This window comes from Kribbella sp. NPDC059898 (assembly GCF_042730855.1).
Taxonomy (GTDB): Bacteria; Actinomycetota; Actinomycetes; order Propionibacteriales; family Kribbellaceae; genus Kribbella.
The window spans coordinates 9,679-421,977 of the sequence record NZ_JBHWKR010000007.1 but is presented as its reverse complement, the minus strand read 5'-3'; the positions used below and the strand labels follow the sequence as shown (position 1 = coordinate 421,977).

Annotated in this window: 407 protein-coding genes, 2 tRNA genes and 1 pseudogene; 264 read left to right on the top strand and 146 right to left on the bottom strand. The window is 69.2% G+C overall.

Features of this window, described 5'->3' with window-relative positions:
* Window positions 1-148: 148 nt before the first annotated feature.
* Both prfA and prmC read left to right on the top strand, forming a co-directional pair.
* Window positions 149-1,225, top strand: coding sequence for a peptide chain release factor 1 (gene prfA, locus ACFV9C_RS24280; protein WP_380196951.1), 1,077 nt, complete (start codon window positions 149-151; stop codon window positions 1,223-1,225).
* 65 nt (window positions 1,226-1,290) lie between these two features.
* Window positions 1,291-2,112, top strand: coding sequence for a peptide chain release factor N(5)-glutamine methyltransferase (gene prmC / locus ACFV9C_RS24275; RefSeq protein ID WP_380196949.1), 822 nt, complete (start codon window positions 1,291-1,293; stop codon window positions 2,110-2,112).
* Here prmC and ACFV9C_RS24270 read toward each other — a convergent pair.
* From ACFV9C_RS24270 to ACFV9C_RS24255, 4 genes are all read right to left on the bottom strand, one after another.
* Window positions 2,109-2,972, bottom strand: coding sequence for an endonuclease/exonuclease/phosphatase family protein (locus ACFV9C_RS24270; protein ID WP_380196947.1), 864 nt, complete (start codon window positions 2,970-2,972; stop codon window positions 2,109-2,111). The genes prmC and ACFV9C_RS24270 overlap by 4 nt on opposite strands.
* On the bottom strand, window positions 2,969-3,736 hold the full coding sequence (locus ACFV9C_RS24265) for a hypothetical protein (RefSeq protein WP_380196945.1): 768 nt from the start codon (window positions 3,734-3,736) through the stop codon (window positions 2,969-2,971). Before ACFV9C_RS24265 ends, ACFV9C_RS24270 begins: the two co-directional genes overlap by 4 nt.
* A 172-nt stretch (window positions 3,737-3,908) precedes the next feature.
* Entirely contained in the window at window positions 3,909-6,695 is a 2,787-nt protein-coding gene (locus ACFV9C_RS24260; RefSeq protein ID WP_380196943.1) for a BTAD domain-containing putative transcriptional regulator, read from the bottom strand.
* A 17-nt stretch (window positions 6,696-6,712) separates the two neighbouring features.
* Window positions 6,713-7,738: an adenosine deaminase gene (locus ACFV9C_RS24255; protein WP_380196941.1), complete on the bottom strand. Its 1,026-nt coding sequence runs from the start codon at window positions 7,736-7,738 to the stop codon at window positions 6,713-6,715.
* Between the two features lie 109 nt (window positions 7,739-7,847).
* Here ACFV9C_RS24255 and ACFV9C_RS24250 point away from each other — a divergent pair, with 109 nt between their 5' ends.
* From ACFV9C_RS24250 to ACFV9C_RS24180, 15 genes are all read left to right on the top strand, one after another.
* On the top strand, window positions 7,848-8,702 hold the full coding sequence (locus ACFV9C_RS24250; RefSeq protein ID WP_380196939.1) for an L-threonylcarbamoyladenylate synthase: 855 nt from the start codon (window positions 7,848-7,850) through the stop codon (window positions 8,700-8,702).
* Complete coding sequence (locus ACFV9C_RS24245; protein WP_380196938.1) at window positions 8,702-9,820, top strand: glycosyltransferase family 4 protein; 1,119 nt, start codon at window positions 8,702-8,704, stop codon at window positions 9,818-9,820. Before ACFV9C_RS24250 ends, ACFV9C_RS24245 begins: the two co-directional genes overlap by 1 nt.
* Window positions 9,821-10,024: 204 nt before the next feature.
* The gene (locus ACFV9C_RS24240) at window positions 10,025-10,489 is read left to right on the top strand and encodes a hypothetical protein (protein ID WP_380196936.1); all 465 of its coding nucleotides are present in this window, start codon (window positions 10,025-10,027) and stop codon (window positions 10,487-10,489) included.
* A 90-nt stretch (window positions 10,490-10,579) separates the two neighbouring features.
* Window positions 10,580-10,795, top strand: coding sequence for a hypothetical protein (locus ACFV9C_RS24235; protein ID WP_380196934.1), 216 nt, complete (start codon window positions 10,580-10,582; stop codon window positions 10,793-10,795).
* A gap of 130 nt (window positions 10,796-10,925) precedes the next feature.
* The gene (atpB, locus tag ACFV9C_RS24230; protein WP_380196932.1) at window positions 10,926-11,708 is read left to right on the top strand and encodes a F0F1 ATP synthase subunit A; all 783 of its coding nucleotides are present in this window, start codon (window positions 10,926-10,928) and stop codon (window positions 11,706-11,708) included.
* A gap of 72 nt (window positions 11,709-11,780) precedes the next feature.
* The gene (gene atpE, locus ACFV9C_RS24225) at window positions 11,781-12,014 is read left to right on the top strand and encodes an ATP synthase F0 subunit C (RefSeq protein WP_380196930.1); all 234 of its coding nucleotides are present in this window, start codon (window positions 11,781-11,783) and stop codon (window positions 12,012-12,014) included.
* A gap of 33 nt (window positions 12,015-12,047) precedes the next feature.
* Entirely contained in the window at window positions 12,048-12,608 is a 561-nt protein-coding gene (locus tag ACFV9C_RS24220) for a F0F1 ATP synthase subunit B (protein WP_380196929.1), read from the top strand.
* The gene (locus ACFV9C_RS24215) at window positions 12,608-13,405 is read left to right on the top strand and encodes a F0F1 ATP synthase subunit delta (RefSeq protein WP_380196927.1); all 798 of its coding nucleotides are present in this window, start codon (window positions 12,608-12,610) and stop codon (window positions 13,403-13,405) included. Before ACFV9C_RS24220 ends, ACFV9C_RS24215 begins: the two co-directional genes overlap by 1 nt.
* A 91-nt stretch (window positions 13,406-13,496) precedes the next feature.
* Entirely contained in the window at window positions 13,497-15,134 is a 1,638-nt protein-coding gene (gene atpA, locus ACFV9C_RS24210; RefSeq protein WP_380196926.1) for a F0F1 ATP synthase subunit alpha, read from the top strand.
* 6 nt (window positions 15,135-15,140) lie between these two features.
* On the top strand, window positions 15,141-16,052 hold the full coding sequence (locus ACFV9C_RS24205) for a F0F1 ATP synthase subunit gamma (protein ID WP_380196924.1): 912 nt from the start codon (window positions 15,141-15,143) through the stop codon (window positions 16,050-16,052).
* A 5-nt stretch (window positions 16,053-16,057) separates the two neighbouring features.
* A complete protein-coding gene (atpD, locus tag ACFV9C_RS24200) occupies window positions 16,058-17,512 on the top strand; it encodes a F0F1 ATP synthase subunit beta (RefSeq protein WP_380196923.1) in 1,455 nt (484 codons plus the stop codon).
* 1 nt (window position 17,513) lies between these two features.
* The gene (locus ACFV9C_RS24195) at window positions 17,514-17,918 is read left to right on the top strand and encodes a F0F1 ATP synthase subunit epsilon (protein ID WP_380196922.1); all 405 of its coding nucleotides are present in this window, start codon (window positions 17,514-17,516) and stop codon (window positions 17,916-17,918) included.
* Between the two features lie 109 nt (window positions 17,919-18,027).
* Entirely contained in the window at window positions 18,028-18,459 is a 432-nt protein-coding gene (locus ACFV9C_RS24190; protein ID WP_380196920.1) for a DUF2550 domain-containing protein, read from the top strand.
* Window positions 18,460-18,521: 62 nt separating this feature from the next.
* Window positions 18,522-19,421, top strand: a complete 900-nt coding sequence (locus ACFV9C_RS24185; RefSeq protein ID WP_380196918.1) for a helix-turn-helix transcriptional regulator — start codon at window positions 18,522-18,524, stop codon at window positions 19,419-19,421.
* Window positions 19,422-19,442: 21 nt separating this feature from the next.
* Window positions 19,443-20,390: an SDR family NAD(P)-dependent oxidoreductase gene (locus ACFV9C_RS24180; protein WP_380196917.1), complete on the top strand. Its 948-nt coding sequence runs from the start codon at window positions 19,443-19,445 to the stop codon at window positions 20,388-20,390.
* Here ACFV9C_RS24180 and ACFV9C_RS24175 read toward each other — a convergent pair.
* Window positions 20,352-21,338 carry an alpha/beta hydrolase gene (locus tag ACFV9C_RS24175; RefSeq protein ID WP_380196915.1) on the bottom strand — a complete coding sequence of 329 codons (987 nt, stop codon included), beginning with the start codon at window positions 21,336-21,338 and terminating at the stop codon, window positions 20,352-20,354. The two genes, ACFV9C_RS24180 and ACFV9C_RS24175, sit on opposite strands and share 39 nt — an antisense overlap.
* Before the next feature lie 214 nt (window positions 21,339-21,552).
* Here ACFV9C_RS24175 and ACFV9C_RS24170 point away from each other — a divergent pair, with 214 nt between their 5' ends.
* From ACFV9C_RS24170 to ACFV9C_RS24105, 14 genes are all read left to right on the top strand, one after another.
* The gene (locus tag ACFV9C_RS24170) at window positions 21,553-22,527 is read left to right on the top strand and encodes a TRM11 family SAM-dependent methyltransferase (RefSeq protein ID WP_380196913.1); all 975 of its coding nucleotides are present in this window, start codon (window positions 21,553-21,555) and stop codon (window positions 22,525-22,527) included.
* Between the two features lie 117 nt (window positions 22,528-22,644).
* Entirely contained in the window at window positions 22,645-24,291 is a 1,647-nt protein-coding gene (locus ACFV9C_RS24165) for an ABC transporter substrate-binding protein (protein ID WP_380196912.1), read from the top strand.
* A gap of 2 nt (window positions 24,292-24,293) precedes the next feature.
* Window positions 24,294-25,292 (top strand): ABC transporter permease, encoded by a 999-nt coding sequence (locus ACFV9C_RS24160; RefSeq protein ID WP_380196911.1) that lies wholly within the window; start codon window positions 24,294-24,296, stop codon window positions 25,290-25,292.
* Between the two features lie 2 nt (window positions 25,293-25,294).
* On the top strand, window positions 25,295-26,155 hold the full coding sequence (locus ACFV9C_RS24155) for an ABC transporter permease (protein WP_380196909.1): 861 nt from the start codon (window positions 25,295-25,297) through the stop codon (window positions 26,153-26,155).
* Complete coding sequence (locus ACFV9C_RS24150) at window positions 26,152-27,123, top strand: ABC transporter ATP-binding protein (RefSeq protein ID WP_380196908.1); 972 nt, start codon at window positions 26,152-26,154, stop codon at window positions 27,121-27,123. The genes ACFV9C_RS24155 and ACFV9C_RS24150 overlap by 4 nt, the downstream gene beginning before the upstream one ends.
* Window positions 27,120-28,082: an ABC transporter ATP-binding protein gene (locus ACFV9C_RS24145; protein ID WP_380196907.1), complete on the top strand. Its 963-nt coding sequence runs from the start codon at window positions 27,120-27,122 to the stop codon at window positions 28,080-28,082. The genes ACFV9C_RS24150 and ACFV9C_RS24145 overlap by 4 nt, the downstream gene beginning before the upstream one ends.
* Complete coding sequence (locus ACFV9C_RS24140; RefSeq protein WP_380196905.1) at window positions 28,079-29,101, top strand: LacI family DNA-binding transcriptional regulator; 1,023 nt, start codon at window positions 28,079-28,081, stop codon at window positions 29,099-29,101. Before ACFV9C_RS24145 ends, ACFV9C_RS24140 begins: the two co-directional genes overlap by 4 nt.
* A gap of 4 nt (window positions 29,102-29,105) precedes the next feature.
* A complete protein-coding gene (locus tag ACFV9C_RS24135) occupies window positions 29,106-30,647 on the top strand; it encodes an FAD-dependent oxidoreductase (protein WP_380196904.1) in 1,542 nt (513 codons plus the stop codon).
* 16 nt (window positions 30,648-30,663) lie between these two features.
* Window positions 30,664-32,091 (top strand): cellulase family glycosylhydrolase, encoded by a 1,428-nt coding sequence (locus ACFV9C_RS24130; protein ID WP_380196902.1) that lies wholly within the window; start codon window positions 30,664-30,666, stop codon window positions 32,089-32,091.
* 105 nt (window positions 32,092-32,196) lie between these two features.
* Window positions 32,197-34,212: a DUF6351 family protein gene (locus ACFV9C_RS24125; RefSeq protein ID WP_380196901.1), complete on the top strand. Its 2,016-nt coding sequence runs from the start codon at window positions 32,197-32,199 to the stop codon at window positions 34,210-34,212.
* Window positions 34,213-34,222: 10 nt separating this feature from the next.
* Window positions 34,223-35,230 carry a LacI family DNA-binding transcriptional regulator gene (locus tag ACFV9C_RS24120; RefSeq protein WP_380196899.1) on the top strand — a complete coding sequence of 336 codons (1,008 nt, stop codon included), beginning with the start codon at window positions 34,223-34,225 and terminating at the stop codon, window positions 35,228-35,230.
* A gap of 139 nt (window positions 35,231-35,369) precedes the next feature.
* Window positions 35,370-36,386, top strand: coding sequence for an ABC transporter permease (locus tag ACFV9C_RS24115; protein WP_380196897.1), 1,017 nt, complete (start codon window positions 35,370-35,372; stop codon window positions 36,384-36,386).
* Window positions 36,383-37,279 carry a carbohydrate ABC transporter permease gene (locus tag ACFV9C_RS24110; RefSeq protein WP_380196895.1) on the top strand — a complete coding sequence of 299 codons (897 nt, stop codon included), beginning with the start codon at window positions 36,383-36,385 and terminating at the stop codon, window positions 37,277-37,279. Before ACFV9C_RS24115 ends, ACFV9C_RS24110 begins: the two co-directional genes overlap by 4 nt.
* The gene (locus ACFV9C_RS24105; protein WP_380196893.1) at window positions 37,276-38,895 is read left to right on the top strand and encodes an ABC transporter substrate-binding protein; all 1,620 of its coding nucleotides are present in this window, start codon (window positions 37,276-37,278) and stop codon (window positions 38,893-38,895) included. Before ACFV9C_RS24110 ends, ACFV9C_RS24105 begins: the two co-directional genes overlap by 4 nt.
* A gap of 906 nt (window positions 38,896-39,801) precedes the next feature.
* On the opposite strand, the gene ACFV9C_RS24100 is transcribed toward ACFV9C_RS24105, so the two are convergent.
* Window positions 39,802-41,031: an IS30 family transposase gene (locus ACFV9C_RS24100; RefSeq protein ID WP_380196892.1), complete on the bottom strand. Its 1,230-nt coding sequence runs from the start codon at window positions 41,029-41,031 to the stop codon at window positions 39,802-39,804.
* A gap of 239 nt (window positions 41,032-41,270) precedes the next feature.
* Window positions 41,271-42,488 carry an SGNH/GDSL hydrolase family protein gene (locus tag ACFV9C_RS24095; protein WP_380196891.1) on the bottom strand — a complete coding sequence of 406 codons (1,218 nt, stop codon included), beginning with the start codon at window positions 42,486-42,488 and terminating at the stop codon, window positions 41,271-41,273.
* A 108-nt stretch (window positions 42,489-42,596) separates the two neighbouring features.
* Between ACFV9C_RS24095 and ACFV9C_RS24090 the strand changes: the two genes are divergently transcribed.
* Window positions 42,597-43,436, top strand: a complete 840-nt coding sequence (locus tag ACFV9C_RS24090) for an ATP-grasp domain-containing protein (protein ID WP_380196889.1) — start codon at window positions 42,597-42,599, stop codon at window positions 43,434-43,436.
* Window positions 43,436-45,937: a DEAD/DEAH box helicase gene (locus ACFV9C_RS24085; RefSeq protein ID WP_380196887.1), complete on the top strand. Its 2,502-nt coding sequence runs from the start codon at window positions 43,436-43,438 to the stop codon at window positions 45,935-45,937. The genes ACFV9C_RS24090 and ACFV9C_RS24085 overlap by 1 nt, the downstream gene beginning before the upstream one ends.
* Here ACFV9C_RS24085 and fabV read toward each other — a convergent pair.
* Together fabV and murA are read right to left on the bottom strand one after the other, a co-directional pair.
* On the bottom strand, window positions 45,924-47,096 hold the full coding sequence (gene fabV / locus ACFV9C_RS24080) for an enoyl-[acyl-carrier-protein] reductase FabV (protein WP_380196886.1): 1,173 nt from the start codon (window positions 47,094-47,096) through the stop codon (window positions 45,924-45,926). The genes ACFV9C_RS24085 and fabV overlap by 14 nt on opposite strands.
* Window positions 47,097-47,166: 70 nt before the next feature.
* Entirely contained in the window at window positions 47,167-48,453 is a 1,287-nt protein-coding gene (gene murA / locus ACFV9C_RS24075; RefSeq protein ID WP_380196884.1) for a UDP-N-acetylglucosamine 1-carboxyvinyltransferase, read from the bottom strand.
* Window positions 48,454-48,502: 49 nt separating this feature from the next.
* Here murA and ACFV9C_RS24070 point away from each other — a divergent pair, with 49 nt between their 5' ends.
* The gene (locus ACFV9C_RS24070) at window positions 48,503-49,084 is read left to right on the top strand and encodes a cob(I)yrinic acid a,c-diamide adenosyltransferase (RefSeq protein WP_380196882.1); all 582 of its coding nucleotides are present in this window, start codon (window positions 48,503-48,505) and stop codon (window positions 49,082-49,084) included.
* Here ACFV9C_RS24070 and ACFV9C_RS24065 read toward each other — a convergent pair.
* The gene (locus tag ACFV9C_RS24065; protein WP_380196880.1) at window positions 49,081-50,325 is read right to left on the bottom strand and encodes an MFS transporter; all 1,245 of its coding nucleotides are present in this window, start codon (window positions 50,323-50,325) and stop codon (window positions 49,081-49,083) included. The two genes, ACFV9C_RS24070 and ACFV9C_RS24065, sit on opposite strands and share 4 nt — an antisense overlap.
* 56 nt (window positions 50,326-50,381) lie before the next feature.
* Between ACFV9C_RS24065 and ACFV9C_RS24060 the strand changes: the two genes are divergently transcribed.
* The gene (locus ACFV9C_RS24060; protein ID WP_380196878.1) at window positions 50,382-51,356 is read left to right on the top strand and encodes a DUF5937 family protein; all 975 of its coding nucleotides are present in this window, start codon (window positions 50,382-50,384) and stop codon (window positions 51,354-51,356) included.
* On the opposite strand, the gene sppA is transcribed toward ACFV9C_RS24060, so the two are convergent.
* From sppA to ACFV9C_RS24045, 3 genes are all read right to left on the bottom strand, one after another.
* Entirely contained in the window at window positions 51,337-52,989 is a 1,653-nt protein-coding gene (gene sppA / locus ACFV9C_RS24055; protein WP_380196876.1) for a signal peptide peptidase SppA, read from the bottom strand. The two genes, ACFV9C_RS24060 and sppA, sit on opposite strands and share 20 nt — an antisense overlap.
* Window positions 52,990-53,068: 79 nt before the next feature.
* The gene (locus ACFV9C_RS24050; protein ID WP_380196874.1) at window positions 53,069-54,019 is read right to left on the bottom strand and encodes a hypothetical protein; all 951 of its coding nucleotides are present in this window, start codon (window positions 54,017-54,019) and stop codon (window positions 53,069-53,071) included.
* Window positions 54,020-54,094: 75 nt separating this feature from the next.
* Window positions 54,095-54,418, bottom strand: coding sequence for a hypothetical protein (locus ACFV9C_RS24045; RefSeq protein WP_380196873.1), 324 nt, complete (start codon window positions 54,416-54,418; stop codon window positions 54,095-54,097).
* Between the two features lie 166 nt (window positions 54,419-54,584).
* Between ACFV9C_RS24045 and ACFV9C_RS24040 the strand changes: the two genes are divergently transcribed.
* From ACFV9C_RS24040 to ACFV9C_RS24015, 6 genes are read left to right on the top strand one after another with little or no spacing between them, the layout of a single operon-like run.
* Window positions 54,585-54,875, top strand: a complete 291-nt coding sequence (locus ACFV9C_RS24040) for an STAS domain-containing protein (RefSeq protein ID WP_380196871.1) — start codon at window positions 54,585-54,587, stop codon at window positions 54,873-54,875.
* A gap of 18 nt (window positions 54,876-54,893) precedes the next feature.
* Window positions 54,894-56,918, top strand: a complete 2,025-nt coding sequence (locus ACFV9C_RS24035) for a methylmalonyl-CoA mutase family protein (protein ID WP_380196869.1) — start codon at window positions 54,894-54,896, stop codon at window positions 56,916-56,918.
* Window positions 56,919-56,929: 11 nt separating this feature from the next.
* Window positions 56,930-58,225, top strand: coding sequence for a GH32 C-terminal domain-containing protein (locus tag ACFV9C_RS24030; RefSeq protein ID WP_380196867.1), 1,296 nt, complete (start codon window positions 56,930-56,932; stop codon window positions 58,223-58,225).
* Between the two features lie 21 nt (window positions 58,226-58,246).
* Window positions 58,247-59,068, top strand: coding sequence for an aldo/keto reductase (locus tag ACFV9C_RS24025; protein WP_380196866.1), 822 nt, complete (start codon window positions 58,247-58,249; stop codon window positions 59,066-59,068).
* Between the two features lie 4 nt (window positions 59,069-59,072).
* Window positions 59,073-60,035 carry a Dyp-type peroxidase gene (locus ACFV9C_RS24020; protein ID WP_380196865.1) on the top strand — a complete coding sequence of 321 codons (963 nt, stop codon included), beginning with the start codon at window positions 59,073-59,075 and terminating at the stop codon, window positions 60,033-60,035.
* Window positions 60,032-60,835, top strand: coding sequence for a family 1 encapsulin nanocompartment shell protein (locus tag ACFV9C_RS24015; protein WP_380196864.1), 804 nt, complete (start codon window positions 60,032-60,034; stop codon window positions 60,833-60,835). Before ACFV9C_RS24020 ends, ACFV9C_RS24015 begins: the two co-directional genes overlap by 4 nt.
* Here the strand turns inward: ACFV9C_RS24015 and ACFV9C_RS24010 are convergent.
* The 7 genes from ACFV9C_RS24010 to ACFV9C_RS23980 all read right to left on the bottom strand — a co-directional run bounded on the left by ACFV9C_RS24010 (window position 60,832) and on the right by ACFV9C_RS23980 (window position 68,537).
* Window positions 60,832-62,400 carry a Na+/H+ antiporter gene (locus ACFV9C_RS24010; protein ID WP_380196862.1) on the bottom strand — a complete coding sequence of 523 codons (1,569 nt, stop codon included), beginning with the start codon at window positions 62,398-62,400 and terminating at the stop codon, window positions 60,832-60,834. The genes ACFV9C_RS24015 and ACFV9C_RS24010 overlap by 4 nt on opposite strands.
* A gap of 89 nt (window positions 62,401-62,489) precedes the next feature.
* On the bottom strand, window positions 62,490-62,837 hold the full coding sequence (locus ACFV9C_RS24005; RefSeq protein WP_380196860.1) for a DUF488 domain-containing protein: 348 nt from the start codon (window positions 62,835-62,837) through the stop codon (window positions 62,490-62,492).
* Window positions 62,800-64,077 carry an MFS transporter gene (locus ACFV9C_RS24000; protein ID WP_380196858.1) on the bottom strand — a complete coding sequence of 426 codons (1,278 nt, stop codon included), beginning with the start codon at window positions 64,075-64,077 and terminating at the stop codon, window positions 62,800-62,802. Before ACFV9C_RS24000 ends, ACFV9C_RS24005 begins: the two co-directional genes overlap by 38 nt.
* Complete coding sequence (locus tag ACFV9C_RS23995) at window positions 64,074-65,288, bottom strand: amidohydrolase (protein WP_380196856.1); 1,215 nt, start codon at window positions 65,286-65,288, stop codon at window positions 64,074-64,076. The genes ACFV9C_RS24000 and ACFV9C_RS23995 overlap by 4 nt, the downstream gene beginning before the upstream one ends.
* Window positions 65,289-66,263: 975 nt before the next feature.
* Entirely contained in the window at window positions 66,264-66,899 is a 636-nt protein-coding gene (locus ACFV9C_RS23990; protein WP_380196854.1) for a GntR family transcriptional regulator, read from the bottom strand.
* Window positions 66,900-66,948: 49 nt separating this feature from the next.
* Window positions 66,949-67,596, bottom strand: a complete 648-nt coding sequence (locus ACFV9C_RS23985) for a response regulator (RefSeq protein WP_380196852.1) — start codon at window positions 67,594-67,596, stop codon at window positions 66,949-66,951.
* Window positions 67,593-68,537, bottom strand: a complete 945-nt coding sequence (locus ACFV9C_RS23980; protein ID WP_380196850.1) for a HAMP domain-containing sensor histidine kinase — start codon at window positions 68,535-68,537, stop codon at window positions 67,593-67,595. The genes ACFV9C_RS23985 and ACFV9C_RS23980 overlap by 4 nt, the downstream gene beginning before the upstream one ends.
* 123 nt (window positions 68,538-68,660) lie before the next feature.
* On the opposite strand from ACFV9C_RS23980, the gene ACFV9C_RS23975 reads away from it, so the two are divergent.
* The 3 genes from ACFV9C_RS23975 (at window position 68,661) to ACFV9C_RS23965 (ending at window position 70,023) form a co-directional block, all read left to right on the top strand.
* On the top strand, window positions 68,661-68,972 hold the full coding sequence (locus ACFV9C_RS23975) for a TraR/DksA family transcriptional regulator (RefSeq protein WP_380196848.1): 312 nt from the start codon (window positions 68,661-68,663) through the stop codon (window positions 68,970-68,972).
* 8 nt (window positions 68,973-68,980) lie between these two features.
* Window positions 68,981-69,316 (top strand): TraR/DksA family transcriptional regulator, encoded by a 336-nt coding sequence (locus tag ACFV9C_RS23970; RefSeq protein ID WP_380196846.1) that lies wholly within the window; start codon window positions 68,981-68,983, stop codon window positions 69,314-69,316.
* A 143-nt stretch (window positions 69,317-69,459) separates the two neighbouring features.
* Window positions 69,460-70,023, top strand: coding sequence for a rod shape-determining protein (locus ACFV9C_RS23965; protein ID WP_380196844.1), 564 nt, complete (start codon window positions 69,460-69,462; stop codon window positions 70,021-70,023).
* On the opposite strand, the gene ACFV9C_RS23960 is transcribed toward ACFV9C_RS23965, so the two are convergent.
* Window positions 70,020-70,508, bottom strand: a complete 489-nt coding sequence (locus ACFV9C_RS23960; RefSeq protein WP_380196842.1) for a pyridoxamine 5'-phosphate oxidase family protein — start codon at window positions 70,506-70,508, stop codon at window positions 70,020-70,022. The genes ACFV9C_RS23965 and ACFV9C_RS23960 overlap by 4 nt on opposite strands.
* An 87-nt stretch (window positions 70,509-70,595) precedes the next feature.
* Here ACFV9C_RS23960 and ACFV9C_RS23955 point away from each other — a divergent pair, with 87 nt between their 5' ends.
* Window positions 70,596-72,461: a hypothetical protein gene (locus ACFV9C_RS23955; RefSeq protein ID WP_380196840.1), complete on the top strand. Its 1,866-nt coding sequence runs from the start codon at window positions 70,596-70,598 to the stop codon at window positions 72,459-72,461.
* Here the strand turns inward: ACFV9C_RS23955 and ACFV9C_RS23950 are convergent.
* The gene (locus tag ACFV9C_RS23950; RefSeq protein WP_380196838.1) at window positions 72,434-73,132 is read right to left on the bottom strand and encodes an SDR family NAD(P)-dependent oxidoreductase; all 699 of its coding nucleotides are present in this window, start codon (window positions 73,130-73,132) and stop codon (window positions 72,434-72,436) included. The genes ACFV9C_RS23955 and ACFV9C_RS23950 overlap by 28 nt on opposite strands.
* A gap of 144 nt (window positions 73,133-73,276) precedes the next feature.
* Between ACFV9C_RS23950 and ACFV9C_RS23945 the strand changes: the two genes are divergently transcribed.
* A complete protein-coding gene (locus tag ACFV9C_RS23945) occupies window positions 73,277-74,284 on the top strand; it encodes a sigma-70 family RNA polymerase sigma factor (RefSeq protein WP_380196836.1) in 1,008 nt (335 codons plus the stop codon).
* Here ACFV9C_RS23945 and ACFV9C_RS23940 read toward each other — a convergent pair.
* Genes ACFV9C_RS23940 through ACFV9C_RS23930 form a run of 3 tightly spaced genes read right to left on the bottom strand, consistent with a single transcriptional unit; the run spans window position 74,267 to window position 75,913 of the window.
* Window positions 74,267-74,971, bottom strand: a complete 705-nt coding sequence (locus tag ACFV9C_RS23940; protein WP_380196834.1) for an isocitrate lyase/phosphoenolpyruvate mutase family protein — start codon at window positions 74,969-74,971, stop codon at window positions 74,267-74,269. The genes ACFV9C_RS23945 and ACFV9C_RS23940 overlap by 18 nt on opposite strands.
* The gene (locus ACFV9C_RS23935) at window positions 74,968-75,432 is read right to left on the bottom strand and encodes a carboxymuconolactone decarboxylase family protein (RefSeq protein WP_380196832.1); all 465 of its coding nucleotides are present in this window, start codon (window positions 75,430-75,432) and stop codon (window positions 74,968-74,970) included. Before ACFV9C_RS23935 ends, ACFV9C_RS23940 begins: the two co-directional genes overlap by 4 nt.
* A gap of 43 nt (window positions 75,433-75,475) precedes the next feature.
* Window positions 75,476-75,913, bottom strand: coding sequence for a MarR family winged helix-turn-helix transcriptional regulator (locus ACFV9C_RS23930; protein WP_380196830.1), 438 nt, complete (start codon window positions 75,911-75,913; stop codon window positions 75,476-75,478).
* A 114-nt stretch (window positions 75,914-76,027) separates the two neighbouring features.
* On the opposite strand from ACFV9C_RS23930, the gene ACFV9C_RS23925 reads away from it, so the two are divergent.
* The 3 genes from ACFV9C_RS23925 to ACFV9C_RS23915 are packed head-to-tail and all read left to right on the top strand — an operon-like array spanning window position 76,028 to window position 79,803.
* A complete protein-coding gene (locus ACFV9C_RS23925) occupies window positions 76,028-77,095 on the top strand; it encodes an alkene reductase (RefSeq protein WP_380196828.1) in 1,068 nt (355 codons plus the stop codon).
* Window positions 77,096-77,097: 2 nt separating this feature from the next.
* Entirely contained in the window at window positions 77,098-78,414 is a 1,317-nt protein-coding gene (locus ACFV9C_RS23920; protein WP_380196826.1) for an MFS transporter, read from the top strand.
* Window positions 78,415-78,435: 21 nt separating this feature from the next.
* Window positions 78,436-79,803, top strand: a complete 1,368-nt coding sequence (locus ACFV9C_RS23915) for a PLP-dependent aminotransferase family protein (protein WP_380196824.1) — start codon at window positions 78,436-78,438, stop codon at window positions 79,801-79,803.
* A 274-nt stretch (window positions 79,804-80,077) separates the two neighbouring features.
* Here ACFV9C_RS23915 and mmuM read toward each other — a convergent pair whose 3' ends face one another.
* From mmuM to ACFV9C_RS23875, 8 genes are all read right to left on the bottom strand, one after another.
* A complete protein-coding gene (gene mmuM / locus ACFV9C_RS23910) occupies window positions 80,078-80,980 on the bottom strand; it encodes a homocysteine S-methyltransferase (RefSeq protein ID WP_380196822.1) in 903 nt (300 codons plus the stop codon).
* Entirely contained in the window at window positions 80,964-81,890 is a 927-nt protein-coding gene (locus ACFV9C_RS23905) for an FAD-dependent oxidoreductase (RefSeq protein ID WP_380196820.1), read from the bottom strand. The genes mmuM and ACFV9C_RS23905 overlap by 17 nt, the downstream gene beginning before the upstream one ends.
* A 491-nt stretch (window positions 81,891-82,381) precedes the next feature.
* Window positions 82,382-83,206, bottom strand: a complete 825-nt coding sequence (locus ACFV9C_RS23900) for a M55 family metallopeptidase (RefSeq protein WP_380196819.1) — start codon at window positions 83,204-83,206, stop codon at window positions 82,382-82,384.
* The gene (locus tag ACFV9C_RS23895; protein ID WP_380196817.1) at window positions 83,206-84,519 is read right to left on the bottom strand and encodes an enolase C-terminal domain-like protein; all 1,314 of its coding nucleotides are present in this window, start codon (window positions 84,517-84,519) and stop codon (window positions 83,206-83,208) included. Before ACFV9C_RS23895 ends, ACFV9C_RS23900 begins: the two co-directional genes overlap by 1 nt.
* Complete coding sequence (gene kdgD, locus ACFV9C_RS23890) at window positions 84,516-85,430, bottom strand: 5-dehydro-4-deoxyglucarate dehydratase (RefSeq protein ID WP_380196815.1); 915 nt, start codon at window positions 85,428-85,430, stop codon at window positions 84,516-84,518. The genes ACFV9C_RS23895 and kdgD overlap by 4 nt, the downstream gene beginning before the upstream one ends.
* A gap of 52 nt (window positions 85,431-85,482) precedes the next feature.
* A complete protein-coding gene (locus ACFV9C_RS23885; RefSeq protein ID WP_380196813.1) occupies window positions 85,483-86,361 on the bottom strand; it encodes a LysR substrate-binding domain-containing protein in 879 nt (292 codons plus the stop codon).
* Window positions 86,361-87,029, bottom strand: coding sequence for a FadR/GntR family transcriptional regulator (locus ACFV9C_RS23880; RefSeq protein ID WP_380196811.1), 669 nt, complete (start codon window positions 87,027-87,029; stop codon window positions 86,361-86,363). The genes ACFV9C_RS23885 and ACFV9C_RS23880 overlap by 1 nt, the downstream gene beginning before the upstream one ends.
* Complete coding sequence (locus tag ACFV9C_RS23875) at window positions 87,026-87,799, bottom strand: enolase C-terminal domain-like protein (protein ID WP_380196809.1); 774 nt, start codon at window positions 87,797-87,799, stop codon at window positions 87,026-87,028. Before ACFV9C_RS23875 ends, ACFV9C_RS23880 begins: the two co-directional genes overlap by 4 nt.
* A gap of 105 nt (window positions 87,800-87,904) precedes the next feature.
* On the opposite strand from ACFV9C_RS23875, the gene glsA reads away from it, so the two are divergent.
* Window positions 87,905-89,299, top strand: coding sequence for a glutaminase A (gene glsA / locus ACFV9C_RS23870; protein ID WP_380196807.1), 1,395 nt, complete (start codon window positions 87,905-87,907; stop codon window positions 89,297-89,299).
* Between the two features lie 299 nt (window positions 89,300-89,598).
* On the opposite strand, the gene glmS is transcribed toward glsA, so the two are convergent.
* The 3 genes from glmS to nucS form a co-directional block, all read right to left on the bottom strand.
* Window positions 89,599-91,419, bottom strand: coding sequence for a glutamine--fructose-6-phosphate transaminase (isomerizing) (gene glmS, locus ACFV9C_RS23865; protein ID WP_380196806.1), 1,821 nt, complete (start codon window positions 91,417-91,419; stop codon window positions 89,599-89,601).
* 33 nt (window positions 91,420-91,452) lie between these two features.
* Window positions 91,453-91,734, bottom strand: coding sequence for a hypothetical protein (locus ACFV9C_RS23860; protein WP_380196963.1), 282 nt, complete (start codon window positions 91,732-91,734; stop codon window positions 91,453-91,455).
* A gap of 81 nt (window positions 91,735-91,815) precedes the next feature.
* Window positions 91,816-92,475: an endonuclease NucS gene (gene nucS, locus ACFV9C_RS23855; RefSeq protein ID WP_380196804.1), complete on the bottom strand. Its 660-nt coding sequence runs from the start codon at window positions 92,473-92,475 to the stop codon at window positions 91,816-91,818.
* Window positions 92,476-92,524: 49 nt separating this feature from the next.
* Between nucS and ACFV9C_RS23850 the strand changes: the two genes are divergently transcribed.
* From ACFV9C_RS23850 to ACFV9C_RS23825, 6 genes are all read left to right on the top strand, one after another.
* Window positions 92,525-92,848 (top strand): hypothetical protein, encoded by a 324-nt coding sequence (locus tag ACFV9C_RS23850; protein ID WP_380196802.1) that lies wholly within the window; start codon window positions 92,525-92,527, stop codon window positions 92,846-92,848.
* Window positions 92,845-93,726: a class I SAM-dependent methyltransferase gene (locus ACFV9C_RS23845; RefSeq protein WP_380196800.1), complete on the top strand. Its 882-nt coding sequence runs from the start codon at window positions 92,845-92,847 to the stop codon at window positions 93,724-93,726. Before ACFV9C_RS23850 ends, ACFV9C_RS23845 begins: the two co-directional genes overlap by 4 nt.
* Window positions 93,726-94,166: an NUDIX domain-containing protein gene (locus ACFV9C_RS23840; RefSeq protein ID WP_380196961.1), complete on the top strand. Its 441-nt coding sequence runs from the start codon at window positions 93,726-93,728 to the stop codon at window positions 94,164-94,166. Before ACFV9C_RS23845 ends, ACFV9C_RS23840 begins: the two co-directional genes overlap by 1 nt.
* Before the next feature lie 75 nt (window positions 94,167-94,241).
* Window positions 94,242-96,020: a 3-hydroxyacyl-CoA dehydrogenase family protein gene (locus ACFV9C_RS23835; RefSeq protein ID WP_380196798.1), complete on the top strand. Its 1,779-nt coding sequence runs from the start codon at window positions 94,242-94,244 to the stop codon at window positions 96,018-96,020.
* 26 nt (window positions 96,021-96,046) lie between these two features.
* Entirely contained in the window at window positions 96,047-96,352 is a 306-nt protein-coding gene (locus tag ACFV9C_RS23830) for a hypothetical protein (protein ID WP_380196797.1), read from the top strand.
* Window positions 96,349-97,389, top strand: coding sequence for a zeta toxin family protein (locus ACFV9C_RS23825; protein ID WP_380196795.1), 1,041 nt, complete (start codon window positions 96,349-96,351; stop codon window positions 97,387-97,389). The genes ACFV9C_RS23830 and ACFV9C_RS23825 overlap by 4 nt, the downstream gene beginning before the upstream one ends.
* A gap of 20 nt (window positions 97,390-97,409) precedes the next feature.
* Here ACFV9C_RS23825 and ACFV9C_RS23820 read toward each other — a convergent pair whose 3' ends face one another.
* Window positions 97,410-98,192 carry a phytanoyl-CoA dioxygenase family protein gene (locus tag ACFV9C_RS23820; RefSeq protein ID WP_380196794.1) on the bottom strand — a complete coding sequence of 261 codons (783 nt, stop codon included), beginning with the start codon at window positions 98,190-98,192 and terminating at the stop codon, window positions 97,410-97,412.
* A 50-nt stretch (window positions 98,193-98,242) separates the two neighbouring features.
* Here ACFV9C_RS23820 and ACFV9C_RS23815 point away from each other — a divergent pair, with 50 nt between their 5' ends.
* Genes ACFV9C_RS23815 through ACFV9C_RS23800 form a run of 4 tightly spaced genes read left to right on the top strand, consistent with a single transcriptional unit; the run spans window position 98,243 to window position 101,487 of the window.
* On the top strand, window positions 98,243-99,040 hold the full coding sequence (locus ACFV9C_RS23815; RefSeq protein WP_380196792.1) for a helix-turn-helix domain-containing protein: 798 nt from the start codon (window positions 98,243-98,245) through the stop codon (window positions 99,038-99,040).
* Between the two features lie 10 nt (window positions 99,041-99,050).
* Window positions 99,051-99,899: an ABC transporter substrate-binding protein gene (locus ACFV9C_RS23810; RefSeq protein WP_380196790.1), complete on the top strand. Its 849-nt coding sequence runs from the start codon at window positions 99,051-99,053 to the stop codon at window positions 99,897-99,899.
* Entirely contained in the window at window positions 99,896-100,747 is an 852-nt protein-coding gene (locus ACFV9C_RS23805; protein WP_380196788.1) for an amino acid ABC transporter permease, read from the top strand. Before ACFV9C_RS23810 ends, ACFV9C_RS23805 begins: the two co-directional genes overlap by 4 nt.
* Entirely contained in the window at window positions 100,744-101,487 is a 744-nt protein-coding gene (locus tag ACFV9C_RS23800) for an amino acid ABC transporter ATP-binding protein (RefSeq protein WP_380196786.1), read from the top strand. Before ACFV9C_RS23805 ends, ACFV9C_RS23800 begins: the two co-directional genes overlap by 4 nt.
* Here the strand turns inward: ACFV9C_RS23800 and ACFV9C_RS23795 are convergent.
* Entirely contained in the window at window positions 101,465-102,112 is a 648-nt protein-coding gene (locus tag ACFV9C_RS23795; protein WP_344188373.1) for a response regulator transcription factor, read from the bottom strand. The two genes, ACFV9C_RS23800 and ACFV9C_RS23795, sit on opposite strands and share 23 nt — an antisense overlap.
* Window positions 102,064-103,365, bottom strand: a complete 1,302-nt coding sequence (locus ACFV9C_RS23790) for a sensor histidine kinase (RefSeq protein WP_380196784.1) — start codon at window positions 103,363-103,365, stop codon at window positions 102,064-102,066. The genes ACFV9C_RS23795 and ACFV9C_RS23790 overlap by 49 nt, the downstream gene beginning before the upstream one ends.
* A gap of 189 nt (window positions 103,366-103,554) precedes the next feature.
* On the opposite strand from ACFV9C_RS23790, the gene ACFV9C_RS23785 reads away from it, so the two are divergent.
* From ACFV9C_RS23785 to ACFV9C_RS23775, 3 genes are read left to right on the top strand one after another with little or no spacing between them, the layout of a single operon-like run.
* Window positions 103,555-104,577 carry a fatty acid desaturase family protein gene (locus tag ACFV9C_RS23785; protein WP_380196782.1) on the top strand — a complete coding sequence of 341 codons (1,023 nt, stop codon included), beginning with the start codon at window positions 103,555-103,557 and terminating at the stop codon, window positions 104,575-104,577.
* Window positions 104,578-104,607: 30 nt separating this feature from the next.
* Complete coding sequence (locus ACFV9C_RS23780; RefSeq protein ID WP_350274463.1) at window positions 104,608-104,901, top strand: hypothetical protein; 294 nt, start codon at window positions 104,608-104,610, stop codon at window positions 104,899-104,901.
* 14 nt (window positions 104,902-104,915) lie between these two features.
* Window positions 104,916-105,680: an alpha/beta fold hydrolase gene (locus ACFV9C_RS23775; RefSeq protein WP_380196779.1), complete on the top strand. Its 765-nt coding sequence runs from the start codon at window positions 104,916-104,918 to the stop codon at window positions 105,678-105,680.
* Between the two features lie 662 nt (window positions 105,681-106,342).
* Here the strand turns inward: ACFV9C_RS23775 and ACFV9C_RS23770 are convergent.
* The 3 genes from ACFV9C_RS23770 to ACFV9C_RS23760 all read right to left on the bottom strand — a co-directional run bounded on the left by ACFV9C_RS23770 (window position 106,343) and on the right by ACFV9C_RS23760 (window position 107,210).
* Window positions 106,343-106,633, bottom strand: a complete 291-nt coding sequence (locus ACFV9C_RS23770) for a hypothetical protein (protein ID WP_380196778.1) — start codon at window positions 106,631-106,633, stop codon at window positions 106,343-106,345.
* A gap of 65 nt (window positions 106,634-106,698) precedes the next feature.
* Window positions 106,699-107,034, bottom strand: a complete 336-nt coding sequence (locus ACFV9C_RS23765; RefSeq protein WP_380196777.1) for a hypothetical protein — start codon at window positions 107,032-107,034, stop codon at window positions 106,699-106,701.
* Window positions 107,031-107,210 (bottom strand): hypothetical protein, encoded by a 180-nt coding sequence (locus tag ACFV9C_RS23760; RefSeq protein ID WP_380196775.1) that lies wholly within the window; start codon window positions 107,208-107,210, stop codon window positions 107,031-107,033. Before ACFV9C_RS23760 ends, ACFV9C_RS23765 begins: the two co-directional genes overlap by 4 nt.
* Window positions 107,211-107,500: 290 nt before the next feature.
* On the opposite strand from ACFV9C_RS23760, the gene ACFV9C_RS23755 reads away from it, so the two are divergent.
* The 11 genes from ACFV9C_RS23755 to ACFV9C_RS23705 all read left to right on the top strand — a co-directional run bounded on the left by ACFV9C_RS23755 (window position 107,501) and on the right by ACFV9C_RS23705 (window position 118,921).
* Window positions 107,501-108,886: a helix-turn-helix domain-containing protein gene (locus ACFV9C_RS23755; RefSeq protein ID WP_380196773.1), complete on the top strand. Its 1,386-nt coding sequence runs from the start codon at window positions 107,501-107,503 to the stop codon at window positions 108,884-108,886.
* A complete protein-coding gene (locus ACFV9C_RS23750) occupies window positions 108,883-109,773 on the top strand; it encodes a phosphotransferase (protein WP_380196771.1) in 891 nt (296 codons plus the stop codon). The genes ACFV9C_RS23755 and ACFV9C_RS23750 overlap by 4 nt, the downstream gene beginning before the upstream one ends.
* A gap of 8 nt (window positions 109,774-109,781) precedes the next feature.
* The gene (locus ACFV9C_RS23745) at window positions 109,782-111,677 is read left to right on the top strand and encodes a restriction endonuclease fold toxin-2 domain-containing protein (protein WP_380196769.1); all 1,896 of its coding nucleotides are present in this window, start codon (window positions 109,782-109,784) and stop codon (window positions 111,675-111,677) included.
* Window positions 111,677-112,081 carry a hypothetical protein gene (locus tag ACFV9C_RS23740; RefSeq protein ID WP_380196768.1) on the top strand — a complete coding sequence of 135 codons (405 nt, stop codon included), beginning with the start codon at window positions 111,677-111,679 and terminating at the stop codon, window positions 112,079-112,081. Before ACFV9C_RS23745 ends, ACFV9C_RS23740 begins: the two co-directional genes overlap by 1 nt.
* Window positions 112,082-112,220: 139 nt before the next feature.
* On the top strand, window positions 112,221-113,324 hold the full coding sequence (locus ACFV9C_RS23735; RefSeq protein WP_380196766.1) for an exo-beta-N-acetylmuramidase NamZ domain-containing protein: 1,104 nt from the start codon (window positions 112,221-112,223) through the stop codon (window positions 113,322-113,324).
* Window positions 113,321-114,325, top strand: coding sequence for a GNAT family N-acetyltransferase (locus ACFV9C_RS23730; protein ID WP_380196764.1), 1,005 nt, complete (start codon window positions 113,321-113,323; stop codon window positions 114,323-114,325). The genes ACFV9C_RS23735 and ACFV9C_RS23730 overlap by 4 nt, the downstream gene beginning before the upstream one ends.
* A 2-nt stretch (window positions 114,326-114,327) precedes the next feature.
* A complete protein-coding gene (locus tag ACFV9C_RS23725; RefSeq protein WP_380196763.1) occupies window positions 114,328-115,617 on the top strand; it encodes an extracellular solute-binding protein in 1,290 nt (429 codons plus the stop codon).
* Window positions 115,618-115,643: 26 nt separating this feature from the next.
* Window positions 115,644-116,552 (top strand): carbohydrate ABC transporter permease, encoded by a 909-nt coding sequence (locus tag ACFV9C_RS23720; RefSeq protein ID WP_380196762.1) that lies wholly within the window; start codon window positions 115,644-115,646, stop codon window positions 116,550-116,552.
* Complete coding sequence (locus tag ACFV9C_RS23715) at window positions 116,549-117,418, top strand: carbohydrate ABC transporter permease (protein WP_380196760.1); 870 nt, start codon at window positions 116,549-116,551, stop codon at window positions 117,416-117,418. The genes ACFV9C_RS23720 and ACFV9C_RS23715 overlap by 4 nt, the downstream gene beginning before the upstream one ends.
* Before the next feature lie 10 nt (window positions 117,419-117,428).
* Entirely contained in the window at window positions 117,429-118,175 is a 747-nt protein-coding gene (locus tag ACFV9C_RS23710; protein WP_380196758.1) for a PIG-L deacetylase family protein, read from the top strand.
* Entirely contained in the window at window positions 118,172-118,921 is a 750-nt protein-coding gene (locus ACFV9C_RS23705) for a ChbG/HpnK family deacetylase (protein ID WP_380196756.1), read from the top strand. Before ACFV9C_RS23710 ends, ACFV9C_RS23705 begins: the two co-directional genes overlap by 4 nt.
* A gap of 3 nt (window positions 118,922-118,924) precedes the next feature.
* Here ACFV9C_RS23705 and ACFV9C_RS23700 read toward each other — a convergent pair whose 3' ends face one another.
* Window positions 118,925-119,692 (bottom strand): thioesterase family protein, encoded by a 768-nt coding sequence (locus tag ACFV9C_RS23700; protein WP_380196754.1) that lies wholly within the window; start codon window positions 119,690-119,692, stop codon window positions 118,925-118,927.
* Window positions 119,693-119,725: 33 nt separating this feature from the next.
* Here ACFV9C_RS23700 and ACFV9C_RS23695 point away from each other — a divergent pair, with 33 nt between their 5' ends.
* Both ACFV9C_RS23695 and ACFV9C_RS23690 read left to right on the top strand, forming a co-directional pair.
* The gene (locus ACFV9C_RS23695; protein ID WP_380196752.1) at window positions 119,726-119,851 is read left to right on the top strand and encodes a hypothetical protein; all 126 of its coding nucleotides are present in this window, start codon (window positions 119,726-119,728) and stop codon (window positions 119,849-119,851) included.
* The gene (locus ACFV9C_RS23690; RefSeq protein ID WP_380196750.1) at window positions 119,851-120,255 is read left to right on the top strand and encodes a GNAT family N-acetyltransferase; all 405 of its coding nucleotides are present in this window, start codon (window positions 119,851-119,853) and stop codon (window positions 120,253-120,255) included. The genes ACFV9C_RS23695 and ACFV9C_RS23690 overlap by 1 nt, the downstream gene beginning before the upstream one ends.
* Here ACFV9C_RS23690 and ACFV9C_RS23685 read toward each other — a convergent pair.
* Window positions 120,236-120,970: a helix-turn-helix domain-containing protein gene (locus ACFV9C_RS23685; RefSeq protein ID WP_380196748.1), complete on the bottom strand. Its 735-nt coding sequence runs from the start codon at window positions 120,968-120,970 to the stop codon at window positions 120,236-120,238. The genes ACFV9C_RS23690 and ACFV9C_RS23685 overlap by 20 nt on opposite strands.
* Before the next feature lie 85 nt (window positions 120,971-121,055).
* Here ACFV9C_RS23685 and ACFV9C_RS23680 point away from each other — a divergent pair, with 85 nt between their 5' ends.
* Window positions 121,056-121,817, top strand: coding sequence for a phytanoyl-CoA dioxygenase family protein (locus ACFV9C_RS23680; RefSeq protein ID WP_380196747.1), 762 nt, complete (start codon window positions 121,056-121,058; stop codon window positions 121,815-121,817).
* 38 nt (window positions 121,818-121,855) lie between these two features.
* Complete coding sequence (locus ACFV9C_RS23675; RefSeq protein WP_380196745.1) at window positions 121,856-122,026, top strand: hypothetical protein; 171 nt, start codon at window positions 121,856-121,858, stop codon at window positions 122,024-122,026.
* A gap of 211 nt (window positions 122,027-122,237) precedes the next feature.
* On the opposite strand, the gene ACFV9C_RS23670 is transcribed toward ACFV9C_RS23675, so the two are convergent.
* The 5 genes from ACFV9C_RS23670 to mce all read right to left on the bottom strand — a co-directional run bounded on the left by ACFV9C_RS23670 (window position 122,238) and on the right by mce (window position 128,607).
* Window positions 122,238-123,608, bottom strand: a complete 1,371-nt coding sequence (locus tag ACFV9C_RS23670) for an AI-2E family transporter (protein ID WP_380196743.1) — start codon at window positions 123,606-123,608, stop codon at window positions 122,238-122,240.
* Window positions 123,605-125,674, bottom strand: coding sequence for a transposase (locus ACFV9C_RS23665; RefSeq protein WP_380196741.1), 2,070 nt, complete (start codon window positions 125,672-125,674; stop codon window positions 123,605-123,607). The genes ACFV9C_RS23670 and ACFV9C_RS23665 overlap by 4 nt, the downstream gene beginning before the upstream one ends.
* Window positions 125,675-125,754: 80 nt before the next feature.
* Window positions 125,755-127,086 (bottom strand): crotonyl-CoA carboxylase/reductase, encoded by a 1,332-nt coding sequence (ccrA, locus tag ACFV9C_RS23660; RefSeq protein ID WP_380196740.1) that lies wholly within the window; start codon window positions 127,084-127,086, stop codon window positions 125,755-125,757.
* 138 nt (window positions 127,087-127,224) lie between these two features.
* Window positions 127,225-128,124 carry an anti-sigma factor RsbA family regulatory protein gene (locus ACFV9C_RS23655; RefSeq protein WP_380196738.1) on the bottom strand — a complete coding sequence of 300 codons (900 nt, stop codon included), beginning with the start codon at window positions 128,122-128,124 and terminating at the stop codon, window positions 127,225-127,227.
* 51 nt (window positions 128,125-128,175) lie between these two features.
* Complete coding sequence (gene mce, locus ACFV9C_RS23650; protein ID WP_380196736.1) at window positions 128,176-128,607, bottom strand: methylmalonyl-CoA epimerase; 432 nt, start codon at window positions 128,605-128,607, stop codon at window positions 128,176-128,178.
* Between the two features lie 135 nt (window positions 128,608-128,742).
* Here mce and ACFV9C_RS23645 point away from each other — a divergent pair, with 135 nt between their 5' ends.
* The 4 genes from ACFV9C_RS23645 (at window position 128,743) to ACFV9C_RS23630 (ending at window position 132,216) form a co-directional block, all read left to right on the top strand.
* Window positions 128,743-129,945 carry an acetyl-CoA C-acetyltransferase gene (locus tag ACFV9C_RS23645; protein ID WP_380196735.1) on the top strand — a complete coding sequence of 401 codons (1,203 nt, stop codon included), beginning with the start codon at window positions 128,743-128,745 and terminating at the stop codon, window positions 129,943-129,945.
* A gap of 37 nt (window positions 129,946-129,982) precedes the next feature.
* Window positions 129,983-130,939, top strand: a complete 957-nt coding sequence (gene meaB, locus ACFV9C_RS23640; protein WP_380196733.1) for a methylmalonyl Co-A mutase-associated GTPase MeaB — start codon at window positions 129,983-129,985, stop codon at window positions 130,937-130,939.
* Window positions 130,940-131,237: 298 nt separating this feature from the next.
* Window positions 131,238-131,396 carry a hypothetical protein gene (locus ACFV9C_RS23635; protein ID WP_380196731.1) on the top strand — a complete coding sequence of 53 codons (159 nt, stop codon included), beginning with the start codon at window positions 131,238-131,240 and terminating at the stop codon, window positions 131,394-131,396.
* Between the two features lie 88 nt (window positions 131,397-131,484).
* Window positions 131,485-132,216, top strand: coding sequence for a PH domain-containing protein (locus ACFV9C_RS23630; protein WP_380196729.1), 732 nt, complete (start codon window positions 131,485-131,487; stop codon window positions 132,214-132,216).
* On the opposite strand, the gene ACFV9C_RS23625 is transcribed toward ACFV9C_RS23630, so the two are convergent.
* The 3 genes from ACFV9C_RS23625 to ACFV9C_RS23615 form a co-directional block, all read right to left on the bottom strand.
* On the bottom strand, window positions 132,213-133,433 hold the full coding sequence (locus tag ACFV9C_RS23625) for an RNA polymerase sigma factor (RefSeq protein WP_380196727.1): 1,221 nt from the start codon (window positions 133,431-133,433) through the stop codon (window positions 132,213-132,215). The genes ACFV9C_RS23630 and ACFV9C_RS23625 overlap by 4 nt on opposite strands.
* A gap of 13 nt (window positions 133,434-133,446) precedes the next feature.
* On the bottom strand, window positions 133,447-133,794 hold the full coding sequence (locus ACFV9C_RS23620; protein WP_380196725.1) for a YciI family protein: 348 nt from the start codon (window positions 133,792-133,794) through the stop codon (window positions 133,447-133,449).
* Between the two features lie 61 nt (window positions 133,795-133,855).
* Entirely contained in the window at window positions 133,856-134,578 is a 723-nt protein-coding gene (locus ACFV9C_RS23615; RefSeq protein ID WP_380196722.1) for a maleylpyruvate isomerase family mycothiol-dependent enzyme, read from the bottom strand.
* Between the two features lie 54 nt (window positions 134,579-134,632).
* Between ACFV9C_RS23615 and ACFV9C_RS23610 the strand changes: the two genes are divergently transcribed.
* From ACFV9C_RS23610 to ACFV9C_RS23595, 4 genes are all read left to right on the top strand, one after another.
* Entirely contained in the window at window positions 134,633-135,133 is a 501-nt protein-coding gene (locus ACFV9C_RS23610) for a MarR family winged helix-turn-helix transcriptional regulator (RefSeq protein ID WP_380196720.1), read from the top strand.
* A gap of 172 nt (window positions 135,134-135,305) precedes the next feature.
* Window positions 135,306-136,979: a methylmalonyl-CoA mutase gene (locus tag ACFV9C_RS23605; protein WP_380196718.1), complete on the top strand. Its 1,674-nt coding sequence runs from the start codon at window positions 135,306-135,308 to the stop codon at window positions 136,977-136,979.
* Window positions 136,900-138,729: an NAD-binding protein gene (locus ACFV9C_RS23600; RefSeq protein ID WP_380196716.1), complete on the top strand. Its 1,830-nt coding sequence runs from the start codon at window positions 136,900-136,902 to the stop codon at window positions 138,727-138,729. Before ACFV9C_RS23605 ends, ACFV9C_RS23600 begins: the two co-directional genes overlap by 80 nt.
* Window positions 138,730-138,778: 49 nt before the next feature.
* On the top strand, window positions 138,779-139,696 hold the full coding sequence (locus ACFV9C_RS23595) for a tetratricopeptide repeat protein (RefSeq protein WP_380196713.1): 918 nt from the start codon (window positions 138,779-138,781) through the stop codon (window positions 139,694-139,696).
* Here ACFV9C_RS23595 and ACFV9C_RS23590 read toward each other — a convergent pair.
* Window positions 139,693-140,142, bottom strand: coding sequence for a MarR family winged helix-turn-helix transcriptional regulator (locus tag ACFV9C_RS23590; RefSeq protein WP_380196711.1), 450 nt, complete (start codon window positions 140,140-140,142; stop codon window positions 139,693-139,695). The two genes, ACFV9C_RS23595 and ACFV9C_RS23590, sit on opposite strands and share 4 nt — an antisense overlap.
* A gap of 100 nt (window positions 140,143-140,242) precedes the next feature.
* Between ACFV9C_RS23590 and ACFV9C_RS23585 the strand changes: the two genes are divergently transcribed.
* The 3 genes from ACFV9C_RS23585 to ACFV9C_RS23575 all read left to right on the top strand — a co-directional run bounded on the left by ACFV9C_RS23585 (window position 140,243) and on the right by ACFV9C_RS23575 (window position 143,623).
* Entirely contained in the window at window positions 140,243-141,229 is a 987-nt protein-coding gene (locus tag ACFV9C_RS23585) for a hypothetical protein (RefSeq protein WP_380196709.1), read from the top strand.
* 75 nt (window positions 141,230-141,304) lie between these two features.
* A complete protein-coding gene (locus ACFV9C_RS23580) occupies window positions 141,305-142,186 on the top strand; it encodes a MurR/RpiR family transcriptional regulator (protein WP_380196707.1) in 882 nt (293 codons plus the stop codon).
* A 45-nt stretch (window positions 142,187-142,231) separates the two neighbouring features.
* The gene (locus ACFV9C_RS23575; RefSeq protein WP_380196705.1) at window positions 142,232-143,623 is read left to right on the top strand and encodes a hypothetical protein; all 1,392 of its coding nucleotides are present in this window, start codon (window positions 142,232-142,234) and stop codon (window positions 143,621-143,623) included.
* 104 nt (window positions 143,624-143,727) lie between these two features.
* On the opposite strand, the gene ACFV9C_RS23570 is transcribed toward ACFV9C_RS23575, so the two are convergent.
* Window positions 143,728-144,990, bottom strand: coding sequence for a citrate synthase (locus ACFV9C_RS23570; protein WP_380196703.1), 1,263 nt, complete (start codon window positions 144,988-144,990; stop codon window positions 143,728-143,730).
* Between the two features lie 73 nt (window positions 144,991-145,063).
* Between ACFV9C_RS23570 and ACFV9C_RS23565 the strand changes: the two genes are divergently transcribed.
* A complete protein-coding gene (locus ACFV9C_RS23565; RefSeq protein ID WP_380196701.1) occupies window positions 145,064-146,206 on the top strand; it encodes a citrate/2-methylcitrate synthase in 1,143 nt (380 codons plus the stop codon).
* A 454-nt stretch (window positions 146,207-146,660) separates the two neighbouring features.
* Here ACFV9C_RS23565 and ACFV9C_RS23560 read toward each other — a convergent pair whose 3' ends face one another.
* Window positions 146,661-148,094, bottom strand: a complete 1,434-nt coding sequence (locus ACFV9C_RS23560; RefSeq protein WP_380196699.1) for a flavin-containing monooxygenase — start codon at window positions 148,092-148,094, stop codon at window positions 146,661-146,663.
* Window positions 148,095-148,197: 103 nt separating this feature from the next.
* Here ACFV9C_RS23560 and ACFV9C_RS23555 point away from each other — a divergent pair, with 103 nt between their 5' ends.
* The 3 genes from ACFV9C_RS23555 to ACFV9C_RS23545 all read left to right on the top strand — a co-directional run bounded on the left by ACFV9C_RS23555 (window position 148,198) and on the right by ACFV9C_RS23545 (window position 150,053).
* Window positions 148,198-148,569, top strand: a complete 372-nt coding sequence (locus tag ACFV9C_RS23555; protein ID WP_380196697.1) for a YciI family protein — start codon at window positions 148,198-148,200, stop codon at window positions 148,567-148,569.
* 2 nt (window positions 148,570-148,571) lie between these two features.
* Window positions 148,572-148,721 (top strand): hypothetical protein, encoded by a 150-nt coding sequence (locus ACFV9C_RS23550; RefSeq protein WP_380196695.1) that lies wholly within the window; start codon window positions 148,572-148,574, stop codon window positions 148,719-148,721.
* Window positions 148,722-148,841: 120 nt separating this feature from the next.
* Window positions 148,842-150,053 carry an RNA polymerase sigma factor gene (locus tag ACFV9C_RS23545; RefSeq protein ID WP_380196692.1) on the top strand — a complete coding sequence of 404 codons (1,212 nt, stop codon included), beginning with the start codon at window positions 148,842-148,844 and terminating at the stop codon, window positions 150,051-150,053.
* On the opposite strand, the gene ACFV9C_RS23540 is transcribed toward ACFV9C_RS23545, so the two are convergent.
* Complete coding sequence (locus ACFV9C_RS23540; protein ID WP_380196690.1) at window positions 150,050-150,466, bottom strand: MerR family transcriptional regulator; 417 nt, start codon at window positions 150,464-150,466, stop codon at window positions 150,050-150,052. The genes ACFV9C_RS23545 and ACFV9C_RS23540 overlap by 4 nt on opposite strands.
* 24 nt (window positions 150,467-150,490) lie before the next feature.
* Here ACFV9C_RS23540 and ACFV9C_RS23535 point away from each other — a divergent pair, with 24 nt between their 5' ends.
* Window positions 150,491-151,894, top strand: a complete 1,404-nt coding sequence (locus ACFV9C_RS23535; RefSeq protein WP_380196687.1) for an MFS transporter — start codon at window positions 150,491-150,493, stop codon at window positions 151,892-151,894.
* Here ACFV9C_RS23535 and ACFV9C_RS23530 read toward each other — a convergent pair.
* Entirely contained in the window at window positions 151,875-152,834 is a 960-nt protein-coding gene (locus ACFV9C_RS23530; RefSeq protein ID WP_380196685.1) for an RNA polymerase subunit sigma-70, read from the bottom strand. The genes ACFV9C_RS23535 and ACFV9C_RS23530 overlap by 20 nt on opposite strands.
* The gene (locus ACFV9C_RS23525) at window positions 152,831-153,715 is read right to left on the bottom strand and encodes an alpha/beta hydrolase (RefSeq protein ID WP_380196683.1); all 885 of its coding nucleotides are present in this window, start codon (window positions 153,713-153,715) and stop codon (window positions 152,831-152,833) included. The genes ACFV9C_RS23530 and ACFV9C_RS23525 overlap by 4 nt, the downstream gene beginning before the upstream one ends.
* Window positions 153,716-153,772: 57 nt before the next feature.
* On the opposite strand from ACFV9C_RS23525, the gene ACFV9C_RS23520 reads away from it, so the two are divergent.
* Together ACFV9C_RS23520 and ACFV9C_RS23515 are read left to right on the top strand one after the other, a co-directional pair.
* Window positions 153,773-154,156 (top strand): DUF4870 domain-containing protein, encoded by a 384-nt coding sequence (locus ACFV9C_RS23520; protein WP_380196682.1) that lies wholly within the window; start codon window positions 153,773-153,775, stop codon window positions 154,154-154,156.
* Between the two features lie 9 nt (window positions 154,157-154,165).
* Complete coding sequence (locus ACFV9C_RS23515) at window positions 154,166-155,074, top strand: phosphotransferase (protein ID WP_380196680.1); 909 nt, start codon at window positions 154,166-154,168, stop codon at window positions 155,072-155,074.
* On the opposite strand, the gene ACFV9C_RS23510 is transcribed toward ACFV9C_RS23515, so the two are convergent.
* The 7 genes from ACFV9C_RS23510 to ACFV9C_RS23480 form a co-directional block, all read right to left on the bottom strand.
* A complete protein-coding gene (locus ACFV9C_RS23510; protein ID WP_380196678.1) occupies window positions 155,064-155,954 on the bottom strand; it encodes a GNAT family N-acetyltransferase in 891 nt (296 codons plus the stop codon). The genes ACFV9C_RS23515 and ACFV9C_RS23510 overlap by 11 nt on opposite strands.
* Before the next feature lie 9 nt (window positions 155,955-155,963).
* Window positions 155,964-158,159 carry a 1,4-alpha-glucan branching protein GlgB gene (gene glgB, locus ACFV9C_RS23505; RefSeq protein ID WP_380196676.1) on the bottom strand — a complete coding sequence of 732 codons (2,196 nt, stop codon included), beginning with the start codon at window positions 158,157-158,159 and terminating at the stop codon, window positions 155,964-155,966.
* Between the two features lie 49 nt (window positions 158,160-158,208).
* Window positions 158,209-159,621, bottom strand: coding sequence for an aminoglycoside phosphotransferase (locus ACFV9C_RS23500; protein WP_380196674.1), 1,413 nt, complete (start codon window positions 159,619-159,621; stop codon window positions 158,209-158,211).
* Window positions 159,621-161,336, bottom strand: coding sequence for a maltose alpha-D-glucosyltransferase (gene treS, locus ACFV9C_RS23495; RefSeq protein ID WP_380196672.1), 1,716 nt, complete (start codon window positions 161,334-161,336; stop codon window positions 159,621-159,623). The genes ACFV9C_RS23500 and treS overlap by 1 nt, the downstream gene beginning before the upstream one ends.
* Window positions 161,337-161,555: 219 nt before the next feature.
* Window positions 161,556-161,798, bottom strand: coding sequence for a hypothetical protein (locus ACFV9C_RS23490; RefSeq protein WP_380196670.1), 243 nt, complete (start codon window positions 161,796-161,798; stop codon window positions 161,556-161,558).
* A 156-nt stretch (window positions 161,799-161,954) separates the two neighbouring features.
* The gene (locus ACFV9C_RS23485) at window positions 161,955-162,740 is read right to left on the bottom strand and encodes a hypothetical protein (RefSeq protein ID WP_380196668.1); all 786 of its coding nucleotides are present in this window, start codon (window positions 162,738-162,740) and stop codon (window positions 161,955-161,957) included.
* A 182-nt stretch (window positions 162,741-162,922) separates the two neighbouring features.
* Window positions 162,923-164,014, bottom strand: a complete 1,092-nt coding sequence (locus tag ACFV9C_RS23480; RefSeq protein WP_380196666.1) for an OmpA family protein — start codon at window positions 164,012-164,014, stop codon at window positions 162,923-162,925.
* Window positions 164,015-164,226: 212 nt separating this feature from the next.
* Between ACFV9C_RS23480 and ACFV9C_RS23475 the strand changes: the two genes are divergently transcribed.
* Window positions 164,227-164,748, top strand: coding sequence for a winged helix-turn-helix domain-containing protein (locus tag ACFV9C_RS23475; RefSeq protein WP_380196664.1), 522 nt, complete (start codon window positions 164,227-164,229; stop codon window positions 164,746-164,748).
* A 9-nt stretch (window positions 164,749-164,757) separates the two neighbouring features.
* Here ACFV9C_RS23475 and ACFV9C_RS23470 read toward each other — a convergent pair whose 3' ends face one another.
* Together ACFV9C_RS23470 and ACFV9C_RS23465 are read right to left on the bottom strand one after the other, a co-directional pair.
* Entirely contained in the window at window positions 164,758-165,168 is a 411-nt protein-coding gene (locus ACFV9C_RS23470) for a DUF3592 domain-containing protein (RefSeq protein ID WP_380196662.1), read from the bottom strand.
* Between the two features lie 76 nt (window positions 165,169-165,244).
* Window positions 165,245-169,615, bottom strand: a complete 4,371-nt coding sequence (locus tag ACFV9C_RS23465; RefSeq protein WP_380196660.1) for a S8 family serine peptidase — start codon at window positions 169,613-169,615, stop codon at window positions 165,245-165,247.
* 277 nt (window positions 169,616-169,892) lie between these two features.
* On the opposite strand from ACFV9C_RS23465, the gene ACFV9C_RS23460 reads away from it, so the two are divergent.
* Together ACFV9C_RS23460 and ACFV9C_RS23455 are read left to right on the top strand one after the other, a co-directional pair.
* Entirely contained in the window at window positions 169,893-170,450 is a 558-nt protein-coding gene (locus ACFV9C_RS23460; protein WP_380196658.1) for a winged helix-turn-helix domain-containing protein, read from the top strand.
* Window positions 170,451-170,461: 11 nt separating this feature from the next.
* On the top strand, window positions 170,462-171,613 hold the full coding sequence (locus tag ACFV9C_RS23455; protein WP_380196656.1) for a threonine synthase: 1,152 nt from the start codon (window positions 170,462-170,464) through the stop codon (window positions 171,611-171,613).
* A 22-nt stretch (window positions 171,614-171,635) separates the two neighbouring features.
* Here the strand turns inward: ACFV9C_RS23455 and ACFV9C_RS23450 are convergent, their stop codons facing one another.
* Both ACFV9C_RS23450 and ACFV9C_RS23445 read right to left on the bottom strand, forming a co-directional pair.
* Window positions 171,636-174,986, bottom strand: a complete 3,351-nt coding sequence (locus ACFV9C_RS23450; RefSeq protein ID WP_380196654.1) for a type ISP restriction/modification enzyme — start codon at window positions 174,984-174,986, stop codon at window positions 171,636-171,638.
* 372 nt (window positions 174,987-175,358) lie between these two features.
* Window positions 175,359-177,347, bottom strand: a complete 1,989-nt coding sequence (locus ACFV9C_RS23445) for an alpha-1,4-glucan--maltose-1-phosphate maltosyltransferase (protein WP_380196652.1) — start codon at window positions 177,345-177,347, stop codon at window positions 175,359-175,361.
* A 161-nt stretch (window positions 177,348-177,508) separates the two neighbouring features.
* Between ACFV9C_RS23445 and glgP the strand changes: the two genes are divergently transcribed.
* Both glgP and ACFV9C_RS23435 read left to right on the top strand, forming a co-directional pair.
* Window positions 177,509-180,103, top strand: coding sequence for an alpha-glucan family phosphorylase (gene glgP, locus ACFV9C_RS23440; protein ID WP_380196650.1), 2,595 nt, complete (start codon window positions 177,509-177,511; stop codon window positions 180,101-180,103).
* A gap of 75 nt (window positions 180,104-180,178) precedes the next feature.
* The gene (locus ACFV9C_RS23435) at window positions 180,179-180,790 is read left to right on the top strand and encodes a hypothetical protein (protein WP_380196648.1); all 612 of its coding nucleotides are present in this window, start codon (window positions 180,179-180,181) and stop codon (window positions 180,788-180,790) included.
* Here the strand turns inward: ACFV9C_RS23435 and ACFV9C_RS23430 are convergent.
* Together ACFV9C_RS23430 and ACFV9C_RS23425 are read right to left on the bottom strand one after the other, a co-directional pair.
* The gene (locus ACFV9C_RS23430) at window positions 180,756-181,064 is read right to left on the bottom strand and encodes a hypothetical protein (protein ID WP_380196646.1); all 309 of its coding nucleotides are present in this window, start codon (window positions 181,062-181,064) and stop codon (window positions 180,756-180,758) included. The genes ACFV9C_RS23435 and ACFV9C_RS23430 overlap by 35 nt on opposite strands.
* A 33-nt stretch (window positions 181,065-181,097) precedes the next feature.
* Window positions 181,098-182,204, bottom strand: a complete 1,107-nt coding sequence (locus ACFV9C_RS23425) for an MFS transporter (RefSeq protein ID WP_380196644.1) — start codon at window positions 182,202-182,204, stop codon at window positions 181,098-181,100.
* A 51-nt stretch (window positions 182,205-182,255) separates the two neighbouring features.
* Between ACFV9C_RS23425 and ACFV9C_RS23420 the strand changes: the two genes are divergently transcribed.
* Window positions 182,256-182,843, top strand: coding sequence for a TetR/AcrR family transcriptional regulator (locus ACFV9C_RS23420; protein ID WP_380196642.1), 588 nt, complete (start codon window positions 182,256-182,258; stop codon window positions 182,841-182,843).
* On the opposite strand, the gene ACFV9C_RS23415 is transcribed toward ACFV9C_RS23420, so the two are convergent.
* The 4 genes from ACFV9C_RS23415 to ACFV9C_RS23400 form a co-directional block, all read right to left on the bottom strand.
* Window positions 182,833-183,696, bottom strand: coding sequence for a transglutaminase domain-containing protein (locus tag ACFV9C_RS23415; RefSeq protein ID WP_380196641.1), 864 nt, complete (start codon window positions 183,694-183,696; stop codon window positions 182,833-182,835). The genes ACFV9C_RS23420 and ACFV9C_RS23415 overlap by 11 nt on opposite strands.
* On the bottom strand, window positions 183,696-184,535 hold the full coding sequence (locus tag ACFV9C_RS23410) for a MerR family transcriptional regulator (protein WP_380196639.1): 840 nt from the start codon (window positions 184,533-184,535) through the stop codon (window positions 183,696-183,698). The genes ACFV9C_RS23415 and ACFV9C_RS23410 overlap by 1 nt, the downstream gene beginning before the upstream one ends.
* A gap of 76 nt (window positions 184,536-184,611) precedes the next feature.
* Entirely contained in the window at window positions 184,612-185,193 is a 582-nt protein-coding gene (locus ACFV9C_RS23405) for a hypothetical protein (protein WP_380196637.1), read from the bottom strand.
* Between the two features lie 102 nt (window positions 185,194-185,295).
* A complete protein-coding gene (locus ACFV9C_RS23400; RefSeq protein WP_380196635.1) occupies window positions 185,296-185,694 on the bottom strand; it encodes a hypothetical protein in 399 nt (132 codons plus the stop codon).
* Between the two features lie 90 nt (window positions 185,695-185,784).
* Between ACFV9C_RS23400 and ACFV9C_RS23395 the strand changes: the two genes are divergently transcribed.
* From ACFV9C_RS23395 to ACFV9C_RS23380, 4 genes are all read left to right on the top strand, one after another.
* Window positions 185,785-186,399: a PadR family transcriptional regulator gene (locus ACFV9C_RS23395; protein WP_380196632.1), complete on the top strand. Its 615-nt coding sequence runs from the start codon at window positions 185,785-185,787 to the stop codon at window positions 186,397-186,399.
* 80 nt (window positions 186,400-186,479) lie between these two features.
* The gene (locus tag ACFV9C_RS23390; protein ID WP_380196630.1) at window positions 186,480-187,775 is read left to right on the top strand and encodes an alpha/beta fold hydrolase; all 1,296 of its coding nucleotides are present in this window, start codon (window positions 186,480-186,482) and stop codon (window positions 187,773-187,775) included.
* A complete protein-coding gene (locus ACFV9C_RS23385) occupies window positions 187,772-188,263 on the top strand; it encodes an RNA polymerase sigma factor (RefSeq protein WP_380196628.1) in 492 nt (163 codons plus the stop codon). The genes ACFV9C_RS23390 and ACFV9C_RS23385 overlap by 4 nt, the downstream gene beginning before the upstream one ends.
* Window positions 188,260-188,712, top strand: coding sequence for a hypothetical protein (locus ACFV9C_RS23380; protein ID WP_380196626.1), 453 nt, complete (start codon window positions 188,260-188,262; stop codon window positions 188,710-188,712). The genes ACFV9C_RS23385 and ACFV9C_RS23380 overlap by 4 nt, the downstream gene beginning before the upstream one ends.
* Here the strand turns inward: ACFV9C_RS23380 and ACFV9C_RS23375 are convergent.
* Together ACFV9C_RS23375 and glgX are read right to left on the bottom strand one after the other, a co-directional pair.
* The gene (locus tag ACFV9C_RS23375; RefSeq protein ID WP_380196624.1) at window positions 188,702-189,442 is read right to left on the bottom strand and encodes an SGNH/GDSL hydrolase family protein; all 741 of its coding nucleotides are present in this window, start codon (window positions 189,440-189,442) and stop codon (window positions 188,702-188,704) included. The genes ACFV9C_RS23380 and ACFV9C_RS23375 overlap by 11 nt on opposite strands.
* 64 nt (window positions 189,443-189,506) lie before the next feature.
* On the bottom strand, window positions 189,507-191,567 hold the full coding sequence (gene glgX / locus ACFV9C_RS23370) for a glycogen debranching protein GlgX (protein WP_380196960.1): 2,061 nt from the start codon (window positions 191,565-191,567) through the stop codon (window positions 189,507-189,509).
* Window positions 191,568-191,741: 174 nt separating this feature from the next.
* Between glgX and ACFV9C_RS23365 the strand changes: the two genes are divergently transcribed.
* The 6 genes from ACFV9C_RS23365 (at window position 191,742) to ACFV9C_RS23340 (ending at window position 197,629) form a co-directional block, all read left to right on the top strand.
* Complete coding sequence (locus tag ACFV9C_RS23365; protein WP_380196622.1) at window positions 191,742-192,758, top strand: Gfo/Idh/MocA family protein; 1,017 nt, start codon at window positions 191,742-191,744, stop codon at window positions 192,756-192,758.
* The gene (locus ACFV9C_RS23360; RefSeq protein WP_380196621.1) at window positions 192,755-193,798 is read left to right on the top strand and encodes a Gfo/Idh/MocA family protein; all 1,044 of its coding nucleotides are present in this window, start codon (window positions 192,755-192,757) and stop codon (window positions 193,796-193,798) included. The genes ACFV9C_RS23365 and ACFV9C_RS23360 overlap by 4 nt, the downstream gene beginning before the upstream one ends.
* 153 nt (window positions 193,799-193,951) lie before the next feature.
* On the top strand, window positions 193,952-194,731 hold the full coding sequence (locus ACFV9C_RS23355) for an enoyl-CoA hydratase/isomerase family protein (protein ID WP_380196619.1): 780 nt from the start codon (window positions 193,952-193,954) through the stop codon (window positions 194,729-194,731).
* Window positions 194,731-195,681 carry a class I SAM-dependent methyltransferase gene (locus ACFV9C_RS23350; protein ID WP_380196617.1) on the top strand — a complete coding sequence of 317 codons (951 nt, stop codon included), beginning with the start codon at window positions 194,731-194,733 and terminating at the stop codon, window positions 195,679-195,681. The genes ACFV9C_RS23355 and ACFV9C_RS23350 overlap by 1 nt, the downstream gene beginning before the upstream one ends.
* Window positions 195,682-195,690: 9 nt before the next feature.
* Window positions 195,691-196,554: an acyltransferase gene (locus ACFV9C_RS23345; RefSeq protein ID WP_380196615.1), complete on the top strand. Its 864-nt coding sequence runs from the start codon at window positions 195,691-195,693 to the stop codon at window positions 196,552-196,554.
* A gap of 1 nt (window position 196,555) precedes the next feature.
* Window positions 196,556-197,629 (top strand): hypothetical protein, encoded by a 1,074-nt coding sequence (locus tag ACFV9C_RS23340; RefSeq protein WP_380196614.1) that lies wholly within the window; start codon window positions 196,556-196,558, stop codon window positions 197,627-197,629.
* On the opposite strand, the gene ACFV9C_RS23335 is transcribed toward ACFV9C_RS23340, so the two are convergent.
* On the bottom strand, window positions 197,616-198,365 hold the full coding sequence (locus ACFV9C_RS23335) for a class I SAM-dependent methyltransferase (protein WP_380196612.1): 750 nt from the start codon (window positions 198,363-198,365) through the stop codon (window positions 197,616-197,618). The two genes, ACFV9C_RS23340 and ACFV9C_RS23335, sit on opposite strands and share 14 nt — an antisense overlap.
* A gap of 41 nt (window positions 198,366-198,406) precedes the next feature.
* Between ACFV9C_RS23335 and ACFV9C_RS23330 the strand changes: the two genes are divergently transcribed.
* From ACFV9C_RS23330 to ACFV9C_RS23290, 9 genes are all read left to right on the top strand, one after another.
* Window positions 198,407-198,730 carry a hypothetical protein gene (locus ACFV9C_RS23330; protein WP_380196610.1) on the top strand — a complete coding sequence of 108 codons (324 nt, stop codon included), beginning with the start codon at window positions 198,407-198,409 and terminating at the stop codon, window positions 198,728-198,730.
* The gene (locus ACFV9C_RS23325) at window positions 198,723-199,625 is read left to right on the top strand and encodes a tyrosine-type recombinase/integrase (RefSeq protein ID WP_380196609.1); all 903 of its coding nucleotides are present in this window, start codon (window positions 198,723-198,725) and stop codon (window positions 199,623-199,625) included. Before ACFV9C_RS23330 ends, ACFV9C_RS23325 begins: the two co-directional genes overlap by 8 nt.
* On the top strand, window positions 199,622-199,975 hold the full coding sequence (locus ACFV9C_RS23320) for a hypothetical protein (RefSeq protein ID WP_380196607.1): 354 nt from the start codon (window positions 199,622-199,624) through the stop codon (window positions 199,973-199,975). The genes ACFV9C_RS23325 and ACFV9C_RS23320 overlap by 4 nt, the downstream gene beginning before the upstream one ends.
* Window positions 199,976-200,024: 49 nt before the next feature.
* Window positions 200,025-200,345 (top strand): hypothetical protein, encoded by a 321-nt coding sequence (locus ACFV9C_RS23315; RefSeq protein ID WP_380196606.1) that lies wholly within the window; start codon window positions 200,025-200,027, stop codon window positions 200,343-200,345.
* Window positions 200,335-200,712, top strand: a complete 378-nt coding sequence (locus ACFV9C_RS23310) for a hypothetical protein (RefSeq protein ID WP_380196604.1) — start codon at window positions 200,335-200,337, stop codon at window positions 200,710-200,712. The genes ACFV9C_RS23315 and ACFV9C_RS23310 overlap by 11 nt, the downstream gene beginning before the upstream one ends.
* On the top strand, window positions 200,709-200,915 hold the full coding sequence (locus ACFV9C_RS23305) for a hypothetical protein (protein WP_380196602.1): 207 nt from the start codon (window positions 200,709-200,711) through the stop codon (window positions 200,913-200,915). The genes ACFV9C_RS23310 and ACFV9C_RS23305 overlap by 4 nt, the downstream gene beginning before the upstream one ends.
* Before the next feature lie 1,456 nt (window positions 200,916-202,371).
* Entirely contained in the window at window positions 202,372-202,674 is a 303-nt protein-coding gene (locus ACFV9C_RS23300) for a hypothetical protein (RefSeq protein WP_380196600.1), read from the top strand.
* Window positions 202,675-202,890: 216 nt separating this feature from the next.
* Window positions 202,891-204,129, top strand: coding sequence for a phage major capsid protein (locus ACFV9C_RS23295; protein WP_380196598.1), 1,239 nt, complete (start codon window positions 202,891-202,893; stop codon window positions 204,127-204,129).
* A gap of 240 nt (window positions 204,130-204,369) precedes the next feature.
* Window positions 204,370-207,468, top strand: a complete 3,099-nt coding sequence (locus tag ACFV9C_RS23290; protein WP_380196596.1) for a hypothetical protein — start codon at window positions 204,370-204,372, stop codon at window positions 207,466-207,468.
* A gap of 56 nt (window positions 207,469-207,524) precedes the next feature.
* On the opposite strand, the gene ACFV9C_RS23285 is transcribed toward ACFV9C_RS23290, so the two are convergent.
* Window positions 207,525-207,704: a hypothetical protein gene (locus ACFV9C_RS23285; RefSeq protein WP_380196594.1), complete on the bottom strand. Its 180-nt coding sequence runs from the start codon at window positions 207,702-207,704 to the stop codon at window positions 207,525-207,527.
* The gene (locus ACFV9C_RS23280; RefSeq protein WP_380196593.1) at window positions 207,701-207,922 is read right to left on the bottom strand and encodes a hypothetical protein; all 222 of its coding nucleotides are present in this window, start codon (window positions 207,920-207,922) and stop codon (window positions 207,701-207,703) included. Before ACFV9C_RS23280 ends, ACFV9C_RS23285 begins: the two co-directional genes overlap by 4 nt.
* Before the next feature lie 330 nt (window positions 207,923-208,252).
* On the opposite strand from ACFV9C_RS23280, the gene ACFV9C_RS23275 reads away from it, so the two are divergent.
* Both ACFV9C_RS23275 and ACFV9C_RS23270 read left to right on the top strand, forming a co-directional pair.
* Window positions 208,253-209,044, top strand: a complete 792-nt coding sequence (locus tag ACFV9C_RS23275) for an electron transfer flavoprotein subunit beta/FixA family protein (RefSeq protein ID WP_380196591.1) — start codon at window positions 208,253-208,255, stop codon at window positions 209,042-209,044.
* Between the two features lie 10 nt (window positions 209,045-209,054).
* Window positions 209,055-210,002, top strand: a complete 948-nt coding sequence (locus ACFV9C_RS23270) for an electron transfer flavoprotein subunit alpha/FixB family protein (protein ID WP_380196589.1) — start codon at window positions 209,055-209,057, stop codon at window positions 210,000-210,002.
* Window positions 210,003-211,413: 1,411 nt separating this feature from the next.
* Here the strand turns inward: ACFV9C_RS23270 and ACFV9C_RS23265 are convergent.
* Window positions 211,414-212,952, bottom strand: coding sequence for a hypothetical protein (locus ACFV9C_RS23265; protein ID WP_380196587.1), 1,539 nt, complete (start codon window positions 212,950-212,952; stop codon window positions 211,414-211,416).
* 110 nt (window positions 212,953-213,062) lie between these two features.
* On the opposite strand from ACFV9C_RS23265, the gene ACFV9C_RS23260 reads away from it, so the two are divergent.
* From ACFV9C_RS23260 to ACFV9C_RS23235, 6 genes are all read left to right on the top strand, one after another.
* Window positions 213,063-214,265: a cysteine desulfurase family protein gene (locus tag ACFV9C_RS23260; RefSeq protein WP_380196586.1), complete on the top strand. Its 1,203-nt coding sequence runs from the start codon at window positions 213,063-213,065 to the stop codon at window positions 214,263-214,265.
* On the top strand, window positions 214,265-215,356 hold the full coding sequence (gene mnmA / locus ACFV9C_RS23255) for a tRNA 2-thiouridine(34) synthase MnmA (protein ID WP_380196584.1): 1,092 nt from the start codon (window positions 214,265-214,267) through the stop codon (window positions 215,354-215,356). The genes ACFV9C_RS23260 and mnmA overlap by 1 nt, the downstream gene beginning before the upstream one ends.
* Window positions 215,353-216,321 (top strand): methionine synthase vitamin-B12 independent, encoded by a 969-nt coding sequence (locus ACFV9C_RS23250; RefSeq protein WP_380196582.1) that lies wholly within the window; start codon window positions 215,353-215,355, stop codon window positions 216,319-216,321. The genes mnmA and ACFV9C_RS23250 overlap by 4 nt, the downstream gene beginning before the upstream one ends.
* 36 nt (window positions 216,322-216,357) lie before the next feature.
* Window positions 216,358-218,460, top strand: coding sequence for an NAD-dependent DNA ligase LigA (gene ligA / locus ACFV9C_RS23245; RefSeq protein WP_380196581.1), 2,103 nt, complete (start codon window positions 216,358-216,360; stop codon window positions 218,458-218,460).
* A gap of 100 nt (window positions 218,461-218,560) precedes the next feature.
* Window positions 218,561-220,057, top strand: a complete 1,497-nt coding sequence (locus ACFV9C_RS23240; RefSeq protein ID WP_380196580.1) for a hypothetical protein — start codon at window positions 218,561-218,563, stop codon at window positions 220,055-220,057.
* Between the two features lie 16 nt (window positions 220,058-220,073).
* The gene (locus ACFV9C_RS23235) at window positions 220,074-220,298 is read left to right on the top strand and encodes a hypothetical protein (protein ID WP_344188287.1); all 225 of its coding nucleotides are present in this window, start codon (window positions 220,074-220,076) and stop codon (window positions 220,296-220,298) included.
* Between the two features lie 56 nt (window positions 220,299-220,354).
* Here ACFV9C_RS23235 and ACFV9C_RS23230 read toward each other — a convergent pair whose 3' ends face one another.
* On the bottom strand, window positions 220,355-220,999 hold the full coding sequence (locus ACFV9C_RS23230) for an amino acid-binding protein (protein ID WP_380196578.1): 645 nt from the start codon (window positions 220,997-220,999) through the stop codon (window positions 220,355-220,357).
* Window positions 221,000-221,201: 202 nt separating this feature from the next.
* On the opposite strand from ACFV9C_RS23230, the gene gatC reads away from it, so the two are divergent.
* From gatC to gatB, 3 genes are read left to right on the top strand one after another with little or no spacing between them, the layout of a single operon-like run.
* Window positions 221,202-221,498 (top strand): Asp-tRNA(Asn)/Glu-tRNA(Gln) amidotransferase subunit GatC, encoded by a 297-nt coding sequence (gene gatC, locus ACFV9C_RS23225; protein WP_380196577.1) that lies wholly within the window; start codon window positions 221,202-221,204, stop codon window positions 221,496-221,498.
* Window positions 221,499-221,500: 2 nt separating this feature from the next.
* A complete protein-coding gene (gene gatA / locus ACFV9C_RS23220) occupies window positions 221,501-223,006 on the top strand; it encodes an Asp-tRNA(Asn)/Glu-tRNA(Gln) amidotransferase subunit GatA (RefSeq protein ID WP_380196575.1) in 1,506 nt (501 codons plus the stop codon).
* Window positions 223,003-224,499 (top strand): Asp-tRNA(Asn)/Glu-tRNA(Gln) amidotransferase subunit GatB, encoded by a 1,497-nt coding sequence (gene gatB / locus ACFV9C_RS23215; RefSeq protein ID WP_380196573.1) that lies wholly within the window; start codon window positions 223,003-223,005, stop codon window positions 224,497-224,499. Before gatA ends, gatB begins: the two co-directional genes overlap by 4 nt.
* A gap of 53 nt (window positions 224,500-224,552) precedes the next feature.
* On the opposite strand, the gene ACFV9C_RS23210 is transcribed toward gatB, so the two are convergent.
* The 4 genes from ACFV9C_RS23210 to ACFV9C_RS23195 all read right to left on the bottom strand — a co-directional run bounded on the left by ACFV9C_RS23210 (window position 224,553) and on the right by ACFV9C_RS23195 (window position 228,896).
* The gene (locus ACFV9C_RS23210; RefSeq protein ID WP_380196572.1) at window positions 224,553-224,966 is read right to left on the bottom strand and encodes a hypothetical protein; all 414 of its coding nucleotides are present in this window, start codon (window positions 224,964-224,966) and stop codon (window positions 224,553-224,555) included.
* Between the two features lie 190 nt (window positions 224,967-225,156).
* On the bottom strand, window positions 225,157-226,230 hold the full coding sequence (locus ACFV9C_RS23205; protein ID WP_380196570.1) for a PQQ-dependent sugar dehydrogenase: 1,074 nt from the start codon (window positions 226,228-226,230) through the stop codon (window positions 225,157-225,159).
* 3 nt (window positions 226,231-226,233) lie between these two features.
* The gene (locus ACFV9C_RS23200) at window positions 226,234-227,520 is read right to left on the bottom strand and encodes a class I SAM-dependent methyltransferase (protein WP_380196568.1); all 1,287 of its coding nucleotides are present in this window, start codon (window positions 227,518-227,520) and stop codon (window positions 226,234-226,236) included.
* Window positions 227,517-228,896, bottom strand: a complete 1,380-nt coding sequence (locus tag ACFV9C_RS23195; RefSeq protein ID WP_380196567.1) for an FAD-binding oxidoreductase — start codon at window positions 228,894-228,896, stop codon at window positions 227,517-227,519. The genes ACFV9C_RS23200 and ACFV9C_RS23195 overlap by 4 nt, the downstream gene beginning before the upstream one ends.
* Before the next feature lie 76 nt (window positions 228,897-228,972).
* Between ACFV9C_RS23195 and ACFV9C_RS23190 the strand changes: the two genes are divergently transcribed.
* The 4 genes from ACFV9C_RS23190 to ACFV9C_RS23175 are packed head-to-tail and all read left to right on the top strand — an operon-like array spanning window position 228,973 to window position 231,849.
* Window positions 228,973-229,914, top strand: coding sequence for a 2-hydroxyacid dehydrogenase (locus tag ACFV9C_RS23190; RefSeq protein WP_380196565.1), 942 nt, complete (start codon window positions 228,973-228,975; stop codon window positions 229,912-229,914).
* 13 nt (window positions 229,915-229,927) lie between these two features.
* Window positions 229,928-231,031 carry a WD40/YVTN/BNR-like repeat-containing protein gene (locus ACFV9C_RS23185; protein WP_380196563.1) on the top strand — a complete coding sequence of 368 codons (1,104 nt, stop codon included), beginning with the start codon at window positions 229,928-229,930 and terminating at the stop codon, window positions 231,029-231,031.
* The gene (locus ACFV9C_RS23180) at window positions 231,028-231,291 is read left to right on the top strand and encodes a MoaD/ThiS family protein (RefSeq protein ID WP_380196562.1); all 264 of its coding nucleotides are present in this window, start codon (window positions 231,028-231,030) and stop codon (window positions 231,289-231,291) included. The genes ACFV9C_RS23185 and ACFV9C_RS23180 overlap by 4 nt, the downstream gene beginning before the upstream one ends.
* A gap of 18 nt (window positions 231,292-231,309) precedes the next feature.
* Window positions 231,310-231,849, top strand: a complete 540-nt coding sequence (locus tag ACFV9C_RS23175; RefSeq protein WP_380196561.1) for an AAA family ATPase — start codon at window positions 231,310-231,312, stop codon at window positions 231,847-231,849.
* Here ACFV9C_RS23175 and ACFV9C_RS23170 read toward each other — a convergent pair.
* The gene (locus ACFV9C_RS23170; protein WP_380196559.1) at window positions 231,839-232,705 is read right to left on the bottom strand and encodes a 5-aminoimidazole-4-carboxamide ribonucleotide transformylase; all 867 of its coding nucleotides are present in this window, start codon (window positions 232,703-232,705) and stop codon (window positions 231,839-231,841) included. The genes ACFV9C_RS23175 and ACFV9C_RS23170 overlap by 11 nt on opposite strands.
* A gap of 99 nt (window positions 232,706-232,804) precedes the next feature.
* A complete protein-coding gene (locus ACFV9C_RS23165; RefSeq protein ID WP_380196557.1) occupies window positions 232,805-233,524 on the bottom strand; it encodes a class I SAM-dependent methyltransferase in 720 nt (239 codons plus the stop codon).
* A 313-nt stretch (window positions 233,525-233,837) separates the two neighbouring features.
* Between ACFV9C_RS23165 and ACFV9C_RS23160 the strand changes: the two genes are divergently transcribed.
* The 5 genes and pseudogenes from ACFV9C_RS23160 to serA all read left to right on the top strand — a co-directional run bounded on the left by ACFV9C_RS23160 (window position 233,838) and on the right by serA (window position 240,269).
* Window positions 233,838-235,589, top strand: a complete 1,752-nt coding sequence (locus ACFV9C_RS23160) for an acetolactate synthase large subunit (RefSeq protein ID WP_380196556.1) — start codon at window positions 233,838-233,840, stop codon at window positions 235,587-235,589.
* Window positions 235,589-236,092 (top strand): annotated as a pseudogene (gene ilvN, locus ACFV9C_RS23155) (acetolactate synthase small subunit); the annotation flags it as partial. The gene ACFV9C_RS23160 and the pseudogene ilvN, both read left to right, overlap by 1 nt.
* A gap of 159 nt (window positions 236,093-236,251) precedes the next feature.
* Entirely contained in the window at window positions 236,252-237,271 is a 1,020-nt protein-coding gene (gene ilvC, locus ACFV9C_RS23150) for a ketol-acid reductoisomerase (RefSeq protein WP_380196958.1), read from the top strand.
* 101 nt (window positions 237,272-237,372) lie between these two features.
* Window positions 237,373-238,554, top strand: a complete 1,182-nt coding sequence (locus tag ACFV9C_RS23145) for a trypsin-like peptidase domain-containing protein (RefSeq protein WP_380196555.1) — start codon at window positions 237,373-237,375, stop codon at window positions 238,552-238,554.
* A gap of 116 nt (window positions 238,555-238,670) precedes the next feature.
* Window positions 238,671-240,269 (top strand): phosphoglycerate dehydrogenase, encoded by a 1,599-nt coding sequence (gene serA / locus ACFV9C_RS23140; protein ID WP_380196553.1) that lies wholly within the window; start codon window positions 238,671-238,673, stop codon window positions 240,267-240,269.
* 99 nt (window positions 240,270-240,368) lie between these two features.
* On the opposite strand, the gene ACFV9C_RS23135 is transcribed toward serA, so the two are convergent.
* Complete coding sequence (locus ACFV9C_RS23135; RefSeq protein ID WP_380196552.1) at window positions 240,369-240,935, bottom strand: O-methyltransferase; 567 nt, start codon at window positions 240,933-240,935, stop codon at window positions 240,369-240,371.
* A 146-nt stretch (window positions 240,936-241,081) separates the two neighbouring features.
* Between ACFV9C_RS23135 and ACFV9C_RS23130 the strand changes: the two genes are divergently transcribed.
* The 11 genes from ACFV9C_RS23130 to ACFV9C_RS23080 all read left to right on the top strand — a co-directional run bounded on the left by ACFV9C_RS23130 (window position 241,082) and on the right by ACFV9C_RS23080 (window position 250,550).
* Window positions 241,082-241,240 (top strand): hypothetical protein, encoded by a 159-nt coding sequence (locus ACFV9C_RS23130; protein WP_344188266.1) that lies wholly within the window; start codon window positions 241,082-241,084, stop codon window positions 241,238-241,240.
* Window positions 241,237-242,286 (top strand): 3-isopropylmalate dehydrogenase, encoded by a 1,050-nt coding sequence (locus ACFV9C_RS23125; protein ID WP_380196550.1) that lies wholly within the window; start codon window positions 241,237-241,239, stop codon window positions 242,284-242,286. The genes ACFV9C_RS23130 and ACFV9C_RS23125 overlap by 4 nt, the downstream gene beginning before the upstream one ends.
* 80 nt (window positions 242,287-242,366) lie before the next feature.
* The gene (locus ACFV9C_RS23120; RefSeq protein ID WP_380196548.1) at window positions 242,367-243,449 is read left to right on the top strand and encodes a branched-chain amino acid aminotransferase; all 1,083 of its coding nucleotides are present in this window, start codon (window positions 242,367-242,369) and stop codon (window positions 243,447-243,449) included.
* 119 nt (window positions 243,450-243,568) lie between these two features.
* Window positions 243,569-243,967, top strand: coding sequence for a hypothetical protein (locus ACFV9C_RS23115; RefSeq protein WP_380196546.1), 399 nt, complete (start codon window positions 243,569-243,571; stop codon window positions 243,965-243,967).
* A 215-nt stretch (window positions 243,968-244,182) separates the two neighbouring features.
* Complete coding sequence (cimA, locus tag ACFV9C_RS23110) at window positions 244,183-245,772, top strand: citramalate synthase (protein ID WP_380196545.1); 1,590 nt, start codon at window positions 244,183-244,185, stop codon at window positions 245,770-245,772.
* Window positions 245,769-246,011: a hypothetical protein gene (locus ACFV9C_RS23105; RefSeq protein WP_380196543.1), complete on the top strand. Its 243-nt coding sequence runs from the start codon at window positions 245,769-245,771 to the stop codon at window positions 246,009-246,011. The genes cimA and ACFV9C_RS23105 overlap by 4 nt, the downstream gene beginning before the upstream one ends.
* Window positions 246,012-246,058: 47 nt before the next feature.
* Complete coding sequence (locus ACFV9C_RS23100) at window positions 246,059-246,502, top strand: MarR family winged helix-turn-helix transcriptional regulator (RefSeq protein ID WP_380196541.1); 444 nt, start codon at window positions 246,059-246,061, stop codon at window positions 246,500-246,502.
* The gene (locus ACFV9C_RS23095; RefSeq protein ID WP_380196539.1) at window positions 246,499-247,824 is read left to right on the top strand and encodes an MFS transporter; all 1,326 of its coding nucleotides are present in this window, start codon (window positions 246,499-246,501) and stop codon (window positions 247,822-247,824) included. Before ACFV9C_RS23100 ends, ACFV9C_RS23095 begins: the two co-directional genes overlap by 4 nt.
* A 12-nt stretch (window positions 247,825-247,836) precedes the next feature.
* Entirely contained in the window at window positions 247,837-248,415 is a 579-nt protein-coding gene (locus tag ACFV9C_RS23090) for an isochorismatase family protein (protein ID WP_380196538.1), read from the top strand.
* A 67-nt stretch (window positions 248,416-248,482) separates the two neighbouring features.
* Window positions 248,483-249,646: an alginate lyase family protein gene (locus tag ACFV9C_RS23085; protein ID WP_380196536.1), complete on the top strand. Its 1,164-nt coding sequence runs from the start codon at window positions 248,483-248,485 to the stop codon at window positions 249,644-249,646.
* Window positions 249,647-249,713: 67 nt separating this feature from the next.
* Window positions 249,714-250,550 (top strand): alpha/beta hydrolase, encoded by an 837-nt coding sequence (locus ACFV9C_RS23080; protein WP_380196535.1) that lies wholly within the window; start codon window positions 249,714-249,716, stop codon window positions 250,548-250,550.
* Window positions 250,551-250,553: 3 nt separating this feature from the next.
* Here ACFV9C_RS23080 and ACFV9C_RS23075 read toward each other — a convergent pair whose 3' ends face one another.
* From ACFV9C_RS23075 to ACFV9C_RS23060, 4 genes are read right to left on the bottom strand one after another with little or no spacing between them, the layout of a single operon-like run.
* On the bottom strand, window positions 250,554-253,298 hold the full coding sequence (locus ACFV9C_RS23075) for a fibronectin type III domain-containing protein (protein WP_380196533.1): 2,745 nt from the start codon (window positions 253,296-253,298) through the stop codon (window positions 250,554-250,556).
* 25 nt (window positions 253,299-253,323) lie between these two features.
* Entirely contained in the window at window positions 253,324-254,163 is an 840-nt protein-coding gene (locus ACFV9C_RS23070; protein WP_380196531.1) for a carbohydrate ABC transporter permease, read from the bottom strand.
* Window positions 254,160-255,029 (bottom strand): carbohydrate ABC transporter permease, encoded by an 870-nt coding sequence (locus ACFV9C_RS23065; protein ID WP_380196529.1) that lies wholly within the window; start codon window positions 255,027-255,029, stop codon window positions 254,160-254,162. The genes ACFV9C_RS23070 and ACFV9C_RS23065 overlap by 4 nt, the downstream gene beginning before the upstream one ends.
* The gene (locus ACFV9C_RS23060) at window positions 255,026-256,315 is read right to left on the bottom strand and encodes an extracellular solute-binding protein (RefSeq protein WP_380196527.1); all 1,290 of its coding nucleotides are present in this window, start codon (window positions 256,313-256,315) and stop codon (window positions 255,026-255,028) included. Before ACFV9C_RS23060 ends, ACFV9C_RS23065 begins: the two co-directional genes overlap by 4 nt.
* Window positions 256,316-256,396: 81 nt before the next feature.
* Here ACFV9C_RS23060 and ACFV9C_RS23055 point away from each other — a divergent pair, with 81 nt between their 5' ends.
* Genes ACFV9C_RS23055 through ACFV9C_RS23045 form a run of 3 tightly spaced genes read left to right on the top strand, consistent with a single transcriptional unit; the run spans window position 256,397 to window position 258,907 of the window.
* Window positions 256,397-257,125 (top strand): GntR family transcriptional regulator, encoded by a 729-nt coding sequence (locus ACFV9C_RS23055; protein ID WP_380196526.1) that lies wholly within the window; start codon window positions 256,397-256,399, stop codon window positions 257,123-257,125.
* On the top strand, window positions 257,122-258,156 hold the full coding sequence (locus tag ACFV9C_RS23050; RefSeq protein WP_380196525.1) for a mannonate dehydratase: 1,035 nt from the start codon (window positions 257,122-257,124) through the stop codon (window positions 258,154-258,156). Before ACFV9C_RS23055 ends, ACFV9C_RS23050 begins: the two co-directional genes overlap by 4 nt.
* The gene (locus ACFV9C_RS23045) at window positions 258,149-258,907 is read left to right on the top strand and encodes an SDR family NAD(P)-dependent oxidoreductase (RefSeq protein WP_380196523.1); all 759 of its coding nucleotides are present in this window, start codon (window positions 258,149-258,151) and stop codon (window positions 258,905-258,907) included. The genes ACFV9C_RS23050 and ACFV9C_RS23045 overlap by 8 nt, the downstream gene beginning before the upstream one ends.
* Window positions 258,908-258,990: 83 nt before the next feature.
* Here ACFV9C_RS23045 and ACFV9C_RS23040 read toward each other — a convergent pair whose 3' ends face one another.
* From ACFV9C_RS23040 to ACFV9C_RS23025, 4 genes are all read right to left on the bottom strand, one after another.
* Entirely contained in the window at window positions 258,991-260,031 is a 1,041-nt protein-coding gene (locus ACFV9C_RS23040; protein WP_380196521.1) for a ribonucleotide-diphosphate reductase subunit beta, read from the bottom strand.
* Window positions 260,028-262,814, bottom strand: coding sequence for a ribonucleoside-diphosphate reductase subunit alpha (locus ACFV9C_RS23035; RefSeq protein WP_380196519.1), 2,787 nt, complete (start codon window positions 262,812-262,814; stop codon window positions 260,028-260,030). Before ACFV9C_RS23035 ends, ACFV9C_RS23040 begins: the two co-directional genes overlap by 4 nt.
* A 222-nt stretch (window positions 262,815-263,036) precedes the next feature.
* On the bottom strand, window positions 263,037-263,615 hold the full coding sequence (locus tag ACFV9C_RS23030; protein ID WP_380196517.1) for a DinB family protein: 579 nt from the start codon (window positions 263,613-263,615) through the stop codon (window positions 263,037-263,039).
* A 70-nt stretch (window positions 263,616-263,685) separates the two neighbouring features.
* On the bottom strand, window positions 263,686-264,951 hold the full coding sequence (locus ACFV9C_RS23025) for a Fic family protein (RefSeq protein ID WP_380196516.1): 1,266 nt from the start codon (window positions 264,949-264,951) through the stop codon (window positions 263,686-263,688).
* Window positions 264,952-265,030: 79 nt separating this feature from the next.
* Between ACFV9C_RS23025 and ACFV9C_RS23020 the strand changes: the two genes are divergently transcribed.
* Both ACFV9C_RS23020 and ACFV9C_RS23015 read left to right on the top strand, forming a co-directional pair.
* Window positions 265,031-265,852, top strand: a complete 822-nt coding sequence (locus ACFV9C_RS23020; RefSeq protein WP_380196514.1) for a class I SAM-dependent methyltransferase — start codon at window positions 265,031-265,033, stop codon at window positions 265,850-265,852.
* The gene (locus tag ACFV9C_RS23015; protein WP_380196512.1) at window positions 265,849-266,475 is read left to right on the top strand and encodes a class I SAM-dependent methyltransferase; all 627 of its coding nucleotides are present in this window, start codon (window positions 265,849-265,851) and stop codon (window positions 266,473-266,475) included. Before ACFV9C_RS23020 ends, ACFV9C_RS23015 begins: the two co-directional genes overlap by 4 nt.
* Here the strand turns inward: ACFV9C_RS23015 and ACFV9C_RS23010 are convergent.
* Window positions 266,462-266,656 (bottom strand): hypothetical protein, encoded by a 195-nt coding sequence (locus ACFV9C_RS23010; RefSeq protein WP_380196510.1) that lies wholly within the window; start codon window positions 266,654-266,656, stop codon window positions 266,462-266,464. The two genes, ACFV9C_RS23015 and ACFV9C_RS23010, sit on opposite strands and share 14 nt — an antisense overlap.
* A gap of 80 nt (window positions 266,657-266,736) precedes the next feature.
* Here ACFV9C_RS23010 and ACFV9C_RS23005 point away from each other — a divergent pair, with 80 nt between their 5' ends.
* Window positions 266,737-267,108, top strand: a complete 372-nt coding sequence (locus ACFV9C_RS23005) for a hypothetical protein (RefSeq protein WP_380196508.1) — start codon at window positions 266,737-266,739, stop codon at window positions 267,106-267,108.
* Here ACFV9C_RS23005 and ACFV9C_RS23000 read toward each other — a convergent pair.
* Complete coding sequence (locus tag ACFV9C_RS23000) at window positions 267,087-267,959, bottom strand: 3-methyladenine DNA glycosylase (RefSeq protein WP_380196507.1); 873 nt, start codon at window positions 267,957-267,959, stop codon at window positions 267,087-267,089. The genes ACFV9C_RS23005 and ACFV9C_RS23000 overlap by 22 nt on opposite strands.
* Entirely contained in the window at window positions 267,956-268,438 is a 483-nt protein-coding gene (locus tag ACFV9C_RS22995) for a GNAT family N-acetyltransferase (RefSeq protein WP_380196506.1), read from the bottom strand. The genes ACFV9C_RS23000 and ACFV9C_RS22995 overlap by 4 nt, the downstream gene beginning before the upstream one ends.
* Before the next feature lie 41 nt (window positions 268,439-268,479).
* Between ACFV9C_RS22995 and ACFV9C_RS22990 the strand changes: the two genes are divergently transcribed.
* From ACFV9C_RS22990 to ACFV9C_RS22945, 10 genes are all read left to right on the top strand, one after another.
* The gene (locus ACFV9C_RS22990) at window positions 268,480-269,268 is read left to right on the top strand and encodes a fumarylacetoacetate hydrolase family protein (protein WP_380196504.1); all 789 of its coding nucleotides are present in this window, start codon (window positions 268,480-268,482) and stop codon (window positions 269,266-269,268) included.
* Window positions 269,261-270,769: a glutamate--tRNA ligase gene (gene gltX / locus ACFV9C_RS22985; RefSeq protein WP_380196503.1), complete on the top strand. Its 1,509-nt coding sequence runs from the start codon at window positions 269,261-269,263 to the stop codon at window positions 270,767-270,769. The genes ACFV9C_RS22990 and gltX overlap by 8 nt, the downstream gene beginning before the upstream one ends.
* Window positions 270,766-271,671: a CPBP family intramembrane glutamic endopeptidase gene (locus tag ACFV9C_RS22980; protein WP_380196502.1), complete on the top strand. Its 906-nt coding sequence runs from the start codon at window positions 270,766-270,768 to the stop codon at window positions 271,669-271,671. Before gltX ends, ACFV9C_RS22980 begins: the two co-directional genes overlap by 4 nt.
* Before the next feature lie 120 nt (window positions 271,672-271,791).
* Window positions 271,792-271,863, top strand: a tRNA-Gln gene (locus tag ACFV9C_RS22975).
* A gap of 78 nt (window positions 271,864-271,941) precedes the next feature.
* A tRNA-Glu gene (locus ACFV9C_RS22970) sits at window positions 271,942-272,017 on the top strand.
* 132 nt (window positions 272,018-272,149) lie between these two features.
* Window positions 272,150-273,460, top strand: coding sequence for an ABC transporter substrate-binding protein (locus tag ACFV9C_RS22965; protein ID WP_380196500.1), 1,311 nt, complete (start codon window positions 272,150-272,152; stop codon window positions 273,458-273,460).
* Window positions 273,457-274,317: a carbohydrate ABC transporter permease gene (locus ACFV9C_RS22960; RefSeq protein ID WP_380196498.1), complete on the top strand. Its 861-nt coding sequence runs from the start codon at window positions 273,457-273,459 to the stop codon at window positions 274,315-274,317. The genes ACFV9C_RS22965 and ACFV9C_RS22960 overlap by 4 nt, the downstream gene beginning before the upstream one ends.
* Window positions 274,314-275,129, top strand: a complete 816-nt coding sequence (locus ACFV9C_RS22955) for a carbohydrate ABC transporter permease (RefSeq protein WP_380196496.1) — start codon at window positions 274,314-274,316, stop codon at window positions 275,127-275,129. Before ACFV9C_RS22960 ends, ACFV9C_RS22955 begins: the two co-directional genes overlap by 4 nt.
* A gap of 8 nt (window positions 275,130-275,137) precedes the next feature.
* Window positions 275,138-276,043, top strand: coding sequence for a nucleoside hydrolase (locus ACFV9C_RS22950; protein WP_380196494.1), 906 nt, complete (start codon window positions 275,138-275,140; stop codon window positions 276,041-276,043).
* A complete protein-coding gene (locus ACFV9C_RS22945; RefSeq protein ID WP_380196492.1) occupies window positions 276,015-277,007 on the top strand; it encodes a LacI family DNA-binding transcriptional regulator in 993 nt (330 codons plus the stop codon). The genes ACFV9C_RS22950 and ACFV9C_RS22945 overlap by 29 nt, the downstream gene beginning before the upstream one ends.
* On the opposite strand, the gene ACFV9C_RS22940 is transcribed toward ACFV9C_RS22945, so the two are convergent.
* Window positions 277,004-277,570, bottom strand: a complete 567-nt coding sequence (locus ACFV9C_RS22940) for an HdeD family acid-resistance protein (protein ID WP_380196490.1) — start codon at window positions 277,568-277,570, stop codon at window positions 277,004-277,006. The two genes, ACFV9C_RS22945 and ACFV9C_RS22940, sit on opposite strands and share 4 nt — an antisense overlap.
* 85 nt (window positions 277,571-277,655) lie before the next feature.
* On the opposite strand from ACFV9C_RS22940, the gene ACFV9C_RS22935 reads away from it, so the two are divergent.
* Window positions 277,656-278,042 (top strand): VOC family protein, encoded by a 387-nt coding sequence (locus ACFV9C_RS22935; protein ID WP_380196488.1) that lies wholly within the window; start codon window positions 277,656-277,658, stop codon window positions 278,040-278,042.
* A 1-nt stretch (window position 278,043) separates the two neighbouring features.
* Here the strand turns inward: ACFV9C_RS22935 and ACFV9C_RS22930 are convergent, their stop codons facing one another.
* Window positions 278,044-278,763, bottom strand: a complete 720-nt coding sequence (locus tag ACFV9C_RS22930) for an IclR family transcriptional regulator (RefSeq protein ID WP_130387568.1) — start codon at window positions 278,761-278,763, stop codon at window positions 278,044-278,046.
* 107 nt (window positions 278,764-278,870) lie between these two features.
* On the opposite strand from ACFV9C_RS22930, the gene leuC reads away from it, so the two are divergent.
* From leuC to ACFV9C_RS22910, 4 genes are all read left to right on the top strand, one after another.
* Window positions 278,871-280,295: a 3-isopropylmalate dehydratase large subunit gene (leuC, locus tag ACFV9C_RS22925; protein ID WP_380196486.1), complete on the top strand. Its 1,425-nt coding sequence runs from the start codon at window positions 278,871-278,873 to the stop codon at window positions 280,293-280,295.
* A gap of 14 nt (window positions 280,296-280,309) precedes the next feature.
* Entirely contained in the window at window positions 280,310-280,909 is a 600-nt protein-coding gene (gene leuD / locus ACFV9C_RS22920) for a 3-isopropylmalate dehydratase small subunit (protein ID WP_344188236.1), read from the top strand.
* Between the two features lie 248 nt (window positions 280,910-281,157).
* Window positions 281,158-282,324 carry a magnesium/cobalt transporter CorA gene (gene corA, locus ACFV9C_RS22915; RefSeq protein ID WP_380196484.1) on the top strand — a complete coding sequence of 389 codons (1,167 nt, stop codon included), beginning with the start codon at window positions 281,158-281,160 and terminating at the stop codon, window positions 282,322-282,324.
* Between the two features lie 181 nt (window positions 282,325-282,505).
* Window positions 282,506-283,075, top strand: coding sequence for an HU family DNA-binding protein (locus ACFV9C_RS22910; RefSeq protein WP_380196483.1), 570 nt, complete (start codon window positions 282,506-282,508; stop codon window positions 283,073-283,075).
* A 91-nt stretch (window positions 283,076-283,166) separates the two neighbouring features.
* Here ACFV9C_RS22910 and ACFV9C_RS22905 read toward each other — a convergent pair whose 3' ends face one another.
* Together ACFV9C_RS22905 and cofC are read right to left on the bottom strand one after the other, a co-directional pair.
* Window positions 283,167-283,373, bottom strand: coding sequence for a hypothetical protein (locus ACFV9C_RS22905; RefSeq protein WP_380196481.1), 207 nt, complete (start codon window positions 283,371-283,373; stop codon window positions 283,167-283,169).
* 1 nt (window position 283,374) lies between these two features.
* On the bottom strand, window positions 283,375-284,046 hold the full coding sequence (cofC, locus tag ACFV9C_RS22900; RefSeq protein WP_380196480.1) for a 2-phospho-L-lactate guanylyltransferase: 672 nt from the start codon (window positions 284,044-284,046) through the stop codon (window positions 283,375-283,377).
* A gap of 16 nt (window positions 284,047-284,062) precedes the next feature.
* On the opposite strand from cofC, the gene ACFV9C_RS22895 reads away from it, so the two are divergent.
* Genes ACFV9C_RS22895 through ACFV9C_RS22885 form a run of 3 tightly spaced genes read left to right on the top strand, consistent with a single transcriptional unit; the run spans window position 284,063 to window position 286,757 of the window.
* On the top strand, window positions 284,063-284,845 hold the full coding sequence (locus ACFV9C_RS22895; RefSeq protein WP_380196478.1) for a lysophospholipid acyltransferase family protein: 783 nt from the start codon (window positions 284,063-284,065) through the stop codon (window positions 284,843-284,845).
* Window positions 284,842-285,846 carry an NAD(P)H-dependent glycerol-3-phosphate dehydrogenase gene (locus tag ACFV9C_RS22890; RefSeq protein WP_380196477.1) on the top strand — a complete coding sequence of 335 codons (1,005 nt, stop codon included), beginning with the start codon at window positions 284,842-284,844 and terminating at the stop codon, window positions 285,844-285,846. The genes ACFV9C_RS22895 and ACFV9C_RS22890 overlap by 4 nt, the downstream gene beginning before the upstream one ends.
* Window positions 285,843-286,757, top strand: coding sequence for an aminoglycoside phosphotransferase family protein (locus ACFV9C_RS22885; RefSeq protein ID WP_380196475.1), 915 nt, complete (start codon window positions 285,843-285,845; stop codon window positions 286,755-286,757). Before ACFV9C_RS22890 ends, ACFV9C_RS22885 begins: the two co-directional genes overlap by 4 nt.
* A gap of 236 nt (window positions 286,758-286,993) precedes the next feature.
* Here the strand turns inward: ACFV9C_RS22885 and ACFV9C_RS22880 are convergent, their stop codons facing one another.
* Window positions 286,994-288,109 carry an ROK family protein gene (locus ACFV9C_RS22880; protein WP_380196473.1) on the bottom strand — a complete coding sequence of 372 codons (1,116 nt, stop codon included), beginning with the start codon at window positions 288,107-288,109 and terminating at the stop codon, window positions 286,994-286,996.
* Between the two features lie 75 nt (window positions 288,110-288,184).
* On the opposite strand from ACFV9C_RS22880, the gene ACFV9C_RS22875 reads away from it, so the two are divergent.
* Both ACFV9C_RS22875 and ACFV9C_RS22870 read left to right on the top strand, forming a co-directional pair.
* On the top strand, window positions 288,185-289,279 hold the full coding sequence (locus ACFV9C_RS22875; RefSeq protein ID WP_380196471.1) for a Gfo/Idh/MocA family protein: 1,095 nt from the start codon (window positions 288,185-288,187) through the stop codon (window positions 289,277-289,279).
* 8 nt (window positions 289,280-289,287) lie between these two features.
* Window positions 289,288-290,295: a sugar phosphate isomerase/epimerase family protein gene (locus ACFV9C_RS22870; RefSeq protein ID WP_380196469.1), complete on the top strand. Its 1,008-nt coding sequence runs from the start codon at window positions 289,288-289,290 to the stop codon at window positions 290,293-290,295.
* Window positions 290,296-290,298: 3 nt separating this feature from the next.
* Here ACFV9C_RS22870 and ACFV9C_RS22865 read toward each other — a convergent pair whose 3' ends face one another.
* Window positions 290,299-291,480 carry a CynX/NimT family MFS transporter gene (locus ACFV9C_RS22865; protein ID WP_380196467.1) on the bottom strand — a complete coding sequence of 394 codons (1,182 nt, stop codon included), beginning with the start codon at window positions 291,478-291,480 and terminating at the stop codon, window positions 290,299-290,301.
* Window positions 291,481-291,535: 55 nt separating this feature from the next.
* Between ACFV9C_RS22865 and ACFV9C_RS22860 the strand changes: the two genes are divergently transcribed.
* Window positions 291,536-292,213 (top strand): FadR/GntR family transcriptional regulator, encoded by a 678-nt coding sequence (locus ACFV9C_RS22860; RefSeq protein ID WP_380196465.1) that lies wholly within the window; start codon window positions 291,536-291,538, stop codon window positions 292,211-292,213.
* Here ACFV9C_RS22860 and ACFV9C_RS22855 read toward each other — a convergent pair.
* Both ACFV9C_RS22855 and ACFV9C_RS22850 read right to left on the bottom strand, forming a co-directional pair.
* The gene (locus tag ACFV9C_RS22855) at window positions 292,159-292,704 is read right to left on the bottom strand and encodes a GNAT family N-acetyltransferase (RefSeq protein WP_380196463.1); all 546 of its coding nucleotides are present in this window, start codon (window positions 292,702-292,704) and stop codon (window positions 292,159-292,161) included. The two genes, ACFV9C_RS22860 and ACFV9C_RS22855, sit on opposite strands and share 55 nt — an antisense overlap.
* Window positions 292,701-293,870, bottom strand: coding sequence for an MFS transporter (locus ACFV9C_RS22850; RefSeq protein ID WP_380196461.1), 1,170 nt, complete (start codon window positions 293,868-293,870; stop codon window positions 292,701-292,703). Before ACFV9C_RS22850 ends, ACFV9C_RS22855 begins: the two co-directional genes overlap by 4 nt.
* A gap of 52 nt (window positions 293,871-293,922) precedes the next feature.
* Here ACFV9C_RS22850 and ACFV9C_RS22845 point away from each other — a divergent pair, with 52 nt between their 5' ends.
* Both ACFV9C_RS22845 and ACFV9C_RS22840 read left to right on the top strand, forming a co-directional pair.
* Window positions 293,923-294,684, top strand: a complete 762-nt coding sequence (locus ACFV9C_RS22845; RefSeq protein ID WP_380196459.1) for a DeoR/GlpR family DNA-binding transcription regulator — start codon at window positions 293,923-293,925, stop codon at window positions 294,682-294,684.
* Entirely contained in the window at window positions 294,681-295,859 is a 1,179-nt protein-coding gene (locus ACFV9C_RS22840; RefSeq protein ID WP_380196457.1) for an MFS transporter, read from the top strand. The genes ACFV9C_RS22845 and ACFV9C_RS22840 overlap by 4 nt, the downstream gene beginning before the upstream one ends.
* Before the next feature lie 88 nt (window positions 295,860-295,947).
* Here the strand turns inward: ACFV9C_RS22840 and ACFV9C_RS22835 are convergent, their stop codons facing one another.
* Both ACFV9C_RS22835 and ACFV9C_RS22830 read right to left on the bottom strand, forming a co-directional pair.
* Complete coding sequence (locus ACFV9C_RS22835; protein ID WP_380196456.1) at window positions 295,948-297,099, bottom strand: trans-sulfuration enzyme family protein; 1,152 nt, start codon at window positions 297,097-297,099, stop codon at window positions 295,948-295,950.
* Between the two features lie 187 nt (window positions 297,100-297,286).
* Window positions 297,287-297,886, bottom strand: coding sequence for a TetR/AcrR family transcriptional regulator (locus tag ACFV9C_RS22830; protein WP_380196454.1), 600 nt, complete (start codon window positions 297,884-297,886; stop codon window positions 297,287-297,289).
* Window positions 297,887-297,979: 93 nt separating this feature from the next.
* Here ACFV9C_RS22830 and ACFV9C_RS22825 point away from each other — a divergent pair, with 93 nt between their 5' ends.
* The 3 genes from ACFV9C_RS22825 to ACFV9C_RS22815 are packed head-to-tail and all read left to right on the top strand — an operon-like array spanning window position 297,980 to window position 301,841.
* On the top strand, window positions 297,980-299,185 hold the full coding sequence (locus tag ACFV9C_RS22825; protein WP_380196452.1) for a cytochrome P450: 1,206 nt from the start codon (window positions 297,980-297,982) through the stop codon (window positions 299,183-299,185).
* 58 nt (window positions 299,186-299,243) lie between these two features.
* Entirely contained in the window at window positions 299,244-300,374 is a 1,131-nt protein-coding gene (locus tag ACFV9C_RS22820) for a D-alanine--D-alanine ligase family protein (protein WP_380196450.1), read from the top strand.
* A gap of 9 nt (window positions 300,375-300,383) precedes the next feature.
* On the top strand, window positions 300,384-301,841 hold the full coding sequence (locus tag ACFV9C_RS22815; RefSeq protein WP_380196448.1) for a carboxylesterase/lipase family protein: 1,458 nt from the start codon (window positions 300,384-300,386) through the stop codon (window positions 301,839-301,841).
* A 514-nt stretch (window positions 301,842-302,355) separates the two neighbouring features.
* On the opposite strand, the gene ACFV9C_RS22810 is transcribed toward ACFV9C_RS22815, so the two are convergent.
* Together ACFV9C_RS22810 and ACFV9C_RS22805 are read right to left on the bottom strand one after the other, a co-directional pair.
* Entirely contained in the window at window positions 302,356-303,549 is a 1,194-nt protein-coding gene (locus ACFV9C_RS22810) for an RNA polymerase sigma factor (protein WP_380196446.1), read from the bottom strand.
* A 6-nt stretch (window positions 303,550-303,555) separates the two neighbouring features.
* On the bottom strand, window positions 303,556-303,972 hold the full coding sequence (locus ACFV9C_RS22805; RefSeq protein WP_380196444.1) for a YciI family protein: 417 nt from the start codon (window positions 303,970-303,972) through the stop codon (window positions 303,556-303,558).
* Between the two features lie 155 nt (window positions 303,973-304,127).
* On the opposite strand from ACFV9C_RS22805, the gene ACFV9C_RS22800 reads away from it, so the two are divergent.
* Together ACFV9C_RS22800 and ACFV9C_RS22795 are read left to right on the top strand one after the other, a co-directional pair.
* Window positions 304,128-304,703 (top strand): helix-turn-helix domain-containing protein, encoded by a 576-nt coding sequence (locus tag ACFV9C_RS22800; RefSeq protein ID WP_380196443.1) that lies wholly within the window; start codon window positions 304,128-304,130, stop codon window positions 304,701-304,703.
* On the top strand, window positions 304,696-305,910 hold the full coding sequence (locus ACFV9C_RS22795) for an MFS transporter (RefSeq protein ID WP_380196441.1): 1,215 nt from the start codon (window positions 304,696-304,698) through the stop codon (window positions 305,908-305,910). Before ACFV9C_RS22800 ends, ACFV9C_RS22795 begins: the two co-directional genes overlap by 8 nt.
* Here the strand turns inward: ACFV9C_RS22795 and ACFV9C_RS22790 are convergent.
* Together ACFV9C_RS22790 and ACFV9C_RS22785 are read right to left on the bottom strand one after the other, a co-directional pair.
* Window positions 305,894-306,364: a DUF3515 domain-containing protein gene (locus ACFV9C_RS22790; protein ID WP_380196439.1), complete on the bottom strand. Its 471-nt coding sequence runs from the start codon at window positions 306,362-306,364 to the stop codon at window positions 305,894-305,896. The two genes, ACFV9C_RS22795 and ACFV9C_RS22790, sit on opposite strands and share 17 nt — an antisense overlap.
* Before the next feature lie 31 nt (window positions 306,365-306,395).
* Window positions 306,396-306,629 (bottom strand): Lrp/AsnC family transcriptional regulator, encoded by a 234-nt coding sequence (locus ACFV9C_RS22785; RefSeq protein WP_198682133.1) that lies wholly within the window; start codon window positions 306,627-306,629, stop codon window positions 306,396-306,398.
* 128 nt (window positions 306,630-306,757) lie between these two features.
* On the opposite strand from ACFV9C_RS22785, the gene ACFV9C_RS22780 reads away from it, so the two are divergent.
* The 3 genes from ACFV9C_RS22780 to ACFV9C_RS22770 are packed head-to-tail and all read left to right on the top strand — an operon-like array spanning window position 306,758 to window position 309,133.
* Window positions 306,758-307,720: a thiamine-phosphate kinase gene (locus ACFV9C_RS22780; protein ID WP_380196438.1), complete on the top strand. Its 963-nt coding sequence runs from the start codon at window positions 306,758-306,760 to the stop codon at window positions 307,718-307,720.
* 1 nt (window position 307,721) lies between these two features.
* On the top strand, window positions 307,722-308,528 hold the full coding sequence (thiD, locus tag ACFV9C_RS22775; RefSeq protein WP_380196436.1) for a bifunctional hydroxymethylpyrimidine kinase/phosphomethylpyrimidine kinase: 807 nt from the start codon (window positions 307,722-307,724) through the stop codon (window positions 308,526-308,528).
* Window positions 308,525-309,133: a DinB family protein gene (locus ACFV9C_RS22770; protein WP_380196434.1), complete on the top strand. Its 609-nt coding sequence runs from the start codon at window positions 308,525-308,527 to the stop codon at window positions 309,131-309,133. Before thiD ends, ACFV9C_RS22770 begins: the two co-directional genes overlap by 4 nt.
* On the opposite strand, the gene ACFV9C_RS22765 is transcribed toward ACFV9C_RS22770, so the two are convergent.
* Window positions 309,130-310,287 carry an ROK family protein gene (locus tag ACFV9C_RS22765; protein ID WP_380196432.1) on the bottom strand — a complete coding sequence of 386 codons (1,158 nt, stop codon included), beginning with the start codon at window positions 310,285-310,287 and terminating at the stop codon, window positions 309,130-309,132. The genes ACFV9C_RS22770 and ACFV9C_RS22765 overlap by 4 nt on opposite strands.
* 48 nt (window positions 310,288-310,335) lie before the next feature.
* Between ACFV9C_RS22765 and ACFV9C_RS22760 the strand changes: the two genes are divergently transcribed.
* From ACFV9C_RS22760 to ACFV9C_RS22750, 3 genes are read left to right on the top strand one after another with little or no spacing between them, the layout of a single operon-like run.
* Window positions 310,336-310,956, top strand: a complete 621-nt coding sequence (locus ACFV9C_RS22760) for an HAD-IA family hydrolase (RefSeq protein WP_380196430.1) — start codon at window positions 310,336-310,338, stop codon at window positions 310,954-310,956.
* Window positions 310,953-312,368: an MFS transporter gene (locus ACFV9C_RS22755; protein WP_380196428.1), complete on the top strand. Its 1,416-nt coding sequence runs from the start codon at window positions 310,953-310,955 to the stop codon at window positions 312,366-312,368. The genes ACFV9C_RS22760 and ACFV9C_RS22755 overlap by 4 nt, the downstream gene beginning before the upstream one ends.
* 3 nt (window positions 312,369-312,371) lie before the next feature.
* Window positions 312,372-313,238, top strand: a complete 867-nt coding sequence (locus tag ACFV9C_RS22750) for an SMP-30/gluconolactonase/LRE family protein (protein WP_380196427.1) — start codon at window positions 312,372-312,374, stop codon at window positions 313,236-313,238.
* A gap of 1 nt (window position 313,239) precedes the next feature.
* Here ACFV9C_RS22750 and ACFV9C_RS22745 read toward each other — a convergent pair whose 3' ends face one another.
* Window positions 313,240-313,845, bottom strand: a complete 606-nt coding sequence (locus ACFV9C_RS22745; RefSeq protein ID WP_380196425.1) for an HAD family hydrolase — start codon at window positions 313,843-313,845, stop codon at window positions 313,240-313,242.
* 118 nt (window positions 313,846-313,963) lie between these two features.
* Here ACFV9C_RS22745 and ACFV9C_RS22740 point away from each other — a divergent pair, with 118 nt between their 5' ends.
* The 5 genes from ACFV9C_RS22740 (at window position 313,964) to rpmB (ending at window position 319,395) form a co-directional block, all read left to right on the top strand.
* Window positions 313,964-315,238 carry an ABC transporter substrate-binding protein gene (locus ACFV9C_RS22740; protein WP_380196423.1) on the top strand — a complete coding sequence of 425 codons (1,275 nt, stop codon included), beginning with the start codon at window positions 313,964-313,966 and terminating at the stop codon, window positions 315,236-315,238.
* On the top strand, window positions 315,239-316,267 hold the full coding sequence (locus ACFV9C_RS22735; RefSeq protein ID WP_380196421.1) for a carbohydrate ABC transporter permease: 1,029 nt from the start codon (window positions 315,239-315,241) through the stop codon (window positions 316,265-316,267).
* Window positions 316,257-317,084 (top strand): carbohydrate ABC transporter permease, encoded by an 828-nt coding sequence (locus ACFV9C_RS22730; protein WP_380196419.1) that lies wholly within the window; start codon window positions 316,257-316,259, stop codon window positions 317,082-317,084. The genes ACFV9C_RS22735 and ACFV9C_RS22730 overlap by 11 nt, the downstream gene beginning before the upstream one ends.
* 27 nt (window positions 317,085-317,111) lie before the next feature.
* Window positions 317,112-319,100 (top strand): aldo/keto reductase, encoded by a 1,989-nt coding sequence (locus ACFV9C_RS22725; protein ID WP_380196418.1) that lies wholly within the window; start codon window positions 317,112-317,114, stop codon window positions 319,098-319,100.
* Between the two features lie 73 nt (window positions 319,101-319,173).
* Complete coding sequence (gene rpmB, locus ACFV9C_RS22720; RefSeq protein ID WP_130387610.1) at window positions 319,174-319,395, top strand: 50S ribosomal protein L28; 222 nt, start codon at window positions 319,174-319,176, stop codon at window positions 319,393-319,395.
* Window positions 319,396-319,506: 111 nt separating this feature from the next.
* Here rpmB and ACFV9C_RS22715 read toward each other — a convergent pair whose 3' ends face one another.
* Window positions 319,507-320,511, bottom strand: a complete 1,005-nt coding sequence (locus ACFV9C_RS22715; protein WP_380196416.1) for an SAM-dependent methyltransferase — start codon at window positions 320,509-320,511, stop codon at window positions 319,507-319,509.
* Window positions 320,512-320,677: 166 nt separating this feature from the next.
* Here ACFV9C_RS22715 and ACFV9C_RS22710 point away from each other — a divergent pair, with 166 nt between their 5' ends.
* The 14 genes from ACFV9C_RS22710 (at window position 320,678) to ACFV9C_RS22645 (ending at window position 335,148) form a co-directional block, all read left to right on the top strand.
* Window positions 320,678-322,291 (top strand): DAK2 domain-containing protein, encoded by a 1,614-nt coding sequence (locus ACFV9C_RS22710; protein WP_380196414.1) that lies wholly within the window; start codon window positions 320,678-320,680, stop codon window positions 322,289-322,291.
* Window positions 322,288-324,525 carry an ATP-dependent DNA helicase RecG gene (gene recG / locus ACFV9C_RS22705; protein WP_380196411.1) on the top strand — a complete coding sequence of 746 codons (2,238 nt, stop codon included), beginning with the start codon at window positions 322,288-322,290 and terminating at the stop codon, window positions 324,523-324,525. The genes ACFV9C_RS22710 and recG overlap by 4 nt, the downstream gene beginning before the upstream one ends.
* Window positions 324,522-325,082: a 16S rRNA (guanine(966)-N(2))-methyltransferase RsmD gene (gene rsmD / locus ACFV9C_RS22700; protein ID WP_380196410.1), complete on the top strand. Its 561-nt coding sequence runs from the start codon at window positions 324,522-324,524 to the stop codon at window positions 325,080-325,082. The genes recG and rsmD overlap by 4 nt, the downstream gene beginning before the upstream one ends.
* Window positions 325,075-325,545 carry a pantetheine-phosphate adenylyltransferase gene (gene coaD, locus ACFV9C_RS22695; RefSeq protein WP_380196408.1) on the top strand — a complete coding sequence of 157 codons (471 nt, stop codon included), beginning with the start codon at window positions 325,075-325,077 and terminating at the stop codon, window positions 325,543-325,545. The genes rsmD and coaD overlap by 8 nt, the downstream gene beginning before the upstream one ends.
* Before the next feature lie 128 nt (window positions 325,546-325,673).
* Window positions 325,674-326,192: a YceD family protein gene (locus tag ACFV9C_RS22690; RefSeq protein WP_380196406.1), complete on the top strand. Its 519-nt coding sequence runs from the start codon at window positions 325,674-325,676 to the stop codon at window positions 326,190-326,192.
* 55 nt (window positions 326,193-326,247) lie between these two features.
* Window positions 326,248-326,439 (top strand): 50S ribosomal protein L32, encoded by a 192-nt coding sequence (gene rpmF / locus ACFV9C_RS22685; RefSeq protein ID WP_130387616.1) that lies wholly within the window; start codon window positions 326,248-326,250, stop codon window positions 326,437-326,439.
* Window positions 326,440-326,454: 15 nt separating this feature from the next.
* Entirely contained in the window at window positions 326,455-327,189 is a 735-nt protein-coding gene (gene rnc / locus ACFV9C_RS22680; protein WP_380196404.1) for a ribonuclease III, read from the top strand.
* A gap of 9 nt (window positions 327,190-327,198) precedes the next feature.
* Window positions 327,199-328,053 (top strand): bifunctional DNA-formamidopyrimidine glycosylase/DNA-(apurinic or apyrimidinic site) lyase, encoded by an 855-nt coding sequence (mutM, locus tag ACFV9C_RS22675; protein WP_380196402.1) that lies wholly within the window; start codon window positions 327,199-327,201, stop codon window positions 328,051-328,053.
* Window positions 328,054-328,243: 190 nt separating this feature from the next.
* Window positions 328,244-328,399: a hypothetical protein gene (locus ACFV9C_RS22670; RefSeq protein ID WP_233715190.1), complete on the top strand. Its 156-nt coding sequence runs from the start codon at window positions 328,244-328,246 to the stop codon at window positions 328,397-328,399.
* Between the two features lie 243 nt (window positions 328,400-328,642).
* On the top strand, window positions 328,643-332,197 hold the full coding sequence (gene smc / locus ACFV9C_RS22665; protein WP_380196956.1) for a chromosome segregation protein SMC: 3,555 nt from the start codon (window positions 328,643-328,645) through the stop codon (window positions 332,195-332,197).
* 61 nt (window positions 332,198-332,258) lie between these two features.
* Window positions 332,259-332,780: a hypothetical protein gene (locus ACFV9C_RS22660; RefSeq protein WP_380196400.1), complete on the top strand. Its 522-nt coding sequence runs from the start codon at window positions 332,259-332,261 to the stop codon at window positions 332,778-332,780.
* Between the two features lie 55 nt (window positions 332,781-332,835).
* Window positions 332,836-333,369, top strand: coding sequence for a sigma-70 family RNA polymerase sigma factor (locus ACFV9C_RS22655; protein ID WP_380196399.1), 534 nt, complete (start codon window positions 332,836-332,838; stop codon window positions 333,367-333,369).
* Window positions 333,362-334,042, top strand: coding sequence for a zf-HC2 domain-containing protein (locus ACFV9C_RS22650; protein ID WP_380196397.1), 681 nt, complete (start codon window positions 333,362-333,364; stop codon window positions 334,040-334,042). The genes ACFV9C_RS22655 and ACFV9C_RS22650 overlap by 8 nt, the downstream gene beginning before the upstream one ends.
* Before the next feature lie 14 nt (window positions 334,043-334,056).
* A complete protein-coding gene (locus tag ACFV9C_RS22645) occupies window positions 334,057-335,148 on the top strand; it encodes a threonine aldolase family protein (RefSeq protein ID WP_380196395.1) in 1,092 nt (363 codons plus the stop codon).
* A 135-nt stretch (window positions 335,149-335,283) separates the two neighbouring features.
* Here the strand turns inward: ACFV9C_RS22645 and ACFV9C_RS22640 are convergent, their stop codons facing one another.
* Window positions 335,284-336,189 (bottom strand): M56 family metallopeptidase, encoded by a 906-nt coding sequence (locus tag ACFV9C_RS22640; RefSeq protein WP_380196393.1) that lies wholly within the window; start codon window positions 336,187-336,189, stop codon window positions 335,284-335,286.
* Window positions 336,186-336,569, bottom strand: a complete 384-nt coding sequence (locus tag ACFV9C_RS22635; RefSeq protein WP_380196391.1) for a BlaI/MecI/CopY family transcriptional regulator — start codon at window positions 336,567-336,569, stop codon at window positions 336,186-336,188. The genes ACFV9C_RS22640 and ACFV9C_RS22635 overlap by 4 nt, the downstream gene beginning before the upstream one ends.
* An 83-nt stretch (window positions 336,570-336,652) precedes the next feature.
* Here ACFV9C_RS22635 and ACFV9C_RS22630 point away from each other — a divergent pair, with 83 nt between their 5' ends.
* The 7 genes from ACFV9C_RS22630 to ACFV9C_RS22600 are packed head-to-tail and all read left to right on the top strand — an operon-like array spanning window position 336,653 to window position 345,112.
* Entirely contained in the window at window positions 336,653-338,056 is a 1,404-nt protein-coding gene (locus ACFV9C_RS22630; RefSeq protein WP_380196390.1) for a cytochrome ubiquinol oxidase subunit I, read from the top strand.
* Window positions 338,057-338,069: 13 nt separating this feature from the next.
* The gene (gene cydB, locus ACFV9C_RS22625) at window positions 338,070-339,050 is read left to right on the top strand and encodes a cytochrome d ubiquinol oxidase subunit II (RefSeq protein ID WP_380196389.1); all 981 of its coding nucleotides are present in this window, start codon (window positions 338,070-338,072) and stop codon (window positions 339,048-339,050) included.
* Window positions 339,047-340,672 carry a thiol reductant ABC exporter subunit CydD gene (gene cydD / locus ACFV9C_RS22620; RefSeq protein ID WP_380196388.1) on the top strand — a complete coding sequence of 542 codons (1,626 nt, stop codon included), beginning with the start codon at window positions 339,047-339,049 and terminating at the stop codon, window positions 340,670-340,672. The genes cydB and cydD overlap by 4 nt, the downstream gene beginning before the upstream one ends.
* Complete coding sequence (cydC, locus tag ACFV9C_RS22615; protein WP_380196386.1) at window positions 340,669-342,246, top strand: thiol reductant ABC exporter subunit CydC; 1,578 nt, start codon at window positions 340,669-340,671, stop codon at window positions 342,244-342,246. Before cydD ends, cydC begins: the two co-directional genes overlap by 4 nt.
* 43 nt (window positions 342,247-342,289) lie before the next feature.
* Window positions 342,290-343,498, top strand: coding sequence for a signal recognition particle-docking protein FtsY (ftsY, locus tag ACFV9C_RS22610; RefSeq protein WP_380196385.1), 1,209 nt, complete (start codon window positions 342,290-342,292; stop codon window positions 343,496-343,498).
* Between the two features lie 17 nt (window positions 343,499-343,515).
* Window positions 343,516-343,923, top strand: coding sequence for a YciI family protein (locus ACFV9C_RS22605; protein ID WP_380196383.1), 408 nt, complete (start codon window positions 343,516-343,518; stop codon window positions 343,921-343,923).
* On the top strand, window positions 343,901-345,112 hold the full coding sequence (locus ACFV9C_RS22600; RefSeq protein ID WP_380196382.1) for an RNA polymerase sigma factor: 1,212 nt from the start codon (window positions 343,901-343,903) through the stop codon (window positions 345,110-345,112). Before ACFV9C_RS22605 ends, ACFV9C_RS22600 begins: the two co-directional genes overlap by 23 nt.
* On the opposite strand, the gene ACFV9C_RS22595 is transcribed toward ACFV9C_RS22600, so the two are convergent.
* Together ACFV9C_RS22595 and ACFV9C_RS22590 are read right to left on the bottom strand one after the other, a co-directional pair.
* A complete protein-coding gene (locus ACFV9C_RS22595) occupies window positions 345,103-346,047 on the bottom strand; it encodes an asparaginase (RefSeq protein ID WP_380196381.1) in 945 nt (314 codons plus the stop codon). The two genes, ACFV9C_RS22600 and ACFV9C_RS22595, sit on opposite strands and share 10 nt — an antisense overlap.
* 25 nt (window positions 346,048-346,072) lie before the next feature.
* Entirely contained in the window at window positions 346,073-346,648 is a 576-nt protein-coding gene (locus ACFV9C_RS22590; RefSeq protein ID WP_380196380.1) for a helix-turn-helix domain-containing protein, read from the bottom strand.
* A 50-nt stretch (window positions 346,649-346,698) separates the two neighbouring features.
* Between ACFV9C_RS22590 and ACFV9C_RS22585 the strand changes: the two genes are divergently transcribed.
* From ACFV9C_RS22585 to ACFV9C_RS22575, 3 genes are read left to right on the top strand one after another with little or no spacing between them, the layout of a single operon-like run.
* Complete coding sequence (locus ACFV9C_RS22585; protein WP_380196379.1) at window positions 346,699-347,646, top strand: NAD(P)/FAD-dependent oxidoreductase; 948 nt, start codon at window positions 346,699-346,701, stop codon at window positions 347,644-347,646.
* Window positions 347,647-347,672: 26 nt separating this feature from the next.
* Window positions 347,673-348,116, top strand: a complete 444-nt coding sequence (locus ACFV9C_RS22580) for a sigma factor-like helix-turn-helix DNA-binding protein (protein WP_380196378.1) — start codon at window positions 347,673-347,675, stop codon at window positions 348,114-348,116.
* Window positions 348,113-348,301 carry a hypothetical protein gene (locus ACFV9C_RS22575; protein ID WP_380196377.1) on the top strand — a complete coding sequence of 63 codons (189 nt, stop codon included), beginning with the start codon at window positions 348,113-348,115 and terminating at the stop codon, window positions 348,299-348,301. The genes ACFV9C_RS22580 and ACFV9C_RS22575 overlap by 4 nt, the downstream gene beginning before the upstream one ends.
* On the opposite strand, the gene ACFV9C_RS22570 is transcribed toward ACFV9C_RS22575, so the two are convergent.
* Window positions 348,298-348,816 (bottom strand): TetR/AcrR family transcriptional regulator, encoded by a 519-nt coding sequence (locus ACFV9C_RS22570; protein ID WP_380196375.1) that lies wholly within the window; start codon window positions 348,814-348,816, stop codon window positions 348,298-348,300. The genes ACFV9C_RS22575 and ACFV9C_RS22570 overlap by 4 nt on opposite strands.
* Before the next feature lie 343 nt (window positions 348,817-349,159).
* Between ACFV9C_RS22570 and ACFV9C_RS22565 the strand changes: the two genes are divergently transcribed.
* Genes ACFV9C_RS22565 through ACFV9C_RS22550 form a run of 4 tightly spaced genes read left to right on the top strand, consistent with a single transcriptional unit; the run spans window position 349,160 to window position 354,162 of the window.
* Window positions 349,160-350,512, top strand: a complete 1,353-nt coding sequence (locus ACFV9C_RS22565; protein ID WP_380196373.1) for an ammonium transporter — start codon at window positions 349,160-349,162, stop codon at window positions 350,510-350,512.
* Window positions 350,509-350,847: a P-II family nitrogen regulator gene (locus ACFV9C_RS22560; protein WP_344188166.1), complete on the top strand. Its 339-nt coding sequence runs from the start codon at window positions 350,509-350,511 to the stop codon at window positions 350,845-350,847. The genes ACFV9C_RS22565 and ACFV9C_RS22560 overlap by 4 nt, the downstream gene beginning before the upstream one ends.
* Window positions 350,848-353,103, top strand: coding sequence for a [protein-PII] uridylyltransferase (locus ACFV9C_RS22555; RefSeq protein WP_380196371.1), 2,256 nt, complete (start codon window positions 350,848-350,850; stop codon window positions 353,101-353,103). It abuts the gene before it with no gap.
* Window positions 353,104-353,112: 9 nt separating this feature from the next.
* Entirely contained in the window at window positions 353,113-354,162 is a 1,050-nt protein-coding gene (locus ACFV9C_RS22550; RefSeq protein WP_380196369.1) for a DUF2332 domain-containing protein, read from the top strand.
* A gap of 343 nt (window positions 354,163-354,505) precedes the next feature.
* Here the strand turns inward: ACFV9C_RS22550 and ACFV9C_RS22545 are convergent, their stop codons facing one another.
* From ACFV9C_RS22545 to ACFV9C_RS22525, 5 genes are read right to left on the bottom strand one after another with little or no spacing between them, the layout of a single operon-like run.
* Window positions 354,506-355,699, bottom strand: coding sequence for a hypothetical protein (locus ACFV9C_RS22545; RefSeq protein WP_380196368.1), 1,194 nt, complete (start codon window positions 355,697-355,699; stop codon window positions 354,506-354,508).
* 3 nt (window positions 355,700-355,702) lie between these two features.
* The gene (locus ACFV9C_RS22540) at window positions 355,703-356,134 is read right to left on the bottom strand and encodes a hypothetical protein (protein WP_380196367.1); all 432 of its coding nucleotides are present in this window, start codon (window positions 356,132-356,134) and stop codon (window positions 355,703-355,705) included.
* Window positions 356,134-356,514 carry a hypothetical protein gene (locus ACFV9C_RS22535; RefSeq protein WP_380196365.1) on the bottom strand — a complete coding sequence of 127 codons (381 nt, stop codon included), beginning with the start codon at window positions 356,512-356,514 and terminating at the stop codon, window positions 356,134-356,136. Before ACFV9C_RS22535 ends, ACFV9C_RS22540 begins: the two co-directional genes overlap by 1 nt.
* Window positions 356,515-356,534: 20 nt before the next feature.
* Complete coding sequence (locus ACFV9C_RS22530) at window positions 356,535-357,515, bottom strand: hypothetical protein (RefSeq protein WP_380196363.1); 981 nt, start codon at window positions 357,513-357,515, stop codon at window positions 356,535-356,537.
* Window positions 357,508-357,957, bottom strand: coding sequence for a hypothetical protein (locus ACFV9C_RS22525; RefSeq protein ID WP_380196362.1), 450 nt, complete (start codon window positions 357,955-357,957; stop codon window positions 357,508-357,510). Before ACFV9C_RS22525 ends, ACFV9C_RS22530 begins: the two co-directional genes overlap by 8 nt.
* A gap of 135 nt (window positions 357,958-358,092) precedes the next feature.
* On the opposite strand from ACFV9C_RS22525, the gene ffh reads away from it, so the two are divergent.
* From ffh to ACFV9C_RS22485, 8 genes are all read left to right on the top strand, one after another.
* Complete coding sequence (ffh, locus tag ACFV9C_RS22520) at window positions 358,093-359,661, top strand: signal recognition particle protein (protein WP_380196361.1); 1,569 nt, start codon at window positions 358,093-358,095, stop codon at window positions 359,659-359,661.
* 233 nt (window positions 359,662-359,894) lie between these two features.
* The gene (locus tag ACFV9C_RS22515) at window positions 359,895-361,262 is read left to right on the top strand and encodes a lytic transglycosylase domain-containing protein (protein ID WP_380196359.1); all 1,368 of its coding nucleotides are present in this window, start codon (window positions 359,895-359,897) and stop codon (window positions 361,260-361,262) included.
* A 330-nt stretch (window positions 361,263-361,592) separates the two neighbouring features.
* Window positions 361,593-362,678 (top strand): lytic transglycosylase domain-containing protein, encoded by a 1,086-nt coding sequence (locus tag ACFV9C_RS22510; RefSeq protein ID WP_380196358.1) that lies wholly within the window; start codon window positions 361,593-361,595, stop codon window positions 362,676-362,678.
* Window positions 362,679-362,694: 16 nt separating this feature from the next.
* The gene (locus ACFV9C_RS22505; protein ID WP_380196355.1) at window positions 362,695-363,783 is read left to right on the top strand and encodes an amidohydrolase family protein; all 1,089 of its coding nucleotides are present in this window, start codon (window positions 362,695-362,697) and stop codon (window positions 363,781-363,783) included.
* 108 nt (window positions 363,784-363,891) lie between these two features.
* A complete protein-coding gene (locus ACFV9C_RS22500) occupies window positions 363,892-365,214 on the top strand; it encodes an N-acetylmuramoyl-L-alanine amidase (RefSeq protein WP_380196353.1) in 1,323 nt (440 codons plus the stop codon).
* Window positions 365,215-365,275: 61 nt separating this feature from the next.
* The gene (locus ACFV9C_RS22495) at window positions 365,276-366,508 is read left to right on the top strand and encodes a sensor histidine kinase (RefSeq protein ID WP_380196352.1); all 1,233 of its coding nucleotides are present in this window, start codon (window positions 365,276-365,278) and stop codon (window positions 366,506-366,508) included.
* Entirely contained in the window at window positions 366,499-367,137 is a 639-nt protein-coding gene (locus ACFV9C_RS22490; protein WP_380196350.1) for a response regulator, read from the top strand. The genes ACFV9C_RS22495 and ACFV9C_RS22490 overlap by 10 nt, the downstream gene beginning before the upstream one ends.
* 86 nt (window positions 367,138-367,223) lie before the next feature.
* Window positions 367,224-368,327 carry a S1 family peptidase gene (locus tag ACFV9C_RS22485; RefSeq protein ID WP_380196349.1) on the top strand — a complete coding sequence of 368 codons (1,104 nt, stop codon included), beginning with the start codon at window positions 367,224-367,226 and terminating at the stop codon, window positions 368,325-368,327.
* Between the two features lie 54 nt (window positions 368,328-368,381).
* On the opposite strand, the gene ACFV9C_RS22480 is transcribed toward ACFV9C_RS22485, so the two are convergent.
* Window positions 368,382-369,731 (bottom strand): flotillin family protein, encoded by a 1,350-nt coding sequence (locus ACFV9C_RS22480; protein ID WP_380196347.1) that lies wholly within the window; start codon window positions 369,729-369,731, stop codon window positions 368,382-368,384.
* Window positions 369,732-369,752: 21 nt separating this feature from the next.
* Window positions 369,753-369,947, bottom strand: coding sequence for a hypothetical protein (locus ACFV9C_RS22475; protein ID WP_325037628.1), 195 nt, complete (start codon window positions 369,945-369,947; stop codon window positions 369,753-369,755).
* 113 nt (window positions 369,948-370,060) lie between these two features.
* Between ACFV9C_RS22475 and ACFV9C_RS22470 the strand changes: the two genes are divergently transcribed.
* The gene (locus tag ACFV9C_RS22470) at window positions 370,061-370,444 is read left to right on the top strand and encodes a hypothetical protein (protein WP_380196345.1); all 384 of its coding nucleotides are present in this window, start codon (window positions 370,061-370,063) and stop codon (window positions 370,442-370,444) included.
* 1 nt (window position 370,445) lies between these two features.
* The gene (locus ACFV9C_RS22465) at window positions 370,446-372,542 is read left to right on the top strand and encodes a caspase domain-containing protein (protein WP_380196343.1); all 2,097 of its coding nucleotides are present in this window, start codon (window positions 370,446-370,448) and stop codon (window positions 372,540-372,542) included.
* On the opposite strand, the gene ACFV9C_RS22460 is transcribed toward ACFV9C_RS22465, so the two are convergent.
* Genes ACFV9C_RS22460 through ACFV9C_RS22445 form a run of 4 tightly spaced genes read right to left on the bottom strand, consistent with a single transcriptional unit; the run spans window position 372,508 to window position 376,497 of the window.
* Window positions 372,508-373,335 (bottom strand): carbohydrate ABC transporter permease, encoded by an 828-nt coding sequence (locus ACFV9C_RS22460; protein ID WP_380196341.1) that lies wholly within the window; start codon window positions 373,333-373,335, stop codon window positions 372,508-372,510. The two genes, ACFV9C_RS22465 and ACFV9C_RS22460, sit on opposite strands and share 35 nt — an antisense overlap.
* The gene (locus ACFV9C_RS22455) at window positions 373,332-374,261 is read right to left on the bottom strand and encodes a carbohydrate ABC transporter permease (RefSeq protein ID WP_380196339.1); all 930 of its coding nucleotides are present in this window, start codon (window positions 374,259-374,261) and stop codon (window positions 373,332-373,334) included. Before ACFV9C_RS22455 ends, ACFV9C_RS22460 begins: the two co-directional genes overlap by 4 nt.
* Window positions 374,258-375,547, bottom strand: coding sequence for an ABC transporter substrate-binding protein (locus ACFV9C_RS22450; RefSeq protein WP_380196337.1), 1,290 nt, complete (start codon window positions 375,545-375,547; stop codon window positions 374,258-374,260). The genes ACFV9C_RS22455 and ACFV9C_RS22450 overlap by 4 nt, the downstream gene beginning before the upstream one ends.
* Before the next feature lie 5 nt (window positions 375,548-375,552).
* A complete protein-coding gene (locus tag ACFV9C_RS22445; protein WP_380196335.1) occupies window positions 375,553-376,497 on the bottom strand; it encodes a carbohydrate kinase family protein in 945 nt (314 codons plus the stop codon).
* Between the two features lie 126 nt (window positions 376,498-376,623).
* Between ACFV9C_RS22445 and ACFV9C_RS22440 the strand changes: the two genes are divergently transcribed.
* The 11 genes from ACFV9C_RS22440 to ACFV9C_RS22390 all read left to right on the top strand — a co-directional run bounded on the left by ACFV9C_RS22440 (window position 376,624) and on the right by ACFV9C_RS22390 (window position 384,736).
* Window positions 376,624-377,376, top strand: a complete 753-nt coding sequence (locus ACFV9C_RS22440; RefSeq protein ID WP_380196333.1) for a DeoR/GlpR family DNA-binding transcription regulator — start codon at window positions 376,624-376,626, stop codon at window positions 377,374-377,376.
* 25 nt (window positions 377,377-377,401) lie between these two features.
* A complete protein-coding gene (locus ACFV9C_RS22435; RefSeq protein WP_380196331.1) occupies window positions 377,402-378,745 on the top strand; it encodes a 6-phospho-beta-glucosidase in 1,344 nt (447 codons plus the stop codon).
* Window positions 378,746-378,934: 189 nt separating this feature from the next.
* Window positions 378,935-379,453 (top strand): 30S ribosomal protein S16, encoded by a 519-nt coding sequence (gene rpsP, locus ACFV9C_RS22430; protein WP_380196329.1) that lies wholly within the window; start codon window positions 378,935-378,937, stop codon window positions 379,451-379,453.
* Window positions 379,454-379,458: 5 nt separating this feature from the next.
* Complete coding sequence (locus tag ACFV9C_RS22425; RefSeq protein WP_131292053.1) at window positions 379,459-379,710, top strand: RNA-binding protein; 252 nt, start codon at window positions 379,459-379,461, stop codon at window positions 379,708-379,710.
* Between the two features lie 66 nt (window positions 379,711-379,776).
* Window positions 379,777-380,325 carry a ribosome maturation factor RimM gene (rimM, locus tag ACFV9C_RS22420; protein ID WP_380196327.1) on the top strand — a complete coding sequence of 183 codons (549 nt, stop codon included), beginning with the start codon at window positions 379,777-379,779 and terminating at the stop codon, window positions 380,323-380,325.
* Window positions 380,315-381,511, top strand: a complete 1,197-nt coding sequence (gene trmD, locus ACFV9C_RS22415; RefSeq protein ID WP_380196326.1) for a tRNA (guanosine(37)-N1)-methyltransferase TrmD — start codon at window positions 380,315-380,317, stop codon at window positions 381,509-381,511. Before rimM ends, trmD begins: the two co-directional genes overlap by 11 nt.
* 172 nt (window positions 381,512-381,683) lie before the next feature.
* Window positions 381,684-382,043, top strand: coding sequence for a 50S ribosomal protein L19 (rplS, locus tag ACFV9C_RS22410; protein WP_380196324.1), 360 nt, complete (start codon window positions 381,684-381,686; stop codon window positions 382,041-382,043).
* Between the two features lie 139 nt (window positions 382,044-382,182).
* Window positions 382,183-382,812 (top strand): signal peptidase I, encoded by a 630-nt coding sequence (lepB, locus tag ACFV9C_RS22405; RefSeq protein WP_380196323.1) that lies wholly within the window; start codon window positions 382,183-382,185, stop codon window positions 382,810-382,812.
* Window positions 382,809-383,582 (top strand): signal peptidase I, encoded by a 774-nt coding sequence (lepB, locus tag ACFV9C_RS22400; RefSeq protein ID WP_380196321.1) that lies wholly within the window; start codon window positions 382,809-382,811, stop codon window positions 383,580-383,582. The genes lepB (ACFV9C_RS22405) and lepB (ACFV9C_RS22400) overlap by 4 nt, the downstream gene beginning before the upstream one ends.
* A 51-nt stretch (window positions 383,583-383,633) precedes the next feature.
* Window positions 383,634-384,416: a ribonuclease HII gene (locus tag ACFV9C_RS22395; RefSeq protein WP_380196319.1), complete on the top strand. Its 783-nt coding sequence runs from the start codon at window positions 383,634-383,636 to the stop codon at window positions 384,414-384,416.
* Window positions 384,413-384,736 carry a DUF2469 domain-containing protein gene (locus tag ACFV9C_RS22390; protein WP_012922325.1) on the top strand — a complete coding sequence of 108 codons (324 nt, stop codon included), beginning with the start codon at window positions 384,413-384,415 and terminating at the stop codon, window positions 384,734-384,736. The genes ACFV9C_RS22395 and ACFV9C_RS22390 overlap by 4 nt, the downstream gene beginning before the upstream one ends.
* Window positions 384,737-384,774: 38 nt before the next feature.
* On the opposite strand, the gene dprA is transcribed toward ACFV9C_RS22390, so the two are convergent.
* From dprA to ACFV9C_RS22370, 4 genes are all read right to left on the bottom strand, one after another.
* Window positions 384,775-385,878 (bottom strand): DNA-processing protein DprA, encoded by a 1,104-nt coding sequence (dprA, locus tag ACFV9C_RS22385; RefSeq protein ID WP_380196317.1) that lies wholly within the window; start codon window positions 385,876-385,878, stop codon window positions 384,775-384,777.
* A 386-nt stretch (window positions 385,879-386,264) separates the two neighbouring features.
* The gene (locus ACFV9C_RS22380) at window positions 386,265-387,845 is read right to left on the bottom strand and encodes a YifB family Mg chelatase-like AAA ATPase (RefSeq protein ID WP_380196315.1); all 1,581 of its coding nucleotides are present in this window, start codon (window positions 387,843-387,845) and stop codon (window positions 386,265-386,267) included.
* The gene (locus tag ACFV9C_RS22375) at window positions 387,845-388,201 is read right to left on the bottom strand and encodes a YraN family protein (RefSeq protein ID WP_380196313.1); all 357 of its coding nucleotides are present in this window, start codon (window positions 388,199-388,201) and stop codon (window positions 387,845-387,847) included. Before ACFV9C_RS22375 ends, ACFV9C_RS22380 begins: the two co-directional genes overlap by 1 nt.
* 75 nt (window positions 388,202-388,276) lie before the next feature.
* A complete protein-coding gene (locus tag ACFV9C_RS22370) occupies window positions 388,277-389,911 on the bottom strand; it encodes an APC family permease (RefSeq protein WP_380196311.1) in 1,635 nt (544 codons plus the stop codon).
* 136 nt (window positions 389,912-390,047) lie between these two features.
* Here ACFV9C_RS22370 and ACFV9C_RS22365 point away from each other — a divergent pair, with 136 nt between their 5' ends.
* The 3 genes from ACFV9C_RS22365 to ACFV9C_RS22355 all read left to right on the top strand — a co-directional run bounded on the left by ACFV9C_RS22365 (window position 390,048) and on the right by ACFV9C_RS22355 (window position 391,985).
* Window positions 390,048-390,986 (top strand): tyrosine recombinase XerC, encoded by a 939-nt coding sequence (locus tag ACFV9C_RS22365; protein WP_380196310.1) that lies wholly within the window; start codon window positions 390,048-390,050, stop codon window positions 390,984-390,986.
* A 63-nt stretch (window positions 390,987-391,049) separates the two neighbouring features.
* Window positions 391,050-391,529 (top strand): Rrf2 family transcriptional regulator, encoded by a 480-nt coding sequence (locus ACFV9C_RS22360; RefSeq protein WP_209694222.1) that lies wholly within the window; start codon window positions 391,050-391,052, stop codon window positions 391,527-391,529.
* 51 nt (window positions 391,530-391,580) lie between these two features.
* On the top strand, window positions 391,581-391,985 hold the full coding sequence (locus tag ACFV9C_RS22355; protein ID WP_380196309.1) for a VOC family protein: 405 nt from the start codon (window positions 391,581-391,583) through the stop codon (window positions 391,983-391,985).
* 3 nt (window positions 391,986-391,988) lie between these two features.
* On the opposite strand, the gene ACFV9C_RS22350 is transcribed toward ACFV9C_RS22355, so the two are convergent.
* Complete coding sequence (locus ACFV9C_RS22350) at window positions 391,989-392,603, bottom strand: M23 family metallopeptidase (protein ID WP_380196307.1); 615 nt, start codon at window positions 392,601-392,603, stop codon at window positions 391,989-391,991.
* A gap of 286 nt (window positions 392,604-392,889) precedes the next feature.
* Between ACFV9C_RS22350 and rpsB the strand changes: the two genes are divergently transcribed.
* The 6 genes from rpsB (at window position 392,890) to ACFV9C_RS22320 (ending at window position 397,710) form a co-directional block, all read left to right on the top strand.
* Window positions 392,890-393,906, top strand: a complete 1,017-nt coding sequence (gene rpsB, locus ACFV9C_RS22345) for a 30S ribosomal protein S2 (RefSeq protein WP_380196306.1) — start codon at window positions 392,890-392,892, stop codon at window positions 393,904-393,906.
* 84 nt (window positions 393,907-393,990) lie between these two features.
* The gene (gene tsf / locus ACFV9C_RS22340; protein ID WP_380196305.1) at window positions 393,991-394,809 is read left to right on the top strand and encodes a translation elongation factor Ts; all 819 of its coding nucleotides are present in this window, start codon (window positions 393,991-393,993) and stop codon (window positions 394,807-394,809) included.
* 57 nt (window positions 394,810-394,866) lie between these two features.
* A complete protein-coding gene (pyrH, locus tag ACFV9C_RS22335; RefSeq protein ID WP_380196304.1) occupies window positions 394,867-395,628 on the top strand; it encodes a UMP kinase in 762 nt (253 codons plus the stop codon).
* 92 nt (window positions 395,629-395,720) lie between these two features.
* Window positions 395,721-396,275, top strand: a complete 555-nt coding sequence (frr, locus tag ACFV9C_RS22330) for a ribosome recycling factor (RefSeq protein WP_380196954.1) — start codon at window positions 395,721-395,723, stop codon at window positions 396,273-396,275.
* Window positions 396,275-397,123 (top strand): phosphatidate cytidylyltransferase, encoded by an 849-nt coding sequence (locus ACFV9C_RS22325; protein WP_380196302.1) that lies wholly within the window; start codon window positions 396,275-396,277, stop codon window positions 397,121-397,123. The genes frr and ACFV9C_RS22325 overlap by 1 nt, the downstream gene beginning before the upstream one ends.
* Window positions 397,120-397,710 (top strand): GNAT family N-acetyltransferase, encoded by a 591-nt coding sequence (locus ACFV9C_RS22320; protein ID WP_380196300.1) that lies wholly within the window; start codon window positions 397,120-397,122, stop codon window positions 397,708-397,710. The genes ACFV9C_RS22325 and ACFV9C_RS22320 overlap by 4 nt, the downstream gene beginning before the upstream one ends.
* Here the strand turns inward: ACFV9C_RS22320 and ACFV9C_RS22315 are convergent.
* Both ACFV9C_RS22315 and ACFV9C_RS22310 read right to left on the bottom strand, forming a co-directional pair.
* Window positions 397,700-398,659, bottom strand: coding sequence for an MsnO8 family LLM class oxidoreductase (locus ACFV9C_RS22315; protein ID WP_380196299.1), 960 nt, complete (start codon window positions 398,657-398,659; stop codon window positions 397,700-397,702). The genes ACFV9C_RS22320 and ACFV9C_RS22315 overlap by 11 nt on opposite strands.
* 28 nt (window positions 398,660-398,687) lie before the next feature.
* The gene (locus ACFV9C_RS22310; RefSeq protein ID WP_380196298.1) at window positions 398,688-399,089 is read right to left on the bottom strand and encodes a MarR family winged helix-turn-helix transcriptional regulator; all 402 of its coding nucleotides are present in this window, start codon (window positions 399,087-399,089) and stop codon (window positions 398,688-398,690) included.
* Between the two features lie 62 nt (window positions 399,090-399,151).
* Between ACFV9C_RS22310 and ACFV9C_RS22305 the strand changes: the two genes are divergently transcribed.
* The 4 genes from ACFV9C_RS22305 (at window position 399,152) to ACFV9C_RS22290 (ending at window position 402,534) form a co-directional block, all read left to right on the top strand.
* Window positions 399,152-400,048, top strand: coding sequence for an LLM class flavin-dependent oxidoreductase (locus tag ACFV9C_RS22305; RefSeq protein ID WP_380196296.1), 897 nt, complete (start codon window positions 399,152-399,154; stop codon window positions 400,046-400,048).
* Between the two features lie 96 nt (window positions 400,049-400,144).
* Window positions 400,145-400,804: a C39 family peptidase gene (locus tag ACFV9C_RS22300; RefSeq protein ID WP_380196295.1), complete on the top strand. Its 660-nt coding sequence runs from the start codon at window positions 400,145-400,147 to the stop codon at window positions 400,802-400,804.
* A gap of 105 nt (window positions 400,805-400,909) precedes the next feature.
* Window positions 400,910-402,031, top strand: coding sequence for a 23S rRNA (adenine(2503)-C(2))-methyltransferase RlmN (rlmN, locus tag ACFV9C_RS22295; protein WP_380196293.1), 1,122 nt, complete (start codon window positions 400,910-400,912; stop codon window positions 402,029-402,031).
* Window positions 402,031-402,534 carry a DivIVA domain-containing protein gene (locus ACFV9C_RS22290; protein ID WP_380196292.1) on the top strand — a complete coding sequence of 168 codons (504 nt, stop codon included), beginning with the start codon at window positions 402,031-402,033 and terminating at the stop codon, window positions 402,532-402,534. Before rlmN ends, ACFV9C_RS22290 begins: the two co-directional genes overlap by 1 nt.
* Here ACFV9C_RS22290 and ACFV9C_RS22285 read toward each other — a convergent pair.
* A complete protein-coding gene (locus ACFV9C_RS22285) occupies window positions 402,531-402,872 on the bottom strand; it encodes a YybH family protein (protein WP_380196291.1) in 342 nt (113 codons plus the stop codon). The two genes, ACFV9C_RS22290 and ACFV9C_RS22285, sit on opposite strands and share 4 nt — an antisense overlap.
* Before the next feature lie 62 nt (window positions 402,873-402,934).
* Here ACFV9C_RS22285 and pdxY point away from each other — a divergent pair, with 62 nt between their 5' ends.
* Complete coding sequence (gene pdxY, locus ACFV9C_RS22280) at window positions 402,935-403,786, top strand: pyridoxal kinase PdxY (RefSeq protein WP_380196289.1); 852 nt, start codon at window positions 402,935-402,937, stop codon at window positions 403,784-403,786.
* On the opposite strand, the gene ACFV9C_RS22275 is transcribed toward pdxY, so the two are convergent.
* Complete coding sequence (locus tag ACFV9C_RS22275; RefSeq protein WP_380196287.1) at window positions 403,783-404,475, bottom strand: alpha/beta fold hydrolase; 693 nt, start codon at window positions 404,473-404,475, stop codon at window positions 403,783-403,785. The genes pdxY and ACFV9C_RS22275 overlap by 4 nt on opposite strands.
* 39 nt (window positions 404,476-404,514) lie before the next feature.
* Here ACFV9C_RS22275 and ACFV9C_RS22270 point away from each other — a divergent pair, with 39 nt between their 5' ends.
* Window positions 404,515-404,967: a GNAT family N-acetyltransferase gene (locus ACFV9C_RS22270; protein WP_380196286.1), complete on the top strand. Its 453-nt coding sequence runs from the start codon at window positions 404,515-404,517 to the stop codon at window positions 404,965-404,967.
* On the opposite strand, the gene ACFV9C_RS22265 is transcribed toward ACFV9C_RS22270, so the two are convergent.
* Entirely contained in the window at window positions 404,960-406,099 is a 1,140-nt protein-coding gene (locus ACFV9C_RS22265; protein WP_380196284.1) for an LOG family protein, read from the bottom strand. The genes ACFV9C_RS22270 and ACFV9C_RS22265 overlap by 8 nt on opposite strands.
* Between ACFV9C_RS22265 and ACFV9C_RS22260 the strand changes: the two genes are divergently transcribed.
* Window positions 406,098-407,387: an aspartate aminotransferase family protein gene (locus ACFV9C_RS22260; protein WP_380196282.1), complete on the top strand. Its 1,290-nt coding sequence runs from the start codon at window positions 406,098-406,100 to the stop codon at window positions 407,385-407,387. The genes ACFV9C_RS22265 and ACFV9C_RS22260 overlap by 2 nt on opposite strands.
* Here ACFV9C_RS22260 and ACFV9C_RS22255 read toward each other — a convergent pair whose 3' ends face one another.
* Window positions 407,388-407,819 carry an META domain-containing protein gene (locus tag ACFV9C_RS22255; RefSeq protein WP_380196281.1) on the bottom strand — a complete coding sequence of 144 codons (432 nt, stop codon included), beginning with the start codon at window positions 407,817-407,819 and terminating at the stop codon, window positions 407,388-407,390. It lies immediately after the preceding gene.
* Between the two features lie 137 nt (window positions 407,820-407,956).
* Between ACFV9C_RS22255 and ACFV9C_RS22250 the strand changes: the two genes are divergently transcribed.
* The gene (locus ACFV9C_RS22250; protein ID WP_380196280.1) at window positions 407,957-409,393 is read left to right on the top strand and encodes a basic amino acid/polyamine antiporter; all 1,437 of its coding nucleotides are present in this window, start codon (window positions 407,957-407,959) and stop codon (window positions 409,391-409,393) included.
* An 18-nt stretch (window positions 409,394-409,411) separates the two neighbouring features.
* Window positions 409,412-410,653 carry an arginine deiminase gene (locus ACFV9C_RS22245; protein WP_380196278.1) on the top strand — a complete coding sequence of 414 codons (1,242 nt, stop codon included), beginning with the start codon at window positions 409,412-409,414 and terminating at the stop codon, window positions 410,651-410,653.
* Here ACFV9C_RS22245 and ACFV9C_RS22240 read toward each other — a convergent pair whose 3' ends face one another.
* On the bottom strand, window positions 410,654-411,535 hold the full coding sequence (locus ACFV9C_RS22240) for an amino acid ABC transporter permease (protein WP_380196277.1): 882 nt from the start codon (window positions 411,533-411,535) through the stop codon (window positions 410,654-410,656). It abuts the gene before it with no gap.
* Entirely contained in the window at window positions 411,535-412,182 is a 648-nt protein-coding gene (locus ACFV9C_RS22235) for an amino acid ABC transporter permease (protein WP_380196275.1), read from the bottom strand. The genes ACFV9C_RS22240 and ACFV9C_RS22235 overlap by 1 nt, the downstream gene beginning before the upstream one ends.
* Window positions 412,183-412,299 lie beyond the last annotated feature (117 nt).

Sequence of the window (412,299 nt, the reverse complement as noted above, 5' to 3'; positions counted from 1 at the left end):
ATTTTTGGGGCCCCGGGGGGGGGGGCCCCCCGATTCTTGCCGGGGTCCGCTAATATGTTGTTGCCTGCCCGCGCGCGGTTTCCGCTTACACTTGGGTACCCGCCGCGCGGTTTGTCATGTCAGGGAAGCTTGAAGGGAGGAGTGCGGCATGTTCGAAGCGGTACAGACGCTGAAGGCGGAGTACGCCGAGCTGGAGCGGCAGCTGGCGGAGCCGGAGCTGCACTCCGACCAGGCCAACGCCCGCCGGGTCGGCAAGCGGTACGCCGCGCTGGCGCCGGTGGTGCGGACGTACGACGAGTGGCTGCAGACCGGCGACGACATCGAGGCGGCGCGCGAGCTGGCGTCCGAGGATCCGGCGTTCGCGGAGGAGGCCACCCGGCTGACCGCGCGGCGGGAGGAACTGGCGGAGCGGCTGCAGACGCTGCTCGTACCGCGGGACCCCAACGACGACAAGGACGCGATCCTCGAGATCAAGGCGGGCGAGGGCGGCGACGAGTCGGCGCTGTTCGCCGGCGACCTGCTGAAGATGTACCTGAAGTACGCCGAGTCGCAGAACTGGAAGACCGAGGTGCTCGACTCGGCCGAGTCCGACCTCGGCGGGTACAAGTCGATCACGGTCGCGGTGAAGGCGAAAGGTACGCCGGAGCCGGGCGACGCGCCGTACGCGAAGCTGAAGTTCGAGGGCGGCGTGCACCGGGTGCAGCGCGTGCCCGTGACCGAGTCGCAGGGGCGGATCCACACGTCCGCGGCCGGCGTGCTGGTGCTGCCGGAGGCCGAGGACGTCGACGTCGAGATCGACCAGAACGACCTGCGGATCGACGTGTTCCGGTCGTCCGGGCCAGGTGGGCAGAGCGTGAACACGACCGACTCCGCCGTACGCATCACGCACCTGCCGACCGGGATCGTGGTGTCGATGCAGAATGAGAAGTCCCAGCTGCAGAACCGCGAGCAGGCGATGCGGGTGCTGCGTTCCCGGTTGCTGGCGGCGGCGCAGGAGGCGGCGGACCAGGAGGCGTCGGACGCGCGGCGTTCGCAGATCCGTACGGTGGACCGCTCGGAGCGGGTCCGCACGTACAACTTCCCGGAGAACCGCTTCTCCGACCACCGGGTCGGCTACAAGGCCCACAACCTGGACCAGATCCTCGGCGGTGAGCTCGAGCCGGTCATCAAGGCCCTCACCGAAGCGGATCTCGCGGCCCGCCTCGAGTCCGTCGACTCCCCGTGACCCCAGAAGAAACCCGCCCCCTCGCTCCGCTCGGGGGCGGCGTCGTCCCGGGGGCAGGTGCTCGGGTGCGGGGGCTTGTTGCCGCGGCGGCGGAGCGTCTGCGGGAGGCGGGGGTTGCTTCGCCGGAGTACGACGCCGCGGAATTGCTTGCCTTTGTCACCGGTTCCAGTCGGTTGATGTTGCGTGAGCCCAGTGCTGATCAGCTCACCACGTTTGAGGAGTTGGTTGCACGGCGGGTGGGGCGGGAGCCGTTGCAGCATCTGACTGGTACGGCGGCGTTCCGGTACCGGGAGTTGGCGGTCGGGCCCGGGGTGTTCGTGCCGCGGCCGGAGACCGAGGTGATGGTGGGGTGGGTGCTGGAGCGGATCGCCGGCGTACCCGATCCTCTGGTTGTGGATCTGTGCAGTGGGTCGGGGGCGATCGCGGGGGCGGTGGCTACCGAGCGGCCGGACAGCACGGTGCATGCGGTGGAGTTGTCCGCCGATGCGGTCGCGTGGGCTCGGCGGAACCTGGAAGGTACCGGCGCGATCCTGCACGAGGGGGACATCGACGGGTGCCTGCCGGAGCTCGACGGGCGGGTGGACGCGGTGATCTCGAACCCGCCGTACATTCCGTTGACTGCCTGGGAGTCCGTCACCGCCGAGGTCCGCGATCATGACCCGGCGCTCGCGCTGTGGTCCGGTGACGACGGCCTCGACGAGATCAAGGTGGTCGCCGCCACGGCCGGGCGGTTGCTGAAGCCCGGCGGCTGGTTCGCCTGCGAACACGCCGACGTACAAGGCGAATCAGCCCCCGCGGTCTTCGCCGCCACCGGCCTCTTCACCGAGGTCCGCGACCAACTGGACCTCTCGGGCCGCCACCGCTTCACCACCGGCCGCCGGATCTAGCGGCTGAGACCCCCGCGGGCAGATGCGGGACGAGCAGGTGGTCTTGCCAGATCCTGGGCCCGGCCGGTGGTGGGGGCGTCCGGGGGTTGGTGGGTCAGGCGGCAGACGATCAGGTGGTGGTCGGCGCCGGGGAGCTGGACGACCTGCGTCTCGCGGGTGACCAGGTCGCGGGTGGAGAACAGCCGGTCGATCGAGCGCCCGTCCGGTGTCGTCGCCGGCGGTGGATCCCCGAACGCGTCCACCAACCCGAGCCGTTCCCCAAAGAACTCCCGCGGGTCAGGCATGTTCAGATCACCGGCGACGACACCCCGCCGAACACCCCGCGCCGCCAGCTCCGCCTTCAAATACTCAGCCATCTCCACCCCGTACGCATGCCCCACGCCGTCCCGATACGAGTACTCGACCCCCTCCGCACTCCGGAACATGTGAATCGGGCACACCTGCCCACCCACGATGTCCACCCCGGCCTCGGTCCGTGCGACCACGAAACCCTTCGGATGCGGATCCATCGGCTCCCCGGTCCGCCAGTGCCGGAAGTCGATCGGCGGATCCGGCAGCTCGATCCGCTCCAGTTCGGTCAGCCGGTACGTCGACACGATCCCCACGCCCAACCGCTCGACCCCCGGGATGTGCGAGTCCGAGAACTCCTGCCGCGCGAACGACAACTCCCGCCCCGGCATCGCCGCCGCCCCTAGCCGTTCCAGCTGGTCGCTCCGGGTGTCCAGTTCGGTCACGATCAGTACGTCGGCCCGCAGCCCGGCGAGGGCCCGCCCGAAGTCCGCCGTACGGTCCGCGCCGAGGTAGCCGTCCGGTCCTACCAGCCGTCCGCCGGCGACGTTCGCGAACGCGATCGAGATCATTCGTAGACCACCAGTTCCGGTCGCGGTGTCAGCGCCAGCACCTGCGCCGGCGTCATCAGCGGCCCGTGCCGCGTGTCCTCGGTGTAGAACAATTTGAACCCGGCATGCACCGACGCCGGCAGGTGTGCCGTCAGCTTCGCCCAGGTCTTCAGCTTGTCCTTGCGCGCACCGATCCCGTCGACCGACTTGATCGTCACCACCCCCGGATGCGCCTTCAACGCTGCTTCACCGCTGACGATCTTCGTCGACAGCTGATGGAACACGAACACCTTCTCCGGCAGGTGCTGCGCCGTCACCAGCCCCGACAGGTACGCCGCGATGCTGTCCAGCTCGGCCCCCGTCGTATGCCCGAACACCTTGCCCGGCACCTGCGCCGGCCCGACCGCCCACTCCGGATCGAACGCGAGACCGACGTCCGGCTCCTTCAGCCACCGCTCCAGCCGCCGTACCTCCGGCAGGATCTTCGCCCGCCCCGGCTGGATGTCCAGCAACAGCAGCATCTTGTGCTTCCGCGCAACCGACAGGTACTGCGCGATCTTGGCGTCAGGCAACCGCCCGCGGTACATCCCGTCCTTCCCACGCGACCCCCGCGCCACCACGGTGATCAGCTCCAGCACAGGCTGCGGCGTACGCCCGGCTGCGTAAGCACGGGCCAGGGTCTCCAGCTTGGCGGCCCTCGCGTCCAGGTCCTTGTCCAGCGGCCCAAGCGCAGGAGAGCCCGGCAAACCGACGTACGCGACCAACTGGTACTTCGGGAACAGCACGCGCCCTCCCCGCGGCAGACCGTCAGGTGCCGCCGGAAGAGTCGGCGTGGGGGAGCTAGACGGCGGAGGGGCCGCAGCCGGTGCCGCCGGCTTGTCGCTGCAGCCCGCCAGGGCCAGCAGTACGACGGCTACCACCGCACAGGCTCTCCGCATCAGCCCAGCCAACCACACGTCACGGCGATGAACGCTCCAGCCCGTCAGCTGCCCGCTGGACCATCGACTCGGGCCCCTCGCTCAGTGCCAGCTCCAGGGCACGCGCGAAATGCGGCCGTGCCTGCGTGAGATCGCCCTTGTCCAGAAGGCTTTCCGCCAGCCGCAAGTACGCGTTCAGCTGCGACTGCCGCGATTCACTCTCCAAGGCCAGCTCCAACGACCGACGCCCGACCTCGACCGCCTCGTCCCACCGCTGCTGCCGCGCGTGCGCCGTACCAAGGAACGCGTAGGTGTAAATGAGGCTGTAGTCGGCCCCGCGCTCCACCCCGAGGGCACGGGCCGTGGTCAGCGCCTCCACAGCCTCGTCCACCCGCCCCAGCGCCAGCAGGCACTCACCGATCCCGTTCAGCACCTCTGCCTGCACGGCGGGTTCCCCGAGCGCCAGCGACTCCTGGTACGCCGCCAGCGCCTCGTCGAACTCCCGCCGGTCGCCGTACGCCACCCCGAGGTACGCCAGCACCCGCGAGACGATCCCAACGTCGCCGGACTGCCGCGCAACCGCCAGCGCCTCGTCCAGTACGGCGATCGCGTCGCCATCCGGATCCAGCTTCGCCTGGCTGTATCCGATCGACGCCAGCAGCCGCGCCCGCAACGTCAGGTCCGCGTCCGCCGGCAACGTCTCGCGGGCTTCCTGCAGCGTCCGCAGACTGGCCTCCGCGCCCCGCCGGTACCGCCCGAGGCTGCCGATCGACAGCAGTACGCGCGCCCGCGCCGAAGCGTCCGGCGCCGCCCGCAGCGCCAGCTCCAGCGCCTCGTCCAGCTCGTACACCCGCCCGCGCTGAAAGAAGCAGGGCGCGATCGCCAGACCCAGTTGCCACGCGTGATCAGCCGCGCCGCTCGACGCGGCGTACCCGATCGTCGCCAGCACGTTCGCGCCCTCGGCGTCGACCCACTCCAACCCCTCCGCGGTCGACGCGAACTCAGGCACCCGCACCGGCGGCGGTGCCGGCGGCTGGCTGCTGAAGATCGCAGTACTCGCGGCTGTCGTCGCGTGGAGGTAGTAGTCGAGCAAACGCCGTACAGCGTCCGGCTCCGGCTCCAGCGTCCGCGCGTACTGACGCAGCAAGTCGTGGAACTGGAACCGTCCAGGGCGCAGCTGCAGCAGCAGGTTCGCGTCGACGAGCAATTCCAGCAGATCCTCCGCCTCGAACGCATCCACCTCGGCCAGCGCGGCCGCGGCGTACACCTCGATGTCCTGGCCGGTCATCGCGCCCAGCAGCCGGAACAGCCGCTGTTGGTCCGGTGGCAGGTGCTCGTACGACAAGGCGAACGCGGGGGAGACCCCACCGCTGTCGGTGCTGAGCTCAGCCAGCCGCCTGTCCTCGGCGTCGAGCCGTTTGCTCAGGTGCTCGATCGTCCAGCTCGGCCGGTGCCGCAACCGCGACCCGGCAACCCGAATCGCCAACGGCAGGTAGCCGCACTGACTGACGACCTGTGCCGCAGCAGCAGGGTCCTTGGCGCGGTCAGGTCCGACGATCTCGGCCAGCAGCTCCTGCGCGTCCTCTGCCCGCAGTACGTCGACCGCGAACCGGGCTGTCGCGTCCAGCCCGGACAATTGCCGTCGGCTGGTCACCAGGACGCCACACCGCGGACTACCGGCCAGCAACGGCAGCACTGCCGCACTGTCGGGCGCGTTGTCGAGTACTACGAGCATGCGCCGTCCCGACAGCTCAGAACGCCACAGGGCCGCGCGTTCCTCAAGGTCAGCGGGTATCCGGTCCGCCGGGACGGACAGGGTGCGCAGTAGACGATCCAGCGCATGCAAGGCGGACACAGGCTCGTAGCCAGGCGTGTAGCCGTGCAGGTCGATGAAGAGCCGACCGTCCGGGTACACGTCCGCCAGCTGACGCGCTGCGCGCACTGCTAGCGCCGTCTTGCCCACGCCGGCCATACCGTCGATCGCTACGACCACGGGCCCCGCAGTACGGAGTGCAGCGACCACCTGGTCCAGTACGTCGTCCCGTCCGACGAACGCGGCACCGTCGTACGGCAGCTCGTCACGGACCGCCGGCCGGGCCAGGGGCTCGTCGTTGCGCAGGACGCGTTCGTGGATCGCCCGCAACGCCGGACCGGGCTCCACACCGAGCTGGTCGATCAGCGTCTGCCGTGTCCGCCTGTAGGTGGCGAGCGCTTCCGAGCTGCGCCCGCTCCGCCAGTACGCGAGCATCAGCTGCCCGGCGAACTGCTCGCGCAGCCGGTCCGCCTCGACCAGCGCGACCAGCTCCGGCACCAGGTCGGCGTACCGCTCGCGCTCCAGGTCCGCGTCGATCCGCTCCGCGAGTACCTTCAGCCGCCGCTCCGACAACCGGTGCCGCTCGACACCGAGGTAGTGCCCGGGCAGACCGCTCAACGGCTCGCCCCTGAACAACGCCAGGGCTTCCGCCAACCGGTCCGCCCGTACGTCGACGTCGTCGGTCGCGTGCGCCGCGCCGACCAGCTCCTCGAACCGGGTCAGGTCCGTGCCGGTTAGCCGCAGGCTGTACCCGTCCCGCGAACGCACCAGCACGTCCTTCGGCAGCAACTGCCGCAACCGGTAGACGTACGGCGCGACGATGCGCGCGCCACTGCCGGGCGGTGCGTCGTTCCACACCAGCTCGACCAACTCGTCCGACGACAGCACCTGGTTCGAACGCAGCGCAAGAACGGCCAGAAGTGCCTGCTGACGGAGCGGTCCGAGCTCGACCCCGCGCCCACCTGCCCAGCCGCGCAACGGACCGAGCAGGTCGAGCCGCAGGTCGTCCGTCACGGACGACAGTTTGTCAGCTACACGGCGTTCTTGCTCACGTACGTGTCGATCTCGGACACCAGGGCCGTCTTCAGCGAGTCCTCCGCGAACGACTCGCGGACCGCGGTCTTCGCCAGTTCGCCGACGCCGGCCTCGTCCAGGTCGAGCAGCCGTGCGGCGACGGCGTACTCGTTGGTGAGGTCGGTGCCGAACATCGGCGGGTCATCGGAGTTGATCGTCACCACCAGGCCGGCGTCGACCATCGCGCGCAGCGGGTGCACGTCGTAGGAGTCGACCGCCTTGGTGGCGATGTTGGACGTCGGGCTGACCTCGAGCGGGATCCGGTGCTCGCCCAGGTAGTCGACCAGCGCCGGGTCCTGCATGGTCGACGTACCGTGGCCGATCCGCTCGGCCTTCAGCACGCGGAGCGCGTCCCAGATCGTCTGCGGACCGGTCGTCTCGCCCGCGTGCGGCAGGCTGTGCAGCCCGGCCGCGACCGCCGCCTCGAAGTGCGGCTGGAACTGCGGCCGCGGTACGCCGATCTCCGGGCCGCCGAGCCCGAACCCGATCAGCCCCTCCGGCCGGATCTCGGTCGCGATCCGCAGCGTCTCGTCGGCGGCCGGGATCCCCGCCTCGCCGGAGATGTCGAAGATCCACCGCAGCACCAGGCCGAACTCCTTCTCGGCCGCCACCCGGGCGTCCTCGATCGCCTCGCAGAACGCCTCCGCCTGGATGCCGCGGACCACCGAGGTGTACGGCGTGACGGTCAGCTCGGCGTACCGCAGGCTCTGCTGCTCGGACATCTCGCGGGCGATCTCGTAGGTCAGCAGCCGGACGTCCTCGGGCGTCCTGACCAGCTCGACGACGGACAGGTAGATGTCGATGAAGTGGGCGAAGTCGCTGAACTCGAAGTACTCCGCCAGCGCCGCCGGGTCGGCCGGCACCGGCGAGTTCGGGTGCCGGGCGGCGAGCTCGGCGACGATCCGCGGCGAGGCGGACCCGACGTGGTGGACATGCAACTCGGCCTTCGGCAATCCGGCGAGGAACTCACGGCTCACGGTCATGGCAGGGATCCTAGGGATTCGGCGGCCCGGCCCGCGCGGAAGCTGACAATCGTTTGTCAGCAACGACCCCGGTGGAGCTGGGGCCCGCGTGAGTGGCACGATTCACTCCGTGAGTGAGCGCTTCGACTTCACCGGGGACGAACTGGCACCGGCGTACCGCGCAGCGGTGGACGCCATCGAGGCCGGCGACCTGGTCGTGCTGCCGACCGACACCGTCTACGGCATCGCTGCCGACGCCTTCAAGGCGGACGCCGTACAGCGGCTGATGGACGCCAAGGGTCGCGGCCGGGACATGCCGCCGCCGGTGCTGATCTCGGTGGTGGAGTCGCTGGACGCGCTCGCCACCGACGTACCGGACGCCGGCCGGAAACTCTGCGAGGAGTTCTGGCCCGGCCCGCTGACGGTGATCTGCCACGCGCAGAGCTCGCTGATGTGGGACCTGGGGGAGACCCAGGGCACGGTCGCGCTCCGGGTGCCGGACCACGAGAACACCCGCGAGCTGCTGTCCCGCACCGGGCCGCTCGCGGTCAGCTCGGCGAACACCTCCGGCAGGCCCGCCGCGCTGGACGTGTACGACGCCGAGGAGCAGCTGGGCGAGTCGGTCGCGGTGTACCTGGACGGCGACCGGGTGAGCGGCGGGCAGCCGTCCACCATCGTCGACATCACCGGCGAGACCCCCCGGGTGCTGCGCGTCGGCGCCCTCTCCCTCGACCAGCTCCGCGCCGTCGCCCCCGACCTCATCTCGGACGACGACCCCGAGCCGGTCCAGGACACGACACCGGAGGACAAGCCGGCCGAAGACAAGCCGGCGGACGAGAAGCCGGCGGACGAGAAGCTGGCCGAGGACAAGCCGACCGGCGAGGGCGAGCCGGTCGGCGAAGTGAAGCCAACTGATGAGCCTGCTGAAGCGTCCAACAAGGGCGAGGGGAAGCCGACCGATTCAGATGTGAGGCCTGCGGACTAGTGCGCGAGTACCTGCTGGTCCTGTTCGTGGCGATGGCCACGACCTTCCTGCTGACCGGCGTCGCCCGGCAGATCGCGCTGCGGTACGGCGCGGTCGCCAAGGTCCGGGCCCGGGACGTGCACAAGGTACCGATCCCGTACTTCGGCGGTCTGTCCATCCTCGGCGGCCTGATCGCGGCGTACGCGGTGGCCAGCAACCTGCCGTTCCTCGGCAACAGCCTGCAGGTCGCGCACGACGCCCGCGCCATCCTGGTGGGCGGCGTGGTGATCTGCGCGGTCGGTGTGGTCGACGACCTGTACGAACTGGACGCGATCACCAAGCTGGCCGGCGAGGTTCTCGCGGTCGGCGTACTCGTTGTCCAAGGCATCCAGTTGTACTGGCTCCCGCTGCCCGGCGGCGTGATCTCCCCGTCGCCCGCGCAGCTCGCCGTACTGACCGCGGGCATCCTGCTGGTGTCCTGCAACGCGGTGAACTTCGTCGACGGCCTGGACGGTCTCGCGGCCGGTGTCACCGCCATCGGGGCGACCGCCTTCTTCGCGTATTCCTACCTGCTGAACTTCCACGAGAACCTCGACCGGGCGACCACCTCGACACTGATCACGGTCTCCCTGGCCGGCGCCTGCCTCGGCTTCCTGCCGCACAACTTCTTCCCCGCAAGGGTTTTCATGGGCGACTCCGGCGCCCTGCTGATCGGCCTGATGCTGGCCGCGTCGACGATCAGCCTGACCGGCCAGATGGACCCGAACGCGGTCCCGTACGAGGTCGGCGGCTCCAGCCTGCTGCCCGCGCTCCTGCCGTTGGTCCTCCCCATCGCCATCCTGGCGATCCCCGCACTGGACCTGACGCTCGCCTACATCCGCCGTACCAAGGCCGGCCGTTCCCCCTTCGCCGCCGACAAGCAGCACCTCCACCACCGCCTGATGCAACGCGGCCACTCGCACCGCCGGGCCGTGCTGCTGATGTACCTCTGGACCGCCTTGATCGCGTACGGCGTGGTCGTCCTCGGCCTGGTCCTGTACTGGTGGACGGCCCTGATCGTGCTGGCCGTCGCGGTCACCGCGGTGCTGCTCACGACGGGTCTCCCGTGGCATCGCCGGAAACCGCTCGCCAAAGTCTGAGCGCCGGCTGAGAGGGACCAGACCACCGGCCGGTGTGGCCTACCGATAAGGTGTGGCTGTACAGCGGCAGGGGGCTCGTTTTGCTGACCGTGCAGACTTTGTGCTAGTTTTCACAAGCACCAGCAAAGAACAGCAACACCCCTGACCCCGCCCACCCGACGAGCTGGCCGCGAGACCAGCACGCCAGCAGGACGGAACCACCAGATGGCTCCTACGGCCCACAGCCAGAAGATCGCCGGACAAGCGACCAAGCACCCGGCGCTGGCAATGCTGCGCGGCGCTTCGGTCGCCGCCCTTGTCGTCGGCCTGAACGCGACCGCTGTTTCCACCGTCGCGGCCGGTCTGCCGGGTCTCTGGGGAGCCCTTCTCGGACTGCTGATGGTGATGGTCTTCTCCGGCGCCGGCCTGTTCGCGCTGCACCTGTCCCGGCGGTCCACGCCGACGATGCAGCTCGCGATCGCGATGGCGTCGTACACCGGCCGGATCGCGATCTTCGGTGGCCTGCTGGCGATCGCGCTGAGCTCGGACTCGCTGGCCAGGCACGTGAATCTGACCGTGCTCGGCCTGGTCGCGATGGTGGTTGTGATGGGCTGGATGGCCGGCGAGATCTGGGCCTGGTCCCGGCTCCGGGTGCCGATCTACGACCTCGACAACGAGGTGACCGCATGAGCACCCTGGGTAACGTTTTCCCTGCTGTGGTGGACATTACTGGTGCCGGTGTGACCGGTACTGTCGCCAACTGGTACGTTTCGGGTGCCAATGAGCGAGAACCAGGATCCGAAGCCATCACCCCCCAATTCGGGCGACGGCTGGCGGGTCCTGTCCTACTTGATCGGCGGTGTCCTGGTGTACGGGGGCATCGGGTTCGGGTTGGACCTGCTCTTCGGCACCCAGTTCCTGGTTGTGGTCGGCATCGTTCTCGGCGCCGGCCTCAGCATTCTGATGTTGCACTTCCGGTACGGGCAGCGGTCCTGATCAAGGACCCGGCCCCTACGATCTCGACCGGGTCTGACGTTGTTGACCGCCCCCGGAGCTGTACTGCCCTGAGCCGCCCTGCCCTTCGCTACAAGGCGTCCGACTTGAGCACGACGCGAGAGGAGACCCGGTGATTGCCGGCGTTTCGACCGAGTTCACCCCGCCCGGTCCAGAAAGCTTCCAACTCCCGCCGATCATCCCTGGCGTGGACTGGTTCACCAAGCCCGTCCTGGTGGCCGCGTTGTCCGTCGTGGTGATCGTCTGGTTCTTCTGGGGTGCGTCCCGCAAGGCCGCGATCGTGCCGAGTCGGCTGCAGTTCACCGGCGAGCTCGCGTACAACTTCGTCCGCAACTCGATCGCCCGCGACGCCATCGGCAGCCAGGAGCACATGAAGTACGTGCCGTACCTGTGCGGCCTGTTCTTCTTCATTCTGCTGAACAACGTGGCCGGCTCGATCCCGTTGATCCAGTTCCCGACCTTCAGCCACATCGGCTGGGCGTACGTCGCCGCGGTGATGAGCTGGGTGATCTACAACGCGGTCGGTATCAAGAAGAAGGGCCTGTGGGGCTACTTCAAGCACCAGACCATGCCGGCCGGGGTGCCGCTGTGGCTGATGCCGCTGATGATCCCGATCGAGTTCATCTCGAACATCCTGGTCCGGCCGATCTCGCTGAGCCTGCGGTTGTTCGCGAACATGTTCGCCGGCCACATCCTGCTCGGGGTGTTCGTGCTCGGCGGCGAGTACATGGTGTTCGAGTCCGGGAAGATCTTCCTCGGCGGCGTCGGCATCATCACGTTCATCATGGGCATCGCGATCGCCGGGCTGGAGCTGTTCGTGCAGTCCATCCAGGCCTACATCTTCGTGGTGCTGACCGCGCAGTACATCGGCAGCGCCATCGCCGACGAACACTGATCCGCACCACCCCCTTTGACCCGTAGTAACAAAACCGGATAGCCCCTATCCGTACGGAAAGGAAACACCGCAATGGTGAGCAACATCGCTCTCGCAATCACCGGCAACATCGCCGTCCTCGGTTACGGCCTCGCCGCGATCGGCCCGGGCGTTGGCGTCGGCCTGATCTTCGCGGCGGTCATCAACGGCACCGCGCGTCAGCCGGAGGCCCAGAGCAAGCTGCAGTCGATCGCCTGGATCGGCTTCGGCGTCACCGAGGTTCTGGCCATCATCGGTATCGCGCTTGCGTTCGTATTCAAGGTCTGACCGTTTTTTCTCACTGACTGACAGGACTCAGATATGACGACGTTGGTGGTACCACTCGAGGCGGCTCCGAATCCGCTGCTGCCGCACACCGCCGAGATCATCTTCGGTTTCGTCTTCCTGGTCCTGCTGGCCATCGCCTTCGCCAAGGTGGTCGTCCCGAAGTTCGAGCAGGCGTATGCCGATCGGACCGCGGCGATCGAAGGCGGGATGAACGAGGCCAAGCAGGCCCAGGCCGAGGCGAAGGCGGCTTTGGAGAAGTACAACGCGCAGCTGGCCGAGGCCCGGCAGGAAGCTGCGAAGATCCGCGAGGACGCCCGTGAGCAGGGTGCGGTCATCATCGCGGAGATGCGTGAGCAGGCGAGCGCCGAGGCCGAGCGGATCGTCACGCACGCGCGGGCCCAGATCGACGCCGAGCGGGCGCAGGCGGTGACCTCGCTGCGGGCGGAGGTCGGCACCATGGCGACCACGCTGGCCGGCCGGATCGTCGGTGAGTCGCTCGAGGACGAGGCCCGGCAGCGCCGGACCGTCGAGCGCTTCCTGGCCGAGCTGGAATCCTCGGAGTCCGCTCGTCAGGCTGTCGGAACGGACAGCTGATGCGCGGCGCGTCGAACGAGTCACTCGCCCGGGCCGAAGCGGCCCTGGCGGGTGTGACCCCGTTGGAGGGGCTGGGCGGCGAGCTGTTCTCGATCGCCAAGCTGCTGGACGGCAGCGGCGCGCTCCGGCGTGCGCTGACCGACCCGGCGCGGCCGGCCGAGGCCAAGGTCGCACTGGCCGGGCAGCTGTTCGGTGGCAAGATCTCCGGCCAGGCGCAGGAGATCCTGTCCGCCGCGGTGGCCGGCCGCTGGGTCAGCGGCCGGGACCTCGGTGACGCCCTCGACCAGCTCAGTGTCGAGGCCGAGGTGGGGTTCGCCGACACCCGGCGGAAGCTGGACGAGGTCGAGGACGAGCTGTTCCGGCTGGACCGGGTGGTCGTCGCCGAGCGCGCGCTGGCCGAGAAGCTGGGCGACCGGGGGATCCCGGTCGAGCACCGCCAGGAACTGATCCGCGGACTGCTGCAGGGCAAGGCCGACGCCACCACGGTGCGGCTCGCCGAGCGGGCGGTGGACGGCCGGGGCCGCAACTTCGCGGGATCGATGCGGTCCTACCAGGTCGCCGCGGCGACCCGGCGGAACGCCAGCATCGCGACCGTGCGGGTGGCCACCGACCTGACCGAGGCGGAGCGCACCAGGCTCGCGGCGGCGCTGGGACGGCAGTACGGCCGGGACATCCAGCTGAACGTCGTCGTCGACCCAGGAGTGGTCGGCGGCGTCCGGGTGGACATCGGCGACGAAGTGATCGACGGAACCATCGCGGCCAGGCTCGACGACGCGCAACGGCGCATCGCGGGCTGAACGCCCCTTAACGACATACAGCGGCGCTAAGGGTCGGGAAAGCCTTTAGAGCCACAACAGGCCAGCAAGGGTCAAGGAAGCAGGAAACACAATGGCTGAGCTCACGATCAGGCCGGAGGAGATCCGGGACGCCCTGGATCGGTTCGTCACCGAGTACCAACCGGCCGAAACCGCCGCCGAGGAGGTCGGCACGGTCGTCGACGCGGGTGACGGTATCGCCCACGTCGAGGGCCTGCCCTCGGCGATGACCAACGAGCTGCTCGTTTTCGAGAACGGCACCGAGGGCATCGCGCTGAACCTCGACGTCCGCCAGATCGGTGTCGTCATCCTCGGTGAGTACGACGGCATCGAAGAGGGCCAGCAGGTCCGCCGGACCGGCCGGATCCTGTCCGTCCCGGTCGGCGAGGGGTACCTCGGCCGCGTGGTCGACCCGCTCGGCAAGCCGATCGACGGCCTCGGCGAGATCACCGGCATCGAGGGCCAGCGCGCGCTCGAGATCCAGGCCGCCGGCGTGATGGACCGCCAGGAGGTCCGCGAGCCGCTGCAGACCGGGATCAAGGCGATCGACGGCATGATCCCGATCGGCCGCGGCCAGCGCGAGCTGATCATCGGCGACCGCAAGACCGGCAAGACCGCGATCGCGATCGACACGATCATCAACCAGAAGGCCAACTGGGCGTCCGGCGACCCGAAGAAGCAGGTCCGCTGCATCTACGTGGCGATCGGCCAGAAGGGCTCGACGATCGCCGCCGTCCGCGGCGCGCTCGAAGAGGCCGGCGCGATGGAGTACACCACCATCGTCGCCTCCCCGGCGTCCGACCCGGCCGGCTTCAAGTACGTCGCGCCGTACACCGGCTCCTCGATCGGTCAGCACTGGATGTACCAGGGCAAGCACGTGCTGATCGTGTTCGACGACCTGACCAAGCAGGCCGAGGCGTACCGCGCGATGTCGCTGCTGCTGCGCCGCCCCCCGGGCCGTGAGGCGTACCCGGGTGACGTCTTCTACCTGCACAGCCGGCTGCTCGAGCGTTGCGCGAAGCTGTCCGACGAGCTCGGCGCCGGCTCGATGACCGGTCTGCCGGTGATCGAGACCAAGGCGAACGACGTCTCGGCGTTCATCCCGACCAACGTCATCTCGATCACCGACGGGCAGATCTTCCTGCAGTCGGACCTGTTCAACGCGAACATCCGGCCGGCCATCGACGTCGGTATCTCGGTGTCCCGGGTCGGTGGTGCCGCCCAGGTCAAGGGCATGAAGAACGTGTCCGGCACGCTGAAGATCGACCTGGCGCAGTTCCGCGCGATGGAGGCGTTCGCGATGTTCGCGTCCGACCTGGACGCCACCTCGCGGCGGCAACTGGACCGCGGTCAGCGGCTCGTGCAGCTGCTCCGGCAGCCGCAGTACTCGCCGTACCCGGTGGAGGACCAGATCGTCTCGATCTGGGCCGGTACCAACGGGCACTTCGACGACGTGCCGGTGCTCGACGTACTGCGCTTCGAGCGGGACTTCCTGGACTACCTGCGCCGGGACAGCAAGGTGCTCGACGCGATCCGCGAGTCCGGGCTGTTCGGCGACGACGAGGCGCAGGCCGTGACCGACGGGCTGAAGTCGTTCAAGCCGACGTTCCAGACCTCCGAGGGCACGCTGCTCGGCACCGAGGCCCCGGCCGAGGCGATGGACGAGGCGGACGTCGACCAGGAGCAGATCGTCAAGCAGAAGCGGGGCTGATCCACAGTGCCAGCCAACCTGCGGGAGCTTCGCGATCGGAAGGCCTCGGTCACGACGATCAAGAAGCTCACCCGCGCGATGGAGCTCATCGCGGCGTCCCGGATCGTCAAGGCGCAGCAACGCGCCGGGGCGGCCGGTCCGTACGCGCGTGAGCTCACCCGTGCCGTGTCGGCGGTGGCGACGTTCTCGAACGTCGATCACCCGCTGACCACCGAGAAGGAGAACCCGCGCCGTGCCGCGGTGCTGCTGATCACCTCGGACCGCGGTCAGGCCGGGGCGTACTCGTCCAACGTGATCCGTGAGGGTGAGCGGCTGAACCAGCTGCTCCGCGAGGACGAGAAGGACATCGTCCCGTACATCAGCGGCCGCAAGGGCATCGCCTACTACACGTTCCGCCAGCGCGAGGTCGCGCGGTCGTGGTCCGGTGAGTCCGACAACCCGAGCTTCGCCCGGGCCCGGGAGGTCGCCGACGCGCTGATCGAGGCGTTCCTGACCCCGACCGAGGAGGGCGGCGTGGACGAGATCCACATCGTCTTCACCCGGTTCGTGTCGATGCTCACCCAGCGCACCGACGTCATCCGGCTGCTGCCGCTGGAGGTCGTCGAGGGCGAGGAGCCCCCGGCCGCCGACGACGTGCTGCCGCTGTACGAGTTCGAGCCGTCCGCCGCCGAGGTGCTCGACGGGCTGCTGCCGAAGTACGTCGCCAGCCGGATCCACTGGTGCATGCTGCAGGCCGCGGCCGCGGAGCTGGCCAACCGGCAGCGGGCGATGAAGTCCGCGACGGACAACGCGCAGGACCTGATCGAGAAGCTGACGCGGGACCTGAACCAGGCCCGCCAGGCACAAATTACCCAGGAAATCAGCGAGATCGTCGGTGGCGCGAGCGCGCTCGCCGACGCCACCGCCGGGAGCGAGTGAGAGAGATGACTGCCACGGTTACCGAGAAGAACAACGAGGCGGGCGCCACCGGCGTCGGTCGCGTCGCCCGGGTGATCGGCCCGGTCGTCGACGTCGAGTTCGCGGCCGACGCGATGCCCGACATCTACAACGCGCTCGAGGTCGACATCACCCTCGGCGACAACACCCAGACGATCACCCTCGAGGTTGCGCTGCACGTCGGCGACAACATCGTCCGGGCGATCTCGATGAAGCCGACCGACGGCCTGGTCCGCGGCGCCGAGGTGCGCGACACCGGCGCCGCGATCTCCGTCCCGGTGGGCGACGTCACCAAGGGCCGGGTGTGGTCCGTGACCGGCAAGTGCCTGAACCAGGACGAGTCCGAGTTCCAGATCACCGAGCGCTGGCCGATCCACCGCAAGGCGCCGGCCTTCGACCAGCTCGAGTCGAAGACCGAGATGCTGGAGACCGGCATCAAGGTGCTCGACCTGCTGACGCCGTACGTGCAGGGTGGAAAGATCGGCCTGTTCGGCGGTGCGGGTGTCGGCAAGACCGTTCTGATCCAGGAGATGATCTACCGGATCGCCCACAACTTCGGTGGTACGTCGGTGTTCGCCGGCGTGGGCGAGCGCACCCGTGAGGGCAACGACCTCATCAACGAGATGGAAGAGGCCGGCGTCTTCAAGGACACCGCGCTGGTGTTCGGCCAGATGGACGAGCCGCCGGGCACCCGGCTGCGGGTCGCGCTGTCCGCGCTGACGATGGCGGAGTACTTCCGCGACGTCAAGGAGCAGGACGTGCTGCTGTTCATCGACAACATCTTCCGGTTCACGCAGGCCGGTTCCGAGGTCTCCACGCTGCTCGGCCGGATGCCGAGCGCCGTCGGTTACCAGCCGAACCTGGCCGACGAGATGGGCGTGCTGCAGGAGCGGATCACGTCGACCCGGGGTCACTCGATCACCTCGATGCAGGCGATCTACGTGCCCGCCGACGACTACACCGACCCGGCGCCGGCCACCACGTTCGCGCACCTGGACGCGACCACCGAGCTCTCGCGTGACATCGCCGCTCGTGGTCTGTACCCGGCCGTCGACCCGCTGTCCTCGACGTCGCGGATCCTCGACCCGCAGTACATCGGCCAGGAGCACTACGACGTGGCCGTCCGGGTGAAGCAGATCCTGCAGAAGAACAAGGAACTGCAGGACATCATCGCGATCCTGGGTGTCGACGAGCTCTCCGAAGAGGACAAGATCACCGTCGCGCGGGCGCGCCGGATCGAGCAGTTCCTCAGCCAGAACACCTACATGGCGGAGAAGTTCACCAACGTCCCGGGTTCGACGGTTCCGCTGAAGGACACCATCGAGTCCTTCAAGAAGATCGTCGAGGGCGAGTACGACCACGTCGCCGAGCAGGCCTTCTTCAACGTCGGCTCGCTGGACGACGTCGACCGCAAGTGGGCCGAGCTGCAGAAGGAAAACTGAGATGGCCGACGATTCTGCCAAGCACCTCGAGGTCGCGCTGGTCGCGGCCGAGCGGACCGTGTGGCAGGGCCAGGCCAAGATCGTCATCGCCCGGACCACGGACGGCGACGTCGGTATCCTGCCCGGCCACGCGCCGCTGCTGGGCCTGCTGCAGGGCGGCACCGTCCAGGTGCGGACCGTCGACGACGAGTACTTCGTCGCGGCCGCGCCGGACGGCTTCATCTCGGTGGCCAACGACCGGGTCTCGATCCTGGCCGAGAACGCCGAGATGGGCCACGACATCGACCTCGAAGAGGCCCGGCGGGACCTCGAGCAGGCGCTGGCCGCCGGGCTCGACACCGACTCGGACACCGACGAGGTACGACTCGCCGAGGCCAGGGTCCGGGCCGCCGAGCAGACGTCCTGATCCGACCTGCCATAATCGGCACAATCGAATATCGTCACTGACAGTACGGTTCTCCGGGGTGCCCGGGACAAGTACCCACACAAGGCACCGGAAATGGGGTCGGCAAGGTATGAGGACAGTCCTCGATGTCGTCGGGGTCTGTCTGCTTGCCGCCGTGCTGTTCATCGTGCTGGTCGCGTTCCGCCGTCGCTGGTTGTCCAGGGACGGCGGAACTTTTGATTGCAGCCTGCAACTCGCGGAGAAGGACCACGGTCGCGGCTGGGCGCTCGGCCTGGCCCGCTACGTCGGCGACGACCTGCAGTGGTTCCGGGTCTTCAGCCTGGCCTGGTGGCCGAAGCTGGTCGTGAACCGCCGCCAGCTCGACGGCGTGACCACCCGCCGTCCGATGGGCAACGAGCCCCTGGTCACGTACGCCGGGCACGTCATCGTGGACGCGAAACTCAACGACAAGACCGTCCACTTCGCGATGACCGAAGAGGCGCTGACCGGCGTCCTCGCCTGGATGGAATCAGCTCCTCCGAGCACCCAGACGTACCTGTGACCGGCTGGTCGTAGGAGTGTCAGGGCCACGATAAACACGTCGTGGACGGGCACACTGGAGCGGTGGAGTCGTGGGAGTTCGGCCGGGCGGTCCGTCGATGGCGGGACCGGGTCCCGCCCGGCGCGGTCGGTCTGCCGCCGGGGACCCGTCGACGTGCGACCGGTCTGCGGCGGGAGGAGCTCGCCGCGCTGGCGGGTATCTCGGCCGACTACCTGACCAGGCTGGAGCAGGGCCGGGCGACGTCTCCGTCGGCGCAGGTCGTCGAGGCGCTGGCTCGCGCACTCCGGGTCTCCGATTCCGAGCGTGACCTGCTCTTCGAGCTGGCCGGGCTGTCGGCGCCAGGCCCGGACGTCGTACCGTCGCGGATCAGCGCGAGCGTGCAACGGCTGCTCGACCGGGTCGCGGACACGCCGGTGGCCGTGTACGACGCGACGTGGACGCTGCTCGACGCGAACACGCCGTACGACGCCTTGATGGGCGAGACGACCGCGTGGCGGGGGCTCGAGCGGAACGCGCTCTGGCGCAACTTCGTGGGTCCTGGTACGCGCGTCGTCCATTCGCCCGAGGAGAAGGCGGAGCTGCTGGCCGGGCAGGTCGCCGACCTGCGCCGGACCGCGGCACGCTATCCGGCGGACCGGCAGCTGCGGACGCTGATCCGCGAACTCACCGCCCACAGCCCGCACTTCGCGGACCTCTGGGCGCACGACGACCCGGAGCCGCGCACGGAGCCGTCGAAGCGGAAGGTGGTCGATCATCCGGCCGTCGGACCGATCAGGCTCGACTGCGACGTCCTGTTCGTGGCCACCGACGACGTACGGCTGATGATCTACACCGCCGAACCCGGCACCGACGACGCGGAGCGGCTCGCCCTGGCTGTCGTCCTCGGCACGCAGCAGCTCGGCGAGCGAGCCGATCCTGGCCCTGCCGGTCCTACGAAAACCGGACGGCTGTTTGAGCGCTGACGGCGGTCCGAGACTCGTCGTATGAACTCGCAGAACACCTGGATCATCACCGGGCCGACCTCAGGTATCGGCCGTCGTACAGCCCTCGAGCTTGCCGCGCACGGAACGGTCGTGCTGGTCGGACGCGATCCGGCGAAGCTGGCCGTGGTCGAGCAGCAGATCGAGGCGAGCGGCGGACGCGCGGTGCCGGTCGTCGCCGACTTCTCCGACCTCGGCAGCGTACGGCGGGCCGCCGCGGAGATCATGGCCCTCGGCCTACCGATCGCGGGCGTGCTGAACAACGCCGGCGTCTTCCCGCTGGAGCGCCGTACGACGCCGCAGGGGTGGGATCTCACCTACGCGACCAACCACCTCGGTCCGTTCGCCTTCACCGAGGCTCTGATGCCGCAACTGCCGGACGGCGCGAACGTGGTGTTCGTCTGCTCCGGAGTGGAGGATCCCGAGCGCAGGCCCGCGGTCGTGGCCGGCTTTCGCGGCGCCCGGTTCCTCTCGGTCGAGGCGAGCGTGCGCGGCGAGTGGAAGCCGGGCGGCTCCACGCGACCCGGCTTCGACGCGTACGCGACCTCGAAACAGGGCAATCTCGCGACGGTGCTGGCGTTCGCGAGACAGACGCCGCGGCTCCGGTTCAACGCCGTCGAACCGGGATTCAGCCCCGGCAGCGGGCTCGGCCGCGACGCCGGTCCGGTGGTGGCGTTCGTGTCGAAGTACGTGCTGTCACCGTTGGCTCCGATGATCAAGTACTGGAGCACGCCCAAGCGCGCCGCCCGGGTGATCACGGAGGTCCTGACCGCCGACTCCGACGTGTCGGGCGTCTACTACGACGAACGAGGCAAGCCGATGCAGGGCTCGGTCCAGGTCGGCGATCCCGAATTCTGCGCCCGCGTGGTCGCCGAGACCCGCGCCCTGCTCGCTGCCGCGGATCGCGACGGGTCAGTGGACGTTGAGGGCCTGGAGCAGCATCGGGAGTGAGGCGTGCAGTTCTCGCTGCCAGTAGGCCCAGCCGTGAGTGCCCGGGCCGTAGAAGTTGGTGGTCAGGTGCTTCGCGCCGACCTGCTCGAGCTGCGTGGCGAGGGCGTGGTTCTGGCGGTTGAAGTCGGCCTCCAGCGCGTCCGTCTTGCCGGGTGGGTCGAACGGCCCTGCGGTGCCGTCGCCGCAGGAGAGGTAGACCGGTAGCGACTTGAGCCGGTGAGCCAGGTAGTACGGGTCGTGCGCTTCCCAGATGCTTCGCTGGGCGACCGGGTCTCCCCAGACGCGGCGCGGGTCGTTGCCTTGGCCGGCGAAGAACCCCATGATCCGGTTCACCGACTCGTCGTTGAGCAGCGGATGCGCGGAGCCGGAGTACGCCGCGACGGCGCGGAACATGCCGGGGTGCCGGGCGGCGTACAGCAGGGCTCCCTGGCCGCCCATGGAGAGGCCGGCGACGACGCGGTCCGAGCTCGCGCCCCAGCCGTGTTCGAGGAGGTGCGACAGTTCGACGGTGTGGAAGGTCTCCCAGGCGGGGTCGCCGCCGGCGCCGTAGTTCCACCAGTCGCTGTACCACCCGTTCCAGCCGGCCTCGGGCATCACGACGAGGACCTTGCGCAGGCTCGGGATCTTCGCGATGTCGGTACCGGACCAGGACGTGTAGTCGCCGCAGCAGCCGTGCAGCAGCCAGAACGTCGGCCAGTGCCGGCTGCGGTCGGCGGGATTCCAGCCGTCCGGGGTGAGCAGGCGGACGTTGACGGTGCGGCCGCCGAGCGCCTGGGAGCGGACGGTCAGGTCGGTCAGCCGGTCCGCTACCTGCTTGACCGCGACGACCTCGGCGCCGCGGGGCGCGGCTTGGACGGTGGCCGTCGGGCTGGGGGCGGCTTGGGCGACGGGTGCGAGCGGGACGAGTCCGATCAGCAGCGCTGCGGCGAGGCGGGCGAACTTGGGCATGGGCAGACCTCCTGGGCGGGGAAGGTGGCTGAAGGAGTTGTACCCCCGAAAATCGGTGGGTACTCCGGGGCGGGTGTGCCAGGATCGCGGGCATGAAGAGTTTCTTCTTCCGACTGGGCTAGCTCCGCTGGCCCTTCGTGTGGCGTTCTGCCCTTGGCCGGCGAGGCGGGAGTAGCCAGTTGGTTGCTCCCGGATTCTTGCCGGGAGAGTCTTCATGCGTTCTGCGCTCATGCTCGTGCGCGCTGTTGCCGGGTTGGAATGGTTGGTGGCCGAGGAGGTCACGGCCGCGGGATGCCGGGTGGTCGAGGTGTCCAAGCGGCAGGTGGTCGTCGACGGCCTGGTCGAGCCGCCGCGGATGGCCGACGACGTGTTCGAGGTGTACGGCGTGGCGCCGGATCCCGGCCGCGCCAGAGCAGGGGTAGCGGCCGCGGTGCAGGCCGCGCTCCCGTCGGCACCGGGTGGTGGGGTGTTCGCGGTGTCGGCGTCGTTCGTGGGGGAGCGGAACTTCAACCGGTACGACGTCGAGGATGTGGTGGGGCAGCGGCTCGCGCGGTTGACGGGCGGGCGGTACCACTCGCGGCGCGACGGCGCCGTACCGCCGGACGAGCGCACCGAATGGCGGGTGGTGCTCGACGGAAAGACGCTGTGGATAGCGCGCCGCCCGTACGCCGCACCCATCCATCGGAGGCCCTGGCGGCAACACACCGTCCCAGGAAGCCTGCACCCACCGGTAGCAGCCGCCATGGCCCACCTCGCTGACCTAGCACCTGGACACCAAGTACTCGACCCGTTCTGCGGAGCCGGTACGATCCTGCTGGAATCCCACCTGATCGAACCGCGCGTCACCTACCTCGGCGTCGACCGAGACCCGACCGCAATCGCAGCAGCACAAGCGAATGCGGCGCAGTTGGTTGGCCCATCCATCAATTGGCGGGTAGGAGATGCGCGACGGGTCGAGGGTTCCTTCGATCGGATCGTGAGTAATCCGCCGTGGGGTGTGCGGGTGGACGCTGCGACGGTGTCCGCGGGGATGCGGCGGTGGCGGGAGGTTTTGCGGCCGGGTGGGGTGGTGGTGGCGCTGGTGCTGGCGGAGCAGGTGCCGCGGGGGTGGACGGTGCTGGGGCGGCATCAGTTGGCGGTGGCGGGCAGGCATCCGGTGATTGTGGTTCTGGGGGTGTCTCGGTATTGACATGCGCGGAGAACGTTCGTAGGTTCCTGCGCATACGTAAGAGCAACCCTCAATCAGCTCATATTCGAGTGCTCATACGTATGAACGTGCAGCCGCTCTACATCTGAGGTGAGGAATATGCGCAGTCGATGGCGGGTGTTTTTGGCGGTCGGCGCAGTGCTGGTCGCGGGGTGCTCAGGCCCCGCGACCGGTCCGGCGGCGACCGGATCGGCGGGTGGAGCGAGCATCGTCTACGCGAAGACCGACGGTGGTACGACGTTCGTCCGCAACTACAACGTGATGGGCCCGGCGACCGACAAGGCGCCGAACGCGGAGCTGGTGTACGAGCCGCTGATGCGGGTCGACTACAGCGACGGCGGGGTGGTGAAGCCGTGGCTCGCGCAGAGCTGGGCGTTCTCCGAGCAGGGCAAGGTGCTGACGATCAAGCTGCGCACCGACGTGACCTGGTCGGACGGCCAGAAGTTCACCGCCGACGACGCGGTCTACTCGCTCGGCCTGCCGATCGAGAAGAAGGACTTCAGTATCGCGGGTGTCACCTACAAGTCGGTGACGAAGGTCGACGACAGCTCGGTGAAGGTAACCTTCGCGGAGCCGTCGTACGCGACCTTGAACCAGTTCGCGAACATCCTGCTGCCGATGGTCCCGAAGCACATCTGGTCGACCCAGAACCTGAACACCTGGACCAACCCGGACCCGGTCGGCACCGGCCCGTTCACGGTGAAGGAGTTCAAGCCGCAGCAGATCACCCTGGGCGCGCGCTCCGACTACTGGGGCGGCAAGTTGCCGATGACAACGTTCAAGATCGTCCCGACCGCGGGTGAGGCGCTGAAGGCGCAGCTGCTGAAGGGAGAGCTCGACTGGGCGTCGGCCGGCTGGGCGAACGGCGAGAAGGAGTACGTCGCCAAGGACCCGGACAAGCACCTGTACCAGCTGTACTCCAACGGCGGCGCGATGTCCGTGCTGTTCAACACCGGCAAGGCCCCGTTCGACGACGTGCACGTACGGAAGGCCCTCGCGCTGACCGTCGATCGTACGGCGGTCGTCACCACGCTCCAGCGTCCCGGTACCGAGGCCGGCCCGACCGGTCTGTCCGAGCAGCTGTTCGGCGACTGGCTCGACCCGGCGTACAAGGGCCAGGTGCAGAAGGTCGACGCGGACGCCGCGAAGGCCGAGCTGGCCAAGGGCGGCTGGACGATCGACAACGGCGCACTGGTCAAGGACGGCAAGCGGTACCAGCCGAGCATCCTGTTCAACGCGGACTGGGGCTGGGGCAGCTACGCCGACATCCTGATCAACACCTGGAAGCAGACCCTCGGCCTGACCGTGAAGAGCGCCGGCCAGCCCAGCGCCGGGTACTACGACAAGCAGAACCTCGGCCAGTTCGACCTGGCGGCCTCGTCGACCGGCGGCGCGAGCGTGTACGGCGTCTACCGGTTCCTGTCCAGCCAGTACCTGACCCCGATCGGCAAGTCGGCCACCCTCGACCAGGGCCGCTGGAGCGACCCGGAGACCGACAAGATCATCAAGGCGATGGAGCGCACTGACAACGTCGATGAGCTGAAGACGCTCGGCAAGCAGCTGCAGAAGATCGTCGTCGACGAGGTGCCGTTCAGCCCGATCTACAACAACTTCTACTTCATCGACATCAACTCGACCCGGTGGACCGGCTGGCCGACGCCGCAGAAGTTCGACGCGATCCCGTTCCCGGGGATGGGTCCGGACACCATCCTCACGCTGCTGAGCCTCCAGCGCCGGGGGAACTGACGATGCGGTGGGCCTTCCTGGCCCGGCGGCTGGGTTTCTACCTGGCCGCCGCGGCCGCCGCGATCGGCCTGAACTTCCTGCTCCCGCGGCTGATGCCGGGCGACCCGTCGTCGGCGATCGTGGAGGAGCTGGAGCGGGTCAGCGGCCAGCAGGTGCCGGCCGAGACGCTGGAGTCGATCCGCGCGATCTTCGGCAACCCACACCAGAACCTCGGCCGGCAGTTCCTGGACTACCTGGGCCAGTTGTCGCACGGTGACCTCGGTGTCTCCGTGGTCAACTTCCCGGTCCCGGTCTCCGACCTGGTCTGGCAGGCGTTGCCGTGGACGCTGTTGCTGGTCGGCACCACGACGGTCACGGCGTTCGCGATCGGCACCCTGCTGGGTGTCGTCGCGGGCTGGAAGGCGGGCAGCAGGTTCGACGCGATCCTGACGCCGTTCACCACGTTCCTGTCCAGCGTCCCGTACTTCTGGGTCGCGCTGCTGGCCCTCTGGGCGTTCGGTTTCGTCCTCGGCTGGACGCCGATGTCCGGCGGCTACGACCCCGACCTCCCGCAGGGCGTCAGCCTGGCGTACGTCGCGAGCGTGCTGCACCACGGGATCTTGCCGGCGGCAACGATCGTGTTCTCGGCGTTCGGCGGCTGGCTGCTCGGGATGCGGAACATGACCGTCACCACGGTCCGCGAGGACTACGTACTGCTGGCCCAGGCGAAGGGCCTGTCGCCGCGGCGGGTGATGTTCCGGTACGCCGCCCGGAACGCGATGCTGCCGAGCTTCACCGGTTTCGCGATGGCGCTCGGGCACGTGATCGGCGGCGCGCTGCTGACCGAGATCGTGTTCAGCTACCCCGGGATCGGCTACCTGATGTACGAGGCGCTGCAGAAGCGCGACTACCCGATGATGCAGGGCGTGTTCCTGCTGATCACGCTCGCGGTGCTGCTGGCGAACCTGATCGCGGACCTGGCCTACGTACTGCTCGATCCGCGGATCCGGGCGAGGGGATGACCATGCTCAGGAGCTGGAAGGTCCGCTTCGGACTCGGCGTACTGCTGTTCTTCGTCCTGCTGGCGATCGTCGGCCCGTGGTTGCCGCTCGATCCGCGCGCGAACGACTTCGGTGCGATCTCGCAGCCGCCGAGCGGCAAGCATCTGTTCGGTACGACGCAGTTCGGGCAGGACGTGCTCGCGCAGACCGTCGCCGGCGCCCGCGGGTCGATGCTGGTCGGCATCGTGGCCGCGTTGATCGGTACGACGATCGCGATCCTGGTCGGCGTACCCGCCGGGTACTTCGGTGGCGCGGTCGACAACGGCCTGAACTTCCTCACGAACCTCTTCCTGGTGATGCCGGTGCTGCCGCTGATCCTGATCGTGGCCGGCTACGTGCAGGGCACCGGCCCGTGGGTGATCGCGCTGATCATCGGTCTGTTCGGCTGGTCGGGTGGGGCGCGGACGCTGCGCGCACAGTCGCTCAGCCTGAGCAGCCGGGACTTCGTACTCGCGATGCGGATGGTCGGCGAGCCGCACCGGCGGCTGATCTTCTTCGAGGTGCTGCCGCATCTGACCGGCTGGATCTCGGCGATGTTCCTGCACGGCGTGATCGGCGGCGTGATGGCCGAGGCCGGGCTGGCGTTCCTCGGCATCACGGACTCCGGCTCGATCAGCTGGGGCACGATGATCCAGGCCGCCCAGCAGCAGAGCGCCGTACTGCGGGGGTTCTGGTGGTGGTTCGTCCCGCCGGGTCTGTGTATCGCGCTGATCGGGACCGCGGCGACGATGGTGAACTTCGGCGTCGACGAGGTGTCGAACCCGAAACTGCGGGTGGCGCGGCGCTCGGTCGTGGTCCGGACCCGGAAGGTGGCCGAGGCATGAGTGTGCTGACGGTGGACGGCCTGACCGTGGATTACCTGACCGGAGACAAGCCGGTGCGGGCGTGTGACGACGTGTCGTTCGAACTGCAGCGCGGCGAGATCCTCGGGGTGGCGGGCGAGTCGGGGTCGGGCAAGTCGACGCTGATCACCGCGCTCACCCGGCTGCAGCGCCCGCCGGCGGTCACCACCGCCGGCCGGATCGAGTTCCACGGGACCGATCTGGTCGGGCTGAGCGCGGACGAGCTCCGGAAGCTGCGCTGGACCTCGCTCGCGATCGTGCTGCAGAGCGCGATGGACGCGCTGAACCCGGTGATGCGGGTCGGCGCCCAGTTCGTCGACGTACTGCGTTCGCACGACAAGAGCCTGGGCCGCCGCGACGCGTGGGACCGGGCCGCGGAGCTGCTCGCGATGGTCGGCATCTCCGCCGACCGGGTCCGCGCGTACCCGCACGAACTGTCCGGCGGGATGCGGCAACGCGCGAGCATCGCGCTCGCGCTGGCCTGTGGTCCCGAGCTGGTCGTGATGGACGAGCCGACGACGGCCGTCGACGTGGTGATGCAGCGCCAGATCCTCGCCCAGGTACTGCGGCTCCGCCGGGAGCTGGGGTTCGCGGTCGTGTTCGTCACGCACGACCTGTCCCTGCTGCTGGAGCTCGCCGACCGGATCGCGATCATGTACGGCGGCCGGATCGTCGAGATCGGCACCGCCGAATCCCTGTACGCCAAGCCGCGGCACCCGTACACCCGCGGCCTGCGTGACTCGTTCCCGCCGCTGCGCTCGGAGCTGCGCAGACTCACCGGCATCCCGGGCAGCCCGCCGGACCTGCGGACGCCGCCGCCCGGCTGCGCGTTCCACCCGCGCTGCCCCGACCGCTTCGACGGTTGCGACCGGCAACGACCGGAGCTGCTGACGATCGAGGACCATGCCGTCGCGTGCCGGCTCTATCCGTCGGGAGATGATCAAGCATGAGTCAACCAGTACTCGAGGCGCGTGGGGTCTCGAAGCATTTTCCGGCCGGGCGGTCGACCGTACGGGCCGTGGAGGACGCGACGCTGGCGTTGCTGCCCGGTCGGATCGTGGCGCTCGTGGGGGAGAGCGGCAGCGGGAAGACCACGCTCGCGCGGTTGCTCGCCCGGTTCTATCCGCCGACCTCCGGGGAGATTCGGCTGCGCGGGGAGCCGGTGAAGGGCAAGCAGCGCGCGTACTACCGCGACGTACAGCTGATCTTCCAGGATCCGTTCGGGTCGCTGAACCCGTTGCACCGGGTGCGGTACAACCTCGAGCGGGCGGTGAAGCTGCATCACGAAGTGCACTCCAAAGAGGACGTGGAGCAGCGAGTCGTGGAGTTGCTGGAGCGGGTGAGCCTGACTCCGGTCGAGCAGTTCGTGGACAAGTTCCCGCACGAGCTGTCCGGCGGGCAACGGCAGCGGGTGGTGATCGCGCGGGCGCTGGCCGTCGAGCCGAAGGTGCTGCTCGGCGACGAGCCGATCTCGATGCTGGACGTGTCGATCCGGCTGGAGATGCTGAACCTCCTCGACCGGCTGCGGACCGAGGACGGGCTGGCGCTGCTCTACATCACCCACGACATCGCGAGCGCACGTTACCTGTGCGACGACATCGTGGTGATGTACGCCGGCCGGATGATCGAGGGCGGCCCGAAGGAAGCGGTGATCGCCGATCCGCTGCACCCGTACACGCAGTTGCTGATCGACTCGTCCCCGGATCCGGAACGCGATCGCACCGACCGGGCGGCACTCTTCGACGCCGAGGACCTCGGCGAACCGCCCAGCCTGATCGACCCGCCCGCGGGCTGCCGGTTCCACCCGCGCTGCCCGGTGGCGATGGACATCTGCCGCACCGACGTACCGCCGCGGACCGAACTGCCCGACGGCCGCTGGACCCATTGCTGGCTGCAGGAGAAGAAATGAAGGCACCACGACAGTCCGACGTCGCCCGGCTCGCGGGCGTCTCCCAGTCCGCGGTCTCCCGGGTGGTGAGCGGGGACGTGGACAGGATCCCGGTCGAGACCCGGGACCGGATCCTCGCGGCGGTGAAGGAGCTCGGGTACGTCCCGAACGCCGCCGCGCGGAACCTGCGGAACAAGCGCAACCGGCTGCTCGGCGTGCATACCTTCGAGGCCGTGTTCCCGCACGCCCGCGAGGACTTCTACTTCGAGTTCCTGCTCGGGATCGAGGAGCGCGCCGAGGAGATCGGGTACGACCTGGTGCTGTTCACCTCGACCGGGACCAGCGACGGGCGACGGCGGATCTACCGGGACGGGACGAACCGGCTGAACCTCGCCGACGGGACCGTCCTGCTCGGTGCCGCGACCGACCGCGAGGAGCTGGCCCGGCTGTGGCACGACGGGTACTTGTTCGTGCACATCGGCCGCCGCGAGGTGCCGGGCGCGGACATCCCGTGCATCATCCCGGACTACGTGGCGGCCGCGGACCGGCTGGTGACGTCGCTCGCCGACCGCGGCCACCGGCACTTCGCGTACCTGCGCGAGGGCATCGAGCAGGAGGCGTACGTCGACCGGCGGCAGGGCTACCGGGCCGCGATCGAGCGGCTCGGGCTGCAGGACCGGTCGCCCGGCTTCCGCGGTGAGCCTGGGCTGACCGAGGAGTGGCTGGACGAACTGGCGGCCGGCCCGGAGACCGCGGTGGTTGCCGAGGGCATCCGGTTGGCCGAGGAGCTGCGGACCGGGCTGACCGCTCGCGGGCTGAGCATCCCGGCGGACCTGTCGGTGGCGGTGCTGGAGGGATCGGGCGACGAGCCCGGGCACCGCTGGGACTGCCTGGTGATCCCGCGCAAGGAGATCGGCCGGATCGCGATCGACGCCCTGGTGGCGCGGGTCGAGGATCCGGACGCGGAACCGGTCAGCCAGTTGGTGGCCTGCGATCTGGTGGCCGGCGAAACCGTCGCCGCGCCCCGACTTAAGGAGTAAACGGGTGGAAACAGATGTCCTCGTAGTCGGTGGCGGACTGGGCGGGGTCGCCGCCGCGCTGACCGCGGCGCGCCTCGGCCGCAGCGTCGTACTGACCGAGCCGACCGACTGGCTGGGCGGGCAGCTGACCAGCCAGCTCGTCCCGCCGGACGAGCACCCGTGGATCGAGCAGTACGCCGCCACCGGGTACGCCGAGCTCCGCAACCGGATCCGGGAGTACTACCGCCGCAACTACCCACTAACGCCCGAGGCCGCCGCGAACCCGCTGCTCGACCCGGGCCTCGGCGTGGTCAGCCGCTTCTGCCACGAGCCGCGCGTCGCCGCCGCCGTACTGGAGGAGATGCTCGCGCCGTGGCGCGCGTCCGGCCGGCTGGTCGTGCTGATGGAGCACGAGCCGATCGCGGCCGCGACCAACGGCGACGAGATCGAGGCCGTCACGTTCCGCGGGATGGGCCGCGAGCTGACCGTCGAGGCGACGTACGTCGTGGACGCGACCGAGCTCGGCGACCTGCTCGAGCTGGCAGGAGTCGAGCACGTGATCGGCGCCGAGGGCCGCGACGAGACCGGTGAGCTGCATGCGCCGGAGGTCGCGAATCCCCTGGACCAGCAGGCGTTCTCGTGGTGTTTCGCGCTGGAGCACCGGCTGGGGGAGGACCACACGATCGACCGTCCGGCCGGGTACGAGCACTGGCGGGACACCGTCGCGCCGTTCTGGCCCGGGTCGCAGCTGTCCTGGACGGACGTCGTACCGGTCACGCTGGAGCAGCGGGAGTGGAAGCTGCTGGACGCGAACCCGGCGCAACGGGCGCCGTTCTCGCTGTTCCGCTACCGGCAAATCCTTGCCAGTAGCAACTTTGTCGACAAGGCGATCCCGGACGTCACGGTGGTGAACTGGCCGCAGCTCGACTACTGGGAGAAGCCGCTGCTCCCGGACCCCTCGGACGCGTTGGCGGCCAGCCGCGACCTCTCGCTCTCCTTCCTGTACTGGATGCAGACCGAGGGCGGGTACCCCGGGCTGCGCCTGCGTCCCGACGTCACCGGTACGGCGGACGGCCTCGCGAAGGCGCCGTACATCCGGGAGTCCCGCCGGATCCGGTCCGAGTTCACCGTGCTGGAGCAGCACGTCGGCGTCGAGGCGCGGCCGGACGGCGCGGGCAGCGAGGTGTTCGCGGACACCGTCGGGCTCGGGCGGTACCGGATCGACCTGCACCCTTCGACCGCCGGCCGGACGTACGTCGACATCGAGGCGTACCCGTTCCAGATCCCGCTCGGTGCGCTGATCCCGGTCCGGGTCGACAACCTGCTGCCGGCCAACAAGAACATCGGGACGACGCACATCACCAATGGTTGCTACCGCCTGCACCCGGTCGAATGGAGCATCGGCGAGGCGGTTGGCGCACTGGCCGGGTTCTGCCTGGCCGAAGGCCTGTCACCACGCAAGGTCCGCAACGATCCCACCCACCTGGCCGACTACCAGCGGCTCCTCGCCAACGACCTGCGCATCAAGCTCGCCTGGCCGGAGGAGATCCGCACGCATCGCGACTGACTGAAGGGATGTAGCTGTGCTCCGAAAGTCTTTGGCCGCCCTGTGTACCGCCCTCTTGCTCTCCGCCGCCTCCTTGGTGAACGCGACGGCGAGCACAACCGCCCTCCCCGCCCTGCACACCGAAGGCAATCGCATCAAGAACAGCGCTGGTACCGCAGTCACCCTCCAAGGCGTCTCTGTCATCGCCCCCGAACAGAACGCGGTCTGCACCGACTGCAACAACAAGCCGATCAACGACCTGATCGACATGACCGTCTCGAACGGCTGGCACTCCAAGATCCTGCGGCTGCTGGTCACCGAGGCGATCGGCAAGGACCTGAACGCCTACGACGCGACGTACATCAAGCCGTACGTCGACCACGCGGTCGCCAAGGGTCTGTACGTGATCATCGACCTGCACCTGGTCCGGAACTACGGCGATGCAGCCGGCGCCGTACCGCAGGCGGACGTGAAGGGGTTCTGGGACTTCATCGCGCCGCGCTACGCGAACAACCCGAACGTGCTGTTCGAGGTGTTCAACGAGCCGATCGCGCCGGACAACTGGGCCACCTGGAAGTCGTACATCCAGCCGGTCGTCGACTCGATCCGATCGGTCGCACAGAACGTGATCCTGATGGGCAGCCCGTCCTGGAGCACCCGCCTGAACGGCGCGCTGACCGACCCGATCACCGGCGGCAACATCGCCTACGTCTACCACCTGTACCCGAACCAGGGGCCGGCCACCGCGGCCAACCTCGATCCCAGATTCGGTACGGCGTCCGCGACCCTGCCCGTCGTCCTGACGGAGTTCGGCTGGGACCCGTCCTCGTCGGCGAACAACGTCACCGCCGGGACGACGTCCGGCTGGGGGCTGCCGTTGCGGCAGTACCTGGACGCGCGGCCGCAGATCGGGTGGATCGGCTGGATCTTCGACAACTTCTGGCAGCCCGTCATGTTCGACAAGAACTGGAACCTGCTGACCGGTGAGTACGAAGGCGGTTTTGTGCGGGACTGGCTGGCCGGGGCGCCCGCGACCTCGCCGTGCACCGACCATCTCGCCCGCGGCGCGACGGCGACCGCGTCGTCGGCGTACACGGCGGACTCGGGTGCGGAGAAGGCCGTCGACGGGTCCTGTCTCGACAGCGGGCGGTGGATGTCCGCGGTCGGAGACACCACGCCGGTGCTGACGTTGAACCTGGGTGCGTACAAGACGGTCAAGCAGGTCGATGTGTACAGCGGGTACGGGTACCCGAACGTCGCGACGGGCACTGTGCTGGTCGCGTTCAAGGTCGAGGGCCACACATCGGCCGGGTGGGTCCAGCTGGGCAGCGTCACCGGGAACACCAGGTCGCTGGTCTCGATGGCCGGTCCGTCCGGGACAATTGACCAGCTACGCCTGACCGTGACCGACCCGTCGAACACCACCCCGGACATCGCCCGCGTGTACGAGGTGGCCGCTCACTGACCGTGCCGAGGAGGACCGCTGACATCCCGACCAGGCCGGATCGTCGCCGCGCTGCTCGCCGGTGCGCTGGTCTTCCCGCTGGTGCCGGCGGTCACCTCACGGCCGGTGAAGCTGCAGGTACTGTCCAGCCGCGCGGACATGGTGACCGGCGGTGACGCGCTGGTGCACGTGGACGTGTCCGAGGCGGACGCGGACGACGTACGGGTGACTCTCAACGGTAAGGACGTGTCGTCGGTGTTCAGCGCCGACGACACGGGCCTTACCGGTCTGGTCGGCGGGATCCGGCTCGGGAAGAACGTGCTGCGGGCCGAGGCGGGCGGCCGCCGTACGACGCTGGAGGTGCGCGACTCACCGCGTCAGGGTCCGGTGTTCGCGGGGCCGCACGAGCAGCCGTATGTCTGCGAGACCGCGAACGCGACGGTCCCGGTGGTGGGCGGCACGCTCGGCGCGCCGCTGGACGACGACTGCACGATCGCGCCGCGGGTCGACTACTTCTACCGGACCACGTCCGGGAAGTACGCGAAGTGGCCGGCGGGCGCGACCAGGTACCCGGCGGACCTCGCCGGCACCGCCGCCGGCGATCCGTTCATCGTCCGGATGGAGACCGCGAGCGCGGACCGGGCGATCGTCCGGACGACGATGCTGCACGACCCGCTGGACGAGGCCGCTCCGACGCCGACCCGCCGCTCGAAGGGCTGGAACGGGCGGGCCATCTTCACCCTCGGCGGCGGCTGCGCCGGCGGGTGGTACCGGTCCGGGCGGACCACCGGAGGCGTGACCGACGCGTACCTGCTCGGGCAGGGGTACGCGTTGCTGTCGTCGTCGCTGAACGTGTTCGCGCAGAACTGCAACGACCTGATCGCCGCCGAGGCGGCGATGACGACGAAGGAACTGTTCGTCGAGCACTACGGCCGGCCCGAGTTCACGGTCGGCTTCGGGTGCTCGGGCGGCTCGTACCAGGCGCACCAGATCACCGACAACTACCCGGGCATCTTCGACGGGATCATCGTCGGCTGCTCGTTCCCGGACGTCGGGTTCGGGACGATCCCGGTCATCACCGACGCGTGGCTGCTGACGGCGTACTTCGCCCGGTCCGGTCTCGCGTGGACGCAGGACCAGCAGCGCCAGGTGGCGGGCTTCCGGAACATCAAGACGCTTTCGAGTATGGCGCTGAGCGCCCGGCGGATCGACCCGCGGTGGAACTGCGGGAACGTCCCGATCGGCCTGCGGTACGACCCGGTGCGGAACCCCCGCGGCGTGCGGTGCGACGTGTACGACCACGCGGTCACGGTGTACGGGAAGGACCCGCTGACCGGGTTCGCGCGGCGGCCGCTGGACAACGTCGGCGTCCAGTACGGGCTGAAGGTGCTGAAGTCCGGGGTGATCACGCCCGCGCAGTTCCTCGACCTGAACCGCCGGATCGGCGGCTTCGACGCGGACGCGAACCTGGTCCCGGCCCGGACCGAGGCGGACCCGGAGGCGGTCCGGGCGGCGTACCGGACCGGGCGGCTGACGAACGGCGGCGGCGGGCTGCGGGACGTGCCGATCATCGACTACCGCGCGTACGCTGACAACCAGCCGTGGGGCGACATCCACCTGCGCTACCACACGTTCTCGCTGCGCGCCCGGCTGGAGAAGGCGAACGGTACGTCGGCGAACCAGGTGAGCCTGCTCGAGGACGCCCGCTACGGCCTCTTCTCCACCGCGAGCCCGCTGCTGCGGCACGCGGTCAAGGAGATGGACCATTGGCTGACCCAACTGACCGCGGACGGGACGTCACGGCCGCGGATCGAGAAGATCGAGTCGGCGCGCCCGTCCGGGCTGGTCGAAGGGTGCCGGGGGCCGCACGGCTTCCTCGCCCAGCCGCTCGACCGGGACCCGGCGTCGCGCTGCGAGCAACTGTTCCCGTCGGCGTCGTACCCGCGCGAGGTGGCCGGGTCCGGCGTGGCGGCGGACGTGATCAAGTGCCAACTGGTGCCGCCGGCACGGTCCGAGTACCCGAAGTTCACCGACGCGCAATGGGACCAGTTGCAGGCGATCTTCCCGGACGGCGTCTGCGACTGGTCGAAGCCCGGCATCAACCAGCAACCGCTGGACGGGACGTGGCTCAGCCTGTCGTAGAGTGCGTCGAGTGGCAGAACGCGTCCGGCTGATCGACGTGGCACGGGAGGCCGGTACGTCGGTCTCGACCGTGTCGCGGGCGCTGAACGGGTCCGACCTGATCTCGCCCGAAGTGGTCGCGCACGTGCGGGCCGTCGCCGGCCGGCTCGGGTACCGAGTCGACAAACGCGCACAGGAGTTCAAGCTCGGCCGTCCGCTCACAGTCGGTGTCACAGTGCCCGATCTGACGAACCCGTTCTTCTCTGAAGTGCTCAAGGGTCTGAGCGCCGCTGCGCGCGCCGGCGGATACCGGCTGCTGATCGGCGAGAGCAGTGAGGACCCTGCCGAGGAACTGCGGCTCGTCGACGAACTGGTCGACTACTCCGGCGCTCTCGTCCTGTGTAGCTCCCGGCTGACTCGCGCCGGCCTGGCGAAGGCCCTCGCACAACCCGTTCCAGTGGTCTGCATCAACCGCAGCGTCAAGAACGCCGGCGTAGTCGCGATCAGCTACCGCGCCGCCAGTCGCTTGCTCCTCGAACACCTCACCGGCCTCGGGCATCGCCACATGCTGTACGTCGGCGGTCCGGCCACGTCCTGGTCAGACGGCGAGCGCCGCCGCACGTTACGCCGTACAGCGCGATCGCTCGACGTCACGCTCGACGAGATCGACGGCGGCTGGTCCGGCAACCACGGGTACGACGCAGGCCCGACGGTGCGGAACAGCCGGGCGACGGCGGTGATCACGTTCAACGATCTGGTCGGCACCGGGCTGCTCAGCTGGATGTACGACAACGGCGTCGAGGTTCCGGCCGAGTTGTCCGTCGCGTCGTACGACGACATCCCGAGCGCGGCGTACTCGCGGCCGCCCCTGACCTCGCTGCGCAATGACCGCGTGAAGCTCGGCGAACTCGCCTGGAAGCAGTTGAGCGAACGTCTCTCAGGTGCGGACTGGCCCGCCCCGGACCTCCTGACCCCCGAACTGGTCGTCCGCGCCAGCACCGGCGCGGCCCGCCGACGAGCCGGGATCCGCATCAGCTGACTCGCAAGGGCACAAATGTGCCGGTTTTCGGTAGACACTCCGGGCGAAGCTGCGCGACTCACCAAGAAGCGACACAGTCGGACACAGGGGTAGGGAAAGCGTTCTCCGTCCGTGGGGGGATCGACCCTGGGAGTGTCGCGTGGCTCAAACAGACCGAATCCCCAGCCGACCGACCGCAGCCGCGACGCCGACCGGATCTGGACCGCCGGGCGCCGTCACGGACAGTACATCCAGTGCCACCAAGCCGCTGTCGTGGTGGGCACGCGCCAGACGGGACAAGGTGCTGCTGCTGATGGCGCTGCCCGGGCTCGTCCTGCTGCTGGCCTTCCACTACCTGCCGTTGCTCGGGAACCTGATCGCGTTCCAGGAGTACCTGCCGTTCGTCCCGCTCGGTCGCAGTGCCTGGGTCGGGCTCGACAACTTCGCGGTGATCTTCAACGGCGACGCGGAGTTCCTCAACGCTCTCAAGAACACGTTGCTGATCACGCTCGTCCAGGTGATCTTCGTGTTCCCCGCGCCGATCGCGCTGGCGCTGCTGCTGAACAGCCTGCTGTCCGAGCGGATCAAGCGGGTCGTGCAGTCGGTGCTGTACCTGCCGCACTTCCTGTCCTGGGTGATCGTGATCGCGATCTTCCAGCAGATCCTCGGCGGCAGCGGCCTGATCAACAACTTCCTGCGTTCGCACGGGATGGGCACGATCGACTTCCTCGGCAACCCGGACGGGTTCATCGCGCTGCTCACCAGTCAGGTGATCTGGAAGGACACCGGGTGGGGGACGATCCTGTTCCTGGCGGCGCTGACCCAGATCGACCCCGGGCTGTACGAGGCCGCGCGGGTCGACGGCGCGTCCCGCTGGCGTCAACTGTGGCACGTCACGGTGCCGGGTATCCGCGCGCTGATCATCCTGCTGCTGATCCTGCGGCTGGGCGACTCGCTCACCGTCGGGTTCGAGCAGATCATCCTGCAGCAGAACCTGGTCGGGCGGCCGGCGAGCGAAGTACTGGACACGTACGTCTACAACAACGGCGTACTGGCCGGGCAGTGGGGTATATCGGCCGCCGTCGGGTTGGTGAAGGGGCTCGTTGCCGTCGTCCTGGTGATCGGCGCCAACAAGATCGCGCACATCTTCGGTGAGGCGGGGGTGTACCAGAAATGAGTACTGTGCAGAAGGGCATTGACGACGCGCCGGCGATGTCGTCGCGGGTGCTGAAGACCGTCGTACTGCTGGTCTGCTGTGCGGTCGTCGTCGTCCCGTTCCTCGGGGTGATCTCGACGAGCATCGCCAGCCAGCGGCACGTCACGAACTCGGGCGGCTTCGTGCTCTGGCCGGACGGGCTCAACTGGGACGCGTACAAGGCGATCTTCAACGGCGGCGTGGTGCAGCGGGCGCTCGGCGTCAGCGTGCTGATCGCCGTCGGCGGCACGCTGGTCAGCCTCGCCGGGTCGACGATGCTGGCGTACGCGCTCAGCCGGCGCGGCTCGTTCGGGCAGCGGCCGATCCTGCTGATCGTGCTGTTCAGCCTGCTGTTCAGCCCCGGGCTGATCCCGAACTACCTGGTGGTGAAGGAGTTCGGGCTGCTCGACTCGCTGCTGGCGCTGATCCTGCCGACCGCGATCAGCGGGTTCAACGTGATCGTGCTGCGCTCGTTCTTCATGAGCATCCCGGACGCGGTGCTCGACTCCGCCCGGGTCGACGGCGCCGGCGACTTCCGGATCTTCTGGTCGGTCGTGCTGCCGCTGTCCAAGGCGGTGCTCGCGGTGGTCGGGCTGTTCTACGCGGTCGGGTACTGGAACGCGTTCTTCAACGCGATGCTCTACATCAACGACACCGCGAAATGGCCGTTGCAGCTGGTACTGCGGACGTACGTGATCAACAACACCGAGCTGAGCAGCGGGGACCGCGGCGGCGCGTCGGCCGACCAGTTGCCGCCGCAGGAGTCCATCCAGATGGCGATCCTGGTGGTGTCGCTGGTGCCGATCCTGATCGTGTACCCGTTCCTGCAGCGGCACTTCGCGAAGGGCATGCTGACCGGGGCGGTGAAGGGATGACTCTTCGCCGAAGGACGTTCCTGGCCGGCTCGATCGCCGCGGCCGGCGGGTTGGCCGGTGGCTTGAGCGGGTGCTCCACGGTGACCCGGTCGACCGACCTCGCGGCGTTGAACAAGCCGGTCGAGTTGCCGACGTACCAGCGGTTCGACGGGCCGAAGCCGGACCTGCCGCGGAGCCATCCGCTGATGCCGGACTGCTTCTACCGGTTCCCGGAGCATCCGGTGACCGTGACGCACGGGGCGCCCGGCGACGGGCACGACGTGACCGGCTCGGCGCCGACCTCGAACCCGATCCCGCCGTCCGCGGACCGCAACCCGTACTGGCAGGAGCTGAACAAGCGGCTCGGCGCACCGCTCGAGCTCAACATCACGGCGGCCGCCGACTACCCCAACAAGTTCGCGACCGCGGTCGCGGGTGACACGCTGGGCGATCTGTTCAACGTGGACGGCGGGTTCGCGTACCTGCCGCAGTTCCTGGAGGCGCGGGCGCAGGACCTGACCGAATACCTGTCCGGGGACGCGATCCTCGAGTACCCGTTCCTGGCGAACGCGCCGCAGGCGTCGTGGCGCGGGTGCGTGTTCTCCGGCGGCATCCGCGCCGTACCGATCCAGCGCGGGATCATGTCCTCGAACACGCTGCTGGCGCGGCAGGACCTGCTCGACCAGCTCGGCGTCGAACTCGGGTCGCCGACGCCCGACGACCTGCAGAAGGTGGCGAAGGCGGTCACCGACGGGCGCAAGAACCGGTGGGGGTTCGCGGTACCGCCGACCGCGGCGCTCAGCGCGATGCTTGGCCTGCCCAACGGTTGGGAGGTACGCGACGGGAAGCTCGTGCACAGCCGGGAACTGCCGGAGCACAAGGAGATGCTGGCGATCACCCGGCAGATGGTGAAGGACGGCGTGATCCATCCGGACGGGGTCGCGAAGGCGAACCAGAAGGTGTGGTTCACGCAGGGGTCGGCGGTGATGACGCAGGACACGTACTCGTCGATCCAGAGCTTCTACCGGCGGGCGACCGACCAGTCGTTCAGCATCTCGATCCCGGTACCGCGGGCCGCCGACGGGAAGGTGGGGCGGGTGTTGCTCGGGTCTCCCAACAACTCGATCGCTGCCATCCGGCCGGGGCCGCCGGCGCGGATCAAGACGCTGCTGCGGGTGCTGAACTGGTTCGCGGCGCCGTTCGGGACAGAGGAGTACCTGTTCCGGAAGTTCGGTCTGCCTGGGCGGCACTACACGTTGAACGGGACGGATCCGGTGCTCACCAAGGACGGTGGGAGTGAGGTCTGCCTGGGGGAGTTCCCGATCCAGTACCTCGCCGACGGGCCGTATCCGGCGTACTTCCCCGGCCATCCCGAGGCGGTCGACACGGCGTACGCCCACTTCAAGGCGGTGCTCCCGACGGCGATCACCTCGCCGACGTACGGGCTGTATTCGCCCACCCAGTCCACGAAGGGCAAGATCCTCGACACACGCATGGACTCCCTCACCAAGGACATCCAACTAGGCCGAGCCGACCTCAACTCCTGGGACGACGCCGTCGCCGACTACCGCAAATCCGGCGCCGATGCCATCCGCAACGAACTAGAACAGGCACTTGCCATCAAAGGCGAAAAGTAAGAACCGACAGCCGAGCTCCTACCCGGAGCAAGAGCTAACAGCAGAGGCTCTACGTGGAGCATGAGCCGAGAGGCGAGGTCCTACACGGAGCAAGAGCTAACAGGTGAGGTTCTGCGTGGGGCATGAACTGAGAGGCGAGGTCCTACACGGAGCAAGAGCTAACAGGTGAGGTTCTGCGTGGGGCATGAACTGAGAGGTGAGGGTTCTGCGTGGGCGAGCGCTGACAGTCGAGGTGCTACGTGGGGCATGAGCTGAGAGGTGAGGGTTCTGCGTGGGCGAGCGCTGACAGTTGAGGTTCTACGTGGGGCACGAGCGGATAGGTGAGGTTCTGCGTGGGCTGGAGCTGAGAGGTGAGGTTCTGCGTGGGCTGGAGCTGAGAGGTGAGGTCTACGTGGAAGGAGAACTAGCAGTTGAGGTTTGCGCGGGTTGAAAGGTGCCACGAGTGGCCTGCACGCCTACCCCGGTCGCGCGCCGGGGTAGGCGCCTGCCAACCACGCGCTCCCGCATCCATGTGCTGTCCGTGCACGTGTTGTGATCCACGTGCTTTCGGTGCACCTGCTTCGGCGTCGCCCGCCCGGATTGTGCGACCGCATTCGCAGGACGCGAGCCTGCATCGCGTGAGCTGGTGCAGGCTCGGGACATGTTCTGCTCGTAGCGAAGCAGGAGTCGCGGATCGACGGTCTGGGGAGGATCCGGCCGATCCGGCCGGGAGATCCTCCCCGACCTCGTCGGCGAGATGCCCGCGGGCGAGGTTATGTGCTCTTGTGACCAATGCGCGCTTGTTCGCCCCCTCCAGCCCGTCCCCCGCGATCCGCCCAAGCACCGCCGCCACACCTCGATCGCCGTAGCCCGGGATCTACCCGTTCGCCGAGTCGTGGGATTCGGCGGGCGACACGCGGGGCGATTTCAAGGGGTCGTTGCAACACGGGTTGGGTAAGGGGTCGAGAGTAGCTGGTTGAGGGCTTCGGCGGGGGTTTGCCAGTTGAGTGTTTTGCGGGGTCGGCCGTTGAGTTGGATGGCGACGTGGGTGAGGTGTTCGGCGGTGTGGGTGGACAGGTCGGTGCCTTTGGGGAAGTACTGGCGCAGCAGGCCGTTGGTGTTCTCGTTCGTGCCGCGTTGCCGGGGGCTGTGGGGGTCGCAGAAGTAGATCGGCAGGCCGGTGGCGAGGGTGATCTCGCGGTGGCGGGCCATCTCGAGGCCCTGGTCCCAGGTCAGTGAGCGCCACAGGTGCTGGGGCAGGGTGGTGATCGTGTCGAGCATGGCGGCTTGGATCTGGTCGGCGGTGTGCTGGCCTGGGAGATGGAGGAGCAGGACGTAGCGGGTGCTGCGTTCGACCAGGGTGCCGATCGCGGAGCGGTTGCCGGTGCCAAGGATGAGATCGCCTTCCCAGTGCCCGGGCACCGCGCGGTCGGTGGCTTCGGCGGGGCGTTCGGAGATCGTCACCATGCCGGGGATCCGTGACTGGCGCTGGTCGGGGCGTCGTTGCGGGACCCGGACCGCGCGGCCGGTGCGCAGGCAGCGGGTCAGCTTGCGGCGCAGCGCGCCGCGTCCCTGCACGTACAGGGACTGGTAGATCGTTTCGTGTGACACCCACATCTCCGGTGTGTCGGGGAAGTCCTGGCGCAGCCGGCGGGCGATCTGCTCCGGGCTCCAGCGCAGTCGCAGCCCGGCCTGCACCCGCCACCGCAACCGGTCCTGCAGCGCCAGTCTGGCAGGCTTGGGCCGTCGCGCGGCCTTGTCGGCGTTCGACTGCGCCAAACTCGCCCGATACAACGGCACCGCACGACCGTCACGATCGGGACGGGACCGGTACAACCGGGTCGCGCTGTTGCGTTTGATCTCGCGGCTGACCGTCGACGCCGACCGGCCCAACCGCCGCGCGATCTCCCGGACACTGCAGCGCTCGGCCAGCCCGATCGCGATCTCCTCCCGCTCGGCCAGACTCAAGTACCGCCCCGACACAACACCCAGCTCAACCATCGGCATACCGCCACCCTGGCGCACCCACCGCACCACGGTCCTGGGCGCCACACCCACCACCCGGCCCGCATCCTCGTAACTCAACCCCGACCGCACCCGCAACCAAAACGCACGCTGCAACTCACGCGGCAACAACGGACGACCAGCCTCAGCCATCACAACACCTCCAAGTTCAGGTGTTGCAACCACCCCCTGAACCCAAGCGGGATCCGGCGACCTCGATCCACGACTCGCGGTTGTGGGTGGCAGCCGAACGCCACGACTCGGCGTGGCCCGGGGGGCCACACATCTCTCGTGCACGTGGAGTGTGGTCGGGGTGGCGACCTCGTGGTTTTGGGCGAGGCGCGCGAGCCTGCGGCACCGCCCGTCGCCTGCTGGGCGACGGGCGGTGGAGGTTAGTGGCAGCGGAGGGAGTTCAGGTTGGGGGCCTGGCCCATGGCTTGGTTGCCGGCGTCGTTGGGGTGGAGGCCGTCGCCGCCGTCGTAGGTGGGGGAGAGGCGGGTGGGGTTGGCTGGGTCCCGGGTGGCGGCGTCGAAGTCGGCTACGGCGTCGAACTCGCCGCTGGTGCGGATGAACGTGTTGACTGCTTGGCGGACCGCTTCCTTTTCGGGGGTGTAGACGAAGGAGCTGCCCATCGGCGTGAGGGTGCCGCCGACGATGCAGCGGCCGGTGGCGTGGACTCGGGTGATCAACTGGCGGTAGCCGGCGACCAGTTGGTCCGTGGTGGCGCCGGCGTAGATGTCGTTGATGCCTTCGAGCAGCAGCACCGTGCGTACGCCGGGCTTCGTCAGTACGTCCTTGTCGAGTCGCGCCAACGCGCTGGCGCCGGCGCTGCCTGCCTTGGCGACTCCACCGAGGACGCGGTTGCCGGAGATGCCCTCGTTGGAGATCGCGAGCCGTCGCGGTTCGGGCAGTTTCGTGTAACGGTCGGCGAGGATGTCGGGCCAGCGCCGGTTCGTGTCGATCGTCGTACCGACCGAGGACGTGATCGAATCGCCCAGGGTCGCCACGGTCTGCACCTGTTGTGGGGCGTCGACGATCGCGGCGTTGACGAAGTACCAGGCCGCTGATTCGGTCTGGTACGCCGTACTCGTCTCGTCGGCCGCGTGGTCGCCGGATGCCGACTTGTAGCTGTGCTGCATCGCCCGGTTGTGCGCGGTGATCACGCCCGTCGTGCCGACCACGTGCAGGCTGACGGTCAGGTTCGTCAGCGCGGGGACCGCGCCGGGCAGTGGGTCGCTGATCGCCATCGCGCCCGGCGGGATCGTCACCGTCGTACTGCCGCCGAACGTCAACCGCCGGCTCGACCCTGGCACCACGCTCGACCCGCCGGCCTGCCGGCCGACGTACGCCGAGTCCGTCACCAGCGGCTGGTCGCCGTTCGCGTTGGAGATCCGGATCCGCAGGTCCTTCCCGCCGACGCTGGTCCGCAGGATGTTCCGTACGGTCGTGTCGTTCAGCGTCCCGCCGGCGATGTCGTCGGCGGCGCCCCACGTGGTCACCTGCGCCTCGCCCGCGGCTTGATCGTCCGGGGTGGTGGCGCTCACCAGACCCGCCACACCCATGGCTGTCACCAGCAAACTCGCGCCCATCCGGCGCCATGTCATCGTCATGCGCATCAAGTCATCTCCGAATACCTACGCATGCAATCGTTTGCAGAGATTCTGTCGCCGAACGGTCCTCTCCGCGAGCCGAACGGTGCGTCTGCGACGATCGTGGGCATGTTGCTCGTACCGGCGGACCCGTTGAACCCGCGGCGCGTGGACCCGCACTTCGCCGGGCAGGCCGCGGCGGCCCGTGACCGAGGGATTCCGGTTGCCCGCATCGACCACGACGCGATCGCCGATCCGGAGCGGGCGGTGGCCGGGGTGCCGCCGGCCGAGGATGCGGTATATCGCGGGTGGATGATGACGGCGGACGAGTACGACGGGTTCGCGCGGGCGCTCGCGACGCGTGGTGTTGTCCTTCGTACGTCGCCCGCCGCCTACCGTGCGGCGCACGAGTTGCCCGGCTGGTACGACGCGGTCCGCGAGTGCACGCCCGAGTCGACGTGGACCGACGGGGACGACGTACCGCAGGTGCTGGCCGCCGCGGAGCGCCTCGGTGCGGGGCCCGCTGTACTGCGGGATTACGTCAAGTCGATGAAGCACTACTGGGACGAGGCGGCGTATGTCCCGGAGGTGGCCGATCGGGAAGGCGTCGAGCGGGTGGCGCGGAGGTTCCGTGAGTTGCGGGAGGACTCGTTCAGCGGTGGGTATGTGCTGCGGCGGTTCGAGGATTTCGCTGGCGCTGAGGCGCGTACGTGGTGGGTCGGTGGGCGGTGCGTGGTGGTGACGCCGCACCCGGACACCCCGGCCGAGCTGCCCGAGGGTCTCGATCCGAGTGCCCTGGAGCTGTTGCTGGGCGGGGTGGGGACGTCGTTCGTGGCCGTGGATGTGGTGTGGCGGGCCGACGGGGTGTTGCGGGTGGTGGAGGTGGGGGACGGGCAGGTGAGTGACTGGCCGGGGACGTGGGACCCGGCGGAGTTGGTGGATTGTCTGTTCAGGGACAATGGGTGGTGATGACGCTTACTGAGAAACTTCCGGGGACCACCGAGCCTGACGACCTGTTCGACGCCTTTCAGGGCTGGGTGGGGGAGCAGGGGATCTCGTTGTACCCGGCTCAGGAAGAGGCGTTGATCGAGGTGATGACCGGGTCGAACGTGATCCTGTCGACGCCGACCGGGTCCGGGAAGAGCCTGGTGGCGACCGGCGCGCACTTCGCGGCGCTGGCGAACGACCAGCGGACGTTCTACACCGCGCCGATCAAGGCCCTGGTCTCGGAGAAGTTCTTCGCGCTGTGCGACACCTTCGGCGCGGACAAGGTCGGCATGCTGACCGGCGACGCCGCCGTGAACGCGTCGGCCCCGATCATCTGCTGTACGGCGGAGGTGCTCGCGAACATCGCGCTCCGCGAGGGGCCGGACGCGGAGATCGGCCAGGTCGTGATGGACGAGTTCCACTTCTACTCGGAACCGGACCGCGGCTGGGCCTGGCAGGTCCCGCTGCTGGAGCTGCCGAAGGCGCAGTTCATCCTGATGTCCGCGACCCTCGGCGACGTCGAGCGCTTCAAGATCGACCTGTCCCGGCGCACCGGCCGCCCGACCGCGATCGTCGCGTCCGGCGAGCGCCCGGTACCGCTGATCTACAAGTACGTCACGACCGCCTTGCACGAGACCCTCGAAGAGCTCCTGACCACACACCAGGCACCGGTGTACGTCGTGCACTTCACGCAGGCCGCTGCCCTGGAACGCGCGCAGGCCCTGATGAGCGTCAACGTCTCCACGAAGGAGGAGAAGGAGAAGCTCAACGAGCTGATCGGCAACTTCCGGTTCAGCAAGGGCTTCGGCCGGACCCTGCAGCGGCTCGTGAAGCACGGCATCGGCGTGCACCACGCCGGCATGCTGCCGAAGTACCGGCGACTCGTCGAGCAGCTCGCCCAGGCCGGTCTGCTCAAGGTGATCTGCGGCACGGACACCCTCGGCGTCGGCATCAACGTCCCGATCCGGACCGTCGTACTCACGGCACTCAGCAAGTACGACGGACGCCGCCAGCGGATCCTGAAGGCGCGCGAGTTCCACCAGATCGCGGGCCGCGCGGGACGGGCCGGGTACGACACGTCCGGCACCGTCGTCGTCCAGGCCCCGGACCACGTCGTCGAGAACGTGAAGGCACTCGCGAAGGCCGGCGACGACCCGAAGAAGCAGCGCAAGGTGCAGCGGAAGAAGCCGCCGGAAGGGTTCGTGACCTGGGGCGAGGAAACGTTCGACCGGCTGGTCGCGGCCGAGCCGGAGGCGCTGCAGTCCCGGATGCGGGTCAGCCACGCGATGCTGCTGAACGTGATCGCCCGCGACGGCAACGCGTTCGAGAGCATGCGCCAGTTGCTCCGCGACAATCACGAGGACTCGCGGTCGCAGGTCCGGCTGATCCGGCGGGCGATCCAGATCTACCGCACGCTGGTCACCGCGGGCGTCGTCGAACGCCTCGACGAGCCCGACGAGAACGGCCGCCTCCTCCGGCTGACCGTCGACCTGCAGAAGGACTTCAGCCTCAACCAGCCGCTGTCCACGTTCGCGCTGGCCGCGCTCGACCTGCTCGACCCGGCGGATCCGTCGTACGCGCTCGACGTGGTCTCGATCATCGAGGCGACGCTGGAGGACCCGCGGGCGGTGCTGTGGGCGCAGGAGCACCACGCCAAGGGCGAGGCCGTGAACGCGATGAAGGCTCAGGGCATCGAGTACGACGAACGGATGGAGCTGCTCGAGGACGTCAGCTGGCCGAAGCCGCTCCAGGAGTTGCTCGAGGCAACGTTCGAGATGTACCGGCAGACGCATCCGTGGATCGCGGACGCCGGGCTGTCCCCGAAGGCCGTGGTCCGGGACATGTTCGAGCGGGCGATGACGTTCGGCGAGTTCATCGGGTTCTACGGGCTGGCGCGCTCGGAGGGCGTCGTACTGCGGTATCTGAGCGACGCGTACAAGGCGCTCCGGCAGACCGTCCCGCCGGACAAGGTCGACGAGGATCTGGCCGACCTGATCGAGTGGCTCGGCGAGGTGGTCCGCCAGACCGACTCCAGCCTGCTCGACGAGTGGGAGGAACTGACGAACCCGGCCGACGACTCGCAGGTCGAGATCGTCCCGGCCGGTCCGCGCCGGATCACCTTGAACACCAGGGCTTTCCGGGTACTGGTCCGCAACGCGATGTTCCGCCGCGTCGAGCTACTCGCCCTGCACCGCTGGGCCGAGCTGGGCCAACTCGACGGCGAGGCCGGCTGGGACGCGGGCCGCTGGGCCGAGGCCGGTACGGCGTACTACGCCGAGCACGACGTCGTCGGTACCGGCCCGGAGGCCCGCGGTCCTGCCCTGTTCCTGGTCGAGGAACACCCGGGCTACTGGGAGGTCCAGCAGATCATCGACGACCCCGAGGGCAACCACGACTGGCGCATCACCGCGTCCGTCGACCTGGCCGCCTCCGACGAGGCGGCCGAGCTCGTCCTCGAACTGGTGTCGTTCAAGCCCCTGTAGGCCACTCAACGTCGACCTCGGTCTCCGCCTCGTAGTCCACACCCGGTACGTCGAACCCGTACAGCCGGCGTACCTCGGCCAGGAACCACGCGGCGTCCGCGACCTCGGCGATGTTGTCGTGGGTCGCCGACTGCCACTGCGCCCGCACGGCGTTCTGCACGTCGTCGTTCAGTTCCCAGCGGTCGAGCCGGATGCGGCCCTCGTCGTCGAGGTCGGGCGCGGCTTCGCCGGTGAGCTGTTCCCACAGCGCGATCGACTGCTGCACGGGCGTCTGCAGACCGGCCACCTTGTGCAGCAGGCTGACATACAGGCCGATACCGGGGATCGCGGACGACGCCTGTGTGACGGCCGCGCCGTTCACCGAGGTCATCGCGGCGACCCCGTCCACTGCCAGCTTCAGCGCGGTCTGCTCCAGATCCGCCTTGGCCGCGCCGATCGACCCCTGGCGGTAGAGCGGGCCGGTCAGTTCGGAGCCGATGTAGGTGAGGGCAACGGTGTTGAACGCAGGCCCGAGCAGGTCGCGGTCCTGCAGCGCGGTGATCCAGCGGGCCCAGTCCTCGCCGCCCATCACCTTCACGGTTTGCGCGATCTCGTCGTCGGTCGCGACCTCGATCCCGACCTCCTGCAGCACCGGCGTACCGTCCTCGAAGGCCAGGCTCTTCGTGCTGTGCGGCGCGCCGATCGCCTTCAGCACCGACTGGTAGGTCTCGCCGGTGCGCGGGTCGGTCCGCCGCGGCGCGGCGACGCTGTAGATCAGGTGGTCGATCTTGCCCAGGCGCGACGCGACCAGGTCGAGCACCTCGTCCTTGGTGGTGTCCGCGAAGGCGTCGGCGTTCACGAAGCTCCACGAGCGGCCGAGCTCGGCGGCGAGCGCGGCGGTCTCCGCGGTCCGGTACCACCCGGCGGTCGCCGTACGCCGGGCCGTGGCCGCCTTCTCAAAGCACACGCCGACCCCGTCGATCCCGTACCGCGCGAGGCCCGCGATGGTGGTCGCCAGCCCGTAGCCCGAGCTCGACCCGATCACCAACGCCGTCCGCCGCTCCGCCGGCCGCGACGACACCTCGGCCGCCATGTCCCGCACCACCCGGGCACACCCCGCCGGATGCGAGTCCAGGAAGAGGAATCCCCGACCGACCGGCTTCACCACGCGCTCACTCATGCAGAGACCCTAACCCGGCGAATCGCCCGATCCGGCGGGAGTTCCGGAAGAGTGCCGGAAGAGTGCCGGTTCAGTTCCAGTACAGTTCCGCGTCGTCCGGCTCGACCGTGACGTTCCCGCCGAGGCGGCGGAGGTTGCCGGCGAAGTCGGTGTAGCCGCGGTGCACGTGGTGGGCGGCCGAGACGAGCGTCTCGCCCTCGGCGGCGAGGCCGGCCAGGACCAGCGCGGCGCCGGCCCGGATGTCGGACGCGACCACCGGCGCACCGGACAGCCGCGGTACGCCGCGGACGACCGCGTGGTGCCCGTCGGTCTGGATCTGCGCGCCCAGCCGGGTCAGCTCCTGCGCGAACGTGAACCGGCCCTCGAACAGGTTCTCGGTCACCATCGCGGCACCGTCGCTCAAGGCGTTCAGCGCGATCACGAACGCCTGCAGATCGGTCGCGAACCCCGGGTACGGCAGCGTCACCACGTCCACCGGCTTCGGCCGGTCGTGCATCCGGACCCGGAAGCCCGGGTTCAGCACGGTGATCTCGGCGCCGGCCTTGTGCAGCTTGTCGAGCGGCAGCTCGAGGTGCTCGGCGTGCCCGTTGCTGACCGTGATGTCGCCCTTGGTGATCGCGGCCGCGAACGCCCAGCTGCCGGACACGATCCGGTCCGGGACCACGATGTGATCGACCGGGTTCAGCAGCCCGTTCACGCCGGTGATCTCGATCCGCGGCGAGCCGGCGCCGTCGATCTGCGCGCCCATCTCGACCAGCATCGCGGCGATGTCCTGGATCTCCGGCTCGCGGGCGGCGTTCTCGATGATCGTGGTGCCCTTCGCGAGCACCGCGGCCATCATGATCGTCTCGGTCGCGCCGACGCTCGGGAAGTCCAGCCAGACCTCGGCGCCGTGCAGCCCCTGCGGCGCCTCGGCGATCACGAACCCGTGCTCGATGTGCACCTTCGCGCCCATCGACTCCAGCCCGGCGACGTGCATGTTCAGCCCGCGGGAGCCGATGTTGTCGCCGCCCGGCAGCGCCACCTCCGCCTGGCCGCAGCGGCCCAGCAGCGGGCCGAGCACCGAGATCGAGGCCCGCAGCTTGCGGACCAGCTCGTAGTCGCACTGGTGCCGGACAGTGCCCGGTACGGCGATCGTCGCGAGCCCCGCGTCCGCGTCCACCTTCACCGAGCAGCCGAGCGTGTCCAGCAGCTGGGCCATGAACGTGACGTCCAGGATGCCCGGCACCTGCCGCAGCGTCGTCGTACCCTCCGCCAGCAGTGCTGCCGCCATCAGCTTGAGCACACTGTTCTTCGCTCCGGCCACCTCGACAGCGCCGTCGAGCCGTGCCTCACCCGCGATTCGAAACCGTTCCACCGGTCGACTGTAGCGTTTGACGGTCCCGGGCTTTGCGTAGAGTCCTGGCATGGCTGTGAACTTGACGCGGATCTACACCCGCACCGGTGACGCCGGCGAGACCCGCCTCGGCGACAACTCCACCACCTCGAAGACCGACCCGCGACTGGCGGCGTACGGCGAGGTCGACGAGGCGAACTCGGCGATCGGGGTGGCGATCGCCGCCGGGCACCTGAACAGTGCGATCGCGGTGCTGCTGACCCGGATCCAGAACGACCTGTTCGACGTCGGCGCGGACCTGTGCAACCCGATCGCGCCGGATCCGGAGTACCCGCCGCTGCGCGTCACGCAGGACTACGTCGACCGGCTCGAGGGCTGGTGCGACGAGTACAACAATCGTTTGACCAAGCTGCGGTCGTTCATCCTGCCCGGCGGTACCGAGGGCGCGGCGTACCTGAACGTCGCCCGTACGGTCGTCCGTCGCGCCGAGCGGGCCGGCTGGACCGCCGTCGAGGCGCACGGCCCGTCGATCAACCTGCTCGCGATCACCTATCTGAACCGCCTGTCCGACCTGCTCTTCATCCTTGGCCGGGTCGCGAACCTCTCGTCCGGCGGCGACGTCCTCTGGGTCCCGGGCGGCGAACGCGACTAACCCGCTGTGACCGCCTCGGAAGGCTTTCCGCGGTGGGCAGCGGCGCGGTGCACGACCGCCGCGCTTGCTGCGCCCGTGGTTGCGAAGAGGACGCCGAGCAGGATCCAGCCCGGTGTGCCGTGGTCGACGGCGGTCGTCGTGACCACCGCCGGCCCGAGCATCAGCGCCAGCGCGAGCCCGGTCTGACTGAGCCCCTGGTACGCGCCGGCGCGCGCGGGATCGGCGAGCTCGAACGCCATACCCCAGCTCCCGGCCTCGCCCTGCGTCTCGGCCGCCGACGAAGCAAGCGCGGCGAGCAGCAGTACGCCGGTTGCCGCGGCGGCGCCAAGGTGCCCCGCGAGGGCGAGCAGCAGGCAGGCCACGAACAGCAGCAGGCCGGCCCGGCGTACGGAACGACCGGCTGTGCGAAGGTCCTGGGTGCCTCTGGACGCACGCACCTGGAAAAGCGCGACGTACCCGGTGTTGACCACGAGGAGCGCCGACACGACGATGGTCGGGGCCTTGGTGTGGTCGGCGACCCAGAGCGGGATCCCCACCGTCGTCAGCGCGAAATGGATCGCGAGCAGGGCGTTGAGGATGGTCGTGACGACGTACGTCCGGTCCCGGAGCGGCGATGGTCCGCGGCGTGCCGCGGTGCCAGCGGCCGCGTCCATCCGGTCCGCGAGCCCGGGCACTCGCCGTCGCAGACCCAGCAGCGGAATCGTGGCGAGGAGCGTGATCGTGCCGACGAGGACCATAGTCAGCCGGTACGCCGCTGCCGTGTCGGCGATCAGCGCCAGCCCCGCGAGCAGGGTGCCGACACCGATGCCGACGTTCATCACGACACGCAGCCGGGCGCGGATGGCGACCCGTTCCGGGCCGACGTACCACCGGGCGAGCAACGTCATCTGGGCCGTACTCTGCAGGCCGCGGGACGCCGAGACGCAGGCGGCGACCACGACGAAGCTGACCATGCCGCCGGCCAGGGCATAGCCCAGCAGCGCGAGGCCGTTCGCCGCGAGCGCCCACTGCTGCAGCCGGTCGGCGCCGTACCGGTCGCTCAAGCGGCCACCGGCGTACGACGCCAGTACGCCGACCGCGCCGGCGGCGGTCAGGCCGATGCCGACGGCGGCAGGGGACAGGCCGACCCCGCGGGTGAAGTACAGCGCGCTGACCGCGAAGAACATCCCACGGGACAGGGAGAGCGCGGCGATCGCGGAGGCGAGTGCACGTTCGACGGGATCACGGAGGAGTTCGGGCACGTGGCAGTTGTCGCATCCGGCGTTCGGGCGGCACCACTGATGTAGCGTATTGCTTCATGATTGAGTACCAGCTCGCCGAGAACGACCTCGGCGAGGTGCGCTTCGCGATCTCGCCGCTGAACGAGCTGGTGCTGTCGTTGCGGACCCTGCGCGACCCAGGCCGGTTCCCGCTGCAGCTGCCCTGGTTACGAGCCACCGAGGCCGCGCGGGCCGGGCTCCCGCTCGACCTGCTGCGCGCCCTCACGAACGAAGCCTTGTGGTCGCCGGACTTCCTCACTCCGCGGCCGTACACGCCGCTCGGCCGGATCGACGCCGAGCTCGCGGCGCTCACCGGCACACCGGCCGCCGTCGTCCGCGCGGACCTGGCGGCCGTGCACCCGGACTCACTTCCGCCGGTACTGCGTGGCCGGCCGGAGATGGTGCTCGACCGGGTGCTGGCGGCGTTGCGCGCGTACTGGGAGGCCTGCTTCGAGCCGTACTGGCCGCGGATGCGGAGCGTCCTCGAGGCCGACGTCGTGCACCGCGGCAGGGTGGTGGCGCAGTCCGGGCTCGCGGCGATGTTCGCCGACCTCGACCCGCACGTCCGCCTCGACGGCGCCGTCGTCTCGGTGCGGCTGCGCTCGAAGCTCTCCTACCGCACCTCGACCGCCGGGCGCGGGCTGACGCTCGTCCCGTCGCTGTACAGCAGGCGGGCAGCGACGCCGATCTCGGCCGCCGAGCCGCCGCTGATCATGTACCCGGCGCGCGGGCTCGCGACGCTCTGGGAGACCGAGACCAGCCCGTCGGCGGACGCGCTGGCCGGGCTCATCGGCCGGGTGCGTGCCGGGCTGATGGGACTGCTCGAGACGCCCGCGTCGTCGACCGACCTCGCGCGGCGCCTGGGCGTCACCCCGACAGCGGTCAACCAGCACCTACGGGCACTCCGCGCGGCCGGTCTGCTCGCCTCCGCCCGGCACGGACGCTCGGTGCTCTACCACCGGTCGGACCTCGGCGACAGCCTCGTCCGTGGCTCTAGCCAATCTCCCAGCTGAACGGCATCCGCAGTACGCCGGCCGGCGGCAGACCCAGCGCGCTGTAGAGACCGGTGGTTAGGCCGTCGAGCGTCAGCGGTGCTGCGGTGACTGCCAGGTCGTCGGTCGTCGTCGGTGCCTTGAGCTGGCTCAACAGGTTGCGGTGCGGTACGGCGGTCACGGCGATCTCGTCGCGGTCCAGACCGGCCCGGTTGCACGCCAGCGTCAGCGCGTGCTGGAAACCACCCAGTTCGTCGACCAGCTTGTGGCTGTGGGCGTCCGCACCGGTCCAGACCCGGCCACGGGCGAGCGACTCCAGCTGCTCCTCCGGGAGGCCCCGGTCCTGGGCGGCCTTGCCGACGAAGTCCTTGTAGATGCGGTCGAGTGTTTCCTCCAGCCGCGCCCACTGCTCGTCGGTGAACTCCTCCTGCGCCGAGTACATCCGTGCGTTGGCACCTTCGGACACGGCCTGCTGTGAGATCCCGATACGACCAAGGGCGTCCCGTACGACGCCCTTGCCGGTCAGTACGCCGATTGAGCCGGTGATAGTGCCTGGCTGCGCCACGATGACGTCAGCCGGCATCGCCACGAAGTACCCGCCGGATGCGGCGACACTGCCCATCGACGCGATCACGGGGCGTCCCGTGGAACGCAGCCGCAGTACCTCGTTGCGGATCGCGTCAGAAGCGACGTACGAGCCGCCTGGGCTGTCTACGCGCAGCACTACCGCCTTGACGTGTTCGTTGGCGGCTACGGCGCGCAAGGCGGCGCCCACGGTGTCAGAGCCGGAGCCAGGGCCGCCCATGGGGCTGTTGGAGTTGCGGCCGACGGAGATGCCGCCGGTGACGCGTACGACCGCCACCAGCGGTTTCTGCGGCCAGGGGAGCGTCTTGCGTACTTCGTCCAGCGTCCGCGGGCCACGGCGGATGTAGCGCTCAGCCAGGAGCCTGTCGTCGTACTTGAGCTGCTTCTCGAGCTCGTCGTACACGTCCGACCGGTAGCCGAGCCGATCGACCAGCCCGGCGTCCAGGCCGGCCTGTGCGTGCAGCGGCGCGCTGTCGACGAGCTCACGTACGCGTGTGGTGTCCAGCCGTCGCCGTACGGCGATGCCCTCGACGATCTGCTCGTACGCCGACTCCGCCAGCCGCGACGCCATCTCCCGGGCCGGGCCGGTCATCTCGCGCTCGGTGAACGTGTCCGCCGCGGTCTTGTACTCACGCCGCTTGCCGAACTGCGGGATCACGCCTGCCTTGTCCAGCGCGCTCCGGATGAAGACGGCCTGCACCGAGACACCCGTGATCGCCAGGTCGCCGGACGGCTGCAGCCAGATCTCGTCGAACGCCGTGGCCAGGTAGTAGGGGACGGTGCCCTGGCCGGCCTCCCCGAACGACTCGGTCCACGCCACCGCCGGCTTCCCCGACGTACGGAAGTCAGCCACCGCCTCACGCAGCTCCTGCACCTGCGCGAGCGACAGCCGATGAGCGCCGAGGTGCGCGATCAACCCGACGACACCGTCGTCCCGGGCGCCCTTCCGCAACGCGGCAACCAGCTCACGCAACGTCGGCAGATGCCGCATCCGGAACGCGGCCACAGGCGAAGCAGGCGGCGTCTCGAGTACGCCACGGGTCAAGTCCAGCTCAAGCAGAGTCCCCATACCCACGACCCTAGACGCTCGGAAAAAGACCTGTCCCCGTCCGGTTCGGCCGGACGGGGACAGGTCTGTTACAGCTGGGTCACTCACCCAGGCGCTGCGGCCCGCCCGAGCTGGTCAGCAGGAAGTGCACCTTCGCGCCGAATGTGGCGTTGAAGTTGCCGTAGCTCTTGATCACCGTGCTGGTGCCGGTGGCCTTGCTGACTGCGTACACGGTGGCGGTGTTGGTGTCGTGGTCGAACGCGGTCAGCAGCGTGCTGGTCGCGCCGCACCGCTGCGCGACCAACGAGTCGAACGCCGCGTACCCGGACGCGCGGACCTGCTTCACAACAGGCTTCATCGGCAGCTTGACCGGCACATGCACGGTGTAGAGCGCACCGCCCTTGGTCAGCACCAGCAGGGTGTCGTACGTCGCCGTTTCGGCGATCAGAGTCATCGCCTTGACCGACCCGAAGCCGGGTGCCGAGCCGTACGACCGGGCCGTGTCCTCCACCGTGTAGCGGTAGAGCGATCCGTTGGCGTGCAGACCGTACAGGAACGAGTGCTCGTTCGCGCCGTACACGTAGTTGGAGTCGGTGATCTGGCTGAACCCACGCCAGCCGGTACCCAGCTTGATCGTCCGCACAGTCGGCGTGGTCGCTGAGCCCGCGTACGTCGTGATCGCGCCGTACAGGTTGTCGCCCTGCAGGACGAGCCCGTGGAAGAAGTCCGCCGTACCGTAGCTCTCCTGGTACCAGCTGGCGCTCGAGCGGACGCCGAACAGCTTGTACGGGTCGAGCGGCTTCACGGTGATCGGCCGGGTAGCCGTCACGTCGTATCCGCCCGCTGTTCCGGCCGTGTTCACGGCGCCGACGCTGAGCCCACAGGCGGTGGCCGCGGCCTGGGCGTTGGTGGTGGGGAGCTTTCGGGCAGCCTTCCCGGCGTTACGGAAGGAGTCGGGTCCGGGCTTGGCCGCGGTCGCGGCTGCCGGTACCGCCGCCGCGGTGACCAGGCCCAGCCCGGCCAGCGCGAGTGCAACACGTCGCAGTCTCATGGACGCTACATCGGCGAAGGAATACTCAGTGTTACCGCTGCTGCGGAGTGTTACCGATCCGGTACAGTCCGGTGGTTAAGGGGCGTCGAGGAGGCCGCGGGCGGCGGGTTCGTCGTGGGGCCAGACGTAGACGGTCCAGCCGGTGGTGGTGCGGGCGGCGGTCGCCTTGATGCCGAAGGTCTTCAGGCGGGCGACCAGGACGCGGGCCTCGTTGTACGACGGCACGGTGCGGATGTCGGTCAGCAAGCCGAAGGAGTCCGGCGCGGCGGGGGTCTGGTCGACCCGGCGGACCAGCGAGCCGCCCTTCGCCCTGGAGAACGCCCAACGGCACAGCAGCACCATCACGCCGGCCAGGGCGATGGCCACCACCGGGAACAGGAAGTACTCCTCGGCGAACACGCTCACTATTGTCTCGCGGATCAAAAGATCGTGAGGTGTTGGCAACCTTCCGTGTCTTCAGGGAGTCTTTACGAACACAAGCTGTCACGCGGCCGTGGACTCGGGGGCCGCCGGAGGAGCGGAGGGCACGGACATGCTCGCACCGACGTACAGCCAGCCTGACAATGTGGTTCACCTGACCGGAATCCTGGACGTCCGCTCGGTCGGCGACGTCCGGCAGACCCTCAACCACCTGATCGACACCTCCGTCGGCGACGTGATCGTCGACCTGGAGGAGGTCGACGCGGTCGACGCGACCGGCCTCGGCCTGCTGGTCGCCACCCACCGCCGCACCCAGCTCCTGGACCGCCAACTGGTCCTCTGGCACCCGATGCCGTCGGTGGTCCGCATCCTCGCGGTCACCCGCCTGCACCGCGTCCTGCACGTGGAACGCAACCCGCTACCGATCAGCGCCTAGGTGTGATCCACACCCCTGGTGACACCAGTCACGAGGGGCAGACTCACAAGGGAACACAGTCCTACTCTCGGGTACATGGATCGACCCTGGGTGATGCGGACGTACGCGGGCCACTCCTCCGCGGCCGAGTCCAACGCGCTGTTCAGGCGGAACCTGGCGAAGGGGCAGACCGGGCTGTCGGTCGCGTTCGACCTGCCGACGCAGACCGGGTACGACGCGGACCACCCGCTCGCGAAGGGCGAGGTCGGGAAGGTCGGCGTACCGGTCGCGCATCTCGGCGACGTACGGGCGCTGTTCGACCAGATCCCGTTGGCGCAGATGAACACGTCGATGACGATCAACGCGACCGCGATGTGGCTGCTCGCGCTCTACCAGGTCGCCGCGCAGGAGCAGGGTGCGCTGCCGGGCGAGCTGACCGGTACGACGCAGAACGACATCGTCAAGGAGTACCTGTCCCGCGGCACGTACGCGTTCCCGCCGGACGCCTCGCTGCGGCTGACCACCGACATGATCGCCTACACGGTCGCGAACATGCCGAAGTGGAACCCGATCAACATCTGCAGCTACCACCTGCAGGAGGCGGGCGCGACGCCCGTGCAGGAGCTGGCGTTCGCGTTGTCGACCGCGATCGCCGTGCTGGACCGGGTTCGCGACGGGGGACAGGTGCCGCCGGAGCGGTTCGGGGACGTCGTACAGCGGATCTCGTTCTTCGTGAACGCGGGCGTCCGCTTCATCGAGGAGACGTGCAAGATGCGCGCGTTCGTCCGCCTCTGGGACAAGCTGACGCTGGAGCGGTACGGCGTGACCGACCCGAAGGCGCGCCGCTTGCGGTACGGCGTACAGGTGAACTCGCTCGGGCTGACGGAGGCGCAGCCGGAGAACAACGTGCAGCGGATCGTCCTCGAGATGCTCGGCGTGACGCTGTCGAAGAACGCCCGCGCCCGGGCCGTCCAGCTGCCGGCGTGGAACGAGGCGCTCGGGCTGCCGCGGCCGTGGGACCAGCAGTGGTCGTTGCGGATGCAGCAAGTCCTGGCGTACGAGTCCGACCTGCTGGAGTATGACGACATCTTCGACGGCTCGCATGTGATCGAGGCGAAGGTCGGCGAACTGGTCGCCGGTGCGCAGCAGGAGATCGACCGCGTCCAGGCGATGGGTGGTGCGGTCGCCGCCGTCGAGACCGGGTACCTGAAGCAGGCGCTGGTCGCGTCGCACGCGGAGCGCCGCCAGCGGATCGAGTCCGGCGAGCAGATCGTCGTCGGTGTGAACAAGTTCGAGAACACCGAGCCGTCGCCGCTGACCGCCGACCTCGACACCGCGATCCAGACCGTCGACCCGGCCGCCGAGTCCGCCGCGCTGGAGTCCCTGCGGACGTGGCGCGCTTCCCGTGATGCGGCAGCTGTGGAAAATGCCCTGGCCAAGCTCCGGGCTGCCGCCAAGACGACCGACAACCTCATGCCGGTCACCCTCGAATGTGCCCGCGCCGGTGTGACGACGGGGGAGTGGGCCGGCGTACTGCGGGAGATGTACGGCGAGTACCGCGCACCGACCGGCGTCTCCGGATCCGTCGGCGTGTCCGGTGGCGGCGCGGAGATCGCCGCAGTCCGGGAGAAGGTGGCCGCGACGTCCGCCGACCTCGGCGGACGGCTGCGCTTCCTGGTCGGCAAGCCCGGTCTGGACGGGCACTCGAACGGCGCCGAGCAGGTCGCGGTGCGGGCCCGGGACGTGGGCTTCGAGGTGATCTACCAGGGCATCCGCCTGACGCCGGAGCAGATCGTCGCCGCCGCGGTCGCCGAGGACGTGCACTGCGTCGGCCTGTCGATCCTGTCCGGCTCGCACATGGAACTCGTACCGCAGGTCGTCGAGGGCCTCCGCGAGGCGGGTCTCGAGGACGTCCCGGTCGTCGTCGGCGGCATCGTCCCCGAGGCCGACGCCGCCGCACTGCGGGCCGCCGGGGTGGCCGCGATCTACACGCCCAAGGACTACGACCTGACCGGCATGATGGCCGACGTCGTCGACGTGATCAGACAGGCCAACAAGCTCTAGCATTGTCACCCGTGACCCAGCAGCCGTTGTACGGCGAGACATGGCGACCGCAGCAGCACTTCACCGCCCGGCAGTTCGGGCCTGAACTGCTGGAGCCCGGGAAACGCCAGGAGGGCTGGCTCAATGACCTGAACGGGCTCGTCTACTACGAGGGTGAGTACCACTTGTTCGCCCAACGCTGGAACAGGTGCTGGATCCACGCCGTCAGCGACGATCTTGTGCACTGGACCGAGCTACAGCCCGCGTTCTGGGAAGAAGCGCCAGACACCGGCGTCCAGTCCGGCTCGGTCGTGATCGACTACGGCAACACCTCTGGGCTCTCGCCTGATCCGAACAGTCCGGCAATGGTCGCGTTCTGGTCGCGTAACGACAACCTGAGCCAGTGTCTGTCGTTCAGCCTCGACAAGGGCCGCACCTGGCAGCACTACGACGGCAACCCGATCATGTCGATGCCCGAGCGCGACCCGAAGGTACTCCGGTACGACGACCACTGGGTGATGCTGCTGTACGGCGACCAGCGGTACCACCTGCTGACGTCGACCGATCTCCTGCACTGGACCGACACCGGCAACGTCGTACCGGACAGCTTCGAGTGCCCGGACTTCTTCCAGCTCCCGCTCGACGGCGGCGACCCGAAGTGGGTGCTGGTCCGCGGCGACGGCAAGTACTCGGTCGGCACGTTCGACGGTACGACGTACACCGAGGAGACCGGGCAGTTGCTGTCGGACGCCGGGCCGAACTTCTACGCCACCCAGACCTGGAACAACACCGAGACCGGCGACGGCCGCCGGATCCAGGCCGCGTGGATGCGGGACGGCAGCTACCCCGGGATGCCGTTCAACCAGCAGGTCACGATCCCGTGCGAGCTCACCCTGCGCACGGTCGACGGCACGCCGCGCCTGTTCCGGACTCCGGTCCGCGAGCTGACCACGCTGTACGACGGCAGCACCCACTGGTCCGGCACCGTGAAGCCGGACGCCGGCAAGGTCCTCGCCGAAGGACCGGTCGAGGCCGACCTGCACCTCGATGTCGAGATCTCGTCCGGCGCGACCCTGACCGTGGACGTCTCCGGTACGACGGTGGAGCTGGCCGAAACCACCGTGGCGTCCCAGGAGGTCTCAGGCGGGCTGCGCACCGTCCGGGTGCTGATCGACCGGACCTCGGTGGAGGTGTTCGCGAACGACGGCGAAGTGTCGATCTCGCGCTGCTACCTGCCGGCCGGCGGCGGGCTGGTGCTGACCGCGACCGCGCCGGTCCAGGTCGCGGCGACGCTTTACAGTCTCGCGTCGATGTGGCCGGATCGCTGATCCGGCTGGTAGAAGGAGTACATGACCTTGAACAGCACACGCACGCTGTCCAACGGAACCGAGCTCCCGGTGTTCGGGCTCGGGGTCTGGCAGGTGCACGACGGGCTCGAGTGCGAGCGCGCCGTCCGGTGGGCGCTGGAGGCCGGGTACCGGCTGATCGACACCGCGCAGGCGTACCGCAACGAGGCGAGCGTCGGGAAGGCGATCCGGGACAGCGGCGTGCCGCGCGAGGAGATCTTCCTGACCACCAAGTTCTACCCGGGCGGCAAGGACGCGCGGGTCGAGGCGGAGAAGAGCCTGGAGCGGCTCGGCACCGACTACCTCGACCTGTACCTGATCCACTGGCCGCAGGGCGGGCCGACCTGGGCGTGGCCGGCGATGGAGGCCGCGGTCGACGCCGGGCTCACCAAGGGCATCGGCATCTCGAACTTCAGCACCGCCGAGCTGGCCGAGCTGGAGAAGGTCGCCCGGATCAAGCCGGTCGCGAACCAGGTCCAGTTCAGCCCGTTCGAGTACCGGGCGGCGCTCGTCGACGCGTGTGAGGCGGCCGGCGTGGTCGTGCAGGCGTACAGCCCGCTCGGCACCGGCCGGCACCTGGACGACCCGGTCGTCACCCGGATCGCGCAGGCGACCGGGCACACCCCGGCGCAGGTGCTGATCCGGTGGGCGATCCAGAAGGGCCTGTCGGTGATCCCGAAGTCCATCCACCAGGACCGGATCGTGGAGAACGCGGGCGTCTTCGACTTCGAGCTCGACGACGCCGCGATGGCCGCGCTGGACGGGCTCGACACCACCGGCCGGACCGCCGACGCGCTCTCGCAGAGCGGCAAGTGGTGGTCCTGAACCAATGATCCAGGACGTACTGCGGGAGCCCGCGAAGGCGGCGATCTTCCTGGTCGCCGACGTACGTCCCGGATCCGAGGCGGCCGTGCGGGACCTGCTGGCGGACCTCGCCGGCCTGACCCGCGCGGTCGGCTTCCGCGCCCCCGGCGACCAGCTGAGCTGCGTCGTCGGCATCGGCGCGTCGCTGTGGCCGAGGATCTACCGGGCCCGGGCGCCGCGGGACCTGCACCCGTTCCGCGGGCTGTCCGGGGCGCGGCATACCGCCCCGGCGACGCACGGCGACCTGCTCTTCCACCTCCGCGCCCGGCGCCTGGACCTGTGCTTCGAGCTGGAGCGCCAGCTGATGCGCCGGCTCGCGGGGCATGTGCGAGTGCTGGACGAGGTTCAGGGGTTCAAGTACTTCGACGAGCGCGACCTGCTCGGCTTCGTCGACGGTACGGAGAACCCGGCCGGCGCGGCGGCCGCCGCGGCGTTGGCGATCGGCGACGCGGATCCGGCGTACGCCGAGGGCAGCTACGTGATCGTGCAGAAGTACCTGCACGACCTGGACGCCTGGCAGGCGTTGCCGGTCGCCGAGCAAGAGCGGGTCATCGGCCGCTCGAAGCTCAGCGACATCGAGCTGACCGACCAGCCGGCGAACTCGCACGTCGCGGTGAACACGATCGTCGACCCGGACGGCACCGAACGCCAGATCGTCCGCGAGAACATGGCGTTCGGCTCGCCCGGAGCCGCCGAGTTCGGTACCTACTTCATCGGGTACGCCGGAACGCCGGACGTGATCGAGCGGATGCTGCGGCGGATGTTCGTCGGCGAGCCGCCCGGGAACCACGACCGGATCCTGGACTTCTCGACCGCGGTCACCGGCAGCCTGTTCTTCGTCCCGACCGCCGGCTTTCTCGAACATCCCACCTCCACCAGCACCGACGGTTCGCTGGGGATCGGCAGCCTGAAAAGGAGTTCCAGATGACGAACAACCTGCACCGCGAGCTGGCCCCGGTCTCGGACGCCGCCTGGGGCGAGATCGAGGAGGAGGCCCGCCGGACGTTCACTCGCGACATCGCCGGGCGCCGCGTGGTCGACCTGGTCGGCCCCGCCGGACCTGGGCTGTCCTCGGTCGGCACCGGCCACACCGAAGCGGTCGAGGCACCAGGCACCGGCGTCCAGGCGCTCCGTCGGCTGTCGCAGCCGATCATCGAGTTGCGCGTCCCGTTCACCGTGACCCGGCAGGCCGTGGACGACGTGGAGCGCGGCGCGAAGGACTCCGACTGGCAGCCAGTAAAGGATGCCGCGAAGCAGATCGCGTACGCCGAGGACCACCTTGTCTTCCACGGTTCCGACGCGGCCGGCATCGTCGGCCTCGCCCCGAGCACGTCGAACGACGTACTGACGCTGCCCGGTGAGGCGAAGGACCTCCCGGACACCGTGTCGCAAGCGCTGCGTGCACTACGCCTGGCCGGTGTGGCTGGTCCGTACAGCCTGCTCTTGTCCGCGGACGCGTACACGGCCGTTGCTGAGACGACCGACCACGGTTACCCGATCCGGGAGCACCTGTCCCGGCTGATCGGGGACGGCGAGATCATCTGGGCTCCCGCGCTCGAGGGCGCGCTGCTGGTGTCTACGCGGGGCGGGGACTACGAGCTGCACCTTGGGCAGGACCTGTCCATCGGGTACCTGTCCCACGACGCCGACAGCGTGCAGTTGTACCTGCAGGAGTCTCTGACGTTCCTGGCGCTCACGGCGGAGTCCAGCGTCGTACTGCGGCCTTAAAGCTCCAGCAAGGCCCGTTCCTCGTGGTCCAGTTCGCGGCGGAGCTTGCGCAGGCTGGCGTCGGGTAGCCGGCCCGCGTCACGCCAGCGGACAAGCTCGGCGCGCTGGGCGTTGATGATCGCCCGGCGCGCCTCGACCGCGGCACGGTAGTCCCGCGGCCAGGTGATGTCGCCGTCACCCGACTGAAGCAGTGCGGCGCTGCGGGCCTTGTACCGGTCGGCCCGGGCGGCCAGGTTGGCCCGCAGTACGGCGGCCAGTTCGGTGCCGATGCGTTCCGCTTCCACCAGCCGGTTCACGGTAGCCAGGCCTGCTTCTACACCGGCCAGGCGTGCGTCGTTGTTCAGCTGCTCAACCTCGGTGGCGTTGACCCCTAGCTTGAGGCGGCGCAGCAGTGGCGCAAACGTGAGGCCCTGGCCCACCAGCGTCACTAGGACTACGACGTACCCACAGAAGATCAGCAGGTCTCGCTGTGGGAAGGCATGGAGCGGTACGGCGACCAGTGCGGCCAGGGTGATGACGCCACGGGTGCCTGCCCAGCTCATGGCCACGACTTCGCGCGGGTGGAGCCGTTCGGACGGCGTGATGCCGAGTCGTGCGTGCAGGCCGACCGGTACGAGCTGTGTGAGCACCAGCCACAACGGCCGGACCAGTAATACCGCGCCGACCGTTACAGCAGCGGCCGCTATGACCTGGCCGTTGAGCATGCTCGGCAGTTGCTGGCCGATCAGCAGGAAGATGAACCCCTCCAGCAGGAACTCGACGAGCTCCCACACCGCACCCGTCTGCAACCGGGACGCCCCTGTCTCCTCGCGGCCGGCGTCGTACCCGATCATCAGACCCGCGATCACCACCGCGAGGACGCCGGACGAGTGGATCTCCTCGGCGAGCAGGTACGCGACGAACGGCGCCGCGAGCGAGACCGCGTTGCCGATCAGCGGATCGCGCAACCACGGCCGCGCCTTCCGGATCGTCCACGCGACCAGCCCACCGACCGCGAGCCCGCCGGCGATCGCCAGCACGAACCGCCCGGACGCGGCCGCCCACGAGAACCCGGTCCCGACCGCGGCCGCCAGCGCCAGCTGGTACGTCGTGAGCGCGGTCGCGTCGTTGAGCAGGCCCTCGCCCTCGATCAGCACGATCAACCTCGGCGGCAGTCCGGCGCGACGGCCGATCGACAGCGCCGCGACCGGGTCCGGCGGCGCGACCGCGGCACCGAGGACCAGCCCGACCGCCAACGGCATCCCCGGTACGACGAGGCTCACCAGCGCGCCGACCACGAACGCCGTCAGCAGCACGAGCAGCACGGAGAGGCTGACGATCGGCCGCAGGTTCGCCCGGATCGCCGGGAGACTCGACCGCCGCGCGGTGCTGTAGAGCAGCGGCGGCAGTACGAGCAGCAGCACCGCGTCCGGGTCCAGGGTGAGCTTCGGCCCGGGCAGTACGGCGTACACCAGGCCGGCCAGCGTCAGCAGGATCGACGACGGTACGCCGAACCGTGAGCCGGCGCCGCGGGCGAGCACCACGACCGCGGCCATCGCGAGTACGAACCACACCTGTCCGGCCACGGGACCTCCCGGGGACGCGCCGACGCTACCGGCAACCTATCCCTGCGGACCCGCCGGAACGCCCCGGTTTGTCCGTGCGCACCGTGAAGTTAGTGAGCGAGCAGCCCTGCCAGCACGGCGGCCTGGCTGATCTCCACCTCCTTGGTGGCCGTCAGCAACGTCAACGTGCCCTGGGTGAGCTTCTCCAGTTGCGCGTACGCCGCGGCGCGCTCCGGGTCCTTCAGCTCGGCCTCGTAGCGGCGTGCGAACTCGTCGTACCGCTCGGGATCGTGTCCGTACCACTCGCGCAGTTCGTTGGACGGGGCCACGTCCTTGCACCACTCGTCGAGGTGGGCGCGCTCCTTGCTGACGCCCCGCGGCCACAGGCGGTCGACCAGCACCCGTACCCCGTCGCTCGGCTCAGCTTCGTCGTAGATCCGCCGTACCTGCACCGTCATACCGCTCACGGTAACCGCTGTAGCGGAGAAGCGCCGGCGTCCAGAGCGCCAGGCCGCCGAGGGTGGTTACCAGCAGGACCGCGCTGACAAAGGTGGTGATGTTGACGCCGTAGTGCTCAGCGAACGCACCCAACGCCAGCGAGGCCACGGGCATGATGCCGATCGCCAGCTCCTGTACGCCGAGAGCGCGGCCGTGCAGGGGCTCCGGCGTCGTCATCAGCAGCAACGTGGTCTGCAGTACGCCGAACGCCGCGCTCATTACGCCGATCCCGGTCATCAGCACGAACGACAGCATCACGTTGTCGGACAGGGCGAACAGCGCCCACAGTGCGCCCCACACCGACGTACCGACCACGAACAGGCCGCCCTTGAACCGGAAGTCGCCCAGCCAGGCGATCACCAGCGACCCGGTCAGGCCGCCGACGCCGGCGCAGGTGAGCAGCCAGCCGAGGCCGGCCGCGTCCAGCCCGAGGGACTCCTGCGCGAAGACCGGCATGAACGACTGCGCGACCGGCCAGAGCATCGTGTTGGCGGCCAGCGTGACCAGCAGGACCGTCGATGCCAGGCGGTTCCGGGCGATCTCGCGGAGCCCGCTGGTGACCATCCGGACCGCTGATTCCGTGTGCCCGCCGACGACCTGGCCGAATTCGCGCAAGGGCAGCAGCGCGACCAGCGAGACGCCGTACCAGACCGTCGACACCCACAGCGCGGCCGGTGCGCCCAGCCCGGTGATCATCAGCCCGCCGATCGCCGGACCGATGACCTGGGTCATGTTGAGCGCCATCGAGTTCAGCGCGTTCGCGTTGCTGATGTTGTTCCGGCCGACCAGGTCCATCACCAGCGACGCACGGGCCGGCTGCGACGGCGACTGTGCCAGCCCGATCGCCAGCCCGCCGACGACCAGCACCCAGTACGTCGCCTTGCCGAGCGACGCGAGCGTGGCCACCGCACTGACCGCGACCAGCGCCCAGGACGCTGCGATGATCAGCAACCGGACCCGGTTGTGCCGGTCCGCGAACGCCCCCGAGAACGGCCCGAGCAGCAGCGGCGCCAGCCGTACGGCGGTGAACACCGCGACCAGGAAGTCCGAGTGCGTGCTCTCGTACGCGAGCCACCCGAGCACGAGCGTCTGCGTCCACACCCCGCCGAAGAAGAACAGGTTCGACAACCACAGCAGCCGGAACGCCCGGTTGTCCCGCAACGAGCCCAGCGTCCTCCCGACGACCGTCGCGGTACTCACACCTGGAGAAGGCCGTCGCGTACGACGACCTGTCCGCCGGCGATCACCGTCTCGCGCCGCGGCGCCCGCACCAGCACGTCCGGCGCGTTCTCCGCGTCCAGCAGCACGATGTCCGCGCGGGCACCGACGGTCAGCCCGTGGTTCTCCCGGTGCACGAACGCGGCACCGTCCGTCGTCGCGAGCTCCACGGCGTACGTGAGGTCCTCGTCCGTCCGCAGCCCGTGCAGCCGCGCGAACCCGCGGGCGATCTGCAGCAGGTCGCCGTCGCCGTACGGCGACCACAGGTCGCGGATGCCGTCCGTACCGAGGCCGATCGGCACGTCCGCGGCGCGCATCTCGCGGAACGGCAGCGGCGCCGACGTCGCCGGGGCGACCGTGGTCCAGGAGATCCCCGCCGTACCGAGCAGTTCGACCATCTCCGAGCGCCGCGCCGGCGCCAGCTCGCCGAGCGCGAACCCGTGCGACACGTTCACCTTGCCCTGCAGGCCGGCCTGGATCGTGCGGTCGGCGAGCAACTCGTACTGGAACGCGCCGAGATCGCCGTGGTCGTGCAGGTGCAGGTCGATCCCGACGCCGCGCCGGACCGCGATCTCGAACAGCCCGTCCAGCTGGCCGACCGGGTCGCGGTCGATCGTCGCCGGATCCAGGCCGCCGATGCTGGTCGCACCCTCGGCCGCGGCCTGGTCGAGCAGCTCGAGTACGCCGGGTCGCCGCAGTACCCCGTCCTGCGGGAACGCGACCAGCTCGACCTCGACCGCGCCGTTCAGGTCGGCGGCGGCCTCCAGCACGGCGGCGATCCCGCGCAGCCCGACGCCGAGGTCGACGTCCACATGCGTCCGGGTGGCCGTCGTACCGTGACGGAGGAACTCACGCAGTACCGCCGTTGCTCCCTTGACGCTGGGGATGCCGTACTTGTCGCGCTCGGCGCGCTCGTGGGCGATCCGGCCCTGGGTGGTCGGCCGGCCGCCGTAGGAGACCCACGGCTGGCCCCACCAGCTCTTGTCGACGTGCGCGTGCGCGTTCACGAACCCGGGCAGGGCGAGAAGGCCGCGCCCTTCGACGCGCTCGTCCACGGTGCCGGCGGTGCCGGCGGTGCCGGCGGTGCCGGCGGTGCCGGCGGGGGAGAGATCCGAGATGACACCGTCGACGATCGTGACGTCCACGGTGTCGCCGCCCCAAGGGCGCACGTCAGCAAGCAACAAGGAGGCCATAAACAGAATGGTATACCAAAACACAAAGTGCAGAGTGCGGGGCGTGGGGTGCGGGGTGCGGTGGTGGTGGTGGAGTGCGGCTGTGGGGTGGGGGCAGTGCGGGGTGGCGAGTGCGGGGGTGGCGAGTGTGGGGTGGCGAGTGCGGAGTGCGGAGTGCGGAGTGCGGGGCGTGGGCTGCGGGGTGTGGCGGTGGAGTGCGGCTGTGGGGTGGGCGCAGTGGGGGGCGAGTGCGGGGGTGGCGAGTGCGGCGTGCGGAGTGCGGAGTGTGAGGCGTGGGGTGTGGCGGTGGAGTGCGGGTGTGGGGTGGGGCAGTGCGGGGGTGGCGAGTGTGGGGGTGGCGAGTATGGAGCCGGGAGTGTGGGGTGGCGACTGCGTGGCCGGGAGTGCGTGGCCGGGAGTGCGGGTGCCGGGGTGCGGAGCGCGGGCGTCGTCCGTTCCCACGAGCAGATCCGCTTCACAAACCGACTGGGTGGGTGGCGGCAAACCGCTCTTCAGGATCGAGGTAAGGCCCGTCACCGCCGCCATGCGCCGGGGGCGACTCCGGAATCGAATCCGGCGCCGGGACTGGTGTCGGTGAGGGATCGGGTACTCGGCCGGGTCCAGTTCCGAGTCCGTGCCGGGCCGAGAGTTCGTGCCGAGGCGAGTTCGTGCCGGGGCTGGGTCGGGTCCGGGGCGCGGGTTGGGTTGGGTTGGGTTGGGGAACATTACCTGCCCGATTCGGCAGGCGCACGGCAACCACCACGAGCACCACGGCACCTGCTCCGGAGGATGGGCGGGCATCCACCTCCCGCTGGCGCGAGCACCTTCCTCTCCGCCACCTGTTTGGGGAGGGTGGCCGGGCGATACACCTTCCCCTCCCGCGACCACGCCCGCGCCCACACCCCCTGGGTGGGTGAGCGGGAAACCTGCTCCCGGCTCGCGCGGCCACCTTCCTCTGCATCACCTGATCGGGGCGTGGAGTGCCGGCGGGTGGGGTCAGGCGGGGTTGCGGAGGCCGCGGAGGAGTTGTTGGGCTTGAGCGAGGTGTTCGCCTGCCAGTCGGTCCGCCAGGTCCACGTCGCGGTTTGCGATCGCGGTGAAGAGTTCGCGGTGTTGGCGGGCGACGCCGAGGAGGTCGTCGTGTTGGGCGAGTAGCCAGCGGATCCGGCTGCGGAGCGGGCGTTCGATTTCGACGAGCAGTTCGTTCGACGCCAGTTCGGTGACTTGCTCGTGGAAGTCGGCGGCCTTCCGTCGGGCGAGTATGGCGTTCCCCGCGGTCGCGGCCTCGAAGTGCTCGTCGAGTGTTGCCTGCAGGCGATCGAGCCCTTCGCGGGTACGCCGTTCCGCCGCCAGCCGGAACGTCAACGGTTCGAAGGCCGTCCGTACCTCGAGGAGGTCCGCGATGTCGGAGTCGGTGAACGTCCGCACCACCGCCCACGACCGCGGCCGCAGCGTCACGAGCCCCTCTCCGACCAGTGCCTTCAAAGCCTCCCGGACCGGCACCCGGCTGACGTCGAGGGCGGTCGCGAGCTCGCGCTCGACGAGCCGCTCGCCGGGCGCGCGGACGCCGTCGAGGATCTCGTCGCGCAACCGTCGCGTCACCCGCTCGGTCTCGGACTCCCGAGTGTCCACCGCAGAACCTCCCGCCGGATTTGGCATACCATTATCCATGCGCAGGGTGTCAGGGTTCGAGCAGCCCGGCCCGGATCGCGTACCGGGTGAGGTCGAGCCGGTCCCTGAGCCCGAGTTTCTGCAGGATGTTCGAGCGGTGCCGTTCGACGGTCTTGACGCTGATCGTGAGCAGTTCGGCGATCTCCTTCGACGAGTTGCCCTCGGCAACCAGTTTGAGGATCTCTTCCTCGCGCGCGGTGAGGATCTGCTGGGGCAGGTCGGCGCCTTGCCGGACCCGGTCCAGGTAGCTGCGCACCAGCCGAGTCATCGCGCCCGGGTACAGGAAGGGCTCGCCGCGCATCGTCGCCCGGCAGGCTTCGACGAGGTCCCGGTCGAGTACGGATTTCAGCACGTACCCGGACGCGCCGGCCTTCAGCGCCTGGAAGAAGTACTGCTCGTTGTCGTACATGGTGAGCATCAGCACCCGCACGTCCGGCGCGACCGCGGACAGTTCGCGGGCCGCCTGCAGCCCGGTCATCCGCGGCATCGCGATGTCCAGGATCGCCAGGTCGACGGGTTGCCGGCGGCAGATCGCGACGGCCTCGCTCCCGTCGGACGCCTCCGCGACCACCCGCAGGTCCGGTTCGCCGTCGAGGATGAGCCGTACGCCGCGCCGTACCAGCGCATGATCGTCGGCGAGCAGAATCTTCGTCGTCACGACGGGCTCCCAACGGCCAGACTGACCTGCGTGCCACCGCGCGGTCCGTCGCCGACCTCCAGCGTGGCACCGATCAGCAGTGCCCGCTCCCGCATCCCGCGGATCCCGGCGCCCTCGTGCGCCATCCCGGCGCCGCGGCCGTCGTCCTCGATCCGCAGCACGACCGCCGACGCCTCCCGTACCAGCGACAGCTCGATCCGCGCCGCACCCGCGTGCCGCGCCACATTCGTCAAACTCTCCTGAGCCACCCGATACAGCACCAGTTCGGTCTGCTCGTCCAGCTCCAGCCCGCTGTCGAACCGCCGGTGGATCTCCAGCCCGGTGTGGTCCGACACCTCGGTGGCGAGCGCGGTCAGCGCACTGGTCAGCCCGAGATCCTCCAGTACGCCGGGCCGCAGCCGGTGCGCCAGCCGCCGTACCTCGTCAAGACTCGCCCGGGTCGTCTCCTGCGCCTGCACCAGCTCGTTCCGCAGCCCCGGATCGGGGGCACGATCGGCCGCCCGCTTCAGATCCATCAGTACGGCGGTCAGCGTCTGACCGACCTCGTCGTGCAGCTCGCGCGCGATCCGCCGGCGTTCCGACTCCTGCGCCGACAACGCCCGGGCCGCACTGGTCGCCCGCTCCTGCTCGAGCCGGTCGAGCATGGCGTTGAACGCCCGCAGTACGTCCGGTACGCCGCCATGCCCCTGCACGGGCAGCCGCTGCCCGGGCCGCAGTACGTCGACCGTGGACATGCGCCGGTTCAGCCGCGCCAGCGGGGCCAGGCCGACCCGGAGCAGGACCGCGTTCGCGACCAGCATCACCACGAGGCCGCCGATCAGTACGGCGGCCTCGGTGAACAGCACCGGTACCGACACGGTCACCGGCGCCCACAGCAGCAGGGCGGTCGCAGCGCCGAGCACGACCGCGTTGAGACCGAAGATCCGCCAGAACAGCGCCACCGCGGCACGCTCCTTCCGTGAACGAGATTCCCGCCACTATGGCAGCCCGGACGCGATCGCACCGGCGCAAGATGGGTGTTGGTCCCGATAGGCAACCCGCGCGGCAGCGGCCATGGTGTGGGCATGAAGAGCCCGAAGACCGCACCCGACCACAGGGTGCACGAGACCCTGCAACGGTTGCAGCACGAGCGGAACACCCGGCTCGCGCAGCTGAACACGATGGAGGCCGACAAGCCGAACTCCAACGAGGACCTGGTGACGGCCCAGACGACCGCGATCCGGTTGGTCCTGAAGGAGATCGACGCCGCGGTCGAGCGCGTGTCGGACGGTACGTACGGCGTCTGCGGCGGCTGCGACGCCCGGATCCCGGTCGGCCGGCTGGAGATCCTGCCGTACGTCCGGTACTGCGTCCGCTGCCAGCAGCAGGCGCTCTGAGGAGACGCGTGAACAGCCAGGCTCGGACGAATCGACGCAACGGGGGCCTGCCGCAGGACGAGCTCGCGGTACTGCGGGCGAAGCTGCTGGATCAACGCGCCTTCCGGAGCGAGCAGCTGGCCGGGTACGGCGGACACGCGGTCCTGGACGAGGTACGCGGGCAGCTGGTGGTCGCGGCCCGACTGGTGCTGGCAGACGTGGAGGCCGCGCTGGACCGGATGTCCACCGGCCACTACGGCCACTGCCGCGACTGCCGAGGCCCGATAGAACTACCCCGTCTCCGCATCTGCCCGGAGTCCCTCTACTGCACCACCTGCCACCAAGAACGGGAAGTTGACCGGTGAACCGCCCGCGTGGGCTGGCTTTGGATGTTGGGAGTGCTCGGGCTCGGGTGTGGAGTTCGGGGCGGGGGCTGGTGCTGGATGCGCCGACGGCGGGGCGGGGGCGGCGGTTGGTGGTCCGCGGGTGTTTTGAGGATCTGGCGGGGGTGAGCGCGCTGCTCGGTGCGGTGGTGACGGACGGGCGGCGGGAGCGGCTGACTGCGGTGGTGACCACGCCTGTGTTGTGCGACGACGTGCACCGGGAGAACGTTCGTACCGTGCTGGCTGAGCTTGGTGTCGCGTCCGTTGTGTTGATCGACAGCGTGAAGGCGGCGGCTTTCGGGGCTCGGGTAGATGTCACCGAGCCGCTACTCGTCGTGGACCTCGGTGCTCAGCTGACCGAGGTCGCCCTGGTCGTAGGCGGTGCGGTTGTGGAGGCACGGCGTACGGTGCTCGGCCTGGACGACGTACGGACGGTGTTCCCGATCGTGGAGGTGGCCGGCGAGTCGCTGCTCGAGCTGCTCCACGGCGAGCACGGCGCCCTGGTGGTCGACGCACTCGACCGGGGCGTGCTGCTCACCGGCGGCGGCGCTCTCCGTCCGGAGATCACCTACAAACTTGGCCAGCGCCTAGGCGCCCGCGTCACCCCGGCACCGGCCCCGCACACGGTCGCGGTCCGCGGCGCGGCCGCCGCCCTCCAAGCCACCCACCGCCATCCGACGGGCACCTAGCCGGCTGTCTTCTCGCGGATGATGTCCTCGACGGCCTTCGGGATCGTGGTTTCGAAGTCGAGCAGTTTCGCCCAGGTCAGCGTGACCCGGATGACCACCATCTCGTCGTACAACCCCTGCACGCCCTCCGCCCACGCCGGGTACTGCTCGTCGGTCATCACCTTGTGCCCGGCGACCAGGTACCCCTCGGGTACGCCGGGCACCAGCTCCAGCTCGGCGGTGCCGCGGAGCAGCAGCACCTTGGGCGGGAACGCGCCGGTGTCGATGGTCAGTGCGACCTTCGGGTTCTTCTTCAGGGCCGCGACCTTGGCGGACTTCGGCACGGTCGCGATCACGATCTGGTCGCCCTCGACCCAGAACCCGATCGGGATCACCCGCGGGTCCCCGTCCAGGCCGTCGTACGCGAACCGCGCCGGTTCGGAGCCGTTCAGGAGGTCCTGGGCGTACGGCTTGGCGAGGATCTCGGCGATCTGCTGCTTGTTCATGGCTGTTTCCTATCCGTTCGGTTGGTGGCTTCTCATCAGGGGGACGGAGCCGCCGGCAGGTTCTCGACATCGATAGGTTGGCGAATTGTGGAAAGTTTTGACTTCGGTCCGGGACAGGTCCAGCTGTACGACGACGGTGCAGTAGCTCAGGTCCTGCACCCCGACGGCCGCCGTCTGCTGCTGGACGAGGGCGTAGTGCACGACAGCCTGCACGCCTGGGGCAAGGGCTTCGTGATCACCGACCGCGGTTCGTACCGCTTCGACAACCCGGCGCACACCCGCTGGCGGAGCGGCGGCATCGACCTGCTGTACCAGTTCGGCGACCTCGAACTGCGGGTCGGCCGCCGCTTCGGCGACCGGTGGACCGAGACGTACGAGCTCCGCAACGCCGGCGACACCACGATCGAGCTCGGCTCGGTCGCGATCAGTACGCCGTACCGCGACGTCTACACGTCCAGCCGGGAGAGCCTGACCGGCTCGGTGCACGCGCACGTGTGGACGGGCGGCGCCGACGCCTGGGTCTGGGCGACGCCGATGGACGGCAGCGGTCCGGGTCTTGGGCTGCAGCTGACGGAGGGCGAGCTGTGGGCGTACTCCGTGGAGTCCCGCGAGCCCGGCACCAGCAGCAACAGCCGCGGGCACATCTACCTGCACGTGACCGACCACGCCCGCGCGCCGCACGCGATGGGCGGTCAGCCGGCGATCACGCTCGCACCCGGTGCGACGTACCGCTGGACCTGGCAGCTGGCCTGGTACGACGACCTGCCCGCGTTCCACGCCGACCGCTCACCCCAGCTCACCGCTGACCGGCTCGCGGCCGAGGTGGGGGAGACCCTCGAATTCACCGGCGCCGACCCGCTGACGAGCGACGTCCCGGGCGTGCACCACGTCTCGTCGTACGACGGTCGCTCCCGGGTCGCGGTGCTCTTCCACGAGCCGCTGCAGGTGATCGCCGAGCGCCGCGTGCGCTTCATCCTCGACCACCAGCGGCGGCCCGAGCTGGCAGGGAACCGCAAGTACGCGTTCGTGCCGTACGACAACGACAGCGGCCTCACCGTGCCGGCGAGCGCGTGGCGGGACTGGTCCGACGCCCGTGAGCGTGTCGGCATGGCCCTACTGCTGCAGGAGGTCCGCGACCGCGGCTGGGGCGATCGCGCCGAGCTGGACGAGGCACTGAACGGGTACGAGCAGTTCGTCCGCGAGTACCTGCTGGACGCCGAGGGCACGATCCAGGACGACAGCATCCACCAGAACGCCGTACGGCTCTACAACTTCCCGTGGTTCGCGCGCTTCCTGCTCGGGCAGGGCGACCGCGAGGGCGCCACCCGGATCCTGAACCGGTACTACGAGCTCGGCGGCGACCACTTCCTCGCGTTCGACCTCGGCCCGTTGCTGACCGAGCTGGGCCTGGAGGAGCACCTGGTTCGGCACGCGCAGACGTTCATCGGGTACGGCGACGAGCTGCCGCCGCACGAGGTCAACTACGAGCAGTCGATGGTCGCCCCGCTCCTCGAACTACTGGCGGCTGCCTACAAGACAGGCAAGATCGACGGCACCGAGCTGACCAGGCGGCTCCCGTGGCTGACCGCGTTCGCCGCCGACCAGCCCGACGTACGGCTGCGGCACGTCGCGATCCGGCACTGGGACGGCTACTGGTTCGGCCGGTTGCGGCTGTGGGGCGACGTCTTCCCGCACTACTGGTCCGCGCTGAGCGCCGTCGTGTACGCCGCCTGGCCGCGAGACCTGGTGTCGCCCGAGCAGGCGGACTGGCTCGACCGCGCCGAGGCAGCGATCCTGCGGGCGAACCTGATCAGCTTCGCGCCGGACGGGTCGGCCACGTGTGCTTTCGTGTACCCGAGCTGCGTGAACGGTCAGCCCGCCCACGTCGCCGACCCGCTCGCGAACGACCAGGACTGGGCGCTCGTCTACGCGCTCAGGAGCGCTGCGTTCTGACGTTCGAGCTGCTTGACGGCGCCGCTCGCCCAACCGGGGGCGAGCATCGCGGACAACGGGTCCGGGAAGATCTCCTCGTCCCCGGCCGCGACGCCGTCGAAGATCGCCCGCGCCACCGCCTGCGGCGCCGCCTTCGGTACGTCGAGGTCCCGCGACATGTCGGTGTCCGTCGGACCCGTGAGTACGGCGTGAACGCGGACGCCCTGCGGTGCGAGCAGCGCCCGCTGCGCCTGGGTGAGCGAGAACGCGGCCGCCTTCGAGATCGAGTACGCCGGAATCATCGGCAGCGACGCCAACGCCGCTACCGACAGGACGTTGACGATCGCCCCGCGCGCCTCGATCAGCTGCGGCAGGAACGCGGTCGTGAGGGCGAGGGGTCCGAGCAGGTTCACGGCCAGGTGCTGTTCGACCAGCGCCCGGTCGCTGAGGTTGTCGTACGCCGCGAGGCCGGCGTTGTTGACCAGGACGTCCAGCGACTCGACGGTCTTCGCCGCCGCCTCGATCTGCGCCTGGTCGGTCACGTCGAGCTCGAGGTACGTCACCCGGGGGTCCTTGTGCGTCAGCGCGACCCGCGTCCCTGCGTACACGTGCTCGGCGCCCTGGCGCAGGGCCTCCTCGACGAGCGCCTGTCCGATGCCGCGGTTGGTCCCGGTGATCAGGACGTTCTGCATGATGGTTCTCCGTTTCAGCTGTCGCAGTGCTTGCACAGAGGACAGACCGTGCGTACGGCGAGAACTGGTCGCGCGGGGACCGATCAGTTCGGGCGCGTGCCGGTGTCAGCAACGGTGTGGGAACAATGGGGACGGAGGTGTCTCATGCCGGACGAACTGCTGCAGCGGGCGCGTGAAGGTGACCGGGACGCGTTCGCGGCGCTGGTCGAGCCGTATCGCGCGGAGCTGCAACTGCACTGCTACCGGATGCTCGGGTCGCTGCAGGACGCGGAGGACGCGCTGCAGGAAACGTTGCTCTCGGCATGGATCGGGCTGGGCGGGTTCGAGGGCCGCTCGTCGGTGCGGACCTGGCTGTACCGGATCACCACCAACCGGTGCCTGAACATCCTGCGGTCGACGTCCCGCCGGCCGCTTCCCGCCGTACCACTGCCGGTTCCGGCGCCGGAGCCGTCCCGGTCGGGGGAGGTGCTGTGGCTGCAGCCGTACCCGGACGACCTGCTCGCCGGACTGCCGGACCGGCTGCCCGGGCCGGAGGCGCGGTACGAGTCGCGCGAGGCGATCTCGCTGGCGTTCGTGACCGCGGTACAGCTGCTGCCGCCGAACCAGCGCGCCGTCTTGTTGCTGCGCGACGTACTCGGGTATCGGGCCAGCGAGACGGCGGAGCTGCTCGGGCTGACGGAGGCCGCCGTCAACAGTGCGCTCGCTCGGGCCCGGGCGACGGTGGACGAGAAGGCCGTCGCGAGTCCGGTGGCGACCGAGGACGAGCAGGAGCTGACCGAGCGGTTCGTGGCGGCGTTCACCGCGCAGGACGTCGATGCCTTGATCGCGCTGATGACCAGCGACGCGTGGGTCCGGATGCCGCCGCTGCCGTTCGAGTACCAGGGCACCGAGGCCGCGCACCGGTTCTTCACCGCGCTGGCCGCGCACCGGCGGCAGATCGCCGCGATGGTCCCGGTCCGCGCGAACGGGCAGCCGGCCTGGGGCGAGTACATCCGGGACCCGGTCACCGGCGGCCTGCACCTGATCGGGGTGCTGGTGATCGGCCTGGCCGGCGACCGGGTCCACGAGATCGTGCACTTCGAGACCACGGTCGCGCCGTACTTCGGGCTCCCGCGGACCCTCTCAGAGCCGATCTCAGAGCCGGGGCAGTAGCTCGCGCAGCTGGTCCATCACGTAGTTGTGCAGGCTGGTCCCGTACGAGATCCGGGTCGCGCCCACCGCGGCCAGCTCGGCCTGGGTGGGTCCGCCCGGGGCCGCGTGCCCGTTGATCGGTCCGCCGACGCCCTCGGCCACCTGCCTCAGCTGGTCGAGCGGCGCGAGGATCGGGTAGACGCAGTCGGCCCCGGCGCGGCGGTACTCGCGTCCCCGCCGTACCGCCTCGGTCACCGGGTCGTCGAGCCGCCGTACGAACGTGTCCACACGGGCGTTGATCACCAGCTCGGCGCCCGCGGCCGCGCGGACCTCGGCCAGGTAGTCGGCCTGCTGGGCGACGTCGACCAGCGCACCGCCGGCCGAGTCCTCCAGGTTGCAGCCGACCGCCCCGGTCTCCAGCAGCCGCTCTGCGAACTCCTTCGGCGGCAGCCCGTACCCGGCCTCCATGTCGGCCGTCACCGGTACGTCGACCGCGCGGGCGATCTGCGCCACCGCGGCGAACATCGCCTCCGGCGGGGTTAGCTGCCCGTCGTCGTACCCGAGCACCCGGGCGACCGCCCCGCTGCTGGTGGCAACAGCGGGGAAGCCGGCGTCGGCAACGATCCGGGCGCTCACCGGATCCCAGGCATTCGGCAGCACGAGCGGCGTACCGCCGTGGTGCAGCGCGCGGAAGTGTTCAGCCGTCATGGCTTGTAGTGGCCGGGCTCCATTTTCCCGGTGACGCCGACGCGGGTCCACATGTTGATCGTGATGATCAGCGCGATCAGCTGCGCGAGGTCCTGCTCGCCGAACGCCTGCGCCGCGACCTCGTACACGTCGTCCGGGACGTGGTCGACGCTGATCAGCGTGATCGCCTCGGTCAGCTGCAGCGCCGCCTTCTCCTGCTCGGTGTAGAACTTGTGCGCCTCCCGCCACACCGGCAGCAGCGCGATCCGCTGCTGCTGCTCGGCGCCGAACTCCATCAGGTCGAGCGAGTGCATGTCGGTGCAGTACGCGCACCCGTTGATCTGCGAGGCCCGGATCCGCACCAGGTGCGCCAGCTTCGGGTCGAGCCCGTTGTCGGACACCTTGTCCAGCTCGATCAGCGCCTTGTAGAAGTCCGGTACCAGACTGGCGAGCTTGACCCGCCGGGTTTTCGTTGTGCTCATGGCTTCAATCTAGGCGAGCATCGGCCCGGACACCCGGTCCACTTCAGGTGATAGTCGGTGGGCCACTTTCCCGCAGGTTGGCCTCCAGGAGACGCAGTACGTCGATCGCCTCGGCCTGCTGCGCCGGTGTCAGGGTGCCGACCGCGCTCGTCTCCAGCCGGGCCCAGATCCGCTCGACCTCCCGCCGTACGCCGTGGCCGGCCGGGGTCGGCTCGATGATCGTGGCGCGCCTGTCGGTCGGGCTCGGGTGGCGGCGGACGAAGCCGGCCTCCTCCAGGCGGCGCACCGTCCGGGTCATCGTCGCCGAGTCCGAGTCGAGCGCGCGGACCAGCTCGGTCTGCGTCTGCGGCCCGTGCTCCCAGAGCCGCATCATCACCAGCTCCTGACCCAGGTGCAGGCCGACACCGCGCAGCAGCTGCTGCGCGAGCATCCGCTGCAACCTGGCCACCCGGACGATCGCGTCGGTCAACGGCTCCGCCATACGCACCTCTTTCGCTGCTCGAACAGTTATACGTTATCAAACAGCCTGGGGAATGATCTAACGTACTTACCTGTTCGAACAGGTAATCTGGATCCGACAGAACAGGAACTCCCCATGCCCACGGCGTTCGACCCCTACGAACTCGGCACCCTTCGCCTGCCCAACCGCATCGCGATGTCCCCGATGACCCGCAGCCGCGCCCGCGGCACGATCCCGTCGCCGCTCGCCGCCGCGTACTACGCCCAACGCGCGACGGCCGGCCTGATCGTCACCGAAGGGACCCAGCCCTCGCCGGTCGGCCAGGGCTACCCGGACACGCCCGGCCTGCACTCGGCCGAACAGGTCGCCGCCTGGCGCGAGGTGACCGACGCGGTGCACCAGGCGGGAGGCGTGATCTACGCGCAGCTCCTGCACACCGGCCGGATCGGTCACCCGAGCCTGCTGCCCGACGGCCTGCACCCGGTCGCCCCGTCGGCGATCCGCGCCGACGGGCAGGTCTACACCCACGACGGCCCTCAGGACTTCGTCACGCCACGGGTCTTGAGTGAGGACGACATCCGGCAGACCGTCGACGACTTCGCCGGCGCTGCCCGGAACGCCTTGACAGCCGGCTTCGACGGCGTCGAACTGCACGGCGCGAACGGGTACCTCATCCACCAGTTCCTCGCCCCGAACACGAACCGCCGTACGGACCTCTGGGGTGGATCGCCCGCGGCCCAGGCCCGCTTCGGCATCGAAGTGGCGACCGCGGTGGCAGCCGTGGTCGGACCGGGGCGGCTCGGGTTCCGGATCTCGCCCGGCAGCCCGGTCAACGACATGGCCGAGGACGATCCGGGGGACACGTACGTCGCCCTGCTGGCCGGTCTCGCCCCGCTCGAGCTGAGCTACCTGCATGTGATGGAGGCCGCGGGCGGCCGCGAGCTCACGCACCGGCTCCGCAAGGAGTGGGACGGCACGCTGATTCTCAACCCGCACACGGCGCCTTCGCCGACCGGCCCGGACGAACTCGGCCTGATCGAGGACGGTACGGCGGACCTGATCGCCTTCGGCGCACTGTTCCTGGCCAACCCGGATCTCCCGGCCCGCCTCGCCGCCGGTGGCCCATACAACATCCCGGACCGCGCCACGTACTTCGGCGGCGACCACCGCGGCTACATCGACTACCCGACCCTGGAGGCCTGACCATGTCTCGTCGCCTGGTGCTGGCGCTGACGTGCGTCAGCCAGTTCATGGTGATCCTGGACGCGTCGATCGTGAACGTCGCGCTGCCGTCGATCCAGCGCGACCTCGGCTTCACCGGCACCGGGCCGGCCTGGATCGTCAACGGGTACCTGTTGACGTTCGCCGGCTTCCTGCTCCTCGGCGGCCGGGCCGCGGACCTCCTCGGCCGTCGCCGGATGCTGGTCGCGGGGCTCGTCCTGTTCTCCGCGGCGAGCCTCGCGGCCGGGCTCGCCGGTACGCCGACGGTGCTGGTCACGGCGCGGATCGTGCAGGGCGTCGGCGCGGCGCTGCTCGCGCCGGCGACCCTCGCCGTACTCAACACGACCTTCACCGAACCGCGGGACCGGGCCCGGGCGTTCGGCGCCTGGTCCGCCGCGGGCGGTGTCGGCGGGATGGCGGGTGCGTTGGCGGGCGGCGCGATCACAACCGGGTTGTCCTGGCGCTGGGTCTTCCTGATCAACGTGCCGATCGGCCTCGCGCTGATCACCGCCGCTCTCGCGTCGTTGCCGGCCGGTCGGCTGGTACGACGTGAGTCGCTGGACGTTGCCGGTGCTGTGATGGCGACCGGTGGGTTGGCGGCGGCGATCTACGGGGTGATGCAGAGCGCGGACCACGGGTGGACCTCGGCGCGGGTGGCTGTGCCGGTGCTCGTGGGCGTCGTCGTGCTGGTGCTCTTCGTCGTGGTCGAGGCGCGGGTCGCCGTACAGCCGATGCTGCCGTTGCGGTTGTTCGGGAGCCGGCGGGTCGCCGTCGGTACGGCGATGTTGCTGTTGTTCGGCGGGATCGCGATCGCGATGTGGTACTTCACGTCGCTGTATCTGCAGAACGTGCTCGGGTACAGCGCGCTCCGCTCGGGGCTCGCGCAGACGCCGGCGGCGGTCGCGTTCGTGGTGGTCGCGCGGGTGGCGTCGGCGCTGCTGCCACGGGTCGGAGTACGGGCGTTGATCGTCGGCGGCGCCGTACTGTTCCTGGCCGGGTTCGGGTGGTTGTCGCAGGCCGGCGGGTACCTCAGCGGCGTACTGCCGCCGATGCTGCTGGTCGCGGCCGGGATCGGGCTGATGTTCCCGACGCTGATGGCGACCGTGACGACCGGGGTGGACCCGGCCGACGCGGGCATCGTCGGCGGGCTGGCCAACACCGCGAGCCAGGTCGGCAGCTCGGTCGGGCTGGCGGTGCTGACCACGGTCGGGGCCGGCGGGTACGACCGGGTGTTCCTGGTCGCGGCCGCGCTGGGGCCGGCGATTGCGCTGGTCAGTGCGCTGCTGCCGCGCCGCGACTGAGGCGTTGTATGGTCCCGTTCCATGGAGGATTCGGGGGCCGACCTGCATCTGGAGCTGACCGCCGCGCGCGGTCGCGGAGACCTGGTGCGGGCGTTGCACGACTCGATCCGGACCGGCCGGCTGGCGGCGGGGACGCGGCTGCCGTCGTCGCGGTCGCTGGCGAAGGATCTCGGGATCGCGCGGAACACGGTGGCGGACGCGTACGGGCAGCTGGTCGCGGAAGGCTGGCTGACCGCGCGGCAAGGATCCGGGACCGTGGTCGCGAACCGCGCCGCGATCCCGGCGACACCTGCCGTGTCGTTGCCCGAGGCCCGTAGTTTCCGGTACGACCTGACGCCCGGCGCTCCGGACGTGGCGACGTTCCCGCGGGCCGAATGGCTGGCCGCGGCGCGGAAGGCGCTGACCGCGGCGCCGAACGAGGCGTTCGGGCTAGGCGACCCGCGCGGCCGGATCGAGCTGCGCCGCGTGCTCGCGGACTACCTCGCCCGGGCGCGCGGCGTCCGGGCCGACCCGGGGCGGATCCTGATCTGCTCCGGGTACGTGCAGGCGCTCAGTCTGTTGAGCGAGGCGATCAAGAACCTCGGCGGTACGACGATCGCGGTCGAGGAGTTCGGGTACGACCTGCACCGGGACGTGATCCGGGCCCGCGGGCTGTCGGTGGCCGGCGTACCGGTGGATGCGTTGGGGGCGCAGACGTCCGCGCTGACAGGGCAGGGTGTGCTGCTGACGCCGGCACACCAGATGCCGACAGGCGTCCCGCTCGCACCGGAACGCCGTACCGCGGCGGTCGAATGGGCGCGGGAGTCCGGGGCGGTGCTGATCGAGGACGACTACGACGGCGAGTTCCGGTACGACCGGCAGGCGGTCGGTGCGCTGCAGGCGCTCGATCCGGAGCGGGTCGTCTACACGGGTACGGCGAGCAAGAGCCTCGCGCCCGGGCTACGGCTGGCGTGGATGGTGCTGCCGCAGCGCCTGATCGAGCCGGTGGTCGCCGCCAAACGGACCGCCGACTACCAGACCGCGACCCTCGAGCAGCTCGTCCTCGCCGAATTCATTGCCTCCGGCCACTACGACCGCCACGTCCGCCGCTCCCGCCTGCACTACCGCCGCCGCCGCGACCGCCTCGTCGAACTGCTCTCCGTCCGCGCCCCCGACGTCGAGGTCGCAGGCATCTCCGCCGGCCTCCACGTCCTCCTGGACGTCCCCGGCGACGCCGAAGACATCGTCACCCGAGCCGCCCGCCAAAGCCTCGGCCTGGCCACCCTCACCACCTACCACGTCAACCCCACCCCCACCACCCGCCAAGCCGTCATCGTCGGCTACGGCACCCCACCCGACCACGCCTACCCCGGCGCCCTCGACCTCCTCTGCCAGGTCCTCGGCGTCTGACCCCGCAAGCACCTCCAGCAATCCCCCACGGCAGTCCCCCACGGCAGTCCCACACGGCAGTCCCACACGGCAGTCGTCACCGTCACCGTCACCGTCAGCGCGCAGCCGGGGTGCGCCGACCCGGCCGTGGCAGCTTTTCGGAACTTATTCGTCGCTGGGCGCCGAAAATGTTCCGCAAAGCCCGCACCGCTGTTCCTGCCCTCGTCTCCGGCGCAGCCTCCGAACCAACCACCTGTGGACAACGAGAACCGGCAACCGGCGAATCCGGATATCCTCAAGCAGGAAGGACCGGGGGGCGCGAATGGGCCGTGGCGTCGGCAAGCAGCCGGATGTCCTCCGGCCCGACCCGGCAGCAACCGCCGACGTACGCCGCCCCCGCCTCGACCCAGCCGCGCGCGAACTCTGCGGGCCCGCGTCCGTCGCCCACCCAGGCGCGGGCGACAGCGTTCCACGCCTCGCCGCGGTTGGGATACGCGATGGCGGGCTTGCCGGTGACGGCGACCGCGGTTCGTACGGCGGGCAGGACGTCCTCGGGTGCGCAGCAGTTGACCCCGACGGCAATCACCTGGTCGACGGCGCCGGGGATGGCGAAGGCATCGGCCAGTGGCTGGCCGGCGCGGGTGTGCGAGCCTTCGATCGAGTAGGAGAACCACGCGGGGAGATCGAGCTCGGCCAGGAGTTCGACGATGACTTCGGCTTCGTCGGCGTCGGGGATGGTCTCGACCGCCAGGAGGTCGGGACCGGCGGACGCGAGGAGTTCGAGGCGCGGGGCGTGGAAGTCGTGCAGTACCCGGCGGCTGACGCCGTACCTCCCGCGGTACTCCGAGCCGTCCGCGAGCATCGCGCCGTACGGGCCGACGGAGGCGGCGACCAGACGGCCGGGGAACGTGTCGCGGACTTCGCGGGCGAGGTGGACGCTGCTGGTGATGAGGCGTTCGGCCTCGGCGCGGTCGACGCCGGCCCGCTCGAAGCCGACGACGCTGGCCTGGTAGCTCGCCGTGGTCGCGACCATCGCACCAGCCCGGTAGTACGCGCGATGGACGGCGGCGATCTCCGACGGGGCGTCCCGGAGCAGCCGGGCGGACCACAGGGCGTCGGACAGGTCGTGGCCGCGGTCCTCCAGGGCGTTCGACAGGCCGCCGTCGAGGATGACCAGGGGGTCAGATGCCGCGGACAAGTTCCAGGACCTCGTCGGCGCAGCCCCAGGAGAGGGTCACGCCGGATCCGCCGTGGCCGTAGCAGTGGATGACGGGCTCGCCGGTGTGGGTGCGGACGAGTTCGCAGCGGATCGCGGGCCGGGCGGGGCGGAGGCCGACGCGTTGCCGGATGATCTTCGCGTTGCGGAGCTGCGGGACGAGCTCGGACGCCCGGTCGAGGATGTCCTTGGTGGTTTGCGGGTCGACGGCGAGGTTCCAGTCGCCGGGTTGGCTGGTGCCGCCGACCACCACGTCGTTCCGGCGCGGGACGACGTACGTCAGCTCGTCCTGCGAACGGTCCGCCAGCAACCACTCGGTCAGCCCGCACGGCTCGACCGTCAGCACCTGCCCGCGGACCGGCGTCACGGTCGGGTCGCTCGCGGTCAGCCGCCCGCCGAGGCCGGTGCAGTTCACCACCAGATCGGCGCCGGTTGGCAACGCGGACAGCGCCGCGCGGGTCAGCGTCCCGCCCGCCGCCTCGAGGCGCTTCACCAGCGCCGGGAGGTACGTCGGCATGTCGATCACCGGCACCGTGAACGCCCACCCGTCCGCGAATCCGCTCGGCGGCGACGCGACCCGGGTGAGGTCCGGCAGTACGTCGGCCCACGGCGGATCCGGCGTCGGCCGCACCAGGAACTCCCGCCCGTGCTTCAGCTCCACCGCCGGCTCGCTGTCCGCGAGCTTGCTGAACTCCTCGTACGTCGCCCGCGACCACCCGGCCACCCGATCCGCCGGCGCCGACAGGTACGGGTACCAGATCGCGGCCGCGACCGACGAGGTCGTCTCCAACGGCAGATCCCGGGCGAACACGGCCACGTCGTACCCACCCTCGGCGAGCCGAATGGCACAGCTCAACCCGATCACGCCCGCACCCACCACGATCACGCGCATCAACAGATTGTCACCCGTCCCCGAAGATCACGCCACCCACACTGGACCGCTCGACCGCCGCCTCCCGCCGACCGCGGCCGGCGCCCACGGCGCTCGCCCGGAACTGCGCGACTCATCAACCCAGGCGATCGGCCCGCTGACCGTCGCGGCTGAGCGTGCCATCGCTTCGGCCGCGGCGGCTGCTGAGTGGCTGAGGTCCGCTCACGGCGGATCCCCAGGCCATCACAATCGCCGGATCCGGGACAGCCCACGGCGGCGCGGCCGCCGATGCGCCGCATTGTGATGGCGTGGCGATCCGGGACAACCGGTCAGTGGAGGTTGACGGCGAGGGAGTAGACACCCGGGCCGGCGTGGTCCCGACGTTGTCGACCAGCGCGACCGCGCGGTGCGGCGAGGTCAGGTTGAGCGCCGACAGCCCGCGACCGGCTGCCCGCCGTACGTCGTCTTGTCGAGCGCGTCACCTCGCTCGAACATCTGGGGGCGACCAGAACCTACTCGCTGACGCCGCGGCTGAGAAACACCGTTGCGATGAACGTCCGGTAGAGCTCCAGCGGATCGTCGTTGCGGATGGCAACGACTTTGTCTTCGCGCCGTTCCACCCCGCGGAGCGCGCACGCCAGCTCGGCGAACGCCCGTCCATGGAAGCGCACCGTCAGCTCGGCAGGCACTGTGATGCTCGGCGGACGGATGTCGCTCAGTCGGGCGAGTGCGCGTCGCGCCCCGTCGTGGATCAGCTCTCGCGCGCGCTCCGGGTGCACGGACAGTGCGGCGTTGTGCGAGACCGAGTCCTTCACCACGACCGACTCGATGTCCGGGCAGAACGGCTGTGCCTCGTCGATCGTGGTTCGGTCGCCGGAGATCAGTACGACGGGAACCTGGTGCGCGAGCGCCACCAGCGCGTTGATCCCCGCCTCACCCGTGATCGCCCCGTTCAGCCGCACCTCGGCGATCGCCCGCGGGTTGTACGTGTGGTGCAGCACGGACCCGGTCGACCCAGCAGAACCGTGGTACGACACGAAGAAGATCGCGTCGAACGAGGAGTCCAGCCCCTGCATCATGTACAGCGGCTTGTGCTTGCCCGACAGGTAACTCGCCCGCCCGTGCAGCTCGTCCGGCCGGAGGTTCTGCATCGTCGAGTGCGAGTCGTTCACCAGGAACTCGGTCCCGCCCGCGGCCCGCGCGCCGTCGATCGCGGCGTTCACCTCGGCCTGCAGTTGGCCGCGGTAGTACTCGTACTCCGTGGCAGGCCCGCGCGCCTGGCTCCAGTCGACGACGCCCGCCGTACCTTCCATGTCCGATGACAAGAAGACCTTCATCACCGCACCATACAAGGCCGCTTCGGGTCGAACTCCCAGTCCTCGATCAGGTACTGCATCGCGATCGCGTCGTTCCGCGCCCCGAGGCCGTGCTCCAAGTACAGCTCGTGCGCCGCGGCCAGCGCGTCCCGGTCGAGCTCGATGCCGAGTCCGGGTGTGGTCGGTACGGCGATCTCGCCATCGGCGATCTGCAACGGCTGCTTGGTCAGCGCCTGGCCGTCCTGCCAGATCCAGTGCGTGTCGAGCGCGGTAATCTCACCGGGTGCCGCCGCGCCGACGTGGGTGAACATCGCCAGCGAGATGTCGAAGTGGTTGTTGGAGTGTGAGCCCCAGGTCAGCCCGAAGTCGTTGCACAGCTGGGCGACCCGCACCGACCCGGCCATCGTCCAGAAGTGCGGATCGGCGAGCGGGATGTCGATCGCGTCGGTACGAATCGCGTGCGCGAGCTCGCGCCAGTCGGTGGCGATCATGTTGGTCGCCGTACGGAGTCCGGTACGCCGCCTGAACTCCGCCATCGTCTCGCGCCCGGAGAACCTGTCCTCCGCCCCGCACGGATCCTCGACGTACGCGAGGACGCCGTCGAGCCCCGAACACACCGCGACCGCCTCCCGCAACAACCACGCCCCGTTCGGATCCACCGTGATCCGTGCGTCCGGGAACCGCGCGTGCAACGCCTGTACCGCGTCGATCTCCACGTGCGGGTCGAACACGCCGCCCTTCAACTTGAAGTCTGCGAATCCGTACCGCTCCCGCGCCGCCACCGCCAGCTCCACCACCGCGTCCGCCGTCAGCACCGGCCGCCGCCGCACGCCCTCCCACCCGTCCCCACCGGTGACGTAGGGCAGATCCGTCCGCACCACATCTCCCACGTAGAACAAATAGCCCAGTACTGGGACCGCGGAGCGTTGCTGTCCTTCACCGAGCAATTCGGCGACCGGTACGTCGAGATGCTGACCCAGGAGGTCGAGGAGCGCCGACTCCAACCCGGTGACCGCATGCACCGTCGTCCGGAGGTCGAATGTCTGCACCCCGCGTCCACCGCTGTCGAGGCCCTCGAATGTTGTGGAGATGGTGCGCAGCAAACCCCGTTGCAGGGCGATGGGCTGGCCAACAAAGCGATCGGCCGCGGCGCGGATCGTGGTGGCGATCTTCTCGCCGCCGGGGACTTCGCCCAGGCCGACGTTGCCCGAGCTGTCGGTCACGATCACGACATTGCGCGTGAAGAACGGGCCGTGCGCGCCGCTCAGGTTCAGCAGCATGCTGTCGTGCCCGGCAACCGGCACGACCTCCACGGACACGACAGTCGGAGTCATTTCACCTTCTCGATCAGTGCCGTCAGCAACGAGACCTCGTCTGCGGTGAGGTCCTGCAGCGGCGGTCGCACCGGCCCCGCGTTGCGACCGATCGCGTTCACCCCGGCCTTCACGATCGACACGGCGTACCCCTTGGTCCGGTCGCGGATGTCGAGGTACGGCAGCACGAACTCCCGCAGCTTCCGGTACACCGCCTCCCGGTCCTGCGCCAGTACGTCGGCGTAGAACCCGAGCGCGAACTCCGGCACGAAGTTGAAGATCGCCGACGAGTACGTGCTGTACCCGAGCTGCAGCAGCGGCAGCGCGAACGTCTCCGCGGTCGGCAGTCCGCCGACGTACGTGAGCCGCTCGCCGACCAGCGCGTACGTCCGGGTCATCTGCTCGACGTTCCCGACGCCGTCCTTCAGGCAGACCAGGTTCGGGTTCCGGTCCGCGAGCTCGGCGACCGTCACGTCGGTGAGGATCGCGTTCGCCCGGCTGTAGACCGTCACCCCGAGTCCGGTACTGCGGCACACCGCCGACACGTGCTCGATCAAACCACGCTGCCCGGCTTCCGTCAGGTACGGCGGGAACAGCAGGATCCCGTCCGCGCCCGCCGCCTCGGCCGCCCGCGCGCCCTCGATCGCCGCCGCGGTCCCGCCGGTCGCCGGCGCGATCACCGGAACCCGCCCGCCGATCTCCGACACAGCGGTCCGTACGACGGTGTCGATCTCGGCCGGCGTCAGCGAGAACCCCTCACCCGTGCCGCCCGCCGCGAACAGTCCCGCGACGTCGTACTGGCTCAACCAGGCCAGATGTTCGCGGTACGCCGCCTCGTGGAAGCTGAGGTCGTCGTGGAAGGCGGTGACGGGAAACGAAAGCAGCCCCGTCTTTAGCTGGGCCGCCAGCTCGGCGGGGGAGTAGTGGGTCACGAAGGTCAGCGTAGGAACGCCGATAGATACCTGTCCAAGATCGTTTTTGGATCTAGTGATGCTCTGAGAGCATCGTAAGGACGCGCCGCAGCACCGGGCTGGTCGCGTCCCGCCGCCAGATCGCGTGCAGCTCGACGAGATCGCCAGGACCGTCCAGGTCGCAGTACGTCACGCCTTCGACGCCGAGGTTGCGCGCGGACGCCGGGACCAGCGCGACGCCGCGCCCGGCCGCGACCAGCAGGATCACGGTGAGGATCTGCTGCACCCGCTGCTCGATCCGCGGCTGCGAGTCGGCGAGGAACCGCACGGTCAACTCGTGGAAGTACCGGGCCTGGGTCGGCGAGTAGCTGATCACCTGCTCGCCGGCGAAGTCCGCGGCGGTCAGCGGCCGGCCGAGCGAGCCGAGCCGATGGTTGCCGGGGACAACGGCACACAACGGCTCCCTGAACACGATCCGGGTGTCCAGTACGTCGAGGTCGAACGGCGGCCGGCCGAGCCCGAGGTCCAGCTCGCCGCGCAGCAACCCGTCGACCTGCGCCGGGGTGACCTGCTCGTGCAGGATCACGTCGACGTCAGGTAGTTCCTCGGACAGCTTGCGGAGCAACGGCCCGAGCGTACGGATCGCCGACGTCGCGGTGAATCCGAGCCGCAGCGTCCCGGCCGCGCCGCGATCCACCCGGCGGGCCAGGTCGCCGGCGGTCTCCACCAGCGCGAGGAGTCGCCGCGCCTCGACCAGGAACGCCTGCCCGGCCTCGGTCAGTTCGACCCTCCGGTGGTCGCGTTCGAGCAGCCGCGCGCCGACCGCGCGCTCGAGTTTCTGCACCTGCCGGCTGAGCGGCGGCTGCGTCATGCGCAGTCGCTCGGCGGCCCGCCCGAAGTGCAATTCCTCGGCGACCGCGACGAATGCGCTCAACTGCTCCAGCGTGAACATCAGCGCAGCCGGGCCCGGGTGTTCGCCAGGTGCACCCGTGCCGCCGCCCGGGCCGCCTCGGGATCGGACCGCGCGATCGCGGCGTGGATGTTCTCGTGCTCGTGCACCACCCGGGTCAGGTGCTCCGGGTCGGACATCTCGTACGCCGGGTCCAGCCGGGTCCGCGGCAGCATGATCATCATCGGACCGAGGTCCGTGACCAGGTCGCCGTAGAAACGGTTGCCGGACGCAACGGCAACCTTCAGGTGGAACGCGAAGTCGGCGTCGACCGACCGTCCCGGATCGTCGCCCACCCGGCGGAAGTCGTCCAGCGCGCGCTCGATCCCTTTCAACTGATGGGTGGTACGGCGTACCGCGGCCAGCGCGGCCGCCTCGGTCTCGACGCCGATCCGGAAGTCCATCAGCTCGAGTACGTCGCGGTGCGAGCGGACCGCGCGCAGTCCCGGCGTACGCTCCGGCACCTCGAGGACGAACGAGCCGCGGCCCTGGAACGTCTCCACCAGCCCGGCCGCCTGCAGCCGGGACACCGCCTCACGGACGACCGTCCGGCTCACCCCGAACTCCTCGACCAGGCTGTTCTCACCCGGCAGCTTCGCGCCGGGCGCGATCTCGCCGTCGAGGATCCGCTGCTTCAGGTCCTCGACGATCTGGACGGCGAGGCCGCTCACGTGAACTCGCAGCTGTCGACCGTCCAGCGCGCGCACTGCTCGCTGGTGGTGAAGCCGAGGCCGGGGCGGTCCGGGACCAGCATCCGCCCGTCGACCGTCTCCAGACGCTCGTTGAACAAGGGATTCAGCCACTCGAAGTGCTCCACCCACGGCTCCCGCGGGTACGCCGCCGCGAGGTGCAGGTGGATCTCCATCGCGAAGTGCGGCGCGAGCTGCAGACCGTTGTGGTCGGCAAGCGTCGCCAGCTTCAGGAACGGCGTGATGCCGCCGATGCCGTCGGCGAGCGACTTGGAGGCGTTCTCCAGCACCTCGTCGATCGGCGCGTGCAGGAACCCGCCGGAGGTGTTGTACGCGCGGACCGAGTCCCGGTGCGCACCGAGGAGCTTGGCCAGCGGGAGACCGGCGCGCTTCGCCTTCAGGTCCCAGAGCGCGATGTCGATCGCGGCGATCGCCTGCGTCGCGACCCCGGACCGGCCGACGGACGCGCCGGCCCAGAGCAGCTTGTCGTACACCTTGCCGATGTCCGACGGGTCCTCGCCGATCAGGTTGCCCGCGATCTCCTTCGCGTGCGCGTACTGCGCCGGACCGCCGGCGCGCTTGGAGTAGCTGAAGCCGATCCCGTGCTGGTCCTGGTCGGTGGCGATCTCCGCGAACAGGAACACCACCTCGGTCATCGGCCGCTGCCGGCCGGTCAGTACCTTCGCGTCGCTGATCGCCTGCCGCAGCGGCAACACGACCGACGACAACCGCACCTGCCGGATCCGGTCCATGGCAGGTGATCGTACAAGTAGTCAGCTTGTCCAACAAGATGCTGGTTGACGTGGCCGTAACGCCAGGTGACCGAAGCGGAAATATGAGGCAGACAGGCTGCGGCCATGGACGTATCTCCGCCGCAACTGTTCAGAGCGTTCGAGGCGATCGACAAGGACGACGACGGGCGGATCTGGGCGTGGGAGCTGCTCAGTGCGCTCGGCCGCGCCGGGATCCAGCCCGGTGACCGGCGGGTACGCGCGGCGCTGACCGGCGTACCGGATCCGATCGGGGTGGACAGCCAGCCGGTACAGCTGGATCTGCGGCAGTTCGCCGCGGTCGCGCAGTACGGCGACGGGCTCGTGTACCGGGCGCTGAACGACGAGCTGGCGGTGCCGGTGGAGGAGTTCCGGGAGCTGGCGCGGGGCGTCGACGAGATCTACGCCGACGTACTGCCGAACCGGGACGGGGCGAACGCGGACTACATCCCGACGTTGCGGGACGCGGATCCGGAGCGGTTCGGGATCGCGATCTGTACCGCGGACGGGCAGACGTACTCGGTCGGGGATGCGGGGGTCGGGTTCAGTGTGCAGTCGACATCCAAGCCGTTCAGCTATGCGATGGCGCTCGAGCAGTTGGGGTCGACCGAGGTGCATCGGTGGGTCGGGCAGGAGCAGAGCGGCGGGACGTTCAACGACTACCGGCTGTCGCTGGGGGACGGGCGGCGGCCGCACAACCCGATGATCAACGCGGGAGCGATGGCGACGCTCGCGTTGGTTGACCACGGCAAGGAGACGAGCGACCGGTTCCGGACCGTGCACGGGACGTGGGCGCGGATGATGGGCGAGGCGCCGGGGTTCGACCAGGAGACGTACCTGGCGGAGAAAGCGACCGGGGACGGGAACCGTGGGCTGGCGAGTCTGATGAAGGCCGCGGACATGCTGAAGGCCTCGGGTGAGGACGGGGCGGCGCGGACTGCCGACTTCTACTTCCAGGTGTGCTCGCTGGAGGTTGACGCGCAACGGCTCGCGGCTGCCGGTGCGACGCTGGCGAACGGCGGCGTGGCGCCGTATTCGGGGGAGCGGGTGTTCTCGCAGGAGACCGCCGGGCGGGTGCTGTCGGTGATGGGGCACAGCGGGATGTACAACGACTCCGGGAAGTTCTCCGACCAGGTCGGGCTGCCCGCGAAGAGCGGCGTCTCCGGGAACGTGCTGATGGTCGTCCCGTCGAAGCGGCTCGCCGTCGTGACGTTCTCGCCACGGCTGGACGCGGCCGGCAACTCGGTCCGCGGCGTCGAGGTCTGCAAACGCCTGGTCGCCAACTTCAACCTCCACCCCTACCAGGCCCTCGGCCCGGACCGCACCCTCAACCGCGCCGACCGCCGAGCCGAAGCCGCCAGCGCCGCCGACCACGCCCTCAGCGGCATGACCCGCCCCGGCACCACGATCACCTCCACCACCCCAACCCACCCCACAACCACCACCACCCGCCGCGCCCCCACCCCAGGCCAACAGCTCTAAAGGCACCCCACGCCAGGCGTGCGCTCACGCCGAGCGCGGGTGCACTCGCCGGACAACGGGCGCCGGGTGGGTGCCTGCGCCGAGCGCGGGTGGACACGCCGGACAACGGGCGCCGGGTAGGTGCCTGCGTCGGGCGGTGGGTGCTTGTGCGGAGGTAGCAGGAGCTGGGTGGGTGCCGCCGGCTGACACCAGGTGCTGGGTTGGTGCTGCCGGCTGACACCAGGTCTGGCTCGGCTCCATTACCAACGCAGCCCCGCCGCGCGAAGCGCGGTGGGGCTGCTGGTGTTTGGAGGTCGGGACTACTCGACCGTGACCGACTTTGCCAGGTTGCGGGGCTTGTCTACGTCGTGGCCTAGGGCTACGGCCGCGTAGTACGCGATGATCTGGAGCGGGATTGTCAGCAGGATCGGGTCGAGTTCGGGCTCGTTCTTGGGGACCACGATCTTCGCCTCGACGCCGTCGGGGATGTCGACGCCGGGGTGCGTGACGACGTACAGCGGGCCCGAACGGGCGCCGATCTCGTGCAGGGCGCCGATGTTGCGGTCGACCAGCTCGTCGTCGGGGACGATCGCGACGCTCGGCACGTCCGGGGAGATCAGCGCGAGCGGGCCGTGCTTCAGCTCCGACGTCTGGTACGCCTCGGCATGCCGGTACGAGATCTCCTTCAGCTTCTGCGCACCCTCACGCGCCACCGGGTACCCGCGCGTACGCCCGACGAAGAACAGCGACTCGTGCTGCGCCAGCCGACCCGCGATCTTCGCCAGCTCCTCCTCCTGCGCGACGATCGCGGCGATGTCCGCGGGCAGCTTCTTCAGGCCCTCGATCAGCCGCCGCCCGTCGGCGGGGGACACATCGCGGATCCGGCCGAGGTGGATCCCGAGCATCGCGAACCCGACCGCCATGTTGGTCAGCGCCTTCGTCGACGCGACCGAGACCTCCGGCCCGGCGTGCAGGTACACACCGCCGTCGACCTCCCGCGCGATGCTCGACCCGACCGCGTTCACCAGCCCGATGACGCGCCCGCCCTTGCGCTTCAGCTCCTGGACGGCGACCAGCGTGTCGAGCGTCTCGCCCGACTGCGACACCGCGACGTACAGCGTGTCCCGCTCGACGACCGGGTTCCGGTACCGGAACTCCGAGGCCGGCTCGGCGTCGGCGGGGATCCGCGCGACCTCCTCGATGAACTGCGCGCCCATCTGGCCCGCGTAGTACGCCGACCCGCAGCCGAGGATCTTGACCCGCTTGATCTCCCGCGCCTCGCGGGCGTCCATGTTCAGGCCGCCGAGGTGCACGGTGTGGAACCGCTCGTCCAGCCGGCCCCGGGTGACCCGGCCGACCGCGTCCGGCTGCTCGTGGATCTCCTTCATCATGAAGTGCTCGTGCAGGCCACGCTCGAACTCCTCGGCCTCCCACTCCACGGTCTTCGCGGTCTTGGTGGTCGGCGACGCGTCCTGGGTGAAGGTCCGGTACCCGTCGGCGCGGACGGTGGCCAGTTCGCCGTCGTCCAAGTAGACGACCTGGCGGGTGTAGCGGATCAGCGCGGCCGCGTCGGAGGCGATGTGCATCTCGCCGTCGCCGATGCCGAGGATCAGCGGGCTGCCGTTGCGGGCGACCACGATCCGGTCCGGGAAGTCCAGGTCGACGACCGCGATGCCGTACGTGCCCTCGATCCGGTGTAGCGCGGCCAGCACCTTCTCCTCGAGGGTGGCGCCGTCGGACTGCTCGATCAGGTGCGCGAGCACCTCGGTGTCGGTCTCCGAGCGGAGCTTGACGCCGGCGTCCTCGAGCTGGGTGCGGATCGCCGCGGCGTTGTCGAAGATGCCGTTGTGCACGACCGCGATCCGCTCGTTGCCGCTGGCGTGCGGGTGTGCGTTGTCCTTGCTCGGGCCGCCGTGCGTCGCCCAGCGGGTGTGGCCGATGCCGAGCTTGCCGCCGAACCGCTTCGGCAGCGACGCCTCCAGCTCACGGACCCGGCCGGCGTCCTTGTGCACCTTCAGCTCGCTGGAGCCGAGCACGGCGATGCCCGCCGAGTCGTAGCCGCGGTACTCCAAGCGGGCCAGTCCGTCCACCAGGATGGGCGCGGCCGGCTTCGTGCCGACGTACCCGACGATTCCGCACATGTAGTGGGTGCCTTTCGAAAGGGTTTGGACCGGTCAGCCGTAGACGATCCGTCGCAGCTGCCGGGCAGAGAGATCGGGCGAGCGGACCGGCCAGTGCCGGAGCTCGGTGCCGAGCCGGGCGAAGATCTCGTCGTTGCGGGCACCGTAGGTCTGCAGCTCACGGTGCCGGCGGCGGACGTACTCCTCGGTCGTCTCGGTGAAATAGGCCAGTACGTCGGCGACCACGCGTCGCGCGACCTCGGCCGGCAACCCGGTCGTCCGGCTGACCTGATCGGCCAGCTCGTCGACCGGCTCCACGGCCGCCGCCTCACTGATCACTCGACCACCATGCAGTGTTTCCGGGGCCATGGCAAAGCTTCTGCCCGAAATCGGGCAAATTTCCTGCTTTGTCAGTAGTTAGAAGAGCCGAAGTACGTCGGACTCCATGCCGCGGAGCGCGTCGTAGTCGACCGTCACGCACTCCAGCCCGCGATCCGTCGCCAGGAACTGCGCCTGCGGCTTGATCAGCTGGGCCGCGAAGATGCCGCGCACCGGGGCGAGGAGCGGGTCGCGGTTGAGGAGCTCGACGTACCGGGTGAGCTGCTCGACACCGTCGATCTCGCCGCGGCGCTTGATCTCGACCGCGACGTGCTTGCCGTCGGCGTCCCTGAGCAGCAGGTCGACCGGGCCGATCGCGGTCGGGTACTCCCGCCGTACCAGCGTCCAGCCGTCGCCGAACGTCTGCACGTGCTCGGCGAGCAGCTCCTGCAGGTGCGCCTCGACGCCGTCCTTGATCAGCCCCGGGTCCTGCCCGAGCTCGTACGCGGTGTCGCTGTGCACCTCCTCGAGCGTGATCCGGAGCTCTTCACCAGCCTTGTTGGTGACACTCCAGACGTTCTCCTCCTCGACCAGCTTGCACGGCGGCGACATCCAGTTCAGCGGTTTGTACGACCCGCCGTCGGCGTGGATCAGCACCGATCCGTCCGCCTTCACCATCAGCAACCGCGGCGCCATCGGCAGATGAGCCGTCAGCCGCCCCGAGTAGTCCACAGAACACGTAGCAATCACCAAGCGCACGAGAAAGCACCGTAGTGCACGCGGGCCCAGGAGTGGGAAGGTGGTGAGCATGATGCCGAAGGTGAGCGACGAGGCGGTGGCGGCATACGACGCGGTCGCGGACGGGCTCGAGGCGGCCGGGGTGGTGCGCGGGAGCATGTTCGGGATGCCGTGTCTGAAGATCGGCAAGAAGGTGGTCGCGGGGATGTTCGGCGACGCGATGACCTTCAAGCTGCCGCCGGAGCTGCGGGAACGGGCGCTGGCGCTCGAAGGAGTGGAACAGTTCGATCCGGGTATGGGGAGGCCGATGAAGGAGTGGGTGAAGATCCCGCTCGACCGGTCCGCCGTCTGGGCGGAGTACGCCGCCGAGGCCCTGGAGTACGTCGCCCGATGAACCTGATGTGTCCCGCGCGGATCCTGCTGCTGCCCGCCGACGGCCAGGACCCGGAGGTCGCCGAGCGGGTCGCCCAGGTGTACGCCGGCCCCTTCGAGGCGGCGGCCGGCTCCCGGCTGGCGGAGCACCTCGGCGTCCGGTTGACCGTCGTACCCGAGCTTACTCAGCACCCAGACGCCGAACTGCAGGCCATCGCCGACCTGCACCGCGGCGAGGCCGTCGTCGTCCTCGGGCTGGACCTCGGCCTGAAGCTTCCCGCGGTCGTCGAGCACACCGGCGACGGCTGGACCCGGATCGCCTCCGACAACGAGCTCACGCTGGCCGCGTACGAGCAGGCCCCGGACAAGTTCCGCGACACGATCCCGAAGGACCCGAACAACGCGCTGATCGACCTGCTCGCGGCCCGGATCGCCCCGGGCGGACGGGTGCTCGAACTCGGCAGCGGCACCGGCCGCGATGCGATCGAGCTCGAGCGTCGCGGATTCGCGGTACGCCGTACCGACGCGACCCGGGCGTTCGTCGAGATGATGCGCGCCGACGGGCACGCCGCCGACGAGCTGAACGCGCTCACCGACGAGTACGGCGGCCCGTACGACGCGGTCTACGCGAGCGCGGTGTTCCTGCACTTCGACCGGGCCGAGCTGACCGCCGTACTGCGGAAGTCGGCCCGCTGCGCGCCCGTCCTGGCGTTCGCGACCCGGGAGGGCAAGGGGGAGGAGTGGTCGAGCCGGCACCTGGACCTGCCGCGCCACTTCGTGCTCTGGCAGGAGGCCCCGCTGCGCGACCTGCTGACGGCGTCCGGATGGACGGTCGAGCAGCTCGAACGGACGGAGTCCAAGATCGGCACCTGGTTCCAGGTCCTGGCGGGGCGCGCGTGATGCGGGCGGGCGTCGTACTGCTCACGGCCGACGGGCTCGCGGCGATCGAGCGGGTCCGCGGCGGGTCGACGTACCACGTGCTTCCCGGTGGGCAGGTGGAGGACGGCGAGAGTGCGGCGGAGGCGGCGCGGCGGGAGGTGTACGAGGAGCTCGGGCTGCTGGTGAAGATCCGTGACGCGGTCGCCGTCGTGCACTTCGGGGACAGCACGCAGCGCTACTTCACCGCGGACGTGATCGGCGGCGAGTTCGGTACCGGCGACGGGCCGGAGTTCCAGCCTGGCGTGGGCGGCTACCGACCTGTGTGGCTGCCGTTGACCGAGCTGACCACGCGGGACCTCCGGCCGCGGCCGATCGCGGCGGCGCTGCAGGGCGCGCCCGACGTGTGGTGGCTGCTCGACGGCTGGTCCCTCACACCGGTCGTGATCGACGAGCCCGTGTGAGGTTGACCTCCCCGGTGACCGATCTCATGGGCGGAGCTGTGCAGGATTTGGACCCGGACTGGCATAGTGCACAGCATGGCTCGGGAATTGACGACAGTGGGTGTGGTGGGTCTCGGCACGATGGGCGCCGGGATTGCCGAGGTGTTCGCGCGCCACGGGTTGACCGTGGTCGGCGTGGAGCGGGACGAGGACGCCGCCGAGCGCGGCCGCGGGCACATCCAGCACTCCACCGACCGGGCCGTGAAGCGCGGCAAGCTGTCGGTCGAGGACCAGCAGGCGCTGTTCGACCGGGTCACGTTCGCGACCACGATGGAGGCGCTGGCGGACTGCGACCTGGTGATCGAGGCGGTCGTCGAGCGGCTCGAGCTGAAGCGCGAGATCTTCGCCGCGCTGGACAAGATCGTCCGCGAGGACGCGATCCTCGCCACCAACACGTCGTCGTTGTCGGTCACCGAGATCTCGGTCGCCACGCAGCGGCCGCGGCGCGTGGTCGGCATGCACTTCTTCAACCCGGCGCCGGTGCAGGAGTTCGTCGAGGTGATCAAGACCGTCGTCACCGAGCCGGATGTGGTGGACGACGTACAGGCGCTGGCCCGGCGGCTGGACAAGGTCCCGGTGGTGGCGGCCGACCGGGCCGGGTTCATCGCGAACGCGCTGCTGTTCGGGTACCTGAACCACGCGGTGTCGATGGTGGAGTCCCGGTACGCGACCCGTGAGGACGTGGACGCGGCGATGCGGCTCGGCTGCGGGTACCCGATGGGTCCGCTGGCGCTGCTCGACTTGATCGGGCTGGACACGGCGTACGAGATCCTCGACACGATGTACAAGCAGGGCCGGAACCGGCTGCACGCGCCGGCGCCGATTCTCAAGCAGATGGTCACCGCCGGGCTGCTCGGCCGGAAGACCGGGCGCGGTTTCTACACCTACGAGGCGGCCGACTCGCCGGTCGTGGTCGACGACGAGAACACCCCGGCGCCCGCCGGGGACGACATCGCCGTACGGGCCGTCCAGCAGGTCGGCGTCGTCGGCTCCGGGACGATGGCCGTCGGCATTGTCGAGGTGCTCGCGAAGGCCGGGTACGACGTGCTGTACGTCGCCCGCGGCACCGAGAAGGTGGACCGCGTCCGCGCGGTGCTGGAACGCTCGCTGGAGAAGGGCGTCCAGCGCGGCAAGCTGTCCTCGGAGGAGCGGGACGCCGCGCTGCGCCGGGTGACCGGTACGGCGAAGCTCGACGACCTCGCGTCCGTGGACCTTATGATCGAGGCCGTGGTCGAGGAGCTGAGCGTCAAGCAGGCGCTGTTCGAGTCGTTCGACGAGATCTGCAAGCCGGGCGCGATCCTGGCCACCACGACCTCGTCGCTGCCGGTCATCGACCTGGCGATGGCGACCAGGCGCCCGTCCGACGTGGTCGGCCTGCACTTCTTCAACCCCGCACCGGTGATGCAGCTGGTCGAGGTGGTCAGCACGGTCAGCACCTCCGCCGAGGTCGCCGACACGGTCGCCGGCGTAGCCGTTGCCGCCGGCAAACACCCGGTCCGCTGCGGCGACCGCGCCGGCTTCATCGTCAACGCCCTGCTGTTCCCGTACCTGAACGACGCCGTCCGGATGCTCGAGGCCCACTACGCCGGCGTCGACGACATCGACGCCGCGATGAAACTGGGCTGCCGCCTTCCGATGGGCCCGTTCGCCCTCCTGGACGTGGTCGGCCTGGACGTCTCCCTCGCCATCCAACGCACCCTCTACCTCGAATTCCGTGAACCCGGCTTCGCCCCGGCCCCCCTCCTCGAACACCTGGTGACAGCGGGCTACCTCGGCCGCAAGACCGGCCGAGGTTTCCGCGACTACAGCAGCTGATCCACCCCACGGGCTACCCTGCGAACATGCCCGACGAGCGCAAACAACACATCACCGAAGCCCTCGGCGGCAATCTCATCCCGCCGATGACCCACGAGGAACGCAAGGAACGTGAGCGCGTCTTCAACATGATCCAAGGCGTGGCGACGCGGTACAACTCGCTCGTCAACCTGGAGACCGACGAGGAGCGCCGAGCCGACCTGATCGCACAACGCGCGCACTACGACGAAGAGTTCCGCCGCCAGAACTCGATGTCGGCGGCGGAACGGCAGGAAGTCCTTCGCACCTACCCGGAGATCCTGGCACAGCTGCGGGCACAGCTCGGCGAATGAACGATCTGACGCTGTCACGGGCGGAAGCCGACGCGGTCACGGCGCGACGTCTCGAGGAGATCACCCCGGCAGCGGCGCCCTCGAGAGCACCAGGAGTGCGCCCGCTGGCGGTGCTCATCGGTGCTCAGCCCGGTGCCGGCAAGTCGACCACCCAGCGGGCCGTACGCCGAGCGCTCGGCGACGACACCACGGCTTCGTACGACTTCGACGACAACGCGGCGGCGCATCCGCGGTACTCCAAGATCCTGAGCAAAGGACGCATCGACGCGCATCGCGACGTCCACGAAAGCCTGCCGCCGGAGCTGCACAGACGCTGTCTCGACCATCTGACCAAAGGCGAGACACAGTACGACGTGGTCGCCAGCGCGCCGCTGTCCTGGGAACAGGGTGCGAAGCCATGGGTCGACGGATTCGCCGACGAGGGCTACCGGGTCGCCGTGGTCTACGTCGCCACCAACGATGCGAACAGCCTGCTGAGCGTGGCGGACCGCTACCAGCAGTCCGTGGACGACCACGGCATCGGGCGGTGGGTGGAGCCGCGGTTGCATGATCAGGCTTATCGGGGGGCGCCGGATGCGGCGCATGCGCTCGAGGCGCAGGCGTACGTCGATGAGATCTACGTCGTCGACCGGGACGGCAATGTGCTGTACGAGAACCACCGGCTGCCCGACGGGACGATGGAGCGCGAACCCGGTGCGCGGCAGGCGATGCTCGACGAGCGCGATCGTCCGCCGACACCCGCGGAGATGGACCAGTTCCGGCAGACCGCACGCGGGTTGCTGCGGCACGACCCGGAGGTCGCGGATCCGGTCCGTGACGTGGTCAGCGACGCGATGATGCGCCAGGCCGCCCGCGCCACTCCCGCGGACCACGGCCGCAGCCCGGCCCCGGAGTCCCGCATCGACGCCCGCATAGCCATCGCCCACCGGGTAGCCTCCAGCGGCCTCGCCCCACCCCACGGCATCACCGCCCCGCCCCCGACGACCAGCGCGCGCCCCACCTCCCACCCCCGCCCGGACCACACCCGCGACCGCTGACCCGTGCGGCTCGGTAGGAGCTACGGTTCCATTTCCGCGTAGTCGCCGCAGGGGCCGCCGCCGAGGGCTTCGGGGAGGACTGTTTCCCGGTGGTCGGGGCGGATCAGGGGGTTGTAGAAGGAGGCGATCTCGACGCTGTCCTCGGGGATGTAGTGGAAGATGAGGGCGCGGCGGAAGCGGTCCGCGGTGGTGTTGGGGCGGGAGCCGTGGACGACGCTGCCGTGGAAGAAGAGGACGTCGCCGGCGGTCATCTTGGTCTGGACCTTGGAGAGGCCTTCGGGTACGGCGACCTGGGCGTTGCTGAAGGACTCGGAGAGGTCGGCCGGTTCGGGGCAGAGCAGGTCGGTGCGGTGGGAGCCGGGGACGACCTGAAGGCCGCCGTTCGCGGAGTCGACGTCGTCGATGGCGATCCAGGCCGCCAGGCAGGTCTCGGGGTCGGCGCGCAGGAACGTGTTGTCCTGGTGCAGAGCCTGGCCGCGGGCGCCCGGAGGCTTGAAGTAGAACATCGACTGGGCGCCGAGCGGCGGGCCGATCAGGGCCTGGACGACATCGAGGATCCGGCTGTCGAGCATCAGGTCGAGCGCGATCGCGCCGGCCTCGGTGTCGGTCCGCCGGTGCGGGTGCACGAACCGCGGGTACTTCTTCAGCGGGTCGTCGTCGGGGACCCCGTCGTCGTGGGCGAGGGAGAGGTCGGCCTCGACCTGCTCCATGTAGACCTTCCGGATCCGCTCGACCTCGGCGGGCTCGAGCAGCTGCGGGACCTGGACAATGCCGTCCCGCTGGTATACCTCGGCGACTGTCATGCCTCCAGGATCAGGCCCCAAAAGCCCGGCGGACGATAGCCTATCGAGCTGTGAACCTTCGATATCCTGCTGAGTCACCGCATCCGACGGTCCGTCGGCTGGTGGTCGGTGAGTTCGACGAAGGGCCTGAGTACGCGACGTACCGGCGCCGCGGGACGACCGACTGGCTACTGGTGCAGACCCTCACCGGACAGGGACGATTCGGTCAGGTCGCCGCCACGCCGGGCACCGTCACACTGGTCAGACCAGGCACCGAACACGACTACGCGACGGTCGGCGACCGCTGGCACTTCCTGTACTCGCACATGCACCCGAAGCCCGACTGGCTGCCGCTCCTCGACTGGCCGGAGGTTGCCCCCGGCATCGTCCAGCTGCACCCGGCCCAGCCCAGCTTCGAGCGGATCGCCGACCACCTGAGGGACGCCGTACGGCATCAGCACAGCGTCCTTCCGCAGGCCGAGCAGCTCAGCGCGAACTCGCTCGAGGCCGCGCTGCTCTGGTGCGACACCCAGAACCCGAAGGCGGTCCAGATCGACGACCGCCTGCTGCGCGCGATCGAGCTGATCGACCAGGACCTGACCGCGAACCTCGACGTACCGCGGCTGGCCCGCGCGGTGAATCTGTCGACCTCCCGCTTCGCGCACCTGTTCCGCGCGCAGCTCGGTGTCACCCCGCAACAGTTCGTCGAGCACCGCCGCCTGGACGCCGCCGCCCGCCTCCTCGAACTCACCAGCCGCACCGTCGCCTCGGTCGCCGCCCAGGTCGGGTACGCCGACCCGCTCTACTTCGCGACCCGCTTCCGACTGCATACCGGATCAAGTCCCACCGGGTACCGCAAGAGGTCTTAGAGTTCTGCGCATGAGAATTGTGGTGGGGCTGGCCGTGCTGGCGGTCGTGGGGCTGGCAGCGTGTGCGCCGGAGGACAACACGGCGCGGTCGCCGATGCCGTCGGGCGCGGACGCCTGCGCGAAGGACAAGCTGGCGGTCAAGACGGCCGGTACGTTGACGGTCGGCACCGACAAGCCGGCGTACGAGCCGTGGTTCAGCAACAACGACCCGGCTAACGGCAAGGGGTACGAGTCGGCGGTCACCTACGCGGTGGCGAAGCAGCTCGGGTTCGAGCAGGCCGAGGTGAAGTGGCAGACGGTGCAGTTCAACACCGCGTTCGCGCCCGGCCCGAAGGCGTTCGACCTGGACGTGAACCAGGTGTCGATCTCCGACGAGCGCCGCAAGGCCGTCGACTTCTCCTCCGGGTACTACGACGTCCGGCAGACCGTGATCACCACCGCGGGCAGCAAGATCGCGAATGCCAAGTCGCTCGCCGACCTGGCCGACGCGAAGCTCGGTGCCCAGGTCGGTACGACGAGTTACACCGAGCTCCGCGACGTCGTGAAGCCGAAGCAGACGCCGGCCGTGTTCGACACCAACGACCTGGCCGTGCAGGCGCTGAAGAACAAGCAGATCGACGGCATCGTGGTGGACCTGCCGACCGCGTTCTACATGACCTCGGCGCAGCTCGACAACGGCAAGATCGTCGGCCAGCTGCCCGCCGGCGGCAAGGCGGAGCAGTTCGGGTTCGTGCTCGCGAAGGGCTCGAAGCTGACCGGCTGCGTCACCCAGGCGGTCGACGCGCTGAAGGCGGACGGCACGCTGGCCAACCTCCAGAAGCAGTACCTGACCGAGTCGGGCGCCCCCGAACTCTCGTGACTACCTGGCAACCGTCCAAGCTTCAGCGAGAGCGGATCGCCTACCGGCAGCGGCAGGCGCGGCGGTCGACGCTGATCGCCCTGGTCAGCTCGGTGGTCTTGCTCGCGCTGGTGGTCGTGGGCATCGGTTCCACGCCGGGCTGGCCGCGGGTCCGGGCGACGTTCTTCGACGTCCACCGCGGCTGGCAGGCGCTGCCGATCGTTGCCCAGGGCCTCTGGCTGAACGTCCGGGTGATGCTCGTCTGCGCGGTCCTGATCGTCGTACTCGGGATGACGCTGGCGATCATGCGCACGCTGCGCGGGCCGATCTTCTTCCCGCTGCGCGTGTTCGCGGCGGCGTACACGGACGTGTTCCGCGGTCTGCCGTTGCTGCTGGTGATCTTCCTGCTCGGCTTCGGCGTACCGGCGTTGCAGTTGCGCGGACTGCCGAACCAGGCGGTGATCTGGGGCGGCGCCGCGCTGGTGCTGACGTATTCGTCGTACGTCGCCGAGGTGTTCCGCGCCGGGATCGAGTCGGTCCATCCGTCCCAGCGGGCGGCGGCGCGGTCGCTCGGGTTGTCGTACCGCCAGACGTTGCGGTTCGTCGTACTCCCGCAGGCCGTACGCCGGGTGCTGCCGCCGCTGCTGAACGACTTCGTCAGCCTGCAGAAGGACTCCGGGCTGATCGCCGTCCTCGGAGTGATCGACGCGATCCGGGCCGCGCAACTCGAGACGGCCGAGGACTTCAACTTCACGCCGTACGTCGTCGCCGGGCTGCTGTTCGTCGCGCTGACGATCCCGCTGACCCGGCTGACCGACTACGTGGCCCGCAGACAGGGCTGGTACGGCGGGGGAGGCGGACCGGTATGAGCCTGCTGACGATGCGCGGGGTACGGAAGGCGTACGGCGACAACGTCGTACTGGACGGGTTCGACCTGGACGTCGCGGCGGGGGAGTGCGTCGTACTGATCGGGGCGTCCGGCTCCGGGAAGTCGACGCTGCTGCGCTGCGTGAACCTGCTGGAGACCGTCGACGACGGCGTGATCGAGCTGGCGGGCCAGGACATCACCGATCCGCGGGTGGACGCGGACAAGGTGCGGTCCGGAATCGGGATCGTGTTCCAGTCGTACAACCTGTTCCCGCATCTGACCGTGCTGGACAACATCACGCTGGCCCCGATCCGGGTGCACCGCCAACCGCGGGAGACGGCCCGCGCCCGGGCCTTGCAGATGCTGGACCGGGTCGGCCTCGCGGACAAGGCGGCCGCCAAACCGGACGAGCTGTCCGGCGGCCAGCAGCAGCGCGCCGCGATCGCCCGCGCGATGGTCAACTCACCCCAGCTGATGCTGCTCGACGAGGTCACCTCCGCGCTCGACCCGGAGCTCGTCGGCGAGGTCCTCGACCTGCTCCGCGAACTCAAGTCCGAGGGGATGACGATGATCGTCTCCACCCACGAGATGTCCTTCGCCCGCGAGGTCGCCGACCAGGTCTGCTTCCTGCACCAGGGCCGTCCCCTGGAGGTCGGCCCGCCGGATCAGGTCCTGCAGGACCCGCGGGAGACCCGCACGCGCGAGTTCCTCAGCAGGATCAACGCGACGAGAGGTACGTGAGGACCGCCATCACGCGGCGGTTGTCGTCCTCGGACGGTGGGAGGTCGAGCTTGGCGAAGATGTTGTTGGTGTGCTTGCTGACCGCCTTCTCGGTGACGAACAGCGCGCTCGCGATGGCGGCGTTCGAGCGGCCTTCGGCCATCAGGCCGAGGACCTCGGACTCGCGGGGCGTGAGCCGGCTGACCGGGGAGTCCTTGGTACTGCGGGCCAGCAGTTGGCCGATCACGTCCGGGTCCATCGCGGTGCCGCCGCCGGCGACCCGGCGGACCGCGTCCAGGAACTCGGCGACGTTCGACACCCGGTCCTTGAGCAGGTACCCGACGCCGCCTCCGCCGCCGGTGAGCAGCTCACGGGCGTAGAGCTGCTCGACGTACTGCGAGAGCACCAGGATCGGCAGGCCCGGGACCTGGGTACGGGCGTCGATCGCGGCCTTCAGGCCCTCGTCGGTGAACGTCGGTGGCAGCCGCACGTCGACCACCGCGACGTCCGGCCGGTGCTCGACGAGCGCGGGCACCAGCCGGGGTCCGTTGTCGACCGCTTCCACGACCTCGAAGTCGTGCGCCTCCAGCAGGCGGATCAGGCCGTCCCGGAGGAGGGCGTGGTCTTCAGCGATGAGGACTCGCAAGGCAGCTCCATGATCACGGTGGTCGGCCCGGCGCTCGGGCTCACCACGGTCAACGTACCGTCGAAGGCGGCCAGCCGCCGCTCGATACCGTACAGACCGCCGCCGGGCCTGACGGTAGCGCCTCCTACGCCGTCGTCGCCGACGATCATGTGCAGCTTCTCTTCCTCGTGGGTGATCTGGATCCACGCGTTCGTGGCGGCCGAGTACTTGACCGCGTTCGCGAGGCATTCGGCGACCGCGAAGTACGCCGCGGACTCGACCGGCGCGGCCGGCCGGCCGGGGACGTCGAACGTGACGTCGACCTTGAAGGGGCAGGTCAGCGCGAGCGCCTTCACGGCACCTTCGAGGCCGCGGTCGGCGAGCACCGGCGGGTGGATGCCGCGGACCAGGTCGCGCAGCTCGGACAGCGCCGTACTCGCGGACTCCCGGGCCTCGGTGAGCAGCGCCGCCGCCTGGGCCGGGTCGCGGGCGACCATCTCCTCGGCCATGCCGAGGTTCATGCTGAGCGCGGCCAGCCGGGCCTGGGCGCCGTCGTGCAGGTCCCGCTCGATCCGGCGCAGCTCGGCGGCCTGGGTGTCGACGGTCTCGGCGCGGGACTCGGACAGCTCACGGACCCGCATCGCCAGCTTGGCGCTCTCGGTCGGGCCGAGCAGCGAGCGGGCCATGAACGCGTTGGCCTTCAGCAGCCGCTCGCCGGCCGCCTGCCAGATCAGGAACGCGACCAGGGCGACCGGCATCATCAGGAAGCTGGACCAGAAGTCGACGTGGAACAGCCCGCCGAACGGCTCGGTGAAGACACCTTCCGGCGTGACGCCGACGAGCAGCGGGTAGACGAGGTAGAAGAGCGTCGCCAGGAACAGTACGGCGCTGAGCAGGCAGAGCGTGAAGCCGAAGACCGCGTTCACCAGCAGCCAGGCGATGTCCCGCCAGGTCTGCGGGTCGGTGAGGATAGTCCGCAGCCGCATCAGCATGCCGGGGAGCGGCGGCTGCTTGTACGGCCGCGGGATCCGCTCGCCGAGGAAGCCGGCCAGCATCGTCCGGTGACAGTTCGCGAACCAGCGCGCGGTCGGGACGACCACGAGCAGTAGCGGGATGCCCACCCAGACCGCGATCAGCGGCACGGACACCACGCTCAGCACGAACAGGGCGATCCCCAGTTCGGCCAGGATCGCCAGGAACAGCGCGATCCACGGCTGGGCGAACTTCGGGTACCGCATCGGCGGTGCCTCGGTGGTGGTGACGACGGTGCTCATGTCCTCCATCATGACTCAGCGTGTGCTCAGGCGCGGTGGGGTTAACTCCACTCCCGCCGGAGGCCTGTCACCCCCCGGTATTCGGGTAGTAGCTCTCATGTTTTCAGCGGTTGGGGCGCAGAGGGTTGATGCCGTACGCTGGCCGCGGCTGTACGCCTAGGCCCCCCCCGACTTCGAGACGAGGACCTGATGGCTCAGCCAATCGTGTCATCCGTTGCTGCCCGCGGCTCCGATTTCTCCCCGCTGTTACGGGAGATCAAGGCAGCCGGACTCCTGGAACGCCGGACCGCGGCGTACGCGATGGCGATCGGGATCAACGTCGGCCTGATGGCGCTCACCTGGGCCGGGATCGCCGCGGTCGGGGCGTCGTGGTGGGTGATCCTGCTGGCGCTGCCGCTCGGGATCCTGACCACCCGGGCCGCGTTCTTCGGGCACGACGCCGGCCACCAGCAGATCGGCAGCTCGCGCAAGCTGCACGACTGGATCGGGATGCTGCACGGCAACCTGGTCCTCGGCATGAGCTACGCCTGGTGGAACGACAAGCACAACCGCCACCACGCGAACCCGAACCACACCGACAAGGACCCGGACGTCGGCGAGGGCGTCTTCGTCTGGACCCTCCAGCAGGCCGAGGGCCGCAAGGGTCTCGAGGGCTGGCTGACCCGCAACCAGGCGCGCATCTTCTTCCCGCTGCTCACCCTGGAGGGCTTCAACCTCAAGGTCTCGAGCATCCGCTTCCTGCTCGCGCGCCGCCGTACCGAGAAGCTCGAGCTGGGCTTGATGGCTGTGCACCTGGTGCTGTACTTCAGCGCGCTGTTCCTGATCATGTCGCCGGCCCAGGCGCTGGTGTTCGCGCTGGTCCACCACATGGTCTTCGGGCTGCACCTCGGCAGCGTGTTCGCGCCGAACCACAAGGGCATGGAGATGCCCGACGAGGACTGCAACTGGGGTCACCTGGAGAAGCAGGTGCTGACCTCGCGGAACGTCAACGGTGGTCTGGTCGTCGACTGGATGATGGGCGGGCTCAACTACCAGATCGAGCACCACCTGTTCCCGAGCATGCCGCGCGCCAACCTCCGGTTCGCCCAGCCGATCGTCCGGGAGTACTGCGAAAGCATCGGAATGCCCTACGTTTCAACGGGCCTGATCGATTCGTACCGCATGGGCTTGCGCCACATGCACGCGGTCGGCGAGGAACTTCGGGCGGGGTGACCTAGGTCATACGACTAGCCTTGAGGGGCTATGTCGCGCAGGAAGCCTTCCAAGTGGCAGCGGCCGGTCAGTGACCGGCCGCTGCTCGGTGGTACCCAGTCCCGGGAGGCGAAGGCGGACGGCGAGTGGAACGTGCGGCGGGTCTCCGGGTCGGCGTCGGCGAAGTCGTACCGCTGCCCGGGCTGTGACCAGCAGATTCCGCCGGCCACGCCGCACGTCGTGGTGTGGCCGGACAACCCCAGCCTGCTCGGTGCGCTGGGCGGTGCGCAGTCCCTCGACGAACGGCGCCACTGGCACACCGCGTGCTGGCAACGGAGCCGGTGAAAGGTGTTGTACGGATGAAGCTTCCGGTCACGTCGTACGGCGAGGCGGGTACGCCGGTCGTGGTGATGCACGGGCTGTTCGGCTCGGGGCGGAACTGGATGACCGCGGCCCGGCGACTCGCGGACCGGCACCGGGTGTTCGCGTTCGACCTGCGCAACCACGGCACGTCGCCGCACGTCGCGACAATGAGCTACCCGGAGATGGCCGACGACGTCCGGGAGACGATCGAGTCGCTCGGCGTCGGGCCGGTCGCGCTGGTCGGGCACTCGATGGGCGGCAAGACCGCGATGCTGACCGCGCTGCGGCACCCCGCGGTGGTCGAGCGGCTCGTCGTGGTGGACGCCGCGCCGGTCGCGTACCCGCCGGCCTTCGTCGAGTACGCCCGCGCGATGCGCAACGCCGACCTCTCCTCGGTCACCCGCCGCGCCGAGGTCGACGCGCAGCTGGTGGCCGCCGTACCGACCCCCGGCACCCGCGCCTTCCTGCTGCAGAACCTGATCCTGGACGCGGACGGCGCCCGCTGGCGCCCCAACCTCCCGGTCATCGAGGCTGCCCTCCCGGAGATCTCCGGCTGGCCGTCGGCCGACGGCTTGCACTACGACGGACCGACCCGCTTCATCTACGGCGGCAAGTCCGAGTACGTCCGGCAGGACCACCGCGCGACCATCGCGTCGTACTTCCCGCACGTCACCTACGCCGAGGTCCCAGAGGCCGGCCACTGGGTGCACGCGGAGCGTCTCGACGACTTCCTGGCCGCGCTCACGCCGTTCATCGGGTAAAGAAGAGAGAAGAGAAGAGGAAAGAAAAGAAAGACAATGAGGGAGTTGGATGCGTGGCTACGGTCGGCGGCCCCGCGACGGTCGGCAGGAATGTAAGAAGAGATACAAAGAAAGACAGAAGATAGATTGGGAGTTGTGCGCCTGGCTGGGTTGGGTGCGCCGGTGACCTCGAAGCGGTCCACCAGTTGGTTGCGTCGGCCGCTGGTCATGAGCGTGGCCGCGAACAACAGACCAAGCACATCGGCTTGGAGATCCGCGTTGTCTTCGGGGTCATCCCGTGTTGGCAGACTCGGCGCAAGATCGCGCACGAGCGATCGCGCAACCGCGGGGTCCCCGCAGAGGTAGCCTCGCGCGAACCAGTAAGCCCGATCCCTGTCGATGACCTCGGTGGTTTCCTGAGTGATGCGCCCCTGGGCAGGGGGATAGTTGCGGATGACTCGCTCGTCGATGGGCCGGAAGTTCATTCTTCCTCGTTTGATGTCGTACTGCGGGCGTCGGTACGTCGTGCTGCATCCGCTCGGCGTGCAGGGCTCCGAGCGGATGCAGCTTCGGGGCGGGATCGGCACACGGGTTGGTGAGGTAGCCGGTGGGTCGATCCCGGTGGGACGGCGGAACGGACGCGGAGTGCTGGGGACTTGAGGAGATTGAGGGATGTCCCCTTCTCAGCACGCCCGCTCAGCCGGCTTGTAGGCGGTCATTACATCGTGGCCGATATGTTGCAGGTGATCGCGGACGTGCAGCGGATGGCCGAGAGTCCACAGGTGATGCAGGCTGGGTACGACAAGTGGTACGCCGTCGAACTCCAGCAGCGTGCCGAGCAGATGGAGGATGGTGTCTGGTGATCCGCCGCTGTGGACGTACAGCTTCTTCAGCAGCAGCCCGTGGTTGTCGGCGCACCTGATCAGCCACGCATGGGTTGTGACGAGCTCGTGGTCGTCTCTCATGAAGAGCATCGATATGAGTCCCAGCGCCGGCTGGTTCGACGCGGCGCTGTCCCGTCTGGCTGTCGCTTCGATCATCAGCCGCAGACGATGATCTTGATGCCGTTGGATTCGAGCCGGGCGGCGACTACCGCCGCGTCGCCCGCGACCTCGAAGTGCTGGATGTCAGGGGCGATGATCGTTCGCTGCTCGTTGCGCATCACGGCAGCGAGCAGGTCATGGAACGCCTCGGGCGAGGTCTCGATCTCCTCGACGTGGATTGCGATCAACTGCAGGTTCAGCCGCCGCGCCGTGTCCACCACGAGGTGCCGCGCCTTGGCCAGCTCCGCCTCGCTCATGAGGAAGTGCTTTCTGATGTAGCCGTAGGCCTGTACGACGTAGTCCGACGTCGAACCCACAGTGATCGCAGTCATCGCTGTACGAGCTTCCGCGGCAGCGGCTCGGTGCTCACCCGAAGACTCGGGAAACGCCGCCGCATGGCCTCTGCGTAGCGCAGTGCTCCAGCGCCGTCACCGGCGTACTCGGCGATCGTGTGCTCGCCGAAAAACACCCGCACCTGGAGCCGGTCGCCGGCACCATCGTCAGTCATTTCTGCCACCGAGATCTCGCAATACATCCGTCAGCATCGCGATCGTCAAGACCGCCGCGATGCATGACACGATGAGGAGCGGTGTCGTCACGTTTCGAACCTCCTTGCCGGGCGGTGAGCCGGCCCGACTTGCTCCCGGGCGTCTCACGCTGTGTATTCAGACGATGACCCTGGGGCGGGCTATGCCACTACGGGTTGTGCTCATCCACAGGACGTATCGGCACGGCCGATAGACTCGGCGGATGCGCGCGGGTTAACTTCGCAGAGTCAGCTAGCGACAAGGAGTGACCATGACGGCATCGCAGCCGCCACTGGACTCCGGTTGGTGGGATCGCCCGGAGTTGCGCGCGGTACTGGCGCGCCGCGACGTGGCGGGGGTCTTTCGCTGGATGCAGCGGCACGGTTGGAGTCAGACGCAGATCGGTGCGCGCACGTGCCAGTCTCAGGGCGAGGTTTCAGAGATCCTCAAAGGCCGCCAGGTCAAGGCGTACGACGTCTTGGAACGCATCGCCGACGCCCTCGAGATCCCGCGTGGCCTGATGGGCCTGGCCTACAGCGCTACGTCCCAATCCGACTCGGATGAGACCCATGAGCTGACGATCGAGGATCGGAGAAACTTCGCGGGTGCGGTCGCGAGTGTGGCTTTCGGTTCGGTGAACGATGAGGCCAAGAAGTGGCTGCCCCAGTTCTCCAATGGTGTCGCGGCTGTGCCGTCTGTCATCACCGACTCCGATGTACAGCAGGTCGTCTCGATGACTGTCCAGTTGCGCAAGGTGGACCAACGCTACGGCGGTGGAGCCGCAGTGGACGCTGCCCGCGGGTTCTACGGGTACGCCAGACGGATGATCCATTCGACAGCGGACGCTCAGACACATCGGGAGCTGAAGATCTCGCTCGCAGACTTCAGCAGCATGCTCGGCTGGTCGTTCCACGACATCGGAGACCAGTCATCCGCAAGACGTTTCCTAATGAACGCACTGGTGCTGGCCAAGGGCGCCGACGAGCCCTCGCTCGCCTCGTCGACCCTGTATCGCCTTGGACGTGTGAGCATGCAGGAGGCGCAGCCGGTGGAGGCGCTCAAGATGCTGCAACTCGGGCAACTTGCAGCGCAGGATGCCGGGGATCCTGCTGAGGTCGCCCGCCTCCACGCGAACGAAGCCCTCGCATACGCAATGCTCGGAAAACATGATCATGTCAAGGACTGTCTTGCCCGTGCTGTGCACGAGATGGGTCGGGCGGACAAGAGCCGGGTGTCGCCGTGGACAACTCTGTACTTCACACCCGGCGACTACACCGGCCACCAGGCTCTGGTCTACAACTCGCTCGCAAGCTACGCCAAGGATCCGAGACAGAGCAGGGAGTACGCCGAACGTGCCGTGGCTTTCTCGCAGCAAGCGCTCGACGAGTCCGGTGAGGACAGGCCACGACGGAGCCGGACCTTCGACCGCATCATCCTCTCGACAAACCTGCTGCGTACCGACGAAGTCGACAGCGGCATTGCGATCGCTCACTCGGTGGTCACGGAGACTCAGAACCTACGGAGCGGACGTGGCATCAGCCGCTTAGCAGAGATCGCGACTGCGGCCTCCGGTCTCTCGGACAACCCCGACGCGAAGGACCTCATGCACCAGCTCGCATTTGCCCGCAATACGGCGCTGAAGGCACTGACCGCATGACCGACGTAACGCCCGAGCTCGACCAGAAACTCAGGCATGCCCTCAAAGGCATCTGTCAAGAGGCCGGCCTGGTTGCCGACGGGGCGGAACTCGTCAAGTACACGAACAACGCTGTGTTCCGGTTGCCGAGTCAGCATGTCGTAGTACGGTTCGGTGCCGGCGACCTTGCGGGCCAGCGCGCCGACCACGTAGCCGGAATCGCGACCTGGCTGCAATCCAACGACGCACCCGCCGCCAAGCTCGCATCGGGCGTGAGCGAACCCGTGGTCTTCGAGAACTACTCAGCAACCATCTGGGAACTACTGGAGGCAGGGAACCCTGCATGGACCGGCGCTGAACTGGCCGTGCCGCTGCTTGACTGGCATGCCCTCACCCCGCCGCAAGGCCTCAAACCGTGGGACCCCTTCAGCAGCGCACGAAGTCGACTAGCCATGGCCGACGGCCTAGCTCCGGACGATCACGCCTGGCTCACCCAGCAGTGGGCGGAGGTCGAAGCCGGCTACCGAGCGATCCTTCCCGATCTCCAGGTCGGTCTGCTGCACGGAGACGCCTACATCGGCAATCTCCTCAGGGAGCCGACCGGTCGGTTCGTCTTCTGCGACTTCGACGGAACCAGTGTCGGCCCACTTGCCTACGATCTGGTTGTTGCCGCAGTGAGCGCCCTTCGTTTCGGCGCGATTCAGGACCATGAGTCTCTGGCGTCAACGTACGGGCTCGATGTGACGACGTTGCCGTCCTGGCCTGTACTACGCCGCATTCGCGAGCTCGTCCTCGTGACGAGTGTCATCACCGATCTTCGGAACCGTCCGGAAATCGCGAAGGTCCATGCGCATCGTCTGTCCACCCTCCGGTCCGGTGCCAACGAACTCTGGCAGCGGTACAAGTAGGAGGGGAAGTGCGTGAGTTTCGTCCAGGGCGCGACAGGGGTGACGGGTCGCAGCGGGAATCGGATAACGACAACCCGCGCGACGATTCGGATGAGGAACACGACCGGCCTCGAACGGAAACCGGTGAGTCAGCTGATCGGTTGAGCCTCGCGCGTCGCGACTGGCGGATGCGTGCTGAGATCGCCAGGTCGGCGCAGCAGGCGCGCGAGGCGCGGATCGCGGAGGCCGCAGAGCGCGGCGTTCGCCGTGAGCAGTTCGAGGCCAATGAGGCTGCGGCTGCCGAGGACGGTCGATGCGCGCACGAGTTGGAGATCACCAGGTACGAAGTGCGACAAGGCCCGCCGGAGTACGACGGAACAAGAAAGGTCTCGGACGCTGAGAAGCAGGCGTTCTGGGACGAGCGCAATGCCAAGCAGGAGAAGGCGCTGGAGCGGTTCCGGACTGAGCCCGTCGAGGGGCCTGACAACCGGCCGCTCGATCCAGAGCGGCAACGTGACTTCGTCGCCGGTCACTGGCGGCGCGGCGACCCGCCGTACCCCGCAGGCGACATCAGTCGACGGGACGAACTGACCTACACCCGCCGAGAGCCAAGAGACCGGTCTCGAGCCGACGAGCCGACCGACGCGCAGGCCAGGCCCGAACTGGCCGGCACAACGGTTCCAGTGCGGGAGGCGTCCCGCGAGCGGTTCCCTGACGGTGTCCGGTACGACGACGCCGGGCACCCAGACCTGTCCAGATACGCGAGCAAGACGGTCCACCTTGACAACGGTCATGACACCCCGAACGCCGACGATCGCGCCAACGAGCTGTTCGGCTGGGGCAGCACACCTGATGGCAAGGCCTGGCACAAGACGAGTGACGGGCACACCGTGCTCCTGGTAGACGCGGATCTGCACCGGCAATTCGGACCCTCTGATCACTATGATTCCGAGCCACAGGACCAGCCCGCTCAGCCGAGAGAAGACAGCACGGCCGATAACCGAGCCGTGCCGAACGGCGGACCCGGACTGCGCATCAGCGAGGCGGCCACGGACGCTCCGTCAGAACCCGGCGTGCCGGTCGTTCGCGGTGACGGAGCGCTGGCTGGGCTGGCGTTTGATCCGTCGAATCGGCGTGAAGCGCTCGGCGAGTGCTTTCGTCCGGGCGTGTACGACGCGCACAACTCGCTCGACCAGATGGCCCCCGCGGATGCAGACCAAGTCCTGCACACCGCGAAGCGGGCAGCCGATCTCGGCGCCCGCATCGACATTCACCATCAGAGCCTCGACTTCACCATCCGTTGGGATGGACATGACACAGGTACGATTGCCGACTTGGACGCGCTGGCCGCGTTCCTTGCGAGAGGCAAACCCGCAGACATTGGCGGTTCTGAGGGTGCGGCGCCGCGGGGAGGCATCGACGCGTCGTCCGGCGCGTCCTATCCCGATGCGGAACGCTGGGAAGATCCTGCGCGGCGAAAACAGTGGGTGGAGGATTGGGTCGGCGAATCCGCGCATGTCAAGGCAGTCACCTCTGGCGCGCCTTGGGCTGACTTCCAGCGGGCGAATGCAGGCGACTACGAGGTTGCTCTGGAGACGGACGAGCCTGACGTCGGTATCTGGGCGGACGGCCTGGCAGTCGATCCCGACCGCGTGGTCGCGGTGGAGGTGAAGTACGTGGCTCGGCCGGCGAGGAGCTTGTACGAGGGCAACGCGCCCCAACACATCCTTGAGCGTGCGATGGGCGGATTCGACAAGGAGATGGAACGCTATGCGCGCGTGATCCGTTACGCTGCGAATCCGGTTGAGAGGATGAGAATCGTGACCAACACTGCTGCAGCGGCCGCCTTCCTCGGAGACCGGGCGAGGAAGGTCCTGGGCGACGACATAGACCTCGACGTGCAGGTGCGGCCGGAGGAGGACTGATGCCGAACATCATTGTGCTTTCTCCGGAACCAGGGACCTTCACGATCGATCGCGCGCGCTTCGAAGAAGCGGTCGTCCAGCGGTTCGGGCAGCAGACAAAGATCATCTCCGAATCGGCCGACGATCAGTCCTCGATCGATGTCACGGCTCGTGTCAGTCGACCGGGCGAGCCGTGGTTCCAGATCTTCCATTTCGGAACCGGTGATGCGATTTCGACCGATGGCACCAACGAGCAGGCCGTCGAGGTGATGCTGTGGGTGCGTTCGCTCCTCCCGGACGAGCACGACGGACCGGTCTGGGCGATCGACGAGGCCTACACGGGGCATGTCGAGCTGATCCCCGGCATGACCCCGGACGACGTCAGGTCCGGTTGGCTCGACCATGACGAGCATCCCCCCGAGTAGTGTCTCGCCGACATCCTGGCCAAGCTGACTCAGGTCACCTGGTAAACGGTTGTCCGTAATCCATTGACCTCGAGCTGAGTTCGTCGGTAAGTTTTCAACCCAGTTCCTGCAGGATCCACGATCTGGGTTGGTGGTAGCGATGGTGGTCCGGACCGGCGCGCAGCGTCTGGCCGAGGACCCGGGGTTGGTGCCCGACGGGCGCCTGGGGCTGATCACGAACTTCACCGGCGTGCTGCCGGACCTCACGCCGACCTCGGTCGCGTTGCGTGCGGCCGGGTTGCCGTTGACGGCGTTGTTCGGTCCCGAGCACGGACTCCGGGGTACGGCGCAAGCGGGCGCCAGCGAAGCTGAAGGCGTCGACCCGGACACCGGGCTGCCGGTCTTCGACACGTACGAACGGCAGGGCGCGGCCCTCGACGAGCTGTTCGCGGACGTCGACGTGCTGCTGTTCGACATCCAGGACATCGGGACGCGGTTCTACACCTACGTCTGGACGATGTACGACTGCCAGCAGGCGGCCGCGCGGCTCGGGAAGCCGTTCGTCGTGCTGGACCGGCCGAACCCGCTCGGCGGCGTCCGGGTCGAGGGGCCGATGCTGCAGCCCGGGTTCGAGAGCTTCGTCGGGCGGGCGCCGATCCCGCTCCGGCACGGGCTGACCGTCGGCGAGCTGGCCCGTCAGCTGGGTCCGGCGACCGTGGTCGAGCTGGACGGCTGGACCCGGGACAACCACGGTGTCGAGCCGTGGGTCCCGCCGTCGCCGAACATGCCGACCCCGGACACCGCGCTGGTGTACCCGGGTACCGGCCTGTTCGAGGGCACGAACCTCAGCGAGGGCCGCGGTACGACGCGACCGTTCGAGACGATCGGGGCGCCGTACGTCGACGACCGGTTCGTCCCGGCGCTCCGCTCGCTGGGCCTGCCGGGCGTGGCATTCCGGCGGACGTGGTTCGAGCCGGTGTTCAGCAAGCACGCCGGCGTTCCCGTGTCCGGCGTACAGCTGCATCTCGTCGACCGGGACGCGTTCGAGCCGGTGCGGACCGCCCTGGAGATGCTGCGGGTGCTGAACGAGCTGTACCCGGATGACTTCGCGATGCTGCCGTCGCTGGACCGGCTGTGGGGCTCGGACTCGCTCCGCAAGGCGCTCGAGACCGGCGGCAGCCCGGTGGATCTCTTGCCCGAAGCAACAACACCGGCGGGGTGGGTGCGCCCCGACGTCCTGCTCTACGAGGGAGATGCCCGATGATCGCTCCGAAGGAGCCGGCGGCTGTGACGATCCGGTCGTTCCGGGTGGGTGACGGACCCGCGATCGCGGCGGCGTGGACGGCTGCGGCGCCGGCCGACCCGATCTCGTACCAGCGGCTCCGCGACCTGTTCCTGCTCGACCGGAACTTCGACGCGGCAGGTCTCCAGGTCGCCGTGATCAATGATCAGATCGTCGGCGCCGCGTACGCCGTCCGCCGGCTGATCGCGGCCGACCCTGGCAACCCAGGCGATGTGGAGCCGGCGTCCGGCTGGATCCCGTTCTTCTTCGTCCACCCGGACCACCGCGGCCAGGGTCTCGGCCGGGAGTTGTTGACCGCGGCAACCGACTGGCTGCGGTCGCACGGGCGGACCGAGGTGTTCTTCTCGTCGTACACGCCCAACTACTTCCTCCCCGGTCTGGACGCGGCGCGCTACCCGGCGGCGGCGCACCTGCTGGACTCGCTGGGTTTCCGGCGCGGGTACGACGCGGTCGCGATGGACCGCGGGCTCGTCGGGTACGCCGTACCGGACGAGGTCCGGAAGCGGATCGACGCGCTGACGGGCGAGGGCTACAGCTTTGGAACACCTTCCGACGACGAGCTGACTGCTTTGATCGCGATCGCCGGCGCGGAGTTCAACCCGGACTGGGCGCGCGCGATCCGCGAGGGCGTCGTGTCCGGCCTGCCACTCGATCGGATCGTGGTGGCGCGGGAACCCGGTGGGGCGATCCTCGGCTGGGCGATGCATGGGACCTACGAAGGCGTGATCGACCGCTTCGGGCCGTTCGGCGTCCTGCCGGCGTCCCGCGGCACCGGGCTCGGCAAGGTGCTGCTGCACCTGACGCTGGAGCGGATGGTCGCGGCCGGCGCGCACAGCGCCTGGTTCCTGTGGACCGGCGAGAAGTCCGCCGCCGGGCAGCTGTACCTGAAGACGGGGTTCGACATCACGCGCACGTTCACCATCCTCCGGGCGCCGTTGCTCCCGGCCGGCGAGAAGGAATGATCATGAGGATTCTGCGACTTGCTGTTGCCTTCGGCCTGCTCGCAAGCGCTGCGGCCTGTGGTGGCGGCAGCGGCTCCGGTGGCAGCGGAGACAAGGTCGAGCTGACGCTGCTGAGCCACTACAGCGACGGCCCGTCCAAGGAGGGCCTGGACAAGATGATCCAGGAGTGGAACAAGGAGAACCCGAAGATCCAGGTGAAGTCGCAGGTGGTCAAGTTCGACGACCTGCTGACCACGATGACGGTCCGGCAGACCGGCGGCCGCGGCGCGGACATCGTCAGCGCGTACGGCCTGTGGGGCGGCCAGCTGATGAAGGCGAACGTCGTCGCGAAGGTGCCGGACGACATCGCGACCAAGATCAAGGCGGAGTACAGCCCGGCGGCGCTGGGCGCGGTCACCACCGGTGACACGCTGCTCGGCTACCCGACCGAGCTGAACACCTACGTGCTGTTCTACAACAAGAAGATCCTCGCCGCGGCCGGGATCACCAAGCCGCCGACGACCTGGGCCGAACTCGCCGACGCCGCTCGCAAAACAGTCAAGCGGGATGCCAAAGGCAACATCCAGGTCGAAGGGCTCAGCCTGATCCAGGACGGCGACAACAAGTCGGTGCACCCGTTCCTCTCGCTGCTCGACTCCGCCGGCGGCAAGTTCCTGGCACCGGACGGTACGGCGCAGTTCGACGACGCGGCGGGCAAGGCGGCGCTGAAGTTCGAGGCGGACCTGGCGGCCGCGAAGGCGACCAACCCGTCGATCTCGCCGACCAAGCAGTTCCGCAGCGGCGGCGTCGCGATGGCGATCCAGGCCGGCTGGTGGATCGGCAGCCTGAAGACCCAGATGAAGGACAAGTACGGCACCGACGTCGGCGTCGCGGCGATCCCCGGCCCGACCCCGGGCAGCAAGGGTTCGCTGGCGTACGGGTTCTTCATGGGAGTGAACCAGCGCAGCAAGCACGCCGACGACGCGTGGAAGTTCCTCACCTGGATGAACGAGCACAAGCCTGCCCCGAATAACGGCACAGACGGCAAGGTCTCCGAGACCGGCAAGTGGCTGGCCGACCAGGGCCTGATCCCGCCGCGGACGGCCGACCAGGAGGAGTACAAGAAGTCGCTGTCCGACCCGAACCTGGCGCCGATCTACGACGCGGCGACGTACGCGATGGCGGAGCCGAACCAGCCCGGCGCCTACGAGGCGAAGACGGCGCTGCACAACGCGATCATGGGAGTGCTTGCCGACGGCAAGAACCCTGACGACGCGCTGGCGCAGGCGGCGAAGGCGGTCAAGCCGCAATGACGACCGCCGTCTCCAGGGTGGGTGCTGTGGCGGCGCCCACCCAGCGGCTCGGCAAGCTGCACCGCGAAGGGCGGGCGGCGTACCTGTTCCTGTCGCCCGCGCTGCTGTTCTTCTGCGTGTTCCTGATCCTGCCGTTCATCTTCGCGATCATTCTGGCGTTCTCGGACTGGGGCGGCTTCGACCTCGGCACCTTGAAATGGGCGGGTGTCAAGAACTTCGGCGACGTGCTGAACTTCGACGGCACGTTCGTGAAGCCGATCCTGGTGAACACCTTGCTGTTCGCCTTCGGCTCGGTGTTCCTGGCCACCTTCGGGTCGGTACTCGTTGCCTACTGCATCGACCGGCTCTCGTTCCAGGGCTTCTGGCGGGTGCTGTACTTCCTCCCGGTGGTCGCCACGGTGGTGGCCATCGGCAACGTGTGGAAGATGATGTACCAGCCGGCCGGGCTGATCAACGGCGTACTGAACAAGCTCGGCGTGAACAGCATCGGGTTCCTGTCCGACGCGTCGTACGCGCTGCCGTCCGTGACCGTCGTCCAGGCGTGGGCCTCGATCGGCGGCGCCGTACTGATCCTGACCGCTGGTCTGAAGGCGATCCCGGAGATGTACTACGAGGCCGCCGAGGTGGACGGGGCGAACTCGTGGCACATGTTCTGGTCGATCACGCTGCCGCTGCTCCGGCCGGCGTTGCTGTTCGTGCTGATCACGCAGTTCATCGGCGGGCTGCAGTCGTTCGCGCTGATCATCGTGATGACCGGCGACGGCGGACCGGTGAACGCGACCAACGTGGCCGCGTTCGAGATGTACCAGCGCGCCTTCAAGTACGGCGCCTGGGGAACGGCGAGCGCGATGGCGATGGTGCTGTTCGTGATCATCCTGGCGATCACGCTCCTGCAGCTGTGGATCGCCCGGCGGCGCGGGGAGGAGACCTCATGAAAAGGCGCTTTCCGTGGTTCGCGTACCTGGTCGTGATTCTCGGCGCGGTCGCGATGGTGATGCCGTTCCTGGACATGGTGATGAGCTCGTTCAAGGGCACGGGCGAGTACGGCGTGATCCCGTACAAGCTACTGCCCCAGCACTTCAACCTGGACAACTACCGCGAGGCGTTCTCGCAGCTGCAGCTGCCGCACCTGTTCAAGAACAGCGTGATCGTGACTGTGAGTGTGACGGTGTCGGTGCTGGTGACCTCGTCGATGGCGGGGTACGCGCTGGCCAAGCTGCGGTTCCGCGGCCGCGCGGTGATCTTCCGGTTCATCCTCGCGACGATGATGCTGCCGCCGTTCCTGCTACTGATCCCGACGTTCCTGATCATGCTGAACTGGCCGCTGGCCGGCGGCAACGACATCCTCGGCCGCGGCGGCGACGGCGGGCTGACCACCAGCCTGGTGGCGCTGATCCTGCCGTTCACGGTCAGCGGTTTCGGGATCTTCCTGATGCGCCAGTTCATGGTGTCGCTGCCGGACGAGATGCTCGAGGCGGCCAAGATCGACGGCGCGAACCAGTGGCAGACCTGGCGGCTGATCGTCCTGCCGCAGACCAAGCCGGTGGCGATCACGCTCGGCCTGATCACGTTCATCGGCACCTGGAACGAGTACATCTGGACGCTGCTGATCTCGTCCTCCGACCCCGATCTGCAGACGCTCCCGGTCGGCATCCAGTTGCTGCAGAGCTTCCTCGACCCGGACCGCACGATGCCGATCGTGATGGCCGGGCTGGTGATCAGCACGCTGCCCGTGCTGGTCGTGTTCCTGCTGTTCCAGAAGTACTACGTGCGTGGCGTCGTACTCAGTGGCCTGAAATGAGGAGCCCCCTATGACCAACAGCGTGCTCGCCGTCGGCGGACACATCGGCGACATGGACCTGACCGCCGGGCCGACGCTCGCCAAGCTCGTGCTCGAGGGCGCATCGGCGACGATCGTCGCGCTCACCTCCGGCGAACGCGGGCACCCGCGGATGACGCCGGCCGACTACAAGAAGCAGAAGATCGCCGAAGGTACGGCGTTCGCGGAGGCGATCGGCGCGGACTTCCAGGTCCTCGAGTACAGCGACGGCTTCCTGCCGAACACCGACGACGTGGCGCTGCAGCTGGCGCGGATCATCCGCGAGAAGCAGCCCGACACGATCATCACGCACTGGAAGCACTCGATCCACAGCGACCACGAGCACACCGCCCAGGTCGCCGAACGGGCCCGCTTCCTGGCCGGCCTGCCGATCGAGTCGGACGAGGACTTCAAGGCGCTCACGCCGTACGCCGAACTCGCCGCGCGCGTCGCCGAGCTGCCGCGGCACGGCGTACGGACGTTCATGCACGCCGAGAACTGGGAGGACATGGAGGGCTTCGTCCCGACGCGGTACGTGCCGATCTCCGACGAGGCCTTCTACCGTTGGGTTTCCGCCATTCGTCACCAGGCCTTCGCCCGCGGCGAGACGTACGGCTTCCGCTACATCGACTACTACACTGCCCTGATGACGACCCGCGGCTGCCTGGCCGGCTACCCCCGCGCCTGCGCCTTCCACACCAGCCCCACCCCCGAGGTCAGCAAGCTGGCCGGCCCGTGACCGGGATCCAGTTGGTCGTCCGCGGCGACGACTTCGGGATGTGCCATGCGGTGAACGCCGGGACGGTCGAGGCGTTCCGGACCGGGATCGTGACGCAGGTGTCGGTGATGGCGGCGTGTCCCTGGTTCGAGGAGGCGGCCGTGCTGGCGCGGGAGTTCGCGATTCCGGTCGGGGTGCATCAGACGCTGACGTGCGAGTGGGACTTCCTGCGCTGGCGGCCGTTGACGGACGGGCCTTCGCTGGTGGGGGAGGACGGGACCTTCCGGCGGACCGTGGCGGAGGCTGCCGTGTCGGTGGCGCACGACGAGGTTGTACGTGAACTGTCGGAGCAGGCGGCGAAGCTGACGGCGGCGGGGCTCGACATCGAGTATCTCGACGTACACATGGGGCTTGCGGCGCCGGCGGCGTACGGCGAGATTGCTGCCGCGGTGGGGGCGCCGTTCATCGGCGGGGAGGAGATGTTCGCGTCGGCGCACACGTTGAGCGACCGGGACGCGGCGGGCAAGAAGGCCTGGCTGCTCGAGTACCTGCGGGCGTTGACGCCCGGCATCCATCTGCTGATCACGCACTGCGCGGCGGCCCATCCGGAGCTCGGCGCCATCCACCGGCCCGGATCGGACACCTATCGGTGGGCCGAGGAGTACCGGCTGTCGGACCAGGCCGTCGTGACCGATCCCGAGATCCGCCAGGCGATCGACGACCTGTCGATCGAGCTGACCACGGTCCGCGAGGCGTTCAGGGCCTGAGGGTCAGGAGCTGAGCGTCAGGATTTGGGCGAGGGTGCCGATCGGGCCGTCGGCGTCGTGCAGGACGCTGTTCGTCAGGCCGATGCCGGTGGCCCCGAACGTGACCGTGGCGTCGAAGCCGATCCACTCGCCGCGGGGCTCGGCGAACAGGTGCGCGGTCAGGTCGACGTTCGGGAACGCCACCTGCCGCGGGTCCGCCCGTACCGTCATCCCGTTCGCGATGTCGAACAGGCCGGCGGCGCGGGCCAGCGGGCTGACGTCCTCGTCGTCGATCAGGCGCACCGCCGTACGGACCCAGAACGCGGCCCGGCCCGGCTCGACCTGCTCCCGCCGTACGTCCGCCGACTCGATGAACCCGCCCGGCCAGATCGACGACGGATCCCACGGCGCCATCTCGTCCACCGGTGTGATCCGCGGGTACGCCGTACCTCGCAAGGCCGCCGTGTCACCGGGCCGCAGCAGCCACGCCCGCAGCAGCACCGCGTCCCGCCCGCCGTGGCTGAGCGCCGCCTCCACCAGCTCCACGGTCCGTCCCGGGCGGACGACCCGCACGCGCACGTCCACCACGTCGATCGGGATCGTCCCGAGAATGTCGTACGACAACCGCCCGACCACGAGCCCGTCCGTACGGCGCGCGTCCCGGTCCCGCTCCACCACGTGCGCCAGCAACCCGAGCGCGGGCGCGATGTGCTGCGTCCCGGTGTCCCACGCCCCGCCGACGTCCTTGGTCGCCCGGTACGCGGCATCGTCGACCCGTTCGAAGTAGGACACCCGCGCAACGGTACCGCCTGACATCATCGGCGGATGGACAGGATCCCGGCGGGGTGGTTGGTGCTGCGGCCGTTCACGGTTGCGGACGTCGAGTGGGTGTACGACGTGTCGCAGGACCCGGGGTTGCGGCAGTTCGTGCAGTCCCGTCGCCGTACCTGATGGAACATGCCCGGCACTTCGTCGAGCATCTCGCGATCGAACTGGGGAAGCGCGGCGAGCGCGCCGAGTTCGTGGTCGAGGACGCGGCGACGGGGGAGCGGCTCGCGCGCGTCGGGCTCGGGATGCGCGGCGACGGTACGGCGGAAGTCGGGTACTGGACCGCGCCCGCGGCTCGTGGACGGGGCGTTGCACCCGCGGCGGTGCGGGCGATCTGCCGATGGGCGTTCGCGGAGCGGGACCTGGACCTGATCGAGTGGCGCGCGGAGGTCGGCAACGTCGCGTCGCGGCGGGTGGCGGAGAAGGCCGGGTTCGTGCTGGAGGGGCAGTTGCGGAAGCGGCTCGTGCATCGTGGGGAGCGGGTGGACGCGTGGATCGGGTCGCTGCTCAGGGACGAGCTTCGGTGATCCTCAGGGCTCCCGGGGCGGAGCCGGTTGCTGCCTTGACGTGGCGGGAGAGGTGACTGACGGAGTGGTAGCCGGTCAGCTCGGCGACGGCCTGCAGGGGGAGCGTCGAGTTGCGGATGTGGGCGAGGGCGTGGCGCAGGCGTACGGCCTGGAGCGCCGCCTGCGGGCTGGTGCCGCGCAGGCGGGCGAACGCGGCTCGGAGGCCCGAGGTGGAGATGCCGAGGTCGTCGGCGACGTCGGCGATCCGCAGTCCGGTGGCGAACCGTTCCTCGAACAGCTGCTCCGCTTGGGCGATCAGCTGCTCCGCGGGAGTCGGCGGTGGGGCGGCGGCGCGGCGCAGTCGTAGGTCGAGTTCGGCGAGCAGGATCGTGCGGAGGTCGGTGTCGGTCTCGCGGACCAGGGCGTCGAACACCCGGCGCAGCGTGTGGTCGGTGTCGTCGTAACACCTTCTCGGCCACGGGTGGGTGGTCGCGGCGTCGACCTGGACGAAGCGGTTCGCGTACCCGGTGCGGCTCTGTTCGGCGTGCCAGGTGTTCGGCGGGGTGAGCAGGACGGTGCCGGGCGTCGCGGCGTACGTCTCGTCGCCGGCGGGGCAGGTGATGCGGCCGCGGACGTAGTACACAAGCTCCCAGGACGTGTGGGCGTGCGACGGGTAGTCCTTGCCCGGGGCGGCAGTGTGGACGCCGGCGCCGAGGAGTCGTGGCGATCTGTGCATAAGCCCTGTCGTCCTCTGCATTGTTTCCCGGGTACGCCGGATTGATGCTTGCATCGATTCGTGCATCTTGGGAAGGGATTCTGCGATGGACATGACGACGGCGCTGCGCGAGCTCGGCGTGACGGACGACGTACTGACGACGGCCGAGAAGGAACAGCTGGACCGCGACGGGTTCCTTCCGCTGGCGGGGATCCTGTCGGCGGACGAGGTGTCGGCGATCAACCGCCGGCTGGCCGAGCTGACCGCGGCCGAGGGGGACCGGGCGGGTCTCGAAGTACATCAGGAGAAGGGCACCGACCGGCTGGCGGACCTGGTGAACAAGGACCCCCTGTTCGAGGTCTGCTTCAGCCATCCGCGGGTGCTGGCGGCGATGCGGCACGTGCTCGGCGAGTTCCGCCTGTCGTCGCTGAACAGCCGCGCGGCCCTACCCGGCCAGGGCCACCAGTCCCTGCACGCCGACTTCGGCCACCCCGTCGAGCCCGGCGCCTACCAGGTCTGCAACTCCATCTGGCTCCTCGACGACTTCACCCCCGAGAACGGCGCCACCCGAGTGGTCCCCGGCTCCCACCGCCGCGGCACCATGCCCACCGACGAAATGCCCGACCCCGCCGCCCCCCACCCCGACGAAATCCAGCTGACGGCCCCCGCCGGCACAGTGGTCGTCTTCAACAGTCACCTCTGGCACGGCGGCACCCAGAACCGAACCACCGCCCCCCGCCGAGCCGTGCACTCCTACTTCACCCACCGCCACCTACCCCAACAACTCGACCAACAGACCTACCTCCGCGTCAACACCTACAACCGCCTCACCCCCGCCCAACACTTCATCCTCGACGTGACTGCATAGTTGCCGATAATCGGCTCCGGCTCGTCTACGGTGAAGTCATGAGCGGCGAGCAGATCGACACCGACGAGCTGCGTCGGCGGTTCCCGTGGGTTGGGCTGGCGAGCATCGACGACCCGGAGCTGTCGGTCCGGTACCGCGAGATCCAGGCCGACGCCCGGAAGGACCGGGAGATCGTCGAGGCAATCGAAGCGGCCCGGCGGAGCGCGTGACTTCGCTGCTCTGCGACTCTGGCCCGCTGATCGCCACGTTCAACGTTCGTGATGCGAACCACGTACGCTGCGCCAAGCCTGGCCTTGGCCGAGCGGTTACGGGAACCCGCGATCGCGAGCGTCGACTTCAAGTTCCTCGGCATGGCAACCCCGGTCTGCAGGCTCCAACCCCTGCGCTGGGTCCTCCAGGAGCTCTGATCGCACAGAGTTCCTAGGAGGCGTCGGCCTTGCGGACCCAGACTTCGCGGATGATGAGGAGGATGGCGGCGGCGGAGGGGATGGCGAGGAGGGCGCCTACTACGCCGAGGAGGGCGCCGCCGAGGAGGGCGGCGATGACGGTGACGGCGCCGGGGATGTCGACGGCGCGGCGCATGATCCGCGGGGCCACCACGTAGTTCTCGATCTGCTGGTAGACGATGCCGTAGATCAGGCAGGCGAGACCGGTCCAGAGGCCGCCGGTGAAGCCGATCAGCGACACCACGGCGACGCCGATGAAACCGCCGACCATCGGGATGAAGTCGCAGAACATCACCACGATCGCCAGCGCGACGGCGTACTGCCGCAGGCCGACGATCTCCAGGAAGACGAACATCGTCACGCCCGCGCACAGCGCCACCATGAACTGCCCGCTGACGTACCCGCCGACCCGGCCGAGCACCTCGTCGCCGAGGATCGAGACGCGCTTGCGCCGGGTACTCGGGACCAGGCTGTACGCCGCCCGCTTGACCGACGGGAGCGATGCCAGGAAGTACAGCGTCAGCACGAGGATCGTGAACGTGTTGAACAGCGCGTTCGCGACCACCTTGCCGACACCGAGGATGCCGCCGAACGCGCGCTGCGCCAGCGCCGGGTCCTGGATGTACTCCTGGGCCTTGTCCAGGAACTTGTACTTGTCGTTCAGATTCGTGAGGGTCTTCGACTTCTGCAGCAGGTCGATGTACCCCGGCGCGTTCTTGATCAGGCTGTCGACCTGGTCGGTGACGACCGGGACGATCGCGAACCCGACCCCGACGACCGCGAGGATCATCAGCAGGAACACCACGCCGACCGAGAGGCCGCGCTTGAGGCCGCGGCGCATGAACCACTCGACCAGCGGGTTCAGGCCGACCGCGATGAAGATCGAGACCAGCAGCAGGATCAGGACCGAACGGGCCTGGCCGGCCGCGTTCCACAGCCCCCAGGCGACGAGTACGCCGAGCGCCGCGAAGAAGCCGAAGGTGAACGGGTTCCCGCGCCGGATCGGCGGACCGGGCTGGCCCATCCCCTCGGAAGGATGCCGCTCCTCGATCAGCAGCTCGTCCGCGATGTCCACATCCGCATCGGCCCGCTCCGCCGCCACCCCGGCCTTCGCCGCGGCCGCTTCCGCGCTGTCAGCCGAACCGCCGGCCCGACCGGCGGAAGTCTCCGCCTTGTCCGCGGCGTCCTCGGCCTCGTCGGCGGAGGTGTCGGCGTCGGTTGCTGCTTGTTCACTTCTGCCGGCGGCGGCTTCGGCCTTGGCGGCCGCGGACTCTGCTTCGCGCGTTGCTTCCGCGAGGTCCGCGTCGGTGGTCGCTGTCGAGGTGTCGTCGCCGGGTGGCGTCACATTTTGTCCTTCGGGGATCGCGCGCTCGAGCCGGCCGCATCGGTCGTGGCGTCGGTGGACGCCTTGCCCCCGGACTTCGCGGAGGCGGACGGCCGCGTCTGCACCTGAGTGTCCTCGGTCGCGAGGTCAGTCAACCGGAACTCGTCCACCATCGTGGAGTCCTTCGGCGCCTCCTCGTCCTTCGCGGACCCGGCCTTGGCGCCGCCCGCGGCTGCCGTGGTGCCGGTGGTCGCCGTACGGCCCGTGGCTGCTGTGCTGCCGGTGGCGGCCGTGCTGCCGGTGGCGGCTGTGGTGCTCGTGCTCGCCGGGCCGCCGGCGCTCTTGCTGGTCTTGTCCGCGAGGTCGCCGGCGTCCTTCGCGTCCACCCGCAAGCCGGTGTCGATCCGCGTCTCGTCGACCCGCGCGTCGCCGGCACCCGACCCGACGAACGGGCTCGACCCGGTGAACGGACCTTCGTCGTCGTACGCCGACGTACCAGCAGGCGTAGCCCCCGGGAACGGGTTGTCCGCCTCGGTCGCCGCCGGGTACGCCGCCTCCGCGGCCGCCCCACCCACACCAGACCCACTCGCACCCGAGCCGCCGATGCCGCCGGCCGACCCGCTCGTCGCGGACCCACCCAAGGCGGAGCCGCTCGCACCGGACCCACTCACCGACGACCCGCCAACACCGGACCCGCTGGCACCGGAGCCGCTCGCCGCCGACCCGCCCACGGTGGATCCACTCGCGCTGGACCCTCCAATCGCGGAGCCGCCCACGCTCGACCCGCCGACCGTAGAGCCGCTCGCGCTGGAGCCTCCGGCAGGGGAGTCGCCCGCGGTGGACGGGGCGTCGGTCGTGGAGGCGGCGTACGCCGTGGACGAAGCGAGGTCCTCGGCGCCGAACGGGGCCGACGCGGTCTCGCTCGGCTTCTCCGGGGCGAAGGGGCTGCCGACGCCCGTCCCCGGCGCACCGGCCGGCGTGGACCGCGGGGACTCGGCCGGCCGGGCGAACGGGTTCGCGTACGCCGCCGCCGACGTCTCGGAGTCGAGCTCCGCCGCCTGGCGCGCGATGTTGCTGGCGATCTCGTTCAGCCCGGCGATCTGCGTCAGGATCCCGTCCCGCCGCTTCGCCAGCCGCTCGGTCTCCCGGGCGACGACGGTGCGCGACCGCTCCGCCTCGTCGGCGGCGTTCGCCAGCTCGGCGTCGGACCGGGTCCGCGCCGTGGTCAGCAGCTGCTCGCTCTCGCGGCGGGCCCGCGAGAGCGTCCGCTCGGCGGACTCCTCCGCCTCGGCGCGGATCTTGCGGGCCTGCTCGGTCGCCTCGGCCACCCGGCGCTCGGACGCCTCGGCGGCCTCCTTCATCTGGGTGGTCAGGCTGTCGGTGTCGGCCGCGATCTGCTGGTGCTTGTCGGCGAGCTCCTTGGCCTGCTGCTCGCGCTCGTCCGCCAGCCGCGCGCGCAGCGCCGCCGACTCGCGCTGGATCGCGGTCCGGATCTTCTCCGCCTCGTGCAGCGCGCCGTTCTTCAGCGTGCTGGCCTGCGACTCGGCCGTCAGGGTCAGCTGCTCGGCCTTCCGCCGCGCGGCCTGCAGCACCTCGGCCGACTCGGTCTCCGCCGTACGACGGATCTCGGCCGCGTCGCCCTCCGCGGTGCGCCGCATGCTGTCCGCCTCGTTCAGCGCGACCGTACGGATGTCCTCGGCCTCGCGGTCGCCGGTGGCGCGCGCCGCGGCGGCCTCCTTGCGGGCGTTGGTCAGCAGGTCGTCGGCCTCGCGCTTGGCCTCCTCGAGCGCCTCGGTCGCCTGGTCCTGGGCGAGCCGGAGGATCTGCGCGGCCCGGTCGCCGAGTCCGGCGTACGACGGGTTCGCGCTGGCCTCGAGCTGCCGACGGGTCTCCTCGAGCTGGTGCTGCATCGGCGCGACGCTCTGCTGCAACTGCTCGGCCCGATGCCGCGCTTCGACGAGTTGCATCTCCAGCGCGCGGACGTAATCGTCCACCGCCTGCTTGTCGTACCCGCGACGGCTGACCGGGAAGCCCCCGGCCGCGGTCGCCGTACGGTCGAAGAACGGCAGGCTCGACTCGTCAGGCATTCCGGAGTTTCCCTTCAGGCGGCTCAGCGTGAATTCCCCACGATAAGCCTGTCAGAAACCCGTTCAAACGCCTAAACGCACTACCTGTCGCGGAAGCGATTGATCTGGTCCAGGTGTTTGGCGCGGAGTTCGGGGTCGCGGACGCCGAGACCTTCGGTGGGGGCGAGGGTGAGGACGCCGACCTTGCCCTGGTGCAGGTTGCGGTGCACGTCGTACGCCGCCTGGGCGGTCTCCTCGAGCGGGTAGACCTTGCTGACGGTCGGGTGCACCATGCCGCGGGCGATCAGCCGGTTCGCTTCCCACGCCTCCCGGTAGTTGGCGAAGTGCGAGCCGATGATCCGTTTCAGGTTCATCCACAGGTACCGGTTGTCGTACTCGTGCATGAACCCGGACGTCGACGCACACGTCACGATCGTCCCGCCGCGCCGGGCGACGTACACCGACGCCCCGAACGTCTCCCGGCCCGGGTGCTCGAACACGATGTCCGGGTCGTCCCCGCCGGTCAGCTCGCGGATCCGGGCGCCGAACCGCTTCCACTCCTTCGGGTCCTGCGTCGACTCGTCCTTCCAGAACCGGTACCCCTCCGCGGACCGGTCGATGATCAGCGCGGCGCCCATCGCCCGGCAGATCTCCGCCTTCTCCGGCGACGACACCACGCACACCGGGATCGCCCCGCCGTTCAGTGCGAACTGTGTCGCGTACGAGCCGAGCCCGCCGGACGCGCCCCAGATCAGGACGACGTCGCCCTGCTTCATGTTGGCGCCGTTCGCCGACACGAGCTGCCGGTACGCCGTACTGTTCACCAGGCCGGGCGACGCCGCCTCTTCCCAGGTGAGGTGGGCCGGCTTCGGCATCAGCTGGTTCGACTTCACCAGCGCGATTTCGGCGAGCCCGCCGAAGTTCGTCTCGAAACCCCAGATCCGCTGCTCGGAGTCGAGCATCGTGTCGTTGTGCCCGTCCGGCGACTCCAGCTCGACCGACAGGCAGTGCGCGACCACCTCGTCGCCGGGCTTCCAGGCGTTCACGCCCGGCCCGGTCCGCAGTACGACGCCCGCGAGGTCCGAGCCGACCACGTGGTACGGCAGGTCGTGGCGGGCGGTCAGCGGCGACAGCTTCCCGTACCGCTTCAGGAACGAGAACGTCGACACCGGCTCGAAGATCGACGTCCACACGGTGTTGTAGTTGATCGCGCTCGCCATCACCGCGACCAGCGCCTCGCCCGGGCCGAGCTCGGGCGTCGGTACGTCGTCCAGGTGCAGGCTCTTGCGCGGATCCTTCTCCTTGGCGTCCAGCCCCTCGAACATGGTCGCCTCGTCGGCGTGCACGGTGATCCCGCGGTAATGGTCCGGTACGTCGAGCTCGCCGACGGCCGCACTGTCGCCGGAAAGGATCGCCTCGAGGATCTGCTTCACGTCGTACCTCCTGCACAAGGGGGTCTGGTGAGCGGTGAACTTACCGCTGAGTATGCGCCCCTGGCTGTGCCGTGTAACACAGCGAACCCCGGGTGAGACGACCGTCACTCGATCAGTCCACCGTTGTCAGTGGTCCTATCACCGCAACCGCGTGTGCAGCCGGACCTGAGTGAAGTCGTCGCCCGACCGCAGCTGGACCAGATCGCACAGCTGGTTGGCCAGCCAGACGCCCCGCCCGCCGAGCCCGTCGAGCGGCGGCAGGACCCGGCCGACCAGCAGGTCGTCGATCCGCCCGCGGTCGGTCACGTCACAGCTCAACGCCCCGCTCGAGATCCACACCGAGAGCCTTCCGCGCCCGCCCCCGAAGCGGATGCTGTTCGTGCAGATCTCGTGCAACGCCAGCGACAGGTCGTCGAGCCGGTCCCGCGACACCCCGTGCGAGGCCGCCTGACCGCTCAGCCACTGCCGTACCTCGCCGAGCTCGTCCGGCCCGAACTCCCACCGCTCGGCACGATCCGGTACGTCGTCCAGCGGCGTCCGGAACGCCTTCTCCGCAAGAGCTTCCGCGCCTGCGTGCACCGCGGTCGGGTCGATGCCGACGGCGGCCTCGTAGGCGCAGCACATCCGGAACGAGTGGTCGGTCGCGAAAGCGATCTCGGACAGCGCCTCGTGCAGCAGCACCTCGTCGTACGCCGCCGCGCCGCGACCCGGGTACGCCGGCTCGCCGAGGCCGCGCACCGGTCCGGGGTGCTGGTCGAGGATGGTGCGCCAGAACGGGATCAGCCGCGCGGGGTTGCCGCCGGCAACGGTCATGTCGAGGAAACGGACGGCGTCCGCGACGGGCCCGAGGGCGTCGCGCAGTACCGCGATCCGCTCCGGTGGAAGTACGGCCACGATGGTTTCCCCCGCCGCCAGACCCTCCGAGATGAACGCAGCCGCGCGCGGCACGAAGTCCTCGTCCCCGGCATGGACGAAGGCATCGTGCTCGAAACCGGCCGGCGCACCGTGCAAGGAGTCGGTGGCGCTGTCCTTCAGCACCCGAACAGAGTAATCCGCCGGACCGACAAGCACTCGTTGTTTAGCGTGCCGTCACGTGGCGTGTGAGGTCGATGGCTCCACGAGTTCGACCAGGACGCCGCCGGCGGACTTCGGGTGGATGAAGTTCACCCGCGACCCGGCGGTGCCGCGCTTCGGCTCGTCGTACAGCAGCCGCGCGCCGCGTTCCCGCAGTACGGCGGAGACCGCGTCGAGGTCGTGCACCCGGTACGCGAGCTGCTGGATGCCCGCACCGCGCTGGTCGAGGAACTTCGCGATCGGCGACGCGTCCGACAGCGGGGCGAGCAGCTGGATCGAGGAACCGGAGTCGCCGACCGACAGCATCGCCTCCCGGACGCCCTGCTCCTCGTTGATCTCCTCGTGCGCCACGGTCATGCCGAACACGTCGGCGTAGTACCGCACGGCCTCGTCGAAGTCGGCCACCGCGATGCCGACATGGTCGATCGCGTCGAACAGCTGATCCATCCGCCAAGCGTCGCGCAGACCCGGCCCCGGGACCATCGAAAGTGGCCGAGCCGACATCTCGGGGCACGATCCGTGTGACCCGTCTGACGTGCTCGACCAGCGGCGTACCAGTGCCGTCGCAGGTATCGTGACAGCATGTCTGACACGCGGAACTCAAGCGTCATCGTCGCCGGTGCACGGACCCCGATCGGGCGGTTGCTGGGCGGCCTCAAGGGCTTCACCGGCGCGGACCTCGGCGGGTTCGCGATCAAGGGTGCGCTGGCCAAGGCCGGCGTCGCGCCGGACCAGGTCGAGTACGTGATCATGGGCCAGGTCCTGCAGGCCGGCGGCGGTCAGATCACCGCCCGCCAGGCCGCGGCCAAGGGCGGCATCCCGATGGACGTGCCGGCCGTCACGATCAACAAGGTCTGCCTGTCCGGGCTGAACGCGATCGCGCTCGCCGACCAGCTGATCCGGGCCGGTGAGTACGAGATCGTCGTGGCCGGCGGCATGGAGTCGATGACGAACGCGCCGCACCTGCTGCCGAAGTCCCGCGAGGGCTTCAAGTACGGCGACACCACGCTGGTGGACTCGATGGCGTACGACGGGCTGTGGGACGCGTTCACCGACCAGGCCATGGGCGCGCTGACCGACCAGCGGAACGACGCGGTCGAGAAGCTGACCCGCGAGGAGCAGGACGAGTTCAGCGCCCGTTCGCACCAGCGCGCCGCCGAGGCGTGGAAGAACGGTGTGTTCGCGGACGAGGTCGTCCCGGTCGAGGTGCCGCAGCGCAAGGGCGACCCGCTCGTCGTGGACAGCGACGAAGGTGTCCGCGGTGACACGTCGGCCGAGGTGCTGGCGAAGCTGCGGCCGGCGTTCGGCAAGGACGGCACGATCACCGCCGGGTCGGCGTCGCAGATCTCCGACGGCGGGTGTGCGGTCGTCGTGATGGGCAAGGCGAAGGCCGAGGAGCTCGGGCTGAGCTGGATCGCCGAGATCGGCGCCCACGGTTCGGTCGCCGGGCCGGACTCGACGCTGCAGAGCCAGCCGGCGAACGCGATCGCGAAGGCGTGCTCGAAGGAGGGCATCCAGCCGGGTGACCTGGATCTGATCGAGATCAACGAGGCGTTCGCGGCGGTCGGGATCGCGTCCGCGCGCGAGCTGCGGGTCAGCGAGGACAAGGTCAACGTGAACGGTGGCGCGATCGCCCTCGGCCACCCGATCGGCATGTCCGGCGCCCGGCTCGTCCTGCACCTCGCGCTGGAGCTCGGCCGCCGCGGCGGCGGCACCGGCGCGGCCGCCCTCTGCGGTGGCGGCGGCCAGGGCGACGCCCTCATCGTCCGGGTCCCGAAGCACTGATGCAGATGCGGTACGCCGGCGTGGGACGAGTGAGCTGATGGGTCGTCGTACCGCGCCGGTGGGGGAGTTGGTCGAGCGGGCCCGGGAGGGCGACTCCCGGGCGGTGGCTCGGCTGATCTCGCTGGTCGAGGACGAGTCACCGTTGCTGCGCGAGGTGATGGCGGCGTTGGCGCCGTACGCCGGGAACGCGCACATCGTCGGCGTCACCGGTTCGCCCGGTGTCGGCAAGTCCACGTCGACCTCCGCGCTGGTGACGGCGTACCGGGAGGCCGGCCAGCGGGTCGGCGTACTCGCGGTGGACCCGTCCTCCCCGTTCTCCGGCGGCGCGTTGCTCGGCGACCGGGTGCGGATGCAGGACCACGCCACCGACCGCGGCGTGTTCATCCGCTCGATGGCGTCCCGCGGGCACCTCGGCGGCCTCTCCTGGTCCACGCCGCAGGCGCTTCGGGTGCTGGACGCGGCCGGGTTCGACGTCGTGCTGGTGGAAACCGTCGGCGTCGGCCAGTCCGAGGTGGAGATCGCGGGGATGGCGGACACCACCCTGGTCCTGCTCGCCCCGGGCATGGGCGACGGGATCCAGGCCGCGAAGGCCGGAATCCTCGAGGTCGGCGACATCTACGTGGTGAACAAGGCCGACCGTGACGGCGCCCAGTCCGTCATCCGCGACCTGCGCTCGATGCTGGCCCTGGCAGAGCGAGCCGAAGGCGCCTGGAAACCCCCGATCCTGAAGACGGTCGCCTCCCGCAACGAGGGCGTCGCCGAGGTCGTCCAGGCGATCGACGACCGGCTCCAATGGATGACCGGGAACGGCGTACTCACGGAGCGCCGCCGCAGCCGCGCGCGGGACGAGATCGAGGCCATCGCGACCACCGCGCTGCGGGCCCGGTTCGCGCACCTGCACGGCGACGCGCGGCTCGACGTACTGGCCGCGAAGGTCGCGGACGGGGCGGTCGACCCGTATTCGGCGGCCGACGAGTTGATTGCTGCTTTGTGACACTTGTCTCGCTGTGCAACAACCGGCCACGCAGTGTCACATTGTGTCTTTGCTTTCCGTTCACCGTGCGTTGTGCCGATTTCGGGCAAATGCCGCAGAATTTGCGGTGTTGCAGGCGGTAAGCGTCTCAGGGCGGCGCGCCGATGGGTGCCGTGCCCCCGGATCCGTTACAGAATGGACCTTGTAGCTGGTGAGCATTGTGCGGTGGGCTGTGTTCAGTCAGTGACAATTGGTGACCGTCCGTGATACAAACTCAAACACAGTCGACCGAGTGGGTTAGGACCAAGGGAGTGGCGACATGCCGAAGAAGTTGTTGATCTGGGCGCTCATCGCCTTTGCCGGCTTCTATCTGTTCACTCAGCCGGCGAACGCTGCCGGTGCTGTCGGTGGTGCGTTCTCGGCCGTGGGCTCTGCCTTCGGGAGTGTCATCACCTTCCTGACCGCGCTGTTCAAGTGAGCACCCGCTGAGTGTCCCGTCGCGAGCGATCGTGCGGGACACTTGTCCTACGGGGTCACACACAGTTGCGTGACAGGGGAGTGAGTGGATGGCCGGAATAGGCCTGTTCCGGATCTTCGACCCGAAGGTCCGGCGCCATCTGATCTCGGACGAGGGCGAGGTCGTCATCGACGAGGTCCGGCACCACTGGGTGGTGTTCGTGGTGCCGATGCTGGAGATCGTGCTGGCCGGCGCGCTGCTGGCCACGATGGTGCTGACGAAGGTCGGTGCGAGCGTGAACCTGGTGCTGCTGGTGCTGGTGTTCGTGCTCCTCGCGCACTCTTTCTGGACGTTCCTCACCGAGCACCGGGACCGGTTCGTGGTCACGAACATGCGGGTGATGCGGATCCGCGGCGTGTTCTCGCAGACCGTCGCGACGACGCCGATCGCGCGGGTCCTGGACATCACGCTGCAGAAGCCGATCATCGGGCGGATGCTGGGCTACGGCCACTTCGTCTTCGAGTCGGCCGCCCAGGACCAGGGCTTCCGGGAGATCAAATGGGTCAGTCGTCCCGACGACCGGGACCTGACCATCCAGCGCGTCATCCAGCGCACCGGCCTGCGCGCCTCCGCGAGTGTCGACGTACTCCAGGGGGACGAGGACTCCGACGACGACGGCACCGGCCCGATCGGGATGGACTCCGCCCAGGAGGTCACCACCACCAGTACGCCGGCCCCGGCCGCGGCGCAGACCTCGTCGCGCCCGTCGCCGCCTCCGTCCGGGTCCGCGACCAAGTCGATCTTCAACAGCGAACGCGGCAACTGGATCGACAACGACTAGGGGGTGAGCCCGCGGAAGTAGTCGCGGCGGCGTTCGCGGTGCGCTCGTTCCGGGTGCGTCGGGGGAGCTGTGTCGAGGGCTGCCTGTAGTTCGTCGGCCGCTTCGGCGTACTGGGAGCGGCGGGCGAGGAGTTCGCCGCGTACGGCGTGCCGGCGTGAGCTGGGCGGGATCGGGTCGAGGAGTTCGAACGCGGTGTCGAGGTCGCCGGTCTCGGCGATCGCGACGACGCGGGCGAGCTCGGCCGCCGGGCTGGAGGAGACGGTCACGAGCAGGTCGTACAGCCGGACGATCTCGTGCCAGTCGGTGGCGTTGTACATGGGTACGCGGGCGTGCTCGGCGGCGATCGCGGCCTGGAGCTGGTACGCGTCGGCCTGCCGCTCGGAGCGCTCCAGGGACTCGTTGAGCAGGGCGATGCCGCGGGTGATCAGCTCTTGGTCCCACCGCGTGCGGTCCTGGAGGTCGAGCGTCACCACCTGACCGTCGTCGTCGACCCGGGCCGGTCGGCGCGCTTCGGTGAGGAGGAGCAGCGCCAGTACGGCGGTCGGCGTCGGTTGGTCGGGGAGGAGCGAGTGCAGCAGCTCCGCCAGGCGGATCGCCTCCGCACAGAGGTCCACGTCGTACGCCGCTTCGCCCTCGGCGGGGGCGTGACCCGCGGTGTAGAGGCTGTGGACAACGGCACAGACGGCCGGTAGGCGGTCGGGCAGCTCGGCGTCGGACGGTACGCGGTACGGGATCCGTGCGGCCGCGATCTTCTGCCGGCCTCGCACCAGCCGTTTGGTCGCCGCTACCTCGGTGGTCAGCAGGAGGCCGGCGATCTGCGCGGACGAGAGTCCGCAGAGCGTGCGGAGTGCCAGCGCGACGCGGGTTGGCGGCGACAGTGCCGGATGGCAGCAGGTGAAGATCAACCGCAGCAGATCGTCCTCCACCACGTCTGCTTCTTGGAGTGCGATCAGGGCTTGGCCGTCGCGTTCCTTCGCGCCGCGCGTGCGTTCGCGTCGGATGATGTCGATCGCCTTCCGGCGGGCGGTCACCGTCAGCCAGGCGCGCGGCTCCGGTGGTACGCCGGTCACCGGCCAGGCCCCGAGCGCCGCCAGCGCCGCCTCCTGGACGGCGTCCTCGGCCAGCTGCACGTCGCCGAGCGTCCGGATCAGGGTCGCGAGAATCCGCGTCCCTTCGATCCGGACCGTCTCGGCGACAACCTCGTACAGCTCGTCCACACCCGTCCAGCTCCTACTTGGCGATGATCACCGGCCGGACCTCGACCGCACCACCCCAGGCGGCCGGAATCTCGGCGGCGATCTTCACCGCTTCCTCCAGGTTGCCGGCCTCGATCAGGTAGTACCCGGTCAGCGCCTCTTTGGTCTCGGCGTACGGACCGTCCGTCGTGACGATCGGCCCGCCGCGTGCGCCCTCCACCCGGACCACGGTCGCCGTCGCGGTCGGATGCAGGACCGCGCTCGCCTTCACCTGGCCGGCGTACTCGACACCGAACCGCCGGTACTCGGCCAGCTCCTCGGCCTGCTCGGGTGCCCACCAGTCGACGTCCGCGGTGTAGGTCAGTGCAAGGTACTGCGCCATCGGAGTTCTCCTTCTCGTCTGTTGTGAAGGGAACGAACGGCACCGCCCGTACAGGACATCCTCACTGCGACGCCTCGGAAATTCTCCCGCGGAACGCCCGCACGACCACCGGATCCCCGGCGACCTCGATCGCGTCCTCACCGGCCCGCCCCCACAACCACAGGTAGACCGCCGCCGGATCGCCACTCACCACGGCCGCCGCGTCACCCTCGGCCCCTTGCCGTACGTCGACACTCGTCGCGTCCACGACCACCGTCCAGGACCGCCCGCCCGCGCTCAGCCGGATCGTGGCGTCCACCGGGTACTCGGTGTCGCCCTCCTCCCACCACGGACCGCCGACGGTCGGGTAGAGCACCTCGTCGATCCCGTCCAGCGCGATCTCAGGGTCGATCGGCGAGACCACGTCGTGCGCCTGCTCGACGTCGATCCGGTGGATCACGGTCTCGTGCACCATCCGCCGATGCCAGAACGCCGACGTACTGTCCCGCGGGTTGAAGGTCCAGGTCGGCCGCTCGGTCCCGGCCTCCTCCAGCGCCTCGACGATCGCGTGCCGCGCCTCGTCGTACCACTTCAGAGAGTCCAGCTCCGAGAAGTCCGGCGGCCACGGATCCGGCAGCGCGCCGTCCCGCAGCACCTCGACCTTGTGCACGTACACCTGCGCGACGTGCCGCACGACGTCGTCGACCGTCCACCCGGGACAACTGGGCACGGCGGCCGCCAGTCCCGTCCGCGCCACCTCACCGAGCCGTGCACTCTCGGTCCGTAGCTGATCCAGATATCTCATGCCCGCACCCTGGCAGACCCCACCGACAATTTGCGGAGGGTTAAGGTTCCGCACATGGCGAGGAAGCGGGCGTTGCCGTTCGATCCGATCGACGAGGCGTCACGGCAGTGGGGCCGGCGCTGGGGCGCCGTCGAGCAGATGCGCGCGGTCACGTCGTTGATGCGGGCGCAGCAGATCGTGATCAACGAGCTGGACGAGATCCTGCGCAAGCACGGGCTGACGTTCGCGCGGTTCGAGGCGCTGGTGCTGCTGACGTTCTCGCGGCGCGGGTCGCTGCCGCTCGGTAAAATGGGCGAGCGGCTGCAGGTGCACCCGACGTCCGTGACGTCGATCGTGCGCCGGCTGGAGGCGGCCGGGCTGGTGACCCGGACGCCGCACCCGGACGACGGCCGCGCGATCCTGTGCGAGATCACCCCCGAGGGCCGTGACCTGGTCGAACGTGCCACCGCCGACCTGGTGCAGGCCGACTTCGCGCTGGCCGGCCTGACCGACGACCAGCTGAAGATGCTCTGGTCGGTCCTCGAGCCTCTGCGCCACAACGCCGGCGACTTCTGACGCCGGACGCCCAGCACTCGTCAACCGCGCGACACCCGACCTCGGCACCGGGTCGATTCGGCGCGCTCCGCGGAGATTGATGAGTGCCGGCGGTCCGCCTGTGACGCAGCCGCGATTGGAAATAGTTGGACGTCCTAGTATTTTGGGACCAGTCCCTAGGGAGGTCTGACTGATGGATGCCGAGCAGATCGCGGCCGGGCGTGACCGGTGGCAGCAGCGGTACGACGCCGCGCGCAAGCGGGAGGCCGATTTCACCACGCTGTCCGGCACCGAGGTCGCCCCGGTCTACGGACCGCCCGAGGGCGTCGACGACCCGCGGATGGAGCGGATCGGCTGGCCGGGGGAGTTCCCGTTCACCCGCGGGCTGTACGCGACCGGGTACCGCGGCCGGACCTGGACGATCCGTCAGTTCGCCGGCTTCGGCAACGCCGAGCAGACCAACGAGCGGTACCGGATGATCCTGAACGGCGGTGGCGGCGGCCTCTCGGTGGCGTTCGACATGCCGACGCTGATGGGCCGCGACTCCGACGACCCGAAGTCGCTCGGCGAGGTTGGGCACTGCGGTGTCGCGATCGACTCGGCCACCGACATGGACCGGCTGTTCAAGGACATCCCGCTGCAGGACGTCACCACCTCGATGACGATCTCCGGACCGGCCGTCCCGGCGTTCTGCATGTACCTGGTCGCCGCCGAGCGCCAGGGTGCGGACATCTCCAAGCTCAACGGGACGCTGCAGACCGACATCTTCAAGGAGTACATCGCCCAGAAGGAGTGGCTGTTCCCGCCGGAACCGCACCTGCGGCTGATCGGCGACCTGATGGAGTACTGCGCGACCACGATCCCGGCGTACAAGCCGCTGAGCGTGTCCGGGTACCACATCCGCGAGGCCGGCTCGACGGCCGCGCAGGAACTCGCGTACACGCTCGCCGACGGTTTCGGATACGTCGAGCTGGGGCTCAGCAGAGGCCTGGACGTCGACGTGTTCGCCCCCGGGCTGTCGTTCTTCTTCGACAGCCACCTGGACTTCTTCGAGGAGATCGCGAAGTTCCGCGCCGCCCGCCGGATCTGGGCGCGCTGGCTGCGGGATGTGTACGGCGCCAAGACCGAGAAGGCGCAGTGGCTCCGTTTCCACACCCAGACCGCGGGTGTCTCACTGACCGCGCAGCAGCCGACCAACAACGTCGTACGGACGGCCGTCGAGGCGCTGGCCGCCGTACTGGGCGGGACGAACTCGCTGCACACCAACGCCCTCGACGAGACCCTCGCGCTGCCGACCGAGGAGTCCGCCGAGATCGCGCTGCGCACGCAGTCGGTGCTGATGGAGGAGGTCGGCGTCACGAACGTCGCCGACCCACTCGGCGGTTCCTGGTACGTCGAGGCGCTCACCGACGCGATCGAGGCCGAGGCCGAGCAGATCTTCGCGCGGATCAAGGAGATGAGCCCGGACGAGACGATGACCGGCGGGATCCTGCGCGGCATCGAGGACGGCTGGTTCATGGCCGAGATCGCGGACGCGGCCTTCGAGTACCAGCAGAAGCTGGAGAAGGGCGAGAAGAAGATCGTCGGCGTGAACACGCTCACCGACACGGTCTCGGGCGAGCTGGAGATCCTCCGGGTCTCGCACGAGGTGGAGGTCGAGCAGTGCCGGGTGCTCGCGGAGCGCAAGTCCGACCGCGACGAGGACCGGGTACGTCGTACGCTATCGGCTCTGGTGGAGGCGGCCGGCGGCACTGGCAACCTGATCGAACCCATGCTGGAGGCGGTGCGTGCGGAGGCCACGATGGGGGAAATCTGTCACGTTCTTCGGGAACAGTGGGGAGAGTACCGAGAGCCCGCCCGCTTCTGAGGAGCCGCCGGCCGACCCGAGCCCGCTCGGTGAACGACCGGTGGTGGTCTGCGGGTCGAGCCGGACGATGGTCCGGGTGGTCACCGAACTGGTGAGCTCGGGTGAGCGCGTGGTCGCGCTCGTCAATCCCGCCTCGCGGCACCGCGACCGGATCGGCGAGCTGGGCGCGAAGGTGATCAACGCGCCGGTGATCAGCGAGTCGCTGCTCCGCCAGGCCGGCATCGACAGGGACGACGACGGTACGCCGTCCACCGCCCGCGCGCTGGTGCTGCTCGACAACGACGACGTCCACAACGTGCACACCGCGCTGACCGCCCGCGACATGGATCGGGACCTGCGGATCATCATGCAGATGGTGAACCCGCGGCTCGGCAGCCAGCTGAACAGTCTGCTCGGCGACTGCGTGGTGATCAACGGGCCGTCGCTGGCCGCGCCCGCGTTCGTGTCGGACGCGCTCGACGACGACGAGCTGACCTGGATGGAGCTCGGCGGCCGGATGGTGGTCGTCGGTGAGGCGGACCTGATCCGCGAGCCGCACCTGACCGTACTCGCGGACGCCACGTCGTCGGCGACGCCCGTACTGCTGCCGATGCCGGGCTCGGACCCGGACCGGCCGCGCTCGCTGTCCGTTCTGCCGGCCGACGCCGAGGACGACGAGCCGAAGGTCGACATCGTGCTCGGGACCGGCATCCGCCCCGTCTGGTACGGCCGCCGGGTCCGCCCGGCCGGCTGGGCGAAGGCGGTCCGCGACATCCTCGACAGCCGAGTCCGCAAGATCGCGGCGCTGATGGCGTTGCTGATCGCGACCGGTACGGCGATCGTGCACTTCTTCGGCGGGATCGAATGGTGGCGGGCGCTGTACCTGGCGGCCGGGGTGGTCACGACGGCCGGGATCGACGACGACCGGTTCAGCGACGCCCAGCCGTGGGTGAAGGTCAGCGCGGTCGTCGTACAGCTGACCGGGATCGTGCTGATGGCGCTGCTGACCGCGGTCGTGGTCGACTCGCTGATCGGCGCCCGGTTGTCCCGGATCATCGGCGGCGTCCGCGGCCGGCCGCGGAACCACGTCGTGGTCTGCGGTCTCGGTACGGTCGGCGCCCGCGTGCTGGAGATCCTGGTGGACCGCGGTGTCGCGGTCGTCGGGGTCGACCAGGACGACGACGCGCCCGGCGTACAGGTCGCGCACCGGCTGAAGATCCCGGTCGTGGTGGGGGACAGCAGCAACGAGGAGACGCTGCGGCTGGCCGGCGTACAGCACTGTCAGGCGATGCTCGCGATCACCGACGGCGACATCACCAACCTGGAGTCGGCGATGGTTGCCCAGGGCCTCAACCCGGAGGCCCGGATCACGATGCGGATGTTCGACCACGACCTCGCGGACCGGGTCGAGCGGCAGCTGGGGCTCGGCAACAGCCGGTCGGTGTCGATGCTGGTGGCGCCGGCGGTCGCGGCCGCTGTCGGCGACAAGAGGCGTCAGGTGCTCGTACCGGCCGGGCGCCGGGTGCTGCTGCTGACCGAGGTGGTCGTCGAGGGCGGCTCCGTCGCCGACGGCCGGACGCTCGGCCAGCTGAACGAGGCGGGCGGGCTGCGGGTCCTCGCCCGGCAGGCGTCGCAAGGCCCGTGGGACTGGCAGCCGAGCGAGACGAGTTCGGTGCAGACGGGCGACCGGCTGGCGATCGTCGGTACCCGCGCCGGCCTAGCCCGGCTGCTGATGGCGACCCGGGCGCAACGCCGGACCACTGCGTCGTAGAGGATAGGTTTGTGAACATGCGGAGTCTGCACGGAATGCGAGGACAGCGGTGAGCCAGTCCAACTTCTCCCGTCCCGGGGCGGTCGACCTGTCGTCCCTCCGCAAGCCGGCCGGCGGTGCGCCGGCCGCTGGTGGCGCTCAAGCCGCGGCCGGTGGTGGCGCCTACGCGCTCGAGGTCACCGAGGCGAACTTCCAGTCCGACGTGATCGAGCGTTCGCTGCAGGCCCCGGTCGTGGTCGAGCTGTGGTCGCCGCGGGCACAGGGCGGCCTGGGCGACGTGATGATCAAGCTCTCGACCGAGTACGCCGGGAAGTTCCTGCTGGCCCGGATCGACGTCGACGCGAACCCCCAGGTCGCGCAGGCGTTCGGCGTCCAGGCCGTGCCGGTGGTGATCGCGATCCTGCGGGGTCAGCCGGTGCCGCTGTTCCAGGGCGTGCTGGGCGAGGCGGAGGTCCGGCAGTACCTCGACCAGTTGCTGACCGTGGCGGTCGCGAACGGGATCACCGGGCGCGCGGAGCCGGTCGGCGCGGTGGCCGAGGCCGTGGCGGAGGACGCGCCGAACCCGCGGTACGAGAAGGCCGAGAACGCGGTCGGTGCGGGCGACCTCGACGGCGCGATCGCGGCGTACGAGGAGCTGCTCCAGGAGACGCCGAACGACGCCGAGGCGAGGTCCGGGCTGGCGCGGGTGCAGCTGGTCAAGCGCACGCAGGACGTGCCGGCCGACGTACGGACGCGGGCCGCGGACAACCCGGCCGACGTCGAGGCGCAGCTGCTGGTCGCGGACGTGGATCTGATGGGCGGGCATGTCGACGATGCGTTCGCGCGGCTGATCTCGACCGTCCAGGCGACGTCCGGGGACGAGCGGAACGCCGTACGACTGCACCTGCTCGAGCTGTTCGAGGTGGTCGGTGCGGACGACGACCGCGTGGTGAAGGCCCGCCGTCGGTTGATGGCGGCCCTGTTCTAAAGGTCCTTCAGGATCGGGTCTGTGGTCAGGGATTCTGACACCCTGGCGAGGAGGGAGCGGAGGGTTTCGGCTTCCTCGGCTGTGAAGGCGGCGGCCAGCCGGCGTTCGACGCCGGCGGCCCGCTTGTCCGCCTGATCGAGCGCCTTGCGCCCGGCCGCGGTCGGGCGCGTCTCGATGACGTGCTTGTGCAGCGGGTGCGGCGTCCGCTCGATGAGGCCGGCCGCTTCGAGGTTGCGCAGGATCGTGGTCATCGTCTGTGGCGTGACCAGGCAGCGGCGGGCCAGCTCAGCGGCTGAGATGCCCGGCTGTTCGTCCATGACGAAGAGGGCCGCGTACTGCGGGACCGTGAGGCCGGCCGGCTTCACTGCGGCCGACTTGGCTGCTTGTAGCTCCTGTTCAACTCGCTTGAGGTGACTACCGAGCCGCTCGTCGAAGGACATCCGCATAGTCACATCGTACGAACCGCGGCGGATGTATATGCATTGACGAGCATCAGAGGTCTGATTAGTCTCTGTGTTCGTATCCAGTCTTTCGAGAGAGGTTCTCATGAGGTTTCGTGTGCTGGGGGCAGCGCTACTCGCGTTGGCCACCTCACTTCCCACCGTCAGTGCGGTTGCCGGGCCGGCGGTCCGTTACCTGCCGGTGCAGATCGACGGGCGGACGGCCGACCGGTATCCGGAGGGCATCGCCTGGGACCCGACGCGGCGGATGTTCCTGATCGGGTCGATGGCGACCGGGCGGATCTCGCTGGTCGGGCGGGACGGCGTACCGCATCCGTTCGGCGTCGCGCCGGGTGTGTCCACCTTCGGGCTGCACGTCGATGCCGTCCGCAACCGGCTGCTCGTCACCTACGCCGACATCGGCAACGGCGAGCGGTCCTCGGAATCCACCACCTACCGGCAATCCGGCGTCGCGATCTACAACCTGCGCACGGGCCGGCTCGAGCGTCGGGTCGACCTGAACACGCCGCGGCTGAACCCGGCCGGCGGCCGTCACGGCGTCAACGATCTCGCGATCGATGCCGTCGGCAACGCGTACGTCACGGACCCGGCGTCGGACGCGATCTACAAGGTCACGCCGTCGGGTGCCGCATCGGTGCTGGTGCGCGACGAACGGCTGCGCAGCGACACGATCGGGGCGAACGGGATCGTCTGGCTGCGGTCGGGCTACCTGCTGACGGTTCGCTACGACACTGGCATGCTGTACCGGATCTCGCCGCGAGGTGAACTCAGTACCACTGGTCTGACCAGTGCACTGGTCGGCGGAGATGGCTTGGCGCTCACGACGGACGGGCGGTTGATCGCGATCACCAACAAGCTCGGAGCTGCCGGCGTCGAGCAGGCGACCGTGCTGAGCAGTACGGACAACTTCCGGACGGCGCGGGTGCGCTCGGTCGAGCCGTGGCCGGTGGGCGGGCCGACGACGGCGGCGGTCACGCCGGAGGGTACGTACGTGCTCAGCGGGCGGATCGACGTACTCCTCGCCGGTGGCTGGTCGGACCAGTTCACTGTCCGGCGGATGACGGACAGCTGATTCGCCGGCTGTTGGCCGGAATCGGTCAGTGTGAATTCTTGTAAATGTTGTTGAGGTGCTCTGAGAATTCTTTACATGAGCGCTGTCGAGTCACCGCCGCCGAGTCTGGAGGCGCGGATCCACGGCCTGCTGCCGGTGCTCAGCCCGGCGCAGGCGCGGATCGCCGCCGAGGTACTGCGCGATCCGGCGGCGGTGGCGTCGTCGACGATCGGCCAGCTGGCGGAGCGCTGCGGTACGTCGCTGCCGAGCGTCACGCGGTTCTGCCTGGCGCTCGGCCTGTCCGGGTACGCCGAGCTGCGGCTGACGCTCGCGGCCGAGAGCGGTCGGACCAGTCCCAGCTGGGAGCGCGGTACCGGATCCGAGGTAGGGCCGGACGACTCGCTGGACGACGTACTGCGGACGTTGCTGCGGACGGATACGCGGGCGCTCGAGGACACCGTGGCGGGGCTCGACGTCGGAGCGCTCGGGCGGGCTGCGGCGGCGATCTCCGACGCGCGACGGATCGACCTGTACGCGGTCGCCGGGTCGGCGGCGGTTGCCGAGGATCTGCGGTTGCGGCTGCACCGGATCGGGCGGGCCGCCAGTACGTGGAGTGACGTGCACACCGCGTTGGCGAGCTCCGCGTTGCTCGGTGCGGGGGATGTCGCGGTCGGGATCTCGCACAGCGGGGAGACGCTGGAGGTCCTGGAGCCGCTGACCAGGTCCGGCCGGCAGGGCGCGACGACCGTTGCCGTCACCAACTACCCGCGCTCGCCGCTCGCCGAGGTCGCCGACATCGTCCTGGTCACCTCCGCCCGCGACGTAACCCTTCGCACCGGAGGACTGTCCGGCCGCCATGCCCAGATGCTCGTCCTCGATGCCCTCTACCTAGGCGTCGCCCAACGCGACTACGCGCTGGCCGAACAAGCCTTCGACGCCACCGCCGACGCCGTCGCCGCCCACCGCCGGCACCCCTGATCTGCTCGACCGTTCTTTCGTTCGACCGCCTTCCGGAGGAGAGCCATGGACAGCCCGCACCAGATCCTCGGTCCCAGCCGCCGCAGCCTGCTACTCGGCGCCGGCGCGACCGCCCTCACCGCAGCAGCCGCCACCGCATCCACCAGCACCGCGTCCGCCGCCGGCACGGCCTCGGGCGGTGTGGGGGTGGCTGCCGAGGTCGCCGTACCGGCGCCGGACACGCTGCCGCTGACCGGTGGGCCGGAGTTCCCGATCGGGTTGTTCTGGCCGCCGCATCCGTACGCGAGTACGGCGCCGCGGTTCGCCGAGATCAAGAACGCCGGGTTCGACTTCCTGATCTCCGGCAACTACGCCGGCGACGGCAACATCTTCCAGTACCAGCTCGGCCTCGCCCGCGACGCCGGCCTGAAGATGCTGATCTCGGACGACATCCAGATCCGGAACATGTCCCGCTGGTTCTCGATCTCCGACAACCCCGCGGACTTCCTCAGCGTGACTCCCGCGGAGGCACAGGCGTTGTACCTCCGCGCCCGGAACGCGTACGGCCCGTACTCGTCCCTCGCCGGCTTCAACTTCTACGACGAGCCGGGCGCCGGGTGGTTCGCGACCCTGGCGAAGGCGCTGGCGATCTCCCGGGAGCTCGCGCCGCAACTGCTGCCGTACGTCAACCTGCTCCCGTCCGACGACCCGGCGTACTACCGGAACTTCGTCGACGTCGTGCAGCCGTCGCTGATCTCGTTCGACCGGTACCCGTTGCTGTCCGAGGGCCGCGAGGACGCGAACTACTTCCACAACTGGGCGATCGTCCGGGACGCGGCGCTGCACGGCGACATCCCCGCCTGGGTGTTCATCCAGACGCTTGCCTACAACAACCATCGCGAACCGACCGCGGCGGAGCTGCTCTGGCAGGTCAACATCAGCCTCGCGTACGGCGCGAAGGGCATCCAGTACTTCACCTACTGGACCCCGGAGGCCGCCCGTGGGGAAGGCTTCGGCCCGGCGCTGATCACTGTCGACGGCCAGCGGACGTCGCGGTACTACGCGGCGCAGCAGATCAACACCGCCTGGCTGCACCCGGTCGGCCGGGAGCTGAAGCCGCTGATCTCCGAGACCGTCGAACACGCCAACGAAACACCGCTGCCGAACGGCGCGGTCGCCTTCGCCCCGACGACCCTGGTGTCAGGCGTCACCGGCGACGCCGTGGTCGTCGGCACCTTCCGGTCCCGCGACGCGGCCACGACTGACCGGTGGCTACTGATCGCCAACCGCTCGCACAGTGCCCGCGCCAAGGCAGTCGTCGCGCTGAACCAGCAGACAGTCGGCTCAGTCAGCCTGTTCCAGCCGGCCCGACAGAAGTACGTCCCGCAGCGCGTCGGCCCAGTGCAGCTCTCTCTCGCACCTGGCGCCGCGACATTGGTAAAACTCACCGCGAAGTAGGGCCTCCGGCAGGTCGACAGGACGTATGCGTCCACTGCCCGCGCGAGTCTGGTGCCGCAGGCGTGGGACCACCACGGGTGGGCGTGTACGTCCTGTCGGGCTGCTCAGGTGGTTTGGCCGGTGTAGATGCCCATGGCGCGGAAGCGGAGGGCGGGGGCGGCGTACTCCTCGAGGGCGTGGGCGGTCCAGCCGATCATCCGGGCGATCGCGAACAGTGCGTCGCCGGCGTCGGGGCGGAAGTGGTACGCGTGCATGATCGCGGCGATCGCGAGGTCGCTGTTCGGGAACGCGGGGGTGTGCTCGGCGATCGCGCGGACGGTGCCGACGATCGGGTGGTCGCCGAGGAGGTCCAGCAGTACTTCGGCGCGCGGGTCGTGGTGCTGGTAGATCCGGTGGCCGAAACCGGGGATCGGTTTGCCGGAGCGCAACTGGTCCGACAACGCCTTCAGCGGATCGGCTTTCGCACGGTCCAGGAACTCGTACGCGAGGGTCGGCGCGGCGCCGTGGTACTGCCCGTCGAGCGCGCCGAGTCCCGCGGAGATCACGGCGTACAGGTTCGCGCGCGCACTGGCGGCGACGCGAGCCGCGACGGTGGAGACCGCGAGACCGTGATCGGCGAGCAGGATCAGCGCGGCGTCGAGCAGCTCCGGCCGCGGTTCGTCCTCCGACAGCTTCGGCCAGAGCCGCGCGCCCAGCGTCTTCGCGCCGTACGCCGTCTTCCCCGGGAGCGCCGTCACCACCGTCCCGATCAACCGCCCCGCCGCAGCCGTCACCGCCCCCGGCGCCAGGTCGAACCGCAACGGATCAGCAGCCCCCAACACCGCCACCGCCACCCGCACCCCATCCGTCAACCGAGCCCCCTCCGGCACCACCCCCATCCCCGCCCGAGCCAACTCCACCCCCTTCCTCTCAACCTCAAACACCCCACCACCACCCACCAAACCCCCATCACCCAAGCCTGCTGTGGTCCCGCTGGATGTGTGGGTGGTGGCTGGGGTGGGGGTTTTGGTTGGTGCGGGGGTTGTTGGGGTTGGGGGTGGTTGGTTGGTCCAGAGGAGGGTGGCTACTTCGTCGACTGTGGCGGTGGTGGCGAGGGTGCGGGCGGAGTGGCCTCGGTAGTAGAGCTCGTCGTTCTCGAGCAGGGTGAGTTGGGACTCGATGCGTTCCACCACGCCGGAGTGCTCGATCGAGCGGGCGGCCAGGCGTTCTACTTCCTCGGTGGCGAACAGGCTGCCGCGGCGGCCGCGGGCTCGGGTGCTGGTGAGGAGACCGCGGCTGACGTACGCGTAGATCGTCGCGGGTTTGACCTGGAGGCGACGCGCGACCTCGGCGGTGGTCAGGTAATTCTCGTCACCTTCGGCCGGCATTCGCGCTCCTCGCAGCATTCATGTTGACTCGATCAATATTGACAATAGTTGATTGCCTGTCAACTCTGAAGATATGTCAACAACGATCACTGTTCCGCCCGGTCTGCGCAACGTCGTCGTCACCGAGACGACCCTCGGCGACGTCCGTGGTGACGAGGGGTTCTACCACTACCGGCAGTACTCGGCGATCGATCTCGCCAAATCCAAGACGCTCGAAGACGTCTGGTACCTGATGTTCGAGGGCCGCCTCCCGACCGACGCCGAGCGTGCCCGCTTCGTCGCGGAACTCGCCCCGCTGCGCGTCCTCCCCGACGAGGTCAGCGCCGTACTCCCCGCGATCGCCGCCGCCGGACCCGCGTTCAATCCGCTCGCCGGTCTTCGTACGGCGTTGTCGCTGCTCGCCGCGGTCCGCGCGCTGCCGCCGCTCTGGGACGTCGACCCGGCCCGCCGCAAGGCCGACGCGATGCTCGTCTGCGCGGTGACACCGACGATCCTCGCCGCGCTCTACCGCCTCCGCGAAGGACAGCAGCCGCTGGAGCCGCGCGCCGACCTGACCGCCGCGGAGAACTGGCTGTACCTGGTCACCGGCGAGGAGCCGACCGCCGTCCACGCGACCGCGATCGAGCACTACCTGGTGTCGACCGTCGACCACGGCTTCAACGCGTCCACGTTCACCGCCCGCGTCATCGCCTCCACCGGCGCGGACGTCGTCTCCGCGGTCGCCGGGGCGATCGGCGCGTTCTCCGGACCGCTGCACGGCGGCGCCCCGGACCGCGCGCTGGCGAGCCTCGACGAGATCGGTACGCCGGACCGCATCGACGCCTGGGTCCGCGCGAAGGTGTCGGCCGGGGACCGGATCATGGGGTTCGGGCACGCGGTGTACCGCACCGAGGACCCGCGCTCGCTGATGCTGCGCGACCTCGCCCGCGGGATCGGCGGCGACCTGGTCGACTTCGCGACCACCGTCGAACAACGCATCGTCGACGTCCTCGCCGAACTCAAGCCGGGCCGCAACCTCTATGCAAACGTCGAGTTCTACGCCGGCGTCGTGATGGAACTGTGCGGCATCCCGCGCGCGATGTTCACCCCGACGTTCGCCGTCAGCCGCATCATCGGTTGGTCCGCCAACATCCTCGAACAGTCCACCGACCCCAAGATCATCCGCCCCGCCGCCGCCTACGTTGGCGCCCAGCCCCCAGCTCCGATCCCTGGCTGAAGTCGCTCCCAGCCCCCAGCTCCGGTCCGTAGCTGACGTCGCAGCCTCGCCCCCTGTCCTTTCCGCTTCAAGTCTGTCGGGTCTCGCCCACCCCCGGCTCGAGTCATCCGGCTCTTCACAGTCGGAGCCGTCGGGAGGCTGTTCGCCGAGTCGTGGCGAATGGCTCGGCATCTGTTCGTCGAGTCGTGGATTGTGGCTGGTTTTCGGCGCCTTTTCTCACGACTCGGCGCTAGGGGTGCCGACCATTTGCCACGACTCGGCGTCGGCGACAGGTCGGTGGCCCGGGGAGGGGCGAGGCGGGGCCAGGGTCGGCGGGTGGCGGGGTGTTTGTTCGCTGGCGTGCTGTAGTGGGTCATTCGTCGTACGACCCGCCAGTGGGCGGCGACCGCGGTGCGCCGGACGGGTTGGGCCCGGCTACACCCGCACCCTGTGAAGAGCCAGTTGTCCACAGCTCCTAGCTGAAGCGCATGACGCCGTCTTCCAGTGGGCCGAGGCGGAGGCGGAGGAGGTCGCGGGGGTAGTTCTGGTGGAGGATCCAGGGGCCCCAGGTGCCTTGGCGGGGGAGGAGGTTGGCGGCTCGGCGGATGTAGCCGGAGGAGAGGTCTACGACGGGGCGGGCGGGTTGGTCGAACCAGGTTGGGGGGACGTCGGCTCGGCAGCGGGTGGTGTGGGTGGTGGTGAGGTGGTTGAGGAGGCGGCAGACGTACTGCGAGGTGAGGTCGGAGCGTAGGGTCCACGAGTTGTTGGTGTAGCCGATGCACCAGGCGAGGTTCGGGACGCCGCTGAGCATCATGCCTTTGTAGACGAACGTGTCGTGCGGTTCCACCCGCCAGCCGTCGACGGTGAGCTTGATGTTGCCTAGTGCAACCATGCGGAGGCCGGTCGCGGTGACCACCAGGTCGGCCTCCAGGTCGGCGCCGGACCGCAGCCGCAGCCCGCTCGGCGTGAACCGCTCGATCTCGTCGGTCACGACCGACGCCGACCCGTCCCGCAGTGCCTTGAAGAGATCCGCGTCCGGGACCAGACAGAGCCGCTGGTCCCAGGGTTTGTACCGCGGCGTGAAGTGCGGATCGACCGGGATCGACGGCGGCAACTGCTTCGCCACGCCGCTGTTCAGCAGCCACGCCGCATGCGCCGGCCACCGCCGGAAAGCGCTGTAGAACAAGGTGCTCAGCGCAACGTTCTTGCCGCGGATCACCCGGTGCGCGAGGTTCTCCGGCAGTACGGCGCGGAGCCGGTCGGACAGCCCGTCGACCGCGGGACGGGACGCCACGTAGCTCGGCGATCGCTGCAGCATCGTGACGTGTTTCGCCGTACCGGCCATCGCCGGCACCAGCGTGACCGCGGTCGCGCCGCTGCCGATCACGACCACCCGCTGACCCGTGTAGTCCAGGTCCGCGGGCCAGTGCTGCGGATGCACCACCTGTCCCCGGAACGAGTCCTGACCCTCGAAGTCGACCACATGCCCCGCGTCGTAGTCGTAGTACCCGCTGCACACGTAGAGGAACGAGCAGGTGTACATCGTGTCGGCGGTGTGCACGGTCCACCGGGCGTCCGCCGACGACCACGTCGCGCTGACGACGCGGGCGCCGTACCGGATGTGCTTGTCGATCCCGTACGCCGCCGCCGTCTCGTGCAGGTACGACAGGATCGACGGCCCGTCGGCGATCGCCTTCGCCGCCTTCCACGGGCGGAACGGGAAGCCGAGCGTGAACATGTCCGAGTCCGACCGCACCCCCGGGTACCGGAACAGGTCCCAGGTGCCGCCGAGCGCCTCGCGCGCCTCGAGGACGGCGTACGTGCGGTCCGGGCAGCGGGTCCGGATCCGGTACGCCGCTCCGATCCCGGACAGTCCCGCGCCGACGATCAGAACGTCGAAGTGCTCCATGTACGCCACGGTAATAAATATTCTCCCGCGGCGTTGTCGATTCCGTGTCGGGCCGATCGTCAGCAAGATGTCCAAGAGGAAGCACTAGACGAGGGAGCCTGAGATGGCGCAGTACATGTTCCTGCTGTTCGACAGCGAGGACTGGTACGACAACCTGAGCCGCGCGGAGTGGGACCAGGCGATGAAGTTGCACGGCGAGTTCGCGGCGGCCGTCGAGAAGGCCGGGGCGCGGGTGCTCGGCGGGGAGGCGCTGGAGCGGTCCAGCACCGCGAGCACGGTGAAGCAGCGCGAGGGCGCGGAGCCGCTGGTCACCGACGGGCCGTTCATCGAGACGAAGGAGGCGCTCGGCGGGTTCTACGTGATCGAGGCGCGGGACCTCGACCAGGCGCTCGAGCTGGCGAAGCTCTGCCCGTCGGGCAACGTCGAGGTACGTCCGGTGATGAGCACCACCGCCCAGGACGCACCGTCCGCCTGACCGTGCGGGCAGCAGAAGGTACGGCGGAACCGGCCGGGCCGGCGGTGAGTACGCCGAGCCCGGCCGGTCCGGCGGTGGACCGGGGGGCCGGCGGTGGGCAGGCCGGGTCCGGCCGGTCCGGCCGCGGGGTGCGCGGGGACGGTCCGGGCTGACGGTGGTAGGCCGGGTCCGGCGGGGCTGGCGGTGGGTAGGCCGGGGCGGGCCGGGCAGGCGGTGGGTACGCCGGGGGCCAGTCTCGGAGGCGTGTCTGGGGGCGGTGGCGGAGGAACGGGATGACTGAGGCGGTCGAGGTTACGCGGGTGGTGGACCGGGCGCATCGGGAGTGCTGGTCGACCGTGCTGGCGTCCGTGGTGCGGTTGACGCGTGACCTCGACCTGGCCGAGGACTGTACGCAGGACGCGTTCGTGCAGGCGTTGCGGACCTGGCCGGACGGGATCCCGGGGAACCCGGGCGGCTGGCTGAGTACGGTCGCGCGCCGGCTCGCGCTGGATCGGCTGCGGCGCGAGACGAACCTGCGGCGGAAGCTCCCGCTGCTGGTGGAGGAGCCGGGCGAGGACGAGCAGCCGACGGATCCGTTGCGGCTGGTGTTCACGTGCTGCCACCCGGCGCTGGCGCGAGACTCGCAGGTGGCGTTGACGTTGCGGCTGATCTGCGGGCTGACGACGCGCGAGGTCGCGGCGGTGCTGCTGATCGGCGAGGCGACGGCGGCCGCGCGGATCACGCGGGCGAAGAAGAAGATCGCCGCGGCGGGCATCCCGTACCGGATCCCCGCGGACCGGGAGTTGCCGGCGCGGCTGGACGTCGTACTGACCGTCGTACACCTGGTGTACACGGCCGGGCACGTGGCGGCGGGGCCGGAGCTGACGCGGACCGATCTGACCGGGCGGGCGGTCGAGCTGGCGCGGATGCTGGTGCGGTTGATGCCGGACGAGCCGGAGCCGCAGGCGTTGCTCGGGTTGCTGTTGATGACCGAGGCGCGCGGGGACGCACGGGTGAGTGCGGACGGCGAGCTGGTGCTGCTGGCGGACCAGGACCGGTCGCGGTGGGACGCACAGTTGCTGGGCGAGGGGGTGTCGCGGGCGACGGCGGCGTTGCGGCGCGGGACCGGCCGGTTCGCGTTGCAGGCGGCGGTGGCGGGGCTGCACATGACGGCGCCGAGCTGGGAGGAGACGGACTGGCGGCAGGTGGTGCGGATGTACGACGCGATGCTGGTGAGCTGGCCGACGCCGATCGTCGCGCTCAACCGGGCGGCGGCGCACAGCCTGGTCCCCGGGGCGGACCTCACCGCGGTGCTGACCGAGCTGGACACGCTGGCCACCGAGTCGGCGCTGGCGACGTACGCCTATCTACCCGCGACCCGCGCGGACGTCCTGACGCGGCTGGGCCGGACCGCGGAGGCCGCTGAGGCGTATCAACAGGCGATCCAGCTGACAGCCAACGAAACCGAACGCAGATTCCTCACCAAGAGGCTCAACGCGCTTTAGGCGCGTGGGGCCCAGAGTTGGTCGGCGTCGCCGGCTTGTAGGCGGCCCCGGTAGACGTCGATCTTGTGGTCGATGAGTTCGAGGCTCTCCTGGAGTTCCGCGAGTTGGGTGAGGATCTCGGCGCGGTGGGTTTCCAGGAGTTCCAGGCGGTCCTTCTCGTTGCCGCGGCCCGCGGTGACCAGTTCGGCGTACCTGCGGATCGTCCGGATCGGCATCCCGGTGGCGCGGAACTTGGTGCAGATCTTGATCCAGTCCAGGTCGAGCTGCCGGTAGCGCCGGCGGCCGCCCGCGGTACGGTCGACCGTGGTCACGACCAGGCCGGCGCGTTCGTAGTACCGCAGCGTGTGGGCGCTGACGCCGGTTCGTTCGGCGGCTTCGGCGATGCTGATCCCGCGTTCATTGACTTCGAGCACGCTCTAAATCCTAACGTCGTCGGTATGACTGTTCCAACGCTCGAGACCGTCACCCACCGGTACGCCGTACTCGCGATCTGCTGTGCCAGTCTGCTGATCTCGGTGATGGACATCTCGATCGTCAACATGGCGCTGCCCGCGATCCGGGACGACCTGCACGCGTCGACGGCCGGGCTGCAGTGGACCGTCGACGCCTACACGCTCGTACTGGCGAGCTTCCTGATGCTGGCCGGGTCGACGGCGGACCGGTACGGCCGGAAGCGGATGTTCCGGCTCGGGCTGACCGTGTTCGGGCTCGGCTCGTTGCTGTGCAGCCTCGCACCGGGCATCGGCACACTGATCGCGGCCCGCGCCGTCCAGGCCGTCGGCGGGACGATGCTGAACCCGGTCGCGATGGCGATCGTGGTCACGGTGTTCCCGGACCGCGCCGAACGGGCCCGCGCGATCGGCATCTTCGGCGCCACCGCGGGTCTCTCGCTGGTCCTCGGCCCGATCCTCGGCGGCGCCCTCGTCGACGGCCTCGGCTGGCGGTCGATCTTCTGGGTGAACCTGCCGATCGTCGTGGTCGCCGTACTCCTCGCCGGCCGCTACGTCCCGGAGTCGCGCGCCGCGCACGGCCGGCGGTTCGACCCGGTCGGCCAGTTCCTCGTCGTCCTGGTGCTCGGCGGGGTGGTGACCGCGATCATCGAGTCCGAGAAGCGCGGCTGGACCGCGCCGCCGATCCTGGTGCTGCTGCTCGTCGCGGCCGTCGCCGCCGTCGCACTGATCCGGTACGAGCGCCGTCGCGAGGAGCCGATGCTCGAACTCCGGCTGTTCCGCAGCATCCCGTTCAGCTCGGCGGTCGTCATCGCACTGGTCGCGTACAGCGGATTCGGCGTGTTCCTCTTCGTCACCACGCTCTACCTGCAGAGCGTCCGGCACCTCTCCGCGCTCGACGCGGGCCTCAGCCTGCTCCCGGTCGGCCTGCTGATCTGCGTACTGTCACCACTCACGGGCCGCGTGGTCGGTGCCCGTGGCCCGCGCCTGCCACTCGTCGTCGCCGGTACGGCGCTCGCGCTCGGAGCGGCCGCCTCGCTCACGATCGGGCTGACCACGCCGATCCCGTTCGTACTGGCGATCTTCCTGCTGTTCGGCGTGTTCCTCGGCACGATCAACCCGCCGATCGCGAACTCGGCGGTGTCCGGCATGCCCGTATCGATGACCGGTCTGGCGGGATCGCTCGCGTCGGTCGGCCGCCAGACCGGTGTGTCGCTCGGCGTCGCGGTGGCCGGCTCGATCGTCGGCGCGACCGCGACCACCGACCCGCACCGGTTCGTCCGGGCGGCCCACGTCGTCTGGTGGCCGATGATCGCGGTCGGTCTCGTCGTCGTGGCGCTGGCCCTGATCAGCACCAGTCGCCGCGCTCGCCTTACGGTGCAGGAGCTGTAGCCGGTAATCCGAAGTACATCACCAAGGAGGGTGTGCTGAAGACGTCGATGTGGGTGAGGCCGCCCGGGGCAGGGGTGAGTACGGCGACGCCGTACGGCTCGCCCTTGTAGTACGAGCCGACCGCGGGCTGGCCGTTCGCGATCACCGGGATCATCCGCCAGTCACCCGGCTCGCCGGCCGCGTCGACCATCACCTTCAGGCAGCTGACCATGCCGCTGAACCAGGTCGTCGTACCGACCATCTCGAGTGCGGCGTCCGCGCGCAGGGCCCGTTCCAGAGCGGCGGTGTCGGCGTTCTCGAAGCCGGCGATGTAGTCGTCGAGCAGGGCCTTCGCCGCCGGATCGGTGGGTTCGTACACCTCGCCCTGCGTCGGCGACGTCTCGTCGATGCGCGCCCGCGCGCGTTGCAGCGTGCTCTTCACCGCGGCGACCGAGGTGTCGAGCATCGTCGCGACCTCGGCGGCCGGGAACGCGAGCACCTCGCGGAGGATCAGTACCGCGCGCTGCTTCGGCGGCAGGTACTGCAGCGCGGCGATCAGCGCCAGCCGCAGGCTCTCCCGGAGCGTGACGATCGTGGCCGGATCGCCCGCCACCAGCGACTCCGGGATCGGCTCGATCCAGCCGATCCCGTCCGGCACCGGCGGCGGCGTACCGTCGAAGTCGGTGCTCGGGGCAACGATACCGGACGGCAGCGCGCGGCGGCCGCGCTGCTCGAGCGCGGTCAGGCAGACGTTGGTCGCGATCCGGTACAGCCAAACCCGCACCGACGAGCGGCCCTCGAAGTCCGCCCACGCCCGCCAGGCCCGCAGGTACGTCTCCTGGACCGCGTCCTCGGCCTCGTGGGCCGACGCGAGCATCCGGTAGCAGTGCGCCAGCAGTTCCTTGCGGAACGGCTCGAGGTCGGCGAATTCTTCCATCAGCTCCCCCTGCAGAACGGTCACAGCCCCAGCACCTTCCGTCCCCACTGTCCCATCCGCGCGATCGCGTCGTCCGCCTCCGGCGCGCGACCCGCCGCCATCTGGAACGTGTGCTGCATCTGCGGGAACACGTCCAGCCGTACGTCGACCCCGGCCTGCTCCGCCGCCTCCGCCAGCACCCGCGCGTCGTCCAGCAGTACCTCGTCCCCGCCGGCCTGGACGTAGATCGGGCCGAGGCCGGTGAGGTCGCCGTACGTCGGGTTCACGAACGGGTCGCGTGCCGAGCCGTCCGGGCCGAGGAAGATCCGGGCGAGCCCGCGGACCAGGTCGCGATGGAAGAACGCGTCCTTGTCCCGGTTGCTGTCGTACGTCGATCCGCCGGCTTCGAAGTCGATCCATGGCGAGAACGGGAGCGCTCCGGCCGGGAGCGGGAGACCGGCCGCCCGCGCCCGGAGTTGGGTGGTGATGGACATCCCGCCGCCGGCCGAGTCGCCGGTGAAGACGATGTGCTCGGGGGCGATGCCCTGGTCGAGCAGCCAGCGGTACGTGTCGACCGCCTCGTCGACCTGGACCGGATGGATCCGTTCCGGTGCCAGCGAGTAGTCGATGACGAGCGCGCGGGCGCCGACGGCCTTGGCCAGGTGCGCGAACATCTTGCGATGTGAGTACCGCGAACCGCTGATGTAGCCGCCGCCGTGCAAGCACAGCAGCACCCGGTCGGTGGCCGCGCCGTGCGGGGCGATCCACAGTGCGGGACGGCCCGGTACGGCCAGGTAGTCGACGTCGTCGGGTTCTGCGGTCAGCTCGGCCCAGCGATGGTCGGCCTGGCTCCGTTCCAGTTGGTCCCTGGGCTCACGTGCGGACTCCCAGTGTCGCCGTACGGCTTCTGATTCCTTGCTTGCCATTGGTCGGTTCCTTTCCGTTGCCCGTATTGACCGGCGACTGCCCGGAAAGGAATCGGTGTGGTTCAGTTGAGTATGAGTACGCCGCTGTCGGCCTCGGAGGAGCGCACGTGGGCGATGATCGCGCATGTGGGGGTGTTCGTCGCGGCCTGGTTCGCGATGGGGTTCCTGTGCCCGCTGATCGTCTGGCTGGCGTTCCGGCACCGGTCGGAGTTCGTCCGGCGGCAGGCGGTGGAGTCGCTGAACTTCCAGATCTCGCTGCTGATCTACTCGGCGGTCGCGACCGTGCTGATCCTGATCACGTTCGGGCTCGGGGTGCTGGTCGTCGTACCGCTGGTGGTGATCGGGGCGGTCGCGGCGGTGGTGCTGATCATCCTGGCCACCGTCGAGGTGTCGAACGGGAAGGAGTATGTGTATCCGTTGACGATCCGGCTGGTCCACTAGGGTCGTGCGGTGGAATTGATCGGGCAGGGGATGGAGGGCGCCGTCTACGACCTCGGGGACGGGACGGTGCGGAAGGTGTGGTTCGGGCGGCGGCCGGAGGACGTGTTGCCGTTGAAGGCGTTTCTGGACGAGTTGCCGGAGTTGCCGTTCCGGACGCCGCGGATCCGCGAGGTGGGGGTGGGGGAGAACGGGTTCGCGGTCAGCGTCGAGGACAAGCTGACCGGGGTGCCGCTGCCGGAGGCCGGGCTGTCGGAGGCTGCTGCGCTGGACGCGTTCGTGTCCGTGGTGGAGGCGCTGCGGGCGGTGCGGCCGGGGCCGGCTGCTGAGGCGTTGCCGGTGGTGGGGGAGGCGTTTTGGGTCGGGTCGTTCGGTGCGAGTTTGGGGGCGTTGGTACGGCGGCGTGCTGAGGCTGCGAATGTGCATCTGGAGCGGGACGTCCGTGATTTCCCTGGACTGTTGGGGGAGGTGGTGGACGGACTGGCCCGACTTGAGGTGGGGCGGGACGGTGTGGCGGGGGACGGTGTGGCGGGGGACGGTGTGGGGCGGGACGGTGTGGGGCGGGACGACCTGGCTGGCGCCGGTGGGGTGGGGGAGTTGTGTGTGGTGCATGGGGATGTTTGTCCGCCGAATGTGTTGATGGTGGGGGAGCGGGTGGCGGCGGTGCTGGACTGGGGGTTCTTGTCGACGGCCGGCGACAGCACGTTCGAGGCGTCGCTGGCGGCGGGGTTCTTCGACATGTATTCGCCGGACGCGCGCCGGCTGGACGACCTGCTGACGGAGCGGTTCGCGGAGCTCGGGCACGACCGGGACCGGATGCGGCTCTACCGGCAGGCGTACGCGATCATCACCGCGACGATCTACGACGAAAACGCCGGCGACGGGCACTACAAGTGGTGCGTGGATCAGCTCACCCGGTGATCGGTGCGCCGTTGCTGAGGTTGTGGAGTTGGTCGGGGGAAGTGAGCAGCATCGGGAGGCGGCGGGCGTTCAGCGGGGACACCAGGCCGGCCAGCTCCTCCGGGGTGTGCCACGAGATGTCCTTGATCTCGAAGCCGTCCGGCCGCAGGCGGTCGATCAGCGACGGCTCGTGGACGCCGCCGTCGTACAGGATCTCGACCGCGTCGCCCCAGCCCTCCCAGCGCGGCAGCCAGTCGATGGCCAAGACGCCGAGGAGCGGCAACGCCGTACCGAGCTCCTCCTCCATCTCCCGCGACGCACCCGTCGCCGGGTCCTCGTCGGGCTCGACCACACCGCCGGGCAGCTCCAGGTCCTTCTTGTAGCTGACCTGACACAGCAGCACCCGGCCGGCCGTGTCCCGTACGACGACGTGCGCGATCACGCGCTTCTTCGGCAGCGTCGAATCCATCAACGCCGTCCAGCCGGTGACGGTGTCCGGCCGCGGATCGTCCACCCGCCGGCCGTAGATCGCGACGTCCCGGCGCTCACCGTCGACCAGCGCGGCCCCGCGCAGCACGCCCTCCCGCCGGAAACCGGACCGGATCGCGACCCGCGCGGACGCACGCAACTGTACGTCCACCTCGACCTGGAGCCGCTCGAACCCGAGCTCGCCGAACGCGTACTCCGCCACCAACGGCAGCGCCTGCTCCGCCACCCCGGGGCCGCCGTCGAGCGCCCAGACCACCAGCGCGACCCCCGGCGTGGTCGGCCGCAGCTCGACCGTGCCGAGGGCGTCGGGCGCACCGCTCGGCGCGCGGCGCGAGACGGCGAAGCTCGTCAGCTGCCCGTTCGGCGGCGAAGGGTCCAGCGTCAGGTCACCATCGGTCAGCGGAGCGGTCACACGTGAACGCTACCCGGTGAAGCGCAGGTACACCGTGGCCAGGGGTGGTACGGACAGCTCCGTGCTGGTGGACATTCCGTGCCACTGCGGCCCGTCGGCCTCGACCGAGCCGTAGTTGCCGAGACCGGAGCCGCCGTAGGAGTTCGCGTCGGTGTTCACGATCTCGTCCCAGGTCCCGGCGTACGGCAGGCCGAGGCGGTAACCGTGGTGCGGGATCGCGGAGAAGTTCGTGATGCACGCGATCGTCGGCTCGCCGTCGTTGCCGTACCGGACGAACGAGAACACGTTGTTGCCCGCGTCGTTCGCGTCGATCCAGCTGAACTTCTCCGCGTCGTGGTCCGTCGCCCAGAACGCCGGATTGTCCTTGTACGCGCGGTTCAGGTCGCGGACCAGGTCCTGCAGGCCCTTGTGGTCGCTGTGGTCCAGCAGCCACCAGTCCAGCTCGCCCTTCTCCGACCACTCCGACTCCTGGCCGAACTCGCAGCCCATGAACAGCAGCTGCTTGCCCGGGTGCGCCCACATCATCGCCAGGTACGCGCGCAGGTTCGCCAGCTGCTGCCAGCGGTCGCCCGGCATCTTGCGCAGCAGCGAGCCCTTGCCGTGCACGACCTCGTCGTGCGAGAGCGGGAGCACGAAGTTCTCCGAGTACGCGTACATCATCGAGAACGTCAGCTCGTGGTGGTGGTACTGGCGATGGACGGGCGCGTGCTCCAGGTAGCGGAGCGAGTCGTTCATCCAGCCCATGTTCCACTTGAAGCCGAACCCGAGCCCGCCGAGGTGCGTCGCGCGGGTGACGCCCGGCCAGGACGTCGACTCCTCGGCGACCGTGATCACGCCCGGCACCCGCTTGTACAGCGTCGCGTTCATCTCCTGGAGGAACGAAACGGCCTCCAGGTTCTCGCGGCCGCCGTACTGGTTCGGCACCCACTGGCCGTCGGAGCGCGAGTAGTCCAGGTACAGCATCGAGGCGACCGCGTCGACGCGCAGGCCGTCGATGTGGAACTCCTCGGCCCAGTAGAGCGCGTTCGCGACCAGGAAGTTCCGCACCTGCGGGCGGCCGAAGTCGAACACCAGCGTGCCCCAGTCGGGCTGCTCGCCGCGGCGCGGATCCGGGTGCTCGTACAGCGGCGTACCGTCGAACCGGGCCAGCGCCCAGGCGTCCTTCGGGAAGTGCGCCGGCACCCAGTCCACGAGTACGCCGATCCCGGCCTGGTGCAGCCGGTCGACCAGGAACCGGAAGTCGTCCGGGTCGCCGAACCGCGAGGTGGGCGCGAAGTACGACGTCACCTGGTAACCCCAGGAACCGCCGAACGGGTGCTCCATCACCGGCATGAACTCGACATGGGTGAAGCCCATCTCGTTGACGTAGGCAACGAGCTCGTCGGCCAGCTCGCGGTACGACTTGCCCTTCCGCCAGGAGCCGAGGTGGACCTCGTACACGCTCATCGGCTCGGCGTACGCCTGCGCCTCCGCGCGCCGCCGGATCCAGTCGGCGTCGTCCCACTGGTACGTCGACTCGTGCACGACCGACGCGTTCGCCGGGGGAGTCTCGGCCAGGTTCGCCATCGGGTCGGCCTTCTGCCGCCAGACGCCGTCCCGGCCGCAGATGTCGAACTTGTACCGGGTGCCCGGGCCGACGCCGGGGACGAACAGCTCCCACACGCCGGAGCCGCCGAGCGACCGCATCGGGTGCGCGCGGCCGTCCCAGAAGTTGAAGTCGGCGGTCAGCCGGATGCCCTGCGCGTTCGGGGCCCAGACCGCGAACGACGTACCGGTGACCTGGCCGGCCGGGCCGTCGTAGCGGCGGACGTGCGCGCCGAGCACCGTCCACAGCTGCTCGTGCCGGCCCTCGCCGATCAGGTGCAGATCCACCTCGCCGAGCGACGGCAGGTACCGGTACGGGTCGTCGATCTCGGTCGCGGGCCCGTCCGTGTACGTGACCTCGAGGCGGTAGTCCGGCACCTTGTCGATGTCCAGTACGCCGACCCACACGCCGTCGTACTCGTGCCGCAGATCCTGCCGCTGACCGTCGTACAGCACCGTCACGCTCTTCGCGTACGGCCGCAGCACCCGCACCGTTACCCCGTGCTCGCCGAGATGCGGCCCGAGCACCTGATGCGGATCGTGGAACGTCCCGGCCACCAGCCGCTCGAGCCCCACCCGATCGACCGGCACCGCGGTCACCACAGGGGGATCGACAGCCACTACGGGCTGCTCGAAAGGTTCACGCTCGCCCATCGAAATCCTCCTGCTGCTACTGCTCGGCCAGCTGTGCTGCTGCGGACAGTGGGATCTGGAGCCAGGTCGGCCGGTTGCGAGCCTCGTACAGGACCTCGTAGATGACCTTGTCGGCCAGGAAGGCGTTCAGCAGGACGTCCTGGTGGCGGGCGTCGGTGCCGGCGACCTCGGCGTACCCGTCGCAGAAGGCGCGCTGGTTCCGGGCGGCCCACTCGGCGGCCCGGTACGCGATCTGCTGGTCGCCCTGGTGGTCGGCCAGCAGCGAACGGGCCGCGTAGTCGAACGAGCGCAGCATCCCGGCGACATCCTTCACCGGCGTGTCAAGCGCGCGCCGCTCGATCAGCGACTTGGCCGGCTCGCCCTCGAAGTCGATCAGCTTCCAGCCGTCGATCGTCCGCAGCACCTGCCCCAGGTGGAAGTCGCCGTGGATCCGCTGCACGGTCACCGGCTGGTCGGACGCCGCCAGCGCGTCGAACCAGCGGCCGAGACCGTCGCGGTACGGCTCCAGCTCCGGGATCGCGGACGCCGCGTGATCCAGCCGCCGGCGCATCGCCGACGCGTGCTCGACCAGCTTGTCGGCCGCCCACATGTCGGTGCCGAGCGCCTTCGCCAGCTCCGAGTGCACCTGCGCCGTACTCGCGCCGAGCCGGTGCGACTCGGGAGCGAAGTCGCCGCCGACCTCCGCGGCGTGCAGGTCGGCCTCGGCGTACAGGTCCCGCACCGACGAGGTCGCGAACGACCAGCCGTCGGTCGCGTTGCTCTGGAACGCCGTCATCATCGCCAGCTCACCGGAGTCGGTGCCGCCGCCCGCGCGCGGCCACCGACCGCGAGCGGACCCGAGCACCGCCGGGACCAGTTCGGACCCGGCCTCGGTGAGCGCCGACTCGATCTCGACGCCCGGGTTGCTCCCGGGCTCGAGCCGGCGGAACACCTTCAGCAGCGCGACGTCGCCGTACACCAGCGACGTGTTGCTCTGCTCGACCGTGAGGACCAGGGACTGCGCGTCCTCCGGCACCTCGACGGTGGAGTCCGGTGCCTGGACGGAGTGGAACTCCAGCCCGTCCAGCCGCCGGTCGTGCGTGATCCCGTCCAGCCAGTACGGCGTCGCTTCCTTGTCGTGCAGCGCGTCGTACACCCAGACCTCGGTGTCGCCGAGGTCCTGCTCGGTCCACTCGCCGACCAGCGCGTGGCCGAGGTTCTCGGCCGGTGCGCGGCGGTAGCTGAGCGGCAGCTGGTACACCCGGATCGGGGACTCCGCCCCGGGCGGGCCCGAACAGTAGACGAACCCGATCCGGACCGCCGGCCAGGCGCCCGCGTCCGACAGCCAGGCCGACGTGGCCAGCGCTTCGACGTGAACGTCGTGTCCCTTCTCCCCGAACCACCGCTGGCTCGCGCAGAAGGACTGGACCTGGTCCAGATGCGAAGTCACTACATGCTCTCCTCGTGGTCAGCCGGCTTCGCCAGCCGGAACCAGTAGAAACCGTGGGCACCGAGGGTCAGAAGGTAGGGCAATTCACCGATCGTCGGGAAGTGCACGCCGCCCAGCAGTTCGATCGGCTCCACGCCCTCCCACTGCCGCAGGTCCAGCTCGATCGGCTGCGGGAACCGGGACAGGTTGTTGACGCACAGCACCACGTCGTCGCCGAACTCGCGGATGTACGACAGGACGCTCGGGTTCGAGCCGCCCAGGTCGGTGAAGGTGCCCATCCCGAAGCAGGGGTGCTGCTTGCGGGTCTGGATCATCCGCCGGGTCCAGTGCAGCAGCGACGAGGCGTTCTCCATCTCGGCCTCGACGTTCACCGCCTGGAAGCCGTACACCGGGTCCATGATCACCGGCAGGGTGAGCTTGCCCGGGGTCGCGGTGGAGAACGAGGCGTTGCGGTCCGGGGACCACTGCATCGGGGTCCGGACGCCGTCCCGGTCGCCCAGCCAGATGTTGTCGCCCATGCCGATCTCGTCGCCGTAGTACAGGATCGGGGAGCCGGGCAGGCTGAGCAGCAGTGCGGTGAACAACTCCATCTTGTTGGTGTCGTTGTCCAGCAGCGGCGCGAGCCGGCGGCGGATGCCGATGTTCGCCTTCATCCGCGGGTCCTGCGCGTACTCCGACCACATGTAGTCGCGGTCCTCGTCGGTGACCATCTCGAGCGTCAGCTCGTCGTGGTTGCGCAGGAAGATGCCCCACTGGCAGGTGTCCGGGATCTCCGGCGTCTGCGCCAGGATCTCGGAGATCGGGAACCGCGACTCCCGCCGTACGCCCATGAAGATCCGCGGCATCACCGGGAAGTGGAACGCCATCTGGCACTCGTCGCCGCCGGAATCCCGGTCGCCGAAGTACTCGACCACGTCGGCCGGCCACTGGTTCGCCTCGCAGAGCAGGACGCGGTCCTCGTAGTTCGCGTCCACCTCCTTGCGGACCCGCTTCAGGAACTCGTGGGTGCGCGGCAGGTTCTCGCAGTTCGTGCCGTCGGTCTCGAACAGGTACGGCACCGCGTCCAGCCGGAACCCGTCCACGCCGAGGTCCAGCCAGAACTTCAGCGCCTCGATCATCGCGTCGCCGACGGCCGGGTTCTCGAAGTTCAGGTCCGGCTGGTTCGAGTAGAACCGGTGCCAGAAGTATTGGCCGCGAACCGGGTCCCAGGTCCAGTTCGAGGTCTCGGTGTCGACGAAGATGATCCGCGCGTCGGCGTACTTGTCGTCGGTGTCCGACCACACGTAGAAGTCGCCGTACGGGCCCTCGGGGTCCTCCCGGGACGCCTGGAACCAGGAGTGCTGGTCGGAGGTGTGGTTCATCACGAAGTCGACGATCACCCGCATGCCGCGGGCGTGTGCCTGGTTCAGGAAGGCGGCGAAGTCCGCGACCGTACCGATCTCCGGCATCACCTCGGTGTAGTGCGAGATGTCGTAGCCGCCGTCGCGCAACGGCGACGGGTAGAACGGGGGTAACCAGAGACAGTCGACACCGAGCCACTCGAGATAGTCGAGTTTCTCGGTCAGGCCTTGCAGGTCGCCGATGCCGTCGGCGTTCGAGTCCTTGAAGGACCGCACGAGGACCTCGTAGAAGACGGCCCGCTTGAACCACAGCGGGTCACTCTTCGTCAGTCCGTGGTGCTGCTCCGGCAGCATGTCGGTCACGCTCACCTCCATCGGGTGTCTCCAAACCTAGTTCCCGTACCCCGATCGGGCGCACCTAAAAGGGGAAGGGCAATGCACTGAACCCGGACCGCTCCGGGGATACCGCGGTGAGTGGTGACGCCGGCGGTCGGACGGTCCCGCAAGGCGTTCCGCACAGTCTGGCGGCCCTTTGCCAGTACAAGCAAATAGGGCTCGCGCTCAGTCCACACTGCGATTCGATGACGGACCGGTTCAGCGGTTGCGGTCGCGCTCTCCACGCTGCTTCTCGTTCTTGTACGACGCTCCGCCGCGGCCGCCGGCACCACCGCGCCGGCGCCTGCCGCCGCGGAGCCTCACCGACTCCAGACCCGGGTACGCCTCGTCGGCGTTCACGCCGCGTCCCTCGTGTCCTTCACCCGCCAGGAAGACGGCGTCGGGCGTCAGTGCTTCGTCCGGCGTCTGCGGGTCGAGCGCCTTCGGCTCCTGCTCGCTCATCGGGCGACCTCCACCGTGACAGTCAGTTGCTCGGGTACGACGCCGTTCTCGTCCTGGCCGACGGTGAAGGGCAGGGTGATGTCGCGCTGCACGTCCGCCTCCTCGCGGTGCTCGTCTGCTGCTCTGCTGCGATCGTAGGTCCGCGCCGGGGTCGTTTCAGTCGCGCGGGTTCGCGGACTTGCGGGGACGACGTACGTACTTGGTGAAACCGGCGCGTTCGGCGTCGGCCTCGGTGCGGAACCAGACCTCGGGTTTGGTGCGGCCGTAGTACGGCGAGTCCGGGGTGTGGAACAGCATCGACTGCGCGTTCCCCTTGATCGTGAACCCGTCCGGCGGCCCCTGATGCGGCACCGCGTCCGCCGAGCCGTCGCCGTACCTCCCGGCCGTCTTCTCGGGCACCGCCCGCAGCTCGTCGAACAAGGTCGGCTCGCCACCCATCAACTCCGAAAACCCCACCCCGTCAACGGCCTCCACCGGGCTGGTCCGTGCATCGCGTGCGGGGTGCGCTGCCGGCTCAGGTGCTGTCGCCGACCGAGCCGACCCGTCGGCGGCGGGCGCGTCATCCGACGCGGAAGCTGCAGGCGGCGACCCGGGCTTGTTGGGTGCCGGCTTCGCCGGGCTGTCGACTGCGGGTGGAGGTGCTGTCGGCTTCGTCAGGGTGGTGTTGGCGCGCTTGTCGGCGCGAGTTGCTGGTGGGGGCAGCTGCTCGTCCGGTGCGGGCTTCGCTGGGCTCGCCTGTGTTGTCGGGGGAGGGGGTGTTGGCCGGGCGGGGGTGGTGCGGTGGAGGTCGTTGGTGGGGCGTGTGTGGTCGAGGGGTGTGGAGGGCTCGGGGGGTGTGGAGTGGGCGGGGGTGCGGCGGTCCAGGAGGAGCCAGGTGATGGTGGCGCCGAGGAGGAAGGCGAGGAGGGAGCCCAGCCAGTTGTCGCGGAGGAGCCACGTCATCAGCGGGTGCCTTTCGTCGGGCGGAGGCGGTGCAGCAGCCAGGCGGCTGCGCTGCCGAGGACGAACGCGACGAGGAGCAAGACCCAGACCTGTGCGAGCAGCCAACTCATGGAATCCCCTACGAAGGCTATGGACCACGATGACCTTACTCCGTCAGGCATCGCGGGCGGACTTGAGGTTTGTCAGCGCGTCCGGAGCTCCACGCGCCGGTTCGCGATTCGCCCGGCGCCGGTGGTGTTGGACGCGATCGGGAACGCCTCGCCGTACCCGTTGGCGGTGATCCGCCCCGGCGCCACGCCGAGCCGCACCAGTTCGGCCTTCACCGCGGCGGCGCGGCGTTCGGACAGCGGCAGGCTGGTGCTGGGGGAGCCGAGGTTGTCGGTGTGCCCGGCGACCTCGATCTGCGCGGTCGGACAGGACTTCAGCAACGCGGCCGCCTTGATCACGGACGGTTTCGAGGCGTCGTTCACGATCGACGTACCGGACAGGAAGTTGATCCGGTACTGCCGGGTGAACTGCGCCAGCCGGGTCGGGAACGTCCGGCACGGCTCGCTCACCGCGGTCTTCGGCGGCGCCGGCAGCACCAGTTGATCCGCGACCACCGCGCCCGGCACCGCCTTCGCCGCGGCCCGTCCGACGGTCGCCTTGGTCGCCTGGTCCGGTACCTGTCCGGACAACGTCAGCGTCTGCCCGTCGTACCGCACCGAGGCGTCGCCGGTCCCGATCGCGAGTGCCCGCAGCAGCGCGGTCAGCGGGGTCGCGTCGCCGAGCCCGTTCGCCGGGTCGATCGTGGTCCGGTCGTCGTACTCGCGGTCCGGCCCGAGCACCTGCCGTACCTCGGCGCCGAGCGCGTCCTTCACCGCCTGGCTCCGGACCGGCGCCTGCACCCGGATCGACCGATCCGTCCGCCCGACCTCGAACGCCGGTACGTCGGACTGCGCCGGCGTACTGGTGATCGTCGGGGAGGGCGTGCTGCCCACAGCTTGTCCGGCGTGGTCGATCCGCACCGCCCGCACCCCGTCGACGGCGGCGACGATCTCCCGGACCTGCGTGTCGTCGGCACCCTGCGGCACCGTGACGCTCGCGTCCCGGCCGTCGAAGTCGACCCGGCCGGCCTCGATCCCGCGCGCCTTCAACGCCGCCTCGGTACGTGCCCGGAGGTCGTCCTCGGTGGTGCCGGCGCGGGCCGGAACCAGGATCGCGGTCAGCAGCACGGGGACCGCGAGGGCCGCGAGCAGCCAGATGACGAGCGGCCGTCGTACAGGACCGGGCACTGTTCCTCCGTGGATGCGGTCAGAGTGGCCGTGCGCGAGGAGAGTACTCCGCCACGGCCGCCGGCCGCACACCGCAAGGCCCCGCGTCGCCGGGTTTCTTGTCCTTTCCCGGACAGGACGCATATGCGCCAGCCCGCTGCGCGCCCAATCGCTTGACTTAGTTCGCGTCCTGAACCGTACTTAGGTCAGTTCCGACTGGGGAGGGGGCTGTTGTGCTGCCGATCGCTGCTGGGCCGGAAGACGGGCCGTCCGAGACGTCGCTGATCGTCGGGGTGGCCGCGACCACCGCCGAACGTGTCCACCTGGCCCGCCTGCTGGGCGGCGCCGACGCGCTGCTGCTGGTGTCGAACGCCGACCAGGCACGCGCGTTCTTCGAACTGACGGGTACCGCGCCGGAGATCGTCACCGCGCACGAACCCCCACAGATCAAGGCGGTCCCGGAGCCGATCGCCGAACTGCAGCTGGACGTCGAGCGGCGCGTGGTCCGCTGGCGGGACCGCGAGCTGCCGCTGACCCGGCTCGAGCACGACTTCCTGCACTGCCTGGTGGCGGAACCAGGTCAGGTGTGGACGTACCAGCGCCTGCACCACGAGGTCTGGGGCAACGAGCACCTCGGCCACGGCTCGCACATCCATTCGGTCGTCAAACGTTTGCGCCAGAAACTCGCCAGCCTCGGCGCCGCCGTCACCATCCACGCCGTCCGCGGCGTCGGCTTCAACCTCCTGCCCGCCTGATCGGCCTACCTACCGGTTGCGGTACTGCCAGCCCCAGTAGGTCAGCAGCAGGGCGACCGCGAGCATGAACAGCGATATGGCCAGACCACGGCCCAGCGAGTCGCGGTCGGCGACTGCGGGGGAGTAGGGGTCCTCGGGGTCGACAAGGAGCGGGAGACCGGAGCCCAGCTCGATTTTGCCCTGCCAGTTGCGGACCGTGCCGCGGTACTGCTTGCCGTCGAGTTCGTAGCGGACCACCGGGTACAACAGGTACCCGCCGTAGTACGAGCGGTTCCGCGCCTCGTTGTCGACGACCTCGCCGGTGATCCTCCGGCCCGTACGGCGTACTCCTCGCAGCCAGAGCACCTCGCGGACCGAGACCACGACGAACCACGCGGTCATGGCCGTGAGCACGACCCCGAAGACGAGCATGACGACCATGCACGGATCGTAGACCCGGACAGGGCTCGGCCCCCGCGACCGAGCGGTCGCGGGGGCCGAGCTTCGTGCTGCCTGCCTACTTGATCGACTTCAGGGCGAAGTCTTCGACGACGGGGGTCCCGTTGACCAGCTTGGTAGTGCGGGTCTGGGGCTTGTAACCGTCCTTCGCGGCGATCAGGGTGAGCGGGTTGTTGCGACGGTCCAGCCAGTACGCGTACTGGCCGTTGGTGTCGGTGATGAACGTGTAGGACTGCGCCCACGAGTCCACCTCGACGATCGCACCCGCGAGCGGGGCGGACGCGCCGGCCGAGCTGACGCCCGTGACCGTGCCCATCAGCTTGCTCCAGGTGGTGGGCGGAGTGACGTTCATCGTCACGCCGACCGGAGCGACCGTGTAGGGGGTGTTCTCACCGATCGTCACGGCACCCGTGTAGGCGCCGGGCTGGTCGACGCTCGCGGAGAGCGTCACCTTGACGGTCGTCGACTGTCCCGGAGCCAGGGTGGCCTCGGTCTGGTCGAGGGACAGCCAGCTCACGTCCGCCGACGACTCCGCACAGTCCTCGAGACCCGGCAGGGCCTCACTGTCCACGGTCGCCGTGAAGCCGCCGGACGAGCCGCCGACCTTGTAGAAGCCGCACGCCGCGCCACCGCGGTACCGCGGCAGGTTCGCGTTCGGCAGTGCCGACCAGGTCTCGGCCGACGGGTCGTAGGCGAACCCGGCGTTGGTGACCGCACCGGCCTGGACGCCGCCGACGATCAGCAGCTTCCCGCCGGCGACGGCGTACGACGCCGCCCAGTGGTCGGCCGGGGCGTCCGCGATCGCGGTCCAGGAGTCTGCTCCCGGATCGTAGACGTACGCCGACTTGAGCGAGTTCGTGCCGTCGTTGCCGCCGGCGCAGTACAGCTTGCCGTCGATGGCGCCGCAGGACGCGAACGCGACCGACTTCGGGTAGTTCGCCAGCGTCTGCCAGCTGTTGGCGTCGGCGTCGTACCGCACCACGGTGTTGCTCATCGGGGTGCAGTTCGCGGTGGTGCAGCCGCCGACGGCGTACAGCTTGCCGTCGAGCACGGCCTGGCCGGCGGCGGCCCGGGGAGCCGGGTTGGCCGCGACCGCGGTCCAGGCGTTGGTCGCCGGGTCGTACGACCAGGTGTCCGCGGCCGGGCCGGAGGATCCCCAGCCGGAGCTGGCGACGATCTTGCCGCCGACGACGCCGACGGTGATCGCGTTGCGAGCGCCCGGCAGCGGGGCGATCGCGGTCCAGGCGAGCGACGCCGGGTCGTACACGTAGCTGTTCGCCGTCGACGCACTACCGTTGCCACCGGCAATCGAGTAGATCTTGCCGTCGAGGTTCACCACCCGGTTGTCCATCACCGTCGCCGGGTAGTCGGCGATGTCGGCCCACGGAGCCGCCATCGGCTTCGCGGCGGCCGGCGTGGTGCCGGTCTTGCCGGACAGCATCCGGGCGAACGACGTGTCCACCGCGAGCCGCTGCAGCGGGGCGCCGACCCCGTTCTCCACCTCGGCCTTGGAGGTCTTGGTGCCGTTCGCGTTCTCCAGCACGAAGCCGCTGTTCTTCTCGCCGAACTTCACGTCCACCGGCGCGCCACCGGTGTTGGTGACCTTGAACGACTTGGTCACCTTGCCGGTCGGCAGTCGCAGGCTGCCGGTGATGCTGCCCGGCGTGACGGCCAGCTGGCCGGCCTTCAGGGTGTAGTCGGCGCTGGTGGCCCAGTCCGCCTCGACCCCGACGGTGGCGGTCGAGCTGACGTAGTTGCCGGCCTTGGCGGTGAAGTTCTGGTTGCCGTCGGCCGCCGTGTACAGCCAGTAGAAGCCGTCGTTCAGACCGGTGTCCTCGGGCGTCGCCGCGGTGGTCGCGCTCTCGGTGGTGCCGTCGTGGCTGACGACCGCGCCGTTCACGTAACCGTTCGTGTTGGCGTCCTTGACGTTGCCGACGACGATGCCGCCGCCGGTCGGCACACAGGTGACCTGGCTGCCGATCAGGACGTTGTCGACCTCCCACCACCACGCGTACTTCGCCTCGTAGTAGTGGAACCGGACCTGCACCGAGGCCTGTCCGGCGGCCTGCGGGATCGCGATCTCCTTCTGGCCGGTCGCGTTCGCGGTCTGCGCCAGTACGGTGGTCCAGGTGGCACCGCCGTCCAGCGACAGGTCGACGTCGGCCTTGTCACCGAGCCGCTTGAAGTCCTGGTTGAACCGGATCACCGGAGCGGCGACCGAGGTCAGGTCCACGACCGGGCTGACCAGCGAGGTGTCCTGCTGCCCGCCGCTGCCGTACTTGTCGGAGTCGGCGATCGCGAAGTTGCCGCTGCCGCCGGAGGTGTTGCCCCGGTTGCCCGGGTTGTCGAACTTCCAGACCTGACCGTTGCCCTTGCCGTCGACGACCGTCCAGCCGTTCGGAGCGGAGGTGCCGTCGAAGGTCTCGTAGACGCCGTCCGAGCCCCACTTGTAACCGGGCGCGGTGGTGCACGAGGTGGAGTCGGCCGGGACCGAGATGTTCTGCGTCAGGTTGCCGCTGCCGACCGTGATCGGCTGGCTGACCGTGGCGTACCCCGGGTACTTCGACTCGATCTTCAGCGAGTACGCCGCACCCGACGGGACCTTCAGGCTGTACCGGCCGTTGCTCGGGGTGGTGTAGTCGAACACGCCGCCCGGACCCTCGACCGAGACCTTCGCGTACAGCGGCCAGCCGTGGCCGGAGCCGTCCGTGACGGTACCGCCGACGCTCACCTGCGGAGTGCTCTCGAGCGCGAAGTCCTTGGTGGTGGTCTGACCGGTGGTGATGGTCGCGGTCGCGGTGGCGGTCTTGTACCCGAAGGACGAGACCGTCAGGTTGTAGTCGCCGGCCGGGAGGACCGACGAGAACGTGCCGTTGCTGCCGGTGGTCAGCGTCTTGTCGGCCTGGCCGTCGGCCTTGATCGTCACGCTCGCACCGGCCAGCGCGGCACCACCGGTGGCGGCGGTGACGGTACCCGACAGCGTGCCGGTGTCGCCGATCGGCGCCGCGCTCACCAGCGCCAGCGCGTCCAGGCGGCCCTGGCCGAAGACGTTGTTGTTCGCGTCGGTGCCGCCGCACTGGCTGTCCGGCGTGTCGATCGCGGTCGAGTTCAGCAGCGCGCGGGTCGCGGCCACGTCACCCTTGAGGGCCGGCGACGCGGACCACAGCAACGCCACGGTGGCCGTCAGGTGTGGTGTCGCCATCGACGTACCGTTGAACGCGCCGTACGTGTTGCCCGGCAGGCTGGAGCGGACGTTGACCCCCGGCGCCGAGATGTTCGGCTTGATGGTGCCGTTCTGCCCCGCACCGCGGCCGGAGAACGACGCGATGTTGTTGTTGATGTCGTACGCACCCGCCGAGTAGTTGCTCGTCAGGCTGCCTGGCGAACCGCTGCTCTGACAGGCCGATCCGCTGTTGCCGTTGGCGAACGCACCGAAGATCCCGGACGCGGTCCAGGCCAGGGTGATGTCCTCCATGAACGGGTCGTTCGACGGCAGCGTGGAGCCCCAGGAGTTGTTGATGACGTTCGGGCGCTTGCTGGCGTCCGGGTTCTGGCCCTGGAGGTCGGTCGGCTCCAGCATCCACTGGCCCGACGAGATCAGCGCGGCGTCGCTCGGGCAGCAGCCGTTCGCGGCGATCCACTTGACGCCGGGCGCGACCCCGATCTGGTTGCCCGCGCCGTCGTCGCCGACCATTGTGCCCATCGTGTGGGTGCCGTGGCCGTTGCCGTCGGACGGTGCGTTCGGCGAGGTGCCGGCCGCGTCGAACCAGTTGTAGTTGTGGTTGAAGGTGCCGTCACCGTTGTTACCGCGGTACTGGTGCACCAGCGCCGGGTGGTCGTACTGCACCCCGGTGTCGATGCTGGCGACGACGATGCCCTCACCCTTGTCGCCGTACTGCGACCAGACCTGGTTCGCCTTGATGTTCGCGACGCCCCACTCGACCGACTGGACCGCCTTCTCCTGCGTGCCCGGCGTGACCTTCGGTACCTCGATCTGGACCGGTGCGTACAGGCCCTCGACCTCGGAGTGGGTGGCCAGGTCCTGGGCGAGCGCGAGCGAACCGTTCTCGATCCGGATCGCGTTCGTGCCCCAGAACGCCTGGTACTTCACGTGTTGCGCGTCCAGGTCGGCGCGGATCTTCGCCTGGCTGTCCGCGGCGGCCTTCTTCAGCGCGGCGGCGACCGCCGTGCCGCGCTCGTTCCAGTTGGTGATCTTGCTGGCGGCGGTCAGGTCGGCCTTGGCGCCGAACCGGACCCAGTAGTCGGACGCCGACTTGGCGTCCTGGCCCTCCAACAGGTTCTTGAGTTCCGGCTTGATCTTGGCGGCGGGCGATGGCGTGGCTTCCGGTTTGGTCGGTGGCGACGCTTGGGCCTGGCCGGCGGCGGCCATCCCGGTCGCGACGACGGCCAGCGCCGCCAGGGTGCTCACCAGTGATCTGGCGAGACCCTTCCGTTGATGTGACATCTCTGCAGCCCCTCACTTGTACGACCCCGAGTCGACTCCCCCGAGCCATCTGCTGCAGCAGCGCGGCATGTGACACCGCGAGCCTGACGTGGACCTTATGTGTCAGAACAACGTGGTAACAAGCACACTTCGTGAGCAACTTGTGACTAGCTGTCGCGCCGATCGAGGCAACTGTGAGCAAACTGAGCAAACGTTGTCAGATTCGTTGACGATCGAAGGCGCGCGTTGACATCGTGATCAGATGGTCACCGCCCGTGAACCCGCCCCAACGGACGATCTGCCAGAGACCTTTCCGCTGCTGATCGCGGTCGCCGCGTCGCCCGACCAGCGGGTCCGGCTGGCCGAGCTCGTCGACGACGTCGCGCCGCTGCTGCTGGTCTCCAGCCTCGACGAACTCCGCCGACTCCTGACTACCGCCCAACCGCCGCCGCCCGCCGGACCGGCTCCGCACGCGGGCGCCGCGCCGGCGGCGGGGGAGGACGACCAGCTGACGGTCGACCCGGCCCGCTCGGTCGCCCGGTGGGGTACCCGCGAGATCCAGCTCACCGACCTCGAGCAGGAACTGCTCGGCCGGCTGATGTCGACGCCGCTGCGGGTCTGGTCGTACGACGCCCTGCACCAGAGCGTCTGGCCGGGCCGCAACGTCCGCGGCACCGCCGACGTGCACTCGGTGGTGAAACGCCTGCGCCGCAAACTCGACGACCTCGGTACGACGGTGACCATCGACGCGGTCCGCGGGATCGGGTTCCGGCTCACCGATCACCAACGCCCGCTGATCAGCGATCTCCGCGCGGGGTAACGTCGCCTGGCGTGACCTTCTCTGCGCTCAGCCATCTCGAATGCCCGCGGTGCGGGGCGACCCATGACGCCGACCAGATCATCGGGCTCTGCCCGTGCGGATCGCCGCTGCTCGCGCGGTACGGCGTACCCGATCTGAAGAAGGACGATCTGGCCGGGCGGGCGCCGGATCTGTGGCGGTACCACGAGCTGCTGCCGGTGCGGTCGCCGGAGAACGTGATCACGCTGGGGGAGGGGATGACCCCGCTGCTGCCGTTGCCGCGGTACGGCGAGGCGCTCGGGGTGGAGCGGCTGCTGATGAAGGACGAGGGGCTGATCCCGACCGGTACGTTCAAGGCGCGCGGCGCCGCGGTCGGGGTGTCGCGGGCGTACGAGGTCGGCGTACGGAAGATCGCGATGCCGACGAACGGGAACGCCGGGTCCGCGTGGGCGGCGTACGCGGCGCGGGCCGGGATGGAGGCGCTGATCGCGATGCCGGTCGCGGCGCCGGAGATCTGCCGGCGCGAGGTGACTGTCGTCGGCGCCCGGCTGCAGCTGATCGACGGGCTGATCGGGGACGCGGCGGCTTACGTGCGCGAGCAGACCGGGTACTTCGACGCGTCCACGCTGAAGGAGCCGTACCGCATCGAAGGCAAGAAGACGATGGGCCTGGAGATCGCCGAACAGCTCGACTGGCAGCTGCCCGACGTGATCGTCTACCCGACCGGCGGCGGCGTCGGCATCATCGGCATCTGGAAGGCCCTGAACGAACTCCGCGACCTCGGCTGGATCAACGGCCCACTCCCGCGCCTGGTCGCCGTCCAGGCGCAGGGTTGCGCGCCGATCGTCGAGGCCTGGCAGAAGGGTCTGCGCGAGAGCACACCCTGGCCGGACGCGCACACCGTCGCCTTCGGCATCACTGTCCCGAAGGCGCTCGGCGACTTCCTGGTCCTGCAGGCGATCGAGGAGACCGGCGGCTGCGCGCTGGCAGTCGACGACGTGGACATCCTCGCCGAGCAGCATCGGCTGGCCCGCCTCGAGGGCATGTTCATCTGCCCCGAAGGCGCCGCCAACTTCGCCGCGATCCGCGAACTCAGCGACGTTGGCTGGATCCACCCCGGCGAACAGGTCGTCGCCCTCAACACCGGCGCCGGCCTCAAGTACCCGGAGACCGTTCCGCTGTAGCCGGCTTGATCGGCGCGAGGCCTCAGAAGAGCTTGCCTTGACTTGCTGACTCACCAGGTGGTGGACGTCTTGAGAGGTCGCTGGGCGGCAGTATGCTCGCCCGCTCTAGATCGCTGGATGTGATCAACTGACCCTTGCAGATGCGCTCAAGCAGTTCCGCTTGGCGGGGTTCGAGTTCGATGCAGTGCTGGACAACTGTCAGCAGGGCCAGCAGTTCGTCTGTCAACGTAGGCGTCCACGTCACACAGTTCTCGTCATCGAGGGGCGATGAGCGCCGCTTGTGTCGAGGGTTGCCGCTCCGGTAGTCGAACCAGTGCCGTATGACGCGCATACCGCCGACCTCGTACTCCCACACTGCTCGTGCCACCGGGCCGATCCGACCCTCGCCGACGATTAGCATCTCGCTGTCCGGGTCGTGGTCGATCTTTGTCGGCATGCGACTTGGATCGTCTGGGATCGACGCCAGGACGCGCGGCCCGGCGTCCTCGCACAAGGCGGCCATCCCAAGCGCGCGGCCCTTCCCGGCGTCGACGTACCGTTCGCCGAATGTGTGTAGCCAAAGGACCTCCTCGCCAACCTCGACTGCCGCGTTCCACAGAGACAAGTCGGACGTCAACGGAATCCGAACGCCAGGATGCTGCAGTTCTTTCTTGAACCGAGTGGTGTATCCGCCGTGTCCGGTTACAGCGGCTATGTAGGCTACGAAATCTCGAGGCGAGACATCGACGTGACCCAGTCGGTCGCGAAGTATCTTCAGTAGGCCTTCGGTGAGATTGGGAGTTTCCCCCGCCGGGTCGCGGTACATCGGCATGACTCGCCCGCTTCTACCGTTGTAGTGGTCTATGTCAGGTAGGAGGTTGGTGAAAGCGAGAGCCGGGCCTGTTTCAATCGCGTGATTGCTCTGCTCCGTCACATACAGTTGTCTATCCGAACGCACTCGCCACAGAGGTGGTCTAGCCATTACCATGAGACGGTTGTCGGGGATCACCCATTGTCGATCGAACGAGCGGTAAGCAATACGAATCGGATCTACCATGTTCGTGTAGTCCGCTGCCAGCGAACCTGCGGCTGGCGGGAATCCTGGAAGTGGAGCAACCTCACTGTCGATCCGACGATCTCGTGATTCTACGAACAGTTGGCGGCGGCGGTTCAGCGGAGCAGATCGAAAGATTTCCCATCGTCGCGTCAGAATGTCCTGGGTGGGAGCGTACACCCATGTACGTCCAGCGGTGAGCCCACGAGACGACCACGGCATCAGATCAATCAGTTTCGGGAACTGCTCCCAAGACTCGCTGGTGGCTGGTAGGAAGGGGCTCTGCCATCCGCTCTCGGCATGCGTCCATCCAGAATCGGTCGGCAGGAGGCCCTGAAGTTTGCCGAGCTTCGCCTCGCGCTTACCGGTGAGATCGAGAAGTTGAACCGCGGCGGGTGTATCGCGATCGCCAGGCCCGTAGCGGGCGAAGACAGCGATGCAGAGTTGGCGCCCGACCGCTGGACCGAAGATTCGAGTCTCCTGTGGCGGACGGTTTCCTTCAGGCGAAAGATTGATCACCCAGCCCTCATCGCAGATGCGACGGAGATATTCGCGCATACCGGAGAATGATCGCCCGCGGATGAAGCTCGCAGGGGTTATGAATGCGACGATTCCTGCAGGGCTGTCATCATGCGCCTCGAATGTTTTCCAGATCGCCCATCTCCAGAAGCACCAAGGCAAACCGTAGAGATCGGACTCGTAGCGCCCTGCGCCGGCGGTGCGAAACTCGTCGAGTGACGGCCTGGCGCTGACATCGAAGCCGAACTTCCGGCGTTCCTCGATCCACGGAGCCTTGCCACGAGTGTTTTCCACGTGAGGCGGGTTTCCGATGACCACCATAACCCGCGTCTCGCGCTTGATCCTATTGGCCTCGGCTCGCGATCGTCCAATGACGCGATACGGGGCGCTCAGGCGCTGCTCCTGCGTGACTGGATTTTCCAACGCATCTGTGAGAAATCGTACCTCGGTGCGCGGGACGTCAGTATTGAAGCGTGTTTTCAACGCTTCGTGCAACCGAAGTTCCGCTACGGCGTACGGTGCGGTCTGGATCTCGAACCCGACCAGTCGTTGCTGGAAGAACTCGCGCAGGCGAGCTGCTCTCGCGCCCTTCCCCTGCTTGCGGTCGATAGTTTCGGCAACAGATCGCAGGATCTCGACCAAGAATGTCCCCGTTCCCATTGCAGGATCGATGACCACCAAGTCGTCTGATGCGATTCCCCATGATTTTTGGAGACGGTCGCGGATGATCTCGTTGACGAACCCTACCATCGATCGCGCGACTTCCTGCGGCGTATAGTACGAGCCGCTCTGTTTGCGCAGATCTGGATCATATACATCCAAGAACTGCTCGTAGAGGTCGGCGTAGATGTCAGTCTTTCCATCATCCAGAGCCGCCCAGTCGACCACCTCGATGACTCGCCTCAATGTCTCGACCGTCCGCAACTCCTCGGCCGCATCGCCCTCGGTCAGGACCGCCAGCGCGCGGCCCATCAGGGAATGCTTCTTTCCGAGTTGGCGAGCGATCTCGTGGAGCGGATTGTCGATGAATGAGATACCGTCCACTCGCGCCAGTAATAGTGCGAAGGCGATGGTTTGCGCGTAGGCGTCGCTGAAGCCGTCGTCGTCGAGATCAGGAAAGAGTAAGTCTCGCCAATCTGATGCCAACAAGCTCAGATCGTCATAAGCTGATCCCTGACCGGGGTCGCGCAGAATCGCGGCCACCTCGTCTCGCAGCAGTCTGGCGAGTCCAGCCACGACTCTGATGAGGTCCTTGAGAGATCGTGGTGACTCCGGTTGCCACAGCAGGAAGTTGTGAATCAGGCGCTCGAGTGCTCCGCGCGATGATGCCAGGGGCTTTCCGCTAGGGCCGAATCCGCCGTCGAGTGTGACCGTTGGCGATATCAGTCTCCCGTAACTGAAGTGTGCCCATGTCAGGCCGTCCGTATAGATGACGTTCGGCAGGGTTGCCAACTTCTCCCATTGGATGCGCTCGCGCTTCGCCGGCCGCCATCGGGGCGGAACTCCCTTGCCCGGGGCTTTCACTTCTATGTAGCCGACTCGTGCGCCGCCGGATCCCACGTTGCCGACATCAACCGCATAGTCCGGCCGCGCACGTAACTCTTTGAGAGCCACCTCGCCGTATGCCACCGTGTCCAGCCCGCTGCTGCTTCCGATGCCTCGCAAGAGGATCTCGAGCGGGCCCCTGAGTTGGTCTTCGGGGTTGCCTCCCCGACCGAGTTTCCGCGCAACCGATCTTCCGAATTCCGCGATCACTTCATCCGGGGAGGCGACCGGAGTTCCACGTGTGCGGCCGCGAGTCGTGCCGCGCATTGCATTCATCACGGTCACCTCGGAGCGGTCGAGGGATCTTTACTCCAGGATGAGCCATGTGGCGACAACGGCAGGTCGGTCGCGGCGAGTCGTCGTTTGGTTCCGCAATCCGCGGATGTGGACGGAATCCAGCTGCGACACGAAGAGGGAGAAGTCCGAACGTGGCGGTTAGTCCACCCCGCCAGACGAGCCAGCTCACCAGGCACGGCTGGGCACGGGGCGATGCAGTCACTCGCGAGCGGCAGCTCGCAACGCGCCGGCGGCAGCCGGCAGGTCCGGGCGCCAGCCCGGGGGTGGGTGGGAGCGGCGCGTAGCACGGCGACGAAGGAGCCGCGCGTAGCACCGCGTGGGGCTGATTCATCCACCCCCAGAACAAGTCTCTCAGGCTTGGCCGCGGCGGACGGCGAGGATGTGGGCGGGGTTGGTGTTGGGGTCGAGTTTTACGTAGTTCTGTTGGCCCCAGCGCCAGGTGGCGCCGCTGATCTCGTCGTACACGGTGAAGGTGTCCTCGGGGCGCATGCCGAGGGCGGCCATGTCGAGGTGGACCATCGACTCGCGGACCGCGTGCGGGTCGGTGTTCACGACGACGATGACCGTGTCGCTGTGGCCGTCGGGGGCGGTCGAGCGCTTCGAGTAGCACATGATGCCCTCGTCCTCGACCGAGTGCAGTGTCAGGTTGCGGAGCTGCTGGAGCGACGGGTGCCGACGGCGGATGTTGTTCAGCAGCGTCAGGTACGGCGCCAACGTGCGGCCTTCACGTTCCGCCGCCTCCCAGTCCCGCGGGCGGAGCTGGAACTTCTCGGTGTCCAGGTACTCCTCCGACCCGGGCCGCAGCGCGACGTGCTCGAACAGCTCGTACCCGGCGTACACGCCCCAGGCCGGCGACGCCGTGGAGGCGATCGCGGCGCGGATCTTGAACGCACCCGGTCCGCCGTACTGAAGATAAGCAGTCAGGATGTCCGGCGTGTTCACGAAGAAGTTCGGCCGCAGGAAGTGACCCGTCTCCTGGGTCAGCTCCGCCAGGTACTCCTCCAGCTCCCACTTCTCGTTGCGCCAGGTGAAGTACGTGTACGACTGGTGGAACCCGACCTTCGCCAGCTCCTGCATCATCGGCCGCCGGGTGAACGCCTCCGACAGGAACACCACGTCCGGGTCGGTCTTGCGGATCTCGCCGAGCAGGTACTCCCAGAAGTTCACCGGCTTCGTGTGCGGGTTGTCGACCCGGAACACCGTGACGCCCTTGGAGATCCACAGCTTCACGATCCGCAGTACTTCGGCGTAGATCCCTTCCGGGTCGTTGTCGAAGTTGATCGGGTAGATGTCCTGGTACTTCTTCGGCGGGTTCTCGGCGTACGCGATCGAGCCGTCGGCGCGGACCGAGAACCACTTCGGGTGCTCCTTGACCCACGGGTGGTCCGGCGAGGCCTGCAGCGCCAGGTCGATCGCGACCTCGAGGCCGACCTCGCGGGCGCGGCCGACGAAGTACTCGAAGTCCTCGAACGTGCCGAGCTCCGGGTGGATCGCGTCGTGGCCGCCGTCCTCGGAGCCGATCGCCCACGGCGAACCCGGGTCGCCCGGCTTCGGGTCGAGGGTGTTGTTCGGGCCCTTGCGGAACGAGTGCCCGACCGGGTGGATCGGCGGCACGTAGAGGATGTCGAAGCCCATCTTCGCGACCGCCTCGAGCCGCCGCGCCGCGGTCCGGAAGGTCCCGGACTTCCAGGTCTCGGTCTCTTCGTCGTACTCCGCGCCCTCGGAGCGCGGGAAGAACTCGTACCAGCTGCCGTACAGCGCGCGCGTCCGGTCGACCCATACCGGGTACGTCTCCGACGAGGTGATCAGCTCGCGCACCGGGTACCGCCCGAGGGCCGCCCGGACCTGCGGGGAGATCCCCGCGGCGAGCCGTGCCTCCGGTGGCAGCGCGCCGTTGGCCAGCGCGTGCGCGGCGTCGCCCAGCGTCGACCGGTCCGCCCGTACGGCGGGTGGTACGCCGGCCGCCGCGCGGTCGAAGAACGCGGCGCCTTCCATGAACATCAGGTCGACATCGAGGCCGGCCGGGATCTTGATCTCGGCGTTGTGCCGCCAGGTGCCGTACGGGTCGCTCCAGCCCTCGACCGCGAACGTCCACGCGCCCTGCTCCTGCAGCGTCACGTCGACCGTCCACCGGTCGGTGCCGGGCGCGCCCGGGGTCATCAGCATCCGTCTGGTCTGTCCCGACGGCGAGGTCAGTACGACGTTCGCGTTCACCGCGTCGTGTCCTTCGCGGAACACGGTGGCCGCGATCGTGAACGTCTCGCCGACCACGGCCTTGGCCGGATACGCTCCGGCGTCGACGGTCGGGGTGACATCGGTGATCGGGATGCGCCCAGTCATGGCGTAGCGGACCTTCGCTTTCCGAAGTAGTAGCTGTAACACTGACCGTATCGGTATCCACGCCCCGCGCGTGACACGCACAGCTGCAAAATCTTGCTCGCGTTGCAAGATCGATGCATCCCGAGGGTGTTTTGCGCACCGTCGCCCGGTACGGTGTCCCGGTGCGAGCGATACGACGATTCTCCGTCCGCCCTGTCCTGCCTGAGCCGCTGACCGGCCTGGGCACCCTGGTGAACAACCTCCGCTGGGCCTGGCACCCGGAGACGCAGGACGTCTTCGAGGCTGTCGACCCGCAACTGTGGCGGAGCACCGGCGGTGACCCGGTCAAGCTGCTCGGCGAGGTCCCGGCGGCCCGGCTCGACGAGCTGGCCAACGACCATGCCTTCCTGCGCCGGCTGGAACTGGCGGTAGCCGACCTGGACGGCTACGTGACCGACGACGGGTGGTTCCAGACCGCGGGCGGTTCGCCACTCGACGCGGTCGCGTACTTCTCGCCGGAGTTCGGCATCACCCACGTGCTGCCGCAGTACTCCGGCGGTCTCGGCATCCTCGCCGGTGACCACCTGAAGGCGGCCAGCGACCTCGGCGTGCCGCTGATCGGCGTCGGCCTGCTGTACCGGCACGGCTACTTCGCGCAGTCGCTCAACCGTGAGGGCTGGCAGCAGGAGCGTTACCCCCTGGTGGACCCGGACGGGCTGCCGATCAGCCTGCTCCGGGATGGTGACACCCCTGCGACCATCACCCTGACGCTGCCCGGCAACCGCGAGCTGCACGCGCAGATCTGGGTCGCCCAGGTCGGCCGTGTCCCGCTGCTGATGCTCGACTCCGACATCGAGGAGAACGAGCCGTCCGAGCGTGAGGTGACCGACCGGCTGTACGGCGGTTCGACCGAGCACCGGCTGCTCCAGGAGTTGCTGCTCGGCGTCGGCGGTGTCCGCGCGGTCCGCACGTACTGCCGGATCACCGGACACGCGGCGCCCGAGGTGTTCCACACCAACGAGGGCCACGCCGGGTTCCTCGGTGTCGAGCGGATCCGCGAGCTCGCCACCGAGAAGGGCCTGGACTTCGACACCGCGCTCGAGGTCAACCGCGGCGGCACGGTGTTCACCACCCACACGCCGGTCCCGGCCGGTATCGACCGGTTCCCGGTCGAGCTGATCCAGCAGCACTTCTCCGCCGACGTGTTCGGCCCGGAGGTCCCGATCGAGCGGATCCTCGAGCTCGGCGCCGAGGACTTCGAGGGCGGCGACCCGGCGCTGTTCAACATGGCGATCATGGGTCTGCGGCTCGCCCAGCGCGCCAACGGCGTCTCGAAGCTGCACGGTGTCGTCAGCCGCGGGATGTTCGCGGGGCTGTGGCCGAGCTTCGACCCGGTCGACGTACCGATCACCTCGATCACCAACGGCGTGCACGCGCCGACCTGGGTGGCGCGTGAGGTGCACGACCTGACGTACGCGAACTACACCGCCGACGGCGACTCGGTGTTCGAGGGTCTGGACAAGACCACGGACGCGCAGATCTGGGAGACCAAGCGGCTGCTCCGCCAGCGGTTCATCGACGACACCCGCTCGCGGGTGCGGCAGTCCTGGATCAACCGCGGCGCGAGCGAGGCCGAGCTCGGCTGGGTCGACTCGATCCTGGACCCGGACGTGCTGACGATGGGCTTCGCCCGGCGGGTTCCGTCGTACAAGCGGCTGACGCTGATGCTGCGCGACCCGGCCCGGCTGAAGTCGCTGCTGCTGCACCCGGAGCGTCCGGTGCAGATCGTGATCGCCGGCAAGGCGCACCCGCACGACGAGGGCGGCAAGAAGCTCATCCAGGAGATGGTCCGCTTCGCCGACGACCCGGAGGTGCGGCACCGGATCGTGTTCGTGCCGGACTACGACATCGCGCTCGCGCAGCCGATGTACCCGGGCTGCGACGTGTGGCTGAACAACCCGCTGCGCCCGTACGAGGCCTGCGGTACGTCGGGGATGAAGGCGGCGCTGAACGGTGCGCTGAACCTCTCGATCCGCGACGGCTGGTGGGACGAGTGGTACGACGACGAGTTCGGCTGGGCGATCCCCTCCGCGGAGGGGATCGAGGACACCGAGCGCCGCGACGACCTCGAGGCGCACGCGCTGTACGACATCATCGAGAAGCAGGTCGCGCCGCGGTTCTACGACGGCGAGGTGCCGGGCCGCTGGATCGAGATGCTCCGGCACACGATCAAGGAGCTCGGCCCGAAGGTGCTCGCCACCCGGATGGTCAAGGACTACGTCGAGCAGCTGTACGTGCCGGCGGCGAAGTCGTCGCGGGCGCTGAACTCGACGTACGAGGGCGCCCGTGAGCTGGCCGCGTGGAAGCAGAAGGTCCGGGCGGCGTGGCCGCAGATCCGGGTCGACCACGTCGAGCTCCAGGGCCTCGGCGACGTACCGCAGCTCGGTACGACGGTCGGCCTGCGCGCGTTCGCGGCGCTCGGCGACCTGCAGCCGGCCGACATCTGCGTCGAGGTGCTGCACGGCCGGGTCGACGCGAACGACGAGATCAAGGACCCGGTCCGTACGACGCTGTCGCTGGCCGAGACGTACGAGGGCAACCGGCACCGGTACGAGGGCGAGCTGAAGCTCGACCGCACCGGCCCGTTCGGCTACACGGTCCGGGTCGTCCCGAACCACCAGGGTCTGGCGTCGGTCGCCGAACTGGGCCTCGCCGCCGGCCCGTCCGACCCCGACGACCCCACCACCCCCGACCTCCCCGCCGGCTCAGAATTCTGAGCCACCCCCAACCACGCCCCCGCCTGCCTCACCAGGCGGGGGCGTTCACGTTCCCGGGGGCATAGGTTGGTGCGCATGCGTTGGCGCTGGGGGATCGTCGCGGTTGTGCTGCTGCTGGCGGGCTGTGGGAGCGCGCCGGCGAGCCCGGTAGACGGCCAGGCGAGCGTCACGCCGTCCGGCTGGACGTCGAGTCCGCTGGTGACGCCCCCGATTCGTACGCCGGTTCCGGCCGACGCGAACGCCGAGGAGCTCAAGGGCATGCACCGGTTGAAGGCGCCGGAGCGGGCGCTGTTTCCGCCGAAGCCCAGTGAGGCGCAGGTGATCTTCTCGTGCGCCTACGAGGAGGGCAGCGCGCAATGGACCGCCAATGCGATGAACCACCTGAACGAGCCAGGCGCCAAGGGTCGCGGCTCGTTGAACGCCTTCGCCTACGACGAGACCATCAAGCTGCTCGGTCGGGGGACCGAGTATGTGACCGAGCCGTGGTTCTACCTGCAGGCCTACACACGCGACTCCTGGCCGGTGCGCGAGCTGGTGACCATCTACAGCGTCAGCCGGAAGCAGCTCACCAAACTGAACCTCGCGATTGCCCGGAACGAGTACGCCATGGGCTGTGCGTACGATCGCTGGCTCGACACCCGGATGGTGCAGGTCAGTGTGTACGCGCCCTGGGCGCTCGGCTTTTGATGATGCCGTAGGTGACCAGTCCGGCGGCCAGGGCTGTCAGGGTGAGGGATGCGGTGGTGGTGGCGGTGTGGAACTGGGTGGTCTGGTGGGGGGTCCAGTTCGGGGTGGTGATGGGGCCGGTGAAGAGGGTGGCGAGGATGGTGCCGGTGAGGGCTATGCCGGTGGCGGAGGTGACTTCGGTGGCGGTGTCGGTCAGGGCGGCGCCGATGGTGGTGCGGTTGGGTGGGAGACCGCGGAGGACGTTGACGCCGGCGACCACTCCGACGACGCGCATGCCGGCCGCGACCAGGACGAGCGCGATCGCGACCTACAGGTAGCCGTAGCGGCTCAGGGCGCCGTACACGGCGAGACCGAACACGACGGACGCGGCGCTCATCCAGGCGGCCCGCGCCAGTCCGACTCGTTCGACGAACGGGCGGATCAGGGCGCCGCCGGCGACGAGGACGACGACCTGGGGGAGCAGGCCGATCGCCGCGAGCACGGGCGGCCAGCCCCAGTCGAGCTGCAGTTGCAGTGTGACGAGGTACCCGAGCCCGGCCGTCGCCAAGCCGGCCGCGGCCTTGAACGCCAGCCCGCTCGAGACCAGTGGATGCGCGAGCAGCCGTGGATCCAGCAGCGGGTACGTCGCCGTCCGCTCGCGGAGGTAGAACAAGATGCCTCCGGCAACAGCCGCCCCGGTGACCACCCACGGGACCCACGACCCGGCGCCCGCGTCGACGAACATCGTGGGCGCGACCAACGCCAGGACGATCGTCGCCGTACCGAGCACCGCGCCGGCCACGTCCACCGGATCGCGGTGCAGTTCGGCGGGCAGATCGGCCGCGATGCCACGCTGTACGCCGATGATCGCCAGGACCGCGATCGGTACGTTGACGAGCAGCAGCACCTGCCACGGTGCGACCGCGAGGACGAACCCGCCGGCCGTCGGACCGACCGCGAGCCCGACCAGGCCGACCGTCGAGATCAGCGTCGTCGCCCGCACCCGCAGGCTGTCGTCCGCGAACAGCCGGAAGGTCAGCGCCATCGACCCCGGCGTGGTCATCGCGGCCGCGACCCCCATCGCCACCCGTACGGCGATCAGTTGCCCGACGGTGCCGACGAACGCGGTCGCGAGGCTGGCGACCGCGAGCAGGACCAGACCGGCGAGCATCACCCGGCGCCGCCCGAACCGGTCCGCGACCGCCCCGAACCCGAGCATCAGCCCGCCGAACACCACCGCGTACGCACCGGTGACCCACTGCAGCGCGGTCGTCGACGCGTGCAGTTCGCGGCCGATGGTGGGGAGCGCGACGTTCAGGATCGAGTTGTCGAGCATCTCGAACAGGAACACCGCGGACAGTCCCGCCAACGCCACCCACGCCTCCCGCAGCGAACGCGGGCCGGCTGCTATGACAGTTGTCTGAGCTGAGGACATGCCACTAGGTTAAGTGACTAAACTTAGTGACACAAGAGAGTGAGGTCACAGATGCCCAGAACCGCAGCCCGCGGCGGACCGCAGACCCGTGCGCGGATCTCGCAGATCGCCACCCAGTTGTTCCTGGAGCGCGGGTTCGACGCGGTCACGGTCGCGGAGGTCGCACGGGAGGCGGGGGTGTCGAGCGTGACGGTCTTCAAGCACTTCCCGCGCAAGGAGGACCTGCTGCTCGACCGCGCCGACGACGCGGCCGAGCTGCTGCGTACGGCGGCCCGCGCCGACGGCGACGTACTGGCGTCCCTCCGCACGGCGACGCTCCGCCTGGTCGACGAGCGGCACGCGCTGTCCGGCCTGAAGGACAGCTCGGTCCCGTTCTTCGCGACGGTCGCGGCGTCCCCCGCGCTGATCGCCCGCGCCCGCGAGATCGCCGACGACCTCCGGCAAACCCTCACCGGAGAACTGGCCGATGTCCCTGATGCCGAGCTGCTCGTAGCGTTCTACGTGAGTGGTTATACGACGGTTCTGGTGGAGACGGCCCGCCGGCAGCTGGCGGGGGAATCGCCGGACGACGTCGTCGACGACCACCGCACCCGCGTGGAACTGCTCTTCGACCGGCTCCGCACCGGCTTCAGCGACTGAGATCCTGCCAACTGAACACCCCACCCGACGCCGGCGACGTGACGAACGCGCGACCCGTGAACGTCAGCGCCGGATCGGTCCGGTAGAGCTCGCCGGCCTCCTTCGCCGCCGCCTCGTCTCCGTTGTCAGCGGCAACCATCAGCCGAGCGATCCGATCGGTACCCTCCAGGTCCGCACCGTCGAGCGTGTCCGACATGCTGCCCCAGTTGTCCCACAGCAGCAGCTCGTCGCCGTTCAGATGTGCGAGTTGGTAGTGCACATAGTTCCGCACGAACCACGCACCGCCGATCGGCATCCCCGGGTCGACGCCGAAGAGGTCCGGGTCGAGGTCGCCGGCGCGGACACCCAGCCAGACCTCGGCGGCTGACCGAAACGGTCCGCTCGGCATGTCCTGCACGTCGAACGGACGGCCTTCGGTCGGGTCGAGCTGCGCGTCGATCATCACCCAGCGCTCACCGTTCCAGTACTCCGCGACCACATGATCGTGGTTGAAACCCTGGGCAAAGTAGTCCGCGAATCCGACCCGGCTGCGCGCCGGGATCCCCTTGTGCCGCAGTACCGACACGAACAACAGCGTGAAGTCGCGGCAGCATCCGACCACCTTGTCGACCGGCTCCCGCGGCGCCGCGAGCGGCGTACCGTTGCGCTTCTGGTCGACGTCGAGGATCGCGGACACCCACCGGTTGTCGATCTCCGCGAGCCGTTCGCCGGTGAACTCGATGCCACCGCCGCGGTAGTGGATCACCAGGTTGCGCACGACCGCGGCGATGCCGGGAATGTCGTCGGGGAGCGCGTCGAACAGGCCTGCGTGTACGCCGGGGTCGCTGAACCGGCTCTGGATCGCGTAGTCCATCAGAGAGTCCTTTCGAGTACAGGCTGAGCGAGAATGGGGAGTGCGATATCGACCGCCGGCTGGTCGCGGGGGAGCAGGTGGCAGTCGGGGAGGTACACCTCGCGCGGCGGACCGGCCTCGGGGAGGCCGTGCGCGCGGACGTGGTCGTAGACGAGGTCGTACGCGAGCATGATCCGCGGGTACGCGCACTCGTCCATCGTGATCGTGCAGTACGCCTCGCGATGCGCGGGCTCGACCCGGATCCCGATCCGCCCGGCCGGATCGACGAGCCCGTCGAACGGGACGCACACCTCGACCGTCGCCTCGCCCTCGGGCGTGACCGCGCCGTGGTAGATCACCCACGACCCGACCGTCGCGTCCGCTCCGGCGGCCCGCAGGTAGGTGAGGATCTCGTCGGTGCACGTCACGATCACCCCGATCAGCTGCTGCTGGTCGGTGTCCGCGCGGATGCTCGCGATCTTGGTCGCCGGTACGCCGCGGGTGTGCACCGGGCGCGGGGCGAGTCCCGGCGTACCGGAGCGGGCGAGCCGGTCGCGCAGGTACTGGAAGGTCGCCCGCCGGGCGGCGGTGGTCGCCTCCTCGGCGGCCCACCAGCGGTCGAGCCGGATCATCGCGGCCTCGTCGGAGCCGGCGAGGACTTCGGCGATCGTGGTCAGCGGCATGTCCAGCTGCCGCAGCACGCTGATCCGGCGCGCCCGCTCGAGCTGCGCCTCGTCGTACCGCCGGTAGCCGTTGGCCGGATCGACCTCGGCCGGCGCCAGCAGGCCGGACACGTCGTACAGCCGCAAGGCCTTCAACGAAAGGCCTGCGCGGCGCCCGAACTCACTGATCGTCAGCACGGGCCTATCAAACCCCCTGCCCTTGGGGCAGAGTAAACCCCCGGCCGATCCGGCCGGGGGTCCGTGGCGAGCTGGCTCAGCTGGCCGTCACGCAGGTGACGAACGGCTGGACCGTGATCGCGCCCTTGGGGTCGTTGTTGGTCAGCGCGACCGTCCAGGAGGCGGCCGTCGAGACGCCGTTGGCTTCGGTGATGTCGCTCGGGTAGGAGCCGTTCAGGAACACGTCAGCGGCCGTGGTGCTGCCGGTGTCCCACTTGAGGCCGCCGCCGATCGCCTTCTTGCCGTCGGCGCAGGTCAGCGTCACGGTGCTGTAGCCCTTCGGCACGGTCTTCTGCGGGCCGTCCACCGAGAGGCCCGAGACGCCGTCCTTGCCGGTCGCACCAGCTGCGCCCGCGGGACCCTCGGGTCCGGCCGGGCCGGCCTCGCCGGTGCCCACCTTGTTGAGCTTGTCCTTGACGGCCGGGGCCAGGTCCACCTCGGCCACCGAGTTGTCCACGATCTGCACCGACGAGACCGAGCGCGCGCAGAGCGGGTAGGTGAGAGTCGCGCACCCGGTTCCACCCGCGGCGTTCGCGGCGATCGCACCCGCCCCGATGACACCGACCGCCGCGATCGACGCGGCGACGAGCTTCTTCTTCTTGGTGTTGAACAGCCTCACAACTGCAGTCCCTTCTGAAGCCCCCGGCACTCCCAGGTGGGCCGGGCGACGCGTGAACGTATCAGGTCTGCACCGGTATCCACACCCCTCAGCGGCTGAACTTCACGCGTCCTTGAACTTGGGGAACGGCCGTACGTCGGGTTCCACCCATCCCGTGCGCGCATCCGGGGACGCCAACGTGCGCGAGTGGTAGAAGTGCGTCAGCAGCCGTTTGTCCAGCAGCCCCGGATTCCGCCCGACCAGCTCGTCGAAACTCTCACCCGGCACCTCACCCATGTGGTACGCCGTCAACTCGACCCACGCCCTGCTCACGGTCGCGTTGTACTTCTGCGGCACTCCGGCGTACCGGGCGGTCCGCTGGATGCCCTCGCCGATCAGGTCGACGGCATCGGTCGTTCCGTAGCGCCGTACGGCGAACCAGGTCAGGCGGACGTGCTCGCGGTGACCGAACCGTTCGGCCGTCGACATCACTTCGCTCATCAGTTCCTCGAACGTGCTCATCTCCTCACGGTCGGCACCTGTGGCGTGGGCCGCAACCGAGTTTCGGGGAGGGCCTTGCGTGTATGACGGTAACGATATATCGTTAGTGTCATGAAGAATATCGAGGAGGAAACCATGAACACCCCCAACGAACTGCGTGGCCGCGGGCGCGGCCACCGTCATCCCCGTCGCGGTGGACCGCGGATGGGAGAAGGCATGCCGATGCACCGTGGCCGTGGTGGCCGCGGGCCTGGAGGTGGCCCGGGTCGTGGCCGCGGCCGGGCTCCGCGCGGTGATGTCCGTACGGCCGTCCTGATGCTGCTCACCGAGGAGCCGATGCACGGCTACCAGCTGATGCAGGCCATCGCCGACCGCAGCGACGGGCGCTGGACCCCCAGCCCCGGCGCGATCTACCCGACCATCAACCAACTGGAGGACGAGGGCCTGGTCACCGTGACCGCGGAAGCCGGCCGCAAGCTCGTCACCCTCACCGACGCCGGACGTGAGTACGTCGAGGGCCGCAACGCCGACCCGTTCGCCGCGTTCGCGGGCGCCGCACCGGGGGCGGACCTGCGAGGCCTGCTCGAGGAACTGCACTCGGCGACCCGGCAGGTCGCGCGCAGCGGCTCGGAGGACCAGCGTACGGCGGCCGCCAAGATCCTGGCCGACGCCCGCCGCTCGCTCTACCTGCTGCTCGCCGACGCCCCCGCGGATCCCGAGGCCTGAGATCTAGGTCACCCCGGGGAACGTCCCGGCCGAACCACTCCTCTTCCGAGTTGTCATCCACAACTTGAGGAGGGTTCGGGATGCAGTCTCGAAGAATCGTCGCGGGCGTGCATACCGTGCTGGCGGCGTTGCACATCTATTGGGCGACGGGCGCGACCTGGCCCGCGTCCGACGAGGGCTCCCTTTCCCGGGCTGTGCTCGGCATCCAAGTCTCGTTCGCTCCGCAGGTGGTGCTGCCTCTCGCAGCACTGCACCTGCTGCTGGCCTTCGCGGTGCTCAGGTCCGACCGGTCCCCGGTCGCCAGGCTGGTCGTCACCGGCCTCACCGCAGGCCTGGCCGTCCGTGCCTCGCTCGGCGTGGCCTGGGCCTTCAGTTACAGCAGTACTGCGTTCTACTGGTTGAACCTGCTGCTCTACACGCCCGCTTGCGTCGCCCTGTGTGTGGCTGACATGAGGATGCTTCGAATCCGGTGGGTGAAGGCGGCTGTCGTCGCAGTCCCAGTTGCTGTGGTGACGGTGTTGGCGTTGGTTGCCTACGTGTACCAGCCCAGCGAACGGCCTCACCCGGTTGAGGCTGGGAGGTATGTGGAGACGCCGTTGGCGCGGGTCCACTACCTGCAGCAGGGGACAGGATCGCCTGTCGTGCTGCTGGCGCCGGGAGCGTCTCCTGCGCTCGCTTGGGATCAGGAGATGGCTGTACTCGCGAAGAATCACACCGTGTACGCCGTGGACCTGCCAGGCCAGGGGGAGACCCGGCTGCACGACAAGGGCTTCGCGTTTGATCTCAACGGAATGACCAACGCCCTCGAGCAGTTCCTCAACGCGCTGCACCTGCAGAACGTCGTACTCGGCGGCAACTCCTGGAGTGGCGGCTGGGCGCTCGCCTACGCGCAGCGGCATCCCGAGCAGGTCAGCAAGCTGCTGCTGCTCGCCCCGTCCGGCCTGGACCAACCCGACGTCGCGAGCTGGGAGATCCTCAAGCTCCCGCTCGTCGGCGAGGTTCTCGGCAAGCTCGCGGCGAACCGCAGCATGGTCGAGTCCGCCGTCCGCGGCCTGTTCGTCCACAAGAACCTGGTCACACCGCAGCTGGTCGACGCGATGTGGATCCCCGGAACGTATCGTGACAACGTGCGATCCATGTACGCACTCGAGCGCGGCCTCGACTGGAGCGTCACCGAGAAGGCGCTCCCGTCCACCCGGCAACCCGCGCTCGTCCTGTGGGGCGACCACGACACCGTCCTGCCGGTCGCCCAGGCCGGCCGCTTCGCCAAACTGTTGCCGAACGCAACCGTCCACGTGCTCGCGAACTGCGGCCACGCCCTCACCGTCGACTGCCCCGACCAGGTCACTCCGCTGATGGCAGCCTTCCTCGGATGATCGACCCGCACCGGATCCGCGCGGCCCAGCGCGGCGACACCGTCGCGATGAACGACGTCCTCGACGCGCTGACGCCGTACGTCGGGAAGATCTGTGCGCCGATCGCGCTGAACGACGGGCCGGACGCCGCGCAGGAGGCGCTGATCGCGATCTTCCGCGGGCTGCACGGCCTGCAGAACCCGGCCGCGCTGTACGGCTGGGCGCGCGCGATCGCGGTCCGTGAGGCGGTCCGGGTCGCGCGTCGCGGCCGGCGCCAGCAGCCGGCCGAGCTGACGGAGCTACCCGACCGCGACGACCCGCAGCTGGTGGTCGACGTACAGGACGTGCTGCGCCGGCTGTCGCCGGAGCACCGTGCGGTCCTGGTACTGCGGGATCTCGAAGGAATGGACGAACTGGCGGCGGCCGCGGTGCTCGACCTGCCGGCGGGTACGGCGAAGTCGCGGCTGCACCGAGCGCGCGCGAGCTTCCGGAAGGCGTGGAGATCATGAACTGGCCCCAGATCGAGCTCACCGACGTCGAGCGGTTCCGCGCGCTCGCGGCCGGCGTACCGGGTGCTGCCGTCACCGAACGCGTACTGCCTCAAGAACCCGGCCGAGTGAAGGCGATGCTGAACGATCTCGACGTCTTCGCGGAGATCCAGGCGGACTTCGTGTCGGCGACGATCGAGCGGCGGGACGGCGACCACGTCGTCGTACGGGCGAGAGGCGCCAGAGGGCAACGTGCTCGGTTGGAAGGTCAGCTCCGGCCCGGGTGGTGCTGGCTGCAGAGCCGCTTCCTGATCATCGGCATGGCGGCCGCACCTGAGCCCGGCGGCGGTACGCGCGTCGCGCTCACCGGTGGGATCCGTGTTCCGGGCAGGGCGCGGATCGTGCCGCTCGGTGTCCGGCAGGAGAGTAAGAAGACGCTGGACCGGCTGGAGGAGCTTCTTACGAGCTGAGTACGCCGGACGGGAGTGCGGCCAGCAGGGCGTCGGCGTGGCGCCGGTAGCCGAGGTTGTTCGGGTGGAACGCGTCAGGGGCGAGCATGCCGCGCCACGGCGGGCGTGCGTACCGGGACACCTCGGCAACGGGCAGCCCGCGGGACGTGGCTGTGTTGCTGATCAGCTGGTTGATGCCTGACACGTACGGGCTGACGGCGCCGCCGATCCGCCAGAGCCGGTCAGGAACGGTCAGGTCCATCACGACCGAGGAGGACGGCAGCCGGTCGATCACCTGGCGCAGGTGGTCCCGGAACCGCTTCGGCGGCGTGGCGAGGATGTCGTTGTTGCCGATCCCGCAGGTGACGAGTGCCGGCTTCAGGCCGTCCAGCAACGGCAACTGGTCCTCCAGCACGTGCTTTGTCTGTGCACCGGACCGTGACAGGTTCAGCACGCGCCAGGGCGTTCCCTTACGGCGAAGGGCGTTCAGTACCTGTCCGACGTACCCGTGCAGTGGTGAGGATGCTCCCAGGCCTTGTGCGGTCGAGTCGCCCAGTACAACCCACAACGGGCCGTCGGCGGTGAGTGCGTTGGTGTTCTGCCGGGTCCAGTAGTCCGCGTACGTCCGCGCCTGGACGTCGACGTACGCCACGCCGTCCACCCAACGCTGGACAGCCAGCCGGGAACTGGTCCGCTCGGCCTCGCCCCAGCGCATGATGGCGCGGTGCAGCGCCCCGATCGGTGTGGTCAACGTCGGTCCCCCCAGAGGTGAACAACAGATGACCGTCGAATGTACAGGCGGAAGGTTAACAACCTCAGAGAGCGCGGAGCAGCACCAGGCAACGCGGTGCGAGCGGCACGGTCGCACCGGCCTCCACCTCGGTCACCATGCTCTTGCTGGTGTCCAGCACCACCTCGTACGCAGGCGCCCAGGAGGCATCCGGTACGACGACGTTCCGGGTCTCGGGCGTCGCGTTCAGCGCGAGCAGGAACGAACTGTCGGTGAGCGCGTTGCCCTCCGCGTCGGTGGCCCGCAGCGCATCGCCGCGCAGGAACATCCCGATCGTCCGCAGGTTCCCGTCGAACCAGTCCGCGTCGGTCATCTCGCCGCCGTGCGGCGCGATCCACGACAGGTCCTTCCGGCCGCCCGGTACGACGGGCTGCCCGGAGAAGTAGTGCCACTGCCGCAGCGCGGGGTGCGCGGCCCGGAGCCGGATGAGTTTCTTCGTCAGGTCGAGGTGGTCGGACCAGGTGGCCGGCAACGACCAGTCGAACCAGGAGAGCTCGGTGTCCTGGCAGTACGCGTTGTTGTTGCCGTCCTGCGTCCGCCCGCACTCGTCCCCGGCGGTGATCATCGGTACGCCGGTCGAGAGGATCAGTGTGGACATCAGGTTCGCCATCTGCTGCTTGCGCAGCCCGATCACTGCGGCGTCGGCGGTCTCGCCCTCGACGCCGCAGTTCCAGGACCGGTTGTCGTCGGTGCCGTCCCGGTTGTCTTCGTGGTTCGCCTCGTTGTGCTTGTGGTCGTAGCTGACCAGGTCGCGGAGCGTGAACCCGTCGTGGGCGGTGACGAAGTTGATCGAGGCGTACGGGTACCGGCCGTCGTCGCCGTACAGGTCGCTGGACCCCGACAGCCGGTACGCGAGGTCCTTCACGCCGTCGGAGGTGTTCCGCCAGACGTCGCGGACGCTGTCGCGGAACTTGCCGTTCCACTCCGACCACGGCGTACCGAAGTTGCCGACCTGATAGCCGAACGGGCCGACGTCCCACGGCTCGGCGATCAGCTTCACCCGGCCGAGCACCGGGTCGGCCGCGACCTCGGCGAGGAACGGGTGGTCCGGGATGTCGACCTCGTGCCGCTCGTTGCGGACCAGCGTCACGGCCAGGTCGAACCGGAACCCGTCGACGCCCATCTCCTCGACCCAGTAGCGCAGCGAGTCCATCACGAGCCGCCGTACCTGCGGGTGCGAGGTGTCGACGGAGTTGCCGGTACCGGTCACGTCGTACATCGCGGCGCCGTGGCTGAGCCGGTAGTACGCGCGGTTGTCGATCCCGCGGAAGCTCAACGTTGGCCCGTCGAAGCCGCCCTCGGCCGTGTGGTTGTAGACCACGTCCAGGATCACCTCGATGCCCGCGGCGTGGAACGCGGCGACCATCGCCTTGAACTCGGTCACCTGCTCGCCGCGCGACCCCGACGACGAGTACGGCGCGTGCGGGGCGAAGAAGCCGAGCGTGTTGTAACCCCAGTAGTTCGGCAGGCCCCGCGCCGCGATCGCCGGCTCGGTGAGGAAGTGGTGGATCGGCAACAGCTCCACCGACGTGACACCGAGCTCGGTCAGATACTTGATCACCGACGGGTGCGCGAGCCCGGCGTACGTCCCGCGCTGCTGCTCGGGTACGTCGGGGTGCAGCTTCGTGAAGCCCTTCGTGTGCAGCTCGTAGATGACGGTCTCGCCCCAGTGCACCGGCCTGCTGATCGGCGGCGGCGGAGCCGAGTCCGCGACCACCACCCCGACCGGCACATGCCCGGCGGAGTCGCCGTCGGACGAGTCGTAGATCAACGGGCTCCCGTGGTCGAGCTCCCCGTCGACGGCCCGCGCGTACGGATCCAGCACCAGCTTCGACGGATCGAACCGCAACCCGTGCGACGGATCGAACGGCCCGTGCACCCGGTATCCGTACCGCTGACCGGCCCCGACGCCCGGCACGAACCCGGTCCAGAACTCGCCCGTGTGGGCCAGGTCCAGGTTCCGCTGCCCACCGTCGTCCCCGATCAGCGCAAGCTCGACCCGCTCGGCCGCCGGCGCCCAGAGCGTGAACGTCGTCCCATCGGTCTGGACCACTGCGCCCGGACGCAGGCCGGTCTCGACGGACAGGCCTGGAGCGCTCGGGGCGGCGGTCGCTTCTTTCACCGGGTCATTCTGCACAGGTCGACCGAAGTTCACGATAGTGAGGTGGTTGTGTTCGTGAGACGGTAGTTGCGAACGTCTGTGCGCAGTGATACGCAAGGATCGTTCGTAATTTACCCACCTCTGCACTCAGGGGAACACATGTCGGAAGAGTTGGCCGGTCTGACCGTAGGTCTGATCGGCGCGGGCAACATCTCGCACGTCCATGCCGCGTCCTGGAAGGCCGTCGGCGCACGGGTACTGGTGTATTCGCTCGAGGGGGCCGAAGCGCTGGCCGAGCAGTACGGGCTGGAGGTCGTGCCGTCGCTGGAGGCGGTGCTGGCCGAGGCCGAGTTCGTCGACATCGTCACACCGTCGGCGACCCACAAGGAGATCACGCTGGCCGCGATCAAGGCGGGCAAGAACGTGATCTGCGAGAAGCCGCTGACGCTCACCGCGGCCGATTCGCACGAGGTGATCGACGCCGCGGAGGCGGCCGGCGTACAGCTGTACCCGGCGCACGTGGTGCGGTACTTCCCGGCCTACAAGGCGGCGTACGACGCGATCCAGGCCGGGCGGATCGGTGACGTCGCGGTCGCGCGGTTCTACCGGCAGGCGTCGTCGCCGGCCGGCGCGGGCTGGTACCGCGAGGTGGCCCGGTCGGGCGGCGTGATCATGGACCTGATGGTGCACGACCTCGACCAGGCCCGCTGGCTCTGCGGCGAGGTCAAGTCCGTGTACGCCGTCCAGAACCCGCCGACCGTCGACGGCATCAGCCCGGTGAACGTCGCGGCGCACGTGACGCTGACGCACGAGAACGGCGCGATCAGCCACTGCCGCGCGACCTGGGGCGCGACCGGTACGACGTTCCAGACCGGCTTCCAGGTGGCGGGCGCGAAGGGCGTGCTGAAGTTCAAGTCCGACGCCGACACCGGGTACAAGGACGAGCTGACCGACTCCGCGGGCGGCGACCTGCTGATCCCGTCGGCGCTGGGCGAGAGCCCGTACCTGACGCAGCTGCGCGAGCTGGCGATCGGCCTGCGCGGCGGGCCGGAGCCGCGGGTGCTTGCCCCCGACGGCGCGACCGCGGTCTACCTGGCCGAGGCGGCGCGCGCGTCGATGGAGTCGGGTCAGCCGATCGACATGCAGACCTTCGTCTCGACGGGAGCAGTGGCATGAGCTTGAAGGTTGCGATCGCGTCGTTCGCGCACGTGCACGCGGGGTCGTACGCGCAGCTGCTCGCGGCGATGCCGGACGTCGAGGTGCTGTCCGCCGATCCCGACGGTGCGTCCGCGCCGGACGCGGGTCCGCGCGGGGCGGAGCTGGCGAAGCTGTTCGGCGTTCCGTACGTCGACACGTACGACGAGCTGTTCGCGTGGGGCCCGGACGCGGTGGTGGTGACGTCGGAGAACGCGGGTCATCGCGAGCTGGTGGAGCGGGCCGCGGCGGTCGGTGCGCACGTACTGTGCGAGAAGCCGCTGGCGACGCAGGTCGTGGACGGCGAGGCGATGCTCGCCGCGTGCGAGGCGGCCGGGACGATCCTGATGATCGCGTACCCGGTCCGGTTCGCGCCGGCGTACCTGCAGCTGCGGGCGAACGTCGAAGCGGGCCGGCTCGGCGACGTGTTCGCCGTACTGGGCACGAACAACGGGAAGATCCCGTACGACGCGCGCCAGTGGTTCACCGACGCGGAGCAGGCCGGCGGGGGAGCGCTCGTCGACCACACCGTGCACTGCGCGGACCTGATCGACGGGCTGACCGGCGGCGCGTCCGCGACCCGCGTGTACGCCGCCGCGAACCGGATCCTGCACCAGGACAAGAACGTCGAGGTCGAGACCGGTGGACTGGTCACGATCAACTACGACAACGGGCTGCTGGCAACGATCGACTGCTCGTGGAGCGTCCCGGACAACGGCGCGACCTGGGGCGGCGTGTCCCTGCAGGTGACCGGCACCAACGGCTCGGTCGAGATCGAACCGTTCGTACCGCACGTCGGCGGGACGGACCCCGCGGGCGAGGTCTTCCTCCCGATCGGCGGCAACCTGGACGAGTCCCTCCTGGACACCTTCCTCGACGCCGTCCGCACCACCGGCCCCGCCACCCCCGGCACCCCACCGGCAGTGGTCCCCCAGCCCGACGGCGCCGTGGGCCTCCGCACCCTCAAGATCGTCGACGCCGCCCGCCGCTCCGCAGCGTCGGGGCAAGCGGTGGACGTGTAAACACCCACCAACCCGACCGGACGGCCGTCGCGCACGCTCAGCGGCGGCCGTCCGGCCCGTTCACCCGGGGTTTGGTGAGTGGTGGGCGTCCGCATCCGGTACCGTTCCCGGAGATGTGACCCGTGGGTAGGCCAGAGCGAAGGAGCTTCAGGCATGGGCGAGTTCGTGAATCTCACCGTGAGTGAGGGCGTCGGTACGATCCGGCTGGACCGGCCGAAGATGAATGCGCTGAACGTCCAGGTCCAGGAGGAGATCCGCGCCGCCGCGGAAGCGGCCACCGCGAACGACGACGTACGGGCCGTCGTCGTCTACGGCGGCGAACGCGTCTTCGCCGCCGGCGCCGACATCAAGGAAATGGCCGACATGTCGTACGCCGACATGGTGAAGCGCTCCGGCCCGCTCCAGTCCGCCCTCACCGCGGTCGCCGCGATCCCGAAGCCGACCGTCGCCGCGATCACCGGCTACGCGCTCGGCGGCGGCTGTGAGCTCGCGCTCTGCACCGACTACCGGATCGCCGCCGACGACGCCAAGCTCGGCCAGCCGGAGATCCTGCTCGGCATCATCCCGGGCGCCGGCGGCACCCAGCGGCTGTCCCGCCTGATCGGCCCGTCCAAGGCGAAGGACCTGATCTACACCGGCCGCTTCGTCGACGCCGCCGAGTCCCTCCAGATCGGCCTGGTCGACAAGGTCGTCCCGGCCGCCGCCGTCTACACCGAAGCCGTCGCCTGGGCGTTGCAGTTCGCGAACGGCGCCGCGATGGCCCTCCGTGCCGCCAAGGAGGCGATCGACTCCGGCCTCGGCGTGGAGCTGTCCACCGGCCTGGAGATCGAGCGTCAGCAGTTCGCCGCACTGTTCGCCACCGAGGACCGCACGATCGGGATGAAGTCCTTCGTCGAGAACGGCCCGGGCAAGGCCGAATTCAAGGGAAAGTGATGTCCGCAACCTCCAAACCCGCCGCCTCCGCCGAAGACGTCGAGGCCGCCTGGAACGACAACAAGCTGGCCCAGGTCCTCTACCACGACTGGGAAGCCTCGACGTACGACGAGAAGTGGTCGATCTCGTACGACGAACGCTGCGTCGACTACGCCCGTGACCGCTTCACCGCGGTGGCCGGCGACCGCGGCTGGCCGTACGGCAAGACCCTCGAGATCGGCGCCGGCACCGGCTTCTTCACGCTGAACCTCAAGCTGGCCGGAGTTCTCGACGAGGCGCACGTCACGGACCTCTCGCCGGGCATGGTCGAGGCCGCGAAGAAGAACGCGAAGACCCTCGGGTTCGCGATCGAGGGCAAGGTCGCCGACGCCGAGCAGCTCCCGTACGACGACAACACGTTCGACCTGGTCATCGGCCACGCCGTCATCCACCACATCCCGGACGTCGAGCTGGCGTTCCGCGAGATGCTCCGCGTCCTCAAGCCCGGCGGCCGCTTCGTGATCTGCGGAGAGCCCACGCGGTACGGCGACTTCGTGGCCCGGCGGCTGTCCCGCTTCACCTGGTGGGCGACCACGAACGTCACGAAGCTCCCGGCCCTCGCGCATTGGCGGCGTCCGCAGGAGGAACTCGACGAGTCGTCCCGCGCGGCCGCCCTGGAAGCGGTCGTGGACCTGCACACGTTCGACCCGGACACCCTCGCGCGGATGGCCGGGCGGGCCGGTGCCGTGGACGTGAAGACCGTGACGGAGGAGCTGCTGGCCGCGTGGGTCGGGTGGCCGATCCGCACGTTCGAGGCCGCCGTACCGGAGCAGAAGCTCGGTTTCGGGTGGAGGATGTTCGCGTACAAGTCGTGGCTGCAGCTGTCCAAGGTCGACCAGGCGCTGTCCTCCGTCGTCCCGGACGAGCTGTACTACAACGTCTCGATCACCGGGGTAGCCGGCAAGCAGTAGGGTGTGTCGATGCGGTTGCTGTCCGTGGCGAATCTGCGCTGGGTGGTGCGCCATCGGGCGTGGTCGCCGTACTACCTGAAGCGGTACTGGCGGTTCGCCTGGTTCAAGCTGCGCCACCCGCAGGTGATCACCGAGGGATTCGTGTTCCTCGGCAAGCACCTGGAGATCGTGGCGCGGCCCGGTCACGGCCGGATCGTGCTGGGTCGCTGGGTGCACCTCGGTGACGAGACCCGGCTGCGCGCGCACGAGGGCACGCTGCGGATCGGCGACAAGGTGGTGTTCGCCCGCGACGTCACGGTGAACTGCTACCTGGACGTGGAGATCGGCGCGTCGACGCTGATCGCGGACTGGACGTACATCTGCGACTTCGACCACAAGACCGACGACCTCGACCTGCCGATCAAGGACCAGGGGCTGGTGAAGTCGCCGGTGCGGATCGGGCCGGACTGCTGGCTGGCCACCAAGGTCACGGTCACCCGAGGCACCGACATCGGCCGCGGGGTGGTGATCGGCGCCAACAGCGTTGCCCGCGGCAACATCCCGGCGTACGCCGTGGCGGCCGGCGTACCGGCGAAGGTGCTCGCGGACCGGCGGACCCGGTACGCCGCCGACGCCGAGCGGCGCAAGTACCTGGCCGGTCTGGCCGACGCGAACGACCGGACGGCGGCCCGGTTGCAGGCCGGGATGCCGCCGGTGCAGAAGCCCGCGAGCGTGGCGCCGGGCGATGCGGTCGGTGATGAGGTAGAAGCAGGTGGTGAAAAAGAGAGCCCCGAGGGGTTCTCAAGTTACTCACCAGTCGGGCACTATGGCCCCCACGTCCGGTCGGACGCCCGTGACGACATGGACCGGATGCGCATCGGAGAGGAGAAGTAGCGTGGCTGACCAGGCCGAGGCTGCCGAACAGGCCGCCCGGTCGCCGCTGGACCAGGCCGCGGCCGACGGCTCGATCACGCAGGCGCGCACGCGTGCGGTCGACCCGGTGCCGATCGTGGCCGAGATGGCGGTCGCCGGCGCTACGTTGGAACCAGTGCTTGAAACGAACGAAACAGACATGGGCGTGAGCGTGGATTCGGACGTGCAGACAGTTGACGGCGTGAGCGACGGATCGGCGGACGGTGGTACGGCGCCGGTCGCCGGCGCCCGCCGCCGGTTGTCGCCGCGCCCGGTCCCGGTCAGCCGGCGGAGGAGAGCGCCGGCTGCCACGGACGAGGAACGGACCCCGGCTGAGGAGATGGACGACGTGGGTACGCAGGACGACAAGGCGGAGGCGGCCGCCGAAGCCGCCAAGGCGGGCTCGACGCCGGGGACCGACGCGGGCGCCGCGGCGAGCAGCGCGGGCGGTACGACGGCGACGAAGACCGTACGGCCGAAGACGGCCGCCGAGATCGTGGCCGAGCAGCGGGCCCGGGAGAGCGCCGCGGCTTCGGCGGCTTCGTCAGCCTCGGCAGGCGACGCGCCGGCGGCTGCGGCGGGCTCGGAGGATGCCGCAGCCGGTACGGCCGCCGCCGGCGGTGACGCGGAGAAACCCGCGGCCACCGGTGCGACCGCGGCAGCGAAGCCGCCGGCCAAGCCGTCGGGTGCCTCGGGCAACAAACCGCCGGCGTCGAAGAGCGCGGCGGCGGGTTCCGGCAAGGGCAAGCAGGCACTGACCTCGGTCGGCTCCGGCGTCCGCAAGCTGCGGAACCTGATCGCCTCGCTGATCTGGCTGATCGCGGTGCTCGCGGCCGCCGTACTGGCGCTGGGCGCGCTGTTCACCGCGCTCGACCAGACCAACCAGAGCAACGAGATCGTGCGCTGGATCCTGGAGCGCGGGCACGACCTGGTGGGACCGTTCAAGGACCTGTTCCGGCTGCAGACCGCGAAGAACTCCCTGCTGGTGAACTGGGGGATCGCGGCGCTGGTCTACCTGATCGCCGGCAAGATCGTCGAGAAGATCATCCGGCCGTAGCGACGAGGATCAGATCGAGAGATCCGTCCAGGTCGCCTGGACGGATCTCGAAGTCCTCGTACGTCGTCCTCCGCACGAGCCCTGCCAGTTCGTCGTCCCACTGCTCGTGCGGCGCGGCGAGCTGCGCGTCCACGCAGGAGCCGTACCGCGTCTCCCACGACGTGAGCCGTACGCCGTGGTGCAGCCCGAGCGCCTGCGTGATCTCGAAGTGCGGCTCGAGCAGCTCGACGAACTCGGCGGCGGTCAGCTCGCGCGTGTGGTACCAGTTGCCGCTCGGGAAGGTCAGGCGGTTCGGCGTACTGAGGACCAAGGTGCCTTGTGGCGCGAGGATCCGCGCGCATTCCGCGACGAACCGCGGCTGCTCCCACAGGTGCTCGATCGTCTGCATCGAGGTCACGGTCGTGAAGGCCCGATCGGCGAACGGCGTCTGCACCAGATTGCCTTTGGCGACATTGACCTGTGGATAAACGCGGCGGACGTGCCGCAAGGTCGTATCTTCATAGTCGAGTCCGGTCACGGAGCTCGCCCCGGCCCGCCGGAGCAACTCCGCGCCGTACCCCTCGCCGCAGCCGGCGTCGAGGACCCGGCCACCCGGCTCGATCGGCAGATTGGCCGTAATCCAGCGATAGGCAGCGTCATGGCGCGCGAACCAATAGTTCTCATGCCAGATGTTCGGTGCTGTTCTCTCGCCCGTTAGCTGCATGACCTGCGGAAACGCGGCCTCATGGCTCTCCATTGCGGATAGCATAAAGGACTTTCACGGGATAACCTAGTCCCATGACCCAGTTCTTCCACACCACCGATGCCGCCGAGGCGATCCTGCGCGAGGGCTTCCGTGACAACACCGGCTCGTACATGTTCGTCGGCCACACGCCGACCGGAGTCTTCCTGGGGAACCGTCCCGCCAACGTGAACGACGGCGCGAAGGGAGATCAGGTTCTGGAGGTTCGACTGCCGGATGATCTCGACCTGGACGAGTTCGCGATCGTCGAGGAAGGTCTGCCGCCGTGGGAGTGGATCGTCCCCGCCGAGCTGATCAACCGCCGCGGAAGCATCCGCCTGCTGACCGAGGACGAGGTCGACGAGGTGCTGTATGGCTGAACTGCTTGACGACCTCGCCGCCTCCTGGGTGCGAGACCTGAAGGCCGCGGACCGGTCCCCGAAGACGATCAAGCAGTACATGCTGGCCGTGAATCAGTTCCGCGACTGGCTGATCGACCACGATCGTCCGCCGACCGCCGAGTCAATGACCAAGTACGCGATCGCCACGTGGCTCGGCGACCTGGCCGACCTGGGACGCGAACCGGCTACCTTGCAGATCCGCTACAAGGGACTGCACCGATTCGTCCGGTGGCTGGTCGCCGAGGACGAACTCACCAAGGACCCGATGGCCGGCATCGAACCGGCAACGGTGAAGCCGAAGCCCGTGCCGCTGATCTCCGACGACGATGTGGCGAAGCTGCTGCGTACCTGTGAAGGCAAGGAGTTCACTCAGCGCCGCGACCAGGCGATCCTGCGGGTCCTGTTCGACTGCGGACTGCGGATCTCGGAGTGCGCCGGTCTCCAGATGACCGACGTCGACCTGAAGCATCACGACGTGGTCCACGTCCACGGCAAAGGCGACGTCGACCGGGCGGTCCCGTTCGGCGCCAAGACGGGGCGGGCGCTAGATCGGTACCTACGGTCCCGGCGTGAACACCGGCTGGCAGCCACCACGGACGCCCTCTGGCTCGGGATTCGCGGCGGCCTCTCGTCGGACGGCGTCGAATACGCACTGAAGAAGCGAGCTCGTGAGGCCGGTATCGAGGAGATCCACGCACATCAGTTTCGGCACGGATTCGCTCACCGCTGGTTGCTCGCCGGTGGCCAGGAGCGCGACTTGAAGCGGCTCGCCGGATGGCGGTCCGACGCGATGCTGGAGAGGTATGGGAACTCGGCGGCCGACGAGCGCGCCCGTGAAGCGTTCAAGCGGATGCGATTGGGAGACAGGCTATGAGCGGTGCCTGGCCGCCACCGAGCGGCGTCAAGGCGCACGTGGCCGAATACGGGACGGTAGTGCTGACCGCGTGGTGCGGATCCTGTACCGCTGAGAACCGTTCCCACCGAGAGCGACTCGGAGACGTGGTGATCGCCCCAAGTGGCGTGAAGATGTGGATCACCACCGACCGCCGGCGCGGCATGCGCCTGCCGAACGTGCAGGTGCTATCCCATCCGGCCCTGTCCAATCCAGCGATCCCTGAGACGCTCTCGGCGTTCTGCCACCACCACGGCAGCGGCAGCGTGGCGACCACCGATGTGCTAACCGCTCGCGGTACAGTAGTGCTGAATCTGAACGCTCCCGCGTAGCGCGGACCCCCGGGGACGGCATCCCGGACAGGCCCTGGAGGGCTGTCCGTTGCCTGCCCGAACTCCCGAGGAACGTTCGCTCGTTGCCCGGATCGCCGCCGCCGAACGCTGGGGCCGTACGCCCGATCGCGTAGCCGCGACTATCCCCGCCCGCGCCGGTCTGCGCGCCAAATTCATCCGCGAGGTCGACCCGGACGGCACTCTCGACCCTGCCGAGGTAGAACGTCGCGCCGATCAGCTGATGCGCGCCCACATGCTGCGCATGTCCCTGAAAGCCAAGGCCGCACGCCGGAAGGCGCGCGAGCTGACCGAGGTTGCCGAAGCCGCCGAGGCTGAGCTCAGCGAGGCGGGCGGTCCCGATGCAGCTTGAGCAAAGGGAAGACCCCGGCGGTCAGGCCGGGGTCTCGAAGCAGAGCCGCCACGAAGAAGCTCAACGCGTCTACGGTACCTCGCCAGATCCATACATTGAGCACTTCAGGTCGCGCGTCCTTCTCGACGCGTTGACCGAAGCAACCGCGCTGTACTGGAAACGCCGTGCGGAGGCGCTGGAGCGTGCTCTGCCTCGCCGCGGAGACTTCCACGGACAAGCCACCCGTGAGGAGCTCTGGGAGCGCTACAACGCCCTTCAAGCTGAGATCCTCGCCTGTCGCCGGCACGCGAACCTGCTCGCCGCTGGAACCATCGCACCAGCGAATGCCGAGTACGACGTCGCCGCTGTCCTGCGGGAGGTCTCATGAGCGCGCGGCCGATCATCTGGGTCAGTCTCGCCACCAAGTACGGCACCGTCACCGTGACCGGCAAGGACATCGACGAGATCGTTCGTGAGGCTGTGCCCGACGCGAGGCGGTACGGCCGCAAGTGGATCATCCGAGCCGACCAGGTAAGCGATCTTGCCACTCTGGCCGACCACCTGGGCGCCGTCTTCAGGGAGCGGCGATGAAGCCGCTCGTATGGATGCGCATCGTCCGTGACGCCAAGCCTGCCACCGCGCGGCTTGTGGTCCTGCTCTGCCTGGCACTGCGGATGCGTGAGGACGGTACTGGATTCGCCTCAACCCGTCGCCTCGCCGAGGACGCCGGGGTCGGACTGTCAACGGTCGAGCGGGCAACGAGGTGGGCGCGCGAGCAAGGCCACCTCGTCCAAGTGCAACGCGGCCACCGACTCGGCAACGGCAAGACGGTGGCGACCACGTGGCAACTGACCAAGGCATCTCAACCCGTCACGGGAGAAGCCTTGAGAGAACCAGAGCCACAGTCTCAACCCGTCACGGGAGACACGTTGAACAAGGCAACGAGCCACGAGCAGGACGAACCTCAACCCGTCACTAGCGCATCTCAACCCGTCCCCACAGGATCACAAGAGGTCTATATGCAAGAGGACGCTCGCTCCGCTTCGCTTCACCCAACTCCGTTGTCGGTGGCCGTAGTAAACGGGACCACAGACCGCGCGCGCGAGGACGGCGAACCTCAACCCGTCACCAGTGATGGTTGCTCGATCTGCGGTGGCGTTATCCCTGCTGGCGCTTGGTACGCACGAACTGGCCGCCATCCCGGCTGTCGTGCACAGGAGGCGTCATGAACGAACAGCAGCAGGCATGGAAGCAGGAGCTCGCACGCCAGGCCACCATCCGTCGCCGACGTGGCGGCCGCCGCCGCCGTGGGTCAGTACGACCGAGCGGCAGGTGTGCGGATCCCGGCACCGAGCAACCAGGAGGAGGGGCGATGACACCCAATCCGTTAGTCAGTTACCAAATCAAACGTCTGATTGGGTGGATTTTTTCTAAATTGGCCTATCCACCCGAGCTCCAGACAGCGATCTCTCTACCACGTTTTTCCTGTCACAGTGCAACGGTGGGTGGTCATGATGACCATGTGTAGCGGCTGCGGTAGGCCGTTCACGCCGCCGTTCGTGCGGAACGGCGGCAGGCCGCGGTCGAAGTGTGACAACTGCCGGTCGAATCAGGAGCGGATCGACGGCAAGAGGTGGCGCGCGATCCGTGCGCAGGTGCTGCGTGACGAGCCGTTGTGCATGGTGCCGGGTTGCGTGCGTCCGTCGACCGAAGTCGACCACATCGTGCCGCTACAGGCCGGAGGCAGCCCGTACGAGCGATCGAACCTGCGCGGCACCTGTAGGTCGCACAACGCGAGCAAGGGTGCCCGGATGCCAGTGGGTCCGCTGCCGCAGCCTGCTCCCGACCTGTGTCCGTGTCCGCCGGGCTGCCATTGCCGGGAACGGCGCGGCGATCATCCCCGGCACTGGTGCATCTGATCCGAACATCACCTAGATCTGATGCGGATCGGGATGATGTCCAAACGATTCCGGAATCCTGTTCCTGTTTCGCTACCCATCCGGAGATGGTCGAGGTTTCCATGAGAGCAACGAATCGAGGAGGACTGATGAACGTACGAGACATGCTGTTCGAACCGGACGACGTGCTGGTGGCGTACTTCCGTGGGCTGACCGCCGAACGGCGTACAGCGGACATCGCTGCGTTGTGGGACCTGGATCGCCGGTGGACCGGCGCGCAGGGCGATCGGTGTCACGAGGTGCTCATGCTGGCGTGCGATGTGCGCGACGATCTGCGCCGCGCGGAAGAGTCGATGCTTGATGCGGTCTTTCCTACGGTAAACTTGGGAGAAGTCACGGAAGATGGCCCTGAGGTGGATTCCTCGGGTGACCAGGGTGGACTCCCCGAGTGACGCAGTGCCCCGGGTTCGGAGCGTGGATTCGCTCCCCGGGTTGTGGCGGTGGATTCCGCCATCCCCCTTTCATCCATGGAACGCATCTATGCGTCCCGCGTCCACCCCGAGGAGTCTGACGTGAAGTGGGATGTGATCAATGCCAACGGCCAATTGATCCAGGTCCCCATCGAGGACGAGCCGGCATCTGAGGCGCAGAGTCCCCGAAGGAGTGACATGGCAACCATTGCCGACCAGCTGCGAGAGCGGCGCGTGGACCTGATTAAGCAGGCTCAGGAGATCGCCCAGAAGGGCGTCGTCCACAACCGCGACCTTTCGCTGAACGAGCAGACCGAGTTCGATTCGCTCTATGCGGAGGCCGAGCAGGTTGCCGAGCGGATCAAGGCCATCAGCGATGGCGAGAAGCGTGGCCGCGAGCTCAACGACAGCTTCCGCAGCGTTACGGGCAGGGATCTGTCCGGCGTACTGTCGGCTGATGATCGCGACCTCGCTGCCGCGTTCCGTTCGGCGATCCTGGCAAAGAACCCGGCACCGATCGAGATCGCGCCGACCCGGAGCGGCCAGTGGCAGCCGGGCATGGAGTTTCGCGACCTGCTGAAGACGACCCCAACGCAGGCGCTGCCGACGTCGACATACGACCGGATCGTAATGCACCTGCTGGAAGGATCCGCGGTGATGCGGGCCGGCGCCACGGTGATCAACACCGCCACCGGCGAGGACCTGGTGGTGCCGAAGTCCACCGCGTTCAGCACCTCGCTGATCACGAACGAGGCCGCGACCATCACCGAGTCGGATCCGACTCTCGCGACGGTGACCTTGAAGGCGTACAAGTACGCGACGTTCTTCCAGGTTTCCACCGAGCTCGCCGCGGATGGCAATACCGACCTCATGTCGTTCCTGGCGCGGCAGGCCGGTGAATCGCTCGCCCAGGCGTACGGGGCGCACCTGATGACCGGCACGGGAACTGGACAGCCGCGCGGCGCGCTGACCGATGCCCCTGCGGGTGTGACCGGCCCGACCGGTACGGCGACCTCGTTCGGTACGCAGGCCACGGGCGGTCAGGGCACGGATCTGCTGAACAGCCTGGTCGGCAGCCTCGCCGAGCCGTACACGCAGTCCCCTTCGACGGCATTCCTCCTGCGCAACGCGACCCGTACGGCGATCGCGAACCTGAAGACGACCCAGGGTGAACTGGTCGGCAACGAGTACATCAGCGGCTCGCCGTACCCGTTCTACGTGGACCCGTTCGTGTCGGCGATGGGCGCCAACGCCGAGTCCGTGGCGTTCGGCGACTGGAGCCGCTACTTCGTCCGGATCGCGGGCGGCCTTCGGTTCGAGCGAAGCAACGAGTTCGCATTCCAGAACGATCTGGTGTCGTTCCGCGCCATCATCCGCCTCGACGGCGCCCTGGTGGACCTGAACGCCATCAAGACGTTCACCCACTCGGCCACGTAGTGATGAGGGTTCGCATGCTGGAGCAGGTTACGGGCACCCGCAACGGTGTCCCGTGGCCCGCTCGGGGCGAAGAGACCGACCTGCCGAAGCACGAGGCAGAGAAGCTGATTCACAGCGGGCGCGCCGAGGTGGCGAGGAGCAAGAAGGCCGCTGCTACCCGGAGGGACTGAGATGGTTGATTCATCGCTCGCCTTCACAATCACAGCTCGCGATCTCGGTGCCTCGAGCACCTTCGACAAGGTGGCTCGCTCGGCGGACAAGACGAGCTCCAGCCTGTCCAAGAGCGTCAAGATCTCTGCTGAGGCGCAGAAGGCCTCCGAGGCGCTGACCAAGGCGCAGGACAAGCAAAGTGATGTCCTGGGCCGGGTAGCAGTGGCGGAGAAGCGCCTCCAGGAGGTGCGCGCCAACTCGAACTCCAAGGCATCCCAGATCGTTGCCGCAGAGAACAACCTGGCCAAGGCGCGGCGTGACGCCGCACGCGCGGGAACGGATGCCGAGAAGGCCGCGAAGTCCCTGGGTAGCACGCTGGAGAACGAAGGCAAAGCTGCGGGCAAGAGCCTCGGGAAGTCGGTGCTTCAGTGGTTCACCGGCGACGGCGGGAACGTGTTCAAGCAGGCCGGCGAGAACGCGGGCAACGGCTTCATCGGTGGAGCTGCCGGGGTACTAAAGACGCCCGTTCTCGGGCCTGCTCTGGCCGTTGGTCTGGGCGCCGCGGTGGTGGCGGTACTTCCCGAAGTCGGCGCCATGGCGGCCTCCGGCTTGGTGGCCGGGTTCGGCGCTGGTCTCGGCACGCTCGGGGTCGTGTTCGCCGCCAAGTCCAAGGCCGTCCAGCAGACCTGGTCCACCACTCTGGACGGCATGGGCTCCGACATGCGGCAGTTGTCGACGCCGTTCGAGTCCACCTTGCTTTCTATGGCCGACACGGCGAAACGTACGTTCGGCACCTTCAAGCCCGCTCTCGCTGATTCGTTCAAGACGCTCGCGCCGGCGTTCACCCAGTTCGGCAACGACGTGGGCAGGGCGTTCGAGCGTCTCGCGCCAGCGATGCAGCCACTCAGCACCGCGACCGTCGCCGTACTGAGGTCGCTCGGTGGCGCGTTGCCGGACATCGTGGGCAAGCTGTCCGGCAAACTGATCGACCTGTCGAACTCGGTCGAGAAGAACCCTCAAGGACTCAAGGATCTCGCCCAAGGGATCGGCGGTCTCGCCGACAGCGCGATCAAGACGATCCAGGTCCTGAACGACCTCAACGCAATGGTGAAGAAGCTCCCCGGCGGCTTCAGTAGCTTCACCAGTCTCGCGGAAAAGCTCAACCCGGTGAAGGCCGGTTTCGATGCCCTGTTCACCGCGATCTCGAAGGTCGACGGCCTGCTCAGTGGGTCGACTGTCGACAGCCAGAAGCTCGCCGGCGTGCTGAACCAGTCGGGTGCGGCGGCTGTCGCCTATGCCCGCGCCCACGGCGCTGCTGCGCCCGCGATCACCGGCGTTGCCAACGCGACGGTCCTCGCCAACCGCCAGGCCCGTGCCCTGACCGCCGAGTTCAACCGGCAGACGGCCGCCACCAACGCGCTGATCACCTCGTTGTTCAAGCTGCAAGGCGTCAACCTCGGCTTGTCGGCCGACCAGATCGCGGTCGCTCAGGCCACCGCCGACGCGACCGCATCACTGAAGGCCAACGGCAAGGGCCTGGACCTTCATACTGCGGCAGGCCGCGCGAACCAGGCCGCATTGAACGCGCTCGCCACCGCGTCGAACCAGCTCGCGTCGGACATGATCAAAGCCGGCAAGGGCACTGACGCCGCCGGTCTGGCTGCGGAGAAGTCCCGCGCGAACTTCATCCAGATCGCGCACCAGATGGGCGCCACGATCCCGCAGGCGAAGGCCATGGCCGCCTCGATGTTCGGCATCCCGAACGTCAGCCGTACGGCGAGGCTGAACGCGAACATCCAGGATCTGCAGGCGAAGCTTTCGACCGCGAAGACCGAACTCGCGAGCAAGGATCTGACAAAGGAACGCCGGGCGCAGCTGAACGCCGACATCAAGAAGCTCGAAGCCGGGATTGCCACCGCGAAGGCCGCGCTCAACTCGCTGCCTGCGTCGAAAACGGTCACGCTGACCACGAACTTCTACAAGAACATGATCCAGACGAACACGGTCGGCGGCATCCCGGCGGGGATCAAGGCGCGCGCCTCGGGTGGTCCGGTGAAGGCCGGGCAGCCGTACGTCATCGGCGAAAAGGGTCCCGAGATCCTGATCACCGAACACAACGGCTTCGTCGTACCCAACCGCGGGTTCCGCCAACTCCGCGGCGAGTTGAGCCGCGGATTCTCCAGTGCGGGCAAGGCCGGTACCGGCGCCGACATCGCCCAGGAGACCGCGCTCGTTCAGACGATGATCAAGAACCTGACCGGCGGCGACAAGAAGCTGTCCAACGCGCTCACCGCCGGCAGCAAGAAGCTGATAGCGCTGGCGAATCTGCGAGTCCAGGCGGCAGGACAGCTGAAGGCCGCCCAGGACAAGCTCGCCGCTGCCGTCCAAGTCCGCAACGACTTCAAGAAGTCCATCACGGACGCGGCGCTCAGCTTCAACTCGATCGTCAACACGCAGGCTGACAGCTCCGGGAGCATCACCGCATCGGCGATCATCGGCCAGATGTCGGACACTCTGCGGAAGACGCAGAACTTCGTCACCAACCTCGCCAGCCTCAAGGCGAAGGGCCTCAACTCGACCGTGTACCAGCAGCTGGCGGAAGCAGGCGCCGGACAGGGTGGGGATCTCGCGAGTGCGCTGCTCGGCGGTGGGCAGTCCGCCATCAACGCCGTCAACAGTCTCCAGGGCCAGATCAACAAGGTTTCCGGCACTCTGGGTACCTCCACTTCCAGCACGCTCTATCAGGCCGGTGTGGACGGCGCACAGGGCCTCGTGAACGGCCTCCTGGCGAAGACGAAGGCGCTGGACGCAGCGAGCGCCAAGCTGGTTGCCGCGATCGTCGGCCGGATCAAGAAGGACCTAGGGATCCGCTCGCCGTCGAAGGTGCTGGCATGGCACGGCGCGATGACGGCCGAGGGCTTCGCGAGTGGCATGGTCAGCAGGCTGCCGAGCGTTGCCGGCGCCGCGAGTCAGCTGGCCAACGCGGCGCTCCCGACCACCGGCGTACGGCAGGGTGCGGTCGGGACTGGATCGGGGGCCGTGATCAACAACTTCAACATCAACGTGACCGGCGCGCTCGACTCGCGCGATGCCGCCGACAAGATCATCACGACGCTACGGCGCGAGATCCGGCACCGTGGCGGCACCGTCCAGTCGGTGCTAGGTACGGGGGGATTCGGGACCTGGTGACACATACGTGAACGGCCTCCTGGGGCTTCCAGGAGGCCGTTCCGGTCGTTCGGGTACTACTGGCGCCCTGGAGCGCCGTACATGCCGTCCAGCTCGTCCAGGAGCCGCTCAAGCTGCGTCAACGTCAACTCCCTGGCGATCCAGGCGATCACGTACCCGGAGCGGTGAACATCCCGGTCGAGGTGGCGCAGCAGGTCCTCCTTCAACTGCTCGCGCAGCTCCTGCTCGGCGGTCATCGCTCGTCCTCGTCGATCACGCCGTCGAGCTCCGCGATCAGCTCGCGCAGGACCTCGCGCAGTTCGTCCATCTTGTCGTCGATCGTCTTACCGCGGAGCTTCAGGCGAGCCTCATAGCCCGATTCGTAGCCGAGATCCCAGCTGTACCGCTCCGTCTCGGTCGTCGGCTCGAACGTCTGCGGGTCGATGTTGTCGTTGTCTTGGGATACTTCACTCACGGTCGGACCTCCGTAGTCCGGTCTAGGACCGGTTGGGAGGTTGGTGCTCCTGGCCGGTCCGCTAATTGGCCGGATAACCTGAGGTGCGTAGGTACCGTGAGTCAGGCGTGGCAGGCGTGATAGCACATAGGGTTGGCGGTCGAGACCCAATAGTTCTCATGCCAGATCCCAGGCGCGGTCCGCTCGCCGGTCAGAGGTAACGTCTCGGTCACCGACTCAGACTAGTCGTGCCCGAGACTGTGATGGGACTCGCACCAGCCGTATGTTTCTCGCGGGTAACATCCATGGCAGGCTTGGAGAGACCGTTAACCAGAAGGGGTCCCACACGCTATGAAGATCGTCGTCTGCGCGAAGTTCGTGCCGGATGCCACCGCGGACCGCCGCTTCCGCTCGGAGGACAACACGGTGGACCGCGCCGGTGTCGACGGGCTGCTGTCCGAACTGGACGAATATGCCGTCGAGACCGCGCTCACCGTGAAGGAGGCCGGCGACGCCGAGGTGACCGTTCTCACGGTCGGCCCGGAGCAGGCCGCCGACGCGGTGAAGAAGGGCCTGCAGATGGGTGCCGACGCCGGTGTCCACGTGATCGACGACGCGATCCACGGCTCGGACGCGGTGGCCACCTCGCTGATCCTGTCGAAGGCGCTGGCCAAGCTGGAGGCCGACCTGGTCGTGTTCGGCATGGGGTCGACCGACGGCGGCATGGGTGTCGTCCCGGCGATGGTGTCGGAGCGGCTCGGGCTGCCGGCCGTGACACTCGGCTCGGAGGTGACCGTCGACGGCCAGACCGTCCGGATCCGCCGCGACGGCGACACCGCGAGCGAGACGATCGAGGGCACGCTGCCGCTGGTGCTGTCGGTGTCCGACCAGGCCAACGAGCCGCGGTACCCGTCGTTCAAGGGCATCATGGCCGCGAAGAAGAAGCCGGTCGAGACCTGGTCGCTGGCCGACCTCGAGCTGACCCCGGATCAGCTGGGCCAGGTGGGCGGCTCCGGCGCGTGGACCGAGGTGGTCGAGGTGACCGCCCGCCCGGCGCGCACCGCCGGCACGATCGTCACCGACGAGGACGGCAGCGGCGCTGCCGGGCTGGTCGAGTTCCTGTCCACCAACAAGTTCCTCTGAGGGGCGCGCTATGTCGAACGTTCTCGTTCTCGTTGACCACTCCGCGGGCGCGGTCCGCAAGACGACCGCCGAGCTCCTCACGATCGCCCGCCGGCTCGGCGAGCCGGTCGCCGTGTTCATCGGCTCTGAGGTGCAGGCGGCGCTGCCGGCGCTGGGGCAGTACGGCGCCACGAAGGTGATCGCGCTGTCCAACCCGGAGCTCACGCAGTACCTCGTGGCCCCGAAGGCGGAGGCGCTGCAGCAGGTCGCGGCCAAGCTCGAGCCGTCCGCGATCCTGATCTCGTCGAGCGCCGAGGGCAAGGAGATCGCCGCCCGGCTCGCGGTCAAGCTGGACTCCGGCCTGATCACCGACGCCGTCGACGTACAGGAAGGTCCCGTCACCACGCAGTCGGTCTTCGCGGGCAACTTCACCGTCCAGGCGAAGGTCACCCACGGCACCCCGATCATCACCGTCAAGCCGAACGCCGCGACACCGGAAGCCGCCGAGACGTCGCCGGAGGTGGAGGAGTTCGACGTGACGATCTCCGACGCCGCCAAGACGGCCCGGATCACCGACTCCAAGCCCCGCGAGGCCACCGGCCGCCCCGAACTCACCGAGGCCGCCATCATCGTCTCCGGCGGCCGCGGTACCGGCGGCGACTTCGGCCCGATCGAAGCCTTCGCCGACTCCCTCGGCGCAGCGGTCGGCGCCTCCCGGGCCGCGGTCGACTCAGGCTGGTACCCCCACGCCTACCAGGTCGGCCAAACCGGCAAGACGGTGTCACCGCAGCTGTACGTCGCGGCCGGCATCTCCGGCGCCATCCAGCACCGCGCCGGCATGCAAACCTCGAAGACAATCGTGGCCGTCAACAAGGACCCCGAAGCCCCCATCTTCGAACTGGTCGACTTCGGCGTAGTAGGCGACCTCCACAAGGTCCTCCCCACCGCCACCGAAGAAGTAACCAAGCGCAAGTCCTAACCACAGCTCACCCACCCGCACCGCGCGGCCACTCCACCCAGCACCACGCAGCGGCCGCCCCACGCCAGCCGAACCCGGTAGCCGCGCTTCCTGCGGCGGGCGCGCACCAACACCACTCCAGCAGCCCGGCCGGCCCCAAGCCGCGCCGGGCTGTTGCGTTCCCGCCACATCCGAATGCGCCACCTGCGACCTACGAGCGCCCCCGCCACCCGGCTCCACCCGGGCAAACACCACGAGCAGCCGCGCACGCATCACCCGCAAAGGCAGCATACGCACGCGGCACACGCACGCGGCATCCGTGCAGGGACACCCGCACCACGTCACCAACCCCACGCGGCAGCCGCGTCCGCAGTCGGGTGCTACATCCGACAGCCGTACAGCACCAACAGCCCGGCCGGGCCCAAGCCGCGCCGGGCAGTTGCGTACGCCTACCGCGCGGGCCGCTCCGCCGCTGCCTGCAAGCGGTCGCGCCCGTGTCCTGCACCCGCTCCCACCGCCAGCTCACCCGCATCCGCACCACCAGCGGACTCGCACCGCCGGGGTCGCCGCTGCAGTCGGCTCCGGCGGGCGGTGCTGGCAGGTAACAACCGCACAGGCCAACAGCTCGGCCGACGTACGTCCGCGCCGGGCTGTTGTGTACCCCGCCACACATCGGAAGCCCTCATAACACCGACGAGTGGACCGTGCCTGCGCGACTGGCCGCCGGCAGTCGCACGACGGAGCAGCCGCGCCCTCCGCGCGGCGCTTGCCGGCGATGCTGGTACGTCGGAGCCGCCCACCCAACCGCTCGTCCGGCCGACCCTACGCCGTGGGGTTGCGCTCCCACCCTTGACGTGGCTCGCCCCGCGTTACCGGGAACAGCCTGTGGTGACTGACGACAGGGTAGGGCTTGTTCTCAGTCCCCATAGCTTGTTCCCTGTGTCCATGGGGTGTCGCAGGTTCGCGGGCTGATCGACCTCTTGCGGGCCGGGGTGCGGGCTCGCGATCGCGGCCCAGGTTCGGCGGGTGGTCGGCCGCGGTACGTCGGAGCAGGTCCGCGTCTGCCTGGACGCGCACGACGAGACGGCGCCGCGCCGCTCACCCGGTGCCGTCTCGCGAAGCAGATCAGCCTGATGTGCCCGCGTCGCTGACCGGGGCGCGCCTCACGTAGTACGTGCGTCTGGTGTCTGCGCACTCACCCGGCCCGGCCTCACGAAGTACGTCCGCTTAGCGGTCGCTCGCGAGCGGCAGTTCGCCACTCGCCTGCGGAAGCAGGCTGCATGCCGGCGCAAGCCGGTGGGTGGGAGCGCGGAGCGGGTGCGGGAGGGAGCGGAGCGATCGGAGCACCTGCGGAGCACGCGGGGGCTGACCGCATGCGCCCGTCAGCCGCATGCGCCCGTCAACCGCATCCGCCCGTTGGTTGGCGGTTGGCTTACGTGGCTGGGGCGGTGCTTGGGGTGAGTTGGGTGCGGAGGTGGGTTAGGTCGGTGGTGATGGATTCTCGGCGTGTGGGGGTGTTGTTGAGGTAGGTGGTGAAGGTGGTGGTGGCGGTGGTGCAGCGGTCGTTGAGGTTGGTTACTTCGCCTTCGGTGCGGGCTCGGTCGGCGGCGAGGTTGGTGCGGAGTTTCCAGTAGCTGTTGAGGCCGATGCCGATCAGGGCCAGGCCGACCACGATCCAGAACCAGTGCACGAGCAGTCCAAGCCCGACCGCCACCAGCACGCCCGCGCCGAGGAACCCGATCGGTACTGCCAGTTGCCCGGCTGTCGGACCGCCGACGCGGGACGTGATGGCGGCCGCGGCGGCCGCCAGTTGCAGCTGGTCGGGGCCGTCCTTGCGGATGGTCACGGTCTGGCTGCCGCTGTCGACGGATACCTCGGACGGGCCGGGCTGGTCGGCGATCTGCGCGAGGCTTTCCACGGCGGGCAGGACCGATGGGCTGATCATCCGGAGCGCGGTCGCGGCCAGGTGTGGTTCGGCGGCCATGGCGAGGTCGTCGGCGAGGAGGGCGTCGACCTTGCCGGCGGAGTCCGACAGGGTTTCGACGGATTCGGCGCCGTTGGTGACGCGGGAGCGCAGTACGGCGATGCGCGCGAGTGTCTCGCGTTCGGGTTCGCTGCCTTCGGAGATGAGGAGGCGGAGGAGGGCGGCAGTGCTGTTCTTGTCCGGTTCGGTGGTGGTGTCGGCGGTCAGGCTCGGGTCGGGCTCGCGGGCCTCGGTGTTGCCGACGATGGAGTCGACGGCGTCGCGGACCCGGCTCAGCCGCATCCACGCGTCGTCCTGCCTCTCCGTGCCCTTCAGCCCGCGCGGCCGGGCCGTCGTACTGCCGCGAGACTCCAGCCGCGTCAGCCACGCGCCGTCGGTGGACACGGCTGCCTGCAGCCGCTGTACGACGAGGTCCAGCGACTCCGCGCTGAATCCGCCGCGCGCGGCCGTCGTCCACAGCACCCGCTGGACCCGGGTCAGCGAGCCGTCGTCGGACGGTACGCCGAACGCCGCGTCGATCCACTCGTTCCGTACCTGGTGACGCTGCCCGAGCGCCGCCAACGCCAGCGCCAGGAACGTCGACGTACGGCGCTCGTCGAGCTTGATCGCCGTACTCACCGCCTCCTCGTCGGGGGTCCCGGAGTGCAGCGAGACGAGCGCGACGACGGCGGGCTCGAGCCAGTACTGCGGTACGGGCCGGCCGGGCGTGGGGAGTTCCGCGCCGGCGGCCATCGCGCTCAGGACGCGGGCGGCGTACCGGCGGAGTTCGGCGGCGTCGAGGAAGGCGACCGTCTCCTGGCGCAGGTCGGACAGCTCGACGAACGCGTCGAACGCGCGCGACATGCTGTCCACCCGGCTCTGCAGGCTGCCCTGGACCCGGGACAGCTGCGAGCGCAGGCTGGACGCCTCCGACCGCGCGTACGACATCTCGCTCTGCAGGTCCGACAGCTGCTGGTTCTGCCGCCGCTCTGTCCACCAATCGCTCATGACTCCGCCTTCCCGACGCGATGAACCCCCCGGGAAGAATGACGCGCGGGCGGGTCACTCGGCTCCCGGGGAGCGGGAACATCCGCGGCGGACATACCCTTGAAACCGATATGACTTCCACCGACCGTCGCACGGTGTACCTGGACCACGCGGCGACGACCCCCATGCTCCCGGCCGCGATCGAGGCGATGACCCGTCACCTCGCCCGTACCGGTAACGCGTCGTCCCTGCACGGCTCCGGACGGTGCGCACGCCGTACGGTCGAGGAGGCGCGCGAGTCGATCGCCGCTGCGCTCGGCGCCCAGCCGAGCGAGATCGTCTTCACCTCTGGCGGTACGGAGGCGGACAACCTCGCGCTCAAGGGCCTCTGGTGGTCCCGGCTCGGGCAGGACCCGCGCCGCCGCCGGATCCTGCTCAGCGGCATCGAGCACCACGCGGTCCTGGACCCGGCGGTCTGGCTCGGGCAGCACGAGGGCGCCGAGATCGAGTGGCTGCCGGTCGACGAGCTCGGCCGGGTGCGGCCGGACGACGTACGGCGGGCCGTCGAGCGGGACCCGGAGAGCGTGTCGTTCGTCACGCTGATGATGGCGAACAACGAGGTCGGCACGCTGCAGCCGGTCGCGGAGGTGGCGGCGATCGCCCAGGAGTACGGCGTACCCGTGCACACCGACGCGGTCCAGGCGATCGGGCAGGTGCCGGTGGACTTCGCGGCGCTCGGCGTGGACGCGATGACGGTGTCGGCGCACAAGCTCGGTGGTCCGTACGGGATCGGCGCGCTGGTCGTGCACAAGGAGACGCAGTTGACGCCGATCCTGCACGGCGGGGGACAGGAGCGCGACGTACGGTCGGGCACCCTCGACGCGCCGGCGACCGCCGGGTTCGCGGTGGCCGCGGAGCACGCGGTCGAGCACCAGGCCGCGGAGGCGGTGCGGCTGACCGAGCTGCGGGACGCGCTCATCCACGGCATCACCAGCACCGTCGAGGGCGCCAAGCTGTCCGGGGATCCGGCCGGCCGCTTGCCCGGTAACGCACACTTGTCCTTCAGCGACTGCGAGGGCGACTCGCTGTTGCTGCTGCTCGACGCGCGCGGGATCGAGGTGTCCACCGGCTCCGCGTGCAACGCCGGCGTCGCCGAGCCCAGCCACGTGCTGCTCGCGATGGGGTACGACGACCAGCGGGCCCGCGGCTCGCTCCGGTTCACCCTCGGGCACACGTCGACCCGGGCGGACGTGGACGCGGTGCTGGACAACATCGGGCCGGTGGTGGAGCGGGCGAAGTCCGCCGGCTTGCAGAACGTGGGAAGGAACACCTGATGCGGGTACTCGCAGCCATGTCCGGCGGAGTGGACTCCGCGGTCGCGGCGGCGCGGATGGCCGAGGCCGGGCACGACGTGACCGGCGTGCACCTGGCGCTCAGCCGGAACCCGCAGTCGTACCGCAGCGGTGCGCGCGGCTGCTGCACGATCGAGGACTCCCGCGACGCCCGCCGGGCCGCGGACGTGATCGGCATCCCGTTCTACGTCTGGGACCTGGCCGAGCGGTTCCACGCGGACGTGGTCGAGGACTTCGTCAACGAGTACGCCGCCGGCCGTACGCCGAACCCGTGTCTGCGGTGCAACGAGAAGGTCAAGTTCAGCGCCGTCCTGGAGCGGGCGCTCGCGCTCGGGTTCGACGCGGTCGTGACCGGGCACTACGCGCGGATCGTGGACACCGCGGACGGTGCGCGGGAGTTGCACCGGGCGGTCGACCCGGCCAAGGACCAGTCGTACGTGCTCGGCGTGCTGACCCAGCAGCAGCTCGCGCACGCGTTCTTCCCGCTCGGCGACACGGTCAAGACCGAGGTCCGCGAGGAGGCCGAGCGGCACGGGCTGTCGGTGGCCGCCAAGCCGGACAGCCACGACATCTGCTTCATTGCCGACGGCAACACCGCGGGCTTCCTGGGCGCCCAGCTCGGCGAGTCCCCTGGCGACATCGTCGATGCACAGGGCAACAAGCTCGGCGAGCACCAGGGCACCCACGGCTTCACGATCGGCCAGCGCAAGGGCCTGAAGATCGGTACGCCGGCCGCGGACGGCAAGCCCCGTTTCGTCCTGGACATCAGCCCGGTGGACCGTACTGTGACGGTCGGCTCCCGCGCGGAACTGGCGGTCTCCCACCTCACGGCCTCCAAGCCCCGCTGGTGCGGTCCCGCTCCCGCCGCCGAGCTACGCGCCGGCGCCCAGCTCCGCGCCCATGGCGAAGAGGTACCTGTGGTCGCAACAGTCCTGGGTGATCAGGTGCAGGTCTCCTTCGAGGAACCCACCTCCGCCGTCGCCCCCGGGCAGGCTGTGGTCCTGTACGACGGCACCCGTGTGATCGGCTCCGCCACGATCGACAGCGTCCAGCGCGTCAGCGCCGCCGTATGACCACCACCGGTCTCGGTTCGGTCCCCGGCGACGACATCCGCGAGTGGATGCGCGCAGTACTCGAGCTGGTCGACCTCCCGTTCCTCCCCGAGCTCCCGGCCCGCCCGTACGGCGACATGATCAGCCGGACCATCGCCGTACTCACAGAGCTCGCGGCTGACCTCCAACCCGTCGGGTGGCGCCTGACGGGTGGTGGAGACGCGCGGGCCAGCCTTGACCAGCGGCGGGCGCGGGCTTTGCTTCATGAGGACCTGGATGTGCTGGAGGAGTACGCCGACGGGTACCAGGGCCAGCTCAAGGTACAAGTCACCGGCCCGTGGACGCTGGCTGCTGCGGTAGAGCGGCCGCGGGGTGACAAGGTGCTGGCGGACCACGGCGCGCGGCGGGACCTCGCCCAGGCTCTGGCGTACGGCGTGGAGCAGCACCTGGCCGAAGTACGCAAGCGTGTACCAGGGGCTGAGGTGCTGTTGCAGCTGGACGAGCCCGGGCTGCCCGCCGTACTGGCTGGTGCTGTGCCGACGGCGTCAGGCTGGAGCAAGCACCGGTCTGTGGACGGTCCTGGTGCTGTGGAGCTGTTGAGCCTCTTCCCGCCGAGCGTGGTGCATTGCTGTGCGGAACGGCCGCCGATCGAGGTGTTCACCAGGTCCGGCGCGAACGGGATCGCCGTGGACGTGTCACTGCTCAACAACGCAGCCTGGGACCAGGTGGCGGCTGCGGTGGAAGCAGGTACCAAGATCTACGCGGGCGTCGTTCCGACCACAGGACCGTTGCCGCGGCCGGAGCAGGCCGCACAGCCGCTGGTACGGCGCTGGCGCGAGCTAGGGCTCGATCCTGAGCTGCTGAACCAGGTCGTGATCACGCCTGCGTGCGGACTCGCGGCCGCCCCGTCGCCGGCCGACGCCCGGGCGCGCCTGAAACTCCTCCGCGACGTCGTCGACGTGGTGGGCGAAGCCGCCAGCGAGTAATCGGAAAACGTCGGTGGCCGGCTGTAAGTTCGGCTTATGAGCGAGAACGTTGGGGCGCCCGCGGATGTCCGGACGCGGCACGCGGAGCTGAGCCAGGAGATCGAGGACCACCGGGCGCGCTACTACCTGGCGAGCCCGATCATCTCGGACGCGGACTTCGACGCGCTGATGCACGAGCTGCAGGGCATCGAGGAGCAGTATCCCGAGCTCCGCACCCCGGACTCGCCCACCCAGAAGGTCGGCGCCCCGATCTCGACACTGTTCACCCCGGTCGACCACCCGATGCGGATGGAGAGCCTCGGCAACGCGTTCTCGGCCGAGCAGATGGAGGCGTGGGCGAAGCGGCTGGAGCGCGAGGTCACGGTCCAGCAGATCGTCGACAGCGGGTTCCTGTGCGAGCTCAAGGTGGACGGCCTCGCGCTCGACCTGGTGTACGAGAACGGCAAGCTCGTCAGCGGCGCGACCCGCGGCGACGGGCGTACCGGCGAGGACGTCACGCCGAACGTGCGGACGATCAAGAGCATCCCGGAGCACCTGCACGGCGACGACCTCCCGGCGTTCCTGGAGGTCCGCGGCGAGGTCTACTTCCGGGTCGAGGACTTCGAGGAGCTGAACGCCCAGCTGGTCGAGGCCGGCAAGGACGTCTTCTCCAACCCGCGGAACAGCGCCGCCGGATCACTGCGCCAGAAGGACCCGCGCGTCTCGGCGGCCCGCCCGCTGCGGTTCGTCGTGCACGGCCTCGGCAAGGTCGAAGGGCACACCTTCGGCCGGCTCTCCGACGCGTATGAGCAGCTCAAGGCGTGGGGCCTCCCGGTCAGCGACCGCGCCCGCCGGGTCGGCACGCTCGACGCGGTCAACGAGTTCATCGCGTACTACGGCGAGAACCGGCACTCGGTGGACCACGAGATCGACGGCGTCGTGGTGAAGGTCGACGAGCTGGACCTGCAGCGCGCGCTCGGGTCCACGTCGAGCGCCCCGCGCTGGGCGATCGCGTACAAGTACCCGCCGGAAGAGGTGAACACCAAGCTCATCGAGATCGAGGTGAACGTCGGCCGCACCGGCCGGGTTACCCCGTTCGCGCACATGGAGCCGGTCCGGGTCGCCGGGTCCACGGTGGAGTACGCGACCCTGCACAACGCCAAGGAGGTCGCCCGCAAGGACGTCCGCCCGGGCGACACCGTCGTACTGCGGAAAGCGGGCGACGTGATCCCGGAGGTGCTCGGGCCGGTGGTGGACCTGCGCCCGAAGGGGCTGCCGGCGTGGGAGATGCCGACCCGCTGCCCGTGGTGCGACACGGTGCTGGCGCCGGCCAAGGAGTCGGACGTCGACATCCGCTGCCCGAACTCGCAGTACTGCCAGGGCCAGTTGCGGGAGCGGCTGTTCTATCTGGCCGGGCGGTCTGCGTTCGACATCGAAGGGCTCGGGTTCAAAGCGGCGGACGCGCTGATCAGTGGCGGCCTGCTCGCGGACGAGGGCGACCTGTTCGCGCTGACCGAGGAGAAGCTGGCCGAGAGCGAGTTCTTCACGACGAAGGCCGGTGCCCTGTCGGCGAACGCCCGCAAGCTGCTGGCGAACCTCGAGGAGGCGAAGACCAAGCCGCTGTCGCGGGCCTTGGTGGCGCTGTCGATCCGGCACGTCGGGCCGACCGCCGCGGCCGCGCTGACCGAGGTGTACGACAACATCGACGACGTGCGGGCCGCGAGCGAGGAGCAACTGGCCGAGATCGAGGGGGTCGGGCCGACCATCGCGCAGGCGATGATCGAGTGGTTCCAGGTGCCGTGGCACCAGCAGATCGTCGACAAGTGGCAAGCGTCCGGCGTGCAGATGCGCGAGGAGCGGACCGGTCCGACGCTGCCGCAGACGCTGACCGGGCTGTCCGTCGTGGTGACCGGGACCGTCGAAGGGTTCAGCCGCGACGAGGCGACCGACGCGATCGTCGGGCGTGGCGGGAAGGCCGCGAGTTCGGTGTCCAAGAAGACGTCGTTCGTGGTGGTCGGGGACTCACCGGGGTCGAAGTACGACAAGGCCGTGCAACTCGGCGTACCGATCCTGGACTCCGCCGGGTTCCGGGTGCTGCTGGACGACGGCGCCGAGGCGGCGGCCGCGGTGGCGAGTACGCCAGCGGCCGGGGAGTCCTGAAACTCGCGGAAGAATTCGCGGCCGGACGGATCCGCCGACCGGGCTGAGCCGTCCGACTGTTAACTTTGCACGTCGAGATCTGGGTCAGAAGGAGCAACATATGACGACGCCGCCGCAGGGACCGTGGGGTCCTGGGCAGCCGGGGGGACAGCCAGGCGGGCAGCACGGGGGACAGGGAGGTGCGCCGCAGCAGCCTCAGCAGGGTGGCTGGGGACAGCAGCCTCCCGCTCAGGGTGGTGGCTGGGGGCAACAGCCTCAGCAGCCGCAGCAACCTCAGCAGCACGGCCAGCCGCCGCAGCAGGGCCAGCCTCAGCAAGGCCAGCCTCAGCAAGGGCGTCCGCCGCAGCAGGACCAGCCACAGCAGGGTGGCTGGGGACAGCAGCCCGGTCAACAGGGTCAGCCCGGTGGTGGCTGGGGTCAGCAGCCGCAGCAGGGCGGCGGTGCGTACCAGCAGCAGTCCTGGGGGCAGCGTCAGCAGCAGCCGCAGCAGGGTGGTTGGCACCAGCAGCAGGGCGGACAGCCCGGGCAGTGGCAGCCGAGCGGTCAGGGCGGTCCGGGTGGCGGCAAGGGCCCGGGCGGTATCAGCAAGGACAAGCTGCCGCTGGTGATCGGCGGTGGCGTGGTCGGCATCGTGGTGATCGGCCTGCTGGTGTTCCTCGGCATCCGCGCGTTCGGCGGTAACGACACCCCGCAGAGCCAGCCGACGACCGGCCAGAGCCAGGGCGGCGACCCGTCGACGTCCCCGACCACCAGTGGTGGCACCGGCGGCGAGCTCGGCAACGCGACCGGCCAGGCGAAGGCCGTGACCGACAAGCTGCAGGGTATGGGCTTCGGCTGCAGCGACCTGTTCAACACCGGCCAGGGTGCGCACCGCGGTTGCTTCAAGCTCGACGGCAACAGCAAGTCGTCGTCGGTGATCTTCCAGTTCAAGTCCGACGGCACGATCATCGCGGCGCGGGTCGAGACCGACGACGAGGACAACAACAACAACGCCCAGGTCGCGTTCGGCCAGGCGCTGCAGGCGATCGGCAACGACACCTTCGGCGGCGACTCGGTGACCAAGATCCAGGACGCGGTGAAGACCGGTCAGCGGTCCTCCGAGGTCGGCACGAACTGGGGCTCGTTCCAGCTCAGCAACGACGGTTCGAGCCTGCGGGTGTCCGGTCACAAGAACGGTGAGGAGTCGCTGGACCTGCCGGACCAGACCTTCGACACCACCGTGGCCGAGATGACCGCGGCGCTGAAGGCGAAGACGTACGTCTGCACCAGCTCCTGCCGCAAGGACGTCGGCAAGTACGGATCGCAGCGGGTGTTCTTCCTGGCCAGCGGGAACAAGGGCATCAAGATGCTCGAGTTCAGCGCGTCCGCGGACAGCGGCAGCGCCGTGAAGGGCGCGATGACGTCGGCGATGAACGACGCGTTCGGTGTCCTCAAGGGCGGGAACGCTGCGGCGGTGAAGGCGTACATCCAGGCGCACAGTGACGGCAAGCAGTACGCTGCTTATGTCGGCGGCTGGAAGGTCGAGATCGACGGCGACAGCAGCGGAAGCTACGGGTCGCAGCGGGTCACGATCGAGTACGAGTCGTTCTACGCCTGACGCACGGAGGCCGGATGTGAAGTTCCCCCGGGAGAAGCGCGAGTCGCGGACGGTGGCCCAGCCGCCGCCCGAGGCCGTCCAGCGCGTCGACGGCGGCGGGGCCTGGGGCCCCACCCAGTTCGACCTCCCGGACCGGAACGGCTCCAACAGCCAGGCGATCCTGATCGTCACCCTCGTCGGCGTCGTAGTCCTCTTGATCATCGCCGGCCTCTGGGCCCTCGCCTACTTCCAGTTCACCTGAGCCGGAACGTCAAGAACCCCGCTCGCCGACGCGAGCGGGGTTCTTCTGTGTACGGGTCAGGCGGTGGCGCGGATGGTGACGGCCAGGGAGGCGAGGTAGGAGAGGCGGGCTACTTCGGAGCCGAGGAATTCGGGGCCGCCGCGGCGGCCGATCACCAGGACGCGGCGGTCGGACTCGAGGGGGGCCGCGACCAGGACGGACTCGGCGAGGCCCTTGTGGTCCGGAGCGTCCAGGGTGGTGGCCTTCGCCAGCGGCAGCCACTGGCCGGCGACGTCGCCGAACTCCGGGGTCGCGCTGGTCTCCAGGGCGACCTTCACCTCGCTGCCGGTGCCGTCCAGCAGTGCCGCCCAGTCCGCGTGCAGGACGGCCGGGGACTGCTCGACCAGGATGTCGATCGCGTCCGCGGGCGCGGACGTCATCTGCTCGACGGCCTCGAGGTCCATGTGCAGCCCGCCGCCGGCGCCGTACCGGGAGAACCAGATGACCTCGACGTCCGCGACGCTGTTGCAGGCCGACACCAGCCGGTCCGGCAGCACGCCGGGCGGCAGGTCGACCACGATGTCGTCGACCGCGGTGCCGTTCTCCCGGCGGTGCTCGACGATCTCGATCGCGTGGATGTCGGCGTTCACCTCGCCGAGGGCGGTCGCCACGACGCCCAGCGAACCGGGCCGGTCCGGGATGATCAAGCGCAGCAGGAACACCGAACGATCATCTCCCAGCCCATCACCGTGCGCGTAACGCCTTGTCGCCGCCCATGTTACAGAGCGGTAGGGGAGGACACGCCCGCCCGTCTCATCGAGCTGTTGTCCACAGGCGAAATACCTCTGTCACAGGCGGCCCACTAAGCTGACGGCAGTCATGTGTCTACATGGCTTTCAGCTACTGCACGCATTGGATCGGTTCATGCCTTCGATTACCCGCGAAGAGGTTGCGCACTTGGCGCGACTGGCGCGGATCGAGCTCTCCGACGACGAGCTCGACCACCTCGCTCCGCAGCTCGACCAGATCATCACCCTGGTCGGGCAGGTCAGCCAGGTGGCGGCGGACGACATCCCGCCGACCTCGCACGCCCTGCCGCTGACCAACGTGATGCGCGCGGACGAGACCGTCCCGTGCCTCACCCCGGAGCAGGCGCTGTCCGGTGCGCCGGCCGTGGAGGAGCAGCGCTTCCGGGTGCCGCGGATCCTGGAGGAGGACTGACGATGAGTGATCTGACGCGGAAGACCGCGGCGGAGCTGGCGGACCTGATGACGTCCAAGCAGGCCAGCTCGGTCGAGATCACCCAGGCGCACCTGGACCGGATCGCGGCCGTCGACGGCGACGTGCGGGCGTTCCTGCACGTCGACACCGAGGGCGCGCTGGCGCAGGCGAAGGCGGTCGACGACAGGCGGGCCGCGGGCGAGCAGCTGTCGCCGCTGGCCGGCGTGCCGCTGGCGCTGAAGGACGTGCTCACCCAGGAGGGTGTGCCGACCACGGCCGGGTCGAAGATCCTCGAGGGCTGGAAGCCGCCGTACGACGCGACCGTCGTGAAGCGGCTGAAGGACGCCGGGATCGTGATCCTCGGCAAGACCAACATGGACGAGTTCGCGATGGGCTCCTCCACGGAGAACTCGGCGTACGGCACCACCCACAACCCGTGGGACCTGACCCGGATCCCGGGCGGTTCCGGCGGCGGTTCGTCGGCGGCAATCTCGGCGTACGAGGCGCCGCTGGCGATCGGCACCGACACCGGCGGCTCGATCCGCCAGCCGGGGGCGTTCACCGGGACGGTCGGCGTCAAGCCGACGTACGGCGGAACCTCGCGGTACGGGCTGATCGCGCTGGCCTCGAGCCTGGACACCCCAGGCCCGTGTGCGCGGACGACGCTGGACGCGGCGCTGCTGCACGAGGCGATCGCGGGCTGGGACCCGATGGACTCCACCTCGATCAACCAGGACGTCCCACCGGTGGTCGCGGCGGCCCGCAACGGTGACGTCGCCGGGCTGCGGATCGGCGTCGTCAAGGAGCTCGGCGGCGAGGGGTACCAGCCGGGTGTCGAGGCGCGCTTCCACGAGGCGGTCGAGCTGCTCACCAAGCTCGGCGCCGAGGTGGTCGAGGTCTCCTGCCCGCACTTCCAGTACGCCCTCCCGGCGTACTACCTGATCCTGCCGAGCGAGGCCTCGTCCAACCTGGCCAAGTTCGACGCGATGCGGTACGGGCTGCGCGTCGGCGACGACGGGGAGAACAGCGCGGAGAAGGTCACCGCGCTGTCCCGCGAGGCCGGGTTCGGCGCCGAGGTCAAGCGCCGCATCATCCTCGGCACGCACGCGCTCTCCAGCGGATACTACGACGCCTACTACGGCCAGGCGCAGAAGGTGCGGACGCTGATCGCCCGCGACTTCGCGAACGCGTACGAGCAGGTCGACGTGCTGGTCTCGCCGGCCACGCCGACGACCGCGTTCGCGATCGGCGACCGGATCGACGACCCGATCGCGATGTACAAGAACGACCTCTGCACGATCCCGTCCAACCTGGCCGGCAACGCGGCCGCGTCGTTCCCGTGCGGCCTCGCCGACGAGGACGGCCTGCCGGTCGGCTTCCACGTGATGGCGCCGGTGATGCGCGACGACCTGCTGTACAAGGTCGGCGGCGCGCTCGAGGCGGCACTCGCCGACCAGTGGGGCGGCGTACTGATGACCAAGGCTCCGGAGCTGGAGGTGACCCGATGACTGCTGAGGTCCTTGAGATCGACGACGCGTTGACGCAGTACGACCCGGTGATGGGCCTCGAGGTCCACGTCGAGCTGAACACCCGGTCGAAGATGTTCTGCGGCTGCCCGACCGAGTTCGGCGCCCCGCCGAACACCCAGACCTGCCCGGTCTGCCTCGGTCTGCCGGGCGCGTTGCCGGTGGTGAACGCGAAGGCGGTCGAGTCCGCGATCCGGATCGGCCTGGCGCTGAACTGCGAGATCGCCGAGTGGTGCCGGTTCGCCCGGAAGAACTACTTCTACCCGGACATGCCGAAGAACTTCCAGACCTCGCAGTACGACGAGCCGATCGCGTTCAACGGCTGGACCGAGGTGGTCGTCGACGGCGAGACGTACCGGATCGAGATCGAGCGCGCGCACATGGAGGAGGACACCGGCAAGGCCACCCACGTGGGCGGCGCGACCGGCCGGATCCACGGCGCCACGCACTCGCTGGTCGACTACAACCGGGCCGGCATCCCGCTGATCGAGATCGTCACCAAGACGATCGAGGTGCCGGGCGAGAAGGCGGCCGCGGTGGCGCGGGCGTACGTCGCGATGCTGCGCGACCTGCTGTTCTCGCTGGGCGTCTCCGACGTCCGGATGGACCAGGGATCGCTGCGCGCCGACGTCAATGTGTCGCTGAAGCCGTCCGGCTCGACGGCGCTCGGTACCCGTACCGAGACCAAGAACGTGAACTCGTTCCGCTCGGTCGAGCGCGCGGTGACCTACGAGATCACCCGGCAGGCGGCGGTGCTGTCGGCCGGCGGGAAGATCCTGCAGGAGACCCGGCACTGGCACGAGGACACCGGCATCACGACGGCCGGCCGGGAGAAGTCCGACGCCGACGACTACCGGTACTTCCCGGAGCCCGACCTGGTGCCGGTGGCGCCGTCGCGGGAGTGGGTCGAGGAGATCCGCGCGACACTGCCGGAGGCCCCGGCGGTACGGCGGGCCCGGCTGCAGCAGGAGTGGGGTTTCACCGACCTCGAGATGCGGGACGCCGTGAACGGCAACGCGGTCGAGCTGATCGTGTCGACGGTCGAACTCGGGGTGTCGCCGGCCGCGGCGAAGAAGTGGTGGCTGGGCGAGTTGGCCCGCGCGGCGAACGACTCCGGCACGGAGCTCGACGCGCTGCCCGTCGGTCCGGCCGAGATCGCCGAGGTGCAGAAGCTGGTCGACGACGGCACGCTGAACGACAAGCTCGCGCGGCAGGTGTTCGAGGGTCTGCTCGCCGGTGAAGGGACGCCGGCGGAGATCATCGAGAAGCGCGGGCTGGCGCTCGTGTCCGACGACTCGGCGCTGCTCGAGGCGATCGACCGCGCGATCGCGGCGAACCCGGACGTGGTCGAGAAGGTGAACTCCGGGAAGCCCGCGGCCGCGGGTGCGCTGATCGGCGCGGTGATGAAGGACATGCGCGGCCAGGCCGACGCCGCCAAGGTCCGCCAACTGCTGAACGAGAAGCTCGGCATCTGACGCCGTCCTGAAGTGCCGGACCCCGCTGCACCGGGTCCGGCACTTCAGTGCTTTCAGGCGGCGTCGCGGTGCTCGTGCACTGCCGTCGTGTCCTGCTCGACCCGGACGTCGTCGTCGGATGCCTTTGCTAGCAGGGTCTGGGCGACCGAGAGCTCGTCGGACGGGCAGCGGAGCTCGTACCGGGTCGGGTGGATCTCGGTGGTGACCGTGTCCGGCCGGTTGCGGAACAGCGCGCGGAACAGCCCCCACAGCGTGCCGACGATCAGCCCGTACACGAAGCCCCACAGCACGACCGCGAAACTGGTCAGCGTGGTCTGCGCGACCAGTGTGACGAAGACCGCCGCCAGGATGCCGAGCAGTGCGCCCTGCAGCGCGCCGACGGCCGTCATCCGGACAACCGGGACCCGCGGCCGTCTGGTGGCCTGCCGGAGTCCGGCACCGACGATGTCCAGGCTCGCCGCGTCCATCCCGTAACTTCTCAGGTACTCCGCTGTTCGCCGAGCATCGGCGAAGCTGCTCACTGATGCGATCACACTGCTGGGGACGCCAGACGCCTGGCCGGTCGGCATACCGATCTCCTCCTCGGGTCGTTTCTTCAACAAGTACCAGACGACCTCAAGGCTGAAAGGGTTGACTGTTCAGGACGTGCCCTACCTCTCAATTGCTCAGCGTCACGCGAAGGATCCGGTCGTCGCCCGCGCGTGGCTGACCGCGGCCGTCGGTGTTCGAGGTAGTGAGCCACAGTGAGCCGTCCGGGGCGAGCTCGACCGTCCGCAAACGCCCGTACTGCTGGGTGAAGAACGCCTTCGGTTCGCCGATTCGCTTGCCTCCCGCAACGGGTATCGCCCACAGCCGCTGGCCGCGCAGCCCGGCCATGAAGACGTACCCCTTCGCGAACGTGATGCCGGACGGCGACGCGTCGGCGGTCGGCCACTGCGCGATCGGGTCGGTCATCCCGTCCAGATGGCTGATCCCCTCGGCGGCGGGCCAGCCGTAGTTGTTGCCCGGGGTGATCACGTTGAGCTCGTCCCAGGTGCTCTGCCCGAACTCCGCGGCGTACAGCTGGTTCCCGTCGAACGTCAGGCCCTGCACGTTCCGGTGGCCCTTGGTGATCCAGACCCGCCCGTCCGGGTTGCCCGGCGCCGCCTTCCCGTCGGTGGTGATGCGCAGGATCTTCCCGCCGAGCGAGTTGTCGTCCTGCGAGTTCGGCTGCTCGGCGCCGTCGCCGGTTCCGGCGTACAGGAAGCCGTCCGGCCCGAACCGGAGCCGTCCGCCGTTGTGGATCGCCGCCTCCGGGATCCCGTCCAGGATCACCTGCTGGTCCGACAGCTTCCCGTCCTGGTAGGTGATCCGCGCGATCCGGTTGTCGCTCCCGCTGGAGTAGTACACGTAGACGTACGGCCTCCCCGGATACCCGGGATCGACCGCGATCCCCAGCAACCCGCCCTCCGACGAGGACTTCACCCCGTCGACGCTCCCTACCTCGGTCACCCGCCCACCGGCGACCCGCACGACCTTCCCGGCGTCCCGCTCGGTCACCAACGCACTCTTGTCGGGCAGAAACGCGACTCCCCACGGCACCCCGAGTCCGGTCACCACCGTCGAGGCCACGGTCAACTTCACCGGCGAGGCAGTCGGCGCTCCGGACGACGCGGAGCTGCTCGGCGTCGGCTCGGAGCACCCCGCGACGAAGGCCAGTACGGCGGCCACCGCCGCGGCTTTGCCTCGCACGATTCAGCTGCCCCAGGTCGGGCGGAGGGGGAAGTGGGCGTTGCCGCGGTGGTCGAGTTTGGCGGCCAGGACCTGGTGGAGCTGGATCGTGTTGTGTTCGAAGCCGGCTCGGCTGGCGGCCAGGTAGAGGCCCCAGATCTTGGCGGTGGCGGGGCCGACCTCGGCGACGGCCTCGTCCCAGTGGGCGACAAGGTTGTCGTTCCAAGCGGCCAGGGTGAGGGCGTAGTGCTCGCGGAGGTTCTCCTCGTGGCGGACCTCGAAGCCGGCGTCCTGGGCCTCGGCGATGATGCGGCCGGAGCCGATCAGTTCGCCGTCCGGGAAGATGTACCGGTCGATGAACGCGCCGGTGTTGCGGAAATGGTTGTCCGGCCGGGTGATGCAGTGGTTGAGCAGCCGGCCGCCCGGGCGGAGCCGGTCGTACAGGAAGGTGAAGTACGACGGGTAGTTGCGGACGCCGATGTGTTCGGTCAGCCCGATCGAGCTGATCGCGTCGAAGTCCCGCTCCGGTACGTCGCGGTAGTCCAGGAACCGTACTTCGGCCAGGCCCTCCAGCCCCTCGCGCTTGATCGCCTGTTGCGCCCACTCGGCCTGCGCCTCGGACAGCGTGACGCCCAGCGCCTGTACGCCGTACTCGCGGGCCGCGTGCCGGACCATCCCGCCCCAGCCGCAGCCGACGTCGAGCAGCCGCATCCCCGGCTTCAGGTCGAGCTTCCGCGCGACCAGGTCGTACTTCTCGAACTGCGCCTCCTCCAGCGAGGCCTCAGCCGTCGGGTAGACCGCGCACGTGTACGTCATCGACGGCCCGAGCACCCACTCGTAGAACGTGTTCGACACGTCGTAGTGGTGGTGGATCGCGGACTTGTCCCGCGCCTTCGAGTGCCGCAGCCCCTCGAACGTCCGGCGCCACTTCGGCAGGTGCTCCTGCGGCGGCGGGGGCGGCGGCTTCAGGTGGCTCCACCCGAGGCTGCGGATGATCCGCAGCGCCTCGGCGGCCTTCGGGCGGTGGAAATGGAACTGGTCCAGCATCAGCCGCATCAGCTCGTACGGGTTGCCCGGGTGCACGCCGGTGATCTCCAGGTCGCCCATCACGTACGCGCGGACCATACCGAGGTCTCCCGGTGCGGTCAGGATGTAGGACAGCCCGCGCTCGGAGGCCAGATGCAGGTGGATCGGGGAGTCCTCGGGTCCGGCCGCACTGCCGTCGTAGGCCGTGAACCGGAACGGCAGTCCGTCCGGGATCACGGTCGTGAGGGCTTCGGCGATCGATACCTGGGTCGCGAGCGTCGTCACTGGCGCGTCACCGCCTTCTCGTAGAGCCCGGTGAGCCGGGCGTCAGGGTCGTAGCGTTGTTTCACTGGGGTCAGTGCCGGGACGTTGTACAGCCGGTCGAACGTGTCCCGGTCGTAGTACGCGTCGGAGTACAAGGACTTGTGGCCGCCGAAGTCGGTCACGGCCTGCTCGATCCGCCGGTTGACGTCGCCGTCCGCGGCGCCGGGCGCGATCGGGACCGTGCCCCAGAAGCCCACGTTCACGTACGTCTCGCCGGGCTTCAGCGGATAGAGCGGCCAGGACTCGGAGCCGCGCAGCCGCAACGGGCACAGCCACACCGGCCGCATCCCGACCTCGCTGTCGAACCAGCGCAGGAAGTCCGCGAGCCGCGCGACCGGGATCTCCACGTCCTGGACGACGCGTTCGCGGTCCGGGCGGCCGCGCCGGTGGTTCAGCCGGGCCGCGTAGTGGTGCCGGTTCTCGAAGCCGACGATCTTGTGGAACACGTCGCTGCGCCGCCAGCGCCGGGGCCACAGCCGCCGTACGACGGGCTGCTGGGCGCCGAACGCCGCGGAACACCAGAACCAGTCGGTGTCCCACCGCCACAGGTAGTCGTGCGCGGTGAGGAAGTCCTTCGGCCGCTGCCGGATCGACCGGTAGTAGATCTGCTGGCCGGTGTAGTCGCTGGTCCGGACGGCGGCGTCGCTGTTCCGGCCGAGGCTCAGGTACGCCTCGGACGGGCTGAACACCACGCCGTCGACGAAGTGCACGGGCTCGTCGTCGTACTTGCCGTCCGCAACGATCGTGGAGATGGCCGGGGCCAGTTCGTCGAGCGCGACCCGGACGTGCCGGAGCGCGACGTACGGCGAGATCCGGTCGAGCTCGATCCGCAGCCGGGTCGCGTAGCCGAGGGTGCCGTACGAGTTCGGGAACGTCCGGAACAGCTCCGCGTGCTCGCCGTCCGGACGGGCCGTGACGAGGTCGCCGGCGCCGGTCAGGATGTCCAGCTCGAGCACCGACTCGTGCGGCAGGCCGGCCCGGAACGACGACGACTCGATGCCGAGCCCGGTGACCGCGCCGCCGAGCGTGATCGTCTTCAGCTGCGGGACGACCATCGGCGTCAGCCCGTGCGGGAGGGTCGCGGCGACCAGGTCCTCGTACGTGCACATGCCCTGGACGTCGGCGGTCCGGGCGTCCTGGTCGACGCTGATCACGCCGGTCAGCTTGGAGACGTCCAGCCCGGGACGCTCGGTGTCGGTGCGCGGCCGGAACAGGTTCGAGCTGCGCTTCGCGAGCCGGACGGGATCCCCGGGCGGGATCCGTTCGTACGACTCCCGCAGCCGCCCGACGGCCTGATCGTGCGCCACCACCGCCGCCACATCCGATGTCGAAGGCACCGATCCAGAGTACGACGGTGCCCGCTCCGTGGCACGGGAGTTCAAACTGTCCACGGCTCCGAGTAGGTTCTGTGACATGGCTGACAGGGCTGATGGGGTGAAGGCATGGCTTCCGTGGGAGGACTCCGAGGCGTTTCTCGGCGGCGTGCCCGCGGGGTTCGACGTGGAGCTGTTCGCCGGCGGTGAGCGGCCGAAGTCGCTCGACGAGGTGGAGTTCTACGTGCCCAGCTACATGGGCGGCGGTGACGTCTTCGACGTCGTCAAGGAGATGCCTTCGCTGAAGGTCGTGCAGCTGCAGACGGCCGGGTTCGAGCACGTCCAGTCGCGGCTCGCCGACGGCGTGACGTTGTGCAACGCGCGCGGCGTGCACGACGCGTCCACGGCGGAGCTGGCGGTCGGGCTGATCCTCGCGACGTTCCGGAACCTCCCGCGCGCGGTCCGCGACCAGGAGCGGCAGCTCTGGCCGGGGTCCTACGACGAGGTCGACGACTCGCTCGCGGACCGGACCGTGCTGATCCTCGGGTACGGCGCGATCGGCGAGGCGCTGGAGCGGCGGCTGACCGGGTTCGAGTGCGACGTGATCCGGGTCGCGCGGCGGGCACGGGACGGCGTCCACCCGATCTCCGCGCTGCCCGAGCTGCTGCCGCGCGCGGACGTGGTCGTGCTGCTGACCCCCGCGACGCCGGAGACCACGCGGATGGTGGACGCGACCTTCCTCAAGCGGATGAAGGACGGCGCCCTGCTGGTGAACGTCGCGCGCGGTGTCGTCGTGGACACGGACGCGTTGCTCGCCGAGCTCGGCACCGGGCGGATCCAGGCCGCGCTGGACGTCACCGACCCCGAGCCGTTGCCCGCCGGACATCCGCTGTGGTCTGCTCCGAACGTACTGATCAATCCGCACCGCGGCGGCGCGTCGACGGCGTTCGCGCCGCGGGTCGCCCGGCTGGTGCGGGCGCAGCTGGAGCGCTACGCGTCCGGGGAACCGTTGATCAATGTGGTGGCAGGTCCACCGCGCTAGGAGGAGGACGACGATGTCCGAGGCCGTACTGCTGATCGGGACCAAGAAGGGGCTCTGGATCGGCCGGAGCGACGCTGCCCGGAAGGACTGGCGGCTCGACGGGCCGGTGCCGGAGTTCGAGATGCAGGGTGTGTACGCCGTGGGCGTCGACACCCGCGGCGACAGCGCCGGCACCGCGCGGCTGTTCGTCGGCGGCACCAGCGAGCACTGGGGGCCGGCGGTCTTCCACTCCGACGACCTCGGTGAGACCTGGGCGGAGCCGCCGGAGGGCTCGATCGGCTTCCCGAAGGACGCCGACGCGTCGCTGGAGCGGGTGTGGCAGATCCAGGCCGCGCCGGACGGCCAGCCGGGCGTCGTGTACGCCGGCACGCAGCCGTCCGCGCTCTGGAAGTCGACCGACGGCGGCGTCACGTTCGAGCTGGTCAGAGGCCTCTGGGACCACCCGCACCGCAAGGACTGGGGCGCCGGGTTCGGCGGCCAGGCGGTGCACACGGTGCTGCCGCACGCCACCGACCCGGACCGGATCAGCGTCGCGATGTCGACCGGCGGCGTGTACCAGACCACCGACGGCGGGACGACCTGGTCCCCGGCGAACCACGGCATCAAGGCGTACTTCATGCCGGACCCGGACCCGGAGTTCGGCCAGTGCGTGCACAAGCTGGCGGCGCACCCCGACGTACCGGAGCGGATGTTCGCGCAGAACCACCACGGCGTGTACCGGTCGGACGACGGCGGCGCGATCTGGAAGTCGATCGCCGACGGGCTGCCGTCGGACTTCGGGTTCCCGATCGTCGTGCACCCGCACGAGCCGGAGACCGTGTACGTGTTCCCGCTGGTCGCGGACGGCAACCGGATCCCCACCGAGGCGAAGTGCCGGGTCTACCGGTCGCGCGACGCCGGCGCCACCTGGGAGCCGCTGACCTCCGGCCTGCCCGACGTGTCGTACGTGCCGGTGCTGCGGGACGCGATGACCACCGACACCGCCGACCCGGCCGGTGTGTACGTCGGCACCCGGGACGGCTGCGTCTACGCCAGCGCCGACGCGGGCGACACCTGGGTGGAGGTCGCCAGCCACCTGCCCGACATCCTCACGGTCCGCGCCGCGGTGCTCGAATGATCGCAGTCCGGCTGCCGACGGTGCTCCGCCCGTTCGCGGGCGGAGCCGAACGCGTGGAGGTCGAGGCCCGCACGGTCGCGGAGGCCTTCGCCGCGCTGGACGCACCCCTGCGGCGGCGGCTCACCGACGAGCAGGGAGCGGTCCGCCGGCACGTCAACGTCTACCTGCGCGACGAGAACATCCGCGACCTCGACGGCCTCGGAACGCAGGTGCGCGACGGCGACGAACTGCTGATACTCCCGAGCGTCGCGGGCGGTTGATCGGTACCGTCGGTCGGCATGAGCGACGTGTTGCTGCTGACCGGTCCCTGCGGTTCCGGCAAAACGACGGTGGCGCGCCTGGTGGCGACCGGCGCGCCGCGGCCGACGATGCATCTGACGACCGACGAGTACTACCGCGGTATCCGCACCGGCTTTGTCGCGCCCTACCTCCCCGGATCCCAGCGGCAGAACGAGGTGGTGATCGACGCGATCGTCGCCACCGTCGGCGCTTACGCGCGTGGCGGGTACGACGTGGTGGTGGACGGGATCATCGGCCCGTGGTTCCTCGCGCCGTTCCGGGCCGCTGCCGCGGAGGGGGAGTGGACGATGTCGTACGTCGTGCTGCGCCCGGATCTCGGGACGACCCTGCGGCGTGGACAGGACCGCCCCGAGTCCGAGCTGACCGACGCCGAGGCGCTGACCGGCATGCACCAGGCGTTCGCGGACCTCGGCGAGCTCGAGCGGCACGCGATCGACACCACCCGGCTCGACGCGGAGCGGACCGCCGCCGAGGTCCGGAAAGCTGTTGCTGAAGGCACCTACCTGCTCAGTGCCTGAACAGCCGCAACCCCGTCGCCGTCCAGGTGATCCCGAGCGCGGCGCAGGCAGCCGCGACCTCGTCGGACCGGATCGACCCGCCCGGCTCGACGATGTGGGTCACGCCGTACCGATGCGCCACCTCGACGTTGTCCGCGAACGGCAGATGCCCGTCCGACACCATCGTCACCCCGGCCAGCGGCTCGTCTGACCAGAGCGCCGCCTTCTCCCCGGCGAGGCGGGTGCAGTCGACGCGTGACTGCTGCCCGGCGCCGACCCCGATCGTCATCCCGTCCTTCACCAGCACCACGGTGTTCGACTGGGTGTAGCGCGCGACGATCATCCCGAGCGCCGCGTCGTCCGGCAGGTCGTGGGGGAGCGGCGCGGCGTCCCGCTCCTGCGTCAGCCGTACGCCGTACACCTCGCGCACCTCCTCCACCGGCGGCTCGTACGACGGGTCCATGGCAAGCACCAGATACGTCCCGCGCTTCTTCGCCGCGAGGATCTCCAGTACGCCGTCGTCGTACCCGGGTGCGATGATCCCGTCCGACACGACCCGCTTCAGTACCGCGGCCAGCTCCAGGTCGACGGGATGCGAGACCGCCACGAAGTCGCCGTACGACGACTTCGGATCCGCGGCCCGCGCCCGCGTGTACGCCTCGGCCGGCGTCGTACCGAGCGCCGCTCCCGCGGGCGAGACGTGCTTGTACGACGCCGCGGCCGGTACGCCGAACCGCTCCGCCGCCTCGCGCACGAGCTGCCAGCCGGTCAGCGCGTCCAGGATGTTGATGTACGACGGCGCACCCGCGAGCACCGTGAACGGCGCGTTCTCGAGAGTGGCCGCCTGCTGAGGATTCATGCCGTACCGCAACTGCATCCGGACCTCCGAACGACGTCCGAGGCGCCCAGGCGGACGACGCCCCGCTCGAAAGCTCCCCGGTGGTACCCCACCCTCGCCAGTCGCGGTGCCGCCAGCCTACTTCGTCGCCCGCACCACCAGCAGCCGCGAGTCCGCTGCCAGCGGTTCACCGTTCCAGCCGCCGTCGACGACCACGTCGGAGAAGCCCGCCGTACGGAGGTCAGCCGTGATCTCGTCGGCGGACCGGAAGTACAGGACGTTGCGGTAGACCGCGTCGTGCCCGTCCTCGAACACGTTGTGCGCGTCGAACACCACCCGTCCGTCCGCGATCTCGATCAGCTCGAGCCACTCCTTCAGGTGCCCGGCGACCGTGTCGCGTTCGCCGTACGTCGCCTCGCTGGTCCACTGCTCCCAGGCGCGCATCGCCGGGTTCCGCGACTCGAACGCGAGCACGCCGCCGGGACGCAGCGCGGCGGCCAGCGCGACCACGCTGGCCGCGTGCTCCGCGACGTGCATCATCGTGTTGCCGCTGCTGACCACCAGATCCACGTCGCCGGCCGGCTCGACGGCGTGGTGGTCGCCCTCGATCCAGGTGACCGCGTCGGCGCCGGGCTGCTTGCGCGCGTACCCGAGCATCGTGGCGCTGGGGTCGATGCCGATCACCTCCCGCCCGGGCGCGACCAGCGACCGCGTCAGCAGGCCGGTGCCGCAGCCGAAGTCGAGGACCTTCGTGGTGCCCTCGGCCAAGGCGCGGTAGTACGCGTGGTCATCACCGGCCGGGTTGTCCAGGTCGTAGAGCTGTACCAGTTGTTCGTCGCCGTACGGATCGTCAGTCACCCCGAAAGCCTAAGGGGGTGTGCCCCGTAAGACGGTCGTCTCAGAAATTGAGACGGTAGGCGGCTGAACTTGACCCGGTCGGCAGGTTTCGGCGAATAATGCCTACATGCGATCGATTCTCCTCGTACTTGTGCGGCGCGCCGACTGACGCGACCACCGAGTCGAGCGCGCCCCTTCAGCCAACCCGGCGGAAGGGGTTTTTTGTTGCCAGGGCGACTATCTGCGACCCAGTAGTGCCAGGACGACGGCCACAAGCGAGGATGGATCGGTCGCGAAAGTACAACCATCGTGACAGGACTGAGGGAAGGCACTCATGAGTGAGCAGCTGACCGGGGCACAGGCTCTGATCCGCGCACTGGAACATGCCGGAGTGGACACCGTCTTCGGCATCCCGGGTGGCGCGATCCTCCCGGCGTACGACCCGATGCTCGACTCGACCCAGATCCGCCACATCCTGGTACGTCACGAGCAGGGCGCCGGCCACGCCGCCCAGGGGTACGCCGCGGCGTCCGGCAAGGTCGGCGTCTGTATGGCGACCTCCGGACCGGGCGCGACCAACCTGGTGACGCCGATCGCCGACGCCTACATGGACTCGGTGCCGCTGGTGGCGATCACCGGCCAGGTGGCGGGCGCCGCGATCGGTACGGACGCCTTCCAGGAGGCGGACATCCGCGGCATCACGATGCCGATCACCAAGCACAACTTCCTGGTGACCGACCCGAACGAGATCGCGACCACGATCGCCGAGGCGTTCCACATCGCCTCCACCGGCCGGCCCGGCCCGGTGCTGGTGGACGTCACCAAGGACGCGATGCAGACCACCGGCGTCGACTTCCAGTGGCCGACCGAGCTCGCGCTGCCCGGCTACCGGCCGGTGACCCGCCCGCACCCGAAGCAGGTGCGTGAGGCGGCCCGGCTGATCGTCGCCGCCGAGAAGCCGGTGCTGTACGTCGGCGGCGGCGTGATCCGCGCCCAGGCCAGCGCCGAGCTGAAGGAACTCGCCGAGCTGCTCGGCATCCCGGTCGTCACCACGCTGATGGCCCGCGGCGCGCTGCCCGACACCCACGAGCTGCACTTCGGGATGCCCGGCATGCACGGCTCGGTGTCCGCGGTCGGCGCGCTGCAGCGGTCCGACCTGCTGATCACGCTCGGCGCCCGCTTCGACGACCGGGTGACCGGCAAGCTGGACTCGTTCGCCCCGGACGCGAAGGTCATCCACGCCGACATCGACCCGGCCGAGATCGGCAAGAACCGGGTCGCCGACGTGCCGATCGTGGGCGACTGCAAGGAGGTCATCACCGACCTGATCGCCGCGCTCCGGACCGAGATCGCGAACGCCGGCCGGACCCCGTCGTACGACACCTGGCGGCACCAGCTGGAGGACGTCCGCGCGCGCTACCCGCTCGGGTACGACGAGCCGGAGGACGGCACGCTGTCGCCGCAGCACGTGATCCAGCGGATCGGCCAGATCGCCGGCCCGGACACCGTGTACACCGCGGGCGTCGGCCAGCACCAGATGTGGTCCGCGCACTTCCTGCCCTTCGAGAAGCCCGGCCACTGGCTGAACTCCGGCGGCCTCGGCACCATGGGGTACGCCGTACCGGCCGCGATGGGTGCCAAGGTCGCCCGCCCGGACAAGACCGTCTGGGCGATCGACGGCGACGGCTGCTTCCAGATGACCAACCAGGAGCTGGTCACCTGCGCGCTGGAGGGCATCCCGATCAAGGTCGCGGTGATCAACAACCAGTCGCTGGGCATGGTCCGGCAGTGGCAGACGCTGTTCTACGACAAGCGCTACTCCAACACCGACCTGCACTCGACCCGGATCCCGGACTTCGCCAAGCTGGCCGAGGCGATGGGCGGCGTCGGGCTGCGCTGCACCGACAAGGACTCGCTGGACGCCACCATCGAGAAGGCGATGGCGGTCACCGACGCGCCGGTGGTGGTCGACTTCGTCGTGCACCGGGACGCGATGGTGTGGCCGATGGTCGCCGCCGGCGTCAGCAACGACGAGATCCAGATCGCCCGCGACATGGCGCCGAGCTGGGAAGGCGAGGAACTCTGATGTCGAAACACACCCTGTCGATCCTGGTCGAGAACAAGCACGGTGTGCTGGCCCGGGTGGCCGCGCTGATCTCCCGCCGCGGGTTCAACATCGACTCGCTCGCGGTCGGTCCGACCGAGCACCCCGAGGTGTCCCGGATGACGATCGCGGTGACCGTCGAGGAACAGCCGCTGGAGCAGATCACCAAGCAGCTCAACAAGCTCGTGAACGTGATCAAGATCGTCGAGCTCGAGCCCACCCAGACGGTCCAGCGCGAACTGTTGCTGGTCAAGGTCAAGGCGGACACCCTGACCCGCGGGCAGGTGCTGGAGACCGTCCAGCTGTTCCGTGCCAAGGTGGTGGACGTGGCACCGGACGCGATCACGATCGAGGCGACCGGCAATCCCGAGAAGCTCGAGGCCATGCTCCGGGTGCTGGAACCCTTCGGCGTCCGCGAGCTGGTGCAGTCCGGCATGGTGGCGATCGGCCGCGGCAGCCGCTCGATCTCCGACCGCACGCTGCGGCCGGTCCCGGTGCCGCCGCCGCACGTCCAGACCGGACCGCCGAACGTCCAGGCGCGACCCGTCGACCACTCGCACCCGGTACCGGCGCCGCCGCCGGGCCGTACCGCCGCCGCCGTACCGAATCAACACTAAGGAGAAGTGCCCGAAGTGGCTGCTGAAATGTTCTACGACGACAACGCCGACCTGTCGGTGATCCAGGGCCGGCACGTGGCCGTCCTCGGCTACGGCTCCCAGGGCCACGCCCACGCGCTCTCGCTGCGCGACTCCGGCGTCGACGTCCGGGTCGGCCTGCCGGAAGGCTCCAAGAGCCGGGCCAAGGCCGAGGCCCAGGGCCTGCGGGTCGTCACCCCGGCCGAGGCCTGCGAGGAGGCCGACGTGATCGTCGTCCTCGCTCCGGACCCGGCGCAGCGCAAGCTCTACAAGGACGCCATCGAGCCGAACCTCGTCGACGGCGACGCGCTGGTCTTCGGGCACGGCTTCAACATCCGGTTCGGCTACATCAAGCCACCAGCTGGTGTGGATGTCTTCATGGTCGCCCCGAAGGGCCCGGGCCACCTGGTCCGCCGCGAGTACTCCGAGGGCCGCGGCGTACCGGTGCTGGTGGCCGTCGAGCAGGACGCCACCGGCAAGGCGTGGGACCTGGCGCTCTCGTACGCGAAGGGCATCGGCGGCCTCCGGGCCGGCGGTATCAAGACCACCTTCACCGAGGAGACCGAGACCGACCTCTTCGGTGAGCAGGCCGTCCTCTGCGGTGGTGTCTCCGCGCTGATCACGGCCGGGTACGAGACGCTGACCGAGGCCGGGTACCAGCCCGAGGTCGCGTACTTCGAGTGCCTGCACGAGCTCAAGCTGATCGTCGACCTGATCTACGAAGGCGGCATCGCCAAGCAGCGCTGGTCGGTCTCCGACACCGCCGAGTACGGCGACTACGTGTCCGGCCCGCGGATCATCGACGCGTCGGTGAAGGCGCGGATGAAGGAGGTCCTCGGCGACATCACCGACGGCACCTTCGCGGCCCGCTTCATCGCCGACCAGGACGCCGGCGCGCCGGAGTTCGCGGAGTTCCGCAAGAAGAGCCAGGAGCACCCGATCGAGGCCGTGGGCAAGGACCTGCGCGGCCTGATGGCGTGGGTCAAGTCGCACGACGACGACTACGTCGAGGGTTCTGCCGCCCGCTGACCGAGGTCGTGAAGGGCCCGGACCGTCCAGGTGGACGGTCCGGGCCCTTCGGTTTGCAACAATGTGTGACGATTCCGGTTCGGTGGGGGAGGTGAGCGGTGGTGAACGACGTAGCGCCGCGCCCACCGCGGCGGATCCCCGGCGGTGCCGGATCGCTCACCCAGCTGGAGAGCCCGAGCCGCCCGGCGACCGGAGCCGAGCCACCACCCCGCGGCCCCTGGCTCTTCGGTCGCTTCCTGGCCGGCCTGATCGCCCTGATCCTGATCGTCGCCGCCGGCGGCGCAGCGGGCTGGTACTTCCGCCAGCGCAGCGTGCGCATCGACACGGCCGCCGTACTGAAGTCCGCCGGCCCGGCCGTGGTCCGGGTCCTGGCCACGACCTGCGCGGGCACCGGCGAGGCGTCCGGCGTCCTGATCGACAACGGCCGGATCCTGACCGCCGCGTCGGCCGTCGACCAGCCGAAGTCGATCGTGGTGGTGGCACCCGACGGCCGGATGCGGCGGGCCAACCTGCTCGGGACCAGCGCCGACGGTGTCGCGGTCCTGCAGTCGATCGGATTCGACGACCCGCCGCTGCACCTGCCGGCCGCCGACCCGGGCCGCCGGGCCGAGCGGGCACTGATCGGGTACACGGCGGCCGGCAAGCAGGTCGTCAACGAGATCGGGTCCGCGGCCGATCCGAAGCCGCTGAGCCAGTTCATGAACGCGGCCAAGCTCGGCGGCCCGGTGGTCGGAAAGGCCGGCGAGCTGGTCGGCCTGGTCACGGGTCCCACGGTCCCGACCGCCGCGGTCGTCCCGGTCGCCAAACTCCGCGAGTACGTCGCGCCCGCGCCGTCCGGCATCACCGTCGCGTCCGCGGGGACCTGCCCGGAGTCACGTGGCCCGCAGGGCGGGATCGTCCCGGTGCTGCAGGTCGCCGGTACCCCGTTGGCCCTGAAGGTGCGGCAGTTGCTGGCGAACTACCTGACCCTCGAGAACAAGCACGACTTCGACGCCCTGCAGGCGCTGTACTCTCCGCGCCTGGCCGCGTCCTTGACCGTGGCCCGGGACCGGCAGGGCCACTCGACGTCGTACTTCTTCAACCCGAGGATCACCGATCTGGCACCGGACGGCTCCTATGCGCGGATGGCGTACAACGTGCTGTTCGCGGGGACCGCGAAAGGCGCCGGGGGCGGCATCTGCAACCGGCTGGACGGGCGGGTCGACCTGGTGTGGGTGGGCGGCAAGCCGGTGATCGACAAGATCGCCTACGCGACCGACCCGGTGAGCTGCGACACCGACTGACCGGCATCCGGGTCCCCGAGCGGGGCGGATGCCGGACGCGGTACGATCGACTCAGCGGGCACAGCGCGGTGCTCTGTTCATCATGAGCCCCTACCGCTTCTGCAGGAGATTCCTCCATGACTGACGTAACCCGGCCCGTCGTCCTGATCGCCGAAGAGCTCAGCCCGGCCACTGTCGAGGCGCTCGGCCCCGACTTCGAGATCCGCCACGCCAACGGCGCCGACCGCGCCGAGCTGCTCCCCGCCATCGCCGACGTCGACGCCATCCTGATCCGCAGCGCCACCAAGGTGGACGCCGAGGCGCTCGCCGCCGCGAAGAAGCTGAAGGTCGTCGCCCGCGCCGGCGTCGGCCTCGACAACGTGGACGTGAAGGCCGCCACCCAGGCCGGCGTGATGGTCGTGAACGCCCCGACCTCCAACATCGTCAGCGCCGCCGAGCTCGCCGTCGCGCTGCTGCTCGCCTCCGCCCGCCGGGTCCCGGCCGCGAACGAGTCGCTGAAGAAGGGCGAGTGGAAGCGCAGCAAGTACTCGGGTGTCGAGCTGTTCGAGAAGACCGTCGGCATCGTCGGCCTCGGAAAGATCGGCGTCCTGGTCGCGCAGCGGCTGGCCGCCTTCGGCATGAACGTGATCGCCTACGACCCGTACGTGCAGGCCGGCCGGGCCGCGCAGATGGGCGTCCGGCTCGCCTCCCTGGACGAGCTGCTGGCGGCCAGTGACTTCATCTCGGTGCACCTGCCGAAGACCCCGGAGACCATCGGCCTGATCGGCGACGAGCAGCTGCACAAGGTCAAGCCCGAGGTCATCATCGTGAACGCGGCCCGCGGCGGCATCGTCGACGAGCAGGCGCTGTACAGCGCTCTGAAGGAAGGCCGGGTCGCGGGCGCCGGGCTGGACGTGTTCGCGTCCGAGCCGTGCACCGACTCGCCGCTGTTCGAGTTCGAGAACGTCGTCGTCACGCCGCACCTCGGCGCGTCCACCGACGAGGCGCAGGAGAAGGCCGGCATCGCGGTCGCGAAGTCGGTCCGGCTGGCATTGTCGGGCGAGCTGGTCCCGGACGCCGTGAACGTCCAGGGCGGCGTGATCGCCGAGGAGGTCCGGCCGGGGATCGCGCTGACCGAGAAGCTCGGCCGGATCTTCACCGCGCTGGCCGGCGGCGTCGCGCAGCAGCTCGACGTCGAGGTCCGCGGCGAGATCACGCAGTACGACGTGAAGGTGCTCGAGCTGGCCGCACTGAAGGGCGTCTTCGCGGATGTCGTCGAGGACAACGTCTCGTACGTGAACGCGCCGCTGCTGGCGGCCGAGCGGGGCCTCGAGGTCCGGCTCGTCACCGACCACGACAGCCCGGAGCACCGGAACCTGATCACGCTCCGCGGCACGCTCGCCGACGGCGCGCAGGTGTCGGTGGCCGGCACGCTGGTCGGCGTCCGGCAGTCGGAGCGGCTGGTCGAGATCGACGGGTTCGACGTCGAGATCGAGCTCGCCGCGCACCTGGCGTTCCTCACTTACGAGGACCGCCCGGGCGCGGTCGGCCAGATCGGCCGGATCCTCGGCGACGCCGACGTGAACATCGCCGGCATGCAGGTCAGCCGGGACCGCAAGGGCGGCAAGGCGCTGGTCGCGCTGTCGGTCGACTCGAAGATCGCGGCACCCGTGCTGGACGAGATCACCGCCGCGGTGCAGGCCGCCACCGCCCGTTCCGTGGACGTCGAGGCCTGATTCACCCGAACGACTGATTTACTGGAGGCGGTCAGCCGCCCGCAGGCGCATGGCGGCTGACAAGGGCCCGGGCTCAATAGCCCGGGCCCGCTGCCTTTTCTAGCGCCGGGTGGCGAGCAGGACGGCGGCGTCCGCCGCGACCATCACCTCGACGGTGGTGAAACGCTGGTCCATCAGCCATTCCTGGCGGAGCGTGTCGACCCGGCCCTCGTACATCGGCGGCCAGACCGCGGACGGCGTGAAGTCGTCGAGTACGACGAAGCCGCCCGGCTCGACGACGTCCGCGATCACGTCGCGGGCGGACAGCTTCGCCTCGCGGGCGTCCACGAACAGCAGCGCGAACGGGCCGCGCTCGATCAGCGCGGTCCAGTCGGCCGACACGACCTCGATCCGCTCGTCGGCGGCGAACAGTTCGCCGACCGCCTGCGCGAGCTGCGGGTCGCTCTCCGCGGTGACGATGTTGGTGCCCTCGCCGGCGCCGCTGCGCAGCCAGGCCGAGCCGACGCCGCAGCCGGTGCCGAGCTCACCGAGCAGGCCGGACTTCGAGGCCGCGAGGGCGGCGAGCAGCCGGCCCGTCTCGTTCCTGGTGGAGCTGACGAATCCGCGCCGGCCGGACAGGCTGAGGGCCGCCGAGACCAGCGGCGGCAGTTCTGGAGGAGCACTCACGGGCTGAGACTGGCACAGGTCGGGGCCGGCGCCCGCACCGGGATCTCATATTCCGGGACAACCTGCCCGCATTGTGGAGAAATAGTCGGACGTGCGAGTAAATTCGTGCGCATCCTGCCGCCCACGACATATTGGGAAGGAGCAGCATGTACGACATGTATCCAGCCAACTGGCCGGCCGTCGACGGCCGTGAGCGGAAGGCCGCCCGGCGGCGCCGTCCGGCTCGCCCGGCGCCCGCGGCCGAGGTCAAGGCTGTCCAAGAGGCCATGAACCGCCGTGACAATGGGGGAGAACCCAACAAGTGAGCGAGAACAAGTTCTTCACGCTGGCCGTCGTTCCCGGTGACGGGATCGGACCGGAGGTGACCACCGAGGCGCTCAAGGTCCTCGACGCGGTCGCCGCGCAGCACGGCGTGACGTTCGAGCGGACCGAGTACGACCTCGGCGCGAAGCGCTGGCACGCCACCGGTGAGACGCTGCCGGACGCCGAGCTGGAGGAGATCCGCAAGCACGACGCGATCCTGCTCGGCGCGGTCGGCGACCCGAGCGTCCCGTCCGGCGTACTCGAGCGCGGTCTGCTGCTCAAGCTCCGGTTCACCCTGGACCACTACGTGAACCTGCGGCCCTCGAAGATCTACCCGTCCGTCGGTTCCCCGCTGACGAACCCGGGCACCGTCGACTTCGTCGTGGTCCGCGAGGGCACCGAGGGTCCGTACGTCGGCAACGGCGGCGCGCTCCGGGTCGGCACCCCCGCCGAGATCGCCACCGAGGTGTCGGTCAACACGGCGTACGGCGTGGAGCGCGTGGTGCGGGACGCCTTCGTCCGGGCGCAGGCGCGGCCGCGGAAGAAGCTCACGCTGGTCCACAAGAACAACGTGCTCGTGTACGCCGGCCACCTCTGGAAGCGGACGGTCGACGCGGTCGCGACCGAGTTCCCCGACGTGGCGGTCGACTACCTGCACGTGGACGCGGCGACGATCTTCCTGGTCACCGACCCGGCACGGTTCGACGTGATCGTCACCGACAACCTGTTCGGCGACATCATCACCGACCTGGCGGCCGCGATCAGCGGCGGGATCGGGCTGGCCGCGAGCGGCAACATCAACCCGGACCGGACCGCGCCGAGCATGTTCGAGCCGGTGCACGGCTCCGCGCCGGACATCGCCGGCCAGCAGAAGGCCGACCCGACCGCGGCGATCCTGTCCGCGGCGCTGCTCCTGGAGCACCTCGGCCTGCCGGACGCGGCGCGCGCGATCGAGGCGGCCGTCGAGGCGGACATCGAGGAGCGCACGGGCGCTGCCCGCAGTACCGCCGAGATCGGCGACGCGATCGCCAAGCGCGCGGCGGGCTGACCGGTGACGGCAGGAGAGGCTCCCGCCGCGGCCGGAGCCGGCGCTCGCATGACCAGTTGGTCGAGAGGTACGGTGCGGCTATGAGCGAGTTCACCGTTGAGCCAACCACCACACCGGCCAGCGACGACCAGCGCGCCCAGATCCTGGCGAACCCGGGATTCGGGCAGTACTTCACCGACCACATGGCGATCGCCACCTGGACGGCCGAGAAGGGCTGGCACGACGCACGGATCACCGCTTTCGGTCCGCTGGAGCTTTCTCCGGCGACCTCGGTGTTCCACTACGCCCAGACGATCTTCGAGGGGATGAAGGCCTACCGGCATCCCGACGACTCGATCCACCTGTTCCGCCCCGAGGCGAACGCGGTCCGGTTCCAGCGGTCCGCGCAGCGGCTCGCGCTGCCGGAGCTGCCGACCGAGGTCTTCCTCGACTCGCTGCACAAGCTGGTCGAGCTCGACAAGGCCTGGGTGCCGGGTGGCGGCGAGACCTCGCTGTACCTGCGGCCGTTCATGTTCGGTTCCGACCCGTTCCTCGGCGTCCGGCCGTCCGCGCAGGTGACGTACTGCGTGATCGCCTCGCCGGCCGGGTCGTACTTCGCGAACGGTGTGAAGCCGGTCCGGATCTGGCTGAGCGAGGAGTACACCCGCGCGGCCCCCGGCGGCACGGGTGCGGCGAAGACCGGCGGCAACTACGCGTCGTCGCTGCTCGCCCAGGCCGAGGCGATCGAGAACGGCTGTGACCAGGTCGCGTTCCTGGACGCGGTCGAGAAGAAGTGGGTCGAAGAGCTCGGCGGGATGAACCTGTACTTCGTCCTCGACGACAACTCGGTGGTCACGCCGGAGCTGTCCGGCACGATCCTCGAGGGCGTCACCCGGGACTCGATCCTGAAGCTGGTCACCGACCTCGGCTACACGGTCACCGAGCGCAAGGTCTCGGTCGACGAGTGGCGCGAGGGTGCTGCCTCCGGCAAGGTGCAGGAGGTGTTCGCCTGCGGTACCGCCGCGGTCGTCACCCCGGTCGCCTCGCTGAAGTGGCGCGACGGCGAGACCCGGATCGGTGACGGCAACGGCGGCCCGGTCACCGCGGCCGTCCGGTCGGCTCTCCTCGACGTGCAGTACGGCCGCACGGCCGACCCGCACGGCTGGATGACCCGCGCCTTCTGACCCCGCTCCTCCGAACGCCCGGCAGCCACGGCTGCCGGGCGTTTTCATAGGTTCTTCTCAGCTCGGGGTGTGGGACGGCGCTCGCTGGTCCTTCGCCGAACCCGATAGGGTCGGGCGGCATGAGCGGCTTTCCGGCTGAGGTCGAGGGGTACTACGCGGAGCTGGCCCAGCGGCGGGGGTGGTCCGCGGAGACCCTCGCGGCGATCCGGTCGACGGTCGAGCTGATCCGGGACCTCGACCGTGGGACCGCACCGCGGACGTACGGCGCCGCGGTCGACGACTACGGGACCGACTGGCTGTACGAGGCCGTCTGGCACGAGCGGGAGTGGGTCGTCATCCGCCAGCTCGGCGCCGGCGAGGACGGCGAGGTCACGCGGTACTGGTGGCAGCGCCTCGAGGACGAGGACGGCATGCTCACCGACCAGTCCCTCGACCGCGACGACTGGGGGCTCCGCCCGCTGTCCCGCGAGGACTTCTACACCGCCTGGGACGACCCGGGCTGGTCCCTTACCGCCTGAACTCCAGTACCCGTTTGCGTACTGAATGGTCGAGATGCGAGACGGCACCGTTACCGATCGGTGATTGTGTGGCAGACTTCGAGACGTCATGAAGCACTATCGGGTGATTATTCTCTAGGCGCGCTCAGCCAGCTGTACCTGAGCGCGCAGACCTCTCGCACCTTGCGGGAGGTTTTTTGTTTGCCCGAACAGACCCTTCCGGAAGGCCGACCCGCATGAGCATCTCGGACGATTTCCACGTGTACGACACCACTCTGCGCGACGGTGCGCAGCAGGAGGGGCTGGCGCTGTCCGTGGCCGACAAGATCGCCATCGCGCAGCACCTGGACGAGCTGGGGGTCGGCTTCATCGAGGGTGGCTGGCCGGGGGCGGTGCCCAAGGACACGGAGTTCTTCGAGCGGGCGCGGACCGAGCTGCACCTGCGGAACGCGACGTTCGCGGCCTTCGGCGCGACCCGCAAGCCGGAGACCGTTGCCGCCGACGACCAACAGGTCGCCGCGCTCCGCGACTCCGGCGCGGGGGTCGTCACACTCGTTGCCAAGAGCCACGACGCACACGTCGAGCGGGCGCTCCGGACGACCCTCGACGAGAACCTGCGGATGGTCGCCGACACGGTCCGGCACCTGCGGGACAACGGGCAGCGGGTCTTCCTGGACACCGAGCACTTCTTCGACGGCTACCGCGCGAACCGGGCGTACGCGCTGGAGGTGGTACGAGTAGCGGCCGAGGCGGGCGCCGACGTGGTGGCGTTGTGCGACACCAACGGCGGCACACTGCCCCGGGAGTTGCAGGACGTCGTCCGCGACGTACTCGAATCGACCGGGGCCAGGCTCGGCATCCACTGTCACAACGACGCCGGCTGCGCGGTGGCGAACTCGATCGCCGCCGTCGAGGCCGGCGTCACGCACGTCCAGGGCACGGTCAACGGGTACGGCGAGCGCACCGGCAACGCCGATCTGGTCGCGATCGTGGCGAACCTCGAGCTGAAGCGCGGGATGGAGCTGCTGCCCGCGGGCAACCTGGCGGAGTCGTTCCGGATCGCGCACGCGATCGCCGAGGTGACGAACGTGCCGCCTTCGCACCGGGCGCCGTACGTCGGGCTGTCTGCGTTCGCGCACAAGGCCGGGCTGCACGCGAGCGCGATCAAGGTGGACCCGGATCTCTACCAGCACACGGATCCGGCGCGGGTCGGCAACGACATGCGGATGCTGGTGTCGGAGATGGCCGGCCGGGCGAGCATCGAGCTGAAGGGCCGCGAGCTCGGGTTCGACCTCGGCAACGACCGGGAGCTCGTCGGCCGGGTGGCCGATCGGGTGAAGGTCCTGGAGTCGCGCGGGTACACGTTCGAGGCGGCCGACGCGTCGTTCTCGCTGCTGCTCACCGAGGAGGTCGACGGGAAGCGGCCGAGCTTCTTCGACGTCGAGTCGTGGCGGGTGATCACCGAGTCGCGCGCCGACGGCGAGGCGGTGTCGGAGTCGACGGTGAAGCTGGTCGCGGCGGGGGAGCGGGAGATCGTCACCGGGGAGGGCAACGGCCCGGTGAACGCGCTCGACCACGCGCTGCGGACCGCGATCGAGCGCGCGTACCCGGCGGTGAACAAGTTCGAGCTGGTCGACTACAAGGTGCGCATCCTCGACCAGGGACACGGCACCGACGCGGTGATCAGAGTCCTGATCGAGACCGCGGACGGCGAGGGTTCGTGGGTGACGGTCGGCGTCGGGCACAACATCGTGGAGGCGTCCTGGGAGGCGCTGGTCGACGGGTTCACGTTCGGTCTGCTGCGCCACAAGGAGGTCGCGCGATGAGCCTGCTCGCCGTCGAACGGGTGCTCACGGTCTTCACCGCGCAGGTGGCGGAGGTCGAGGGCCTGCTGGCACGGGTCGCCGTACTGCTGAATCCGTACGACGTCCGGGAGCTGACGTTGTCGCTGGACCGGGGCGAGCTGCGGGTCGTCGTCGAGGGCAACGGCTTCGACGCCGGGAGGGTCGCCGCCCGGCTGGACAGGGTGATCGGCGTACTGGACGTGACTATCAGCTCGAACTGATCAGTCTGAACTGGACAGTTTGGACTGTCTAATCTAGTGTTGGCGATGTGATCAGTGCATCGGCGACACAAGCTGCTGGCGAGGTGCGGGTGGTCTTCGGCCGGGTGAAGCGCCGGCTGAAGGACCTCGCGGAGACCGACGACCTGACGCCGTCGCAGTTGTCGATGCTGAGCCGGCTGGACAAGGACGGCCCGGCGACGGCGAGCCAACTGGCCGCGGCGGAGCGGATCCGGCCGCAGTCGGTGGCCGCGATCCTGACCGCGCTGCGCAACGCCGACCTGATCGAGCGGCACCCTGATCCGGAGGACGGCCGCCGGCAGGTGGTGTCGCTGACGTCGAAGGGCCGGCACCGCCTGCAGGGTGACCGCAAGGTCCGCCAGGAGTGGCTGGCGCAGACGTTGCAGGAGCACTGCTCGGAGGCCGAGCGGCAGACCATCATCAAGGCGCTCGCGCTGCTGGACCACGCGATCGAGGCGGCGACAGTCCGTTGACGGACCGTTTCGACCGGCGGCTGATCGCCCCGATGCTGGTCGGGTCGGTGCTGAACCCGATCAACTCGTCGATGCTGGCGGTCGCGCTGATCCCGATCGGCGCCGCGTTCGGCGTACCGCCGTCACAGACCGCCTGGCTGGTCACCGGCCTGTACCTTGCGACCGCTGTCGGCCAGCCGGTGATGGGCCGCCTGGTCGACATCTTCGGACCGCGCCCGCTGTACCTGATCGCCACCTCGCTGGTCGGTGTCGCCGGTGTGCTCGGCGCCTTTGCCCCGAACCTCGGCGTACTGATCGCCTCCCGGGTGCTGCTCGGCTTCGGTACGTCGGCGGCGTACCCGGCGGCGATGTCGCTGATCCGGACCGAGGCGGACCGGACCGGGATGGAGACGCCCGCGGTCATCCTGAGCAGCCTGTCGATCGCGAACCAGGTGATCGCGGTGATCGGCCCGACGCTGGGCGGCCTGCTGATCGGGCTCGGCGGCTGGCACCTGATCTTCACGATCAACGTGCCGCTGTCGCTGGCCTGCGTGGTGCTCGGCGCGCTCTGGCTGCCGCGGACCGCCCGCTCGCGGAGCGCCGGTGGGCTCGACTACGCCGGGATCGTGCTGTTCGCGGCGACGTTGGTCTCGTTGATGTTGTTCCTGATGCGCCCGGCCGTCTCGCGGTGGTATCTGCTGGTACTCGCGCTCGCTCTGGGCGTGGCGTTCGTGATCGCGCAGTTGCGGGTGATCGCGCCGTTCATCGACCTGCGGGTGCTCGGCGGCAACCGCCCGCTGATCATGACGTACCTGCGGCAGGTGCTCGCGTTCGTCGGGGCGTACTCGTTCCTCTACGGCTTCACCCAGTGGCTCGAGGAGGCGCGCGGGCTGAACGCCTCGAAGGCGGGTCTGCTGCTGTTGCCGTTGTCGCTGGCGGCGGTCGTGGTCACCGCGGTCACCGGACGGCGGGCGGCGGTCCGCGGCAAACTCGTTGCCGGAGGCGTCTTTCTGCTGGCGGCCGCGGCGGCGCAGCTGTTCGTCGGCCCGGGTACGCCGGTGTGGATCCTCGCGGTCGTCGGCGTGATCGCCGGCGTACCGCAGGGGCTGAACAACCTCGCCAACCAGACCGCCCTGTACCAGCAGTCCGATCCGGCCCGGATCGGCTCGTCCGCCGGGCTGCTCCGCACCTGCGTGTACGTCGGCGCGCTGATCTCCGCGGCCGCCAACGCCCACTTCTTCCAGCACGGCGCGACCACGACCGGCCTGCACGAGATGGCGGTCTTCCTGCTCGTCGTCGCCGGTCTGCTGATGCTGGTGACCCTCCTGCAACTCCCCGAATAGAGAGGTCCTGCTGTGCCAGTCACAACTCTTGACCCGAAGACGGCGCTGGTCGTCATCGATCTGCAGAACGGCGTCACCGGGCTCCCGGGTGAACCGCACGCCACCGCCGACGTGATCAGCAAGGCCGTGGAGCTCGCCGAGGCATTCCGCAAGCACAACCGGCTGGTGGTCCTGGTCCGGGTAAGTATCGCCGCCGACGGCGCCGACTGGGTCCCGGGCCGGACCGAGCAGGGGCCACGGTCCGCCCGCCAGACCCCGCCCGCGGGTGCCGACCAGGTCGTCGAGCAGCTGGCCGGCCATGCCGAGGACATCATCGTGACCAAGCGCAACTGGGGCGCGTTCCACGGCACCGATCTCGACATCCACCTGCGCCGCCGCGGCATCACGCAGATCGTGCTGACCGGGATCGCCACCAGCATCGGCGTCGAGTCGACCGCCCGCGCGGCCTTCGAGCACGGCTACCACGTCACGCTCGCCACCGACGCGATGACCGACCTGTCCGCGGACGCCCACCACAACTCGCTGACCCGGATCTTCCCGCGCCTGGGCGAGACCGGCACCGTCGCCGAAATCATCGCCCTCCTTGGTTAGGAAGGTTTACTAATAGTTCGTCGAGCGCTAGCTTGGCTGTCTCCGCCCCACACTGCAGGAGGCAGCCATGCGCCCACTCCTACTCACCCTGATCGTCACGTTGACCGCGGGGTTCCTCGCGGGTCAACCGAGTACCGCCGCACCGCCGGCGTTCAAGCACCCCGGCGTCCTGGTCGACCAGGCGCAACTCGACTACGCGCGACAGCAGGTCCAGAAGGGCGCCCAGCCCCAGAAGGCGGCGTACGACTCGATGAAGGCCAGCCCGTACGCCGCCTTGTCGTACACCCCGAAGCCGCGCGCGATCGTCGAGTGCGGCTCGAGCTCGAACCCGAACAACGGGTGCTCCGACGAACGCAACGACGCGCTCGCGGCGTACACCCAGGCACTGATGTGGTACTTCACCCGCGACGACCGGTACGCGAAGAAGTCGATCCAGATCATGGACGCCTGGTCCGCCGTACTGAAGGACCACACCAACACCAACGCACCGCTGCAGACCGGCTGGTCCGGCGCCTCGTTCTCGCGCTCCGGTGAGCTGATCAAGCACACGTACGGCGGGACGTGGGCGCAGCGCGGGCGCTTCGAGAAGATGCTCCGCGACGTGTACCTGCCCGAGGTACGCAACGGCGCCGGGTGCAAGAACGGCAACTGGGAACTGATCATGACCGACGCCGCGATCGGGATCGCGGTGTTCCTTGACGACCATGCGGCGTTCGACAAGGCGCTGAGCATCTGGCGCGGCCGGCTGCCCGGGTACGTGTACGAGAAGTCCGACGGTGCGTACCCCAAGGCGCCGTCGACCTGCCCGAAGAACAGCCGGCAGGAGATCGTCGACTATTGGCAGGGCCAATCAACCTTCACCAACGGCCTGGCCCAGGAGACCTGCCGCGACTTCGGCCACACCGGCTGGGGCCTGACCGCCGCCACCCACATCGCCGAGACCGCCTACCACGAGGGCGTCGACCTGTACGCCGAAGCCGGCAATCGTTTGACTGACGCGTACAACTTCCACACCCGCCTGGAGAACGGCGCATCGACACCGTCGAACCTCTGCGGCGGAACCGTGAAGAAAGGCCTCGGCCCGGTCACCGAGATCGTCTACAACCACTACCACAACCGCCTCGGCCGGCAGTTGCCCGCCGTCCTGCAGTACACCGAGGCCGAACGCCCGGCGGGCGCGAACTACTTCTTCGCGTGGGAAACCCTGACCCACGCGAACAATCCGCGCTGAATCGATTCCCAGGACTGCCCCCTCCGGGCTAGCGTCGTGACCATCACTGACCTGGAGGGGGTTGTCGATGTCTCTCACCGAGCGCGAGCAGTCGGAGATCGAGCAGGCGAACACGTCCGGTAAGCAAGCAGTCGTATTCATCCACGGACTCTGGCTGCTGGCGAGCAGCTGGGACCGCTGGCGCCGGTTGTTCGAGGACAACGGGTACAGCACGGTCGCCCCCGGCTGGCCGGACGATCCGGAGACGGTCGCCGAGGCCCGCGAGCACCCGGAGGTGTTCGCGCACAAGATGGTGCAGGCGGTCACCGACCACTACCTGGAGGCGATCCGCGGCCTGGACCAGAAGCCCGCGGTGATCGGGCATTCGTTCGGCGGGCTGATCGCGCAGAAGGTCGCCGGCGAGGGCGCGGCCGCGGTCACGGTGGCGATCGACCCGGCGCCCGGTCGCGGCGTACTGCCGTTGCCGCCGTCCGCGTTGAAGGCCGGCTCGCCCGTGCTCGGGAACCCGGCGAACGCGCGGCGGTCGGTGACGCTGACGTTCGACGAGTTCAAGTACGGCTGGACGAACAACCTCGACGAGGACGAGTCCCGGCAGCTGTACGACGAGTTCCACGTCGCGGCGTCCGGCGTACCGATCTTCCAGGCGGCCGTGGCGAACCTGAATCCGTTCAGCGAGACGAAGGTCGACTACAAGGCCGAGAACCGCGGGCCGATCCTGCTGATCTCGGGGGAGAAGGACCACACGGTGCCGCACGCGATCACACACGCCGCGTACAAGCAGCACACGAAGAACGCGGGCGTCACCGAGTTCGTGGAGCTTCCCGGCCGTGGCCATTCACTGGTGATCGACCACGGCTGGGAAGAGGTCGCCCGGACGGCGCTCGACTTCATCCAGAAGTACTAGCGCTCACTGGGCGGGGTGGTAGCTGACGGTCCAGTTGTCGAAGTCGTAGACGACGGACTGGTTGCCGACCTGGGCGGTGAACCTCGACGCCAGCTGGTTCTGTTTGAGCCAGGGGGTGTCGAAGAGCTTGAACGAGTCGTAGTCGATCGGCTCGCCGTTCACCAGGTGGGTCGGGCCGGGGGCCGCGGTGGCGGAGTCGAACGTGATGTCGAGGTCCTTGCCGCGCAGCGTGTGGTAGATCAGCCGTGGGTTGGCGTCGTCGACGTGGCTCGTGTCCAGGCTGGTCTTCTTGAGCAGCTCGGCGGTGAACGCGTCCAGGTTCGGGTACGCCGCGGCGTCCGCGGTCTCCAGCACCCAGCCGTTGGTGTTGGCCTGGCTGCGCAGGATGTCGTAGCTGTAGGCGAGCGTCGCGGTCGGGTGGATCTGGGTCGTCGTCTTCACCTTGTTCGACGGGTCGTTCGGCGTCTGGTGGTACCAGGTCGCGGGCTTGGCCAGTTTGAAGGCGAAGTACGCCGAACCCGTGTCGACGACCGTCCAGCCGGCCACCTCCTTGCGCTGCTTGATCGAGCCGTTGTCGGGGAACATCGCGTTGAGGTAGTTCGACGTCTGGTCGCCGGACGTCTTGTAGACACCGACGGCCGTCGGCCCGTCCTGCATCACCCGATGGTCGGCCGGCTGGTCGTACGACCCGATCGGCGCGTTGCCCTGGTCGGTGGACAGCCGGAACAGCGGGTTCGGCGCGTCCGACTTCCAGCGCAGGATCATCGGCTGGTCCTCGATCCAGTTGTCGACCCGCCGGTACTGGACCTCGGTGGCCAGCCCGTACGTCGGTCGCACGTAGCTGGTCCGGTAGATGTCCATCGCGTGCCCGCTGGAGTTCTGCAGGTTCGTCTTGTGGGCCGTGTACGACTTGCCGGTCGTCTGCCCGATCTGCACCGCGAGCGCCGGCGGCTTGTACGTCGTTCCCGGCCAGGCGAGGAATCCGGCGTACTCGAGGTCCGGCCGGTACGCCGAGGGCGCCGGATTGTCGGACTCTCCCACACCCTGTTGTGCACGGTGCGCGCCGAAGTACGTCCAGGCGACGGTGGCGTGGTCGGCGGGCCGCCAGGTCGGGTCGTTGACCGAAGCGAGGTCGCCCTTCGCGCGGCTCTCGGACGAGATCAGGTAGCCGTCGTTCCAGTCGTTCGCCCACTCGAACCACATGACGTCCATCGCCATCTTGACCTGTTGGCGGAGCTCCTGGTCGTCCGCCCACTGGTAGATCGCGTTCAGGCAGACGTACGTCATCACCGTGTACTCAGGGCTCTCGTACTCGGCCCAGCCGCGGTGGACGGCGGCCTGCACCATCTCCAGGATGTTCGCCTTGTTCATCGCCATCAGCGTGGTGCCGGAGTTGCCGTTCAGGTCGACGACGTCGGGGAACGTCTGACCGACGAGGTAGCCGGTGACGTAGTTGCTCATCCGCAGGTTCTCGGTCTGGTTGAGCTTCTTGTACCCGTACTTCGCGAAGTAGGTGCGGACGTCCTGGACCATCGCCGGGCTGAACTGGTCGCCGGCCATCAGGTACGCGTACATCTTCGCGACGCTCTTGTACTGCTCGTAGTCGTAGCCCTGGAAGAGCTTGTCGAGCTTGGCGAGGTTCGCGTCGACGTTCTCGTGGTCGACGAGCTGCGCGGTGTACTCCGCGACGTTGATCGGGCCCTCTTCCTCTTGCATGGCCTTGGTCTTGTCCCACAGCCACTGCGTGCGGGACCCGATCGTGCCGGGGAACGGCGCCGGCTTGGTCGGTACGCTCGCCGCGGTCGTCACGTGGACCGGAGCGCTCATCGCGCTGACGTGGCCGAACGCGTCCTTCGCGCGCACCGTGAAGTCGTACCCGGTCGACGGCATCAGCCCGCCGATGGGCGCGATCGTGGTCGAGCCGCTCACCGATGCGACCTGGTACCCGTCGCGGAACACGTCGTACCCGGTGACCCGGGTGTCGTCGGTCGACGGCTGCCATTGCAGCGCGACCCCGCTCGAGGACGGCGTACCGGCGGTCAGACCGGTCGGCGTGGTCGGCGGCGACGTGTCGTTGACAGCACCCGCGTCGTACACGCCGAGGTTGTCGACGGTGATCGCCTCGTCGGTACCGCCGGTGTCGACGCGGACCTGGAATCCGAGCTCGACCGTCGTGACGAGCCGCTTGCCGCCGTTCGGGACGACCGTGAAGCGGTACTCCGGGAGGTCGGCCTCGGTCACGGTGCCGCCGGTCGTGCTCTTGTACGCCGTTGTCGTGGTCAGGCTGACCGACGGGACCGGGAACCGCGGTACGGCGACGTCGTCCCAGTTGCCGAACGAGATCTGCGCATAGATGTCCTTGGCAACGGGTTTGCTGCTGGCCGCGGTGCGCTTCAGGTCGAACTGCAGGACGAACTGTTCCGCCGGGCTGCCGACCGGCTGGCTGTAGATCGCGTTGATGCGGTCCTTCAAGGCCCCGGTGGGGAACCGGTGGTAGAAGTAGCTGGCCAGGTTGGCGTTCTGCGAGGAGTCGCGCAGCTCGACAGCGTTGTCGATCACCTGCTGGCTCCCGCCGCTGGTGGTGCTGGACAGCGTGAACGGGCTGACACCGGTGTCGATGCCGGTGTCCATGTCCGCGGCGAGCAGATTGACCGGCGGATCAGCAGTGGTGGCAGCTGTTGCGCCGGAGGACTGTGCTGCGAGCAGCAGTGCGATGGACAACACCAAAGCTGAGGTTTTCACCCTCATGGATCCATCCCTTTCGGTTGGGCACTTACTTGACGGCCCCCGTGACCAGGCCCTTGCTCCAGAACGACTGCAGTGACACGAACATCGCGACCACCGGCACGACCGACAGCAACGCCCCGGTGACGACGGTCGTGTAGCCGATGGGGTAGCCCTGCATCTCGCGCCAGCCGACCAGCCCCACGGTGACCGGCTGCAGCGAACTGTTGGCGAGCATGAGCGAGGGGAGCAGGAAGTTCGTCCAGATCGCGACGAACTGGAACAGGAAGACGGTGACCAGCGCCGGCGCCATGATCCGCATCCCCATCGCGAAGATGCGGAACTCCCGGGCACCGTCGATCCGGCCGGCCTCGATCAGCGCGTCCGGCACCGACGAGGCGGCGTAGATCCGGCTGAGGTAGACACCGAACGGACTGACGATGCTCGGGATGAACACCGACCAGAACGTGTTCACCACTCCGGTGTGACTGAACAGCAGATACAGCGGTACGGCGAGCACCGGCGCGGGCAGCAGTACGGCGGCCAGCACCGTACCGAACACCGCCTCGCGTCCCGGGAACGGGAACTTCGCCAACGCGTAACCGCACATCGCCGACAGCAGGGTCGAGACGGCACCGCCGCCGACGGCGTACAGCAACGAGTTGAGCAGCCAGTGCGTGTAGATGCCGCCCTGAGCACGGAACAGCGTCTGGACGTTGTCCCACAGGGCGAAGTGGTGCCCGAGCCAGAAGCCGTTGCCGGAGAACAGGTCTCCGCTGCTCTTGGTCGCGGACACGACCAGCCACCACACCGGCAGCAGGAAGTACAGCGCGGCAAGAGTCATGACCGCCAGCACGAACAGCCGGGAGGTCGGGCTCACCTTGGTCATGCATCAGTCCTTTTGGCGGAGGCCCGGAAGACGAGGACGGACAGCACGCAGATCAGTGCGCCGAGCACCACCGACTGCGTGGCCGCGTAGTTGAAGTTGTTGGCCGACAGCGATCGCAGCGCGGCCATGATCGGGGTGTACGTCGACGACAGGTTCGGCGCGACGGACTTCATCGTGACGGGCTCGTTGTAGAGCTGGAACGTGCCGATGATCGAGAACACCAGCGCCATCAGCAGCGCCGGGCGGACCTGCGGCACCTTGATGAACAGCGCCGCCTTCCAGCCCGAGCAGCCGTCCACCGCGGCGGCCTCCAGCGTCTCCTCCGGGATGGCCTGCAACGCGGCGTACACGAGGATCGTGTTGTAGCCGGTCCAGGCCCAGGTCAGGATGTTCGCGATCGAGAACGGCAGCGCGCCGTCGCCGACGAAGCTGAGGTGCTCGAACACGCGGGTGATCGGGCTCAGCGAGGGCGCGTACAGGAACGACCAGACCAGCCCCGCGATCACACCCGGCAACCCGTACGGGATGAAGTACGCGATCCGGAAGAACCGCGCACCCTTCGTCGTCCGGGCGTCGAGCAGCAGCGCGAGGAACAGCGCGATGACGAGCATCGCCGGCACCTGGATGATGCCGATGAACGCCACCCGGCCGAGCGCCGCGAGGAAGTCCTTGTCCTGGAACACCTGCGTGTAGTTGCCGAAGCCGGTGAACACGGTCTCGGACCCGCCGAGCCCGAGACCCGATCGTTTGACCGCGAAGAAGCTCTGCTCGATCGAGTACGCGGTCGGCACCAGGTAGACGAACACGAACAGCACGAGGAACGGCAGCATGAACGGTGCGGCCCGGCGGAGCTCCTTTGTCCTCATTGGCTGACCGAGAAGCCCTGCGACTTGAGGGCGGACACGGTGTCCTGCTGGGCCTTCGCGAGCGCGTCGCCGTACGTGCTCTTCTTGGTGGGGATCTTGCCCAAGCCGTCACCGAGCGACTTGGCCGAGGTCGACATGATCGGTCCCCACACCCAGCCGTCGGTCACCTTGCCGGCCTCGCTGCGGAACAGCTTGTAGATCGGCTGACCGCCGTAGTAGCTCTGCGGTGCGTCGAGCGCGGCGTTGGTCAGGCCCGGCTTGGACGCCGGCAGGATCGCGGCGGACGCGATCAGGTTCGACACCGACGCGTTGTCGGTCGACATCCAGAGCGCGAACTGGGTCGCCTCCTTCGGATGCGCGCAGCCCTTCATCACGGCCGTCGCCGACCCGCCCGAGTTGCCGACGGAGTCGCTGCCGCTCCAGCGCGGCATCGGCGCCACCGCCCACTTGCCGGCCGAACCCGCGGCGTTGTCGCGGATCAGGGACGCCGACCAGACCGGCCCGACCTCGGCCCACACCTTGCCCTTGCTCCACGCGGAGTACAGCGTCGCGTCGAACGCCGGATACGACGTGACGAGGCCCTTGTCGAACAGCCCCTGCCAGTACTCGCCGACCTTCTTGCCGCCGTCGGTGTCGAACGAGACCGACCAGGCGTTGTCCTTGACCCCGAACCACGGCGCGTCCGCCTGCCAGGAGAATCCGGCGTACAGGTAGGGGTCGGTCGGCAGGTTCATGATCCGCGCGGTCGGGTCCGCGGCCTTCACCTTCGCGGCGGCGTCGGCGAACTCCTCCCACGTCGTCGGTACGGCGATGCCGGCCTTCTTGAAGAGGTCCGCCCGGTAGAAGGTCGCCATCGGCGCGGTGTCCACCGGTACGCCGTACGCCTTGCCGTCGACGCCGACGTTGCCCCAGACCCAGTCCGGGAACTGGCCCTTGTCCTTGGCGACCGCGTCGCTGACGTCCTCGAGCGCGCCGGCGGCGAGGAAGCTCGCGAACGTCTCGTACCCGATCTGGGCCAGGCACGGCGCGTTGCCGGCCTTCGCGGCGGTCAGCATCTTGTCGTAGCCGCCGGCGCCGCCGTTGGTGATCGCCTCGTACTTCACGTGGATGTCCGGGTGCGTCTGGTTCCAGAGGTCGACGGACTTCTGATAGCCGGCCGCCCATCCCCAGAACGTGACCTCGGCCGGGCCGCTCTGACTGCTGCTGCTGGTCCCGCCGCCACACCCGGCCAGTACCAGACCGGCTGCGGCTGCTGCCGTTACTGCTGCCGCCATTCGCTTGTTCATGACGCTCTCTCTGTCTCTCTGTGCAGCGTGGATCGTGCCGGGATACTTGCATACAAGTAACCCACATGCAACGATTCAGGGGTGAATCCACGACCTGCCACCGTCCGGGAGCCGGATCCGACCGGCGTCCTGTCGCCGATCAGCCGGACCCGGGCCCGCACCCGGACCTCCGACCTGGTGTACGGCGAACTGGTCTCCGCGATCCGGGACCTCCGGCTCGCCCCGGGCGCCTCGCTGTCCGAGACCGAGATCGCGGACCGCCTCGAGGTGTCCCGGACCCCGGTCCGGGAGGCGATCGCGCGGCTCGTCGACGCCGGGCTGGTGCACGTCGTACCGCAGGTCGGCACCCGCGTCGGGCTGATCCGGCTGCCCGAGGTGGAGGAGGCGCGGTTCGTCCGCGAGAGCCTGGAGACGTCGGCGTTCGAGGCGGCCTGCGGTACGGCGACATTGGACGTCGGCGGGCTGCGTGAGCTGCTCGACGTACAGGAGCGGAGCTGCCGGGCCGAGGACTACGACGCGTTCTTCGAGGCCGACGAGGCGTTGCACAGCGAGATCTTCGCGCTCAGCGGGTACCCGGGGGCGTGGCAGGCGGTGCAGCGGATGAAGCTGCAGCTGGACCGGTTGCGGCGGCTCGCGCAGCCGGACGCGGCCAGCATCCGCACCCTGATCGACGAGCACCGGCTGATCGTCGACGCGCTCGAGGCGCGGGACGTCGACGGCGGCCGCACGCTGATCAGTCGCCACGCCCGGCGGGCGCACGATCTCGCGCCGGCCCTGCAGGCGCAGTACCCGGACTATTTCGTCGAATGACCATCCGGATCTCCCTCGGGCACATCGACACCTACGACGCGCGGGTCGCGACGTTCGCACATCAGCTCGGGCTGCGCGGCGTCCAGCTGCACACGCCGGACGTGCTCCCCGGCGTGGAAGGCTTCTGGAGCCTTCCGGAGCTGCGGGCGCTGCGGGAGCGCTGCGACGCGGACGGGCTCGCGATCGACGGTCTCGAGAACGTTCCGCTCGCGCACTTCTGGAAGATCCAGCGCGGGCTGCCCGGGCGCGACGAGCAGATCGAGAACTACCAGAAGACGATCCGCAACCTCGCCGCGGTCGGGATCGACCTGCTCGGCTACAACTTCCTGGCGACCTATGTCTGGCGTACGTCGATGTCGGCGGGCGGGCGTGGTGGCGCCAAGGTCAGTGCTTTCGACCTTGCGGAGGTGTCGCGGGGCAATGCGCTCGCCGGGTATCGGCTGACGCCGGACGAGCCGGCCGGCGAGCCGATCGACGCGGCGCGGATGTGGGCCAACCACCAGTACTTCCTCGACGCGGTGCTGCCGGTCGCGGAGGAGGCCGGCGTACGGCTCGCGCTGCATCCGGACGATCCGCCGGTCGACGTACCGCTGGGCGGGATCGCGCGGATCTTCACGTCGCCCGCTGCTCTCGGCCGGGCCTCGGCGCAGGCGGGCGGCAGCCCGTCGTGGGGGCTCAACCTCTGCCTGGGCACGGTGTCGGAGATGGCCGGCGAGGACAGCATCAACGAGGTCATCGACCTGCTCGGGCCCGCGATCTGGTACGTGCACTTCCGGGACGTGCAGGGGACCGTGCCGCGGTTCAGCGAGTGCTTCCTCGGGGAGGGGAACTTCGATCCGGCGCGGGTGATCCGGCGGTTGCTGGCGGCCGGGTTCGACGGGTTCCTGATCGACGACCACGTGCCGGCGATGATCGGCGACCTCGACACCTGGGGTGACATTTCCTCCGCGGCGTACTGCAGCCGGGGCCGGGCGCACGCGATCGGCTATCTGCAGGGCGTCCTGAACGGGATCGGAGCTACTGATGGCTGAGTCCGACGGCAAGGTCGCGATCGTCACCGGCGGGCTGAGCGGGATCGGAGCGGCGGCCGCCGAGTTGTTGTCGTCGCGCGGCGCGACCGTCATCGCCGCGGGACTGCCCGGTCCTGCCGCGGTCGGTGCCGAGCTCGACGTGACCGATGCGGCGGGATGCTTCCAGCTTGTCGACGAGGTCGTTCGTACGCACGGGAGACTCGACGTCGTGGTCGCCGCCGCCGGCATCCAGCGGTACGGCGACGTGGTGGAGACGACTGCCGAGGAATGGCGGACCGTCCTCGACGTCAACGTGACCGGCGCGTTCAACATCGTCAAACCCGCACTCCCGCACCTGCGGGCCCAGGGCGCGGGCGCGGTCGTGCTCGTGTCCTCGGTGCAGGCGTTCGTCACCCAGGAATCCGTCGCCGCCTACACCACCAGCAAAGGCGCCCTCAACGCCCTCACCCGCTCCATCGCGGTCGACGAGGCCGCCCACGGCATTCGCGCGAACACCGTCTGCCCCGGCTCCGTCGACACCCCGATGCTGCGCGCCTCCGCCCGCACCTTCAGCGACGGCAGTCCCGCGGGCGAGCAGCAGCTGATCGACACCTGGGGCCGGACGCACCCGCTCGGCCGCGTCGCCCGCCCGGCCGAGGTGGCCGAAGCCATCGCGTTCCTCGCCGGCGACCGCTCGTCCTTCATCACCGGCATCGCCCTCCCGGTCGACGGCGGCCTGCTCGCGAAGGCCGCCGTCCTGCTCCCGGACTGATGGCCGGACCGCTTCCGGACCGGCGATTGGGCGGAAGGCCCGCGGAGCGGCGAGTTGCACCGCGGGCCTTCCTGATCGGGGAGTCAGTCCCAGCTCAGGCCGCTGGAGGACTGGTACTCGATCACGCGGGTCTCGAAGAAGTTCTTCTCCTTCTTCAAGTCCATCACCTCTGACATCCATCCAAAGGGGTTCCGCGTTTCACCAAAGATCGAATTCAGTCCAATTTGTTCCGCTCTGCGGTCGGTGACGAAGTGCATGTACTGCTCGCAGAGGTCCGCGGTCAGCCCGAGCATCCCGTTCGGCATGGTGGCCCGCCCGTACGCGACCTCCAGCGCGCACGCCTCGGTCAGCATCTGCCGGACCTCCGCCTGGAACTCGGTGGTCCACAGATGCGGGTTCTCCTGCTTGATCTGGTTGATGCAGTCGATGCCGAAGTTCAGGTGGATCGACTCGTCGCGCAGGATGTACTGGTACTGCTCGGCGATCCCGACCATCTTGTTCCGCCGGCCGAGCGACAGGATCTGCGCGAACCCGGTGTAGAACCACATCCCCTCGAACACCACGTAGAACGCGATCAGGTCGCGCAGGAACGCGGTGTCGGCCTCCGGCGTACCGGTGCGGAAGTCCGGGTCCTCCAGGTGCTGGGTGTACTTCAGCGCCCAGGCGTCCTTGTCGGAGATCGACGGGACCTCGCGGTACATGTTGAACAGCTCGCCCTCGTCCAGGCCCAGCGACGTACAGATGTACTGGAAGGTGTGCGTGTGCACCGCCTCCTCGAACGCCTGGCGCAGCAGGTACTGCCGGCACTCGGGGTTGCTCAGCTGGCGGTAGACCGCGAGCACGATGTTGTTCGCGACCAGGGACTCCGCGGTGGCGAAGAACCCGAGGTTGCGCTTCAGCATCAGCCGCTCGTCGTCGGTCAGACCGTCCTTGGACTTCCATAAGGAGATGTCCGCCTGCATCGAGACCTCGGTCGGCATCCAGTGGTTGTTGCAGGCGTTCAGGTACTTCTCCCAGGCCCACGTGTACTTCAGCGGCAGCAGTTGGTTGACGTCCGCCCGCGAGTTGATCATGGACTTCTCGGAGACCTGGACGCGGTCCGCGCCGATCGAGATAGTGCTCACTGGCAGGCCTCGCAGTCGGGATCGTCGATGGAGCAGACCGCTCCAGTGGGTTCTGGAAGGGCGACGGCGACCGCGTTCAGGCGGCCGTCGGTGCCTTGCAACGTGGACTTCTCCACATGGGTAGCTGACTGCGAACGCAGGTAATAAGTCGTCTTGAGTCCATAGCGCCACGCTGACCGGTAAAGCTCATCCAGCGCGCGACCGGACGGCTTGGCCATGTAGAGGTTCAGCGACTGCGCCTGGTCGATCCACTTCTGCCGCCGCGAGGCAGCCTTCACCAGCCACAGCGGATCGATCTCGAACGCGGTCGCGTACAGCTCGCGGAGATCCGCGGGGATCCGCTCGATCCCGGCCAGCACCCCGTCGTGGTACTTCAGGTCCGACACCATCACCTGGTCCCACAGCCCGCGGTCCTTCAGGTCCGCGACCAGGTACGGGTTCGCGACGGTGAACTCGCCGGACATGTTCGACTTCACGAACAGGTTGCTGTACGTCGGCTCGATCGACTGGCTCACGCCGCAGATGTTCGAGATCGTCGCGGTCGGGGCGATCGCCATGACGTTGGAGTTCCGCAGGCCGTCGCGGAGGACCTTCGCGCGCAGCGCGTCCCAGTCCAGCCGGGTGCTCCGGTCGATGACCACCTCACCGTCGCGGGCCGTGTGCAGCAGGTCGAGCGAGTCGATCGGCAGGATCCCCAGACTCCACAGCGATCCGTCGTACGACGAGTACCGGCCGCGCTCGGCGGCGAGATCGCTGGACGCCTCGATCGCGTGGTAGCTGAGCTGCTCCATCGAACTGTCCGCGAACTCGACCGCCGCGTCGGAGGCGTACGGAAGCCGCAACTTGGCGAGCGCGTCCGCGAACCCCATCAGGCCGAGCCCGACCGGCCGGTGCCGCTGATTCGCCCGCTCGGCCTCCGGGGTCGTGTAGAAGTTCACGTCGATCACGTTGTCGAGCATCCGCACCGCCGTCCTGACGGTCTCCCGGAGCAGGTCGGCGTCGAGCCCGTCCGCGGTCAGGTGCGCGACCAGGTTGACCGAGCCGAGGTTGCAGACGGCGGTCTCGTCGACGGTCGTGTTCAGCGTGATCTCGGTGCACAGGTTCGACGAGTGCACGACGCCGTCGTGCTGCTGCGGCGACCGCAGGTTGCAGGCGTCCTTGAAGGTGATCCACGGATGCCCGGTCTCGAACAGCACCGTCAGCATCCGCCGCCACAGGTCGACCGCCTTGACCCGCTTGAACACCCGGATCTCCCCACGATCCGCGGCCGCTTCGTACGCGACGTACGCCGCGGCGAACGCCGGTCCGTAGAGATCGTGCAGCTCCGGCACCTCGTCCGGCGAGAACAACGTCCACTCACCACCGGCCTCGACCCGCTGCATGAACAGATCCGGAACCCAGTTCGCGGTATTCATGTCATGCGTCCGCCGCCGCTCGTCCCCGGTGTTCTTCCGCAGATCCAGGAACTCCTCGATGTCGACGTGCCACGTCTCGAGGTACGCACACACCGCCCCCCGGCGACGGCCACCCTGATTCACCGCGACAGCCGTGTCGTTGGCGACCTTCATGAACGGGACCACGCCCTGGGACTCGCCGTTGGTGCCGTGGATCTTGGCGCCGATGCCGCGGATCGGGGTCCAGTCGTTGCCGAGGCCGCCGGAGTACTTGGCGAGCAGGGCGTTGTTGCGGATGCCGGTGAAGATGCCGGACAGGTCGTCCTGGACCGTGGTGAGGAAGCAGGAGGAGAGCTGCGGGCGGGTGGTGCCGGAGTTGAAGAGCGTGGGGGTCGAGGACATAAAGCGGAACGAGCTCAGCAGTTGGTAGAACTCGATCGCCCGGGCCTCGCGGTCGTCCTCGCGCAGCGCCATACCCATCGCGACCCGGAGGAAGAACGCCTGCGGCAACTCGTAGCGCACCTTGTCGACATGCAGCAGGTAGCGGTCGTACAAGGTCTGCAAGGCAAGGAACGTGAAGGTCAGGTCCGCGTCGGGGTCGATCGCGGCGGCCAGCCGGTCGAGGTCGAAGGTGGCCAGCTCGGGGTCGAGCTGCCCGGCCTCGATGCCGACCTGGACATACTGCGCGAAGTAGGTCTTGTAGGCCTCCCGCATGTGGGCCTGGCTGGCCTGCCGGGGCTCGCCGTGCACCCGGCCGAGCGCCTCGCGGCGGATCCGGTCGAGCAGCAGGCGGGACGCGGCGAAGCTGTACTGCGGCTCGGTCTCGACGTACGACCGGGCGGCCATCACCAGCGCGAGCTCGACCTCGTGCTGGGTGATGCCGTCGTAGCAGGCGCCGAGCGTCTCGTTCAGGATCAGCTCGGGGTCGACGGCGTCCAGGCCGACGGCGGCCTCGGCGACCACGACGCGGAGCCGGTCGACGTCCAGCGGGGACCGGCTGCCGTCGGCCGCGCGGACGGTCAGCGCCGGCTTCTCGGTGATGCCGGACGGGTCGGCGGGGGTGCGGGCCTTGGTCCGCTCCTCGCGGTACAGCACGTAGGCGCGGGCGACCTGGTGCTCGCCGGCGCGCATCAGCGCCAGCTCGACCTGGTCCTGGATGTCCTCGACCTGCACGCTGCGGCGGACCTCGCCGCGGCTGGTCAAGGCGGTCACGACCCGGCCGGTCAGGTCGGCCACCAGGTCCCGGACCCGGTGGGTGGTGCCGGCGTCGGCGCCCTCGACGGCGAGGAACGCCTTCGACATCGCGACGGAGATCTTGGTGGTGTCGAACGGCGTACTGCTGCCGTTGCGGCGGACGACGGTCAGCTCGACCGCCGCGCCCGTCTCCACAGGTGAAGAAGAAGCAATGGTCACAGGTGTGCGCTCCAGAAGAGTTCGGAGACCCGTGAGGTCTCGGACCGCGTGCACCGGCGGTACACGCACCGGGATCCGGGCATGCCAGTACCACATCTTGTGGTATGAGACTCCCCGAACCACCAGTGGTAGTAATGCTAGGCGGAGAGATCTAGATCTAGTGGTAGCGCCACGCCGCAGGTCGCACATCTTGTGTCCTCATGCCGCGACCGCGTAGAGATCCTGGAGCGTCATGATCTCGGAGCCGTGGTGGATCAGCTCCCGGTTGAGTCGCAGGACGACATGCCCGAACGGCTCGGAGGCGTCGAGCTCGTTCGCCTGACTGAGGCCGACGGTCATCGCCTCGCTCTCGTCCAGGTCGGCGATCGCCTCCTGCCAGGCCTCGACCCAGTACGTCAGCCAGGCGACCGCGTCCTGCGCGTTGCCGTGCAGCGTGATGTCCGCGCGACCCTGCCGGCTCGCGCCGAACGTCCACTCCCAGCGCTCGAAGAACGTCTCGGTCAGATGCGCGATCAGCCACGCGATCGTCCGCGGTCCGCGATGGTCCGGCTCGTCCGGCCACTGCGCGACCCACTCACCGGACCCGAGCGGCCGGTACTGCCCGGTGTAGTGCCGGCGGACGACGGTCAGCGCCTCGCTGCTGGGTCTCCAGAAGTACTGCTCGTCGGTCAGTTCGTTGAGGCGTCCGGACAGCACCATCCAGCTGAAGCCCAGCTGGCCGCGGACCATCGCCATCGCCGAAGGCCGATGCAGGATGTCCCAGTCGAACGCCGCCATCTCAACTCTCCCCGGTATGATCGAACAGGTGTTCGAATTCTTGCTCGATCTCCGGAGGAAAGTCAAACGCCTAGTGTGTCGGTCCTGGCCTCGGCGGGACCGGTCTGCTAGGCCGCTCGATGCGCGTGTCCCCGGCCGGGCTCGCAAAGCGGCGTTCGAGCAACGTGAAGGCGTCGATCAGTTCCGGCGCCTCGTAGATCCGGTTGCGCCGTCCGTCGGTGAGCTCCCGCAGTACGCCGACCTCGACCAGCCGGGCGAGGCCCTGGTTCGCGGCCTGCTGGGACCGGTCGATCAGCAGTGCCGCGGCTGCGAGCGTCAGCACGGGCGCGGCCGGCAGCGCCTCGATCAGGAGCTCGGCTGCGGAGCCTGCACGCAGCGGGGCGGCCTGCTCCCGCCAGGCAGTCTTCAGGTCCGCGGCGGTCTGCTCGAAGCGGGCGGCCTCCGCGGTCGCGTGCGTGCAGGCCGTCGCGAACATCCGCAGCCACGGGTTCGCGGCCGCGCGGGCCTTCGCGGTGGTGGCGCGTCCGACGTACCGGAAGGCGGTCAGCGCGTCGACGTACTCGGCGGCGTGGGTGGCGAGCGCGAGCGAGACCGGCGGGACGGTCCGCGTGATCAGCCCGTCGGCGCGCAGGATCAGGTGGATCAGCGCCCGCCCGGTCCGGCCGTTGCCGTCGGCGAACGGGTGGATCGTCTCGAACTGCGCGTGCGCGATCGCGGTCTTCGCCAGCACGGGCAGCCGCGACTCGCGGACGAACGTCATCAGGTCCGCGAGCAGGTCGGGAATCAGCTGCGCCGGCGGCGGGACGTAGTACGCCTCGGCGGGGGAGCGGCCGCCGATCCAGTTCTGCAGGTACCGGATCTCGCCGCCGTACTCCGGGGTCGGCGACGGCGCCATCAGCCGGCGGTGCGCCTCCAGCAGGTGGTCGACCTCGAGCTTGTCGCCGGCCTGCACGGACTCGGTCACCCAGGTCATTGCGTCGACCGCGCCGAGCACCTCCTCGGCGGTCACGTCGTGGATCCGGTCCCGCAGTACGTCGGCCTTCAGCAGCCGGCGAGCGCCGACGACCAGGCCCTCGATGTGCGACGACCCGACCGCCTCGGCCCGCAGCAGCAACCGCGCCAGCGCCTCGCTGTTCGTCAGTACGGCGGCGGTCGCGTCCAGGCGGGCGAGGTCGCCGGCCGCGTCCTCGAGCAGCGCCAGTACGTCGTCGGACAGGTCGAAGTCGCGCCCGGTCAGCGGGTCGGGCAGATACAGCTCGTACGACCCGCCGAGGCGCTCCGCCCGGGTGAACCCGTCGGGGTGCCCGGGCCAGCGGTGCAACTCGACCCTCGCCATACTCTTATTCAAGCTTATCCACAAACCTTGAACAAGAGCTGTGGATAAAGTGGCCCAAGCGGCGGGCAGACTGGTGCTTGTGACTCTGGACGCGCAGACGCAGCAGATGGTGGCCGCCAACCAGGCCGACTGGGACGCCCGGGCGCCGCTGCACGCGGCGAGCGCGTTCTACAACAAGCCCGCCGAGTACTGGTTCGCCGACTACGAGTGGGCGGATCTCGGCCCGCTCGACGGTCTCGACGTACTGCATCTGCAGTGTCATCTCGGGACGGAGACGATCGAGTTCGCCCGCCGCGGTGCGCGAACCAGTGGGCTCGACCTGTCGGAGAAGTCGCTGGAGGCGGCGCGCCGGATCGCCGCCGACGCCGGGGCGGACGTCGAGTACCTGCATGCCAACGTGTACGACGCGGCGGAGGCAGTCGAGGGACGGCAGTTCGACATCGTCTACACGGGCAAGGGTGCGCTCTGCTATCTCCCGGACCTCGAGCAGTGGGCGGACGTCGTACGGCGGCTGCTCAAGCCCGGCGGTTTCCTCTACATCGTCGAGTTCCACCCGCTCCTGAACGCGCTGCGCGAGGTCTCGTTGCCAGGCGAGACCGACGACCTCGTGCTCCGCGCGGACTACCTGGAAGGGCGCGGCGCGATCGCGCGCGACTCCACCGTCACCTACACAGGCGACGAGGTGCCCGGCCGCCAGACCAGCTACGAATGGCGCCACGGCCTCGGCGAGATCGTCACGACCCTGGCGTCGGCCGGTTTCCAGATCACCACCCTGCGCGAGTCCGACGTACTGCCGTGGCCGCGCTGGCCGCAGATGGAACAGACCCCCGACGGCTGGTGGTGCCTCCCCGACGATGCTCCGCGGATCCCGTTGTTCTTCGCGCTGAAGGCCACCCGATGAGCCGCGCTGAACGTGAACGCGATCTGGTCGCGTACTACACGGGCGAGCTGCACGCCCGGGTCGATCGCGAACTCGCCGAGCCGCGCGTCGCCCGACGTACGGCGTATCTGGACCAGTTGCGCGTGGAAGGCCGGCGGACGGTCGTGGAGATCGGCTGCGGCCCCGGCCGCGACGGGGAGGCGATTGCGGCGGCGGGCTTCGACTACACGGGTGTGGACCTGTCGCCGGCGAGCGTGGAAGCCTGCCAGGCGCTGGGTCTGCGGGCCGAGGTCGCGTCGGTGCTCGAGTTGCCGTTCGCGGACGGCACCTTCGACGCGGGCTGGACGATGAGCACGCTGCTGCACGTGGCCGACGAGGATCTCGGCCAGGCGCTGCAAGAGATCGTGCGTGTTCTGCGGCCCGGTGCCCCGCTGGCGATCGGGCTGTGGGGAGACGTCAGCGGAAGCGAGCACGTCTGGGAAGACGGCAAGGGCTACGGCCCCGGACGGTTCTTCAGCATCCGCTCCGACGACGGGCTCCGATCGGTCCTGGAGCAGTACGGCGAAGTCGAGCAGTGGGCGACCTGGGACGAGGACCGCGTCATGCACTACCAGTGGGCAGTGCTTCGGGTCAGCGCTTCTTAGGCCCGCGGAACGCGACGAAGATCAGGGCCACACCGAAGGCGGCGACGATCGGGCCAACGGTTGCCCACAGGGTCTGGCCGGTCATCGAGCTGCCCTTGAGGTAGCCGAGCCCCTGAAAGGTCCAGACGCCACCGACCGCGATCAGCAGTGCGGCGAAGGCGATGGCGACGATCTTTCCCATACCTGCAGCCTAGCGCCGAACCGGCGCGAGCCGATGTCTAGTCTGGGTTCATAGGCGGCGACGGCTGGAGATGGTCGGCAATGGAGAGATCGCACGACGTTCCGATCCCTGGCCTGACGGTTCAGAGCAGGGTCCCCACGATAGTGATGCAGGCCGCGTTGGAGGGGACCATCGAAGTCACGTCCACGAACTGCCTGGTCGTTCGGATGGCGTACAGCGCCGCACCCGGTGTTGCCAGCTACACGAATGTGGATGTGGCCTGGCCGCTCGGGTGGAGTGCGGGGGTTCGTGAAGGTACGCCGGTTCTGATCGATGCCGATGGGCAGGTTGTGGCGCGCCTGGGCGACGAGGTGCGGGTCGGGGGAGGCTTCATCGAGGCCGCGAGGATCGGCGTGGTTCCGTGCACAGGACAGGAGGGCACCTTCGAGGCCTACGAGCTCACTCGTATCTGAGGTGAGTCGAGCAGGGTGTCGCAGAGGGCCACCAGTTGTTGGCGGAGCGGTCGGGCGCGGTCGGCGAACGCGCGCTGGGCGGCCGTGTACTCCGCCTTGCCGTCGGGGGTTTCGATGCGGACGGGGGAGTAGCCGAGGGCGGCCAGGTCGTACGGCGAGGCGCGCATGTCGAGGGTGCGGATGTCGCGGGCGAGCTCGAAGCACTCCAGCAGCAGTGCGCTCGGCGTGAACGGCATCAGCTTGCCGGCCCACTTGTAGAGGTCCATGTTCGCGTGCAGGCAGCCGCCCTGTTCGAGCGCCGGCTGGGACTCGCGGGTGGGTTGGAGGGTGTTCAGCGGCCGCGCCGGCGTGGTGAAGAAGCGGAACGCGTCGAAGTGCGAGCAGCCGATCTTGTGCGAGTCGACCACCTGATCGGTGCCCTCGGCACCTAGTCGCAGCGGCCAGGCGGCGTGCCGTACCTCGGGCGTCCGGTACACCATCGCCCACTCGTGCAGCCCGAAACACCCGAACTGCGGCTGCCGGTCCAGCGTCGAGGACAGCAGCGCGCGGATCCACGTGATGCTGTCCGTACGGCGTTCCACCTCGGCCGGATCGAGCGAAGCGGTTCCGTCGACGACCACGTACCCACGCCGGCCTTCATAGACAGCCCCGCCCTCCAGCTGAACCCCCGGCCCCGGATGCCAGATCCGCAACTGATTCGGACGAGTGGGGTAATAGGTGAAGAGGAAATCCTCGACGGGATGTGCTTCGCCGCGCTTTCGTCGGTCCAAGTGACCAGCAAGCAGTACGTCGACGCGCGCCGCGTGCTCGGAGGCGTACGACGTCCACTCGGCAAACGGCAGCGTGGTCATAGGTCGAGGGCGAATGCGTACAGATCGACGCCTGGGATGGGGGCCCAGTCACGTTCCGGGAGGCGGTGGAAGCCTAGGCGTTCGTAGAGGCGGTGGGCGGTCGTCATGTATGTGGCGCTGCTCATCACGATCCGCCGTTGGCCGAGCTCGCGGGTGCGGTCGATGCAGCGCTGGGTGAGCGCGGTACCGATTCCCAGGCCGCGCGCCCGACCGGCGACCCCGAGCATGCGGAACTCGCCCTCGTCGTCCTGGCCGATCTCGCGGTAGACCGAGCCGACGGGGCAATAAGTAACAGTGCCCAGCAGTCCCGAGGAATCGGCCGCCACCCACAGCTCCGCCTTGGCGGCGCGGTCGGCGGCCGCACGGAGCGTCATCGCGTACTCACCGCGGACGAAACCGTCGTGCGAGTAGGCCTCCACGGTCAGCTCGCCGACCGCGTCGTACTCCGAGGGATCGGCCGGGCGGATGTCGAAAGTCACCGGAATACTGTCTCATTCCGCACCGACGGTAGGCTCGGCCCGTGCGTATCGCCAGATTCTCCGTGGACGACGAGCCGAAGTACGGCGTCGTCGAGACCGACGACCCCGAGGGGCTCACCGGCACTGTCAACGTTCTCGACTCGGACCCGCTCTACCGGTCGGCCCAGTTCACCGGGGAGAAGCTGCAACTCGCGGACGTCCGGCTGCTGGCGCCGGTGATCCCGCGCAGCAAGGTGGTCTGCGTCGGCCGGAACTACGCGGCACACGCCGCCGAGCTCGGGAACGACGTACCGGACCAGCCGATGATCTTCCTGAAGCCGAACACCAGCGTGATCGGCCCGCGGGACGGCATCGTCTACCCGGAGCAGACCAACGACCTGCACTTCGAGGGTGAGTTGGCGATCGTGATCGGCCGGATCGTCCGGGACCTGCCCAAGGAGCGGGTCAACGAGGCCATCTTCGGCTACACGATCGCGAACGACGTGACCGCACGCGACCTGCAGAAGTCCGACGGGCAGTGGGCCCGGGCCAAGGGGTTCGACACGTTCTGCCCGCTCGGCCCGTGGATCTCCACCGAGCTCGACGTGTCCGACCTGCGGGTCAGCACCGAACTGAACGGCGAGCCCAGGCAGGACGGGCGGACCAGTCAGTTCATCTTCGACATCCCGGAGGTGCTGGCCTACATCACCTCCTTCACCACGCTGCTCCCCGGCGACGTGGTCCTCACCGGCACCCCGGCGGGGGTCGGCCCGATGCTGCCCGGCGACGAGGTCTCGGTCAGCATCGAAGGAATCGGAACTCTGACGAACAAGGTGATCGTGCGTGACTGACGACGTGCTGGGCGACCTCGAGCCGAACGGGGTGCGGGTCCGCTTCCCACCGTCGCCGACCGGCCTGTTGACCGTCGGCAACATCCGCAGCGCGCTGTTCAACTGGGCCTTCGCCCGGCACTACGGCGGCAAGCTGGTCCTCCGGATCGAGGACACCGACACGGCCCGCAACACCGAGGAGGGCTACCGGTACACGTATGACGCCCTCCGCTGGCTGGGCCTGAACTGGGACGAGGGCCCCGAGGTCGGCGGCGACTTCGGGCCGTACCTGCAGTCCGAGCGGATGGACATCTACGCCGACGTCGTCGCCAAGCTGCTCGCGGCGGGCAAGGCGTACCACTGCTATTGCTCGCAGGAGGAGCTCGACCAGCGCCGCGAGGCCGCGCGTACGTCCGGGCAGCACAGCGGGTACGACGGCCACTGCCGCAACCTCACACCCGAGCAGGTCCAGGCGTACGCCGACGAGGGCCGGCGCCCGGTCGTGCGGCTGCGGATGCCGGACCGCCCGATCGTGTTCGACGACCTGGTCCGCGGGGAGATCACGTTCCTGCCCGAGAACCTCGGCGACTACGTGCTGGTCCGGGCGAACGGATACCCGCTCTACCCACTGGTGAACCCGGTGGACGACGCGCTGATGGAGATCACCCACGTTCTGCGTGGTGAGGACCTGCTGCCGTCGACACCGCGGCAGATCGCGCTGTACGAGGCGCTCGCCGAGATCGGCGTCGGCAGCGGCCGGACGCCGCGGTTCGGGCACCTGCCGTTCGTGATGGGCGAGGGCAACAAGCGGCTGTCCAAGCGGGACAAGGGTTCCGGTCTGGGCGAGTACGTCGAGCGTGGCTTCCTGCCCGAGGGGCTGCTGAACTACCTGGCCCTGCTCGGCTGGTCGATCGCCGAGGACCGGGACGTGTTCACGATGGCCGAGATGATCGAGGCGTTCGACATCCGCAAGGTGAACTCGAACTCGGCCCGCTTCGACCCGAAGAAATGCGAGGCGATCAACGCCGCGCACATGCGGCTGCTGCCGCAGGACGAGTTCGCGCACCGGATGATCCCGTTCCTCGCGCAGGCGGGCGTGCTGCCGGCCGAACCGTCGGACGAGCAGGTGGCTGTGCTCAAGGCCGCCGTACCGCTGGTGCAGGAGCGGATGAACACGCTCGACGAGTCCGTTGACATGCTCGGGTTCCTGTTCGTGGACGACGCGCACTTCGCGGTCGACCCGGATGCGGCGGCGAAGGTGCTGACCGGGGACGCCGACGCGGTCCTGGACGCGACCGCGAAGGCGCTCGCGGACGTGGACTGGACGACCGAGGCGATCGAGGCGGCGCTGCGGGCGTCGTTGATCGAGGGGCTCGGGCTGAAGCCGAAGAACGCGTTCGGCCCGGTCCGGGTGGCGATCTCCGGCCGCCGGATCTCGCCGCCGCTGTTCGAGTCGCTGGAGCTGCTCGGCCGGGACAAGTCCCTGCACCGGCTCGAGCAGGCACGCCGTACGACGTCATGAGCGGAACGCCGTACCAGAGGCTGCTGAAGAACGGCGTCACGCCGCGGGTGTACGTCGTTCTCGGCACGCTGACGATCCTCGTCGGCTGGATGCTCGGCAGCGTCGTGATCATCGGGATCCAGCAGGGGATCCGGAAGGATCCGCCCGGGACGCTGTCCTGGTTCGGGCTGCTGACGACGAACCTGACGCTGATCATCCTGATCCCGCTGTCGATGCTGGTTGCCAAGCTGCTGAACCGGCAGACGCCCGGGTTGTTGTCGTCGGTGGTCGGAAAGCTCCGCTGGCGGCCGCTGGCCTGGTTCTCGCTGGTGGCGATCGTGCTCGAGCTGCTGGCCTTCGCGGTCGTCCAGTTCGGCAACGTGCCGCTCGCCACCGGTGAGCGGCACGGCGGGCCGGCGGCGCCGGACGTGGTCGCGGTCATCGTGATCACGTTGCTGACGTCACCGATCCAGGCCGCGGGGGAGGAGTACTACTTCCGCGGCTACCTGCTGCAGGCGGTCGGGACGTACCTGCGTGGCACGATCGTGGCCGTGGTCGTCACCGGCGTGCTGTTCACGCTCGCGCACGGGATCTGGCCGTGGCAGAGCCCGGCGCTGTTCGTGGACCGGCTCGCGTTCGGCCTGGTCGCCGGGTTCCTCGCGATCCGGACCGGCGGGCTGGAGTCCGGGATCGCGTCGCACGCGGCGAACAACGTCGTGACGTTCGTGTTCGCCGGCCTGACCAACAGCCTCGGCGCGAGCCTCGGGGTCCAGGACGCGCCTTGGTCGCTGGTCGTGGTCGACGTACTGAAGTTCGTCGCGTTCGGGGCGGTCGCGGTCTGGATGGCCGGCCGGATGAACCTGCGGACGGAGTCCGAGCTGCCGCTCGCGACGCTGCCGGCGGGCGCTCCGCGACGGGTGTGACGGGTGTGACAACTCGCCGACGGGGGCCCGTTTTGGTGTCCGGTCGCCTGCTCGGGTAAGCTCACCGAGCCGGGTTGGTGAGGGCGGAAACAAACTCTCCAACTTCAGTGAAAATGCCTTTGGGGTATGGGGTAATTGGCAGCCCGACTGATTCTGGTTCAGTTAGTCCAGGTTCGAGTCCTGGTACCCCAGCGGATTGGACCGCGCCGATGAAAATCGGTAAAGTTCAACCTCGTTGCCCGGGTCGTAAGATCCGGACGGCAAACCTCTGGCCCCGTTGTGTAGCGGCCTAGCACGCCGCCCTCTCAAGGCGGTAGCGCGGGTTCGAATCCCGTCGGGGCTACCAGAGTGGAAGGCCCCCGTCCTCGCGGACGGGGGCCTTCGTCGTTCTCCGGCCACCTTCTGGACACCTCAAGGTCTAAGCGCTTAGAGTCTAACCGCTTAGACCTTCTCCCTGCATGATGGAAAGGGGATCGCTGTGCGGCGGAACCTCTTCGCTCTCCCGGCCGCGGCGGTTGCCGCGGCCCTGCTCCTGGCCGGCTGCGGCGGCGGCTCGTCCGGGACCGGCAGCACCACCACGGCCGACCCAGGCCCCGAGACCGGGACGATCACGTTCACCGGCACCGACAACGCCGAGACCTACCAGCCGGTGATCAAGGCCTTCGAGGCGAAGAACCCGGGGATCAAGGTCACCTACACGCAAATCCCGTTCGACCAGTTCAACGCGACCATGCAGCAGCGGCTGAGCGCGAAGGACACCGGGATCGACGTCTACACGGTCGACGAGCCGCGGGTCTCGCAGCTCGCCGCGAAGGGTTTCCTCACCGATCTCAGCGACCTCGACGGCAAGGTGAAGACCAGCTTCACCAAGGCGGCGTACGAGACCAACCACTTCCGCGACAAGCTCTGGTCGCTGCCGATGTGGAACTCGACGCAGTACCTCTTCTACAACAAGGCCGCGCTCGCGAAGGCGAAGGTCACGCCGCCGACCGCGGACCCGCAGCAGCGCTGGACGTGGGAGCAGGTCGAGGCGGCCGGCCGGAACAGCATGCAGGCGGGCGGCACGAAGTACGGCCTGTTCATGGAGCAGCCCGAGGCCTACTACCAGCTGCAGCCGCTGGCCGAGTCGCTCGGCGGCGGCTCCGGCATCGAGGGCGACGACGCGCTCACGCCCGCGGTCGAGACCGACGGCTGGAAGAAGGCGATGCAGTGGTACGGCGCAACCTTCGCGAGCGGGCTGTCGCCGCGCGGGATCGGCGGGTTCCAGACCGGACCGGTGTTCTCGAACGGTGACGTGGCGTTCTTCGTCGGCGGCCCGTGGGACCTGAAGATCTTCGGCAGCTCGAAGATCGACTGGGGCGTCGCGCCGCTGCCGTACTTCCAGGGCGGCAAGCCGGTCACCCCGACCGGCTCCTGGTCGCTCGGCATCAACCCGGCGTCGAAGCAGCAGGGGATGGCCCGCAAGTTCGTCGAGTTCGCGACGCTCGATCCGGCCGGCAACCTGGCCACCACGAGTACGACGACGATCATCCCGGCGAACCTCGACGCGCAGAAGCAGTACACCCCGAAGATGGACGCGTTCTCCGGTACGAAGACGGCCGGCGCGGCGGCGATCACGGCGTACGACAGTGAGCACACCGCGGTGTCGCGGCCGGTGAGCGTCGGGTACATCCAGTTCGAGGAAGTGATGGGCAAGGCGTTCGCCGACATCCGCAACGGAACCAACTCGGACCAGCGCCTCCAGCAGGCCACCCAGCAGCTGAACGAGGCGTGGAAGTCGATTAAATGAAACAACGGCAAGGGCTGATCGCTCTCGCCTTCCTGACGCCGGCGTTGGTGTGTCTCGCCGTACTGCGGATCGTTCCGGCGATCTCCGCGGTCGTAGAGAGCTTCTACAGCGAGAGCCTGCTGCGGGGCGGCCGGGTGTTCACCGGGCTGAGCAACTACACGGATCTGCTGGGCAGCAAGGACTTCCGCCAGTCGGTCGGCGTCACGTTGCTGTTCACCGTGCTGGTGAACCCGATCCAGGTCGTGGTCTCGTTCCTGCTCGCGGTGCTCTTCACGCAGAAGGCGGCCGGCTCGAAGCTGTGGCGGACGTTGGTGATCCTCCCGATCGCCACGCCGCCGGCGGTGTCGGCCGTCATCTGGAGCGTCATCTACCGCCCCGACGGGCTCGGGAACGGCGTACTGGAACGGTTCGGGCTGCCGGCCCAGCCGTTCCTCACCTCACCGAGCCAGGTGCTGCCGTCGCTGATCGTGCTGCTGTCCTGGATCGGCGTCGGGTACTGGATGCTGTTCCTGATCGCGGGCATCCAGGAGGTCCCGGTCGAGGTCCGCGAGGCCGCGCTGCTGGACGGCGCCGGCCCGTGGCGGCGGATGATCTCGGTGATCCTCCCGCTGGTACGGCGGCCGCTCGCGTTCGTGCTGGTCGCGGACACGGTGTCGAACCTGCTCGTGTTCGCGCCGGTGCAGATCCTCACCAAGGGCGGCCCGAACGGCAACAGCAACCTGCTGATGTACGACGTCTACAACCGCGCGTACGCGCTCGGCGACATCCACGTCGCACAGGCCGAGGTGGTCATCCTGGTCGCGCTCACGCTGGCGATCGTGGCGGGTCAGTTCCGGCTGCTGCGAGGTGACCAGTGAAGCGGGTCAGCCTGTCGGTGCTGGGCGGGGTCGTCGGCATCCTGTTCTTCCTGCCGCTGCTCTGGGTGGTGACGAACTCGCTGCGGCCCGGCTCGGAGACGTTCGCGCACCTGAAGTTGTCGTGGCAGACGTTTTTCGAGCTGCAGCCGACGTTCCACAACTACTCGGCTCTGTTGGGCAGTGATGTCGGGCGGGCGACGGTCAACTCGATCTTCGTCAGTGCGCTGACGGTGATCATCGGGCTGGTGGTCTGCGCGACCGCGGCGTTCGGGCTGGCGGCGTTCGAGTTCCGCGGCCGCGGGCTCGTGTTCGGCATCGTCGTACTGAGCTTCCTGGTGCCGTTCGACGCGATCGCGATCCCGTTGTCGACGATGTTCCGGGACTGGCACCTGACCAACACCTTCACCGGGCTGGTGTTGCCCGGGATCGGCAACGGGATGGCGATCTTCCTGCTCCGGCAGTTCTTCCTCGGCGTCCCGGCCGAGCTGGTCGAGGCCGGCCGGTTGGACGGGCTGGGGTGGTTCGGCGTCTTCCGCTGGATCTACCTGCCGCTGTCCAAGCCGGCGTTGATCGGCGCCGGGCTGATGCTGTTCCTCTTCCAATGGCAGGCGTACGTGTGGCCGCTGCTGATCGGCACCGACGCGAAACACATCCTCGGCCCGGTCGCCCTGTCCAACCTGCAAGGCCAGAACTTCGCCGACTACGGTCTCGTCTTCGCGGGCGCCGTGGTCCTCACCGTCATCCCGTTGGTGGTCATTGCCGGCTTCCAGCGGTACTTCGTCCAGTCCGTGTCGAGTACCGGGCTCAAGTAAGGAGACATGTGCGTTCCCTGATTCTCGATACCGACATCGGCTCCGACGTGGACGACGCGATGGCGCTCGCCCAGCTGCTCGGCAGCCCGGAGATCGACCTCGCCGAGGTGCACACCGTGTACGGCGACACTCGCCTGCGGGCGCAGCTGGCCCGGCGGTACGGCGTACTCGCCGGCCGTGAGCTGACCGTCGTACCGGGGCTCGTCGATCCGCTGTCCGGGAAGGACGTCTGGTGGGCCGGGCACGAAGGCACGCTGCACGACGGGCTGGACGCGGAGACGATCAGCGCGGACAGTGCGCCGGAGCGGCTGGTCGAGCTGCTGCGGGCGCGGCCGGGTGAGCTCGACGTGGCGGCGATCGGGCCGTTGACCAATATCGCCGCGGTGCTGCGGCTGGAACCGCAGGCGGCGTGGTGGATCCGGCACCTGTGGGTGATGGGCGGGTCGTTCGGCGACGACGTGTCCGAGCACAACTTCAAGTCCGACGACGTCGCGGCCCGGGAGGTGCTGGGCGCGGGGATTCCGACGACGATCACCGGGCTGGAGATCACGCGGCAGGTGACGATCGAGAAGGCTCGGCTGGAGCGGATCCGGGCGGCTGGTCGGCTCGGGGCGGCACTCGGGGCGGACATCGAGCAGTGGTGGGCGTACTGGAACGAGACGTGGAACGTGCCGCACGATCCGGTTGCGGTGCTCGCACTGAGTTGCCCAGAACTGTTCAGCTTTTCGGAGTTGGGCACGGTGAGCGTTGCTGACGGTGGGCACAGTACGTTTGCGGCTGGGGCCGGGGGGACGGTGCGGATCGTGACCGCGGTGGAGGCCGAGGCGGTGGCTGAGGAGATCACGCAGCGGATCGTGGCCGGCGGGACGGCTTACGCTGTGCAGCGTGGGGAGATCGATGGCGACCGCGCGTGACGTCGCGCAGCGCGCCGGTACGTCGACCGCGGTCGTCAGCTACGTCTTCAACAACGGGCCGCGGCCGGTGTCCGCGGAGACCCGGCGGCGCGTGCTGGAGGCGGCCGCGGAGCTCGAGTACCGGCCGAACATCCTCGCCCGGGCGCTGAGCGCGGGCCGGACGTACTCGCTCGGGCTGCTGATCCCACAGATCCGCAACCCGTACTTCGCCACCCTGGCCGAGCACCTGGAGAACTTCGCCCGGCAGCACGACCACCTGCTGCTGATCGGCGACTCGGCGGGCGACCCGGCGCAGGAGTCCGCGCACATCGGGTCGTTCATCGAGCGCAAGGTCGACGGCGTCGTCCTCGTCTCGCTGCTCGTCGAGCCGGCGATCCAGCGGTTCGCCGCGGCCGGCGTACCGGTCGTGGCCCTGCATCCGGTGCCCGACGGTGTCACGGTCTCGACGTTGTCGATCGACTACGTGGCGGGCGCCGAGGCCTCGGCGGACCACCTGCTGTCGCACGGCTACCGCACCCTCGGCGTCGTCACCGGGCCCGAGGAATCACCCGGTACGGCGGAACACCGGCGCGGCATCGAACGCGCGCTCACCAAGCATCCGAAGGCGTCGGCGCGGTACGTTGCCGCGCCCGTTTCCCGGTTCGCCGCGCGGGACGCCGTACGGCCGTGGTTCCAGCAGAAGCGGCCGCCGCGGGCGATCTACTGCTCGACGGACGAGCAGGCGTTCGGCGTACTGTTCGCGGTCTGGGAGGCCGGGCTGCACGTACCGGGGGACGTGGCCGTGATGGGGTTCGACGGCACCAGCGAGTGCACGGTGACGGTTCCGCCGTTGGCCAGTGTGCGGCAGCCGATCGAGGAGACCGCGCGGCAGGCCGTCGACCTGCTCCTCGACCGGAGCAAGCCGACGGCGGCGCGGCACGTACTCGACTACGAGCTGGTTCCCAGCACCTCCTGCGGGTGCTAGGCCGGTGACGGGGTCTCGGTCGTCGTAGGGCCCGTCGCGGCCCGGCGTACCGACCAGGCGACGGCGATCAATACGGCGCCCCAGATCAGTGCTGTGACGCCGAGGAGTACGGCGATGCTCACCGCACCGGCGCCGGGGTTGGCGGCGAACAGGATGCCGATCAGCAACGAGAGCAGACCGTTCAGGACCAGGAGCCAGCGCGGCATCGGCAGGTGGCTGCTGAACGCGCCGGCGAGCTCGAAGATGCCGCGGACGATCAGCCAGATGCCCAGGATCCAGGTCAGCGTGGCGACGGTCATCCCGGGGTGGACGATCGCGAAGAACCCGGCGAGCAGCGCGATCACGCCGAGCACGATCAGCCAGAGCCGGCCGCCCTTGGACTCCGGCTGGAACGCCTGGGCGATCGAGCCGATGCCGTCGGCGAGCGCCCAGATTCCCCACAGCAGCGCGAGCGCGATCGCCGTCGAGATCGGCCACGCGATCGCCAAGATTCCGAACACAATGCCCAGCGCACCACGGACGAGCAACATCTTCCAGCCGAGAGTCAGCCAGTCCCGCTCCATGTCGGACCTCCTTGAGGGCTTATTGCTCTCATGGTGATCTCAGTAACGCGCCGTGACAACCACCGCGACCGCGTAGGCTGAACGAATGGCTGTCCAGTTCAACCACACGATCGTGAGCAGCAGTGACAAGGAGGCGTCCGCGCGCTTCCTGGCCGGACTCCTGGGGACCGGCGAGCCGAGCAGCTACGGGCCGTTCGCGGTGGTGCAGCTCGCGAACGGAACCTCCCTGGACTTCGCCGACGGCCGCGGGCGGCTGCACACGCAGCACTACGCGTTCCTGGTCTCCGAGGAGGAGTTCGACCAGATCCACGGCCGGATCGTCGAGCGGGGCCTGACCTACTGGGCGGACCCGTTCCATCAGCACGAGGGCCAGATCAACACCAACGACGGCGGCCGCGGCCTCTACTGGAACGACCCCGACGGCCACAACCTGGAGATCCTCACGGTCCCCTACGGCGGCCGGCCGGCCTGACTTACTCCGAGGCGCGGCGGAGGGCTTCGGACAGGCGTTCCGCGGCGGCCATGACGGCGGGGGCGTGCATGCGGCCGGGCTGGCGGGACAGGCGCTCGATCGGGCCGGAGACCGACACTGCGGCGATCACCTTGCCGCTGGGGGAGCGGACCGGGGCCGAGACCGACGCGACACCCTGCTCGCGTTCGCCGACCGAGTGCGCCCAGCCGCGACGCCGTACGCCGGCCAGCGCGGCCGCGTTGAAGGATGCGTTGTGGAGGCCGCGGTGCATCCGCTCCGGGTCCTCCCAGGCCAGCAGTATTTGGGCAGCCGACCCGGCCGCCATGGTCAGCTGCGAACCCACCGGGACGGTGTCCCGCAGACCGGAGGGGCGTTCCGCGGCGGCGACGCAGACGCGGTACTCGCCCTGGCGGCGGAAGAGCTGGGCGGATTCGCCGGTGATGTCGCGCAGCCGCGCCAGCACCGGGCCGGCGGTCGCGAGCAGCCGGTCCTCACCGGCCGCGGAGGCCAACTCGCTCAGTCGCGGGCCGAGCACGAAGCGTCCCTGCATGTCGCGACCGACCAGCCGGTGGTGCTCGAGAGCGACCGCGAGACGATGTGCCGTCGGGCGCGCCAGTCCCGTCGCCGCCACCAGTCCGGCCAGGGTCGCCGGCCCGGACTCGAGTGCGGACAGAACGAGAGCTGCTTTGTCGAGAACACCGACTCCGCTAGAGTTGTCCATGGGACGATATTGCCGTCTCGAATCGTGGAACGCAAGTCGCTTCAGCGGGGTATTCGAGAGCACTGTGAGCGAAAGCACCACACTTCCAAATCTCAAAGGAGAGTCTGATGGGCAGGACGTTGTCGGAAAAGGTCTGGGATGCGCACGTCGTGCGCCATGCCGACGGAGAACCCGACCTCCTCTACATCGACCTCCACCTGGTCCACGAGGTGACCAGTCCGCAGGCCTTCGACGGCCTCCGGCTGGCCGGCCGTCAGGTCCGGCGGCCGGATCTGACGATCGCCACCGAGGACCACAACGTGCCGACGTACGACGTGGACAAGCCGATCGCCGACCCGGTGTCGCGGACCCAGGTGGACACGCTGCGGAAGAACGCCGAGGAGTTCGGCATCCGGATCCACACCCTCGGCGACCCGGACCAGGGCGTCGTGCACGTGATCGGCCCGCAGCTCGGCCTGACCCAGCCGGGCATGACCGTGGTCTGCGGTGACAGCCACACCTCCACGCACGGCGCGTTCGGGGCGATTGCCTTCGGCATCGGTACCAGCGAGGTCGAGCACGTGCTGGCCACCCAGACGCTGATGCAGGCCCGCCCGAAGACGATGGCCGTCACCGTCGACGGCGTACTGCCGGACGGCGTCTCGGCCAAGGACCTGGTGCTGTCGCTGATCGCGCAGGTCGGCACCGGCGGCGGCCAGGGCTACATCGTCGAGTACCGCGGCGAGGCGATCCGCGCGCTGTCGATGGAAGCCCGGATGACGATCTGCAACATGTCGATCGAGTGGGGCGCGAAGGCCGGCCTGATCGCGCCGGACGAGACCACCTTCGAGTACCTGAAAGACAAGCCGCACGCGCCGCAGGGCGTCGACTGGGAGGCGGCCGTCGAGTACTGGAAGAGCCTCGCCACCGACGAGGACGCGACCTTCGACCGCGAGGTCGTGCTGCGCGCCGAAGAGGTCACGCCGTTCGTCACCTGGGGCACGAACCCGGGCCAGGGCGTCGCGCTCGCGGACGTGGTCCCGTCGCCGGACGACTTCGACAACGAGAACGACAAGGTCGCCGCCGAGCGTGCGCTGGAGTACATGGGCCTGACCGCCGGTACGCCGCTGCGCGAGATCCACGTGGACACGGTGTTCCTCGGGTCCTGCACCAACGGCCGGATCGAGGACCTGCGGGCCGCCGCCGGCGTACTGGCCGGGCGGAAGGTTGCCGAGGGCACCCGGATGCTGGTGGTCCCGGGCTCCGGCCGGGTCCGGCTGCAGGCCGAGGCCGAGGGCCTGGACACGATCTTCAAGGACGCCGGCGCCGAATGGCGTGGTGCCGGGTGCTCGATGTGCCTGGGCATGAACCCGGACCAGCTGGCCCCGGGGGAGCGCAGCGCCTCCACCTCGAACCGGAACTTCGAAGGCCGTCAGGGCAAGGGCGGTCGTACCCACCTGGTCTCGCCGCTGGTCGCGGCCGCGACCGCCGTCACCGGAACCCTCGCGGCTCCGGCCGACCTGCCGCCCGTCGCCGTACCTGCGAACGCCTGAGGAGCAAGGGAATCATGGAAGCCTTCACCCAGCACATCGGTACGGCGGCCCCGCTGCGCCGGAGCAACGTCGACACCGACCAGATCATCCCGGCCGTGTACCTGAAGCGGGTCACCCGGACCGGCTTCGAGGACGGGCTGTTCGCGGCCTGGCGCAACGATCCGTCGTTCGTGCTCAACCAGCCCGAGTACGAAGGGGTCTCGGTGCTGGTCGCGGGACCGGACTTCGGCACCGGATCGTCGCGGGAGCACGCGGTCTGGGCCCTGCTCGACTACGGGTTCCGGGTCGTCGTCTCGTCGCGGTTCGGGGACATCTTCCGCGGCAACTCCGGCAAGGCCGGCCTGCTCGCGGCCCTGGTGACGCAGGACGTCGTCGAGCAGCTGTGGACCGCGGTCGAGACCGACCCGGGCACCAAGGTCACGGTCGACCTGGAGAACAAGACGATCTCGGCCGGTGACGTCTCGGCACCCTTCGAGATCGACGACTACACGCGCTACCGGCTGCTGAACGGTCTGGACGACGTCGGCATCACGCTGTCGCACGCCGACGAGATCACTGCGTACGAAGCAACCCGACCGTCCTTCAAGCCTGCAACCCTTCCCGCGAAGGCCTGAGAGCTCTATCAGAGTTGTCGTCCCCGTAACGTTCGGGTGGGCGGGGGCGATAACTCTGGTGTTACCCTTGCGTGGTTGTCAGAACAAGGCTTGCGAGACCGAGGAGGTGAGGACGCATGAACACCAGCGATCCCTCCAGACATACCGGTCTCGCTCGGCCTTCGGGGGACTGACTTTCCTCCTGTAGTTGTGGGGTCGGGCAGACGTGCGCTCATCACTTGCCTGATTCACCCGCATCTGGAGGACTCATGTCCGACCTGCGCCTGCGCACCTTCCGTGCGTTCAGCCGTACTCCGTCACTGCGTGCCGCCGCCCGCAAGCACGCCGCAGCCGTTGCCACCGCCGCGATCGAGCCGGAGACCAAGCCGCAGCGCGATCCGCAGAAGCCCAACGGGCACAGCGTCGTGGACAGCGCGATCTACTGCGGCGGCAACCGGGTCGCGTCCCCGCATTCGCTGGCGGACACCTACTCGGCGCTCCATGACGCCCCGCAGAGCCTGGCCTGGATCGGCCTGTACCGGCCGGACCGCCGCGAGCTCGCGTCGCTGGCGCAGGAGTTCGACCTGCACGAGCTGGCGATCGAGGACGCGAACGAGGCGCACCAGCGGCCGAAGCTGGAGCGGTACGGCGACACGTTGTTCGTCGTACTGAAGGCCGCCCGGTACCGGGACGCGACCGAGGAGGTCGAGTTCGGCGAGGTGCACGTGTTCGTCGGCAGGGACTTCGTGGTGACGGTCCGGCACGCCGAGGCGCCGAACCTGGCCGCCGTACGGCGCCGGGTCGAACGCGATCCGGAGCTCCTCAGCCGCGGTGCCGAGGCCGTGCTGTACGCGATCATGGACAAGGTCGTCGACGGGTACGCGCCGGTGGTCGCCGGCCTGGAGAACGACATCGACGAGATCGAGACCGAGGTGTTCCGCGGCGACCCGAAGGTGTCCCGCCGGATCTACGAGCTGTCCCGTGAGGTGATCGAGTTCCAGCGCGCCACCCGGCCGTTGACCGGCATCCTCGAGCAGCTCCGCGGCGGCTTCCAGAAGTACGGCGTGGACGAGGAACTGCAACGTTCACTGCGGGATGTGGCCGACCACGTGACCGAGGTGGTGGAGAAGGTCGACGGCTTCCGCGAGCTGCTCCGCGACATCCTGACCGTGAACGCGACGCTGGTCGCGCAGCAGCAGAACGAGGAGATGAAGAGCCTCGCGATCGCCAGCAGCGAGCAGAACGAAGAGGTGAAGCGGATCTCCGCGTGGGCGGCGATCCTGTTCGCGCCGACGCTGATCGGCACCGTCTACGGGATGAACTTCGACAAGATGCCGGAGCTGCACTGGGAGTACGGATACCCGTTCGCGATCGGCCTGATGGCCTTGGTGTGTGGAGGTCTGCACCAGATCTTCAAGCGCCGCGGCTGGCTGTGAAGCCGGCGGCAAACAGCCGCCAAAACCCCTCCAGGGACCCGGATCGGGCCGAATTGTGGTCCGAATCGCCTAAAACAAGGCCAAATTGCCGCGTTGGTGTTTGTGCATGGCCTGTTCAGTCCATAACGTTCCTGTGAGATCGAGCGCTGTGCTCGACGCCTAGTGTTCACGGAGGGAAGCAGTGAACAAGAGCCAGTTGGTCGAAGCGCTCGCAGTGCACTTCGACGGAAACCGCCGCCAGGCCCAGCACGCACTGGAGTCGGTGATCGACACCGTCCAGCGCGAGCTGACCAAGAAGGGTGGCAAGGTCGCCATCACCGGTTTCGGTGCCTTCGAGGCCATCGAGCGTGGCGCGCGCATCGTGCGCAACCCGCGGACCGGTGAGACCAAGCGTGCCAAGAAGACCACGGTTCCGAAGTTCCGCGCGGGTGCGGAGCTGAAGGCCGTTGTCTCCGGCGCCAAGAAGCTGCCGAGACTGGTGGCCCCGAAGCCGGCCGCGACCGCCACCAAGGCGGCTGCCCCGGCGAAGAAGGCTGCTCCGGTCAAGGCCGCTGCAACCAAGACCGCCGCTGCGAAGAAGACGGTCGCCAAGAAGGCCCCGGCCAAGACGGTCGCCAAGAAGGCGCCGGCGAAGACCGTTGCCAAGAAGGCCCCGGCGAAGAAGGCCCCGGCCAAGAAGGTCGTCGCGAAGAAGGCGCCGGCCAAGAAGGCCCCCGCCAAGAAGACCGCGGCGAAGCGTACCGCTCGCTGAGCTTCACGCACTGCGGCACAGGCACCACAGCGAAGGCCGGTCACCCCACTCCAGGGGATGACCGGCCTTCGCCGTTGTTCGGGGCAACTGTCTACAGGTGGGTGGCGAACTCCACCCGGGTGATCGCCAGCGTCGCACCGGATCCGGTGGTCTCGATCCGGACCCGTTGGCCGACCCGCAGATGCCGCACCGGGGTGTCCGCGACCGCGTGCACCGTGAACGGGAGCTCGATCCCGGTGTCGGTCAGCACGGCCCCGGCGAACGTCTCACCGTCGTACTTGCTCACAGTCGCCTGCATGTCAGCAGGCTAGACCCTCGGTCCCCGTCGCGGCACCGAGCACCAGCGACATCACGTCCGCCGTCGCCGGACCGACCCCGAGCTGGACGGCGTGCGCGAGATCGGCCGCGGTGTCGACATCACGACGTACCGACTCGATGCCGGCCACCTCGATCGGGATCGCCCCGGACGCCTGGTGGGCGCGGGCGGAGCCGACGCCGAAACGCGGATCCAGCGGTACGCCGGGAGCGGCCGCGAGCAACGTCGTACCGGTGCCGGGCTCGTCGACGACGAAGGAACGTGCGGCGGTACAGGCCGCCAGTACGGCGGTGAGCTCGGCAGGGCGGAGGGCGGGAAGGTCCGCGGACAGGGCCGCGATGCCGTTGCCTGGAAGCTCCGCAGCCGCCACAGTGGCTCCGTGCAGCAGCGCTTCGTTGAGCCCCGCGGCGGGCAGGTCCGGGACCACCCGGGCACCGGCCGCGGTCACGTCGGCGCCGACCAGCGGGTCGTCGGTGACGACCAGGACCGTGTGCACCAGGGGAGACCCGAGCGCGGCCGCAGTAGTGTCGACAGCGAAGGCACGGGCCAGCTCGGGACGGTGCTGAGGGTAGGCCGGAGCGAGCCGGCTCTTCGCGATCGCCGTACGCTTCACCGGGATCACCAGGGTCCAGGGAGCGACCTGTAGGTCTGCCATCAGGCAGGATTCTCCCATGACCGACGGCGCATTCGACCACCAGGAGGCAGCAGTGGACAGCAAGGGTGCCGATCCACGGCCGCCGCGCGGATTCTGGTTCGGCATCATCGTGGCGATCGTCAAACCGTTCATGATCATGTTCACCAAGTGCCGGTTCACCGGCCGGGAGAACATGCCGCGGCACGGCGGCGTGGTGTACGTGCCGAACCACATCTCGCATTTCGACCCGGTGCTGCTCGGCTATTTCATCTGGGAGTGCCGGCGGATCCCGCGGTTCCTCGGCAAGGCGTCGGTGTTCAAGATCCCGGTGCTCGGCAGCATTATCAGCGGGGCCGGGCAGATTCCGGTGTACCGCGATTCCGCGCAGGCCGTCGACGCTTTCCGGGACGCGGTCGCCGCGGTCGAACGCGGTGAGTGCGTGGGCGTTTACCCAGAGGGCACGATCACCCGCGATCCGGCGATGTGGCCGATGACCGGCAAGACCGGCGCGGCCCGGATCGCGTTGATGACCGGCTGCCCGGTGATCCCGGTCGCGAACTGGGGCGCCCAGGAGATCCTGAAGTCGTACACCGGCAAGATCCGGTTCCGGCTGCTGCCGCGGAAGACGCTGCAGGTACGGGCCGGGACCCCGGTCGACCTGAGCGCGTTCGAGGGCAAGCCGATCACCAACGAGCTGTTGCGCGAGGCAACCGAGGCGATCATGGCCCGGGTCGCCGAGACGCTCGGCGAACTGCGCGGCGAGGAACCGCCGAAGGAGCTGTACGACCTCCGCAAGGCGCGACGTGAGGAGAACGAATGACGAAAGTTGCGGTGTTCGGTGCCGGGTCGTGGGGTACGGCGTTCGCGACGGTGCTCGCGAACGCGGGGAACCAGGTGTCGGTGTGGGCGCGGCGGGAGTCGCTCTGCGCGGCGATCAACAGCGCGCACGAGAACGCCGAGTACCTGCCCGGGATCCGGCTGTCCGAGGCGATCACCGCGACCCACGACCCGGCCGCCGCGGTCGACGGAGCGGAGGCCGTCGTACTCGCGGTGCCGTCCCAGTCGTTGCGGGACAACCTCACCGACTGGGCCGGCGTACTGCCGAACGCCGTACCGCTGGTCAGCCTGATGAAGGGCGTCGAGCTCGGTACGACGAAGCGGATGAGCGAGGTGATCGCCGAGCTCACCGGCGCCGGGCCGGAACGGATCGCGGTCGTCTCCGGGCCGAACCTCGCCCGTGAGATCGCCGAGGGGCAACCGGCCGCGTCCGTGGTGGCGTGCGCGGACGAGGGGACCGCGGCGCGGTTGCAGAAGCTGTGCCACTCGCCGACGTTCCGCCCGTACACGAACAACGACGTGATCGGCTGCGAACTCGGCGGTGCCTGCAAGAACGTGATCGCGCTGGCCGTCGGGATGGCGGTCGGACTCGGCTTCGGCGACAACGCCCGCGCCTCGGTGATCACCCGCGGCCTCGCGGAGATCGCCCGGCTCGGTACGGCGCTGGGCGCCGAGGAGCACACGTTCTCCGGGCTGGCCGGCCTCGGCGACCTGGTGGCGACCTGTTCGTCACCGCTGTCCCGCAACCGCACGTTCGGTGAGAAGCTCGGCCAGGGCAGGTCGGTCGCGCAGATCCTGGAAGGCACCCGCCAGGTTGCGGAGGGCGTGAAGTCCTGCGCCTCGATCAGCGAACTCGCCCACCACCACGACGTCGAGATGCCGATCGCCGAACACGTGACGAAGGTCGTCGCCGGCGAGCTGACGCCGAAGGACATGCTGTTCAGCCTCGTCTCCCGCTCGGCCAAGTCGGAGCGGTGGGGATGATCCCGGAGGCCTTCGCTCGCCTCACTGTTGAGCGCGAAGGTGCCGCGGGGGAGGCATGGCTGGAGGAGTTGCCGGGGATTGTCGAGGACCTGCTGGGGCAGTGGGGCGTCCGGCGGGAGGGCGACGTACTGCACGGGCAGGTTGGTGTGGTGGTGCCGGTTGAGGGCGACGCCGTACTGAAGGTGTCGTTCCCGCATCCGGGGAACGTGCACGAGCCGGACGCGTTCGAGGCCTGGGGTGGGCGGGGTGCGGTCCGGCTGTACGAGCGGGACGATGCGCGGTACGCGATGCTGCTCGAGCGGGTGCAGCCGGTGACGTTGGGCGCGCACGGCGACGGGGCCGCGGCGATCGCGGGGGACGTGCTGCGGCAGTTGACGATCCCGGCGCCGGACGGGCTGCCGCGGATGGCGGACCAGGCCGGCCAGTGGGCTTCGGAATTGTCCAAGGATGCAGCAGAGCTCGATCATCCGCTGCCCGCCGCGGTTGTCGACGAGGCGCTCGCGGTGGTGGACGAGCTGTGTCGCGTGCAGCCGGAGACGTTGGTGCACGGTGACTTCCACGCGCGGAACATCCTGCGCGCGGAGCGGGAGCCGTGGCTGGTCGTCGATCCGAAGGGGTACGTCGGCGACCCGGGCTTCGACGCGGCGATCTTCCTCCGGACCCGCGCGTACTACCTCTTCATCGACGACGGCCTGACCGGCGCCGACCTGCTCCGCCGGTTGCAGGCGGAGCTGGACGAGTTCGCCGAGGCCTCTGGTATCGACGCCGAACGGATCCGCCGCTGGACCCAGCTGATCGCCGTCCAGGCGTCCTTCTGGGGCCGCCGCCACGGCTACGGCCGCGCCCGCACCGGCACCGAACTGGACCACCTGGTCGAACTGATCGAACACGTCGCGATCGGTTTGAGCTAGGGGGCGGATCGCCAGGCCATCACAATCGTGCGCTGACGCGCGCGCCGAGCGCGGTGGGCGCCCAGGGACAGGATTGTGATGGCGTGCAGATCCGCGTCCACGCGAGAACTTGGGTGGAGACGAGAGTGGCGTCGCCGGGGGCGTCCGGGGTTGGAGTGGCGGGGCTACGCGAGCGCTTGGGTGTGGCGGAGGGTGGCGGCGGCGGGGTGTTCGGGGGCGGGATGGTGGTGGTGCGGCTAGGCGAGGACGTGGGTCAGGACGAGGGTGGCGGCGCCGAGGAGGGCGGCGTCGGGGCCGGTGTGGGACGGGACCACGTGCAGGTGGGTTGTGGCCAGGGGCAACGATCGGGCGTAGATGGTTTCGCGGAGCCCGGCCAGCAGGCTGTCGCCGGCCTGGGCGAGGGAGCCGCCGACGACGATGACCGACGGGTTGAGCAGGCTGACGGCGGCGGCGAGCACCGTGCCGATCTCGCGGCCGGCCTGGCGTACGGCGGTGGTCGCCTCGGTGTTGCCCGCGCGGACGAGGTCGACGATGTCCTGGCTCGTCTCGACGCCCAGCTTGGTCGCCAGTGCGGCCGCGGACGCCATCGCCTCCAGGCACCCGGTGTTCCCGCACCGGCACACCTCGGTGTGTCCGGGCGCTTGGATGTGCCCGATGTCGCCGGCCGCGCCCCGCGCCCCGCGGTGCAGCCGTCCGCCGCTGATCACGCCCGCACCGATGCCGGTGGCAACCTTCACGAACAGCAGGTGCTCGACGTCCGGGTACGCCGTGGCGTGTTCGCCGAGCGCCATGATGTTCACGTCGTTGTCGACCAGCACCGGCCCGGGCAGCGTCTCGCTCAGCCGGCCGACCACGTCGTACGAGTCCCAGCCCGGCATGATCGGCGGATGGTTCGGCCTGCCGGTGCTGTGCTCGACCGGCCCCGGTAGCCCGACCCCGGTTCCGGCCAGCTCCGCCACCGAGCGCCCCGCCGTACGCAGCAATGCCTGTCCCGCCGCGGCGACCGCGTCGAGCACGACGTCGGGTCCTTCGGCGATCGCGAGCGGCGTCGTCGACCGGTCCAGGATCGCGCCGGTCAGATCGGTGAGCGCCACCGACAGATGCGTCGCGCCGACGTCCGCGGCGAGTACCAGCCGCGCCGTCGGGTTGAACCGGAACCGGGCCGGCGGCCGTCCGCCGGTCGACGCCGCCTCGCCGGACGGTACGACGAGCCCGCTCGCCAGCAGTGCCTCGATCCGCCCGGTCACGGTCGACCGGGCCAGGCCGCTGAGCTCGATCAGTTCGGCCCGCGTCCGCGGCTGCCCGTCCCGGAGCACCCGCAGCAGCGGGTCCGCCGTACCGAGATCGCTCATTCACCGGACTTTCGTCGTACAGGGCGTGGACTTTTGCTTGACAGGGTTCAAAAGGGTCCCATAGCGTCCTCGAACGTGTCCACCAGTGCGCGCAAACTCAGGGTCGGGATCGTCGGCGGCGGGTTCATGGGCCAGGTCCACGGGAGGTCGGCGCTGGTCTCCGGCGCGACCGTCGTCGGCGTCGTCGGATCGTCGCCCGCGAAGGCGGAGGCGGCCGCCGAGGCGACCGGGGCCGAGCGCGGGTTCGCGACCCTCGACGACCTGCTGGCGGCGGACGTCGACGTCGTCCACGTCTGTACGCCGAACAACACGCACCGCGAGGTGACGCTCAAGGCGCTCGCGGCGGGCAAGCACGTCGTCTGCGAGAAGCCGCTCGCCACCTCGGTGCAGGACGCCGGTGGACTGCAGGCGGCGGCAGCGGACGCAGGGCTGGTCGGCGCGGTGCCGTTCGTGTACCGGTACCACCCGATGGTCCGGGAGCTGCGGGCCCGGATTGCCGCGGGCGAGGCCGGCCTGATCACCAGCCTGCACGGCTCGTACCTGCAGGACTGGCTGGCCGGCGCCGACGACCAGAACTGGCGCGTGGACGACACCACCGGCGGACCGTCGCGGACGTTCGCGGACATCGGCTCCCATTGGTGCGACCTGGCCGAGTTCGTCACCGGCGACCGGATCGCCGCGATCAGCGCGCAGCTCCGGACGGTCCGTGCCGAGCGTGGTGGAGTTCAGGTGCGGACCGAGGACCTCGCCACCGCGCAGTTCCGGACCGAGGCCGGTGTGGTCGGGACGATCGTGGTCAGCCAGGTCGCCGCCGGCCGGAAGAACCGCCTGTACCTGGAGGTCTCGGGCACCGAGTCGAGCTTCGGGTTCGACCAGGAGGACCCGGACCGGCTGTGGGTCGGCCATCGCGCCGGGTCGCAACTGCTCACGCGTGACCCCGAGACGTTGAGCCCGGACGCGGCGCGGGTGAACCGGCTGCCGGCCGGTCATGCGCAGGGGTACCAGGACGCGTTCGACTCGTTCGTCGCCGACAGCTATGCCGCCGTCCTGGGGGAGACCCCGGTCGGCCTGCCCGATTTCGCCGCCGGAGCGCGGTCCGCCCGCGTGGTGGACGCCGTACTGCGGTCGGCCGCCAACGACTCCGCTTGGACCACAGTCGACAACCAGTAGGAGCACAGATGCCTCGTCCGATCACTCTCTTCACCGGCCAGTGGGCCGACCTGCCGTTCGAGGAGGTCTGCCAGTTCGCGTCCGAGGCCGGGTACGACGGCGTCGAGATCGCCTGCTCCGGTGACCACTTCGACGTCCAGCAGGCCGTCGACGACGACTCGTACGTCCAGGGCCGCAAGGACATCCTGGAGAAGTACAACCTGCAGGTCTTCGCGATCTCCAACCACCTGGTGGGGCAGGCGGTCTGCGACGACCCGATCGACTTCCGGCACCAGGCGATCGTGCCGTCCCGGATCTGGGGCGACGGCGACGCCGAGGGCGTCCGGCAGCGCGCCGCGGAGGACCTGAAGAACACCGCCCGGGCGGCCAAGAAGCTCGGCGTGAAGACCGTCATCGGCTTCACCGGCTCGTCGATCTGGCAGTACGTCGCGATGTTCCCGCCAGTGCCTGCCGAGCGGATCGAGGCCGGGTACAAGGACTTCGCCGACCGCTGGAACCCGATCCTCGACGTGTTCGACGAGGAGGGCGTCCGGTTCGCGCACGAGGTGCACCCGTCGGAGATCGCGTACGACTACTGGACGACCACGTTCGCGCTCGAGGCGATCGGCCACCGGGAGGCCTTCGGGCTGAACTGGGACCCGTCGCACATGGTCTGGCAGGACATCGACCCGGTCGCGTTCCTCTGGGACTTCAAGGACCGGATCTACCACGTGGACTGCAAGGACACCAAGATGCGGGTCGGCGGCGGCCGCAACGGCCGGCTCGGCTCGCACCTGCCGTGGGCGGACCCGCGGCGCGGCTGGGACTTCTACTCCACCGGCCACGGCGACGTGAACTGGGAGGACTGCTTCCGGGTGCTGAACTCGATCGGCTACGACGGCCCGATCTCGGTCGAGTGGGAGGACGCCGGCATGGACCGCAAGCGTGGTGCGGCGGAGGCGGTCAACGTGATCCGCAACCTCGCCTTCGACAAGCCGCAGGCAGCCTTCGACGCGGCCTTCGCGACGGACAAGTAGTACTCAGCGGTTGTCGCGACCCGCGACGAACCCCAGCGTGACCTGGGTGGCTGCGAGGACGGCGAACACGGTCAGCGTCGTCCTCCAGCCGCCGGTCACCTGGGTCAGGTACCCGGCGACGACCGGACCGGCCGCGGCGAGCGTGTAGCCGACCGCCTGTGCCATCCCGGACAGTTGCGTGGTCTCGTGATGCCCGCGCCCGCGCAGGCTGATCAGCGACAGCGCGGCGACCAGCCCGGCGCCCTGGCCGAGGCCGCCGACGACTGCCCACACGATCGCCAGGTGCGGCGCGAACAGCAGACCGAGCAGCGCGACGAAGATCGGCGTACTCGCCGTCATCAGGCCGGCCCGCTGGTTGGTCGGGTGCTTCAGCAGGAACGGGATCGTGAGCCCGCCGATCAGCCCGAACACCTGGAACACGAAAAGGTGTACGCCGGTGGCACGCTCGGAGACGCCGCCCGTCGAGATCTCGATCGTCGGCAGCCAGTTCACGAACAGGTAGAAGCTCGTCGACTGCAGCCCCATGAAGCCGGTCACCAGCCACGCCATCGGCTGCCGCCAGACACTCACCGGCGGCGTCTCGTCGTCTGCGGTGGCGGCCGGCATCGGCTCCGGCGAGAGCGTCCGCGGCAGCCAGACGACCGCGACCAGCAGGGCGAGACCGCCCCAGACCGCGAGCGACAGCCGCCAGTCGACGGCGTCGGCGATCGGTACGGCGAGGATCGACGCGATCGCGGCGCCGCCGGTGATGAACGCCGTGTAGATCCCGGTCGCCCGGGACACCTGCGCGGAGTAGTCGCGCTTGATGATCACCGGCACCAGCACGTTGCCGACGGCGATCGCGGCGCCGACCACGGCGGTCCCGATCCACAGACCGGCCTGGCCCGCGTACGGGCGGATCGCGCTGCTGGCGGCCAGCACCAGCAGCGAGACGAACACGGCCCGCTCCATCCCGAACCGCCGGGACGCCAGGTGCACCAGGGGAGAGGCGACCGCGAACGCGAGCAGCGGCAGCGTGCCGAGCAGACCCTGCGCGGCCTCACCGAGGTGCAGCGCGTCGCCGATCCGCGGCAGCACCGGCCCGACCGCGGTCAGCGCCGGCCGCAGGCTCAGCGCGACCACGAAGGCGGTCGCCGTGATCAACGACGACCGCTCGCGGGCCATGGGTTCGGTCAGCACTGCCACGAAACACCTCTCCTTAGCTTCCGTGTAGATGTCCTACATTTATATACTGTACGCCATGGAGTCCTTGGTACGGCAGGTGCCGCTCGTGCTGCAGGTGTCGGAGCAGTTCCGGGCACGGATCGAGTCCGGCGAGTGGGCGCGCGGTGCGCGGATCCCGGGGGAGCATCAGCTCGCGACCGAACTCGGGGTCAGTCGCGGCACGGTCCGGGAGGCGCTGCGGTCGCTCAGCCTCACGGGTCTGCTGGAGCCGCGGGTCGGCGACGGGACGTACGTACGCGCGACCAACGAGATCAGCGGTGTACTCGTCCGCGACGAGCTGTCGGCCTCACTCACCGACGTACTGGATGCACGTGCCGGCATCGAGGCCGCGGCGGCGCGGCTGGCTGCGCGGAACGCGACGCCTGAGGGCCTGGCGGCGTTGGCGGAGGTGCTGGAGGCGCGTGCCGCGACGCTCGAGTCGGGCGACATGGACGCGTTCGTGGCGGTCGACACCGACTTCCACCGGGGCGTCGTGGTCGCGAGTGGGAACCCGCTGCTGCTCCGGTTGTACGACGCGCTGGCCGAGGTGATGACCGCGTCGATCCACCAGACCGCGACGATCCCCGAGGATCACCGGCTCGGCGACGCGCACGTCGACGTACTGGAGGCGATCCGGGCCGGGGATCCGGAGGCGGCGAGTCAGGCGTCGTACGCGTTGATCGAGACGGTCAAGCTGACCGGGTCCGGCCAGTAGTAGCGGAAGCACGCCGGGGTGCCGTTCAGGCGGCGGGATTCGCTGCCGGGCGGTGGGACGTTCTTGCGGTCGCCACGGAGGCCGCCGCGGGCTTCGTAGAACGCCTGCGCGGCGGTGTTCTGTTCGAGCACCCAGAGGAACAGGCCGGTGGGTACGTCGGTGGCCGCGTGGGCGAGGAGCTTGGTGCCGATGCCCTGGCGCTTGCGTGGTGCGCGGACGTGCAGATTGTCGACGAGGGCGCCGTACGTCGGGTCCGCGTCGAACACCACGTGCGCGAGCCCGATCAGCTGGCCGTCGTACTCCGCCAGCGTGGTGCGCGTGCCGTCCCGGTTCGCCAGCCGCTTCGCCCACATCTCGCCGAGATACTCCGGCGACTCGTCGTCGAGGAACGCGTCCGCGTACGCACCCCGGTAGTGCCGCCGCCAACTGTCCCCGTGCAGTTCGGCAACCGCCGCCGCATCCTCTGGTCCCGCTACCCGAAAGTTCGTCACCGTTGGAGTTCCCCAGCCTCTGTCTTGGTCGCGAGCACGCGGGCGAACACAGCCAGGCCGGCTGCCAGTGCGGTGACGACGATGAACGAGATGGTCAGGCTGCTGGCCTGGGCGATGCCGCCGATGATCGACGGGGCGACCAGGCCGGACGCGTAGGTGATGGTGGCGACGCCGGCGATCGCCTGGCTGGCGTTGGCGCCGGTGTGGCCCGCGGCGGCGAAGGCGAGCGGTACGACGACCGCGATGCCGACGCCGATCAGCCCGAAGCCGATCATCGCCGCGACCGCGTTCGGCGCGACGACCACGAGCAGCCCGCCGAGCATCGCGATCACGCCGCTGGCCCGCACTGTGCGGACCGCGCCGAACCGGTCGACGACCGCGTCGCCGGTGATCCGCGCGATCGCCATCGTCAGCGCGAATCCGGTCGTCGCACCCGCCGCGACCCCGGCCGAGCTGTCCAGGACGTCGCGCAGGTACACCGCCGACCAGTCCAGGCTGGCGCCCTCCGCGAACACCGCGCAGAACCCGACCGCCCCGATCAGCAACGCCGACTTCGGCGGCAACGCGAACCGCGCCGGCGGCTCCTCGTCCTCCTCGGGATGGATGTTCAGCACGAACTGGCAGACCGCCGCGCCGACGACCGTCAGCACGACGGCCGCGATCAGGTGGTGGACCTGCGCGCTGAGGTTCGCGTGCGCCGCGACGGTCCCGACCGCGGAGCCGAGCAGCGCGCCCGCGCTCCACATCCCGTGCAGGCCGGACATGATCGACTTCTTCAGCCGGTGCTCGACCTCGATCCCGAGCGCGTTCATCGCGACGTCGGCCATCCCCGCCGTACCGCCGTAGATCAGCAGTGCCGCGCACAACGTCAGCAGCCCGGGCGCGAGCGACGGCAGGATCAGCGCGAGCGTCCAGAGTGCGAGCAGGCCGCGGAGCGCCGTCCGGGTGCCGAACCGGTGCGTGATGCGGGCGGCGAGCGGCATCATCAGGGCCGCGCCGATGGCCGGGAACGCGAGCGCCAGTCCGAGCTGCCCGGCGGACACCCCGGCGTGCTCCTGGATCCACGGCACCCGGGTCGCGAACGAGCCGGTCACCGATCCGTGCACGCAGAAGACCGCGGCGACGGCGTACCGGGAGCGCTTGACGAGCGTGGTGTCATCTGTCACAAGTGAACACGCTATCTGTTTGAACGATCAGGCGGATGGTAGTTTTTTGCGCATGAGAAGTGCGGAACGGCACCAAGTGATCGTAGAACGCCTACGAGTCGTCGACCGAGTGTCGGTCCAGGAACTGGTCGAGGCCACCGAGGCGTCGGACATGACGGTCCGCCGCGACCTCGACTTCCTGGCCGCGCAGGGCGTGCTGAAGCGCGTCCACGGCGGCGCGGTGTCGGCGATGCCGTCTGGTCTGGAGCCGCCGCACTCGCTGCGTTCCCAGGCGGCGGTCGCGGCCAAGCAGGCCATCGCGCGCGCCGCCGTCGCGCACCTCCGCGACGGCGAGACGATCGTCCTCGACAGCGGTACGACGGCCCTCGAGACCGCCAAGCTGCTCCACGATCGCGCGTTGACGGTCATGCCGCTCTCGCTGCATGTCGCGCACGAGCTGGCGGACGCGCCGCGGATCCGGCTGCTGATGCCGGGCGGCGAGGCGCGCAAGGGCGAGCTCTCGCTGGTCGGCCCGCTGACCGTTGCCTCGTTGCGGGCGCTCCGGTTCGACGCCGCCGTACTGAGCCCGTGTGCCTTCAGCCTCGATGCCGGGCTGACCGCGTTCGACCTGGGCGACGCCGAGGTGAAGCAGGAGGCGATGAACGTCGCCACCCGCACGATCGTGCTGGCCGACGGCGCCAAGTGGGACCGCGCCGCCCTCGCCTACGTCTGCCCGGCGGACCGCCCCGACCTGATCATCACCGACGACTCCGCACCCGAGGACCAACGAACCTTGCTCACCCAGCGCGGCGCCCTCGTCGAGGTGGCCTCTTGAGCGCCACCGACGTACAACTCCAAACTGCTCCACCTCGCGCCGCTCGCGTTGCCACCTGGCTGTACTTCGGGCTGAACGGGTTCGCGGTCGGCATGTGGGTGGTGCACATCCCGAGCATCGAGCAGGCGACCGGGATCACGCACAGCACGCTCGGGCTCTTGCTCCTGGTGCTCGGCGCCGCCGCGTTCACCGGCATGCAGATCGCCGGTCCACTCGTCGACAAGATCGGCCAGCGCCGGCTCGTACCCGCGGCCGGGATCCTGCTCGGGCTCGCGCTCGCCGGCCCCGGCCTGGCCACGAACTGGTGGACCCTCGGGATCGCGCTGATCTTCGTCGGCTTCGGCAACGGTTCGATCGACGTCGGGATGAACGCGCAGGCCGTGGTCGTCGAGCGTGGGTACCCGCGGCCGATCATGGCGGCGTTCCACGCGATGTGGTCGATCGGCGGCGCGATCGCCGCGGTCGTCGGCGCGGCCACGCTGCGGGCCGGCGTACCGACCGAAGTCACGCTCGCCTTGGCCGGCGTGGTCTGCATCGTACTGTCGCTGATCGCCAGCCGATTCTTGCTGGAGGCAACCGAACCCGCGGAGGAGGTGGCTGAGGCGCCGCGGGCGAAGCCGTCCGCCAAGCTGGTCTGGGCGCTCGGCGGGTTGGCGTTCGGGCTGATGCTGTCCGAGGGGGTCGCCAACGACTGGGCGGCGCTGCACTTCCGCGACATCCTCGGTACGTCGGTCAGCACCGCCGCCTACGCGTACGGCGCGTTCGCGGTCGCGATGACCGTCGGGCGTTTCCTCACCGACCGGGTCGCCGCGGTGGTCGGCCCGGCCGCGATCGTGCGCTGGGGTGCCGCGATGGCGGCGGTCGGCCTGACGCTGGTGATCGTGATCCCGTGGGTGCCGGTCGCACTCGTCGGCTGGGCGATCTTCGGCCTCGGCCTGGCCGGCGGCGTACCGCAGTTGTTCACCGCCGCCGGCAACCTCGACCCGCGGTCCTCGGGCGCGCTGATGGCCCGCGTGGTCGGCCTCGGGTACGTCGGCCTGCTGGCCGGACCGGCGCTGATCGGCGGCCTCGCGCACTGGATGCCGCTGAACATCGCCTTCATCCTGCCGGTCGTGCTGTGCGTCCTCACCTTCCTGGGCGGTCCGGTCCTCAAGCGGGGCACGCCCGGCCGCTGATGGGTAAGCGTCCGAGGTGCTGGGTTCGCCCACCGGGTCCCAGGCGCAAACCCTGCATCTCAGACGTCAACCCGTCAGTTGCGGGAGGTCAGCGTGTGAGCGCCTGCTCGAGGTCGGCCCAGAGGTCGGCTGGGTGCTCGATCCCGACGGACAGCCGGATCAGGTCCTCGGGGATGGTCGGCACCTCGATCGGCCAGCGGCGGCGGCGTTCCAGCAGCGACTCGACGCCGCCGAGGCTGGTGGCGTGCACCCAGAGGTTCGTGCTCTCGCAGACCGTCTGCGCCAGCGAGGCGTCGCCGCCGAGCTCGATCGCGAGGATCGCGCCGAAGCCGGACATCTGCGCCGCGGCCCGGGCGTGACCTGGGTCGTCGGGCAGCCCGGGGTACCGGACCCGGCTGACCCGCGGGTGTTGCAGCAGCCGCTCGGCCAGGTACGCCGCGTTCGACTGCGCGCGCTCGAGCCGGAGCGCGAGCGTCCGCAGGCCACGGAGCGCGAGCCAGGCGTCCATCGACCCGGCGATCGCGCCGAGGCTGCGGCGCCGCAGCTCGATCGCGGACCACAGGTCGTCGTCGGCGGTGACCACCGCGCCGAGGATCACGTCCGAGTGACCCGCGATGAACTTGGTGGCCGAGTGCATCACGACGTCCGCGCCGAGCCGCAACGGCTGCTGCAGCAGGGGAGTGGCGAACGTGTTGTCGACGACCACGGTCGCGCCGGCGGTGTGCGCGGCCGCGGCGAGGGCCGGGATGTCGGCGACCTCCATCGCCGGGTTGGTCGGCGACTCGATCCACAGCAGGTCCACACCGCCGCCCACACCGCCGCCCGGACCGTCGGCACCGGCCTGCGCGGTGGCGAGCGCGTCGGCGACCGACTCGGTGTCCGCGATGTCAACTCGCTGAACGCTGAGCCGGCCGGTCCCGGCGTACTGGTCGAGCAGCGCGAGGACCCCGGAGTACGCGTGCTGCGGCGCGACCACGCGGCCGCCGACCGGGACCAGGTCGATCACCGCCGCGGCGGCCGCCATCCCGGACGCGAAGCTCAGTGCGCGGCCGCCTTCGAGCTGACCGAGGGTGTCCTCGAGCGCGGACCAGGCGTCGTTGCCGAACCGCCCGTACCCGCGATCGCCGCCGGCGACGTACGTCGAGCTGAACACCGGTGACGGTCCGACAGGTGCGTTCGGTACTCGTTCCGGGCGGCCGGCGTGGACGACGACGGTGGACGGGTCGAGGTCAGAAGTCATAGCCGGATTGTCGCTGCCGAGCTCGCGCCGGCCCCCAGTGGGGCGGGCGGGACGGCGGAGCTGACCGCTGGGCGGTGGGGTGAGGGAGGGGGCTGACCGCTGGGCGGTGGGGTGAGGGAGGGGGCTGGGCGGTGGGGTGGGGGAGGGGACTGGGTGGTGGGTGAGGGAGGGGAGGGCGGTGGGGTGGTTAGTTCGAGCCGGGGAGGGGGAGGCGGCCGGTTTCCAGGAGTGTGATCGCCTGGCGGGCGAGGTGCCGGGCGTCGATCGGCTCCGGGTGGTCGACCCAGACGCGGACGACGTTCTCGATGATGTTCATGGTGATGCCGGCGGACAGTGCGGCGACGAACTCCGCGTGCGTCGGGTCGCCCGGCAGTCGCCGTACCAGCTGGGCGGCGAGGTCGTTGCGGAACCGCCAGATCAGCTCGTTCAGATGCGCGCTCACGGACTCGTTCCGCTCGGCGAGGTCGAACACCGCGCGGACCCGGTCCGGGTTGGTCTCCAGCTGTTCGAGGACGCGCTCGATCACGGTCCGAAGGCCGTCGCGCAGGTCCAGGGCGGGCTGGGCGGCGAACCAGTTGACCGCGTCGGCGAGACAGTCGTCGACGAACTCCAGGACCAGCGTCTCCTTGGTCGGGAAGTACCGGTACAGCGTGCTCGGGCCGACCTCGGCCGCGGCCGCGATCTGCTCGACCGTGGTCCGGCCGAACCCGTGGTCGCAGAACAGCTCGAACGCCTTGTCCGCGATCAGCCGGCGGGTCCGCTCCCGCTTCACCTCGCGCAGTCCCATCAGCACCTCCGCGGGCAGACTACCGGCACCCTTCCCTGCTGGGAGTATCAGCCATATGGTAGTCACTACCAAATTACCGACGAGAGGCACGCGATGACCGAGAGCTTCCCCGTCAGCAGGCCGTCCGGCTGCCCGTTCGACCCCGCCCCCGAGTACGCCGGGTACCGCCGGACCGCTGCGCCCGCGAAGGTCTCCACGCCGGCCGGCGTCGACGCGTACGTGATCAGCCGGTACGACGACGTCCGGACGCTGCTCCGGGACAGCCGGCTGAGCTCGCGGCTCGCGCCGTCCGACCACGTCGTACCGGACGCGGACCTGGACCGGGAGGTGGAGTCGGGCTCGATCCTGCAGGTCGACGGGGCGGCGCACAAACGGCTGCGCCGGATGCTCGCGACCGAGTTCGCGGTCAAGCGGATGGAGGCGCTCCGGCCCCGGGTCGCGGCCATGGTCGAGGAGCGGATCGACGCCATGCTGGCGGCCGGCGGGCCGATCGACCTGGTGCAGGAGTTCGCGCTGCCGATCCCGTCGCTGGTGATCTGCGAGCTGCTCGGCGTCCCGTACGCGGACCGCGACGAGTTCCAGGAGCGCAGCGCCCAGCTCGTGCGGGTGGACGGGTGGACCGAGGAGATCCAGCGGGCCAGCGACGACCTGAACCAGTACATCGTCGGCCTGGTGCTGGCGAAGCAGGCGCATCGTGAGGACGACATCCTGTCCCGGCTGATCACCCGCGGCGAGGAGCTCGGTACGCCGTTGACGATCGAGGAGTTGGTGACGGTCGGGGTCACGCTGCTGATCGCCGGCCACGAGACGACCGCGAACATGATCGCGCTCAGCACGCTCGCGCTGCTGCGGAACCCTGCCCAGCTCGACCTGCTGCGTTCCGATCCGGCGAGGGTGCCGGGCGCGGTGGAGGAACTGCTGCGCTACCTGTCGGTGGTGCATTTCGGGCTGTTCCGTGAGGTGACCGATGAGCTGACGGTCGGACCGTCGACGATCGACGCGGGGGAGTACCTGATCGCCGCGTTGTCGTCGGCGAACCGCGACGAGACCGTGTTCCCGGATCCGGACCGGCTGGACCTGGAGCGGGACGCGGCGGCGCATGTCGCGTTCGGTTTCGGGCCGCATCAGTGCATCGGGCAGCAGCTCGCGCGGCTCGAGCTGCAGGAGGTGTTCACCCGGTTGTTCGCGCGGATCCCGACGCTGCGGCTCGCCGTACCGTTCGAGGAAATCGACTACCGGGAGAACACGCTCGTGTACGGAGTGACAGCGTTGCCAGTCGCCTGGGACGTGAGGATCTGAACACTTCTTAACCGAACCCCGGTCGGATCACGATCTCCGGACCGCTACAGTCGAGCCGGTGAGCGAGTACTCGGAAGACAAGCGCAAGCCCCGGGTCGCCGTCGTGTTCGGCGGCCGGTCGAGCGAGCACGCGATCTCCTGCGTGACCGCGGCGAACGTCCTGCAGGTGATCGACCGGGACCGGTACGACGTCGTGCCGGTCGGGATCAGTACCAGCGGGCACTGGGTGCTGGAGAGCGGCGATCCCGAGCGGCTGTCGATCACCGACGGCAAGCTCCCCGAGGTCGACGTCACCGCGATGCCGGTGCTGTTCGGCGCGAACCGCGAGCTCGCGGTCAGCGAGCCTGGCCAGGTGCCGAGCACGCTCGGCGAGGTCGACGTGGTGTTCCCGCTGCTGCACGGCCCGTGGGGCGAGGACGGCACCATCCAGGGCCTGCTCGAGATGTCGGACATCCGGTACGTCGGCTCCGGCGTCCTGGCCAGCGCGGTCGGGATGGACAAGCACTACATGAAGGTCGTGTTCCAGGCCGCCGGCCTCGCGGTCACGCCGTATGTCGTGATCCGGGACCGGGACTGGCGGCAGGACCCGGCCGGCTGCCGGGAGGCCGTCGACGCGCTTGGCTACCCGGTCTTCGTGAAGCCGTGCCGCGGCGGGTCGAGCCTCGGGATCACCAAGGTGAACGGCCCGGACGAGCTCGACGACGCGATGGTCGAGGCCCGCGCGCACGACCCGAAGGTGATCGTCGAGGCGTCGGCGAAGGGCCCGCGGGAGATCGAGGTCGGCGTCCTCGGCGGACTGGACGGCACCAAGCCGGAGGTGAGCGTCTGCGGCGAGGTCGCGGTGTCCGGCGGCGGGCACGACTTCTACGACTTCGAGACCAAGTACCTGCCGGAGGGTGAGGAGTACCTGGCGCTCTCGGTCCCGGCCGACCTGCCGGCGGAGCTGGCGAACGAGATCCGGGCGAAGGCCCTGATCGCGTTCGACGCTATCGAGGCCGAGGGGCTGGCCCGGGTCGACTTCTTCGTCGACGCCGACAACCGGGTGATCATCAACGAGATCAACACGATGCCCGGGTTCACCCCGACCAGCATGTTCCCGCGGTTGTGGGCGGCCTCCGGCAAGGACTACGCGAGCCTGGTCGAGCACCTGTTGCAGCTCGCGATGACCCGCCCGACCGGACTTCGCTGACCCGTCCGCATGGCGCTCGCCGACACGCAGTACGGGCCCGTCCTGGGCACCGACTCGCTCGTCTTCAAGGGCATCCCGTACGCCGCGCCGCCGGTCGGGCCGGACCGGTTCCGGCCGCCGCGCCCGCCCCGGCCGTGGAGCGCACCGCTGAAGGCGACGTCGTACGGGCCGACGGCGCCGCAGACCGGCGCCGCGGGGCCGCTCGCGGAGCTCGTCCCGCGGGCGATCGTCCCGGGTGACAACTACCTGAATCTGAACGTCTGGTCGCCGGACCTGGACGGCAACGCCCCGGTGATGGTGTTCGTCCACGGCGGGTCGTTCACCAGCGGCGCCGGCGCGCTGCCGGTGTACGACGGCAGCCGGTTCGCGCGGGACGGCGTCGTACTGGTGACGATCAACTACCGGCTCGGCGCCGACGGGTTCCTGTGGTTCGGCGACGGCTCGCCGAACCTCGGGCTGCTCGACCAGATCGCGGCGCTGACCTGGGTCCGCGACAACATCGCGGCGTTCGGCGGCGACCCCGGCAACGTGACGATCTTCGGCGAGTCGGCCGGCGCGATGAGCGTCTGCACGCTGCTCGCGATGCCGGCCGCCGCCGGCCTGTTCCACCGCGCGATCGCCGAGTCGGGCGCGGCGAACAACACGATCGACGCCGCCACCGCCCGGCTGGTCGGCGAGCGGCTGGCCGCGATGCTCGGGACGGCGCCCACCCGCGAGGCGATCGCCCAGGTACCGCTGCAGCGGCTGCTCACCGCGCAGGACCAACTCAGCCAGCAGGTGATGGGCAAGGCGCGGGCCAAGGCGTGGGGCGATGTCGCGCGCACGCTCCTGCCGTTCAGCCCGGTGGAGGACGGCTCGCTGCTCCCGGCCGCGCCGCTCGACCGGATCCGGGCCGGTGCCGGCGCGGACGTCGACCTGATGGTCGGCACCAACAGCGATGAGGCGCGGCTCTTCCTGATCCCGACCGGCGTCGCGGCCAAGATCAGCACCCCGCTGCTGTACGCCGCCGCCCGGACGCGCTTCGGGCTGTCGATGAACGGCGTCCGCCGGTATCGCGCGAACCGCCCCGACGCCACGCCCGGCGAGGTGCTGGCCGCGATCATGACCGACTCGTACTACCGCATCCCCGCGATCCGGCTGGCCGAGGCGCACCCCGGGACGTACCTGTACGAGTTCGGCTGGCGGTCGCCGGCCTGCAACGGGACGCTCGGCGCGTGCCACGCGATCGAGCTGGCCTTCGTGTTCGACAACCTGGACGACCCGTCGACCGCGCCGATGCTCGGGGCGCGGCCGCCGCAGCACCTGGCGGACCTGGTGCACCAGGCCTGGATCGACTTCGCGAAGACCGGCGATCCGGGCTGGCCGGCGTACACCCGTCCCGAACGCCTGAGCCGCCACTTCGCGAGCGCCTCCGGCATCACCACCAACGATCGCCCCGACGAACGCATCGCCTGGCGCCACCGCTAGTTCCTCCCCGGCCTGCTCGTCGCGCCGCCTACGCCTGCGGGCGGTCGCGGCGGGCACTTGAGAGGTTGGCCTCTGAAATGGCCGGTTGGCGGCTTGCATGCCGGTGGCGAACCCGCCATTTCAGAGGCCAACCTCTCAAAGGGCCTCAGCTGCGGCGGTCGGGGCGAGTGGGATCGGAGCGGTGGGGTCGAGCATGGGTTACGGCCTCAACATCTCCGGGCTAGGCACTAGCTCGGAGGGTGCCCTGCAATTCGACAGGTAGTTCACCTGCGAAACGCTGTACACGCGGACGCGATCACGCTCAGGTGCACTACCCAGCCACCCGACACATCCTGTCCATCTGCATGCACCGATCCGCCACGCCCCCGCCGCACGGCCCGCAGGCGTGGGCGGTGACCGGGTGGGGAGGACCATCGGGATCGGCGCACACCCGGATCGGCAGGGATCCTCCCCAGGTTGTCCATCCGCGACAGTTGCGCCGTTACGACCGGAACGTCGCTTGACGCAGCGCTAGCTAGAGGTTGCCGGCGCGGGTGTGGAGGTAGCGCTGTTGGGGGAGGCTGGTGGTTCGGCGGGCTGCTTCTTCGTAGGCTTCCTGGGCGGCGGGCAGGTTGCCGGACAACTCCAGCAGGTGAGCGCGGACGGCGTACAGGCGGTGGTCGTTCGCGAGGCGTTCGTCGTGCTCGATTTCGGACAGCAGCCGGAGGCCCTCGGCCGGGCCGCGGGCCATCGCGACCGCGACCACGTGGTTGAGGGCGACCATCGGGTTGTCGGTGAGCTGCAGCAGCACCTCGTACAGCGCGACGATCTGCGGCCAGTCGGTCTCCTCTGCGGACGGGGACTCGTCGTGGACCGCCGCGATCGCGGCCTGCAGTTGGTACGGACCGACCGGGCCGCGGGGGAGTGTCGCGGTGATCAGGTCGACGCCCTCGCGGATCAGCTCCGGGATCCACAGCGACCGATCCTGCTCCGCCATCGGGACGAGCTCGCCGAGCGGGCCGGTGCGTGCCGGACGCCGGGCGTCGGTCAGCAGCAGCAACGCCAGCAGCCCGGCCACCTCGGCGTCGTCGGGCAGCAACCGGTACAGCATCCGGGCCAGCCGGATCCCCTCCGCCGCCAGCTCGACCCGCTGCAGGTGCGGACCCGTCGTACTCGCGTAGCCCTCGTTGAAGATCAGGTACACGACCTGCAGCACCGCGCCCAGCCGCTCCGCGCGGTCGGCCGGCAGCGTGAACCGGGCACCGCTGTCCTTGACGCTCGCCTTCGCCCGGGTGATCCGCCGGGTCATCGTTGCCTCGGGCACCAAGAACGCCCGCGCGATCTCGGCCGTCGTCAGACCACCGACGGCCCGGAGGGTCAACGCGATCTGGGACGCCGGCGACAGCGACGGGTGGCAGCACAGGAACAGCAGCACCAGGGTGTCGTCGGCGTCGCCCACCGGATCACCCTGTGGCGCCCACTGCGCGACCCGGTCCTCCCGCCGCTGACGGGCCTGCTCCCGCCGGAGCAGATCCGTCAGCCGCCGGGAAGCCACCGTGATCAACCACCCACGCGGGCTCGCCGGTACGCCGTCCTCCGGCCACTGCTGGGCCGCCGCGAGCAATGCCTCCTGCACGGCGTCCTCCGCCGTGTCGAAGTGCCCGTACCGCCGCACCAGCGCACCGAGCACCTGCGGCGCCAGCTCCCGCAGCAGATCGTCGACCTCCATCCGAACTCACTCCACCAGTTCGTCGCGGCCCTCGACGATCGGGCGGACGTCGGCGTACGCCGTGGCCCGCACGAACTCCGGGCTCGGGGTGTCGGCCAGGCGGGACGCGATCTCGGTCGCGCGGTCGAAGGACTCGCATTCCACGATCCAGTACCCGGCGAGCACCTCCTGGGTCTCGGCGTACGGCCCGTCCGTGACCACCAGCTGCCCGTCCTTCGACCCCAGCCGCCGGGTCAGCACCGGCGCCGCCAGCCCCCGCGTCTCCACCAGCTCACCCGAGGCAGCCAACTCACCGTTGAACTTCTCCATGAACTCACCCATCGCCGCGAAATCCGCCGCCTCCCAGGCCGGCTTCCCGGTCGCCTTCCCCGCCATCCCGTCGTAGTCCTGCTGCGATGCGTACGTCAGGATCATGTACTTCATCACCATCTCCATCCGTCCGAGCACCCACTACCGGGCACTTCCACCCGAGACGTCGCAGCCGTCGGCCCCGACCGGACAAGTCTTGTAGAAGATTGCGGCGCCAGCCAATGAGAAGAAGTCTTCGCGAAGAACTCTTCTGGGTTATCTTGGGGCCTATGAGCGATCAGCTGCCGCCCGGCGACATCACCCTGGACGCGGCCACCCTGCGGGTGCTGGCGCATCCGATGCGGCTGACTTTGCTGGAGCACCTGCGGCAGCACGGTCCCGCGACGGCGCGGCGGCTCGCGGCGCATTACGAGATCGACTCGGGCGCAGCGAGCTACCACCTGCGGCGGTTGGCGGAAGGAGGCCTGATCGAGGAGGACCTCGAGCGCGGTACCCGGCGCGACCGCTGGTGGCGGGCTCGGCATCGCTCGTCCGTGCACCAGCCCGCGGACAGCGGTCCCGACGAGCGGCAGGACAGCCGGGCGTACCTGCATGCGGTGGTGCTCGCGTACAGCGAGCAGCTGCGACGGCTGGCCTACACGGCGCCGCTACTGCCGGACGAGTGGTACGAGGCGTCGACGTTCGGCAACTACACGCTGCGACTGACGCCGGCAGAGCTCAACGAGGCGAAGGCCGAGCTGGCCGCGGTGGTCAAGAAGTACCGCGACCGCGACAACAGCGCGGGCGTGCCGGTTGCCGTCCAGTTGCACGCGTTTCCACTGATGGAACCGGACGACGATGCTTAGGGGCGCGACGCCGAGCGTCGCCTACCGGGACGGCAACGTCCTGCGTTGGGCCGCGGCATACTCCGCATCGGTCACCGGTGACGTCGCCTTCTTTCTCACCCTGTCCTGGGCGGTGACCCGGACGGCCGGGGCCGCGCAGGTCGGTGCGGTGCTTGCGGTCGGAGCCATTCCCCGCGCGGTGCTGATGCTGGCCGGCGGGGTGATCGCCGACCGGTACGGACCGCGCCGAGTGGTGATCGGCAGCGATCTCGCTCGCTGCCTGATCGTGTTCTGCGCCGCCGCGCTGATGCACTTCGCGTCGGCCGGGCTGTGGATGTTGTTCGCCGTCGCGCTGGTTTTCGGCGTGATCGACGCACTGTTCATGCCCGCGGTCGGGGCCTTGGCCGGCCGGCTCACCGATCCTGACCAACTCGGCCAGGTTCAAGGGCTGCGAATGCTGGCGGTCCGTCTCGGCAACGCCGCTGGTCCCATGATCGCTGCGATCGTGCTGACCTCTGCCGGAGTCGCCGGCGGGTTCGGTCTGGCCGGTTTGCTGTTCAGCCTGTCCGTCGGTCTCCTGGTTGCGGTCCGCCTGAATCGAACACAACCCGGTGGGCGGTCGGCGGGCTCACCGTTCGCCGACCTCAAGGATGGGCTGCAGCACCTGCGGCAGAACCGGCAACTGGCCCGGCTGGTTGTGGTGGTTGGGCTGGGCGACCTGTGTTTCAGCGGTCCGGTCGGCGTCGGTCTGGTGCTGCTGACCGCCGAACGCCACTGGACCGCGGCCGTTCTTGGGTGGACGCTCACTGCATTCAGCGTTGGAGGTGCCGCCGCTGGGATTCTGCTTACCGCGTTGACCCACGTCCCGCGGGCAGGCGCCGTGCTCGCCTGTTCCCTGCTGGCGACCGCCGTACTCGTCGGTGCCTTGGGACAGGTGAACACGGCCGAGATACTGATCGCCGGTTCGGGTGTGCTCGGAATGATCAGCGGTGTCGCGTCGGCGCTCGGCAATGCCCTTCTTCAACGCAACACCGATCCCCGTTACCTCGGCAGAGTCGGTTCGGTGACGTCCCTGTCCACCGTTGGCCTCAGTCCAGTCCTGTACCCGGTGACCGGTGTGGTTACGGCTGTCTGGGGACCAGGCGTCTTCTTCGCCGGGTGCGCGCTGATCTGCTTGCTCGCGGCGGCAACCGCCGTGACGACGGCCGAGTTCAGAGGCAGGGGGTGACGAGTTTGTCGAACTTGTGGACGGCGTCGGCGACGTCGGTGAGGGCGTTGGCTTCGGGGGCGTATTTGTTGGGGACGGCGACCTCGAGGTAGATGGTGCGGCCGATGGTGGTGAAGATGTAGCCGTTCGGGGCCTGTTTGGCGAACCAGCCGACGCCGTTCACCTCGAAGCACTGGGACTGGGCCTCGGCCAGGCCGGCGGGGGCGGCGACGCCGCAGGTCACCTCGATGGACGGGTTTCCGTACGCGGTGGTCAGGGGGCTCTCCGGGGTGGTCTTGCGGCGCTTGGCGTCGAGGACCTTGGCGGGGAGTGCGTTGACCAGGCTCGTGCAGGCGGCCGCGACCTCGGGGGCAGGCGAGGGCACGGGGACCGGCGTGGCGCCGGGGCTGCAGCCGGCAACGAGCAGGACGCCGAGTGCTACGCCGGGTGCGACGCGGGAGAGGATCTTGGGCATGCGGAGGCGCGGCGGGGTCCCGTGTGGCCTTTCAGATGTGGACGACGGGGCAGGTCAGCGTGCGGGTGATGCCGGGGACGTTCTGGACCCGGGCAACCACCAGCTTGCCCAGCTCGTCGACGTTGCGGGCTTCCGCGCGGACGATCACGTCGTACGGACCGGTGACGTCCTCGGCCAGGGTGACGCCCTGGACCTCGGCGATCTGTGCCGCCACGTCGGCCGCCCGGCCGACCTCGGTCTGGATCAGGATGTAGGCCTGGACCACCACGTCGTTCTCCACTCAGTCGTCCTCAGCTGGGCTCCAGCCACAGTACTGCCAGGTGGCCGGGCGTACTCGTTGCTCCGTCACGGTACCGCCTAGACTCCGGCTAGCGATATGGGAGGTCTGCTGACGTGACAGAGACGTTGGGGAGCACGGGTGAGTTCGGCCTGATCGCGGCCGTCACCAAGGGGCTGTCCCAGAGTGAGGACGTCCTGGTAGGTCCTGGCGACGACGCGGCCGTGCTGGCGGTGCCGGACGGCCGGATAGTGATCACCACCGACCTGCTGGTGGAAGGCCGGCACTTCCGGCGGGACTGGTCGTCGGCGTACGACGTAGGCCGCAAGGCCGCCGCCCAGAACCTGGCCGACGTGGTCGCGATGGGCGCCCGCCCGACGGCGCTGGTGGTCGGGTTCGGCGGTCCCGCCGACCTGCCGACCGCCTGGGCGCTGGAGCTGAACCAGGGCCTGGTCGACGAGTGCGAGCTGGTCGGCGCGAGCATCGTCGGCGGCGACACCGTGCAGTCGGACAAGATCGTCGTGTCGGTGACCGCGTTCGGCTCGCTGGACGGCCGCGCACCGGTGCTGCGTTCCGGCGCGCGTCCGGGCGACGAGGTCGCGTACATCGGCCGGCTCGGCTGGGCGGAGGCGGGCTGGGCGGTGCTGGCCCGCGGGTTCCGTTCGCCCCGGGCCGTCGTCGAGGCGCACCGGCGCCCGCAACCGCCGTACGCCGACGGTCCTCGGGCGGCGCTCCGCGGGGCTTCCTCGATGTGCGACGTGAGCGACGGGCTGCTGTCCGACCTCGGCCACATCGCGGTGGCGAGCCAGGTGATCATCGACATCCACACGAAGGCGCTGACCGTGCCGGAGCCGCTGCAGGCGGTGGCCGCGGCGACGGGTGCGGACGCGCTCAAGTTCGTGCTGACCGGCGGCGAGGACCATGCCCTGGTCGGTACCTTCGAGCCGGCCGACGTACCCGAGGGCTGGACCGTCATCGGCTCGGTTGCTGAGGGCAACGAGGAACGCCCGCCCGGGACCGTGACCGTGGACGGCGCGCCGTATGCTGCAGAGACCGGACATGCACATTTCAGGAGTTGAGATGCCGCCCCCCAGAGTGCTGACGATCGCCGGTTCCGACTCCGGTGGCGGGGCCGGGATCCAGGCGGACCTGAAGGCGATGCTCGCCAACGGCGTGCACGGCATGAGCGTGCTGACCGCGATCACCGCGCAGAACAGCCTCGGCGTCCAGGGCGCCTGGGAGCTGCCCGAGGAACAGGTCCGCGCACAGTTCCGCAGCGTCGTCGACGACATCGGCGTGGACGCGGTGAAGACCGGCATGCTGGCGTCCGAGGCGATGGCGCGCGTGGTGGCGTCGCTGCTGCGCACGCTGCCCGACGGCGTACCGATCGTGGTCGACCCGGTGTCGGTGTCCAAGCACGGCGACGCGCTGCTCGCGGCGGACGCGATGGACGCCGTACGGTCGGAGATCGTCCCGTTGGCCACCGTGCTGACGCCCAACCTCACGGAGCTCGGCCCGGTGTCCGGCGTCGAGCTGGAGACCGTGGAGGACCGGGAGATCGCCGCGAAGGTGCTGCTGGACGCAGGCGCGACCTGGGTGCTCGTCAAGGGCGGCCACGACGTCGGTACGGCGGCTGTCGACATCCTGCACGGTCCTGGGGTACGTCGCGCGTACAGTGCCCCCCGCGCCGACAACAGGCACACCCACGGCACCGGCTGCACGCTGGCCAGCACCATTGCGGCGTACCTCGCCCGTGGGCACGACGTACCGGACGCGGTCGGCGCTGCTAAGGAGTACGTGACCGGTGCGATCGCGGCCGGGTTCGCCCTGGGCGGCGGGATCGGTCCGGTCGACCACGCATGGAGATTTCGAGGGAGTGGCAGTTGAGCAAGCAGCAGCCCCCGGTCGACGGGTACTGCGAGCAGTGCGGATTCAACTACGACACGGGTGACCTGCAGGGCACCGTGACGCTGCTGATCCGGCAGGCCGCGGACTGTGCGATGGCGCTGACCAAGGCGGCCGCCGGTCCGGACGCGAGCGTCGTGCGGCTGCGGCCGGAGCCCGAGGTGTGGTCGGCGATCGAGTACGCGTGCCACGTGCGCGACGTACTCGAGGTGCAGCGGCTGCGGATCGCGCAGTGCCTGGCGGAGGACCGGCCGGTGTACGCGCCGATGGACCGGACCGGGCGGGTGAAGCAGCAGAAGTACGAGGACCAGGACCCGGCGGAGGTCGCGGCCGCGCTGATGCGGTTCGCGCGCGAGTTCGGCGCGGCCGCGCGGGTGCTGCAGCCGCAGCAGCTCGGGAAGCTCGGGCTCTACAACTACCCGGTGCGGGCGCCGCGGACGCTGGGCTGGATCATCCGGCACACCGCCCACGAGATCCAGCACCACCGGCACGACATCACCGAGATCCTGGCGAAGCTCGAGCCGCCGATCGTGCCGAAGCCGCGGCCCGTGGAAGAAGAAGAGGTCGAAGAAGAGGTCGCCGACTAGCGCTGGGCAGCCCAGGCGGCGACCGCCGGCTCGCTTGTCAGCTGGTCGAGGGCCAACGCCGCCGCGCCACGCAGCGGGCCGTCCGGTTGGTGCGTGGCCGGCAGCACTGGTGGCGGCGAACCGCGGTGGAAGGTCATCAGGCCGCTCTTGTACGCCTCTTGGAACGTGTCCTCGGCAGCAGCGCGTAATGGGATCGCCAGCCCGCCGATGGTGACCACGTCCGGGTCATGCGCGTTGACGAGCCCTGCGACGCCGTAGCCGAGTGCGGCGACCACCCTGGCGATGGCTGCCCGTGCGGGACGGTCCGTGCGTTGCAGTACCTCCTCTGCATACGCCACGGGATCGTCAGGTGTCGGCTGCTTCAGGTGGCGCGCGAGCGCACGTCCGTCGATCTCCAGGTCCCAACAGCCGCGAGCACCGCACGGGCAGGTACGAGAACGGTCGCCGAACGGCATGTGCCCGTACTCACCACCCGCCCCGGACGCCCCGGACGCCGGTACGCCGTCGATCAGCAACGTCCCGCCGATACCCACCTCGATGATCAGGTGCACCGCCGTACCAGCGCCCGCGGCCGCGCCGGTCCGTGCCTCGGCCACACCGCTGAGCGTTGCGTCGTTGCCGGCCAGCAGCGGTACGTCGACGTCGGCGGTGACCTGAGCGAGGTCCAGCTCGGCCCACTCGAGCGTGGGCGCCTGCATGAGCTGGTTGTCGCGGACAGTGCCCGGTACGGCGAGGCTCACGAGCTGCAGGCGGTCGCCGTACTGCTCGTGTGTCTGCTCTACCGTCTGCCGGAGGTTCTTGAGCACCACCTGGGCTCGGCGGCTCCGGTGGCGTTGGTACTGCTGGTCCTGGAGCGTGCCGTCCAGCGCTACGACCGCACTGCGCCAGTTGCTCTGCCGTAGGTCGAGTGCCAGCACCACAGGGCCTTCCGGGTGCGCCTGCAGCACGGTTGTCGGGCGGCCGCGTCCCTGGCTGGGCGCAGGAGCCTCGGTCAGCAGGTGTACGTCGCGTAGCCGGGCCGTCACCTCCGTGGCGGAGCCCGTGCTCAGCCGGAGCGTGCGCGCGACCGCGGCGCGGGTGATCCCCGGCTGTCGCGCGACCTGGCTGAGGACGTCCGCGGCCGTCTGCCATTGTCCCCGGCGTACTGGAGTCATCGCGGCCTTTCCGTTTATGCTCGGAGGACGAGTTTAATGGGAGGGTTGATGGACATCCGGGACATCCGCGCCGTGCTGTTCGACATGGACGGGACGTTGGTGGATTCGGACGCGGTCGTGGACCGGAGCTGGAGCCGTTGGGCGGTCGAGTGCGGGCTGGACCCGGCCACGGTGCTCGCGGTCGCGCACGGGAACCCGGCGGCCGCGACGGTCGCGCAGTTCCTGCCGGACGCGTCGGCGGACGAGCTGACCGCAGCGTGGGCGCGGGTGTACGACCTCGAGGTGAACGACGTCGACGGCGTGGTGGCGAAACCGGGCGCGGTCGAGCTGATCGCGACTCTGGAGCGGATCGGTACGCCGTGGGCGGTCTACACCAGTGCGCCGCCGCAGCTGGCGAAGGTGCGGCTGGCCGCGGGCGGGATCGCGCCGTCGGTGCTGGTCACGATCGACGACGTCAGCCGCGGCAAGCCGGACCCGGAGGGGTACCTGCGGGCGGCGGAGCTGCTCGGCGTACCGGTGACCGAGTGTCTGGTGGTCGAGGACACCGTTGTCGGGCTGACCGCCGGGAAGGCGTCCGGGGCGTTGACGGCCGGGTTGAAGGGAGTGCCGGCGGACATCGAGCTCCCGGACCTGCATCGGCTCGACGCGCTGTTCCAAGGTCTGGAATGACCGCGCAGGCCCCGGCGGAAGCCGGGAGCCGCAGCGACGAGGTCCGGATCGGGATCGCGCTGTCGGCGATGGGTTTCGTGCTGGCCGGGCTCGGGGCGTGCGTGGCGATCCTCGCCCGGGACCTGCGGGAGCCGACGAGTCGGTTGGCGTTGCTGTCGTCGGGGTTCGCTGTTGGGCTGATGCTGGTCGCGGTGGTCGGTCCGCGGATGCTGCGGCGGTGGGCGATGCCTACGGTGCTGGCGTTGGGGTCGGTTGTGTGTGCTGTTGGGGCGGTGCTGATCGCTGTGGCGTCTTCGTACGCTGTGGCGATCACGGGCGGGCTGTTTGTTGGCCTGGGCGGGGCGTTGCTGGTGCTGGTCGCTCCGTTGATGCTGAACGGGCCTACTGCTGCTTCACGGCTCAGTCGGGTGAATGCGGTCGCCAGCGGGACCGGGATCCTCGCTCCACTGGCCATCGGCACGCTGGACTCACTGGGCCCCACAGGCCGGCTAGCCATGCTCGCCGCAGCACCACCACTCCTACTCCTCGCACTTCTCACCCGCAAACGTTCCACCGCCCTCCGCGCGGCGAAACGGGGAGAGAGGCGGCAGCGCGCCGCGGCGGCGGAACGGGCTGCGGGGGCGGTCAGTGCGGAGGGGGCTGTGGGGGCGGCCGACGCGGAATGGGCTGCGGGGGCGGAGCGAGCAGGTGCGTGGGAGCGGGCCGCGGCGGCGGAGCCGGCTGCTGGGGCGTCCGTTGCGGAGCGGGCGGTGCGGGCTGTGGGGGCGGTCAGTGCGGAGGGGGCTGTGGGGGCGGCTGATGGGGTGGCTGTGCTGATTGACTCGGCGCCTGCGGTTGGGTTGGTGGGGAAGTGGCGGCAGGTGGGGCGGCGGGTTGCGGTGGAGGTGGGGGTGGGGTGGTTGCGGGTGGTGCTGGCGGTGGCTGTTGAGTTTTGTTTTGTGGTGTGGGCGGTGGCTCGGCTGGTGGCGAGTGGGTTGCCTACCGCGACGGCCGCCCTGCTGGGGAGTGCTTTTCCGATCGGTATGGCGGTCGGGCGGGCGATCGGGCCGATCCGGTTCAATGGGTGGTCGCCGGTGGTGCCGTCCAGCCTGCTCGCGGCAGCAGGCACGTTGCTGGTGAGTCTGTTCGACGTACCGGCCGTGGTAGCCGCCGGGCTGGTCGTGGCGGGGCTCGGCGTCGCGCCGCTCTACCCGGTCACGCTCGCCGCGCTCGTCGCGACCCCGGGGATCAGCTCCGCCCGTCTCGCCGCGGTCGGCGCGCTGGCGTCCGGTACGGCGATCCTCGTCGCCCCGGCGCTGCTCGCCGTACTGGCGCGGGTGCTCGACCTGCGGACGGCGTACCTGATCACGCTTCCGCTGCTCGCCGTACTTCTTCTGCTCAGCCGTCGATCCGGCCGTACCTCGTTCGTGTAGTGGGTGAAAGCACCCGAGAACGAGGAAGGCAGCACGATGAAGCTCCTGATCGACGGTCTGGCGATGCCCGAGTCCGCCCGCTGGTACGACGGCCGGCTGTGGTTCTGCAACTGGACCCAGCAGCAGGTGGTCGCGATCGACGCGGACGGAAAGCCCGAGTTCCGCGACGTTCCGGTCGAGAACCTGATGGGCTGGTCGATCGACTGGACCCCCGACGGCCGGCTGCTGACGACCGGCGACAAGCTCCGCCGGTACGAACCCGACGGCTCGGTCACGGTCCTCGCGGACCAGCACGCGAACGAGCTCGTGGTCGATGCCCACGGCAACATCTACCTGGACGGCGCGGACTTCGACTTCGCCGGGGGCGAGGCGCCGACACCCGGCTGGATCAAGCGGGTCACGCCGGACGGCGCGATCCGCGAGGTGGCGGACGGGATCGAGTTCCCGAACGGCATGGTGCTCACCCCGGACGGCCGCACGCTGGTGATCGCGGAGTCGTTCGCCGGCCGGCTGACGGCGTTCGACGTCCAGCCGAACGGCGACCTCACGAACCGCCGGGTGTACGCCGGGAACCTCGGGCCGGACGGCATCTGCCTGGACGCCGAGGGCGCGATCTGGTCGCAGACCGGCAGCGAGGGCGTGGTCCGGGTCGCCGACGGCGGCGAGATCCTGCAGCGCATCGACCTCCCGGAGAACCGCGCGCCGTTCTCGCTCACGCTGGTCGACTTCGACGGCCCGACGCTCTGCATCCTGACGTCCGAGTGGCACCTGCAGGACACCATCGCCAACAACCTCGCCCGCCTCCGCGGCCCTGCCCGCACCGGCCAGATCCACACCGTCCCGGTCGCCGTACCCCCGGCCGCCGGCTGAGCTACAACGGCAGGTCGTGCCGGCGGAGCAGCTCGACGAGAGCTGGGACGCCGGCCGACAGGTCGTACAGCTCCGCCCGCAGGCCGACGCTCAGCGCGCCCTCGATGTTGGCCGCGTTGTCGTCGATGAACAGCACCTCGGACGCCGGTAGGTCGATCACGCGCAGGATCTCCCGGAAGTACGCCGGGTCCGGCTTCGCGAGGCCGAGGTCGCAGGAGTAGAACGTCCGGTCGAACCAGGCGCCGTACCCGCGCTCGTCCTGCATGATCCGCCGCCGGTACGCCTGCTGGTTGGTGGCCAGGTGGCACTCGATCCCGGCCGCCCGGAGCTTCTGGATCAGCTCGACCACCTCGGGCTCCGCCTCGAACCAGCGCCACGGCTCGATCGCCTCCGCGACCGACGCGGTCGACTTCCAGCGCCGCAGCACGTCGCCGAGCGCCTCCCGGAAATCGATCTTCCCGACCAGTGCGGGCCGTTCCGCGGCCATCAGGTCCCGGACGAAGGCCTCCTTGTCGGTGGGGACGAGCGCGCCCAGCCGGGCCCACCAGTCGAAGGTGGGCCGCTGGATCACTCCGTCGGCATCGAACAGGACGGCGCGTGAGGTCATGGCGTCATCTTGTCATCGGAGCCCTTGACCGGTTAAGGCGGTATGCGCTTACCTATGGCTACGTAAACATGAGTGGACACCTTCCGGCGAAAACCAACAGAAAGCGCCAGGTGAGGCTATGACACTGAGTAGAAGGAAATTCCTGGCGGCCGGCACCGCCGCGGCCGCCGCCGGACTCACCGGCTGCGGCTCCGTCGGCTCGCTGGGCGGCAAGAACGAGCTCAGCATGTGGACCTGGGTCGGGTCCGTGAACGACGACCTGATCGGCCAGGCCGAGAAGGCGATCCCCGGGTACGACGGCATCAAGCTGGCGATGACCCGGATCGGCAGCAACTACAAGACCAAGGTACTGACCGCACTGGCCGGGAAGTCCCTGGTGCCGGACATCGTCGCGATCAACGACGACGTCGCGACGTACTTCCCGAACGCCGACCAGTTCCACGACCTGAACGAGCTCGGCGCGAAGGAGCTCGAGAAGGACTTCCTGCCCTGGAAGTGGAACTGGGGAGTGACGCCGCAGGGCAAGATGATGGCGTACCCGATGGACACCGGCCCGACCGCGCTGTTCTACCGCACGGACGTCTTCACCAAGGCGGGCATCGACATCGACCCGGCCGCCGTCGCCGGCCTCGCTCCGGACTGGGACGCCTTCATCGCGCTGGGCAAGAAGGTGAAGCAGGCCGTCCCGGGATCGTCGATCGCCGACAACATCACCAGCATCTACGGCTACCGGATGGCCCAGCTGCCGAAGAAGTACATGACCCGGGACGGGCAGTACATCGGCGACCAGGATCACGTACGGCAGTCGTTCGACCTCGCCGTACGCGTGGTCAAGGAAGGGCTGTCGGCGAACGCGCAGAACTCCAGCGACAAGAACGCGGTCGTCACCAACGGCAAGCTGGTCGCCTACAACGGCGCCGTCTGGTGGGCGCAGCTCGGGCCGAAGAACGCGGCCCCGAAGACCAAGGGACTCTGGCGGGTGACGGCGGCTCCTGGTGGCGCCGGCAACAAGGGCGGGTCCTTCCTGGGCATCACGAAGTACTGCAAGAACCCGCAGGCGGCGTTCGCGTTCATCAGCTGGCTCGAGTCGGCGAAGAATCAGGCCCAGGCGTTCCTGGACCCGGTGCTGTTCCCGTCCACGCCGGCCAGTTACACGGACTCGCGGCTGTCGGCGCCGGACCCGTTCTTCGGCGGCCAGAAGATCGTCGACGTGTTCGCGGACTCCGCGAAGAAGTACCCGGGCGCGTACTTCTCGCCGTACGACAGCATCATCGACGCCCCGATCACCTCCGAGCTCGTGAACATCGAGGCGTCCGGGAAGAGTCCCGACCAGGCCTGGGCGGACGCCCAGCAGCAGATCCAGCGCGAGCTGAGCCGAGCGGGGGCGATCTGAATGGCAGTCACGAGCAAGGCGGTACCGGCCGCGGTGGCATCGGCCGCCGAGACCGAGAAGCCGCCGAACAAGTACCGCCAGGCGCTCCCGCAGTACACCGCGGTGGCGCCGTTCTTCGTCCTGTTCGCGATCTTCGGCGCGTTCCCGGTGCTGTTCTCGATCTGGATCTCGTTCCACTCCTGGGACGGCATCGGGCAGATGAAGTGGGTCGGGCTGGAGCAGTACCACTACCTGCTCACCGACGCGACGTTCTGGAAGACGATCGGCAACACGCTGATCATCTGGGTGCTATCCACGGTCCCGATGCTGCTGCTCGCGCTGGTGATCGCGAACGCGCTGCACAACGCGACCCGGCTGCGCACCTTCTACCGGATCGCGTACTTCGTCCCGAACGTCACCTCGGTGGTCGCGATCACGCTGGTCTTCGGGTCGATCTTCAGCAACAACTTCGGCCTGCTGAACGCGTTCCTGCAGTCGATCGGGCTCGGCCAGGTCGAATGGCTGACGTCGCCGTGGGGGATCAAGATCGCGATCGCCACCATCGTCACCTGGCGCTGGGTCGGCTACAACGCGATCATCTACCTGGCCGGCCTGCAGGCGATCTCGGCCGACGTGTACGAGGCCGCCAAGGTGGACGGCGCCTCGCCGCGGCAGACGTTCTGGCGGATCACGGTGCCGATGCTGCGGCCGGTGATCCTGTTCACCGCGGTCACCTCGACGATCGGCGGCCTGCAGATCTTCACCGAGTCCCGGGTGCTGTTCGGCGACACCAGCAACATCGGCGGCCCGGGTGACGCCGGCCTGACGATCGTGTCGTACCTGTACCAGAGCGCGTTCATCAAGAACCAGTTCGGGTACGGGGCCGCGGTCGGGTGGGCGCTGTTCGTCCTGATCGTGCTGTTCAGCATCATCAACTGGCGGCTGATCGGCGGCAACGACGAGGAACGACTGACCCGACGCGCCGCTCGGCGGGTGGAACGCAGGATCGCAGCCCAGAATGCCAAGAGGGAGGCCGCAGATGTCCATTGAGCGCGTGCGCACCGCCGTCGGCCACATCGTGCTGATGCTCGGCGTGCTGGTCTCGCTGTTCCCGTTCTACTGGATGGTGGTGATGGCCTCCAACACCACCCCGGACATCTTCAGCTACCCGCCGAAGCTGCTGATCGGCTCGCACCTGTTCGAGAACATGCGCAAGGTGCTGGACAACATCGACTTCTTCGGCTCGATGCTGCTCACGCTGATCGCGTCGCTGGCCGTCACGGTCCTGGTGCTGTTCTTCGACTCGCTCGCGGCGTTCGCGTTCGCGAAGTACCAGTTCCCGGGCCGGAACGTGCTGTTCGGCATCCTGCTGGCGACGTTCATGATCCCGACCCAGCTGTCGCTGGTGCCGCAGTTCGTGGTGCTCGCGCAGCTCGGCTGGATCGGCTCGCTGAAGGCCCTCATCATCCCGGGCGCGGCGAACGCGTTCGGCATCTTCTGGATGCGCCAGTACGCCAAGGGCGCGATCCCCGACGAACTGATCTCGGCCGCCAAGGTCGACGGCGCCGGCTTCTTCCGGCAGTACCTGACCGTCGGCCTGCCGGTGCTCCGGCCCGGTCTGGCCTTCCTCGGTATCTTCACGTTCATCAACGTCTGGAACGACTATCTCTGGCCGCTGATCGTGATGACCGACCCGAACCGCCTCACCCTGCAGGTCGCCCTCGACCAGCTGAACGGCGTCTACGGCACCGACTACTCGATGGTGATGGCCGGTGCGTTGATGAGTGTCATCCCCTTGATCGGCGTCTTCCTGATCGGTGCGCGCAGCTTCATCGCCGATCTCGCGGCGGGCGCCATGAAGTTCTGACCTTCACCTACAACCACGGGATTCCCTTTGACTGACCACAAGCTCCGCTGGGGCATCATCGGCACCGGCAACATCGCGTCCCGGTTCGCCAGCCAGGTCCCGACGTCGAAGACCAACGAGGTCGTCGCGGTCGGCAGCCGGTCCCTCGACTCGGCGAACGCGTTCGCCGACAAGTGGGACATCGCCGGCCGGCACGCCTCGTACGAGGACCTGCTCGCCGACGGCACCGTCGAGGCGGTGTACATCGCCACCCCGCACCCGATGCACGTCGAGTGGGCGATCAAGGCGGCCGAGGCCGGCAAGCACGTGCTGTGCGAGAAGCCGCTGGCGATCAACCGGGCGTGGGCCGAGGCGATGATCGAGGCCGCGGTACGCAACGACGTCTTCCTGATGGAGGCGTACATGTACCGGTGCCTGCCGCAGACCAAGCTGATCACCCAGCTGGTCCGCGACGGCGAACTCGGCACCGTGCACTCGATCCAGGCCACCTTCGCGTTCAACGCGTCGTTCAACCCGAGCAGCCGGATCTATGCCGACGAACTGGCGGGCGGCGGCATCCTCGACGTCGGCGGCTACCCGGTGTCGATGGCGCGGCTGATCGCGGGCGCGGCGACCGGGCAGCCGTTCGCCGATCCGGCCGCGGTGAACGCGGTCGGCACCGTCGGCGAGACCGGCGCCGACGAGTGGACGGCGGCGACGCTGTTCTTCGACGGCGGCATCACCGCGCAGATCACGACCGGAGTGCGGCTCGCCGACCAGAACCAGGTACGGATCTACGGGAGCAAGGGCTACCTGCAGATCGACGACCCGTGGTTCGGCGGCGACGGCAAGCCGAACGAGGTCGTGCTGTCCAGGGTCGGGGAGGAGCCGCGGGAGCTGTCCGCGGAGCCGGCGCTGATCTACACCGCCGAGGCCGAGGCGGTACAGGCTGCGATCGCCTCCGGTGCGAAGGAGGCACCGGAGATGAGCTGGGCGGACACGCTCGGCAACCTGACGGTGCAGGACCTGTGGCGGGCCGCGATCGGGCAGCAGTACGCGAGCGAGCGGGACGACGCGACCGTCCCGACCGCGACCGGACGCCCGCTGACCAAGCGCGCCGACGCCCCGATGACGTACGGCCACGTGCCGGGCGTCGACAGGCAGGTGTCCCGCCTGGTGATGGGCGTGGACAACCAGCAGACGCTGCCGCACGCCGCGGTGGTCTTCGACGACTTCGTCGAGCGCGGCGGTACGACGTTCGACACGGCCTACATCTACGGCGGCGGGCGCGGCGAGAAGCTGCTCGGGCAATGGATGACGTCGCGCGGCAACCGGGACGACGTGGTGGTGATCGGGAAGGGCGCGCACACGCCGCACTGCGACCCGGAGTCGATCACCCGGCAACTGCACGAGAGCCTCGAGCGGCTGCAGACCGACCACGTCGACCTGTACTTCATGCACCGCGACAACGAGGACATCCCGGTGTCGGAGTTCGTCGACGTACTCGACGAGCACTTCAAGGCCGGCCGGATCAAGGCGTTCGGCGGGTCGAACTGGACCACGGCGCGGTTCGACGAGGCCAACGCGTACGCCGAGGCGAACAGCAAGCAGCCGTTCACGCTGCTCAGCAACCACCTCAGCCTCGCGCGGGCGTACGACGTACCGTGGGCCGGCTGCCGGCACGTGGCGGACGACGAGTCACAGGCGTGGCTGCGGGAACGGCAGGTCGCGCTGTTCCCGTGGTCGAGCCAGGCGCGCGGGTTCTTCACCGGGCGGGCCAAGCCGGAGGACACGTCGGACCAGGAGCTGGTGCGCTGCTTCTACTCCGACGAGAACTTCCGCCGGCTGGACCGGGCGCGGGAGCTGGCGGCGGCGAAGGGCGTCGAGCCGACGGCGATCGCTTTGGCCTGGCTGCTGCACCAGCCGTACCCTGTGTTCCCGTTGATCGGGCCGCGGCACGTCAGCGAGACGCGGACCTCGACGCCGGGGCTTTCGGTGACGCTGACCGACGAGGAAGTGGCCTACCTCACTGCCTGATGGCCGAATTGGTGGGGCGCTCACACCCATGTAACATGATCTGTCGGAGTCACGACCCTGAACACGGAGAATCATGTCTAAGAAGTGCGATGTCTGCGGCAAGCAGCCGACGTTCGGCAACAGCGTTGCCCGCCTGGGTAAGGGTGCGATGATCCGGCGGGTCAAGGCGCGTACGCCGCGTCGTTTCAACCCGAACATCCAGCCGGTCCGCGCGATCATCAAGGGCACGCCCACGAAGATGAAGGTGTGCACCTCCTGCATCAAGGCCGGGAAGGTTCAGCGCGTCGTCGGCTGACCCCAGCAAAAGCTTCCGTGTAGGGCCTTTGACCAGGCGCCCGGGGATCACCCCGGGCGCCTAGTCGTGTTCTGGAGGTCCCGCGAGTAGATGACGCCTGCTGCGCGCCATCTACTCGCGGGACCTCCGGGCGACGACCGTGGTCTCGTTGCGGTTGTGGTGCAGCTGGCGGGCGTGGAGTACGTCGTACCGCTCGCCGAGGACCTGCAGGCCACGGCGGGCACCGTCGAGCGGGTTCTTGCCGCCGCCCTTGAGCGTGACGATCGCGAGACCGTCGCGGCGCAGGTGGGCGGCCGCGTCGAGCATCATCCGGGCGCTGGTGACCTGATCCATGCGCATGTCGTTCACCACGACGTCGAAGCGGACCCGGTTGTCCGCGAAGAACCGGCCGGCCGTGGTCGGCTCGTGGTGGATCCGCCGGTCGCCGCGCAGCCGCGGGTCCAGCGAGCCCGGGTCCACCGACCACACCTCTTGGCCGTGCTGCCGCAGGATCCGTGTCCACCCGCCTGGCGAGGCCCCGAGATCCACAGCCTTCCCGCCCGGCGGCAGGTCCAGCCCGAAGGTCGCGATCGCCTCCTCGAGCTTGAACTCCGACCGCGAGACCCGCTCCTCGCCGCGCGCCAGCCGCATCCGCCCGCCCGGCCAGTCCGACAGGCTGTCCGCGAGCCGGTTCAGGCCGAGCAGGATCGCCTTCCGGCCGCCGAAGCACGAGACGACGTACTCCTGTCCCGAGCGCGTGACGGCCACGCCGCGGCCGGCCAGCGCCTCCTCGATCCGGTGGTAGTACGACCCGCCGCCGGGGCCGTCCGTCCACGCCTGGACGGCCAGCGCCTTCGGGTACTCCGGCAGCTCGGCCAGCACCAGCTCCGCCAGCTCGTACTCCGGCGGCAGCTCCTCGAAGCTCGCGATCTCGACCGTCAGATGCCGGACGAACATGATCCGCCCGGCGTCACACGCCTGCGCGACCTCGTGCACCGACGGCCCGGACAGCCGTCCGAGGTCAGCCCCGACCCGCTCGATCCCGGTCTCGGGGCCGAACTCGCCCCGGATCTCCCGCACGGCCGACGGGTAGCTGTCCGCCGCGACCGAGAACAGCACGCTCCTACCGCCGCCCACGCCTTCTCCCACCTCTCGCCCAGCCTGACCCTATCCGTCGACCGCGGTAAAGACCGACAGGACGTACAGGTGTACGTAGCCGCCCGCGCCCGCGTGGCGGACAGCGCCCGAACGGCTGCGAGGGCACTACCTCCTGTCCGTCTTTACGCCGAGTAGCCTTCCGGGCGTGGAGCAACTGACGGTTGAGGTGCTGCGGGCGTGGGCCCGGACCGCGTTGGCCGAGCTGGCCCGGGCGCGGGCCGAGATCGACGAGCTGAACGTGTACCCGGTGCCGGACGGCGACACCGGGACGAACCTCTACCTGACCTGGGAAGCCGCCTGCGACGCGCTGCCGAAGGGCGAGCTGACCTTCACCGAGGCGATCCAGGCGTTCGGCCGCGGCGCCCTGCTCGGCGCCCGCGGGAACTCCGGCGTGATCACCTCGCAGCTGATCCGCGCCTGCGGCCTGCGCCTGGACGAGAACCTTCCCAGGGACCGCGAGGGCGGCGTACTGGCCGACCCGCCGATGAGCGAGGCCGCCGCCTTCGCCGACGCCCTGCGGTACGCCGCCGACGCCGCGTACGGCGCGGTCGCGGAGCCGGTCGAGGGCACCATGCTGACCGTCGCCCGGGCCGCCGCCACCGGCGCGATGACGGCCGCGAACGACGGCAAGTCCCTCGCCGACGTCTGCCTCGCCGCGGTCGCCTCCGCCCGCCAGGCGCTGACCCGGACCACCGAGCAGCTCGACGTACTGCGGCGCGCGGGCGTCGTCGACGCCGGGGGAGCCGGGCTGGTGGTGATCCTCGGCGCGATGGAGTCGGTCCTCACCGGCCGGCACGTCCGCGTCGACGTACCGGCCCGGGTCGAACCCCGGGGTGAGAGCAGCGCGAGCGTCGACGGACCGGCGTACGAGGTGATGTACCTGCTGGATGCGGCCGACGACCAGGTCGACGGCTTCCGGCTGCGGCTCGCGGCGCTCGGCGACTCGGTCGTCGTGGTCGGCGGCGACGGGCTCTGGAACGTCCACGTGCACACCGACGACGTCGGCGCAGCGATCGAGCGCGGCATCGACATCGGCCGCCCGCACCGGATCCGGGTCACGCACTTCGACGACCAGGCGCACCACCACGAGCCCGCCCCGGGCCGGGCCGTGATCGCGGTCGTCGCCGGCGACGGACTGGGCGAGCTGTTCACCGAGGCCGGCGCCCGGATCATCCGCGGCGGCCCCGGGCGCCGCTGCTCGACCGGCGAGCTGCTGCAGGCGATCGAGGAGTCGAAGGCACCGGAGATCGTGATCCTGCCGAACGACCAGGACACGCTCGCGGTCGCCGAGGCCGCCGCCACCGCCGCCCGCCAGGACGGGATCCGGGTCGCGGTGATCCCGACCCGCGCCCAGGTCCAGGGCCTGGCCGCGATCGCCGTCCACGACCCGCAGCGCAGCTTCGACGACGACGTCGTCCAGCTCTCGGCCGCCGCCGGGCAGACCCGGCACGGCGCGGTCACGGTCGCGGTCAAGGACGCCTGGACGATGGCCGGGATGTGCCGCGTCGGCGACGCGCTGGGGGTGGTCGACGGCGACTTCGCGTTGATCACCGACGACCTGGAGCAGGCGGCGTACGGCGTGGTCGACCGGCTGCTGGGTGGTGGCGGCGAACTGCTGACGATCGTCACCGGCCGGGACGCCGACCCGGGGCTGGCGGCGGCCGTCGAGCGGCATGTCCGCAGGGCACGCAAAGATGTCGATGTGATGGTGTACGACGGTGGGCAGGACAGGTACCCGTTGTTGATCGGGGTCGAATGAAGACGGACATGGACCGCAAGCTCCGGGACTTCCTCGGGGCGAAGACGGCCAAGACGTTCGCCGAGGTGCTCGGGATCGAGACCGTCGGCGAGCTGCTGCGGCACTACCCGCGGCGGTACCTGAAGAAGGGCGAGCTGACGCCGTTCGACGAGCTCGAGGTCGGCGACCAGGCGACGGTGAACGGCCGGGTCAAGAAGGTCACCGCCCGTGCGCTGGACACCAAGCTCGAGATCAAGCCCGAGGAGGCCCACAAGTTCCGGAAGCGGCGGACGATCACCAAGGTCGTGGTGACCGACGGCCGCAACGACCTGGAGGCGGCGTTCTTCAACCAGCCCTGGCTGCTGACGAAGCTGACGCCCGGCACCTCGGCCCTGTTCTGGGGCGAGGTGACGATGTTCCGCACCACCATGCAGCTGAAGAACCCGGGCACCGAGGTTCTCGACGAGGAGGACCTGACCGAGGCCGAGATCGAGCGCCGGGCGCGTCCGTTCCGGCCGCTCTACCCGGCGACCTCGAAGTTGCCGACCGCAACGATCGAGCGGTCGGTGAAGATCGTGCTGGACAGCCTGGACGAGCGGATCGGCGACCCGGTGCCGGACCTGATCCTGCGCAACGAGAAGCTGCTCGGGCTCCGGGACGCCTTGCAACTGGTGCATCTGCCGGACACCGAGAAGGATATCGACAGGGCCCAGCAACGGTTCCGGTTCGAGGAAGCGCTGGTGATGCAGACGATCCTCGCCCAGCGGCGGGCCGTCACGGACGCGCTGAACGCCGTACCGCGGCCGCGGGTCCAGGGGCGGCTGCTCGACGACTTCGACAAGCGGCTGCCGTTCGAGCTGACCGAGGGACAGGCCGAGGTGGGGGAGGAGGTCTTCGCGGACCTCGCCCGCCCGCACCCGATGCACCGGCTGCTGCAGGGTGAGGTCGGCTCCGGGAAGACCGTGGTCGCGCTGCGGGCGATGCTGTCCGTGGTGGACAACGGCGGCCAGGCCGCGCTGCTGGCGCCGACCGAGGTGCTCGCGGTCCAGCACCACAAGACGTTGACGAAGATGCTCGGCGAGCTGGCCGAGCAGGGCATGCTCGGCGGCGCGGAGCACGCCACCAGGATCGGGCTGCTGACCGGTTCGCTGAACGCGGCGGCCCGGCGTACGGCGATGCTCGACGCGGCCAGTGGCGCCGCCGGGATCGTGGTCGGGACGCACGCGCTGCTGGAGGACAAGGTCCAGTTCGCGGATCTCGGGCTGGTGGTGGTCGACGAGCAGCACCGGTTCGGGGTCGAGCAGCGGGCGGCGCTGAGCGCGAAGTCCGGCGACAACACCCCGCACGTGCTGGTGATGACCGCGACGCCGATCCCGCGGACCGTGGCGATGACGGTGTTCGGCGACCTCGCGGTGTCGACGCTCACCCAGCTGCCGGCGGGGCGGTCGCCGATCCAGTCGTCGGTCGTACCGGCCAAGGAGCGGCCGGACTGGCTGCAGCGCGCGTGGGCCCGGGTCCGCGAGGAGGTCGGCAAGGGGCACCAGGTGTACGTCGTGTGTCCGCGGATCGGGGACGACGTCAAGAACGCTTCCGATGAGGAAGGCGAACTCCTTGAGGCCGATGAGGGCGGCAAGAAGGAGGCCCGGCCGCCGATCTCGGTGATCCAGGTGGCCGAGGCGCTCGGCGAGATCCTGCACGACCTGCGGGTGGAGATCCTGCACGGGCGGCTGCCGGCCGACGAGAAGGACGCGGTGATGTCGCGGTTCGCGGCCGGGGAGGTCGACGTACTGATCGTGACCACGGTGATCGAGGTCGGGGTCGACGTACCGAACGCGTCCACGATGGTGATCATGGACGCCGACCGGTTCGGGATCTCGCAGCTGCATCAGCTGCGCGGCCGGGTCGGGCGGGGCAAGGTCCCGGGGTTGTGCCTGCTGGTCACGGACCTGTGGGCCGGGTCGAAGTCGTACGGGCGGCTGGAGGCGGTCGCGTCCACGACGGACGGGTTCGAGCTGTCCCGGATCGACCTGGAGACCCGGCGCGAGGGCGACGTCCTCGGGGTCGCGCAGTCCGGGCGGCGGTCGAGCCTGAAGCTGCTGAGCGTGCTCCGCGACGAGGACGTGATCCTCGCGGCCCGGCACGTGGCGAACTCGATCGTCTCGGTGGACGCAGAGCTGGCCGAGTACCCGGCGCTGCGAAGCGTCGTTCGGGAGGCTTTGGAGTCGGAGACCACCGAGTACCTGGAGAAGACGTGACACGCATTGTCGGGGGAGCGGCCGGAGGGCGGCGGATCGGAGTACCGCCCGGGAGTGGGACGCGGCCGACGGCGGACCGGGTGCGGGAGGCGTTGTTCTCGTCGCTGGAGTCCGAGTTCGGCAGCTTCGACGGGCTGGCGGTGCTCGACCTGTACGCCGGGTCCGGCGCGATCGGGCTGGAGGCGCTGTCGCGCGGCGCGGCGCGGGTCCTGCTGGTCGAGTCGGACCGGCGGGCCGCGGAGGTGATCGCGGCGAACCTCAAGGTGGTCGGGTTGCCCGGCGCGACGCTGCTCACCCGGCCGGTGGAGAAGATCACAGCGAGTGACGCTCCGGACGTGTTCGACCTCGTCTTCGCGGACCCGCCGTACAAGCTGGAGACCTCGGAGCTGCAGGACGTGCTGACCGGGCTGGCGGCGCACGGGTGGCTGGCGGACGACGCCGTACTGGTCGTCGAACGCGGGAAGCGGGAGCCGTGGGAGTGGCCGGAGGGGTTCGCCGCACTGCGGGACCGCAAGTACGGCGAGGCGCGCCTTTGGTACGGTCACCGCCATGGCTAAGGCTGTCTTTCCCGGCACCTTCGACCCGCCGACGGTCGGGCATCTCGACATCGTCACCCGGGCGGCCGCCGCCTTCGACGAGCTGATCGTCGCGACCGGGGTGAACCAGTCGAAGAACCGGCTGTTCGACCCGCGGGAGCGGATCGAGATGCTCACCGAGCTGGTCGAGCCGTTCCCGAACGTCCGGGTCGGCACCTTCGACGGCCTACTGGTCGACTACTGCCGGGCCGAGGGCGCGGGAGTGATCGTGAAGGGCCTGCGGTCGGCCGCCGACTACGACTACGAGCTGCAGATGGCGCAGCTGAACCGGCGGATGACCGGGGTCGACACACTGTTCTTCCCGACCGCGCCGGAGAACGGGTTCGTCTCCTCCAGCTGGGTCAAGGAGATCGCCAGGCTGGGCGGCGACGTCAGCTCGTTCGTGACGCCTGCTGTTCACGCACGGTTACTGAACAAGCTCTAGTGTGCCCCGGATTGGGCGGTACGCCGGGGAGTTGGTAGTCTTGACAACCGGTCTCGACGAGACCGAGATCTTGCCTGCCCACGCCTGAGAGGTTTGTCCTGAGCGTCCTGGACCCGCGGTCCCCACTCGTGATCGATACGCACGAGCTGACACGCCGCGCCGGGTCCCAGCGCGAAGTCACCTTCACGGCCCCGGCGCCGGCAGATCTCGGAATCGACGTGATCGGCGTCCCCGAAGGCGATCCGATCCAGTTCGATCTACGGCTGGAATCGGTGGTCGAAGGGGTGCTCGTCACCGGAACGGCCCGTGGCCGCCTGGTCGGAGAGTGCGCGCGGTGCCTGGTCGATATCGAGGACGAGTTCCTCGCTGACGTCCAGGAGCTGTACGTCTACCCGGAGAGCGAAGCCGAGCCGGACGAGGCCAGCCGGATGGAGGGCGATCTGATCGACCTCGAGCCGGTGCTGAGGGACCAGGTGGTGCTCGCGCTGCCGTTCCAGCCGTTGTGTACGGACGACTGTCCGGGACTGTGCCCCGACTGCGGGATGCGCCTGGCGGACGAACCCGGCCACACACACGAGGAACGGACCGATCCCCGCTGGGCCGCCCTGGGCGGACTCCTCCAGCAGGACGAACAGAACCACAACTAGAGATGCCAGCCGTCTGGGGGCCGACCGTCCCCAGTGAATCAAGGAGTTCATGACCGTGGCCGTTCCGAAGCGGAAGATGTCGCGCAGCAACACCCGTAGCCGCCGGGCGCAGTGGAAGACGACTGCCCCCTCGCTGGTGACCTGCGTGAACCCCGCCTGCCGCGCGAAGCACCTGCAGCACACCGTCTGCCCGAACTGCGGCCAGTACGGCGCGAAGGGCGAGCGCCGCCAGGTCGTCGAGAGCTAAACGGCACCAGTCACAGTGAATTCTTCGGTCAACGAAACGGGGCTCTACGCCGAGCTGAATCAGCGGCTCGGCGTATCGCTGGCTGACAATTTGCTGGAGCACGCCTTCACCCACCGTTCGTTCGCGTACGAGAACGGTGGGTTGCCGACGAACGAGCGGCTGGAGTTCCTCGGGGACTCCGTGCTCGGCGTCATCGTCACGGAGTCGTTGTTCCGGAACCACCCGGACCTGAGCGAAGGCCGACTGGCCAAGCTCCGGGCCGCGGTGGTCAACATGCGTGCGCTCGCGGGTGTGGCCCGCGAGCTCAAGCTGGGCAAGTACCTGCGGCTCGGCCGCGGGGAAGAGGCCACCGGTGGTCGGGACAAGTCCTCGATCCTCGCCGACTGTGTCGAGGCGCTGATCGGCGCCGTCTACCTGGACCGCGGCTTCGAGGTCGCGGGCGGGGTGGTGCACCGGCTGTTCGACGACCTGATGGAGTCGTCGGCGCGGCTCGGTGCCGGCCTGGACTGGAAGACGTCGCTGCAGGAGCTGGTCGCCCAGCTCAGCGTCGGCGTCCCGGAGTACGTGATCGCGGAGTCCGGGCCGGACCACGCGAAGACGTTCGAGGCCCGGGTCCGGATCGGCGCCGAGACGTACGGCCACGGCATCGGCCGGAGCAAGAAGGAAGCCGAGCAGCAGGCTGCCGAGACCGCCTGGAAGGCCCTGCGCGCCGCGCATCCGGACAGCGTGGACCCCTCGCAGCAGCCGTAGTGTCCTCCGGTGCCTGAGCTTCCCGAGGTAGAAGTCGTCCGGCGGGGGCTGGTGGAGTTCCTCACCGGCCGGACCGTCGAGTCCGTCGAGGTGCTGCACCCGCGCCCGGTACGGCGTCATGCCGCCGGGCCGGAGGACTTCGTGTCCCGGCTCAAGGGCCAGGTGTTCGCCGAGCCGGCCCGGCGCGGGAAGTACCTGTGGCTGCCGCTGACCTCCGGCGACGCGGTCCTGACGCACCTCGGGATGAGCGGTCAGTTCCGGGTCCAGCCGGCCGGCGCGCCGGACGAGCCGCATCTCCGGGTCCGGTTCCGGTTCTCGGATGGCGGCCAAGAGGTCCGGTTTGTGGACCAGCGGATGTTCGGTGGTCTGTCGTACTCCGAGGGCGGCGCGGAGCTGCCCGCCGAGATCGCGCACATCGCCCGGGACCCGTTCGATCCGCTGTTCGATCCGGACGAGGTGGTCGCGAAGGTCCGGCGCCGCAAGACCGGCCTCAAACGGGCGTTGCTGGACCAGACCGCGGTCAGCGGGATCGGCAACATCTACGCCGACGAGACGTTGTGGCGGGCCAAGCTGCACTACGCCCGGGCGACGGAAACGCTGAAACCCTTACAAATAAGGGGTGTTCTCGGCCACGCGCACGAGGTGATGACGGAAGCGCTGACCGTTGGTGGCACCAGCTTCGACGCGCTGTACGTCAACGTGAACGGGGAATCCGGGTACTTCGAGCGCGGCCTGAACGTCTACGGGCAGGAGGGATCGCCGTGCCCGCGGGACGGGCGGCCGATCCGTCGCGAGCCGTTCATGAACCGTTCGTCGTACCGGTGCCCGAAATGTCAGCCCGTTCCACGGCAGGTCCGCTGGTGAACGAGGTATCGTTAACAAATGTGGCCCAGGTTGACCCGTCGCCCCCGCCGGTGTCACCCTGAAAGACGGCACACCTTTTTCGGCGCTCCCGCATGACCTGGACTGAGGAGCGCGACCGGCCAGAACCCTTCCGGAGGACAGCACAATGGCCAAGGCTCTTCTAGGGCATCTTGGAGGCACTGACCCGCGCATGCTCGAGCAGGTTCGTCTGCTCAACCGGCGTGTCGCAGATCTGGAGGCGCACGTGATGCGGCTCCAGGCAGAGAACGATCACTTGGTGGCCCAGATCCACGAGGGTCGGCTGCTCACCGTCGACGAGGCTCTGCGGGCCCCCGCTTCGGTCTGACGCTTCAAGAGAAGTACTTCTCGACCGTCCGCACTACGCTACGAACGGCGGTGGCCCCCGTCCGGGCCCCCGCCGGTTGTCTTTCGCCGGCCATCTCTGAACGGCTCGGCCTCCGCCGGATTACGCGAATCTCTTTGTAGACTGCGAAGCGGAACACCTTCCCCCGGGTAGCGGCAGCGTGACGAACAGCTACGGCGGTTCCTTAGGTACCGTCTGTCCTTTCACGGGTTGGAGACCTTCGCCTTGTACCTGAAGAGCATGACGCTCCGGGGTTTCAAGTCGTTCGCGTCCGCGACGACGATGAACTTCGAACCAGGCATCACCTGCATCGTCGGGCCGAACGGCTCCGGCAAGTCCAACGTCGTCGACGCACTGGCCTGGGTGATGGGTGAGCAGGGCGCGAAGTCGCTGCGCGGCGGCAAGATGGAGGACGTCATCTTCGCCGGCACCTCCGGGCGCTCGCCGCTCGGCCGGGCCGAGGTCGTCCTCACCATCGACAACACCGACGGCGCGCTGCCGATCGAGTACGCCGAGGTGACGATCAGCCGGACGATGTTCCGCAACGGCGGCTCCGACTACCAGATCAACGGCCAGAGCTGCCGGCTGCTCGACGTCCAGGAACTGCTCAGCGACTCCGGTATCGGCCGCGAGATGCACGTCATCGTCGGCCAGGGCCAGCTGGACTCGATCCTGCGCGCCACGCCGGAGGGCCGCCGCGGGTTCGTCGAGGAGGCCGCGGGTGTCCTGAAGCACCGCAAGCGCAAGGAAAAGGCGATCCGGAAGCTGGAGGCCACCGAGGGCAACCTGAACCGGCTCGGCGACCTGATCACCGAGATCCGCCGCCAGCTCAAGCCGCTCGGGCGCCAGGCGGAGGTGGCGCGCCGGGCGGTGACGATCCAGGCGGAGGTCCGGGACGGCCGGGCCCGGCTGCTGGCCGACGACATCGTCCAGGCCCAGTCCGCGCTGGAGGCCGAGCTGCGCGACGAGGCCCGGCTGACCGAACGCCGTACCGAGGTCGAGGCGAAGCTCCGCGAGGCCCGGGAGCTGGAGGCCGAGCTCGAGGACGCACTCCGCGAGGACGCGCCGGCGCTGCAGGCCGCGCAGGACACCTGGTACCAGCTGTCCGGCTTCGGCGAGAAGATCAAGGGGACGGCGCGGATCGCCGCGGACCGGATCCGTTCGCTGAACGACGAGGCCGAGGAACCACGGCCGGGGCGCGACCCCGAGGAGCTGGAGCTGGAGGCGGCTCGGGTCCGTGAGACCGAGGCGCAGATCGAGGCCGAGGTCGAGGCGCACTCCGAGCTGCTCGCCGAGTCCGTGGAGCGCCGCCAGCAGCTGGAGTCCCAGGAGGCCGAGGAGGAGCGCCGGATCTCGGCGCTGATCCGGGCCGCCGCCGACCGCCGCGAGGGCCTGGCCCGGCTGACCGGCCAGGTGAACGCGCTGCAGAGCCGCGCGGCCGCCGCCGAGTCGGAGATCGGCCGGCTGGCGAGCAACCGCCGCGAGGCCGAGGAGCGGGCCGCCAAGGCGCAGCACGACTTCACCGCGCTGGAGACCCAGGTCGCCGGGCTGGATGCCGGCGAGAAGGGGCTCGACGAGGAGTACGAGGGCGCTCAGGCGGTCCTCGACGAGCTGGACGAGCGGCTGACGAAGCTGCGGGCCGAGGAGCGCGACGCCGAGCGCGAGCGCACCGGTCTGGCGGCGCGGAAGGAAGCCCTCGAGCTCGGTCTGAACCGCAAGGACGGAGCCGGCGCGCTGCTGGCCGCGTCCGAGCAGATCAACGGCCTGATGGGGTCGGTTGCCGCGCTGCTGAGCGTCCGGCCCGGGTACGAGACCGCGATCGCCGCGGCGCTCGGCGAGGCCGCGGACGCGGTCGCCGTCACGCACACCGACGCCGCGCTGCACGCGGTCGGCCACCTCAAGGAGCACGACCTCGGCCGGGCCGGGATGCTGCTCGGCGACGCTCCGGCCGACGACTACTCGCTGTGGCCGGTGCTGCCGTACGGCGCGTCGTACGCCGTGGATGTCGTCGAATGCCCCGAGACGCTGCGGCCCGCGCTGCGGCGGCTGCTGCGCAAGGTCGCGGTCGTGGACGACGTCGACGCGGCGCGGTCCCTGCTCCGGAACCTGCCCGACGTCACCTGTACGACGCGCGTGGGCGACGTACTCGGGGCGCATTTCGTGTACGGCGGGTCGGACGCGGCGCCGAGCCTGATCGAGGTGCAGTCCGCGGTCGACGAGGCGGCGGAGAAGCTGACCGAGGCGACGGCGCGCAGCGAGCGGCTGCGGTTCGAGCTGCAGGCGATGGAGCAGGAGCGCGCCCGGCAGAAGGAGTCCGTCGAGATCACGCTGGCCCGGCTGCACGAGTCGGACGCGTCGATGGCCGCGGTCGCCGAGCAGCTGGGGCACTTCGGATCGCTGGCCAAGGCCTCCCGCGGTGAAGCCGAGCGGATGGCCGAGGCGATCGCGGCGGCCGAGGAGGAGCGCGACAAGAACCTTTCCGGCCTGGCCGAGCTGGAAGAGCGGCTGATGGACGCCGAGGCGTTCGACGAGGAGGGCGACGAGCCCGACACGTCGGAGCGCGACCGGCTGGCCGACGCCGCCAAGGCGGGGCGTGCCGCCGAGATGGAGGCGCGGCTGGCGCTGCGGACCACCGAGGAGCGGGCGCGGGCGCTGTCCGGTCGCGCGGACTCGCTGGAGCGGGCGGCGCGGCAGGAGCGCGAGGCGCGGGCCCGGTCGATCGCGCGGGCGGCCCGGCGGGCGCGGCAGGCCGAGGCAGCGAACGCCGTACACCTGGCTGCTGGGCACGTGCTGGCACGGCTGGAGTCGTCGCTGCAGCTGGCCGCGGCCGAGCGGGCGGAGATCCAGGCGCAGCGGGCCGATCGCGAGCAGGCGCTGGCGCAGGCCCGGTCGCAGACCCGGAACCTCAGCTCCGAGCTGGAGCAGCTGACGAACACCGTGCACCGGGACGCGCTCGCGCGGGCCGAGCAGAAGATGCGGCTCGAAGCGCTGTACGAGAAGGCGCTCGGCGAGCTGGGGGTCGAGGTCGACGCGCTGGTCACGGAGTACGGGCCGGATCAGCTGGTGCCGCCGGTGCCTTCGCCGGATCAGGAGGAGCAGCCCGAGGGCGAGCCGTTCAACCGGACCAAGGTCGAGAAGCGGCTGAAGCAGGCCGAGCGGGCGCTGAACCAGCTGGGCAAGATCAACCCGCTCGCGCTCGAGGAGTTCGAGGCGATGGAGGAGCGGCACCGCTTCCTCTCCGAGCAGCTCGACGACCTGAAGAAGTCCCGCCGCGACCTGATGGACATCGTCAAGGAGGTCGACGACCGGGTCGAGCAGGTGTTCACCGAGGCATATCGGGACGTGGAGATCGCGTTCGAGCACGTCTTCAGCCGGCTGTTCCCGGGCGGTGAGGGCCGGCTGGTGCTGACCGACCCGTCGGACATGCTGGCCACCGGCATCGACGTCGAGGCCCGCCCGCCGGGCAAGAAGGTCAAGCGCCTCTCGCTGCTCTCCGGCGGCGAGCGCTCACTGGTCGCGGTCGCGTTCCTGGTCGCCCTGTTCAAGGCGCGCCCGTCGCCGTTCTACATCCTCGACGAGGTCGAGGCCGCACTCGACGACACCAACCTGGGCCGCCTCCTGGAGATCTACGAAGAACTCCGCGAGAACAGCCAGCTCCTGGTCATCACCCACCAGAAGCGCACCATGGAGGTCGCCGACGCCCTGTACGGCGTGACAATGCGCGGCGACGGCGTCTCCGCCGTCATCTCCCAACGCATCCGCGAACCCGAACCTGTCTAGCTGAACCGATCGGGCGTTCCGTACGTGTGCGGGGTGATGTCGCTCGACCGAGGAGGCTGTCATGAAGCGTGTGGCCAGTGTGACGGGTGTGGTGGTGCTCGGCCTCGCCGGCCTGACCGCCTGCGGCGGGAACGGCTACGGCTCCGGGTCGAGTTCGAGTGTCAGTTCCGCGCCGCCGTCGACCCCGGCCGGGGGTACGGCGAAGCTCGCGACGGCGACCGTCGGCTCGCTCGGCAAGGTTGTTGTCGACGGCAACGGGCGGACGGTGTACGTGTACGACAAGGACACCAAGGGCAAGTCCAACTGCGAAGGCGGCTGCCTGGCCCTGTGGCCGGCGGTGGCGGCCGGGTCCGGCGCTCCGCAGCTGACCGGCATCGACGCCTCGCTGGTCAGCACGATCACCAGGTCGGACGGCAGCAAGCAGCTGGCCATCAACGGTATGCCGCTGTACCTCTACACGCAGGACACCCAGGCCGGCCAGGCCAACGGTCAGGCGTTCGGCGGACTGTGGTGGGCGGTCGCCGCGAGCGGGCAGAAAGTCACCACCCGGTCGGGTGGCTCGGGTAATGGCAACGGCTACTGATCCGACCAGCGCCGGTCTGGTGTGGACGGCCGCGCGTCCCGGTATCGTGCGGTCGGTGGGTGACACCCCAGCGCCGCAGGACGCGGAGACGCTGATTCGCATGCTGTACGCCGAGCACGGGCGCAGCCTGCTCGCGTACGCCACCCGGCTGACCGGAGACCGGGCCGCCGCGGAGGACGTCGTACAGGAGACGCTGCTGCGGGCGTGGCGGCATGCCGACGACCTGGCGGGCGGCAAGGGGTCGGTACGGGGTTGGCTGCTGACCGTGGCGCGGAACCTGGTCACGGATCGCGCCCGGGCCCGCGCGGCCCGTCCGGCCGAGGTGGCGGACGTGGTGGACCGGCCGCCGATCGAGGGCGACCACTCCGAGTCCGTGGTGAACACCATGGTGGTGATGGAGGCCCTCGACAAGGTGTCTCCCGAGCACCGTGAAGTGCTCGTGCAGCTGTACTACCGCGGCCGGTCCGTGGCAGAGGCTGCGAAAGAGCTGGGCGTTCCGCCCGGTACCGTCAAATCACGTACCTACTACGCCCTCCGAGCTCTGCGCGCGGTGCTGGCAGAGAAGAACGCGGAGGTGTCCCATGAGTGAGCACGATCGTACCCAGCTGGGTGCCTACGCGCTCGGTGCGCTGGAGCCGGCCGAGGCTGCCGAGGTCGAGGCGCACCTGGCCAATTGCGCGGAGTGCCGGACGGAGCTGGCCGAGCTGAGCGAGCTGACGGACTTCCTGGGCGAGGTTCCGCCGGAGGCGTTCCTGGACGGCCCGCCGGAAGGTGGCGACCTGCTGCTGCAGCGGACGCTGCGGGCGGCCCGTTCGCCTGAGGAGACGGTGGCTCCGGTGAAGCGCCGGTCGCGTTGGCTGCTCGTTGCTGCGGCACTGGTGCTCATTGCCGGTGTGCTGGGCGGCGGTGTGGCGATCGGGCGGGCGACTGTGCCTGCCAACGACCAGCCGGTCGCAGGGTCCAAACAGGTGACCACGGTGGACACCACCACTGGCGCGCACATGACCGCTGCCGTCGAGCCACGGCCAGGCTGGAGCTGGGTGCAGGTCCAGCTGACGGGCCTGAAGGCCGGTGACCAGTGCGAGATGATCGTCACGGACAAGGCCGGCTACAGCTGGGCCGCGGGCAGCTGGCTGGTGTCGGAGAAGGCTGCGAAGAATGGGAGCACGTTCGGTGGCGGCGTACTCGTCCCGCTCGACCAGGTGCGTTCGGTGGAGATCCGGACTGTTCAGGGAAAGCATGTGGTGACGGCCACGCTGTAGGGGAGGATGGAGCCGTGGCTACTACCTCCGAGGACCTGCGGGAGCGCCGGAAGAGCGCGGCGGACAACTGTGAGCGCTGGCTGTCGAACCGGCGGGTGCCGGCAGCTGAGCGGCTGCGGCAGCTCGCGGAGGTGGTCACCGACGACCAAGTCGATGTCTATGGCAACGGTGGCGAGGTGGCAGCGCTCGAGCAGGAGGTGGCCGAGCTGCTGGGCAAGCCGGCCGCGGTGTTCCTCCCGACCGGCATCATGGCGCAACAGGCGGTACTGCGGGTGTACGCCGACCGTGCGGGCACCAGCCGGGTGGCTGTGCACGGGCTGTCCCACCTGTTGCTGCACGAGCTGAACGCGCTGGAAGAGGTCCACCACCTGCGGATCGAGCGGATGACCTCCGACCTGCGTCAGCCGCGCCCGGACGAGCTGGCCGCGATTCCTGGCGCGCTGGCCGCCGTGACGCTGGAGCTGCCGCTGCGGGACGGCGGGTTCGTGCTGCCGACGTGGGACGAGCTGGTGATGTTCTCCGAGGCCTGCGCCGAGCGCGGCGTACCGCTGCACCTCGACGGCGCCCGCCTGTGGGAGAGTACGCCGTACCTCGGGCACAGCCTGGCGGAGGTCGGTGCCCTGGCGTCGACCGTGTACGTGTCGTTCTACAAGATCCTCGGTGCGGTCAGCGGTGCGGCACTGGCCGGGCCTGAGGACGTGATCGCCGAGGTACGCCGCTGGCAGCGCCGGCTCGGCGGCAACCTCTACTCGCTGTTCCCGTACGCCGTTTCCGCGCGCGAAGGCCTACGGACGGTGCTCCCGTTGATGGACGACCTGCATCAGCGGGCCGTCGAGGTCGCAATGGCCTTGCAGAGCGAGGGTTTCCGGGTGTTTCCCGAGCCGCCGCAGAGCAACTCGTTCCGGGTCTATGCGCCGCGGGCGGCCGAGTCGATGGAGCACGCGGCCGTCGAGCGGATGGAGCGGACGCGCGAGTCGCTGAGCGGTCCGTGGAGCTCGGCCGACGTACCGGGATGGTCATGGACCGAGCTGGTGATGACGCCGTTGACGCTGGAGTGGCAGGTCGACGAAATCGCCAAGGCGTTCGGGGAACTTCTGACGCGGTAGGTACGTCAGGCAGTGTGTTGGGTGTGGGGATCCGGGGAGAGAAGTGCTGACATTCGTCGTCACCATGGTTGTTCTGTTGGTTCTGTCGGGGCTCGTGCTGCTGGCCGTAGCCCGAGGTGAGGGAAAGCGTTTCGGTTAGCTGAGCGCGTCCACGATCGCTTTCACGATCGGGGCGGCGATGGTGATCGTCGGCAGCACGAGGAGCGCGGCCGCGCCGGCGTAGGTGACGGCGGACAGCCGGCGTTCGGTGGCCGCAGGCCCGGCCAGTCGCTCGACCCGCAGTACGGTGGCGGACTTGGCCGCGGCCAGTGCCGCTTCGGGTGCGGGGGATCCGGCCAGTGCTACCAGTGCGCGGGCCAGCGGCCGCGGGCCGTTGCGGCGGCGGGCGTCGTCGTCGGCGAGCAGCTCGACCAGCGTGCGCGCCTGCTCGAGCGCTACGTCGCTGCGTACCCAGCGGGGGAACGCGTGGTGCAGGGCGGTGAACTCCTCGAGCACGAGGTCGTGCCGCGCGCGCAGGTGCGCCTGCTCGTGGGCCAGTACTGCCTTGAGCTCGCTGTCGTCCAGCCGGTCCAGTGCGCCGACGGACACGACAACGCGAGCACCACGCAGCGCGGGCAGGCAGTACGCCAGCGGTGTCTCCTCGGCCAGCACCCGTAGTCCGGGGATCAGCCCGTCCGGTGTGGCCAGTACGTCGACCAGGTCGCGGTGCCGCTTCCGCCTGGCGCGCGTACCGACGGCCACGCGCCCGACCGCCCAGAAGAGCCGTACGACGACCAGCGCGACCATGGCGAGGATCAACGCGGCCACGAGGTCCCGTGGCGACGACGGATCGAACCGGGGATGCCCAGGCCGTCCCGCGATCCAGTAGGACAAGGAAATACCGGCACCAAGAGCAGCCAGTACGGCGGCCAGAGCGATCGACTGCCAGAGGATGACCGCCGCACGGGGGACCCGATACGGCCACTCGGAACGAGCCAGCAGCGCCGGAGCCGGGCCGGTGAGTACCAGCGCCAGGACGGCCAGCAGGACCGGGGTGGTCACCCCTGGCTGTCCAACCTGGACAAGGCGTCACGCAGCAGCGCGGCCTCTTCGTCGGAGACCTGGCCGACAAAACGGACCAGGGCCTCCCGGCGGTCGCCCGCACTGTTCAGAGCGTCCCGCATGAGGTCCGCGGCCAGCTCCTCCCGGGGCGCGGCGGCCCGGTAGCGCCAGGCCTTGCCGTCGCGCTCGCGCTCGGTCAGCTTCTTCTTCGCCAGCCGGTCCAGAACGGTCATCACAGTGGTGTAAGCGAGCTCACGGGTCCGGGACAGCCGCTCGTGCACCTCGCGCACGGTCAGGGCGGCCGGAGCAGCCCAGAGCTGCTCCATCACCAGGCGTTCCAGCTCGCCCAGAGGGCGCGGACCCTTCTCCTCACTCGCCACCTGGCAAGTATAACTACACGTCGTAGTAGATCTGCGCTAGCATCTACTACGTAACGTCGTAGATGGGCTGGGGAGGCCTTCCGATGGACACCCTGGATCTGGCGCGGTGGCAGTTCGCGATCACCACCGTGTACCACTTCTTCTTCGTACCGGTGACGATCTCGCTGGTCGCGATCACCGCCGGCCTGCAGACCGCCTGGTACCGGACCGGGAAGGAGAAGTACCTCCGGCTGACCAAGTTCTACGGGAAGCTGTTCCTGATCAACATCGCGATGGGCGTGGTCACCGGGCTGGTGCAGGAGTTCCAGTTCGGGATGAACTGGAGCGACTACTCGCGGTTCGTCGGGGACGTGTTCGGTGCCCCGCTGGCGCTGGAGGGCCTGCTCGCGTTCTTCCTCGAGTCGACCTTCATCGGCCTCTGGATCTTCGGCTGGGAGCGGCTCCCGAAGCTCGTCCACCTCGGCTGCATCTGGATGGTGGTGCTCGGCACACAGCTCTCGGCGTACTTCATCCTGGCCGCCAACTCGTGGATGCAGCACCCGGTCGGCTTCCGCTACAACGCCGCCCGCGGCCGCGCGGAGCTGACCGACCTGTGGGCCGTGCTGACCAACAAGGTCGTGCTGGTCACCTATCCGCACACGATCTTCGCCGCGTTCATGGTCGGCGGCGCCTTCGTGGCCGGAGTCGCGCTGTGGCACCTGCTGCGCCGCCCCGACACCGATCGGGACGTCTTCCGGTCGGCGCTGAAGATCGGTGCGTCCGTCGTCCTGGTCGCGAGCGTCGGTGTGGCGATCAGCGGCGACCTGCAGGGCAAGGTGATGACCGAGGTGCAGCCGATGAAGATGGCGGCGGCCGAGGCGCTGTACGAGACCGAGAAGCCGGCGTCGTTCTCGGTGTTCACGGTCGGCACGCTGGACGGGTCGAAGGAGATCTTCTCGATCAAGGTGCCGTACCTGCTGTCGTTCCTGGCCACCGGGCACTTCGGCGGCGAGGTGAAGGGCATCAACTCGCTGCAGGACGCGTACGAGCAGCTCTACGGCCCGGGGTCGTACAAGCCGAACATCCCGCTGACGTACTGGACGTTCCGGCTGATGATCGGGGTCGGGATGCTGTCCGCGGCGATCGCGCTCTGGCTGCTGTGGACCACCCGCCGCGGCCGCGCGCCGGCCCGCTGGCTGATCTGGGCGGTGGCTCCGTTGCCGCTGCTGCCGCTGCTCGCGAACACCTTCGGCTGGGTCTTCACCGAGACCGGGCGGCAGCCCTGGCTGGTCTTCGGGTTGTTGCCGACGGCATCGGGTGTCTCACCCGGTACGACGGGCGGCGAGGTGATCACGTCGCTGGTCGGGTTCACGCTGCTGTACGGCGCGCTCGCGGTGGTCGAGACCAAACTGATGCTGCGCACGATCCGCGGCGGTCTGGCCGGGACCGACGCGCCTGCCGACACCGGCTCGGACGAGCCTGACAAACCGCTGTCGTTCGCGTACTGAGGAGCTCTTCGAGATGGAACTGTCGACTGTGTGGTTCATCGCGATCGCGATGCTCTGGACCGGGTACTTCATCCTCGAGGGGTTCGACTTCGGCGTCGGCATGCTGTATCGCGTGCTCGGCCGGAACGAGCCCGAACGGCGGGCCGCGATCGAGACGATCGGGCCGGTCTGGGACGGTAACGAGGTGTGGCTGATCATGGCCGGCGCGGCGACGTTCGCGGCCTTCCCGGAGTGGTACGCGACGCTGTTCAGCGGGTTCTACCTGCCGCTGTTCTTCATCCTGATCGGGCTGATCGTCCGCGGCGTCGCGCTGGAGTACCGCGGCAAACGGGACGATCCGGTCTGGCGGTCGCGGATGGACGTGATGATCGTGGTCGGGTCGGTGCTGCCCGCGCTGCTCTGGGGCGTTGCCTTCGGCAACATCGTGCGCGGCGTACCGCTGGACGCCAGGCACGAGTACGTCGGGAGCTTCGGGACGCTGCTGAACCCGTTCGCGCTGCTCGGCGGGCTGACGTTCGTGGCGGTGTTCGTCACGCACGGCGCGATCTTCCTGGCGCTGCGGACCACCGACGACCTGCGGGTCCGCGCCAACCGGCTCGCGACCCGGGCCGGCGTGGTCGCGGCGGCGCTGACGATCGCGTTCCTGGTCTGGGCGCAGGTGCTGCGCGGCGGCACGGCGTCGGTGGTGCTCACGATCGCCGCGATCGTCGCCTTCGCCGGTGGCTGGGTCGCGAACGTCCTGCGCCGCGAAGGCTGGGCCTTCGTCGGTACGACGCTCGCGATCGGGCTGGCCGTGGTGTCGTTGTTCGTCGCGCTGTTCCCTGACGTGATGCCGTCGACGCTGCCGGGCACGTCCCTCACCGCGGCCGACGCGGCGTCCTCGCCGTACACGCTGAAGGCGATGACGATCATCACGGCGATCTTCCTGCCGCTGGTGCTGCTCTACCAGGGCTGGACGTACTGGGTGTTTCGCAAGCGGGTCGTGGCCGCATGAAGCCGCTCGACCCACGGCTGCTCAAGCGCGCACGGGGCGCCCGGGTGTTCCTGGCGGCGTCGGTGGTGATCGGTGTGCTCAGCGGCGTGCTGATCATCGTGCAGGCGGTGCTGCTCGCACACGGCATCGCAGGCGTCGTACTGCGGGGCAGTGGGGTCGGTGTGGTGGCGTGGGGGCTGGCTGCTGTGGTGGCCGGTCGGGCGTTGTTGGTGTGGGCGCAAGAGGTCGTGGCGCAACGTGCTGCGGCCGCCGTGAAGTCAACGCTGCGGCGGCAGGTGCTGGAGCACTCGTTGATGCTGGGGCCGGTGTGGTTGAGCGGAGAACGCAGCAGTGCGCTCACAACGCTGCTGACAAAGGGCCTGGACGATTTGGACCCGTACTTTGCTCGGTACCTTCCGCAGCTCGTGCTGGCGTCCACTGTGCCGGCTGGGGTGATCGGGTGGATGGCTACGGGCGATCTGATCGCTGCCGGGACCGTACTGATCACGTTGCCGCTGATCCCGATCTTCATGGCGTTGATCGGCTGGGTGACGCAGGCACGGAGCCGGCGGCGGCAGCACGCGTTGGCGGTGCTGGCGCACCACTTCGCCGATGTCGTCGGCGGGCTGACCACGTTGAAGCTGTTCGGTCGTGCGAAGGCGCAGGAGTCCGCCGTACGGCGGGTGACCGATCAGCACCGCGCCGCCTCGATGGGGAGCCTGCGGGTCGCGTTCTTGTCGTCGTTCGCGTTGGAGCTGTTGGCGAGCTTGTCGGTGGCGTTGGTTGCGGTGGGAGTGGGGCTTCGGTTGGTCGACGGGAAGCTTGGATTGGAGACGGCGCTGATGGTGCTGATCCTGGCGCCTGAGGCGTACCTCCCGCTGCGGCAGGTCGGCATGCAGTTCCACGCGAGCGCGGACGGGGTAGCCGCGAGCGAAGAGGTGTTCCGCGTGCTGGAGACCCCGCTGCCGGAGCGGGGCGAGCGGGTCGACGTACCGGATCTGCGGGTGACGCCGCTGCAGCTGTACGACGTGACCGTGACGTATCCGGGGCGGGAGGAGCCGGCGCTGGACGGGTTCGACCTGGAGGTGCGGCCGGGGGAGGTGGTCGCGCTGACCGGTCCGAGCGGCGCGGGGAAGTCGACCGTACTGGCTGTGCTGCTCGGCTTCGTCGTACCGGATCGTGGGGTGGTGGTTGCGGGTGGGAGCGCGGCCGACGAGTTCGTACCGTCCGAGTGGCGGCGGCAGTTCGCCTGGGTGCCGCAGAACCCTGGTCTCCGCCTGGGCACTGTCGTCGACAACGTCCGCCTGGCCCGCCCCGACGCCACGGACACCGAAGTCCGCGCTGCGTTGTCCGCTGCAGGAGCCGCCGACCTCCCGCTGGACAAGGCGGTCGGCGAGCAAGGCCGGCAACTGTCCGGTGGCCAGCAACGCCGCGTGGCCCTGGCCCGGGCCCTCCTGACCGACGCTCCCGTCCTCCTCCTGGACGAGCCCACCGCCGGCCTGGACCCCGACACCGAAGCCCAGGTCATCACCTCGCTCCGCACCACCGGCCGCACCATCCTCCTGGTGGCCCACCGCCCCGCCCTGATCGCAGCCGCCGACCGCACCGTCCCGGTTGGCACCCGAGAGCTGGTGAGCGCATGAAGGGCCGACTGGTCCTGGCACTTGTACTGGGTGTTGCTGCGGCTGGTTCCGCGGTCGCTCTGCTGGCTACGTCTGCCTGGCTGATTACAGCCGCGTCCGCGCAGCCGCCTGTGCTGCTGTTGATGGTGCCGATCGTGGCTGTACGGGCGTTCGGCGTCGGACGGGGCGTCTTCCGGTACGTCGAGCGGCTGGTCGGGCACGACGCGGCGTACCGGGTGCTGGGGGAGACCCGCGCTCGGGTAACCGGCCAGCTGGAGAAGCTGGCGCCGCTCAAGGGTCAGCGGCAGGGGGACCTGCTGGCGCGGCTCGTCCTGGACGTAGACGCCGTGCTGGACCTCTGGCTGCGCGTACTGCTGCCTGTAGCGGTCGCAGCAGTAACAGCCACCGCTACGGTCGCCCTTCTCGTAGTACTGCTCCCAACAGCAGGCGCAGCCGTCGCCCTGGCAGTTCTTATCGCCTGCACCGTCGTACCGTGGCTGACCGCCCGTACCGCGGAGCAGGCCGAGCGCAGCATCGCCGGCGCACGTGGTGACGTCGCAGCCACCACGACCGAGACCCTGCTCACCGCGGCCGACGTACTCGCCTACAACGCCGTAGACACCGTCCTGGACGACTTCACCCGCCACGACGCCCACCTGGCAGCAGCCGAACGCCGGTCCGCCTGGAGCACCGGCCTCGGCAGCGCCCTGCTCGTCCTGTGCATCGGCGGCGCCAGCGTTGCCGCACTGGTCCTCGGCAGTACGGCGAACATCACCGCCCCAGTCTTCGCCGTACTGGTCCTCACCCCGCTGGCCCTCGCCGACGTACTAGGAGGCATCCCCGCCGCCGCCCAACTCGCCATTCGCGTACGGGCGTCCCTCGCGAGAGTCCAGGAACTCGTAGACACCCCGCCGCCGGTCATCGACCCGCTGAACCCCCTCCCGCTCCCACCAGGCCGAGACATGCAGGTGAAGCTCCTCCGCGTTGGGTACGACGACACCGACGTACTGGACGGCCTTACCGTCGACATGCCCGCCGGGAGCCGCGTAGTGATCACCGGACCGAGCGGATCCGGCAAGAGCACCCTGGCAGCCGTCCTGCTCCGCTTCCTCGAGCCACGCGGCGGGGAGGTTCTCCTTGACGGCGTAGACCTCGCCAGCCTCGAAGGCGACCAGGTACGCACTGTCGTCGGCCTCCTGACCCAGGAGAGCCACGTCTTCGACACGAGCATCCGGGAGAACCTCCTGCTCGCGAAGCCCGGCGTGAGCGATCTGCAGCTCTGGAAGGCGCTCTACCGCGCCCGGCTCGGCGTCTTCGTCGAGAACCTGCCCGACGGCCTCGACACGATGGTCGGCGAGCACGGTGCCCGCCTGTCCGGCGGTGAACGCCAGCGACTCGCCTTCGCACGGCTCTTGCTCGCCGATCGCGACATACTGGTCCTGGACGAGCCCACCGAGCATCTGGACGAGGAGACCGGCCGGGCACTGCTGGCCGACCTGTTCGCCGCGGCCGGCGACCGGACCGTGGTGCTGCTCACCCATCGCCCCGAGCTCGTCCCTCCTCACGTTCCGCGACAACTGGTTTGCCTGACGTGACAAATGCGTGCGGCGGGCCGGGCGTCTGCCAAGATGGGGAACCGTGTTGACCCCACAGCTCGTCTCGCTGCTCACCGACCAGGCGCTGATCACGATCGTGGTCGTGATCGCGGTAGTCCTCGTCGTCGGTACCACCGGTCTGGTCGTCGCCCGGCGGCGCCGCGGAGAGTTGCCGTCGGCCACCAAGCCGGCCGTCGAGGCGCCGGAGACCACGCCGGAGACCACGCCGGAGACGGCCGAGCCGCAGGTCGGCGACGACGCCGCGGAACCGCGCGACACCCCGACCCGCACGCTCGAGGACACCGAGCTCCCGGGGACCACGCTCGAGAAGCCCGAGTCCGCGCAGGGCCGGCTGGTCCGGCTCCGGGCCCGGCTGGCCCGCTCACAGGGCTCGCTCGGCAAGGGCCTGCTCGCGCTGCTGTCGCGGGACAAGCTCGACGAGGAGGCGTGGGAGGACATCGAGACCACGCTGATCACCGCCGACGTCGGGGTCGCGCCGACCCAGGAGCTGGTCGAGAAGCTGCGCACCCGGATGCGCGTCGAGGGCGTCGGCGCCGACCAGGCCCGGCAGATCCTCCGCGAGGAGCTGGTGGACCTGGTCGACCCGTCGATGGACCGGTCGATCAAGGCGAGCCGCAAGGACGGTCAGCCCGCCGTCATCCTGATGGTCGGCGTGAACGGCACCGGCAAGACCACCACCGTCGGTCGGCTGGCCCGGGTGCTGATCGCCGAGGACAAGCACGTCGTCCTCGGCGCCGCCGACACCTTCCGGGCGGCCGCCGCCGACCAGTTGCAGACCTGGGGCGAGCGGGTCGGCGCCCGGACCGTGCGGGGCCCGGAGGGCGGCGACCCGGCCAGCATCGCGTTCGACTCGGTCAAGGAGGGCATCGCGGAGGAGGCGGACGTCGTCCTGATCGACACCGCCGGCCGCCTGCACACCAAGACCGGCCTGATGGACGAGCTCGGCAAGGTGAAGCGGGTGATCGAGAAGTCCGCCGAGGTCGACGAGGTGCTGCTGGTCATCGACGCCACCACCGGCCAGAACGGGCTCACCCAGGCGCGGGTGTTCGCCGAGGTCATCGACGTCACCGGCCTGGTCCTGACCAAGCTCGACGGTACGGCGAAGGGCGGCATCGTGATCGCCGTCCAGCGCGAGCTCGGCGTACCGGTGAAGCTGGTCGGCCTTGGCGAAGGTGCGGACGACCTGGCACCGTTCGACCCGGAGCAGTTCGTCGACGCACTGCTGGACTGAACGAAGGGGGAATCGGGATGACCAAGTTCATGCTGCTGATGAACATGGACGGCGGGAACTGTGACACTCCGATGCTGGAGTGGGACCAGGCCGACATGGACGCGCATATGAAGTACCTGGGCGACCATGTGGAGCGGCTGCGGCAGAGCGGCGAGCTGGTCGAGGTGAACGCGCTGACCTGGCCCAAGCACGCCAAGGTCGTCCGCGCGACCGGTGTGAGCGCTCCGGTGCTGACCGACGGCCCGTACGCCGAGTCCAAGGAGGTCCTGGCCGGCTACACGCTGATCGACGTCGCGTCGGAGGAGCGGGCGCTGGAGATCGCCGCGGAGCAGTCGAGCGCTCCCGGGCCTGGCGGCGTACCGCTGGAGCAGCCGATCGAGGTCCGCCGGCTGATGGACGCGGATGGCGACCTCGAGGACTTCTGAGCAGCGCTTCGAGGACCTGCTGCGTGAGCTGACACCGCAGGTCCTCGGCGCGGTCGTGCGCTGGTCCGGGGACTTCGCGGCGGCCGAGGACGCCGTACAGGAGGCCCTGGTCGCGGCTGCGACCACCTGGCCGCGGGACGGCCGGCCGGACAACCCGAAGGCCTGGCTGATCCAGGCGGCCTCGCGGCGGTTCATCGACGAGGTACGCCAACAGCAGGCCCGCCGGCGCCGCGAGGAGCGTGCCGCGCTCCGGGAGGTTCCGTTGGGCGAGGTCGAGGAGTACGACGACACGCTCCGGCTGCTGTTCCTGTGCTGCCACCCGGCGCTCACACCAGCGTCCGCGATCGCGCTGACGCTCCGGGCGGTCGGCGGGCTGACCACGGCCGAGATCGCCACGGCGTACCTCGTGCCGGAGGCGACGATGGCGCAGCGGATCAGCCGCGCCAAGCAGAAGCTGAAGGGCGCGAGCTTCGAGCTGGACGCGGACGACGACCGGCTGCGTAACGTGCTCCACGTCCTCTACCTGATGTTCAACGAGGGCTACACGAGTACTAGTGGTGAAGAGCTGCACCGTAGCGACCTGTCGAGCGAAGCGATCCGCCTGACGCGCGCCGTACGCGCTCAGCTGCCTGACAACGGGCAGGTCACCGGGCTGCTCGCCCTGATGCTGCTGACCGACGCCCGGCGTACAGCACGGACCGGCAAGGACGGCGAGCTCGTCCCGCTTGCTGAGCAGAACCGGACGCTGTGGGACCAGGCGTACATCACCGAAGGTGTGGCACTCGCGGTGGAGGCGTTCAACAGCCCACCGTTGGGGGAGTACCAGCTGCAAGCGGCCATCGCCGCGCTGCACGACGAGGTGAGTCGCGCCGAGGACACCGACTGGCCGCAGATCCTCGCCCTGTACGGGCTGCTGGAAGACCTGTCCGGCAACCCGATGGTGAAACTCAACCGTGCGATCGCGGCCGCCATGGTGGACGGCCCTGACGCCGGCCTGAAGCTCCTCGAACCGCTGGACGCGGAGCTGGCCGGCCACTACCGCCTGGACGCCACCCGCGGGCACCTGTACGAGATGCGCGGTGACCACGAGACCGCCGCCGGACACTTCCGTGCGGCGGCCCGTGGTACGACGAGCATGCCCGAGCGCGACTACCTGCTGGCCAAGGCTGCCTCGCTCGGTCAGGCGTAGCGCGCGAAGGCCGCCGCGACCTCGGAGTTCGTTGCCAGCAGCAACCGAAGCAGGACGCGCGCCTTGTACGGATCGAGAAAGCCGCCGTCGATCAGCCCACGCTGCAGCAGATCCGTTTCCGAGCCGGGGGAGTGGTACGTGTTCCGCACCACCGAACCGGCGCCGGTCCGGGACGTCAGTACGACGGGGATCCGGGCGGCGAGCTCTCCGAGTACCGGAGCGAGCGCGGCCGGCACGTGGCCGACGCCGTACCCGGCAACGACGAGGCCCTGGTGGGTGTCGGCGAGGCCCTGGAGCAGCAGGCCGTCGTCGTCCATGGTGACCGTGTAGAGCGCCACCCTGACGCTGTCTCCGTCGGCCTGGATGCTGTCCAGGCGCTGCGGGCGCGTGAGTACACGGACCTGGTCCTCGACGACGTGTCCGAGCGGTCCGGCGTTCGGTGACTGGAACGTCGCAGTACTGGTGCTGTGCGTCTTACGGACCCAGCGGGCTGCGTGGATCTCTTCCTTGAAGACGACCAGGGCGCCCAGGTCACGTGCCGCAGGGGAGCAGGCGACGCGCAGAGCAGCCAAGAGGTTCGCTGGGCCGTCCGGACCGGCCAGCGTTGGGTTGCGCATCGCTCCGGTGAACACGAGCGGCTGCGGATGCGGCCAGACCAGGTCGGCGAGGAAGGCGCTCTCTTCGAGCGTGTCGGTGCCCTGCGTGACCACGGCTCCGGCCGCGCCGCCGGCTACGGCCTGGGCGGCGGCCGCGACGACCTCCAGCAGTTTCGCTGCGGTCAGGTTGGCGCTGGGGATCTTCTCGACGTCCTGGATCTCCACCTCGTGCCCGAGGCCGGCAAGGCCGGGCATCGCGGCGGTGAGGTCCGCGCCGGTGAGTCGACGGCTGCCCGCCATCGAGATGGTCCCGCCCAACGTGAACAACGCGACGGTCACGCGGTCTCTCCTGTCATCTGGCCTGTCATCTGGTCCGTGCTCTGACGTGCATCCGCTCTCCTTGCGGGCCGTACAGGCATAGCACCTCGGTGGGACCAGGGCCGGGGTTGGAGAACCAGTGCGGCACCCGGCAGTCGAACTCGGCCACCTCGCCCTCCTTGACCACGAAGTCCTGGTCGCCGAGCCTCAGCCGGATCCGGCCGGACAGCACGTAGAACCAGTCGTAGCCCTCGTGGGTCTTCTGCTCCATGTCGTTCCCCGGATAGCCCTCGGGCAGGATCTGCTTGAACGCCTGCAGCCCACCGGGCCGGCGGCTCAGCGGGATGTGGATGCTGCCGTGCCGCTTGATCGGCTTGGCGTAGATCCGCGGGTCACCTGTCGGCGGTGCGTCCACCAGTTCGTCCAGCTGCACCTGGTGTGCCCGGGCCAGCGGCAGGAGCAGCTCCAGCGTCGGCTTGCGCTGCCCGGACTCCAGCCGCGACAGGGTGCTGACCGAGATGCCGGTGGCGTCGGACAGCTGCGCCAGCGTCGTACCGCGTTCGGTCCGGAGCGCTCGCAGCCGCGGGCCGACCGACTCCAGGACATCGTCGTCGTTTGCCATACCGGCAACAGTACTTGTCGAAAATGAAAATCACCACGCATCCTCGGGGCATGACCTCGAGAACAGCGAAGTACGACGTGATCGTGATCGGCGGCGGTGCGGCCGGGCTGAGCGGTGCGCAGGCGCTGGCCCGGTCCCGCCGGTCGGTCCTGGTGATCGACGACGGTACGCCGCGCAACGCGCCTGCCGACGGTGTCCACAACTTCCTCACGCGGGACGGCGTACCGCCCGCGGAGATCTACAAGCTCGGCCGTCGGGAGGTGCAGGGGTACGGCGGATCGTTCGTCGACGGCACCGTGACCACGGCCCGGCGTACGGCGGACGGCTTCGAGGTGTTGGTGGACGGTACGGCGTACCTCGGCCGGCGGCTCCTGGTGACCACGGGGCTCGTGGACGTGCTGCCCGACGTACCTGGGCTGGCTGACCGTTGGGGCAAGGACGTGGTGCACTGCCCGTATTGCCACGGCTGGGAGGTTCGCGACCAGGCGATCGGCGTACTGGCGACCAGCCCGATGGCGATGCACCAGGTGCAGCTGTTCCGCCAGCTGAGCGACGACGTGACGCTGTTCCTGCACACGGCGCCCGAGCCGACCGAGGAGCAGTGGGAGGAGCTGGCTGCGCGTGGAATCGCCGTAGTGCAAGGCAAAGTCGAGCAGGTGGAGGTGGCTGACGACAAGATCACCGGCGTACGGCTGGAAGGCGGCACGGTGGTCCCGCGGCAGGCGTTGGCGATTCAAACGACCGTTCGCGCACGGGCCGGCTTCCTGGCCGATCTGGGGCTGGAACCGACCATGCTGGAGTCTGAGGTCGGTACTGCGACCCCGGTCGACGCAATGGGTGCAACGCAGGTGCCAGGCGTGTACGCCGCAGGCAATGTCAGCAACCCGATGGCCCAGGTGATGCCGTCCGCGGCCGCTGGGCTGATGGCCGGCGCCGCCATCAACTTCGACCTCATCACCGAAGAGACGCGGCTGGCAGTAGCCGCCCGCAGTAGTTGAGGAGTTGAATAGGTCCGGGAGGTCGGATGCGCGACACGGTCGACCCGGATTTCGCCTCGTTCGTCGATGCACGACAAGGCAGATGGCTGCGTACGACGTACCTCGTGTACGGCGACCTGCAACGAGCTGAGCGGGTGCTCTTGCGTGCCTTCACGCGGCTCTCGATGCGCTGGCCCAGGGTGGACGACCCGGACGTCTTCGTCCAGCGCTTGCTCTACCAGCCCGCGCTGAGGCCCTGGAACCGCGACCAGCCGTTCCAGGGCGAGGAGGACGCAGTGAAGCTCGCACTGGCCGAGCTGACGCCCGCACAGCGCGCGGTGCTCGTTCTGCTGCATCTGGAGGAGCTGACCGAGTTCGAGGTCGCCGACCTGCTCGGGATGTCGCAGCCCGCCGTACACGCGCACGGGATGACCGCACTGAGCCGTTTGCGGACCGCGCTCGGCGCGGGGGACTGGCGGGATGCCACATGAGGCGTGAGGACGTGTCACCGCTGCTCGTGCAGGCAGGCGACCTGCTGCCGGAGCCTGACCTGGCCGACGCGGCCTGGGCAGCGGGCCTGGCGGTACGGCGTCGTCTGCGCCGTACCGTCATGCTCACGATCGTGGCCGTGATCGTGGCGTTGATCGTCGCCTCGATCGTCATCCAGGTCGGCTAGGGCTCCATGATCACCCGGAGCGTCACGTCGGCCAGCCGGTCGGCCTCCTCCGGCGGCGGCATCGGCTGGCCGGTCAGCGCGCGGATCACGAACACACCGGCCATCCACTCCACCATCAGCACCGGGTCCGCCGAGCTCAAGATCCGCTCGCCGCGGGCGCGGGCCCGCTCCAGTGCCTGCGCGGTCAGCTCGATCCGGCGCTCCAGCACGCCGCGGTACGCCGCCGCGGACCGCTCGTCGCGGTTCGCCTCGGAGACCGCGAGCCGGATCATCGCCCGGCCGCGCTCGCTGTTCGCGAACGCCAGCGCGACCCGGTAGACCTGGCGCAGGTCGCCGGCGATCGAGCCGGTGTCCGCGTCCGGGATCTCCAGGTCGAACAGGTCGGACATCGCGTCGTTGGCGAGCTGCTCCTTGCTGGCCCAGCGCCGGTAGATCGTCGCCTTGCCGACCCCCGCGGCCTCGGCGACGTCGTCCACCGTCATTCCGTCGAATCCCCGCTCCAGCAGCAGTTGCACGGCGTACCGGCGGATCCTCGGTTCCGCTTCCGGATCGCGTGGTCTGCCGCGACGCGGCCGCACCCCTTGGCTCGGCTCCATCACGTGGTTCCCCAGGTCGGACGGGTGCAGTGGCGCGGCTGCGGTCCCGTGTGGTCCAGGCCAGAGTGCCACACTCCGCTCCGTAGTGGGCGACGTCACCTCGTTGTCACCTGGGAGCCCGCTTTGTCACACGCCTGAAACAAACGGACCGATCGGCTGAAACCGCGTCTCGGCACCGTGTCCGTGTGGCCGAGCGGCGGGCTCCCCGGCGTTGTGGAGACCTCCCGACTGAGGACGCCGGCCACCCCGTTCGATGGAAGGGATGACGTTGATGGAGATCAACGCCGGCGATACCGCCTGGGTGCTGGCCAGTGCCGCCCTGGTGATGCTGATGACCCCGGGACTGGCTTTCTTCTACGGCGGCATGGTGCGCGTGAAGAGCGTGCTGAACATGATGATGATGAGTTTCATCACCATCGCCGTCGTCACCATCCTCTGGGTGGTGGTCGGCTTCTCGCTGACGTTCGCCGGTGACACCGGACACGTGATCGGGGACTTTTCTGAGGTAGGCCTGAAGGGCCTGCTCGCACCGGACGCGATCAGCGGGACGACGCCCACGCTCGCTTTCGTCGCGTTCCAGTTGATGTTCGCGATCATCACCCCCGCGCTGATCTCCGGCGCGATCGCCGACCGGGCCACGTTCCGCGGCTGGATCGCGTTCGTGATCGGGTGGACCTGCCTGGTGTACTTCCCGGTCGCCCACTCCGTGTGGTTCCTGGACAAGGGCAACGGTGGCTGGATCGGTGACAAGCTGAAGGCGATCGACTTCGCCGGCGGTACGGCGGTGCACCTGAACGCCGGTGCCGCCGCGCTCGCGCTGGCCATCGTGCTCGGCAAGCGGGTCGGCTGGAAGAAGGACCCGATGCGGCCGCACAGCCTGCCGCTGGTGCTGCTCGGGGCCGGTCTGCTGTGGTTCGGCTGGTTCGGCTTCAACGCCGGCTCCGCGCTGAGCGCCGGCACCACGGCGTCGGTCACGTTCGTGAACACCCAGGTCGCCACCGCCGCGGCGGTGATCGGCTGGCTGATCGTGGAGCGCCTCACCCACGGCAAGGCCACCACGCTGGGTATGGCGTCCGGCGCGGTCGCCGGTCTGGTCGCGATCACCCCGTCCTGTGGCGCGGTCACCCCGCTCGGTGCGATCGCCGTCGGCGTACTCGCCGGTGCGATCTGCGCATTCGCGGTCTCGCTGAAGTACAAGCTCGGCTTCGACGACTCGCTCGACGTGGTCGGCGTGCACTTCGTCGGCGGTCTGTTCGGCTCGCTGGCGATCGGCCTGTTCGGTTCGGCCGCCGCCCCGTCGGCCGTGAACGGACTGTTCTACGGTGGTGGTGTCACGCAGCTCGGCCGGCAGGCGCTGGCCAACGTGGTGGTCGCGATCTACTCGTTCTCGGTAGCGTTCATCCTCGGCAAGGTGATCGACAAGACGATCGGCTTCCGGCTCACCGAGGACGACGAGGTCACCGGTGTCGACCAGGTCGAGCACGCCGAGACGGCGTACGACTACGTCGGTTCGTCGGGTCTGCGCGGTGCGCTGTCGGCCCGCCCGGCGGCAGCCCCCGCCGAGACCGACAATGGGACCACCGAGGCCTCTGAGAAGGAAGGTGTCAAGGCATGAAGCTGGTCACCGCGGTGGTCAAGCCGCACAAGCTGGAGGACGTGCGGGCCGCGCTGGAGACGTTCGGCGTCACCGGGATGACGGTCACCGAGGCCAGCGGGTACGGGCGGCAGAAGGGCCACACCGAGGTCTATCGTGGCGCCGAGTACGAGGTGGACCTGGTGCCGAAGGTCCGGCTCGAGGTCGTCGTCGAGGACGGTGACAGCGCCGACGTGGTGGACGTGATCGTGAAGGCCGCCCAGACCGGCAAGATCGGCGACGGCAAGGTGTGGGTCACCCCGGTCGAGACGATCGTCCGGGTCCGGACCGGCGAACTGGACGGAGACGCGCTCTAGATGGTCGATCGGGCAGAGCAGCGGCGGGTTCGTGCCGTGGAGGCGGACGAGCTGCTGCAACTGCTGCTGGCGAAGGCCTGCGACGCCCTCGGTGTTCCTACCGAGGGCGTCGCCCTCGTCGCGGTGGGCGGGTACGGGCGCGAGGAGCTGTCGCCGTACAGCGACCTCGACGTGATGCTCGTGCACGCCGAGGGGTACCCGCGGATCGACGAGCTGGCTGCCCAGATCTGGTACCCGCTGTGGGACTCCAGGACCAAGCTGGACCACAGCGTCCGCACCCTCGTCGAGGCGCAGCAGGCGGCCGCGGCCGACGACCGGGTGGCGTTGGGCCTGCTGGACGCGCGGCACGTCGCGGGCGACACCCATCTGACCCTGCAGCTCCGGTCGGTGCTCATGGCCGACTGGCGACGTACGGCGAAGTCCCGGCTGCCCGGGCTGGCCCAGGCGTGCCGTGACCGGGCCTCCACGGTCGGAGAGCTCGCGCATCTCGCGGAGCCGGATCTGAAGGAGGCGTACGGCGGTCTGCGGGACGCCGTCGTACTGCGTGCTCTCGTGGCGTCGTGGCTGGTCGACGTACCGCACCCTGTGGTTGAACGGGCGCGGCGTGACCTGCTGGAGATCCGCGACGTACTGCATGAGGTGGCAGGGCGCGCGACTGACCGGCTGGTGGCCGACCTGGCCGGCGAAGTGGCGGCAGGGCTCGGGTTGTCGGGGCGGGACGAGCTGTTGCGGCACGTGTACGCGACCGGGCGGACGCTTGCGCATGTGTGTGACGTGTCGTGGCGACGGGTCGAGAGCTTGATGACCAAGCCGCCGCGTTCCCGGCGCAGGCAGCGGACCGGTGGGCCGTTGCTGCTCGCGCTGGACGAAGGGGTGGCGCAGCACGAGGGTGAGGTCGTGCTGATGCCGGACGCGCGCCCAGAGCGCAACCCGGTGCTAGGTCTCCGTGCTGCTGCGGTTGCCGCCGACAGAGAGCTAGTGCTCTCACCTGCGGTCTGTGCGCGGCTAGCGGCGTCGGCTGCTGACTTTCCGGAGCCCTGGCCCGGAGAGGCGCGGCGGTTGCTGTGCGCTCTGCTCGGTGCCGGCTCCGGGCTGCTGGAGGTGTGGGAGGCGCTGGACCAGGCCGGGTACATCTCGCGGCTGCTGCCCGAGTGGGACGCCGTACGGTTCCGGCCGCCGCAGTCGGCGATCCACCGGTTCACTGTCGACCGGCACCTACTGGAGACGTGTGTCGAGGCGTCGGCGATGGTGCGCGACGTACGGCGGCCTGACCTGTTGCTGGTGGCTGCGCTGCTGCACGACCTCGGCAAGGCGCTCGACGGCGACCACAGCGTCACCGGTGCGGGTATCGCGGCCCGGGTAGCGCGGCGGATCGGCTTCAGCGAGGCGGACGCCGACATGATCACGTTGCTGGTCCGCCAGCACCTGATGCTCGCGCAGGTCGCGACCCGGCGTGACCTCGACGACCCGATGACCGTGGACATGGTCGCCGGGATCGTCCGCAGTACCGAGACCCTGGATCTGCTGGAGGCGTTGACGTACGCCGATGCGCGGGCGGCCGGTCCGGCGGCCTCGTCGCCGTGGCGGATGCGGCTGGTCGGGGACCTGTGCCGACGGGTACGCAGCGAGCTGGCGGGCGGCGAGAGCATGTGGATGGAGAGCCCGCCCGTACCCGTGCCCGTGCTGCACCAAGTGGTCGGTGTCGGGCGCCTTGGCGTCACGGTGACCGAGCACCACGGCGACCTGCGCGTCAACGTCGCCGTACCCGACCAGGTGGGCACACTGTCGACCGTTGCCGCAGTGCTGGCTGTAGACCGGCTGGCGGTGCGGTCTGCTGTCGTGACGTCCGTTGACGGCCTGGGGATCTCGCAGTGGACGGTCGCCGGCTCCCCGCCCGATCCGGTGCGGCTACGGGACCGTCTGGCGGTAGCGCTGCGGGACTCGTCGGACGTCGTACGGCGGCTTGCTGCTCGGGACTCGGCCCAGCCGCGCGTGGCCAGTCGTGTCGACTTGTTGGCAGAAGCGTCCGAGACAGCAACGGTGTTGCAAGTGCGGGCACATGACCGTCCTGGACTCCTGTACGACGTGACCGCGGCTATTGCGGCTACTGGCGCGGACATCCGATCTGCCCACGTCAGCACGCTGGGGGCGGAGTGTGTGGACGTCTTCTACCTAACGGATCGCCATGGTGCGCCGTTGGAACCCGAGGACGCGCGGACGACCGCAAAGTCGGTGCTGGATCGGTTGAGCTTCTAACCTCGCTACGTGGATCTTGTAGAGGCACTGCAGCGACAAGCGACCGCCTGTGAGGACCTGGGCTCCCCGATGTACGCCGAGCTGCTCCGGCTGCTCGTCGACGACTACGAGGTCGGCGGGGTGACGGTCCGGGTACTGGACGGGTACGACGGCCGCTCGTTCGGCGAGGCAATCGGCCTACGGCTGCTGGCCGCCGTACACGGACTGGTGCTGTCCGGTACGGCGCCTGAGCTGGCGGCGTTCTACCCGAGTACGGGCGGCACGTGGGACCCGGTGCTCGGTTGGGAGGCGTTCGAGCAGGTGCTTCAGTCGCGGGTGGGGGAGGTGCGGTCCTTGCTGACACAGCCTCCGCAGACGAACGAGGTGGGCCGGTCGGCCGCGCTGTACGGCGGCCTGCTGCACCTGGTCTCGGCTGTGCCGTTGCCGGTGCGGCTGTTCGAGATCGGTGCGAGTGGTGGTTTGAACTTGCGGGCAGACCGATTCAACTATGTGGCCGACGGGAGGTCGTACGGGCCTGCTGACAGTCCTGTTGTCTTTGATCCGGCGTGGTCGGGGCGTGTGCCGTCCGTAGACCTGCGGATCGCGGAACGGGTCGGCTGTGACATCGCGCCGGTGGACCCGCTGACACCCAACGGTGCGCTGACACTGACGTCGTACGTGTGGCCGGACATGACGGACCGCTTGGCGCGGCTGCGTGGCGCCTTGGCGATCGCCCACGACGTACCGGCCGACGTAGGGCCGGAGGACGCCGTCTCGTTCCTGCAGGCGCTGGAACTGTCGGAAGGCCACGTGACCGTCGTGTGGCACTCGATCATGTGGCAGTACCTCCGCCGCCCGGACCGCGCCGCGATCGACGCCCGCCTGGCCGAGTTGGGCGCACAGGCCACCGACACCGCGCCCCTCGCCCACCTCAGCCTCGAACCGCACCGCGTCCTCACCCACGAGCGCGGCACCGACGGCTACGAGTACCGCATCGACCTACAGACCTGGCCCACCGGCAAGACCCACACCCTCGGCACAGCCGCACCCCACGGCCAAGACCTGGTCTGGCTCAGCTGAGCGCCGCGCGCAGCTCCCGATCCGCACGGCTGTTTGCAGCATCGCCACCAGGGTGTCGGTGAGCTCGGCGGCGTACCTGCCGTCCGGGTCGAAGCTGCCGACGTCCAGCCCGACATACTTCGGATCAGCCGGCAACGGCCTCAGCAACGCACGCAACTGCCCGTGGTCGATCCCACCCGGATCGCCCCGCGTTGAACACCCCGTCACGGCCGCCACGCCCCCGCGTCGTACCGAGGAGGCGTCACATACCTACCCGTCCTCCGCCCCGACCCGCCCCCAAGAACCCCAGATCCCCACCCCGCCGCCCCTAACCGGTTAGCTACTTTCTTCCGGTTGATCTATCTCAGCGACTGCCACGGTCGGTAGGCGTATTGCCCCGGTCGGGCGTCATCCGCTGCGCCGCCTGCCCAGCAGACCCAGCACCTCGAGCCCCGTCACCGAGCACGGGCTTCTGATGCGTCGCACGGGCCGCAGGAGCCTGAGCACCGAGGAAGCGCATCGGGTCACCTTGGCCACCACGACTTGCCTGCTGCACAGCAGATGGCCGGGCGCCCACACCCCCGGCAGACCTGGCCTGCGAGCTTGCCGCGGCCCTTCCCGGAACGTCGACCCGGGTCTCGGCAGCAGGCGGCGGCAGAGCTTCCAGATCAGACGTGGAGATCGCCCGCTCCTGCTCCTGGTTCAGTTGCTGCGCCGCCCCGGCCTGAGCGCCAACTGCAGCATGCGGATTGGGAACCTTCGCCGGATACGGCTCATCCGGCCGCCGCTGGTAGTGCTCGCCGAGATCTTTGACTGCCTGATCCACTCCGTCCACTGTCAGGTCGCCAGTCAGTTCGCCGGACGGGGCGCGATCCGCTACCACGCTCCATTCATCGACCGCCATCTCGTTGATGAGGTGTGCACGGGCAGCCTGCTGATGCGCGGGATCCGGTGGGACGACATCGGCCAGTTCGTTCCGCACGATGTGATCGGCCACTGCGTCCCATCGCATCGAGACGGGCTTGTCCAGCGTCGAATTGAGCAGTTGAGTGCGCTCTTCTTCGGACGAGGTGGCACGCCGCAACAGTTCGCGGCTCGCGCTCACCGCGCCGGCGTACTCAGGAGCTGGCTGCGGAACGCCGTCGTAGCCGGCCCGCTGGATGAAGTCGTCGAAGTCGTCCATCGCGCTGAGCTCTGTGAGCCCCTCGTCAAGTCCGCGCGACTCCAGGCGCCGTACCGCATTGAGCTCGTCCGGGGCGTCCATCTGCGTTCGGGCGTGCTTGGACTCGTGCAGTACGGTCGCCAGCGCCTGTCCCTGGCCCGCCGGGTCACCGTTGGGCGCACCGGTGAGGTGATCCAGGACAAGTTCCTGGTTCAGCCGCATGGCGCCGTCGGGCCGGAGACCGCCGTACTTGTCGTCGTTACGGGTTTGCAGCTCACCGTTCCAGCGGTCCTGGCCGCCCGGTCGCTGTTCCTGAGCGATCCGGTACAGCCTCGCGAACTCCTGATAGACAGCCGAGGACGGCTCGATTCGGGCACTGCCGTCGTCCGCGGCCATCCGTCAGGTACCCGCCGGCGGCGGTTCGTCCCACGGCGCCGGGTCGGTCAGCATGTCCTCGGACGCCTCCAGGCCACGGGACAGCCACCGAATCTTCTCGCTGTCCGCGCCGGCACGGTCCGCGATCGCCCAGATCTGCTTGCGCGCGGCGGCCAGGGCCGCGAGCCGCTCCTCCTTCGTACCGCTCTTGAAGTCCGCGACGTTGAGCATCTGCAACGCTTCGGTCATCTCCGGCGACTGTCCTGGAGGTGGCGGCTGAACGGCCTTTGCCAGCTTGCCGATCAACCGCTCCGCGGATTCCCGCTCGCTCTCGCGTTCGAGCGTCGCGGCTGATTCGCGCAATTGGGCCTGGGCGGCGGCGAGATCGGTGAGTCGTCCTGCCACCAATCCGTCCCACGCGGCCACGTACTCGCGCCGGAACTGTTCGCGGTCCATCAGTGCCTCCCTGCCAACCTCGCGGAGGTGGTCTCTGTCGGCTCGAGCGGCCGGTGCGGGTCGCGGAGGTTCTGCTCGAGATGTTCGAGGGCTCGGGTCAGGCTGCGGATGCCGGCAGCCTCGTCGGTGGGAGCACGGTCGCCGAGCTCGAAGATCTTGCGCCAGGCTTCGGCCATGAGCGCGCTCGGCGGCTCCACGGGTACGGCGTACCCAGGCAGGCGGGCGATCAGCAGGGTCGCGACCCGGCGATCCTCGGCGGACCGCAGTTGAGGCAGCAGCTCACCCAACGCCCGCTCGGCCAGACCGACCGCACCGACGCCCTCGCTCCGAATCCGAGGCTCGGCAGCGTTGTACGCGTTCGTGAACTCCCGTAGCTGCATCATCACTCCCTGTCCAAAGCCTATCTGCGCATGGACTCACCAGGCGCTCGTGGACGCGTTGCCGACGTGGCGTGCTGTGCCGCGGCGCGCGAGCCGTCGCCGAGCGACGGCGCCTGCCGAGCCGCTCCGCCTGCCGGCGCGAGGCCGGTCAGGAAGCGGGCTGTGGATTCCTGCTGAGGACGTGGCTTCGCGGCGGACACCTGCTGCGGGCCGTCGGAGGGGGCGATCTGTGACGTTTGAGGCGACCTGCGCCGGATCTCGTCGACCTTGGCGTTCAGCGCGGATCCGATGTTCTCCGCGACATGTCGTCCGGCCTCGGGAGAGCGTCTGGCCAGCTGGTCCCACTGCGGATGCAGCATCGTCTGGATGAGTTCGCGGCGTACCTGCTGGCGGGCGCCGGGGTCGTTCCGCACCACGTCGTTGAGGCGGTTCTGTACGACCGCGTCGGCCAGGTGGTCGAACTGCTGGGACCACGAACCACGGCTGAGGTTGCTGAGCACCGCGTGGCGGTCAACCTTCGGCCCGGATGCCTGCGCGATCAGCCCGTTCGCAGCGGCGTACGCGCCCGTGTGCTGCTGGCCGTCGTAGGTCGCGCCTTCGTACCCCGCCAGTTCGCTGAACGTGTCGAAGTCGGTCGCGACGCGGACCGCCGCGACACCCTCTGCGAGGCTTGTGGCGTGCGGCGTCCGAACGGCGTTCGCGATGTCCGGCCGGTCTGGCGTCAGTGAGGCATGTGTGGCGCGGTTCAGGACCGCGGCGAGTGCGTGGGCCTGGCGGGAGCGGTTCGGGCTGTCCGGCGACAGTCCCTCGCGGAGGATCGACTCGTTGATGCCGATGGCGCCCCGTTCGGAGTCGAAGCCGCCGTTCCCGCTGGTCGCGTACAGTTCGCCCTTCCACTGGTCGAATCCGGTGGGCCGCAGCGCCTGCGCGAGACCGTAGAGCCGCTTGAACTCGCGGTACGTCGCGGAGTCCTCGGGGACGCGGTACGCGGTCTCAGCCATCGGAGGGCTGGAACGGGCGGTCGGTCAGCGTGGTCGGCGGGTTGCGGAGCGTCTTCTCCAGGTGCTCGAGGTCCTGGGTCATGGCGCGGATGTAGTCCTGCTCGTCTTCGGTCGCGCGGTCGGCGAGGGTCCAGATCTGCTCCCGGGCCTCGGCCAGCATCGCGATCCGCTGCTCGGTCGTCCCCTTCGGTGGGTACGCCGCCGCGTGGATCCGATCGGCCTCGTGGAACAGGTTGCTCCACTGTCTGGCGGGTTTCGGCGGCTCGGCGAGACGGTCGATCAGGCGGGCGGTCCAGACGCGGTCGTGATCGGAGGCGTCGGCCGGCACCAGTGCGCGCAACTTGTCCTGCTCCGCGACCACACTGACATCCGGTACGCCGCTGCGCACCCGGTCGCGCGCACGGTTGAACGCGTCGTTGAAGCCTGGCAGGTCGAGCGTCATGTGCGGGCTCCTTCGGTCCGGCGGGGCTGGTAGCACGGTATCGGAGCGGGTGGCTGGGGCGTGGGAGTTATCCACAGGTTGGGGGGCCGGTAGACTCCGGGGAGTTCATCGCTTCGAGGAAACGGACTGTTTCTCGTGTTCGACACGCTTTCCGATCGGCTCTCCACCGCGTTCAAGAATCTGCGGGGCAAGGGCAAGCTGACCGACGCCGACATCGACGCGACCGCCCGGGAGATCCGGATCGCGTTGCTGGAGGCCGATGTCGCGCTGCCGGTGGTGCGGGAGTTCATCGCGGCGGTGAAGGAACGGGCCAGTGGGGCCGAGGTGCGCGGCGGGCTGAACCCGGCGCAGCAGGTGATCAAGATCGTCAACGAGGAACTGGTCAACATCCTCGGCGGCGAGACTCGTGAGCTGCGGATGGCGAAGCGGCCGCCGACGGTGATCATGCTGGCCGGTCTGCAGGGTGCCGGTAAGACCACGCTGGCGGGCAAGCTCGCCAAGTGGCTGAAGGAGACCCGGCACCAGACCCCGATGCTGGTCGCCGCGGACCTGCAGCGGCCGAACGCGGTCACCCAGCTCCAGGTGGTCGGCGAGCGGGCCGGCGTGCCGGTGTACGCGCCGGAGCCGGGCAACGGCGTCGGCGACCCGGTGGACGTGGCCCGCAAGGCGATGGACGAGGCGCGGTCCAAGCAGCACAGCGTCGTCATCGTCGACACGGCCGGTCGGCTGGGCGTCGACGAGGAGCTGATGAAGCAGGCCGCGGACATCCGCGACGCCGTCAGCCCGGACGAGATCCTGTTCGTCGTCGACGCGATGATCGGTCAGGACGCGGTCACCACGGCGCAGGCCTTCCTGGACGGTGTCGGCTTCGACGGCGTCGTACTGTCCAAGCTCGACGGTGACGCCCGCGGTGGTGCGGCGCTGTCGATCGCGCAGGTCACCGGCCGCCAGGTGATGTTCGCGTCGAACGGCGAGAAGCTCGAGGACTTCGACGTCTTCCACCCGGACCGGATGGCGTCGCGCATCCTCGGTATGGGCGACGTGATGAGCCTGATCGAGCAGGCCGAGCGGACCTTCGACGCCGAGGAGGCCGCGAAGACCGCCGCCAAGCTGGCGAAGAGGGGCGGCAAGGACTTCACGCTGGACGACTTCCTCGCCCAGATGCAGTCGGTCCGGAAGATGGGCCCGCTGACCAAGATCTTCGGCATGCTGCCGGGCGCGAACCAGTTCAAGGACCAGCTGGAGAACTTCGACGAGCGCGAGATCGACCGGATCGAGGCGGTCATCCACTCGATGACCCCGGCCGAGCGGAACGACCCGAACATCATCAACGGCTCCCGCCGGGCCCGGATCGCGAAGGGTTCCGGGACCGAGGTGGCGACCGTCAGCGGCCTGGTCGAGCGGTTCTTCGAGGCCCGCAAGATGATGGCCGCGATGGCGTCCGGCAAGGGGATTCCGGGGATGCCCGGAATGCCGGGGATGCCGGGCATGGGTGGCGGCGGCGGTGGCCGGAAGGCCAAGCAGCAGGCGGCCAAGAAGGGCAAGAAGCGCGGCTCGGGCAACCCGGCCAAGCGGGCCAACCAGGGGAACCAGCAGCCGCAGGCGCCGCAGCCGGGTCAGCTGCCGGCCGCGTTCGGCGGCGCCGGCCAGGACGGCGAGTTCGAGCTGCCGGACGACCTGAAGAAGATGCTCGGCGGCAACTGACGCTTCCCGATCGGGCATAGCTGAACGGATGACAGACCTGTCATCCGTTCACCCGGCGCGCGCCGCGGCGCCCGGGCTTACGGTGGTGAACGCGGGGGGACGAGTAGCTGAACTGACTGTTCGGTACTCGGTCACGGCGCACCGGCAGCGGTTGTGGCTGATCTTCCAACGGTTAGGATCGTCCCTACGCCCAAGAGCAACACCAACTGCGGAATGCGTCGAGGACGGTTCGGATGAGGCAGCAGTTCAAGAACCTGGACACCTGGCGGGGAAAACTGACCGCCACCTGGGTCTGCTTGGCTCCGCCCACCGCCATGGTCGCCGTGTTCGTGGTCGGTGGCGTCACCTCGAACACGTTCATCGTCGACGCGCAGGCGCTGGCCGCGCCGCGTCAGGACGCGGTCTTCGACGACCTGGCGAACAACGTCCCGGCACAGCCCGGTGTCGACGGCAGCCTGCCGTCGCAGGCGAAGTCCACGATCCAGGTCCCGGTCACCGGTACCACCGACGGCACCGTGCAGCCGATCCCCGGCGCGTTCGGCGACGCGTCGGGGATCCCGGGCACGGTGCTGGCGGCGTACCAGAAGGCTGCTCGCGATCTGGCGCTGTCGATGCCCGGCTGCCACATCACCTGGCCGTTGCTGGCCGGGATCGGCAAGGTCGAGTCCGACCACGCCGGCGGCGGCAAGGTGGACGCGAACGGCAACACCCGCGGCAAGATCCTCGGCCCGGTCCTCGACGGCAGCCCCGGGATGGCGGCGATCGCCGACACCGACCAGGGCGTGTACGACGGGAACACGACGTGGGACCGCGCCGTCGGGCCGATGCAGTTCGTGCCCGGTACGTGGAAGACGTTCGGTGCCGACGGCAACGGTGACGGCGTCAAGGACCCGCACAACGTGTTCGACGCGGCCCGCGCGGCCGGGGACTACCTGTGCTCCGGCGGGGCGAACCTGTCCGACCCGCAGGGCCTGGTGCAGGCGGTGCTGCGCTACAACCACTCGATGGACTACGTGTCGACGGTGCTGCGCTGGATGCAGTCGTACAGCAAGGACACCGTGAGCGTTCCGGACAAGCCGGGCCAGATCGTCGTCCCGGACGACGGCGGCAACGCGGGCGGCGACGACAAGGGCAACACCCAGACCACGACGCCGCCGCCGACCACCCCGCCGACCACGGTCCCGACCACGGCGCCGACGACCGGTACGACGACCACCCGGCCGACCGTCGTACCGACGACGCCGCGCCCGACGTCCGGCGTCACCGGCTCGACGAAGCCGACCACGCCGAATCCGACGCACGGCCCGGGCTCCACGACGACCTCCACCAAGCCGCCGTACACGCCGCCGACGACGCCGAAGACGACCCCGCCGAGCACCCCGACCAGCACGCCTCCGAGTACGCCGCCGACGACACCCGGGGACCCGAGCTGCCCGCCGAGCACGCCGCCGACGGAGACGCCCACCCCGACGCCGTCCCCGTCGGACTCGCCGACCCTGACTCCGACTCCGTCGCCGACGCCGAGCCCGTGCGACTCGACGGCTCCCGCGGGCGAGCAGACGACCACGGACGCGCCGCCCGCGTCCCAGCCGGCGAAGTGAGCCGCGCCCGGTCCGGACCTCTTCCGAGGTAGCGCTTGGCGTTACCTCGGTGCCGGTTTTCCGAGCGGATTCTGTGGCCCGTAACTTTGCGTCGTCTTGATGTAACTTTCTGGCGCTTGGTTCGTTGAAGGGGCTATGCGCCTAACCCGTAGTGGTAACCGTCGGGTCAAAATCATCATCGCTTCACTCTGTACCGCCCCGCTCCTGGTCGGGGCCGTTGTCACCGTCGCCTCGGGAGGGACCGGAGCCGCCGATCAGCTGACGGCGGGCAGTCCGGTCGCGCCCTCACCGGGGGCCGGGCTGAACAGCGGAGAGTTCGACGAACTGACGATGATCGTGCCGCAGCGTCCCGGAGTGGACGGGCAGCTCGGATCCGACAAACCCGCCCTCGCCGACGTCCCCGTGCAGGGGGCCACCGACGGGCGATCGGTCGTCCGTCCGGGGCGGCCGGGTGCCGTGAACGGCATCCCGCGCGGGGTGTTCCCCGCGTATCGCCGCGCCACCGCGAACCTCGCGGTCGTGCGGCCGAACTGTGGGCTGACCTGGCCGCTGCTGGCCGGGATCGGCAAGGTCGAGTCCGACCACGCGGCCGGCGGCCGGGTCGACGTGGCCGGCACCACCCGCGGCCGGATCCTCGGCCCGGAGCTGAACGGCCGGCACGGCAACGGCCGGATCACCGACACCGACAAGGGCAAGTACGACGGCGACCAGACCTGGGACCGTGCCGTCGGGCCGATGCAGATCATCCCGCAGGTGTGGAGCGAGTTCGGGGCCGACGGCAACGGCGACGGCTTCCGCAACCCGAACAACGTGTACGACGCGGTCACGACCGTCGCGGTGGTGCTCTGCGCCCAGGGCGACGACCTGCGCAACCCCCGCGACCTGGTCGCCTCACTGCTGCGGTACCACCACTCGAAGGACTTCGTCGCGACCGTCCTGAAATGGATGCGGCTGTACAGCAAGGACGCCGTCCTGGTGCCGAACGCGAAGGGCAACATCGCGCCCGCGAAGCCGACCGGCAACGCTGACCGCCGGGTCGATCCGCGCAAGGTGCCGACCATTCCGGACGACACCAACACGCCGACTCCGACGCCGACGGCCACCACGACGGTGCCGACGGTGGAGCCGACGACCCCGTGGGAGACGCCGACGCTGCCGCGGCCGATCGACACACCGACGGACTCGCCGACCCACCACCCGACGGCGACCCCGACCCGGACGCCGACCAAGACCCCCACCAAGACGCCGACGAAGACGCCCACCAAGACGCCGTCGCCGACGCCGACCCCCACTCCGACGCCGACTCCGACCCCGACGCCGACCGACACCCCGACGGAAACCCCGAGCGGTACACCGTGCGCCGGCAACGAGACCACCACCCCGACCTGTACGCCGGGCGGCGGCTCGCACGGGTAGCAGATACGGTCGCTCCATGACCGGCGTACTGAAGCTGGTCGGCACCGTGTTGCCGGCCGGCGAGCAGCAGGAGATCCACCTCAGCGGCGGGCTGGTCGTCGACCGGCCTGCCGCTGCTGACGTCACGACCGTGCACACGGGCGGCTGGATCGTGCCGGGGCTGGTGGACGCGCACTGCCACATCGGTCTCGACCAGCACGGCGGGGTCGACGAGGAGACCCAGGAGCAGCAGGCGATCGCCGACCGGGACGCGGGCGCGCTGCTGGTCCGGGACGCGGGTTCGCCGGTCGACACCCGCTGGATCGACGACCGCGAGGACCTGCCGAAGATCATCCGGGCCGGCCGGCACCTGGCCCGCTCGAAGCGGTACCTGCGCAACTACGGCTGGGAGATCGAGCCGGAGGAACTGGTCGCGTACGTCGAGCAGGAGGCCCGCCGCGGCGACGCGTGGGTGAAGCTGGTCGGCGACTGGATCGACCGCGAGGCCGGCGACCTGACCCCGTGCTGGCCGGCCGAGGCGCTGACCGCGGCGATCGCGCGCGCCCACGAGCTCGGCGCCCGGGTCACCGCGCACGTCTTCGGCGAGCACGCCCTCCCGGACCTCCTGGCCGCGGGCATCGACTGCCTCGAGCACGGTACGGGCATCGAGCCGGGGCTGCTCGGCGAGCTGGCCGAGCGGCAGGTGGCCGTCGTACCGACGTTGATCCAGCTGGAGAACTTCCCGCAGTACGCCGAGCAGGCCGCGGGCAAGTTCCCGGTGTACGCCGCACACATGACGGACCTGTACGAGCGCCGCCTGCAGCGGTTGCGGGACGCGTTCGAGGCCGGCGTACCGGTGTATGCGGGGACCGACGCGGGCGGCGTACTCGGGCACGGGCTGGTGGCGCAGGAGATCCAGGCGCTGACCGAGATCGGGATGTCGGGGGAGCAGGCGCTGGCCGCCGGGTCGTGGGCGGCGCGCGAGTGGCTGGGGGCGCCGAGCGAGTTGCGGCCCGGCGATCCGGCGGATCTGGTCGTGTACGACGAGGACCCGCGGACGAATCCGGCGGTACTGGCGTACCCGCGGCTGATCGCGCTGCGTGGGAGCGTGATCTTCTCCCGGTGACGGAAAAATCTTCCTGAGAGGGTGGCTTCTGCGGAAGATCTTCCCTTAGCGTGGCTTGCGGGACCGCCGACGCCCCTCGGCGGACCAGATACGGGAAGGAACCGCCCCATGTCCCGAGTACCCAAACTGGCCGCGCTCCTGGCCGTCGGAGCACTAGCGCTGACCGCCTTGCCGAGCAATGCGGCACAGCCGTCCCAGTCGAGCCTCGCCGCGGCGTTCCAGAATGCTTCGGCGAAGTACGACGTACCGCGTGAAGTGCTGGTGAGCGTCGGCTTCGCCGAGACCCATCTGGACGGCCACCACGGTGCGCCGAGCCAGGCGAACGGCTACGGCGTCATGCACCTGGCCGCGAACAACACGAACAAGACGATGTCCGAGGCAAGCAAACTCACCGGGCTGCCGGTCGCGAAGCTGTCCAAGGACGACACGTCGAACATCCTCGGCGCCGCCGCGGTCCTGGACTCGTACGCCGACCAGGCCGGCCTGAAGGACCGTTCCAAGCTCGGCGAGTGGTACTCCGTGATCGCGAAGTACTCGCACTCCGCCGACGCGCCGACCGCCCGGCTGTACACCGACGAGGTCTACAAGGTGATCGGCCTCGGGGTCCGTACCGCCGGCGTCTCGACCGACCCGCGGCAGGTCACCCCGGACCGCGGCGTCTACGCGAAGGTCGCACCGCTCGGCGCCAAGCTGCAGGGCGCCGACTACCCAGGCGCGATCTGGGACCCGGCGAGCACCAGCAACTACCAGGTCGGGCGCACGCAGGCGATCACCACGATCGTCATCCACGTCACCCAGGGCTCGTACGCCGGGACGATCAGCTGGTTCAAGAACCCGTCGGCGCAGGTGAGCGCGCACTACGTCGTGCGGTCCAGCGACGGCCAGATCACCCAGATGGTGGCCGAGAAGGACACCGCGTGGCACGCCCGGAGCGCGAACCCGTTCGCGATCGGCATCGAGCACGAGGGGTACGTCGACCAGCCGTCGTGGTTCACCGACGCGATGTACCGGTCGTCGGCCGCGCTGGTGAAGAACATCGCCGACCGGCGGGGCATCCCGAAGGACCGCGACCACATCAAGGGCCACAGCGAGATGCCCGGCAACGACCACACCGACCCCGGTCCGAACTGGAACTGGGACTACTACATGCAGCTGGTGAACGACGGCAACCCGAACCCGCCGCAGTACAACTTCACCACCTGGGGCAACGGGGTGAACGTCCGCTCCGCGCCGAAGCTGTCCGCGTCCGTCGTGACGTCGCTCGCCGGACCGACCCGCGTGTTCGTCGAGTGCCAGGTCCAGGGCGACACCGTCACCGCGGGCGGCTACACCAACAACTGGTGGTCCAAGCTCCGCGACCAGAAGGGCTACATCACCAACATCTACATCGACGACCCGAACGCCAAGCTGCCGGGTGTTCCGGACTGCTAGAGCACGAAAGGTAGAGCCTGCTGTACCGCATCCTGCGGCGTCTCTGCCGCAGGATGGGTACATGCTCACGAAGATTCTCTCCCGCGGCGGCCCGGCGGCCGGGTACCTGGTGATCCGGTACCTGAAGGCAGTCACCCTGCTGGCGGCGATCCCGATCAGCCTGATCCTCGGCTGGCTGATCCCGGGCGCCACCGCCGGTCTGGTGCGGCTCGCGAACAGCGAGCGGTACCGCGCGGCGAGGTACCTCGGTGTCCCGCAGGCGGAGCCGTTGCCGCCCACGCTGCCGCGGCAGGCCGGGGACATCGCGACGCTGTTCCGGGACAACTCGTTCAAGCGCAGCTTGCGCTGTCTGCTGATGCCGGTGGTGATGATCCCGGAGCTGGTGATCGCGGTGTTCGCGATCATGGGTGTGCCCGCGTCGGTGCTGGCGATGGCGCTGTGGAAGCTTGACCCAGGCAACTTCACGCTGATGGGCGTAGGTGTGGACAGCTGGTTCGAGGCGATCACGAACGGCCTGGCGCAGATTGTCGTCAGCCTGCTGGTCCTTGGCTGGGTAGCACCTGCTGTAGCGCGTGGGCACGCCCGAGCTGTGCTGTCACTCCTGGCACCGAGCGCGGAGCAACTGGAAACCGCACGGCTTGCGCAGCGTGTGGAGGAGCTCACCAAGAGCAGGGCTGGCGCGGTTGACTCACACGGCGCCGAGCTGCGCCGGATCGAGCGGGACCTGCACGACGGCACCCAGGCCCAGCTGGTGTCGCTGGCGATGCGTATCGGCGTTGCCAAGCAGCTGATGGCGGAAGACCCGGAGAAGGCCGCCAAACTGCTCGACGACGCCAGAGACGGTGCGGAGCAGGCCATGACCGAGCTACGCGGAGTCTTGCGCACCATGTACCCACCGATCCTCGCTGACCGCGGTCTTGCCGGCGCGGTCTCCGCACTGGCCGCCCGTTGCCCGCTACCCGTAGACCTCCGCATCGGCGAGCTGGGCGACGTACCAGCCGCAGTAGAGGCCGCGGCGTACTTCGTGGTCGCAGAGTCGCTCACCAACATCACCAAGCACAGTGCGGCCGGCCATGTCGACGTACAGCTCGAACGGCGCGGGTCTGAGCTCTACCTGGCCGTCACCGACGACGGGATCGGTGGCGCCCGGATCAGCGAGCAGAGCGACCTGCTGGGCCGGGGGAGTGGTCTGCATGGCATGCTGCACCGCGTGCACGCGATCGACGGTCACATGGAGCTGCAGAGCCCGATCGGCGGGCCGACCACAGTCGAGGTGATCCTTCCGTGCGGGTGATCATCCTCGAGGACAACCCGATCCTCGCCGAGGGCCTGAGCCTGCTGCTCGACAACTCCGGCTTCCAGGTCGCCGCGATCACCACCGACGCGGACGAGTTCGCCAAGGCGATCGCCGAGCACGAGATCGACATCGCGATCGTCGACGTACGGCTGCCACCGACCTTCACCGACGAGGGCCTGCGCGCCGCGATCGAGGCCCGCCGTACCCGGCCGGGGCTCCCGGTGCTGGTGTTCTCGCAGTACGTCGAGGAGGTGTACGCGGCCGAACTGCTGGCGGCCGGCAGCGAGGGCGTTGGGTACCTCCTCAAGGACCGGGTGTCCCGCGTGGACGAGTTCCTGGAGGCAGTACGCCGGGTTGCGGGCGGGGGTACCGTCCTGGACCCGGAGGTGGTCAGCCAGCTGATGGTGAAGCGCAGCAGCCCGCTGGACCGCCTGACGCCGCGGGAACGCGAAGTACTCGCGCTGATGGCGGAGGGTCTCGGGAACACTGCCATCGGGGAGAAGCTGTTCATCTCCGACGGTGCTGTGCACAAGCATGTCGGCAACGTGTTCCTGAAGCTGGACCTGCCGCCGACGGACTCCGGGCACCGCCGTGTCCTGGCTGTTCTCGCCTACCTCGGCCTGTGAACTCTTGACGGTTGGGCCTCGCTAGTCCACTCTCGTGATCTGAGAGCGCTCTCATCCACCGAACCGCCCCTAGGTGAGGAGAGTTCATGAAGGTTCTGATAGCCGCCGTACTCACGGCGGCTGCACTGACCGTGCCCACAGCCCAGGCAATGGCCGTCCCGGGCCAGGCTGCTGCGATGCAACGCGACTTCGGCCTGAACGAGCAGCAGATGCAGCAACGCCTCGCAGCCGAGACGTCAGCGGCCAAGCTGCTCCCGGCTGCCCAGAAGGCAGCAAGCACAGCCTTCGGCGGAGCCTGGTACGACGCCGGCACGCAGAAGCTGGTCGTAGGAATCGTCGGCCAGGACCACGCGGCCGCCGTACGCGCCACAGGTGCCCAGGTGGTCGCCGTACCGGTAACGGAGAAGGCACTGAACCAGCGGAAGGCTGCTGTCGACAAGCTGGCCGGCAAGGCAGTACCGGCCGCCGTGAGCGGCTGGGCGGCCGACCCGAAGTCAGGGACCGTTGTCGTCAACGTCCAAGCAGGCAAGCGTTCCAAGGCCGTCGACGCGTTCGTTGCCAAGCTGGCCAAGGCAGGTGCTGTCACAGTGAAGGAGGTCGCCGCCCAGGCGCCTCGTACCTTCGCAGCCGGCACTGTCGGCGGTGACCCGTACTACGTCAGCAACATCCGGTGCTCGATCGGCTTCTCGGTGGTCGGCGGTTACGTCACCGCGGGGCACTGCGGACGAAGCGGAATCGTGCGCGGCTGGGACGGCTCGGACCAGGGCTCGTTCCAGGGCTGGTCGTTCCCCGGCAACGACTATGCGTGGGTGTCGACCGGCTACGGCTGGTGGAACGTCGGCGTGGTCCTCGGCTGGGGACAGGTGAGCGACCAGCTCGTCCGTGGCTCGTGGGAGGCGCCGATCGGTTCGTCGGTGTGCCGCAGCGGCTCGACGTCGCACTGGCACTGCGGCACGATCCTGGCGAAGAACGAGACCGTCAACTACGGCAACGGCCAGCTGTTCTACGGCGCGACCAAAACCAACGTGTGCGCCGAGCCCGGCGACTCCGGCGGGTCGTTCATCACCGGTGACCAGGCGCAGGGTGTCACGTCCGGCGGCTGGGGCAACTGCAGCAGTGGCGGCGAGACGTGGTTCCAGCCCGTCAACGAGATCCTGCAGACGTACCACCTGACTCTGCAGACCGCCTGACAAGCCAGTGGGATCCCCTTGCGCGCAAGGGGATCCCACTGGGTTCAGGAACTGTCAGGCGGTTTCGTCCGGGACCGGCTCCAGCTTCGGGGCCTCGTCCTTCTTGGTAGCCAGCGAGTCGATCAGCTGCTTGGCCAGCGCGAAGCCGGAGCCGCCCATCGTGATCGTCTTGACCAGGGTGTCCTCGATACCCTGCGCGCCGTTCAGCACCACCATGTTGCCGACCTTCTCGAACGAGCTGGCCGCGGCGGTGACGATCTCCGGGTAGGCCTCGGCGAGCTGCTGCGCGACGACCGCCTCGGTGTTCGTGGCAAGCGCCTCGGCGCGGGCCTTGATACCGGCGGCCTCGGCCATCGCCTTGGCCTGCACGGCCGACGCCTCCGCCTTACCGGTGAGCTCGGTGGCCTTCGCCTGCGCCTCACCGCGGAGCTGGACCTCCCTGGCGTTCGCCTCGGCGGCCGCGATCTGCGCGTCACGCGCAGCCGCCGCCAGCGTGCGCTGCCGGTACGCCTCGGCGTCGGCCGGCTTCAGCACCGACGACTCGAGCTGCTTCTCGGCCAGCGAGGCGTTCAGCTTCGCGGTCTCCGTCTCGGCGACGACGACCTCCTGCTTGGCCAGTGCGGCCGCCAACGGGCCGGCCTGGAACGACTTGGAGGTGGCCTGGTCGACCTCGGCCTGGTAGCCGGCCTTGGCGATCTCGCTCTCCCGGATCGCGGCGGCCTTGGCCGCGGCCGCGACCTGCTCGCGTTCGGTCGCTTCCCGGTCCCGTTCCGCCTGCGCGATCCGGGCGGCGGCCTCGACCGCGGCGGCCTGCGGACGGCCGAGGTTCTTGATGTAGCCGGACTCGTCGTCGATCTCCTGGATCTGCAGCGAGTCCACGACCAGGCCGAGCTTCTCCATGTCGCCGGCCAGCGAGCCGCGGATGTTCGTGGTCAGCGTCTCCCGGTCGTGCAGCATCTCCTCGACCGTGGTGGAACCGACGATCGCCCGCAGATGACCCGCGAACAGTTCGTGGATGGTGCCCATCACCTGCTCGTCGCTCTGCTCCAGGAACCGGCGCGCGGCGTTCGCGATCGAGCCGTAGTCGTCACCGACCTTGTACGCCGTGACGCCCTTGATGTGCAGCGGGATGCCCTGGCTGGACACGCAGGTGACGGTCAGCGGCGTGGCGCGGATGTCCAGCGGCAACCGCCGGACAGTCTGAAATCCCGGCAGCACCGAGGTGCCCCGACCGACCACGATCTTGAAGCCGAGCGTGTCGTTGACCTGGTCGTTGCTGGAGTGCGCGCCGAGGCCCGAGATGATCAGCGCCTCGTTCGGCTCCGCCACCCGCCAGACCATCCGGAACAGGATGAGCAGCACCACGACCGCGACGGCAGCGATGCCTACGTACGTCCAGAGCATTTCCCCTCCAAGGGAACAGAATTAAAGGGCGCGAGCGACATACACGGTGCGCGGTGGGTCGAAGTCGACAACGACCACCTGCGTCCCCACCTCCAGCACCTCGTCGGTCGCGGGGTAAGCGTAGAAGGCCTCGGTGGCACCGCGGACCGGCAGCATCACCTCGCCGACGATCCCGGGTGCGATGCGCCCGATGACCCGCCCCCGCTTGCCTACCATCTTGCCCCTCCGACGCACTTGCGGCTGCTCCAGTTCCCCGAATGCTAGCTGGCCGTTCGACTTGTCGCCGCTGCGGCGCAGGAGGATCGTTGAGTTCGGCGAGGGGAGGACGCATGGGCGACGGCGTACTGGTCGGCGTCACCGAGCAGGGCGCCGACGACGCGCGCCTCGAGGAGCTCGCGCTGCTGCTGCGGCAGGAGCTGCTGTTGCTCGACGTGAACTCGGTCGAGTCGTATCGCGCGGGCCTCGCGCCGGAAGGCTCGAAGGGCGGCCTGGCCGCGGTCGCCGGCCTGCTGAGCGTCTCGCTGGCCCCCGGGTTGCAGGCGCTCGGCTCGGTGGTCGTGGTGATCCGGGAGTGGGTCCGCCGATCGGCCTCCGGGCGGACGGTGAAGCTCACCATCGACGGTGACGTGATCGAGCTGACCGGAGCGACCGGCGAGATCCAGCAGCAGCTGGTCGACGCGTTCGTCCGGCGGCACGCCGGCGCGGACGGGTGAGATGGACGGCTCGCGGATCGCGCTGATCGTCGCGAACGACGAGTACGACGATCCGGGACTGCGGCGCCTGGTCGCACCGGCGCAGGACGCGGTCGCGCTGGCCACCGCACTGGCGGACCCGTCCGTGGGCGACTTCGACGTGCGGGTACTGCGGAACGAGTCCGCGCAGGAGATCCGCCTCGCGGTGGAGGACTTCTTCGCGGACCGGGTACCGGAGGACCTGCTGATGCTGCATTTCTCCTGCCATGGCTTGAAGAACGCGGCGGGCGAGCTGTTCCTGGCGGTCGCGGACACCAAGCCGACCCGGCTGGCCTCGACGGCGGTCGCCGCGGACTTCGTCAACCGGCAGATGGCCGACAGCCGGGCGCAACGGATCGCACTGTTCCTGGACTGCTGTTACGGCGGTGCGTTTCCGCGCGGCATGGTCGTGCGGGCGGCCGGTGAAGCACAGGTACGGGACGCTTTCGCGGGCCAGGCCGATGTCGGCGGAGGGCGCGGTCGCGTGATCGTGACCGCGTCCAGCGCCATGGAGTACGCGTTCGAGGGCGGGCAGCTGGCGACGGACAGCGCGCCGGCTCCGTCGGTGTTCACCGGCGCGGTGGTCGACGGCCTGACCACCGGAGAAGCGGACCGCGACGGTGACGGGTGGGTCGGGCTGACCGAGCTGGTCGGTTACGTGACCGACCGGGTCCATCGGGTGACGCCGAACCAGAATCCACAGATGTGGACCTTCGGCGCGCAGGGCGAACTCCTGATCGCCCGGAGCCGGGTCCGCCGCATCACCCCGGCCGCGCTGGCGCCGGAGCTGCTCGAGGCGCTGGAAAGTCCGTTGCCGGCGGCAAGGTTCGGTGTGGTCGACTACCTCCGCGAACGCCTGGCCGGAACTGATCTGAGTCAGGCCTACGCCGCGTGGCAGGCGTTGCTGCCGATGATGAACGACGACAGTCGCCGGGTCGCGGAGGCCGCGACGGCTGCTGTGCAGACCGGCGTTGCACGGGTCACTCCCGCGGTACTCGACCTCAGCGCGACAGGTACGGCGGAGGTGCGGCTCGCAGGTACGCCGATCGCGCTGACGGCCGTTGCCTCGTCCACCGTCTCGTGGTTGACGGTGGAACAGGACGGTCCGGTGATCCGGGTCCGGGCCGACAGCGCCGGTGCGGGAAAGGCGGCGGTCGTCCTCACCGGTCCCACCGGCGACCAGACGATCCCGGTCCGGATGACCGTGCCGGACACCGAGTCCGAACCGCCCGCGGCGCCACCGGAACCCCGGCCGGAGCCCGAACCGAGTCCTCAGCCGGAGCCACCGCGGAAGCAGGAGGCCAGTTCCGTCGACGAACCGGCCACCGTCGCACCGCGGGCCGAACCAGGAACTGTGCCCTGGTGGGTGGTCGTCGTCCTCGTGCTCGGATCGGCCTTCCTGATGCTGGTGAACTGGCCGGGAGCAGCCGACTCCCGCAAACTCTGGTACGACCCGGATCCGACCGGCTGGTACATCTACCGGAGCTGGGCCGACCCGGAGATCCTTGCCGCGACGGCAGCGCTACTGGCCGCGGCCCTGGCGCGTACGGCGGGTCCGGTCGCCCTCGGTGTGGTCGCCGGCGGCCTGCTCTCGATGCTCGAGGATGCCATCAGGATCCTCGGCGGCGGGATCAGTGCCGACGAAACCAGCGCCTGGACGGTCACTGCCGTACTGACCGCCGCTTTGCTCGTCGTTGTGTTCCTGTCCATCAGACCGCGGACCTGGCCGATGGGTCCGGTTCCGCCGCCGTCCGCCGGCCTGGTGATTGCCGGAGGCATCCTCCTGGTGGTGGGGCCGACGATCCAGGGCGCCAACGGCTACTCCCTGCTCACCGTCACGCCGCTGTTCCTTCTCGGAGCTCTCGTGGCCGCCGCGCTCGCCTGGTCCGCGATCGCGAGCCCCTCGCGAACCTGGCTGAGTGCGGCCGCCGTGACGCTGGCGGTCCTCGGGGCGATCGGCGCCGCACCGACCTGGACCCAAGGCCACTCGGTGCCGGTCTTCCTGATCTACCTGTTCGGCAACCTGTTGATCGGCGCGGGAGTGCTCAGCCGCGGACGGCGCCTTCCGTCGCGCCCTTGATGAACTGGCGGGCGAAGATCGCGAACACGACCACCAGCGGGATCATCGCGAGCAGCGCGCCGGTCATCACCATGCTGTAGTCGACGCCGTGCGCGCGGTTCAGGGTGGACAGCGCGACCTGCAGTGTCAGGTGGTCGGGGTTGGTGAGCACGATCAGCGGCCACATGTAGTCGTTCCAGGAGCCGACGAACGTGAAGATGCCGAGGAATGCCAGCGCCGGGCGCGCCGACGGCAGCGCGACGTGCCAGTACGTGCCGAAGAAGCCGCAGCCGTCCAGCGTCGCCGCCTCGACCAGTTCGTCGTGGATCGAGTTCTGGAAGTACTGCCGCATCCAGAAGATCCCGAACGCGTTCGCCGCGCCTGGGATGATCAGCGCCTTCAGCGAACCGACCCAGCCGAGGATCGCCATCGTCTGGAACTGCGGTACGGCGGCCAGTTGCGCCGGCAGCAGCATCGTCGCGAGCAGGATCACGAACAGCGCGTTCCGCCCCGGGAACCGGAACTTCGCGAACGTGAACGCGGCCAGCGAGTCGAAGAACAGCACCAGCGCCGTGGTCGAGACCGCGACGATCGCGGTGTTCGCCATCGACTGGAAGAACGCGACGTTCGCCAGCACCTGGTGGACGTTCTCGCCGAAGTGCCCGCCGAACGTGAACTTCGGCGGGAACCGGTAGATGTCCGCGGTCGTGTTCGACGCCATGATGATCGTCCACACGAACGGGAACATGAACACCAGCAGCGCCACGATCAGTACGGCGTGCAGCGCGATCCCGCGCAGCCGGTTCCGGATCATCGGTCCTCACCCCGTCCGCGGAAGATCCGCCAGTTGATTGCCGTGAACAACAGCACCAGGACGAAGATGCTCAGCCCGATGGCCGCGGCGTACCCGTAGTCGTTGTCGAGGAACGCGGCCCGGTAGAAGAACATCACCACGGTCATGCCGCTCTGCCCGGTGCCACCGCTGTTGCCGACCATCACCTGCGGCTCGGTGAACGTCTGCAGGCCGCCGATCGTCGACATCATGACCGTGAACAGTACGACGGGACGCAGTTGCGGCAACGTGATCGAGAAGAAGGTTCGTGCGGCGCCCGCCCCGTCCACCTTGGCGGCCTCGTACTGCTCGCGCGGGATCGCCTGCAGGCCGGCCAGGTAGATCAGCGTGTTGTACCCGACCCACTGCCAGACGATCATCGTGGTGATCGCGATCTTGATGCCCCACGGCTGCCCGAGCCAGTTCTGCTGCGGGATGCCGAGCGACCGCAGCGCGGCGTTCACCAGACCGAAGTTCGTACTGAAGACCGAGCTGAAGAAGATCGCCATCGCGACCAGCGAGGTGACGTTCGGGATGAAGTACGCGATCCGGTAGACGTTGGTGAACCGGACCGCGGACTGCAGCATCACGGCGAGCAGCAATGCCAGCACCAGCGTCGGCACCGTGGACATCACGAACAGTACGACGGTGTTCTCCAGCGCCTGCCAGAATGTCGGATCCTTGACCAGGAACGCGAAGTTGCTGAGCCCGGTGAACTTGCGGGCGCTCAGCCCGTCCCAGCGCTGGAACGCCAGCACGATGGTGGACAGCACCGGGTACAGCCCGAACACCGCGAACAACACGTAGAACGGCGACAGCGCCAGGTAGAACCGCCAGTACGACCAGATCCGCTTCCGGGGAGCCGCCGCCGTCACCGTGGGTCTGGTCGCCGTCGCCGTAGCGGTCACTGCACTCCCTGCCGCTTGGCGATCGCCTTCGCCTTCGACACCGCCGAGGCCCAGGCCGCGTCCGACGTCTTGGATCCGGTCTGCACGGTCTTCAGTTCGTCGTGGAACGGTCCCGCGACCGAGTCGTCGAACGGGCTCTGGTACGCGACCGGGATGTTCTTGGCCGCCGGGCCGAAGATGTCGATCGGCACCTGGCCGCCGAAGAACGGGTCCTTCGCCTTGAGCTCCGGCTTGTCGTACGCCGCCGGCGCGGACGGGAAGATCTGCGCGTCGGTGAACGCCTTCGCCTCGTTGTCGGCGCTGAGCATGTACTTGATCACGTCGAACGCCTTCTGCGGATCGGCGGCGTTCTTGGTGATCGCGAGGAACGAGCCGCCGAAGTTCGCCGGACCGCCCGGGGTCGGCGCCAGCCGCCACTTGCCGGCCGTCTTCTTCACCGCGGACTTGATGTCCAGCGCCAGCCAGGCGGCACCGGTGATCGTCGGGATCGTGCCCTGGTCGAGGCCCGCGTTCCAGTCCGGGCTGCCGCTCGAGGTCCGGCCGTCGATCTTCAGCGTCATCGCCTTGACCGAGGTGTCCCAGGCCTTGCGGATGTGGTCCTGGTCGCCGATGAACTTGTTGTCCTTGGAGATGTACCGCTCAGTGCCCTGGCCGACCACCATGTCGTAGAGGTCGGTCGCGTCCGGGATCAGCGGCGCCTTCGGGTTCTTGGCCTTCAACTGGACGCCGGCGTTGAAGAAGTCGTCCCAGCTCTTCAGCTGCTCGGCGACCTGGGCCGGGTCGCTCGGCAGCCCGGCGGCGGCGAAGATGTCCTCGCGGTAGTACAGCGCGGTCGGCCCGACGTCGATCGGCAGCCCGATCACCTTGCCGTCCAGCGTGGTGGCCTGCTTGACCTTCCAGTCCAGGTAGTCGCCGAGCACCGCGTCCGCGCCGACGGTCTTGAGGTCCACGAACCGCTCCGCCTGCGGCAGCAGCGACGCGATGTCCTCACCCTTCAGCCCGGTGATGTCCGGGATCGACGTACCGCCGTTGAACGTGGTGATCAGCTTCTGCTTGAAGTCGCCGCCGATCTCGGAGTACTTGATCTTCGGGTCCGGGAAGTGCGCGATCGTGTCGGTCAGCACGGATTTGCCGAGGCCGCCCGGCCAGCACCAGAAGCTCAGCTCGGTGGCGGCGTTCTTCTTGGCCGGCGCACCGGCGTTGTTCATCCCGGACGAGCAGCCGACGAGCGTGCCACCCGCTACGGCCGCGAAGCCCCCGAGCAGCGTCCGACGAGAGAGGTTCATTCGGTTTACCTTCCTGAGTGAGCGCTGATCAGCGCTTCCAGTTGGTCATCGGGGTTCGCGTCCTGCCAGGCCGCAAGGTCGGCCCAGTGCGGCGCGGCGTCCGCCCCGCCGAGCCGGGTGACCGAGATCGCCGCGGTCAGTGCGGCGAACCGCACCCGTTGCTCGAGCGGCAGTTCCCAGTGCGTGCCGGCGATGAAGCCGGCGGCGAACACGTCACCCGCCCCGGTGGTGTCCGCCGCCGGGACCGGATAGGCCGGTACGTCGACGTACTGCCCGCTGCCCGCGTCGAGCGCGATGGCACCGGCGGCGCCGTTCGACACGACGACCAGCGGTACCTTCTCGGCGAGCCGGCGGATCGCCTGCTCCGGGGTGTCCGTACGGGTGTAGTGCATGGCCTCGTCGGCGTTCGGCAGGAACACGTCACAGTGCTCGAGCTGATCGAGTACGGCGGGATCCCACTGCTCGCTCGGGTCCCAGCCGACGTCCGCGAACACCGTGCTGCCGCTGGCCTTCGCCTTGGCCAGCCACTCGTTCGGCCACGGACCGATATGAGCGGCGACCGCCCGGGCGGACGGCGCGGAGGTGATCAGGTCGTCGGCCGACAGCGGGGGAGTGGTACCGCGGGTGACCAGCGCCCGGTCGTTGTCGTAGGCAAGGGCCACGGTGAGCGGGGTCGGCCAGCCCGCGAGCTTGCGGGACAGGCCGAGGTCGATGCCCTCGGAGCGCAATCCGGCCCAGACCCGGTCGCCGAGGTCGTCCGCGCCGAACACGGCGGCCATCCCGGTCCGCAGCCCGAGCCGGGCGAGCGCGACCGCGAAGTTCGCGATCCCACCCGGGCTCTCGTGCGACTCGGTCGCCCACACCTCGGTCCCTGGTCGCGGCGCCGTGGGCAGGCCGAGCACAAGATCTTGGAAGACCAAACCCGACACCACGACGTCCAGTTGATGCATCCGCAGCCACACTCCTGCATGGTCGATCAAACTCGTGCATGAATCTTGAAACTTGTGCGCATGATCCGCAATACCTGCTCACGACTTTGACTGAAAATGACGGAGTTTGCGTGATACGGTCAGCGTGTGTTGCCGAAGCAGCGACAGGATCAGATCGTCCGCGCCCTCCGGGCCGACGGCGCCGGCGGCGTGAAGGTGCTGGCCGAGAAGCTCGGGGTCAGTGAGGCGACCATCCGCCGCGACCTCGAGCAGCTGCACGCCGAGGGCCGGTTGACCAGGGTGTACGGCGGCGCGCTAGCGGTCGACGGCGGCGACGAGCCGTTCGCGGAAGTGAACGCCGTACACGCCGAGGAGAAGGACCGGATCGCCCGCCGCGCGGCCGAGCTGGTGACCGACGGCGAGTCCGTGCTGCTCGACATCGGTACGACGGCACTCCGGGTGGCGCAGCACCTGCACGGGCGTTCGTTGACCGTTGTCACCAGCAACCTCGCCGTACTGGACGAGCTGGAGAACGACGAGCAGATCGAGCTGATCGTGCTGGGCGGGTTCGTCCGGCGGAGCTACCGGTCGCTGGTCGGGTACCTGACCGAGGAGAGCCTGCGGCAGATCCACGTCGACTGGCTGTTCCTCGGCACCAGCGGGGTCCGGCCGGACGGGCGGGTGATGGACAGCACGATGATCGAGGTACCGGTGAAGCGGGCGATGATCAACGCGGCGGACCGGGTGGTGCTGCTCGCGGACCGGACCAAGTTCCCGGGCCACGGGGTGGCGCGGGTGTGCGAACCGGGGGAACTGAGCATGGTGGTGACCGAGTCCGGCGCCGACGAGGCGACCCGGGCCCAACTGGCGGAGGCGGGAGTACAGGTGGTTCTGGCGTGAACAGGCGGATCCAGGGGGTGTTGCTGTGCGACTGACGATTCTCGGTGGCGGCGGGTTCCGGGTCCCGCTCGTGTACCACGCGCTTCTCGGCGACCACGGGCCCGGCCGCATCACCGACGTGATGCTCTACGACACCGACCGAACCCGCCTCGCGGCGATCGGCGCAGTACTCCGCCAGCAGGCGGCCGCCGCGACTGATCCGCCCGCCGTGACGGAGACGACCGACCTGGACGAGGCCCTCCGTGGCGCCGACTTCATCTTCTCGGCGATCCGGGTCGGCGGACTCGACGGCCGCACGGTCGACGAACGGGTCGCCCTCGGCCTCGGTGTCCTGGGCCAGGAAACGGTCGGCGCCGGCGGCATCGCGTACGGCCTCCGCACCCTCCCGGTCGCCGCGAAGATCGCCCAACGCATCGCAGCGGTCGCGCCGGACGCCTGGACCATCAACTTCACCAACCCCGCAGGCATGGTCACCGAAGCCATGCTTCCGTTCCTGGGCGATCGGGTCATCGGAATCTGCGACTCACCGTCGGGCCTCGGGCGCCGCGCCGCGTCGGCACTCGGCGTCGACCCGGCGACGGCGTTCTACGACTACGCCGGCCTCAACCACCTCGGCTGGCTCCGGGCCATCCGGTCCGACGGTGTCGACCGCCTGCCGGACTTGCTGCAGTCCTCCGAGGCACTGTCCTCCTTCGAGGAGGGCCGCCTGTTCGGCGCGGACTGGCTCCGCTCGATCGGCTCGATCCCGAACGAGTACCTGCACTATTACTACTTCGCCCGCGAGACCCTCAACGCGGTATCGGCCGTCCGCCAGACCCGCGGCGCGTTCCTCCTCGACCAGCAGTCCACGTTCTACGCCGAGACCGGGCAGCACCCGGACCAGGCGCTGGAGCTCTGGCAGAAGACCCGCGCTGAGCGCGAGTCGACGTACATGGTGGAGAGCCGGGAGATCGCGGACGCGGGGGAGCGGGACGAACGCGACATGGCCGCGGGCGGTTACGAGCAGGTGGCGCTGTCGCTGATGCGGGCGATCGGGCACAACGAGCGCGCGTCGCTGATCCTCAACGTCCGCAACCGCGGCGTACTGCGGCACCTGGACGACGACGCCGTCGTGGAGATCCCGTGCACGGTGGACGCCAACGGCGCCCTGCCCGTGACGGTCTCCCAGCTCACCGACCACCAGGCCGGCCTCGTCTGCTCGGTGAAGGCCGTCGAGCGGACCACCATCGCGGCGGCCGCCTCGGGCTCCCGGGACGCCGCCGTACGGGCGTTCGCCTGGCACCCGCTGGTCGACTCGGTGACGGTCGCCCGCGAACTGCTGGACGGGTACGTCGACCAACTCCCGGACCTGGGGTACCTGCGCGGCTGAGGCCGACCTGATGCCGATTGGTGTCCACGGTGTGGGATCTGGCACAATGTCAGGCTGAGTCCGTCCAGGTTTCGTGCAGCCCTCTAACTCCACGTTCCCGGTGCGGCCCGTTCGAGTTGTCAGGCGTTGTCCCCACGACGCGTTGTGCTGCTCACCCAGTCTGTAATTTCCAAGGGAGACCACCCAAAAGTGGCAGTCAAGATCCGTTTGAAGCGCATCGGCAAGAAGCGCACCCCGCACTACCGCATCGTCGTGATGGACGCCCGCACCAAGCGGGACGGCCGGGCGATCGAGGAGATCGGGATCTACAACCCGAAGACCGAGCCCTCGTTCATCCGCGTCGAGTCGGACCGGGCGCAGTACTGGCTGGGCGTCGGCGCGCAGCCGAGCGAGGCCGTCGAGGCGATCTTCAAGGCCTCCGGCGACTGGCAGAAGTTCAAGGGCCTGGAGGCTCCGGCGCCGCTGCGCGTCAAGGAGCCGAAGCGGGACAAGCAGGAGATCTTCAACGAGGCGCTGGCCGAGGCCCACGGTTCGCTGAAGACCGAGGCCGTCACCGCCAAGAAGACGGCGAAGAAGGCCCCGAAGTCCGACGACACCGCGAAGGACGAGGCCGCGGAGGCCCCCAAGGCTGAGGCCGAGGCCCCCAAGGCTGACAAGGCCGAGGAGCCGAAGGCCGACGAGGCTGCGGCCGAGACCACCGAGGCCTGACGATGATGGAGACCGAGGCGCTCGAGCACCTGGTCCGAGGCATCGTGGACAACCCCGACGACGTCAGCGTCCGGGCCCGGAACCTGCGGCGCGGACGCACCCTCGAGGTGCACGTCCACCCCGACGACATCGGCAAGGTGATCGGCCGCAACGGCCGGACCGCCACCGCGATCCGCACCGTCGTCGGCGCCCTCAGCTCCGAGTCCTCGCTGCGCATCGACTTCGTCGACGAGTTCAACCGGCGCCCGCGCCGCTGACCTCAGCAGTCCACCGAAGGGCCGCCCCCGATCCGGGAGCGGCCCTTCGTCTCGTACAAAGGAGTTATGCACGTGTTGGTGACAGTCGGGCGGATCGGGCGGGCGCACGGGATCAAGGGCGAGATCGGGATGATCGTCCGCACGGATGACCCTGACGTGCGCTTCGCCGACGGTGCGAAGCTCGTCACGACCTCCAACCCGCCGCGGACACTCACCGTGCAATCCAGCCGCTGGCACAGCGGACGGTTGCTGGTGAAGTTCGCCGAGACAGCAGACCGGACTGCTGCCGAGTTGCTGCGCAATCTGGAGGTCCAGGCCGAGGTCGGCGAGGACGAGCGGCCGGAAGACCCCGAGGAGTACTACGACCGCGAACTGATCGGTCTGAAGGTCCGCACCACCACGGGCGATCAGGCGGGTGAGGTCGTCGATGTGATCCACCTGCCGTCCCAGGACCTGCTGGAGATCCGCAGGCCCGCCGGCAACGCCGTACTGGTGCCGCTGGTTGCGGAACTGGTTCCCGAGATCGACCTGGACGCGCAGTACGTGACGGTCGCCGACCGGCCGGGCCTGCTCGACCCGGAGGCCGCCGAGGTGGTTCCGACCGATGAGGCTTGACGTCGTCTCGATCTTCCCGGAGTACCTCGCCGCGCTGGACGTCTCGCTGGTGGGCAAGGCGGCCAAGAGCGGCCTGCTGGACGTCCACCTGCATGACCTGCGCGACTGGACCCACGACCGGCACCGGACCGTCGACGACACCCCGTACGGCGGGGGAGCGGGCATGGTGATGAAGCCTGAGCCCTGGGGCCAGGCGTTGGACGCCCTGGCGCCCGTGGACGGCCCTACTCAGCCCCGGCTGATCGTCCCGACGCCTGCTGGTCGCCCTTTCACACAAGAGCTCGCCTATGAGCTGGCCGCGGAGCCCTGGCTCGCGTTCGCCTGCGGCCGGTACGAAGGCATCGACGCGCGCGTGGCGTCGTACGCGGCGGAGCGGATGCGGGTCGACGAGGTGTCCATCGGCGACTACGTGCTGAACGGCGGCGAGGTCGCCGTACTCGTGATGGTCGAGGCCGTGGCCCGGCTGCTGCCCGGCGTGATCGGCAACCCGGAGTCGCTGGCGGAGGAGTCGCACTCCGGCGACGGCCTGCTCGAGTACCCGGTCTACACGAAGCCTCCGGCCTGGCGCGGGTACGACGTACCGGAGGTCCTGCTCTCCGGGAACCACGGCCTGATCGCGGAGTGGCGCCACGAGGAGTCGGTACGCCGTACCGCGGACCGCCGGCCGGACCTGCTGGCGGCGTGGGGCGACGTACTGTCCGGTCAGGACGGCTTGGAAGGTGTGCGCGTACTGCCCGCGACGACGGACGACGCCGGGGAGATCCACGTACTGCAGTTGGCCGCGTTCCTGTCCGAGGCGCGGCTGTACGACGACTATACGATCCCGCCGTTGACGGACGACCCGGCGTCGACCGGGGCCCGGCTGGAGCGTGGCGGCGTACTGAAGGCCGTGGCCGGCACCCGGATCGTCGGGTCCGTCCAGCTTGTGGTCGACGACGCCGTAGGGCATGTCGAGCGGTTGATCGTCGCCCCGGACTGGCAGGGTCGCGGGCTCGGCGCCCGGCTGCTGCGTGCCGCCGAACAGCTCGCGCCGGCCGAGGTCACGTCGTACGCGCTGGACACCGGTGCGCTCAGCGACCGGAACCTCGCGCTGTACCGGAAAGCGGGGTACCGGGAGACCGGCCGGGAGGCGCAGACGCCGAAGGTCGACCTGGTGCACCTCGCGAAGCGCCGTCGCCGTCAGTAGGCCGCACCGGCTGATTTCGTCACCGTGTGGGGCGTGTGGCAAGATTGTCTGCTGCTGCCCTTCGGTGCTCCTGCCACAGGGGGTGACCACCGACCGGCAGCCTTCTGATGACTTCATCACCACCGAGATTCGTGGGTGACCTGTGGCACGCGCGAGAAAGAGACACCTGAAGATGAGCAACGTCCTGAACGAGCTCGACAACGCGAGCAAGCGCGATGACATCCCCGCCTTCCGCGCCGGTGACACCGTCAAGGTGCACGTCAAGGTCATCGAAGGCAACCGGTCCCGCGTCCAGGTCTTCCAGGGTGTCGTGATCCGCCGCCAGGGTGGTGGCCTGCAGGAGACCTTCACGGTCCGCAAGGTCAGCTTCGGCGTCGGCGTCGAGCGGACCTTCCCGGTGCACACCCCGATCGTCGAGAAGATCGAGATCATCACCCGCGGCGACGTCCGCCGCGCCAAGCTGTACTACCTGCGCGAGCTGCGCGGCAAGGCGGCGAAGATCAAGGAGAAGCGCGAAGTACCGGCCTCCTGACGCCGCGTAACGACGACGGTCACCGATGGCGCCGAGCACTGCGACTCGCGCTCGCCCGGTATCCAAGAGGGCAGGTCGCGGCAAAGGGCGGCATCGCAGGCTGAAGCAGCGGAACCCGCTGCTCAGCCTGCTCGTCGAGATGAGCACCGTCACGGTGCTCGCGCTCGTCATCACGGTGGTCCTCCGGCTGTTCGTCGCCGAGGCGTTCTATGTCCCGTCCGAGTCGATGTACGACACGTTGACCAAGGACGACCGGATCCTCGCCGAGAAGATCAGCTACATGCACCGCGACGTCCAGCGCGGTGACATCGTCGTGTTCAAGGACCCGGCCAACTGGCTGAACGAGGCGCCGACCGAGCCGGGCACGCTGCGCCGGATCGGCGAGTTCGTGGGCATCCTGCCGCGCAGTGGCGAAGGTCACCTGGTGAAGCGGGTGATCGGGATCGGCGGCGACCGGGTGATCTGCTGCAACAAGCAGGGCCAGATCACCGTCAACGGCATCGCGCTCGACGAGCGCGAGTACCTGCTGAAGGACGCCAAACCGTCGGAGTACCCGTTCAACGTGCTGGTCCCGGCCGGCCACCTGTGGGTGATGGGCGACAACCGGGCCGATTCGGCCGACTCCCGGGCACACATGGGCGGGCCTGGCGGCGGGTTCGTCCCGGTCGAGAACGTGGTTGGCCGGGCTTGTTGCGTAATCTGGCCGTCTGACCGGATGACGATGCTGCGTCCTCCGGATACCTTCAAGAAGCCGGGGCTGAAGAAGTGACCGATACACCGACCAAGCCGGACGCCAAGGACACCGAGCCCGCCCATCGCTCTGGGTTCGCGGCTGCCGCCCGCGAGTTCGTGCTGATCGTGGTCGGCGCGCTGATTGTCTCGTCGATCCTGCGGGCGTTCGTCGGGCAGATGTTCATCATCCCGAGCGAGTCGATGGAGAACACGCTGCTGGTCGGTGACCGGGTGGTGGTCGAGAAGCTCACCGACGTCAAGCGCGGTGACGTGATCGTGTTCGAGGATCCGGGCGGCTGGCTGGGCCAGGAGGAGAGCGGCCAGAAGCGCGGCTCGATCGGCCGGTTCTTCGAGATCGTCGGCCTGTTGCCGGACTCCAGCCACGGCCACCTGATCAAGCGCCTGATCGGCATGCCGGGCGACAAGGTGGCCTGCTGCGACAGCAAGGGCCGGATCCTGGTGAACGGCCAGCCACTGGACGAGACCAGTTACCTGTATCCCGGGGATGCCCCGTCCCAGATGGACTTCCAGGTGACCGTCCCGGCCGGCCGGATCTTCGTGATGGGTGACCACCGGTCCGCCTCCGGCGACTCCCGCGTGCACCTGCAGGACCTGGACGCGAACGGCGGCAACCAGGGCGACGCGGCGTTCGTACCGCTCGACAAGGTCACCGGACGCGCGATCGCGGTCGTCTGGCCGGCCAACCGCTGGGCCAAACTCGGCGTCCCCGACACGTTCAAATCGGTCCCCGCTCCCGGCCCCGCGCCGGACAAACCCTCGATATCCCTGACGCCACCGCCCAAGTGACGTTCTGTCCCCCTTGGCGCCTAGGGTGAGTTGTGTGATGCGGAGGGTTGGATGAGCGCGCTGCCGCGCGGGAGCACGGTACGGCGGGACGCCGGGCTGTACGGGTACGAGCGGGCGCTGCGACGCGTCGGCCTGGATCCGATCGCGGGCGTCGACGAGGCCGGTCGTGGGCCGTGTGCGGGCCCGCTGGTGGCGGCCGCGGTGATCCTGCCGGAGGGCAAGCGCGGGCAGATCCCGGAGCTGGCCGACTCCAAGCTGCTGACCGCGAAGGCCCGGGAGCGGTGCTACGAGCAGATCCGGCAGCGGGCGCTGGCCTGGTCGGTGGTGGCGATCGAGGCGCCCGAGTGCGACCGGCTCGGCATGCACGTGGCAAACGTTGAGGCGCTCCGCCGGGCGCTGTTCCGGCTCGACGTCCGGGCGGAGTACGTCCTCACCGACGGCTTCCCCGTCGACGGTCTCGGCGTACCCGGGCTGGCGATCTGGAAGGGTGACCGCGTGGCGGCTTGCATCGCGGCCGCGTCCGTGATCGCCAAGGTGACCCGGGACCGGGTGATGGAGCACTGGGACAAGGAGTACCCGCAGTACGGGTTCGGGATCCACAAGGGTTACTGCACCCCGGAACACCAGGCGGCACTGGACGAATACGGCCCGTGCCCACAACATCGACGGCGGTTCGAGAATGTCCGCCGCAGTCTGCGGCCCGATATGGGACAGAATGTGACCAGTCCCACCGGAGTGGAGAGCCTGCCTGTGAGCGAGCGTAGCGAGCGAACCAACAACACTGCTGCCCCCAGCGCTCATGCCGGAGCCGAGCGCAGCGAGGTGCAGGCATGAGTGCTGACGACCTTGAGAAGTACGAAACCGATATGGAGCTGCAGCTCTATCGGGAGTACAAGGACGTCGTCGGGATCTTCAAGTACGTCGTCGAGACCGAACGCCGCTTCTACCTGTGCAACGCGGTCGACCTGAAGGTCCGCACCGAGGGCGGCGACGTGTACTTCGAGGTCACGATGGCCGATGCGTGGGTCTGGGACGTCTATCGTTCCGCCCGCTTCGTGAAGAACGCGAAGGTGGTCACCTTCCGCGACGTCAACATCGAAGAACTCGCCAAGTCCGACCTCGAGGTCCCCAAAGACTCCGACTTCGGCCGCTGACGCCCAGACGCCACAGACCCTCCTGGCGTGCAATCACCTCAGACCCCGGCGGTGGCGTCCGCCTCGTGGCCGGTGGGTGGCAGGCGCCAGCCGTTCTCGTCGTGCTCGACCATCGAGAGCGCGGCCAGGTACTCCAAGCACTCCTGGGTGGTCCGGACGTCGAGACCGGCGGTGACGGCGATCCGGCCGACGGGTGCGGACTGCACGACAGGCACGGCGTCCAACGTGCGGCGGTGATCCTGCTCGAGCTCGTCGTAGGGCGTCCTCGGTGTCACCGCGCGGGGCGCCAGGCGCGTACCCAGCGGAGAGACCGCCTCGATGACCTCGGCAACATTGGTGACCAGGACCGCACCTCGCTCGCGGACGAGGAGGTGGGTGCCTTCGGACATACGCGAAGTGACGGGACCCGGCACGGCGAGCACCGCACGACCGCACTGCTCCGCCCAGCCCGCGCTGTTGAGAGCCCCACTTCGCACTGCTGCCTCGATCACGACAACGCCAAGGGTCGCTGCTGCGATCAGGCGATTGCGCGCCAGGAACCGGAGCCGCGTCGGCGCGGATCCTGGCGGGAGCTCACTCACGAGCAGACCCTGCTCGGCGATCCGACTGAGTAGCGCCGAATTCCGTCGCGGGTAGTACTGGTCGACACCGCACGCCAGCACCGCGACCGTCACCCCCGATGCGGCGAGCGCACCGCGGTGCGCCGCGGCGTCAATTCCGAACGCACCACCGGACACCACGGCGAACCCGCTCTCGGCGACACCTGACGACAGCTCCGCCGCGACATGCTCGCCGTACGACGAACTCGCACGCGAGCCGACCACTGCGACCGACTGTCTCAGCGTCTTCCGGAGATCGAGCGGACCCCGGACCCACAGCCCGAACGGCACACCGGCGCGACGACCGAGCTGCCCCGCCTCGGCCAGCACCTCGATCTGGTCCGGCCACTCGTCGTCGCCCGGAATCACGAATCGCGCGCCGATCGCGGCTGCCCGCTCGAGATCACGCTCCGGCTCGGCCTCGGCCAGGCGCGCGGACCAGCGTTCGGTCCCGCGAGCCTTGCGGCGCAGCACGTCCCAGATCTCCGACGCGGCCATCCCGTCGAACGCCTTCAACGCGTTGAGATCACCCGGCTCGACCACCCGGGACAATCCCACCCGCGCGAGCCGGTCATCACCCCCGTCGCCGCAGCCCACCAATTGCCCCGCAGGCCGCCCGCCACCCGCTCCTGCCCCAGCACCCGCTCCCAGGCGATCAGATCCCGCAGCCACTCCCACGTGATTGGACGGTGCCCCAGACTCGCTCAGCAGCTCAGACGACCAGCCGTTGGCCGGCTCAGCCGTCACATCCGCCGCCGGCAAGGCGCCGACTCCAGGAGTCAGACTTACCACGACGCCCGCTAGACAGTCCCGCAGCGGCCTCGGGCCGGACGCCCGGCGTGGACTCCCCGGGGCGGGCATGGCGGATCCCACGGAGACTCGGCCTGCGAGGGCTGGGGGAGGTGTTGGGGTGGCGACAGGGTTGGCGGTCATGAGGTGGGTCCTTTGAGGGGGCGTGTGTCGGCGAGAGGGGTGAGGGGTTCGCCGGTGCGGAGTTGGAAGGCTTCGTGGGTCAGGTCGACGGTCGGGTGCGTGGCACCTTGGAGGTCGGCGAGTGTCCAGGCGAGGCGGACTACCCGGTCGAGGCCGCGGGCGGTGATTCGCCCGGCGGAGTACAGGTCTTCCAGGAGCTTCTGGCCGGCGTCGTTCAGCGGGTGCTCGCGACGCATGACCGGTCCCGGCACTTCGCTGTTGAGGATCCAGCCCGTGGTCTTGTAGCGGAATGCCTGTCGGTCGCGGGCGTCTTGGACCCGGGCGGCGACCACGGCGGTCGACTCGGACGTTTCGCCGGAGGCGATGGTGCGAGCCGCCGGGAGGATGTGCCGCTGGATGTCGAGACGGTCCTTGATCGGGCCGCTGATTCGTTGCCGATAGCGCATAAGTACTTGTGGTGTACAGGTACAGGAGGCGCCGAGGTCTGTCCCGGAAAGCCCGCACGGGCAGGGATTCGCCGCCATGACGAGCATGAACCTGGCCGGGAACTTGGCGACCGCGGCGGCGCGGTGGATCTCGATGTATCCCGACTCGAGCGGCTGCCGCAACGTGTCGAGGGTCAGCGGGTGCATCTCGGCCGCCTCGTCGATGAACAGCACACCGCGATGTGCGCAGCTGATCGCTCCTGGCCGCGGCACGCCTGAGCCGCCTCCGACGAGGCTGGCCAGCGACGCGGTGTGATGCGGGGCGATGAACGGCGGACGGGTGACCAGGTCGGCATCGCTGGTCAGCAGGCCGGCCAGCGAATGCACCGCCGAGACCTCCAGCGAGTCCTCCATCGAGAGGTCCGGCAGCAACCCACCGAGACGCTCGGCCAGCATGGTCTTCCCGGATCCTGGTGGCCCGTGCAGGAACAGGTTGTGGCCGCCGGCGGCAGCGGCTTCGATCGCGCGCCGTCCGTCGCGATGGCCGATGACGTCGTGGAGGTCGACATCGGGAACGCGGGTCAGCGACTCGGACAGCAGCCGTGGCTCGGCCCGTGACGGCTCCTCGTCCGGAACCTCGACGCCGCGCAACAGCGCAAGCACCTGCCGGAGCGAGCGCACGCCGTACACGTCGATGCCCGGAACCAGCCGTGCCTCGTTGGCATTCAGGTCGGGAACGACGATCCGTTCGAAGCCGGCTCGGGCGGCGGCCAGCGTCATGGCGAGTGCGCCGCGGACCTCCCGGACCCGGCCGTCGAGGCCGAGCTCGCCGATGATCGCGGTCTGCCGGAGCGCACCATGGTCGACGACGCCGGCCGCGGTGAGCAAACTCAGCGCGATCGCGACGTCATAGTGCGAACCGGTCTTGGGCAGGGTGGCGGGTGAGAGACCGATGGTGATCTTGCGGTCGGGGAATCGCTCGCCACTGTTCACGACCGCGGCGCGGACACGGTCGCGGGCCTCGGTGAGCGAGGCGTCCGGCAGACCGATGAGAGTCGTCTTCGGCAGGCCCTGCGAGATGTCGGACTCGACCTCGACGAGATGGCCTTCCAGACCGACGAGTGCGACGGACCAGGTATGGGCGAGCGCCATCAGGCCGCGCCCCGGAGGTGGTCCACGGTCGGCGGTGTGTTGTTGTCGAAGACGACCGCGATGACGTCGATCCGGATCGCCGAGGGGCGGACCTCGTGGGTCTGCAGCCAGCGTCCGGCCAGCTTGCGGAGGGTCGTGAGCTTCTTGTAGGTGATCGACTCCAGCGGCGAGCCGTAGTTGCGCCCGCGGCGCGTCTTCACCTCGCAGACGACCAGCGTGTTGCCTTCGCGGGCGACGATGTCGATCTCGCCCAACTGGCACCGCCAGTTGCGCTCCAGCACCGTGAAACCGTTGCTGGTGAGGTATCTCGCGGCGAGATCTTCGCCGTACTTCCCGACTGCTGTCTTGGTCCGCATTGGTGACCACCTCCGGCAGAGAAGATGCCGGGAACGGGCCGGGATTCAGCAGTCACTTTTCAGCTGTGGACAACCTCAGTTGCGCATGTGTTTGCCGCGGTTGGACTTTTGGGTCTGCTGTTCGGGTGGTGTGCGGATCGCGCGGAGTTCTGTCGAGTGGTCGTGGTCGGAGCGGATGGCCTGGAGGCCGCCGGTGCCGGGGTCGGTGTCGCCCAGGTCGAAGTCCCAGCTGTCCTCGTTGGCGAGGCGGCTGTGCCAGCGGCCGTACAGGCCGTAGATCGCGATGCCGATGCCCATCCAGATCAGGAACTTGATCCAGGTGCCGGTCTTCATGTTGAGCATCAGCCACACGGTCGCCGCCAGCGAGAGCAACGGGATCAGCGGGACCAGCGGCACCCGGAAGCCACGCTCCAGGTTGGGCTCCGTGCGACGCAGGCGGAGCACGCCGACCGCGCAGAACGCGAAGCAGAACAGGGCGCCGATGACCAGTAGCTCTTCGAGCTCCAGCACCTTCGGGTACAGCGTGAGCACCAGCGCGGCGATGCCGGCGGCGGCCGCGGCGCGGGCGGGGGAGGAGTACACCCGGCTGACCCGGCCGAGGCTCTTCGGCAGCAGACCGTCGCGGCCCATGTTGAACAGCACACGGCTCTGCGCGATCAGCACCACCATGATCACGGTCATCAACGCGAGCAGGGCGCCGACGTTGACGACCTTGGCTGCCCAGCCGACGCCGACCGAGGCGAGCGCTTCGGAGACCGGCGCCGTGCCGCCGAGCTGACCGTACGGGCGCATGCCGACCAGGACGACAGCCATCGCGATGTAGAGGATCGTCACCGCGCCGACGCCGAGCAGCATGCCCTGCGGCACGGTCTTGCGCGGGCTGCGGGCGTCCTCGGAGGCGGTCGCGATCAGGTCGAAACCGATGTAGGCGAACACGATCGTGCTCGCCGCCGTGAAGATGCCCATCATCCCGAACGTGCCGAACGAGGTGTCCAGGATCCAGCCCAGCACCGTCGGATCCGCCATCGCGGGCGCGGCCCGGGCCGGCGGGATGAACGGGTGGTAGTTCTCCATCTTGATGTGGGTCGCGCCGACGGCCACGACCAGCAGGATGACCGCGACCTTCGCGATCACGACGATCGTCAGCACCCGCGAGGACAGCTTGGTGCCGGTCACGATCAGCGCGGTGAGGATCAGCAGCAGCAGCGGGGCGACCAGGTTCACCTTCGCCTCGGGCCCGAAGAACTGCGCGATACCGCTCGGCAGCGTGACGCCGAACCCGTCAAGGGTGGCGAGGAAGTACGCCGACCAGACGCGCGCGACGATCGCCGCCGCGGTGACGAGCTCGAGGACGAGTGCCCAGCCGACCAGCCATGCCCACATCTCGCCGAACGTCACGTAGCTGAACGTGTACGCACTGCCCGAGACCGGGATCGTCGACGACAGCTCGGCGTAGCAGGCCGCGGCCAGCAGGCAGACGATCGCGGCGATCACGAACGACAGGATCACTGCCGGTCCGGACACGCTCGCGGCCTGAACGCCGCTGATGCTGAAGATGCCGGAGCCGATCATCACGCCCAGGCCGAGTACAACCAGGTCGCGACGACCGAACAGCCGCGGCAGACGGTGCCGTGCGTCCTCGACTCGAGTGAACGCCGACTCGACCGGCAGGCGCCGGCCTACGGTCTGTCCGTTCGCTGAGGGGGCCATGGTCAGGGGTGCCTCCGTTGCTACTAGGGCAATCGGGCCGAACAGTAGTCGACCGTTGGGCTATCGACCAGACCTCCTCTTCTCGGCCCCCGCGCGGTGCCTTGCAGTGCCGGGCCGGCTCACGCATCGTCGAGGCATGACGCCGGACGAAGTCAGCGGAAACCGTTCCATGCCGGAAAGTTTCGCTGTGTTACTTGCTGACTACGAAAGGCATCTGACGGCGGAAAGAGACCTCAGCACTCACTCCGTGAGAGCCTACATCGGAGATGTGGCGGATTTACTCGAACATTTGATTCGGCTTGGTCACGATGATCTCGAGGACCTCGATATCCGCGGTCTGCGGTCGTGGCTGGCCAAACAGCAAAGTCTGGGGAAATCCCGCAGCACGATGGCTCGCCGGGCGACCGCCGCAAGGGTGTTCACCGGGTGGGCGCAGCGGACCGGGCGGATCAGTACGGATCCCGGAGCGCTGCTCGCCAGCCCCAAGGCGCACAAGACGCTGCCGGGGGTGCTGGGCCAGGCCGACACCCGGACGGTGCTCGACGCCGCCGCGGTCGCGGCGGACGACGGCAGCCCGGTCGGGCTCCGCGACCTGGCGATCATGGAGCTGCTGTACGCCACCGGGATCCGTGTCGGCGAGCTGTGCTCCCTCGACGTCGACGACATCGACCGCGGCCGCCGCGTCGTCCGGGTGTTCGGCAAGGGCCGGAAAGAGCGGTCGGTGCCGTACGGCGTACCGGCCGGGGAGGCGATCGAGCGGTGGCTGGCCGAGGCGCGGCCGCAACTCGTCCGTGCGGGGAGCGGGCCGGCGGCGTTCCTCGGCGCACGCGGCGGGCGGATCGATCAGCGAACGGTACGGCGGATGGTGCACCAGCGGGTGGCCGTCGTCGACGCCGACCTGGCGCCGCACGGGCTCCGGCACACCGCGGCCACGCACCTGCTGGAAGGCGGAGCGGACCTGCGCAGCGTGCAGGAAATGCTCGGTCACGCGTCGCTGGCGACCACACAGATCTACACCCACGTCTCGACCGACCGCCTGCGGCAGGCGTACCAGCAGGCGCACCCCAGGGCATGACAGGGGCCATGACCCGGGGCGGAATGCGGCGGGTGGGTGCCGCAATGCGGCAGACTTCGGGACATGCGGGTTTCGGCGAAGTCTGACTATGCGTTGCGAGCTCTGATCGAGATCACCCAGCGGTGGGTGGCCAACGACCATTCGGTGGTGTCGGCCGAGGAGTTGAGCCGGGCGCAAGGCATTCCGCATGGGTTCCTGCAGGGGATCCTCGCCGACCTGCGCCGGGCCGGGGTGCTGTCCAGCCAGCGCGGGCAGTCCGGTGGATGGCGACTGGCGGTCGACCCGAACGAGATCTCCGTCGCCGACGTGATGCGGGCGGTCGACGGCCCGATCGTGAGCATCTCCGGCGTCCGGCCGGAGAGTGTCACCTACAACGAGCACGCGGTCGTCCTGCAGCGGGTCTGGATCGCGGCGCGGGCCAGCCTCCGGGACGTCCTCGAGAACACCACGCTGACCGATCTCGCCCGGAACAAGCTCCCGGCCGGCGTCGAGCGCCGCTCGCGGGACGAGGACGCCTGGCAGGCGCGGGTCCCGGGGAGCTGACCCAATGCTACAGTCGGGACTTATATAAGCCGCGACTTTAGGAGATGAGCGATGGCCGAGCAGCAGATCAAGACGTTCCTGATGTTCGAGGGCGGCGCGGAGAAGGCGATGGACTTCTACCTGTCGCTGTTCGAGGACGCCGAGGTCGTGTCGATGCACAAGTACGGCGCCGAGGGGCCCGGCCCTGAGGGCTCGGTGATGGTCGCCGTGTTCCGGCTGGCCGGGCAGCAGTTCATGTGCAGTGACAGCTACCAGCATCATGGATTCACCTTCACGCCTTCGATGTCGTTCTTCGTGGACTGTGCGGACGAGGCCGAGCTCGAGCGGCTGTACAACGCGCTGGTCGAGGGCGGCGGCGCGCTGATGCCGCTGGGGGACTACGGGTTCAGTAAGAGGTTCGGCTGGGTGAACGACCGGTTCGGGGTCTCGTGGCAGCTGAATCTCCCGCACGCGTAGGCCTCACGGCCGTCTGATCACCAGGCCGGCGGCGAGCGTGAGTGCGGCAGCCGCGGCGATGACGAGCTTCGCCGCGCGCCGATTCCGGTAGCCGGCGTCGCCGATCTGGGTCTCCGGCGCGCCCGCGGCTGCCGGCGCGACCGTCGGCGCCGCGGCCGTCGAGGGTGCGGCCGCGAGCGGGAGCAGGCGGACCGGGCGCTTGGCGAGCAGGGTCAGCGGATCGAGGTACTGCTTGGCCTGGAGCAGACCCCAGTGCAGGCACGCTCTCGGCAGGCAGTGCGACCCGACGACCGACAGCCGCCCGATGATTGTCCCGGTCCGGACAGGCGTCCCCACCGGTACGTCGGCGACGACGGGCTCGTACGTCGTACGGCGCCCGCCGTACGTGATCGTGACGACGCCGCGGCCGGCGACGGGACCGGCGTACGTGATCGTGCCGGGGGTGGCGGCGAGGACCGGTTGGCCCGGGCGGCCGGCGAGGTCGACGCCGCGGTGGCCGGGGAGCCACGGTTTCGCCGGGAGCTCGAAGCCGCGGACGATCTCGGGGCGGGGATCCAGCGGCCAGTCGGCGGTGGGTCCGGCGGGGGGTGGGGCGGGGGCGAGGAAGGCGATGGTCATGCCGGAGAAAGTGCCGGTTTCAGGCCCGCGAATCGGCGCGGATCAGCGGATTGTGGACAACTGGGGCCGGTTCGCGTTGCGGGCGGGCGGTCACGTACACTTCCGGTGGCGCCCCGTGTGAGCGGGGCGACTACGCATGCCCGCACAAGAGCGTCGACCCAACGGTCCCGGAGCAATCCGGGTGGGTTCGCGCGACGGGCATCAGGCGCTGCGGGTCAACCCGGTCCGCGGCGAGACAACCGAGTAGACCCGGAAGCACTGCCGGGTCGCCATAAGGAGACCACTCATGGCCGTCGTGACCATGAAGCAGCTGCTCGAGAGCGGCGTGCACTTCGGGCACCAGACCCGGCGCTGGAACCCGAAGATGAAGCGCTACATCCTCACCGAGCGCAACGGCATCTACATCATCGACCTGCAGCAGTCGCTGTCCTACATCGACCGCGCGTACGAGTTCGTCCGCAGTACGGTCGCGTCGGGCGGGGCGATCCTGTTCGTCGGTACCAAGAAGCAGGCGCAGGAAGCGATCGCCGAGCAGGCGACGCGGGTGGGGATGCCGTACGTGAACCAGCGCTGGCTGGGCGGCATGCTGACCAACTTCCAGACCGTGAACAAGCGGCTCCAGCGTCTGAAGGAGCTCGAGCTCATCGACTTCGACGACGTCGCCGCCTCCGGTGTCACCAAGAAGGAGCTGCTGCAGAAGCGTCGCGAGCACGACAAGCTGCTCAAGACCCTCGGCGGTATCCGCGACATGGCCCGGGTTCCGGCCGCCGTGTGGATCGTGGACACCAAGAAGGAGCACCTCGCGGTCGACGAGGCGCGCAAGCTGAAGCTGCCGATCATCGGCATCCTTGACACCAACTGCGACCCGGACGAGGTCGACTACCCGATTCCGGGGAACGACGACGCGATCCGCTCGGTCGGCCTGCTCACCCGGGTCGTCGCCGACGCCGTCGCGGACGGCCTGATGGGTCGCTCCGGCCAGGGCTCCACCGCCGCCGGCGAGGAGCTGGGTGCCGAGGAGCCGATGGCTGCCTGGGAGCGCGAGCTGCTGGAGAGCCAGAACGGCGCCGCCAAGACGGACGCCGCCCCGGCCGCGGACGTGCTGACCGAGCCGGTGGCGACCGACGCCGTGGTGACCGAGGCCAAGGCCGAGGAGACCCCGGTCGCCGAGGCCGCTCCGGTCGCCGAGGAGGCTGTGGTTACCGAGGCCGCTCCGGTCGCCGAGGAGGCTGTGGTTACCGAGGAGGCTCCGGTTGCCGAGGAGACCCCGGCTGCCGAGGCACCGAAGGCCGACGAGGCCTGATCGCCACGGGTGCCGTCCGGTTCACCGCCGGACGGCACCACCGCCCGCTCATCCAGCCGCATCGAGAAAACGAGAGAACGAGGAATGGCGAACTACACCGCCGCTGACGTGAAGAAGCTCCGCGACACCACCGGCGCGGGCATGATGGACGCGAAGAAGGCGCTCGAGGCGACCGACGGCGACTTCGAGAAGGCGATCGAGGAGCTGCGCATCAAGGGTGCGGCCAAGGCCCAGAAGCGTGGCGCCGAGCGGTCCGCCACCAACGGCCTGGTGGCCGCGGCGGAGAACGCGCTGGTCCAGCTGAACTGCGAGACCGACTTCGTCGCGAAGAACGAGCAGTTCCAGCAGCTCGCCGCCGACATCGTCGCGCACGCCGCGGCCAGCAAGGTCGGCGACATCGAGGGCCTGCTCAACGAGAAGCTCACCGACGGCAAGTCGGTCGCCGAGAACATCGAGGCCCTGGCCGCGGTCATCGGCGAGAAGCTGGAGCTCGGCAAGGTGGCCGTGTTCGACGGCCAGGTGACGGCGTACATGCACAAGCGCGCCGCTGACCTGCCGGCCCAGGTCGGTGTGCTGGTCGAGTTCGAGGGCGACAACATCGAGGCCGCCCGGGGCGCCGCCATGCAGGCCGCCGCGATGCGTCCGCTCTACACCACCCGCGACGAGGTTCCGGCCGAGACGGTCGAGAACGAGAAGCGGATCGCCGAGGCGACCGCTCGCGAGGAGGGCAAGCCCGAGGGTGCCCTGCCGAAGATCGTCGAGGGCCGGGTGAACGGCTTCTTCAAGGACGTCGTGCTGCTCGAGCAGCCGTCGGTCACGGAGAACAAGAAGACCGTGAAGGCCGTGCTCGACGAGGCCGGTGTGACCGTGAAGCGGTTCGCCCGCTTCGAGGTCGGCGCCTGATCCCGCGAAGGATCTGAGCGCAAGGCAACGAGCACAGCCAACGAGGAGGCCGGAATCGTGACGGAAACCCTGGGTACCGAGACGAGTCCGGCCTCTTCGCCGTTCTCGCCCGCCTATCACCGGGTGCTGCTGAAGCTCTCGGGTGAGGTGTTCGGTGGCGGCAAGCTCGGCGTCGACCCGGACGTGGTGAACTCGATCGCCAAGCAGATCGCGGACGTGGCGCGGGCCGGCGTACAGGTCGCCATCGTGGTCGGCGGCGGCAACTTCTTCCGCGGTGCCGAGCTGCAGCAGCGCGGTATGGAGCGGAACCGGGCCGACTACATGGGCATGCTCGGCACCGTGATGAACTGCCTGGCCCTGCAGGACTTCCTGGAGAAGCTCGGCATCGAGACGCGGGTGCAGACCGCGATCACGATGGGCCAGGTCGCCGAACCGTACATCCCGCGCAAGGCCGAGCGGCACCTGGAGAAGGGCCGCGTGGTGATCTTCGGCGCCGGTTCCGGTATGCCGTACTTCTCCACCGACACGGTCGCCGCCCAGCGTGCGCTCGAGGTCGGCGCCGAGGCGCTGCTGATGGGCAAGCAGGGCGTGGACGGCGTGTACGACTCGGACCCGAAGAAGAACCCGGACGCGGTCAAGTTCGACCAGCTGTCGTACGACGACTTCCTGGCCCGCGGGCTTCGGGTCGCGGACGCCACCGCGATCAGCCTGGCCCGCGACAACGCGTTGCCGATCGTGATCTTCGGCCTCGAAGAGGGCAACATCGAGCGCGTCATCCACGGCGAGAAGATCGGCACCGTCGTCTCGCGGGGGCAATAAACCCCGATAACCGGTTGTAAGCCCCGTACGACTAGGATCGGGACACACGTGGCCGCGCCGAGGCGGCCCAGAGGAAGCGAGGAACGGCCGTGATCGACGAAGCTCTCCGCGATGCCGACCAGAAGATGGCGAAGGCCGTGGAGGTCGCGAAGGACGACTTCGCCGCGATCCGCACCGGCCGCGCCCACCCGCAGATGTTCGCGGGCATCCTGGCCGACTACTACGGCAGCCCGACGCCGCTGCAGCAGCTGGCCGGCTTCCAGGTCCCCGAGCCCCGCACGGTGCTGATCTCGCCGTATGACAAGGGCGCGATGGCGGCGATCGAGAAGGCGATCCGCGACTCCGACCTCGGGGTGAACCCGAGCGACGACGGCGCGGTGATCCGGGTCGTGCTGCCGGCGCTGACCGAGGAGCGCCGCAAGGAGTACATCAAGGTCGCGAAGACCAAGGCCGAGGACGCCAAGGTCTCGGTCCGCAACATCCGCAGGCACGCCATGGACCAGGTGCACAAGACGGTCAAGGACGGCGACGCCGGCGAGGACGAGGGCAAGAGTGCTGAGAAGCGGCTCGACGGGTTGACGAAGAAGTATGTCGACTCCATCGACGACCTGCTCAAGCACAAGGAAGCCGAACTGCTCGAGGTGTGATGGGCGTCGAGAGCACGCCCGCGCCGAGTCCCAGCCCGAGCCGCGCCGGGCGGAACCTGCCGGCCGCGATCGCGGTGGGTGTCGGGCTCGGTGCGCTGATCCTCGGATCGCTGTACTGGCAGAAGGTGCTGTTCGTCGTCCTGGTGCTGGCGACCGTCCTGGTGGCGGTCGACGAGATGATCAAGGCGCTGCGCACCGGCGGTGCGGTGATCCCGAAGATCCCGTTGTTCGTCGGTACGGCGGCGATGCTGCTGGCGGCGTACTTCGGCGGCCCGATGGCGCTGCTGGTGGCGCTCGGGTTCACCGTGCTGGGGACGATCTTCTGGCGGATGCCGGGCGGATCGGTCGGGTTCGTCCGGGACGCCAGCGCCGGGGTGTTCCTGATCGGGTACGTGCCGTTGCTGGCCGGGTTCGCGATCCTGCTGGTGCAACCGGACGCGGACGGCGCGGGCCGGGTCGTGACGTTCTTCGTGGTCACGGTCGCCAGCGATGTCGGCGGATACGCGGCCGGCGTGCTGTTCGGGAAGCATCCGATGGCGCCGACGATCAGCCCGAAGAAGTCCTGGGAGGGCTTCACCGGTTCGGCGCTCGCGTGTATCGGCGCGGGCATCGCCGCGGTGGTCTTCCTGCTGCACGGCGACTGGTGGGTCGGCGCGATCGTCGGCGCGGTCGCGGTGCTGACCGCGACGGTGGGCGACTTGGGCGAGTCGATGATCAAGCGCGATCTCGGCATCAAGGACATGTCGAACCTGCTGCCCGGTCACGGCGGCGTGATGGACCGCCTGGACTCGCTGCTCGCCACCGCCCCGATCGTCTGGCTTCTCCTTCATCTCCTGGTGAAAGCATGACCATCGCACCCGACGGACGTCCGCTGATCGGTGACGTCGTACGCCTGGACCGCATGCAGGCGTCGGACATCGACGAGCTGTACGCCGCGATCGGCAACGAGCAGGTGTTCGCGGGCGGTTTCGGCGGTGGCCCCGCGGCGTTGCCGGCGAGCGCGGAGGACATGCGCGCCAAGTGGATCCCCGCCGCCGAGAAGCGGTTCGCGTACGTCGTCCGGCTGGTTGCCGACGGCACCGTCGTCGGTACGTCGAGCCTCGCCGACGTCGACGTGGTGAACGAGCGGATCCACCTAGGCTTCACCGGCTACGCGCCGGCGGTGTGGGGGACCGCGGTGAACCCCGCGACGAAGCTGCTGCTGCTGGAGCACGCGTTCGAGACGTGCGGATTCGGCCGCGTGAAGATCCAGACCGGTACGAAGAACACCCGCTCGCAGGCGGCGATCGCGAAGCTCGGGGCGACCCGGGAAGGCGTGCTGCGGCGGCACATGCTGCAGGCGGACGGTTCGTTCCGCGACACCGTGGTGTTCTCGATCCTGGCCGACGAGTGGCCGGACGTGCGGAAGCGGCTCGAGGACCGGATCAGCCGCTGAGCTTCGCCAGCGCCGCGTAGTTCGCGAGCAGCGCGGCCCGGTCGAACGTGTTGGTCGTGATCAGCAGTTCGTCGGCGGCGGTACGGCGTACCAGGTCGGTGAGCGTCTGGTCGATCTCGGCGGGCGTGCCGTAGAGCTGGCCACGGAGCGCGTTGCCGAAGTACTCCTGCTCGCGCGCCGTCAGCTCCGCCGGTACGTCTGCCTGGAGCGGCGGGAAGACGCCACGGGTCCGCGAGTACGCGCTGGCCCAGGCCTCGGGCAGGAGCAACTGCCGCGCCGCCTCGGTGGAGTCAGCCACCGCCGCAGTCACTGCGAGGATCACGTACGGCTCCGGTGCCCAGGCAGACGGCTGGAACGTGCTGCGATAGTCCTCCAGCAACGAAGCCGAGTCAGGCCGCGCAGCCAGCACCACAGGCAATCCCAGCGCCGCGGCGATCGCGGCACCTTCGCCCACGGCGAGGATGTACGGCGGGATCCGCAGCCCCTCGCCGGGCCGAGCGTGCACGGACGACGTACCGGCCAGATAGCCGAGCAACTCCTGGACCTGTGTGCTGAAGTCGTCCGCCGCGTCCTTCTCCACCCCGAGCGCCCGCCGTACGCCGTTCGTGAAGCCGACCGAGCGGCCGAGGCCCATGTCGATCCGGCCCGGATACAGCGACTCCAGTACGCCGAACTGCTCCGCCACGACCAGCGGCTTGTGGTTCGGCAGCATCACGCCGCCGGTGCCGACCCGGATCTGATCGGTGCGGGCAGCAACAGCCGCGGCCAGCACCGTAGGCGCCGAACCGACCACTCCTGGCACGCTGTGGTGCTCGGAGACCCAGAAACGCTTGTAGCCAAGCTCTTCCACCTGCTGCGCCACCTCGACGGTCGCGCGCAGCGTCTCCGCCTCCGACTCGCCTACCCGCGTCCGAGAGCGGTCCAGGACTGACAGCGGGACGGAGACCATGCAAAGTCCAACCGGCCCGCCGGAGACCTCATTCCCCGAGCAGCAGCCGCAGGTCGTCCCGGAAACGCGCGGCATCGCCCAGCGGAGCCAGGAACGCCCGCTCCACCTCCAACCGGACCTCCTCGGCCGCGGCAAACGTCGATTCCCCGAGAGCCGTGAGTACGACGACATTCCGCCGCCGGTCCTCCGGGCTGCGCCGGCGTTCGACGAAACCGCGCTCCTCGAGCGCGTCCAGCAGATCGCCGATCGACGTCCGGTCCACCCGCAGCCGCGCCGCGACCTCGAGCTGGGAGAGCGGTTCGCCGGACGCGACCGCGTTCAGTACCGCGAGGTCGCGCCCGTTCAGCCCGTGCGGCGCGAGCGCGGCCGTCTGCGCCTCGGTGAGCTGCGCGAGGACGTGTTTGAGCAGATACCCGAGCCGTTCCGACATACCGTCAAATCTACCGGGGAACTGATCGTCAGGAGCGCTGATCATCAGTTACCCTGATGATTATGCCACCGACCTTCGGTCTGAAGACCACCCCGATGCATGTCCCGTACGCCGACATCCGCCGCGTCTGGCTCGAGGCCGACGAGTTTCCGCAGGTCCGCGACGCCTGGCTGTGGGACCACTTCCTCCCGCTCCGCGGTCCCAAGAACGGTGACGTACTCGAAGGCTGGACACTCCTGACCGCGCTCGCCGCGCAAACGAGCCGGCTGCGACTGGGCCTGCTGGTCACCAACAACCGCGCGCGCCATCCCGCCGTTCTCGGGAAGATCGCCAGCACGCTCGACGTGATCTCCGACGGCCGCCTGATCATGGGCCTCGGCGCCGGCGGCACCGTGCAAGCTGACAACCAGCACGGCATCGCGGGGCCGAATCCCGGGATCGAGGAGTACCTCGCCTACGGGCTGGAACTCGTGCCGCCGCGGGAGGGCCTCGACCGGCTCCGCGAGACGATCGAGATCCTCCGCCGGATGTGGACCGAGGAGGAGTTCGACTTCCACGGCCGGTACTACACCCTCGAGCGCAACCGGAACTCGCCGAAGCCGGTCCAGAAGGACGGTCCGCCGTTGCTGATCGGTGGCTGGGGCGACCGGATGCTACGGCTGGTCGCGCAGTACGCCGACCAGTGGAACATCAGCGGCCCGCCACACACCGACTTCGGCATGCTCGCCGACCGGATCCGCCGCCTGGACGCGGAGTGTGAGCGGATCGGGCGGGACCCGGCGACGATCAGCCGCTCGCTGCAGCAGATCGTGTCGTACGACGACCCGGCCGAGACGCGGGCGATCGTCCGGGAGGCCGTCGGGCTGGGGTTCGACCACATCGTGCTGTCGCTGCGGAGCCCGTACCCGGAGCGCGTCGTGGAGTGGCTGGTACGGGAAATCATCGACCCTTTCCACTGAGATCGAAACGTGCGGTGATTTTTTCACCACGACGCCGCTGAATGTGTCAGCATCAAACACAGACGATCCGCCCCGGTCGTCCAGTGAGGAGCTGACATGATTCCCACGACGAAATTCAAGGCCGCGCTCTGCGGTCTCGCGCTGGTCGCGGCCGCCGTCCTCCCGGTCAACGCCGCCAGCGCCGTACCGGACAGCATGTCGATCGCAGTGACCAAGCCGGTGCCCAAGCTCGGCTACTCGACGCAGAGCGTCAAGACGCTGACCATCGACTTCCAGTACCAGCAGACCGGCTACTGGTGCGGACCGGCCGCCACCCGGATCGCACTCTCCGCCCGGATCTCACCGCCCAGCCAGCAGCAGCTCGCCAACGAGCTGCCGACCACGACCAACGGCACCGACTGGATCGGTCAGGTCACGCGGGTGCTGAACAACCACGTCGGCACCGGCTGGTACGAGACCAAGGAGATGCCGAACGACCCGCCCACCCAGGCGCAGCGCGACCTGCTCTGGCGGGACATCGTGCTCGACATCGACAACAACTACCCGATCGTCGCCAACATCGTTGCCCCTGCCAACAACCACCCGCCGGGCTACCCGAACTACACGATCTACCACTACTTCACGGTGATCGGGTACGACTCCGGCGACCAGACCGTACTGATCGCCGACCCGGCCGGCTTCGCCCCGACAGCGACGTACTGGCTGACCTTCAACCAGCTCGCCACCCTCATCCCACCGAAGGGCTACTCGGCCTGAGGCCGGCGCCGGACGCCGCTGCGGGGCGGCATCCGGCGTGATCCGCGGCACGAAACGGATGTGAATTTGTGAAGCGCCGCACCGCCGGGCGACAATAGGGCGGTTATGTCTACCTCCCTTCCGCTTGTCTTCGATGAACCGCGCCGTGCCAAGAAGCCGCCGCGGCACCTGGCCGATCTGTCCGGGGAGGAACGGCGTACGGCGGTCGAGGCGCTGGGTGAGCCCGCGTTCCGGGCCAAGCAGCTGTCCAACCACTACTTCTCCCGGCTGGTGTCCGACCCGGCCGAGATGACCGACCTGCCGGCCGCGACCCGCGACAAACTGGTCGGCGAGCTGATGCCGCCGCTGCTGACCAGGGTTCGCGACCTGGAGTGCGACAACGGCGAGACCCGCAAGACGCTGTGGAAACTGCTCGACGGTTCGCTCGTCGAGTCGGTCCTGATGCGGTACCCGGGGCGCGTGACGATGTGCGTGTCGTCCCAGGCCGGCTGCGGGATGGCCTGCCCGTTCTGCGCGACCGGTCAGGGCGGCCTGACCCGGAACATGACCACCGCGGAGATCGTCGAGCAGGTCGTCGACGGTGCGCGGGCGCTGGCGCGCGGCGAGATCGCCGGCGGGCCGGGGCGCGTCTCGAACATCGTGTTCATGGGCATGGGTGAGCCGATGGCCAACTACAAGGCCGTGATCGGCGCGGTCCGGCGGTTCACCGACCCGTCGCCGGAGGGCCTCGGGATCTCGGCGCGCGGCGTGACCGTGTCGACGGTCGGGCTGGTGCCGCGGATCAACCAGCTCGCCACCGAGGGGATCCCGGTGACGCTCGCGCTGTCGCTGCACGCGCCGGACGACGAGCTGCGCGACGAGCTGGTGCCGATCAACAACCGCTGGAAGGTCGACGAGGTGCTGGACGCGGCCTGGGCGTACGCCGAGCAGACCAAGCGCCGGGTCTCGATCGAGTACGCGATGATCCGCGACATCAACGACCACGCCTGGCGCGCCGACCTGCTGGCCGAGAAGCTCCGCGCCCGCGGCGACTGGGGCTGGGTCCACGTCAACCTGATCCCGCTGAACCCGACACCTGGCTCGAAGTGGACGGCGTCCGACCCGGCCGACGAACGCGAGTTCGTCCGGCGGCTCGAGGCCGGCGGCATTCCGGTCACGGTCCGGGACACCCGCGGTCAGGAGATCGACGGCGCCTGCGGCCAGCTCGCCGCGGCGAGCAAGTCCTGATGCTGCGACCGCAGTTCCGGGTCCGGCGGATTGGGCAGCGCTACGACTGTGCCCAGGTCGACGCGCTGGTCGACCGGATCGTCGCCACCGCCGAACGCCGCTCCGTCGGGCCGGACGTCACGGTCGGCGACCTCCGCCAGGCTGCCTTCGGTACGCCGGTCTTCGGGCCTGGGTACTCGATCGAGGAGGTCGACAACTTCCTGACCGAGGCCGAGCGCTGGCTCCCGGGCGCACCGCCGCCGAGCGCGCCGGCGCCAAGTGCTGCGGTAGGACGCTCGGCGCCCCAGTTCACCCCAGTGCGACTCCGTCAGGGGTACGACATCGTCCAGGTGGACGACCTGGTCGACCGGGTGATGGCGACCGCGAACGGCCAACCGGTCAGTCGTCCGGTGACGGCGCAGGAGGTCCGCGACGTGCAGTTCCGCACGGTCCGCCTCACCGAGGGTTACGACATGTCCGAGGTCGACGCCTTCCTCGACGAAGCCGCGACCTGGCTCGTCTAGACCTCGAACACGTTCGGCCGGTCGAGGATCCACCTCCAGGTCCCGTCCGGCTGCCGGCGCGCAACTTCGGCGGTGGCAACCGTGGGGCTGAGCACGGTCGACGTCAGCGCCAGGTCCCCAGCGACGAGTGTGGGAGACTGCTTGCCCGGTCGCACGGTGAGGTCCGGCGGCAGCGAGGCGTAGTACGCCCGGATCGCCTGGTGACCGACCGCGAGCGAGCCGTCCGGGAGCGCGAGCACCGCATCCGGCTCGTACAGGTCGACCAGGCCGTCGACGTCGTGGGCGTTGAGCCGGTCGACAATCAGCTGGGAGAGGTCGTGCGGCGACTGGGCTGTCATGCCGTGCACGCTAGAGCAAGCCACCGACAATCCCGGCGTACCCGGTCTGGGATGATCGGGTGGTGAAGATCCTCTCGATTCAGTCGGCGGTGGCGTTCGGGCATGTGGGGAACTCGGCGGCGGTGTTTCCGCTGCAGCGCATCGGCGTGGAGGTGCTGCCGGTCTACACGGTGAACTTCTCGAACCACACCGGGTACGGCGCGTGGCGGGGTCCGATGATCAGCCCGGACGACGTACGCGAGGTGCTGCGGGGGATCGAGGACCGGGGCGTGCTGCCGCAGGTCGATGTGGTGCTGTCGGGGTACCAGGGCGGCGAGGGGATCGCGGACGTGATCCTCGAGGCGGTCGAGCGGGTGAAGGCGGCCAACCCGGCGGCGGTGTACTCGTGCGACCCGGTGATGGGCAACGCGAAGTCCGGGTGCTTCGTCGCGCCCGCGATCCCGGTGCTGCTGCGCGACCGGGTGGTGCCGGCGGCCGACATCATCACGCCGAACCAGTTCGAGCTGGGCTTCCTGACGAACACCGAGCCGGACACGCTCGAGTCGACGCTGGCCTCGGTGGAGCTGGCCCGCGCGACCGGGCCGCGGACGGTGCTCGTCACCAGCGTGGAGCGTCCCGACCGGGAGGACGGCACGATCGAGATGCTGGCCGTCGACGACAGCGGCGCGTGGCTGGTGCAGACGCCGTACATCCCGATGAAGGCGAACGGGTCGGGTGACGTGACGGCCGCGCTGTTCACGGCGCACTACCGCCGGACGGGCGATCTCGCGGACGCCCTCGCGCGGACCACGTCGAGTGTCTTCGACCTGCTCACCCGCACCCACGAGTCGGGGGAGCGGGAGCTACAACTCGTCGAGTCGCAGGACGCCTACGCAAACCCGAAGCTGGAGTTCAAACCACAACAGGTCGGCTAGCCGTCGGCGAGGATCTTCGCCAGCTCGTCCGGCTGGGAGAGCATCGGCCAGTGGCCGGTGTTCACTTCGGCGAGCTCCCATCGCGGTGACTTGAGCTGCTCGAGCACCGCGGCGGACGGCATCGCGCCGTCCATCAGGCATTTCAGGTACGTCGTAGGCAGCTCGCCGATCGGCCGGACCAGCTCGGCCGGCTCGGTGATCGAGCGTCCCGGGTGCGGCGTACCGCGGGACAGGATCAGTGCGATCGTCTCGTCGCACAGGTCCTGGCCCAGGTAGTCCTCGGCCTCCAACGGTGGCCAGTACCCGCCGGACTGCTCCATCTGCTCCCGCAGCCAGGCCTGCCCTTCCGCGGACCAGCCGTCCACGAACGACTGCCCGTCGGCCGGGATGTTCGAGTCGACGTACACCACCCGCCGCAGCCGGTCCCCGATCCGCCCCGCCGCCTGCCCGGTCGGCACTCCCGCGTAGCTGTGCCCGACCAGCACGACGTCCCGCAGATCGTTGTCCTCGACGACCCGCACGATGTCCCGAACGTGCTCCTGCTGCCCGGCATCAACCCCACGCCGCTCGGCCAACCCGCTCAACGTCACCGGATGAACCTCGTGCCCGGCGTCCCGCAGCACCTGAGTCACCTCGTCCCACGCCCAAGCACCCAACCAAGCCCCCGGCACCAACACAAAGCTCACCATGCCCAGCACCGTAAACCACCCCACCGACAAACTGAGTCCATGCAGGTACGCCGCTACACCGAAGCCGACCGCCAAGCCGTCCTCGCACTGGCCCCACGCCTCGCTGAAGGAGTCGCCCCGTGGCGATCATCCAAGGGAGTTCTCGCCGCCGTCACCGGCTGGGTCGTCGAGGCCCTCGCACGATCGACCGAACCCGGCCGGATCGTGCTCGTCGCCGAGGGCGACGGCATCATCGGGTTCGTTTCTGGCGAGCAGCGCACGCACTGGGCCGGCGAGCACGAGCTGTATGTCGGTGAACTGGTGGTCGCCCCGGGCTATGAAGGCCAGGGCGTGGGGCGGGCGTTGATGGAGACGGCCGCGGAGTACGCCAAGCTGCAGGGGCTCAAAGCGATCACTCTCGACACAGGTGCTGCCAACAGCAACGCCCGTGCGTTCTACGGCCGCCTGGGCTTCGCTGAGGAGGACGTGAAGCTGACGAAGACGCTCAGCTGACCAGTTCGGCTGCTTCGTCGATGGTGGGGACGAGGTGGACCGACATGGGGCGGTCCGCTGCCAGTGACTGCAGCAGGGGCCAGACGGGGAGGCTGGTGGTCCAGTGGTTGACGTCTACGAGGACCAGGGGGATCTGCGTGGCTGCGTCGCCGTAGTAGTTCGGTGTGGCCGCCTGGAAGACCTCCTGGACCGTGCCGGCGGCTCCTGGGAGGTAGATGATGCCGCCACGCGCACGGCTGAGCAGCACGTCCTCACGCTGCGCGTTGGAGAAGTACTTCGCGATCGCGGACGCGAACACGTTCGGCGGCTCGTGACCGTAGAACCAGGTCGGGATCGACACACCGCCGTCGCCCGGGAACTCCCGCCGTAGGTCCAGACCGGCCGTGGCCCACGCCGCGATCGACGGCCGGAACGACGGTACGGCGGCGAGCCGCGTGAGCACGTCCTCGACCACGGAGTCGTCGTACGCCGCCAGCGACGCCCCGAGGTTGGCCGCCTCCATCGCGCCCGGACCGCCGCCCGTGACGACCACATGCCCGCGGCGGGCCAGCGTCCGACCGAGTAATACCGCAGACCGGTAGTCCGAAGAACCACGCAGTACGCCGTGACCGCCCATCACGCCGACCCACGACTTCGACGAGGGCAGCTCCGTCAGCGCGTCGGCGATCGCGTGGTCGTGCAGGGCCGCGGCGAGCGTACGGCCGGTGTCGCCCTTCTCGTCGTGCTGCCGGGACCACGCGTAGATCTGGGCGTCCGGCGTGGCGTCGTACCCGTGCTCGAGGCCCGCGTACAGCTCGTCGGCGTCGTACAGCCGCCCGCGGTACGCGTCGAAGGGCAGCTCAGGAATCGCCGGGAACACCAGCCCGCCGCCGTCCCGCACCCAGGCGTCCGCCTGGTCCTGCAGCGCGCAGCCGAGGAACACCGACCCGGTCGGCTTCAGCCCGAGCAGCTCCGCCGTACGGCGGGTCAGATCTACCGACTGCACCCGCCAGCCGGCCATCGACGCCGCCCCGGCCGCCAGCAACCGGTCGAAGTGCTCCAGGGATTCGATGTCCACATGCGGGATGCTCGGCAACGTCACGGACAGCACCGTAATGGACGCGCGGTACCAGGTGAGGTAATGGTTGGACATGACACATGCGGAGCTCTGGGAGCGTCACAAGGCCGTCATGCCGGCATGGCTCGCGTTGTACTACGAGGAGCCGATCGAGATCGTGCGGGGGTCCGGCCGCCGGGTGACCGACGGCGAGGGCAACACCTACCTCGACTTCTTCGCCGGCATCCTGACCAACGCGATCGGGTACGACATCGCGGAGATCTCGGACGCGGTCCGCGAGCAGCTCGGGTCCGGGATCGCGCACACCTCGACGGTGTACCTGATCCGCAAGCAGATCGAGCTGGCCGAGCAGATCGCCGAGCTGTCCGGGATCCCGGACGCGAAGGTCTTCTTCGCGAACTCCGGTACCGAGGCGAACGAGACGGCGCTGCTGCTCGCCACCCAGGCGCGGCGCTCCAACCAGGTGCTCGCGATGCGGAACTCGTACCACGGCCGGGCGTTCGGCACCGTGGCGATCACCGGCAACCGCGGCTGGTCCGCGAGCAGCCTCTCGCCGGTGAACGTGCAGTACGTGCAGGGCGCGTACCGGTACCGCAGCCCGTTCCGGGAGCTGCCGGACGCGGAGTACATCAAGGTCTGCGTCGACGACCTGCGCAACGTCATCGAGACCACGACCGCGGGTGACGTCGCGTGCCTGATCGCGGAGCCGATCCAGGGCGTCGGCGGGTTCGCCTCGCCGCCCGACGGCATGTACGCCGCGTTCAAGGAGGTGCTGGACGAGTACGGGATCCTCTTCATCTCGGACGAGGTGCAGACCGGGTGGGGACGGACCGGCGAGCACTTCTGGGGGATCCAGGCGCACAACGTCGTACCGGACGCGATGACGTTCGCGAAGGGGCTCGGGAACGGGTTCGCGATCGGCGGGGTTGTCGCAAAAGCTGAGCTGATGGACAGCATCAAGGCGAACTCGCTGTCCACGTTCGGCGGCAACCCGATCTCGACCACCGCGGCGAAGGCGACGATCGACTACCTGCTCGACAAGGACCTGCAGGCGAACGCCGCCAAGCGCGGCGCCCAGTTGGTCGACGGACTGCGCGGGATCTCCGACGAGTTCCCGGAGCTCGGCGACGTCCGCGGCAAGGGGCTGATGCTCGCCGCCGAGATCGTCAAGCCCGACGACAACACGCCTGACCCGGCCGCCACCACCAAGCTCCAGCAGGAGACCAAGGACCGCGGCCTGCTGATCGGCAAGGGCGGCCTCTACGGCAACGTCCTCCGGATGGCCCCACCGATGACCCTCACCGAGGAAGAAGCCGCCGAAGCCCTCGAAATCATCCGCGACTCGTTCGGCACCCTGCACTGATCACGAGGTGAGGTGCACGACCTCCGCACGACGGCTGAGCCAGAGCTCGTCACCTTGCCGCTCGATCCTGGGCCGGGCGGCAAGGAACGCGGCCAGCCACCGGTCCTGAGCCTGTAGTGCCGGGTCGCAGGCCTTCCTGGTGGCCGCGAGCGCGCTGACGACCATTTCGTGCTTGTCGATCGACGCCGCGCCGGTCAGCGTGTTGCAGCCGGCGTCGGCCGTCACCGTGTCGGCGGTGAACGTGAGCCGGATGACCGATCCCGCGACGACGCCGCGGTTGCTGACGCTGTGGGCGACCCAGGTGGCGTCGGTGAGGTCGGAGAGCTCGGGTGTGTGGCCGAGCGCGTAGGTCGCACTGCGTCCCGCGGTGGCCCCGCAGGCGGACAGCACGACCATCGCCGTGACGACGCCGAGTATGCCGCGACCGGACATGGTGCTCAGTATGCCATTGACACCATTGTCGGAGCGCGCAAAATTGAATGGTACTGGCCGGAATGTGGCAATCGCCGCCGGCCCGGGGGATTTTTGCGCAAATCCCGGATCGCCCGACTGCTCACCGAGGGGCGCGGATGACCGAGACCGAGGAAAGCGTTCCGACCGCACAAAAGCTCACTTTCGCGACAATGACGACGATGGTCGTCGGCAGTATGGTCGGCGCCGGCGTGTTCTCGCTGCCGGCCCGGTTCGCGCAGCAGACCGGCGTGGCCGGAGCGCTGATCGCCTGGACGATCGCGGGTGTCGGCATGTTGATGCTGGCGTTCGTGTTCCAGACGCTGGCGGTCCGGAAACCCGATCTCGACGCCGGTGTGTACGCGTATGCGAAAGCCGGTTTCGGTGATTATCCGGGCTTCTTCTCGGCTTTCGGCTATTGGGCAAGCGCTTGTGTGGGAACGGTGACCTACTGGGTGCTGATCATGTCGACCGCCGGTGCCGTCATTCCGGCGCTCGGGGACGGTGACACCTGGCTGGCCGCGGTTTTGTCGACGATCGGTACGTGGGTTTTCTACTTCTTCGTCAGGAAAGGTGTCCGGGAGGCCGCGGTCATCAACCGGATCGTGACGATCGCCAAGGTGATCCCGATCCTGGTGTTCGTGGTGCTGTGCGTGTTCGCGCTGCATCCGCGGGTCTTCGCGGACAACTGGAGCGGCGGCTCCGACGTCGGCGGCCTGTTCACCCAGGTCCGCGGCACGATGCTGGTGACCGTTTTCGTGTTCCTCGGCGTGGAGGGCGCGAGCGTGTACTCGCGGCACGCCAAGCGCCGTGAGGACGTCGGCCGGGCCACGGTCCTCGGCTTCCTCTGCGTCTTCGCGGTGTTCGCGTCGGTGACGATCGTCTCCTACGGGATCATGCCGTACTCCGAGCTCGCGGACCTGCGGCAGCCGTCGATGGCGTCCGTGCTGGAGACGGCGTACGGGCAGTGGGGGAAGGTCTTCGTCAGCCTCGGGCTGATCGTCTCGGTACTGGGCGCGTACCTGGCCTGGACGCTGATGGCGGCCGAGGTGCTGTTCGTGGCCGCCAAGGACAACGACATGCCGCGCTTCCTGAAGGCGCACAACCCGGAGACCGACGTACCCGGCGCGGCGTTGCTGATGTCGACGCTGCTCGTCCAGGTGATGCTGGTCGTGGTGCTGTTCTCGGAGGACGCGTTCGGGTTCGCGCTCGACCTGACCAGCGCGCTGACGCTGATCCCGTTCCTGCTGGCGGCGGCGTACGGCCTGAAGATCGCGTTGCTGCGGGACGGCTACGCGGGATCCGGGCGGACCCGGGACCTGGTGATCGGGTTGCTGGCGACGATCTACACGGCGTTCCTGCTGGTGGCCGCCGGGATCCGGTTCATCCTGCTCGCGCTGATCATCTACGCGCCGGCCACGGTGCTGTTCGTGATGACGCGGCGCGAGCAGGGCAAACGACTGTTCAGCCCGGTCGAGCTGGTCATCCTCGCGGTCTCGATCGCGGGCGCCGTGATCGGCATCGTCGCGCTCGCGGCCGGCTGGATCACCATCTAGAGGGAGAGGACCCACCGCATGACCGAGGTACATGGCGTTCACTCGGAGGTCGGGAGGCTGCGCAAGGTACTGGTCTGCGCGCCGGGCCTGGCGCACCGCAGGCTGACCCCGACGAACGCCGACGACCTGCTGTTCGACGACGTGATGTGGGTGGAGAACGCGCAACGCGACCACGCCGACTTCGTCAACAAGCTCCGCGGCCGCGGCGTCGAGGTGGTCGAGTTGCACGACCTGCTGACCGAGACGATGGAGATCCCGGAGGCGAAGGCCTGGCTGCTGGACCGCAAGATCGTGCCGAACATCGTCGGGCTCGGCCTCGTCGACGCCACCCGCGCGTACCTGGAGTCGATCCCGGAGCGGGAGCTCGCGGAGTACCTGATCGGCGGGCTCGCGGTGTCCGACCTGTCCGGCGAGTTCGGGACCGGGTACGTCGCCCTGGCGCGCGAGCAGATCGGCGCCCGCGAGTACCTGATGCCGCCGCTGCCGAACACGCTCTACACCCGGGACACGACCTGCTGGCTGTACGGCGGCCTGACGATGAACCCGCTCTACTGGCCCGCGCGGCACGACGAGACCCTGATCTACAAGGCGATCTACTCGTTCCACCCCACCTACGTCGGGTCGACGGTCTGGTGGGGCGACCCGGAGCGGGAGTGGGCGCAGGCCACGTTCGAGGGCGGCGACATCATGCCGGCCGGAAACGGCGCCGTACTGATGGGGATGAGCGAACGCACCTCGCGGCAGGCGATCACGCAGGTCGCGGCCGCGCTGTTCGCGCAGGGCGCCGCCGAGCGCGTGGTGGTGGCCGGGATGCCGAAGCTGCGCTCGGCGATGCACCTCGACACGGTCTTCACGTTCGCCGACCGGGACGTCGTCACGCTGTACCCGACGATCGTGGACGCGATCCACAGCTTCAGCCTGCGGCCGAGCGACAACAAGCCCGGCCTGGAGGTGACCGACGAGGGCACCAAGCCGTTCGTCGAGGTGGTGGCCGACTCACTCGGCCTGAAGGAACTCCGGGTGATCGAGACCGGCGGCGACGTCTACGCCTCGGAGCGGCAACAGTGGGACAGCGGCAACAACGCCGTCGCCGTCGAGCCCGGCGTGGTCTTCACCTACGACCGAAACACCACCACCAACACCCTGCTCCGCAAGGCCGGGGTGGAGGTCATCTCGATCGTAGGCGCCGAACTGGGCCGCGGCCGGGGTGGAGGTCACTGCATGACCTGCCCCCTGATCCGCGACCCGGTCGACTTCTGATCAGATCGTGGCGCCTCGGTCGAGGCCGGTGGCCGCGTCGGGCGCCGTGGTGATCGGCGGCGGTGCGCCGGTGATCTTGCGGCGGCGGCGCGAACGGCCCTCGAGGTAGCGCGCCAGCAACGAGAGCAGCGAGCACAGGCCTATGTAGATCACGGCGACGACCATGTACGTCGGGATGTAGGGGAAGCCGTACTGGAGCCGTCCGCCCATCTGCTTCGCGACGTAGAGCAGCTCGCCGTACGTGATGATGAAGCCGAGCGCCGTGTCCTTCAGCAGGACGACGAGCTGGCTGACGATGGCCGGCAGCATCGCACTGATGGCCTGCGGCAACAACACCAGCCGCACCACCTGGTTCTTCCGCAGACCCAGCGCGTACGACGCCTCCCGCTGGCCCTTCGGTACGGCGGCGATGCCCGCGCGGAAGATCTCCGCCAGCACGGAACCGTTGTAGAGGGTCAGACCGAACACGACGTCCCAGAACGGCCCGATGCCGAGCTGCCACTGCAGGTTGCCGTAGTAGAAGAAGAACATCAGGATCAGCAGCGGGATCGCGCGGAACAGTTCGATCACCAGCGTGGCCGGCACACGGACCCACTTGTGGTCGCTGATCCGGGCGGCCGCGAGTACCGCGCCGAGGACCACCGCGAAGACGGTCGCCAGCCCGGCGGCCTTGAGCGTGTTCAGCAGGCCATCGAGCAGTTGCTGCTGGATCGACGTGTACTGGAACTGGATCCAGCGCCGGCTCTCGAACTGCCCGGACGCGTTCAGCCGGTAGACGACCCAGCCGACCGCGGCCAGCACCAGGACGATGACGACCACGTTGGCGATCCGGTTCCGGGCCTTCGCCCGCGGACCGGGTACGTCGTACAGGACCGCACTCATCAGGCCACCGCCGTCCGTCGTTCGGCCCACCGCTGCAGGAAGACCAGAGGAATGATCGCGATCAGGAAGCCGATCGTGATCCAGACCAGGGTCAGCACCTGGTTCTCACCGCGCTCGGCCATCACCGCCGGGATCGCCCCGGCCTCGGCGACCGAGAAGCCGGCCGCGATCGTGGTGTTCTTGAGCAGAGCGATCAGCACGCTGGTCAGCGGCGGCACGATCGCCCGGAACGCCTGCGGCAGTACGACGATCCGCAGTACCTGCAGGAACGTCATACCGACCGCGCGGGCGGCCTCGCTCTGGCCGGGCGCGACCGTGTTGATGCCGGAGCGGACGACCTCGCAGATGAACGCCGAGGTGTAGATGGTCAGCGCGGTGACCGCGGACCAGAAGTACGACGGAAGCTCGATCTGCATCTTCGGCGCACCGAAGACCAGGAACGCGAACACCAGGGTCAGCGGGGTGTTGCGCAGGATGTTGACGTAGCCGGTGCCGAAACCGCGCAGGGCAGGCACCGGAGAGACCCGGAACCCGGCCAGCACAGTGCCGAGCACCAGGCTGAACACCCCGGCGACCAGGAACAGCCTGATCGTCGTCCAGAAACCGTCGACGAACAGTTTCCAGTTGTCGGTGAGGACCGAGAGCATCGCGACCTTCCTCTTGCAGGTACAGAGTCGGGGGGGGGGGGCGGGGGGGGCCGGCCCGGCCCCCCGCGCCGGGGGGAGGCACACAAGGCCGGCCGGGGGGGGGAGGACACCCCACAC

Coding starts and splice junctions, on each gene's coding strand:
- prfA (WP_380196951.1), top strand. CDS start 149: ATGTTCGAAGCGGTACAGACGCTGAAGGCGGAGTACGCCGAGCTGGAG.
- ACFV9C_RS24270 (WP_380196947.1), bottom strand. CDS start 2,972: ATGATCTCGATCGCGTTCGCGAACGTCGCCGGCGGACGGCTGGTAGGA.
- ACFV9C_RS24255 (WP_380196941.1), bottom strand. CDS start 7,738: ATGACCGTGAGCCGTGAGTTCCTCGCCGGATTGCCGAAGGCCGAGTTG.
- ACFV9C_RS24240 (WP_380196936.1), top strand. CDS start 10,025: ATGGCTCCTACGGCCCACAGCCAGAAGATCGCCGGACAAGCGACCAAG.
- ACFV9C_RS24235 (WP_380196934.1), top strand. CDS start 10,580: ATGAGCGAGAACCAGGATCCGAAGCCATCACCCCCCAATTCGGGCGAC.
- atpE (WP_380196930.1), top strand. CDS start 11,781: ATGGTGAGCAACATCGCTCTCGCAATCACCGGCAACATCGCCGTCCTC.
- ACFV9C_RS24220 (WP_380196929.1), top strand. CDS start 12,048: ATGACGACGTTGGTGGTACCACTCGAGGCGGCTCCGAATCCGCTGCTG.
- ACFV9C_RS24215 (WP_380196927.1), top strand. CDS start 12,608: ATGCGCGGCGCGTCGAACGAGTCACTCGCCCGGGCCGAAGCGGCCCTG.
- atpA (WP_380196926.1), top strand. CDS start 13,497: ATGGCTGAGCTCACGATCAGGCCGGAGGAGATCCGGGACGCCCTGGAT.
- atpD (WP_380196923.1), top strand. CDS start 16,058: ATGACTGCCACGGTTACCGAGAAGAACAACGAGGCGGGCGCCACCGGC.
- ACFV9C_RS24195 (WP_380196922.1), top strand. CDS start 17,514: ATGGCCGACGATTCTGCCAAGCACCTCGAGGTCGCGCTGGTCGCGGCC.
- ACFV9C_RS24190 (WP_380196920.1), top strand. CDS start 18,028: ATGAGGACAGTCCTCGATGTCGTCGGGGTCTGTCTGCTTGCCGCCGTG.
- ACFV9C_RS24180 (WP_380196917.1), top strand. CDS start 19,443: ATGAACTCGCAGAACACCTGGATCATCACCGGGCCGACCTCAGGTATC.
- ACFV9C_RS24175 (WP_380196915.1), bottom strand. CDS start 21,338: ATGCCCAAGTTCGCCCGCCTCGCCGCAGCGCTGCTGATCGGACTCGTC.
- ACFV9C_RS24170 (WP_380196913.1), top strand. CDS start 21,553: ATGCGTTCTGCGCTCATGCTCGTGCGCGCTGTTGCCGGGTTGGAATGG.
- ACFV9C_RS24165 (WP_380196912.1), top strand. CDS start 22,645: ATGCGCAGTCGATGGCGGGTGTTTTTGGCGGTCGGCGCAGTGCTGGTC.
- ACFV9C_RS24160 (WP_380196911.1), top strand. CDS start 24,294: ATGCGGTGGGCCTTCCTGGCCCGGCGGCTGGGTTTCTACCTGGCCGCC.
- ACFV9C_RS24155 (WP_380196909.1), top strand. CDS start 25,295: ATGCTCAGGAGCTGGAAGGTCCGCTTCGGACTCGGCGTACTGCTGTTC.
- ACFV9C_RS24150 (WP_380196908.1), top strand. CDS start 26,152: ATGAGTGTGCTGACGGTGGACGGCCTGACCGTGGATTACCTGACCGGA.
- ACFV9C_RS24145 (WP_380196907.1), top strand. CDS start 27,120: ATGAGTCAACCAGTACTCGAGGCGCGTGGGGTCTCGAAGCATTTTCCG.
- ACFV9C_RS24140 (WP_380196905.1), top strand. CDS start 28,079: ATGAAGGCACCACGACAGTCCGACGTCGCCCGGCTCGCGGGCGTCTCC.
- ACFV9C_RS24110 (WP_380196895.1), top strand. CDS start 36,383: ATGAGTACTGTGCAGAAGGGCATTGACGACGCGCCGGCGATGTCGTCG.
- ACFV9C_RS24105 (WP_380196893.1), top strand. CDS start 37,276: ATGACTCTTCGCCGAAGGACGTTCCTGGCCGGCTCGATCGCCGCGGCC.
- ACFV9C_RS24100 (WP_380196892.1), bottom strand. CDS start 41,031: ATGGCTGAGGCTGGTCGTCCGTTGTTGCCGCGTGAGTTGCAGCGTGCG.
- ACFV9C_RS24095 (WP_380196891.1), bottom strand. CDS start 42,488: ATGACGATGACATGGCGCCGGATGGGCGCGAGTTTGCTGGTGACAGCC.
- ACFV9C_RS24090 (WP_380196889.1), top strand. CDS start 42,597: ATGTTGCTCGTACCGGCGGACCCGTTGAACCCGCGGCGCGTGGACCCG.
- ACFV9C_RS24085 (WP_380196887.1), top strand. CDS start 43,436: ATGACGCTTACTGAGAAACTTCCGGGGACCACCGAGCCTGACGACCTG.
- fabV (WP_380196886.1), bottom strand. CDS start 47,096: ATGAGTGAGCGCGTGGTGAAGCCGGTCGGTCGGGGATTCCTCTTCCTG.
- ACFV9C_RS24070 (WP_380196882.1), top strand. CDS start 48,503: ATGGCTGTGAACTTGACGCGGATCTACACCCGCACCGGTGACGCCGGC.
- ACFV9C_RS24060 (WP_380196878.1), top strand. CDS start 50,382: ATGATTGAGTACCAGCTCGCCGAGAACGACCTCGGCGAGGTGCGCTTC.
- sppA (WP_380196876.1), bottom strand. CDS start 52,989: ATGGGGACTCTGCTTGAGCTGGACTTGACCCGTGGCGTACTCGAGACG.
- ACFV9C_RS24050 (WP_380196874.1), bottom strand. CDS start 54,019: ATGAGACTGCGACGTGTTGCACTCGCGCTGGCCGGGCTGGGCCTGGTC.
- ACFV9C_RS24025 (WP_380196866.1), top strand. CDS start 58,247: ATGACCTTGAACAGCACACGCACGCTGTCCAACGGAACCGAGCTCCCG.
- ACFV9C_RS24020 (WP_380196865.1), top strand. CDS start 59,073: ATGATCCAGGACGTACTGCGGGAGCCCGCGAAGGCGGCGATCTTCCTG.
- ACFV9C_RS24015 (WP_380196864.1), top strand. CDS start 60,032: ATGACGAACAACCTGCACCGCGAGCTGGCCCCGGTCTCGGACGCCGCC.
- ACFV9C_RS24005 (WP_380196860.1), bottom strand. CDS start 62,837: ATGACGGTGCAGGTACGGCGGATCTACGACGAAGCTGAGCCGAGCGAC.
- ACFV9C_RS23995 (WP_380196856.1), bottom strand. CDS start 65,288: ATGGCCTCCTTGTTGCTTGCTGACGTGCGCCCTTGGGGCGGCGACACC.
- ACFV9C_RS23975 (WP_380196848.1), top strand. CDS start 68,661: ATGAAGAGCCCGAAGACCGCACCCGACCACAGGGTGCACGAGACCCTG.
- ACFV9C_RS23960 (WP_380196842.1), bottom strand. CDS start 70,508: ATGAACAAGCAGCAGATCGCCGAGATCCTCGCCAAGCCGTACGCCCAG.
- ACFV9C_RS23950 (WP_380196838.1), bottom strand. CDS start 73,132: ATGCAGAACGTCCTGATCACCGGGACCAACCGCGGCATCGGACAGGCG.
- ACFV9C_RS23945 (WP_380196836.1), top strand. CDS start 73,277: ATGCCGGACGAACTGCTGCAGCGGGCGCGTGAAGGTGACCGGGACGCG.
- ACFV9C_RS23940 (WP_380196834.1), bottom strand. CDS start 74,971: ATGACGGCTGAACACTTCCGCGCGCTGCACCACGGCGGTACGCCGCTC.
- ACFV9C_RS23935 (WP_380196832.1), bottom strand. CDS start 75,432: ATGAGCACAACGAAAACCCGGCGGGTCAAGCTCGCCAGTCTGGTACCG.
- ACFV9C_RS23930 (WP_380196830.1), bottom strand. CDS start 75,913: ATGGCGGAGCCGTTGACCGACGCGATCGTCCGGGTGGCCAGGTTGCAG.
- ACFV9C_RS23925 (WP_380196828.1), top strand. CDS start 76,028: ATGCCCACGGCGTTCGACCCCTACGAACTCGGCACCCTTCGCCTGCCC.
- ACFV9C_RS23920 (WP_380196826.1), top strand. CDS start 77,098: ATGTCTCGTCGCCTGGTGCTGGCGCTGACGTGCGTCAGCCAGTTCATG.
- ACFV9C_RS23915 (WP_380196824.1), top strand. CDS start 78,436: ATGGAGGATTCGGGGGCCGACCTGCATCTGGAGCTGACCGCCGCGCGC.
- ACFV9C_RS23905 (WP_380196820.1), bottom strand. CDS start 81,890: ATGCGCGTGATCGTGGTGGGTGCGGGCGTGATCGGGTTGAGCTGTGCC.
- ACFV9C_RS23900 (WP_380196819.1), bottom strand. CDS start 83,206: ATGAAGGTCTTCTTGTCATCGGACATGGAAGGTACGGCGGGCGTCGTC.
- ACFV9C_RS23895 (WP_380196817.1), bottom strand. CDS start 84,519: ATGACTCCGACTGTCGTGTCCGTGGAGGTCGTGCCGGTTGCCGGGCAC.
- ACFV9C_RS23885 (WP_380196813.1), bottom strand. CDS start 86,361: ATGTTCACGCTGGAGCAGTTGAGCGCATTCGTCGCGGTCGCCGAGGAA.
- ACFV9C_RS23875 (WP_380196809.1), bottom strand. CDS start 87,799: ATGGACCGGATCCGGCAGGTGCGGTTGTCGTCGGTCGTGTTGCCGCTG.
- glsA (WP_380196807.1), top strand. CDS start 87,905: ATGGACGTATCTCCGCCGCAACTGTTCAGAGCGTTCGAGGCGATCGAC.
- glmS (WP_380196806.1), bottom strand. CDS start 91,419: ATGTGCGGAATCGTCGGGTACGTCGGCACGAAGCCGGCCGCGCCCATC.
- ACFV9C_RS23850 (WP_380196802.1), top strand. CDS start 92,525: ATGATGCCGAAGGTGAGCGACGAGGCGGTGGCGGCATACGACGCGGTC.
- ACFV9C_RS23845 (WP_380196800.1), top strand. CDS start 92,845: ATGAACCTGATGTGTCCCGCGCGGATCCTGCTGCTGCCCGCCGACGGC.
- ACFV9C_RS23840 (WP_380196961.1), top strand. CDS start 93,726: ATGCGGGCGGGCGTCGTACTGCTCACGGCCGACGGGCTCGCGGCGATC.
- ACFV9C_RS23835 (WP_380196798.1), top strand. CDS start 94,242: ATGGCTCGGGAATTGACGACAGTGGGTGTGGTGGGTCTCGGCACGATG.
- ACFV9C_RS23830 (WP_380196797.1), top strand. CDS start 96,047: ATGCCCGACGAGCGCAAACAACACATCACCGAAGCCCTCGGCGGCAAT.
- ACFV9C_RS23825 (WP_380196795.1), top strand. CDS start 96,349: ATGAACGATCTGACGCTGTCACGGGCGGAAGCCGACGCGGTCACGGCG.
- ACFV9C_RS23820 (WP_380196794.1), bottom strand. CDS start 98,192: ATGACAGTCGCCGAGGTATACCAGCGGGACGGCATTGTCCAGGTCCCG.
- ACFV9C_RS23810 (WP_380196790.1), top strand. CDS start 99,051: ATGAGAATTGTGGTGGGGCTGGCCGTGCTGGCGGTCGTGGGGCTGGCA.
- ACFV9C_RS23800 (WP_380196786.1), top strand. CDS start 100,744: ATGAGCCTGCTGACGATGCGCGGGGTACGGAAGGCGTACGGCGACAAC.
- ACFV9C_RS23790 (WP_380196784.1), bottom strand. CDS start 103,365: ATGAGCACCGTCGTCACCACCACCGAGGCACCGCCGATGCGGTACCCG.
- ACFV9C_RS23785 (WP_380196782.1), top strand. CDS start 103,555: ATGGCTCAGCCAATCGTGTCATCCGTTGCTGCCCGCGGCTCCGATTTC.
- ACFV9C_RS23780 (WP_350274463.1), top strand. CDS start 104,608: ATGTCGCGCAGGAAGCCTTCCAAGTGGCAGCGGCCGGTCAGTGACCGG.
- ACFV9C_RS23775 (WP_380196779.1), top strand. CDS start 104,916: ATGAAGCTTCCGGTCACGTCGTACGGCGAGGCGGGTACGCCGGTCGTG.
- ACFV9C_RS23770 (WP_380196778.1), bottom strand. CDS start 106,633: ATGCTCTTCATGAGAGACGACCACGAGCTCGTCACAACCCATGCGTGG.
- ACFV9C_RS23765 (WP_380196777.1), bottom strand. CDS start 107,034: ATGACTGCGATCACTGTGGGTTCGACGTCGGACTACGTCGTACAGGCC.
- ACFV9C_RS23760 (WP_380196775.1), bottom strand. CDS start 107,210: ATGACTGACGATGGTGCCGGCGACCGGCTCCAGGTGCGGGTGTTTTTC.
- ACFV9C_RS23755 (WP_380196773.1), top strand. CDS start 107,501: ATGACGGCATCGCAGCCGCCACTGGACTCCGGTTGGTGGGATCGCCCG.
- ACFV9C_RS23750 (WP_380196771.1), top strand. CDS start 108,883: ATGACCGACGTAACGCCCGAGCTCGACCAGAAACTCAGGCATGCCCTC.
- ACFV9C_RS23740 (WP_380196768.1), top strand. CDS start 111,677: ATGCCGAACATCATTGTGCTTTCTCCGGAACCAGGGACCTTCACGATC.
- ACFV9C_RS23735 (WP_380196766.1), top strand. CDS start 112,221: ATGGTGGTCCGGACCGGCGCGCAGCGTCTGGCCGAGGACCCGGGGTTG.
- ACFV9C_RS23730 (WP_380196764.1), top strand. CDS start 113,321: ATGATCGCTCCGAAGGAGCCGGCGGCTGTGACGATCCGGTCGTTCCGG.
- ACFV9C_RS23725 (WP_380196763.1), top strand. CDS start 114,328: ATGAGGATTCTGCGACTTGCTGTTGCCTTCGGCCTGCTCGCAAGCGCT.
- ACFV9C_RS23715 (WP_380196760.1), top strand. CDS start 116,549: ATGAAAAGGCGCTTTCCGTGGTTCGCGTACCTGGTCGTGATTCTCGGC.
- ACFV9C_RS23710 (WP_380196758.1), top strand. CDS start 117,429: ATGACCAACAGCGTGCTCGCCGTCGGCGGACACATCGGCGACATGGAC.
- ACFV9C_RS23695 (WP_380196752.1), top strand. CDS start 119,726: ATGGACAGGATCCCGGCGGGGTGGTTGGTGCTGCGGCCGTTCACGGTT.
- ACFV9C_RS23690 (WP_380196750.1), top strand. CDS start 119,851: ATGGAACATGCCCGGCACTTCGTCGAGCATCTCGCGATCGAACTGGGG.
- ACFV9C_RS23685 (WP_380196748.1), bottom strand. CDS start 120,970: ATGCACAGATCGCCACGACTCCTCGGCGCCGGCGTCCACACTGCCGCC.
- ACFV9C_RS23680 (WP_380196747.1), top strand. CDS start 121,056: ATGGACATGACGACGGCGCTGCGCGAGCTCGGCGTGACGGACGACGTA.
- ACFV9C_RS23675 (WP_380196745.1), top strand. CDS start 121,856: ATGAGCGGCGAGCAGATCGACACCGACGAGCTGCGTCGGCGGTTCCCG.
- ACFV9C_RS23665 (WP_380196741.1), bottom strand. CDS start 125,674: ATGCCTGACGAGTCGAGCCTGCCGTTCTTCGACCGTACGGCGACCGCG.
- mce (WP_380196736.1), bottom strand. CDS start 128,607: ATGGATCAGCTGTTCGACGCGATCGACCATGTCGGCATCGCGGTGGCC.
- ACFV9C_RS23645 (WP_380196735.1), top strand. CDS start 128,743: ATGTCTGACACGCGGAACTCAAGCGTCATCGTCGCCGGTGCACGGACC.
- meaB (WP_380196733.1), top strand. CDS start 129,983: ATGGGTCGTCGTACCGCGCCGGTGGGGGAGTTGGTCGAGCGGGCCCGG.
- ACFV9C_RS23635 (WP_380196731.1), top strand. CDS start 131,238: ATGCCGAAGAAGTTGTTGATCTGGGCGCTCATCGCCTTTGCCGGCTTC.
- ACFV9C_RS23630 (WP_380196729.1), top strand. CDS start 131,485: ATGGCCGGAATAGGCCTGTTCCGGATCTTCGACCCGAAGGTCCGGCGC.
- ACFV9C_RS23620 (WP_380196725.1), bottom strand. CDS start 133,794: ATGGCGCAGTACCTTGCACTGACCTACACCGCGGACGTCGACTGGTGG.
- ACFV9C_RS23615 (WP_380196722.1), bottom strand. CDS start 134,578: ATGAGATATCTGGATCAGCTACGGACCGAGAGTGCACGGCTCGGTGAG.
- ACFV9C_RS23610 (WP_380196720.1), top strand. CDS start 134,633: ATGGCGAGGAAGCGGGCGTTGCCGTTCGATCCGATCGACGAGGCGTCA.
- ACFV9C_RS23605 (WP_380196718.1), top strand. CDS start 135,306: ATGGATGCCGAGCAGATCGCGGCCGGGCGTGACCGGTGGCAGCAGCGG.
- ACFV9C_RS23590 (WP_380196711.1), bottom strand. CDS start 140,142: ATGCGGATGTCCTTCGACGAGCGGCTCGGTAGTCACCTCAAGCGAGTT.
- ACFV9C_RS23585 (WP_380196709.1), top strand. CDS start 140,243: ATGAGGTTTCGTGTGCTGGGGGCAGCGCTACTCGCGTTGGCCACCTCA.
- ACFV9C_RS23580 (WP_380196707.1), top strand. CDS start 141,305: ATGAGCGCTGTCGAGTCACCGCCGCCGAGTCTGGAGGCGCGGATCCAC.
- ACFV9C_RS23575 (WP_380196705.1), top strand. CDS start 142,232: ATGGACAGCCCGCACCAGATCCTCGGTCCCAGCCGCCGCAGCCTGCTA.
- ACFV9C_RS23570 (WP_380196703.1), bottom strand. CDS start 144,990: ATGCCGGCCGAAGGTGACGAGAATTACCTGACCACCGCCGAGGTCGCG.
- ACFV9C_RS23565 (WP_380196701.1), top strand. CDS start 145,064: ATGTCAACAACGATCACTGTTCCGCCCGGTCTGCGCAACGTCGTCGTC.
- ACFV9C_RS23560 (WP_380196699.1), bottom strand. CDS start 148,094: ATGGAGCACTTCGACGTTCTGATCGTCGGCGCGGGACTGTCCGGGATC.
- ACFV9C_RS23555 (WP_380196697.1), top strand. CDS start 148,198: ATGGCGCAGTACATGTTCCTGCTGTTCGACAGCGAGGACTGGTACGAC.
- ACFV9C_RS23545 (WP_380196692.1), top strand. CDS start 148,842: ATGACTGAGGCGGTCGAGGTTACGCGGGTGGTGGACCGGGCGCATCGG.
- ACFV9C_RS23535 (WP_380196687.1), top strand. CDS start 150,491: ATGACTGTTCCAACGCTCGAGACCGTCACCCACCGGTACGCCGTACTC.
- ACFV9C_RS23525 (WP_380196683.1), bottom strand. CDS start 153,715: ATGGCAAGCAAGGAATCAGAAGCCGTACGGCGACACTGGGAGTCCGCA.
- treS (WP_380196672.1), bottom strand. CDS start 161,336: ATGGAGGTGAGCGTGACCGACATGCTGCCGGAGCAGCACCACGGACTG.
- ACFV9C_RS23490 (WP_380196670.1), bottom strand. CDS start 161,798: ATGAGCGAGCAGGAGCCGAAGGCGCTCGACCCGCAGACGCCGGACGAA.
- ACFV9C_RS23485 (WP_380196668.1), bottom strand. CDS start 162,740: ATGACGTGGCTCCTCCGCGACAACTGGCTGGGCTCCCTCCTCGCCTTC.
- ACFV9C_RS23470 (WP_380196662.1), bottom strand. CDS start 165,168: ATGGTCGTCATGCTCGTCTTCGGGGTCGTGCTCACGGCCATGACCGCG.
- ACFV9C_RS23460 (WP_380196658.1), top strand. CDS start 169,893: ATGGTCACCGCCCGTGAACCCGCCCCAACGGACGATCTGCCAGAGACC.
- ACFV9C_RS23450 (WP_380196654.1), bottom strand. CDS start 174,986: ATGAATGCAATGCGCGGCACGACTCGCGGCCGCACACGTGGAACTCCG.
- ACFV9C_RS23445 (WP_380196652.1), bottom strand. CDS start 177,347: ATGACTGGGCGCATCCCGATCACCGATGTCACCCCGACCGTCGACGCC.
- ACFV9C_RS23435 (WP_380196648.1), top strand. CDS start 180,179: ATGCGTTGGCGCTGGGGGATCGTCGCGGTTGTGCTGCTGCTGGCGGGC.
- ACFV9C_RS23430 (WP_380196646.1), bottom strand. CDS start 181,064: ATGCGCGTCGTCGGAGTGGTCGCCGGCGTCAACGTCCTCCGCGGTCTC.
- ACFV9C_RS23425 (WP_380196644.1), bottom strand. CDS start 182,204: ATGTCCTCAGCTCAGACAACTGTCATAGCAGCCGGCCCGCGTTCGCTG.
- ACFV9C_RS23420 (WP_380196642.1), top strand. CDS start 182,256: ATGCCCAGAACCGCAGCCCGCGGCGGACCGCAGACCCGTGCGCGGATC.
- ACFV9C_RS23415 (WP_380196641.1), bottom strand. CDS start 183,696: ATGGACTACGCGATCCAGAGCCGGTTCAGCGACCCCGGCGTACACGCA.
- ACFV9C_RS23400 (WP_380196635.1), bottom strand. CDS start 185,694: ATGAGCACGTTCGAGGAACTGATGAGCGAAGTGATGTCGACGGCCGAA.
- ACFV9C_RS23395 (WP_380196632.1), top strand. CDS start 185,785: ATGAAGAATATCGAGGAGGAAACCATGAACACCCCCAACGAACTGCGT.
- ACFV9C_RS23390 (WP_380196630.1), top strand. CDS start 186,480: ATGCAGTCTCGAAGAATCGTCGCGGGCGTGCATACCGTGCTGGCGGCG.
- ACFV9C_RS23385 (WP_380196628.1), top strand. CDS start 187,772: ATGATCGACCCGCACCGGATCCGCGCGGCCCAGCGCGGCGACACCGTC.
- ACFV9C_RS23380 (WP_380196626.1), top strand. CDS start 188,260: ATGAACTGGCCCCAGATCGAGCTCACCGACGTCGAGCGGTTCCGCGCG.
- ACFV9C_RS23365 (WP_380196622.1), top strand. CDS start 191,742: ATGTCGGAAGAGTTGGCCGGTCTGACCGTAGGTCTGATCGGCGCGGGC.
- ACFV9C_RS23360 (WP_380196621.1), top strand. CDS start 192,755: ATGAGCTTGAAGGTTGCGATCGCGTCGTTCGCGCACGTGCACGCGGGG.
- ACFV9C_RS23355 (WP_380196619.1), top strand. CDS start 193,952: ATGGGCGAGTTCGTGAATCTCACCGTGAGTGAGGGCGTCGGTACGATC.
- ACFV9C_RS23350 (WP_380196617.1), top strand. CDS start 194,731: ATGTCCGCAACCTCCAAACCCGCCGCCTCCGCCGAAGACGTCGAGGCC.
- ACFV9C_RS23345 (WP_380196615.1), top strand. CDS start 195,691: ATGCGGTTGCTGTCCGTGGCGAATCTGCGCTGGGTGGTGCGCCATCGG.
- ACFV9C_RS23335 (WP_380196612.1), bottom strand. CDS start 198,365: ATGGAGAGCCATGAGGCCGCGTTTCCGCAGGTCATGCAGCTAACGGGC.
- ACFV9C_RS23330 (WP_380196610.1), top strand. CDS start 198,407: ATGACCCAGTTCTTCCACACCACCGATGCCGCCGAGGCGATCCTGCGC.
- ACFV9C_RS23325 (WP_380196609.1), top strand. CDS start 198,723: ATGGCTGAACTGCTTGACGACCTCGCCGCCTCCTGGGTGCGAGACCTG.
- ACFV9C_RS23320 (WP_380196607.1), top strand. CDS start 199,622: ATGAGCGGTGCCTGGCCGCCACCGAGCGGCGTCAAGGCGCACGTGGCC.
- ACFV9C_RS23310 (WP_380196604.1), top strand. CDS start 200,335: ATGCAGCTTGAGCAAAGGGAAGACCCCGGCGGTCAGGCCGGGGTCTCG.
- ACFV9C_RS23305 (WP_380196602.1), top strand. CDS start 200,709: ATGAGCGCGCGGCCGATCATCTGGGTCAGTCTCGCCACCAAGTACGGC.
- ACFV9C_RS23300 (WP_380196600.1), top strand. CDS start 202,372: ATGAACGTACGAGACATGCTGTTCGAACCGGACGACGTGCTGGTGGCG.
- ACFV9C_RS23295 (WP_380196598.1), top strand. CDS start 202,891: ATGGCAACCATTGCCGACCAGCTGCGAGAGCGGCGCGTGGACCTGATT.
- ACFV9C_RS23285 (WP_380196594.1), bottom strand. CDS start 207,704: ATGACCGCCGAGCAGGAGCTGCGCGAGCAGTTGAAGGAGGACCTGCTG.
- ACFV9C_RS23275 (WP_380196591.1), top strand. CDS start 208,253: ATGAAGATCGTCGTCTGCGCGAAGTTCGTGCCGGATGCCACCGCGGAC.
- ACFV9C_RS23270 (WP_380196589.1), top strand. CDS start 209,055: ATGTCGAACGTTCTCGTTCTCGTTGACCACTCCGCGGGCGCGGTCCGC.
- ACFV9C_RS23265 (WP_380196587.1), bottom strand. CDS start 212,952: ATGAGCGATTGGTGGACAGAGCGGCGGCAGAACCAGCAGCTGTCGGAC.
- ACFV9C_RS23260 (WP_380196586.1), top strand. CDS start 213,063: ATGACTTCCACCGACCGTCGCACGGTGTACCTGGACCACGCGGCGACG.
- mnmA (WP_380196584.1), top strand. CDS start 214,265: ATGCGGGTACTCGCAGCCATGTCCGGCGGAGTGGACTCCGCGGTCGCG.
- ACFV9C_RS23250 (WP_380196582.1), top strand. CDS start 215,353: ATGACCACCACCGGTCTCGGTTCGGTCCCCGGCGACGACATCCGCGAG.
- ligA (WP_380196581.1), top strand. CDS start 216,358: ATGAGCGAGAACGTTGGGGCGCCCGCGGATGTCCGGACGCGGCACGCG.
- ACFV9C_RS23240 (WP_380196580.1), top strand. CDS start 218,561: ATGACGACGCCGCCGCAGGGACCGTGGGGTCCTGGGCAGCCGGGGGGA.
- gatC (WP_380196577.1), top strand. CDS start 221,202: ATGCCTTCGATTACCCGCGAAGAGGTTGCGCACTTGGCGCGACTGGCG.
- gatA (WP_380196575.1), top strand. CDS start 221,501: ATGAGTGATCTGACGCGGAAGACCGCGGCGGAGCTGGCGGACCTGATG.
- gatB (WP_380196573.1), top strand. CDS start 223,003: ATGACTGCTGAGGTCCTTGAGATCGACGACGCGTTGACGCAGTACGAC.
- ACFV9C_RS23210 (WP_380196572.1), bottom strand. CDS start 224,966: ATGGACGCGGCGAGCCTGGACATCGTCGGTGCCGGACTCCGGCAGGCC.
- ACFV9C_RS23190 (WP_380196565.1), top strand. CDS start 228,973: ATGGCTGACAGGGCTGATGGGGTGAAGGCATGGCTTCCGTGGGAGGAC.
- ACFV9C_RS23185 (WP_380196563.1), top strand. CDS start 229,928: ATGTCCGAGGCCGTACTGCTGATCGGGACCAAGAAGGGGCTCTGGATC.
- ACFV9C_RS23180 (WP_380196562.1), top strand. CDS start 231,028: ATGATCGCAGTCCGGCTGCCGACGGTGCTCCGCCCGTTCGCGGGCGGA.
- ACFV9C_RS23175 (WP_380196561.1), top strand. CDS start 231,310: ATGAGCGACGTGTTGCTGCTGACCGGTCCCTGCGGTTCCGGCAAAACG.
- ACFV9C_RS23170 (WP_380196559.1), bottom strand. CDS start 232,705: ATGCAGTTGCGGTACGGCATGAATCCTCAGCAGGCGGCCACTCTCGAG.
- ACFV9C_RS23160 (WP_380196556.1), top strand. CDS start 233,838: ATGAGTGAGCAGCTGACCGGGGCACAGGCTCTGATCCGCGCACTGGAA.
- ilvC (WP_380196958.1), top strand. CDS start 236,252: ATGTTCTACGACGACAACGCCGACCTGTCGGTGATCCAGGGCCGGCAC.
- serA (WP_380196553.1), top strand. CDS start 238,671: ATGACTGACGTAACCCGGCCCGTCGTCCTGATCGCCGAAGAGCTCAGC.
- ACFV9C_RS23130 (WP_344188266.1), top strand. CDS start 241,082: ATGTACGACATGTATCCAGCCAACTGGCCGGCCGTCGACGGCCGTGAG.
- ACFV9C_RS23120 (WP_380196548.1), top strand. CDS start 242,367: ATGAGCGAGTTCACCGTTGAGCCAACCACCACACCGGCCAGCGACGAC.
- ACFV9C_RS23115 (WP_380196546.1), top strand. CDS start 243,569: ATGAGCGGCTTTCCGGCTGAGGTCGAGGGGTACTACGCGGAGCTGGCC.
- cimA (WP_380196545.1), top strand. CDS start 244,183: ATGAGCATCTCGGACGATTTCCACGTGTACGACACCACTCTGCGCGAC.
- ACFV9C_RS23105 (WP_380196543.1), top strand. CDS start 245,769: ATGAGCCTGCTCGCCGTCGAACGGGTGCTCACGGTCTTCACCGCGCAG.
- ACFV9C_RS23085 (WP_380196536.1), top strand. CDS start 248,483: ATGCGCCCACTCCTACTCACCCTGATCGTCACGTTGACCGCGGGGTTC.
- ACFV9C_RS23080 (WP_380196535.1), top strand. CDS start 249,714: ATGTCTCTCACCGAGCGCGAGCAGTCGGAGATCGAGCAGGCGAACACG.
- ACFV9C_RS23075 (WP_380196533.1), bottom strand. CDS start 253,298: ATGAGGGTGAAAACCTCAGCTTTGGTGTTGTCCATCGCACTGCTGCTC.
- ACFV9C_RS23070 (WP_380196531.1), bottom strand. CDS start 254,163: ATGACCAAGGTGAGCCCGACCTCCCGGCTGTTCGTGCTGGCGGTCATG.
- ACFV9C_RS23065 (WP_380196529.1), bottom strand. CDS start 255,029: ATGAGGACAAAGGAGCTCCGCCGGGCCGCACCGTTCATGCTGCCGTTC.
- ACFV9C_RS23060 (WP_380196527.1), bottom strand. CDS start 256,315: ATGAACAAGCGAATGGCGGCAGCAGTAACGGCAGCAGCCGCAGCCGGT.
- ACFV9C_RS23050 (WP_380196525.1), top strand. CDS start 257,122: ATGACCATCCGGATCTCCCTCGGGCACATCGACACCTACGACGCGCGG.
- ACFV9C_RS23045 (WP_380196523.1), top strand. CDS start 258,149: ATGGCTGAGTCCGACGGCAAGGTCGCGATCGTCACCGGCGGGCTGAGC.
- ACFV9C_RS23030 (WP_380196517.1), bottom strand. CDS start 263,615: ATGGCGGCGTTCGACTGGGACATCCTGCATCGGCCTTCGGCGATGGCG.
- ACFV9C_RS23025 (WP_380196516.1), bottom strand. CDS start 264,951: ATGGCGAGGGTCGAGTTGCACCGCTGGCCCGGGCACCCCGACGGGTTC.
- ACFV9C_RS23015 (WP_380196512.1), top strand. CDS start 265,849: ATGAGCCGCGCTGAACGTGAACGCGATCTGGTCGCGTACTACACGGGC.
- ACFV9C_RS23010 (WP_380196510.1), bottom strand. CDS start 266,656: ATGGGAAAGATCGTCGCCATCGCCTTCGCCGCACTGCTGATCGCGGTC.
- ACFV9C_RS23005 (WP_380196508.1), top strand. CDS start 266,737: ATGGAGAGATCGCACGACGTTCCGATCCCTGGCCTGACGGTTCAGAGC.
- ACFV9C_RS23000 (WP_380196507.1), bottom strand. CDS start 267,959: ATGACCACGCTGCCGTTTGCCGAGTGGACGTCGTACGCCTCCGAGCAC.
- ACFV9C_RS22980 (WP_380196502.1), top strand. CDS start 270,766: ATGAGCGGAACGCCGTACCAGAGGCTGCTGAAGAACGGCGTCACGCCG.
- ACFV9C_RS22960 (WP_380196498.1), top strand. CDS start 273,457: ATGAAACAACGGCAAGGGCTGATCGCTCTCGCCTTCCTGACGCCGGCG.
- ACFV9C_RS22940 (WP_380196490.1), bottom strand. CDS start 277,570: ATGGAGCGGGACTGGCTGACTCTCGGCTGGAAGATGTTGCTCGTCCGT.
- ACFV9C_RS22935 (WP_380196488.1), top strand. CDS start 277,656: ATGGCTGTCCAGTTCAACCACACGATCGTGAGCAGCAGTGACAAGGAG.
- ACFV9C_RS22930 (WP_130387568.1), bottom strand. CDS start 278,763: ATGGACAACTCTAGCGGAGTCGGTGTTCTCGACAAAGCAGCTCTCGTT.
- leuC (WP_380196486.1), top strand. CDS start 278,871: ATGGGCAGGACGTTGTCGGAAAAGGTCTGGGATGCGCACGTCGTGCGC.
- leuD (WP_344188236.1), top strand. CDS start 280,310: ATGGAAGCCTTCACCCAGCACATCGGTACGGCGGCCCCGCTGCGCCGG.
- corA (WP_380196484.1), top strand. CDS start 281,158: ATGTCCGACCTGCGCCTGCGCACCTTCCGTGCGTTCAGCCGTACTCCG.
- ACFV9C_RS22905 (WP_380196481.1), bottom strand. CDS start 283,373: ATGCAGGCGACTGTGAGCAAGTACGACGGTGAGACGTTCGCCGGGGCC.
- cofC (WP_380196480.1), bottom strand. CDS start 284,046: ATGGCAGACCTACAGGTCGCTCCCTGGACCCTGGTGATCCCGGTGAAG.
- ACFV9C_RS22895 (WP_380196478.1), top strand. CDS start 284,063: ATGACCGACGGCGCATTCGACCACCAGGAGGCAGCAGTGGACAGCAAG.
- ACFV9C_RS22890 (WP_380196477.1), top strand. CDS start 284,842: ATGACGAAAGTTGCGGTGTTCGGTGCCGGGTCGTGGGGTACGGCGTTC.
- ACFV9C_RS22885 (WP_380196475.1), top strand. CDS start 285,843: ATGATCCCGGAGGCCTTCGCTCGCCTCACTGTTGAGCGCGAAGGTGCC.
- ACFV9C_RS22880 (WP_380196473.1), bottom strand. CDS start 288,109: ATGAGCGATCTCGGTACGGCGGACCCGCTGCTGCGGGTGCTCCGGGAC.
- ACFV9C_RS22870 (WP_380196469.1), top strand. CDS start 289,288: ATGCCTCGTCCGATCACTCTCTTCACCGGCCAGTGGGCCGACCTGCCG.
- ACFV9C_RS22860 (WP_380196465.1), top strand. CDS start 291,536: ATGGAGTCCTTGGTACGGCAGGTGCCGCTCGTGCTGCAGGTGTCGGAG.
- ACFV9C_RS22845 (WP_380196459.1), top strand. CDS start 293,923: ATGAGAAGTGCGGAACGGCACCAAGTGATCGTAGAACGCCTACGAGTC.
- ACFV9C_RS22835 (WP_380196456.1), bottom strand. CDS start 297,099: ATGACTTCTGACCTCGACCCGTCCACCGTCGTCGTCCACGCCGGCCGC.
- ACFV9C_RS22830 (WP_380196454.1), bottom strand. CDS start 297,886: ATGGGACTGCGCGAGGTGAAGCGGGAGCGGACCCGCCGGCTGATCGCG.
- ACFV9C_RS22825 (WP_380196452.1), top strand. CDS start 297,980: ATGACCGAGAGCTTCCCCGTCAGCAGGCCGTCCGGCTGCCCGTTCGAC.
- ACFV9C_RS22815 (WP_380196448.1), top strand. CDS start 300,384: ATGGCGCTCGCCGACACGCAGTACGGGCCCGTCCTGGGCACCGACTCG.
- ACFV9C_RS22810 (WP_380196446.1), bottom strand. CDS start 303,549: ATGGAGGTCGACGATCTGCTGCGGGAGCTGGCGCCGCAGGTGCTCGGT.
- ACFV9C_RS22805 (WP_380196444.1), bottom strand. CDS start 303,972: ATGAAGTACATGATCCTGACGTACGCATCGCAGCAGGACTACGACGGG.
- ACFV9C_RS22800 (WP_380196443.1), top strand. CDS start 304,128: ATGAGCGATCAGCTGCCGCCCGGCGACATCACCCTGGACGCGGCCACC.
- ACFV9C_RS22795 (WP_380196441.1), top strand. CDS start 304,696: ATGCTTAGGGGCGCGACGCCGAGCGTCGCCTACCGGGACGGCAACGTC.
- ACFV9C_RS22790 (WP_380196439.1), bottom strand. CDS start 306,364: ATGCCCAAGATCCTCTCCCGCGTCGCACCCGGCGTAGCACTCGGCGTC.
- thiD (WP_380196436.1), top strand. CDS start 307,722: ATGCCGCCCCCCAGAGTGCTGACGATCGCCGGTTCCGACTCCGGTGGC.
- ACFV9C_RS22765 (WP_380196432.1), bottom strand. CDS start 310,287: ATGACTCCAGTACGCCGGGGACAATGGCAGACGGCCGCGGACGTCCTC.
- ACFV9C_RS22760 (WP_380196430.1), top strand. CDS start 310,336: ATGGACATCCGGGACATCCGCGCCGTGCTGTTCGACATGGACGGGACG.
- ACFV9C_RS22755 (WP_380196428.1), top strand. CDS start 310,953: ATGACCGCGCAGGCCCCGGCGGAAGCCGGGAGCCGCAGCGACGAGGTC.
- ACFV9C_RS22745 (WP_380196425.1), bottom strand. CDS start 313,845: ATGACCTCACGCGCCGTCCTGTTCGATGCCGACGGAGTGATCCAGCGG.
- ACFV9C_RS22740 (WP_380196423.1), top strand. CDS start 313,964: ATGACACTGAGTAGAAGGAAATTCCTGGCGGCCGGCACCGCCGCGGCC.
- ACFV9C_RS22735 (WP_380196421.1), top strand. CDS start 315,239: ATGGCAGTCACGAGCAAGGCGGTACCGGCCGCGGTGGCATCGGCCGCC.
- ACFV9C_RS22730 (WP_380196419.1), top strand. CDS start 316,257: ATGTCCATTGAGCGCGTGCGCACCGCCGTCGGCCACATCGTGCTGATG.
- rpmB (WP_130387610.1), top strand. CDS start 319,174: ATGTCTAAGAAGTGCGATGTCTGCGGCAAGCAGCCGACGTTCGGCAAC.
- recG (WP_380196411.1), top strand. CDS start 322,288: ATGAAGACGGACATGGACCGCAAGCTCCGGGACTTCCTCGGGGCGAAG.
- coaD (WP_380196408.1), top strand. CDS start 325,075: ATGGCTAAGGCTGTCTTTCCCGGCACCTTCGACCCGCCGACGGTCGGG.
- ACFV9C_RS22670 (WP_233715190.1), top strand. CDS start 328,244: ATGCTCGAGCAGGTTCGTCTGCTCAACCGGCGTGTCGCAGATCTGGAG.
- ACFV9C_RS22660 (WP_380196400.1), top strand. CDS start 332,259: ATGAAGCGTGTGGCCAGTGTGACGGGTGTGGTGGTGCTCGGCCTCGCC.
- ACFV9C_RS22650 (WP_380196397.1), top strand. CDS start 333,362: ATGAGTGAGCACGATCGTACCCAGCTGGGTGCCTACGCGCTCGGTGCG.
- ACFV9C_RS22630 (WP_380196390.1), top strand. CDS start 336,653: ATGGACACCCTGGATCTGGCGCGGTGGCAGTTCGCGATCACCACCGTG.
- cydB (WP_380196389.1), top strand. CDS start 338,070: ATGGAACTGTCGACTGTGTGGTTCATCGCGATCGCGATGCTCTGGACC.
- cydD (WP_380196388.1), top strand. CDS start 339,047: ATGAAGCCGCTCGACCCACGGCTGCTCAAGCGCGCACGGGGCGCCCGG.
- cydC (WP_380196386.1), top strand. CDS start 340,669: ATGAAGGGCCGACTGGTCCTGGCACTTGTACTGGGTGTTGCTGCGGCT.
- ACFV9C_RS22605 (WP_380196383.1), top strand. CDS start 343,516: ATGACCAAGTTCATGCTGCTGATGAACATGGACGGCGGGAACTGTGAC.
- ACFV9C_RS22600 (WP_380196382.1), top strand. CDS start 343,901: ATGGCGACCTCGAGGACTTCTGAGCAGCGCTTCGAGGACCTGCTGCGT.
- ACFV9C_RS22590 (WP_380196380.1), bottom strand. CDS start 346,648: ATGGCAAACGACGACGATGTCCTGGAGTCGGTCGGCCCGCGGCTGCGA.
- ACFV9C_RS22585 (WP_380196379.1), top strand. CDS start 346,699: ATGACCTCGAGAACAGCGAAGTACGACGTGATCGTGATCGGCGGCGGT.
- ACFV9C_RS22580 (WP_380196378.1), top strand. CDS start 347,673: ATGCGCGACACGGTCGACCCGGATTTCGCCTCGTTCGTCGATGCACGA.
- ACFV9C_RS22575 (WP_380196377.1), top strand. CDS start 348,113: ATGAGGCGTGAGGACGTGTCACCGCTGCTCGTGCAGGCAGGCGACCTG.
- ACFV9C_RS22565 (WP_380196373.1), top strand. CDS start 349,160: ATGACGTTGATGGAGATCAACGCCGGCGATACCGCCTGGGTGCTGGCC.
- ACFV9C_RS22560 (WP_344188166.1), top strand. CDS start 350,509: ATGAAGCTGGTCACCGCGGTGGTCAAGCCGCACAAGCTGGAGGACGTG.
- ACFV9C_RS22555 (WP_380196371.1), top strand. CDS start 350,848: ATGGTCGATCGGGCAGAGCAGCGGCGGGTTCGTGCCGTGGAGGCGGAC.
- ACFV9C_RS22545 (WP_380196368.1), bottom strand. CDS start 355,699: ATGGCCGCGGACGACGGCAGTGCCCGAATCGAGCCGTCCTCGGCTGTC.
- ACFV9C_RS22540 (WP_380196367.1), bottom strand. CDS start 356,134: ATGGACCGCGAACAGTTCCGGCGCGAGTACGTGGCCGCGTGGGACGGA.
- ACFV9C_RS22535 (WP_380196365.1), bottom strand. CDS start 356,514: ATGCAGCTACGGGAGTTCACGAACGCGTACAACGCTGCCGAGCCTCGG.
- ACFV9C_RS22530 (WP_380196363.1), bottom strand. CDS start 357,515: ATGGCTGAGACCGCGTACCGCGTCCCCGAGGACTCCGCGACGTACCGC.
- ACFV9C_RS22525 (WP_380196362.1), bottom strand. CDS start 357,957: ATGACGCTCGACCTGCCAGGCTTCAACGACGCGTTCAACCGTGCGCGC.
- ACFV9C_RS22515 (WP_380196359.1), top strand. CDS start 359,895: ATGAGGCAGCAGTTCAAGAACCTGGACACCTGGCGGGGAAAACTGACC.
- ACFV9C_RS22510 (WP_380196358.1), top strand. CDS start 361,593: ATGATCGTGCCGCAGCGTCCCGGAGTGGACGGGCAGCTCGGATCCGAC.
- ACFV9C_RS22505 (WP_380196355.1), top strand. CDS start 362,695: ATGACCGGCGTACTGAAGCTGGTCGGCACCGTGTTGCCGGCCGGCGAG.
- ACFV9C_RS22500 (WP_380196353.1), top strand. CDS start 363,892: ATGTCCCGAGTACCCAAACTGGCCGCGCTCCTGGCCGTCGGAGCACTA.
- ACFV9C_RS22495 (WP_380196352.1), top strand. CDS start 365,276: ATGCTCACGAAGATTCTCTCCCGCGGCGGCCCGGCGGCCGGGTACCTG.
- ACFV9C_RS22485 (WP_380196349.1), top strand. CDS start 367,224: ATGAAGGTTCTGATAGCCGCCGTACTCACGGCGGCTGCACTGACCGTG.
- ACFV9C_RS22480 (WP_380196347.1), bottom strand. CDS start 369,731: ATGCTCTGGACGTACGTAGGCATCGCTGCCGTCGCGGTCGTGGTGCTG.
- ACFV9C_RS22475 (WP_325037628.1), bottom strand. CDS start 369,947: ATGGTAGGCAAGCGGGGGCGGGTCATCGGGCGCATCGCACCCGGGATC.
- ACFV9C_RS22470 (WP_380196345.1), top strand. CDS start 370,061: ATGGGCGACGGCGTACTGGTCGGCGTCACCGAGCAGGGCGCCGACGAC.
- ACFV9C_RS22465 (WP_380196343.1), top strand. CDS start 370,446: ATGGACGGCTCGCGGATCGCGCTGATCGTCGCGAACGACGAGTACGAC.
- ACFV9C_RS22460 (WP_380196341.1), bottom strand. CDS start 373,335: ATGATCCGGAACCGGCTGCGCGGGATCGCGCTGCACGCCGTACTGATC.
- ACFV9C_RS22450 (WP_380196337.1), bottom strand. CDS start 375,547: ATGAACCTCTCTCGTCGGACGCTGCTCGGGGGCTTCGCGGCCGTAGCG.
- ACFV9C_RS22445 (WP_380196335.1), bottom strand. CDS start 376,497: ATGCATCAACTGGACGTCGTGGTGTCGGGTTTGGTCTTCCAAGATCTT.
- ACFV9C_RS22425 (WP_131292053.1), top strand. CDS start 379,459: ATGGAGACCGAGGCGCTCGAGCACCTGGTCCGAGGCATCGTGGACAAC.
- rimM (WP_380196327.1), top strand. CDS start 379,777: ATGCACGTGTTGGTGACAGTCGGGCGGATCGGGCGGGCGCACGGGATC.
- trmD (WP_380196326.1), top strand. CDS start 380,315: ATGAGGCTTGACGTCGTCTCGATCTTCCCGGAGTACCTCGCCGCGCTG.
- rplS (WP_380196324.1), top strand. CDS start 381,684: ATGAGCAACGTCCTGAACGAGCTCGACAACGCGAGCAAGCGCGATGAC.
- lepB (WP_380196323.1), top strand. CDS start 382,183: ATGAGCACCGTCACGGTGCTCGCGCTCGTCATCACGGTGGTCCTCCGG.
- ACFV9C_RS22395 (WP_380196319.1), top strand. CDS start 383,634: ATGAGCGCGCTGCCGCGCGGGAGCACGGTACGGCGGGACGCCGGGCTG.
- ACFV9C_RS22390 (WP_012922325.1), top strand. CDS start 384,413: ATGAGTGCTGACGACCTTGAGAAGTACGAAACCGATATGGAGCTGCAG.
- ACFV9C_RS22380 (WP_380196315.1), bottom strand. CDS start 387,845: ATGGCGCTCGCCCATACCTGGTCCGTCGCACTCGTCGGTCTGGAAGGC.
- ACFV9C_RS22375 (WP_380196313.1), bottom strand. CDS start 388,201: ATGCGGACCAAGACAGCAGTCGGGAAGTACGGCGAAGATCTCGCCGCG.
- ACFV9C_RS22370 (WP_380196311.1), bottom strand. CDS start 389,911: ATGGCCCCCTCAGCGAACGGACAGACCGTAGGCCGGCGCCTGCCGGTC.
- ACFV9C_RS22365 (WP_380196310.1), top strand. CDS start 390,048: ATGACGCCGGACGAAGTCAGCGGAAACCGTTCCATGCCGGAAAGTTTC.
- ACFV9C_RS22360 (WP_209694222.1), top strand. CDS start 391,050: ATGCGGGTTTCGGCGAAGTCTGACTATGCGTTGCGAGCTCTGATCGAG.
- ACFV9C_RS22355 (WP_380196309.1), top strand. CDS start 391,581: ATGGCCGAGCAGCAGATCAAGACGTTCCTGATGTTCGAGGGCGGCGCG.
- ACFV9C_RS22350 (WP_380196307.1), bottom strand. CDS start 392,603: ATGACCATCGCCTTCCTCGCCCCCGCCCCACCCCCCGCCGGACCCACC.
- rpsB (WP_380196306.1), top strand. CDS start 392,890: ATGGCCGTCGTGACCATGAAGCAGCTGCTCGAGAGCGGCGTGCACTTC.
- tsf (WP_380196305.1), top strand. CDS start 393,991: ATGGCGAACTACACCGCCGCTGACGTGAAGAAGCTCCGCGACACCACC.
- ACFV9C_RS22325 (WP_380196302.1), top strand. CDS start 396,275: ATGGGCGTCGAGAGCACGCCCGCGCCGAGTCCCAGCCCGAGCCGCGCC.
- ACFV9C_RS22320 (WP_380196300.1), top strand. CDS start 397,120: ATGACCATCGCACCCGACGGACGTCCGCTGATCGGTGACGTCGTACGC.
- ACFV9C_RS22315 (WP_380196299.1), bottom strand. CDS start 398,659: ATGGTCTCCGTCCCGCTGTCAGTCCTGGACCGCTCTCGGACGCGGGTA.
- ACFV9C_RS22310 (WP_380196298.1), bottom strand. CDS start 399,089: ATGTCGGAACGGCTCGGGTATCTGCTCAAACACGTCCTCGCGCAGCTC.
- ACFV9C_RS22305 (WP_380196296.1), top strand. CDS start 399,152: ATGCCACCGACCTTCGGTCTGAAGACCACCCCGATGCATGTCCCGTAC.
- ACFV9C_RS22300 (WP_380196295.1), top strand. CDS start 400,145: ATGATTCCCACGACGAAATTCAAGGCCGCGCTCTGCGGTCTCGCGCTG.
- rlmN (WP_380196293.1), top strand. CDS start 400,910: ATGTCTACCTCCCTTCCGCTTGTCTTCGATGAACCGCGCCGTGCCAAG.
- ACFV9C_RS22290 (WP_380196292.1), top strand. CDS start 402,031: ATGCTGCGACCGCAGTTCCGGGTCCGGCGGATTGGGCAGCGCTACGAC.
- ACFV9C_RS22285 (WP_380196291.1), bottom strand. CDS start 402,872: ATGACAGCCCAGTCGCCGCACGACCTCTCCCAGCTGATTGTCGACCGG.
- ACFV9C_RS22275 (WP_380196287.1), bottom strand. CDS start 404,475: ATGGTGAGCTTTGTGTTGGTGCCGGGGGCTTGGTTGGGTGCTTGGGCG.
- ACFV9C_RS22270 (WP_380196286.1), top strand. CDS start 404,515: ATGCAGGTACGCCGCTACACCGAAGCCGACCGCCAAGCCGTCCTCGCA.
- ACFV9C_RS22260 (WP_380196282.1), top strand. CDS start 406,098: ATGACACATGCGGAGCTCTGGGAGCGTCACAAGGCCGTCATGCCGGCA.
- ACFV9C_RS22265 (WP_380196284.1), bottom strand. CDS start 406,099: ATGTCCAACCATTACCTCACCTGGTACCGCGCGTCCATTACGGTGCTG.
- ACFV9C_RS22255 (WP_380196281.1), bottom strand. CDS start 407,819: ATGTCCGGTCGCGGCATACTCGGCGTCGTCACGGCGATGGTCGTGCTG.
- ACFV9C_RS22250 (WP_380196280.1), top strand. CDS start 407,957: ATGACCGAGACCGAGGAAAGCGTTCCGACCGCACAAAAGCTCACTTTC.
- ACFV9C_RS22245 (WP_380196278.1), top strand. CDS start 409,412: ATGACCGAGGTACATGGCGTTCACTCGGAGGTCGGGAGGCTGCGCAAG.
- ACFV9C_RS22240 (WP_380196277.1), bottom strand. CDS start 411,535: ATGAGTGCGGTCCTGTACGACGTACCCGGTCCGCGGGCGAAGGCCCGG.
- ACFV9C_RS22235 (WP_380196275.1), bottom strand. CDS start 412,182: ATGCTCTCGGTCCTCACCGACAACTGGAAACTGTTCGTCGACGGTTTC.